Source organism: Pseudomonas sp. TE3728 (assembly GCF_056279145.1).
In genome coordinates this window covers 1,832,236-2,293,608 of sequence record NZ_JBWBQT010000001.1, presented here as the reverse complement: position 1 = coordinate 2,293,608, position 461,373 = coordinate 1,832,236, and the positions used below count along the sequence as shown (strand labels likewise).

Annotated in this window: 377 protein-coding genes, 12 tRNA genes, 3 rRNA genes and 13 pseudogenes (2 of these 405 cut by a window edge); 230 read left to right on the top strand and 175 right to left on the bottom strand. The window is 58.0% G+C overall.

Features of this window, described 5'->3' with window-relative positions; genetic code table 11:
- From ACZ89R_RS09680 to ACZ89R_RS09660, 5 genes are all read left to right on the top strand, one after another.
- Nucleotides 1-2,530, top strand: partial view of a glycosyltransferase gene (locus ACZ89R_RS09680; RefSeq protein WP_429545925.1) — the 3' portion only. Its footprint begins 1,202 nt before the window's first position; 2,530 of the gene's 3,732 nt are visible here — the last part of the coding sequence; the start codon falls outside the window, past its left edge; it ends in the stop codon at nt 2,528-2,530.
- A 1,007-nt stretch (nt 2,531-3,537) separates the two neighbouring features.
- Entirely contained in the window at nt 3,538-4,356 is an 819-nt protein-coding gene (locus ACZ89R_RS09675) for an ABC transporter permease (RefSeq protein ID WP_218397591.1), read from the top strand.
- Nucleotides 4,346-5,716 (top strand): ABC transporter ATP-binding protein, encoded by a 1,371-nt coding sequence (locus ACZ89R_RS09670; RefSeq protein ID WP_429545926.1) that lies wholly within the window; start codon nt 4,346-4,348, stop codon nt 5,714-5,716. The genes ACZ89R_RS09675 and ACZ89R_RS09670 overlap by 11 nt, the downstream gene beginning before the upstream one ends.
- Before the next feature lie 159 nt (nt 5,717-5,875).
- The gene (locus ACZ89R_RS09665) at nt 5,876-11,230 is read left to right on the top strand and encodes a glycoside hydrolase family 99-like domain-containing protein (protein ID WP_429545927.1); all 5,355 of its coding nucleotides are present in this window, start codon (nt 5,876-5,878) and stop codon (nt 11,228-11,230) included.
- A gap of 323 nt (nt 11,231-11,553) precedes the next feature.
- Nucleotides 11,554-12,534 carry an NAD-dependent epimerase/dehydratase family protein gene (locus ACZ89R_RS09660; RefSeq protein WP_429545928.1) on the top strand — a complete coding sequence of 327 codons (981 nt, stop codon included), beginning with the start codon at nt 11,554-11,556 and terminating at the stop codon, nt 12,532-12,534.
- A 176-nt stretch (nt 12,535-12,710) separates the two neighbouring features.
- On the opposite strand, the gene ACZ89R_RS09655 is transcribed toward ACZ89R_RS09660, so the two are convergent.
- The 3 genes from ACZ89R_RS09655 to cysC form a co-directional block, all read right to left on the bottom strand.
- Nucleotides 12,711-13,475: an SGNH/GDSL hydrolase family protein gene (locus tag ACZ89R_RS09655; protein WP_429545929.1), complete on the bottom strand. Its 765-nt coding sequence runs from the start codon at nt 13,473-13,475 to the stop codon at nt 12,711-12,713.
- Nucleotides 13,476-13,575: 100 nt separating this feature from the next.
- Nucleotides 13,576-14,958: an FAD/NAD(P)-binding protein gene (locus ACZ89R_RS09650; RefSeq protein ID WP_429544034.1), complete on the bottom strand. Its 1,383-nt coding sequence runs from the start codon at nt 14,956-14,958 to the stop codon at nt 13,576-13,578.
- Nucleotides 14,955-15,548, bottom strand: coding sequence for an adenylyl-sulfate kinase (cysC, locus tag ACZ89R_RS09645; RefSeq protein WP_429544033.1), 594 nt, complete (start codon nt 15,546-15,548; stop codon nt 14,955-14,957). The genes ACZ89R_RS09650 and cysC overlap by 4 nt, the downstream gene beginning before the upstream one ends.
- A gap of 335 nt (nt 15,549-15,883) precedes the next feature.
- Between cysC and ACZ89R_RS09640 the strand changes: the two genes are divergently transcribed.
- The 6 genes from ACZ89R_RS09640 to ACZ89R_RS09615 all read left to right on the top strand — a co-directional run bounded on the left by ACZ89R_RS09640 (nt 15,884) and on the right by ACZ89R_RS09615 (nt 22,240).
- A complete protein-coding gene (locus tag ACZ89R_RS09640; RefSeq protein ID WP_429544032.1) occupies nt 15,884-17,878 on the top strand; it encodes a polysaccharide biosynthesis protein in 1,995 nt (664 codons plus the stop codon).
- A gap of 112 nt (nt 17,879-17,990) precedes the next feature.
- Nucleotides 17,991-18,338: a ComEA family DNA-binding protein gene (locus ACZ89R_RS09635; RefSeq protein ID WP_429378590.1), complete on the top strand. Its 348-nt coding sequence runs from the start codon at nt 17,991-17,993 to the stop codon at nt 18,336-18,338.
- A 208-nt stretch (nt 18,339-18,546) separates the two neighbouring features.
- Nucleotides 18,547-19,341: an SDR family NAD(P)-dependent oxidoreductase gene (locus ACZ89R_RS09630; RefSeq protein WP_429545930.1), complete on the top strand. Its 795-nt coding sequence runs from the start codon at nt 18,547-18,549 to the stop codon at nt 19,339-19,341.
- Between the two features lie 32 nt (nt 19,342-19,373).
- Nucleotides 19,374-20,648 (top strand): beta-ketoacyl-ACP synthase II, encoded by a 1,275-nt coding sequence (gene fabF, locus ACZ89R_RS09625; RefSeq protein ID WP_429545931.1) that lies wholly within the window; start codon nt 19,374-19,376, stop codon nt 20,646-20,648.
- Nucleotides 20,649-20,719: 71 nt separating this feature from the next.
- Nucleotides 20,720-21,373 carry a GntR family transcriptional regulator gene (locus ACZ89R_RS09620; RefSeq protein WP_401172975.1) on the top strand — a complete coding sequence of 218 codons (654 nt, stop codon included), beginning with the start codon at nt 20,720-20,722 and terminating at the stop codon, nt 21,371-21,373.
- 15 nt (nt 21,374-21,388) lie between these two features.
- Nucleotides 21,389-22,240: an urea carboxylase-associated family protein gene (locus tag ACZ89R_RS09615; RefSeq protein ID WP_401172976.1), complete on the top strand. Its 852-nt coding sequence runs from the start codon at nt 21,389-21,391 to the stop codon at nt 22,238-22,240.
- Nucleotides 22,241-22,338: 98 nt separating this feature from the next.
- Here ACZ89R_RS09615 and ACZ89R_RS09610 read toward each other — a convergent pair whose 3' ends face one another.
- Nucleotides 22,339-22,506 carry a DUF2897 family protein gene (locus ACZ89R_RS09610; RefSeq protein ID WP_008006000.1) on the bottom strand — a complete coding sequence of 56 codons (168 nt, stop codon included), beginning with the start codon at nt 22,504-22,506 and terminating at the stop codon, nt 22,339-22,341.
- 263 nt (nt 22,507-22,769) lie between these two features.
- Nucleotides 22,770-24,134, bottom strand: a complete 1,365-nt coding sequence (eat, locus tag ACZ89R_RS09605) for an ethanolamine permease (RefSeq protein WP_429545932.1) — start codon at nt 24,132-24,134, stop codon at nt 22,770-22,772.
- A gap of 401 nt (nt 24,135-24,535) precedes the next feature.
- Between eat and kdpF the strand changes: the two genes are divergently transcribed.
- From kdpF to ACZ89R_RS09575, 6 genes are all read left to right on the top strand, one after another.
- Nucleotides 24,536-24,625, top strand: a complete 90-nt coding sequence (kdpF, locus tag ACZ89R_RS09600) for a K(+)-transporting ATPase subunit F (protein WP_007899818.1) — start codon at nt 24,536-24,538, stop codon at nt 24,623-24,625.
- A gap of 8 nt (nt 24,626-24,633) precedes the next feature.
- Complete coding sequence (gene kdpA / locus ACZ89R_RS09595; RefSeq protein WP_429545933.1) at nt 24,634-26,328, top strand: potassium-transporting ATPase subunit KdpA; 1,695 nt, start codon at nt 24,634-24,636, stop codon at nt 26,326-26,328.
- A 10-nt stretch (nt 26,329-26,338) separates the two neighbouring features.
- Entirely contained in the window at nt 26,339-28,396 is a 2,058-nt protein-coding gene (kdpB, locus tag ACZ89R_RS09590; protein ID WP_429545934.1) for a potassium-transporting ATPase subunit KdpB, read from the top strand.
- 215 nt (nt 28,397-28,611) lie between these two features.
- Nucleotides 28,612-29,157, top strand: a complete 546-nt coding sequence (gene kdpC, locus ACZ89R_RS09585; protein ID WP_429545935.1) for a potassium-transporting ATPase subunit KdpC — start codon at nt 28,612-28,614, stop codon at nt 29,155-29,157.
- Between the two features lie 129 nt (nt 29,158-29,286).
- Nucleotides 29,287-31,938, top strand: a complete 2,652-nt coding sequence (locus ACZ89R_RS09580; RefSeq protein ID WP_429545936.1) for a DUF4118 domain-containing protein — start codon at nt 29,287-29,289, stop codon at nt 31,936-31,938.
- A 48-nt stretch (nt 31,939-31,986) separates the two neighbouring features.
- Entirely contained in the window at nt 31,987-32,685 is a 699-nt protein-coding gene (locus ACZ89R_RS09575; RefSeq protein ID WP_429545937.1) for a response regulator, read from the top strand.
- Nucleotides 32,686-32,812: 127 nt separating this feature from the next.
- On the opposite strand, the gene ACZ89R_RS09570 is transcribed toward ACZ89R_RS09575, so the two are convergent.
- The gene (locus ACZ89R_RS09570) at nt 32,813-33,853 is read right to left on the bottom strand and encodes a patatin-like phospholipase family protein (protein ID WP_429545938.1); all 1,041 of its coding nucleotides are present in this window, start codon (nt 33,851-33,853) and stop codon (nt 32,813-32,815) included.
- 219 nt (nt 33,854-34,072) lie between these two features.
- Here ACZ89R_RS09570 and ACZ89R_RS09565 point away from each other — a divergent pair, with 219 nt between their 5' ends.
- From ACZ89R_RS09565 to ACZ89R_RS09555, 3 genes are all read left to right on the top strand, one after another.
- Complete coding sequence (locus ACZ89R_RS09565) at nt 34,073-34,351, top strand: hypothetical protein (protein ID WP_095055823.1); 279 nt, start codon at nt 34,073-34,075, stop codon at nt 34,349-34,351.
- A 44-nt stretch (nt 34,352-34,395) separates the two neighbouring features.
- Nucleotides 34,396-35,163 (top strand): CHAD domain-containing protein, encoded by a 768-nt coding sequence (locus ACZ89R_RS09560; protein WP_218397541.1) that lies wholly within the window; start codon nt 34,396-34,398, stop codon nt 35,161-35,163.
- A gap of 224 nt (nt 35,164-35,387) precedes the next feature.
- Nucleotides 35,388-36,185 (top strand): acyl-CoA thioesterase, encoded by a 798-nt coding sequence (locus tag ACZ89R_RS09555; RefSeq protein WP_429545939.1) that lies wholly within the window; start codon nt 35,388-35,390, stop codon nt 36,183-36,185.
- 12 nt (nt 36,186-36,197) lie between these two features.
- Here ACZ89R_RS09555 and ACZ89R_RS09550 read toward each other — a convergent pair.
- From ACZ89R_RS09550 to ACZ89R_RS09540, 3 genes and pseudogenes are all read right to left on the bottom strand, one after another.
- A pseudogene (locus ACZ89R_RS09550) lies at nt 36,198-36,461 on the bottom strand (terminase); the annotation flags it as partial.
- Between the two features lie 185 nt (nt 36,462-36,646).
- Nucleotides 36,647-38,128: a methyl-accepting chemotaxis protein gene (locus ACZ89R_RS09545; RefSeq protein WP_429545940.1), complete on the bottom strand. Its 1,482-nt coding sequence runs from the start codon at nt 38,126-38,128 to the stop codon at nt 36,647-36,649.
- Between the two features lie 186 nt (nt 38,129-38,314).
- Nucleotides 38,315-39,121 carry a TatD family hydrolase gene (locus ACZ89R_RS09540; RefSeq protein WP_429545941.1) on the bottom strand — a complete coding sequence of 269 codons (807 nt, stop codon included), beginning with the start codon at nt 39,119-39,121 and terminating at the stop codon, nt 38,315-38,317.
- A gap of 235 nt (nt 39,122-39,356) precedes the next feature.
- Here ACZ89R_RS09540 and ACZ89R_RS09535 point away from each other — a divergent pair, with 235 nt between their 5' ends.
- The 3 genes from ACZ89R_RS09535 to ACZ89R_RS09525 all read left to right on the top strand — a co-directional run bounded on the left by ACZ89R_RS09535 (nt 39,357) and on the right by ACZ89R_RS09525 (nt 41,885).
- Complete coding sequence (locus ACZ89R_RS09535; protein WP_429547871.1) at nt 39,357-40,778, top strand: MltF family protein; 1,422 nt, start codon at nt 39,357-39,359, stop codon at nt 40,776-40,778.
- A 103-nt stretch (nt 40,779-40,881) separates the two neighbouring features.
- The gene (locus tag ACZ89R_RS09530; RefSeq protein WP_429545942.1) at nt 40,882-41,316 is read left to right on the top strand and encodes a DoxX family protein; all 435 of its coding nucleotides are present in this window, start codon (nt 40,882-40,884) and stop codon (nt 41,314-41,316) included.
- 260 nt (nt 41,317-41,576) lie between these two features.
- The gene (locus ACZ89R_RS09525) at nt 41,577-41,885 is read left to right on the top strand and encodes a hypothetical protein (RefSeq protein ID WP_052964043.1); all 309 of its coding nucleotides are present in this window, start codon (nt 41,577-41,579) and stop codon (nt 41,883-41,885) included.
- 14 nt (nt 41,886-41,899) lie between these two features.
- Here the strand turns inward: ACZ89R_RS09525 and ACZ89R_RS09520 are convergent, their stop codons facing one another.
- The 4 genes from ACZ89R_RS09520 to ACZ89R_RS09505 form a co-directional block, all read right to left on the bottom strand.
- Nucleotides 41,900-42,763, bottom strand: coding sequence for a PI-PLC domain-containing protein (locus ACZ89R_RS09520; protein WP_429545943.1), 864 nt, complete (start codon nt 42,761-42,763; stop codon nt 41,900-41,902).
- 172 nt (nt 42,764-42,935) lie between these two features.
- Complete coding sequence (greB, locus tag ACZ89R_RS09515) at nt 42,936-43,433, bottom strand: transcription elongation factor GreB (RefSeq protein ID WP_123501220.1); 498 nt, start codon at nt 43,431-43,433, stop codon at nt 42,936-42,938.
- 45 nt (nt 43,434-43,478) lie between these two features.
- Nucleotides 43,479-45,983, bottom strand: a complete 2,505-nt coding sequence (locus ACZ89R_RS09510; protein WP_429545944.1) for an ABC transporter permease — start codon at nt 45,981-45,983, stop codon at nt 43,479-43,481.
- Nucleotides 45,983-46,666, bottom strand: coding sequence for an ABC transporter ATP-binding protein (locus ACZ89R_RS09505; RefSeq protein ID WP_007899869.1), 684 nt, complete (start codon nt 46,664-46,666; stop codon nt 45,983-45,985). The genes ACZ89R_RS09510 and ACZ89R_RS09505 overlap by 1 nt, the downstream gene beginning before the upstream one ends.
- 10 nt (nt 46,667-46,676) lie before the next feature.
- Here ACZ89R_RS09505 and ACZ89R_RS09500 point away from each other — a divergent pair, with 10 nt between their 5' ends.
- The 3 genes from ACZ89R_RS09500 (at nt 46,677) to ACZ89R_RS09490 (ending at nt 48,767) form a co-directional block, all read left to right on the top strand.
- Nucleotides 46,677-47,282 carry an arylesterase gene (locus tag ACZ89R_RS09500; RefSeq protein WP_429545945.1) on the top strand — a complete coding sequence of 202 codons (606 nt, stop codon included), beginning with the start codon at nt 46,677-46,679 and terminating at the stop codon, nt 47,280-47,282.
- A 56-nt stretch (nt 47,283-47,338) separates the two neighbouring features.
- Complete coding sequence (locus tag ACZ89R_RS09495; RefSeq protein WP_008075246.1) at nt 47,339-47,632, top strand: hypothetical protein; 294 nt, start codon at nt 47,339-47,341, stop codon at nt 47,630-47,632.
- Between the two features lie 163 nt (nt 47,633-47,795).
- Nucleotides 47,796-48,767 carry a L,D-transpeptidase family protein gene (locus ACZ89R_RS09490; protein ID WP_429545946.1) on the top strand — a complete coding sequence of 324 codons (972 nt, stop codon included), beginning with the start codon at nt 47,796-47,798 and terminating at the stop codon, nt 48,765-48,767.
- 123 nt (nt 48,768-48,890) lie between these two features.
- Here ACZ89R_RS09490 and oprI read toward each other — a convergent pair whose 3' ends face one another.
- Nucleotides 48,891-49,142 carry an outer membrane lipoprotei OprI gene (gene oprI / locus ACZ89R_RS09485; protein WP_003172710.1) on the bottom strand — a complete coding sequence of 84 codons (252 nt, stop codon included), beginning with the start codon at nt 49,140-49,142 and terminating at the stop codon, nt 48,891-48,893.
- 629 nt (nt 49,143-49,771) lie between these two features.
- Here oprI and ACZ89R_RS09480 point away from each other — a divergent pair.
- Nucleotides 49,772-50,053, top strand: coding sequence for a GNAT family N-acetyltransferase (locus ACZ89R_RS09480; protein ID WP_007899932.1), 282 nt, complete (start codon nt 49,772-49,774; stop codon nt 50,051-50,053).
- A gap of 64 nt (nt 50,054-50,117) precedes the next feature.
- Here the strand turns inward: ACZ89R_RS09480 and ACZ89R_RS09475 are convergent, their stop codons facing one another.
- The gene (locus ACZ89R_RS09475; protein ID WP_007899930.1) at nt 50,118-51,194 is read right to left on the bottom strand and encodes a 3-deoxy-7-phosphoheptulonate synthase; all 1,077 of its coding nucleotides are present in this window, start codon (nt 51,192-51,194) and stop codon (nt 50,118-50,120) included.
- Nucleotides 51,195-51,337: 143 nt separating this feature from the next.
- Entirely contained in the window at nt 51,338-51,766 is a 429-nt protein-coding gene (locus ACZ89R_RS09470; RefSeq protein ID WP_063341092.1) for a PilZ domain-containing protein, read from the bottom strand.
- Here ACZ89R_RS09470 and ACZ89R_RS09465 point away from each other — a divergent pair.
- The 5 genes from ACZ89R_RS09465 (at nt 51,765) to cysB (ending at nt 55,724) form a co-directional block, all read left to right on the top strand.
- Entirely contained in the window at nt 51,765-52,151 is a 387-nt protein-coding gene (locus ACZ89R_RS09465; protein ID WP_123501229.1) for a thioredoxin family protein, read from the top strand. The two genes, ACZ89R_RS09470 and ACZ89R_RS09465, sit on opposite strands and share 2 nt — an antisense overlap.
- Complete coding sequence (locus ACZ89R_RS09460) at nt 52,148-53,104, top strand: putative 2-dehydropantoate 2-reductase (RefSeq protein ID WP_429545947.1); 957 nt, start codon at nt 52,148-52,150, stop codon at nt 53,102-53,104. Before ACZ89R_RS09465 ends, ACZ89R_RS09460 begins: the two co-directional genes overlap by 4 nt.
- A 25-nt stretch (nt 53,105-53,129) precedes the next feature.
- On the top strand, nt 53,130-54,035 hold the full coding sequence (locus tag ACZ89R_RS09455; RefSeq protein WP_008075703.1) for a 5'-nucleotidase: 906 nt from the start codon (nt 53,130-53,132) through the stop codon (nt 54,033-54,035).
- A 97-nt stretch (nt 54,036-54,132) separates the two neighbouring features.
- Nucleotides 54,133-54,636 carry a universal stress protein gene (locus tag ACZ89R_RS09450; RefSeq protein ID WP_007899922.1) on the top strand — a complete coding sequence of 168 codons (504 nt, stop codon included), beginning with the start codon at nt 54,133-54,135 and terminating at the stop codon, nt 54,634-54,636.
- A gap of 113 nt (nt 54,637-54,749) precedes the next feature.
- Nucleotides 54,750-55,724: an HTH-type transcriptional regulator CysB gene (gene cysB / locus ACZ89R_RS09445; protein WP_007899921.1), complete on the top strand. Its 975-nt coding sequence runs from the start codon at nt 54,750-54,752 to the stop codon at nt 55,722-55,724.
- 3 nt (nt 55,725-55,727) lie between these two features.
- Here the strand turns inward: cysB and ACZ89R_RS09440 are convergent, their stop codons facing one another.
- Both ACZ89R_RS09440 and ACZ89R_RS09435 read right to left on the bottom strand, forming a co-directional pair.
- On the bottom strand, nt 55,728-56,210 hold the full coding sequence (locus ACZ89R_RS09440; RefSeq protein WP_427624290.1) for a GreA/GreB family elongation factor: 483 nt from the start codon (nt 56,208-56,210) through the stop codon (nt 55,728-55,730).
- A gap of 14 nt (nt 56,211-56,224) precedes the next feature.
- Nucleotides 56,225-56,623, bottom strand: a complete 399-nt coding sequence (locus ACZ89R_RS09435) for a hypothetical protein (RefSeq protein WP_008075695.1) — start codon at nt 56,621-56,623, stop codon at nt 56,225-56,227.
- Between the two features lie 124 nt (nt 56,624-56,747).
- Here ACZ89R_RS09435 and earP point away from each other — a divergent pair, with 124 nt between their 5' ends.
- Together earP and ACZ89R_RS09425 are read left to right on the top strand one after the other, a co-directional pair.
- The gene (gene earP / locus ACZ89R_RS09430; RefSeq protein WP_429545948.1) at nt 56,748-57,905 is read left to right on the top strand and encodes an elongation factor P maturation arginine rhamnosyltransferase EarP; all 1,158 of its coding nucleotides are present in this window, start codon (nt 56,748-56,750) and stop codon (nt 57,903-57,905) included.
- 48 nt (nt 57,906-57,953) lie between these two features.
- Complete coding sequence (locus ACZ89R_RS09425; RefSeq protein WP_007899917.1) at nt 57,954-58,523, top strand: elongation factor P; 570 nt, start codon at nt 57,954-57,956, stop codon at nt 58,521-58,523.
- A 165-nt stretch (nt 58,524-58,688) separates the two neighbouring features.
- Here the strand turns inward: ACZ89R_RS09425 and ACZ89R_RS09420 are convergent, their stop codons facing one another.
- The 4 genes from ACZ89R_RS09420 to ACZ89R_RS09405 all read right to left on the bottom strand — a co-directional run bounded on the left by ACZ89R_RS09420 (nt 58,689) and on the right by ACZ89R_RS09405 (nt 61,996).
- Nucleotides 58,689-59,702, bottom strand: a complete 1,014-nt coding sequence (locus ACZ89R_RS09420; protein ID WP_429545949.1) for an alpha/beta hydrolase — start codon at nt 59,700-59,702, stop codon at nt 58,689-58,691.
- A 32-nt stretch (nt 59,703-59,734) separates the two neighbouring features.
- Nucleotides 59,735-60,154, bottom strand: coding sequence for an organic hydroperoxide resistance protein (locus tag ACZ89R_RS09415; RefSeq protein ID WP_008009416.1), 420 nt, complete (start codon nt 60,152-60,154; stop codon nt 59,735-59,737).
- A gap of 354 nt (nt 60,155-60,508) precedes the next feature.
- Complete coding sequence (locus ACZ89R_RS09410; protein ID WP_007899914.1) at nt 60,509-60,970, bottom strand: MarR family winged helix-turn-helix transcriptional regulator; 462 nt, start codon at nt 60,968-60,970, stop codon at nt 60,509-60,511.
- A gap of 69 nt (nt 60,971-61,039) precedes the next feature.
- Nucleotides 61,040-61,996, bottom strand: a complete 957-nt coding sequence (locus ACZ89R_RS09405; protein WP_429384765.1) for a LysR family transcriptional regulator — start codon at nt 61,994-61,996, stop codon at nt 61,040-61,042.
- 111 nt (nt 61,997-62,107) lie between these two features.
- On the opposite strand from ACZ89R_RS09405, the gene ACZ89R_RS09400 reads away from it, so the two are divergent.
- Nucleotides 62,108-62,857, top strand: coding sequence for a sulfite exporter TauE/SafE family protein (locus ACZ89R_RS09400; protein ID WP_123501241.1), 750 nt, complete (start codon nt 62,108-62,110; stop codon nt 62,855-62,857).
- On the opposite strand, the gene ACZ89R_RS09395 is transcribed toward ACZ89R_RS09400, so the two are convergent.
- Nucleotides 62,847-63,701, bottom strand: a complete 855-nt coding sequence (locus ACZ89R_RS09395) for a LysR substrate-binding domain-containing protein (RefSeq protein WP_052964013.1) — start codon at nt 63,699-63,701, stop codon at nt 62,847-62,849. The genes ACZ89R_RS09400 and ACZ89R_RS09395 overlap by 11 nt on opposite strands.
- Before the next feature lie 96 nt (nt 63,702-63,797).
- Between ACZ89R_RS09395 and ACZ89R_RS09390 the strand changes: the two genes are divergently transcribed.
- Together ACZ89R_RS09390 and ACZ89R_RS09385 are read left to right on the top strand one after the other, a co-directional pair.
- Nucleotides 63,798-64,013, top strand: coding sequence for a DUF1127 domain-containing protein (locus ACZ89R_RS09390; RefSeq protein WP_008075682.1), 216 nt, complete (start codon nt 63,798-63,800; stop codon nt 64,011-64,013).
- Between the two features lie 64 nt (nt 64,014-64,077).
- Entirely contained in the window at nt 64,078-65,307 is a 1,230-nt protein-coding gene (locus ACZ89R_RS09385) for a winged helix-turn-helix domain-containing protein (protein WP_429545950.1), read from the top strand.
- 83 nt (nt 65,308-65,390) lie between these two features.
- Here the strand turns inward: ACZ89R_RS09385 and ACZ89R_RS09380 are convergent, their stop codons facing one another.
- Nucleotides 65,391-66,737 (bottom strand): class II 3-deoxy-7-phosphoheptulonate synthase, encoded by a 1,347-nt coding sequence (locus ACZ89R_RS09380; RefSeq protein ID WP_007899909.1) that lies wholly within the window; start codon nt 66,735-66,737, stop codon nt 65,391-65,393.
- Between the two features lie 151 nt (nt 66,738-66,888).
- Between ACZ89R_RS09380 and ACZ89R_RS09375 the strand changes: the two genes are divergently transcribed.
- Complete coding sequence (locus ACZ89R_RS09375; protein ID WP_123501247.1) at nt 66,889-67,644, top strand: spermidine synthase; 756 nt, start codon at nt 66,889-66,891, stop codon at nt 67,642-67,644.
- A gap of 112 nt (nt 67,645-67,756) precedes the next feature.
- Here ACZ89R_RS09375 and ACZ89R_RS09370 read toward each other — a convergent pair whose 3' ends face one another.
- The gene (locus ACZ89R_RS09370) at nt 67,757-68,548 is read right to left on the bottom strand and encodes a crotonase/enoyl-CoA hydratase family protein (protein WP_429545951.1); all 792 of its coding nucleotides are present in this window, start codon (nt 68,546-68,548) and stop codon (nt 67,757-67,759) included.
- A 422-nt stretch (nt 68,549-68,970) separates the two neighbouring features.
- Between ACZ89R_RS09370 and ACZ89R_RS09365 the strand changes: the two genes are divergently transcribed.
- Nucleotides 68,971-70,644: a DEAD/DEAH box helicase gene (locus ACZ89R_RS09365; protein WP_007899905.1), complete on the top strand. Its 1,674-nt coding sequence runs from the start codon at nt 68,971-68,973 to the stop codon at nt 70,642-70,644.
- A gap of 169 nt (nt 70,645-70,813) precedes the next feature.
- Here ACZ89R_RS09365 and ACZ89R_RS09360 read toward each other — a convergent pair whose 3' ends face one another.
- The gene (locus ACZ89R_RS09360; protein ID WP_429545952.1) at nt 70,814-71,581 is read right to left on the bottom strand and encodes a DODA-type extradiol aromatic ring-opening family dioxygenase; all 768 of its coding nucleotides are present in this window, start codon (nt 71,579-71,581) and stop codon (nt 70,814-70,816) included.
- A gap of 103 nt (nt 71,582-71,684) precedes the next feature.
- On the opposite strand from ACZ89R_RS09360, the gene ACZ89R_RS09355 reads away from it, so the two are divergent.
- Nucleotides 71,685-72,341 carry a thiopurine S-methyltransferase gene (locus tag ACZ89R_RS09355; protein WP_429545953.1) on the top strand — a complete coding sequence of 219 codons (657 nt, stop codon included), beginning with the start codon at nt 71,685-71,687 and terminating at the stop codon, nt 72,339-72,341.
- 103 nt (nt 72,342-72,444) lie between these two features.
- Here ACZ89R_RS09355 and htpX read toward each other — a convergent pair whose 3' ends face one another.
- Both htpX and ACZ89R_RS09345 read right to left on the bottom strand, forming a co-directional pair.
- Nucleotides 72,445-73,332 (bottom strand): protease HtpX, encoded by an 888-nt coding sequence (htpX, locus tag ACZ89R_RS09350; protein ID WP_008075669.1) that lies wholly within the window; start codon nt 73,330-73,332, stop codon nt 72,445-72,447.
- 317 nt (nt 73,333-73,649) lie between these two features.
- Entirely contained in the window at nt 73,650-74,861 is a 1,212-nt protein-coding gene (locus ACZ89R_RS09345) for a pyridoxal phosphate-dependent aminotransferase (RefSeq protein WP_123497595.1), read from the bottom strand.
- Between the two features lie 225 nt (nt 74,862-75,086).
- Between ACZ89R_RS09345 and msrB the strand changes: the two genes are divergently transcribed.
- The 3 genes from msrB (at nt 75,087) to ACZ89R_RS09330 (ending at nt 76,651) form a co-directional block, all read left to right on the top strand.
- A complete protein-coding gene (gene msrB / locus ACZ89R_RS09340) occupies nt 75,087-75,482 on the top strand; it encodes a peptide-methionine (R)-S-oxide reductase MsrB (RefSeq protein ID WP_429545954.1) in 396 nt (131 codons plus the stop codon).
- Nucleotides 75,483-75,707: 225 nt separating this feature from the next.
- Nucleotides 75,708-76,193 (top strand): glutathione peroxidase, encoded by a 486-nt coding sequence (locus tag ACZ89R_RS09335; RefSeq protein ID WP_008075665.1) that lies wholly within the window; start codon nt 75,708-75,710, stop codon nt 76,191-76,193.
- A complete protein-coding gene (locus tag ACZ89R_RS09330) occupies nt 76,190-76,651 on the top strand; it encodes a MarR family winged helix-turn-helix transcriptional regulator (RefSeq protein ID WP_007895038.1) in 462 nt (153 codons plus the stop codon). Before ACZ89R_RS09335 ends, ACZ89R_RS09330 begins: the two co-directional genes overlap by 4 nt.
- On the opposite strand, the gene ACZ89R_RS09325 is transcribed toward ACZ89R_RS09330, so the two are convergent.
- Nucleotides 76,635-78,956, bottom strand: coding sequence for a hybrid sensor histidine kinase/response regulator (locus ACZ89R_RS09325; RefSeq protein WP_429545955.1), 2,322 nt, complete (start codon nt 78,954-78,956; stop codon nt 76,635-76,637). The two genes, ACZ89R_RS09330 and ACZ89R_RS09325, sit on opposite strands and share 17 nt — an antisense overlap.
- A gap of 154 nt (nt 78,957-79,110) precedes the next feature.
- Here ACZ89R_RS09325 and ACZ89R_RS09320 point away from each other — a divergent pair, with 154 nt between their 5' ends.
- Both ACZ89R_RS09320 and ACZ89R_RS09315 read left to right on the top strand, forming a co-directional pair.
- Entirely contained in the window at nt 79,111-80,001 is an 891-nt protein-coding gene (locus tag ACZ89R_RS09320) for an ATP-binding protein (protein WP_007895040.1), read from the top strand.
- Nucleotides 79,998-80,480: a GAF domain-containing protein gene (locus ACZ89R_RS09315; RefSeq protein ID WP_008075659.1), complete on the top strand. Its 483-nt coding sequence runs from the start codon at nt 79,998-80,000 to the stop codon at nt 80,478-80,480. The genes ACZ89R_RS09320 and ACZ89R_RS09315 overlap by 4 nt, the downstream gene beginning before the upstream one ends.
- Here ACZ89R_RS09315 and ACZ89R_RS09310 read toward each other — a convergent pair whose 3' ends face one another.
- The 7 genes and pseudogenes from ACZ89R_RS09310 to ACZ89R_RS09280 all read right to left on the bottom strand — a co-directional run bounded on the left by ACZ89R_RS09310 (nt 80,481) and on the right by ACZ89R_RS09280 (nt 93,819).
- Nucleotides 80,481-83,426: an HD domain-containing phosphohydrolase gene (locus ACZ89R_RS09310; RefSeq protein ID WP_429545956.1), complete on the bottom strand. Its 2,946-nt coding sequence runs from the start codon at nt 83,424-83,426 to the stop codon at nt 80,481-80,483.
- Between the two features lie 49 nt (nt 83,427-83,475).
- Complete coding sequence (locus ACZ89R_RS09305) at nt 83,476-87,120, bottom strand: transporter substrate-binding domain-containing protein (RefSeq protein ID WP_429545957.1); 3,645 nt, start codon at nt 87,118-87,120, stop codon at nt 83,476-83,478.
- An 8-nt stretch (nt 87,121-87,128) separates the two neighbouring features.
- A pseudogene (locus ACZ89R_RS09300) lies at nt 87,129-87,446 on the bottom strand (LuxR C-terminal-related transcriptional regulator); the annotation flags it as partial.
- Between the two features lie 336 nt (nt 87,447-87,782).
- Nucleotides 87,783-90,329, bottom strand: coding sequence for a helix-turn-helix domain-containing protein (locus ACZ89R_RS09295; protein ID WP_429545958.1), 2,547 nt, complete (start codon nt 90,327-90,329; stop codon nt 87,783-87,785).
- Nucleotides 90,292-91,284, bottom strand: coding sequence for an ATP-binding protein (locus ACZ89R_RS09290; RefSeq protein WP_046043414.1), 993 nt, complete (start codon nt 91,282-91,284; stop codon nt 90,292-90,294). The genes ACZ89R_RS09295 and ACZ89R_RS09290 overlap by 38 nt, the downstream gene beginning before the upstream one ends.
- The gene (locus tag ACZ89R_RS09285; RefSeq protein WP_429545959.1) at nt 91,274-93,166 is read right to left on the bottom strand and encodes a transposase; all 1,893 of its coding nucleotides are present in this window, start codon (nt 93,164-93,166) and stop codon (nt 91,274-91,276) included. Before ACZ89R_RS09285 ends, ACZ89R_RS09290 begins: the two co-directional genes overlap by 11 nt.
- A 5-nt stretch (nt 93,167-93,171) precedes the next feature.
- Nucleotides 93,172-93,819, bottom strand: coding sequence for a Tn7 transposase TnsA N-terminal domain-containing protein (locus ACZ89R_RS09280; protein WP_429545960.1), 648 nt, complete (start codon nt 93,817-93,819; stop codon nt 93,172-93,174).
- Between the two features lie 1,233 nt (nt 93,820-95,052).
- Between ACZ89R_RS09280 and ACZ89R_RS09275 the strand changes: the two genes are divergently transcribed.
- Nucleotides 95,053-95,775, top strand: a complete 723-nt coding sequence (locus ACZ89R_RS09275; protein WP_429545961.1) for a hypothetical protein — start codon at nt 95,053-95,055, stop codon at nt 95,773-95,775.
- Between the two features lie 19 nt (nt 95,776-95,794).
- Here the strand turns inward: ACZ89R_RS09275 and ACZ89R_RS09270 are convergent, their stop codons facing one another.
- Nucleotides 95,795-96,775 (bottom strand): DNA-binding protein, encoded by a 981-nt coding sequence (locus ACZ89R_RS09270; RefSeq protein ID WP_429545962.1) that lies wholly within the window; start codon nt 96,773-96,775, stop codon nt 95,795-95,797.
- Between the two features lie 172 nt (nt 96,776-96,947).
- Here ACZ89R_RS09270 and ACZ89R_RS09265 point away from each other — a divergent pair, with 172 nt between their 5' ends.
- The 9 genes from ACZ89R_RS09265 to ACZ89R_RS09225 all read left to right on the top strand — a co-directional run bounded on the left by ACZ89R_RS09265 (nt 96,948) and on the right by ACZ89R_RS09225 (nt 106,993).
- On the top strand, nt 96,948-97,853 hold the full coding sequence (locus tag ACZ89R_RS09265) for a site-specific integrase (protein WP_429545963.1): 906 nt from the start codon (nt 96,948-96,950) through the stop codon (nt 97,851-97,853).
- A gap of 194 nt (nt 97,854-98,047) precedes the next feature.
- A complete protein-coding gene (locus ACZ89R_RS09260; protein ID WP_429545964.1) occupies nt 98,048-98,560 on the top strand; it encodes a hypothetical protein in 513 nt (170 codons plus the stop codon).
- 179 nt (nt 98,561-98,739) lie between these two features.
- Nucleotides 98,740-98,901, top strand: a complete 162-nt coding sequence (locus ACZ89R_RS09255; RefSeq protein ID WP_429545965.1) for a hypothetical protein — start codon at nt 98,740-98,742, stop codon at nt 98,899-98,901.
- A gap of 122 nt (nt 98,902-99,023) precedes the next feature.
- Nucleotides 99,024-99,188, top strand: coding sequence for a hypothetical protein (locus ACZ89R_RS09250; RefSeq protein WP_429545966.1), 165 nt, complete (start codon nt 99,024-99,026; stop codon nt 99,186-99,188).
- 1,323 nt (nt 99,189-100,511) lie between these two features.
- On the top strand, nt 100,512-100,727 hold the full coding sequence (locus tag ACZ89R_RS09245) for a hypothetical protein (RefSeq protein WP_429545967.1): 216 nt from the start codon (nt 100,512-100,514) through the stop codon (nt 100,725-100,727).
- A 275-nt stretch (nt 100,728-101,002) separates the two neighbouring features.
- On the top strand, nt 101,003-102,055 hold the full coding sequence (locus ACZ89R_RS09240) for a ComEC/Rec2 family competence protein (protein ID WP_429545968.1): 1,053 nt from the start codon (nt 101,003-101,005) through the stop codon (nt 102,053-102,055).
- Nucleotides 101,997-103,349: an ABC-three component system protein gene (locus ACZ89R_RS09235; protein ID WP_476241494.1), complete on the top strand. Its 1,353-nt coding sequence runs from the start codon at nt 101,997-101,999 to the stop codon at nt 103,347-103,349. The genes ACZ89R_RS09240 and ACZ89R_RS09235 overlap by 59 nt, the downstream gene beginning before the upstream one ends.
- A complete protein-coding gene (locus tag ACZ89R_RS09230) occupies nt 103,333-103,881 on the top strand; it encodes an ABC-three component system middle component 1 (RefSeq protein ID WP_429545969.1) in 549 nt (182 codons plus the stop codon). Before ACZ89R_RS09235 ends, ACZ89R_RS09230 begins: the two co-directional genes overlap by 17 nt.
- On the top strand, nt 103,862-106,993 hold the full coding sequence (locus ACZ89R_RS09225; protein WP_429545970.1) for an AAA family ATPase: 3,132 nt from the start codon (nt 103,862-103,864) through the stop codon (nt 106,991-106,993). Before ACZ89R_RS09230 ends, ACZ89R_RS09225 begins: the two co-directional genes overlap by 20 nt.
- Before the next feature lie 89 nt (nt 106,994-107,082).
- Here ACZ89R_RS09225 and ACZ89R_RS09220 read toward each other — a convergent pair whose 3' ends face one another.
- Nucleotides 107,083-107,445 (bottom strand): helix-turn-helix domain-containing protein, encoded by a 363-nt coding sequence (locus tag ACZ89R_RS09220; protein ID WP_429545971.1) that lies wholly within the window; start codon nt 107,443-107,445, stop codon nt 107,083-107,085.
- A gap of 214 nt (nt 107,446-107,659) precedes the next feature.
- On the opposite strand from ACZ89R_RS09220, the gene ACZ89R_RS09215 reads away from it, so the two are divergent.
- The gene (locus ACZ89R_RS09215; protein ID WP_429545972.1) at nt 107,660-108,133 is read left to right on the top strand and encodes a polysaccharide deacetylase family protein; all 474 of its coding nucleotides are present in this window, start codon (nt 107,660-107,662) and stop codon (nt 108,131-108,133) included.
- A 114-nt stretch (nt 108,134-108,247) separates the two neighbouring features.
- Here ACZ89R_RS09215 and ACZ89R_RS09210 read toward each other — a convergent pair whose 3' ends face one another.
- The 3 genes from ACZ89R_RS09210 to ACZ89R_RS09200 are packed head-to-tail and all read right to left on the bottom strand — an operon-like array spanning nt 108,248 to nt 111,540.
- Nucleotides 108,248-108,637, bottom strand: coding sequence for a hypothetical protein (locus tag ACZ89R_RS09210; RefSeq protein WP_400733296.1), 390 nt, complete (start codon nt 108,635-108,637; stop codon nt 108,248-108,250).
- Nucleotides 108,638-108,655: 18 nt separating this feature from the next.
- Entirely contained in the window at nt 108,656-110,482 is a 1,827-nt protein-coding gene (locus ACZ89R_RS09205; RefSeq protein WP_476241468.1) for an ATP-binding protein, read from the bottom strand.
- A complete protein-coding gene (locus ACZ89R_RS09200; RefSeq protein WP_429545974.1) occupies nt 110,440-111,540 on the bottom strand; it encodes a toll/interleukin-1 receptor domain-containing protein in 1,101 nt (366 codons plus the stop codon). The genes ACZ89R_RS09205 and ACZ89R_RS09200 overlap by 43 nt, the downstream gene beginning before the upstream one ends.
- Nucleotides 111,541-111,726: 186 nt before the next feature.
- On the opposite strand from ACZ89R_RS09200, the gene ACZ89R_RS09195 reads away from it, so the two are divergent.
- Genes ACZ89R_RS09195 through ACZ89R_RS09185 form a run of 3 tightly spaced genes read left to right on the top strand, consistent with a single transcriptional unit; the run spans nt 111,727 to nt 120,125 of the window.
- A complete protein-coding gene (locus ACZ89R_RS09195) occupies nt 111,727-113,319 on the top strand; it encodes a hypothetical protein (protein ID WP_429545975.1) in 1,593 nt (530 codons plus the stop codon).
- A 24-nt stretch (nt 113,320-113,343) separates the two neighbouring features.
- On the top strand, nt 113,344-114,141 hold the full coding sequence (locus ACZ89R_RS09190) for a caspase family protein (RefSeq protein ID WP_429545976.1): 798 nt from the start codon (nt 113,344-113,346) through the stop codon (nt 114,139-114,141).
- A gap of 38 nt (nt 114,142-114,179) precedes the next feature.
- Nucleotides 114,180-120,125, top strand: a complete 5,946-nt coding sequence (locus ACZ89R_RS09185) for a CHAT domain-containing protein (protein ID WP_429545977.1) — start codon at nt 114,180-114,182, stop codon at nt 120,123-120,125.
- Nucleotides 120,126-120,206: 81 nt separating this feature from the next.
- Here the strand turns inward: ACZ89R_RS09185 and ACZ89R_RS09180 are convergent, their stop codons facing one another.
- The 4 genes and pseudogenes from ACZ89R_RS09180 to ACZ89R_RS09165 all read right to left on the bottom strand — a co-directional run.
- Nucleotides 120,207-123,206 (bottom strand): TIR domain-containing protein, encoded by a 3,000-nt coding sequence (locus ACZ89R_RS09180; RefSeq protein ID WP_429545978.1) that lies wholly within the window; start codon nt 123,204-123,206, stop codon nt 120,207-120,209.
- A 240-nt stretch (nt 123,207-123,446) separates the two neighbouring features.
- Nucleotides 123,447-124,007 (bottom strand): lipid-binding SYLF domain-containing protein, encoded by a 561-nt coding sequence (locus ACZ89R_RS09175; protein ID WP_429545979.1) that lies wholly within the window; start codon nt 124,005-124,007, stop codon nt 123,447-123,449.
- 288 nt (nt 124,008-124,295) lie between these two features.
- The gene (locus ACZ89R_RS09170; RefSeq protein WP_429547873.1) at nt 124,296-125,114 is read right to left on the bottom strand and encodes an alpha/beta fold hydrolase; all 819 of its coding nucleotides are present in this window, start codon (nt 125,112-125,114) and stop codon (nt 124,296-124,298) included.
- 460 nt (nt 125,115-125,574) lie between these two features.
- Nucleotides 125,575-126,820: pseudogene (locus ACZ89R_RS09165) on the bottom strand (dipeptidase); the annotation flags it as partial.
- 592 nt (nt 126,821-127,412) lie between these two features.
- Between ACZ89R_RS09165 and ACZ89R_RS09160 the strand changes: the two are divergent.
- Both ACZ89R_RS09160 and ACZ89R_RS09155 read left to right on the top strand, forming a co-directional pair.
- Nucleotides 127,413-128,468: a hypothetical protein gene (locus tag ACZ89R_RS09160; protein WP_429545980.1), complete on the top strand. Its 1,056-nt coding sequence runs from the start codon at nt 127,413-127,415 to the stop codon at nt 128,466-128,468.
- Between the two features lie 142 nt (nt 128,469-128,610).
- Entirely contained in the window at nt 128,611-130,041 is a 1,431-nt protein-coding gene (locus tag ACZ89R_RS09155; RefSeq protein ID WP_429545981.1) for an IS1182 family transposase, read from the top strand.
- Between the two features lie 252 nt (nt 130,042-130,293).
- On the opposite strand, the gene ACZ89R_RS09150 is transcribed toward ACZ89R_RS09155, so the two are convergent.
- Together ACZ89R_RS09150 and ACZ89R_RS09145 are read right to left on the bottom strand one after the other, a co-directional pair.
- On the bottom strand, nt 130,294-130,788 hold the full coding sequence (locus ACZ89R_RS09150) for a PIN domain-containing protein (protein WP_429545982.1): 495 nt from the start codon (nt 130,786-130,788) through the stop codon (nt 130,294-130,296).
- A 2-nt stretch (nt 130,789-130,790) separates the two neighbouring features.
- Nucleotides 130,791-131,084 carry a hypothetical protein gene (locus tag ACZ89R_RS09145; protein WP_429545983.1) on the bottom strand — a complete coding sequence of 98 codons (294 nt, stop codon included), beginning with the start codon at nt 131,082-131,084 and terminating at the stop codon, nt 130,791-130,793.
- A 1,006-nt stretch (nt 131,085-132,090) separates the two neighbouring features.
- Here ACZ89R_RS09145 and ACZ89R_RS09140 point away from each other — a divergent pair.
- The 3 genes from ACZ89R_RS09140 (at nt 132,091) to ACZ89R_RS09130 (ending at nt 138,087) form a co-directional block, all read left to right on the top strand.
- The gene (locus ACZ89R_RS09140) at nt 132,091-135,558 is read left to right on the top strand and encodes a hypothetical protein (RefSeq protein WP_429545984.1); all 3,468 of its coding nucleotides are present in this window, start codon (nt 132,091-132,093) and stop codon (nt 135,556-135,558) included.
- 427 nt (nt 135,559-135,985) lie between these two features.
- Nucleotides 135,986-137,320, top strand: coding sequence for a phosphatidylserine/phosphatidylglycerophosphate/cardiolipin synthase family protein (locus tag ACZ89R_RS09135; protein WP_429545985.1), 1,335 nt, complete (start codon nt 135,986-135,988; stop codon nt 137,318-137,320).
- A gap of 146 nt (nt 137,321-137,466) precedes the next feature.
- Nucleotides 137,467-138,087: a tyrosine-type recombinase/integrase gene (locus ACZ89R_RS09130; RefSeq protein WP_429545986.1), complete on the top strand. Its 621-nt coding sequence runs from the start codon at nt 137,467-137,469 to the stop codon at nt 138,085-138,087.
- A gap of 116 nt (nt 138,088-138,203) precedes the next feature.
- On the opposite strand, the gene ACZ89R_RS09125 is transcribed toward ACZ89R_RS09130, so the two are convergent.
- Complete coding sequence (locus ACZ89R_RS09125) at nt 138,204-138,422, bottom strand: hypothetical protein (protein ID WP_008013682.1); 219 nt, start codon at nt 138,420-138,422, stop codon at nt 138,204-138,206.
- Nucleotides 138,423-138,653: 231 nt separating this feature from the next.
- On the opposite strand from ACZ89R_RS09125, the gene ACZ89R_RS09120 reads away from it, so the two are divergent.
- Together ACZ89R_RS09120 and ACZ89R_RS09115 are read left to right on the top strand one after the other, a co-directional pair.
- Nucleotides 138,654-138,986 (top strand): hypothetical protein, encoded by a 333-nt coding sequence (locus ACZ89R_RS09120; RefSeq protein WP_429547874.1) that lies wholly within the window; start codon nt 138,654-138,656, stop codon nt 138,984-138,986.
- 315 nt (nt 138,987-139,301) lie between these two features.
- Nucleotides 139,302-139,601 (top strand): hypothetical protein, encoded by a 300-nt coding sequence (locus tag ACZ89R_RS09115; RefSeq protein WP_429545987.1) that lies wholly within the window; start codon nt 139,302-139,304, stop codon nt 139,599-139,601.
- Between the two features lie 103 nt (nt 139,602-139,704).
- On the opposite strand, the gene ACZ89R_RS09110 is transcribed toward ACZ89R_RS09115, so the two are convergent.
- Both ACZ89R_RS09110 and ACZ89R_RS09105 read right to left on the bottom strand, forming a co-directional pair.
- On the bottom strand, nt 139,705-140,022 hold the full coding sequence (locus ACZ89R_RS09110) for a hypothetical protein (RefSeq protein ID WP_123358136.1): 318 nt from the start codon (nt 140,020-140,022) through the stop codon (nt 139,705-139,707).
- Between the two features lie 211 nt (nt 140,023-140,233).
- A complete protein-coding gene (locus ACZ89R_RS09105; RefSeq protein ID WP_429545988.1) occupies nt 140,234-140,614 on the bottom strand; it encodes a hypothetical protein in 381 nt (126 codons plus the stop codon).
- A 495-nt stretch (nt 140,615-141,109) separates the two neighbouring features.
- Between ACZ89R_RS09105 and ACZ89R_RS09100 the strand changes: the two genes are divergently transcribed.
- On the top strand, nt 141,110-142,540 hold the full coding sequence (locus tag ACZ89R_RS09100; protein ID WP_429545989.1) for an IS1182 family transposase: 1,431 nt from the start codon (nt 141,110-141,112) through the stop codon (nt 142,538-142,540).
- A 577-nt stretch (nt 142,541-143,117) separates the two neighbouring features.
- Here ACZ89R_RS09100 and ACZ89R_RS09095 read toward each other — a convergent pair.
- From ACZ89R_RS09095 to ACZ89R_RS09065, 7 genes and pseudogenes are all read right to left on the bottom strand, one after another.
- Nucleotides 143,118-143,432: pseudogene (locus ACZ89R_RS09095) on the bottom strand (response regulator); the annotation flags it as partial.
- Between the two features lie 256 nt (nt 143,433-143,688).
- Nucleotides 143,689-144,093, bottom strand: coding sequence for a response regulator (locus ACZ89R_RS09090; RefSeq protein ID WP_192344095.1), 405 nt, complete (start codon nt 144,091-144,093; stop codon nt 143,689-143,691).
- 169 nt (nt 144,094-144,262) lie between these two features.
- Nucleotides 144,263-145,594, bottom strand: coding sequence for a deoxyguanosinetriphosphate triphosphohydrolase (locus ACZ89R_RS09085; RefSeq protein ID WP_008075647.1), 1,332 nt, complete (start codon nt 145,592-145,594; stop codon nt 144,263-144,265).
- A 67-nt stretch (nt 145,595-145,661) separates the two neighbouring features.
- Nucleotides 145,662-146,825, bottom strand: coding sequence for an EAL domain-containing protein (locus ACZ89R_RS09080; protein WP_192344096.1), 1,164 nt, complete (start codon nt 146,823-146,825; stop codon nt 145,662-145,664).
- 123 nt (nt 146,826-146,948) lie between these two features.
- Complete coding sequence (locus tag ACZ89R_RS09075) at nt 146,949-147,290, bottom strand: hypothetical protein (protein WP_123497566.1); 342 nt, start codon at nt 147,288-147,290, stop codon at nt 146,949-146,951.
- Nucleotides 147,287-147,676: a phage holin family protein gene (locus ACZ89R_RS09070; RefSeq protein ID WP_007895049.1), complete on the bottom strand. Its 390-nt coding sequence runs from the start codon at nt 147,674-147,676 to the stop codon at nt 147,287-147,289. Before ACZ89R_RS09070 ends, ACZ89R_RS09075 begins: the two co-directional genes overlap by 4 nt.
- A gap of 1 nt (nt 147,677) precedes the next feature.
- On the bottom strand, nt 147,678-147,992 hold the full coding sequence (locus tag ACZ89R_RS09065; protein WP_007895050.1) for an ElaB/YgaM/YqjD family protein: 315 nt from the start codon (nt 147,990-147,992) through the stop codon (nt 147,678-147,680).
- Between the two features lie 306 nt (nt 147,993-148,298).
- Between ACZ89R_RS09065 and ACZ89R_RS09060 the strand changes: the two genes are divergently transcribed.
- Nucleotides 148,299-149,507, top strand: coding sequence for an ammonium transporter (locus ACZ89R_RS09060; protein ID WP_123497564.1), 1,209 nt, complete (start codon nt 148,299-148,301; stop codon nt 149,505-149,507).
- Nucleotide 149,508: 1 nt separating this feature from the next.
- Here ACZ89R_RS09060 and ACZ89R_RS09055 read toward each other — a convergent pair whose 3' ends face one another.
- Nucleotides 149,509-151,221: a cation:proton antiporter gene (locus tag ACZ89R_RS09055; RefSeq protein ID WP_123497561.1), complete on the bottom strand. Its 1,713-nt coding sequence runs from the start codon at nt 151,219-151,221 to the stop codon at nt 149,509-149,511.
- A gap of 207 nt (nt 151,222-151,428) precedes the next feature.
- Between ACZ89R_RS09055 and ACZ89R_RS09050 the strand changes: the two genes are divergently transcribed.
- From ACZ89R_RS09050 to ACZ89R_RS09040, 3 genes are all read left to right on the top strand, one after another.
- A complete protein-coding gene (locus ACZ89R_RS09050) occupies nt 151,429-151,665 on the top strand; it encodes a glutaredoxin family protein (RefSeq protein ID WP_123497593.1) in 237 nt (78 codons plus the stop codon).
- 167 nt (nt 151,666-151,832) lie between these two features.
- Complete coding sequence (locus ACZ89R_RS09045; RefSeq protein ID WP_008075636.1) at nt 151,833-152,153, top strand: hypothetical protein; 321 nt, start codon at nt 151,833-151,835, stop codon at nt 152,151-152,153.
- A gap of 72 nt (nt 152,154-152,225) precedes the next feature.
- On the top strand, nt 152,226-153,116 hold the full coding sequence (locus ACZ89R_RS09040; protein ID WP_123497560.1) for a pseudouridine synthase: 891 nt from the start codon (nt 152,226-152,228) through the stop codon (nt 153,114-153,116).
- 89 nt (nt 153,117-153,205) lie between these two features.
- Here ACZ89R_RS09040 and ACZ89R_RS09035 read toward each other — a convergent pair whose 3' ends face one another.
- Together ACZ89R_RS09035 and mobA are read right to left on the bottom strand one after the other, a co-directional pair.
- Entirely contained in the window at nt 153,206-153,427 is a 222-nt protein-coding gene (locus tag ACZ89R_RS09035; RefSeq protein ID WP_038982251.1) for a YgdI/YgdR family lipoprotein, read from the bottom strand.
- 76 nt (nt 153,428-153,503) lie between these two features.
- The gene (gene mobA / locus ACZ89R_RS09030) at nt 153,504-154,106 is read right to left on the bottom strand and encodes a molybdenum cofactor guanylyltransferase MobA (RefSeq protein WP_123497558.1); all 603 of its coding nucleotides are present in this window, start codon (nt 154,104-154,106) and stop codon (nt 153,504-153,506) included.
- An 81-nt stretch (nt 154,107-154,187) separates the two neighbouring features.
- Between mobA and moaB the strand changes: the two genes are divergently transcribed.
- Both moaB and ACZ89R_RS09020 read left to right on the top strand, forming a co-directional pair.
- Nucleotides 154,188-154,727, top strand: coding sequence for a molybdenum cofactor biosynthesis protein B (gene moaB / locus ACZ89R_RS09025; protein ID WP_008075630.1), 540 nt, complete (start codon nt 154,188-154,190; stop codon nt 154,725-154,727).
- Nucleotides 154,711-155,937, top strand: a complete 1,227-nt coding sequence (locus tag ACZ89R_RS09020; protein ID WP_429545990.1) for a molybdopterin molybdotransferase MoeA — start codon at nt 154,711-154,713, stop codon at nt 155,935-155,937. Before moaB ends, ACZ89R_RS09020 begins: the two co-directional genes overlap by 17 nt.
- A 65-nt stretch (nt 155,938-156,002) precedes the next feature.
- On the opposite strand, the gene ACZ89R_RS09015 is transcribed toward ACZ89R_RS09020, so the two are convergent.
- Complete coding sequence (locus ACZ89R_RS09015) at nt 156,003-156,311, bottom strand: hypothetical protein (RefSeq protein WP_123497553.1); 309 nt, start codon at nt 156,309-156,311, stop codon at nt 156,003-156,005.
- 325 nt (nt 156,312-156,636) lie between these two features.
- Here ACZ89R_RS09015 and yegS point away from each other — a divergent pair, with 325 nt between their 5' ends.
- The gene (gene yegS / locus ACZ89R_RS09010; protein ID WP_123497591.1) at nt 156,637-157,554 is read left to right on the top strand and encodes a lipid kinase YegS; all 918 of its coding nucleotides are present in this window, start codon (nt 156,637-156,639) and stop codon (nt 157,552-157,554) included.
- Here the strand turns inward: yegS and ACZ89R_RS09005 are convergent.
- From ACZ89R_RS09005 to ACZ89R_RS08995, 3 genes are all read right to left on the bottom strand, one after another.
- Entirely contained in the window at nt 157,538-158,197 is a 660-nt protein-coding gene (locus tag ACZ89R_RS09005; protein ID WP_123497551.1) for a response regulator, read from the bottom strand. The genes yegS and ACZ89R_RS09005 overlap by 17 nt on opposite strands.
- Entirely contained in the window at nt 158,194-159,087 is an 894-nt protein-coding gene (locus ACZ89R_RS09000; RefSeq protein WP_429547875.1) for a sensor histidine kinase, read from the bottom strand. The genes ACZ89R_RS09005 and ACZ89R_RS09000 overlap by 4 nt, the downstream gene beginning before the upstream one ends.
- Before the next feature lie 471 nt (nt 159,088-159,558).
- A complete protein-coding gene (locus tag ACZ89R_RS08995) occupies nt 159,559-160,029 on the bottom strand; it encodes a hypothetical protein (RefSeq protein ID WP_123497547.1) in 471 nt (156 codons plus the stop codon).
- Between the two features lie 463 nt (nt 160,030-160,492).
- Between ACZ89R_RS08995 and ACZ89R_RS08990 the strand changes: the two genes are divergently transcribed.
- Entirely contained in the window at nt 160,493-161,428 is a 936-nt protein-coding gene (locus ACZ89R_RS08990; RefSeq protein WP_123497545.1) for a chemotaxis protein CheV, read from the top strand.
- Nucleotides 161,429-161,518: 90 nt separating this feature from the next.
- Nucleotides 161,519-162,322, top strand: coding sequence for an MOSC domain-containing protein (locus ACZ89R_RS08985; RefSeq protein WP_429545991.1), 804 nt, complete (start codon nt 161,519-161,521; stop codon nt 162,320-162,322).
- A 74-nt stretch (nt 162,323-162,396) separates the two neighbouring features.
- Here ACZ89R_RS08985 and ppnP read toward each other — a convergent pair whose 3' ends face one another.
- From ppnP to ACZ89R_RS08945, 8 genes are all read right to left on the bottom strand, one after another.
- Nucleotides 162,397-162,681, bottom strand: a complete 285-nt coding sequence (gene ppnP / locus ACZ89R_RS08980) for a pyrimidine/purine nucleoside phosphorylase (protein ID WP_007895072.1) — start codon at nt 162,679-162,681, stop codon at nt 162,397-162,399.
- A 74-nt stretch (nt 162,682-162,755) separates the two neighbouring features.
- A complete protein-coding gene (locus ACZ89R_RS08975) occupies nt 162,756-163,304 on the bottom strand; it encodes a 3'-5' exonuclease (protein WP_429545992.1) in 549 nt (182 codons plus the stop codon).
- A gap of 71 nt (nt 163,305-163,375) precedes the next feature.
- Entirely contained in the window at nt 163,376-165,337 is a 1,962-nt protein-coding gene (locus tag ACZ89R_RS08970) for an acetyl/propionyl/methylcrotonyl-CoA carboxylase subunit alpha (RefSeq protein WP_429545993.1), read from the bottom strand.
- Between the two features lie 116 nt (nt 165,338-165,453).
- The gene (locus ACZ89R_RS08965; protein ID WP_429378681.1) at nt 165,454-166,251 is read right to left on the bottom strand and encodes an enoyl-CoA hydratase/isomerase family protein; all 798 of its coding nucleotides are present in this window, start codon (nt 166,249-166,251) and stop codon (nt 165,454-165,456) included.
- Complete coding sequence (gene atuD, locus ACZ89R_RS08960) at nt 166,248-167,405, bottom strand: citronellyl-CoA dehydrogenase (RefSeq protein ID WP_429545994.1); 1,158 nt, start codon at nt 167,403-167,405, stop codon at nt 166,248-166,250. The genes ACZ89R_RS08965 and atuD overlap by 4 nt, the downstream gene beginning before the upstream one ends.
- 68 nt (nt 167,406-167,473) lie before the next feature.
- Nucleotides 167,474-169,090, bottom strand: a complete 1,617-nt coding sequence (gene atuC / locus ACZ89R_RS08955; protein WP_429545995.1) for a geranyl-CoA carboxylase subunit beta — start codon at nt 169,088-169,090, stop codon at nt 167,474-167,476.
- A gap of 2 nt (nt 169,091-169,092) precedes the next feature.
- Nucleotides 169,093-170,022, bottom strand: coding sequence for an SDR family oxidoreductase (locus tag ACZ89R_RS08950; protein ID WP_429545996.1), 930 nt, complete (start codon nt 170,020-170,022; stop codon nt 169,093-169,095).
- A 14-nt stretch (nt 170,023-170,036) separates the two neighbouring features.
- Nucleotides 170,037-171,839 (bottom strand): acyclic terpene utilization AtuA family protein, encoded by a 1,803-nt coding sequence (locus ACZ89R_RS08945; protein WP_429545997.1) that lies wholly within the window; start codon nt 171,837-171,839, stop codon nt 170,037-170,039.
- 178 nt (nt 171,840-172,017) lie between these two features.
- Here ACZ89R_RS08945 and ACZ89R_RS08940 point away from each other — a divergent pair, with 178 nt between their 5' ends.
- The 3 genes from ACZ89R_RS08940 (at nt 172,018) to ACZ89R_RS08930 (ending at nt 174,658) form a co-directional block, all read left to right on the top strand.
- Nucleotides 172,018-172,644, top strand: coding sequence for a TetR/AcrR family transcriptional regulator (locus tag ACZ89R_RS08940; protein WP_429545998.1), 627 nt, complete (start codon nt 172,018-172,020; stop codon nt 172,642-172,644).
- Nucleotides 172,645-172,737: 93 nt separating this feature from the next.
- The gene (locus ACZ89R_RS08935; protein WP_429545999.1) at nt 172,738-173,532 is read left to right on the top strand and encodes a substrate-binding periplasmic protein; all 795 of its coding nucleotides are present in this window, start codon (nt 172,738-172,740) and stop codon (nt 173,530-173,532) included.
- A 112-nt stretch (nt 173,533-173,644) separates the two neighbouring features.
- Complete coding sequence (locus ACZ89R_RS08930) at nt 173,645-174,658, top strand: GNAT family N-acetyltransferase (RefSeq protein WP_429546000.1); 1,014 nt, start codon at nt 173,645-173,647, stop codon at nt 174,656-174,658.
- Between the two features lie 97 nt (nt 174,659-174,755).
- On the opposite strand, the gene ACZ89R_RS08925 is transcribed toward ACZ89R_RS08930, so the two are convergent.
- A complete protein-coding gene (locus ACZ89R_RS08925; protein ID WP_429546001.1) occupies nt 174,756-175,304 on the bottom strand; it encodes an RNA polymerase factor sigma-70 in 549 nt (182 codons plus the stop codon).
- 381 nt (nt 175,305-175,685) lie between these two features.
- Here ACZ89R_RS08925 and ACZ89R_RS08920 point away from each other — a divergent pair, with 381 nt between their 5' ends.
- The 3 genes from ACZ89R_RS08920 to ACZ89R_RS08910 all read left to right on the top strand — a co-directional run bounded on the left by ACZ89R_RS08920 (nt 175,686) and on the right by ACZ89R_RS08910 (nt 190,295).
- Complete coding sequence (locus ACZ89R_RS08920; protein ID WP_429546002.1) at nt 175,686-188,669, top strand: non-ribosomal peptide synthetase; 12,984 nt, start codon at nt 175,686-175,688, stop codon at nt 188,667-188,669.
- 35 nt (nt 188,670-188,704) lie between these two features.
- A complete protein-coding gene (locus tag ACZ89R_RS08915) occupies nt 188,705-189,355 on the top strand; it encodes a hypothetical protein (protein ID WP_429546003.1) in 651 nt (216 codons plus the stop codon).
- 115 nt (nt 189,356-189,470) lie between these two features.
- A complete protein-coding gene (locus ACZ89R_RS08910; protein WP_429546004.1) occupies nt 189,471-190,295 on the top strand; it encodes an alpha/beta fold hydrolase in 825 nt (274 codons plus the stop codon).
- A gap of 79 nt (nt 190,296-190,374) precedes the next feature.
- Here the strand turns inward: ACZ89R_RS08910 and dsbG are convergent, their stop codons facing one another.
- The 5 genes from dsbG to ACZ89R_RS08885 form a co-directional block, all read right to left on the bottom strand.
- Entirely contained in the window at nt 190,375-191,142 is a 768-nt protein-coding gene (dsbG, locus tag ACZ89R_RS08905) for a thiol:disulfide interchange protein DsbG (protein ID WP_429546005.1), read from the bottom strand.
- Nucleotides 191,118-191,984 carry a TlpA family protein disulfide reductase gene (locus ACZ89R_RS08900; protein ID WP_429546006.1) on the bottom strand — a complete coding sequence of 289 codons (867 nt, stop codon included), beginning with the start codon at nt 191,982-191,984 and terminating at the stop codon, nt 191,118-191,120. Before ACZ89R_RS08900 ends, dsbG begins: the two co-directional genes overlap by 25 nt.
- On the bottom strand, nt 191,984-193,726 hold the full coding sequence (gene dsbD, locus ACZ89R_RS08895; RefSeq protein ID WP_429546007.1) for a protein-disulfide reductase DsbD: 1,743 nt from the start codon (nt 193,724-193,726) through the stop codon (nt 191,984-191,986). Before dsbD ends, ACZ89R_RS08900 begins: the two co-directional genes overlap by 1 nt.
- Before the next feature lie 140 nt (nt 193,727-193,866).
- Nucleotides 193,867-194,835, bottom strand: a complete 969-nt coding sequence (locus tag ACZ89R_RS08890; RefSeq protein ID WP_429546008.1) for a tetratricopeptide repeat protein — start codon at nt 194,833-194,835, stop codon at nt 193,867-193,869.
- A gap of 177 nt (nt 194,836-195,012) precedes the next feature.
- The gene (locus ACZ89R_RS08885) at nt 195,013-195,708 is read right to left on the bottom strand and encodes a hypothetical protein (RefSeq protein WP_429546009.1); all 696 of its coding nucleotides are present in this window, start codon (nt 195,706-195,708) and stop codon (nt 195,013-195,015) included.
- Nucleotides 195,709-196,044: 336 nt separating this feature from the next.
- Here ACZ89R_RS08885 and ACZ89R_RS08880 point away from each other — a divergent pair, with 336 nt between their 5' ends.
- The 5 genes from ACZ89R_RS08880 to ACZ89R_RS08860 all read left to right on the top strand — a co-directional run bounded on the left by ACZ89R_RS08880 (nt 196,045) and on the right by ACZ89R_RS08860 (nt 200,682).
- The gene (locus tag ACZ89R_RS08880) at nt 196,045-196,725 is read left to right on the top strand and encodes a response regulator (protein ID WP_008075588.1); all 681 of its coding nucleotides are present in this window, start codon (nt 196,045-196,047) and stop codon (nt 196,723-196,725) included.
- Nucleotides 196,722-198,047 carry an ATP-binding protein gene (locus ACZ89R_RS08875; protein ID WP_429546010.1) on the top strand — a complete coding sequence of 442 codons (1,326 nt, stop codon included), beginning with the start codon at nt 196,722-196,724 and terminating at the stop codon, nt 198,045-198,047. Before ACZ89R_RS08880 ends, ACZ89R_RS08875 begins: the two co-directional genes overlap by 4 nt.
- Nucleotides 198,048-198,331: 284 nt before the next feature.
- Entirely contained in the window at nt 198,332-198,817 is a 486-nt protein-coding gene (locus ACZ89R_RS08870) for a GNAT family N-acetyltransferase (RefSeq protein WP_429428651.1), read from the top strand.
- A gap of 143 nt (nt 198,818-198,960) precedes the next feature.
- Nucleotides 198,961-200,373, top strand: coding sequence for an aspartate aminotransferase family protein (locus ACZ89R_RS08865; protein ID WP_429546011.1), 1,413 nt, complete (start codon nt 198,961-198,963; stop codon nt 200,371-200,373).
- Between the two features lie 81 nt (nt 200,374-200,454).
- Nucleotides 200,455-200,682: an MbtH family protein gene (locus ACZ89R_RS08860; protein ID WP_007934245.1), complete on the top strand. Its 228-nt coding sequence runs from the start codon at nt 200,455-200,457 to the stop codon at nt 200,680-200,682.
- A 205-nt stretch (nt 200,683-200,887) separates the two neighbouring features.
- On the opposite strand, the gene ACZ89R_RS08855 is transcribed toward ACZ89R_RS08860, so the two are convergent.
- From ACZ89R_RS08855 to ACZ89R_RS08815, 9 genes are all read right to left on the bottom strand, one after another.
- A complete protein-coding gene (locus ACZ89R_RS08855) occupies nt 200,888-201,859 on the bottom strand; it encodes a metal ABC transporter substrate-binding protein (protein ID WP_429546012.1) in 972 nt (323 codons plus the stop codon).
- Entirely contained in the window at nt 201,860-202,759 is a 900-nt protein-coding gene (locus ACZ89R_RS08850; RefSeq protein WP_007906536.1) for a metal ABC transporter permease, read from the bottom strand.
- Nucleotides 202,759-203,508 (bottom strand): metal ABC transporter ATP-binding protein, encoded by a 750-nt coding sequence (locus tag ACZ89R_RS08845; RefSeq protein ID WP_429546013.1) that lies wholly within the window; start codon nt 203,506-203,508, stop codon nt 202,759-202,761. The genes ACZ89R_RS08850 and ACZ89R_RS08845 overlap by 1 nt, the downstream gene beginning before the upstream one ends.
- On the bottom strand, nt 203,505-204,434 hold the full coding sequence (locus ACZ89R_RS08840) for a metal ABC transporter substrate-binding protein (protein ID WP_429546014.1): 930 nt from the start codon (nt 204,432-204,434) through the stop codon (nt 203,505-203,507). Before ACZ89R_RS08840 ends, ACZ89R_RS08845 begins: the two co-directional genes overlap by 4 nt.
- A gap of 35 nt (nt 204,435-204,469) precedes the next feature.
- Nucleotides 204,470-205,045, bottom strand: coding sequence for a DUF6162 family protein (locus ACZ89R_RS08835; RefSeq protein ID WP_429546015.1), 576 nt, complete (start codon nt 205,043-205,045; stop codon nt 204,470-204,472).
- Nucleotides 205,042-205,371, bottom strand: a complete 330-nt coding sequence (locus tag ACZ89R_RS08830) for a hypothetical protein (RefSeq protein ID WP_429546016.1) — start codon at nt 205,369-205,371, stop codon at nt 205,042-205,044. Before ACZ89R_RS08830 ends, ACZ89R_RS08835 begins: the two co-directional genes overlap by 4 nt.
- Entirely contained in the window at nt 205,368-205,910 is a 543-nt protein-coding gene (locus tag ACZ89R_RS08825; RefSeq protein ID WP_429546017.1) for a thiamine pyrophosphate-binding protein, read from the bottom strand. Before ACZ89R_RS08825 ends, ACZ89R_RS08830 begins: the two co-directional genes overlap by 4 nt.
- On the bottom strand, nt 205,907-207,112 hold the full coding sequence (locus ACZ89R_RS08820; RefSeq protein ID WP_429546018.1) for a PepSY-associated TM helix domain-containing protein: 1,206 nt from the start codon (nt 207,110-207,112) through the stop codon (nt 205,907-205,909). Before ACZ89R_RS08820 ends, ACZ89R_RS08825 begins: the two co-directional genes overlap by 4 nt.
- Before the next feature lie 354 nt (nt 207,113-207,466).
- On the bottom strand, nt 207,467-207,925 hold the full coding sequence (locus ACZ89R_RS08815; protein WP_429546019.1) for a VOC family protein: 459 nt from the start codon (nt 207,923-207,925) through the stop codon (nt 207,467-207,469).
- A 223-nt stretch (nt 207,926-208,148) separates the two neighbouring features.
- Here ACZ89R_RS08815 and ACZ89R_RS08810 point away from each other — a divergent pair, with 223 nt between their 5' ends.
- From ACZ89R_RS08810 to ACZ89R_RS08795, 4 genes are all read left to right on the top strand, one after another.
- A complete protein-coding gene (locus tag ACZ89R_RS08810; RefSeq protein WP_429546020.1) occupies nt 208,149-208,418 on the top strand; it encodes a hypothetical protein in 270 nt (89 codons plus the stop codon).
- Nucleotides 208,419-208,518: 100 nt separating this feature from the next.
- Entirely contained in the window at nt 208,519-209,133 is a 615-nt protein-coding gene (locus ACZ89R_RS08805) for a LysE family translocator (RefSeq protein WP_429546021.1), read from the top strand.
- Nucleotides 209,134-209,338: 205 nt separating this feature from the next.
- A complete protein-coding gene (locus ACZ89R_RS08800; protein ID WP_429546022.1) occupies nt 209,339-210,505 on the top strand; it encodes a cysteine desulfurase family protein in 1,167 nt (388 codons plus the stop codon).
- A gap of 55 nt (nt 210,506-210,560) precedes the next feature.
- Nucleotides 210,561-212,369 carry an aminopeptidase P family protein gene (locus ACZ89R_RS08795; protein WP_429546023.1) on the top strand — a complete coding sequence of 603 codons (1,809 nt, stop codon included), beginning with the start codon at nt 210,561-210,563 and terminating at the stop codon, nt 212,367-212,369.
- 58 nt (nt 212,370-212,427) lie between these two features.
- Here the strand turns inward: ACZ89R_RS08795 and ACZ89R_RS08790 are convergent, their stop codons facing one another.
- The 4 genes from ACZ89R_RS08790 to rhtA form a co-directional block, all read right to left on the bottom strand.
- Complete coding sequence (locus tag ACZ89R_RS08790; RefSeq protein ID WP_429546024.1) at nt 212,428-213,024, bottom strand: 2-hydroxychromene-2-carboxylate isomerase; 597 nt, start codon at nt 213,022-213,024, stop codon at nt 212,428-212,430.
- A gap of 36 nt (nt 213,025-213,060) precedes the next feature.
- Nucleotides 213,061-213,801, bottom strand: a complete 741-nt coding sequence (locus tag ACZ89R_RS08785) for an SDR family oxidoreductase (RefSeq protein WP_123497452.1) — start codon at nt 213,799-213,801, stop codon at nt 213,061-213,063.
- Between the two features lie 98 nt (nt 213,802-213,899).
- Nucleotides 213,900-214,181, bottom strand: a complete 282-nt coding sequence (locus ACZ89R_RS08780) for a hypothetical protein (protein ID WP_192344142.1) — start codon at nt 214,179-214,181, stop codon at nt 213,900-213,902.
- A gap of 168 nt (nt 214,182-214,349) precedes the next feature.
- A complete protein-coding gene (rhtA, locus tag ACZ89R_RS08775; RefSeq protein WP_427624373.1) occupies nt 214,350-215,237 on the bottom strand; it encodes a threonine/homoserine exporter RhtA in 888 nt (295 codons plus the stop codon).
- Between the two features lie 681 nt (nt 215,238-215,918).
- Between rhtA and ACZ89R_RS08770 the strand changes: the two genes are divergently transcribed.
- The 7 genes from ACZ89R_RS08770 (at nt 215,919) to ACZ89R_RS08740 (ending at nt 223,678) form a co-directional block, all read left to right on the top strand.
- Nucleotides 215,919-217,457 (top strand): 16S ribosomal RNA (locus tag ACZ89R_RS08770).
- Nucleotides 217,458-217,580: 123 nt separating this feature from the next.
- Nucleotides 217,581-217,657 (top strand) — tRNA-Ile (locus ACZ89R_RS08765).
- A gap of 10 nt (nt 217,658-217,667) precedes the next feature.
- Nucleotides 217,668-217,743: transfer RNA gene (locus tag ACZ89R_RS08760), tRNA-Ala, on the top strand.
- Between the two features lie 229 nt (nt 217,744-217,972).
- Nucleotides 217,973-220,864, top strand: a 23S ribosomal RNA gene (locus ACZ89R_RS08755).
- Nucleotides 220,865-221,038: 174 nt separating this feature from the next.
- A 5S ribosomal RNA gene (gene rrf / locus ACZ89R_RS08750) occupies nt 221,039-221,154 on the top strand.
- Together the 16S, 23S and 5S rRNA genes with 2 tRNA genes alongside form the textbook arrangement of a ribosomal RNA operon.
- A gap of 244 nt (nt 221,155-221,398) precedes the next feature.
- The gene (gene mrdA / locus ACZ89R_RS08745; RefSeq protein WP_429546025.1) at nt 221,399-223,291 is read left to right on the top strand and encodes a penicillin-binding protein 2; all 1,893 of its coding nucleotides are present in this window, start codon (nt 221,399-221,401) and stop codon (nt 223,289-223,291) included.
- A 132-nt stretch (nt 223,292-223,423) separates the two neighbouring features.
- Nucleotides 223,424-223,678, top strand: coding sequence for a DUF1652 domain-containing protein (locus tag ACZ89R_RS08740; protein WP_123497993.1), 255 nt, complete (start codon nt 223,424-223,426; stop codon nt 223,676-223,678).
- Between the two features lie 210 nt (nt 223,679-223,888).
- Here the strand turns inward: ACZ89R_RS08740 and ACZ89R_RS08735 are convergent, their stop codons facing one another.
- The 3 genes from ACZ89R_RS08735 to ACZ89R_RS08725 form a co-directional block, all read right to left on the bottom strand.
- Entirely contained in the window at nt 223,889-224,290 is a 402-nt protein-coding gene (locus ACZ89R_RS08735) for a lysozyme inhibitor LprI family protein (protein ID WP_429546026.1), read from the bottom strand.
- A 93-nt stretch (nt 224,291-224,383) separates the two neighbouring features.
- Nucleotides 224,384-224,782, bottom strand: a complete 399-nt coding sequence (locus tag ACZ89R_RS08730) for a GFA family protein (RefSeq protein ID WP_429546027.1) — start codon at nt 224,780-224,782, stop codon at nt 224,384-224,386.
- Nucleotides 224,775-225,722 (bottom strand): ADP-ribosylglycohydrolase family protein, encoded by a 948-nt coding sequence (locus ACZ89R_RS08725; RefSeq protein WP_429546028.1) that lies wholly within the window; start codon nt 225,720-225,722, stop codon nt 224,775-224,777. Before ACZ89R_RS08725 ends, ACZ89R_RS08730 begins: the two co-directional genes overlap by 8 nt.
- Nucleotides 225,723-225,921: 199 nt before the next feature.
- Here ACZ89R_RS08725 and ACZ89R_RS08720 point away from each other — a divergent pair, with 199 nt between their 5' ends.
- Nucleotides 225,922-226,407, top strand: coding sequence for an SRPBCC family protein (locus ACZ89R_RS08720; protein WP_007907615.1), 486 nt, complete (start codon nt 225,922-225,924; stop codon nt 226,405-226,407).
- 139 nt (nt 226,408-226,546) lie between these two features.
- Here ACZ89R_RS08720 and ACZ89R_RS08715 read toward each other — a convergent pair whose 3' ends face one another.
- Together ACZ89R_RS08715 and ACZ89R_RS08710 are read right to left on the bottom strand one after the other, a co-directional pair.
- Entirely contained in the window at nt 226,547-226,693 is a 147-nt protein-coding gene (locus ACZ89R_RS08715) for a hypothetical protein (protein ID WP_429428604.1), read from the bottom strand.
- A gap of 198 nt (nt 226,694-226,891) precedes the next feature.
- Nucleotides 226,892-228,217 carry an aminotransferase-like domain-containing protein gene (locus tag ACZ89R_RS08710; protein WP_429546029.1) on the bottom strand — a complete coding sequence of 442 codons (1,326 nt, stop codon included), beginning with the start codon at nt 228,215-228,217 and terminating at the stop codon, nt 226,892-226,894.
- Between the two features lie 89 nt (nt 228,218-228,306).
- On the opposite strand from ACZ89R_RS08710, the gene ACZ89R_RS08705 reads away from it, so the two are divergent.
- Together ACZ89R_RS08705 and ACZ89R_RS08700 are read left to right on the top strand one after the other, a co-directional pair.
- Nucleotides 228,307-228,936 (top strand): LysE family translocator, encoded by a 630-nt coding sequence (locus ACZ89R_RS08705; RefSeq protein ID WP_429546030.1) that lies wholly within the window; start codon nt 228,307-228,309, stop codon nt 228,934-228,936.
- A 26-nt stretch (nt 228,937-228,962) separates the two neighbouring features.
- Nucleotides 228,963-229,292, top strand: coding sequence for an antibiotic biosynthesis monooxygenase family protein (locus ACZ89R_RS08700; RefSeq protein ID WP_008013488.1), 330 nt, complete (start codon nt 228,963-228,965; stop codon nt 229,290-229,292).
- 37 nt (nt 229,293-229,329) lie between these two features.
- Here ACZ89R_RS08700 and inhA read toward each other — a convergent pair whose 3' ends face one another.
- Entirely contained in the window at nt 229,330-230,016 is a 687-nt protein-coding gene (gene inhA / locus ACZ89R_RS08695; RefSeq protein ID WP_429546031.1) for an isonitrile hydratase, read from the bottom strand.
- Nucleotides 230,017-230,107: 91 nt separating this feature from the next.
- Between inhA and ACZ89R_RS08690 the strand changes: the two genes are divergently transcribed.
- Nucleotides 230,108-231,100: a GlxA family transcriptional regulator gene (locus tag ACZ89R_RS08690; protein ID WP_429546032.1), complete on the top strand. Its 993-nt coding sequence runs from the start codon at nt 230,108-230,110 to the stop codon at nt 231,098-231,100.
- On the opposite strand, the gene ACZ89R_RS08685 is transcribed toward ACZ89R_RS08690, so the two are convergent.
- The 3 genes from ACZ89R_RS08685 to ACZ89R_RS08675 are packed head-to-tail and all read right to left on the bottom strand — an operon-like array spanning nt 231,069 to nt 233,034.
- Nucleotides 231,069-231,971: an alpha/beta fold hydrolase gene (locus ACZ89R_RS08685; protein WP_429546033.1), complete on the bottom strand. Its 903-nt coding sequence runs from the start codon at nt 231,969-231,971 to the stop codon at nt 231,069-231,071. The genes ACZ89R_RS08690 and ACZ89R_RS08685 overlap by 32 nt on opposite strands.
- A 28-nt stretch (nt 231,972-231,999) precedes the next feature.
- Nucleotides 232,000-232,632, bottom strand: coding sequence for a BRCT domain-containing protein (locus ACZ89R_RS08680; protein WP_401174584.1), 633 nt, complete (start codon nt 232,630-232,632; stop codon nt 232,000-232,002).
- A gap of 12 nt (nt 232,633-232,644) precedes the next feature.
- The gene (locus tag ACZ89R_RS08675) at nt 232,645-233,034 is read right to left on the bottom strand and encodes a hypothetical protein (protein ID WP_192343226.1); all 390 of its coding nucleotides are present in this window, start codon (nt 233,032-233,034) and stop codon (nt 232,645-232,647) included.
- A 684-nt stretch (nt 233,035-233,718) separates the two neighbouring features.
- On the opposite strand from ACZ89R_RS08675, the gene ACZ89R_RS08670 reads away from it, so the two are divergent.
- On the top strand, nt 233,719-234,093 hold the full coding sequence (locus tag ACZ89R_RS08670; RefSeq protein WP_429546034.1) for a DUF6124 family protein: 375 nt from the start codon (nt 233,719-233,721) through the stop codon (nt 234,091-234,093).
- A 140-nt stretch (nt 234,094-234,233) separates the two neighbouring features.
- Here the strand turns inward: ACZ89R_RS08670 and ACZ89R_RS08665 are convergent, their stop codons facing one another.
- Entirely contained in the window at nt 234,234-236,057 is a 1,824-nt protein-coding gene (locus ACZ89R_RS08665; RefSeq protein WP_429546035.1) for a glycoside hydrolase family 15 protein, read from the bottom strand.
- Between the two features lie 169 nt (nt 236,058-236,226).
- Here ACZ89R_RS08665 and ACZ89R_RS08660 point away from each other — a divergent pair, with 169 nt between their 5' ends.
- From ACZ89R_RS08660 to ACZ89R_RS08635, 6 genes are all read left to right on the top strand, one after another.
- Nucleotides 236,227-236,967, top strand: coding sequence for a thioesterase II family protein (locus ACZ89R_RS08660; protein WP_429546036.1), 741 nt, complete (start codon nt 236,227-236,229; stop codon nt 236,965-236,967).
- 42 nt (nt 236,968-237,009) lie between these two features.
- Nucleotides 237,010-237,993: a TauD/TfdA family dioxygenase gene (locus ACZ89R_RS08655; RefSeq protein WP_429546037.1), complete on the top strand. Its 984-nt coding sequence runs from the start codon at nt 237,010-237,012 to the stop codon at nt 237,991-237,993.
- 314 nt (nt 237,994-238,307) lie between these two features.
- Nucleotides 238,308-241,715, top strand: a complete 3,408-nt coding sequence (locus ACZ89R_RS08650) for an amino acid adenylation domain-containing protein (RefSeq protein WP_429546038.1) — start codon at nt 238,308-238,310, stop codon at nt 241,713-241,715.
- Nucleotides 241,712-249,541 (top strand): amino acid adenylation domain-containing protein, encoded by a 7,830-nt coding sequence (locus ACZ89R_RS08645; RefSeq protein ID WP_429546039.1) that lies wholly within the window; start codon nt 241,712-241,714, stop codon nt 249,539-249,541. The genes ACZ89R_RS08650 and ACZ89R_RS08645 overlap by 4 nt, the downstream gene beginning before the upstream one ends.
- 12 nt (nt 249,542-249,553) lie before the next feature.
- Nucleotides 249,554-263,212 carry a non-ribosomal peptide synthase/polyketide synthase gene (locus ACZ89R_RS08640; protein ID WP_429546040.1) on the top strand — a complete coding sequence of 4,553 codons (13,659 nt, stop codon included), beginning with the start codon at nt 249,554-249,556 and terminating at the stop codon, nt 263,210-263,212.
- A 75-nt stretch (nt 263,213-263,287) separates the two neighbouring features.
- Nucleotides 263,288-264,244 (top strand): alpha/beta hydrolase, encoded by a 957-nt coding sequence (locus ACZ89R_RS08635; protein WP_429546041.1) that lies wholly within the window; start codon nt 263,288-263,290, stop codon nt 264,242-264,244.
- A gap of 174 nt (nt 264,245-264,418) precedes the next feature.
- On the opposite strand, the gene ACZ89R_RS08630 is transcribed toward ACZ89R_RS08635, so the two are convergent.
- From ACZ89R_RS08630 to pvdM, 7 genes are all read right to left on the bottom strand, one after another.
- Complete coding sequence (locus ACZ89R_RS08630) at nt 264,419-264,778, bottom strand: DUF6124 family protein (protein WP_429546042.1); 360 nt, start codon at nt 264,776-264,778, stop codon at nt 264,419-264,421.
- Between the two features lie 674 nt (nt 264,779-265,452).
- Nucleotides 265,453-265,812: a DUF6124 family protein gene (locus ACZ89R_RS08625; protein ID WP_429546043.1), complete on the bottom strand. Its 360-nt coding sequence runs from the start codon at nt 265,810-265,812 to the stop codon at nt 265,453-265,455.
- 779 nt (nt 265,813-266,591) lie between these two features.
- The gene (locus ACZ89R_RS08620; protein ID WP_429546044.1) at nt 266,592-269,072 is read right to left on the bottom strand and encodes a TonB-dependent siderophore receptor; all 2,481 of its coding nucleotides are present in this window, start codon (nt 269,070-269,072) and stop codon (nt 266,592-266,594) included.
- Between the two features lie 116 nt (nt 269,073-269,188).
- Entirely contained in the window at nt 269,189-270,838 is a 1,650-nt protein-coding gene (locus tag ACZ89R_RS08615) for a cyclic peptide export ABC transporter (protein ID WP_429546045.1), read from the bottom strand.
- 249 nt (nt 270,839-271,087) lie between these two features.
- Nucleotides 271,088-271,975, bottom strand: a complete 888-nt coding sequence (gene pvdO / locus ACZ89R_RS08610) for a dihydropyoverdine dehydrogenase (protein WP_429546046.1) — start codon at nt 271,973-271,975, stop codon at nt 271,088-271,090.
- 43 nt (nt 271,976-272,018) lie between these two features.
- On the bottom strand, nt 272,019-273,305 hold the full coding sequence (gene pvdN, locus ACZ89R_RS08605) for a pyoverdine-tailoring periplasmic protein PvdN (RefSeq protein WP_429546047.1): 1,287 nt from the start codon (nt 273,303-273,305) through the stop codon (nt 272,019-272,021).
- Nucleotides 273,302-274,672, bottom strand: coding sequence for a pyoverdine-tailoring dipeptidase-like protein PvdM (gene pvdM, locus ACZ89R_RS08600; RefSeq protein WP_429546048.1), 1,371 nt, complete (start codon nt 274,670-274,672; stop codon nt 273,302-273,304). The genes pvdN and pvdM overlap by 4 nt, the downstream gene beginning before the upstream one ends.
- A gap of 276 nt (nt 274,673-274,948) precedes the next feature.
- Here pvdM and pvdP point away from each other — a divergent pair, with 276 nt between their 5' ends.
- Nucleotides 274,949-276,574: a pyoverdine maturation tyrosinase PvdP gene (gene pvdP, locus ACZ89R_RS08595; protein WP_429546049.1), complete on the top strand. Its 1,626-nt coding sequence runs from the start codon at nt 274,949-274,951 to the stop codon at nt 276,572-276,574.
- A gap of 137 nt (nt 276,575-276,711) precedes the next feature.
- On the opposite strand, the gene ACZ89R_RS08590 is transcribed toward pvdP, so the two are convergent.
- Genes ACZ89R_RS08590 through ACZ89R_RS08580 form a run of 3 tightly spaced genes read right to left on the bottom strand, consistent with a single transcriptional unit; the run spans nt 276,712 to nt 281,248 of the window.
- Complete coding sequence (locus ACZ89R_RS08590; RefSeq protein ID WP_429546050.1) at nt 276,712-278,106, bottom strand: efflux transporter outer membrane subunit; 1,395 nt, start codon at nt 278,104-278,106, stop codon at nt 276,712-276,714.
- A gap of 7 nt (nt 278,107-278,113) precedes the next feature.
- A complete protein-coding gene (locus ACZ89R_RS08585) occupies nt 278,114-280,087 on the bottom strand; it encodes a MacB family efflux pump subunit (protein ID WP_429546051.1) in 1,974 nt (657 codons plus the stop codon).
- Nucleotides 280,088-281,248 (bottom strand): efflux RND transporter periplasmic adaptor subunit, encoded by a 1,161-nt coding sequence (locus tag ACZ89R_RS08580; protein WP_429546052.1) that lies wholly within the window; start codon nt 281,246-281,248, stop codon nt 280,088-280,090.
- 301 nt (nt 281,249-281,549) lie between these two features.
- Here ACZ89R_RS08580 and ACZ89R_RS08575 point away from each other — a divergent pair, with 301 nt between their 5' ends.
- The 5 genes and pseudogenes from ACZ89R_RS08575 to ACZ89R_RS08555 all read left to right on the top strand — a co-directional run bounded on the left by ACZ89R_RS08575 (nt 281,550) and on the right by ACZ89R_RS08555 (nt 288,308).
- On the top strand, nt 281,550-282,032 hold the full coding sequence (locus tag ACZ89R_RS08575) for a sigma-70 family RNA polymerase sigma factor (RefSeq protein ID WP_429546053.1): 483 nt from the start codon (nt 281,550-281,552) through the stop codon (nt 282,030-282,032).
- A 144-nt stretch (nt 282,033-282,176) separates the two neighbouring features.
- The gene (locus tag ACZ89R_RS08570; RefSeq protein ID WP_429546054.1) at nt 282,177-283,514 is read left to right on the top strand and encodes a lysine N(6)-hydroxylase/L-ornithine N(5)-oxygenase family protein; all 1,338 of its coding nucleotides are present in this window, start codon (nt 282,177-282,179) and stop codon (nt 283,512-283,514) included.
- 326 nt (nt 283,515-283,840) lie between these two features.
- Nucleotides 283,841-284,290: a response regulator gene (locus ACZ89R_RS08565; protein WP_429546055.1), complete on the top strand. Its 450-nt coding sequence runs from the start codon at nt 283,841-283,843 to the stop codon at nt 284,288-284,290.
- A 153-nt stretch (nt 284,291-284,443) separates the two neighbouring features.
- Nucleotides 284,444-285,064, top strand: coding sequence for a response regulator (locus ACZ89R_RS08560; RefSeq protein ID WP_429546056.1), 621 nt, complete (start codon nt 284,444-284,446; stop codon nt 285,062-285,064).
- Nucleotides 285,065-288,308: pseudogene (locus ACZ89R_RS08555) on the top strand (transporter substrate-binding domain-containing protein).
- A gap of 154 nt (nt 288,309-288,462) precedes the next feature.
- Here ACZ89R_RS08555 and ACZ89R_RS08550 read toward each other — a convergent pair.
- Nucleotides 288,463-289,371 (bottom strand): LysR substrate-binding domain-containing protein, encoded by a 909-nt coding sequence (locus ACZ89R_RS08550; protein ID WP_429546058.1) that lies wholly within the window; start codon nt 289,369-289,371, stop codon nt 288,463-288,465.
- Between the two features lie 105 nt (nt 289,372-289,476).
- Between ACZ89R_RS08550 and ACZ89R_RS08545 the strand changes: the two genes are divergently transcribed.
- From ACZ89R_RS08545 to ACZ89R_RS08515, 7 genes and pseudogenes are all read left to right on the top strand, one after another.
- Complete coding sequence (locus tag ACZ89R_RS08545) at nt 289,477-290,343, top strand: pirin family protein (RefSeq protein ID WP_429546059.1); 867 nt, start codon at nt 289,477-289,479, stop codon at nt 290,341-290,343.
- Between the two features lie 127 nt (nt 290,344-290,470).
- Entirely contained in the window at nt 290,471-291,097 is a 627-nt protein-coding gene (gene ycaC / locus ACZ89R_RS08540) for an isochorismate family cysteine hydrolase YcaC (RefSeq protein WP_030131490.1), read from the top strand.
- A gap of 192 nt (nt 291,098-291,289) precedes the next feature.
- Entirely contained in the window at nt 291,290-292,735 is a 1,446-nt protein-coding gene (locus ACZ89R_RS08535; RefSeq protein WP_429546060.1) for a mechanosensitive ion channel domain-containing protein, read from the top strand.
- Between the two features lie 132 nt (nt 292,736-292,867).
- Entirely contained in the window at nt 292,868-293,308 is a 441-nt protein-coding gene (locus ACZ89R_RS08530) for a carboxymuconolactone decarboxylase family protein (protein WP_429546061.1), read from the top strand.
- Nucleotides 293,309-293,629: 321 nt separating this feature from the next.
- Nucleotides 293,630-298,280 (top strand): annotated as a pseudogene (locus ACZ89R_RS08525) (RHS repeat-associated core domain-containing protein).
- A gap of 2 nt (nt 298,281-298,282) precedes the next feature.
- A complete protein-coding gene (locus ACZ89R_RS08520; RefSeq protein WP_429546062.1) occupies nt 298,283-298,666 on the top strand; it encodes a hypothetical protein in 384 nt (127 codons plus the stop codon).
- A gap of 906 nt (nt 298,667-299,572) precedes the next feature.
- On the top strand, nt 299,573-299,899 hold the full coding sequence (locus ACZ89R_RS08515) for a hypothetical protein (protein WP_123497913.1): 327 nt from the start codon (nt 299,573-299,575) through the stop codon (nt 299,897-299,899).
- A 146-nt stretch (nt 299,900-300,045) separates the two neighbouring features.
- Here ACZ89R_RS08515 and ACZ89R_RS08510 read toward each other — a convergent pair whose 3' ends face one another.
- The gene (locus tag ACZ89R_RS08510) at nt 300,046-301,638 is read right to left on the bottom strand and encodes a DHA2 family efflux MFS transporter permease subunit (protein ID WP_429546063.1); all 1,593 of its coding nucleotides are present in this window, start codon (nt 301,636-301,638) and stop codon (nt 300,046-300,048) included.
- Nucleotides 301,635-302,756, bottom strand: a complete 1,122-nt coding sequence (locus tag ACZ89R_RS08505; protein ID WP_429546064.1) for an HlyD family secretion protein — start codon at nt 302,754-302,756, stop codon at nt 301,635-301,637. Before ACZ89R_RS08505 ends, ACZ89R_RS08510 begins: the two co-directional genes overlap by 4 nt.
- 286 nt (nt 302,757-303,042) lie before the next feature.
- Here ACZ89R_RS08505 and ACZ89R_RS08500 point away from each other — a divergent pair, with 286 nt between their 5' ends.
- The 3 genes from ACZ89R_RS08500 (at nt 303,043) to ACZ89R_RS08490 (ending at nt 307,211) form a co-directional block, all read left to right on the top strand.
- Nucleotides 303,043-303,543: a sigma-70 family RNA polymerase sigma factor gene (locus ACZ89R_RS08500; protein ID WP_007907700.1), complete on the top strand. Its 501-nt coding sequence runs from the start codon at nt 303,043-303,045 to the stop codon at nt 303,541-303,543.
- Nucleotides 303,544-303,715: 172 nt separating this feature from the next.
- Nucleotides 303,716-304,690, top strand: coding sequence for a FecR family protein (locus ACZ89R_RS08495; RefSeq protein ID WP_429546065.1), 975 nt, complete (start codon nt 303,716-303,718; stop codon nt 304,688-304,690).
- 97 nt (nt 304,691-304,787) lie between these two features.
- The gene (locus ACZ89R_RS08490; protein ID WP_429546066.1) at nt 304,788-307,211 is read left to right on the top strand and encodes a TonB-dependent siderophore receptor; all 2,424 of its coding nucleotides are present in this window, start codon (nt 304,788-304,790) and stop codon (nt 307,209-307,211) included.
- Between the two features lie 93 nt (nt 307,212-307,304).
- On the opposite strand, the gene ACZ89R_RS08485 is transcribed toward ACZ89R_RS08490, so the two are convergent.
- Complete coding sequence (locus ACZ89R_RS08485; protein ID WP_429546067.1) at nt 307,305-308,456, bottom strand: MFS transporter; 1,152 nt, start codon at nt 308,454-308,456, stop codon at nt 307,305-307,307.
- A 170-nt stretch (nt 308,457-308,626) separates the two neighbouring features.
- Here ACZ89R_RS08485 and ACZ89R_RS08480 point away from each other — a divergent pair, with 170 nt between their 5' ends.
- On the top strand, nt 308,627-309,619 hold the full coding sequence (locus ACZ89R_RS08480) for a diaminopimelate epimerase (protein ID WP_429546068.1): 993 nt from the start codon (nt 308,627-308,629) through the stop codon (nt 309,617-309,619).
- 130 nt (nt 309,620-309,749) lie between these two features.
- On the opposite strand, the gene codA is transcribed toward ACZ89R_RS08480, so the two are convergent.
- The 5 genes from codA to ACZ89R_RS08455 all read right to left on the bottom strand — a co-directional run bounded on the left by codA (nt 309,750) and on the right by ACZ89R_RS08455 (nt 315,216).
- Nucleotides 309,750-310,997 (bottom strand): cytosine deaminase, encoded by a 1,248-nt coding sequence (gene codA / locus ACZ89R_RS08475; RefSeq protein WP_429546069.1) that lies wholly within the window; start codon nt 310,995-310,997, stop codon nt 309,750-309,752.
- A 13-nt stretch (nt 310,998-311,010) separates the two neighbouring features.
- Nucleotides 311,011-312,282 (bottom strand): cytosine permease, encoded by a 1,272-nt coding sequence (gene codB, locus ACZ89R_RS08470; RefSeq protein WP_429546070.1) that lies wholly within the window; start codon nt 312,280-312,282, stop codon nt 311,011-311,013.
- Nucleotides 312,283-312,531: 249 nt separating this feature from the next.
- On the bottom strand, nt 312,532-313,362 hold the full coding sequence (locus ACZ89R_RS08465) for an alpha/beta fold hydrolase (protein WP_429546071.1): 831 nt from the start codon (nt 313,360-313,362) through the stop codon (nt 312,532-312,534).
- Between the two features lie 342 nt (nt 313,363-313,704).
- Nucleotides 313,705-314,061 (bottom strand): 6-carboxytetrahydropterin synthase QueD, encoded by a 357-nt coding sequence (gene queD, locus ACZ89R_RS08460; RefSeq protein WP_003173033.1) that lies wholly within the window; start codon nt 314,059-314,061, stop codon nt 313,705-313,707.
- Between the two features lie 75 nt (nt 314,062-314,136).
- Nucleotides 314,137-315,216 carry a patatin-like phospholipase domain-containing protein gene (locus tag ACZ89R_RS08455; RefSeq protein WP_429546072.1) on the bottom strand — a complete coding sequence of 360 codons (1,080 nt, stop codon included), beginning with the start codon at nt 315,214-315,216 and terminating at the stop codon, nt 314,137-314,139.
- Nucleotides 315,217-315,507: 291 nt separating this feature from the next.
- Here ACZ89R_RS08455 and ACZ89R_RS08450 point away from each other — a divergent pair, with 291 nt between their 5' ends.
- From ACZ89R_RS08450 to ACZ89R_RS08415, 8 genes and pseudogenes are all read left to right on the top strand, one after another.
- Entirely contained in the window at nt 315,508-315,816 is a 309-nt protein-coding gene (locus ACZ89R_RS08450; RefSeq protein ID WP_123497891.1) for a PepSY domain-containing protein, read from the top strand.
- Nucleotides 315,816-316,136: a PepSY domain-containing protein gene (locus ACZ89R_RS08445; protein WP_123497889.1), complete on the top strand. Its 321-nt coding sequence runs from the start codon at nt 315,816-315,818 to the stop codon at nt 316,134-316,136. Before ACZ89R_RS08450 ends, ACZ89R_RS08445 begins: the two co-directional genes overlap by 1 nt.
- A 3-nt stretch (nt 316,137-316,139) precedes the next feature.
- Complete coding sequence (locus tag ACZ89R_RS08440) at nt 316,140-316,808, top strand: response regulator transcription factor (protein ID WP_008071174.1); 669 nt, start codon at nt 316,140-316,142, stop codon at nt 316,806-316,808.
- Nucleotides 316,805-318,118, top strand: coding sequence for a sensor histidine kinase (locus ACZ89R_RS08435; protein ID WP_429546073.1), 1,314 nt, complete (start codon nt 316,805-316,807; stop codon nt 318,116-318,118). Before ACZ89R_RS08440 ends, ACZ89R_RS08435 begins: the two co-directional genes overlap by 4 nt.
- 438 nt (nt 318,119-318,556) lie before the next feature.
- Nucleotides 318,557-319,873 (top strand): Na+/H+ antiporter family protein, encoded by a 1,317-nt coding sequence (locus ACZ89R_RS08430; RefSeq protein WP_429546074.1) that lies wholly within the window; start codon nt 318,557-318,559, stop codon nt 319,871-319,873.
- Between the two features lie 179 nt (nt 319,874-320,052).
- A pseudogene (locus tag ACZ89R_RS08425) lies at nt 320,053-320,877 on the top strand (cache domain-containing protein); the annotation flags it as partial.
- A 36-nt stretch (nt 320,878-320,913) separates the two neighbouring features.
- Complete coding sequence (locus ACZ89R_RS08420) at nt 320,914-321,735, top strand: methyl-accepting chemotaxis protein (protein ID WP_370694714.1); 822 nt, start codon at nt 320,914-320,916, stop codon at nt 321,733-321,735.
- 374 nt (nt 321,736-322,109) lie between these two features.
- Nucleotides 322,110-322,274 (top strand): metallothionein, encoded by a 165-nt coding sequence (locus ACZ89R_RS08415; RefSeq protein WP_429546075.1) that lies wholly within the window; start codon nt 322,110-322,112, stop codon nt 322,272-322,274.
- Nucleotides 322,275-322,344: 70 nt separating this feature from the next.
- On the opposite strand, the gene ACZ89R_RS08410 is transcribed toward ACZ89R_RS08415, so the two are convergent.
- From ACZ89R_RS08410 to ACZ89R_RS08400, 3 genes are all read right to left on the bottom strand, one after another.
- Complete coding sequence (locus ACZ89R_RS08410; protein WP_008071169.1) at nt 322,345-322,572, bottom strand: DUF6555 family protein; 228 nt, start codon at nt 322,570-322,572, stop codon at nt 322,345-322,347.
- A gap of 422 nt (nt 322,573-322,994) precedes the next feature.
- On the bottom strand, nt 322,995-324,029 hold the full coding sequence (locus tag ACZ89R_RS08405) for a purine-nucleoside phosphorylase (protein WP_123497879.1): 1,035 nt from the start codon (nt 324,027-324,029) through the stop codon (nt 322,995-322,997).
- A gap of 24 nt (nt 324,030-324,053) precedes the next feature.
- A complete protein-coding gene (locus ACZ89R_RS08400) occupies nt 324,054-325,010 on the bottom strand; it encodes a nucleoside-specific channel-forming protein Tsx (RefSeq protein ID WP_429546076.1) in 957 nt (318 codons plus the stop codon).
- A 406-nt stretch (nt 325,011-325,416) separates the two neighbouring features.
- Here ACZ89R_RS08400 and selD point away from each other — a divergent pair, with 406 nt between their 5' ends.
- Both selD and mnmH read left to right on the top strand, forming a co-directional pair.
- Nucleotides 325,417-326,451, top strand: a complete 1,035-nt coding sequence (gene selD / locus ACZ89R_RS08395; protein WP_429546077.1) for a selenide, water dikinase SelD — start codon at nt 325,417-325,419, stop codon at nt 326,449-326,451.
- The gene (mnmH, locus tag ACZ89R_RS08390; protein WP_429546078.1) at nt 326,451-327,554 is read left to right on the top strand and encodes a tRNA 2-selenouridine(34) synthase MnmH; all 1,104 of its coding nucleotides are present in this window, start codon (nt 326,451-326,453) and stop codon (nt 327,552-327,554) included. Before selD ends, mnmH begins: the two co-directional genes overlap by 1 nt.
- Before the next feature lie 138 nt (nt 327,555-327,692).
- Here mnmH and ACZ89R_RS08385 read toward each other — a convergent pair whose 3' ends face one another.
- On the bottom strand, nt 327,693-328,367 hold the full coding sequence (locus ACZ89R_RS08385; protein WP_429546079.1) for a histidine phosphatase family protein: 675 nt from the start codon (nt 328,365-328,367) through the stop codon (nt 327,693-327,695).
- Between the two features lie 380 nt (nt 328,368-328,747).
- Here ACZ89R_RS08385 and ACZ89R_RS08380 point away from each other — a divergent pair, with 380 nt between their 5' ends.
- On the top strand, nt 328,748-329,455 hold the full coding sequence (locus ACZ89R_RS08380; protein ID WP_429546080.1) for a glutathione binding-like protein: 708 nt from the start codon (nt 328,748-328,750) through the stop codon (nt 329,453-329,455).
- A gap of 227 nt (nt 329,456-329,682) precedes the next feature.
- Nucleotides 329,683-330,657 (top strand): porphobilinogen synthase, encoded by a 975-nt coding sequence (gene hemB, locus ACZ89R_RS08375; protein WP_429546081.1) that lies wholly within the window; start codon nt 329,683-329,685, stop codon nt 330,655-330,657.
- Between the two features lie 88 nt (nt 330,658-330,745).
- Here hemB and ACZ89R_RS08370 read toward each other — a convergent pair whose 3' ends face one another.
- A complete protein-coding gene (locus tag ACZ89R_RS08370; protein ID WP_429546082.1) occupies nt 330,746-332,275 on the bottom strand; it encodes an FAD-dependent oxidoreductase in 1,530 nt (509 codons plus the stop codon).
- Between the two features lie 183 nt (nt 332,276-332,458).
- On the opposite strand from ACZ89R_RS08370, the gene ACZ89R_RS08365 reads away from it, so the two are divergent.
- A complete protein-coding gene (locus ACZ89R_RS08365) occupies nt 332,459-333,553 on the top strand; it encodes a DUF1615 domain-containing protein (protein WP_429546083.1) in 1,095 nt (364 codons plus the stop codon).
- Nucleotides 333,554-333,651: 98 nt separating this feature from the next.
- Nucleotides 333,652-334,272 carry a glutathione S-transferase gene (locus ACZ89R_RS08360; RefSeq protein WP_429546084.1) on the top strand — a complete coding sequence of 207 codons (621 nt, stop codon included), beginning with the start codon at nt 333,652-333,654 and terminating at the stop codon, nt 334,270-334,272.
- A 166-nt stretch (nt 334,273-334,438) separates the two neighbouring features.
- Here the strand turns inward: ACZ89R_RS08360 and ACZ89R_RS08355 are convergent, their stop codons facing one another.
- Nucleotides 334,439-334,879 (bottom strand): CBS domain-containing protein, encoded by a 441-nt coding sequence (locus tag ACZ89R_RS08355; RefSeq protein ID WP_429437367.1) that lies wholly within the window; start codon nt 334,877-334,879, stop codon nt 334,439-334,441.
- 353 nt (nt 334,880-335,232) lie between these two features.
- On the opposite strand from ACZ89R_RS08355, the gene ACZ89R_RS08350 reads away from it, so the two are divergent.
- Complete coding sequence (locus tag ACZ89R_RS08350) at nt 335,233-337,593, top strand: DNA polymerase II (RefSeq protein WP_429547876.1); 2,361 nt, start codon at nt 335,233-335,235, stop codon at nt 337,591-337,593.
- Here the strand turns inward: ACZ89R_RS08350 and ACZ89R_RS08345 are convergent.
- The 3 genes from ACZ89R_RS08345 to ACZ89R_RS08335 form a co-directional block, all read right to left on the bottom strand.
- Complete coding sequence (locus ACZ89R_RS08345; RefSeq protein WP_008071147.1) at nt 337,558-338,028, bottom strand: DUF1810 domain-containing protein; 471 nt, start codon at nt 338,026-338,028, stop codon at nt 337,558-337,560. The two genes, ACZ89R_RS08350 and ACZ89R_RS08345, sit on opposite strands and share 36 nt — an antisense overlap.
- 29 nt (nt 338,029-338,057) lie before the next feature.
- Nucleotides 338,058-338,879: an aldo/keto reductase gene (locus tag ACZ89R_RS08340; protein ID WP_429546085.1), complete on the bottom strand. Its 822-nt coding sequence runs from the start codon at nt 338,877-338,879 to the stop codon at nt 338,058-338,060.
- A 130-nt stretch (nt 338,880-339,009) separates the two neighbouring features.
- A complete protein-coding gene (locus tag ACZ89R_RS08335; RefSeq protein WP_429546086.1) occupies nt 339,010-340,158 on the bottom strand; it encodes an aldose epimerase family protein in 1,149 nt (382 codons plus the stop codon).
- 250 nt (nt 340,159-340,408) lie between these two features.
- Here ACZ89R_RS08335 and ACZ89R_RS08330 point away from each other — a divergent pair, with 250 nt between their 5' ends.
- From ACZ89R_RS08330 to ACZ89R_RS08320, 3 genes are all read left to right on the top strand, one after another.
- Entirely contained in the window at nt 340,409-341,158 is a 750-nt protein-coding gene (locus ACZ89R_RS08330; RefSeq protein ID WP_401173161.1) for a hypothetical protein, read from the top strand.
- A gap of 163 nt (nt 341,159-341,321) precedes the next feature.
- Nucleotides 341,322-342,107 (top strand): sulfite exporter TauE/SafE family protein, encoded by a 786-nt coding sequence (locus ACZ89R_RS08325; RefSeq protein ID WP_192343282.1) that lies wholly within the window; start codon nt 341,322-341,324, stop codon nt 342,105-342,107.
- Between the two features lie 93 nt (nt 342,108-342,200).
- Nucleotides 342,201-343,559, top strand: a complete 1,359-nt coding sequence (locus ACZ89R_RS08320; protein WP_218399087.1) for an erythromycin esterase family protein — start codon at nt 342,201-342,203, stop codon at nt 343,557-343,559.
- A 227-nt stretch (nt 343,560-343,786) separates the two neighbouring features.
- Here the strand turns inward: ACZ89R_RS08320 and ACZ89R_RS08315 are convergent, their stop codons facing one another.
- Nucleotides 343,787-344,155, bottom strand: coding sequence for a VOC family protein (locus ACZ89R_RS08315; protein ID WP_429546087.1), 369 nt, complete (start codon nt 344,153-344,155; stop codon nt 343,787-343,789).
- A gap of 176 nt (nt 344,156-344,331) precedes the next feature.
- Between ACZ89R_RS08315 and ACZ89R_RS08310 the strand changes: the two genes are divergently transcribed.
- Nucleotides 344,332-344,865 (top strand): DUF4174 domain-containing protein, encoded by a 534-nt coding sequence (locus ACZ89R_RS08310; protein WP_123497848.1) that lies wholly within the window; start codon nt 344,332-344,334, stop codon nt 344,863-344,865.
- 283 nt (nt 344,866-345,148) lie between these two features.
- Here ACZ89R_RS08310 and ampC read toward each other — a convergent pair whose 3' ends face one another.
- Entirely contained in the window at nt 345,149-346,318 is a 1,170-nt protein-coding gene (ampC, locus tag ACZ89R_RS08305; protein WP_429546088.1) for a class C beta-lactamase, read from the bottom strand.
- Between the two features lie 156 nt (nt 346,319-346,474).
- Here ampC and ACZ89R_RS08300 point away from each other — a divergent pair, with 156 nt between their 5' ends.
- Nucleotides 346,475-347,356 carry a LysR family transcriptional regulator gene (locus ACZ89R_RS08300; protein WP_429546089.1) on the top strand — a complete coding sequence of 294 codons (882 nt, stop codon included), beginning with the start codon at nt 346,475-346,477 and terminating at the stop codon, nt 347,354-347,356.
- A 125-nt stretch (nt 347,357-347,481) separates the two neighbouring features.
- Here ACZ89R_RS08300 and gudD read toward each other — a convergent pair whose 3' ends face one another.
- Together gudD and ACZ89R_RS08290 are read right to left on the bottom strand one after the other, a co-directional pair.
- Nucleotides 347,482-348,825 carry a glucarate dehydratase gene (gene gudD / locus ACZ89R_RS08295; RefSeq protein ID WP_429546090.1) on the bottom strand — a complete coding sequence of 448 codons (1,344 nt, stop codon included), beginning with the start codon at nt 348,823-348,825 and terminating at the stop codon, nt 347,482-347,484.
- 23 nt (nt 348,826-348,848) lie between these two features.
- Nucleotides 348,849-350,195 (bottom strand): MFS transporter, encoded by a 1,347-nt coding sequence (locus tag ACZ89R_RS08290; protein ID WP_429378815.1) that lies wholly within the window; start codon nt 350,193-350,195, stop codon nt 348,849-348,851.
- A gap of 367 nt (nt 350,196-350,562) precedes the next feature.
- Here ACZ89R_RS08290 and ACZ89R_RS08285 point away from each other — a divergent pair, with 367 nt between their 5' ends.
- On the top strand, nt 350,563-351,276 hold the full coding sequence (locus tag ACZ89R_RS08285; RefSeq protein WP_218399092.1) for a FadR/GntR family transcriptional regulator: 714 nt from the start codon (nt 350,563-350,565) through the stop codon (nt 351,274-351,276).
- A gap of 111 nt (nt 351,277-351,387) precedes the next feature.
- Here the strand turns inward: ACZ89R_RS08285 and ACZ89R_RS08280 are convergent, their stop codons facing one another.
- Together ACZ89R_RS08280 and ACZ89R_RS08275 are read right to left on the bottom strand one after the other, a co-directional pair.
- Nucleotides 351,388-352,737 (bottom strand): heavy metal sensor histidine kinase, encoded by a 1,350-nt coding sequence (locus tag ACZ89R_RS08280; protein ID WP_429546091.1) that lies wholly within the window; start codon nt 352,735-352,737, stop codon nt 351,388-351,390.
- The gene (locus tag ACZ89R_RS08275) at nt 352,737-353,417 is read right to left on the bottom strand and encodes a heavy metal response regulator transcription factor (protein ID WP_429546092.1); all 681 of its coding nucleotides are present in this window, start codon (nt 353,415-353,417) and stop codon (nt 352,737-352,739) included. Before ACZ89R_RS08275 ends, ACZ89R_RS08280 begins: the two co-directional genes overlap by 1 nt.
- 152 nt (nt 353,418-353,569) lie before the next feature.
- Here ACZ89R_RS08275 and copI point away from each other — a divergent pair, with 152 nt between their 5' ends.
- Together copI and queF are read left to right on the top strand one after the other, a co-directional pair.
- Nucleotides 353,570-354,106: a copper-resistant cuproprotein CopI gene (copI, locus tag ACZ89R_RS08270; RefSeq protein WP_123497834.1), complete on the top strand. Its 537-nt coding sequence runs from the start codon at nt 353,570-353,572 to the stop codon at nt 354,104-354,106.
- Between the two features lie 61 nt (nt 354,107-354,167).
- The gene (gene queF / locus ACZ89R_RS08265; RefSeq protein ID WP_429546093.1) at nt 354,168-354,998 is read left to right on the top strand and encodes an NADPH-dependent 7-cyano-7-deazaguanine reductase QueF; all 831 of its coding nucleotides are present in this window, start codon (nt 354,168-354,170) and stop codon (nt 354,996-354,998) included.
- Nucleotides 354,999-355,159: 161 nt separating this feature from the next.
- Here the strand turns inward: queF and ACZ89R_RS08260 are convergent, their stop codons facing one another.
- Both ACZ89R_RS08260 and ACZ89R_RS08255 read right to left on the bottom strand, forming a co-directional pair.
- Entirely contained in the window at nt 355,160-355,423 is a 264-nt protein-coding gene (locus tag ACZ89R_RS08260) for a DUF4404 family protein (protein ID WP_205889667.1), read from the bottom strand.
- A 109-nt stretch (nt 355,424-355,532) separates the two neighbouring features.
- Nucleotides 355,533-356,153: an HAD family phosphatase gene (locus ACZ89R_RS08255; protein ID WP_429543952.1), complete on the bottom strand. Its 621-nt coding sequence runs from the start codon at nt 356,151-356,153 to the stop codon at nt 355,533-355,535.
- 200 nt (nt 356,154-356,353) lie between these two features.
- Here ACZ89R_RS08255 and ACZ89R_RS08250 point away from each other — a divergent pair, with 200 nt between their 5' ends.
- Nucleotides 356,354-357,043 carry an MlaA family lipoprotein gene (locus tag ACZ89R_RS08250; protein ID WP_008071107.1) on the top strand — a complete coding sequence of 230 codons (690 nt, stop codon included), beginning with the start codon at nt 356,354-356,356 and terminating at the stop codon, nt 357,041-357,043.
- Between the two features lie 72 nt (nt 357,044-357,115).
- Here the strand turns inward: ACZ89R_RS08250 and ACZ89R_RS08245 are convergent, their stop codons facing one another.
- On the bottom strand, nt 357,116-357,415 hold the full coding sequence (locus ACZ89R_RS08245) for a PilZ domain-containing protein (RefSeq protein WP_123497823.1): 300 nt from the start codon (nt 357,413-357,415) through the stop codon (nt 357,116-357,118).
- 276 nt (nt 357,416-357,691) lie between these two features.
- Here ACZ89R_RS08245 and rssB point away from each other — a divergent pair, with 276 nt between their 5' ends.
- The gene (gene rssB, locus ACZ89R_RS08240; RefSeq protein ID WP_008076016.1) at nt 357,692-358,873 is read left to right on the top strand and encodes a two-component system response regulator RssB; all 1,182 of its coding nucleotides are present in this window, start codon (nt 357,692-357,694) and stop codon (nt 358,871-358,873) included.
- The gene (gene rssC / locus ACZ89R_RS08235) at nt 358,873-359,355 is read left to right on the top strand and encodes an anti-sigma factor antagonist RssC (RefSeq protein ID WP_007897104.1); all 483 of its coding nucleotides are present in this window, start codon (nt 358,873-358,875) and stop codon (nt 359,353-359,355) included. The genes rssB and rssC overlap by 1 nt, the downstream gene beginning before the upstream one ends.
- A 204-nt stretch (nt 359,356-359,559) precedes the next feature.
- On the opposite strand, the gene tal is transcribed toward rssC, so the two are convergent.
- Both tal and dusA read right to left on the bottom strand, forming a co-directional pair.
- Nucleotides 359,560-360,486: a transaldolase gene (gene tal, locus ACZ89R_RS08230; RefSeq protein WP_429546094.1), complete on the bottom strand. Its 927-nt coding sequence runs from the start codon at nt 360,484-360,486 to the stop codon at nt 359,560-359,562.
- Nucleotides 360,487-360,664: 178 nt separating this feature from the next.
- Complete coding sequence (gene dusA / locus ACZ89R_RS08225) at nt 360,665-361,666, bottom strand: tRNA dihydrouridine(20/20a) synthase DusA (RefSeq protein ID WP_429546095.1); 1,002 nt, start codon at nt 361,664-361,666, stop codon at nt 360,665-360,667.
- Between the two features lie 80 nt (nt 361,667-361,746).
- On the opposite strand from dusA, the pseudogene ACZ89R_RS08220 reads away from it, so the two are divergent.
- Nucleotides 361,747-361,821: pseudogene (locus tag ACZ89R_RS08220) on the top strand (lysis protein); the annotation flags it as partial.
- A gap of 150 nt (nt 361,822-361,971) precedes the next feature.
- Nucleotides 361,972-362,765 (top strand): annotated as a pseudogene (locus ACZ89R_RS08215) (DNA adenine methylase).
- Between the two features lie 97 nt (nt 362,766-362,862).
- Here the strand turns inward: ACZ89R_RS08215 and ACZ89R_RS08210 are convergent.
- Both ACZ89R_RS08210 and ACZ89R_RS08205 read right to left on the bottom strand, forming a co-directional pair.
- Nucleotides 362,863-363,561 carry a DarT1-associated NADAR antitoxin family protein gene (locus ACZ89R_RS08210; RefSeq protein WP_429546096.1) on the bottom strand — a complete coding sequence of 233 codons (699 nt, stop codon included), beginning with the start codon at nt 363,559-363,561 and terminating at the stop codon, nt 362,863-362,865.
- A gap of 1 nt (nt 363,562) precedes the next feature.
- Nucleotides 363,563-364,069, bottom strand: coding sequence for a DarT ssDNA thymidine ADP-ribosyltransferase family protein (locus tag ACZ89R_RS08205; protein ID WP_429546097.1), 507 nt, complete (start codon nt 364,067-364,069; stop codon nt 363,563-363,565).
- Between the two features lie 331 nt (nt 364,070-364,400).
- On the opposite strand from ACZ89R_RS08205, the pseudogene ACZ89R_RS08200 reads away from it, so the two are divergent.
- Nucleotides 364,401-364,827, top strand: a pseudogene (locus ACZ89R_RS08200) (LexA family protein).
- A pseudogene (locus ACZ89R_RS08195) lies at nt 364,820-364,993 on the top strand (Y-family DNA polymerase); the annotation flags it as partial. The pseudogenes ACZ89R_RS08200 and ACZ89R_RS08195, both read left to right, overlap by 8 nt.
- A 24-nt stretch (nt 364,994-365,017) precedes the next feature.
- On the opposite strand, the gene ACZ89R_RS08190 reads toward ACZ89R_RS08195, so the two are convergent.
- The 3 genes from ACZ89R_RS08190 to ACZ89R_RS08180 all read right to left on the bottom strand — a co-directional run bounded on the left by ACZ89R_RS08190 (nt 365,018) and on the right by ACZ89R_RS08180 (nt 368,622).
- Nucleotides 365,018-366,013, bottom strand: a complete 996-nt coding sequence (locus ACZ89R_RS08190) for a hypothetical protein (protein ID WP_429546098.1) — start codon at nt 366,011-366,013, stop codon at nt 365,018-365,020.
- A 73-nt stretch (nt 366,014-366,086) separates the two neighbouring features.
- Nucleotides 366,087-366,836, bottom strand: coding sequence for a hypothetical protein (locus ACZ89R_RS08185; protein WP_429546099.1), 750 nt, complete (start codon nt 366,834-366,836; stop codon nt 366,087-366,089).
- 220 nt (nt 366,837-367,056) lie between these two features.
- A complete protein-coding gene (locus tag ACZ89R_RS08180; RefSeq protein ID WP_429546100.1) occupies nt 367,057-368,622 on the bottom strand; it encodes a DUF6119 family protein in 1,566 nt (521 codons plus the stop codon).
- Between the two features lie 704 nt (nt 368,623-369,326).
- Between ACZ89R_RS08180 and ACZ89R_RS08175 the strand changes: the two genes are divergently transcribed.
- The gene (locus tag ACZ89R_RS08175; protein ID WP_429546101.1) at nt 369,327-370,844 is read left to right on the top strand and encodes a hypothetical protein; all 1,518 of its coding nucleotides are present in this window, start codon (nt 369,327-369,329) and stop codon (nt 370,842-370,844) included.
- Nucleotides 370,841-371,296 carry a hypothetical protein gene (locus ACZ89R_RS08170; RefSeq protein WP_429546102.1) on the top strand — a complete coding sequence of 152 codons (456 nt, stop codon included), beginning with the start codon at nt 370,841-370,843 and terminating at the stop codon, nt 371,294-371,296. The genes ACZ89R_RS08175 and ACZ89R_RS08170 overlap by 4 nt, the downstream gene beginning before the upstream one ends.
- A gap of 616 nt (nt 371,297-371,912) precedes the next feature.
- On the opposite strand, the gene ACZ89R_RS08165 is transcribed toward ACZ89R_RS08170, so the two are convergent.
- Nucleotides 371,913-372,128: a hypothetical protein gene (locus ACZ89R_RS08165; RefSeq protein ID WP_429546103.1), complete on the bottom strand. Its 216-nt coding sequence runs from the start codon at nt 372,126-372,128 to the stop codon at nt 371,913-371,915.
- Between the two features lie 518 nt (nt 372,129-372,646).
- On the opposite strand from ACZ89R_RS08165, the gene ACZ89R_RS08160 reads away from it, so the two are divergent.
- Both ACZ89R_RS08160 and ACZ89R_RS08155 read left to right on the top strand, forming a co-directional pair.
- Nucleotides 372,647-373,018, top strand: coding sequence for a DUF6124 family protein (locus ACZ89R_RS08160; protein WP_429546104.1), 372 nt, complete (start codon nt 372,647-372,649; stop codon nt 373,016-373,018).
- A 36-nt stretch (nt 373,019-373,054) separates the two neighbouring features.
- Nucleotides 373,055-373,321, top strand: a complete 267-nt coding sequence (locus ACZ89R_RS08155) for a hypothetical protein (protein WP_429547877.1) — start codon at nt 373,055-373,057, stop codon at nt 373,319-373,321.
- A 122-nt stretch (nt 373,322-373,443) separates the two neighbouring features.
- Here the strand turns inward: ACZ89R_RS08155 and ACZ89R_RS08150 are convergent, their stop codons facing one another.
- Entirely contained in the window at nt 373,444-373,602 is a 159-nt protein-coding gene (locus tag ACZ89R_RS08150) for a hypothetical protein (RefSeq protein ID WP_429546105.1), read from the bottom strand.
- A 469-nt stretch (nt 373,603-374,071) separates the two neighbouring features.
- Here ACZ89R_RS08150 and ACZ89R_RS08145 point away from each other — a divergent pair, with 469 nt between their 5' ends.
- On the top strand, nt 374,072-374,518 hold the full coding sequence (locus ACZ89R_RS08145) for a type VI secretion system amidase immunity protein Tai4 (protein ID WP_429547878.1): 447 nt from the start codon (nt 374,072-374,074) through the stop codon (nt 374,516-374,518).
- A 165-nt stretch (nt 374,519-374,683) separates the two neighbouring features.
- A complete protein-coding gene (locus tag ACZ89R_RS08140) occupies nt 374,684-374,881 on the top strand; it encodes a hypothetical protein (RefSeq protein WP_429546106.1) in 198 nt (65 codons plus the stop codon).
- Nucleotides 374,882-375,012: 131 nt separating this feature from the next.
- Here the strand turns inward: ACZ89R_RS08140 and ACZ89R_RS08135 are convergent, their stop codons facing one another.
- The 7 genes from ACZ89R_RS08135 to ACZ89R_RS08105 all read right to left on the bottom strand — a co-directional run bounded on the left by ACZ89R_RS08135 (nt 375,013) and on the right by ACZ89R_RS08105 (nt 381,364).
- The gene (locus ACZ89R_RS08135) at nt 375,013-375,804 is read right to left on the bottom strand and encodes a transporter substrate-binding domain-containing protein (protein ID WP_429546107.1); all 792 of its coding nucleotides are present in this window, start codon (nt 375,802-375,804) and stop codon (nt 375,013-375,015) included.
- Nucleotides 375,805-375,958: 154 nt separating this feature from the next.
- Nucleotides 375,959-376,300: a hypothetical protein gene (locus ACZ89R_RS08130; RefSeq protein WP_429546108.1), complete on the bottom strand. Its 342-nt coding sequence runs from the start codon at nt 376,298-376,300 to the stop codon at nt 375,959-375,961.
- A gap of 153 nt (nt 376,301-376,453) precedes the next feature.
- Nucleotides 376,454-377,377, bottom strand: coding sequence for a copper homeostasis membrane protein CopD (gene copD / locus ACZ89R_RS08125; RefSeq protein ID WP_429546109.1), 924 nt, complete (start codon nt 377,375-377,377; stop codon nt 376,454-376,456).
- Nucleotides 377,378-377,380: 3 nt separating this feature from the next.
- Entirely contained in the window at nt 377,381-377,764 is a 384-nt protein-coding gene (gene copC, locus ACZ89R_RS08120; RefSeq protein ID WP_429546110.1) for a copper homeostasis periplasmic binding protein CopC, read from the bottom strand.
- A gap of 55 nt (nt 377,765-377,819) precedes the next feature.
- On the bottom strand, nt 377,820-378,710 hold the full coding sequence (locus ACZ89R_RS08115) for a copper resistance protein B (protein WP_429546111.1): 891 nt from the start codon (nt 378,708-378,710) through the stop codon (nt 377,820-377,822).
- Between the two features lie 10 nt (nt 378,711-378,720).
- Nucleotides 378,721-380,514 (bottom strand): copper resistance system multicopper oxidase, encoded by a 1,794-nt coding sequence (locus ACZ89R_RS08110; protein ID WP_429546112.1) that lies wholly within the window; start codon nt 380,512-380,514, stop codon nt 378,721-378,723.
- Between the two features lie 145 nt (nt 380,515-380,659).
- Entirely contained in the window at nt 380,660-381,364 is a 705-nt protein-coding gene (locus ACZ89R_RS08105; protein ID WP_218399143.1) for a murein L,D-transpeptidase catalytic domain family protein, read from the bottom strand.
- Nucleotides 381,365-381,445: 81 nt separating this feature from the next.
- On the opposite strand from ACZ89R_RS08105, the gene ACZ89R_RS08100 reads away from it, so the two are divergent.
- Nucleotides 381,446-383,197 (top strand): L,D-transpeptidase family protein, encoded by a 1,752-nt coding sequence (locus ACZ89R_RS08100; protein ID WP_429546113.1) that lies wholly within the window; start codon nt 381,446-381,448, stop codon nt 383,195-383,197.
- Here the strand turns inward: ACZ89R_RS08100 and ACZ89R_RS08095 are convergent.
- Nucleotides 383,194-383,676 (bottom strand): hypothetical protein, encoded by a 483-nt coding sequence (locus ACZ89R_RS08095; RefSeq protein ID WP_429546114.1) that lies wholly within the window; start codon nt 383,674-383,676, stop codon nt 383,194-383,196. The two genes, ACZ89R_RS08100 and ACZ89R_RS08095, sit on opposite strands and share 4 nt — an antisense overlap.
- 290 nt (nt 383,677-383,966) lie before the next feature.
- Between ACZ89R_RS08095 and ACZ89R_RS08090 the strand changes: the two genes are divergently transcribed.
- The 4 genes from ACZ89R_RS08090 to ACZ89R_RS08075 all read left to right on the top strand — a co-directional run bounded on the left by ACZ89R_RS08090 (nt 383,967) and on the right by ACZ89R_RS08075 (nt 390,179).
- Nucleotides 383,967-385,538, top strand: a complete 1,572-nt coding sequence (locus ACZ89R_RS08090) for a sensor domain-containing diguanylate cyclase (protein ID WP_429546115.1) — start codon at nt 383,967-383,969, stop codon at nt 385,536-385,538.
- Nucleotides 385,539-385,756: 218 nt separating this feature from the next.
- Complete coding sequence (locus ACZ89R_RS08085) at nt 385,757-388,327, top strand: bifunctional diguanylate cyclase/phosphodiesterase (protein WP_429546116.1); 2,571 nt, start codon at nt 385,757-385,759, stop codon at nt 388,325-388,327.
- Between the two features lie 100 nt (nt 388,328-388,427).
- On the top strand, nt 388,428-389,222 hold the full coding sequence (gene xth / locus ACZ89R_RS08080; protein ID WP_429546117.1) for an exodeoxyribonuclease III: 795 nt from the start codon (nt 388,428-388,430) through the stop codon (nt 389,220-389,222).
- 117 nt (nt 389,223-389,339) lie between these two features.
- Nucleotides 389,340-390,179 (top strand): arylamine N-acetyltransferase family protein, encoded by an 840-nt coding sequence (locus ACZ89R_RS08075; protein ID WP_429546118.1) that lies wholly within the window; start codon nt 389,340-389,342, stop codon nt 390,177-390,179.
- Between the two features lie 81 nt (nt 390,180-390,260).
- Here the strand turns inward: ACZ89R_RS08075 and ACZ89R_RS08070 are convergent, their stop codons facing one another.
- Both ACZ89R_RS08070 and ACZ89R_RS08065 read right to left on the bottom strand, forming a co-directional pair.
- On the bottom strand, nt 390,261-390,605 hold the full coding sequence (locus ACZ89R_RS08070) for a BrnA antitoxin family protein (RefSeq protein ID WP_192343310.1): 345 nt from the start codon (nt 390,603-390,605) through the stop codon (nt 390,261-390,263).
- Nucleotides 390,606-390,608: 3 nt separating this feature from the next.
- Nucleotides 390,609-390,890 carry a BrnT family toxin gene (locus tag ACZ89R_RS08065; RefSeq protein WP_123501395.1) on the bottom strand — a complete coding sequence of 94 codons (282 nt, stop codon included), beginning with the start codon at nt 390,888-390,890 and terminating at the stop codon, nt 390,609-390,611.
- Nucleotides 390,891-391,144: 254 nt separating this feature from the next.
- On the opposite strand from ACZ89R_RS08065, the gene ACZ89R_RS08060 reads away from it, so the two are divergent.
- Nucleotides 391,145-392,662, top strand: coding sequence for a nucleobase:cation symporter-2 family protein (locus ACZ89R_RS08060; RefSeq protein WP_429546119.1), 1,518 nt, complete (start codon nt 391,145-391,147; stop codon nt 392,660-392,662).
- A 182-nt stretch (nt 392,663-392,844) separates the two neighbouring features.
- On the opposite strand, the gene ACZ89R_RS08055 is transcribed toward ACZ89R_RS08060, so the two are convergent.
- Nucleotides 392,845-392,920: transfer RNA gene (locus tag ACZ89R_RS08055), tRNA-Asn, on the bottom strand.
- 225 nt (nt 392,921-393,145) lie between these two features.
- Between ACZ89R_RS08055 and ACZ89R_RS08050 the strand changes: the two genes are divergently transcribed.
- Complete coding sequence (locus tag ACZ89R_RS08050) at nt 393,146-393,376, top strand: hypothetical protein (protein ID WP_429546120.1); 231 nt, start codon at nt 393,146-393,148, stop codon at nt 393,374-393,376.
- Here ACZ89R_RS08050 and ACZ89R_RS08045 read toward each other — a convergent pair.
- Both ACZ89R_RS08045 and ACZ89R_RS08040 read right to left on the bottom strand, forming a co-directional pair.
- Nucleotides 393,373-393,573 (bottom strand): hypothetical protein, encoded by a 201-nt coding sequence (locus ACZ89R_RS08045; RefSeq protein WP_007905992.1) that lies wholly within the window; start codon nt 393,571-393,573, stop codon nt 393,373-393,375. The two genes, ACZ89R_RS08050 and ACZ89R_RS08045, sit on opposite strands and share 4 nt — an antisense overlap.
- 233 nt (nt 393,574-393,806) lie before the next feature.
- Nucleotides 393,807-395,003: an amino acid aminotransferase gene (locus ACZ89R_RS08040; RefSeq protein ID WP_192343315.1), complete on the bottom strand. Its 1,197-nt coding sequence runs from the start codon at nt 395,001-395,003 to the stop codon at nt 393,807-393,809.
- A gap of 337 nt (nt 395,004-395,340) precedes the next feature.
- On the opposite strand from ACZ89R_RS08040, the gene uvrB reads away from it, so the two are divergent.
- From uvrB to ACZ89R_RS07985, 11 genes are all read left to right on the top strand, one after another.
- Nucleotides 395,341-397,356 carry an excinuclease ABC subunit UvrB gene (gene uvrB / locus ACZ89R_RS08035; RefSeq protein WP_008007189.1) on the top strand — a complete coding sequence of 672 codons (2,016 nt, stop codon included), beginning with the start codon at nt 395,341-395,343 and terminating at the stop codon, nt 397,354-397,356.
- 252 nt (nt 397,357-397,608) lie between these two features.
- Nucleotides 397,609-399,090 carry a glutamate--tRNA ligase gene (gene gltX, locus ACZ89R_RS08030; RefSeq protein WP_429546121.1) on the top strand — a complete coding sequence of 494 codons (1,482 nt, stop codon included), beginning with the start codon at nt 397,609-397,611 and terminating at the stop codon, nt 399,088-399,090.
- A gap of 191 nt (nt 399,091-399,281) precedes the next feature.
- Nucleotides 399,282-399,357, top strand: a tRNA-Ala gene (locus ACZ89R_RS08025).
- A gap of 79 nt (nt 399,358-399,436) precedes the next feature.
- Nucleotides 399,437-399,512, top strand: a tRNA-Glu gene (locus ACZ89R_RS08020).
- Between the two features lie 53 nt (nt 399,513-399,565).
- Nucleotides 399,566-399,641: transfer RNA gene (locus ACZ89R_RS08015), tRNA-Ala, on the top strand.
- An 80-nt stretch (nt 399,642-399,721) separates the two neighbouring features.
- Nucleotides 399,722-399,797 (top strand) — tRNA-Glu (locus ACZ89R_RS08010).
- Nucleotides 399,798-399,981: 184 nt separating this feature from the next.
- On the top strand, nt 399,982-400,521 hold the full coding sequence (locus ACZ89R_RS08005; RefSeq protein ID WP_429437232.1) for a TetR/AcrR family transcriptional regulator: 540 nt from the start codon (nt 399,982-399,984) through the stop codon (nt 400,519-400,521).
- A gap of 30 nt (nt 400,522-400,551) precedes the next feature.
- Nucleotides 400,552-401,385, top strand: coding sequence for an alpha/beta fold hydrolase (locus ACZ89R_RS08000; protein WP_123498688.1), 834 nt, complete (start codon nt 400,552-400,554; stop codon nt 401,383-401,385).
- Between the two features lie 48 nt (nt 401,386-401,433).
- Nucleotides 401,434-401,871, top strand: a complete 438-nt coding sequence (locus ACZ89R_RS07995) for an acyl-CoA thioesterase (RefSeq protein WP_429546122.1) — start codon at nt 401,434-401,436, stop codon at nt 401,869-401,871.
- A 193-nt stretch (nt 401,872-402,064) separates the two neighbouring features.
- Nucleotides 402,065-403,024, top strand: a complete 960-nt coding sequence (locus tag ACZ89R_RS07990; protein ID WP_123498692.1) for a tRNA dihydrouridine synthase — start codon at nt 402,065-402,067, stop codon at nt 403,022-403,024.
- Nucleotides 403,025-403,154: 130 nt separating this feature from the next.
- Nucleotides 403,155-403,601: an Hsp20 family protein gene (locus tag ACZ89R_RS07985; protein WP_038980071.1), complete on the top strand. Its 447-nt coding sequence runs from the start codon at nt 403,155-403,157 to the stop codon at nt 403,599-403,601.
- Between the two features lie 123 nt (nt 403,602-403,724).
- Here the strand turns inward: ACZ89R_RS07985 and ACZ89R_RS07980 are convergent, their stop codons facing one another.
- Together ACZ89R_RS07980 and ACZ89R_RS07975 are read right to left on the bottom strand one after the other, a co-directional pair.
- Nucleotides 403,725-407,003 carry a PAS domain S-box protein gene (locus ACZ89R_RS07980; protein WP_429546123.1) on the bottom strand — a complete coding sequence of 1,093 codons (3,279 nt, stop codon included), beginning with the start codon at nt 407,001-407,003 and terminating at the stop codon, nt 403,725-403,727.
- Nucleotides 407,004-407,087: 84 nt separating this feature from the next.
- Nucleotides 407,088-407,978: a LysR family transcriptional regulator gene (locus ACZ89R_RS07975; protein ID WP_007905966.1), complete on the bottom strand. Its 891-nt coding sequence runs from the start codon at nt 407,976-407,978 to the stop codon at nt 407,088-407,090.
- A 319-nt stretch (nt 407,979-408,297) separates the two neighbouring features.
- On the opposite strand from ACZ89R_RS07975, the gene leuC reads away from it, so the two are divergent.
- The 22 genes from leuC to ACZ89R_RS07865 all read left to right on the top strand — a co-directional run bounded on the left by leuC (nt 408,298) and on the right by ACZ89R_RS07865 (nt 431,728).
- The gene (leuC, locus tag ACZ89R_RS07970; RefSeq protein WP_429546124.1) at nt 408,298-409,716 is read left to right on the top strand and encodes a 3-isopropylmalate dehydratase large subunit; all 1,419 of its coding nucleotides are present in this window, start codon (nt 408,298-408,300) and stop codon (nt 409,714-409,716) included.
- Nucleotides 409,717-409,727: 11 nt separating this feature from the next.
- Nucleotides 409,728-410,372 (top strand): 3-isopropylmalate dehydratase small subunit, encoded by a 645-nt coding sequence (gene leuD, locus ACZ89R_RS07965; protein WP_007905962.1) that lies wholly within the window; start codon nt 409,728-409,730, stop codon nt 410,370-410,372.
- 138 nt (nt 410,373-410,510) lie between these two features.
- Entirely contained in the window at nt 410,511-411,278 is a 768-nt protein-coding gene (locus ACZ89R_RS07960; RefSeq protein WP_429378860.1) for a class I SAM-dependent methyltransferase, read from the top strand.
- A gap of 59 nt (nt 411,279-411,337) precedes the next feature.
- Nucleotides 411,338-412,420 carry a 3-isopropylmalate dehydrogenase gene (leuB, locus tag ACZ89R_RS07955; protein ID WP_008007203.1) on the top strand — a complete coding sequence of 361 codons (1,083 nt, stop codon included), beginning with the start codon at nt 411,338-411,340 and terminating at the stop codon, nt 412,418-412,420.
- A 67-nt stretch (nt 412,421-412,487) separates the two neighbouring features.
- Nucleotides 412,488-413,600, top strand: a complete 1,113-nt coding sequence (asd, locus tag ACZ89R_RS07950; RefSeq protein ID WP_008075929.1) for an aspartate-semialdehyde dehydrogenase — start codon at nt 412,488-412,490, stop codon at nt 413,598-413,600.
- A gap of 248 nt (nt 413,601-413,848) precedes the next feature.
- Nucleotides 413,849-414,859 (top strand): aspartate-semialdehyde dehydrogenase, encoded by a 1,011-nt coding sequence (locus tag ACZ89R_RS07945; protein WP_429546125.1) that lies wholly within the window; start codon nt 413,849-413,851, stop codon nt 414,857-414,859.
- A 208-nt stretch (nt 414,860-415,067) separates the two neighbouring features.
- Nucleotides 415,068-417,710, top strand: a complete 2,643-nt coding sequence (locus ACZ89R_RS07940; protein ID WP_429546126.1) for a FimV/HubP family polar landmark protein — start codon at nt 415,068-415,070, stop codon at nt 417,708-417,710.
- A gap of 343 nt (nt 417,711-418,053) precedes the next feature.
- Nucleotides 418,054-418,878 (top strand): tRNA pseudouridine(38-40) synthase TruA, encoded by an 825-nt coding sequence (gene truA / locus ACZ89R_RS07935; protein ID WP_032830732.1) that lies wholly within the window; start codon nt 418,054-418,056, stop codon nt 418,876-418,878.
- Nucleotides 418,879-418,941: 63 nt separating this feature from the next.
- On the top strand, nt 418,942-419,562 hold the full coding sequence (locus tag ACZ89R_RS07930) for a phosphoribosylanthranilate isomerase (RefSeq protein WP_429378867.1): 621 nt from the start codon (nt 418,942-418,944) through the stop codon (nt 419,560-419,562).
- A 183-nt stretch (nt 419,563-419,745) separates the two neighbouring features.
- Complete coding sequence (accD, locus tag ACZ89R_RS07925) at nt 419,746-420,666, top strand: acetyl-CoA carboxylase, carboxyltransferase subunit beta (protein WP_007905946.1); 921 nt, start codon at nt 419,746-419,748, stop codon at nt 420,664-420,666.
- Entirely contained in the window at nt 420,663-421,970 is a 1,308-nt protein-coding gene (folC, locus tag ACZ89R_RS07920) for a bifunctional tetrahydrofolate synthase/dihydrofolate synthase (RefSeq protein WP_123498708.1), read from the top strand. The genes accD and folC overlap by 4 nt, the downstream gene beginning before the upstream one ends.
- Nucleotides 421,954-422,625, top strand: a complete 672-nt coding sequence (locus ACZ89R_RS07915; RefSeq protein WP_429546127.1) for an SPOR domain-containing protein — start codon at nt 421,954-421,956, stop codon at nt 422,623-422,625. Before folC ends, ACZ89R_RS07915 begins: the two co-directional genes overlap by 17 nt.
- 98 nt (nt 422,626-422,723) lie before the next feature.
- Nucleotides 422,724-423,284, top strand: a complete 561-nt coding sequence (locus ACZ89R_RS07910) for a CvpA family protein (RefSeq protein WP_192343326.1) — start codon at nt 422,724-422,726, stop codon at nt 423,282-423,284.
- 41 nt (nt 423,285-423,325) lie between these two features.
- On the top strand, nt 423,326-424,831 hold the full coding sequence (purF, locus tag ACZ89R_RS07905; RefSeq protein ID WP_007905939.1) for an amidophosphoribosyltransferase: 1,506 nt from the start codon (nt 423,326-423,328) through the stop codon (nt 424,829-424,831).
- A 78-nt stretch (nt 424,832-424,909) separates the two neighbouring features.
- Nucleotides 424,910-426,121 carry an O-succinylhomoserine sulfhydrylase gene (locus tag ACZ89R_RS07900; RefSeq protein WP_429546128.1) on the top strand — a complete coding sequence of 404 codons (1,212 nt, stop codon included), beginning with the start codon at nt 424,910-424,912 and terminating at the stop codon, nt 426,119-426,121.
- On the top strand, nt 426,118-426,894 hold the full coding sequence (locus ACZ89R_RS07895; protein WP_429546129.1) for an SDR family oxidoreductase: 777 nt from the start codon (nt 426,118-426,120) through the stop codon (nt 426,892-426,894). The genes ACZ89R_RS07900 and ACZ89R_RS07895 overlap by 4 nt, the downstream gene beginning before the upstream one ends.
- Before the next feature lie 255 nt (nt 426,895-427,149).
- Nucleotides 427,150-427,225 (top strand) — tRNA-Val (locus ACZ89R_RS07890).
- Between the two features lie 55 nt (nt 427,226-427,280).
- A tRNA-Asp gene (locus tag ACZ89R_RS07885) sits at nt 427,281-427,357 on the top strand.
- Nucleotides 427,358-427,450: 93 nt separating this feature from the next.
- A tRNA-Asp gene (locus ACZ89R_RS07880) sits at nt 427,451-427,527 on the top strand.
- Nucleotides 427,528-427,786: 259 nt separating this feature from the next.
- Nucleotides 427,787-428,296, top strand: coding sequence for a sigma-70 family RNA polymerase sigma factor (locus ACZ89R_RS07875; RefSeq protein WP_192343327.1), 510 nt, complete (start codon nt 427,787-427,789; stop codon nt 428,294-428,296).
- Nucleotides 428,293-429,237 carry a FecR domain-containing protein gene (locus tag ACZ89R_RS07870; protein WP_429546130.1) on the top strand — a complete coding sequence of 315 codons (945 nt, stop codon included), beginning with the start codon at nt 428,293-428,295 and terminating at the stop codon, nt 429,235-429,237. The genes ACZ89R_RS07875 and ACZ89R_RS07870 overlap by 4 nt, the downstream gene beginning before the upstream one ends.
- A gap of 67 nt (nt 429,238-429,304) precedes the next feature.
- A complete protein-coding gene (locus ACZ89R_RS07865; protein ID WP_429546131.1) occupies nt 429,305-431,728 on the top strand; it encodes a TonB-dependent siderophore receptor in 2,424 nt (807 codons plus the stop codon).
- A 119-nt stretch (nt 431,729-431,847) separates the two neighbouring features.
- Here the strand turns inward: ACZ89R_RS07865 and ACZ89R_RS07860 are convergent, their stop codons facing one another.
- Nucleotides 431,848-433,131: an NAD(P)/FAD-dependent oxidoreductase gene (locus ACZ89R_RS07860; protein ID WP_429546132.1), complete on the bottom strand. Its 1,284-nt coding sequence runs from the start codon at nt 433,129-433,131 to the stop codon at nt 431,848-431,850.
- A gap of 183 nt (nt 433,132-433,314) precedes the next feature.
- Between ACZ89R_RS07860 and ACZ89R_RS07855 the strand changes: the two genes are divergently transcribed.
- The 3 genes from ACZ89R_RS07855 to ACZ89R_RS07845 all read left to right on the top strand — a co-directional run bounded on the left by ACZ89R_RS07855 (nt 433,315) and on the right by ACZ89R_RS07845 (nt 434,682).
- A tRNA-Val gene (locus ACZ89R_RS07855) sits at nt 433,315-433,391 on the top strand.
- Nucleotides 433,392-433,568: 177 nt separating this feature from the next.
- Nucleotides 433,569-434,036, top strand: coding sequence for an anti-virulence regulator CigR family protein (locus tag ACZ89R_RS07850; protein WP_429546133.1), 468 nt, complete (start codon nt 433,569-433,571; stop codon nt 434,034-434,036).
- Nucleotides 434,037-434,214: 178 nt separating this feature from the next.
- A complete protein-coding gene (locus ACZ89R_RS07845) occupies nt 434,215-434,682 on the top strand; it encodes a hypothetical protein (RefSeq protein WP_429546134.1) in 468 nt (155 codons plus the stop codon).
- Nucleotides 434,683-434,737: 55 nt separating this feature from the next.
- Here ACZ89R_RS07845 and ACZ89R_RS07840 read toward each other — a convergent pair whose 3' ends face one another.
- Entirely contained in the window at nt 434,738-435,952 is a 1,215-nt protein-coding gene (locus ACZ89R_RS07840; protein WP_429546135.1) for an MFS transporter, read from the bottom strand.
- Nucleotides 435,953-436,065: 113 nt separating this feature from the next.
- Here ACZ89R_RS07840 and ACZ89R_RS07835 point away from each other — a divergent pair, with 113 nt between their 5' ends.
- The gene (locus ACZ89R_RS07835; RefSeq protein ID WP_429546136.1) at nt 436,066-436,521 is read left to right on the top strand and encodes a DUF2214 family protein; all 456 of its coding nucleotides are present in this window, start codon (nt 436,066-436,068) and stop codon (nt 436,519-436,521) included.
- A gap of 191 nt (nt 436,522-436,712) precedes the next feature.
- Here ACZ89R_RS07835 and csrA read toward each other — a convergent pair whose 3' ends face one another.
- Nucleotides 436,713-436,907 (bottom strand): carbon storage regulator CsrA, encoded by a 195-nt coding sequence (csrA, locus tag ACZ89R_RS07830; RefSeq protein WP_007905913.1) that lies wholly within the window; start codon nt 436,905-436,907, stop codon nt 436,713-436,715.
- Nucleotides 436,908-437,156: 249 nt separating this feature from the next.
- On the opposite strand from csrA, the gene ACZ89R_RS07825 reads away from it, so the two are divergent.
- Complete coding sequence (locus ACZ89R_RS07825; protein WP_429546137.1) at nt 437,157-437,522, top strand: SPOR domain-containing protein; 366 nt, start codon at nt 437,157-437,159, stop codon at nt 437,520-437,522.
- A 74-nt stretch (nt 437,523-437,596) separates the two neighbouring features.
- Here ACZ89R_RS07825 and ACZ89R_RS07820 read toward each other — a convergent pair whose 3' ends face one another.
- The 3 genes from ACZ89R_RS07820 to ACZ89R_RS07810 all read right to left on the bottom strand — a co-directional run bounded on the left by ACZ89R_RS07820 (nt 437,597) and on the right by ACZ89R_RS07810 (nt 439,833).
- Nucleotides 437,597-438,286, bottom strand: a complete 690-nt coding sequence (locus tag ACZ89R_RS07820; RefSeq protein ID WP_008007243.1) for an endonuclease — start codon at nt 438,284-438,286, stop codon at nt 437,597-437,599.
- 4 nt (nt 438,287-438,290) lie between these two features.
- Entirely contained in the window at nt 438,291-438,581 is a 291-nt protein-coding gene (locus tag ACZ89R_RS07815; protein ID WP_192343335.1) for a DUF1654 domain-containing protein, read from the bottom strand.
- A 163-nt stretch (nt 438,582-438,744) separates the two neighbouring features.
- Nucleotides 438,745-439,833 (bottom strand): asparaginase, encoded by a 1,089-nt coding sequence (locus ACZ89R_RS07810; protein WP_063340421.1) that lies wholly within the window; start codon nt 439,831-439,833, stop codon nt 438,745-438,747.
- Nucleotides 439,834-440,175: 342 nt separating this feature from the next.
- Between ACZ89R_RS07810 and ACZ89R_RS07805 the strand changes: the two genes are divergently transcribed.
- From ACZ89R_RS07805 to ACZ89R_RS07770, 8 genes are all read left to right on the top strand, one after another.
- Nucleotides 440,176-440,628, top strand: coding sequence for a hypothetical protein (locus ACZ89R_RS07805; protein WP_429546138.1), 453 nt, complete (start codon nt 440,176-440,178; stop codon nt 440,626-440,628).
- A 176-nt stretch (nt 440,629-440,804) separates the two neighbouring features.
- Nucleotides 440,805-441,761, top strand: coding sequence for a sugar ABC transporter substrate-binding protein (locus ACZ89R_RS07800; protein ID WP_429428216.1), 957 nt, complete (start codon nt 440,805-440,807; stop codon nt 441,759-441,761).
- Between the two features lie 56 nt (nt 441,762-441,817).
- Nucleotides 441,818-443,371 (top strand): sugar ABC transporter ATP-binding protein, encoded by a 1,554-nt coding sequence (locus ACZ89R_RS07795; RefSeq protein ID WP_123498763.1) that lies wholly within the window; start codon nt 441,818-441,820, stop codon nt 443,369-443,371.
- A complete protein-coding gene (locus tag ACZ89R_RS07790) occupies nt 443,368-444,345 on the top strand; it encodes an ABC transporter permease (protein WP_095052164.1) in 978 nt (325 codons plus the stop codon). Before ACZ89R_RS07795 ends, ACZ89R_RS07790 begins: the two co-directional genes overlap by 4 nt.
- A gap of 3 nt (nt 444,346-444,348) precedes the next feature.
- Nucleotides 444,349-445,368: a LacI family DNA-binding transcriptional regulator gene (locus tag ACZ89R_RS07785; RefSeq protein WP_429546139.1), complete on the top strand. Its 1,020-nt coding sequence runs from the start codon at nt 444,349-444,351 to the stop codon at nt 445,366-445,368.
- A gap of 56 nt (nt 445,369-445,424) precedes the next feature.
- Nucleotides 445,425-446,342 carry a ribokinase gene (gene rbsK / locus ACZ89R_RS07780; RefSeq protein WP_429546140.1) on the top strand — a complete coding sequence of 306 codons (918 nt, stop codon included), beginning with the start codon at nt 445,425-445,427 and terminating at the stop codon, nt 446,340-446,342.
- Nucleotides 446,339-446,743 (top strand): D-ribose pyranase, encoded by a 405-nt coding sequence (gene rbsD, locus ACZ89R_RS07775; RefSeq protein WP_429546141.1) that lies wholly within the window; start codon nt 446,339-446,341, stop codon nt 446,741-446,743. Before rbsK ends, rbsD begins: the two co-directional genes overlap by 4 nt.
- 33 nt (nt 446,744-446,776) lie before the next feature.
- Nucleotides 446,777-447,805, top strand: a complete 1,029-nt coding sequence (locus ACZ89R_RS07770; RefSeq protein ID WP_429546142.1) for a nucleoside hydrolase — start codon at nt 446,777-446,779, stop codon at nt 447,803-447,805.
- A gap of 39 nt (nt 447,806-447,844) precedes the next feature.
- On the opposite strand, the gene ACZ89R_RS07765 is transcribed toward ACZ89R_RS07770, so the two are convergent.
- Entirely contained in the window at nt 447,845-448,051 is a 207-nt protein-coding gene (locus ACZ89R_RS07765; RefSeq protein ID WP_063340416.1) for a hypothetical protein, read from the bottom strand.
- 131 nt (nt 448,052-448,182) lie between these two features.
- Between ACZ89R_RS07765 and ACZ89R_RS07760 the strand changes: the two genes are divergently transcribed.
- Entirely contained in the window at nt 448,183-448,488 is a 306-nt protein-coding gene (locus tag ACZ89R_RS07760; protein WP_429546143.1) for a hypothetical protein, read from the top strand.
- Nucleotides 448,489-448,653: 165 nt separating this feature from the next.
- Nucleotides 448,654-448,971: an I78 family peptidase inhibitor gene (locus ACZ89R_RS07755; RefSeq protein ID WP_429546144.1), complete on the top strand. Its 318-nt coding sequence runs from the start codon at nt 448,654-448,656 to the stop codon at nt 448,969-448,971.
- Between the two features lie 72 nt (nt 448,972-449,043).
- Here the strand turns inward: ACZ89R_RS07755 and ACZ89R_RS07750 are convergent, their stop codons facing one another.
- Nucleotides 449,044-449,256: a cold-shock protein gene (locus tag ACZ89R_RS07750; RefSeq protein ID WP_003179963.1), complete on the bottom strand. Its 213-nt coding sequence runs from the start codon at nt 449,254-449,256 to the stop codon at nt 449,044-449,046.
- Between the two features lie 290 nt (nt 449,257-449,546).
- Complete coding sequence (locus ACZ89R_RS07745; RefSeq protein ID WP_123498778.1) at nt 449,547-449,849, bottom strand: hypothetical protein; 303 nt, start codon at nt 449,847-449,849, stop codon at nt 449,547-449,549.
- Nucleotides 449,850-450,223: 374 nt separating this feature from the next.
- Between ACZ89R_RS07745 and thrS the strand changes: the two genes are divergently transcribed.
- The 9 genes from thrS (at nt 450,224) to ACZ89R_RS07700 (ending at nt 457,682) form a co-directional block, all read left to right on the top strand.
- Nucleotides 450,224-452,146 carry a threonine--tRNA ligase gene (gene thrS / locus ACZ89R_RS07740; RefSeq protein ID WP_429546145.1) on the top strand — a complete coding sequence of 641 codons (1,923 nt, stop codon included), beginning with the start codon at nt 450,224-450,226 and terminating at the stop codon, nt 452,144-452,146.
- The gene (infC, locus tag ACZ89R_RS07735; protein ID WP_172435341.1) at nt 452,146-452,697 is read left to right on the top strand and encodes a translation initiation factor IF-3; all 552 of its coding nucleotides are present in this window, start codon (nt 452,146-452,148) and stop codon (nt 452,695-452,697) included. The genes thrS and infC overlap by 1 nt, the downstream gene beginning before the upstream one ends.
- A gap of 60 nt (nt 452,698-452,757) precedes the next feature.
- Entirely contained in the window at nt 452,758-452,952 is a 195-nt protein-coding gene (gene rpmI, locus ACZ89R_RS07730) for a 50S ribosomal protein L35 (RefSeq protein WP_002553160.1), read from the top strand.
- Between the two features lie 28 nt (nt 452,953-452,980).
- Entirely contained in the window at nt 452,981-453,337 is a 357-nt protein-coding gene (gene rplT, locus ACZ89R_RS07725) for a 50S ribosomal protein L20 (RefSeq protein WP_007905879.1), read from the top strand.
- 109 nt (nt 453,338-453,446) lie between these two features.
- Nucleotides 453,447-454,463, top strand: a complete 1,017-nt coding sequence (gene pheS, locus ACZ89R_RS07720) for a phenylalanine--tRNA ligase subunit alpha (protein ID WP_007905876.1) — start codon at nt 453,447-453,449, stop codon at nt 454,461-454,463.
- Between the two features lie 26 nt (nt 454,464-454,489).
- Nucleotides 454,490-456,871: a phenylalanine--tRNA ligase subunit beta gene (gene pheT, locus ACZ89R_RS07715; RefSeq protein WP_429546146.1), complete on the top strand. Its 2,382-nt coding sequence runs from the start codon at nt 454,490-454,492 to the stop codon at nt 456,869-456,871.
- Nucleotides 456,872-456,874: 3 nt separating this feature from the next.
- Entirely contained in the window at nt 456,875-457,177 is a 303-nt protein-coding gene (gene ihfA, locus ACZ89R_RS07710; RefSeq protein ID WP_002553164.1) for an integration host factor subunit alpha, read from the top strand.
- Nucleotides 457,158-457,514, top strand: a complete 357-nt coding sequence (locus ACZ89R_RS07705) for a MerR family transcriptional regulator (RefSeq protein ID WP_003179985.1) — start codon at nt 457,158-457,160, stop codon at nt 457,512-457,514. The genes ihfA and ACZ89R_RS07705 overlap by 20 nt, the downstream gene beginning before the upstream one ends.
- Before the next feature lie 89 nt (nt 457,515-457,603).
- Nucleotides 457,604-457,682: transfer RNA gene (locus tag ACZ89R_RS07700), tRNA-Pro, on the top strand.
- Between the two features lie 79 nt (nt 457,683-457,761).
- Here the strand turns inward: ACZ89R_RS07700 and ACZ89R_RS07695 are convergent.
- Nucleotides 457,762-457,889 (bottom strand): annotated as a pseudogene (locus tag ACZ89R_RS07695) (tyrosine-type recombinase/integrase); the annotation flags it as partial.
- A gap of 237 nt (nt 457,890-458,126) precedes the next feature.
- Here ACZ89R_RS07695 and ACZ89R_RS07690 point away from each other — a divergent pair.
- A complete protein-coding gene (locus tag ACZ89R_RS07690) occupies nt 458,127-458,426 on the top strand; it encodes an RDD family protein (RefSeq protein WP_429546147.1) in 300 nt (99 codons plus the stop codon).
- Nucleotides 458,427-458,504: 78 nt separating this feature from the next.
- Nucleotides 458,505-458,855 (top strand): hypothetical protein, encoded by a 351-nt coding sequence (locus tag ACZ89R_RS07685; RefSeq protein WP_429546148.1) that lies wholly within the window; start codon nt 458,505-458,507, stop codon nt 458,853-458,855.
- Nucleotides 458,856-458,937: 82 nt separating this feature from the next.
- On the opposite strand, the gene ACZ89R_RS07680 is transcribed toward ACZ89R_RS07685, so the two are convergent.
- The gene (locus ACZ89R_RS07680) at nt 458,938-459,480 is read right to left on the bottom strand and encodes a DinB family protein (RefSeq protein ID WP_429546149.1); all 543 of its coding nucleotides are present in this window, start codon (nt 459,478-459,480) and stop codon (nt 458,938-458,940) included.
- A 347-nt stretch (nt 459,481-459,827) separates the two neighbouring features.
- Between ACZ89R_RS07680 and ACZ89R_RS07675 the strand changes: the two genes are divergently transcribed.
- Complete coding sequence (locus ACZ89R_RS07675; RefSeq protein WP_429547879.1) at nt 459,828-460,400, top strand: hypothetical protein; 573 nt, start codon at nt 459,828-459,830, stop codon at nt 460,398-460,400.
- A gap of 38 nt (nt 460,401-460,438) precedes the next feature.
- On the opposite strand, the gene ACZ89R_RS07670 is transcribed toward ACZ89R_RS07675, so the two are convergent.
- Together ACZ89R_RS07670 and ACZ89R_RS07665 are read right to left on the bottom strand one after the other, a co-directional pair.
- Nucleotides 460,439-460,621, bottom strand: a complete 183-nt coding sequence (locus ACZ89R_RS07670) for a hypothetical protein (protein ID WP_007897082.1) — start codon at nt 460,619-460,621, stop codon at nt 460,439-460,441.
- A gap of 114 nt (nt 460,622-460,735) precedes the next feature.
- Nucleotides 460,736-460,936, bottom strand: a pseudogene (locus ACZ89R_RS07665) (MFS transporter); the annotation flags it as partial.
- A gap of 228 nt (nt 460,937-461,164) precedes the next feature.
- Here ACZ89R_RS07665 and ACZ89R_RS07660 point away from each other — a divergent pair.
- On the top strand, nt 461,165-461,373 hold the 5' end (the start) of the coding sequence (locus tag ACZ89R_RS07660) for a quinone oxidoreductase family protein (protein WP_429546150.1). Its footprint extends 772 nt past the window's final position; the window shows 209 of its 981 coding nt (coding positions 1-209); the start codon lies at nt 461,165-461,167; its stop codon lies beyond the right edge, outside the window.

The window sequence follows — 461,373 nt, the reverse complement described above, 5'->3', positions numbered from 1 at the left end:
GTTGGACTCTATTCCACCGCTGCCGGAACATGTCTTCGTCGCCGGTAAAGAGGATAATATTTCTGATTTGATCTCCGCCGCGGATGTTGTCTTTACCCTCAACTCTTCTGCTGGTTTTGAGGCCGCTCTGGCCGGCAAGCCTGTTTACGTCCTGGGACTGGCTCCCTATTCAGGGTTGGGGTTGACTATCGATGTTCGGGAGCCCGCAGATTTGATTTCTGTTTGGCAGGCTCACCAAACAGATAGTGTGTGTTCGTCAGTGCTCAGAGCTTCCATTCTGGACTTTGCCGAGACGCAATACTTTCTTTCTGCTGCTCAGTTCTGCGAGCCGTCAGTTCATCTTGCTCGATTGAGGCATGCCAGTGAGCCGGGTTTTGAAAGAAACCTCTTCGATCCTGATTTGGAAAGTTATCGCCAACAATCTTATATTTCATGGCTTGAATCAAAGAATAAAGAAATTAATGCCGATCTGGCATTGTTGAATCAAGAGCTCTTTCAGGTGAAAGGCCAGCTTTTTGAAGTCGAGGCGCAACTTGATGCCTTGCAGGCGACTGGTTCCAAGCTTGGGAATTCAGAAGAAAAAAATTCGTTTTTTAAGGGTGAAGTATTCAGTATGGGGCATTCCATAATATCATTTGTAAAGCGCTGCCTCGCGGGGCTGCGTCGACTTGTGTCGAGTCCGAAGGCGGTCCTTCGGCCGCTTTATCAAAAGTTTCCTTTTTTGGCGAGTATTCGTGTTCGGATAGGTCTTTACTCGAAATCATTACGTGCGAAGCTTATTTCCGTTATATATTCAAAAGATAATATCAAGGCGATACAGGTCATTACGGATCGTCGTTTTTCTCATGTTTTGGTAGCGCCGACAGTCTCTGCTCAACCTGTCGTTGATATTTCAATCGTTACCTATAATAGCGTCAAGTGGGTCGATGGTTTTTTTGAGTCGCTGAAATCTCAAAGCTATCCCCTTGGAAAGTTGTACCTCTATTTTGTCGATAATGGCTCTAGCGATAGTACAGTCGAAGCACTGGAACGCTGGAAAGTATCGCTGGGTGCGGAGTTGGCCGGCTTTGAGGTTTTACGGGGAGATAACGTAGGTTTTGGTGCGGGCCATGACAGGGCGATCGGGCAAGGCGATGCAGAGTATTTTCTGGTCAGTAATATTGATATTACTTTCGCGGGTAACTCCATTGAGAAGATAATTTCCAGCGCTTTGTCTGGCGGTCAGGAAAATGTCGCATCCTGGGAGTTGAGGCAGGCCCCATATGAACATCCGAAATATTATGATCCGGTGACGCTGGAAACCAATTGGTCTTCACATGCGTGCATTTTAATCAGGCGGTCTGCCTACGTTAAGGTCGGCGGGTATGAAAGCCAGATATTCATGTATGGAGAAGATGTCGAGCTTTCTTATCGGTTTAGATCCTATGGCTATCGTCTGAAATATTGTCCTTCAGCAGTCGTTTACCATTACACCTATGAGCATGAGAATCATGTGAAGCCGATTCAGTATGCCGGCAGTACTTTGGCCAATGCTTATATTAGATTGCGTTATGGTAGGCTGACCGACAAGTGGGGCGGTATTGTTCTACAGTTGTTACTGTTTATGCGGCCACAAGCATACCCTGGCTCTCGCCGGGATCTGATGCGTAATATTGCTCAGCTCACAAAGAAAGCGTCTTATTTTCTCGGTGGTAAAGGTCCGGATAAGGATGCTTATTTTCCTTTCAGGGGCTTTGATTATGAACTGATCAGGGACGGCGCTTTCTGGCGCGTGGGTGAACCCTTAGTTGGGCAGCCTTTGGTCACCATCGTGACTCGTACCTATCAGAAGAGGGATGAGTTCCTGAGGCAATCCATCATGTCGGTGTTTAACCAAACATACCGCAATATTGAGTTAATTGTGGTCGAGGACGGTGGCTCGACGATGAAAGCCCTTGTTTCTGAGATGCAATGCACGGAAGGGCGACGTGTTAGCTTCTACGGTCTGGAAAAAGTAGGGCGTTCGGTGACCGGCAACTACGGTCTTGAGGTCGCCAAAGGCAAATACTGTATGTTTCTCGACGACGATGATTTGCTTTTTTCGGATCACGTCGAGGTTCTTGTTGCTGCGTTGTTGAAGAATGACACGGCCGTTGCGGCTTACTCGCTGGCAATGGAGGTCGGTACCGTCACTGATGATACGAATGGGCGTTATACGGAAGTCAGTCATGAGACTCACGACTCCTTCAAACATGAATACGATTACGATGTGCTGCTTGATCATAACTTCATCCCCATTCAGTCCCTTCTTTTCAAGAGAGACCTATATCTGAAGCGGGGCGGTTTCGAGACCGATATGAGTAATCTTGAGGATTGGAATCTTTGGTTGCGTTATGGGTATGAAAATGAGTTCTGTTATGTGCCCAAAACCACATCGTTGTTCAGGACACCCGCAGATCCGAAAATAAGGCTGAATAGGCATAAACAACTACATGAGGCCTATTTTGTTGCCAAGAACCGGGCAATGAAGTCTTGTGAGGATTATGTTTAGTCTAGTTGGCTTGATACATTGCACGTAGAAATGAGCTGCCTTTCAGGCAGCTTTTTTTGGTCGCGGTAGGGGGGGGGCAGGTAACTGCCATCCCTACCGCGACCCTTTTTTTGCTTTTTTTGAGGCGCGTAGGCTGGCTATCTCCGTAGCGTCGGTTGCGATATTCGGTTGCGGTAGGGATGGCAGCTACTTGCCATCCCTACCGCGACCCGATATTCATCTCCAGGCAATCGATGCAGGGGAGAGTTGCTGGCGGTGAAACAGGAGGCACAAGAGTCTAGCGACAGAACATAGTCGTTCATGTCTTCGCCCGTGCTGTTGTGTTTTTTAGACGCTCAAAACCACTCATTTTTACCTCTCGGCAAGGATCCTCTTTCGATCGCGCTGAAGGTCTATCGAAGGTGCTTGAGGGAAGGCGCGAGTAGGATTTTTCGTGTTTCTGTGAGGGTTTGAATGTTATCATCTGACAGAATAATACCCACAGTGTCGTCAGCTTTGGAGGCCTCGCGTTTACCGTGACATTTCACTTTGGCGGCCCTGAGGTCGGCAAAAAATTGACGATTTTCGACATCGCTGGCTGATGTCAAGGTGTCTATTTTTGAAATTTATTGGTTGGGTTTCACTCCTTGGCTTTTTTGCCGGTAAGGTCTTCATCGTCCGTCGCACAGGCCTTTGACGGACTCGCATCGGATAGTCGTTCATGCTTGATTTGCCTCTCTTTTTACTACGGTTGTCGGTACACGCTGCAGGCGAACCGGCCAGTCTGGCTGAGCACTGGCGGCCCACTGTTACTGGCAATACTCGCTGTGCGCTTAAGGAAACACTGCACCAATGAATGGAACTCCCCTTGCTATGTTCGACGTCATGCCGATCGGCCTCAAGTCCTGCACTGAGGAACGAGGTTTCTCCCTTGAAAGCTTCCACGCCACTCCATGGGGTATAGCCCCATCGCTTGCGGCCAATGATGCACGCAGCCATGCACCATTTTCTGCTGAGGTTTTTGCTTGATGCGCCAGTTTTCTGCCAACCCTTTGGAAATGTTCGCCAGCCTGTGGCGCAATACAGCATTAATCAAAGCTTCGACTATTCGGGAAGTACTAGGTCGGTACCGTGGTTCGGCCATGGGCCTGCTTTGGTCGTTTTTCAATCCGCTGCTGATGCTTGCGGTGTACACCTTTGTGTTCAGTGCGGTACTCCGGGCGCGCTGGAGTGTAGACAGTGATTCGAAAACCGAATTCGCACTGATCCTGTTTGCCGGATTGATCATTTTCAATCTATTTTCCGAATGTATTAACCGGGCCCCCGGTCTCATTCTTGGCAAGGTTAATTTTGTCAAGAAGGTGGTGTACCCTCTCGAAATTCTGCCCGTCGTGGTATTGGGGTCTGCGCTGTTCCATGCCGCCATTAGCTTGGGCGTATGGTTTGTCGCCTACGGAATATTTTTCGGAGTGCCGCACGCTACAGCCTTCTACCTGCCGCTGATCGTCATCCCTTTCATCATGTTCATCATGGGGGTTAGCTGGGCATTGGCCTCGTTGGGTGTGTACCTGCGCGACGTTTCGCAATTCATCGGCATTCTGACCACTGTTCTGATGTTCTTGAGTCCTATTTTCTACCCCGCGACGGCACTGCCCGAAGCGTATCGTCATTTGCTCTACCTCAACCCGCTGACACCGGCGATTGAGATGGCGCGCGATGTTCTTTTCTGGGGAAAACTTCCGGACTTTGAAATATTGGGAATCTATTGGGTAGCCACCACCTGCATCGCCTGGTTGGGTTTTGCCTGGTTCCAGAAAACACGTAAGGGATTTGCTGATGTCCTCTGAAGTCGCTATCAAGGTCGAGAACCTTAGCAAGTGCTACGAAATCTATGATCAGCCCCGTGACCGGCTGAAGCAGTTTATCGTGCCTCGCATGCAGGGCGCTTTGCGCATGCAGTCCAGTCAGTTCTATCGCGAGTTCTGGGCTTTGAAGGATGTTTCTTTCGAAGTGAAGAAGGGCGAAACAGTCGGAATTATTGGATGCAACGGCAGCGGTAAATCCACTTTGCTGCAGATGATTTGCGGCACGTTGAACCCGACTACTGGTAGCGTCCAGACTAACGGTCGCATTGCTGCATTGCTGGAGCTGGGCTCGGGCTTTGATCCAGAGTTCACCGGGCGCGATAACGTTTACATGAACGCCGCAGTACTTGGCTTGGCAAAAGAAGAAATCGATCAGCGTTTCGATGAAATTGCCGCCTTTGCCGACATTGGGGACTTTATTGAACAACCGGTAAAAAGCTATTCCAGCGGGATGGTCGTTCGATTGGCATTTGCCGTACAAGCGATGATTGATCCGGATATTTTTATTGTCGATGAAGCGTTAGCAGTCGGCGATGAAAAGTTTCAGCGTAAGTGCTTTGCGCGTATGGAAGAGTTGAAGCGCAACGGTACTTCGATTCTCTTCGTGTCGCACTCGGCGCCCAGCATAATTGAACTATGCGACAGAACGTTGCTGCTCGATCATGGTGTCCGGCTTATGTACGGCGCTGCTCCAGAAGCCGTGCGTGCTTACCAGAAACTGATCTATGCACCGGAAGCAGAGTACAAACGACTCGTTGAGCTGTACACCGAAGCAGATCGTTCGGGAGGGGCTGTCGATACCGATAAGGTCGCGTTATTGCCGGTCGAGACGAAGCAACTCCCCAGCGATGCATTTGATTCGGGACTGGTTCCGGAAACTACCGCGATCTATCCAACCCAGGGTGCCGAGATCAAGAAGATCTCCATTCTGGATGCGGATGGGCATGTAGTAAACGTGCTGCAGGCTGGTAAAACGTATCAGATCGAGGTGGCGGGTCACTTCATGGAGGACTTCGCCGGTACTTATTGGGGTATACACATTCGTAACGTCTCCGGAGCCGTTATTACAGGTCAGCGGTTTCCCGAAGACGGGACCTACTTTGAGCGGGTCAGTGCGGGTAACGCCTTCAATGTGAAATTTTCGTTCCGGATGCATTTGCTGCCAGGGGTCTATTTTGTCGGTGGCGGCGTTTGGTCGACTCAGGAGCCGAGCTGTGCCCACCGAATCATGGACGCAATCATGTTCAGGGTCATTCCGGGTGAAAAATTGAATTCATTCGGGTATGTGGACTTGATGTCGAGCGCACCTCAGTCGGAAATCGGCCGAAAAACCACGATTTAGGGAGTGGGCTGTCGGGGTTCAGATTGCCCCGGCAGCGTTCGGTTTGAAGGCGATGAGGTCGCTCAGGACGGGCACAAGCGGAATGACTTGTGCAGTTAATTTATTAGCTTGGCAGTTTGGTGCTGCATGACAGCACATTCATAGGATCTTTTGACGTATATGCTAAATATTAGTGATTGGCCACCGAGCGACGAAAAGAAAGTATTCAACTATCTCCAGTGGAATAGCTATCGTTCGGAGCAGTACAAGCTGTTCTACGTTAGTACACCAAAAGTTGCATGCACATCTCTCAAATGGTGGTTTGCTTCTTTAGAGGGCTGCTCGAAAGCGCTGAGCAGTATCACTGATAGTGCAGAAAGTAATCCGGATCAGGTTGTTCATGAGCTGCATAAAGTGGCACCACACCTTACCGGTCTTTCTTCGGAAGAGCTTTCTGAGGCGCTGACCTCCGACTCGTACTTCCGATTTGCTGTCGTCAGAAACCCTTACAAGCGAATTTTTTCGGCCTGGCAATCAAAATTGCTGCTGCAAGAGCCGCAGCAGATTGGACCTTATCTTCAGCGGGATTTCTTTCATCAACCGTTGAGAAATTCGGATGACATCGCGTTGGCCTTTGAAGGTTTCCTGGAGCATCTCGCCAGTCAGGAAGCACCTTCCTATTGGGATCAGCACTGGACGCCACAAGCCGTCCTGCTTAGGCCGGATTTGATCAACTACTCCAAGCTGGTCAAGATCGAAGAGTCTGCGCAGCTTAGTAAAGCGCTGTCGGAGCGTTTGGGTGAGTATGTTCCCGATCCTTTTGCCGAGCGTCGAGCGAACGAGAGTCTGATTCCCTATCTGCCAGAGTTCGTGACTGAGCGCAGCGCAAGTTTGATCCGGATTTTGTATGCCGAAGACTTTGATGTTTTTGGGTATGACACGCAGCTACCGCAGTCAAAAGAGACCTTCTCCGAGCAGGAGCTGGAGTTGGCACTGCGGGCAATCAAGCTGATTCGAGGGCGCCATCAGCGCCTGGGTGAGCGTACGCTTCAGATTTCCGCTTTGACGCAAGCGGTTGCCGGGCTTGAGGCGCAAATCGCAAGTTTCAACTTTGCCACGAGCGAGCGTGATGCGCAGATCACCCATCTCAGTCATCTGGTTGTCGAGCGTGATACAGAGATTGCTCAACTCAACCATCGGGTGGTCGATCTGGAGGGGCAGGTCGGCCATCTGAACCTCAATGCCAGTGTTGTCGAGTATGACGAGAAGATCGCAAACCTGACTCATACGCTTGTTGAGCGTGATGGGCAGATCGCTGGCCTGACACAAAGTATCGTAGAGCGTGAAGGTCTGATCAGCAGTCTCCGGCATTCTGTCGTGGAGCTTGAAGCTCAACTGGGTGCATTCGACCATGCCATTATCGAACATGAAGGCGCGATTAACAGTCATACCCAAAACGTCGACGCTCTCAATCGCACGTTGGTTGAGCGCGAAGGGCAGATTTCCCATCTCAATCGCGCAGTGGTTGAGCGTGAAGGGCAGATTTCCCATCTCAATCATGTCGTTGGCGAGCGTGATGGGCAGGTCACCAACCTCAAACACGCCATCATCGAGCGTGAAGGCGAGATTGGTAACCTGAAAAACGAAATCGTGCGCATCGTGCTGGAAAAAGAAGCCGATGTTCATTCGTTGAAGCAGGAACTCAATCAGCTTCTGGATTCGCGCTCCTGGCGGGTCACTTCGCCTTTGCGCGGGGTCGGCCGCATTGCCCGTCGGGCCATTCGGCCGATCAGCGTTCCTTCGCTGGGCAAGATTATTGAAGTCTTGAGGGTACGACGCGATTTCTTTAACAAAGCAACTGTCCAGCTGGTGCGCGATAGCGTTCTGTTTGATGCCGATTATTATCTGACCAGCAACCCAGATGTGCGAGATCAAGGTATTGATCCGCTCAAGCACTACATGCTTCACGGTTGGAGGGAAAGCCGTAATCCTTCTGGCTTGTTCAGTACCTCGAAGTATCTTTTCGATAACCCGGATGTTGCCGCTGCGCGGGTGAACCCGCTGGTCCATTATCTCAAGTGCGGTCAAGTGGAGGGGCGTTCGATCACCTCCCATTCTGCTCCTAAAGTAGTGCAATCGAGTGCGCCGCGCGTGCAATCTGTTGTGGCACCTGAGCCTAAGGCAGTTGAAAAACCTGTGCGTTTGCCTGTTCCCAAGGCTGTAGTTGACGCGCAGGTCGACGTGATCAGAAAGTCCGGTTTTTTCGATGAGGCGTTTTATCTTGCGATGTACACCGAGCTCGATGCGTCTATCGATCCGATCAGACACTATTGCGAAGAGGGTTGGTTCGACGGCCGAAATCCTTCTCCTGACTTTGATACCCTTTCGTACCTGAGCACCTATAAAGATATCAGCAGTGCCGGGGTCAATCCGTTATGGCACTACGTTGTCGCCGGTGCGTCGGAACAGCGGATTGCAGTGCCTGACGCAATCGTTCGTCATGAAAAAGACATTCGATTTGGCGAAGTGGCTAGCGATATCAAACTGCTCGCATTTTACACGTCTCCTGCGTGGGATGCGTTGCGTAACGCCAAACCGGCGTCTAAAGGCAACTCGCAACTGCTGGTTCCTCATGAGGAGTTTGGCTTCTACGACTTGCAGGACTGGAAGGTTCTGGACAAACAGGCGCAGCTTGCAAAGCGTCATGGCGTGTATGGCTTCTGCTTTAAACTGAATGTGGATACCAACGCAGTTCAATCAGCCCAGCCGCTGGATGTATTTATTGCGCATCCAAGTATCGACTTCACGTTCTGCACGCAGACAGATTTGCATCCTGAAGGTCTTAAAGGGTCTTTGGCTGCCGCGCTGTTGCCTGCAGTGTCCGATAAGCGGTGCATACAAATCGACGGTCGTTCGGTGGTTGTGGTCGGGATACCAGGCAACGTGCAGACTGACGCGGATGCGCTTCGTCAGCTGCGCAGTCAACTGGTCGATCTTGGCGTCAATGTCTATCTGATTGGCCAGTTGTCGCAAGCAAGTGGGGGGGGGCTGGACAAGACCCTGGTAGGTCTGTGTGATGCTGTTCTTGATCTTCCAGCTGCTCCCGTGCCGGGAGAAACGGGCGTCTTTGTCCCTCAGCAAAAGAACGGAATTGCTGCCGTTCCATATTCCGTCGTTGCTTCGCAAGGCGTGTTGCGGGCGGAACGTGCTCAGCATCAATCCTCTCCGGTCTATCACGCCATTACACTTGGGCGTGATGAAACCGCGCTGAAGCCAAATTCTCCGCTTGTTTATACGCGTTTTAACGCCAAAGAATATCGTCGTTGGCTCGATGCGGCGATTGCCGGTGTAAGGGCTGCCCACGCTGAAGATCGTCGTCTTGTGTTCGTGAACGCCTGGAACGATTGGTCGCAAGGCCTCTTCCTTGAGCCGGATCGACTGGGCGGCTTCGGTCGTGTGAATGAAACGACTCGCGCACTCCTGGATATCAAGTCGAACACGATCATGCCCAAAGTTTCGGTCATTGTGCCGAATTACAATCACGAGCGTTTCTTGCGTCGTCGATTGGATAGCATCTATGGGCAGACGTATAAGAATATTGAAGTCATTTTGATGGATGACTGTTCGTCCGATCAAAGTCGAGCGGTACTGAGCCAATACGCAGCCGACTTCCCTGACGTGACGGTGAAGTTGTTCAACGAAACCAACTCGGGTGGTGTTTTCCGTCAATGGGCCAAGGGCATCAAGGCAGCGACCGGTGATTTGGTTTGGGTTGCTGAAAGTGATGACTACTGTGATGAGTACTTCCTGGAAGCACTTGTCCGTTGTTTCGACGATGAAGCCGTGATGCTCGCTTATGCTAAATGCGAGTTCGTCAGCAGCGACGAAGTCATTATGGAAGATGAATTCCATAAGTATGTTTACGATCTGGAATGCGCTGAAAAGTGGAGAAGTTCCTACGTAGAGACCGCTCACAACGAAGTGCGCACCGGGTTGGGCATCAAGAACACGATTCCTAACGCCAGTGGCACGCTTTTCAAGCGTCCTACCGATCTACCGCTGCTGGAAGACGAATCGTGGTTGTCGATGCGTGTTGCAGGCGACTGGGTTTTTTACCTTCATATTCTCCGGGGTGGCAAGATTGCCTACTCCACTGAAGGGACAAACTTCTTCCGCCGTTACGAAGGCAGCGCTGCTGAGAGCACCTACAGGAAAGAGATTTTCTATCGTGAACTCGGGATCTCGAGCCAGACCGTGCAGGCGCTGTATAACGTGCCGCTTTCTGTTCTTGAGCGCTGTGAAGAGGGGAGTAAACGACTTTATGACCACTATGTTGGACACTCTAACGAAGAGTTTCTGCGTTGGTACAATAAAGACGCGATCCTGCAGGCTCGCGCGAGTCGAAAACCGAATGTTATGGTTTCGACGATCGGTTTCTATCCTGGCGGAGCCGAGATCCTCCCTATTCGGTTGGCGAACGAGTTCAAGCGTCAAGGGCTTTCGGTATTCCTGCTCAGTGCTGGCCTGACCTTGCGTGAGGATGGTGTGCGCAATATGCTCCGGACTGATGTCCCGCTCGTCGAGACCTCAGAAGTAGACGCAGTGAAGACGATCATCCGCGATTTTGGGGTTGAAGCACTCAACACCCATCAGTGGCACATCCAGCGCTATCCGCTACATGTGCCGGATGTTTTCTCCGAGTTAGGTGCTCATGTCGCGTCCCTGCACGGGATGATTGAGCATGAAGATGCCTTTGGCGTGACTGAGGAGCAGCTTCGTACGGCTGATGACAGCGTGAGCACATGGGTCTATACCGCCGAGAAGAACCTTGTTCCCTTCTCGAATTTTTCGCTGTATGACAAACCGTCCGACCGGTTCGTCAAAGTGCCAAATGGATTACAACCTCCAAAGGTTGTTGCCATTCCACGCGCGCAACTGGATATACCTGAAGATGCCTTTGTACTGTGCTGTGTCAGTCGCGCAATTCCTGACAAGGGATGGGATGAAACTATTGAGGCTGTCGAGCGAGCTCGAGTCATCTCGGGTCGGGATATCCGTCTGATACTGGTCGGGAATGGACCGGTCTACGATGAGTACTGCCGGGCTGGAGTACCTGAGTTCGTCTATCTGGCCGGCTTTAGCGATAACGCCGTCGGTCACTATGCGGCGGCGGACATGGGCATCATGCTGACCAAGTTCAAATCTGAGAGTTTTCCTCTGACGATTGTCGACTGCCTCTTTGCCGGTAAACCGTACATCGCTTCTGACGTGGGTGACATCAGAAACATGCTAACCATAGAAGATGAGATCGCGGGAGAGGTACTCTGTCTGGAGGATTGGGAAGTCCCGATCGAGAAAGCGGCGCAAATCATCGCCGCTTTTGCCAGTGACAAAAATAAACACCAGCATGCCCTGGCATTGGTGAAAGATGTTTCAAGCCGCTATCGGATCGACGCTGTAGCTGCTCAATATGTACGTCTGTTCGAACGAGACATCGAATCGAAGTTAGCGCAATTGGTAAAGCCAGGCATTTGAATGACGATGCCGTCTCGACGCGGCCAGGCGCCTGTTGGTATTTATCAGGCGTATGGCGGTGTTGAGAGGGAGGTTACACAGATCGTGACGTGAAACGCAGAAGCTGCTGGGCGGTAGCGTGTCATTTTCGGTCGAGGCCAGTAGAGAACTTTGTGATGCTGCCTGTCTAACTCTTCGGCGCTTCGGTACCTGTTTGGTGCGCCACTTATTGCTGTTAAATTTGAAGTATTTGCTAGGGGCGATCAGGTCGAGGACAGCCACAAGGTGACTTGGCCACTGCTGCGCGAAGCGGCAGATCGAACCTGCTGCATTGGAGGCAAACGTTGAAAAATTCCGAGAACAGCTCGACTGGCGCAGTAGTACGGTCGCTGGTATTGGGCGGACGAGGCTTCATCGGTACCCATTTGATCGACGCGTTGCTCGATCAGGGGCATGCCGTACGTTGTTTTGATCGGCCGAATGTTGTCGAGCTTGGAGACTCTCACGCAAAGCATCCTCATTTCGAACTGTATGAAGGCGATTTCACCAGCGAAGCTGATATAAGTGAAGCGTTGCAAGATTGCGATATTTGTTACCATTTGGTATCGACCACATTGCCGAAGTCTTCAAATGCGGACCCCGTTTTTGATGTGGAAAGCAATCTCGTCGCGACGATTCGTTTGCTGACGCTGGCGCTCAAGTCGGGCGTCAAGAAGGTGATTTTCGTTTCATCGGGTGGCACCGTTTACGGTGACCCTATCCAGGTGCCAATCCCTGAAACGCACGCAACAGATCCTGTGTGCTCTTATGGGATTGCGAAACTGGCGATCGAAAAGTATCTGGCACTTTTCCATCGTCTGCATGGCCTGGACTACACCGTTCTGCGTTTGGCTAATCCCTTCGGTGAAGGTCAGCGCACGCACGCCAGCCAAGGTGCGGTAGCCGTGTTCCTGGGTAAAGTGTTGCGGGATGAACCGATCGAGATTTGGGGTGATGGTTCCGTCGTTCGTGACTACATTCATGTTGCCGATGTCGTGCAAGCCCTGCTCGCGGCTCTTGAGCCATCGAGGCAAGAACACGTATTCAACATTGGTTCAGGTCATGGGCATAGCTTGAATGAAGTGCTCGATACGATCGAAAAGATCACCGGGCGAGTCGCCAACCGCCAATACTTGTCGGGTCGAGGCTTTGATGTGCCGGTGAGCGTATTAAACATAGACCGTGCAAAAAACGCTCTGGGGTGGGCTCCGACCGTGAGCTTCGAACAGGGCGTGGAGCAATTTTCGATGTGGTTGCTGGAAAAACCGGCTTCGAGAATTGACTGAAAAACAGTCGATCGGGTGCGTGATCTAGAGACCACACATCGCCACTTTGGCTGAGATGTTGAAAACCAGCAATTGGAATGGACCCCCAAGGGCCATTGCATCTGCTGGTAATCACGGTCCGCGACTTCGCTGAAGCACAATGAGATGTCCCCAGGAAATCGCCACTGAGCGATTTTTTATTGTCTGCAGAAAAGTGAAACCCAAAGTCTACGAAGGAAGGAGCGCTTTTCAGGTGTTTGCTCATCCGCCGTATCAAGGTTGTCGAAGCTCTTTCGCTTGAGGCTTGTGTACTGTTTGAGCACAGGGCTCAGGAGGGGCTCAATCATCAGTGCATGGGCAGATGGATTATAATGGTGATCATTGGGGTCTGGGTTGCGAAGTGATGCTTTCAACGTGCCGCTTTCATCCATAGAGCAACTGTCGTAGTTCAGGTGGCTTATGTCTTCGCGGACGCAAAAGGCTTCCATGAGTGTGTTGAACTTTATGGTGAGTGATGTTCTGTCCGAGAGTGACGCTTTCACTTCTTTTCGCAAATTGGCTACTTCTCCCCAGTCCATGTTGTCTCGGATGGTTGGAAGAGGAGTGCTGACGCAGATGACGTGAAATCTGCTTGCCACATCCAGCAAGAGCTTTTGGTAGTTTTCGAGAGCCTGCTGAAGCATCTGCTCTACGGAACTGCCATGCTTTTGAGCCCTGTACCAGATCACAAAGCCCGTATCGACCTCGCCAAGCATCACGATCACAGTGTTCGCCGTGGTTGTTTCCAGTGCCGACATATATTGCGGCATTGCCTGGGTTACGGCGTTTGGATTTTTTAATCCGGAGACCGTGGCGCCGCCAACGGACGTCACTTCAAATGAGTACTCAGGAAACAGGATTTTCATTTGCTCAGAGCTGAAAACCAAGGCGTGGGAGTCGCCGAGTACAAGTACAGCTTTCATTATCTGATGTGTTCCTGATCAGTTCTTCGAGTTGATGTTGCATCCCACCGCCGAAGATGTCTGCTGCATCAGGGGCGGTAGGGCTATTCACAAGAGAACTCTATAGGTTTCTGAATTTATTCGATATTTTTCTGGCAAGTGCTGAGGCGTAAAGACGTAGTTCCGGTACCGCCGTTGCCTCCCAGAAGTTGGCTTTTAGCATCGGGCCGACATAACTCAGCCACTCGGAAGGGGTCCCGTCTTTGCTTGTGACCGCCAACTGGTTATCCACCAAAAGCCCCAAGCCCAGGCTATCGACAGAAATCAGATCGTCGCTGATAAGCTGTTGTATCAGCGGCTCTTCTATCAAGTTTGGATTCGAATTAGGGCCCGTGCAGTTTATGATGCGATCAACGGGTATTTTCTTGACGTCTTGTGTACCGCGTGACTGGATGGATACGAGCGGTTTGCCATTGTGAAGCTCAATGGACTTGATTCGACCGGCTATCGGCACGATTTTTTGATGTTTCAGCGCTTCATCGAAATGCGTGTAAGTCTCTGGCGCTACTCGGTGGCGATGGACGTCCCAGTAAGGTTGTACGTGGCGTAAAAACCTGCTTCGCTCATGCTCGGGAAGCCTGATCCACAGACTGGATGTAATAGGGCGTACGGCCGCGATAATGTCTCGCCAGTTGATGCCGGATGCTGCGCTGGACTTAATCTGTGCCCTGATTGAGCGTAAATAGCTCCGGGCCGTGGGTGCTGCATTCAGTAGTTCATCGTGGAATGAAATCGGTGCTTGCGATGCGCTTTTAGTCGTTCGGTGCGCCAATGGCAGAAGGCCGCGACGAGACAGCATATAAATCTGACCGGTACTGGATACTTGTCTCAGGCTGGAAATCACATCGAGAGCAGTGAGGCCACCCCCAATCAACAAAATTGACGCGTGTGGATTCTCGGAGAGAGAGACCGGGCCGTTCCAAGGGTTTGCCATGTAGCTGGAAGAGTCCAGTACGTCCTGAAGTACGGCAGGATTACGCGGTGGAAAATGACCAAACGCTAAAATGACTTGATCGGAAAATATTTTTTCGCCTGAGCACAACTCAATATATGCCCCATGCTCATGAGGGGTCAGGCTTTTGACTTCAGCCGTTATCCGCTCGATAGCGACATTCGCTTTTGCGTTGAGCTCGGTATTGTCCAGAAGTGATGCCAAATAGTTTCCGTATAGTTTTCTGGATACGAAAGAACTTGATGTTGTATCTGGCAACAAAGACTGGCAGTACTGTAGAAAAGAGTCAGGTTTGTCCGCCAATGCACTCATATTGCCAGCGGGTACGTTAAGCAGATGTTTTGAACTGCTGGTGCCGTAAGCCAGACCGCGTGCAACGGTTCCAGATCTGTTGATGATTATGAGTCTGGCGCCGGGTGGGGCAGAACGTAAGAATTCTATGGCGGCGACTGTTCCACTGAATCCCGCACCAATGATGACTAACGTCTTCATTTCGACGGCTGCTTATTAATGAAGTCGATAATGCGCTGAGCCGCTGCCTCAAGATCGTCCTCTAACGTATTAATCCTGATGTGTGGATTCAACGGCGGCTCATAACTAGAGTCGATACCTGTGAAGTTCTTTATCAGTCCTTCTCGGGCTTTTTTATAAAGGCCTTTAGGGTCTCTCCGCTCGCATTCACTCAGCGGCGTATCGATGAAAACTTCAATGAAGCTTTTTTCGCCAATCACATCGCGGGCCAAGGCGCGATCGCGTATGAATGGAGATATAAACGCCGTGATGACGATTAGCCCCGCATCAGTGAATAGTTTAGCTACTTCTGAAATACGTCGTATGTTTTCAACACGATCTGCGTCGCTAAATCCCAGGTCCTGGCAGAGTCCAAGCCGAACATTATCACCATCAAGCAAATAGGTATGGCGGCCCGCTTCGCATAATGCTAACTCCAAGGCATTTGCAATGGATGATTTGCCAGCCCCACTCAGGCCCGTTAGCCAAATCACAATAGGGCGCTGATTTTTTATAGCGCTGCGGCGCTCGATATCCACAGTTTGCGAGTGAGCTATAAGATTTTCGGACATGTTGTCTCGTTATAAATTGACCAATATCGGATCAGGAGCACAGGGATTTGGAAGTGATCTGGTTCACCGCCTCGTTAGACCAATGAATGTGTGTCCAGTCATGGCTTATCGGCATCATGCTGAAGGTCTTCAATTCGCAAATTCAAGAACGTCTTACTTTCGGCCATTCGATGAATTGTAGCTATGCTTTCAACAAAATGCTCGTGCTGAAACGTTGGAACGGACCAGCGCGACTGGGCGGCTATCGGACAAGAATTCGGCTGATCGTTGGTGTATTGAGGTTACAATGCCGGTCGACGACTGTGAAGGAGGGAGCTACGTGCTCGAATGCGTGAATGGATAAAGTGCGGACAGTTTTGTTGGGGTTGCCTCGTAGGCAGAAAAGGCTGATACAGGTCGCTACCGATGTGGTTTTGGTGTGGCTCGCCTTATGGCTCGCCTTCATCGTGCGCCTCGGTGTAGACGATATGTACAACCCGCTCAGGGCCCATTTCTGGCTCTTCGCCTGTGCCCCGATTATCGCTATCCCGCTTTTCATACGCTTCGGCATGTATCGCGCCGTCATGCGCTATTTCGGCAATGATGCGCTGATCGCAATCGTCAAGGCGGTCAGCCTGTCATCGCTGATCCTGGCGGTTGTCGTCTATTGGTACAGCAACCACCAAACCGTCGTCCCACGCTCCATCATCTTCAACTACTGGTGGCTGAGCATGGTCATCATCGGCGGCCTACGCCTGTGCATGCGCCAATACTTCATGGGCGACTGGTTCACCGCCGCCCAGCACGTCCCCTTCACCAGCCGTGACGACGGCCTCACCAAAGTCGCCATCTACGGCGCAGGCGTGGCCGGCAATCAGCTTGTAGCAGCACTTCGTATGGGTCGAGTCATGCGCCCAGTCGCATTCGTCGACGACGATTCCAGCATCGCCGATCGCTCTATTTCAGGCCTCCAGGTCTACAAACCCAAACACATCCAGCAGATGATCGACGTCACCGGCGCTCAGGAAATCCTCCTGGCGCTCCCATCATCCACCCGCGCCCGACGCCGGGAAATTCTCAATCTGCTGGAAGGTTATCCGCTTCATGTACGAAGCGTCCCGAACTTCACCGATCTGGCCAGCGGTCGGGTCAAGGTTGAAGACATTCAGGAAGTGGATATCGCCGATTTGCTCGGCCGCGATGCCGTGCCAGCCCAGGCCGATTTGCTTGAGCGCTGTATCAAAGGCAAGACAGTGATGGTTACTGGCGCCGGCGGATCGATTGGTTCGGAGCTGTGTCGGCAGATTTTCTCCCTTGGCCCGACCACGCTTATTCTGTTCGAACACAGTGAGTTCAACCTCTACAGCATCCTGTCAGAGCTGGAGCAGCGCGCCAGCCGTGAGTCGGTGTCGGTTCAGTTGCTGCCTATTCTCGGCTCCATCCGTCATCCGCACAAACTGCTTGATGTGATGAAGACCTGGCGTGTGGATACCGTTTATCACGCAGCGGCTTACAAACACGTGCCGATGGTCGAGCACAATATCGCTGAAGGCGTGCTCAATAATGTCATCGGTACGTTGAACACTGCTCAGGCTGCCTTGCAGTCGGGTGTGGCCAACTTTGTGTTGATCTCCACCGATAAAGCCGTGCGTCCGACTAACATCATGGGCAGCACCAAGCGTCTGGCGGAGTTGACCCTTCAGGCCCTTAGTCGTGAAATTGCTCCGGTGCTATTTGGCGATAAAGCCAATGTATCCCGGGTCAATAAAACCCGTTTCACCATGGTTCGTTTTGGCAATGTGTTGGGGTCGTCCGGTTCGGTGATTCCGTTGTTCCACAGCCAGATCAAGTCGGGTGGGCCTTTGACGGTCACGCACCCGAAGATTACCCGTTACTTCATGACCATCCCCGAAGCCGCGCAACTGGTGATTCAGGCCGGTTCCATGGGGCAGGGCGGTGATGTGTTTGTGCTGGATATGGGCGAGCCGGTGAGGATTGTCGAGCTGGCGGAGAAGATGATTCACCTGTCCGGTTTGAGCATCCGTTCCGAGCGAAATCCCCAGGGCGATATTTCGATCGAGTTCACGGGCCTGCGTCCGGGAGAGAAGCTCTATGAAGAGTTGCTGATCGGGGATAACGTCGCGGCGACGCCGCATCCGATGATCATGACCGCCAACGAAGATCATTTGCCCTGGGATGTGCTCAAGAGCCGTTTGACTGATTTGTTGCTGGCTGTCGAGCAGGACGATTATTCCCGCGTGCGCCAACTCCTGCGCGAAACGGTCAGCGGCTATACCCCCGACGGGGAGATTGTCGACTGGATTCATCAGCAACGCCGCCTCGAACCCTGATTGTTTCACATCCTGTAACGGACACATTTTTGACAGGCTCCAGACATCGCCTAAGTTTGGAAGGCAGCTTCGGAAAAGCTGCTTTCTCAATCGATGTCATGGAGCTTCATTTATGCGTACTGGCTATTTCTACTCTCTGGTTTTTGCCCTGCTCACCAGCGCCTCTATTGCGGCCATTGCTGCACCGACGGCTACACAGACGGCTGCGCCAGAGGCTGCCAAGGCACCCTTGATGCTGGATGCTGCCGCCAAGGCTCAAACCGCCAAGGTCGATCTCAATGGAGCTGACGCGCCGACTCTGCAGCGCGAGTTGTCCGGGATTGGTGAGGCGAAGGCCAAGGCGATTGTTGCGTATCGTGAGAGTAATGGGCCGTTTTCGTCCGTTGACGAATTGCTGGAAGTGAAGGGGATTGGCAAGGCCATTCTGGACAAGAATCGCGAGAAGCTGGAAGTGAACTAAACTTGTAAATCCACACCAAGAGGCCGGTCATTGACCGGCCTTTTTGCATAGTGCCGCAGAGGGCGATCTGGCGCCTTTCATCTGGACGGGAAAAATTACGGCTATCATATGGTGATTTGATTATGCCTATAATATCTTCGATTCGCTGAAGCGCACTGACGTTCAAGCGCTGGCCTTTCTCTCACGCAATCCTCTTTGGAGCACCGTAATGAATTCTGTCCAGAACCAAGGTACGGCCCTCGTCACCGGTGCTTCTTCCGGCATCGGTGCGGTTTACGCGGAGCGGTTGGCGGCGCGCGGTTTTGATTTGTTGCTGGTGGCCCGTGATCAGGAACGGCTGGAGGCTGCGGCGAGCCAGTTGCGCGCGGCGCATGGTGTTCAGGTGGAGGTGCTGAAGGCGGATCTGACGCAAAAGGAGGATGTGTTGAAGCTTGAACAGCGCCTGCGTAGCGATTCGAGTATCAGCCTGTTGCTGAATAACGCCGGTGTCGCGGCGGATGGTTTGCTGGCCAACGCGGTTCTGGATGAGCTGGAACGTTTGATTCAGCTGAACGTCATTACAGTGACGCGGTTGGCTTCGGCAGCGGCGGCCGGTTTTACCAAGGCCGGTCGCGGGACGATTATAAACATTGCCTCGGTGGTGGCGTTGTTCCCGGAGCGGTTCAATGCGACGTACAGCGCGAGCAAGGCTTATGTGTTGAGCCTGACTCAGTCGTTGAACGCCGAACTGCAGGGCACCGGGGTTCAGGTTCAAGCGGTGTTGCCGGGGGTAACACGCACCGAGATTTTGGAACGCTCCGGTATCGATGCGTCCCAGATTCCGGCGGACATGATCATGGAAGCGGGGGAGATGGTCGACGCGGCATTGTCGGGTCTGGACCAGGGTGAGTTGATCACCATTCCTTCGTTACCGAATGCCTCCGAGTGGGAGGCCTTTATGGCGGCGCGTCATGCGATGGCGCCGAATCTGTCCAGAAGCACGGCCGCCACACGCTACAAGTGAGGCGCCATGAATCGGCTTGAGGTATTTGCGTTATGAGTAATCGTCGAGTAGTCGTCACGGGCATGGGCCTGGTGTCGCCGTTGGGTAGTGGCGTTGAAGCGGTTTGGGCACGTTTGTTGGCCGGGCGTTCCGGGTTGCGGGCGTTGCCGGACGAGGTGGTTGCCGATCTGCCGGCCAAGGTCGGTGGCGCGGTGCAGACGCTGGCGGAAGATCCCGAGGCGGGTTTCGATCCGGACCGGGCGACGCCGCCCAAAGAGCAGAAGAAGATGGATCGCTTCATTATGTTTGCCATGGAGGCGGCGCGTCAGGCACTGGAGCAGGCCGGTTGGCATCCGCAGGACGTCAACGCCCAGGAGCGCACTGCCACGATTATCGGCTCGGGTGTGGGTGGTTTCGGCGCGATTGCCGATGCGGTGCGCACTACCGATAGCCGTGGCCCGCGACGCTTGTCGCCATTCACCATTCCGTCGTTTCTGGTCAACCTCGCGGCGGGCCATGTGTCGATCGAGCATGGTTTCAAGGGCCCTTTGGGCGCTCCGGTAACGGCGTGCGCGGCCGGGGTTCAGGCGATTGGTGACGCGGCGCGGCTGATTCGCTGCGGTGAGGCGGACATTGCAGTGTGTGGCGGGGCGGAAGCGGCAATCGATCGTGTCAGCCTCGCCGGGTTCGCGGCGGCTCGGGCGTTGTCCAGCGGTTACAACGACACCCCGGAACGCGCCTCGCGACCGTTCGACAGTGGTCGTGACGGTTTTGTGATGGGCGAGGGCTCGGGCCTGCTGGTGATCGAATCCCTGGAACATGCCTTGGCGCGCGGCGCTCAGCCGTTGGCTGAGCTGGTCGGTTACGGCACCAGTGCCGATGCCTATCACCTGACCGCGGGGCCTGAAGATGGCAGCGGTGCGCGTCGGGCGATGTCGCTGGCGTTGGCCCAGGCGGGCATTTCGCCGGCGCAGGTGCAGCATCTCAACGCTCACGCGACCTCGACCCCGGTTGGGGATTTGGGGGAGCTGGCGGCCATCAAGTCGTTGTTCGGCTCGGACAACAAGATAGCGGTGACGTCGACCAAATCGGCCACCGGGCATTTGCTCGGCGCTGCTGGCGGGATCGAGGCGATCTTTACGCTGTTGGCGCTCCGCGATCAGGTGGTGCCGGCCACGCTCAACTTCGATAACCCGGATCCGGCGGCGCAAGGTGTGGACATTGTTCACGGTCAGGCGCGGCCAATGACCATCGATTACGCGTTATCCAACGGCTTCGGATTTGGCGGCGTGAACGCCAGTGTGTTGTTCAAATACTGGGAGGAGTAGTTCAAGGTAGATGGCACGAATAGTGATTACTCATTCGCTGACGATTGTTGAACAATCACGAGGCGTTGAGTATGAGCAGCGGACTGTCCCTGGCCGACCACATCACATTGGAGTTGCGCGCTGACATCATCGGCGGTCGTTTGCTGCCGGGCATGGCGCTGGTGGAAAACGATCTGGTGTCGGCTTACAACGCCTCGCGAAATACAATTCGCGAGGCGTTGCACCGTCTGGGTCAGGAAGGGCTGACCCGTTATGTCCGCAACAAAGGCGTGATGGTGCGCCGGTTGGGTGTCGAGGATGTGCGCGATCTGTTCAAGGTCCGTCGCACCCTGGAGCTGCAAGCCATCAGCGCCAGTCAGCCATTACGTGAATATCAGTCCGACCGGATGCTCGAAGCCCTGGAGGCCGCCGAGCTGGCCCGGGAGCGTGAGGACTGGCGCGCCGTCGGCACCCACAGCCTGGCGTTTCATCAACACATCGTCGGATTGCTGCGCAGTCCGTTGTTCGATGAGTTCTTCACCAATGTCGTCGCGCAACTGCGCCTGGTGTTTTGCACCGCTCCCGATGAATCACGTTTTCAGGCGCCTTGGCTGGCGCGTGACCGGCAGATACATGACTTGCTGGCCGACGGCGACAAACCCGCGGCCGGGGACGCCATGAGCCTTTATCTCGACGACTCCGAACACCTCCTGTTGCAGATGCTTGCCCCTTCTCCCCATCACTGATCGAGGATTTGTGCCATGTACAAAGACTATCCGGCGGCCTATCAAGTCAGCAAAGGCTCGGCCTTGCAGGTGGACACGGCTTTCTACGAGAGAGTCCGGGACAAGAAAGAGGGGCGCACACTGATCGAACAGTTCGAAGTGCCGATCCGCACTGGCCGCGCCTGGAATGTGCCGGCCGGGCATGTGTTCAGGGTCACGACCCCGGTTGGCCCGCAAGTCGGGGACTTCAATGTCTGGAATGCTCATGACCCGCGCGAACGCTTATGGGCGGCGCGGACCCGGCAGTTACAGGGGGCGCATGTCAGCATTCATGACCGGCTCTGGTCGAACCTGCCATTTTTGCGGCCGCTGGTGACCATCACCGACGATAGCCTGGCCGGGTACGGCATCGACGAACATGGCGGGCGTTTGCACGACTTGCTGGGGACGCGGTGCGATCCGTATGTGAACAAAATGCTCACCGGCGAGGACTTCCATCATCACTGCCACTCGAATTTGACGCGCGCCGTGTTACCCCATGGCCTGACCGAGTTTGACGTGCATGATGTGCTGAACATTTTCCAGTGCACTGGTCTGAACCACGACGACATGTACTTCATGAAAGCCTGTCCGGCGCAGAAGGGCGATTACCTGGAGTTCTTTGCCGAGATTGATTTGCTGTGTGCGTTGTCGACGTGCCCGGGTGGGGATTTGTCACTGGCCATGTGGGGGCCGGATGCGCAGGATCCATTGAGTGTGTGTCGCCCATTAGGCGTTGAGATTTATCGGTTGGAGGAGTCGTTACTTGAAGGCTGGAGCCAGCCGGAACGTGCGGCCTATAAAGGGCTGCATGGCCTGCACATTGCCAAGGCCGATTGGGAAAAGTAAGCGCTAAAAGCAAGAGCAAAAAGATCGCAGCCTTCGGCATCTCCTACAGGGAAACGCATATTCCATGTAGGAGCTGTCGAAGGCTGCGATCTTTTGATCTAGCGGTCCTGCGCATCCTTGGCATCCGCTTCCGCATTGCGTTCGGCGACGCGTTTACGTTGCTCTTCAGTCAATTCGACCTTGTTGGCGGTGTCGCGCAGCATCATCAAGCCGCCAACGATCGAGCCGATGGCAACGATCAGAATCAACCAGGCATACCAAGGCATAACGGCTCTCCTTAAGGGCAGGCCGGTGGGCGAGGGTTCGCCGATCGATCCTGCATACCACTTTTGAGCGATGGAATTTCGCAGTGGTTCCATTCTAGGCCTGTTATGTCCCGTTCATCTGCGCCACGTCTTCAAAACTTGCACATTCCCCCGTAGGAGCTGCCGAAGGCTGCGATCTTTTGATCCTGATCTTCGACGCCAGATGCATCGATGAAGATCAAAAGATCGCAGCCTTCGGCAGCTCCTTGGGGCCGAGTGTGAGGTTAAAGCCCGGTCAACATCGCATCCGCCGGCGCATCGGCCCGCAATTGCGCGGTGAGCATGAAGTACACGAAACCCACTGCCATGAAGCCGAGGAAGATCAGCCCGATCAAGGTGTTGAACCAGGCCATCGCCACCAGGCAAACCACCGCGAGCATCAACGCAATGAATGGCACCAACGGGTAGCAGGGCGCGCGGAAAGTGCGTTCCAGGTTTGGTTCGGTTTTGCGCAGTTTGAACAGGCTGAGCATGCTCATGATGTACATCACGATCGCACCGAATACCGCCATGGTGATCATCGCCGCCGTCAGCGTCATGCCGCCGAGGTTGATCAAGCCGTCGCTGTAGATCGCCGCGATGCCGATCAAGCCACCGGCGATGATCGCCCGGTGCGGGGTCTGGAAGCGCGACAGTTTGGCCAGGGATGCTGGCAGGTAACCGGCCCGGGCCAGCGCAAAGAACTGCCGCGAGTAGCCGAGAATAATCCCGTGGAAACTCGCCACCAGGCCGAACAGGCCGATCCACACCAGCATGTGCAACCAGCCGGAGCTTTCGCCGACCACGGCTTTCATGGCTTGCGGCAGCGGATCGTTGATGTTCGACAGGGTGCGCCAGTCGCCGACGCCGCCGGCAAAGAACATCACGCCCATGGCCAGCAGCACCAGGGTCAGGATGCCGCTGATGTAGGCCTTGGGAATTGTGCGTTTCGGGTCTTTGGCTTCTTCGGCAGCCATGGCCGCGCCTTCGATGGCGAGGAAGAACCAGATGGCAAACGGAATGGCTGCGAACATGCCGGCAATCGCTGGCGCACCGAACACGTCAGCACCAGCCCAGCCATTGAGGGCGAAGTTGCTGAAGCTGAACGCCGGGGCGACCACGCCCATGAACACCAGCAATTCGGCGACCGCCAATACGCAGACCACCAGTTCGAAGGTCGCGGCCAGTTTCACGCCGAGAATGTTCAGGCCCATAAACACAATGTAGGCACCGACCGCCGCGTGTTTCGGGTCAAGGGCGGGAAACTGCACATTCAGGTAGGCGCCGATCGCCAGGGCAATCGCCGGAGGGGCGAAGACGAATTCGATCAGGGTCGCCAACCCGGCAATCAAACCGCCTTTCTCGCCAAAGGCGCGGCGGCTGTAGGCAAAGGGACCGCCGGCATGGGGAATCGCGGTGGTCAGTTCGGTGAAACTGAAGATGAAGCAGGTGTACATCGTGGCGACCATGAATGAGGTCACGAGAAAGCCCAGTGTCCCGGCCACGCCCCAGCCGTAACTCCAGCCGAAGTACTCACCGGAAATCACCAGCCCGACCGCGATACCCCACAGGTGCAGCGTGCCCAGCGTGGGTTTGAGTTGTGTGTTCATGCCTTGCTCCCTGAACGGTTTGGAAAAGCTCGGGGGAAGGCGTGTGCAGTGGGCGTGCCATTTTTCAGGTGGGCGTCGTAAAGCGCTGAAAGCTGTCGTATCGGGGATGTTCGCGGCTGGATGAGTGCTTTTTGTGCTCCAGTTAGGGGCGTCGACGCCTGTTCTGGCGCTATCGCGAGCAGGCTCGCTCCCACATTGGAATGTCGTCGTCCGTACAACGCCGAACTCCTGTGGGAGCCTGCTCGCGATGAGGCCCGCCGGAACACCGCTGTAACAAAACCATACCCCCACTCTTTACGCTTTATTTATGCCCCGCCACCCCCCTCGATCTCGCGCCTTTACAGCCTCCCTCCCGACAATCACTCCACACGCGGCAATACGCCGTAACACGGAGAATTTCCATGAGCGTTCTGGACGGAGTGTCACTGCTATTGGCAGTGGGGCTGTTCATTTATCTGTTGGTTGCGCTGTTGCGCGCGGACCGGAACTAGGAGCGGCTATGCACAGTTATGACTATTGGCTGATCCTCGCCTTCTTCGCCGTGGTGCTGATCCCGGCACCGTTTCTTGGGCGCTTCTACTACAAGGTGATGGAAGGGCAGCGCACCTGGCTGTCGCCGATCCTCGGGCCGGTGGAGCGGGGTTGCTATCGGGTGAGCGGTGTCGATCCACAGGCTGAGCAGAGCTGGCAGAAATACACCCTGGCCTTGCTCGCCTTCAACCTCGCGGGTTTTTTGCTGTTGTTCGCGATCCTGCTGTTTCAGAATTATTTGCCGCTCAATCCGCAAAATTTGCCGGGTCAGGAATGGACGCAAGCGTTCAACACCGCCGTCAGCTTCATGACCAATACCAACTGGCAGTCCTACAGCGGCGAAGCGACCCTCAGCTACCTGAGTCAGATGGTCGGCCTCACCGTGCAGAACTTCGTCAGCGCTGCCACTGGCCTGGCGGTATTGGTAGCGCTGTGTCGCGGCATCGGTCGCAAGTCGACCAAAACCCTGGGCAACTTCTGGGTCGACATGACTCGCGCCACCCTCTACGGCCTGCTGCCGCTGTGCCTGCTGCTGGCGCTGTATCTGGTGTGGCAGGGCGTGCCACAAACGTTCGCCCAGTACGTGAACGCCGTGACCCTGCAGGGCGTCGATCAGGTCATCCCGCTCGGCCCGGCCGCCAGCCAGATTGCGATCAAGCAACTGGGCACCAACGGCGGTGGCTTCTTCGGCGTCAACTCGGCGCACCCGTTCGAGAACCCGACGGCGTGGAGCAACCTGTTTGAAGTCGCTTCGATCATTCTGATCCCGGTGGCGCTGGTGTTCACCTTCGGCCATTACGTGAAAGACCTGCGTCAGAGCCGCGCGATCATCGCCTGCATGCTGGCGCTGTTTTTGATCGGCGGCACGACGTCGCTGTGGGCTGAATATCAACCGAACCCGACCCTGGCCAACGTCGCCGTCGAACAGACCGCACCGCTGGAAGGCAAGGAAGCGCGTTTTGGCACCACCGCCACGGTGCTGTGGTCGGTAACCACCACGGCGGCGTCGAACGGTTCGGTCAATGGCATGCACGACAGCCTCAATCCGCTGAGCGGCATGGTCGCGCTGGTCAACATGATGGTCGGCGAAGTGATTTTCGGCGGCGTCGGGGCCGGGCTCTACGGCATGTTGCTCAACGTGCTGATCGCGGTATTCCTCGCCGGGCTGATGATCGGCCGCACTCCGGAATACCTCGGCAAGAAACTGCAAGCCAGGGAAGTCCAGTTGCTGGTGGTGACCTTGCTGGTGATGCCAGTCGGCGTGCTGGTGCTCGGCGCGATTGCTGCCAGTCTGCCTGGCCCGGTCGCGGCGGTGAGTAACCCCGGTGCTCACGGTTTCAGCCAGTTGCTTTATGCCTACACCTCGGCCAGTGCCAACAACGGCTCGGCGTTCGGCGGCTTCGGTGCCAACACCGCGTTCCACAACCTGATGCTGGGGCTGGGCATGTTGATCGGTCGCTTCGGTTACATCCTCCCGGTACTGGCCCTGGCCGGCAGCCTGGCGATGAAGAAAACCGCGCCGATCGGCCAGAACAGCTTCCCGACTCACGGCCCGCTGTTCGTGGTCCTGTTGACCGTGACCATTTTGCTGGTAGGTGGTTTGACCTTCCTGCCGACCCTGGCGCTGGGCCCGATTGCCGAACATCTGAGCTTGGGCTTCTAAGGAGTCAATGATGAATATGCCCGCAACTAAAGCCGCCGTCGTCAAGGCGCCGGAACAACCGAAAACCGCGATCTCGGCCCTCTGGCGCCCGGCGCTGGTGCAAGCGTTCGTAAAGCTCGACCCACGGCAATTGCAACGTGCGCCGGTGATGCTGGTGGTGGAACTGACCGCGATTCTGACCACCGTGCTGTGCTTCATTCCCAACAGCGCCGTGCCGACTTATGTCGCCGGGCAAATCGCCTTGTGGCTGTGGTTCACCGTGTTGTTCGCCAACTTCGCCGAAGCGCTGGCCGAAGGTCGCGGCAAGGCCCGTGCCGACAGCCTCAAGGCCGGCAGTGAAGGCTTGAGTGCCCGGCGCAAAAACGCCAATGGCAGCTTTCAGGTGGTGCCCGCCACCAGCCTGCGCAAGGGTGATGTGGTGCGCGTCGAAGCGGGGGAGATGGTCCCCGGTGACGGCGAGGTGATCGCAGGCATCGCGGCGGTCAACGAAGCGGCGATTACCGGTGAGTCGGCGCCGGTGATTCGTGAGTCCGGTGGCGACCGTTCGGCGGTCACCGGCAACACTCGACTGGTGTCCGACTGGCTGCTGGTGCGCATCACCGCCAACCCCGGCGAGTCGACCCTCGACCGCATGATCGCGCTGGTCGAAGGCGCCAAACGCCAGAAAACCCCGAACGAAGTGGCGCTGGATATCCTGCTGATCGGCCTGACCCTGATCTTTCTGCTGGTGGTGGTGACCCTGCAACCGTTCGCCCACTTCGCCAATGGCAGCCTGCCGCTGGTGTTCCTGGTGGCGTTATTGGTCACGCTGATTCCGACCACCATTGGCGGCTTGTTGTCGGCCATCGGTATCGCCGGGATGGACCGTCTGGTGCGCCTGAACGTGATCGCCAAATCCGGTCGCGCCGTGGAAGCGGCGGGGGACGTTCACGTCCTGCTGCTGGACAAGACCGGCACTATCACCTTTGGCAATCGTCGTTGCTCCGCGGTCTATGCCGCGCCTGGTGTCACTGCCAAGGAACTGGCCGAAGGCGCATTGTTTGCCTCCTTGGCCGATGACACGGCTGAAGGCAAATCCATCGTCGAGTACCTGCGCGGTCTTCATCCGCAACCCGAGCCGTCGGCCGAGGTGCTGACTGCTGTGCCGTTCAGTGCTGAAACCCGCTTGTCTGGCGTTGACTATCAGGGCCGGGTCTATCGCAAAGGCGCGGTGGATTCGCTGCTGACCTTCGTCGGCCTGAAACGCGCCGATCTGGCCGCGCCTCTGTCCCGGGAAATCGACAAGATCGCCCAGAGTGGCGGCACGCCTCTGCTGGTCTGCGTCGACGGCAAATTGCTCGGTGTCATTCACCTCAAGGACGTGGTCAAGCCCGGCATCCGCGAGCGTTTCGCCGAGTTGCGCAAGCTGGGGATTCGCACGGTCATGGTCACGGGCGACAACCCGCTGACCGCCGCTGCGATTGCCGCCGAAGCGGGCGTGGATGACGTGTTGGCCGAAGCCACACCGGAGAAAAAACTGGCGCGCATTCGTCACGAGCAGAACGACGGTCGCCTGGTCGCCATGTGCGGCGACGGTGCCAACGACGCCCCGGCCCTGGCTCAGGCGGACGTCGGCATGGCGATGAACGACGGTACGCAAGCGGCACGGGAGGCGGCGAACATGGTCGACCTCGACAGCGATCCTACCAAGCTGTTGGACGTGGTGCAGATCGGTAAGGAATTACTGGTGACCCGTGGTGCGCTGACGACCTTTTCCATCGCCAACGACGTGGCCAAGTACTTCGCGATCCTGCCGGCGCTGTTCGCCTCGATCTACCCGCAACTGGGTGTGCTCAACGTCATGCACCTGAGCAGCCCGCAGAGCGCGATTCTGTCGGCGATTGTGTTCAACGCCTTGATCATCGTGGTGCTGATTCCGTTGGCGCTGCGTGGTGTGAGGGTGCAAGCGGTGAGCGCGGCGGCGTTGCTGCGGCGCAATCTGCTGATCTACGGGCTGGGCGGGATTCTGGTGCCGTTCGTGGGGATCAAGGCGATCGACATGTTGTTGACGGCGTTGCATTTGGTTTAGCAATTGCTGCTGAGCGCAGAGCTTTTTGAGGCAGGGTTTTTTGTGGCGAGGGAGCTTGCTCCCGCTGGTCTGCGAAGCAGCCCCACCTCAGGCCCAAGTGTTTATTCAGGCACACCGCATTTACCGGGTTTACGACTGCTGCGCAGCCGAGCGGGAGCAAGCTCCCTCGCCACAGGTGATGTGTGTGCCTTCCGAGTTGAATCGAGGATTTTGAAATGTCCACACTGATACGTCCGGCCCTGAGCCTGCTGTTGCTGATGACCCTGATCACCGGCGTCGCCTACCCTTTGGTGGTCACCGGCGTCGCCCAGGTCGCCTTCCCGGACCAGGCCAATGGCAGCCTAGTGCGTGACGCCGACGGCAAGGTCCGCGGTTCGTCGCTGATCGCCCAGGATTTCGTTGGCGACGGCTGGTTCCACCCACGGCCATCGGCCGGTGCCTTTGCCACCGTGTCGAGCAGCGCCAGCAACTTCTCGCCCAGCAATCCGGCGCTGGCCACTCGGGTGATCGACGAGGCCAATAAATTGCAAGTAGCTGGCCAGGGCCCGGTGCCGTTGGCGATGCTGACCACCTCCGGCAGCGGCCTCGATCCGCACTTGCCACCGGCCGCGATTGCCTATCAACTGGCGCGTGTCGCGACGGCGCGCAATCTGCCAGTGTCTACGCTTGAGCAACTGCTGGATGCGCACATTGAACAGCCCTTGGTGGGGCCGCCGGTGATCAACGTGCTTGAGTTGAACCTGGCTCTGCAGAAGCTGTAGATCAAAAGATCGCAGGCTTCGCCTGCTCCTACATTGACCGTGTCGACACCGCGACCTCTGTAGGAGCTGCCGAAGGCTGCGATCTTTTAATGCTTCACCTCTATTTCAAATCGAACAAGGCAATGACAGATGAGTGACTCCGGCCGCGCCGACGCGCTGTTAGCAGACCTGCCCCGCGATGGCCGTGGCCGGCTCAAGGTGTTCCTCGGCGCAGCCCCGGGAGTCGGCAAGACCTACGCCATGCTGCAAGCCGCCCACACTCAACTGCGCCAAGGCGTGAAAGTCATGGCCGGGGTGGTCGAAACCCACGGTCGCGCCGAAACCGAAGCGCTGCTCAGCGGCTTGCCCCAGCAGCCGTTGGTGCGCTCGGAATACCGCGGCGTGATGCTCGAAGAAATGGACCTCGACGGTCTGCTGGCCGCCAAACCGAAACTGGTGCTGGTGGACGAACTGGCCCACAGCAACGCCCCCGGCAGTCGACACGCCAAGCGCTGGCAAGACATTCAGGAATTGCTGGCTGCCGGCATCGACGTGTTCACCACGGTCAACGTCCAGCATCTGGAAAGTCTCAACGATCAGGTGCGCGGCATCACTGGCGTACAGGTGCGCGAAACCCTGCCGGACTGGGTGCTGCAAGAAGCCTACGAACTGCTGCTGATCGACCTGCCATCGCGTGAGCTGCTGGAGCGTCTGCGCGACGGCAAGGTCTACGTGCCGGAGCAGGCGCGGGCGGCCATCGATGCCTTCTTCACCCAGACCAACCTCACCGCCCTGCGCGAACTGGCGATGCAAACCGCCGCCGCTCAGGTGGACAACGATCTGGCCCAGGGTTATCGCCAGTTGGGGCAGGCCGCACCGGCGGTGCGCGGTCGTTTGCTGGTGGGCGTCGATGGCGATGCTCAGGCCGAGCGCCTGGTGCGTCACGCCAGTCGCGTGGCCCAGCGCCGGCATCTGCCGTGGAGCTTGGTGCATGTGGACAACGGCCGTGTGCGCGACGAGCAATCGCGCCTGCGCCTGCAAAGCGCTCAACAACTGGCCGAACGCCTCGGGGGGGAAGTGGTGTTGCTGCGCGCCGGTGAGGTGGCGAAAACCTTGATCCAGCACGCCGCTGAACGACGCGCCAGCCTGGTGCTGGTGGGCCAGTCGCGCCAGCGTTTGCGTCGACGGTTGTTCGGTGGCGGGCTGGCGTCTCGTTTACTGCGCGATGCTCGCGGGCTGGAAATCAACGTGCTCGACAGTGATCAGGAACAGCATCAGCCGCGCCAACGCTCCGCGCAGTCGCTGGTCTGGTTCGACTACGCGTTGGCGCTGGTGGCAACGGTGCTTGCCAGTGCCCTGGCCTGGGCGGTGTCGAGCGCCTTGCCGCTGCCCAACATTTCCTTAGTGTTCCTCGCAGCGGTGTTGCTGGTGGCGGTGCGCAGCAGTCTCGGCCCGGCATTGGCCTGCGCGGCGCTGTCATTTCTGACCTATGATTTTTTGTTCATTCCACCGACGTTCTCTTTCAGCATCCAGCGTGAAGAGGACGTGCTGACCTTGCTGTTCTTCCTGCTGATGGCGGCCCTCACCGGCAACCTGGCGGCGCGACAACGGCGACAATTGCAGGCCTTGCGCGACACCCAGGAAGAAACCAGCGAACTGCTCGACCTGTCGCGCAAACTCACCGCTGCCACCGACCGTCAGGCCGTGGTCAGCGCTGCGGCGCAGCACCTCAATGGCTGGACCGACCTGAAACTGTGCCTGCTCAATCGCGATGGCCAGAGCGGCTGGAAAGTCGAAACCGGCGGGCCGCTGGAGTTCTCCGAAGCCGAGCGCGCCGCGGCCGATTGGGCCTGGCAACACGACCAACCGGCCGGCGCAGGCACCGGTACTTTGCCGTTCGGGCGCTGGTGGTGGTGGCCACTGTCGGTGGATGATGGGCCGTTGGCGCTGCTCGGCGTGTGCGCCAAGGAAGGTCAGACCCTGAGCGGCCAGCGGCGGCGCTTGTTGACCGCGTTGAGCCAACCGCTGGCCCAGGCGTTGGCCCGCGCGCAACTGGCCGATGACCTTGAGGCTGCGCGCTTGCATGGCGAAACCGAGCAACTGCGCAGCGCGTTGTTGGCCTCGGTGTCCCACGATTTGCGCACGCCACTGACTTCCATGCGCGGCAGCATCGACAGCTTGCTGGCGCTTGGCGAGGCGATTCCGTTGGAGGACCGCCGCGAACTGCTCGAAGGCACCCGCGATGAAGCCGAACGGCTGGATCGCTACATTCAAAACCTGCTGGACATGACGCGTCTCGGTCACGGCGCTCTTAAGCTTTCGCGGGACTGGGTGTCACCGGCAGACATTGTCGGCAGTGCGCTCAATCGTCTGCGCGCGGTGCTGGCATCGCTGCAGGTCATTACCGAAGTGCCGGCCGAATTGCCGCTGCTCTATGTGCATGCCGCGCTGATCGAACAAGCGCTGGTCAATGTGCTGGAAAACGCCGCGCGTTTCTCGCCGCCCCGCGGCCGACTGGAGTTGCGTGCCGGGGCCACTGACAGCGAGCTGTTTTTTTCCGTGCACGATGAGGGGCCGGGGATTCCCGAGGAGGACCGGGCGAAGATTTTCGACATGTTTTACACCGCCGCTCGCGGCGATCGCGGCGGGCAGGGCACCGGGCTGGGGCTGGCGATCTGTCAGGGCATGGTCGGTGCCCATGGCGGGCGGATCAGCGTCACCGACGGCATCGAAGGACGCGGCACCTGCATCACGCTGCACCTGCCGTTGCAGACTCAACCGGGATTGGACAGTGAAGCCTGATCTTGCCTGCGCTACTCTCTTGCCACTTCTTTATGTTGATGTGAATTCATGAGCCAGACCGCGACCATTTTGGTCATCGACGACGAACCGCAGATCCGCAAATTCCTGCGCATCAGCCTCGCCTCCCAAGGCTACAAAGTGCTGGAGGCCGGCACCGGCACGGAAGGCCTGGCCCAGGCCGCATTGAACAAACCCGACCTGCTGGTGCTCGACCTCGGCCTGCCGGACATGGACGGCCAGCAGGTGCTGCGCGAGTTTCGTGAGTGGTCGGCGGTGCCGGTACTGGTACTCTCGGTGCGCGCGAGCGAAGGGCAGAAAGTACAAGCCCTGGATGGCGGCGCCAACGACTACGTGACCAAGCCGTTCGGCATCCAGGAATTTCTGGCTCGGGTGCGCGCCTTGCTGCGTCAGGCGCCGACGGGTGAGGTTCAGGAAGCGGCGCTCAGTTTCGGCCCGCTCACCGTGGACCTGGCTTATCGCCGGGTGCTATTGGACGGCACCGAAGTGGCGCTGACGCGCAAGGAATACGCCGTACTGGCGCAACTGGCGCGGCATCCGGGGCGGGTCATCACCCAGCAGCAATTGCTCAAGGACATCTGGGGGCCGACACACACCGAAGACAGCCACTATCTGCGGATCGTGGTCGGGCACTTGCGGCAGAAACTGGCGGATGATCCGACTCAGCCGCGGTTTATCGTTACCGAGGCGGGGGTTGGGTATCGGTTGTTGAGTGAGGGTAGCCTTTAGTTTTTGTGTTGGATTATCCGGCCCCATCGCGAGCAGGCTCGCTCCCACACTGGATCTGCGTAACACTGAAGATCCCCTGTGGGAGCGGGCTTGCCCGCGAAGGGGGCCTCACATTCACCCAGGAACCTCAAGATTCCCGCTCATTCTCATACCGATCCAGCGTATCCCGCGCAATCTCGCGCCCCAGCGCGATCAATTCCGGCGCCTTGTAGAACTCGAAAAACCGGCACACCCGCTTGGGCACGTTGATCAGGATATCCGGCGGATACCCGGCAATCTTGTACTGCGCCAATGAGGTCTGCATCACCTCGAAACTCTGGTTGATCAGGTCCAGCAAGGACGCCGGCCCGACGTTGTCGATGATGAACGACCCGGTGGCGGATTTCGGTGCGCCGTTGCTTTCCGGGGCCGCCGCCGGTTGCTGCCCTTCGGGCTCGGCGGATTCGATCCACGGATTGATATCGGCCGCTTCGGCCATCAGCGCTTCCTTTTCCAGCAGCAGCAATTGTTCCGCCTGTTTGCGGCGGAAGGGCATTTTCGAACCCAACGAGTTGATCAGGCTGTCGAAGCGGGTCCTGAACGCCGCCGGGCGCTGGATCACTGGCAGTTGATAGTGGCGCTGGTTGGTGGAGTTGAGGTTGACCGCGATGATCAGGTCGCAATGGCTCGACACCACCGGCACGATCGGCAACGGGTTGAGGATGCCGCCGTCCACCAGCATTCGATTGCCCTGCATCACCGGCGTGAACAGGCTGGGGATCGCTGCCGAGGCGCGCATGGCCTGATGCAGGCAGCCTTCCTGGAACCAGATTTCCTGCTGGTTGGTCAGGTCCGTGGCCACCGCCGTGTAGGGAATGCGCAGGTCTTCGATGTTGATCTCGCCGACGATCTTGCGGATCTGCCCGAAGACCTTTTCCCCGCGAATAGCGCCCAGGCGAAAGCTGACGTCCACCAGACGCAACACGTCGAGGTAATCCAGGCTCTCGATCCAGTCGCGATAATCCTTGAGTTTACCGGCGGCATAGATCCCGCCGACCACTGCGCCCATGGAGCAACCGGCGATGCAGGCAATGTCGTAGCCGCGCCGTTCGATCTCTTCAATGACGCCGATATGGGCGTAGCCCCGGGCGCCACCCGAGCCCAACACCAGTGCGACACGCTTTTTCATGAATCGACCTCTCTGACAAGGTTCAACAATGCACCCATCGAGGGGTACGCTTCAATCGCTATGGTCGTTCGACGGGGCAATAGCGTCGTTTTTTGACACTCAATAAAGGCGAATGGGTATCCTCGCGAGCGCTATAGTTTCCACTGCGGGTCCAAGGCACTTTTCACGCGCCAGGCCGTCTTAGCTGCACGACTGTTTATTATCTTTGAGGTGTGAGTGATGAAAGCCTGGATCTGTGTGCCGTTGATTGCCCTGGCACTCGCCGGTTGTGCCGGTAAAACCGCTTACCGTGACAGCTGCGGGAGCCAGCTCGACGCCGCCTGGCGTGAACTGGATCTGGCCAAGGTCGAGGGCTTTGCCGGGACAGTCAGCTACTCCAAGGCGCTGTCGTTGCTGACCGGTGCCAAGACCCAGCAGCAATTCGAAGCCTATGAGGGTTGTACCAAGAAGGCCGAGAAGGCTCGCTTCTACATTCGTGAGTCTCGCGCCGGCCGCTGAAGCATGCTATAGCCAATGGGGGAATTCGATTCACGGAGCAAGCGATGTCTGCCTTGGTTGATCGATTGGTGGCTCACGTTCTGAGCCTGGACATTCGCCTGCTCGCCTGTCAGGCACGCTTGAGTGCCCGAACCGACTCTGAAGCGCTGCACGATCTACGCACCACCGTGCGGCGTTTGCGCAGCTTGCTGCGGCCCTTGCGCGGTTTGCCCGGGGTCGAGCAACTGGAAGCGGCGGCATCCCGGGTCGGTGACCTGACCACGCCGTTGCGCGATCGCGAAGTGCTGGCGGCGTACCTTCTCCAGCACGATCAACCCGAGGCCGCGCACCGGCGCATGGCGCGGATGGACGAGGCTTATCCCATCGTCGCGGCGAGCCCGGAAGTGGCGCAGATGCTGATGATCCTCGATGCCTTTCCGCGTTTTCTGCGCGCTTCCCAGCGCCAGGGTTTGCTCAAGGGCTTGCGCAAGCGCATCGAAAAACGCCTGGGCAAACAGTGGAAGAAACTCGACCAGGCCCTGCATGATCCCGCCCATGACCGCCATCGCCTGCGCCTGCTGATCAAGCGCGTGCGCTATGGCATCGAAGCCTACCCCGAACTGGATCGCTTGCCGGAAGCGGCCCTGCCCAGACTGAAATCGGCGCAGGCTGCCCTGGGCGATTGGCACGACAGCTGGCAGTGGCTGGACCGCGCCAAAGAAGAGCCCGATTTGCAGCCTTGTGTCGCAGTCTGGAAAACCACCTTGGCCGAGGCCGAAGCACGCGCCGACCGCGTCCTCGACAAACTCAGCGCCGCCTGCTTCAAATCCTGAAACCATCACCACTCCCCCCGTAGGAGCTGCCGAAGGCTGCGATCTTTTGATCTTTAGCGTCATCATCTACGCCGAAAATCAAAAGATCGCAGCCTTCGGCAGCTCCTACGGGGTTGTGGTGTCATCCGGCCTATCTGTCAGGTTCTTTGGCCGGAATAAGCGCTGTGTCAGCTTTGCGCGCTGGTTAAGATCGTTCCATCCATTTTCTTGCCTCTGAGGTTCCCATGCACTTTTCCGATCTGCTCGACGCTGTGCGCAGTCAGCCGCAGGAGCTGTCTATTCCGGCGGAATGGGGCCAGGGCCGGGCGAGTTTTGGCGGGCTGATAGCCGCCTTGCAATACGAAGCCATGCGCGCAAAAGTCCCGGCGGATCGTCCGGTGCGTTCGCTGGCAATCACCTTTGTCGGCCCGGTCGAGCCGGATGTACCGGTCAGTTTTGAAGTCGATGTGCTGCGCGAAGGCAAAGCTGTCAGCCAGGTGTTGGGCCGTGCGATGCAGAAGGGCCAAGTGGTGACGTTGGTCCAGGGCAGCTTCGGTGCATCACGACCTTCCGAAGTGGCGGTCACGGCCAACACTGCGCCCGAGATGAAGCACTGGAACGACTGCCAGGAAATGCCCTATATCAAAGGGGTGACCCCAGAATTCATGCGTCATTTGGCAATGCGCTGGAGTGTCGGTGGCCTGCCGTTCACCGGCAACACCTCCCGCGACATGGGAGGGTGGGTGCGCTTGCGTGGAGAAGGGAAGGACGAGGTGGCCAGCGAGGCGCATATTCTGGCGCTGGTCGACGCCTGGCCGCCGTCCTTGTTGTCGCATCTGAAGAAGCCGGCGGCAGGCAGCACGCTGACCTGGACCATCGAATTCGTCCAGCCGTTGCTCGCGTTGAGCACACTGGACTGGTGCAAGTACCTGGTGGAAGTCGAGTATGCCGCTGACGGCTACGGGCACGCCGCCGCAAAACTGTGGAGTGAAGACGGTCAGTTGATCGCCATGAGCCGGCAGACCGTCACGATTTTCGCCTGATCAATGACGACGGTCTTTGCGATCACTGAACGGCTTGCCGGCTTGCGCCTCCAGGCGGTGACCGTGACGTTGCAGGCCCAGGGCGGCGAGCAGTCCGATGACACCGATCGCGATGTTCGCCAGGTCCAGGCTGAACCCCCCCGAGACCATCAGTAAAAACGCCACAATGAACAGTGGCACGGCAATCCGGTGCAACACCAGATGGGGTGGGTCCTGATGGTGATGCGGGTACATTCGCCATTGCCAGGCGGGGAAGTTGGGATGACGTTTGCCCATGATGCTTATCCTTTATTCGTGAGGCGCTTGAATAAAGAATAGGCCCGGCAAAAGCGCTCGACGAATCAAGGCTGGCTATCGGCGCAATAGGTGTGATGGGCAAAAAAGATCGCAGCCTTCGGCAGCTCCTACGCCGAGCGCGGTCCCCGTAGGAGCTGCCGAAGGCTGCGATCTTTTAGCGATCTCTAAAGCTTGAGCTGCCCAATGGCCTTGCTCAATTCCCCCGCCAGCATCGCCAGCTCATTGCTGGTGATTGCCGAATTCACAGTCTGCTGCACGGTATTCTCGGTGACGTCGCGAATGCTCACCACCGCCCGATTCATTTCCTCCGCCACATGGCTCTGCTGCTCGGCCGCCACTGCGATCTGCGTATTGCTTTCACGCATCTGCGCCACCGCTCCGGTGATTTCGGCCAGGGCCACACTGGCTTCCTGAGCCTGCTGCATGCAGTCGTCCGCCTTGTACGAGCTTTCCTGCATGAAATCCACGGCGTCCCGAGTGCCGGCCTGCAGCGCTGAAACCATGGTGGTGATTTCGTCGGTGGACGCCTGGACTCGCTTGGCCAGGTTACGCACCTCATCGGCGACCACCGCAAACCCGCGACCCATTTCCCCGGCCCGGGCCGCTTCGATGGCCGCGTTAAGGGCCAGCAGGTTGGTCTGTTCGGCGATGCTGTGGATCACGCTGACCACGCCGTTGATCTTCTGGCTGTCCTCGGCCAGACGCTGAATCATCTCGGCCGTTTGCTGCACGCCGGTGGACAACCCGCCAATCGATTTCTGCACCCGAGTGACCACTTCCTGGCCGCTGCCGGCCAGGGTGTCGGCGGTTTGCGAGAGGTCGCGGGTGGCGCCGGCGTGTTGGGCGATGTGATGGACCGTGGCGGTCATTTCGTTGATCGCTGTGGCGGCCTGATCGGTTTCGCTTTGCTGACCGAGCATGCCGTGACGCACCTCGTTCATGCTCGAGGCCAGCCGCGCGGCACCGACATCCAGTTGCCGGGCGGTGTTGGCGACGGTGTTGACTACCCGCTGGTAACCGGCCTGCATGGCGTTGAAGGCGTTGGCCATCTGTCCGACTTCATCCTTGCAAGCCAGCGGCACGCGGGCCGACAGGTCGCCGCTTTTCTCGACGTGGAGCATCACGTCTTTCAATGTGTTGAGCTGGCTGAGCAGGAAGCGGATCAACAGTTGCGACGCGCCGAGCATTGCCAGCATCAGAATGAATACCGCTACCGCATAGTGGGTGAAGCGATCGCCGAATACTTGGCTCAGGCTCGGGCCATAGGCAATCACCGCGATCTGTTGACCGTCAGGGCGAGTGAATACCTCGGCGCCCATCAACGGGCTTTCACCGAACAGCGGCATAGCATTGATCTCGACCCAGCCGTTGGTATCGGTCAGCTCCAGCACCGGTTGCCCATTCAGTAACGGCGCCTGTCCGCGATTGAAGGTCAACAGGTTATCGGCCTTGGGCAGCGGTTGCCCGGCAGGCCAGGCATTGAGCAATCGCGCCTGGGCCTGAGCCGAAGCCTGGGCGGCGTGGCTGCGGGCCTGTTGTTCAAGCTGCACGGCGTACAGCACTAGCAACAGGGTGGTGACGAAGGCAACGGCGTTGACCGCCCAGAATTTGTATTTCAGCGAGATGTTGCTAAGCCAGGCACCCATGGAGGTCTTCTCTGATAGCGGAAACAGTTTTGGCAAGGTGCCAGTATTGTGCCGCTATGCAGGAAGGCTGAATTTGATGTGAGTCAACAGATTCTGTGCTGTATGAAAAGATCGCAGCCTTCGGCAGCTCCTACAGAGGAATGCGATCCATGTAGGAGCTGCCGAAGGCTGCGATCCTTTCAGGCATCAAGCTAACTCAGGCAGGCCGAAGAACGCCCGCGCACAGGCTGTGCTGTGTGCAGCCAAATCTTCCACCGTTTCCCCACGATGCAACGCCACCTCACGCAACACTTCCGTCAGATACGCCGGCTCGTTGCGGCCATTCTTCGGCTTGGGGCGCAAACTGCGGGGCAGCAGATACGGCGCATCGCTCTCCAGCATCAAGCGCCCGCGTTTAATCTCTTTGACCAGTGGATGCAGGTGCGTGCCCCGGCGCTCGTCACAAATCCAGCCAGTGATGCCGATGTGCAGATCCAGATCGAGGTAGCTGAACAGCGCCTTCTTTTCACCGGTGAAGCAGTGCACCACGGCGGCTGGCAACTGGTCGCGGTAATCACGCAGGATTTCCAGCAATCGTTGGCTGGCATCGCGCTCATGCAGGAACACCGGCAATTGCAGTTCGACCGCCATCGCCAGATGTTCTTCCAAGACTTTTTCCTGTTGCGGGCGGGGCGAGAAATCACGATTGAAATCGAGGCCGCATTCACCCACGGCCACCACGTTCGGCTCCTTGAGCAAACTGCGCAGACGCTGATCACTGTCGGCGTTCCAGTCGCTGGCCGAATGTGGGTGAATACCTGCCGTAGCGAACAGCCGTTGAGCGCTTTCGTCCAGTTGCTGGCACAGCTCCAGCGCCTGTTCACTGCCCTCGACGCTGGTCCCGGTGAGCACCAATTGGCAGACGCCGGCAGCATAGGCACGGTCGAGTACAGCCTGGTGTTTGTCGGCGAAACTGGGGTTGGTCAGGTTGACGCCGATATCGATGAGTTGCATGGTGCTACCTCGGACCAAAGGCCGGAAAGCATATCAGAGCTGTAGATTTATAAGAAAAGCCAAGAACTACAACCAGTTAAAGCTGTCTGTTGAGGCCGCGAGACAGGGCGGGTTGGTAATTTGCCATCACTGTGCCACTCTCACGCACTTTGTCGGCGCTTCAGGCGCTCTGTTTCTGTCGCTCGACGTCATGAAGTCATCCATGAAGTCGACCCGTATTCTTTCCGGAGAGTGGATGATTCGTCCCTCGGTTTTGTTACTGCTGTGTTGTTCGTTGCTGCTGCCCATGCCGGCGGTTGCACGTCTGGCCGGGCCGTTGCAAGCCGTGCCCGCGGCCAAGGTCCGCGACCTGGCGGAAATTCGCAGCAGTCGCGTGTTGCGGGTATTGGTCAACCAGAGCCGCAACAGCTCCGGTGAAGTCCAGGGCCAGGCCATCGGCGTCGAATACCATCGCCTGCGCGCTTTCGAACAATACCTCAATGGCCATGCCCGCGATGGCCAGGAAATCACCCTCAAGATCATTCCCAAAGCCAAGGATCAACTGCTTGGCGCGTTGCAGCGCGGGGAGGGTGACTTGGTCGCGCCGGGGGAATTACTCGATCCGCAATCGGGCCTCGCGGTCAGCACCAGTCAACCGATTGCCAGCAATGTGCCGTTGCTGCTGGTGGGGATTAAAGGCGAACGACGTTACACCCGTCTCGAACAACTCTCGGGCAAAACCCTCGCGTTGCCCACCGGCAGTGCCGCCGGGGATGCGGTCAGTCAGATCAATCAGAAACTCGCGCTGCACAAACTGCCTCCGGTGAAGATCGAGTGGGTCGATCCCAGCCTGGCGGTCGAGGACGTGCTGGAAATGGTCCAGGGCGGGATCTTTCATCTGACGATTGTCGAGCAACCGATTGCCGAACGCTGGGGCAAGATCCTGCCCAAATTGCGCTTCGATCGACAGGTCCTTATCAGCGAGCCAGGCGAGGAATATTGGTTTGTGCGCCGCGACGCTTCAATGCTGCGTTCGAGCATCGATCGCTTCCTGACGACTTACAAGAAACCGTCGGACCAGGATGCGGCGTTCCTGCGGATCTATCGACGCCTGTATCAAGTGCACTATCCCTTGGCCAAGGCCGATCGGCAGCGCCTGGAAAAACTTCGCCCGGTGTTGCAGAAACACGCTGAAGCCCAAGGCATGGACTGGCTGAACCTGGCAGCGCTGGCCTTCAAGGAGTCGGCGCTGCAACCCAACGCCAGAAGCGGTAGCGGCCCCACCGGCCTGATGCAAATCACCCCGTCCGCCGCCCAACGGGTTGGCGTGAGTAATATTCAAAACCTCGACGCCAATGTGCAGGCCGGCGCCAAGTACCTGGCGATGATTCGCCGCAAGTTTTTTGCCAGCCCCAAACTCAATGAGCGCGAGCGCATGGCGTTCGTGCTGGCGGCCTACAACATGGGGCCGGAGCGGGTTCAAGGCATGCGCGCCGAGGCCCGGCGGCGCGGCTTGAATCCTAATCAGTGGTTCTTCCAGGTCGAGCGCATTGCCATGGAGCAGGTGGGAATGGGGGCTGTCAGCTATGTTAATAGCGTGAACAAGTATTACTTGGCGTTCGATCGGGAGCGGGAGTCGTTGGAGCCCCAGGGGCAAAAAGTGGCCTCACGGAAATGATCGACTAAGCTGATTGTTATGGTGCGTTTTTTGCGCTTTTAACATGAGTTTTACTGATTAATATAGCGGCCAACCAACACACACTCACAATGGATGACACAGCATGAGCACTCTGATCAACAAGGTACTGTTCACTCGCGCGGGCTACGGTCTGACGATTCTGCGCATTTTCGTCGGCATCATCTTCGCGGCCCATGGCTCACAGAAACTCTTTGGGGCATTCGGCGGCTACGGCATTGCCGGCACTGCGCAGTACATGGAAAGCATTGGATTGGCGCCGGGCAATGTGATGGCGATCCTGGCCGGTGGTACCGAGTTCTTCGGCGGTCTGGCGTTGATCATCGGTCTGCTGGTACGCCCGGCAGCGCTGGGGCTGACCTTCCTTTCACTGGTGGCTATTTTCACGGTGCACATCAACAACGGTCTGTTCATGGCTAACAACGGTTATGAGTTCGCCCTGGCTTTGCTCGGTGGCAGCCTCGCGGTGCTGATCGAAGGTGCAGGCAAACTGTCGGTAGACCGCGCCATCACCAACTGACTGCCCTGGCTCAACGAAAAGGCCTGCATTGTGCGACGCACTGTGCAGGCCTTTTTTGTTGCTGGTGATTCTTGACACTGTCCGGTCAGCTTCTCTAGGATGCTGCCCATGCGCCGATTTAAACAGCTACTTGCGGGGCGCCAGGTGACTCATTCAGTTGCCTATAGAAGCTTGAAACAGGCTTCGAAATACCGCTAAAGCGCTGGTTCGGTGTTGCCTCTCACCTGCCATGCAGACTTTTGAGGCAGAGACACGACACAATGAATGCATTAAGCCCCGTTATACGCCCCGCGCCGATCACGGCACACCTCACTCAGCGCAATCCAAAAATCCTGCTTGGCGGTAAACATCAGCCGACGCTTCTGCGTTACCTCGATGGCTGGCCACGTCGTACCGGTGGGCCTGCTGCCTTCCTGATTCAGTTTGTCGACGACGGCGAGTCACTGGCACGGTTTGCCAACGACAGTTTCGATCTGGCGGTGATTCTGGCGCCCAACGCCGAGGATGCGCCGGAAGTGATCAGGCAGCTGACTCGCGTGGCTCGCCAAGGGCTGATTACTCGCCGCTGAAAGACGCCTGCGTGTCATTGTGGGTGTTTTTTTTGCCTGCCGCGAAATTGATTGGCGTGCAAGCAGTTCAGGACAATTCGACTGCGGGTTGTCCAATCGGTATTGATAATGAAGAACTTTTGGATATAACTATTTTCGTCATTCGATTCAAACCAAGTATCTATTTTATTGCTGAAATCGTCGGGTACAAAGAAGGGTAAAACGTATTTGGCGCATTGTATTGAACGCAGCGCATAAGAAGGTTTGTATTGCGTGGCGACCTCGTCCATAAAGGCTTTCAATTGTTGGGTGGTCATGACATTGTCGCCAGACCATTTTTGTTCCACTCCGGGCCAGAAGTCGGAGTTTTGAATGAAATGATTATAAGCAACGACGACCGTTTTTCCTGGATGTTGATTCCATAGTTGGTCAAGCGTCAAGTGGCGCAGATCGTTAGAGATGGATCTGTAACCGATTTTACTATTGATAAGTTCACGCAACTCCTGATGAGCCTGTGGGGTAAAGTTCTTGAACTCGTGAAAGTCCAGAATGAAAATTTCCCGCGCCCGGGCCGATTTGGTTGAAGGCGTATCATAGAAGTCATTCACCATGTCTAGAATATCGACGCTGACCGTGCGTCCGGACGACGTCAGGTGGAAAATCTGGAAGCGGTGTGCCCGGCCGACAGGCTTGTTGCTATAGAACTCTACCCTTAGGTCCAGCACCCGTACGCCGGCGGCCACTTGCTCCTGAGGGCTGACATCTTGTGTGATCTCTTGAGGTAAAAATGCGTTCGGCGCTTTTTTGTCATAGCCTGAGTCATGCGAACCCGGCAGAATAAGTTCGTCGACACGCAAGTTTTCGATATGTAGCGTATTGTTCATCCAGCGATCAAGCATGTTATTCATTCCTTTGAATAAAGTTAACTGAGTAAGTGAGACAGGCACCCGCCAACAAGATTGTCAGTTGTCGGGCTGTCTGGCGGCTTGATAGTTGTTCTTTGTTGTTTTTAAGTCAAGCTGGAAGGCGGGGATGTTTGCAGCTTATTGTTTCGATGTTGTAGGTAGGGTGTTACGGGTAATTGATGTCTATAATATAAACGCACTGTTCGCCAGTCGGTGTTTGCACTCGAACTTCGGCGTCCAGCGCTTTGCCGATCAGGGCGCGTGCCAGCGGCGAGTCGATGCTGATCAGCCCTTGTTTCAAGTCCAGTTCATCTGGCCCGACGATGCGATAGCGCGACTCTTTGCCTTCTTCATCTTCAATGGTGACCCAGGCGCCAAAATAGACTTTGTTCGGATCGCTGGGCTTCTCGCTGACGACCTTCAGTGCTTCCAGCCGTTTGGTGAGAAAACGCACGCGACTGTCGATCTCGCGCAGCATCTTTTTGCCATAGGTGTACTCGGCGTTTTCCGAGCGATCGCCCTGTGCCGCCGCCTCGCTGACCGATTGCGTCACTTGCGGTCGGCGCACATGCCAGAGTTCATGAAACTCGGCCCGCATCCGCGCTTCACCTTCGGGGGTGATCAGCGCGGTGCCAGCGGTGCGGGGAGGGCGATAACGGCTCATGGCGACTTCTTGTGGTTGAATACGTGATCAGAACGCTTGAGTTTATCAACCCTCGCGCAAGACTGTCAGGGGGCTGGCGTTCAAGGCGCGGCGCGTGCCGAACACACCGGCACCGCCGATCAGCACGGCGCCGATCAGCGGCAACACCAACAGCCATGGATGCGGGTGCCAAGGCAGGTCGAAGGCATAACGGTAGAGCACCAGGCTCACCAGTTCCGAACCCAGTGCCGCCAACAGTCCGCTGACCGCGCCGAGCAGGCCGAACTCGATCCGCCGAGCCCTGACCAGTAACTGTCGTTCGGCACCCAGCGCTCGCAGCAATGCACCTTGGCGAATGCGTTCATCCAGCGTTGCCTGCAAACCGGAGAACAGCACCGCCATGCCCGCCGCCAGCACAAACAACAGCACGTATTCCACCGCCAGGGTGACCTGGCCGAGAATGCTGCGCAGCTGCGCCAGCAAGGCTTCGACTTGCAGAATGGTCACTGCCGGAAAACTTCGGGACAGATCAACGATCTGCTGATCGTGACCGGCCGCCAGGTAGAAACTGGTCAGGTAGGTCGCCGGCAAGTCCTTCAGGGTGCCGGGCTGGAAGATCATGAAAAAGTTCGGCTGGAAGTTGTCCCAGTTGACCTCCCGCAGGCTGGTGACTTTCGCTTCCCGATTGACCCCGCCAACGGTGAATACCATGTGATCGCCGAGCTTGAGCTTGAGGCTTTCGGCGACTTTACCTTCCACCGATACTCCCGGTATTTCATCCGATGGTTGCTGATCCCACCAGTTGCCGGCGGTGAGTTTGTTGCCCTCCGGCAGGTCGGCCGCCCAGGTCAGGCTCAGGTCGCGTTGAATGGCTCGATCACCGGCAGAATCCTTGCTGACGATGTCCTGCACCGGCTCTCCATTGACGCTGATCAGCCGTCCCGGCACCACCGGGTACAGCGGCGCCGATTGTGCCGACAACTCCATCAGTCGATCGGTAAAGGCCTGTTTGTCCGCTGGCAGAATGTTCAGGGCAAAGTAGTTCGGGGCATTTTTCGGCAACTGGTTTTGCCAGGTGTCGAGCAATTCGCCACGCAGCAAAGCGATCAGTGCCATGGACAGCAGAATCAAACCGAAGGCCAGGGCTTGACCGGCCGCCGCCAGTGGATGGCGCAGCAGTTGGCCCAACCCGAGGCGCCATGGCAATTCGGCGCGCGCCAGCATCCGGCGCAGGCTTTTCAGTAGCAGCAACAGCAAGCCGCCCAGCACCAGTGCCGCGATGACACCGCCGCCGAGCAGGGCGAAAGTCAGTAACAGGTCCAGGCTCAAGCGCCACATGATCAGACCGAGGGCGCCCAATGCCGCGCCATAAACTATCCAACTGCTGGACGGAATCGGCAGCATGTCGCGACGCAACACGCGCAACGGTGGCACTCGACCCAAAGCGGCCAATGGTGGCAGGGCGAAACCGGCCAGCGCCACCAGCCCGGTGCCGATCCCCGCGATGGCCGGCAGCAGGCCACCCGGTGGAACATCGGTCGGCAATAAATCACGCAGCAGTGCAAACAGCCCGAGCTGCGCCAGCCAGCCGAGCAGGGCGCCGCTGACGCTGGCGAGCAATCCGTGTACGGTCAGTTGCAGACTGAACAGCACCATGGTTTCCCGACGGGACAGGCCCAGGCAGCGCAGCAATGCGCTGGCATCGAATCGGCGGGTGGCGAAGCGTGTCGCCGACAACGCCACCGCCACGCCGGACAGCAACACCGCCACCAGACTGGCCATGTTCAAATAACGTTCAGCCTTGCCCAGGGCGCCGCCGATCTGCCGATTGCCATCGCGAGCATCCTGGATACGCTGGTTGGCCGCCAGGCCTGGCTTGATCAGCTGCCGATAGGTTTCCAGCGCCGAGGCGTTGCCGCGCCAGAGTTCGCGGTAACTGACCCGGCTGCCGGGTTGCACCACGCCGGTTGCCTCAAGGTCGCTGAAGTTGATCAGCACCCGTGGCGTCAGGCTGTAGAAATTGCCGGCGCGATCCGGTTCGTAGGTCAGCACCCGCGCCAGCGTCAGGGTTTTCATGCCGACGTCGATGCTGTCGCCGATCTTCAAGTCCAATGCGGTCAGCAGTCGCGCTTCGACCCAGGCTTCGCCGGGTTTCGGTCCGCCACCGGGTTCTTCCGGCGCGAAGGGCGCGGGGGCGCTCTTCAGTTCGCCACGCAATGGGTAGACGTCATCGGCGGCTTTGATACTGGACAGCTGAATGCCGTTGTCGGTGGCGATGACGCTGGAAAACTCCACCACTTGAGCGTGTTCAAGGCCCAGCTCTGTGCCGCTCCTTACCTGTTCCGGTCGCGCCGGTGAACTGCCTTCGAGTACTAGGTCGGCACCGAGAAACTCGGTGGCGCGCAGCATCATGGCGCCGTTCAGGCGGGCGCCGAAGTAACCGATTGCGGTACTCGCCGCCACGGCCACCAGCAAGGCGAAGAACAACACGCGCAACTCACCGGCACGGGCATCGCGCCATAATTGGCGCAGGGCGATACTGAACAGGCGCAACAGCGGCAAGCGTGCCATCAAGGCTCCAGAGGGGCGACCAGCAGGCCGGCTTCAAGGCGGATCAGGCGCCGGCAGCGATGTGCCAGGCGTTCATCGTGGGTCACCAGCACCAGGGTCGTGCCGCTTTCCTGGTTGAGTTCGAACAGCAAATCGCTGATGCGCTCGCCGGTGTGGCTGTCGAGGTTGCCGGTGGGCTCATCGGCGAACAGCACGTCGGGCTCGGCGGCGAAGGCCCGGGCAATCGCTACGCGCTGCTGTTCGCCACCGGAAAGCTGGCGCGGCGAGTGCGTCAGGCGTTGGCCCAGACCGACCCGTTGCAGCAGTTCGGTGGCGCGCTCGCGGGCGTCTTTGCGGCCATCGAGCTCCAGCGGCAGCATGACGTTTTCTAAAGCATTGAGACTGTCGAGCAGCTGGAATGATTGAAAAACAAACCCCACATGCTCGGCGCGGATGCGTGCGCGTTGGTCTTCATCGAGATTGCTCAGGCCTTGCCCGGCAAGGGTGACTTCACCGCTGCTCGGCAGATCGAGGCCAGCGAGCAGGCCCAGGAGGGTGGATTTGCCGGAACCGGAGGCGCCGACGATGGCCAGGCTATCGCCCTTGTTCAGTTCCAGGCTGAGTTCGTGCAGGATAGTCAGTTCACCTTCCGCGCTCGGAACCACTTTGCTGAGGTTCTTCGCGGTGAGAATGCTTGCGCCCATGGAGAATCCGATGCGTGTGTGGTTTTTGAGTGCTGGCCTGGCCTTGATGTGCATGGCCCAGAACGCAGCGGCGGGTACAGTCCTGATCGTTGGCGATAGTATCAGCGCCGGTTTCGGCCTGGATACCCGCTTGGGGTGGGTGTCGTTGCTCGAGCAACGGCTCAAGCACGAAGGTTTCGACGATAAGGTGGTCAATGCATCCATCAGCGGCGACACCAGCGCCGGGGGCCGGGCGCGCCTGCCGGCGCTGCTTGCAGAGCATAAGCCTGAGCTGGTTATCCTCGAGTTGGGGGGCAACGATGGGTTGCGGGGAATGCTGCCAACACAATTGCAACAAAATCTTGCGTCGATGATCGACAGCTCCCGCGCCAGTGGTGCCAAGGTACTGCTGTTGGGCATGCAGTTGCCGCCCAATTACGGTGTGCGTTACACCCAGGCCTTTGCCGAGGTTTTCGCCAAGGTGGCCGATGAGAAAAAGATCCCGCTGGTGCCGTTTTTTCTCGACGGTGTGGGCGGTCATCCGGACCTGATGCAAGGCGACGGCCTGCACCCGGCTGCGGCGGCTCAGGACAAGTTGCTGGAAAATGTCTGGCCGACACTGAAACCGCTGCTTTGACGCTTTTCTAGCGGCGGTGTTTCGGCTAAGGTGGCGCCCCCGATTTGGAGCCCCCGATGCCGCGTCCTGCCTGGTCCCTATTTGCCTACCAACTGATCGAGCCTGACGAACAGCTGGATCTGTTCGCCTGCCAGGAAGTGCGCGTGCATCTGGTGACTCGTCAGTTGGAGTTGGGCGGCTCGGTGGACCGAACCTTGTGCGGCAGCCTGTTGCCGGCGCAGCCGCGCTGGTCGAGCGTCGACCGTACCGTGTTCCAGGACCAGCGTCTGTGCTCGCTGTGCCGGGCCATTCTGGAGTCGCAAAAACGCGGCACCTCACCGATCTGGCCTGAGTTGCGGTTCGAGCTTTAGGGCCCAGTGGTGAGAGGGCTCCCTCGCCACAGACAAGCTCGCCACAGGCAAGCCCCTCATCGCAGATCCCCCAACCACAGGTCTTTACGTCTCCCCGAAATAACGGGCAGCGGTGTACAATCCCGTTTTTATACCCTTGTCGATCATGCGAAGGATTTTCCGGATGTTGCCGCGCTTTCCCGCCGTCACCCGCTGCCTGTCTCTTGCCGCCCTCTGTGTCGCGGGTCCGGTAGCAGCATTGGAGCTACCCCTGCCACCTCCCGGTGAAGACATCATCGGCCAGGTGCAAGTGATCAAGGCCAAGTACGAAGACACCTTCGCCGACCTTGGCACCACCTACGATCTGGGCTACTCGGAAATGGTCGCGGCCAACCCTGGGGTCGATCCATGGCTGCCGGGCGCCGGGACCGAAATCGTCTTGCCGACGCGTTTCATCCTGCCGCCGGGCCCCCGTGAAGGCATCGTCATCAACCTGGCTGAATACCGTCTCTACTATTTCCCGAAAGGCCGGGACGTGGTGTACACCTTCCCGCTGGGTATCGGCCGTGAAGGCTGGGGCTCGCCGATTGCCCATACCAGCATCATCGCCAAGACGCCGAACCCGACCTGGACGCCTCCAGCGTCAATCAAGGCCGAGCACGCCGCTGATGGCGATCCATTGCCGAATGTGGTGCCGGCCGGCCCAGACAACCCGCTGGGGCCGTTCAAGTTCACTCTTGGCACTCCGGGCTACCTGATCCACGGCTCGAACAAGAAATTCGGTATCGGCATGCGCACCAGCCACGGCTGCTTCCGCATGTTCAACAACAACGTGCTGGAAATGGCCAGCATGGTGCCGGTCGGGACGTCGGTGCGGATCATCAACGATCCATACAAGTTCGGCCTCAGCGCCGGCAAGGTTTATCTGGAAGCGCACACGCCGCTGGACGATTCGGGCAACCCTTCGGTAGTCGACAAGCACACCGCAGTGATCAATGCGATGCTCAAGCGTGAGGACATCACCAACAACTTGCGCATGAACTGGGATGTGGTGCGTGACGTGGTTGCCGCTGAAGATGGCCTGCCGGTGGAAATCGCCGTGCCGAATGCATCGGCGTCGATGGTAACGAGTGCGCCGATCGACCTGCAGCAGTAACGCTTTAAAGGAACCCGCCGACGCAGGCCGCGTCGGCGGGTTTTTTATGGCCTGCAGAAACAGCGGGCAATAAAAAAGCCGACCCAAAAAATGGGTCGGCTTGATAACAATCCCGAAGGACTATTACTTGCGGCTAGCTTTTTCCAGCATGCGCAGAGCACGCTCGTTAGCTTCGTCAGCAGTCTGTTGTGCTTTTTGAGCAGCAGCCAGAGCTTCATCAGCTTTACGGTAAGCTTCGTCTGCACGAGCCTGGGAGCGAGCTGCTGCGTCTTCAGTAGCAGTCAGACGTGCTTCGGTTTCTTTCGATACGCTGCTGCAACCGGTAGCCAGAACTGCGGCCAGAGCCAGAGCAGAGAATTTCAGAACGTTGTTCATCGTGTTCCCCTTCAAGGACTTTCTATTAAGTAGCTGTCTCCTCAGAGTGAGGAAATAGCCGGCGTACATACTACCCATTACTTGTAGTAAGTAAACTGACGTAGAGCAAGAAGCAAAAAAAATTGTAGGCGTTGATTCTTTTTCGAGCAACTTTTAACTGCATTGTATAAAAAATATCCAGCTGCGAGGCCCGAGCTGAGCGAGCCGCCAAAGAAAAGTTCCCCACCTCGGCAGCTGTTTTTCAGTCTCGACTAAAGTCTGTCTAGATGAGTCGTCCACACTTTTGTTCGGATTTTGCGTAGCGGCTCTCATATCTTTATCCATGTTGAGGTGACTTAAACAAAGGGCGCTCGTCTTAAGTCGCAATATCCGGCAATGTTCAGGCTCGACTCGGGAAGATTCCGATCAGGCCGCCCCTGCATTACCCAAGCAACATCCGCCTGCCAGCATGACGAGCGTCCCTTGAGCATTTCTGCCCAATGGTGCCTACTATTTGATACGTGCTCGGTTGCGCGAGATTGGTGTTGCTCTCTCGGTGCTCATTCAGGCACAGGGTGGCGTAGATGTTCCTTCGCCGGAAAAACATCGGTAAGGTAGGGGTCAGAATTAAAGACCCGCGAGGAGTAGTGATGAGCGAGGCGTTGTCCATCCACCATGACCAGGCTGGTCATCAGTTCGAGACCACTGTGGACGGTTATCGTGCCTACCTGACCTATATGGATCTGGGAAAACAGACCCTGGATATTTATCGTACCTTTGTGCCCAACGCACTGCGTGGTCGCGGCATCGCGGCGGCGTTGACCGAGCAGGCACTGCAATACGCCGAGGAAATGGGCTACACAGTCATTCCATCGTGTTCCTATGTGGAGCGCTACATGGAGCGTCACGCGCGGCATGCCGCCAAGCTGTGAACAAAGCGAACGCATAAAAAAACGCCAGGTTCAAACCTGGCGTTTTTTTTGCGTGAAACGGTGATCAGCTGCGATCGCGTTTAGGCAACACATCCTTGAGCTTGGCGTGCATGCTGCGCAAGGTGTTTTCGGTGGCGGTCCAGTCGATGCAGGCATCGGTGATCGACACGCCGTATTGCAGGTCGGCGAGGTCTTTCGGGATCGCCTGGCAGCCCCAGTTCAGGTGACTCTCGACCATCAGGCCGATGATCGACTGGTTGCCTTCGAGGATCTGGTTGGCGACGTTCTCCATCACCAGCGGTTGCAGGGCCGGGTCCTTGTTGGAGTTGGCGTGGCTGCAATCGACCATGATGTTCGGCTTGATCTTCGCCTTGTTCAGCGCTTGCTCGCAGAGCGCGACGCTGACCGAATCGTAGTTCGGTTTGCCATTACCACCGCGCAACACCACGTGGCCGTAGGCGTTGCCCTTGGTGGTGACGATCGACACGCCACCTTCCTGGTTGATGCCCAGGAAGCGGTGCGGGCTGGAGACCGATTGCAAGGCGTTGATGGCCACTGTGAGGCCGCCATCGGTGCCGTTCTTGAAGCCGACAGCCGAGGACAGGCCGGAAGCCATTTCACGGTGAGTCTGGGATTCGGTGGTGCGTGCACCGATCGCCGACCAGCTGATCAGGTCCTGCAAGTATTGCGGGGAGATCGGGTCGAGGGCTTCGGTTGCGGTCGGCAGGCCCATTTCGGCCAGGTCCAGCAGCAACTGACGACCAATGTGCAAGCCATCCTGAATCTTGAACGAGTCGTCCAGGTACGGGTCGTTGATCAGGCCTTTCCAGCCGACGGTGGTGCGTGGTTTCTCGAAATACACACGCATGACCAGATACAAGGTATCGGACACTTCTGCCGCGAGTGCTTTCAGACGCTCGGCGTATTCGTGGGCAGCCTTGATGTCATGGATCGAGCACGGCCCGATCACGACGAACAGGCGGTGGTCGGTGCCATCAAGAATGTTGCGAATGACTTCGCGGCCCTTGGTGACGGTGCGCAGGGCAGCGTCGCTCAGAGGGATATCACGCTTGAGCTGATCGGGAGTGATCAGGGTCTCGTTGGAGGCGACGTTAAGGTCGTTGATCGGTAAATCAGCCATCGTTTACTCGTCAGGTCACGGGTGCCGGCCGCCAGCGAACCCGCGCGGCGGAGCACAGCAAATTAAGCGCGTCGGGGAGCCGAACCTTAGCGCGTTACACCGTGGCTCGACAATGGGCAGACACCGGTTTAATCCAGCATTACCTATGCAAATGCCTTGCGAACCGTGTCGTGGGAGAACTCGTTGGCGTGCAGCTGGACCCATTCGAGGGCCAGGGTCTGGTTGTTCACCTGTTCGCTTTGGGGTTCGTGCTGACGGCAGTAACGTTCGATCTGGCAAACCTGCTCACCCATTCGTGCGCTGAACAGGGTCTGTTCGTCGACAAAAGCGATGCCCACCAGGTAGCTGCGTTTTCGTCGCAGGCACCACGCCACATAGCCCAGGTAACAGATTGTGGTGCTCAGGGTCGGCATGCGCACTTGAAGTGCGGTGCCCCTTCGCCATCCGCGGTGGTAATTGCAAGCCACGCCGCCGAGGCTGATAGTGTGCAGCTGTTGCCGCGAAATGCACTCATGTTTGAGCAACGTCAATTCGACGGGTACATCGTCAGGATGAGGAAGATAACGTCCCATGAACACGGACTCCCTGTGTCGGCCATCTGACATCGTTTCTCCCAGTATAGTGGTCGAATCGGAACTGACCGATTTCGACGCCGACCAACGGCTGTTGGCGATGAACGGTATTTCCCTGGTGATCTTTACCAGCGTCGGCTGCGCGAGTTGCCGTTTTGCCCGTGAGCAATTGCCCACGTTCGATCTGGCGGTCGATCGACTGTGCTGGATCGATGCCGGGAACAATGGTGGCGTGGTCGAGCGTTATCGGGTCTTTCATTTGCCGGCGCTGTTTGTAGTGCGCGACGGTGAATTCTTTGGGGCACTACAGTCGCGTTTGACCCGCACAGCGCTCAACGAAGCCGTGGGTCAGGCGTTGAGTCGACAAGCAGAGGAGTTGCCATGACAGATACAGGGACCAAACCGACAATCGGCATTATCGGAACCGGCGCGATCGGTGGTTTCTACGGGCTGATGCTCGCGCGTGCCGGCTTCGATGTGCATTTCCTGTTGCGCAGTGAGTTTTCAGCGGTGGCCGAACGCGGCTTGCATCTTGATCATGCGTCGTTGGGGCCGCTGGTCCTGAACCCGGTTCAGGCTTATTCGTCGGCTGCCGACATGCCGCCGTGCGACTGGTTGCTGGTGGGCGCCAAAACCACCAGTAACGCGGACCTGGCCCCCGCCATTATTCAAGCCGCAGCGCCTGATGCCAAAGTGCTGTTGCTGCAAAATGGCCTGGACGTTGAAGACAGTCTGCGCGAGTTGCTCCCCGACTCGCTGCACCTGCTGGGCGGGCTCTGTCTGATTTGCGTCCATCGCGCCGGCCCAGGGGTCATTACCCATCAGGCGCTCGGTGCGGTGAACGTCGGCTATCACAGCGGCCCCGCCGCCGATGAACAGGCGCGCATGAACATCGTCGAAGAGGGCGCCAAGTTGTTTCGCGCCGCCGGCATCGACGCCCAGGCCATGCCGAACCTGCATCAGGCGCGCTGGCAGAAACTGGTCTGGAATATCCCCTACAACGGCCTGTCGGTTCTGCTTGGGGCAAGCACCACGCCATTGATGACGGATGCCGACAGCCGCGCGCTGATTCAGGCCTTGATGACCGAAGTAGTTCAGGGGGCCAAGGCCTGTGGTCACGACATGCCGCCGGGTTACGCCGATTATCTGTTCATGATGACTGAGAAAATGCCCGACTATTGGCCGAGCATGTACCACGACTTCCTGCACAAGCGACCGCTGGAACTGGATGCCATCTACACTCGGCCACTGGCAGCGGCGAAAGCGGCGGGATGTGAGTTGCCGCGCATCGAGGCGTTGTATCGCAGCTTGAGTTTCATCGACCGACGTAATCACTGAGTCGGCCAAAAGGAGAGGGAAGGGCATGGCCAATGGCATAGACGACAAACTGGTGTTGGCGATTTCTTCGCGAGCACTGTTCGACTTGAGCGAGAGCCACAAGGTTTATCTGTCGAGCGGCGTCGAGGCCTATCGGCAGTACCAGATCGAACACGAAGATGAAATTCTCGAGCCCGGCGATGCGTTCCCGTTAGTCGAAAAACTCCTGAACCTGAACGCCAGTCTCGGCCGTGCCCGGGTCGAGGTAATCCTGGTGTCGCGCAACAGCGCCGACACCGGCCTGCGGGTTTTCAATTCGATTCATCATTATGGCCTGGCGATTTCGCGTGCGGCATTTGTCGGCGGGCGCAGTCCTTATCCGTACCTGAAGGCCTTTGGTTGCGACCTGTTTCTTTCGACCCATTCCGACGATGTGCGCAGTGCGCTGGATGCCGGTTTCGCGGCAGCGACTATTCTGTCGGGCGGTGCCAGTCGCGCCGCCAGCGATGAATTGCGCATTGCATTCGACGGTGACGCGGTGCTGTTTTCCGATGAGTCGGAGCGGGTCTATCAATCGGGAGGCCTTGCAGCGTTTCAGGCCAGCGAGCGTGAGGCCGCCCGCGAGCCTTTGCGCGGTGGGCCGTTCAAAGGCTTCCTCGCGGCGCTCAACCTGTTGCAGCGCGAGTTCCCCGACGATGCCTGTCCGATCCGCACCGCACTGGTGACTGCACGCTCGGCGCCGGCCCATGAACGGGTGATCCGCACCTTGCGCGAATGGGACATCCGTCTGGACGAGTCGCTGTTCCTAGGCGGTTTGACCAAATCAGCCTTTCTCGAAGCCTTTGCCGCCGACGTATTTTTCGATGACCAGGCCGGCCATTGCGAGCTGGCCCGCGAAGTGGTCGCCACCGGTCACGTGCCGCATGGCATCAGTAACGAGCCGTCGATTTAAAGCGCTGCGGTTCAGTGCGTTGCGCCGAACGCCGCACTCGCCACGGCACTGCTAAGCTGAATCAATCTCCGCCATGTTGGCATTAAAGGAGGTCCCTATGATTCATTCGATGCTGTATGCCACCGACCTCGGTCTGTATGCACCTTTTGTGATGCAGCATGCGTTGGCACTGGCTCGAACATTCAATGCCGACTTGTATGTGGTGCACGCGGTTGAGCCGATGGGGTTGTTCGCCGAATCGGTGCTTCAGAGTTACCTCGATGAGCAGGCCTTGAACGAGTTTCACAGTCAGGGCCTCAATACGGTGATTGCCAATATCGAGCAGCGGGTGCTCGACAGCTTTCGCGAAGAGCTGGGGGATGAGGGGGAGCAGGACCTGGAACGGATTCGGGCAGTGCGGGTGCTGCAGGGCGATCCGTCGCAGGTGATTCTCGACCAGGCGCAGAAACTCTCCGTCGATTTGCTGATCGTAGGAAGTCACAGTCATGGCGCTGGCGCGGAAACGCCATTGGGCCGAACCGCTGCGCGCGTGTTGCAACTGTCCAGAGTGCCGGTCTATTTGGTGCCGCTGATGGAACGTCGCCGCAAAGGGGATCGCTAGGACACGAATAATGGCGTTTTGATAAAAAAGTTCTAGATTTATTAATCAAACCATTAATATAGTTATATATCGTCGCTGATGCCCGTGGCGTCTACCTGCTTTGAGGGATTCATATGAAGCTTCAACAATTGCGCTACATCTGGGAAGTGGCGCACCACGACCTCAACGTTTCAGCTACAGCCCAAAGCCTCTACACCTCGCAACCGGGCATCAGCAAACAGATCCGCCTGCTGGAAGACGAATTGGGGGTCGAGGTTTTCGCCCGCAGTGGCAAGCACTTGACCCGGGTTACCCCGGCTGGCGAGCGCATCATCACCACCGCCGGCGAAATCCTGCGCAAAGTTGAAAGCATCAAGCAGATCGCCCAGGAATTCTCCAACGAGAAAAAAGGCACCCTGTCGATCGCCACCACGCACACCCAGGCGCGTTATGCGTTGCCACCGGTGATCAGCAATTTCATCAAGCAATACCCGGACGTTGCCCTGCACATGCACCAGGGTTCGCCGATGCAGATCGCCGAGATGGCCGCTGACGGCACCGTCGATTTCGCCATCGCCACCGAAGCGCTGGAGTTGTTCGGCGATCTGGTGATGATGCCGTGCTACCGCTGGAACCGCTGCGTGGTCGTGCCTCAAGGCCACCCGCTGACCAAGCTGTCGAAGCTGACTCTCGAAGCCTTGGCCGAATACCCGATCGTGACGTACGTGTTCGGTTTTACCGGCCGTTCGAAACTCGACGAAGCCTTCAGCCATCGTGGTCTGACACCCAAAGTAGTGTTCACCGCTGCCGACGCCGACGTGATCAAGACTTATGTTCGTCTGGGCCTGGGCGTGGGCATCGTGGCGAAAATGGCGGTCGACACCAAACTCGATAGCGACCTGGTGGTGCTCGATGCCAGCGAGTTGTTCGAGTCCAGCATTACCAAAATCGGTTTCCGTCGCGGCACCTTCTTGCGTGGTTTCATGTGCGACTTCATCGAGAAATTCGCGCCGCACCTGACCCGCGAAGTCATGGCCAAGGCCATTCAGTGCCACAACAAACAGGAACTGGAAGAACTGTTCGACGGCGTTGAACTGCCGGTGCATTAATCGCTAGATCACCTCGGTGACAGAAAACTGTTGCCGAGCGCCCGCCACCAGAATCTCCACTTCATCCCCTTCGAACTTGCCCAGCAGGCTTTTGCCCAGCGGCGAGCGAGGGGTAATGACGGTAATCAATTGCCCCACCAGATCGATCTTCAGCCCGGCCGCGTCGGGGGCCAGGAACAGCCATTGTTCGCGACCCTTTTCGTCTTCCAGGCCCAGCAGTGCACCGACTTCGATGCCGCGCTGATCGTCATAAGGCCGTAATGTCAGGTTCTGGCAAAGGGCCAATGACTGCCTGATTTCTTCCACTCGCTTGGCCTGTCCGGCCGCCAGATAAGACGCCTCCAGCCCCAGCGTGTCGTACTTGTTTTCGGCTATGTTTTCTTCGTGGGTCGCGGTTTCGTAAGCGGTTTGCGCGGCACGTTCAGCGATGTCGAGATCGATCCGCAGCTTGTCGATAATCAGTTGGTGGACGGTCGGCTTGTGCATGAAGAGCTTCTTGATCAGTCGCAGAATTGCAGGACGTTGGCGCGGCTTTTTTCGCTAGGCGCCGTTTGATTTTGCTGCAGCCAGAACTGGCATTTTGGATTGGACAGATTGTGTTTGCTGCTTCTGGCCTGTTCCACCATTTGCTGCTGTTCATTCCTGCGCAGATGGTCCTCGTACTGTTCGAACATCGGGTTCTGCGAGGCGGGTTGCTCAATCACCGGTGGCTTGGCCAGTTGCTCCACCGCCTGGGCCAAGGGCGCCAATTGCTCGTTGAACAACAAGCGCCAGGCGAGCCAGCAAGTCAGTGCGATCGCGATGAATCCCAGCCACAAACCGAGGGCAATACTGCCGGTCAGTTGCAGCGCATTAAACTGGATCGGCAAGGGACGGCGCGGGTTGGGACGGTAGGGCATGACTGCCTCCTGGCGGGTGGTCGCGGGCGAGTGGCGATTGTCGCATGAAGATTAATCGTCGTCGGCTCTTCTGCACGGGGTAATTTATGCGGACAATCGGCGCCTTTGCCAACGGGAGCCTGGAATGCCTGAAATGCCTCAAGTGAAAAACCGCTGGCGCTGGGATATTTTTTGCACCGTGGTCGACAACTTCGGCGACATCGGTGTGACCTGGCGCCTGGCCCGACAACTGGTGGCCGAACATTCAATGGCGGTGCGCTTGTGGGTCGACGATCTGCGGGCCTTCGAGCGTTTGTGTCCGGACATCGACATCAACGCTGCGCAGCAGTGGCAGCAGGGCGTCGAGGTGCGACAGTGGTCGGCGGACTGGCAACCCACTGAAGCCGCTGATGTCGTCATCGCAGCCTTCGCCTGCCAGTTACCGAGTGCCTATATGGAGGCCATGGCCGCACGGGAAAAACCGCCGCTGTGGATGAACCTCGATTATCTGAGTGCCGAAGACTGGGTCGTCGGCTGCCATGGCTTGCCGTCGGTGAAGTACAAGAGCGTGCAGAAGTTCTTTTTCTTCCCGGGCTTTCGCAAGGGCACTGGTGGCTTGTTGCGTGAGAGCGGATTGCTGGAGCGGCGTCGGCAGTTTCAGCAAAGTCCGCAAGCTCAGCGAGAATTCCTGCAAGGCTTGGGAATTGATCGCGCGCCGAATGCCCAACTGATCTCGCTGTTTGCCTACGAAAATACCGGGCTGGCCAGTTGGCTGGACACGATGGCGGCCGACTCGACGCCGACTCATCTGCTGGTACCCGAAGGCCGGATTCTCTGCGACGTCGAGCGTTGGCTTAAGGTGGATGGGCTGACGGCCGGGGCGGTGCATGTGCGCGGCGCCTTGACCGTGCAAGTGCTACCGTTCGTCCGACAGGATCAATATGACCTACTGCTATGGAGCTGCGATTTCAACGCCGTGCGCGGTGAAGACTCCTTCGTCCGCGCCCAATGGGCAGGTCGGCCGCTGCTCTGGCACATCTATCGGCAGGACGAAGATATCCATCTGGACAAGCTCGACGCCTTCCTGGCCCTATACACCCAGGGCCTGTCCGGGCCTGCCCGCGAGGCGATCAGCGGTCTATGGCGGGCGTGGAATGCAGGTGAGACAATGACCGATCACTGGAAATCAACCCGCAAACACTGGCCTGAACTGGAAAAACATGCCGAGACATGGTGTCTGGAACAAGCCTTGCAGGCAGATCTTGCCGCAGCGCTGGTACAGTTTTACCTAAATTGGATATGATACGCGGCCTAGATTTTTGTAAATCCCATCCAAATTCGGATATTCGCAATGAAAACTGGTAAAGAACTGAAACCCGGGATGGTGATCCGTCTCGAAAACGATCCTTGGCTGGTTCAGAAAGCTGAATTCACCAAGTCGGGTCGTAACAGCGCGATCATGAAGACCAAGCTGAAAAACCTGCTGACCGGTTACAAGACCGAAATCGTTTACAGCGCCGACGACAAACTGGACGACGTAATCCTCGACCGCAAAGAAGCGACCCTGTCCTTCATCAGCGGCGACTCCTACACGTTCATGGACACCACTGACTACACCATGTACGAGCTGAACGCTGAAGACATCGAAGCCGTTCTGCCTTTCGTTGAAGAAGGCATGACCGATGTTTGCGAAGCGATCTTCTTCGAAGAGCGTCTGGTTTCCGTAGAGCTGCCGACCACTATCGTGCGTCAGGTTGACTACACCGAAGGTTCCGCTCGCGGTGACACTTCCGGCAAGGTGATGAAGCCTGCCAAACTGAAGAACGGTACCGAGCTGTCGGTTGCTGACTTCATCGAAATCGGCGACATGATCGAGATCGATACCCGCGAAGGCGGTTCCTACAAAGGCCGTGCTAAATAAGCACAGCCTCAGGAATGAAAAAGCCCGACCATTGAGTCGGGCTTTTTTGTGACCGAAGATCGAGATCAAAAGATCGCAGCCTCGTTTCACTCGACAGCTCCTACATGGATTTTGTATTCCCCCTGTAGGAGCTGTCGAGTGAAACGAGGCTGCGATCTTTTTGCTTTATTTCAGGTGTTGCTTGAGCTCTTCAGAAGCCTGCAACATCGCCGAACGCACCGCGGGCACCTGGCTCACCACATTGAGCAAACCGTAGTCATGGATCATGCCGTTGTAGCGCACTGCCGTGACCGGCACACCCGCCTCGTCGAGTTTGCGGGCGTAGGTTTCACCCTCATCGCGCAGGACATCGGCGCTGGCCGTCTGCACCAGCGCGGGTGGCAAGCCCTTGAGTTGCGCGGTGGTTGCCCGCAGCGGTGAGGCGTAGATCTCGTTCCGTTGTTTGGCATCGGTGGTGTAGTTGTCCCAGAACCACTTCATCATGTTTTTGGTGAGGAAGTGCCCCTCGGCGAACTGGTTGTAAGACGCCGTTTCGAAGCTGGCGTCAGTCACCGGCCACAACAACACCTGATACCTGATCGCCGGCGTGCCTTTGTCTTTGGCCATCAGCGCAACCACGGCTGCCATGTTGCCACCGACGCTGTTGCCGGCCACGGCCAGACGTTTGCCGTCGACGTTGATTTCTTTACCGTGCTCGGCCACCCACTTCGTCGCAGCGTAGGCCTGGTTGATCGCCACCGGGTAATGCGCCTCCGGCGACGGGGTGTAATTGACGAACACCGCCGCCGCGCCCGAACCCGTTACCAAATCCCGAACTAGCCGTTCGTGGGTCGGGAAATCCCCCAGCACCCAACCACCGCCGTGGAAGAACATGAACACCGGCAGCTCGCCTTTGACCCCGGCCGGCCGAACGATGGTCAGGCTGATCGGTTGGCCATCGACCTGGATGGTTTTCTCGCTGATATCGGCTTTGGGCAGCGTCAGTTTCACCCCGGCCTGCGCGCCCACCAACACCGCGCGGGCATCGGCAGGCGTGAGCTGTTCAATCGGTTTGCCGGTGCCGGCATTCAGTACATCGAGGAACGCTTGAGTGTTGTGTTCAACCCCATTGCCTGCGAATGCACTGTTGATGGACAGGGCGAGAAGAGTACCGGTCAAGACTTTGCTGAAAGTGTTCATATTCATTTCCTGTCAGGCCTTGGAGTCAGCGGTTAGACGGTAACGTGCAGGCGCACATCGACGTTGCCACGGGTGGCGTTGGAGTACGGGCAAACCTGGTGGGCAGCTTCGACCAGGCTTTGTGCGTCGGCTTGTTCAAGGCCCGGCAGGCTGATGTGCAAATCGATGTCCAAACCGAAACCGCCAGGAATCTGGCCGATGCCGACATGGGCGGTGATCGATGCGTCGTCCGGGATTTTGCGTTTGGTCTGGCTGGCGACGAATTTCAGCGCGCCGATGAAACAGGCGGAGTAGCCGGCTGCGAACAGTTGTTCAGGGTTGGTTGCCGCACCGCCAGCACCACCGAGTTCTTTCGGGGTAGCGAGTTTGACATCGAGGACGTTGTCGCTGGAGATCGCACGACCGTCACGGCCGCCAGTGGAGGTTGCGATTGCGGTGTAGAGAGTTTGCATGGTGTGAGCCTCGTTCGGGTTTTGATATTTTTGCGCTAAATGTTTGCGCGCTAAGCAAGTGCGAGGTGAATGTAGCTCGCAAGTATTTAGTGCGCAAGATAAATTTTTAAAAAATTTGACCCGAAGTGAACACTCGCCATTGGAAGTGTCGAGTTAGAGCCGTCGAGGTGGGATTTTCGCGGGGAATTTTTTTTTCGAGGACCGGTTGGCGAAGCGGATTTTTGAGAGCGCTACAAAACAAATGTGGGAGCGAGGCTGCTCGCGATAGCAGTGTGTCAGTCAGCATCAATGCTGAATGTCACATGGCTATCGCGAGCAGGCTCGCTCCCACAAGGGATTGGTGGTGTTTTGAGGTCAGAGGCTGTCTTGCAGATGACTCCGCAGCGCTTGAAGATCCGCTTGCAGCTTTTTCAGCTGTTCCAGCGTTTGTCCGCTGGCGCCGAGGATGCACTGGGGAATGCCCCGCGCCTTGTCTCGCAGTGCACGGCCTTGCTCGGTCAGTTCGACAATCACTACTCGCTCGTCTTCACGGCTGCGGGTGCGGCTCAGCAGGCCTTCGGCCTCCAGGCGCTTGAGCAGTGGGGTGAGGGAACCAGGATCGGTCAGCAGTCGGGTGCTGATTTCGCCGACCGTCAGCCCATCCTTTTCCCACAACACCATCATCGCCAGGTACTGCGGATAGGTCAGGCCCAGCGCTTGCAGCAGTGGCTTGTAGACCTTGGTCATCAGCAGCGAGGTGGAATGCAGGGCGAAGCAGACCTGATTGTCCAGCAGCAGGTCGTCGCAGTTATCCGGGTTGTTGCGCTCGGTGTTCATTTCAAAGCCTTGATCAGTGATCGTCATAAATCTAGCGGGCGAATCTTTAATGCGCCAGATAATTCTGGACTAGTGGCGGTCCAGATTGGTTTGCAGCGCCAGATCCCACGGCGGTATGGGGCTGAAACGGGTCTTCAGGTATTCCAGTAACAAGCGGCTGCGCGAACTGGGTTGCTGCTCCAGGCGCAACGCATAAATGCCGGTGCTTTCCGGTTTTGGTAGACCGTTTTCGCAGAACAGTGGCAGCAGTTCGCCGCGTAATAAATATTCGCTGGCCAGCCAGGTCGGCAAATGCGCGATGCCCAACCCGGCCAGTGCACCGCAGACCAGTGCCTCGGCATTGTTGGCGCTCATGCGGATTCGCGCTGGCCGGTGCAAATGCATCTGCCCATCCCGCTCGAAGCGCCAGGCGAACGGCGGAGCCAGGCCCTCCCAGTCGAGACCATCATGGTCGATCAACTGCGCAGGATCAGTCGGCACGCCACGGCGTTGCAGGTAATCGGGGCTGGCGCAGGCGATACGCACCATGCTCGCCAGCGGCGTCGCCACCAGTCGGGTATCGGCCATCTGCCCGGCCCGCAATACCAGATCGACCTTGCCCAGATTCGAGCCCTGCATGTCGACAAAGCTGTCGATCAGGTGCAATTGCACGTCGAGGCCAGGATAAAGCGTCAGGAAATCGGCAATTACCGGCGCCAGGTGTCGTCGTCCGAACGCTGCCGGCGCATCCACCCTAATCAAGCCTTCAGGCGCACTGCTCAGGGACACCGCTTCCGCCCGGGCCAGGCGCAGTTCAGCGACGATCCGCCGCGCACGCTCAGCAAAAGCCAACCCTGCCGGGGTAGCGCGCACCGCATGGGTGCTGCGAATGAACAACTGGCTGCCAACGGCGTTTTCCAGGCTGTCAATGCGTCGCGCCACGGCCGAAGGCGTCAATGGATGGCGTCGGGAGGCGGCGGAAAAACTGCCGCTTTCCAGCACATCGAGAAACAGGCCAAGTTGTTCGGTCAATTGATTGGGGTTCATGGTTTTGTTTGCGCTTGTGCGAAATTGGCACAGCCATTGTGCGTTGCTGTGCGTTTCCCCGCCAGAGCCGACTGCGTAGGATGAACAGCCTCACAAAAGGAAAAACACCCCGTGATTGAGTTCTTGTTGTATCTGGTTTTTGGCGCGGCCTTGGGAACCCTCGGCGGCCTGTTCGGCATTGGTGGCGGATTGGTCGCGATCCCGCTGCTGGGCGTGTGGTTCGGTCTTGATCAGCAGATCGCCCAAGGCACGGCGCTGGTGATGGTGGTGCCGAACGTGATGCTGGCGCTGTGGCGCTATCACCAGCGCAATCGCATCGAATTACGGCATGCGCTGCCACTGGCCTCGATGGGGTTCTGCTTTGCCTGGATCGGTTCGATCTGGGCGGTGGGTATCGATGCGCAAACCATGCGCTTGGGCTTCGTCGCTTTCCTGATTGCGCTGTCGGCCTACAACCTGATGCGAATGTTCACCACCAACGCACCGGCCTCTTCGCAGATGCGCTATTCCTGGCCGTGGCTGGGTGTGCTCGGCGCGGCTTCCGGGGCGATGGGCGGACTGTTCGGAGTGGGCGGGGCAGTGGTGGCAACGCCGGTGTTGACCAGCCTGTTCGGTACCACTCAAGTGGTTGCCCAGGGATTGGCGCTGGCGCTGGCCTTGCCGAGTACGGGTGTCACCCTGGCGACTTATGCGGTGCACCATCAGGTGCATTGGGCGATCGGTGTGCCGTTGGCAGTCGGTGGATTGATGAGCATCAGTTGGGGCGTGAGAATTGCCCACGCCTTGCCGGAGCGGCTTCTGCGCGGGCTGTTCTGTGGTTTTCTGGTGGTCTGTGCGGTGATGCTCGCGTTTAAAGTTTGAAACCTTCGACGATGTGCTCGGCCAGGCATTCGGTGATCGGCGAAGGGTTGTTCAGGTTGCGGATCAGCATGATGCTGGCTTCCGGCAACAGCGGCAGGTCTTCGTTGGCGCCAAGGATACGCATGTCCGGTGTGATCAGGCTTTCCAGCTGCGCGGTAATCGCCAGACCCGCGCTGACCACGGCCATCAATGCCGACAGGCTGGAACTATTGTACGCAATGCGGTAGTCGCGGCCCATGGCGTCCAAGGCATTGCATGCCCAGAGGCGGCAGAAACAATCACTGTTGAACATCGCGAGAGGCAGCGGTGTCTGCTCATGGGCGTTGAAGCATTGGGCTTCGGCCCAGACAAAACGCTCCTTGCGCAACAATTGGCCAATCTCGTTGCCCGGTTCACGGGTGACGATGGACAGGTCCAGGTCCTGGCGCTGCAACAGCTGCCGGGTCGATTCGCAGTGAACCTCGATCTGGATCAGCGGGTAGAACTGCGCGAAGCGCGACAGAATGCCCGGCAGAAAGCGCATGACGTAATCATCGGGTGTGCCAATGCGCACGGTGCCGACCATATGCGGCTCGCGCAGGGTATTGAAGACTTCGCTGTGGAGTTTGAGGATGCGCCGCGCATAGCCCAGCAATACCTGGCCTTCGGCGGTCAGCTTGACTTGGCGCCCGTCGCGTTCGAACAGCTGGCGCTGCAACACGTCTTCTTCCAGGCGTTTCATCTGCATGCTCACCGCCGACTGGGTGCGGTTGACCATTTCACCGGCGCGGGTAAAACCGCCCTGATCGGCGATCGCGACGAAGGTGCGCAGTACATCGGTGTCGATACTGGGGTAGGCGGACATTCATCAATCTCCGAGATGTATGCCATCAGAAACATTCGTTGGATTGATCTTATCGCTGGCGCGAGACTTGAGCCATCCCTAAAGGAGGGCAATACGATGAAAGGTCACAACGAGCATGTAACGGAACAAAAATTCTCAATCCACGCGGTATCCGATCTGCTGCACAAGTTTAGTCGCTGGTACGAACTTCACCGTGAACGTGAAATGTTGGCGGGCTTGAGCGACGAAGCACTGAAGGATATCGGCGTGAGCCGTGCGGATGTGGAGCATGAGACGGTAAGACCGTTCTGGGATGATCCGATGCATAAATGATGATGCCATCGCTACACAAACCACTTGCGGGTGAGGTAGGTTGCGAGCAGACAAGGAGATGCTCATGCCCGCCACATTGTCTTTTTCCCTCAAACAGGCTCGGCGTCTGGCGCTGGCTGCCCAAGGATTCAATGGGCGTCAGCCGCCGGCGGCGATCAAACCGGTTCAGCTCAACCGGCTGATCGAGCGCCTGGGCATTCTGCAGATCGATTCGGTCAATGCGCTGGTGCGTTCGCACTACCTTCCCTTGTTTTCCCGTCTTGGCAATTACTCCTCCGACTTGCTCGATCAGGCTGCCTGGAGTCAGGGCCGTCGACGCACATTGTTCGAGTACTGGGGCCATGAAGCGTCTTTGTTGCCCTTGTCGATGTACCCCTTGATGCGCTGGCGCATGCAGCGAGCAACCCGCGGCGATGACGTCTATCAACAATTGGCGCGCTTCGGTCGTGAGCAGCAAGACACGATTCGCCGCGTGTTGGCGTCGGTTCAGGAGCTCGGTGCGCTGGGTGCGGGCAGTTTGTCGACCCGTCAGGAGCGGGCAGGGCCGTGGTGGGACTGGAGTGCGGAAAAGCATGCGCTGGAATGGCTGTTCGCTGCTGGTGAAGTGACCGTGGCTGGCCGGCGCGGGTTCGAACGGCTTTATGATTTGCCGGAGCGGGTGATTCCTTCAGCGATTCTTCAGCAGCCTTTACTTGGCGAGGCCGAGGCTCAGCGCGGCCTGTTACTGCACGCTGCCACGGCTTTGGGTGTCGGTACAGAAAAGGACTTGCGGGATTATTTTCGCCTGAGCCCGGCAGACAGCCGGCCGCGGCTGGCGGAGCTGGTCGAGGCGGGTGATCTGCGGGTCTGTGAAGTTGAAGGCTGGCGGCAACCGGCCTATTGCCTGGCAGAGCCGAAAGTACCGCGCAAGGTCGAGGCCAGTGCGCTGCTTTCACCGTTCGATTCGCTGATCTGGGAGCGCAGTCGTACCGAGCGATTGTTCGATTTCCGTTATCGGCTGGAGATTTATACGCCGCAGCACAAGCGCATCTATGGCTATTACGTATTGCCGTTTTTGCACAATGAGCGGGTTGCTGCGCGGGTCGACTTGCGCGCCGAACGGGCGTTGGGCCGGTTGGCGGTGCATGCCGTGCATGAGGAAGAGCCGGGGCTGGATGAGGCGGGGATGTTGGCATTGGCGGTCAATCTGCGGCAGATGGCGGATTGGTTGGGGCTGGCGCAGATTCAATTGAATTGCCCGCGGGCGAGTGCGGTGCGGTTGCGGGTGGCATTGGCACAGATTGAGGGTGATTGAGCCGACGCCATCGCGAGCAGGCTCGCTCCAGGTACAGCGCAATCCTATGGGAGCGAGCCTGCTCGCGATGGGTTCAATGCGGTTTAGCGCCGAACCTGCTTCAGGGTTTCAGCAATCAAAAACGCCAATTCCAGCGACTGATCGGCATTCATCCGTGGGTCGCAGTGGGTGTGGTAACGATCCGACAGCCCATCCTCGGTAATCGGCCGCGCACCGCCAATGCATTCGGTGACGTTCTGCCCGGTCATTTCGATGTGGATGCCGCCGGCGTAACTGCCTTCCGCTTCGTGAACCTGGAAGAACTGTTTCACTTCGCCAAGGATCTGCGCGAAGTCGCGGGTCTTGTAGCCGCTGCTGGCCTTGATGGTATTGCCGTGCATCGGGTCGGAGCTCCAAAGCACCTGCTTGCCCTCGCGCTGCACGGCGCGGATCAGCTGCGGCAGGTGATCGCCGACCTTGTTCGCGCCCATCCGCGCAATCAGGTTCAGGCGACCCGGATCGTTGTCCGGGTTGAGCACATCGATCAGGCGAATCAGGTCTTCAGGGTTCATGCTCGGGCCGACCTTCACGCCGATCGGGTTGTGCACCCCACGCAGGAATTCGACATGCGCACCGTCCAGTTGACGGGTACGGTCGCCGATCCACAGCATGTGGGCCGAGCAATCGTAGTAGTCGTTGGTCAGGCTGTCGCGACGCACGAAGGCTTCTTCGTAGTTCAGCAGCAGCGCTTCGTGGGCGGTGAAGAAACTGGTTTCGCGCAGTTGCGGCGAGCTGTCCATGCCGCAGGCGCGCATGAAGGCCAGGGTTTCATCAATGCGGTCGGCCAGGTGGCTGTACTTCTCGGCCAGCGCCGAGTTGGCGATGAAGTCCAGGTTCCACTTGTGCACCTGATGCAGGTCGGCAAAGCCGCCCTGGGCAAAGGCACGCAGCAGGTTCAGGGTCGCGGTGGACTGGTGGTAAGACTGCAGCAGACGATCCGGGTCCGGTACACGGCTTTTTTCGTCGAAACCGATGCCGTTGACGATATCGCCACGGTAAGCCGGCAGCGTCACGCCGTTGATGGTTTCATCGTTGGCCGAACGGGGTTTGGCGAACTGGCCAGCCATGCGTCCGACCTTGACCACCGGGCAACCGGCGGCGAAGGTCATGACGATCGCCATTTGCAGCAACACTTTAAACGTGTCACGAATTTTCGCGGCGGAGAATTCGGCGAAGCTTTCGGCGCAGTCACCGCCCTGCAACAGAAACGCCCGGCCCTGGGTCACTTCGGCAAACTGACGACGCAACTCCCGGGCTTCACCGGCAAACACCAGCGGCGGATAGCTCGCCAGGGTTTGCTCGACGTGCAGCAAATGCGCCGCGTCGGGGTATTGAGGTTGTTGCTGGATCGGCAGGGCGCGCCAGCTGTCAGGGCTCCAGGGTTGGCTCATTGCAGTCTCTAGTGTTTTACGCTCGGACGGTTATGTTATCAGCAATTAGTGCGTGACCTGTTCCCGTCGCTTCGCGGACAATCGCGCCTTTGCCGCGCCACCCACGCGGTCTTATTACGTTGCCGGATCCCGGTGACGATCAGGAGACGAAATGACTGAGGAGCGCGTCGAGCATCTGCTCGCCGAGGTACAGGATGAGTTCGGCGTGATTCGCGTGCTGGAAGTGGCCGATTACCGTTTCCTGGAGTTCGGTGATGCCATCGAACAGAGCTGTGTGTTCACCGCTGACCCGAGCTGGCTCGAGTACGATTACACCCGGGCGATGCTGATTGGCGCGCTGTGCCACGAACTGCCGGAAAGCGCGCTGTTCCTCGGGCTCGGCGCCGGCACGCTGACCCAGGCTTGCCTCAAGTTCCTGCCGCTGGAAGACGTCGAAGCCATCGAGCTGCGCCCGGATGTACCGCGCCTGGCCATCGAATACCTCGGGCTGGATGACGATCCGCGCCTGTACATCCGCGTCGGCGATGCCTTGGAACTACTCGAAACGGCTGAACCGGCCGATCTGATTTTCGTCGACCTGTATACCGATGTCGGGCCGGGTGTCGGGCATCTGGCTTGGGGTTTTCTGGAAAACTGTCAGAAACGGCTGAACCCGGGTGGCTGGCTGGTGATCAACCAGTGGGCCACCGACGATGGTCGGCCGCTGGGGGCGGCGTTGTTGCGCGGCCTCTATCACCGACATTACTGGGAGTTGCCAGTCAAAGAGGGCAACGTGATTCTGATCGTGCCATCGGAGCTGGATCAGGAACTGGACATGGATGGACTGATCGCACGCGCTGAAGGCCTGGCGCCTCGATTGGGGTATTCGTTGCAGTCGTTGATCAAGGCGATTCGGCCGGCGACGTGATGTCGTCGCCTGTGATGGCCTCATCGCGAGCAGGCTCGCTCCCACAGGGGAATGCATTTCAAATGTGGGAGCGAGCCTGCTCGCGATGAGGCCACCACGGTCAATACATCCCTCAAACCCCTTTGAAGACTCCCGGCCGCTTCTCGATCATCGACCGCACACCCTCCTTGGCATCCTCGCTGTTCAGCAGTTTCTTCACCAGCGCCGGCAAGGCCTGAGCTGCCGTCATTTCACCTTCATAGCGCGCCTGCCGGGCAGACATCAACGTCGCCTGAACCCCCAGCGGTGCCTGTCGGGCAATCCGCTCCGCCAATTCAATGGCCCGCGGCAACAAATCCTCGCTGGCCATGACCTCCTGCACCAACCCCAGATGCAAGGCGTCATGAGCATCGAACTCATCGCCAGTCAGCAGCCAGCGCATGGCATTGCCCCAGCCGGCGACCTGATGCAGGCGCAAGGTCGCGCCGCCAAACGGGAAGATTCCGCGCTGCACTTCCTTCTGGGCAAAACGGGTATTGCTGGCGCACAGGTTGATGTCGGCGGCCAGCATCAGCTCGATGCCAACGGTCAGGCAGTAGCCTTGCGCAGCGACAATCACTGGTTTGCTGACCCGAGGGCCTGCGAGCACGCCCCATGGGTCGCAGCCACCGGGCGGCGCCTGCCAGCCTTCGGCCAGGGCGGCGCCGGCGCTGACCAGATCAAGCCCGGCAGTAAAATGCTCGCCATGGCCGAACACCACCGCCACCCGCGCCTCGCTGTCGGCCTCGAACTCACCATAGGCCAGACTGAGTTCGTTGAGCAGGTCGAGGTCGAAGGCATTACGTTTGGCCACCCGATCCAGACCGATCATCAGGACATGACCGTGTCGTTCACGGGTTACACGACTGGGACTGGGCTGATTCATGGGACATTTCCTCGGGTGGGGAAGGGGTGTCAGACCGAAGGGGCTGCGTCGCTAGAGTGAACCGTTTTAGCGCCATCGTCAGCAGGGCCGGGCCTTTGCAAAATAGACCGTCGCACAATTATCCGCAAAGCCCGTGACACAACGGTATGCGCCGGTTTTTTCCGATAAAAAAAGCTCCCTTTTCGGGCGAATTCCGGTATAGTGCGCGCCGGCCTTTAACCGGGCCGCGTTTAGGTAGCGCAATTCCCCGAAGCCAGCTTCGGCTGCACGTCCGCATAGCGGACTCTTCCTTGACGAATCTTTTTCATTCATTCGTTTTCGCAAATCCCCGCCGACAAAGCAGCCAGGGCGACTCTTGAGTCTTACACGGCATGCGCAGCTTTGGAGCATGGGTCTTTGCGGATGCACTTAGAGGCAGACCCATGACCCAGGAAACCGGCGGCTTCGCCGCTTTTAATCTTAATCCGAATATTCTTGCAGCTGTCATTGCGACCGGCTACGAAGAACCTTCGGCTATTCAGCAGCAATCGATCCCGATCATCATGGCCGGTCACGACATGATTGGTCAGGCGCAAACCGGTACGGGTAAAACCGCCGCGTTCGCCCTGCCGATCCTGCACCGCATCGATCCTGCAAAGCGCGAGCCGCAAGCCCTGATCCTGGCGCCAACCCGTGAGTTGGCGCTGCAAGTAGCAACCGCTTTCGAAACCTACGCCAAGCAAATGCCGGGCGTTACCGTTGTGGCCGTTTACGGCGGCGCGCCTATGGGCCCACAACTGAAAGCAATCCGTAATGGCGCACAGATTGTTGTCGCCACGCCGGGCCGTCTGTGCGACCACCTGCGTCGTGACGAAAAAGTCCTGGCTACCGTGAACCACCTGGTTCTCGACGAAGCTGATGAAATGCTCAAACTGGGTTTCATGGACGACCTCGAAGTTATCTTCAAGGCCCTGCCTGCAACCCGTCAGACCGTATTGTTCTCGGCCACCCTGCCGCAGTCGATCCGTGCCATTGCCGAACGCCATCTGCGCGATCCGCAACACGTGAAGATCCAGACCAAGACTCAGACCGTTACCGCGATCGAACAGGCTCACCTGTTGGTTCACGCTGACCAGAAGACCTCGGCTGTATTGAGCCTGCTGGAAGTGGAAGATTTCGACGCTCTGATCATGTTCGTGCGCACCAAGCAAGCGACCCTGGACCTGGCCAGTGCTCTGGAAGCCAAAGGCTACAAAGCCGCTGCGCTGAACGGTGACATTGCTCAGAACCAGCGTGAGCGCGTGATCGAATCCCTCAAGGATGGCCGTCTGGACATCGTTGTGGCGACCGACGTTGCCGCTCGTGGTCTGGACGTTCCGCGTATCACTCACGTGTTCAACGTTGATATGCCGTACGATCCTGAGTCCTACGTTCACCGTATCGGCCGTACCGGCCGTGCCGGTCGCGAAGGTCGTGCACTGCTGCTGGTGACTCCGCGTGAGCGCCGCATGCTGCAAGTGATCGAGCGTGTAACCGGTCAGAAGGTTGCCGAAGTTCGTCTGCCGGACGCCCAGGCGGTTCTCGATGCTCGCATCAAGAAACTGACCAACAGCCTGTCGCCGCTGGTCGCTGATGCCGAATCGACTCACGGTGATCTGCTGGATCGCCTGACCGCCGACATCGGTTGCACCCCGCGTGCACTGGCCGCTGCTCTGCTGCGCAAGGCAACCAACGCTCAGGCGCTGACCCTGGCCGCAATCGAGAAAGAACGTCCACTGGTGCCGAACAACGCACCGCGTGGCGATCGTCCAGAGCGTTCCGGTGATCGTCCGGACCGTGGTGATCGTGAGCGTCGTGCTCCGGTTCCATTGGCCGAAGGTCGTGCTCGTTGCCGTACCGCGCTGGGTGCGCGTGATGGTATCGCTGCCAAGAACCTGCTGGGCGCCATCCTGAATGAAGGCGGTTTGGCACGTGAAGCCATCGGTCGCATCCAGGTGCGTGACAGCTTCAGCCTCGTTGAGCTGCCGGAAGATGGTCTGGAGAAGCTGCTGACCAAACTGAAGGACACTCGCGTTGCCGGTAAGCAGTTGAAGCTGCGTCGCTATCGCGAAGATTGATCCGCTCTTGAGCTGATTGATCGCACATAAAAAATCCCCGACTGGTTCGGGGATTTTTTTTGCCTGGAAAAAGATCGCAGCCTCGTTTCACTCGACAGCTCCTACAGGAATCTCGTCGAACGCGGTCGATGTAGGAGCTGCCGAAGGCTGCGATCTTTTGATCCAGACGTTATCCGAAGCGATAAATATCCATGCCCAGAGCTCCCATGGTGAATCCCTGATGGACAATGCTGAACTCACCCCCGGCTGCACGGGCGAAGTACAGCGGCAACAGATGTTCGTCACTCGGATGGTTGCGCACAGCATTCGGAGCTTGCTGGCGATAGTCGTGCAACGCGGCTTCGTCGTTCGCTTCGAGTTTCTCGATCATCCAGTCGCGGAACGCCTTGGCCCAGGGTTCGACGCTTTCCGGGCCGGCGTGCCAGTCCAGCTCCCGCAGGTTGTGGGTGATGCTGCCGGAGCCGATCAACAGCACACCGTGCTCGCGCAGGCTGGCCAAGGTATGGCCGACGCGAGTTTGCAGGGCAGGGCCGCCACGTGTGGGCAGCGAGACCTGCACCACCGGGATATCAGCTTGCGGATACATCAACGACAAGGGTACCCAAACGCCATGATCGAACGGTCGCTGGGTGTCGATGCGCGCCGGCAGGCCATCGGCCTTCAGCAGCTCGACCACCTCCGCCGCCAGTTGCGGATTGCCGGGGGCCGGGTATTGCACCTCGAACAAGGCCTGGGGAAAGCCACCGAAGTCGTGCCAGGTTTCAGGCTGGGGGTTGCCGCTGACCAACAGTTCGCTGCTTTCCCAGTGCGCGGAAACTATCACGATGGCTTTAGGTGTTGGCAATGCGGCGGCCAGACGCGCGAGGGCCGGCCCGCTGGCACCCGGTTCCAGGGCTAGCATCGGGGAGCCATGAGAGATATACAGGCTGGGGAACATGAATGAGCTCCTGAGAGTAAGATGTCACCATCTTCAGTCAGATCATTGATCTAAATCTAATATAAGTTTTAGGGTCTTTTGATCGAATTTTTCGGGGTTAATTATGCAGCCGGAGTTTTGGCACAAACGATGGGCGTCGAATCAGATCGGCTTTCATCTGCCGGAAGTGAATCCACATCTGCAACGTTTTTGGCCAGCGTTGGGCCTGGAAGAGGGCGCTCGTGTGCTGGTGCCGCTGTGTGGGAAAAGTCTGGATCTGTTGTGGCTGGCGCACCAAGGTCATGAGGTCTTGGGGATTGAGCTGTCGGAAAAGGCCGTTGAGGATTTCTTCAGTGAGCATCAATTTGACCCGGACATTAGTGAACAGGGGCCTTTCAAGGTCTACCGTGCCGGTTCAATCGAATTGTGGTGTGGCGATTTCTTTGAGTTGACGGCAGGCGATGTGGCCGATTGCAGCGGGCTGTACGACCGCGCGGCGTTGATTGCCCTGCCGTCGGCAATGCGTGAGCAATACGCGGCTCATTTGATTCGCATTTTGCCGAAGGATTCTCTGGGGCTGTTGATTACCCTGGATTACGATCAGGCACAGATGGACGGGCCGCCGTTTGCGGTGCTGGATGATGAAGTGCAGCGGTTGTTCGGCGATGTGTGGGCGCTGAAGATTCTGGAGGACCAGGACGTCCTTGGCGAGAGCTGGAAGTTTCTTGAGGCCGGTGTCACGCGGCTTGAGGAGCGGGTGTATCGGGTTTCCAGCCGATAGATTTGTAGTGGTTGTACCGGCCCCATCGCGAGCACCACACATTCAAGCAGACAAAAAAAGGCCCGCATCATCGCTGCGGGCCTTTTCTTTTGGTGCGGAGCCGTCAGCCCCGACGACGCAATGCGTCAATGCGCTCTTCCAGCGGCGGGTGGCTCATGAACATACGGGCGAACCCTTGTTTGAGGCCACCATTGATGCCAAAGGCATTCAGCGTGTCTGGCATGTGCACCGGCAGCCCTTGTTCTGCACGCAGACGCTGCAGGGCACCGATCATTGCGCTGGTACCGGCCAGGCGTGCACCGGCATCGTCGGCACGGAATTCGCGTTTGCGCGAGAACCACATGACGATGGCGCTGGCCAGGATGCCCAGGACCAGTTCAGCGAAGATGGTCGCTACGTAATAGGCGATACCTTGGCCTTCTTCGTTCTTGAAGATCACCTTGTCGACAAAGTTACCGATAATCCGGGCGAAGAACATCACGAAGGTGTTCACCACGCCCTGGATCAGCGCCAGGGTGACCATGTCGCCATTGGCCACGTGGCCGATTTCGTGGGCCAGAACGGCTTTCACTTCATCCGGCGAGAAACGCTCGAGCAAGCCCTGGCTGACCGCGACCAGTGCATCGTTCTTGTTCCAGCCGGTGGCGAAGGCGTTGGCTTCATAGGCCGGGAAAATCCCGACTTCGGGCATCTTGATCCCGGCTTCGCGGGACAATTGCTCGACAGTTTGCAGCAGCCATTGCTCGTGCCGGGTGCGCGGCTGGCTGATGATCTGGGTGCTGGTGCTCATTTTCGCCATCCACTTGGAGATGAACAGCGAGAACAGGGAACCGGCGAAACCAAAGACCGCACAGAAAATCAGCAGCTGATTGAGGTTGAGATCAACCCCATTGGCCGCCATGAACCCGTTGAAGCCGAAAAGGCTCAGGGTGATGCTGGCAATCAGCACGACCGCCAGGTTAGTGGCCAAAAACAGCAAAATGCGCATCATGGTTGTAGAAATCTCCTCGTGCTAAAGATGTAGCGTACTGCGGGGTATATAAGGTGCTGCACCGGGCTATTCAACCGAGTGACTATTTCAAACTGTGTCCTACAGCAACAGTCTAGCGGCTTGAAGGGCATTTCCGACGTCGGCATGGGAAACGGTTGTCAGCTAATTAGCGTCGCAGGCCCCCGCCGTTGTTAGGCGCGGGCATGAAACGTGTCGTCCGTCAGCGCTTGAAACAACGATACAGGGTAGGGTGCACAGATGTGTTGCTGAATTAATCACCGTGCGACTTTGACCCGCGTCGCACGGTGACAGGCCACTTACTGGCGATAGGATTTGAGGAAGTTACCGATCCGGCCAATCGCCTGATCCAGGTCGTCGAGTCGTGGCAGGGTGACCACACGGAAGTGGTCCGGCCATGGCCAGTTGAAGGCCGTGCCTTGTACCACCAGCAGTTTCTCCGAGAGCAGCAGGTCGAGCACGAATTTCTCGTCGTTGTGGATCGGGCAGACTTTCGGGTCGATCCGCGGGAATGCATACAGTGCGCCCATCGGCTTGACGCAGCTCACGCCCGGAATGTCGTTCAGCAGCTCCCAGGTACGATTGCGCTGTTCCAGCAGACGCCCTTGCGGCAGCACCAGATCGTTGATGCTTTGATAGCCGCCCAGCGCGGTCTGAATGGCGTGCTGGCTCGGCACGTTGGCACATAGGCGCATGTTGGCCAGCATGTCGATGCCTTCGATGTAGCTTTGGGCATGATGTTTCGGACCGGAAATGACGACCCAGCCGGAGCGGAAACCGGCCACGCGATAGGACTTGGACAGACCGTTGAAGGTCAGGCACAGCAAGTCCGGCGCCAGCGAGGCGGTGCAGATGTGCACGGCGTCGTCGTACAGGATCTTGTCGTAGATCTCGTCGGAGAACACCACCAGATTGTGCTGACGGGCCAGTTCCAGCATGCCCAGCAGTACTTCCTTCGAGTACACCGCACCGGTCGGGTTGTTCGGGTTGATGATCACCAGCGCCTTGGTGTTCGGCGTGATCTTGGCCTTGATGTCGGCCAGGTCCGGCCACCAGTTGGCCTGCTCGTCGCACAGATAATGCACCGGGTTGCCGCCCGACAGGCTGACTGCGGCAGTCCACAGCGGATAGTCGGGAGCCGGCACCAGCACTTCGTCGCCGTTGTTGAGCAGGGCCTGCATCGACATCACGATCAGCTCGGAAACGCCGTTGCCCAGGTAGATGTCTTCGATGCCGACGCCTTCCACCTGCTTTTGCTGGTAGTACTGCATCACGGCCTTGCGGGCGCTGAACAGGCCCTTGGAGTCGCTGTAGCCCTGGGCGGTCGGCAGGTTGCGGATCACGTCCTGAAGGATTTCATCCGGCGCTTCGAAACCAAAGGGCGCCGGGTTGCCGATGTTCAGCTTGAGGATGCGATGGCCTTCCTCTTCCAGGCGTTTGGCGTGCTTGAGCACTGGGCCGCGAATGTCGTAGCAGACGTTGGCGAGCTTGTTCGATTTGCTGACCTGCATGGCGATGTGTTCCCGAAAATGAACGATCCAGGCGGCGTATGAACGACCGTACTGGGAATCCTGCGTATTCACACAGGCCTGACGCCTTGAGTGGCGGCACTCATAATCCGTTTGAATGCGCGTGGTCTGGCTGCCAGACTGGCGTTTGACGAGGCGCAATCATACGTGCCGCCCGATCCGTGGAAAAGGTACAGATCGGGCTTTTTCAGCTGCTGAGGTGTGATCATGGAAAAGTTGGAAAAAACCCTGGAAGAATGGCGGGCCATGCTCGATCCGGAGCAGTACAACGTTTGCCGCCTCAAGGGCACCGAGCGGCCGTTCTCCGGTAAGTACAACGACAGCAAGGTCGACGGTGTTTACCACTGCATCTGCTGTGATGCGCCGCTGTTCGACTCCAAGACCAAATTCGATTCCGGCTGCGGCTGGCCGAGCTTCTACGCACCGATCGGCAAGAGCGCGATGGTCGAGATCCGTGATGTCAGCCACGGCATGATCCGCACCGAAGTGGTCTGCGCCAAGTGCGATGCGCACCTTGGGCATGTGTTCCCGGACGGTCCGCCGCCCACCGGCCTGCGTTATTGCATCAACTCTGTGTGCCTGGACCTCGTTCCCCGCGAATAATCTGCCTCTGCTGATCTCGCAAATGTAATGTGCACATGTAGGAGCTGCCGAAGGCTGCGATCTTTTGATTTTCAGCCGTCTCGAAAAGATCAAGATCAAAAGATCGCAGTCTTCGGCAGCTCCTACGATGAGAATCGCATGCGGGTGTCTATTGATTTATTAAATTGCACACAATTCAATTGCTCGCTATGTTTGGTCTTTGTTCTTCCACTCGGAGTTCGTGCCATGAGCGACAACCTGTTGAGCATTCCTTGTACCACCATCAAGGGCGAGCAAAAGACCCTGGCCGATTTCGCCGGCAAAGCGGTGCTGGTGGTCAACACCGCCAGTAAATGCGGGTTCACCCCGCAATACAAAGGTCTCGAAGAGTTGTGGCAGACCTACAAGGATCAAGGCCTGGTGGTGCTCGGCTTTCCCTGCAATCAGTTCGGCAAGCAAGAGCCGGGCAACGAGGGGGCGATTTCCGAGTTCTGCGAGTTGAACTACGGGGTGAGCTTCCCGCTGTTCAAGAAGATCGAAGTCAATGGTGCCGGCGCCCATCCACTGTTCGTTCAGCTGAAAAAACGCGCACCGGGCGTGCTGGGATCCCAGGGCATCAAGTGGAACTTCACCAAGTTCCTGATCGGCAAGGATGGCAAGTTGGTCAAGCGCTTTGCTCCGGCGACCAAGCCGCAGGACCTGAGCCGCGAGATCGAAGCCCTGCTCAAATGAATACGTTGTCAGTTGATTCACTGAAGCTCGACAGTCAGCTCTGCTTCAAGCTGTATGCCGCATCGCGGGCGGTGATCCGTGCCTACAAGCCTATGCTCGATCAGTTGGGCCTGACCTACCCGCAATATCTGGCGATGCTGGTGCTGTGGGAATGGCAGGAGACGGCGCCGGAGCAGCCGACGGTCAAGGCCTTGGGTGAGCGCCTGGCGCTGGATTCCGGAACCTTGACGCCTCTGCTCAAGCGCCTTGAGCAACTGCAACTGGTGCAGCGTCAGCGTTCGGCGCGCGATGAGCGTGAGGTGCACTTGAGCCTGTCGCCCGCCGGCAAGGCTTTGCGCGATCAGGTCGGGCCACTCAAGGCCCGGCTGTTATGTGATAGCGGCGTCGATCTGGATCGCCTGAATGATCTGCGCGATGGCCTCGATCACCTGCTGGGGCAAATCAAAGCGCTGTCGTAGTAGGTATCCACAAGTCGAGCAAAGCAGCCAGTTCTTCCCGGCGGAAAGGTTTGGCCAGGTAGTCACTCATGCCCGCCGCACGGCAGCGTTCGCGCTCTTCGGACATGGCGTTGGCGGTCAGGGCGACGATGGGCAGCTGTGGCCAGCGCCCGCTGCGACGAATCTGCCGACTGGCTTCATAGCCATCCATCACCGGCATGTTGCAGTCCATGAGCACCAGATCGAATTCGCTCTGCTCAAGCTGATCCAGCGCTTCGCCGCCGTGGGCCGCGACGCTCACCTCGCAACCGAGTTTTCCGAGCATGCCTTTGGCCACCAACTGATTGACCGGATTGTCCTCCACCAGCAGGATGCGTCCGCGTCGCAGGGGTGAGATGGCTTCGATCCGCGCTCCGTTGATGGTGGTGAGTTCCGGCTGCAAGATCCGCCGCAATGTCTGGTAAAGCGCATTGCGCGCCAGAGGTCGCGCCTGTTGCTGCAAGGGCGCGAGGGCGTTGACTTGGTCGCTGGGCAGGAAACTGCCGTAGGCGGTCACCAGCAGAATCGGCGCGGTGAAGGTAGGGCGCAGGCCAAACAGGCATTCGGGGCAGTCGGTGATCAGCACATCCGGCTTCAGCCCGATCAACCGGTCATCGATGGAACGCTGCTGATAGTCGAGGCCCCAGCTGGGCAGCAGACTGTGCAGCAGTTCCGCCAGACCGCTGCTGGCGGCGGTGATCGCGACGATGTTGCCCCGCAGTGCGGCCGGGGAAATGGCCCGGGTATGGCAGGGCAGGGGCAGGTCGGCGCAGAACTGGCTGCCGAAGCCCGCTTCCGAGCTGATCGTCAGACGCCCTTGCATGGCTTCGCAGAGGCTATAAGTCAGCGCCAGGCCCAACCCGGTGCCGCCAAATTGCCGGGTAATACCGGCACCGGCCTGGGTGAAGGGCTGGAAGATTTTGACCTGCGCATCCTGGGCGATACCGATGCCAGTGTCGCAGACTTCGATTCGCACACCGTCTTCGAACGTTGAAAGACGCACATCGACCCGTCCGAAACGGGTGAATTTGAGAGCGTTGGACAACAAGTTGCTGACGATCTGCCGGACCCGGGTCGGATCACCGAGCACCAGAGCGGGAAATTGCGGGTCGATCAGGCATGCCAGCTCGACACTGGGCGCGGCGTTCTGGGACAGCAGGTTGGCGGTGTCTTCGATTAGCGAACCAAGGTCGAACGGAATGTGTTCGAGTTCGAGCTGGCCGGCATCGAACTTCGACAGGTCGAGAATATCGTTGAGCAGTTCCACCAGCACTTTGCCCGAGTCATGGGCGATGGACAGCTGTTGCTGCTGCTCGGCATTGAGCGGGCCGTCCAGCGAGAGCGCGATCATGCCCAGCAGACCGTTGAGGGGCGTGCGGATTTCATGACTCATGTTGGCCAGGAATACCGAACGCGCTTCGGCCATGTCCAGGGCAGTGCTGCGAGCGACCTCCAGCTCCTCGTTCGATTGGCTGAGGCGGGAATTGATCGCCTTGAGTTCCGCGGTGCGGGCCGAGACGATGTTTTCCAGTTGCGAGAGGTAGTCGGTCAGGCGGTTTTCGGCGTTTCGCCGTTGCTGGATTTCGGTGGCGATGTTTTCAAACTGCTGATTGGCGACCTTGACCAAGACTCCGATTTCATCGTTTTCATGCCCCATCGGACACTCCAGCGACGTCGGTTCCGCGCTGCGCGGATCACGGCCACTGAGTTCGCGGATAACCCGCACCAGCGGTTTGGTCAGCATCACATAAAACAGCGCCAGCAGAATGCCCGTGAGAATCAGGCTGCGCGCGAAGCCATTGAGCAGGGTCACTTCGGCCCGGCGCAGGAAACGACTGCCGAAGGTGTAGGTATCGACTTCCAGTTGCAAGGTCCCAAGGGATTCGTCCGGCAAGTGGTCGAGGTAAAGGCGGTCTGCGAACTGCCGGTTGGCGCCGAACAGGAAGTCGCTGATCATCCGGTCATTGTTTTCCAGGCCCGGACGTTTGACGCTGGCCAGCACGGTATTGTTATTGTCAGTCAATTGCGCGCCGATGATTGCCGGGGAACGCAACAGACCCAGGGCCAGTTCCTGAGCGAGTTCGGCATCGATGTTGTAGGCGATGCGAGATGCGGGGTTATGGCTGATTTCCAGCAAGGACAGTATTTCGCGGTTGATGGAGGCGTCTTCGCTGGCATAATCGATGCCTATTTGCAGCAGGCTGAGCAGCGTGCCCAGAATGAAGCCGGCCAGCACCGTAATCCTGGCCTGTTTGTACGACAGCCGGTGGCTGAACTTGATATCCATGGGATGTTGAACCACTTCCGTTTCCCTTCGCTGCTCAAGCATAGTCGATCATCAATGGATACCGATGTTCTCGCAAAACACCCATAGGGGGTGTAGGCGCTGTGTTTCGTCGTTGTACCGCCATCATTACCGTGAACGTGCCCGAGGAGAAGACGTGGATTCCCGATTGAATGCTTTTCTTGAACGCGCCGATGCCGTTCTGGCCCGTATCGAGCCGCTGCTTCCCGCGCCTCGGCAAACCATCGACTGGACGCATTGCCTGGCCGCACGCTGGCAGCGCGAGGGGCGCAGCGGTTTTCTGTTGCCGCTGCAAGTCAGCCTGGACACGCGTTTGTCCGACTTGATTGGCGTTGACCGGCAACTGGAGCAACTGGGCCGCAACACCCGACAGTTCCTCGACGGCATGCCGGCCAACCATGCTTTGCTCTGGGGCTCGCGTGGCACTGGTAAATCGTCGCTGGTGCGTGCCTTGCTGTCGGAACACGCCAAAAGTGGCCTGCGGCTGATCGAGATCGAACGCGATCACCTGGCGGACTTGCCACGCGTGGTCGAGCAGATCGCCAAGTTGCCTCAACGTTTTGTGCTGTTTTGCGATGACCTGTCGTTCGAGTCGGGCGAGGGCGATTACCGCGTGCTCAAGAGCGTGCTCGATGGTTCGCTCGAACAGGCGCCAGATAACGTTCTGCTGTACGCCACCTCCAACCGTCGCCATCTGGTGCCGGAAAAGGAAAGCGATAACGAGAACTGGAAAAGGGTCGATGGCGAACTCCATCCCAGTGAGGCGGTGGAAGACAAGATCGCGCTGTCGGACCGTTTTGGCCTGTGGCTGTCGTTCTATCCGTTTACCCAGGAGCATTTCCTTAACGTCGTCGAGCATTGGATCGGCCAATTGGCCGACAAGGCCGGCCTTGAGTGGCAGCGTGACGAAGAGCTGGACATCCTCGCAGTGCGCTGGGCCACGGGTCGGGGCAATCGCAACGGACGTTGCGCGTATCAATTTGCCCGCTATTGGGTCGGGCTGAAGCTGTTGGAGCACAAGGCATGATCGATTTACAAAAGAGCGGCCAGGGCCTGGAGGGCTACGGCATGCTGTGGGCGCAGCTGGAATCACTGCTGGCAGACGAGCGTGATTTTATCGCCAACGCCGCACAATTTTCGGCGTTTCTGTTCAACCAGCTCGATGACCTGAACTGGGCCGGTTTCTACCTTAATCGCAACGAAGAACTGGTGCTTGGCCCGTTTCAGGGGCAGATCGCCTGTGTACGAATTCCATTCGGTCGTGGTGTGTGCGGGGCGGCAGCAGCCACCTTGCAGACTCAACGGGTCGAAGATGTACATGCGTTCCCCGGGCACATCGCGTGCGACAGTGCCTCGAATAGTGAACTGGTGGTGCCGCTGGTCAAGGACGGTCGACTGATCGGTGTGCTGGACCTCGACAGCCCTAAACTCGCGCGATTTACCGCTGAAGATCAGGCCGGTATCGAGCAACTGGCAGCGATTTTCCTGCGTCTGACTGACTGCTGATCAGGCCTTCAAGCCGGCCTTGATCAACAGGCTTGACGGGTCGACCGCATCAATCTGTCGTGGGTCGAGAAAACGGTTGGCGTACTGCAAGTAGACTTCGTCGTTGATGAACAGCCCGAACAACTCAGCGTCAATGTGGGCGTCACGGCACATGGTGGCCATGATGCCCAGCGCTTCGCTCAAGGACTTGGCTTTCTTGTAGGGGCGGTCGGCGGCGGTCAGCGCTTCGAAGATATCGGCAATCGCCATCATCCGCGCCGGCAAGCTCATGTCTTCGCGTTTCAAGCGTTTGGGATAACCGGTGCCGTCCATTTTTTCGTGGTGGCCACCGGCGATCTCCGCGACGTTATTGAGATGGCCGGGGAAGGGCAGGTGACTGAGCATCAGAATCGTCTGCACCATGTGGTGATTGATGATGTAACGCTCCTCGCGGGTCAGGGTGCCTCGGGTGATGCTCAGGTTGTAGAGCTCGCCCCGGGTGTACTTGTAGCGTGGCACGTCAAGCTTGAATCCCCACGGATTGTCGGCCGGAATCAGTTCACTGTCGGCGCGTTCGATCAGGTGTTCGGGTTTATCCGCCAGCAGCGGCTCGCTGACCGGCAGAGTTGGCGGCGGGGTCCGTGCCTGACGACGGTTCTCTTCCCACGAAACCCCTAGTCGATCGTCCAGGGTTCGGGTCCAGGTGCGTTGAGCGATGGTGTTCAGGCGTTGCAGATCGGCCTCGGCCATGGCCTCGCTGCCAAGATTGCAGCGGGCAATGAACGCGAAATCATCATCCAGCGCCGCCAGGTTCGCATGGCGTAATTGCGCCAGAGGCTGCTCGTCACCCCCTAGGGCGACGGCCTGCCAATAGTTGATCCAGGCATCACGCTTGAGCACTTCGAATCGTGTGCGGATTTCGTGGATGCGGTCGTTCAGGGTCTCAAGCTTCGTGGCTTTGTCGACCACGTATTCAGGTGTGGTGATCTTGCCGCAATCATGTAGCCAGGCAGCGATGTGCAAGGCTTCCCACTCATTGTCGGTGGGCTGATACCTGCTGAAGGCCGGGGCCTGACTGGCTGCGGCCGCCTGCGCCAGCATCAGCGTCAGTGCCGGCACCCGTTGGCAATGACCGCCGGTATAGGGACTCTTGGCATCGATCGCGCCAGCCAGCAGTTGAATAAAAGAGTCCAGCAGCTGTTTCTGTTTGGCTTGCAGGCGCTGACTTTCGATACTCACGGCGGCTGCACCGGAAACTGCCTGGAGAAACGCGATGCGGTCCGGACGAAGTTTTTCCAGGTCTTCCTGCGTGCCGCTGTCTGTCAGCAGCAGGATCAGCAGGCCGACGGTTTCGTTATGACGATTGTGCAGCCGGATGCCGATCAGATGAACCCGTGGGCACTCCAGTGCGAGCAAAACCTTCTGCAAATCTCCCGCCTCTTCGAACCCCAGGCTGGTGACGACATTGTCGGCGTTCGACAATTTCTGCATCCATTGAGGGCTCTGCGGATCCTGAGGCGTGTGTCCTTGAATGGCGAATGACGGCAACGCTTGTGAGTTGCCATGGATGACCAGCGCATGAGGCTCCACGCGATCGTCGTCACTTTCTCGCAGATAGAGCAGGCCGGCCTGGGCCTGGCCGATCTTCACGGTTTCAAACAACACCCGTTGCAGCAGCGGGGCAAAACGGGTCTCGGCGCTCAGGCTGTCGGTGATCTGGAAAAAACTCGCCAGGGTGTCTTTCATGCGCGCCATCGACACGCTCAGTTGGTCGACTTCAAGCACCGGCGAGCGACGGGAGGCCGGAAAGTTGAAATCGAAACTGCGAATCGCATCGGCTTCCTGCACCAGGGCGCGCAAGGGTTTGACCAGGATTCTCGAGGTCAGCCAACCCATCGGCAGGCACAACAGCAGCGTCGCCAGGGTAATCAACGCGCCTTGCCAGCGTATGCGGTAGGCATCGACGAGCAATTCGTCCTCCGGCACCAGTAGCGCCAGTTGCAGTCCCTGCGGGCCACCCTCCTGGATGCTGCTGCGCGCCACGATCCATTGACGGCCCGCGGTGTTCAGGCGATTGACCTCGGAGGGGCTGGTGAGCAGAGCCGCGAGCGTGGGGCTCAGATCGGCGGCTTTGATCAACCGGGCGGTCTGATCGTCGACGATCAGTTTGCTGCTGTCGGGGTAAGCGATGGCATTGCCCTGGGCATCGAACAGCACAATTTCGGTACTGGGGGTCACCACATGCTCGGCCAGGGTCGCGGACAGTTCAGCCAGCGTGAGATCGGCCCCCATCACTGCATGCTCGCCACTGCGCCGGGCCAGTGTGGTGCCGACGTTGTGGGTGGAGAAAAAAAGGTAGGGCTCGGTGGTGATCTGATCGTGGTTGCCGAGGGCGCTGGAGAACCAGGCGCGGGTACGGGGATCGTAGGTCTCGTCGGGGTTGTCCTGGCGGCTGACAAGGGCCAGGTTCTGATCGAAAAACAATGATTGGGAGCGGATCCGGCCGCCGCCTGGGTGCTCGATGCTCCACACCTGATACGCCGCCGTGGTCGGTGCCTTGACCTGTGTTTTCAGGGTGACGGTACGCAGGGGGCGAACCATGAAGAAGTCGCCATTAGCGTAGCCCAGGTACAGCGAGGCCAGATCGGGATTGTCCTTGAGCGATTGGCTGAAGGGCTTGAGCAACGCCAGGCGTTGCTCAAGGTCGGGCGCCTGGGTCGCCGGGTTGTCCGCCAGCAGGTTGAGCAGATGACGAATCGGCTGATAGGTGCGATGCAGGCCCAGACGGACATCCTGCTCAATGCGGTTGAAGAGTTTTTCGCTGCTGGAAAGGATGATCTGGGTGGTTTGCTGATAGTTGAAAATACCCAGTACCACCCCGGTCAGTAACAACAGGAAGGTGAACATCACGCTGATATGGATGTGCAAAGGAAACCGGCGTTGATCCGGGCGCAGTGGGCTGGGCATTGCAGCTTTCTCCATGATGATTAACACACTGCTCAGCCCCCAAGCATAGTTAATGCTCCTTCATTGTGCTTTTGTCATGGCGTGCCATCTGTTGTTGCAATGATTGCTCCAGTTCGAGCATGGCGCGCTCCATGGCCTTGCTGCAATCGGCCACTTCATCGTGGTGGAACCTGTTATTGCAGGCCTGTTCGAGCGCCTCGCAGCTGTCGATCAGCCGGCAGGCCTGGACGATTCGGGCCGCGCCCTTGATTTTGTGGGCAATGTCGAGGAGTGATTGCCGGTCCTTTGACTCGGATAATGCCAGCAGCGCTTTGCGATCCAGGCGAGTGCTGTTCAGCAGTTCGGTCAACAATCGCTGGTTCAGTGTCGGGTTGCCACCGGTCAACAGGTGCAGCCCCTCCAGGCTGAAGGCCGGCGCGCGGACCGTCGGCGTGATGCCTTCGACCCACTGGCTCAAGGCCGTCAGGCTGAGGGGTTTGAACAGGCAATCGTCCATCCCGGCCAGTTTGCAGCGTTGTCTTTCCTCCGGCTGTGCGTTCGCGGTGAAACCCAGAACGGTACAGGGAGGGCGTTGCAGGTGCTGTTCATGTTGGCGAATGGCCCTGGCCAGCTCATATCCATTCATGATCGGCATGTTGCAATCGGCAATCACCAGGTCGAACGGCTGACTCTTCCAGGCTTCGAACCCCGCCTTGCCATCCGCTGCGACGTTGAACCGATGCCCCAGAAACTCCAGTTGCTGACACATGAGCAAGCGATTGGCTGGATGATCATCGACCACCAGCACGTTCAAGGGGGTAGTGCTTGGCTGGATTTGCGGCTCGACAGATTCCGGCATCCGTTCCGTCGGCAGGGTGGCCAGGTTCAGCGAAATGCGGACCTGCGTGCCGACGCCCGACTGACTGTTCAATTGCAGGCTGCCGCCCATCATTTCGCACAGATTGCGACTGATCACCAGGCCCAGCCCCGCACCGCCTCTGGCTAACTGGCCGGAGTTATCGGCCTGGACGAAAGGCTCGAACAACCGCTGTTGATCCTGCTCGCTGATTCCTGCGCCACTGTCTTCCACCAGTAACTGCAACTGGACCCGGTCGGGCTCGTCGGTCGACTGCAACTCGACGCTGATCCTGACCTGGCCCTGTTGCGTGAACTTGATGGAATTGCTGATCAGATTGGACAGCACCTGCTTGAAGCGCATCGGGTCCAACACGACATCGGTGGTCGGTTTGGCAGGGCTGAACTCCAGTTGCAGTCCGAGATTTTTCTGCCGGGCCAGCCCATCGAAAATCCGCACCACCGAGGCTACGGTTTCGGCCAGATTGACGCGCTCCGGGCTCAGGTTCAGACGCCCGGATTCGATGCGCGCAATATCAAGAATGTCCCCGATCAGTTCCAGCAGGTCTTTCGCCGAGTGGTACGCGACGTCAATGGCGGGGCGATCCGGATGACTGTGATCGATACGTTTGAGCGTCAGTTCGAGCATGCCGATGATTGCATTCATGGGCGTGCGGATCTCATGGCTCATGGTCGCCAGAAAGGTGCTTTTAGCTCGGTTGGCGGCATCGGCTTGTTCCTTCGCGGCCCGTAGTTCATCGAACAGTTGCCGGCGTTCGCTGATGTCGATCCAGCCGCCAATGATGCCCTGCACGTCACCGCTCGAGTCGCGATAGGGAAGAATCCAGTGATAGATCGTCAGCTTGCGGTCTTCGATGTGCAACGGACGGTCGAGAATCAGCGGCGTTCCCTCGGCCATGACGCGCTGGTAGTCCGCCTGATATTCCCGTGCTTCGAAGAGGTTGCCGAGGGTGCCCTGTATGACGCCTTTACCGATGATGTCTTCGCGTTTCGCGCAGAAGGTTTTCAGGTAACTGTCGTTGCAGCTTTGCAGCAATCCTTGGCGATCACGCACGTAAATGGGATGAGGCGTGCCATTGACCAGCGATCGCATGAATTCCAGTTGATCGTTCAATGCGCGCTCGGCCGCCTGCCGCTGTTTGATCTGGCGCCTCATATAGGCGTTCCAGGCAACGGATATCAGCAGCAACACGCCGGCGCCTATAACGATCTGATAGAACACGCGATGATAGTTGCGCCAGGTACTTTGCGAGGCTGCTGAATAGCCGCGCCAGCGGTTGTTGATGATGCCCAGCTCTTCGGGGGCGATGCTCAGCAGTGCCTTGTCGAGGATGGCATTCAGTTCCTTGGCGTCGCGCCCGGTCGCCAGGGAAAACGCTGCCTGTCGGGTACCGATGGTGGTGCTGATCTGAAGTGTCTGTTCGAAGATCCGCGATGAAATGAAGTAGTTGGCGATCACCAGTGAGTTCACCGCACCTTCTGCCTGGCCCTCGGCGAGCAACTCAACGGCACTGAACGTGTCCGGGGTTTCAACCAGGTTGATCCGCGGAAACTCGCTGCGCAGGTAATCCACCAGTGGGTTGCCTTGGGCGATGGCCAGGCGTTTATCCTGCAATTGCGTGAGGTTTGTCGGGCTGTCGGCCGCTTTGCGCGTCAGCAGCACAAAGGAGTTTTCCAGATAGGGACGGCTGAAGCTCAACGTCGTTTCACGTTGAACGCTGGGGAGCAGGGCGGCGATCAGGTCGGCCTGATGGTTAGCGATCTGCTCGATCATCTCGTCATCGCTTCGGCTACGCTGGATGTCGAAACGCAAACCGGTGCGCAATCTGATCAGCTCGAGCAGATCAGCCGTGACGCCCCGAAAGTTGCCGTCGCTGTCGAAAAACGTCAGTGGTGCAAACGCTTCATTGACCACGACGCGCACGACTGGATGTTGTGCCAGCCAGCGCTCTTCACGGTGGCTGAGTTGCAGCTTGTGATCGGTGAGAAGAATGTCGCTGCCGGCACTCCAGCGTTTGGCGATGTTTTCTCGCTCGCTGGTGGGGATGGCCTTGAGGACTGCGTTGATGATCGCGAGCAGATGCGGATTGTCCTTCTGCACGGCAAAGCTGAAACCATGGGCTTCGTGTTTACCGAAGTTGGCCATGCGTATGTTGTTCAAATACCCCTTGTTGATCATGTAGTGGGTTGAAATGGTGTCGCCGAGAAAAACGTCGGCCTGGTCGAAGGCAACCGCATTGATTGCATTCTGGTAGGACGGGTAAGAGGTGATGATTGCCTTCGGATACAGCGCCCTGACTTCGTCCAGAGGCAGATAGTGATACACCATGCTGAGCCGCATGCCGGCAAGTCCATCGGTCAGCGATCTGGTTTCTCCTTCTCGTGTCACCAGTACCGGTTGATCCACCGCATAAGGCGTGGACAGGGCAATGTCGGCATTGTCGGCCTCGAACCCATTGGCGGTGCCAAGCATGTCGACCTGGCCTTTTTCCAGCGCCTCGATAGCGGCCCCTCGGGAGGCGAAGCGCTGAACCTTGACCGGCAACCCTATGGCCTGGCCGAGGATGCCTGCGTAATCGGCGGTGAAACCTTCATAGTCGTGGCCGCTGAGGGTCAGGTCGAAAGGAGGATAATCCGGGGCCGATGTACCCAGGATCAATTCACGTTTGTCTTTGACCCATTGTCGTTGTGAGGTATCCAGTTGGACTTCCATGTGCCCGGCCGTTGAACGACTGAGCAGGGTGTAGTGTTCGCTGGCTGTCTGAGCCGCGAGTACTGAAGTGCTCAGGCATAAACCCGCGGCCATGAGTATCAGACAATCCTTGAAACGGCTGGGCATCCTGTTTCTCACACTAACGCGTTACGTTTTGCCATATCGATGAGTTCAACCAGGGATTTGGCCTTGAGTTTCTGCATCAGTCGTTTTTTATAAGTGCTGACCGTCTTGTTGCTGAGAAACATGCCCTTGGCAATTTCTTTGTTTGTACGACCCTGGGCGAAAAGTTGTAATACCATCAGTTCTCGATCATTGACGGATTTGAACAATTCCAGGTCGGCCCAGCGCGCGTCGTCACGACGAACAGGGTTCAACGCTTGACTGGGGAAGTAGTTGTAACCAGATAAAACTGCTTTGATCGCACTCATCAGTTCACTGAGGTCTTCCCGATCAATTTCTGTTCAGGTTGATATGGCTGACCGTGGTTGGTGCGAAATTCATGAAGCCTTGAAATGCATGTTTTCAAGAAAAATAATACTGATGAATATTGTTAGGCGAAAACTTATACGAGTGAAAGTGCTGTCGGGTGGCCGTAGGAGGTTCACGGCTTAATACTGCCCAGTGACCGAGTTAGTCCTATGTAGGTAAAGTTTAAAAGTGGCAGGGGGCGTGGCGAGCAGAGATCGGGTGCGAACGGCTTGAAGAAGTGTCGTGGTTGGAGATCGATGTGATGTTGGGAGAGGGTAGTGACACCCTGCTCGATTGAGTATTAAATGCGCTTGTGATTATTTGAGTTTGAGATAAGAACTTACGGGGTGGTTGATAAGGTAATGCGATATCATGTCCCGCTGTATTAATGGTTTGGCGATAAAATTGGATAGGTGTTCTCCTATCAGAATGCTTCTTCTAATCAAGCATCGACTAGTTCCGGAGTTGTTGAAAACCAATCTGTCGGCCATTGCGCAGGTGATGTGCGAAGCGAGGATGTGTTGGCACTTATCAAAATCTTTTCTGTTTAGGTATTTTTCCCTCTCATGTCTGATTAGTGACACAAAGCCTTTCTTTAAAAACGTGTCATAAAAATCGTTGTAGCTGATTCGGAATTGTTCAAGGGCAACGCTGAGCAATATGCAATCGGGCGGGAGAGTTGGTACCTTAGGGCGGAAAAAATGTGCCGCTCTTTTTATTTTGGTTAAAATAGGGGGATCAATTGGTGTCTCTGAATTTAGATACGAGAGTATGTCGGCGCTGCTTCGATAGAATTCCGCCGTATTGGTCCTGGGTGGTATTTTTTTGGTGTCATATTTGTACAGCTTCTCGATAAGTCTAGGGGTTGGTCTTAACGGAAAGCCCATTGGGGCCAGCATTGTTTCAATAATCGAAAATTTCTTCCGAAACAGATCCAGAACGCTGGGCCGAAAATAAAACGATGACTTACCCGCTACGTGAGAGAGTACATTGCGATAGGCCAGGGCTCTAAGGGTGTGTTCGGAAACTTGTGCACGTTTAGCGGCTATAGTAATGCTCAGGTAATTTTGATTTTCCGTAGGTTTTTCTGTGCTTAGGTGAATGGCAAACTTTGAAATTTCTTTTTTTCTATAGATGGCAGTGGTTCGGGATTGTGTTGTGGCGGGAAAGATTAGTGGCTGGATGCCAAAAAACTGCAGCACATCGGCCAGGCGGTTTACAGAGATTTTCAGAATTTTGCTTGTGGTTTTGCTATTTAAGTATTTTTGTTTGAATTTTTGTATTTCCGTTTTAGGAATGTAGATTTTTTTCACGGATATGTAACAGTGTTTCAAGTAATGCCACTTTATGAGCTCATGAACGGCTGCTTTTTCAATTCGAAGTGATTTCGCGGTCTGCGCATAGCTCAGGAATTTTGCGAAAAAAACGGGATCAGCTGGGAGGTTTGGTAAAATTAGCGGAAACGCTTCCGTGGCTCGTGATTTTTTGTGTGCCAACGTTAGCTTGATTGACTGGATGTCTTCTGAGGTAAATAGCCAGTATGACCAGTGGAGTTCGGCATTGTAGCTGGGTTCAACTTGCGATTCGAGAATGGCTTTGCGAATTTTTATGACTTTAACGCCACAGGTTGCTGCAATGTAGTGCGGAGGTTGGAGTCGATCGAGTAGGCAATCCACGTCAGCTGGAAGAAAAAATTTCCTGCCCTTCTTGCCGCAATAGAATGGCAATAAACCATCTCTGGAATAAGTTTGTACGACGTTCGGTTTTACATTTAGCCGCCTTGCGACCTCTTTGGTAGTCCACATCTCTGACTGTGCGATGGGTAAACGTCCAGCACTCTTGGCGTGATATTCTTCAAGCGCTAGAGATAATGCAAAAATGTCATCATTGGTAAAGAATTTTCTCGTTGCGTTAACGCTTTGGCATATCCGGCTTATGCTGGCGAAGCGTAAGCCCTCCGCCTGCATTTTTCGTCTGGCTTGTCCGGCCGTTAATAGAAAAGGTGTATCGCTCTGGATGCTGTCCTGAGAAAACGATGTCCTTTTCATGAAGGCATTTATAGCTTCATTCACTTCAGGGCTCTTGAAACCTGAGAAACGGGCGGCTATCCAAGACTTATCGATATCGGGATATATGCTATGTAACGCTGATAGGTGTTGCAGAATTCCGTGCGCATCATTATTCGCAATGAGCATAGCTGCTTCATTAATCTGGCAGCGGCTGGCCTCGGGGGCGGTAGGTTTTTTTTGCATAACACTTCCCAAATTGCGAGCAATTCTCATAACCTTGTCAAGGTAAGCTTGATCGTGGGTCTTCAAACTCTGTACAAGATATTGTTCATGCCTGCAGTCCTGGGCAGTGCAGGGAGTACACTTAAGGACAACCCCACAGTAGTGACATTTGCCATGTAGAGCATGCCACCACTTAAAATCTCCACCGCATGCGGGGCAGTGCGCCAAGTATTTTTTCTGGTGATATGGGCAAAATTCTGCAAGTTTTATGTCTTGAATTTGGCGTTGCCAGCCCTCTTCTAAACAGCCGTCACAGTACACAAAAGAACGTAACCTTAGATAAATGCTAGGTATTTCAATTCCGCTGACCAACAAATTCATCGTCTGGGCGCGGTTTACAGTTTTGTAAAATCCACTGAGTACTGCGGGGGCATAGGTCCCCGCCTCTTCTGCTAAAAATTGAGCGATCGCTGATGACTGGGTTACTGCAATGTGTTGTACAGCTGATTCACCCACGCAGTGGCTACTGAATTGACCAATCGTGTGAAATCCATGAAACAGTGTCACCCGTCTGATCAAGCTGTATGGGCTTTCTTCAGCGAGCGGAATTGGTACGAAGATTAGCTTGTTCATTGGTGTACGCCGTTATCAACGCTAGACACTCACTCAGCGTCAAAGTGAATGGATTGGTTGTCTCACTGAGCTGTTTGGGGAGATTCAGGCATTGGCAGGCCTCGAAGAAGTCCTGGCGGGTGAGAGTAGTTGAGTTACGGGTTAAGGCACAGATAACCGCTTCGTGCACGATTTGTCGAAGGTATTCCAGGCTTCCTACGCTCGCAACGTAAAGCGGCGCCATGATCATCAGATCGTGGAGATGAACATCGCCTTCGAACTTCATTAGCTTAAATAACTGCTGATCAAGAACCTTAAGCGTCATGTAGTACTCAGAGGTTTCGAGCTCGCTGAACTTGAAATGCTCCAGATACGCGACGTAGCAATATCTTCTGATGAACGGTGAAAAACTTTGTTTTTTCTGTTCCTTAAGCAGAAGTTTGCACTCTTCTGTGCCTGCCAGCATGATGGGGATCTCACTCTTGCTCAGTAGTGTTACCAGCCAATCCAAGGTCACGCCGCGTGATTTCTCCGCTTCCGGTTTCAACAAGCGCTGGATTTCGTCCAAGATTATGACTCTGACCCGGCATTTTTTTAGACGATCTAGGAGTAGTTCGTTAAGCGCATGCACGTCGCCGTGCGGCGGGTAAACACCCAGCGCTTTGAGTAACGTGGTGCAAATCCCCTTGATCGTCACCGGAGCGGGCACGATGCAGTAGAGCGCGGTTATAATTTTGAATATGCCGTCTTTATCGCACTCTATATACGGCGGATTAAAGGTATCGGTGAACAGCTCGCACAGACGAGATTTTCCGGAGCCGGACGGCCCGATGATGAAGGCGCAGCTTGCCGTTTTACGTATTTCAGTGGCTTCCACGGCTTTGGAAAGCTGGGAGTAGGCGAACTGATAGCTGGGAAAGAACACGGTCTGTTTATTGAATTCGACCATGGCTTGAGCTTTCGATTCATCGAGCATGTTTGGTCACCACGCTCGCATAATCCGGTGGGGTATCAGGATGGAATTGATAACGTCTGTTGCTGTCATCCTCCCGAGCCACTGAAGGGGCGGGCAAGCTCGGCCAAGCGTTGAAGTCGCCACGCTCCTCCGCGCGTTTCCGTGTTTTCCATTCAGTTTTGGTTTTCGCGTTGGCCAGTTCTCGTAATATCTGAACCCGCGCCTCGCGTGCGGCACTGTAGTTTGGTGATTGCTTTCTGGCTCTGAGCCGGGCCTTGATCATTTCGTGAAGGTGCATGGTCAAACCCTTTTGATAATCGGGATCAACCGCCATGACTTCGAAGAGTTCGCTTGGCGAATTAGGGTCGCAGACCCAGGCCTTGCCCAGTTCGGAAATGTCATAGAGCAGCCGCAGCGACCTAGGTTTGCCGGAATACTGGGTGGCCAGATAACTCACTGCTGGGCCCGTCCAGGCGAGTCCTTGGAAGCGCAACCGGCCATTGTTGGGTTTGACGTAAGCGACACACAGCAGATGGCGATTAAGGTCTTCCTCGCTGTACCTTTTCCGTTCGAACGCGAGAGTATTGGCCTGGTCCTCGTCCCAGGCTTCCTGGGGTGATTTGCCCAAGCCATCTTGGAATCCTGGATGGTATGCAGTAGCGAGCCAATCTTCGAAATTTTTCATGACGTCCTCCAAGGTGAGGGTGGCATTGGCTTCGGAGTCATAAGGATTTGGCCCCGAGAATGTCGTACCGGGCATGCAATGGGCGATGGATGTGGTCCAGGTCTTGAAGAAACTTTCGATGTGCGGTTTTTGATCTGGATTACCCGGTTCACAGTAGGTCACGTCACTGCCAAGGTCCTGAAGGACGCTTTTCAAACGGGCATTGGCGAATTCGCTTCCATTGTCCAGACGATAGCGGCGAGCCAGTCCTCCATAGGGATTACTACTCAACAGTGAATGTTTCAGCGCGCGCATCGTCTTTTCGGTGCTGGGCGGGTTGTAGGAGATGTCCCATCCTGTGATTACCCTGTTTCTCACTTCAATCAGCGCAGTCAAGTAAAGGCGTCCGGTCAAGTGGCCGTTCTCATCGACGGTTTCCACATCGAGTTCATGCGTATCGCCTTCGACGAGGTTGAAGAGCTCCAATGGCCGCCTACATTTTTTACTCCATTTTTGCCTTTTGATGGCTCGACGGTAACCGAGCTGATGGCGGTCGGTCTCGTACCGGTCCAATTCTGTAATGATTCGGTACAGCGTACTGGTCGACGGACAGGCAAGCTGATCGTGTGGAGGCCGTTTTTCGTTGCAGGCGTTAATTGAGCATTGGATGGCACTAATAAGGTCGGTCTTCTTGCACGGTGTAGGCTTAAAGAACAATTGAGCCAAATTGAGTTGGATGAGTTCTTGCACAACCTCTGGCTGCCTGAAAACACGCCGGGTTAGCGAATTCCGGGTTCGCGGGACGAGAGCGAGCTTATTTTCGCCCATGCTCAGGTAGGCTCTTATCCATAGGTAAAGGGCACCGTAGCTCGGCCTCGCTTCGCCCCTCAGCGCGGCAATTTCGGAGAGCAAAGTCAGCACCGGCTGGCGAGGCAGACGGCCGCCCCAGCGCTCCAACACGGGTAGTACATAAGCCAGCCGTTGAGCCATGATGTTCTGCTGGCGTGCATTCAATGCGTCGACGATCAGGTCCACCCGCGGAGCAAACGGTGCCTCCTGGGTTTTGACCAAGGTGCCATTCCGCCAGGCGCGCACCAGGCGCTCATACGACTGAATCACGATTTGCTTGCTGAATTTCAGCGAGCGCAGCTGATAGCGATTGCCTTGGGCCGCGACCACCTGGTAATCGGAACCGCAATATTGGTAATGCTCTCCGACATTGAGCTCCAGAGTGTTCATCACATTCACCACACGCGGCTGAGTAAGTTCAGCGGGCGCTGCAGATTGCAATGCAGCCGTTGATGAAACAGCGCACAGGTGATATCAGCCTGCGGAACTCCCTGTTTCAGCAAAAAACTGATCGACGCACTTCTTTGTGTTTGTTCGCGCAGTAGGCGAAGCATATACGGCACGCTGGCGAGGCTGCCGTTGTAGCCCAAATGGTATAGCGTGCGAAGGTTTTGGATCTGGACAGGATGGCAAAACTGACGCTCTTCAACGCATTCGAACCCTAAACCGTTTCGGCTAAACAGTTGCTCAAGTACGGCACGCCGTATTTGCCATTTTCGATTGCGAGCACCCGCGCAGCTTTTCACCTCGTACACAACCTGGTTACCGTCCACCAGTGTTGCAAGAAAGTCAGGGGTATAGCGGGTTTTCGACTCGGTGAAGCAGATGGTGAAGGGCTGCGATTGGTAGGCGGCGATAGCTGCTTGATATTCCAGATGAATGCAAAAATCAGCCTCCAGTAAGGTCTCGCAGCCTATGTAGACCTGGTTCTTGCGCGAGGCAACGAAGGTCACCAGTTTGCGGGGTTTTCCAAACACCAACGGTTTGCTCGGTTCTAGCGTATAGCCCGTATTTGGCGCTTGCCGATCATATCGAGTAACCATTGATTGGGCTCCGAGAGTGTTAGCGATGGTTGGTCCACATCACTCACCGCCAAGGCCCTCAAGTAAAGAGCGGACATGTCGAGCTCGGGGCCATTGTCCAGGCAATAGCGAAGAGGTTCACCGACATGCTTAGGAGCGAAGGGACGCAGCCCTTTCAGCTTATGTGATCCAGCACTTGACCGCTGGTTCGTTGGGGGGGAAGTCTGCTCGTTCCGAGGGTAATTGTTGATGCCGGCGCGAGTTCGGCCAGGCCGTCTAATGGGATGATCCGCCAAGGCTTCGACCCTACCAATTACCCACTCGCAGATCGCATACCCAGCGCAAAGGTGTGCCCCGAGTACAAGGCGTGTCCGTGTATCGGACAGTATTACGATTTGCATAAGCCCACCCATAGGTTCGTCGACATGGATGTCGGGTGTCCATGTCGACAGCGGTTCGACGCAGACCTTCATCCCAAGCGCGCCCAGCAGGTAACTGAACAAGCTATGTTTGGGATCGCGAGAAAAATCCCCCGCGAACAGCCAATTATCCCGGCGAAACAAATTCAGGTTGGGGGGCGTACTGGCCTGTGGAGACGGATAGGGGCAGTGATGGAGGTTGGACAGCGACAGCGTCGTTCGTAAAGGAAAGGCGTGGTGCCGAAGCGCTTCGTCGCGCTCAGGTTGAGTGATTGATGAGAGCGGAGAGATCGCCAAGGGCAGCAGGCGACGCGAGCTAAAAGCCCATTCTGCACTGGCGCGACGTGCAGTCGCTTCTCTTCGCAAACGATACCGATCAAGTATGGTGCTCATGATGGTGGCGCTCTCAGCACGTGACAGAAGTTTGCTGATTTTTTGCGTTGTTAACATTATTCAACACCACTCTTGACCGCAGATCTACGTCCTAAAATTTGTCGAACTATCCCCTTGAGGCGGCTGGTTTTGACGCCATTTTATCAACGCATGTTGTGATGTTCGCCGGGGCGCGCGCGCTCGTTGGCCAGCAGTGTGCTTCACTGCAGGTGTTTGAAGCGGAAAAGGGTGAGGTGCCATGCCTGGTTCATCACTAGTCGGCCAACTGAGAGGCCGCGTAGTTGCTCACAGTCTGTGTAATTGCTTTGGATGTCGGCACGACGGACCCGCATTGGAGCGATGTGGCTGCGCATGGACACACCAGCATCATTCACGGATAAACCCGAACCGTAACAACAAGTGGCGGCGGTTACTGACAGGCAGTGAGCTTCATAAGATCTGTTTGAACGAACTGCTGGTGGACTTTCCAACTTTGCAGCCCGTGATGAGTGACCCGTTGTGGGACGTCCTGAGCCGGCTCTGGGATATGCGGCGCCACACCGATCATCTGGCACAAACCCTCTACTTGGGGAACGGATACCGGCTTCCGGCGCTTGGTCCCGTCCTGATGCGTCGCCTGTGTGTCTGCCCCGACTGGCGCAACTTGGGGTTTGTCCTCGCTCTATTGGGTTCGACCGCCAGACAGTTCAAATCCCACCGTAATTGGTTGCGCACACATTTTCTGAATTACCTGCTCCTGGTGTGTATGACTGAACCAGGATGCTTCGTCCGTCAGCCGCTGTACGAGTTGCTCAATGAATTGTATAGGCGCGGTTTGTTTGAGCTCATTGATGATTGGCCGTCCGACTCCGCTGCCTTTGAGCAGGCCTATATGGAACTCAACCGCTACGCTGACTGGCTGCGCTATCGCGGCTGGATATCCGGTTGGGACCTCTACGCCTGTACCGTTGTTCAGTATTGCTGGCCGGACGAAGCATGGCAGCGGCAGAACGCCTCGGCGCTAGTCGGTCCGTCAGCGCCCTTTGAGCGGTCAACGCGGCAGGCTAAGTGGGTGGAGGCTGCACTTAAGGGCCACCGACGTGATCGTTTTGCGATGGGTGAATGGCCCGACGTTTCCGCTGCATCAGCGACCGAACCTGCGCCCGTCGCAGCGGGCTTCAGCTAGGGGCGGCCTGGGAGCAAAGCTAGCTGTCGGCGGTGGTCAAGGGTGGTGGTGCCGAGTGGCTGAGCAAGTCCTGCAAGCGCGCGATCTGTTGCCGCTGGAACCGCAGTTCGCGACGGCTCTGCCGTTCCGTGAGCACCTGACGCTTGACCCGTTCGCGCAGGCCGGCGTGTTCGGTGGTCAACGCTTGGACCCGCGCCTGCGCGCTGTGCTCGCGGACTTCCGCATCCTGGTTTTGTTGTCGCAACTGCTGCAGCGCACGTTCACGTTGGCGAGCTTGCTGGCCCTGGTGGCGTAGTTCACCGACCAGCCGTTCGTTGTCCTGGAATAGGCGGGCGAGTTCTTCTTGCTTGTCCGAAAGACTGATACGCAGTGCACGCAACTCGTGTTGCAACTGCTGCACTTGCGCGTCGTGACGCTGGGTTTCCTGCTCACGCTGGGTCAGATGCTCTTGGCGAAAGTGCTTCAGAGCCTCGCGCGCTTGGCGGTGCTTGTCCTCCAATGACTGGAGGTGCGCCGCCCGTTCGATCAACAGCTGGTTCAGGTCGTGTTGCAGCTGGCCCAAACGTTGGCATTCGCCGTCCGCTTGGCGCAGTTGCTCCTGGAGTGTTCGTTCGTGCTCACGCAGCGCCTGCAGCTCACGATCGAGGCCGGCGTAAGCGCTCTGCAGGTGATCGATTTGCGCCTGGTGCTGCAGCCGCTGCTGCTCATACGCCGAACGATCCCGCTGCAGGCGCTGGCGATCCTCGGCGACCGCCTGTTCGGCAAGCACCGTGAGGCGAGCACTTAAACCGGCGACAAAGCTGTGCAGTTCCTCGTCGGGGGTAGGCGGCAGCGCCTGCTCTCGGGCGCCGAGTTCCTTCAGGTAGCGCTGAATGGTGCTCTTCGAACCGGTGTTGCCCAGCTCCACGCGCACGGCGTCGATGCTGGGGTGCTGGCCGCGGGCGAGCAGCGCTTCGCGGGCGATTTGCACCACGGCCTTGTTGATGCCACCGCGTGCCATGGCCTGACTCCGACGATTTCGTACTGGTTTACGGAGTATGCAATTACAGCTGTAACCCTGCCTTTAGGACGGCAGGAATTCGGACGGACTGGCGTTCGAGAATGCTGAATTCTTGAACGTGACAAGCCTTAATCGGTGCAGAGCTCCGGAAAGGCGGTATGCGGGAGGTCTCGTGAGCGATTCGGAGCGGTACTTACAGGCGGCGCGACGCGAGAGCACCCAGCGTCGTTACGCACAGGCCATTGAACACTTTGAAGCGGAGTGGGGCGGGGTGCTGCCGGCCTCCAGTGAAAACATCGTGCGTTACCTGGCAGCCTATGGCGCGCAGTTGTCCAGCAACACCTTGCGTACGCACCTGGCGGCATTGGCCCAATGGCACCAGCAGTACGGCTTCGATGACCCGACCAAAGCGTCGCGGGTGCGTGATGTCCTGCGCGGCATTCAGGCGCTGCATCCGCAACCGATCAAGCAGGCTGAAGCGCTGCAGTTACAGAGGCTGGAAGCGTGCATTGAGGGCTTGAACCTGCAGTTGACCTCTGAACAAAGGGCGGTGCGACTGCGTGCGGCGCGGGACCAGGCGTTGATCCTGATGGGTTTTTGGCGTGCGCTGCGGGGCGACGAATTGTGCCGATTGCGTATCGAGCATATCCAGTTGCGTGAAGGGCAAGCGCTGGAGATTTTCCTCACCAGCAGCAAAACCGATCGCGACCATCGCGGCCGCACCCTGGTGCTCCCGGCACTGAAGCGATTATGCCCAGTGGACGCCTACCAGCAGTGGCTCTTCGTCAGTGGCCTCCACCACGGGCCAGTGTTTCGCGCCATCGACCGTTGGGGCCATTTAGCGGAGGAACGGGTCAATCCGAACAGCCTCTCGCGTATTTTGCGTCTGGCGTTTGTGCGCAGCGGTGAAGCTGGCGAGGGTTACACCGCGCATTCGCTGCGCCGCGGTTTTGCCACCTGGGCCAGTCGCAATCAGTGGAGCAGCAAGGCGTTGATGGAGTATGTCGGTTGGCGCGATGTGCAGTCGGCGATGCGCTATATCGAAGCGGATGTGCCGTTTGGCGATTGGGCCCGTTGAGCGTTCCGACGGCGCCCCTCTGACCTGTCGGAAGGCTAGAGATGCATGCCCATGACAGGGTTTAGACATAACTTGCTGGCCGTCCAGTGACAAGCTGCCACACGTGGTGAGCTGAGAATGGTTGGCCATTGAGGGGAGACCGGTGCGGTCGCGGATGAACTGTTTCGAACCCAACTCGTAAGGAGTGAAAAGCGATGGCAACAATTATTGAGCTACCGCCTCAGGGCGTTCCCAAACAACTCACAGCGCGTGCGGCTGTAGTGCATCTGGGTGAGCATTTTGAATCATTTCTGGCTGCCAACAATCTTCATGGGTGGTACCCGGATGCAAATTACGTATTTCGCGACGATCGTTTGGCCGATCGGTTTGTTTTGATTGCACTGAGTCCTGGACTTTTTTTAAATCGGTGCAGAATCACCAATAAAAGATTACGCAAAATCGCCAGCGTATCGGGCTCCAAAATTAAGTGCGGGGCTATGTACGAAATGTTGGCACATGCGTTGGGCTATAGCAGTTGGTACTTTGCTTACAAATGCAGGACGGTCGATGATTTTATCGAAAATACCTGGCCGCTTGGCGGGACTATTAGTTTGCTATCTTTTGATGAGCAAGCCATCGAAAAGATTAATAGAACAAGTGTTGGTGCTCGAATGGTCGAACGTTATCGGTTCAATAAAATAAGAGACAAGCATGACCGTGGCAAATGAACGGCTTACGGACTAGATTGTGCGAAAAGCTCGAATGTCGTCTTGGCGGGAACTAAGCTAGGTGAGGTTTTGAAGCTGTCAGAGCGGGACGATGGATCATCAGGTTTCGCTTGCCGCTTACGAACGGGATTGCTATACGTAAACGGATTTTCGGTTTCAGGTAGCGAGGAGTTACTGTCATGAAAACGACATTTTTTTCAGAATTCATTCGAGCTGCGAAAGAAGCCCCACGACTCTATTTTGTACCGTTGGTTGGGGCGGTCAGAGCGATCAAGGCTGAGTTTCGCCGGGTGGAGAAGGCAGAAGGTCAGACGCCACTGGATCCCACCGCGAAGCAATGAAAATTGCCCCCAACCAAGATCCGCTCTCGACGGTTTTTTTTACTTACAGGCAATCAAAAGAACGATGCTTCATCGTAGTCTGAGAAACTCAATGAGTTTACGCCTTTATCACGGACTGCTTCATGGCTTTTTCAGGTGGAGCTTTGTTGCTTGAGATGGTAATTGTAAAAATCGTCAGGGGGAAGTTCGTGAAGCTCTCCTCGAGGCAAGAAGGCAACAAGACCCCTGAAGGAATAAATGCACGTCCAGAACTGATTGTTTTAGGGGGGTATACGCTCGGCCAGTGAGGCCCAACCGCTTCTTCGCGCCGCAAAACCAGCTTCTCCAAGGTCTTAGTGGTGGTGATACTGCTTCGTGTAAACCACCTTTATGACTTGTAAACTACCGAGGTTTACAGTGCAAAAATGAGGGTTACAAGATTCAGGATTACCCTCGATATCTATTTTTGGTCGACACCTCAGGCAGTGATCTTACTTGCGAGCCGTGTGCGGCCACGCCTGCGAAATTACACTGCACTAGGCTGTTCAAACCCCATTCCGACCAGGAGGAAGGGCGCTTTGTCCGGGTTTGGGAGCGGGTTTTCGATGGTCAGCATAATGGATATCGGCGCAGCCTGGATTGGGTGCTGACCATCAATGCATCACCCTGGCCGTGGCCATCGCCACGCTGGCGGCGACGGCGGTACTGTGCGTCGGTATCCCCCAAGGGCTTCTTCCCGAACCAGGACAACGGTTTGATTCAGGGCGTGCCCGAAGCGGCGGCGGATATTTCGCCCATCGCCACGCGGGCACAGGTCAACCGCGCTGCCGAAATCATCGGTCAAGGGCTTCGGCTTTCCCCTTTCGGTAGCCCACACCCACCAGAGGCTGATGGCAACCACGACATTCACGATACCCCAAAGCATACGTGGTGCCTTGATATCGGCTCCAGCGCTCGGACACTTCCTGCTTAAGCCGCAGTAGCAGCGAGCTCTCAGCAAGGGGGCCGAAGCCTGATCGCCCCTGTTTGAATGTACGTTGAAGCATTCATGAACGGCCAATTGCGATCGTTCGCGATAGGCAGCAATTGGCCGATTCTGTTGAAAAAGTCGGTCATCCAAAACTGCCTGATCATTGACCGGTGAAAACGCATTTTTTACACACTGCTCGTGACATCTGCGTCGGGAAACCTCTGCTGAAAGTAAAGATTTCAATCTCGGACGTGTACTTTTAAGTTGCGGAAAACATGGCCGACTGTTTTCAACAGAATCCGCCGATAACGGACGGTTAGGCGGCGCAGCGAGCTGCAGAGAGTGTCGTGTGCTTTGAGGAGGCATCGTGCTGCTCGTCAGCCCCCGATACTGGCGACCAACTGCTGTGATGATTGCTCCTAGACATCCATTGTTTGGTGCTGCGACAAAGCCCTTAGTTCCTTTCTGACAGGTTCTCCGGGCGAGGTTCCAGGGAGGTCGAGGAGTAGGCTAAGGAGTCGGTTAGCGACTTTAGTCACTGTCGAAAACGGCAGGTAGTATGCAGTGGCCTGTGCCACTGTTGCCGAAGGGCGTGCTTCACCTTTGATGAGGTTGCACTACACCCTTACTGCTATCCGCAACCCTGGAACGGTGACACGCAATGGATGCCAGCATTCAGAAGATCGAACTCTACGGTTATGCTCTTGATACCCCGCAGAGCAAGCTCGATACAAATCTGGTCAGGCAAGCATTCTCAACGGTCGCCTCGACGTGGTCGCTCAACGTCAATGCCGGCTTTACGATCTGTTTTCCAACCTGGATGGCCTCTATGAAGGCGGCGACGATCTGGCAGATGAAATCCGCAGCTAGGCAATAGGCCAGAGTATCAAGCTCACCGTGGCTCACGGGATTTACGATAGGGAACTAATGCTTACACCTGTTGCTTTTTGAAAACTTCTCATTGGAGCTATGACGGAGAAAATTGGCACAGCGTATCTCTGTATGTGTTCAAGGCTATGAACAGCCCCCGCTCCAAATACCGCCGCTCGTTGGGCGTCAAAATAGATTTGCAGCGTGACTCTTGGTACTTTCCTGCTTCCGAACTATGCTACTGGCATTTTGCCGGCCTAATGGCGGTGACAGGGAGTCCTGATGGGTATCATCGTACGCGTCCTCAAAGCGAATCATGGAGACTGCATCCTGGTTACCCATGAGGGGCCTTCCGGTGTGTTTAACCTACTGGTAGATGGGGGAACCGCGCAGACCTTCAAGCATGGGCCTAGGCAGCGCTACTCGGGAGCACTCTGTGATGCTCTGGACGAGCTGAAGGATCAAGGGCAGTCCGTCGACCTGGCCATTCTTACCCACATTGACGACGATCACATCCACGGTTTAATCAAAGCTTTCGAAGAGCCTGATTACCTGGGAAAAATGGTCAAGTCTATGTGGTTCAACTCATCACGGCTAATAACCCGACACTTCAATGTTCCGGAAATACCGGAAAATAACATCATGCTGGCTGACGACTCGCCTGAAACCAGCGTGAAACAAGGCCAAGACCTTGAGAAACTGCTCGACAAGCTTGGGTGCAAACGTGCCCCGCTTATCATGGCTCCCCAAGAATATGAAATTGGCCCGTTCAAGTTGAAAATTCTGTCTCCTAATAGGAAGCAGCTTGAGAAGCTTTTACACAAATGGCCAGTGGAGGAGGATTCTGGAGAGACGTCCGCGCATGACAATGACTACCACCTTTCTCTAGATGACATTTGGGCGGATGACAAGTTTGAGTCGGATTCGTCCGTGTACAATGGTAGTTCTATAGCATTCATCTTAGAAGCTGATGGGGAAAAAATGCTTTTTCTCGGAGATGCTCATGATGAGGTAGTCGTAAGTAATCTGCGGCGTTGTGGCTACAGTGCAACCAACAAGTTAAAGCTGGAGCTTGTGAAACTCTCGCATCATGGAAGCCAATACAACACAAGTAGTGATTTTTTGTCGTTGCTGGATTCGCCGCTATATATTATTTCCACAGACGGATCTAGGCACGGCCTGCCAAACAAAAGAACTATTGCTCGGATTATAAAAAGTACCAGTGGCAAAGCAGCGTTTAATTATGAGGATGTGATTGAGCAGCTACTTTTTGCTGATGAAGTTGAGGATTTTTCCTCTCGTCTTGAAGTGCTTGGTGATGAGATCAGATTCTAAAATGACATTCTCGGAAATCATGCGGTCATATTGTGTCATGGTGAATGGTGGCAGTGGAGTGCTGGTTAATGCGATGACCAATGACTATTCCTATGTGCTCACAGCTGGGCATGCAGTTGAGGCAGATGCTGCCACCAATGTTGTTACCGACCATCAAGGGCGTAATATTGAAGTTCTAGAGGTGCTACCTTCTCCAAAAGTTGGTAGGAAAAAGCCCCTAGACTGCGCGGTGTTAAAGGTCGCTCACCAAGCCGATGTTGCGCAAAGATCTTGGGCTGCTTCAGATTTGCCACACAGGGCTAATTTGACAGTGGTTGGCTTTCCCGAAACAGAAAGAAAAAGTGCAGAACCTGTAAAGCAATGGGATGGCCATTCGACTAGTGTGGCTGATGAGCTAGTAGTATTTACTGTGGATGGTATTCCAGGCGTAGACATTCTCAAGGGGATCTCTGGTGGCGGGGTATACCATGTTGATAATGGTTATCCATACCTTGTAGGTGTTGAGTTTAAAATGGAGGCTACACGAAGGGGGAATCAATTTGGTCGTGTAGAGTGTCATAGCCTTGCAAGGTTTAATGAAATAGTCGCTGCGCACTCAAGTGCTCCGATGATTCCCGCTCACCTTGAATGCTTCTCTAGAGTGCGAGAGATGATCTTTGAGTTCAATGTGGTTGAGCAGCGAAACGTTCAAGACCTTAAGGCTTCATTGATCAATATTGCAGATTCGCTGATTTCAAATGGTTTGCCTCCTCCCTACGAAATCATGAAAAAGTATAAGACTCAATTGCTGCTGGATCCTAAGCACGCTGGCGAGCTAGAAGTACGAGCGTTGTGGGTTGCTTATTTAGAGTTTGTTGTCATATCCGCGCTAATGGATAATGTTGGTGTGACTGATGGAAGGTATATTGAAGGTATTGAGAAGCGGCGTCGATTGCTGTACACGAGTGATACCTCGAATTGGATTGGTCGTCTGGAAGAAGTTCTAAAAATTGCACGTAAGCTTCTGGACAGAAACGGGACCCTCATTGTTGCCTCACCTGACATAGCAGCAAAACCGTTCCCACCGAAATTCAGGCTTGAAGGCGTAATAAGTAATATTTCTGTAGTGCCCAATCAAGGCCCGTTAGCTATTGATAATGTAGAGGGTGAACTATACGCGAGCTTTAAGCTGGCCCATTTGGAAGGGTTGCGTAGTAGTTGTGTCATTGAACAAGAAGATGAATATCCAAAAAAATTCCCAGGTAGGCAGCAGTTGCAATATTTTAGGGAAAGGCTGAATGAAATTATTACTTAAAGAGTACGATCTTGGTTTTCTCAGTGCTCAGTGTGACGGCATTGAGTTTCATATGTTTCGATCGGATGACTCTCTGTCATACATTTCTTGCATAGCCTGCTTGTGTGAGCGCGCATCAGATATCATCAAGCACTGGCGCGCGATTCAAGGTTTTGTTTCTGTTCATTATCAGCCGAAAGGGAATTTGGCATCATGGAACTTGTATTTAGCCTACGTTACGACTCAGAAAGTGTCGCTGTGGCAAAAGTATGAAATTGAAAATAATAAATTTTCTGCTCGTAAAGTAGTGCTAGATGGTTATTCTGAAATGCCTACGCCCGATCAGTTGGCTGTTGAGCTGGAAAAGCAACTGCTAGGCTCCGATTTGACACTTGATTCGCGCGTAAATGAGCCAAGAGAAGCTTTGCTTTCCCTAGAAGAATTTGTGCGTGGCGCACCGTTGGATCAGAAGGTTGAGTCCAAAGAAAAGCGCGCCTCTATGATTAATAACATTATAGAATTTCTGAATAAAGATGAAAATCAAAAAAGTTGAGATCGAAGCGTTTCGCGCTTATAAGTTGAAATCTGAAGGGACTTTTGATTTTACCAATGCGGGTGATGTTCCTTCTGACTTTGTAGCTATATTCGCGCCAAATGGTTTTGGTAAAAGCTCGTTTTATGATGCGGTTGAGTGGGCTGTAACCAACCATCTGGAGCGGCTTGGGGGTGAGTATAATAAGGCTAATTACGAGAGCGCCGCTCGTATTACGAAATATGATAAGGTTGGGCAAAAGATACTTAGGAATAAGTATGCCGATAAAAAGATGGCTACCAGGGTTGTAGTTGATACAACCAGGCCTAAGCCATTTTCCCGAACGCTTCCTACTGTCAGATCTAATGGGCGAGATTTGCGAATTGGAAACACTGAAGATCGGGAGAATGATTATTTCCGGCGAGTGATTTTGAGCCAAGATGAGATTGACAGGTTTCTTAGAGAAGCAAAGCCGCAACAGAGATATGAGAAATTTATGGAAAGTTTCGGTGGTCAAGCCGAAATTGCTCGTAAAGAGCTAACAGTGCTTATGGCTGATAACAGTGCTGAGCTAATTAATCTTAATAACCAGCGCGAGGAGCTCATCGCGGAGCTCGAGCAGCCAGTAGATCTTTCCATATTTGAGCGTTTCAACGCAGAGGCCTCAAAACTCAATGATCTCGGTGAAAATATCACTCTGGCTGATGAAGGTTTTTCTTCTCAGAGTGAGCATGCACTAAGTTCGAGTCTCGTCTCAAGGCAGCATGAACTCACTGTGGAGCTGGAGTCAAATGCTCGGACGATAGAAACACTCTCGGATAGAGTTTTTAAGACGGTCGATGTGGAGCTCCAAAGAAAATTTATTGAGGAGAAGAAGGATGCTTCTGCGCGTCTTTCGCAAGGGGTGATTGATGCTGATAATTACCAGCTGCTGCTAGATGGGTATAATAAGTGCAAGTCTGATCTTCAGCAGACAAATGACCGCCTTGGAAAAATTGTTTCGATCAGTGAAAACTTAAACGAATATTTCGACACTGAAGCGCGTCTAGGTGAGATTGCTACAAGACAGAAATCATTAGGCGAGGCGCGTTCGGGCAGTTCTTCTCAGTTACTGGGCCTGGCTAAATCTGCAGAGGATTTAAAGAAAGAGCTAAAAGAGTCTGACGAAAGGGCTTTATTCCTCAGGAATTCGATTGATAATGCTGGCCCGATTTATTCTGAAATGTCGGTTCATCGCGCGCGAGTCGAGTTTCTTGGGCAGCATATAGCGGAAAAAGAAATTGCAGTTCGCCTAGACAAGTCAAAATTAAGTGATTTGGCGGAAGAAATTAAAAAAGTTTCTGCGCTTAAGGTTACTTCGGACTTTCTCTTGTTTGATCCCTTAGGTTTGTCCCTTATAGATCAAGATAAGATCGATAGGTTGACGCGGTGCTTTAGTGAGCTCGATACTATCAAGGCGTTTGAGCAAACGGTACATACGACCCAGAAAGCGCTGACTGATCAGATGGGGGTGCACGAACGGCTTATTGCTACAGGGATTGAGTATCTTAATGCATGGCCGTCTCATGTTTGCCCTTTATGCAGCGCAAATCATGAGTCAGCTGATGAACTGCTGGATAAAGTCAAAGGCCAGCATCTGTTGTCTGCATTGAGTCAAGAGAACACAGATAAGCTTGCGCTCTCTAGGTTGCGTAAAGAAAAGCTATTGAGTGAAATTGATGATATTGCTCGGGGCGCGGCGGAAGTACATATTCTGCAACTTACTAGCCTTCAAGGGAAGTCTAAAGATTTAAGCAGTCGACTAGATCAGGCAGAACGCGAAAAATCTACCTTTGAGGCAGAAAAAAAGGCTTTAGAGCACCGAATCAGCGAGTTGGAAAAATCTGTATGGAATCTTACTCAAGATGAGCTGATACAGCGCGCTGAAGCGGAAGTGCGCCAGCTCTCCGAAAAGCGGGCAGATCTGATGCTCCGCCAGACGGGCTTGGCAGAGCAAATAGATGTTCTCAAGAATAAAATTTCGGAAAACGATTTGGAGTTGCAGGTTCTAGTTTCAGAGTACAATACTAGAAGTGGCTTGGATGCTTATCTCTTGGTGCTTAAATATTTAACTGATAATGCACTGAGCTCTGCAGACCTCAGAAGTTATTGTGACCTTAAGAAGGCCGAAGTTACTACTGAGTTGGAAAATCACAGGCGAAACAGTGAGGCTCTCGCTACCCAGTGCAACACCCTGCAACAGAAAATGCAAGATGATGGGAATTGGGTTGAGTTTTCGCTACTTAGGTCTCAAAAAGAAAGCTTGGGGCTAGATCTTGCACGATCTCAATCAGCGATAAATGCTTTCTATGAAAGCCTTGCTGGCTTGATTGATGTTAAGGGCGAGAAGGATCTGGGAAAAATTAAATCTATAATGACGGGTGGAATAAGTAATCGGCTTCTGCGGAATGATAGCCTTGAACGCTTAGTTAATGGCTTCAAGCTGCTGCTTGAGTTGATGATTTCATTTAAGCCCTATGTTAAGCGTCTGTCGCTGCAACAGGATTTGGCTGCTGTAGAGTTGAAGCTTGATCAGCGAAATAAAGTAAACGATATTCTATTTGCCGAAAGAGGGGCGGTGATTCAGCAGCTGAAAACGTTTATTAATAATTTCTTCTACGAAGACCTTATTAACTCTATTTATCGAAAAATCGATCCGCATCCTTCATTTAAAAAAGTAGAGTTTAAGGCTGATTTTGATGTTGATAAACCAGGTCTGAATATTGTGGTAAGCGATGAGGATGGGGTACAGATTTCACCAATCCTTTACTTTAGTGCTGCCCAATCCAATATTTTGAGCTTAAGCGTATTTCTTGCAAGCGCGCTCCATGCAGTAGATGACAAAGGAAACTCTATTGATGTAATCATGATCGATGATCCTATCCAGTCGATGGACTCGATTAACATTCTTTCGACTATTGATCTGCTGCGCAGTATCTGCCTTCAGTTTAAAAAGCAGATAATTATTTCAACGCATGATGAAAATTTCTTCGGTCTCCTCCAGCGAAAAATACCGGCGGAGATTGTCGGATCAAAATTCTTGCAGCTTGAAAAGTTTGGCGTAGTAGTACCCGTCGAGCCCTTCCTCAATTAGCGTTTGATTACAAAGGGGACGGCCTCGTCCCTTCTTTAACTACCATTGCTTTGACGTTGATACCAAGGCAACCGATGGCTATCTAGACGTCAATCTGCCTTGCGCAGATGCCGGCTAACCGTCGCCCCCGAAACACCTAGCTGCCTGGCAATCTCTGCCTGGGATAGACCTTGAGCTTTCAGTTCCTGAATACGCGCTCTCAATGCCTCAGCTTGTGCTGTCACAGATTGCTCCTGGGCGCTCGCGTCCAACGAAATGGCAGCGTCGAGCAGATCCATCTTGATCAGATCTGCCTCCAGGCGCTGCAGGATTTCTCTGGGGGATGCTGCGTGCTCCGCGGCGTAAGCCACCGTGAGGAGATTCAACGGATCGACCCCTAGCGCTTTCGCTAAATCGTCGCTGACCTGCAGAGTTACACCGCGTTGTGGGTGGCAGAAAAAAAACCTGAGCAAAGCTAACCTTACTTGGATTGCCCTGGCAATGAGTCGGTGCAGGTGGCGAAATTACATTGCTATAAAACCTGGCTTTTAGCTGTGGCAGGAGGTACATGAGCATCCAAACGAACTGACCCGCGAAGAAGAAGCTTATTGGCTCGATCGCGGTTGCGACACCATCAAGCGATTCACCGGCCAGGCACCGCGGGGCTGTCGGGCTCCCCTGTACAATATGTCAGAGCATTCGGCTGACTTGTTGATCGAGAGAGGCTTCAGTTATGACGCCTCGTTGATGGGGGATGATGTGCCTTATCTGTTGCGCACGGGTGCGGGAGAGCTGGTGGAACTTCCATCCAGCTGGGCGCTGGATGACTGGCCTCAGTACATGCACAGCATCGACCTTGATTTTCAGATGCCGATTCAATCGCCGCAACGCGCCGTCGAAGTTTTCAAGGCCGAGTTCGATGCTGCCTGGGAGTATGGCGCTCTCTTCGTACCCGTCTGGCATCCTTTCCTTTCCGGTCGGTTGTCACGATGGCATGAAGTTTCGAAGTTGATCGAATACATGATGGCCAAAGGTGATGTCTGGTTTGCACGGATGGATGAGATCGCCGCGTATGTCCAGCGCAGTGTATCCACGGGCGCCTATGAACCACGGATTGACAGGCTGCCTTATTATCAGGGACCGGTTAAAGCGCATAAGTAGCCGTTCTGAGGGTGAATGTATCGTGCGTATCGGGTACTTGTTGTAATTGAGGTTGGGGAGGCGACCATCGATGGAAGGTCGTACCCAGATCAAGGTGTTGCTACGTACCAAGCCTCATACATCCAGCTCATACATGGCATTGAAACGCTCGGCCTTGATGCAGTAGCCATCGAGCCCTTTTTCGTCGTTGAATACCACGTAGTCGCCGGCCTGGTAATGCGATTGGCCTTCCTTGGTCTGTACGCTGCCGCCTTCGCGGGCGATTTCGGCCCACACCGGCGTGCTCTTGATGTACATGCCAGGCGCCAATTGGCGGTAGGTCCTGGGGAACACTTCGGCGTCGACGGTATAGGTTTCACCGGCGTTGTTCACCAGCCAGTCGCCGGGTTTACAGAATTGTTCGGCGCCCCATTTGCGGTAGGCAAAGCCCGGGGTGTCGAGGTCCAGGCGCACGGCGGTGATGTATTGATCGGGTTTGTGCCGGTAGCGTTGGCGTAGGCTCATTCTACTTTAGTCCTGTCATTATTGTAGGCGTTGCAATTGCAGTTCTGCCTTGATTTCTTGAAGTGGTTTTTCGAGGGTTGGGTTTTTTTTCAAAGCACTTTCAAGGGTGAGGTCAATGTTGTTATAGGTAGAGTTCAATTTTTCGTCGGAAGTTTCCAACTGTTTGGTTGTCGTTTCAAGCTGCTGGGTGCGTGCCTCAAGTACTACGTTAGTCGTTGAAAGTTCTTTCATGAAATAGATGGCATATCCACCTGCCATTATTGCGATAATGGCAGCGGCTGAACTGTATTTGATAGTTTTGGATCGCACCTTTTGACGGTCCTGAGCGGCTTTCTGTTCCCTGACGCGATCGCGTGCCTCGGCACTGGCATCTAACAAACGCTTTACACGATCCCATCCCTTGCCGTAGCGTTCTGCCCAAATCTTGTTATGGCGCGGTAACCAAAGAACACGTTCATCGGTAATGTCGGGCGCGATGACATTGCCTGGATTTCGTTCAAAACTATCGGCTTCCACTAATAAGGTGCGCCATATCAAACCATCCATGAATTCCTTAAACAGCCATCCCTGCACCGGGTCTGCTATTTTGTGCCAGCAGCGGATCAATGCTTCATGACTGATATCTATCAGTTCATCATCGTCCAAAGGGGAGGGGTCATGGGGCGTTAAAAAAGATACGCCATCGGCACGGAATGCATCCAGAGTCGTTCGCACTTTTTGCTCATCTGCGCCTGTCACGGCTACTAGTTGTCTGAGTGTCTGCGGCCTGCGAATGGCCTGCCCTTCGGCATTAATGTCGGTGAGTGCTCTGAACAAGTCTTCTACGATGTGGCTGCCAAGATCTTTCTGAGTATGGGCAAACACTTCATCCGCATGGGCGGACAACAGCCCGGCGAGTCGATGTTCTTGGTTATAGTGCTCCAGGCCTAAGTACCAACTCGGAAATTCCAGAGGGGTTTTCTCGGTATCAGGCACATTCAATCTATGCAGCAGCATCAAGCCGTGCTGGATAAGTGGTAGTTGGTCCTGGCTACCTCCTGAATCGATGATCAATCGTTCAGCCAATTCACGACTGGTCGTACCGTTGTACAACTTTGCGGGCTCGCAAATGGCCCGGATTAAATCGCAATGCTCCATTCGTGGTAATAAGTACTGGGTGGAATTCACCACTTCGGCGAAACCACTGTAATGAGCGCAAGCCCCCAAAAACTCCGAGCGCATGGTCAACACTATGTATAACCCCGGTTGAGGCTGCAAATGCGCTGCAATTAAAAATTGGGTTAGAAGTTTTGCTTCCTCCGGACCATGGCGGCGGGCTTGGCTGAAAAGCTCTTCAAACTGGTCGATGAGAATGCATATATTATTGCTGGAGTCAGCCCCGAGGATCCGGGCAATTGCGGCGGGTGCGTCTTGACCAAAGTTAAGTGCACGTCTTAATTCGATGGTCCGTTGAGAATTCGGGTCTGTTCCATCCAGGCCCGCCAATGCCTCGGCGATGTTGAGCAGGGGTGTTTCACGGGGTAGTGCGGTGCAGGTTCGCCAACGCAGGCCGGCTCTTGCATTTTCCTGTTCCAGCCTTGGCAATACCGCCGCCCGGACTATCGAGCTTTTACCGCAGCCAGAATCCCCATGGACAACCAGCAAGTGTTTATCAACGAGCACCTTGACGATGGCATCGGCCATGCGTTCACGACCAAAAAATATTGGCCATTCTTTCTTCTCGAAGGGGCGCAACCCGGGGTAAGGGCGAGGTGGCAGACTGACGTTGAATATTTCCTCCAGGGGCATCTCAAAGTCTGCGTTCATGGCCGAGGTTCCAGCTGTGTACTTTTTTCTTTCAGCCATTGACCTACTCGTGGCGTCCAGTTTTCCTCTGTCCCGTCAATCCAATCCGCTTGAAAAATTCGAGCCGTTGCGTTGCGAACCGGCGTCGCAATTGCGCTGCCCACGGTATTGAGCAAGCCGCAAGGCAATAGACGATTCGAGCGCGCGCGAGCTGACTGGCGATCATGTTTACCCACGACAACCAGGTCGGCATCGAGCGCACGACCGTCGGCAGTGCCCAAGAGCAGCAGTGCATCGCAGGTACTCAAGAGCTCCACACGTTGTTCACGTACTTTGTTTATGTCTTGCGGATCGAATTTGATTGCATCAGGTTCACCCGGCACTACGCTATACCCGCTACCGGTTAAAGCGAGTCCGGCTTTATCCCATATTTTGATCTGGTCGGCTCGACCGTGAAGATAGATGGTCCTGTTATCCGGGTTGGTTAATCGCGTGGCATCCTCCTTCGTACTTTCACGCTCTTGCAACAGGGCTTTGAGTTCATTGAGCCTTGGGATGAGTTGACTGACAATGCTCAATAACTCTAATTGGGACTGGGATTTAAAGCCTTCACCGGGTCCAATCCAACCAATGGGACGATCGGTGTTGGCGATTTTTTGATGGAAGGTAAAACCTGGTAATCGGTTATTACCTTTGTCCAAGAATTCTGCGGGCCAGGTTTCCAACGTAGGAAGGATATTCACTACTGCAATTCTGCCATCAACTGGCAGACCGTGTTTCTCCTGCTTGGTGTACCACCATTCGCGCTCTTTAGTGCACCAACTCGAAGCCAAATAGTCTTCGGACATCAGAACCATCAACAACGCGGAATCGCGGATACTATCCTGCAATTGATCGGTCAATGCAGACATTGGATCAACACCCAGGCCGGGGCGATGATCGGTGTCGAGAAAGACATCCAGTGTATCGCGCAGTTTACGATCTATTTTGAGCTCATCTTTGAGGGCCTCTACAAAACCGGCCGACCACGATTGGAAATAGGTTTTACCGGCTCGATCGCTTCCGTGGCTATAGCTGACAAATAGATCATGTGCGAACGGAAATCCTACATAGGCCATACAATTCCCCTTCCGGTAAGGGTCGAGCGGCGGGGAGGCAGTCCCCGATTGTCGGCATACAACTGGAAAAAGCGCATTTTAAGTCTAGTACAGCAATCCTGAACTGCTGCACTAGGCGAGCTCCTTGAAATACCGCTTTGCATGAACTTAAATTGCTGGAGCATGTTTGTCTTTGAGGCGCCCACCATGAAACTCTCTGGGGATGTGCTCGGCAAACTCGGCGTCAGCAGCGCCGACGTAGACAGGTACCTGGAGCCGCTCAATGCGGCCATGGCCAGGTACGGCATCGAATCCCGGTTACGCATCGCCCATTTTCTTGCCCAGGTGGTCCACGAGTCCGGGCACTTCAAGCATGTAGAAGAGAACATGAACTACTCGGTCGACGGCTTGCTCAACGTGTTCGGCAAGTACTTTCCATCCCGGACCATGGCCCAGACCTACGCGCGCAAGCCGATGATGATCGGCAACCACGTCTATGCCTCGCGCATGGGCAACGGCAACGAGGCCAGCGGCGATGGCTACCGCTACCGCGGTCGGGGGCTGATGCAGCTCACGGGCAAGTCCAACTACAAGGCGTTTTCAAGCTGGCTTGAGGAAGATGTGGTGGTCGCGCCCGAGCGCGTCGCCCAGCAATTCGCCTCGCAATCGGCGGTGTATTTCTGGGACACCCACCACCTGAACAGGTTGGCCGATACCGACGATATCCGGCGCATCACCGAAGCCATCAATGGCGGGCTCAAAGGCTTCGACGAACGCCGCCTGCTGCTGGAAAAGGCCAAGGCAGCCTTGCGCGACGAGCCCGAGGGTCTGAGCACCCCGGCCGTTATGGAAAGCTCGGATTTCAAGCCGGGCCACCAGGTGGTGCCTTTGCAATTGAACTTGCGTTCGGCCCCACGTGTGGCACCGACTACCTGGGTGGCCACACTTCACCAAGGTTGCAAGGTCGAGATCGTCAGCCAACTCGCCGATGGCTGGGTGCAGGTGCGAGTGCCGATCAGCCAGACGGTGCGCGAAGGGTTTGTGGCCGAACGGTATCTGGCGCCACTGGCGATTTCCCGGGGCGCGTTCGACCCGGTAGAAGCGCCACTGCCAGAGCTGACATTGCCGGCGGTGCATTTGCAGCAGAACCTCAAGGCCATCACCCGGGCAGCCGAAACGGGCAGGGCCTATCCATTGGGCGAAGGCCGCCGCCCACACCGTACGGCGAGCAAGCCCGCGGCCCGGGCGGCTCAATTGCTGAAAATCATCGATTACCTGGACTGTGCCGCAGCCGCCCATCGCCGTTACAAAGCCACTGCCGGCAGCACCTGTTGTGACATCTATGCCTGCGACTATTGCAACCTGGCCGGCGCCTACCTGCCACGGGTATGGTGGACCGAGCGCGCCTTGCTGGGCATCGCCCGTGGTGACCGCGTGCCGGTAGCTTTTAGCCAGAGCGTGCGCGAACTCAACGCGAACGCTCTGCACGATTGGCTGGAAGACCATGGGCCTCAGTTCGGCTGGTATCGCGAGCTTGACCTGACCACCTTGCAGGCCGCCGCCGACGCCGGAGAAGTCTGCCTGCTCGTGGCCAAGCGCAACGACCCAAACCTGGCCGGTCAGATCGCTCTGGTGGTACCGCAGCAGGACGAGTTCCAGGCCCGGCATGACGCTGCCGGTCGGGTGACGCGGCCGGTACAGTCCATGGCCAGTGGCAAGAACCGCAAGTACACCGTGAGCCGCTCGGCCTGGTGGCTGGACGATCAGTACCAGGCCTTTGCCTTTTGGCGTCATCCCTGACACTTGGCGTCCCAGGAGTTCCCCATGGACAAGCTCGCGCTGTGCATCGGCATCAATGACTACCCGGGCACCGAGAATGATCTCAAGGGCTGTGTCAACGATGCCCATGACTGGGCGCAGGCCCTGGACAATCGCGGCTTTGTCGTCAAGACATTGATCGATGCCGCCGCCACCAAACTGGCCATGATCACCAACATGGCGCAAACCATTGCCGAGGCTGAGGAGGGTGGCTTGGTGGTGTTCACCTACTCGGGGCATGGCACTTGGGTTCCTGACCTTAGCGGGGACGAGCCCGACGGGCGCGATGAAGCCTTGTGCCCCTGGGACATCGGCCAGGCGCAGGCTCTGCTCGATGACGAAATCGAGGCGATCTTCAACCAGCGTGCGCGGGGCGTGCGCATCCTGTTGATTAGCGACAGTTGTCATTCCGGGTCGGTGACCCGTGGCGACAACAGCGAGTTGGACCCCGGTCTGCCCCGTGCGCGCTTTTTACCACCCCAGGCATGGATGCCCGCCGACCAATTGGGTAACGTCGCGCAGCGACCCAAACACCTGTTGGGCGGCCTAGCGCGCAGCGGTGGCGACCTGTTGCTGGCCGGTTGCACTGACAGCCAGTTGAGCTGGGACACTCGTTTCAACAACCGCGCCAACGGCGCCTTCACCTTTTACGCCTTGAAAACCCTGGCCACTCTCGATGCCACGGCCAGCTATCAGGACTGGATCAAGGCGATCAGTCCGGCTTACCTGCCCACTAACCAATTGCCGCAAGATCCACAGCTGTTCGGCAGCCGCACGGCGCGTCACTGGCAAATCCTGACCTGACGCCGCGTGCCGACCCCATTGCCGTGGAGACTGCGGGAATGAAACCTATCGATGAGCAAAGCCCGCCGACACCGGCGTTGAAACTGCCGCTGTTGCATGCCGCGACTGCTGGCGGACCCATCCCCCAGGCCTTGACCGTGCCCGGCAGTCGCGGGCCGGGTGGGGCCGGCGTCGGCTTGCTGGACAATGTGCAAGTGAAGCGCACCTGGCAGTTGGCGCCGGCCAGCCGCAGCGGCGATGCTCCCCATGCCGAAGTGCTGGCAAGCAATAAGAGCCTGCTGGCGCTGGAGGCGACCGACGGGACCACGATTTTCATCCGTACCGACACTCTGATTGAGCAACTGCGGCGCACCCGCCCGGAACTGGTCGACACCTCTGGTGCGGTGGATTTTGCCGGCTTGCGCGACAAGGCGGATGTCAGTCGCGGCGCCCTGGGCTGGGTCTGGCAGCAGATCAGCGAACTGGCGCTGAGCGACGATGCAATCACCGCCGAGGCCCGCGAGCAGATCACCGGGGTGATTGGCACCCCGATCATCGATTGGGCTGCACGCAAAAGCGCCAAGACCCTGATGGCGGTGATCGAGCGCAGCCTGGCCGGCGAGCCCGGGCTGTATCGCTGGGATGGCGGGCTGCTCAAGGACCAGGACCTGCATGCAGCGCAAGACCCACGCCTGGCCGAAGCCGCTCAGGCCGGGCCGCTGCTGGTGTTCATTCACGGTACCGGTTCGCACACCCTGGGCAGCTTTGGCGACTTGCCCGGTACCGGCGCCTGGCGTGCCCTGCAAAATACCTTTGGCCAGCGCATATTCGGTTTCGAGCACCGGACCTTTTCCGAAAGCCCGATCGACAACGCCCTGGCCCTGGTTACCAGCCTGGCGCCCGGCACTCGTCTCAACGTAGTGACCCACTCGCGTGGCGGGCTGGTGGGTGACCTGCTGTGCCTGGACCCGACCGACAAAGGGTTGGGTGAGCTGATCGAACGCTACCGCAGCAATCCCAGGCCCGATGAGGCCGAGCGCGAGCGCAAAAACCCAGCCTTGGCCGTCGAGCGCGAGCAGTTCGTCGCTCAGGAGCAGCTCAAGTTGCGCCAGCTGGTCGATTTGCTCAAACAGAAAAACCTCCAAGTGGGGCGCTATGTGCGGGTGGCGGCACCGGCCCGTGGGACTTCTCTGCTTTCGGATAACCTGGATGTGTTTCTGTCCTGCCTGCTGGGGTTGGTGCGTAAGTTTGGCGCCTGGAGCATTGGTGCCGCCGCCGGCCTGGTGGCGACTCCGGTGGCCGGGGCCAAGGCCAAGGAGCTGGCCGACAGCGGGCTGAAGTTTCTCAGCCGTATCGTCCTGGAAATCGCCGAAAAACGCCTGGAACCACAAACGGTGCCCGGCATCGAGGCCATGCTGCCCGAAGCGCCGATGAGCATGTTGCTCGGCAAGGCGCGGGTGTCGCCTTCGGTGAAGATGGCGGTGATCGCCGGCGACATCGAAGCCACTGGCGCCGGTGTTTTGCAGCGGGTCGGGGTCATGTTCGTCGACTGGGCGTTTTTCGACCGGGCGCGTAACGACCTGGTGGTCGATACTGAATCCATGTACGGCGGCATCCTCACCCGGGTCGAGCAGTCCCGGGCGATTTTCGTGCACAGCAGCCAGGTCAACCATTTCCGCTACTTCCGTGATGACGTGAAGTACCAGAACCTGCCGCTGCCCAGTGCCCTGGGGACCTGGCTGCTCGACCCTGTGCCGCAGGGACGTGCGCCCTGGCAGGAAGACCTGACGCTGCCGGAACAGGACCGGGGCGCGGATGTAGAACCCGAGCGTGGCGAGCCGCCAACCGCAGCCAATGCCCGGCCGGTACTGATTTTCCTGCCGGGCATCCTCGGCAGCCATCTGGCGGCCGACGGCAACCGCGTCTGGCTCGACCCGCTGGGCCTTTCCACCGGCAGCCTGCCACGGATTGCCATCGACAGCCGCCGTACCGTGCGCAAGGACGGCCTGGTCGAGTTGACCTATGGCAAGTTGGTGGGATTTCTGCAGATCAGCCATCAAGTCATGGTCCACGACTATGACTGGCGTCAGCCTATCGCGGCACTGGGCAAGGAACTTGCCGAGGTCATCCGCAAAGCGCTGACCACTAATCCGGATCAGCCGATCCGGCTGCTGGCCCACAGCATGGGTGGCTTGTTGGTGCGAGCGGCATTTGCCGCCGACAAGACCCTTTGGCCGGAATTGGTGGCGCGACCCGGTGGTCGGTTGCTGATGCTCGGCACCCCGAACCAGGGTTCCTATGCCTTCGTCGAAAACCTGCTGGGGCAATCCGATACCGTGCGCATGCTGGCGCGGGTGGACTTCACCCACAACCTGCAGGAAATACTCGATGTCGTCGCAGGCTTCCCCGGGGCATTGCACCTGTTGCCTGCCCCCGGTTTCGAAGACACAGCGGGCCCTGCCGAAGTGGATTTTTACCAGGAAAGCAGTTGGCGAAACCTTGCTCGGCTCAACGACGACTTCTGGTTCGGCGATAACCTGGGTGGGCAGCCCAACCAGGCTGCGCTGGATCAGGCGCGGGCATTCTGGAAGGACATGCTCGACACCCGTTGGGTCGACCTGGATCAAACACGTATCGCCTATGTATTCGGCAAGGCCGACAACACCCCCTGTGGCCTGCAGATCATCGACCAGGGCAGCAAGCCGGCGCGGTTGATGATCCGCGGCACCAGCAGTGGCGATGGCTCGGTGACCTGGCGTTCCGGTCGCTTACCGAACCTGCCCGAGGAGCGCTACTGGTTCATGCCGGTCGACCATGGCGGCCTGACCGGCACCCGCGAGTACTTCAGTGAGATCCAGGCGCTGTTGAGCAAAGGCGTGCCCAACAGACTGGGGCGCCTGCCGGTCAGCCGCGGTGAGGAACAGCGCGCCCCCTTGGTCAGCTACCGGGGCGGGCCACCCATGTATCCCACCGACCAGGAACTGATCAGCCGCATGCTCGGCAGCCGCAGCAGCATCCTGCGCAGCCGCAAGCGCAGCGTGTTGCAGATCGTGGTCAAGGCCATGGACCTGAGCTTTGTCCAGGTCCCGGTGATGTGCGGGCATTATCGTGGCGATCCGATTTCCGGCGCCGAAGCGGTCATCGATCAGACCCTGGTCAACGGTGCGCTGAACCATCGCCAGCGCTTGGGCCTGCATTCCGGGGAACTGGGCAATGCCACCGTGGTATTGATGCCGCGTTCGAGCGAGGAACACTTGCGCCAGACCGGCCGTGGTGCCTTGGTGGTGGGGTTGGGTGAAATGGGTACGCTATCCAGTGAAGGCGTGACCCAGGCCGTGCGCGCGGGCGTGTTGCGCTATCTGCTGCATGCCTCGGATTTCTACGGCAAGGACGCGGGGGAGCTCGCACCCGCCAGCCAAGGCGCGCCGCTGTCGCTGCGCCTGGCCAGCCTGTTGATCGGCACCAATTCCACCGCGCAGTTGAGTGTCGGCGACTCGGTAAAGGCGGTGGTGCTCGGAGTGTTGCTGGCCAATCGCGATTTCACCGCCGGGGCGGCCGAACGTAGCGCAACCCTGGCGTTCATCTCGCGCCTGGAATTGGTCGAGGTTTTCCGTGATACGGCGATTTCGGCAGCCTATGCCGTCAGCGAACTGGACAAGGACCTGACCACTGAACTGATGCAGCTGGACACCAAGCTGGACCTGGCTGATGAGTTGCTGTACGGCGAAGGGGTGCGCCAGCGATTGAGCGTCAGCCCCTTCAGCGATTACTGGCCGCGCCTGTCGGTCAGCAGCGACGACCTTGTCGAATACACCGGCAAGCCTGGCGGTGATCCGGCCGGGACCATCGCGTTGCGCGCCAAAAGTTTTCGCTTCTCGTACATGGGCGACAAGGCCCGGGTCGAAGCCCTGGTCGAGCAGCGCCAGCCAGGGCTGGTGGAGAAGCTGGTCGACAGTTCGCTCAAGGGCCAGGCCTGCACGCTTTACCGCAAGAACTCGTTCTTTGGCAATACTCTGTTCCAGCTGTTGCTGCCCATCGAGTTCAAGTCATCGGTGCGCAAATCGCGCAACCTGATCCTGATGGTCGATCAAAGCAGCGCCAACCTGCCATGGGAAATGCTGGAAACCAACGGTGAGCCGCTGATCCGGCGCACCCGCATGATCCGGCAGTTCATTACCGAGCGCTTTCGCCGGGAAGTACTGCGCACCGACAGCATGAGCGCATGCATCATTGCCAACCCCAGTACCGAGGGCTATTACACCCAGTTCGGGGGCCCGGACTGGAGTCAGAAGGTGACCCTCGCCGGTACGCCGCCGCAGGATTGCCTGCCTGATCTGGAGGGCGCGGCGAAGGAGGGCGAGGTGGTGACCCAGGTGCTGGACGGCGCCGGCTACACCACTTACCCGGTACTGCCGGGTGCTAACGCCGGGGAGGTATTCACCCAGATGTTCGCCCGGCCTTATCGCGTGTTGGTGGTGGCGGCCCACGGGATATTCGCCAAGACAGGTTCCGACGGCATCCTGCGCAGCGGCGTGGTGCTCTCCGATGGGCTATTGCTCACGGCGGCCGAGGTCGACCGCATGGAGACCGTGCCTGACTTGGTGTTTCTCAGTTGCTGTCACCTGGCCAAGATGGAGGAGTTTGCCAAGAGTGATAACCGACTGGCCGCAAGCCTTGCTCGCGAGTTGATCAACATGGGCGTGCGTTGTGTGGTCGCGGCCGGTTGGGAAGTGCGTGACGATGCCGCCAAGACCTTTGCCGAAACCTTTTTCACGCGCATGGCCGTGCATGGCGACAGTTTTGGTGCGGCAATTTCCACCGCTCGCCTGAGCGTGCTCGACGGCTACCCCGACTGCAACACCTGGGGGGCTTACCAGGCCTATGGCGATCCATCCTTCCAGCTCAAGCTGATGCCCGGCGATATCAATAACGAGGTGCCCTTGCGCGCCCCCGAGGAACTGCTGGACTGGATCGAACGCATTCGCCTGGCCGCCCTGGCGCCATGCGCAACTGCTGTGCGGTTCGATTTCGAAAACCTGTCGCGGCGCATTGCTCAGCGCCTGCGCAGCCTGCCGCTACCCTGGGCGCAGATGCCCGAAATCCAATACGCGTTGGGTCTTTTGTACAGCGAATGTGGGGCATCTGGCTACGAGGCGGCTTGTGGGGCCTTGCTACAGTCCATCGCCGCCGATTTCGCCCGAGCCGTGGTGCCCCTGCGTGCGGTCGAACAACTGGTCAATCTGGAATCTCGACGCGCCCATGCCCTGGCCGAGCAGGCCCTGGGGCTGCGCGAGGGTGATCAGGCGGCGCACGCCATGGAGCTGGAAAAAGCGGCACTTTCACTTATCGATGATGCCATCACCCGGGCCACGGCGCTGATCATGCTGGCCAGCCAGCATCCCAATAGCGCATCCGAGGCCCAAGTCATTGGCGCGGGTCATCCGGAGCGCCAGGCGATCCTGGGCAGTGCGCACAAGCGCAAGGCCGTGATCCTGGCAATGGCAGGCACGCCCTGGAATGCCGTGCGGCCATCCTTGATCCTGGCCCGTGATGCCTACGCGCTGGGCGAGGGCGACCCCAATTTGCCCGAATGGAACCCCTATGGACGGATCAACCGCCTGCAACTGGATGCACTGTTGGGCGTTGTGCATATCGATCTGGGCGAAGTGTTGCGCTGCCAAGCCGCGGCGCGGACGCGTTTTCAAAAGGGCTTCGACTTCTTCGATGCGGTGATGTCGGCCGATGCGGCGGTGGCCGGATGGCTGTTGACCGGCAGCCTGCCGCAGCATCCGGGCGCAGTCGCGGCAGAACCGGCCGAGGCACTCCGTGACCTGTACTGGGATGCCTTGCAGGGCCAGCGGGCTTCGGGGCGGCAGTTTGATTCGGTGGTGCGCCAGCTGCGCTTGCTGGCCAGCTTCCTGGCACTGCGCGGGGCCAAGGGCAACAGCCAACAAGCCAGGACTCTACGCACCGTGGCCGATGACTTGCACAAGGAAAAGCAGTGAAGCTGTTCTCGCAGCTCAACCGCCAGTGCACATAAAGACGAAAATATTAACTTGAAGCGCAAAGAGAACAATGCAGATCATTCATTGTGGATACAGAATATATCGAAGGGCAGCTTCAACCCACTGAGTGGTCGAGATATTCCAGATAGAGATTTGAGCTGGCTCATCTTCCTCAGCAGAGGTCGCAACCGCCAGCTGATCGCCCTTCTGGTTGAATACCACCTGGCATGGTGGTTGGGAGGTTTTAATGTTAAATGCCTCCCACCGGCCTTCTAAAACTTTCCAAAAAACCACCCCGTACTCGGCTGGATGATATCTGGAATCAAATGACTCGTCAGCATCTTCTTCCTCGCTTTCATAGCTTATGGCTATGCGTTCATTATCCGGGCTGAATACAACACTACAGACATTGCCTCGTACATCAATTATATTCACCTCTCGTGTCAAAGTATTAATAACTGAAACGCTGAGACTGTCTGCCGCTGTGGCAATCCATTCGCCGTTATCACTAGCTACAGGTGGCCAATCCCAAAATCTCTCGGCTCCAGTATCGAAGTTGTTTATAAGATTGCCGGACGACACATCCAACAGTGTCAACTTTTTCTCACCGGAAATATGCACAATCAAATGAGATCCGTCTTTCGAAAAATTTGCACCTGGTGCAACAATTGGTGGATTTTCTACTTGAGAATTATCATAAATTTTCGATCGCCATATCTCACTAAAATTAGATGTATTTAGCACCCTGAGCACTCCATCGCGAAATTGCGCAATGAAAGCACCGTCAGAACTGAGCGCCAAAATCTCCCAACCATCCAGTCCAAACTGCCTAGACAGCTTACCCGCCTTGGCCTCTTGAAAATTCAGCTGATCACCCTCCACAAATGCTGCAATCTCGCCATTTTTGGAAAGAAAAATCTTATTGCCCTTAAAGGAAAGCCACTTGGGAACCTCTAGAGACTTTCCGTGCAGATCAAATACATGAACAAAACCAGTATTCAGCGCCATAATAAGATTTTCATAATTCTCAGAGTATCTTAAGCTAACCGGTGCGCCTACGTAATTTGTCAGAGAACGCTCAAATTTTGGTGGTGGATTACGATTCCACAATATAATATTCCTGCCGACACCAAGCAATATTCTTTTGTCATCAGGTGAAAAGTGCGGCTCATACACCATGCCCGTAATCCCAGTCACCTTGATCGATTTTATATCGGCCTTGGTGGAGTGTTTATCACTACTTCTTGTTGTCTCATTTGTTCCATTGTTACCCTCACCCCTATTCAAATTAACAATTTTAAATACAGAATCCCTATCGCTCATTAAGAGTTGGTCGCTGTTGCTATTAAATGCCAGTCTGTTGTAACTGCGCAAAAAAAACTTCTCTGTAGTTAATGAATGCAAGTTGGTTATGGATATGGCTCCGTCAATTGATTCCAAGCCTTTAATGCCATAAATCTCCACTGAGTTTATGGGGATGCCGTCGGAGGCTGCTATTAAATCAACTGCCAGCTTCTCCCCGTCAGGGCTAAACGCAACTTCTCTAACGACGTAGGTGAATTGTTTTCTTATGTCGAAAGAATAGCGTTTCCGGATAGAGCCTCTCATGTCCCACACAATAATGTGAGTCCCCGCTCCGGTTACAAGAAAGCGGCCATCAGCACTGACGGCCGTATTGGCTACCGCAGCTCTTCTTCCTTCAGTGGATTCCCCACTGATTTTGACGCTCTCAACGAGAGTCAGGCCGCTCTCATGAACAGACAAACTAAATATGACCTCGCCACTTATGGCAAACAGTTGATCATCCGCAGCATTAAATACTAATCGATCAATTGCATTCTCGGATATTTTTACAGGTTTAGCCATCATCGGCCATCGAGATAGGTTTGCAACTGAGATGCTCCCGTCGCTCCCTCCGACAGCTAACACTTTCCCCGTGTGACTATACGCAATACTACTCACTTGCCCAGTCGGCAAGCGTGCCTCATCTTTTATAGGTTTAATGTTCTCCTTTGAATCAATCAATTTCAATGTGTCACCGTCTGCAATTATTATTTTACTTCCTGGCGAGTCAAACGAAAAAAGCACGGGATGATTACTTTTATCCTGCCTTCGATAGATAAAAGCTTCGATTTCAGGGTTGTAAGTTAACGCTTGGAAAAGGACATTTTGCCCTTCAAAAGTTTGACTTGCATTGACGGAACTCACGGCGCGAAATATTGCCTGATCAAGGTCTGTTGATATAAGGCTGCTTGATTCCGCCGCATGCTGTCGTGATAACGCAACTTTGGCTTGTTGAAGTGCCTCCTTCCTCTGTGCTACAGCAACAAAGGCAGTCGTTATGGCGATCAAGGATAATATTGCAAGTGCGGACACTGCGCTGTTGCGGAGCTTGATACTTCGACGGTAACTTTTAACCTCTTCACCCAACATCTCGTTAGGGTCAATACCGCGAAAGCGTGCAGAAATTCCATTTATTGTTTTTTTGAAATCTGGATTCGACAAGGTCAATTGATCGATCTTGCTAAGCTCGCGCATATCGATATAAAGCGGAACGCGTTTCAGGTGCGACCTCAAGGAAAGTGGCAGTGCGTTCGTCCGCTCCCAGTCAATCTGCTTTGTATCGTCTTTGGTTGTGATCTCACCTTCAACAAGAAGAATTATCAGGTTTTTTGTCAACTTTAATTTTGCACACCAATGATCGAGCTCATCATTGACCCATGTTGACTGTGCCGCTTGAGGTGAGGCTAAGAAAATTAAAAATTCCGAGGACTCAAGGGCATCTATAATGAGCCCAGGTAAATCAATACCTGGCGCAAAGTGATTGTCATCCCTGAATATCTTTACGGGCCTGGCCAGCAGTGGTTTCGCGTAGACTTTCAGTGCTTTTTCGAGTTGAGATGTAAAATTTGGTCTAACAGTGTGCTTATAAGAGATGAAGGCTTTGAAATTAGTCGAAGGCGTATCCGCCCCTCCCAATTGCGTAGCGAAAAATGTCCTCACTGACCTCATCCATCTAGAGATCAAAGAATATTCATGTGCATCGGGCGCGCTGCGCTTTTGTTTACTGGATGTAGCCATGGTTTTCACCTACATGCAGTCAAGGCCTCCTGACAGACAAAGTGTAGTCAAAAATCTATTTATATAGCTTGCGCCATACCATGTCCTGCCTGTTACTTCTACAGAACGAGCCAAAAAAGTCGTCGTGGCCTGAACAGTTACGTCCCGCAAAGGACTGTGTGGCAGCCGTGCCGGATGGAATATCCACCCACGTTGGCACAGGCTGCCATCACTCGCCCGACGATCAACCAAACCTCCGTTTTAACGTTTGATCAGGGAAATCTTCGTGCCTTCGATACTGATCCCGGCCATCAGTCCTTGCTGGTCGAAGATGAATGCGTAAGCGTCGTCTTTCAGCGTCGAGCTGGACAGGTTCTTGGCTATCCCTTCATCCACCACGACCACCGTTGGCCCGACGCCGATTTCCCAACCTTTGGTTTCGGCGACATATTTCACCGCTTTGTCAGTCATCAGGAAAACCGCATAGCCATATGACTGGGCGCCTGCCTGTAACCCCCAGGACCCGCTGACGGAGTTGTAATAGTCCTCTACTTTCGTGCCCTTCAACAAAACACCTTCGCCGTAGCTGCCGCCGAATACAAGGCCGGCCTTGATGATTTTCGGGAAGACCAGCACGGCCTTGGCTTTGTGCGAGATGGTTTCGGAAAATGGGTGGGTCTTGTACAACGTTTGCAATGCTTGCCGAGAGTCGGCATTCAGATCTTCGGCGGTGGCGGCTCCTGCAGTATTCAGGAGACTGGCCGATGCCAAGGAAGCAACCGCGAGGAAGACCGCCAGGAAGAACCGTATTGATTGAGTCATTTGCGTACTCCGATAAGGGAGCATGGGATGGCAGCGGTCAGCGCCTGTTTCAGACAGGACCCGAACTCACTGAACGTTATCCGGCGCACCCTGAAATGTGTGAAATGCAAGCGTCGCTGCTGAATGAAGCAGGCCCGAGGCCAGTGAACAGTTGCGATGCCATCACTTGTTGTGACCACTGAGTGATGGCCGCGTACATCGTCAGGGGTCGCTTGTGGCGGATTGCTGTCTGTTTCCAGTGGGTGCAAGGTGCCGGTTCATTGCGATTCGGCACATGCGACGCGAGCATCAGCCCTTGATGAACGACAGAAGATCCGGATTGATCACGTCGGCATGGGTGGTGCACATGCCATGGGGCAGGCCAGGGTAGGTTTTCAACGTGCCATGTTTGAGCAGCTTGATTTCCAGGTGTGCCGAATCGGCAATCGGCACGATCTGGTCGTCTTCGCCGTGCAGCACCAGTGTCGGCACGTCGATGTTCTTCAAGTCATCGGTAAAGTCGGTTTCCGAGAAGGCTCGAATGCAGTCGTACTGCGCCTTGATCCCACCGTTCATGCCCTGGCGCCACCAGTTGTCGATGATCGCTTGCGAGACTTTCGCACCCGGGCGATTGAAACCATAGAACGGACCTGTCGGAAAATCTCGATAAAACTCCGCGCGATTGTCGGCCAGGGCTTTGCGCAAACCATCGAAGACTTCCAGGGGAAGGCCGCCCGGATTTTTCGCGGTACGCAGCATGAGCGGCGGTACGGCACCAATCAGCACCGCTTTGGCGACGCGCCCGCGGCCATGACGCGCCACATAGCGTGCCACCTCGCCACCACCGGTGGAGTGACCGATATGCACGGCGTTCCTTATGTCGAGATGCGCCATCAGTTCAGCAACGTCGGCGGCATAGGTATCCATTTCGTTGCCGACAGCGGTCTGCGACGAACGACCATGGCCGCGGCGATCGTGGGCAATGACTCGAAAGCCCTTGCTGAGGAAAAACAGCATCTGTGCATCCCAGTCGTCACTGGACAAGGGCCAGCCATGATGGAACACGAGCGGCTGTCCGGTGCCCCAATCCTTGTAGAAAATCCGTGTGCCGTCCTTGACTGTGATCATCCCCGAGCCACTGGCATTGCCATCGCTTTTGCTGCCCGCCGGCACGGCTGCCTGGGTCGACTGCGTCGCAAGTGCAGGCAACGTCACGGCCATGGCTGCGGCCATGGCACCGGTTGTCATCAATGCTCTACGGGTGGTTCCGCTTGTCTCATCAGTCATTTATCGACACTCATGTGTGTTCTAAAGGTAGCGCCTGCAAAGCCCGGCACAGGCCGTCCGGCGTCGCCTCGGCAGCTGAGAATTTATGGGCAAACCAAGGCACTGAACACTGAACACTGGACATGGGTGTGTGAAATTAACGCTTTGGTATGAGCATCAGGAAAGTGTGCAAGGGGCACTCAACTCCTGTAGGAGCGAGGCTTGCCCGCGAAGAACGATAACGCGGTATTACAGATGCACCGCGGCGCCTGGTTCGCCGGCAAGCCTGGCTCCTACAAGGGCGGCGCCCCCGCCAGGTGAATCAAAGCTTCGGCAATTGCCCGATGCGGCCCATCATCTCGGTCACGATCTGCAGGTCGAGCAGGAATTGCTCGGTGGTCTTGAACTCGTTGTCGTTATGACCCGTGTATTTGACGTCCGGCATGGCCAGGCCGAATTGCACACCGTTGGGCAGTTCATGCACCGAGGTGGCGCCGGCGGAGGTGCCGAATTTGTGCTCCATGCCGAGGTTTTCGCTGGCCACGGCGAGCAGGGCCTTGACCCATTCACCTTCGGGGTTGCGGTACATCGGTTCGGCGATCGAGTAGTCGAATGCCGGTGCGATTTTGCTCTTCTTGCTCCAGGCATCCAGCTTTGCGGCGATTTCGGCCTTGAGCGCTTCCGGGGACTTGCCCTTTGGCACGCGCAGGTTGACCGCGAGTTTAAACGCTTTGTCATCCATCCCGACATAGGTCAGAGACGTGGACAGTGGGCCCATGAACTCATCGGAAAAACCGACCCCCAATTTGCCACCCAGGTAATCCAGCCCCCAGTTGTCGGCGGCGTAGCGGGCGGCGTCGGTGATGTGGTTGTGCTTGAGCGCGACCTTGCCGTAGAGGCTATTGATGAAGTCCAGCATCCTGGCCACCGGGTTGACACCGGACTCGGGCTCGGAGGAGTGGGCGGACACTCCGGTGACGGTCAGTTTGACGTCCTTGCCGACTACCTTGGCGGCGACGTCGAAGTTGCCGCCATTGCGCATGGCATATTCGGTGCCAGCCTTTTGCAGGTTGGCGGTCAGTTGCGCGGGCTTGTCTGTCACCAGGGTGGCGACCGAGGTCGATGGGATCTGGTTGGTGGCCAGGCCGCCGGTCATCGAGGTGATTTCGGCGCCCTTGCCTTGGGCCTTGCGCTTGGCGAAGCTGGCCATGATGGTGCCGTAGCCTTTCTCGGCGATCACCACCGGGTAGCCGCCATCCAGTGCCAGGTTGTAGTTGGGGGTCGGGTTACGTTCGAAGTAGTAGGGGATGGCGTCCCCCGTGGTTTCCTCGGTGGTGTCTACCAGCAGCTTGAAGTTGCGTGCCAGCGGCAGCTTCTCTTCCTTGATGACCCTTCATGGCGTAGAGCGCGACCACGATGCCGTTCTTGTCATCCTCGGTGCCCCGGCCATACATGCGGTCGCCGATCAGGGTGACCTTGAACGGATCGAGCCGAGTGCCATCCTGCAGCACCCAGTTCTCCGGTGTCACCGGCACCACGTCGGCATGGGCGTGAATGCCCACACCTTCGGCCATAGAGTTGGATCATTCAGTGCGTCCGCCAGTTGTCCGGGATGTTGAGACAAAAAAAGTATGCCGTTGGCCATCGCTTGAGCGGTTGTATCGGGCAGCGAGAATACGCACATTCTGAAATGTGCCACCCCAGTAAGTCGGCTGCTTCCCATTTCCTGGTGATCTATGCAGCCGATTTGCGACGACTTCTAGTTAAGTTATACCTTTGTCCATAAAAGTTGCCCTAAATGAATCGTCTTTCCGAGGCTCTCTTGGGAGGAATGCTCGCCCGATTTAAAATCTAATGACTTCATTTTATTTTCTAATGACCACTGAAGGGAAGGTAGGCAGTAATTGCAATAGGCTGTCTAAACCAAAAGTTTATAGTGGCACCTATGGAAACCTTCAGGAGTATCGAATGCCTTGTGCGCAGCACCGGGGGACGGCAGCTTCGCCAACGACGCTCGATAATTGAGCGATACCAGCTGCGGGGCCAAGAGAAAGGAGCTGGGTGCAGTCAATGGGTTGGTTACTTGGGACGAAAAGCATGTGGGTCGGGTAACAAAAGCTATCATTTTGACTTACCCATCAGTCATGTGGATGTCTCCTGATGAAGCTCAAGCGGGAAGCTAAAACCCTGAAGAACAATGCTATCGCCTCGTTACGGCGCGGATTGGAGGTCTTCAACGGTCACGACGATCACGGTCGTACAGAGTCAGTTCTGCTTCATTTCCAGCACAGCAGTGAGATGCTGACCAAGGCACTCCTCGTGCAAAAATCAAAGGAGGTCTTCGATAAGCAGAAGGGAATTGCCATTGGGCTTGATCGGGCACTGAATGTAGCCACCGCTAGTGGGTACATGACAGCTGCACAGGCAGGCTCTATCCGTGCCCTCAACACGATGCGAGATGCTGCTCAGCATTGGATGATTGTTGTGCCAGAAGACGCGTTGTTCGTAAATGCGAGAGCGCTGCTGACAACGTTGGATGAAGTATTGGTCGAGCATTTTGAGGACTCGCTGGCAGACAATCTTCCCCTTCGCGTCATGCCACTCTCTACCACCGCGCTACCCAGCTTCGATGTTCTAGTGGATCGAGAATTTCGGCATATCGCAGAACTTCTCGCACCCAACAAACGCGCTCGAGACGAGGCAAGAGGACGCATACGAACCCTCCTGGCAATGGAAGCTCATGTGAGCGAAACCGTTGAGGTGTCAGAAAGGGACATTGATCGTATCGAGAAGGCGATCAAGGCAGGCACTCAAGTAGATCAGGTCTTCCCAAGGTTGATTGCCTTAGCGAGCAACATCACCGGTGAGGGCCCAACTCTTCGCGTCCACTTCAGCAAAAGGGAAGGGGCACCTGTTCGGTATGTTTCAGGCGATGATCCCGAAGCCGCAGGTGCAATACGGGAAGTGGATTTGCAGAAAAAGTACCACCTCAGCCCCACTGCACTTGCTGAACGGTTAGGGCTCAGCCCGAACAAATGCAAAGCGTTACGAGAGATGCTGGGGCTCGACAACGACCAATCCAACATGATGATTTTTGAGTTTGGCAGCCAAAAACACGCGCGCTTTTCAGATAATGCGTTGCGTATTTTGCAGGAGCACAATCAGCCCGAAATTGTCGAGGCGGCTTGGCAGGCACGTCCGAAACCTAGGCGTTAAACACAGTGCGTCTACAATGTTTAGAGAAGCTCGATGGCCGATAGCTGCCGCTCACGAACGACCGCTTTCGGCCCAGAGTGTGTAAAAACGCTTTCTTGAACCCTTGCTATGATTTCTGGGGATTTCATCGCAAGGATCGCCCATGAAGCGCTTTATCCAAGGTGAACATCGAGGCCAAAGCACCTTACTTCCCGAAAGCCTCGACGACTACGTCAGCGATACCAATCCGGTGCGCATAGTCGACGTCTTCGTCGATGAACTCGACTTGGTCAATCTGGGTTTTGACGGTGCTATTCCTGCTGACACAGGCCGGCCTGCTTACCACCCCGCAATCCTGCTGAAGATCTATATCTACGGTTATCTCAACCGCATCCAGTCGAGCCGACGTTTGGAGCGAGAGGCCCAACGCAACGTCGAGCTGATGTGGCTAACCGGGCGTTTGATGCCTGATTTCAAGACCATTGCCAACTTCCGGAAAGACAACAGCAAGGCCATCCGAGGCGTCTGTCGCCAGTTCGTTGTGCTGTGTCAGCAGTTGGGACTGTTCGGAGAAAATCTGGTCGCCATCGATGGCAGTAAATTCAAAGCAGTCAACAACCGCGACCGCAATTTCACCAGCGCCAAACTGAAGCGGCGAATGGAAGAAATTGAATCGAGCATCAGCCGTTACCTGGCGGCACTCGATGCTGCCGATCGGCAAGAACCCACAGCTTCCGAGCCCAGCGCCGTGCGGCTAGAAGAGAAAATCGCCAAGCTGAAGACGCAAATGAAGGAGCTTCAAGCGATCGAAATCCAGCTCAACGAATCCCCGGATAAACAGGTCTCACTGACCGATCCAGACGCCCGTTCCATGATGACGCGTGGCACTGGAATCGTCGGCTACAACGTGCAGACAGCGGTCGATACCAAGAACCATTTGATCGTTGCGCATGAGGTGACCAACGTCGGTTCCGACCGCGATCAACTCAGCTCGATGGCCAAGGAGGCCCGCGAGGCGATGGCGTCGGATACGTTGTCGGTGGTGGCTGATCGAGGTTACTTCAAAAGCGAACAAATCCTCGCTTGTCACGATGCCGGTATCACCGCCTATGTGCCCAAGCCGATGACCTCTGGAGCCAAGGCTGACGGGCGTTTCAATAACGATGTCTTCATCTATGACGCGGCAAAAAACGAATACATTTGTCCCGCTGGCGAGGCGCTGATCTGGCACTACTCCTACGTTGAAAAAGGCCTGAAGTTGCATCGTTACTGGAGTTCAAAATGCCAGGGCTGCGCGTTGAAGTCGCAATGCACTCCGAGCACAGAACGACGAGTTCGACGCTGGGAGCATGAAGCCGTATTGGAGGAAATGCAGCTTCGGCTGAGCAAAGCGCCTGAGATGATGCGAGTCCGAAAACGGACTGTTGAGCATCCCTTCGGGACGCTCAAACAATGGATGGGAGCTACGCACTTCCTGACCCGAAAGCTGGCCGGGGTGAGTGCTGAGATGAGCTTGAATGTTCTCGCCTACAACATGAAACGGGTGATGAAAATCATGGGTGCTAACGGTTTGATGAAGGCGCTGTCGGCATAAAAAGGCTGATTTTGGCCCATCCCAGAGGCTGTAAAAACAGCGTTGACGTGTTCCAGGTCGCGACTGATGCAATACGCAGCATTTGCCATGTGATCGTTCAGCCACGAACGTCAATGACCCAAGACGATGAGGCCTTGAGCGTTTTTACACACTCTGGGCCAAAAGCTGCCGTGGCGGCAGGTAGACTGACACGGTTATCTGCAGTGTGCGAATCTTGAAATGGACAAATCAGTTGAGATGCCTATTCCGGTCTCAAGATGCAAGAGCTCTGATCATTTCCAGTGAATACACGTTGTCCATACCAGCCCCCCATAAAAGCGGGGACAGCCGCTCATCATCTGTGAAAATTAGATGGGTCGAAGCCAGCTCTATGAGCTTGGAATCGGTTAAGCCGTATTCTGAAAAATACCGATGACTCAAGTCGTTATTAAGGTCGGAATTTATCTCCTTGAATGTACCGAACATAGCTCTAGCTATTTCAAACGCCTTTTCCTGAGCGTAGCTATCTAGGTCTATAAGATTGGAGACTTCTGCAGCAATATATTTTGTAGTGTACCCCTCGCCAAATATCTTTATTGCTTTCAGAAGCAGGTGATAATCATCCACAGAAAATTTCTTTAACCGTTTAGAGCTAGAGATAAACTTTCCATCTTCAACGCTTCCGATAATTAGTAGCAGCAAAAGGTTTGTGTCTATTACGATTTCTCTTTTATAGTTGGGTACCGATTTTTTCCTGGGTTTTGACATTCTTATTCGCCTTTGTACCGCTTAAAGCCTTTAAGCGCGCCGTCTTCTGCGGACACTAAAAATGTCTTAAATTCCTTCCGCTTGGCTAAAACCGAAGCTAGTTCAAAAAGGGGCGTCTTGGCACGAGCTCCAAGCGCGGAATGAGGCGAGCGATCAACGTCGTAGCTAAAGGTGACCTCGTACCTCTTGTTGTCATCTGAAATTACAATCTCCTCAAGGGTTATATTACTTGCTCCGGTAACGAAATTATCGAACTCTTTACGGGCAACCGCTTCAGCTCTTTTGAAGTTAATCATGATGTCCCCTTATTGAACGCTTTTCTATATCATCGAGATATCGACTTGGATGTCGAACCACTATAACCCCAAGCCTCGATGATCGCTATGTCTGGTTAGGCGCTTGAAGTCGTGTTACAGGACGGCCAGACGTGCGTTAATATTTATTCCTCGCACATAACAGATCTGCAGTAGATCTACATCGGAGTGGCATTGGTGAGTCCTCGCGGCCGGATGAGTGTGCAGGACGCCACGCTGTTTTCGCACACATTACGGAGTCATCATCAGCGTGTCCATTGTCCGCTCTTGGCCGTTTCCTGTCTTTGGCCAACGGCAGCTATGGGTCGTTTTCTGCCTGTCGTGACCGGCTGAAAACGGCCAAATGCAGTCATCGAGGCTGCCAAGCAGTGGCACCGAAGACGCCAAACCTCACCACGAGGGGGGCTACCGGCTAGAGGTGAATACCCGGAGGATTCTGGATTTCCCGGTTTGGTTGGCAGCCATGCTAGCCGGATTGAACCAACCCTCCACTATTACGTCTCGCCAGTCCTTGCTGCGTCATAAGCGCCTTCAGGCTATAAGCTAAGGCTTCAGTCAGCCTGACGCCCCCAAAATGCACACACTATTTCACGTAGATACAGCGGACATAAAAGCCCTAAACGACGAGCAAGCGCGCACGCTGATCGCAAGATTGTGTCGGGCTGAGATTCGCAAGCACGGGGGCTCTGAGTCGGCCGTCACCTGGGGTGGCGATCAAAGAGCAAAAGATGGAGGGGTGGACGTCAGGGTAGAGATAAATCCGCCACTGGGGATATCTGGCTATCTGCCCAATGACAAGACAGCCTTTCAGGTAAAGGCCGAAGTGTTCCCCCCCAGCAAGATACCTGGGGAAATGGCGCCCAAGGGAGTGCTAAGACAAGCAATACGCGACCTCGCTACGACCAAAGGAAGTTACGTCATTGCCGCGACGCGAGACGACACCTCCGAGTCCGCTCTCGATCTACGACTTAATGCGATGAGAGATTGCTTGTCGGCCAACGGCCTCGGCTCCTCGCCGCATGTTGCCTTCTATGACGCAAGAAAGATTGCAGACTGGGTCGAGCAACACCCAGCGATCGTAGCTTGGGTCAAACACCAGCTAGGCAAGCCACTTGTGGGTTGGCGCCCATACTCGGGTTGGGCCTACCAGGAGACGACCGTCGACTCAGAATATCTGCTCGATGATCGAGTCAAAGTGTTCACGCCCGACGCAGAGAAGGGCATTAGTGTCTCGGCCACCATTGATCGCCTGCGTATCGACCTGTCGAGGGGGGCAAGCGTACGCATTGTCGGCTTATCTGGTGTCGGCAAAACGAGATTAGTACAGGCGCTCTTCGATCCGCGTGTACATACGAATCAGGCTGCGCTGAGTGCTGATGACGTGCTGTACACGGACCTTTCAGATGGACCTTCACCTCAACCTTCAGCGATGCTCGAAGCGCTGATTGAAGACGGAAGTCAGTGTGTTCTCGTCTTGGACAATTGCGGAGCTGACACTCATCAGAAGCTCACCGAGCTGCTTAAGACGTCTGGCAACAAGATTGGCCTGGTTACTGTTGAGTACGACGTTCGAGACGACTTACCAGACGGCACGAGGTGCTACCGTCTCGAAGGCTCCTCCGATGAGGTAATCAGGCAGCTTCTTCAGCGGCGCTATCCGGTCCTATCAATCAGTGACGTGGATACCATCACGGCATTCTCAGACGGTAACGCTCGCGTCGCGTTTGCGTTGGCAGCGACGGTAACTACGACTGGTCAACTTGCACGGTTGCGAGACTCCGAGTTATTCAAGCGCCTGTTTTATCAGAAGAACGTCGAGAATGAAGATCTCCTCAGATGCGCGGAAGCGGCCAGTATCCTGTACTCGTTCGACGGCGAGGACGATAGTCCTGGGTCGGAACTCAACAAAATTGCCGCTGTTGCTGACGTTTCATTGATCACCCTACAGAGGAAAGTGGTTGATCTAAAGCGAAGAGGTCTCGTACAGGCGCGTAGCAAATGGCGTGCTGTTTTGCCACACGCGATTGCCAATCGACTCGCAGCCCAGGCACTAGAAGTGATACCCAAATCGCAAATCGTGAGTATCTTTGTCGATACCGCTACCGACCGTGTTGTCCAGTCGTTCTCGCGGCGACTTGGTTACCTACATGAAAGCGCAAAAGCCGCCGAGCTCATACGGGACTGGCTCTCGCCATCCGGGCGTTTTGGCGACCTAACGGCTCTCAATGACATTGGCCATGAGATCTTTCACAACATTGCACCTGTATCTCCGAGGGTCGCTCTAGCGGCGATTGGACGGGCTGCCAATGTCCCTAGCTTCCTTTCGGACGAAAACAGCAGGCGTGCTCAGTATGCGCATACGTTGAAAGCCATCGCATTCGAAGAAGAAGATTTCGATATCGCCGCCGATATTCTTGTCCGGTTCGCCTTGGAAAATCCCCAGGAAAATAGGGGACAAGAATCTATTGTGGAAATTCTGAAGTCTCTGTTTTTCTGCGTGCTATCCGGTACGAATGCCCCCCCCTATCAAAGAGCAGAGTTCGTCAGGAAATTGCTTGAATCCGGCGATGCCAAGCGAGAGCAGTTGGGGCTGTTGGTGCTTGATGCGGCGCTTGAGGCAAAGCATTTTACCTCCGTGAGCAGATTCGATTTCGGGGCTCGAAAGCGGAGCGAGGGATGGGCTCCGGTATCCCGCTCAGACGTTGAGGCGTGGTTTATTCCATTCATCCGCATGGCACTCGACATTGGTAAGCAGACGTCCGACCTTGCTGAAAGTAGCAGATCTATTTTGGGTCGCCGGTTAAGAGGACTTTGGGTTGGCACGAATTTGTGGCCAGAAGTGTGTGCAGCCGTAAAAGAGCTGGCTTCAGTCGTGAGCTGGCCTCAAGGTTGGTTTGGAGTCAAAAGCATCCTTCGCTTTGACTTGGGCAGATGCGATGAGTCAATTCAGAACGAGCTGCGCGAGCTGGAGAATCTTCTCAAGCCGAAGGCTATACCCGACATGATTCGAGCTCGACTTCTAGAATCGAATCAATTCGACCTAGATCTTGATGACGATGATGCAGATCAGCGCGCTGAAACGGCTGGTGAGCGCATCCGCAGATCAAACCAGGCCGTGGAGGAGCTTGGGGAGGCTGCTGCCAACAATAAAGGCCTTCTCCTGGATCTACTCCCGCAATTGATCTCAACCAAGTCAGGAGCCAGTGCATTTCATTTGGGGGTTGGGGTTGGAAAGCAGATTGCGGACCCGAGCTGGATTTTGAACGCGGCAAAGGAACATATCGCCACTGCCACGCCCGGAACAGTCGGTGTCTTGTTCTTTCGCGGATTGCTCAACGGCTGGCATCACGCATCTCCCGCTTCTGCCGAGAAGTTCCTCGACAGCGCGGTGAGTGATGAAATTTGGGTCAAGTGGATCATGGACCTGCATTGCAGCATACCGATGAACCAAGCGGCTTACGCTCGAATCCACCAATCAATCAAGGCTGGAAATACTCCTGCCTGGCAATATTCCTATCTCGGAATGGGCAGACAAACCGACTCATTCTCTGTTGCAGAGGTTGGCGAGTTGCTTTCTGCGATAGCACTGCTGCCCGATGGTGGTGTCGTGTTTCTCGACGTCCTTTCCATGGTCGTCCACTGCGCGGCAGATCACGATGATGCGTATAAGGATTATTTGGGGGCAACCTGCCTAAATCTTCTCGGCTCAGCCGAATGGGGAAAGGTTCTGGGGGATCGTGCCAATAGCGGTTACCGCCTTGAGAGCATATTGGAGTTTTCGCTGAAGCGATTAGCTTCTTCCGAAGCAGCGCTGGAGGTATTGAACGGTCTAGTTGCCTTTGCGCGCACGACGGAATGTAGTTATTCCGATAGGGATGGCATCAAAGACGCCATCTCGCCGTTCCTCAGACACATGCCGCGAAGAGCGCTCGACGCAATCTATGTTCCCGGTGAAGAAGCTTACTACCGTCAGATGTCGCCTGTGATTGGGCGCCCATACAGTGATAGGAAAGAGACAGCACTCAGCGTAGTCCCTGTGGATGTATTGATCGATTGGTGTAATACCTCGCCGTCTGATCGTTACGTGTTCGCGGCATGGAGCTGTAAGTTATTCGATACTCGAAGTCGAGCGAGTGAAGAGCATGCCAATATCGACTCTGTGGACGATTCTGAGTTGGTTATTTCGGAGGCCGCGCTCTCTGTGCTCGCTAATGCTCCTGATAAGAAGGCGGTAATTGAGTGCTATTTAATGCGATTTACGCCTTCAGGCTGGTCCGGTTCTTTGGCCGAAATCCTGAGGAAACGGATTCCGCTTCTCGATGTACTGAATCTCGGCAACGCAGAAGAGCTGAAGCCAGTATTGGCGATAGCTAGAGCGAACCTCGAACGAAGAATCGCAGCGGAAGAGCTTCGCGAGGACGAAGAAGAGCGCGAGCGTACTGGTAGCTTCGAATAGGCTAGCCTGATGCATCCCTTGGCCTATAGCTGCCGTCCTAACCGGCAGCAATCGGCCGAGGGTGTGTAAAAACGTTTTTGAGCGCGACAGGTACTCAAAACTGGACTGGAAATCGCGCTTCTACGCGAAATCCACATCTGCTGACGTGTCGATAAATTTCAGATTTAGCGTAGATGCGCCCACTTCAATTTTAGCGAAGCGTTTTTACACACTCTGGGCCAGGAGCGGACGGTGGAAACAGCGATGGCAATCTGCTCCATACTGGCGATGTGGTATCTATGCTTAGGAGGCGATCACGGGGGTGTTTCGGTGCCCCGTATGTAGGGCGCTTAATTTAGTCGAAAAACTTTCTGGTAGCGTTGAATGCTCAGACGTGTCCGGATCCAAGTTTTGGAAGAATGGCATCAGTGGCTCAAAAGGAGGCAAGATGAAAATCATTCAATCCGTTCATACTCAATGGAGAGAGAATGGAGAACGCGCCACAAAGCCACTCATGCTATTTTCCCCGTATCTAACTGGTAATCTGGCAAAACAAATACTTGGGCCGACCCTAAAAGGAATGGTATTCACGCAGTTTGATGCTGAGCTGTTTGCCTCAAGAGCGTCTGATCTAGATGTTATCAAAGGACTCATGGATGAGGGACACCAACTTTTCCATGTGCCTGATCTGCATGCAAAAGTGGTAATCGAGCAAGGCGTATTTGCTACGATTGGGAGTCAGAACATTACAGCAAAAGGGACTCGAAATAAGGAGTTGAGCGTTCTTGTTCAAGGTGAAAAACACTTGCGAGAGGTTCATCGAAAAGTAGAGTCCTGGCTCATGAATGCAACCCCGATTACACTGGAAATGATCTCGGGTATGGCAGATCTTCTTCCGCCATTAAAATCTGCCTACGATGGCTTCAAAGCTTCATGCAATGACGCACAATCGAAAGTCGACAAGGCTGCCGAGGAAGCGATTCAGCGAGCAAAACATGCTGAGGAGGAAGCGATTCGGCAATCAAAGCAGGTTGAAGAGGAAAAAATTCGGCAAGTGCAGGCCGTCAAAAGACATGCCAAAGCTTTGCTTAACGCGGAAATCAAGGCCGCAATCGCGTCAGTTCCTCTATCCGAAGATTGGCATTGTGGTGCCATTAAATATCGCCAGAGTTCAATTAAGACCTCGCTTTTCATCTCTAGCGGGAGTCTTTTGAATTGGAAAGTTAACGAGAAAATGATTCAATTGGTTCCACTGTCCCGTTACCTGTGTGTGCTTGACACTGGTCGTGTCGGCTGGGCGCGAGTCGCAGGCACTAGAATTTCAATGATCGGCCGGGAAATCATTTTCCACGGGCGGGTGATTTCTGAACAGCCTGGATGGATATTCCAGATTCATGCAACTGAGAATGATCACGGTGAGTGGCCTCCTGGCGCAAATCTATTCATCTCGGTCAGTAGGATCTTTGGTGGGAGACTTTTTTGGTTGCCAGTGCGGTTCAACTTATCTACTTATATTTTCTTCAGCCCTATAGTTTCATGCGAGGGGGATTTGGTGGAGGAAGAATCAGTATGTAAGGCTGCTATTGCATGGATCAAAAGAAATAAGGCTAGCTTTGAGCGACAGGTCATTAAGGCTATCTTAGAGCCGTTCAAATACGACGATAAACTCAAAGGAATTGACGCCACGAGTTTTTTCGGACCGTTGAACAGTCATCATGTGTTGCAGATTACGCTGATCGATGGAAATCCAATTCTGGTCGGGAAGGCGGGACGCTGGCCCTGAATGGTCAACGGTAGGGTGAGTGAGTCCACGCTCAGTAGATAAATGTGGCCAGATTTATTTTTCACAACGTCCGCTTCGGGTCGATAGCGACCACCAGCCATTGTGACTGATCCACCCTTGTCCTCCCCTCACCTGGAGGACGAGCCATGAACTCTATTGCTAGATACCGACATCAGCCTTGGAACAAGGGAAAGCTTGTCGGGCAGAAAGCTCCGCTTCGAGTCAGAGATATCTGGGCAATCCGCGTAAGACTTCAGCTTGCTGAGAAGACGCGTGATTTGGCGCTCTTCAACTTGGCCATCGATAGCAAGCTGCGTGCCTGTGACTTAACCAAGCTGCGAGTCCGCTACATCGCCCATGGGGAACATGTGTCGTCACGGGCCATCGTGATGCAGCAGAAAACTCAGCATCCAGTGCAATTTGAAATCACTGAGCAAACCCGAACGGTTCTGGAGGCTTGGATGAATCAAGCGCGTCTTCACAGCGACGACTTCTTGTTCCCGAGCCGGTTGCACGCCTCAGACCATCTTTCCACCAGGCAATACGCTCGAATAGTCAAAGCGTGGGTGACAGCCATTGGCCTTGACCCAACCATGTATGGTACCCACACGCTACGGAGAACCAAGGCCTCGTTGATCTATCGCAGGACGAAGAACCTGAGAGCCGTACAACTCCTGCTTGGTCATACGAAGCTTGAAAGCACTGTTAGATACCTGGGCATCGAGGTCGATGATGCCTTGGAAATGGCGGAGCAGACGGAAGTCTGACCATTCACTGCGACGGTCGATTCTAGACCGTCGCTATCCGTCCCATAGCCGCCAATCAATTGTGTCTACAAAATCGGGGGGCATTCAAATCAGAGGGCAGTCTTGCGCTGAGTAATTTATGACTGGCGTATCCTCAAAATGGAATCTGTGATGGCTTGAACGTTAGTGTCCAGCGTTTCCATGGCCGACATCGCATTAGCGGCGACACTTCCTACCCCATTTTCTGAGAGCCACTTGGTTATTTCTTCTATAGCTGCACTTAAGGCGTGCTGGTTGTGGAGGAGCAATGTCAGAGCGTCCGCCGTGGCGATCTTGCAGTCTGAGTTATCTGGCATGGCGGTCGTCCTTGAGGAATGATGCCGGAAGCCTAGCTTATCTCGTCTTTGGCTGAGACTGGCCGACAGGTGCCCGCCATGATAGGCGGCAGATGGACAGATGCTGACGCTCGCCGGTATCAGCTGCTGGCCTTTGTCACTTCAGCTCAGACCCAACGACGCTTTACTACAGAGTCCGGCCATCCTGATAGAATCGATCAGGTTATAGATAACGCCCTTCTGAGAAATGGTATGAATACGGAATTGATGGAAGATGAGATGCGCCGGGCGCTATTCGGTGATTCTGAGCCCTCTGCGCCGGCAATTAACTCAGACGTGCAGGCCACAGTCCCGGATGTTGTGATCGTGCAACCGGTGAAGGCAGCGAAGAAAAAGGCAGTCTCAAAAGGCTTCACTCCTAGGTTGAGAGTTACGCTCCGTGTGGGAAACGAATTTGAAGGCGAGATGCACGAGATGGTGCATGAGGCCGATACGCTGAGCTCCCTAGTTGCAGAACAAGAAGCTACGAAGATGGCCAGAAAAAAATTCAGGTTTGTGGAAGTAGTCTCGGTCAAATCGATGTAAGTGGGTACTCTCACTTTTCGCCCGCTGGGCATTAAGCCGCATTCACTTACCGCGGGTCACCCAACAGATTCGTGTCGATTGAAGCCTCAAATATTAGGGGCGTTAGTCGTATCCCGGACTGGATTTAACACCATCACTCCATCCCACTCTCAATGTTTAACTGGTCGCCAACCCCAAGCCACATATCTGAGGGTGGCGACAGGCAAAAATCGACCCCAAGCAGCCGTTCATGAACGACTGCTCCGACTCATAGCTGTCGTTCATTTGTGTCTATAAATCCAGGGACCATTCGGTGGACAGCAGCGGGAGTAGAATGTGCTTTCAGACAGCTTGCGGAATGTGAACCAGCAAATCGAAAAAACTATCGCTGCAATTCGAGACAAATGCATCGCGTCTGATGAAGTCGTCGTATTTGATTACTTAAAGCGGTACGAGGAAAGCTTGGCGCTAATCGGTACTGGCTCAAAACAAAAACTGGAGGTGAGCTTGAAGGGGCTCTTGAACTGCACGCGAGGCTACCTGGAAACCACCAGTCATTATGATCAGGAATTTCTCGGTGAAATGTGTGAGACGGAACGACTGATCAAGCAGCTGCTTAAGGACAAACTGCTGTGAGTTAGTGAAAAAGCCCGATATCTACTAAAAAAATATCTTCCAAAGTACGGGCTTATTAGGGACGACGACCGTCCGCTTCTGGTCGAAGGCTCACACCGACAAGCTAAAGTTTTTCGTACACCACCTCGAATTCTTCACCCAATTCCTGTTGGATGGATTTCAGTAATTTAGCGGCAGCCTCGTCAAATCTTGCGTAATCGTCTGCATTCCAAGGGCCGGGATCAGGTGGGTAATCCCAGTTCAGCGAGGTGTCATGCCACTGTGAAAGCTCGTTAAGCATTGCTTTGACTTCGTCACTGAGTGGTAGCCTCTCTTCAATAGGCCCTACAGAAAATTTATCCCGTGCAATATTATTTCCACACCAAAGGCAACCGCCGCCCCATTCGAACATTAAGCGAACACGATAGCGTTCTGCCCTCATCATTGGGCTCCAATTTTTTGTGGGTACATGGTGTGCAATAGGTTGGCAAAGATATCCACGCTAGGCCAGCGACCGTTATGACAGGCAGCTTAGGGTCGAAAGTCGTCTTTTGCTAACTCCATCGGGACCTCGCTACGCCCCGCTTAGATCGGGTAGCAGCGTGCAGATGGGATTCGTTTGAGTCAGCTTGCTTGCCGGCATCAGCCGGATTTCACTCGGTCCTATGCCCGATCTCTTCCCGGTTTGGCATCGTCCAATCCGAAGTTCTTTCGTAAATCGAATCGACGTGGTTATCTACTTCATAGGCAAATGTCAGCAAGTAAAACGCAAATGCGGTTGCAGCCAGTGCCGCTCTCCCCAAGGGATTCGCATCTTTGGACAAACCACCTGGACCAATGGCAACCCAGCCTCCCCGAAGGTAGGCAAAGACCGCTTGCGTGAACCATGCGTGTGCTGCGAGAACTCCCCAGAAATGACTCCAGTCCCCGGCGAAGCGCACAAAAGCGTTTACCAATGAGGCGATGACCATCAATGCCAATATCAAATACCGAAAGCGCTTCAAAAATGTAAGGACGTAATGTTCCGATTCCATCAACCCTTTTCCCAATCAAACAGGCTGCACGCGTTTCCCAATTTCCAGATATCGGCAGATTTGAGTCGATCCTGAGTCACAATCAATAGATCCTTCTCCCTTCAAAGTCAGCCGCTACAGCGGCAAGGTTTACGGCAGGTCTTGATTGGTCGGGTGCACGCCCACGTGAAGCCGGCCGGTGTAAAAACCGCCCATTGAAAACATTGCGGCCGTAGCCTGGTCATTGGACATGTCAGGCGCTGGGGCAAAAGGCTTTCAATCAATTATTGTTACAGGGTGAAAAGACGCAGGGGAGATAGTAATTAATCTCCCGCATGATACGTAGGCTGTTGCTCTATCCCAATCGTCCAAATGGGGTCGGTTTCTGCCTGACTCGACAGGCAGCTTTGAGTATTTGCGGCCCATAGTGACGGGCAGCTATCGGCCCAGAGTGTGTAAAAACGCTTTCTTGAACCCTTGCTATGATTTCTGGGGATTTCATCGCAAGGATCGCCCATGAAGCGCTTTATCCAAGGTGAACATCGAGGCCAAGGCACCTTACTTCCCGAAAGCCTCGACGACTACGTCAGCGATACCAATCCGGTGCGCATAGTCGACGTCTTCGTCGATGAACTCGACCTGGTCAGTCTGGGTTTTGACGGTGCTATTCCTGCTGACACTGGCCGGCCTGCTTACCACCCCGCAATCCTGCTGAAGATCTATATCTACGGTTATCTCAACCGCATCCAGTCGAGCCGACGTTTGGAGCGAGAAGCCCAACGCAACGTCGAGCTGATGTGGCTGACCGGGCGTTTGATGCCGGATTTCAAAACCATCGCCAACTTCCGAAAAGACAACAGCAAGGCTATTCGAGGCGTCTGTCGCCAGTTCGTTGTGCTGTGTCAGCAGTTGGGACTGTTCGGAGAAAATCTGGTCGCCATCGATGGCAGTAAATTCAAAGCAGTCAACAACCGCGACCGCAATTTCACCAGCGCCAAACTGAAGCGGCGAATGGAAGAAATTGAATCGAGCATCAGCCGTTACCTGGCGGCACTCGATGCTGCCGATCGGCAAGAACCCACAGCTTCCGAGCCCAGCGCCGTGCGGCTAGAAGAGAAAATCGCCAAGCTGAAGACGCAAATGAAGGAGCTTCAAGCGATCGAAATCCAGCTCAACGAATCCCCGGATAAACAGGTCTCACTGACCGATCCAGACGCCCGTTCCATGATGACGCGTGGCACTGGAATCGTCGGCTACAACGTGCAGACAGCGGTCGATACCAAGAACCATTTGATCGTTGCGCATGAGGTGACCAACGTCGGTTCCGACCGCGATCAACTCAGCTCGATGGCCAAGGAGGCCCGCGAGGCGATGGCGTCGGATACGTTGTCGGTGGTGGCTGATCGAGGTTACTTCAAAAGCGAAGAAATCCTGGCTTGTCACGATGCAGGCATCAGCGCTTATGTGCCCAAGCCGATGACCTCTGGAGCCAAGGCTGACGGGCGTTTCAATAACGATGCCTTCATCTATGACGCGGCAAAAAACGAATACATTTGTCCAGCTGGCGAGGCGCTGATCTGGCACTACTCCTACGTTGAAAAAGGCCTGAAGTTGCATCGTTACTGGAGTTCGAAATGCCAGGGCTGCGCGTTGAAGTCGCAATGCACTCCGAGCACGGAACGACGAGTTCGACGCTGGGAGCATGAAGCCGTATTGGAGGAAATGCAGCTTCGGCTGAGCAAAGCGCCGGAGATGATGCGAGTCCGAAAACGGACGGTTGAGCATCCCTTCGGGACGCTCAAGCAATGGATGGGTGCGACGCACTTCCTGACGCGGAAGCTGGCCGGGGTTAGTGCGGAGATGAGCTTGAATGTGCTCGCCGACAACCTGAAACGGGTCATGAAAATCATCGGTGCCAACGGTTTGATGAAAGCGCTGACGGCCTGAAAAAGGCTGATTTTGGCCCATCCCAGAGGCTGTAAAAACAGCGTTGGCGTGTTCCAAGCTGCGACTGATGCGGCCCGCAGCATGACCGTGCGATCGCTCAGCCAACGAACGAACGAACGTCACTGCTCCACGACGATGAGCTCCATGAGCGTTTTTACACACTCTGGGCCGATTGCTGCCTATTACGGCTAGAGTGGACCGACCAATAACAGTCCATCAGGTACACATCACTGAAAATCCAAGGAACGCGTTTGCCGCGGCACTGCTCAGGAACGCATCGATAGCAGCCCTATGAGGCGAGCAGACGCATGCGACCACCTCTCCAACCAAGAAGCAACACACGCTTTCAAGGGAGCATTACTAGCATTCACCGACGCTGGCGGTTGAAACAAAACTGGTCGATAGCCTCGTGTGCAGCCGATGTATGATAGTGCCGGTGCGATACTTTGCCGACGAGCCATCCCAGAGCGCAAACTGGTATACGGAATTCCCCCAGAGGAGCACTGGATTGGCTCGATGCTAGGCGCTTGTAATTCAATTTTTCTGAAAAAAATTAATTTTTCCTGAAAATGACCGCTTCCTGTTTGCATACATAGCCCGATGCACCGGACTGCATGCAGCGAATACCGAAAAGTGTCGGACACTGTGCAGTTAATACCAGTGTTTTTAAGGGTGTGCTCATGGCGTTGAAACGGGAAAGAACTTCCAGCCCATCCAGTTTGGGAATGCTGATGTCGAGGATGATCAGGTCAGGCATGCATTCACGAACCATCTGCATTGCATCGACCCCATTGTCAGTTTCGCCGACGACTTTGTAACCTTCATGTTCCAGCAACATTCGAACCGCAAGGCGGATGACAGGGTGATCGTCGACAATAAAAACGGAGTTCATAATCAAATCCCATACGTGCACAAATAATGCGCGCACCTTAGCTCAGATAGTTATGGGGCCGCATGAACTGAGGGAGCTACAGCGGCAATATAGGAAAAGTCCTACAACTGAAGAAGAATAGGACTACGTATCAACTAGGTTTTGCATGAGGAAAGGCAAAAGTTTGGTAGGACTAGTCAAGCGATGGAAGGCATTGAGTTAGAGGTCTGAATCTATACGCTGGTCATTGTTTTAGTGTGTTTGGGTTTTCGTGTTTTTATATGGAGGCCAAGGTCAATAAGTTTCTGAAGTCTGATTGTTTCAATGGTTTGATCAAGTAACCGAGCAAGGGCAATCCATGTTCGTAGGCCATGACTTTAAGTTTGTCCAGTTCGACGGATGTCAGACTGCTCAGAAGTATTGCCTGCCTGATCATCCCCCGGTGACTGGCGTATTCGATCAAATCAAGGCCTGCAAGGTCGGGCAGGCATTGGTCGCACAGAAGAATGTCGAACGGTTGCGCAGCCTTGAGCATTTGTTGCAAGGCGCCTCTGGCACTGTCAGTGGCGGTCAGTTGGGTGAAGCCAAAACTCTCGAGCAGGTACTGAGTCGCCCGTAGCTGAAAGGGATGATCTTCCACCAGCAGGATGCGCCAATCATGTTTGAACACAGGAGTTTTCATGAGTCATCTGTCGAGCAAAGGGAGTGCGATTATTTCGCGAGATGGCCGAACAATCGATCAGTCCGCTCCGCACAAGGTGTAGGGCGATTCTGTCGGCGTTGAAATACAGATGAATGTCGAGAATTCGATCAGCCGCTCAGAGCTCTCTGACAGGCTGATCGATACGTTTTTATCGGTGGCTTGAACGACCGGTCATTTCCAGCGCCATTTCTCCGGCATAGCTGTCGGTCATGCCGGCGATGAAATCAATCATGCGCAAGAAGGAGGTGTGTAAAGGGCCGTGAGGGTCGGGTGCATTGTTGCCCAACAGGTCGAGTATGCGGCGGTGCTTAAAGGATGGCGTACGGCCGTTGTGTTGCTCCAGTGCCGCGCCGCAAAAGGCGTTGAGCAGGATTTCCAGGGTGGTGTAGGCGCCTATTTCGTGGAGTGTCTTGCGCTTGTCCTGGAAGATTTTTTTGCGTGCCATGTCCTTGGCATTCAAGACGCAACGTTTGGCGGGGCCGTGCATGTGTTCCACCAGGTCGCCCGCCAGCGTGCCGGCCAGCAGCGCGTCCTGTTGCTCGACGAATGCTCGGGCTGCTGCGTTGGTCAGGTGTTCGATGGCTTTGCCCCGCAGGATCGCCAGTTTGCGCCGACGCGAATCTTGCGGGCCGAGCTGGCGATAGGTTTCCGGGAGATCGTCACCCACCAGGTCCAGCAGCAGGGACTCGACTTCGGCGTACTCCAACAGGTCCATCTCCAGGCCATCTTCCAGATCGATCAGCGCGTAGCAGATGTCGTCGGCGGCCTCCATCAGGTACACCAGTGGATGGCGCGCCCAGCGTTGTTCGTCCAGTTGGGGCAGACCGAGTTTGTGAGCGATCTGTTCCAGCAGTGGCAGTTCGCTTTGATAACAGCCGAACTTGTGCTTCTTGTAGCCCAGTGAGTCGGCGTGCCGGGCAGTCCACGGGTATTTGAGGTAGGTGCCCAGTGTGGCGTAGGTCAGCCGGGTCCCCCCTTCGAACTGGTGGTATTCAAGCTGGGTAAGTACCCGGAAACCTTGGGCATTGCCTTCGAAATTGAGGAAGTCGTTGCGTTCGGCTTCGCTCATCGCATCCAGCCAGCCACGGCCGGCGGCCTGCTGGAACCAGTGGCGGATCGCGTCTTCACCGGAATGACCGAAGGGCGGATTACCGATGTCATGGGCCAGGCAAGCCGATTGCACCACCATGCCCAGATCGCTCGGTTCGCACCAGTCGGGCAGGGCGCTACGGATGGTTTCACCGACACGCATGCCCAGCGAACGGCCGACGCAACTGACCTCCAGCGAGTGGGTCAGGCGTGTGTGGATGTGATCGTTGCTGGAGACCGGATGGACCTGGGTCTTGCGCCCGAGACGGCGAAACGCGCCCGAGAAAATGATGCGGTCGTGGTCTTTATGGAAAGGGCTGCGGCCGAGTTCTTCCGGGCTGTGCACAGGCTTTCCGAGGCGTTCGCGGGTGAGCAGGGTTTGCCAATCCAAGGCTGGTTTCTCCGTCAGGTGACTGATCCCCTAGCTTCCCGGTTCGCGCCGGTCCCTGCAAGGAGAACTAGAGCCCCGCGGCATCGATATCGATGAGCAGCAGTCGCTCGCCGTTATCGAAGAATTGCCCGGCGGTGAGGCAGTATTGATTGCTGGTGGCATCGCGGTAAGTGTTGGAAAGCGTCAGCCGGCGCTCATCCCAACCCTCGGCCAGCAAGTGATAAAAGTAGGGGCGCCATGACCAGTTATGGCCCAGGTAGCGGTTATCGGCTTCCCAGCTGTTGTTGCGCCATTCCAGATTGGGGGTCAGCTGCGTGCCGTGGCGGTCGCATTGATAAAAACGCAATAACCAGGGAAACGCTTCCAGTTGCGGCAAGGTGCTGAGGGGCGCGCTGGCTTGAGCCCAGGCTTGCAGGATGGTCATCAGTTCGCTGAGTTGCTGGCGCATGATCATCAGGCGAGCGCGCTCAGCCAGTTTTTGCTGAACATAGCGCTGACGCAGTTGCGCGAAGCGCTCGACAAAGGCATCTGTGGCGAAGAAATCAGCTTGCGCACGGGCGAACAGAAAGCCCTGTACGTAGCGTGAACCACACTCCAGGGCAAAATTCAGTTGAGCTTCGGTTTCCACGCCCTCAGCGATAATCCAGCAACCGGTTTTCTCCGCCATTTGCGCCAGTGCCTTCACCACCTCGCTGCTGGGGCCTCCCAATGCGGCGGCCTGGAACAATCGCATGTCGAGCTTGAGAATGTCCGGTTGCAGGGCCAGCACGCGATCGAGCTGAGAGTAACCGGCACCGAAATCATCAATGGCGATCCGCGCCCCGGCTTGTCGGTAACGGGCCACGACTTCGGCAAGACGCTGGCTGTCACCGCCCAGTTCGGTGATCTCAAAGACGATTCGTTGCGCGTCGACGCCATGCCTGCTCAGCTGCTTGAGACTTGGCAGTGCCTGGTCCCGGTGCAAGCGACTGATCCAGCGGGGCGATATGTTGAGGCTGAGAAACCAGTCCGGGGGCGCTTCATGCAGACGGCTCAGCGCATCATCGCGAATCTGGCGATCAAGACGACGCAGGGCGATGGCGGGGGTTCGCGGGTCGGCGAACAGCGGTCCTACCGAGGTCAGTTGACCGTCGGCCTGACGCAGTCGACCCAGCGCTTCGACGCCAGCGATGCGGCCCGTGGCGGTATCGATGAACGGCTGAAAGCAGGCGAGCGGTTGCCCGTCGATCACGAGGCCTCCTTAGTAAGGTTTTGTTCCGGGTAAACCTGGACACCAAGCAGGCACGCAGGACTAACCTCTCGATAAAGAGGTTAATCCTGGTGGTGTTGCAAGAATGCAGCCAAACAGGACTGATTAGTGTTTGCGCGAAGAGTTCTGCATGATCAGCTTGATCAGTGGCCCCAGCGTGACGCCCAGGCGAGCCAGCCGGGTCAGGCTGCCGATACCTCCACCCTTGGCACCCTTGCCGGTCAGAAAGCCCAACCCGATCACGGCCGCGATGCCCCAGAGCGGGGCGTGTTTGATGCCGAGACCGTCTTGCAGGTTTTGCGTCATGCCACGCACCCGTTGCAAGGGATGCAGCAGGTGTTGGGATTCGTGGCGAATTTCCTGGCGATGCATTTCCATGCGCAGGCGAATCAGCGCCTTGCGCATTTCCGTGCGCGAGCTGTTGCGGGGAAGTTCAGACAGGCTCATGGCAACAGACGCTCCCGATCATTGGCCAACTCTTCCAGAGTGCCGTGGAAGGGCGAGGATTCATCGAAAATCGCTGCTCTCAAGCGCATCGCACAGAACAACGCGGCGAGGGTATAGAACACACAGAGCCCGATGATTGCTGCCAGGCGATAGGTGTCCCAAAACAGGATCAACACCAGCGTCGACAAGCCCACCAGCAATAACAAGGCAAAGACCAGCGTCAGGCCTGCAAACAACAACAGGCTTACCGTGCGTGCTTTTTGTTCCTGCAATTCAATGCCAAACAGTTCGACATGACTGTGCAGCAGTCCAAGAAACGCGGCACCGAGGCGCCGCGGGGATGAGCCGGTGCCCGTCGCGGACGGGCCGGATTCGCCGATCGCCATATTAGCGCCGAGTGGCCAGCAGGCCGATCAGGAAGCCCACGCCAGCCGCGATTCCGACCGATTGCCATGGGTTGGCCTGGACGTAATCTTCCGTGGCGGTGACAGCGGCTTTGCCGCGCTCGCGCACAGAGTCTTCGGTCAATTTCAGGGTTTCCCGCGCGCGCAGCAGACTGTCATGGATCTGCTGGCGCAACTCATCGGCTTGATCGCCAGCCAGGGATTTGGTGTGTTCCAGCAACCTTTCAGTGTCGGTGACCAGTGTCTGAAAATCTTCCATCAGAACTTCTTGAGCAGTCTTTGCTGTGGTGCGTGCCATTGGTGATCTCCGTGAGTGGCTTCTGAAGCGTTCGAGTATGAGCCTTGCGTGAAGGTTCAGTACAAATGACTGGTACAACTTTTGCTATGTCGTGGTGCGTCAGCCTGCGCCGTTGCGCTGTTGCTGGGCATGATTTAAGGAAAACCTTAACTCAAATAATCAAAACTCGCGTAAAGGTTCCGTTCTTGTGCGCCAAAGCTGTTCATCCGGATCAGCGCTTCAGTCTGGATCGGCTGCAACTTGGTGCGCCAGCCTTCTGTGCGAACTGCTTTGGTGCTTTTTTTCAGCCTTCAGGTCTGCCAATCCATGGAAAATCTGCAAAGTGCTGTGGACAGTCTGGTCCATAGCTCCAACACGTTGTTCATCCTTATCGGTGCGGTCATGGTCCTTGCCATGCACGCCGGTTTCGCCTTTCTCGAGGTGGGTACGGTTCGACAAAAAAACCAGGTCAACGCCTTGTCGAAGATCCTCAGCGACTTCGCCATTTCGACCCTGGCCTACTTCTTTATAGGCTATTGGATTTCCTACGGAGTCACTTTCATGCAGCCGGCGGCGGTGATTACTGCCGATCATGGCTATGGGCTGGTGAAGTTTTTCTTTCTGCTGACCTTTGCTGCGGCGATACCGGCAATCATTTCCGGAGGCATCGCCGAGCGCGCCCGGTTCGTCCCGCAGTTGTGTGCGACGGCGCTGATCGTGGCGTTCATCTATCCCTTCTTCGAAGGCATGATCTGGAATGGCAACTTTGGTCTGCAAGCCTGGTTGCTGGAACGCTTCGGTGCCAGTTTCCATGACTTCGCAGGGTCTGTGGTGGTTCACGCCATGGGTGGCTGGCTGGCACTCGCGGCGGTGTTGTTGCTCGGCCCAAGGCAAGGTCGTTATCGCGATGGACGACTGGTGGCATTCGCACCGTCGAGCATTCCCTTTCTGGCGTTGGGTTCCTGGATTCTGATCGTTGGCTGGTTCGGCTTCAACGTAATGAGCGCTCAAACACTGCAAGGGGTCAGCGGGCTGGTCGCGGTGAATTCGTTGATGGCCATGGTCGGCGGCACCGTGGCGGCGTTGATCGTCGGGCGCAATGACCCGGGCTTCCTGCATAACGGCCCATTGGCCGGACTGGTGGCGATCTGCGCCGGATCGGATCTGATGCACCCGGTGGGCGCGTTGGTGACCGGTGCCATCGCCGGGGCACTGTTTGTCTGGTGCTTTACCGCCGCCCAAGGCAAATGGCATATCGATGATGTGCTGGGCGTCTGGCCTCTGCATGGACTGTGTGGTGTCTGGGGCGGGATCGCTTGCGGCATCTTTGGTCAAACCGCCTTGGGTGGTTTGGGGGGCGTGAACCTGATCAGTCAGTTGATCGGCACTTCTCTGGGTGTGATCGTGGCGCTTGCCGGCGGTTTTGCGGTGTATGGCGTAATCAAGGCGTTTCATGGTCTGCGCCTGAGCCAGGAAGAGGAGTATTACGGCGCGGACTTGTCGGTGCACAAGATCGGTGCCGTGAGCCAGGATTGAATCAGCGTTCCTCATCGTCGGCACCGGGGTAAAAGCCGTGCAGCAGGCGATAGCGGTCACGCCGTACCTGGTCGACCCGGTCTCGCACCTGCTGGCCGGGTATGCCCAGCATGATCAGCGCGTGGGAGACGAGCATCAGGCTCGACTCCAGCAACTCGGGTACGACTTCGCTGGCACCGGCTGCCTTCAACTCGGCCAACTGACTGTCGTCCCGTGTGCGCACCAGGATCGACACACTCGGGTTGAACCGGCGTGCCTCCTTGAGTATCAACAGTGCGATGTCCGTCTGATCCACGGCGACCACCAATAGTCTGGCGCGTTCCAGCCCTATCGCCACCAGCAGTTCGCCGCGACGTGAATCGCCGTAATGAACGCAGCTTTCATTGACGGCTGCTTCCTGAACCCGCACCGGGTCGGTATCCAGCGCAATGTACGGTTGATCTACATTACGCAGGACGCGCCCGATGGACTGACCTACGCGGCCATACCCACAGATCACTACGTGATTGTGTAAGCCAGCGTTGAGTGCGCTGATTTTTTCGAGTTCGGCTTCTTCGTTGGGCTTGTGGTGCAGGCGTGTGGCGATGTGGGGAGCGGCGCGCAGCAGTAAAGGCGTCACCAGCATCGAGCAGAACGTGGCAGCCAGCAGCAGGCCACCGAAGTCGGCGGGCATCAGTTTGTTCTGCTGCATTTGCGTCATCAGGGCAAAACAGAATTCACCCCCTTGAGCCAAGGCCAGGCCGCTGCGCCAGGCGGTTTCGACATCGCTGCCGCGCCATTTGACCAGCAGCGCGACCACGGTGCCTTTGATCAGCAGTAATCCCAGCGTCAGACCGAGAATCAGCAAGCCGTGGCTGGCAAACAAGCGCAAGTCGATCAACATGCCGATGCTGACGAAGAATACCCCGAGCAGAATGTCGCGAAACGGACGGATGTCCGCCTCGATCTGATGTCGGTAGTGGCTTTCCCCCAGTAGCATGCCAGCGAGAAAGGCGCCCAGGGCTGGGGAGAGGCCAAGCAGGTGAGTCAGCCAGGCCGTCAGCAGAACGATCACCAGCGCCAACAGCACGAACAGCTCAGCGGACCGGGACGCGGCGACTTCATGAAACAGCCGTGGCAAAAACCAGCGACTGACCAGCAGCAGACCGACGAACAGCACGACAGTCTTGCCCAGCGTCAATGGCAGAGCCCAATACCAAACCTGGTCGCTGGTACCGGCGAACACCGGGACCAGAGTCAGTAGCAAAACAGCGACCACGTCCTGGAACAACAGCACGGCGATGGCATTCTGGCCGTGGCGGCTGAAAAGCTCACCGAGGCTGCTTAACTCCTTGCTGACAATGGCAGTGGACGACAGCGCCAAACCGGCACCGAGTAACAGTGCAGGCGTGGTTGGCATGCCGAACAGCATCAGCAACACCCCCAGCGCGACCCCGGAAACCAGCACTTGCAGGCTGCCCAGGCCAAATACCACTTGGCGCAGGGCGAGCATTTTCGACAGGGAAAATTCAAGCCCGAGAGAAAACAGCAGGAACACCACGCCCAACTCGGCAAGGTCGGGCAACTCTTCGCTTTCATTCACCCAGTCGAACGCGGTCGGTCCGATCATCAGCCCTACGCACAGGTAACCCAGCACCGGTGGCAAGCGCAGGCGCTGGAACAGTGCAATCACTACCAAAGAGGCGGTGAAGATGATCAACAGATTGGCGAACACAAAAAACTCCGGTGAGGGATCTGGCTACTCAAGCGTAGAAGTAAAAAAGACGCGAGCATCGCGCAAATGGCCGTTAAGGCGAATGATGTGCGTCAGGAGTTTGCCGAAATCTCTTGAAATGCCATTGCTCAGACAGATAGGGCATCGGCTCGACTGCGTTTGATCGCGGGCCTAGAATGAGCGCTTACTTCGATGGGTCTTGTCGTCATGCCTCCTGAATGTCAGTTGTTCGGCACCGTTGGTTGCCATCTTTGTGAAGTCGCCGAAGCCATGCTGATGGAGTTTGTCGAGCGTGGTCTGTTGGTGGAACTGGTGGATATCGCTGACGACGAAACGTGGTTCGAAGCCTACAGTCTGCGTATTCCAGTGTTGCGACGGGTCGATACCGGCGCAGAGCTGAGCTGGCCGTTCAGTGCCGATGAAGTGGTGGCGTTCCTGCGCTGACTCTGACACTGTCAGCGATGCCCCACCCGTCGCAGTACTCGTTTCATCCATTGGCGAAAGGTTGGTTATTCGGCTACTGTATGCGCATACAGTTATTCCGATTGCCTGCCATGCTTTTCCCTGTTTCGGGTTTACGCAGGCGATCCCGGACGTCAGAGGGATGAACCTTGGTCAATGTCGAGCAATTGAAGAACAGCGTGAACCGGATGTCGGCGGACGTGGTGCGCGAGGCTGTCCTCGAACTGCGTTTGGATGGTCTGGTCACGGAGGGGAAAACACCCTTCAACAAATTGCATTTCAATACCTGTTTCGCCGAAATCGAAGCCTTGTTCCAGCGTGCGGGCTACCACCGGCAGCTGGATGTCGTGGGCTATCAGGGGTTGTTGTATGCGCTTTATGATCCGGGGCGCTGGGAAGCGGTCGATGTGCTGCGCTGGCTCAAGGAGTTCACCGAAGCGGCCGCTCGAGCACAGTCGATACCAGCCTGAGGATTCTCTTCTAGGTTCGTTCCGGCCACTGTTGGATAATGCCGCTCTGTATTGAGGGTTAGAGCTTTTCGTATGTCCACTTCATCTTTTTCTGCCGCACACAACCAGGCCAGCACGCTCTATCTGCCGCCGGGGACGTGGCAGACTGTACTCGATTGCCTGTGCGAACACTTCAGCGCCATCGGTCGTGAACAATGGCTGGACAGAATTGCTCGCGGTCGTGTCCTTGATGGGCAAGGCCTGCCGATTCCCCTGAACCTGCCTTACAAGGAAGGTCTGCGGATTCATTATTTCCGTGAGGTGCCGGACGAAAAACCGATCCCGGTGGTGGAGTCGATCCTCTATGCCGACGAGCATCTGGTGGTGGCGGACAAACCACACTTTCTGCCCGTGACTCCGGCGGGCGAATACGTGGAGCAGACATTGCTGCGGCGGCTGATCCGTCGCCTGGATAACCCGCATCTGGTGCCTTTGCATCGCATTGACCGGCATACGGCCGGGCTGGTGCTGTTTTCAGCAAACCCTCAGAGTCGGTCGGCGTATCAATCCTTGTTTCCTGCACGCCAGATCGAAAAGCGCTATGAAGCAATCGCCCGGGCATTGCCGGAACACTCCTTCCCGCTGGTTCATAAAAGCCGACTTATCGATGGCGAGCCGTTTTTTCGCATGCAAGAAGGTCCGGGAGTCAGCAATACCGAGACGGCTGTCGAGGTCAGGGAAAAAAACGGTGAACTCTGGCGTTATGCGCTGTACCCGGTGACGGGCAAGAAACATCAGTTGCGAGTTCACATGACAGCCCTGGGGGCCAGCATCTGCAATGATCCGTTCTACCCGCAGGTGCTCAAGGACGTAGAAGATGACTATGCCAATCCCTTGAAGCTGTTGGCCCAGGGGCTGCGATTTGTCGATCCGGTCACGGGGCAGGAAAGAGAATTCGAAAGCACCATCACCTTGCAGTGGTGATCACAGGGCTAACGACCCTGCTTTTCTTCAGCCACGAAAAAGCCCGCTTTTAAAGCGGGCTTTTCTGTATCTGGTTGTCGCCGTAAAGATTACAGATCTTTAACGGTACGGACCTGATCTTTGTTGACGCGGGTTTGCTTGCCATCCAGTTGTTCGAATTCGTAAAAGCCCGATTCTTCATCGTACTTAGGCGCGTCGACGGCCTGGATTTCTCGACCGTCATTCAAGGTGATCACTGTAGGCGATGCGCAACCGGCGAGGGTGGCAAGGCCCAGTGCGAGCATGAAAGTGGCGAGGGTCCGTTGAGTCATGGGTGTGTCTCCGAATGGGAATTCTTTTGGTTGCTGAGCTTGAGACGTATACAACGCGCGCAAGTTCCATGGCGTGTCAGTCTGACACAGTGTGGTGTGTGCTTAACAGTTCCGGCGTATTGAGATTGGCCAGGCGAGGGTCGTTATCCGGGCATTGCAGGGCTGTGGCGCCCAGCTTGCGCATAAGGCGACCCGGGCTGCGCTCGCCTTCGTTCCAGGCAGTCTCGAAAGCCGCTGAAAGGGCGACGGGAATCATACACAGCAAGGGTTCCCAGTGTTCGCCATGGCGCAGCATCAGCGGTTTGTCCGGATGCTGTCCGGCGGCTTCACGCATGCTCTGGAGCAGCGCGGCATCGATGCGTGGTACATCGCAGGGCAGCACGAGTAAGCAGGCGTGACGGGCGGCCTTCAGGCCAGCGCGAATACCCGCCAACGGCCCCGGAAAGTCGCCTTCGTCGTCATGGACCAACTGATCCGCATAAGGCGCATATTTTTCCAGGTTTCTGTTGCAGGAGATGATCAGGTCATCACTCAGCGGGCGCGTCTTGCGGTGCAGATGCGCGATCAGCGGTTCGCCGTGCCAATCCAGCAATCCCTTGTCCTGACCGCCCATGCGTTGGCCGCGACCGCCGGCCAGGAGCAGAATGGAGCAAGGTGCCAGAGGTGTATTCGAGGTCATCGCACTTCTCCATGAGGGCGGCGAAAAAATGAGGCGCTGTGATATAACACCGGGCTGTTTCTCCTACAACTGGATGAGCCTATGAAAGCCAAGGCTGATGTACCTTTCGCACCGCTCAACATCGCGGTGCTGACTGTCAGCGATACCCGTACCCTGGAAACCGATACCTCAGGCCAGGTCTTCGTCGACCGTTTGAGCGCTGCCGGTCATAACCTGGCGGCCCGTGTATTGCTTAAAGATGACCTCTACAAAATTCGCGCGCAAGTCGCCAACTGGATTGCTGATGAGGTCGTGCAAGTGGTGCTGATCACCGGCGGTACCGGGTTCACCGGTCGCGACAGCACGCCCGAAGCCGTGAGTTGCCTGCTGGATAAACAGGTCGATGGTTTTGGTGAATTGTTCCGGCAGATATCGGTAGCGGATATCGGCACATCGACGGTTCAGTCCCGGGCCTTGGCTGGTCTGGCCAATGGAACGCTGGTGTGCTGCTTGCCGGGCTCGACCAACGCGGTGCGCACCGGTTGGGACGGCATTCTCGCCGAGCAACTGGATTCTCGTCACCGTCCGTGCAATTTCGTGGCCCATCTCAAACAGGCGGCACCCTGTGAAACCCGTGGGTAAGCCAGGCAAGACAGGCAGTCTGATGGCTGTCGAGGTGGCACTGGCGCGTTTACTGGAAATGGCCGACGCCTCGAAGATTCGTGAGCACGAACGCTTGCCGTTGGCGCAGGTTCAGGGGCGTGTACTGGCCGCTGACCTGGTCTCGACACTTGATTTGCCGCCTTGGCCCAACAGTGCCATGGACGGTTATGCCTTGCGCCTGGCCGACTGGACGGGAGAGCCGTTGGTGGTCAGTCAGAAGATTTTTGCAGGCCAGGCCCCGGAGCCCTTGAAACCAGGTACTTGTGCGCGGATCTTCACTGGCGCGCCTGTGCCCGCCGGTGCCGACTGTGTCGAGATGCAGGAGAACGCCGAGGCTCAGGCGGATGAGCGAGTACGTTTCACCGAAACCATGACCCCAGGAAAGAACATCCGTCCACAAGGTCAGGAAGCCACCGTCGGTGAGCTGATCCTGTCCGCCGGAACGCGTCTGGGATCTATTGAGCAGGGGCTGGCGGCATCACTGGGATGCGCTGAGCTGGACGTGATTCGCAAGGCTCGTGTTGCGGTCTTGTCTACCGGTGATGAGTTGATTGAGCCTGGTCAGGCCCTTGGGCCAGGACAGATCTACAACAGTAATCGAGTGTTGCTTTGCAGCTGGCTGCAGCGGTTAGGTTGTGAGGTGATCGATGCCGGTATTCTTCCCGATGATTTAGCGACCACTCGTGCTCGCCTCGGTGAGTTGAAGGATGTCGACCTGATTCTCTCGACTGGTGGCGTATCGGTGGGAGAGGCCGACTTTCTGGGCATTGCCTTGCGGGAAGAGGGCGAATTGACGCTGTGGAAGCTTGCCATCAAACCAGGCAAACCGCTGACGTTCGGGCATTTTCGCGGCGTGCCTGTGATCGGTTTACCCGGCAATCCGGCGTCTACCCTGGTGACTTTTGCTCTGTTGGCAAGGCCCTACCTTTTGCGCCGCCAAGGCGTAAAAGAAGTCGAGCCCCTGAAGTTTCAGGTGCCGGCAGGATTCGTCTGGCCAAAGGCGGGTAACCGACGTGAGTACTTGCGCGGACGTCTGGAGAATGGCCGGGCAATCATCTACAGGAATCAGAGCTCTGGCGTACTGCGCAGTGCTGCCTGGGCTGACGGTCTGGTTGAGGTGCTGGAGGACCGTACGCTGATCGAGGGTGATTGGGTGAGCTTCATCCCGCTGAGTGAAGTCTTGAGCTGATACAGGCACTGGTTTTGCCCCGCAAGCCCGGTTGATCGCATCGGGCTTGCGTGCGTGACCATTTCTTAATGTGCCAGAAGTGCCACGACCTGATCGAAGCGGCTGTTGGCGATCCAGGCCAGAAGTCCCAGGATCACGGCTGTTGCGCCAGCTGAGTAGGCAAGCCTGTGTTTGATGGATTTGACGTCACCCCGGACTTCATCCATGTCTCTACGGATGTACTTGAGGTGTGTTTCGAGTTCAATGACGCGAGGTTCCATGTCAGCTTCTCCGGCGTGCTTTGCGCTGTTTTTGAATTCAGCCTGATGATTGGCGCGATTTTCTGCGAACGGCGCGACCGGGGTTACCGATAGTCTGAGGTCATGGCTTTGCATGGACTAGCTGGCTCCTTGCGTTAAAACCATTCAAATGATCGATGCCGTTGTTGCTTGCGCTGTTTGAGGCCCTTAAGGGGGTTCCATTCATTGTTTTCACATCCCTGTGTAAATTAAACGGGTAATCACTGATAACAGAGACCCAACGGTGTACCAATTGTTCGGATGGGTCAATTGAGCCGATTCCTCATGTTTTGTACGAAAAAATACCGCTCTGTAGGACTCACATTTCCTTCCCTTGGAAATAATTGAAATCCAGTCGACTTTTATCAGGGGCTGCGAGGTCAACATATCCCATGGAATTGCGGATATGGGAGTGGCAAAAATGAGCGAGCGCAAGGCACTGTTGATTCTGCATGGCAAGCAGGCACTCAATGAGGAGGTCCGTGCAGCCGTCGAAGGCAAGCGCCAGCAGGGCTGGAAACTGGCTGTTCGACTGACCTGGGAGGCCGGTGATGCGCAGCGGTTGGTGGAAGAAGCGCTGGCGGCAGGCTATACGCAACTGATTGCCGGCGGCGGCGACGGTACCTTGCGTGACATCGCTGAAGCCATGGCGGCGCATTCGACGCAGGCCAGTCTGGTACTTTTGCCCTTGGGCACCGCCAATGATTTTGCGCGTGCTGCCGGTGTGCCTCTGGAGCCCGCTCAGGCGTTGGATCTTCTGGAGGCTGTCCCGCGAACCATTGATCTGGGGGAAGTCGGCGGTCAGGTTTTCCTGAACATGGCCACTGGCGGCTTTGGCAGTCAGGTCACGGCCAATACCTCCGAAGATCTGAAAAAAATTCTTGGCGGCGCCGCTTATCTCTTCACGGGTTTATCGCGCTTCAGTGAGTTGCATGCGGCCTATGGCGAGTTGCAGGGGCCAGATTTTCACTGGCGCGGCGAGTTGTTGGCATTGGGCATTGGCAATGGCCGACAGGCTGGCGGTGGTCATGTGTTGTGCCCGCAGGCGCTGGCTGACGATGGTCTGCTGGATATCAGCATTTTGCCCGCGCCACAGGAAGTGGTCGGTACCTTGAAAGATTTGCTGGCCGATGGCTTCGGCATCGACAACATGTTCGTACGAGCTCGCTTGCCATGGGTGGAGATCAAAGTCTCGGAGGGCCTTTATATCAACCTTGATGGTGAGCCTCTGGAGGGCGACAGTCTGCGTTTCTCGGCGCGCCCGGCGGCATTGCGTGTGCATTTGCCCGAAGGCTCGCCGCTGCTGAGCGTCTCGAATCCAGTTAATCGTCCAGACTGATGATTTGCTCGCGCACGGCGAACAGCACCAGGCCGGCCACATCGTAGATCTGCAAGCGTTTCATGATCTGCGAGCGGTGGGTTTCGACAGTCTTGATGCTCAGAGCCAGGCCATTGGCGATTTCCCGGGTGGATTTTCCGCGAACAATCAGTCGCAGGATTTCCAGCTGACGTGCCGTCAGGTTGTGCGAGTCCTGGGTTTGCGCCTGATTTTTCTGAGCTCGAGTCAGCGCCTGGTTGATGACTGTATGGGCAATGGCCGGGCTCAGATAGCGTTCGTTATTGCGCAAGGCATCCAGCGCATGTTCGAGTTCGGTGGCCGTGGTGTCCTTGAGCAGGTAGCCATGAGCCCCTGATTCCAGGGCCTGCATGATAAGCGCCGGGTCGGTGTGCATCGACAGGATGAGCACTTTGCACTGCGGGCGTACGCGCTTGAGTCGCTGCAAGGCTTCAAGACCACCGGTTTCCTTCATGGAAATATCCAGCAGAATGATGTCCGGGGACAGCTGCTCGACCATCTCGACTAACAGTGAGCCGTCATTGGCCTCCCCGATTACCGCATAGCCGGGAATATCCAGCACCAGGGCGCGCACGCCAGCCCTGATAAGCGAGTGGTCATCCACCAGAAGTAAGTTACAAGTCAATGCATAACCTTATTCGTACTGGCCCGTTCTAGCGCACGCGGCGCCCAGGGGAAGAGTGCTTCGATTTGAGTGCCTTTGCCCGGCTCGCTGGTCACGGTCAGTGTGCCACCTAACTGATCGATCCGTTCCGACATCCCGGCCATTCCGCGTTGCCCCTCGCGAGCGGGATCTGCCGCTGGCACGAAACCCAGGCCGTCGTCGCTGATCAACAATGTCAGGCCTTGGGGCAGGCGTTGCAGGCGGACCAACAAATTACTGGCCTCGGCGTGACGCAGTATATTGGTAACCGCTTCTTGGGTGATGCGAAAAGCCGCCACCGCCATTTCCTCCGGTATGCCCGTCAGGCGTTGATGGCACTCCAGGCTCCAATGCACGGAGGTATTGGCCAGGGTCCTGAGTAAATGTGCACGCAGGCTGGCTTCCAGTCCGAGACTGGCCAGTTGCCGCGGATTCAGGATGGCCGACACATCTCGCACCTTGGTGAGTGTTTCGTCCAGCGTTTCGCACAGTACCGAACACTGACCCTGCAGTTCTTCGGGCATTCGACGTTTGAGCCATTCACTTTGAAGTTTCGCGGCGGTCAGCAATTGACCGATGTCATCATGCAGTTCCCGACTGAGCCGATGGCGTTCGTTTTCCTGCACTTGCAGCAGGCGGTCAGCCAGTTCTTGAGGTTGAAACTTTATCGATTTGCGCGAAAGGCAATGTCCCACCCAGACACAGGTCAGCGCTGCACTATTGAGCACCAGCAGACTCAACGGCACAGATATGGACAAGCTGTAGACCAGCAGGCTGCCAAGCGCCGAACAGATACACAGAAAAAGCGTGAACCGGCGCGCGTTTTTTCGGGAGGGTGGCCACAGGGTAATTGACTTGAGGCTGGCGTACATAGCGGATGGAGCCAATAGATGTTCGCTGCGGGCAGACCGGCCACAAGGGCTGACGGGTCTCTGTGTGGAAATCGTTGTGTGAAGTCGCCCTTCGGCTGTGGTGCAGTGCTGGCAATGCAGCCTTCAGGGTGCTTGGCTGGATCACTTTGTCATTAATTGGCGTCAACTAATGGTCGGCATACTACCACTTAACATACCGTTGGTCGCGTTCGGTATATAGCTCTATATAGTCAAAATACTGTTTTTGGACGATGGTTCCATAATGGAAAAACTTTCGATTGTTGTCGTCGGAAGATATCGATTGGCAGGCATTTTGTTTTTATTGCCAGGCACTATCTGAAGTCGAGACAGGGATAACTATTTCGAACTGTCTTCGACGCAATGACCCATTCAATTGCGGCATGAGCGCATCAAGTTATAGGGCGGCGTCATGGCAATAGAAAAGCGCAACACGGCCAGGGCTGATGTTTTTTAAGCTTGCCGTTCCGAGAACGAAACCAACCTGAAGGGTCTGGCATGGCTGGGCGGCTGAAACTGACTTTGTCCCACTTGAAATGCAAACGCTTCTATCAGTGAGGTCTGTTCAGTGTCATCGAGACCGAGTTGGCCGGTAGTCTGATCGATAAGTTCGAGTTGCCAGGCCAATAATGTGAAGCAATCCTTGAGCGCGTCCAGGGCTTGATCGTGCAGGTCCATGTGGTTCTGCGCGCAGCTCAGTAATCCATGAATATGCAGCGAGAACTCCGAGACCGCCGCCAGTGCCAAGGCATCGGCCTTGCTGGACAGCTTGAGAAGGGTGCTGAGCATGCAATCGATGGCGTCCTTATCATTGCTGATCAGTTGCAAATGACTCAGGCATTCCTCGGATTTGGCCAAGAGTGTTTCAGCCTCAACGAGAAATTCCGGAAATCGCTGAGCCCACTCTTTGGTGTCGTTCGGCATGCTTATCTCCACAACGTCGTGTCAGATGAGGGAATGTCGTGTGTGCCGACGAGAACCATATGTGTCCCCGTGCTGCCAAACCTTCGTGATATCGCGCTCCGGCAGGTTTGAGCACCGGCAGGGGAACTCGAGAGGGTGGATGACCACTGACCTGCAATCGCACACAAAAGCCTGACTCCATTCATGCAATGAGAATGGCGTCACATTAATGGCTATTGGATATTGCGAATATCAGGTTGGGCCTGATTGTTACTAGGGGAATCCCTTACGCAGGGGAACCTAACGTGCAAACCGAGGTCGCGCCGCAGGAAAGGAAGCAGATGAAAATCACGGAGCCAGTAAAGCATGATGTTAATGTGACATCAATGCCTGAGCCTGGCATTTTGTCTGGGGGTCAAGGTCCGGCAAAAACAGCCGATAACTCCCTTTAGTGAATTCATCAGAACAAGCCCAGGAGTCATTAATGGCCGGCATTCTCGACACGGTAGACCAACGCACGCAACTAGTGGGTGAGAATCGCCTGGAAATTCTCATGTTTCGGCTGGCCGGACGGCAATTGTTTGCGATCAACGTCTTCAAGGTTCAGGAAGTGCTTCAGCTGCCGAAGCTGACTTTGATGCCGCAACGCCATCCCTTTGTTTGCGGCGTGGTCAACCTGCGTGGCCAGACGCTGCCGGTGATCGACTTGTCCCAGGCCATCGGCATGCGCCCGTTGGTGCCAAGTCCCACCAGTACCATTATTGTCACCGAGTACAACCGCTCGGTGCAGGCGTTTCTGGTCGGTGGCGTGGACCGCATCGTCAACATGAACTGGGAAGCCATTTTGCCGCCGCCGGCCAGTGCCGGTCGCCAGCATTACCTGACCGCCATCAGCAAGGTCGATGATCAGTTGGTGGAAATCATCGACGTCGAGAAAGTCCTGGCCGAGATCGTTCCGTACAACGCCAAGGTATCGCGCGACAAACTCGACGATCCGGTGCTGGAGCGTGCCCGTGGCCGTGAAGTACTGCTGGTGGATGACTCTAACGTGGCCTTGTCGCAATTGCGCGACACGTTGGGTCAGTTGGGCGTGAAGATGCACATTGCCAGCGATGGCTTGAAGGCGCTGAACATGCTCAAGGCCTGGGCCGATACGGGCGAAGTCATGACCGACAAGCTGCTGATGATCTTCACCGATGCGGAAATGCCGGAGATGGACGGCTATCGCCTGACCACCGAAATCCGTAACGACCCCCGTTTGCGTGGCCTTTATGTGGTCTTGCACACTTCGCTGTCGGGCAGCTTCAACGACTCGATGGTGAAGAAGGTCGGCTGCGACAACTTCCTCTCCAAATTCCAGCCCGACAAACTCGTCGACGTAGTGCGCCAGCGCCTGATGCTCGACGCTGTACCTGCCTGACAGCACGAGTAGGGGCTGGTTTGACATCAGCCTTTGATTCGGCAATCAAGCTCGTATAGGGTGGCGTTTTTACCCACCAGGGAGCTGGCCATGCGTCTGAGCGCGCTTTATCGTTTTCCATTGAAATCCGGCAAGGGCGAGCCCCTCAATCAGGTCAGCCTGGACAAGCTGGGACTGGACGGTGATCGACGCTGGATGCTGGTGGACGAAGCCAGTGGGCGCTTTCTGACCCAACGCGCGGTTGCGAAAATGAGTCAGCTGTCGGCGTTGTGGAATGCCGACGGCGGCTTGACCCTCAGTGCCCCGGGCCATTCAACGATCGATATTGCGTTGCCTGACGGCGATGCCGATCTGCGCGGGGTGACCATCTGGCGCGACACCTTGCGCGTTCCCGATGCCGGCGATGCGGCGGGTGCCTGGGTCAGTGAGTTCATCGGCAAGCCAACGCGTCTGGTGCAAGTGCCGCTTGATCGCGCGCGGACCACCCAGGCCGGCTATGGCAAGGACGATGATCAGGTGGCGTTTGCCGATGGCTTTCCGTTATTGCTGATTGGTCAGGCGTCGCTGGAAGACTTGTCGAGCAAGGTCGGGCGGCCGCTGGAGATGTTGCGTTTCCGGCCCAATCTGGTGATCGAGGGCAGTGAAGCGTATGCCGAAGATAGCTGGAAACGCATCCGCATTGGCGATGTCGAGTTCCGCGTGGTCAAGTCCTGCTCACGCTGCATTCTGACCACCATCGACCCGCAGACCGGCGAACGCAGCGAAGATCGTGAACCGCTGGCCACATTGCAGAAATACCGCACCGAGGCCGACGGCGCGATGTTCGGGCAGAATCTGGTCAACGACGGCAATGGCCGGCTTGAAGTCGGCATGCCCGTGACGATCCTCGAATAAAAGCCCTTCAAAATAAAAAATGCCCGCGTCCAAGGACACGGGCATTTTTTTTGTCGCTGTGAAAACCCGGGGGGTTAGCCGCGGTATTCGCACAGGTAAGCGGTGTCGACGGCCACTTTCAGCTGGAATTTGCTGTTGGCGGGTACGTTGAACTGGCTGCCGGCGGCGAAGGTTTCCCAGGTGTCGCTGTCAGGCAGTTTGACGGTCAGGGCGCCGGACACCACGTGCATGATTTCACGCTGGCTGGTGCCGAATTCGTATTCGCCCGGTGCCATGACGCCGATGGTCGCTGGACCTTCAGCGGTGCCAAAGGCGATCGACTTGACGGTGCCGTCGAAGTACTCGTTGACTTTAAACATGGGCGGTTCCTCGAAAAGGGCTAAAAAGGGCCGGCCAGTATGCACAAGGTGTCGATAGGCGTCACCTCCTGCACTCAAGGATTAGCGGGGAAAATCAGCGGTAACAAACGCGCCGTATTGCGCGCGTCTTCCAGCGCCCGATGCTGCTGACCGTTGAACTGCAGGCCCGCCAGTTGCAGGGCTCCGTTGAGCCCCAGCGGGCGCTCCAGCCGACGAGCCTTGGCGAAGCGTTGCTTGAGGTTCATGTGCGGCACCCGGCTCAGGGCGCTGTCGAGTTGCAGGCGCTGCCAGTCCTGAAGCAGTTGTTTGCGGTCGTAATCGCCCCAACTCGCCCAGCCTTCCAGGCGCGCGTGATGTTGACCGAGCCAGCGTTCGAACAACGGCCAGACGACGCTGAGCGGCTGTGCGGCATCGATATTGGCCTGGGTGATGTGGGTCAGTTCCCGGCAAAACGGCGTCAGCAAGGGCCGGCGCAACGGGCGCACGAAGCACTGGAAGTGATCCAGTTCCTGGCCTTTGCGGTCCACGAGGGTGGCACCGATTTCGATGATTTCCATTTCCGTGACTGGCCAGCCACCCTCATCGGTGGTGGCTTCCAGATCAATGACCAACCAGTGAGGCATCGCAGGGTTCCTGGTATCCGCGTCCTGATAGGGCTTGAGCGTAGCCAAACCCGGCGGATCCGCCTAGCGGCTTATTCGACCTCTAACAAAATCTGACGATTTTTGACCTGATCGCCGACCCTGACCTGCAAGCGTTTAAGCACTCCGTCAATCCCCGATTTGAGCGGATGCTCCATTTTCATTGCTTCGAGCACCACCAATAGCTGACCTTTGCTGACCGGGCTGCCCTCACTGACCAGTACATCGACGATCGCCCCGTCCATCGGCGCTTTGAGCGTGCCGGAACTGACACTGGCCTGTCCGCTGACCGGCACCAGGGTCCGATCGACCAACCGCAGGCTGCCGGGGCGCGTGAATAACCAGAGTTGCCCGGCTTCGAAGCGGTAGGCATGGCGTTGGCGGATGCCGTCGATTTCCAGCGTAGCCCAGTGGCCGTCGCACTGGATAACCTTCAATTCAAGGGTGCGAGCGCCTACCTGAATGCGGCAAGGTTCGCCAGATTCAGCGTTCAATTGCACCGGCCAATCCTGATCCCCAAGACCGATTCGATAGTGCAGGGGCACGCTGGCGTTGTTGCGCCAACCGGCCAGCGGGGCGCGGTGAGCCTGCGCTGAAGCCTGATAAAACAGCGCCGCAGCGATGGCCAGTTCTTCGGCGCTCGGCACATGGGGATGCAGGCAGGGATGATCGGCGAAGTGCGTGGGGATGAACCCGGTGCTGAACTCGCCACTGATGAACTGCGGATGTTCCAGCAGACAGGCGAGCAAGCGCTGGTTGCTTTGCACGCCCAGCAGCACGCTGTCTTGTACCGCCCGCAGCAACTTGCGCCGGGCTTCTTCGCGGGTGGCACCGTGGGCGATGAGTTTGCCCAGCATCGGATCATAAAACGGACTGACAGACTGACCTTCGATCAAGCCATGGTCGATCCGCACGCTGCCCTGCAATGCAGGTTCCCAGGCTGCGATTCGCCCGGTTTGCGGCAGAAATCCCTGGGCTGGGTCTTCGGCGTACAGACGCACTTCCATGGCATGGCCGTTGAGCTGCACCTGCTCCTGTCGCAACGGCAGTGGCAGTCCTTCGGCCACGTGAAACTGCCAGGCCACCAGATCGAGGCCGGTGATCATCTCTGTCACCGGGTGTTCCACTTGCAGCCGGGTGTTCATCTCCAGAAAATAAAACTGCCCGCGAGCATCCAGCAGGAACTCCACAGTGCCGGCGCCGACGTAATTCACCGCGCGCCCCGCCTTGAGCGCAGCTTCGCCCATGGCCTGGCGCAAGTCGGCAGTCATCACCGGGCAGGGCGCTTCCTCGATGATTTTCTGGTGGCGACGCTGGATCGAACAGTCGCGCTCACCGAGGTAGATCAGGTTGCCGTGTTGATCGCCGAACACCTGTACTTCGACGTGACGCGGGTCGATCAAGGCTTGTTCGAGGATCAGTTCGTCGCTGCCAAAGCCGTGCAGTGCTTCGGAGCGCGCGGTGCGGATCTGCTCCAGCAAATCACCGGCGTTGTGTACCAGACGCATGCCACGACCACCACCGCCGGCGCTGGCTTTTATCATCAGCGGGTAGCCGATGCGTTCGGCTTCGCGACTCAGAGTCGCGTCGTCCTGTTCGCTGCCCTGATAGCCTTTGATGCAGGGCACGCCCGCTTTGATCATGGCGAGTTTCGACAGACGTTTGCTGCCCATCAGTTCGATGGCCTCGGGGCTCGGGCCGATGAAGATGATGCCGGCCTGTTGGCAGGCGCGGGCGAATGCTGCGTTTTCCGAGAGGAAGCCGTAACCGGGGTGGATCGCATCGGCACCGGTGCGCCGGGCGGCGTCGATGATTGCCGGGATGTTCAGGTAAGACTGCTGCACCGGGGCCGGGCCGATGTTCACGGCTTCGTCGGCCATCTGCACATGAAAGGCATCGGCGTCGGCGTCGCTGAATACTGCGACGGTGCGGTAGCCCAGCGCTTGCGCGGTGCGCTGGATGCGGCAGGCGATTTCACCGCGGTTGGCGATCAGGATTTTGCTGAAGGCGGGCATGGGTTATTCCCTTTGTATTACGGTGAATGAGATGGCCCCATCGCGGGCAAGCCCGCTCCCACAGGATTTTGTGAACGACACAGATCTCTGTGGGAGCGGGCTTGCCCGCGATGCTTTTAAATCGCCCAACCCGGTTTTCGCTTTTGCACAAAGGCCATCGTCCCCTCGACCCCTTCATCCCCGGTCACTGCTTCACTGAACCACTCGGCCGCCTGATCCAGCAGGCCATCCGAGAGTTGCCCCGCACTCGCCAGCAAGAGTTTTTTGGTCGCCGCATTCGCCCCCGGAGCACAACACAACACATGGGCCAGCACCTCATCGAGGCGCTCGGCCAAGGCTTGCGGGTCATGCTCGACAAAATGCACCAATCCCATCCGCCGGGCCTGGTTGCCATCGAACCGTGCGGCAGTCAGGGCCAGTCGGCGGGCCTGGGTCAGGCCGATGCGCTGTACCACGAACGGTGCGATCTGCGCCGGCAACAGGCCGAGGCTGGTTTCCGGCAGGCCGAATTGCGCCTGATGATCGGCCATCGCGATATCGCTGACGCAGGCCAGACCGAAGCCGCCGCCAAGTACCGCGCCTTGCAGCACGGTGATGACCACTTGCGGCGCGTGCTGGGTTTCTTCCAGCAAGGCGCCGAACGCACGGTTCAATTCGCGGTAGGCCGTCTGACCCTGAGCGCGGGCATTGGCCATGTCCTTGATGTCGGCACCGGCACAAAAATGTCCGCCGGCACCGCCGATCACCAACGCGCGAACCTGCCGGTCATCGCGCACCGCCGCCAGCACCGCGCGCAGCTCGGCGACCATTTGCAGGCTCATGGCGTTACGACTGTCGGGGCGATTGAGGGTGATGTGCAGGACGCCGTTATGCCGTTCGAGCAACAGGGTCTGGCAAACGGGAAGGGTGTTCATTTCTTTTTCCCCGGCAGGATGCCCATGAGTTTGCAGATGATCCCCAGCATGATTTCGTCGGCGCCGCCGCCGATCGACACCAGCCGCACATCGCGGTAAGCCCGCGCCACCGGGTTGTCCCACATGAAGCCCATGCCGCCCCAATATTGCAGGCAACTGTCGCTGACTTCCCGGCCCAGTCGCCCGGCCTTGAGTTTGGCCATGGACGCCAGACGGGTGACGTCCTGGCCTTTGATGTATTGCTCGGTGGCCTGGTAGACCAGCGCCCGCAGGCATTCGATTTCGGTTTGCAGTTCGGCCAAGCGGAAATGGATGACTTGATTATCGATCAGCGCATTGCCGAAGGTTTTGCGCTCCTTGCAATACTCGATGGTGCTGTCGACGCAATACTCCAGGCCTTTGATCATGTTCGCCGCGCCGAACAATCGTTCTTCCTGGAACTGCAGCATCTGCATCATGAACCCCGCGCCTTCGTGGCCAATGCGGTTGCGTTGCGGCACGCGCACGTTGTCGAAAAACACCTGGGCGGTTTCCGAGCTGCGCATGCCGAGTTTGTCCAGGTGCGAGCTGAGGCTGATGCCGGGGCTGTTCATTGGCACCATGATCAGCGACTTGTTGATGTGCGGCTTGTCATCCGAGGTGTTGGCCAGCAGGCAGATGAAGTCGGCGCTCGGCGAGTTGGTGATCCACATCTTGCTGCCGTTGATTACGTAGTCGTCGCCGTCCTTGCGGGCGCTGGTTCTCAAGCCTGCTACATCGGAGCCGGCACCGACTTCGGAGACGCCGATACAGCCGACCTGTTCACCGGTGATCGCCGGCCGCAGGAATTCTTCGCGCAGTTCATCGGAGCCGAAACGCGCCAGGGCCGGGGTGCACATGTCGGTCTGCACGCCGATGGACATCGGAATGCCGCCGCAATGAATGGTGCCGAACTCTTCGGCGGCCGCAATTGAATAGCTGTAGTCGAGCCCCATGCCGCCGAATTTTTCCGGTTTGGAAATCCCCAGCAGACCGAGGTCGCCGGCCTTGCGGAAGATCTCATGGATCGGAAAGCGCCCAGCCTTTTCCCATTCCTCGACATGAGGATTGATCTCGTGATCGACGAATTGGCGGACGGTGCGGCGCAGTGCTTCGTGTTCCTGGGTGAAGATCATTTTTTATTGTTCTCCTGTGATCGTTCCCACGCTCTGCGTGGGAATGCAGCCTTAGACGCTCCGCGTCATCAAAAACGGGCTACGCCGAAACTGTTGGATTGCAGCGAACGAACTTCGGCCTCATGGCAGATGTCCAGCAAGTACCCGAGCAACGTGCGGGTGTCCCGCGGATCGATCAGCCCGTCGTCCCATAGATTGGCGCTGCCATACAACGCGGTGGACTGGCTGTCGAGCTTCTGCGCGGTGACTTGCTCCAGCATGTCGAGCATTTTCGGGTCGGGTACCAACCCGTCCTTGAGCTGTTTGGCTTCGGTGACAATCCGCAGCACTTTGCCGGCCTGAGCGCCGCCCATCACCGCGGTGCGGCTGTTGGGCCATGCGAAGATGAAGCGCGGGTCGAGGCCACGGCCGCACATCGCATAGTTGCCAGCGCCGTAGGAACCGCCGACGACGATCGTCAGTTTGGGCACTCGGGCATTGGCCACCGCTTGAATCATTTTCGCGCCGTGCTTGATCACCCCTTGTTGTTCCGACTCGGTGCCGACCATGAAACCGGTGGTGTTGTGGAAAAACAGCAGGGGCGTCTGGCTCTGGTCGCAGAGCTGAATGAACTGTGCAGCCTTGCTCGCACCTTTGGGCGTAATCGGGCCGTTGTTGCCGATGAAGCCGCAGGCTCGACCCTGAATCTGCAAATGCCCGCAGATCGTTTGCTGGTCGAACTCGCCCTTGAATTCGAGGAAGTTCGACGCGTCGGCAATCCGGGCGATGATTTCCCGCACGTCGTAGGGCTTTTTCGGGTCATCCGGGATCAGCCCCAGCAGTTCGTCGATGGGGTAGAGCGGTTCTTCCCATCGACGTTCGGGTAACCATGGCAACTGATCGTTCCACGGCAACAGGCTCATGATCTCGTGCACCTGGCGCACGCCATCGGCATCGTTCTCGGCCAGGTATTCGGCGGTGCCGGCGGTTTGCGCGTGCATCTGGGCGCCGCCCAGTTCTTCATCGGTAGCGACTTCACCGGTGGCGGCCTTGAGCAGCGGCGGCCCGGCAAGAAACAGCTTGGCTTTGCCGCGCACTACCACCACGTAATCCGACAACCCCGGTTGATACGCGCCGCCCGCGGTGGCCGAGCCATGGACCACGGTAATTTGTGGCAAGCCCATGGCCGACATCCGCGCCTGATTGGCAAAGCTGCGCGCGCCTTCGACGAAAATCTCCGCCGCGTAATTGAGGTTGGCGCCTCCGCTTTCCGCGAGGGTGATTACCGGCAATTTGTTTTCCATGGCGATCTGTTGCAGGCGCAGGGATTTTTTCAAACCGCTGGGGGAAATGGTTCCACCCTTGATCGCGCTGTTGTTCGCTACCACCAAAACCCGCACGCCGGACACGTAACCGATCCCGGCGATCAAACCGCCGCCGGCCGAGCTGCCGTCCTTGTCGTCGTGCAGCTTGTAGCCGGCCAGGCTCGCCAGTTCGAGGAACGGCGCGCCGGGGTCAAGCAGCAGGTTAAGCCGCTCCCGGGGCAGCAGTTGCCCGCGCTTGTCGAACCTGGGCTTGGCTTCGGCGGCTTTGTTCAGCAGGTTCTGTTCGAGCTGGCGGACCTGCTCGATACCGGCCAGCATGGCCACACGGTGACGGGCGAACGATTCGCTGAACGGGTCTACCTGGGACTGGATGACCGGCATGGTTATTCCTTGTCCTTGGATTCATCTGGTTTGGAGACGTCTGGTTTGGAGGCGTCAGGTTTGGACGCGCCGGGTCTGAGTACTTCGGGTAAATAGGCGCGGTGAAAGCCGTTGTAGGAATGACTGTTCTGCGCCTTGTGCATTGGCCAGGCCCGCCCGCCAAGGCTGGCGGCGCCGTCGATGCGCAACGTGCTGCCGCTGACAAAAGCGGCTGCCGGGCTGAGCAGGAAAACAATCGCCGCGCTGATTTCCGATTCGGTGCCGATGCGCTTGAGCGGTACGTGTTCGCACAGGGTCGGGATTACGGCCCGGAACGCACCTTCGTAGGTGTCCATGCCGCTGGAAGCGACCCAGCCCGGCGCGACGGCGTTGACCCGCACGCCGGCATAGCCCCATTCAAACGCGGCGGTCTTGGTGAAATTGTCCATGCCTGAGCGCGCCGCGCCCGAGTGACCCATGCCGGGCATGCCGCCCCACATGTCGGCGAGCATGTTGACGATGGCGCCGCCGTGCTTGCTCATGGACTGATTGAACACCTCACGGGCCATCAGAAAACCGCCCACCAGGTTGGTGCGCAGTATGGTTTCGAACCCTTTCTGATTGATCGACGCCAGGGGCGAGGGGTACTGCCCGCCGGCATTGTTGACCAACCCATGAATCGGCCCGTGTTTGCGGATCAATTCGCTGACCAGTTGCGTGACGGCATCTTCATCGCGGATATCGCAGACCTGCCAACTGGCTTTCCCCCCGTCTTCGGTGATTTCGGCGGTGACCTTTTTCAGTTTCTCGGCATTACGCCCCACCAGCAGCACCTGCGCGCCGAGGGCTGCGAGCTCGTGGGCGGTGCAACGGCCGATACCGCTGCCGCCACCGGTGACGATGATGTTTTGGCCAGCGAACAGGTCGGGTTTGTAAATCGAGTCATAAGCCATGGCGACGGTTTCCTCTAGTTGACCTGATCGGCGATGCGCCGAGGCACCGGAATCTGGATCTCCAGCAGTTGTTGGGCGAACGCCTTGCCTTGCGGATCGATCCGCAGGCTGGCCACGCCACCGCCGCCGAGTGCGTTCTCCAGAAGAAAATTAAAGCTCTGAGTGCCGGGTAAATACCAGCGTTCGACACGCCCGTGGATCGGGTCGAGGACATGGCTCATCCAGTCGACCATTACCTCAGGTGTCAGCGCTTCGGCGATCCATGGCAGGTAGTCGGGATGGCGGGCCATGACGCCGATGTTGCTGTGATTGCCCTTGTCGCCTGAGCGCGCCACGGCGAGTTTGATCAGGGCTACGCTGGCGTCGGCGCGCTCGGTGGGTTGGGGCGGATCGAACGGTAGCGGCAAGTCAGCCGGGTCGAGTACATCGAGGGCGGGCAGGGCGCAGGGGTGGCGCTCACCGGCGAGGTCGATTTGCAGGGTGCAGGCCGTTTTGTCGATCAGAAATGAAAACAGCCGGATCAGCGGGTACACCGTCGGCCGCCCGCCGACGATCCCGGTCAACCCCGGCGCCATGCCGGTGGCGGCTTGGGCGATTTCCCGGGAAAACAGAATCAAGGCCTGTTTGCTTGGGTGGCGCACGGCGAGTTTGATCACCACTTCGCGGCTGTCCTGGCGCTGGCCATGAGGGCCATAAGTGGCTTCGCTGCCCAGCAGTTCGATATTCACTTCGCTGTAGGGCGCCCAGCCGCGCTGGCTGAAGATTTCCGAGGTTTTGTTGATGATCGCCTGGCTGACCCGTCGGGCCTTGGCCACGGCATCGATCCCGGCGATCAGGCAACTGGCGGTGCAGCGGAAACCGTCCGGATACGTGGCGCTGACCTTGTAGTGATCGGTCGGCGGCAAGCCTTTTGCGCCATGCACCTGAACCGCGTTTTTACCTTGTTGCACGAGTTTGACCTGACTGAAATCGCACACCACGTCGGGCAGCAAATAGGCCTGCGGGTCGCCGATTTCATACAGCATCTGCTCGCCAACGGTCAGGGGCGTAACCAGGCCGCCGGAACCATCGGGTTTGCTGACGATAAACTGGCCGTCGGCGCCGACTTCGACGATCGGAAAACCGATGTGTTCGTAGTCGGGCACGTCGTGCCAATCGGTGAAATTGCCGCCGGTGCACTGGGCGCCACATTCAATGAGGTGCCCGGCCAATGCAGCCTGGGCGAGTTTGTCGTAGTCGTGCCACGACCAGCCGAACTCATGCACCAGCGCGGCGCTGACCACGGCGCTGTCGACCACGCGCCCGGTAATTACAATGTCGGCGCCCAGGCGCAGGGCTTCGACGATGCCCGGCGCGCCGAGGTAGGCGTTGGTCGATACGCACATCGGCGGCAGGGGCGTACCACTGAACATCTCATGCAGGCCAAGGCTGCTCAGCTGTTTGAACTGCGGCTGCAGATCGTCACCCGACAGCACGGCAATCTTCAGCGTCACCCCGGCCTTGTCGCAAGCCGCTTGCAGGGCAGCGGCGCAAGCTTGTGGATTGACGCCGCCGGCATTGCTGATGACGCGGATCTTCTGTTCCGCGAGCTGGTTGAGGAGGGGACTGAGGACTTCGATGAAGTCGCTGGCGTAGCCGGCCCCCGGATCTTTCATCCTCGCCCCGGCCATGATCGACATCGTGATCTCGGCCAGATAATCGAACACCAGGTAGTCCAGCCGCCCGCCTTCCACCAGTTGCTCGGCGGCGGTCGAGGTGTCGCCCCAGAATGCGCTGGCGCACCCGATGCGGATTGTTTTAGGCGCAGTCAATTCCATAACCACCTCCGACAGAAGTGCTTCGAGACTACCAAGCAAGCGCTTGGTTTGTAAACGACTGAAATATCTTCTGCCCAAGCGCTTGCTTGGTCGCCCCCGCCAGCTTAAATTGCCCGCGCAACCCTGCTGTTTTAGCGGGCAGCGGCGCAATTGATTGATCGACTGTAGGAGAGAACGGGTGGACGAGCAAAAAGCCCTGAGGGTGATGCGCGAATTGGTCGACAGCGGCCAATTGACCGACCCGGACAGCGCCCGCGGCAAACTGCTGCAAGTGGCCGCTCACCTGTTTCGTCATAAAGGTTATGAACGTACCACCGTGCGCGACCTGGCCGGTGCGGTAGGTATTCAGTCTGGCAGTATTTTTCATCACTTCAAAAGCAAGGATGAGATCCTGCGGGCAGTGATGGAGGAGACCATTCGCTACAACACCGCGTTGATGCGTGCAGCCCTGGCCGAGGCCGGCAGTGTGCGCGAGCGGGTTTTGGCGCTGATTCGCTGCGAATTGCAGTCGATCATGGGCGGCAGCGGCGAAGCCATGGCGGTGCTGGTGTATGAGTGGCGTTCGCTGTCAGCGGAAGGTCAGGCGCAAGTTTTGGCGCTGCGTGATATTTATGAAGACATCTGGTTGCAGGTGCTGGGCGAAGCCAAGGACGCCGGTTTTATCCGTGGCGACGTGTTCATCACCCGCCGTTTCCTGACGGGCGCGTTATCCTGGACCACCACCTGGTTTCGTGCCGATGGCAGCATGAGCCTCGATCAATTGGCCGATGAGGCGTTGATTCTGGTGCTTGAAGAACGGCAGTGAGCCGTCTATCTCGGCAAGAAACTGGCTAAGTTGGCGAAACCGCCTAGCTTGAATGCATTGATGGATATTTTTTTCGGGGAGTAGGCTGTTTTGATGTCTTCACCAATTCGAACAGTGTCTCGGCTTTTGCTGGCGGCGCTTGCAGTGTGCTGCGTGTTGCCATCTCAGGCTGCGCAACAGGTGCGGGTCGGTGCCGCGCATTTTCCTCCCTACACCGTGCGCCCGGAGTCCGGTGCCGACACCGGTCTGTTGCCGCAACTGGTGGAAGCGCTGAATCAGTTGCAAACGGACTATCAGTTTGTACTGGTGCCCACCTCGATTCCTCGACGTTTCAACGATTTCAAGGACGGCCGGGTCGACATGGCGATTTTCGAAAACCCGAACTGGGGGTGGAAGGACATCCCGCACACCCTCGTCGACATGGGCCTGGAAGATGCAGAAATCTTTGTCGCGCAGAAGAAACCCGATCGCGATGAGAATTACTTCAAGGAACTGACGGGCAAGCGTCTGGCGCTGTACAGCGGCTATCACTACGAGTTTGCCAATTTCAATGCCGATCCCAAGTATCTGGCCGACGCCTACAAGGCCACGCTGACCTATTCCCATGACAGCAACTTGCTGATGGTGCTGCGCGCACGAGCGGACATTGCCTTGGTGACACGTTCCTACCTGAGCGATTACCTGCTGCGTAACGAGAAAGTCGGCGAGCAATTGCTGGTGTCGCAACGGATCGATCAGGTCTATCACCATTACGCGCTGATTCGCCCGCAGGCGCCGATTACTGGCGAAGCATTCGGCAAGTTGCTGCAAGGCCTGCGAGACAATGGGCAGATGCTGAAGATTTTCGATCCCTACAAAATTGCCCTGGTGCCGGTGCGCAAGCCCTGAATCGTGCCCCTGATTAGTGCCATGAGACGAGCATTTGGCGACTGCGCTTAAATTTCCAGCCCCGGCTCACGTCACATCGTTGAACTGTCGACGATTACCGTGAGCCCCACCCATGTCCAATCTGAATGACCTGACCACCCTGGCCTTGCCATCAGGCAACTGTCTTGTAGCCGATGAAACCGCCAGCCGCCTGAGCCTCAGCCTGCAAGGGCAACCGTTGATCGAGCTGCGGCTGACCCGCGAGCCGCAATTGCATCTGCGGCTGGAGGAGCGTTTCGGCCGTCCTGACGGTCAGGCATTCTGGGCGGCCTGCTATTGGCTGTTTGCCCGTGACGCGGCGTGTCAGCGCCTGACCTGGCAACTCGAAGACGTGCCCACCGAAGCCTTGCTCAGCGGATTGCTGATCGCGACCGAAGTCACCGGCCAATATCGCTGCGAACGCACGCTGTTCTGGCAATTGCCTCAGCCGTGGCTGGGTGAGTCGCGCACTGGCAGCTATCCGCAGCAAATGGTCATCAGTGGCGGCAAGCGCCATCCATTGCGTGCGGTGAAACCCCGTGGTGAGGTGTATCGACGTTTCGATGCGCGGCTCGGTGCGTGGGTTTCCCTGCGCACGGTAGAAATCGAGCATGACCTGGCGCGTTTCAACCGCTGGCAGAACAGCCCGCGGGTGGCGAGTTTCTGGCAGGAGGAGGGCAGTCTCGAGAAGCATCGTGAATACCTGAGCAAGCTCGAAGCCGACCCGCATACCTTGACGCTGATCGGCTGCTTCGATGATCAGCCGTTTGCCTATTTCGAAGCCTATTGGGCCAAGGAAGATCGCATTGCGCCGTTCTACGATGCCGACGATTACGACCGTGGCATTCACATGCTGGTGGGCGAAGAAACTCATCGCGGGCCGCACAAGGTGGCGAGCTGGCTATCGGCGCTGGTGCATTACCTGTTTCTCGATGATCCACGCACTCAACGGGTGGTCGCCGAGCCTCGCGCCGACAACGCGAAGATGATCGGGCATATGCACAACCAGTGTTTCCACTGCGAAAAAGAATTCGACTTCCCGCACAAGCGCGCGGCGCTGATGGTGTTGGGGCGTGAGCGGTTTTTTGATCGGTGTTCGTTGGTCTGAAAAAAGATCGCAGCCTTCGGCAGCTCCTACAGGATGTACGCCATCCCAATGTAGGAGCTGCCGAAGGCTGCGATCTTTTTATCGACTCGACGCGGTCTTAACGACGCGCAAAGGTATCGCCACGATTGCCCGACACCTTGCGGCAATGCACCAGCGCATCACGAATCATGAAGTTCACCAAGGTTGGCGAGACGCCGAGTTCCTTGGCGATGTCTTTTTGCGGTACGCCGTGCAGGCGGTACATCTCGAAGGCGTAACGGGTGCGGCTGGGCAGCTCCGTCAGCGCATCGGCAATGTTTTCCAGGGTCGAGAAATTCATGTGCGAGGTTTCCGGCGAAGCGCCCTGAATCACCACGTTCAGACCTTCCTCTTCCGGGCCCGAATACTTCTGCTCCAGCGCCTGCTTGCGGTAATGATCGATCGCCAGGTTGCGCACGATCTGGAACAGATAGCTGAGCTGCGCCTTGATTGACGACGTGATCTGCGGCGCCGATTGCAGCCGGAAGAACGCATCCTGCACCACGTCTTCGGCGCGTGATCGGCAACCGGTGATGCGGGCGGCAATCTTGACCAGAATCAGTCGGTTGTCGACGAAGGCCTGAAGTAGCGGTGAATCGCACCTGCTTGTGGATACTTGTTCCGTCATTGGAAATCACCTTGCTGCAAATAGGGTCGTGGGACGACAGGGGGGTCGGAGTCGTCCTACACATCGAGCGACAAATTAGGTTGAATGATAATGATTGTCAATTGAGAAAGAGAATTAATGCTCCACATAAGAGCAGAGTGAGAACGGCGACACGCGGACTCACCTACCTGACTGCAAGCCTGCCGGCGCTCAAGCCTGGCGACTAATTATTTCAAGACTTCATCCGTTCTCATTGGTGAATGGCTGCGGGCGCAAGCCCCGGCCAAACCAGCATTCCCAAGCCTTGCGCGGTCGGCGAAGACCGCGTCCTGCATGCCCATGAACGGGCGTGGCGTACGAAAACCGATTCCACTTGCAAGCCGAATTCAGGCAGGAAACCTCATGACCGACGCGTTCGAACTCCCTAGCACACTGGTCCAAGCCCTTCAGCGCCGCGCGGCCCTGACGCCGGACCGGGTGGCCTTGCGTTTTCTCGCCGAAACCCAGGATCAGGCTGTGGTGCTCAGTTATCGTGAGCTTGATCAACGGGCGCGAACCATTGCCGGCGCGTTGCAGGCCGAGACGTCGTTTGGCGATCGCGCGGTGTTGCTGTTTCCCAGCGGCCCGGATTACGTCGCGGCGTTTTTTGGCTGTCTGTACGCAGGTGTAATTGCGGTGCCAGCCTATCCGCCTGAATCGACCCGTCGTCATCACCAGGAACGTCTGCTGTCGATCATTAGCGATGCCGAGCCGCGCTTGCTGCTGACCAGCGCCGACCTGCGCGACGCGTTACTGCAAATCGACGAGGCGCCGCCGCTGCTGTGTGTCGATACCCTCGACAGCGCCTTGGCCGAACGCTGGGTCGCGCCGGACTTGCACGGCGACCACATCGCCTTCCTGCAATACACCTCCGGTTCCACCGCGTTGCCTAAAGGTGTGCAGGTCAGCCACGGCAACCTGGTGGCCAACGAACTATTGATTCGTCATGGCTTTGGCATCGATATGAACCCCGATGACGTGATCGTCAGCTGGCTGCCGCTGTACCACGACATGGGCCTGATCGGCGGCCTGTTGCAGCCGATTTTCAGTGGCGTGCCCTGTGTGTTGATGTCGCCGGCGTACTTCCTCGGCCGACCCTTGCGCTGGCTGGAGGCGATCAGCGAATACGGCGGCACCATCAGCGGCGGGCCGGACTTCGCCTATCGACTGTGCAGCGAACGGGTCAGCGAATCGGCGCTGGAACGCCTCGACCTGAGTCGCTGGCGCGTGGCGTATTCCGGTTCCGAACCGATTCGCCTCGACACCCTGGAACGCTTCGCCGAGAAGTTCGCTGCCTGTGGCTTTACGCCGGACAGCTTCATGGCGTCCTACGGTCTGGCGGAAGCCACGTTGTTCGTGGCCGGCAGCCCGCGCGGTCAGGGCATCCCGGCGTTGCGCGTGGATGATCAGGCGCTCGCGCAGAACCGAGCCGAACCGGGCGATGGCAGTCCGATCATGAGTTGCGGCATCAGCCAGCCGGATCACGCGGTGCTGATTGTCGATTCCGTATCGCTCGAAGAACTCGCCGATAACGCGATCGGTGAAGTCTGGGCCAGCGGGCCGAGCATCGCCCATGGCTACTGGCGCAACCCCGAAGCCACGGCCCAAACGTTCGTCCAGCACGCCGGTCGCACCTGGCTGCGCACTGGCGACCTGGGCTTTATGCGTGACGGTGAGCTGTTCATCACCGGGCGCCTGAAAGACATGCTGATCGTTCGCGGTCATAACCTTTATCCGCAGGACATCGAGCAGACCATCGAGCGTGAAGTGGAGGTGGTGCGCAAAGGTCGCGTGGCCGCATTTGCAGTCAACATCGAGGGTCAGGAAGGCATCGGCATCGCCGCGGAAATCAGCCGCAGCGTGCAGAAAATCCTGCCGCCCGAGGCGCTGATCAAAGCCATCCGTCAAGCGGTGGCCGAGGCGTATCAGCAAGCACCGAGCGTGGTGGTATTGCTCAATCCGGGAGCGCTGCCGAAGACGTCCAGCGGCAAGTTGCAACGCTCGGCCTGCCGCAATCGCCTGGCCGATGGCAGCCTCGACAGCTATGCGCTGTTCCCGTCGGCAGACATCGCAAACCCGTCCGAAACTGAATCGGGCTCTGAGCTGCAAACGTTGATCGGCCAGCTCTGGTGCGAGCAATTGCAGGTCAAGCAGGTCAACGCCGATGACCATTTTTTCCTGCTCGGGGGCAACTCCATCGCCGCCACTCAAGTGGTCGCACGCCTGCGTGAAGCGTTGGGGCTGGAGCTGAATCTGCGCCTGTTGTTCGAAGCGCCGACCCTCGGCGCATTTGCTGCCGCAGTCGCTCAGCAACAACAGGATGGCGGTGTGGCCCAAGGCGCGATCATGCCTTTGTCGCGCAGCGACGCCATACCGCAATCCCTGGCACAAAACCGTCTGTGGATCACCTGGCAACTCGACCCGCAGAGCAGCGCCTACAACATTCCCGGTGCCTTGCGCCTGCGCGGCGAACTGGACGAAGACGCCTTGCGCGCCAGTTTCCAGCAACTGATCGAACGTCACGAATCCCTGCGCACGCGATTTTTCGAGCGGGACGGTGTGGCCCTGCAACAGGTCATTGCTGCCGGCGAATTCAACCTGCAAGTGATTGACATCAGTGACCTGCCAGCCGCCGAGCGTGAAGCCCGCGCGCAGCAGATCCGTGAGGACGAAGCCCGCACCCAGTTCGATCTGGAAAAAGGCCCGCTGCTGTGGGTGACCCTGGTGCGCCTCGGCGATGAAGACCATCAGTTGCTGGTGACGATGCACCACATCATCGCCGACGGCTGGTCGATGAACGTGCTGATCGACGAGTTCTCGTGCCTGTATGCGGCAGCCGCTCAAGGCCAGACCGCCAGCCTTCCAGCGTTGCTAACTCAATACGCCGACTACGGCAGTTGGCAGCGTCAGTGGTTGGCGCAAGGGGAGGGCGAGCGTCAACTCGCTTACTGGAAAGCGCAGTTGGGCGTTGATCATCCGACCCTGAGCCTGGCCACCGATCATCCGCGTTCGGCGCAACACATTCACAGCGCCGCCCGCCACACGCTGCGTTTGGACGCGAGCCTGAGCGATGTCATTCGCCAGACTGCCCAGGCCCATGAATCGACGCCGTTCATGCTGCTGCTCGCGGCATTCCAGAGCCTGCTGCATCGCTACAGCGGTCAACGCGACATCCGCATCGGCGTGCCGAATGCCAACCGTCCGCGTCTGGAAACCCAAGGGCTGATTGGCTTTTTCATCAACACCCAAGTGTTGTGCGCCGAGGTGGATTCGCGACTGCCGTTCGTTGAGTTGCTGGCGCAAACCCGTCAAGCCGCATTGGGCGCGCAAGCGCATCAGGACCTGCCGTTCGAACAACTGCTCGAAGCCTTCCCCCAGGCCCGCGAGCAGGGCTTGTTCCAGGTGATGTTCAACCATCAGCAACGGGATCTCACTGCGCTGCGTCGCTTGCCGGGACTGCTCGCCGAAGAGCTGTCGTGGCACAGTCGCGAAGCCAAGTTCGATCTGCAACTGCACAGCGAAGAAGACCGTAACGGGCGCTTGAGCCTGTCGTTCGACTACGCCAGCGAGTTGTTTGACGGAGCGACTATCGAGCGTCTGGCCGAGCATTTCAGCAACCTGCTGCGAGCCATTTGTGAGCAACCGAAAACCGCCATCGGCGACCTGCAACTGCTAACCCCGAGCGAGCACGATCAGCAATCTGCCTGGAGCGCCGCACCCTGCACACCGGCCAGTCAATGGCTGCCGGAGTTGCTCAACGAACAAGCGCGCCAGACCCCGGAGCGCACCGCGCTGCTGTGGGACGGTGGCAGCCTGGACTTCGCCGAACTGCACGCCCAGGCCAACCGCCTGGCGCATTACCTGCGCGACAAAGGCGTCGGCCCGGACGTGTGCGTGGCCATCGCCGCCGAGCGCTCGCCACAGTTGTTGATTGGCTTGCTGGCGATCATCAAGGCCGGTGGCGCTTATGTGCCGCTGGACCCGGACTACCCGGCCGAGCGCCTGGCCTACATGCTCAGCGACAGTGGCATTGAGTTGCTGCTGACCCAAACCGAATTGCTCGATCGCTTGCCGGCCACCGATGGCGTTAGCGTGATTGCCATGGACGCCCTGCATCTGGAGAACTGGCCAAGCCATGCGCCGGGTCTGCACCTGCACGGCGATAACCTGGCCTACGTGATTTACACCTCCGGTTCCACCGGTCAGCCGAAGGGCGTTGGCAATACTCACGCGGCCCTCGCTGAACGCCTGCAATGGATGCAAGCCGCCTACCGTCTGGACCAAACCGATGTGCTGATGCAAAAAGCACCGATCAGTTTCGACGTGTCGGTGTGGGAGTGCTTCTGGCCGCTGATCACCGGGTGCCGCCTGCTGATCGGCGGCCCTGGCGAACACCGCGATCCGCACCGCATCGCCCAACTGGTCCAGCAATTCGGCGTGACCACACTGCACTTCGTACCACCGCTGCTTTCGTTGTTCATCGACGAACCACTCAGCGCCGAATGCACCAGCCTGCGCCGACTGTTCTCCGGCGGCGAAGCCTTGCCCACGGAACTGCGCAACCGGGTGCTGGAACACCTGCCAGCGGTGCAACTGCACAACCGCTACGGCCCGACCGAAACCGCGATCAACGTCACTCACTGGCACTGCACAACCGCCGATGGCGAGCGCTCGCCGATTGGCCGGCCATTGGGCAACGTGTTGTGCCGCGTATTCGACAGCGACCTCAACCCGGTGCCGGCCGGTGTGCCGGGAGAACTATGCATCAGTGGTATTGGTTTGGCCCGAGGCTATCTCGGCCGTCCGGCGCTGACCGCCGAACGCTTTGTGGTCGATCCGCTGGGCGAACAGGGCGCACGTCTGTACCGCACCGGCGACCGTGCTCGCTGGACCGCCGACGGCGTGATCGAATACCTCGGTCGTCTCGATCAGCAAGTCAAACTGCGTGGTTTTCGTGTCGAGCCGGAAGAGATCGAAGCGCGTCTGTTGGCGCAGTCTGGCGTCGCCCAAGCGGTGGTGCTGGTGCGCGAAACGGCGGCGGGTGGGCAGTTGATTGGTTACTACACCGCCACTGAAACCCGCGAAACCATCGATGCTCAAACCACCCGCCTGAAAGCCGCACTGGCGGCTGAGCTGCCGGAATACATGGTCCCGGCGCAACTGATGCGCCTGGATGAAATGCCCCTGAGCCCGAGCGGCAAACTCGATCGCCGCGCCTTGCCGGAACCTCAGTGGCAAGCCCGCGAACATGTCGAACCGGTCACCGTCCTTGAGCAACAGATCGCCGGTATCTGGCGCGAGGTGCTGGGCCAAACGCAGATCGGCCTGCGCGACGACTTCTTCGCCCTCGGCGGCCATTCTTTGCTGGCCACGCAAATCATCTCCCGTACCCGCCAGGCGTGCGACGTCGAGTTGCCATTGCGTGCGCTGTTCGAGACCAGTGAGCTGGGCGCTTTTGTCGAACAGGTTCGCTTGATCCAGGCCAGCGGCAAAACCAACAAACAGCCGCCGATCGAGAAGGTCGACCGCAGCCAACCGGTGCCACTGTCCTATTCTCAGCAGCGGATGTGGTTCCTCTGGCAGATGGAACCGGACAGCCCGGCCTATAACGTCGGCGGCATGGCGCGGTTGCGTGGCGTGCTGGATGTCGGGCGTTTCGAGGCGGCGCTGCAAGCGTTGATCATGCGTCACGAAACCCTGCGTACGACCTTCCCGAGCGTCGACGGCGTGGCCCGGCAACAGGTTCATCCAGACACCCGCCTGCGCATGGACTGGAAGGATTACACCACGCTGGATGCCGATGGCCGCGAATGGCAGGTCCAGCAACTGGCCGATGACGAAGCCCATAAACCTTTCGATCTGGAAACCGGGCCGCTGCTGCGTGCTTGTCTGGTCAAGACCGCCGAGCAGGAGCATTACTTCGTCCTGACCCTGCACCACATCGTCACCGAAGGTTGGGCGATGGACATCTTCGCTCGGGAACTGAGCGCGCTCTACGAAGCCTTCGTCGATGATCGCGATTCGCCGCTGCAACCACTGCCGGTGCAGTACCTGGATTACAGCGTGTGGCAGCGTCAGTGGCTGGAATCCGGCGAACGTCAGCGTCAGCTCGATTACTGGACCGCGCAACTGGGCCGTGAACATCCGCTGCTGGAACTGCCGGCCGATCGTCCCCGTCCGCCGGTGCAAAGCCATCAGGGCGAACTGTTCCGCTTCGATCTGAGTGATGATCTCGCGGCGCGGGTTCGTGCCTTCAATGCCTACAACGGTCTGACCCTGTTCATGACCATGACTGCCGCGCTGGCGGTGCTGCTTTATCGCTACAGTGGCCAGACCGATTTGCGCATCGGGGCGCCGGTGGCCAACCGCATTCGTCCGGAAAGCGAAGGGCTGATCGGCGCGTTCCTCAACACCCAAGTGCTGCGTTGCCAGCTCGACGGGCAGATGTCTGTCGGCGAGTTGTTCGAGCAGGTTCGTCACACGGTGATCGAAGGCCAGTCCCATCAGGACCTGCCGTTCGATCATTTGGTGGAAGCCTTGCAGCCACCCCGCAGTGCGGCTTACAACCCGCTGTTCCAGGTGATGTGCAACGTGCAGCGCTGGGAATTCCAGCAGAGTCGCACCCTGGCCGGGATGACGGTCGAGTACTTGGCCAACGATGCGCGAGCGACCAAGTTCGACCTCAACCTGGAAGTCACCGACCTCGACCATCGCCTCGGTTGCTGCCTGACCTACAGCACCGATTTGTTCGATGAACCGCGCATCGCGCGCATGGCCGGGCACTGGCGCAATCTGCTGGAAGCGTTGCTCGCCGATCCGCAACAACGCCTCAGCGAACTGCCGTTGCTGGAAGCCACTGAACAGCAAAACCTGCTCGACAGCCTCGGCGTCGAACCGGGCGAACATCGCCTAGACCAGTGCATTCATCACCTGTTCAGCGAGCAGGCGCTGGCGCGCAAAGACGCTCCGGCCCTGACGTTCGCCGGGCAAACCCTGAGCTACGCCGAGCTCGACAGTCGCGCCAATCGTCTGGCCTGGATGCTGCGCGAGCGTGGAGTCGGGCCGCAGGTGCGGGTTGGCCTGGCATTGGAGCGTTCGCTGGAGATGGTCATCGGCCTGCTGGCGATCCTCAAGGCTGGCGGTGCCTATGTGCCGCTGGACCCGGAATACCCGCTGGATCGCTTGCATTACATGATCGAAGACAGCGGCATCGGTGTGCTGCTCAGCGATGCGGCGATGTTCGCGGCCCTCGGCGAATTGCCGGCCGGCGTCGGCCATTGGTGCCTGGAAGACGATGCCGTCGAATTGGTCAATTACCCGGCCACTGAGCTGCCGTTTATCAGCCTGCCGCAACATCAGGCGTACCTGATTTACACCTCCGGTTCCACTGGCAAACCGAAAGGCGTGGTGGTGTCCCACGGTGAAATCGCCATGCATTGCCGCGCCGTGATCGAGCGCTTCGGTATGCGCCCGGATGACTGCGAGTTGCACTTCTATTCGATCAACTTCGATGCCGCGACCGAGCGTCTGCTGGTGCCGCTGTTGAGCGGTGCGCAGGTGGTCCTGCGTGCGCAAGGCCAGTGGGATGCAGAAGAAATCTGCGGGCTGATTCGTCGCCACAACATCAACATTCTTGGTTTCACCCCGAGCTACGGCAGCCAGTTAGCGCAATGGCTGGCGACCCAGGGCGAAACCCTGCCGGTGCGCATGTGCATCACCGGCGGCGAAGCCCTGACCGGCGAACACCTGCAACGGATTCGCGCGGCGTTCAAACCGAGCCTGTTTTTCAACGCTTACGGCCCGACCGAAACCGTGGTCATGCCGCTCGCCAGCCTCGCGCCGGAGCAGCTGGAAGAAGGCCTGGGCAGTGTGCCGATCGGCAGCGTGATTGGCGCCCGCGTCGCCTACATACTCGACGCTGATCTGGCGTTGGTGCCGCAAGGCGCGACGGGCGAGTTGTACGTCGGCGGTGCCGGCCTGGCGCAGGGATATCACCAGCGTCCCGGCATGACCGCCGAACGGTTTGTTGCCGATCCTTTTGCAGTGAACGGCGGACGTTTGTACCGCACCGGCGACCTTGTCCGTCAGCGCGCCGATGGGCTGGTCGAGTACCTCGGCCGGATCGACCATCAAGTGAAGATTCGTGGTTTCCGCATCGAACTGGGCGAGATCGAAACCCGTTTGCTGGAACACGAGTCCGTGCGTGAAGCGGTGGTGCTGGCCCTCGACGCAGCGAGCGGCAAGCAATTGGTCGGCTACCTGGTCACCGACGTCGCCGAACAGGATGAAGCGCAACAAACTGCATTGCGCGAAGCGTTGAAGGCGCACCTCAAATCTCAGTTGCCGGATTACATGGTGCCGACGCACTTGATCCTGCTGGCCAGCATGCCGCTGACCGCCAACGGCAAACTCGACCGCCGCGCACTGCCGGCCCCGGACCCGGAGTTGAATCGTCAGCAGTACGTGGCGCCGAGCAATGAACTTGAACTGACCCTGGCGGGCATCTGGAGTGAAGTGCTGAACGTCCAGCAGGTCGGCCTCAACGACAACTTCTTCGAACTGGGCGGCGATTCGATTCTGTCGATCCAGGTGGTCAGCCGTGCGCGGCAGCAGGGCATCCACTTCAGCCCGCGTGACCTGTTCCAGCACCAGACCGTGCAGACGCTGGCCGCCGTCGCGACCCGCACCGAGCAGATCACCGCCGAGCAAGGCCTGCTGAGCGGTGAAGCGCGTCTGACGCCGATTCAGCATTGGTTCTTCGATACCGACATTCCACAGCGTCAACACTGGAACCAGGCGTTGCTGCTGGAGCCGACCGTGGCGCTGGAGCCGCATCGTCTGGAGCAAGCGCTGCTGGCGGTGATCGAACAGCACGACGCCTTGCGCCTGCGTTTCACCGAGGTTGACGGCCATTGGCAGGCCGAGCACCAGGCGGTTTCCGACGCTGCCGTGCTGTGGCAGGTACACGTGCCGAGCATGGACAACTGCGCGGCGTTGTTCGCCGATGCTCAACGCGGCCTCGACCTTGAGCACGGGCCGCTGATGCGGGCGCTGCTGGTGGATGATCCTGAAGGGGAACAACGATTGTTCATTGCCATTCACCACTTGGTGGTGGACGGGGTGTCGTGGCGGATTCTGCTGGACGATCTGCAAACGGTTTATCGTCAACTCGAGTCCCGACAGTCAGTAAAACTGCCGGCAAAAACCAGTGCCTTCAAGGATTGGGCCGCACGGTTGCAGGCTTACGCCGGCAGCGAATCCCTGCGTGAAGAATTGAGCTGGTGGCAGACGCACCTGGCCGGCCCAAGCGCTGAATTTCCCTGTGATCGTCCGCAGGGTGGTCAGCAAAACCGTCACGCGCAAACCGTCAGCGTGCGCCTCGACAGCGAGCGCACCCGCCAACTGCTGCAACAGGCGCCGACGGCCTATCGCACCCAGGTCAATGACCTGCTGCTGACCGCATTGGCCCGTGTGTTGTGTCGCTGGAGCGGTCATCAATCGGCATTGATTCAACTCGAAGGCCACGGTCGCGAACCCCTGTTCGATGAGATCGACCTGACCCGCACCGTTGGCTGGTTCACCAGCGCCTATCCGCTGCGCCTCACACCTGTGAGTGAACAGGGGGCGTCGATCAAAGCGATCAAGGAGCAACTGCGCGCGGTGCCGCACAAGGGTTTGGGTTATGGCGTGCTGCGTTACCTGGCCGATGGCCTGTGCCGTCAGGCCATGGCGGCGTTGCCGGTGGCGCCGATCACCTTCAACTACCTGGGCCAATTCGATCAGAGCTTCGGCAGTGATGCGCTGTTCCGTCCGCTGGATGAACCGGTGGGCGCGGCACACGATCCACATGCGCCGCTGCCTAATGAGCTGAGCGTCGACAGTCAGGTCTATGGCGGTGAATTGGTGCTGCGCTGGACCTTCAGCGCCGAACGCTTCGATGTGCAAACCATCACCGAACTGGCAGAGGCGTATCTGGGCGAATTGCACAGCCTGATCCAGCATTGCCTGAGCGACAACGCAGGCGGATTGACGCCGTCGGACTTCCCGCTGGCCAGACTGACTCAGCCGCAACTCGACGCATTGCCCGTCCCGGCGGCGATGATTGAAGACGTCTACCCGCTGACCCCAATGCAGGAAGGCATGCTGCTGCACACCTTGCTCGAACCGGGCACCGGCCTCTACTACATGCAGGACCGCTACCGCATCAACAGCGAACTCGACCCCGAGCGTTTCGCCCAGGCCTGGCAAGCGGTGATCGCCCGTCACGAAGCCTTGCGCGCCTCGTTCTGCTGGAACGTCGGCGAAGACATGCTGCAAGTGATCCACAAACCGGGCAGCACGCCGATCGAATATCTGGACTGGAGCGCGGTTGCCGAAACCGAGCAAGAGCCGAAGTTGCAGGCGCTGCTGAAAAGCGAACGTGAGGCCGGGTTCGATTTGCTCAACCAGGCACCGTTCCACCTGCGCTTGATCCGCGTGGGCGCGGCGCGCTATTGGTTCATGATGAGCAACCACCACATCCTCATCGATGCCTGGTGCCGTTCGTTGCTGATGAACGATTTCTTCGAGATCTACACCGCCCTCGGCGAAGGTCGCGAAGCGCAGCTGGCCGTGCCGCCGCGTTATCGCGATTACATCGGCTGGCTGCAACGCCAGAGCCTGGCCGAAGCGCGGCAGTGGTGGCAGCAGAACCTGCAAGGTTTTGAGCGCACCACGCCGATTCCGAGCGACCGGCCGTTCCTGCGTGAACATGCCGGCGACAGCGGCGGCATGATCGTCGGCGACCGCTATACCCGACTCGATGCCCGCGATGGTGCGCAACTGCGCGAACTGGCCCAGGCCCATCAGCTGACCATCAACACCTTCGTCCAGGCGGCGTGGGCGCTGGTGCTGCGTCGCATGAGTGGCGATCGTGACGTGCTGTTCGGCGTCACGGTGGCCGGGCGTCCGGTGCAGATGCCAGAGATGCAGCGCACCGTCGGGCTGTTCATCAACAGCATCGCCCTGCGGGTGAAAATGCCCGAGGACGATCGGCGTTGCAGCGTTCGTCAGTGGCTCAGCAGTCTGCTCGACAGCAACATGCAGCTGCGCGAGTACGAATACCTGCCGCTGGTAAGCATTCAGGAAAACAGCGAACTGCCTAAAGGCCAGCCGCTGTTCGACAGCCTGTTCGTGTTCGAAAACGCCCCGGTGGAAGTCTCGGTACTGGATCGTGCGCAAAGCCTCAACGCCACCTCGGATTCGGGCCGCACCCACACCAACTTCCCGTTGACGGCGGTGTGTTATCCGGGCGATGACCTTGGCTTGCACCTTTCCTACGACCAGCGTTATTTCGATGAATCCACGGTCGAGCGCATGCTCGGCGAATTCAAGCGCCTGCTGCTGGCGCTGGTCGAAGGCTTCCATGGCGACATGGCCGATCTGCCGCTGCTAGGCACCGAGGAACAGGACTTCCTGATCCATGGCTGCAACCAGAGCGAACACGACTATCCGCTGGAGCACAGCTATGTCTCGTTGTTCGAAGCGCAGGTCGCCAAGCATCCGCAGCGAGTTGCCGCCAGTTGCCTGGATCAGCAGCACAGCTACGTTGAGCTGAACCAGTGCAGCAATCGTCTCGGCCATGCGCTGATTGCGGCCGGCGTTGGCCTGGATCAACCGGTGGCGCTGCTCGCCGAACGTAACCTTGATCTGCTGGGCATGATCATCGGCAGCTTCAAGGCCGGTGCCGGTTACCTGCCGCTGGACCCGGGTCTGCCGAGTCAGCGCCTGAGCCGGATCATTGACCTGAGCCGCACGCCGTTGCTGGTCTGCACTCAGGCGTGTCGTGAACAAGCCATCGCGCTGCTGGAAGAGTTCGGTTGTGCCAATCGACCTCGATTGCTGGTCTGGGAAGACGTGCAGGCAAGCGAGTTTTCGATTACCAATCCGGGCATTTACAGCGGCCCGGACAACCTCGCTTACGTGATTTACACCTCCGGTTCCACCGGCCTGCCGAAGGGCGTGATGGTCGAGCAGCGCGGCATGCTCAATAACCAGTTGAGCAAGGTACCGTACCTGAAATTGAGCGAGGCCGATGTGATCGCGCAGACCGCTTCGCAAAGCTTCGATATTTCGGTCTGGCAGTTCCTCGCCGCACCGCTGTTAGGCGCTCGGGTGGACATCGTGCCGAACAGCATCGCCCACGATCCGCAAGGCTTGTTGGCTCACGTTCAGAGCCAGGGCATCACCGTGCTGGAAAGCGTGCCGTCGCTGATTCAGGGCATGCTCGCCCAGGACCGCATGAGCCTCGATGGCCTGCGCTGGATGCTGCCGACCGGTGAAGCAATGCCGCCGGAGCTGGCGCATCAATGGTTGCTGCGTTACCCGGAGATTGGTTTGGTGAACGCCTATGGCCCGGCGGAATGCTCGGACGATGTGGCGTTTTTCCGCGTCGACCTGGCCTCGACACGTGGCAGTTATCTGCCGATTGGTACGCCGACCGACAACAACCGTTTGTACCTGCTCGATGGCGCGCTGGAACTGGTGCCGTTGGGGGCGGTGGGTGAGTTGTGCGTAGCCGGCATCGGCGTGGGTCGTGGCTATGTGAGCGATCCGTTGCGTACCGCTCAGGTGTTTGTGCCGAACCCGTTCGGTGCGCCGGGGAATCGCCTGTATCGCACCGGCGACCTGGCCCGACGTCGCAGTGACGGCGTGCTGGAATACGTTGGGCGTATCGATCATCAAGTGAAGATCCGCGGTTACCGCATCGAACTGGGTGAAATCGAGGCCCGTCTGCACGAGCAACCGGAAGTTCGCGACGCGGCGGTGGGTGTGCAGGAAGGCGTCAACGGCAAGCATTTGGTCGGCTATCTGGTAGCGGCCGAGTCGGCATTGAATCCAGGCGATCGACTGGAGCGTATCAAGCAACGCCTGCGCGCCGAATTGCCGGAATACATGGTGCCGCTGCACTGGTTGTGGCTCGACAAGCTGCCACTCAACGCCAACGGCAAACTTGATCGCAAGGCCTTGCCGGCACTGGAAATCGGCCAGTTGCAGAGTCAGGACTATCAGGCGCCGCGCAACGAGCTGGAGCAGACCCTGGCGGATATTTGGGCCGAGGTGTTGAAGGTCGAGAAGGTCGGCGTGCGTGACAACTTCTTCGAGCTCGGCGGGCATTCGCTGCTGGCCACACAGATCGCCTCGCGGGTGCAAAAAGCCCTGCAACGCAACGTGCCGCTGCGGGCGATGTTCGAGTGCAGCACGGTGGCAGAGCTGGCCGAGTACATCGACGGGTTGGCGGCGAGCGACATTACCGAAGATAAGGTGGATCGGTTGAATGACCTGATGGCGGCGTTGGAGGGCCTTTAAAGTCAAAAGATCGCAGCCTGCGGCAGCTCCTACAGGTGTACGCCGAGCCCATTTGGTTCGTGCGGGTGTACGCCGAGCCCATTTGGTTCGTGCGGGTGTACGCCGAGCCCATTTGGTTCGTGCGGGTGTACGCCGAGCCCATTTGGTTCGTGCGGGTGTACGCCGAGCCCATTTGGTTCGTGCGGGTGTACGCCGAGCCCATTTGGTTCGTGCGGGTGTACGCCGAGCCCATTTGGTTCGTGCGGGTGTACGCCGAGCCCATTTGGTTCGTGCGGGTGTACGCCGAGCCCATTTGGTTCGTGCGGGTGTACGCCGAGCCCATTTGGTTCGTGCGGGTGTACGCCGAGCCCATTTGGTTCGTGCGGGTGTACGCCGAGCCCATTTGGTTCGTGCGGGTGTACGCCGAGCCCATTTGGTTCGTGCGGGTGTACGCCGAGCCCATTTGGTTCGTGCGGGTGTACGCCGAGCCCATTTGGTTCGTGCGGGTGTACGCCGAGCCCATTTGGTTCGTGCGGGTGTACGCCGAGCCCATTTGGTTCGTGCGGGTGTACGCCGAGCCCATTTGGTTCGTGCGGGTGTACGCCGAGCCCATTTGGTTCGTGCGGGTGTACGCCGAGCCTATTTGGTTCGTGCGGGTGTACGCCGAGCCTATTTGGTTCGTGCGGGTGTACGCCGAACCCCTGTAGGAGCTGGCGAAGCCTGCGATCTTTTGATCTTCAACCCGGGTTGACTGTCGAGTCCACGCGGCTCAGTCTTCCTGTGCTTTTTTTAATGGATCCGATTTCACCAGGGAGACAGTCGATGCCCTTCGTAACGGTTGATGGACAAGCGCTTCACTACATCGATCAAAGCACAGGCCCTGCGGTACTGCTGGCCGGCAGTTACCTGTGGGATCAGGCTATGTGGGCGCCGCAGATTGCGGCGCTGTCGCAGCACTATCGGGTCATCGCCCTGGACCTGTGGGGCCATGGCCAATCCGGGCGGATGCCCGAATGCACAGACTCGCTGGATGACGTAGCACGCCAGGCCCTGGCATTGCTCGATCATCTGGACATCCATAAGGTTACGCTGGTCGGTCTTTCGGTCGGTGCCATGTGGGGCGTTCGACTGGCGCTGTCAGCACCGCAGCGGCTCAACGGTCTGGTGCTGATGGACACCTACGTCGGCGTCGAGCCGGAACCGACTCGCCAATACTATTTCTCGCTGTTCCAGCAGATCGAAGACAGTGGTGTGATCTCGCCACAGCTGCTCGACATCGTGGTGCCGATCTTCTTCCGTCCGGGCATCGATCCGCAGTCGGCGCTGTATCAGGGTTTCCGCGCCAAATTGGCTGCGCTGCCGGCCGACCGCTTGCGTGAAAGCATTGTGCCGATGGGGCGGATTACCTTTGGCCGTGATGATCTGTTGCCGCGTCTGGGTGAACTGAACCCTGAAACCACGCTGTTGATGTGCGGCGATCAGGACAAACCAAGGCCGCCGTCGGAAACCAGAGAAATGGCCGAGTTGATTGGTTGCCCGTTTGTGCTGGTGCCGGAGGCGGGGCATATCTCCAATCTGGAGAGTCCGGCATTTGTCACCGAGGTGCTGCTGAGGTTTCTGGCCGAGAGAAATCCGTGTAGCGCTTGATCAAAAAGATCGCAGCCTTCGGCAGCTCCTACACCGGTCTCATGTAGGAGCTGCCGAAGGCTGCGATCTTTTGATCTTGCTACTTGGGCCCGAGAATCTTCACCAATTTCTCCGGTGTCGGCGCGCCTTGCTGCTGTTGCAGCTGGCCCTTGTCATCCATGTAGAAAATCGCCGGGGTGGCGGCCAGTTCCAGCTCTTCCATCAACTGCATGTTCGCTGCGAGTTTCGCCTGAATGGCCGGCGGCACATCTTTCAGGGCTTTGAGCGAGCTGTCCTTGCCGGATTTTTCGTGGTCTGCCAATGCTTTTTGCGGGTCTTTGGCAGCCAGCAGCGCGGCGGACTTGCCCGGGCTGTCTTCGCGAATGATGCCGACCATGATGTGCCGCAACTGCACCTTACCGGCCTTGACCCACGGCCGCGCCTGTTCCCAGAACATGTTGCAGTACGGGCAATTCGGGTCGCTGAACAAATAGACGATTCGCGGTGCGTCCTTGTTGCCGTCACCGATCCAGTTGCTTGCCTCCATCTTGCCCCAGACTTCCTTGGCCATTGGCGCGTAGACCAGTTTCTGCAACGGCGCGCTGCTCAGGTCATTGCCTTCGGCGTCGTACAAATTGCCCAGCAGTACATGTTTGCCGTCCGGGGTCAGGTACAGCGCCATGCCGCGGTTCTGGTATTGCGCCGCATAACCGCGCAGGCCGTCGGGCGCGTCGAATTGGCCGACGATTTTCGCGCCCTTGGCTTCGATCTTCTTGATCGCTTCAGGCAATTCTTCGGCCTGTACCGACGGCAAGTGCAGCAGGGCGGCACCCAGGGTTAACGTCAGCAGGTGGCGGAGGCGGAGCATGGCAATTTCCTTGAAGGCGTGGCCGGGGTGGCCGGGTTCGGGGTGTCGAAGTTTTCCAGGGCGCGGGCCAGGCTGGCTTCAGAGAGCTCGCCCAGATGGCTGCCCAGCAGGTGCCCGTCGGGGCTATAGAACAGCGTAGTCGGCAATGCCATGGAACCCACGGCCTGACCTAATCGACCGCGGCCATCGAATAGCACGTTAGTCAGGCTCAGGCCCTGGGTTTCAAGGAAGGTGCTGACGCTTTGCATGCTTTCGGCCTGGTTGACGAATAGAAAAGTCAGGTCCGGACGCTGTTGCTGGGCGTTTTCCAGCACTGGCATTTCCCGGCGGCACGGCGGGCACCAGGTGGCCCAAAGATTGATCACCAGCGGACCGCCCTGGTAATCGCTGAGTTGCACCGTTTGGCCGGCGGCATTGCGCAGGGTGATCTGCGGCAAGCGCGTGCCTTGTTCATAAATATTCAGAGTGAAGGTTGCCAGCAGCCAGAATGCCAGACCACTGGTCACGCCAAAGCCCAACGACTTGCGCAACCCCGGGCGACGCCAGCCTCGATACACGGCGGCAAGCAACAGCGCGACCACCCCGGGCCAGGCGAGAAAACCACCGTCGCGCAGGTCGATGATCTGCCATGGATCGTTGCGATACTGCGCCCAGTAGGCAATCACGAAACCGACCCGGGCCGCCAGCAGGCCCAGCAGGAACAGGCTGAACAGCACCGACTCCGGGTTCTCGCCACCACGCTTGGCCACCCGCCAGCCGACAAAAGTCGCCAGCGCCAGGGCACTGATCAGCAGCAAGTGATTAAGCGCAATGGCAAAGGTGCCGAGGGTAAAGGTCAGCATTAACGAGCGTCTCGGGTGGTGGTCCAGCGTTGCAGGAAGGTGCCGGCATCGACCTCACCGGTGATGCGCTGGCTGCGGCGCTCTTCGCCGTCGGGGCCGATCCACAACAGGCTTGGCGGCCCCGGCACTTTATAACGGCCGAGCAGTTCGCGGCTGGCGGCATTGTCGGCGGTGACGTCCAGCCGTAGCAAGCGCACATCGCTGAGTGCTTGCAGGACCTGCGGTTTGCCGAAGACCTGTTTTTCCATGACTTTGCACGCCACACACCAGTCGGCGTAGTAATCCAGCAGCACCCATTGGCCTTGAGCCCGAGCGGCATCCAGCTCCCGTTGCAGTGCGGCTGGCCCCTTGATCGTGGTAAAGGCGTCGTGACTGACAGGGCTTGCGCCGGTGCCGTCACGGCTGACGCTATAGACCTGCAGCGGCTGGTACGGGTCGTCACTGCCACCGGCGGCACCCACCACCAGCAGACTGCCCCACAGCCCCAACAGCAATGAACTGGCACCGAACAGATGGGCGACGCGGCCAAACCCCTGCGACTGCTTCCAGGCGCTATAGGCGGCGATCAGCAGCAAGGCTCCGCACAAGCCGAGCCACAGCGATTCATCCAGTACCGGGCGCAGCATCAGCAGCGCAGTAGCGAGGAACAGGAAGCCGAACACGCCTTTGAGCAGGTTCATCCAGGCGCCGGGTTTGGGCAGGAAACGATTGCCGACGGTCACCAGCAATAGCAGCGGTATACCGATGCCGATGCCCATCGCGAACAGAATCAGCCCGCCGTGCAGCGCATTGCCGCTCTGGGCGATATAGAGCAGGGCGCCGGCCAATGGGGCGGTCATGCACGGTCCCACCAGCAGTCCGGACAAGGCTCCCAGCAAACCGGCACCGATCAGGTTGCCACCGCGCTGATTGCGCGAAACATGTTCCAGTCGATCACGCACCGCTACCGGTAATTGCAGCTCGAAGAAACCGAACATCGGCAAGGCCAGCAGCACGAACACCGCCGCAAAGCTGCCCAGCAGCCATGGATTCTGCAGCAGTGCCTGAAGGTTCGCCCCGAGCAGCGCAGCCACAACGCCCATTGCCGCATACACCAGCGCCATGCTGATCACGTAGCTGCCGGCTAGTGCAAAACCGCGCTTGGGCGTGGCGCCACTGCCAACGATCAACCCCGCCAGAATCGGCAACATCGGCAACGAGCAAGGCGTGAACGCCAGCAGCAGGCCCAAGCCGAAGAACACCAGCAAGCTCCAGCTCAGCGCCCGTTGTTGCAGGTCGCTGGCCAAGGCTTGATCCGGTGCCTCATTTAAAAGGCTCGGCATTGTGGTGTTGCCTAAATACACCACTTGAGTGTGTGGCGGATAACACAACCCGGCATCGGCACAGCCCTGGAAACCCACCTTGATCTGGCCGCTGGCACCCGCCGGAATCTTCAGTTCCAGGCCTTGGCGATAAACCTGCTGTTCACCGAAAAACTCATCGCTGTGAGCTTCACCTTCAGGCAACACCGGTTTGTACTGCGCAGGCAAATCGTCGAACTTCAGGCGTTTTTGGTACAGGTAGTAACCGTCGGCAATCTGCCAGAACAATTGCGTTTCACCGGACGCCAGGCGCTCGGAGGTGAAGATGAACGCTTTTTCGATGGGTAGAAAGTCGGGTTTTCTGTCGAATGGATTGTTCCCCGGCTGCGCCTGAGCAAGGCTGGCAAACAGCCAGAGAAGAAAAACAAGAGAACCGCGCATCGACAAAGCCTTAAACATTGCAATTGCCGAGCACGATGATGGCTGCCGATTAACCCGGTGTTAACGAGCAGGACATGATTATTAGTCAGGCTGATTCGCGCTGGAATCCAGAATTCACAGCGCGAATCATCTTTAATGGCTTACTGACGATCGCTGTAGGTCAATCTGAATTCCGACAGTGGGGGATGCGTACGCTTCCACTCCTGCGCAAATGCCTTGCCGGCTTCTATGTCTTCTTTGGACATGTCCTGCGCAATGATTGAAAGATTGTTTAACGCGGTGTTGTAGCGCGGGGATTCCCGAGAGGTATCGAGCACCAGCCAAATGAGGCCGTAACTCTTGATCAGGCTCTTCTCGAAGCCATATTCGGTATCGATGCCGTTCTCATCCTCGTAGACGCCACCCAACCCATAGCCGTACTCGAGCACTGCGTTTACATCGTTCAATTGCGCCCTTTTGATCAGCCACTCTCTCCTGGCGGGAAGATCATGGCTAACGGGTGGGCGATTGCTGTACCAGTGCATCGCTCGGGAGAACCCCGCCTCGGCCGCACGTTTGAGCCAACGGTCGATAGTGGACCTGCGTTCAATCGCATCCGGAATGAGGGTGTGGTCCTTGTCATACACGATAGCGAGTATGTATTGCCCTTCCAGAAAACCTGCTTCAGCCGATTTTTCCAGCCAGGCAATATCCTTGGTTATTTCATAAAGTTGAAGCATGGCTTCGCCATCGCCGCTGTCGGCACGCCCTTGCGCAAGTGTTTTGGCTTGCTTAAGGGACGCGTCATCAGCCAATCGCAGCAGGGCGTAGACGTCGCCCTGAGCTGCTGCCAGGGCGTACCAATCTCTGTCGGCGTGGGTTTTATCCTCCTCCTTGAGGTTGTTTTCCCGACGCCTGATGATTTCCGCGAGTGCGTACTGCGATTCACGATCTCCAGCGGTGGCGGCAATGGTCAGATAAGCCTCCGAATCCCGGTATTCCCCCAGGTTGTAGAGCTCCAGCCCCTTTTTTCGGGCGGTTTCTTGCTCATTGGTCACCCGGGCAATCAGCGAGCTTAATGTGTTGAGCAAGCTGAACAGCGTCGTCAAAGCGGATGCGTGTGTATACATAGTCAATACCTGTGTGAGTGGACAATTGGGGTGGTACGCACACAGGTTATTCAGGTGAGAAGGAGGACGTGCGTTACATATATATATGACGCGCGGGGAGCCACCTGTCTGGAGAAAAGACAGCGGTCCCCCCGGCCCAAGGCATGATCCTCCCAGGCAGCGGAATCCGATGCCGTCTCATTCTTGTATCAACCCTGGCCAGGATTCGTCATCTATTGTTGTCGGTCCAGTCTCTGCCCTGTTGTCCTTTATGTTGTATCTGATGTATCTGTTGTTGGTCAGAAAGATATAGAAATAGCTGTTGAAAAGTGGGGCGTCGTTTTGCACGGCTGTAATGATTTGTTTTTTATAAGGATCCAATCCAGGCCAGGAGCCAGATGTGATGGGAGCGATTGATGTTTTCTGTGTTGTGTAATTGAAGTTGATGTAATGTCCATCATTCGTTAAAAATTTGAACAGATACTTGTGGCCGAATATTTCCCACCATGTGCCGGCCACGATGCGGTCGAAATAAGGAAGTAGCGAGTGCCACAACGAATCTTCAAGGCGGAAGGTTCCGGTTACTTTGTCGTAATCCTGGTCGTACTTGCAGACCATCGGAGTGCCATTGGCATAATAGAACAGCCATAAAATGTCATCCCCTCCGTTCGGGTAGCCCCCAACCCCGGTGACTGTAAAGCCGAAACGCAGATCTTTGACGTGAGCGTGAAAGCTTCCCCAGTTATCGGCTGTTATCTCGGCAGGATATCCCTCGTCAACCTTGTTCTCGCCAAGATCAAATCTGGAGTATGTATTGCTGTCTTTGAAGAAGAAGTAAATTTTATCTTTTCCTGCGCGCCAATCGACGGCAACAAAATTCTTGAGTGTCGGCATGATCTGATTCCTTTCAGTTGGCTGAAGAGTATTTATAGTAAATAAATGGCATCTCTTCGAACCTGGTAGTGTTGAGTGTTAATGTCGGAGTTAGACTATCGTTAGATATTGATCTTTGATATGGCTTTTTGTGGGTTGATTGTTTCGGTTTGAGACTGATATGTTTCATGTCAACTAAGAGGGGGTGTCAAAATGATTAAGGCGATCATCAAATACCCATCTGGTACGCTGCACGACCAGTGAACGAAAGGCCTGCTTCTCGTCGGCCGTGGGGCTTGCCATAATTGCGGCTTAATCCACATCTGTTTGACTCGCGTTTTTGCTCATGGAGCTCCCATGCACGTACTGGTTTGCGAAGACGATGAGCTGATTGCCAGCGGCATTGTCGCCGGCCTCACGGCCCAGGGCCTGACGGTGGAACACGTGGCCACCGCTTCCGCCGCCCGGGCGATGCTCAAGGTGGCCGAGTTCGACGTCATGGTGCTCGATCTCGGCCTGCCGGACGAAGATGGCCTCAAGTTGTTGCAGCAGTTGCGTCACCATGGCCTCGAAATCCCGGTGCTGATCCTCACTGCGCGGGATTCGGTCACCGACCGCGTCGATGGTCTACAGGCTGGTGCCGATGACTATCTGCTCAAGCCTTTCGACCTGCGCGAACTGGCGGCGCGCCTGCATACGCTGTTGCGACGGGTGGCGGGTCGCAGCGTCAACCTGATTGAACACGGTCGTTTGACCTACGACCCGAGCAGCCGAGAAACCCTGCTCGGCGGCCGACCCGTCGATTTGTCGCGCCGTGAACAATCGCTGTTGCAAGCCTTGCTGCATAACCGTGGCCGGGTGTTGTCCACCGAGCAACTCAAGGACAGTGTCTACGGTTTCAATGACGAACTGGAAAGCAACGCCCTTAACGTCCATATCCATCACCTGCGGCGCAAACTCGGCAACGGCATCGTCGAGACCGTGCGTGGCCTGGGCTATCGCCTGGGGCCGGCCGATGGCGGAGAGCAATCGAAGTGATGAGTCTGCGTTTGCGCCTGAGCCTGACCCTCGGCGCCGCGTTTGCGCTGATCTGGGCCCTGGCCGCCGCCTGGATGCTCAGTGATCTGCGCAACCAGATGATGTTTTCCTTGGACCAGCGGCTGGTGGCGTCGGCGCGGATGGTGGCCGGGCTGCTGGAGCAACTGCCGGCGTTGCCGAGCAAGGGCGAGGGGACCCATTTCAGCGCTGAACAGCTGAGTATCCCTGGCGGCATGGCCTGTCAGGTCAGCTCGTTGCGCGGTGAAATTCTGGCCCGCAGCCACAGTAGCCCCGAACAAACCCTGGAAGCCGAAAAAATGGGCTTCCATGATCAAATGATCGACGGCGCACCCTGGCGCAGTTTCACCCTGGCGCGCGGTGATGTGCGCATTACTACCGCCGACCGGCAAATCGAACGCGAAGCCCTGAACATGTCCATTCTGCTGGCGGCCTCGGTACCGGTCGGCGTGGCGCTGCTCGGCTGCCTGTGTCTGTTGTGGCTCGGCATCGGTCAGGGGCTGGCACCGCTCAATCGTATGCGCGATGCGCTGATGCGACGCAGTGCCGATTCCCTGGAACCGTTGCAAATCCAGCCGTTGCCCAGCGAGCTGCAACCGCTGCTGGAAACCCAGAATCAGTTGTTCCTGCGTATTGGCAAGACCATCGAGCGCGAGCGGCGCCTGACCGGTGATGCCGCGCATGAATTGCGCAGCCCGCTGACCGCGATCAAAACCCACCTGCAAGTGGCGCGCATGACTGAAGGCAGTGCACGGGATCAGTCCCTGGCGCGGGCTGAAGAGGGCGCTGACCGACTTCACCGCACGCTTGAACAATTGCTGCTGCTGGCGCGCGTCGAGGGCAGTCTGTCGTTCGATGATGGCGTGCAATGCAGCGCCGAACAGGTGGCGAAACTGGCGATTCAGGATGCGGCCAGCGGTGATCGTCAGCGGATCCAGTTTCGGTTGCCGACCACATTCTCCGATGCGCCGCTGCAAATGCCGGCAGTGCTGTCGATTGCTGCATTGCGCAACTTGCTCGACAACGCCCTGCGCCATACCCCAGGAAATGGGGCCGTGGAGCTGAGCCTGGAAACCACCAACAATCGCGTGCGCTTTTTGGTCCGCGACCACGGCCCGGGGATTGCCGAAGATGACCTGCAACACCTGACCCAACGCTTCTGGCGCAACGGCCAAAGCACCGGTTGCGGCCTCGGCCTGGCGATTGTCCAGGCTATCGTCCAGCGTTGCGGCTGCACCCTGCATTTCGACAGTCGCCCGGATGGCTTGCGGGTCGAGCTGACCATGCCTCTGCAACCGGTCTAACCAACAACACAAAACCCTGTGGGGGCGGGCTTTTGTGGCGAGGGGGCTTGCCCCCGTTGGGGCGCGAAGCGGCCCTGAATCCTGTCATCGCAGTGCATCGGATGCACCGCATGAGATGGTTCACGACTGCTTCGCAGTTGAACGGGGGCAAGCCCCCTCGCCACAAAAGCCCCACACTGTTTCTGTGTTGCACACCAAATGTAACGTCTCTCCATTAGCCACCCGGCCTCCACAACGCTATCGTCCCTGGCAGCTTTGACTCAATGGATTGAGGTAACAGCGCCATGGATGCATCGATACACATCTGCAAGGCAACTCCTGCCGACGCCGGGATCATCAGCCGCATCGTCGAGCGCTCCATTCGCGTCGGCTGCGCGCTGGACCATCGCAACGATCCGCGAACCGTCGCCACCTGGACTCACAACAAAACCATCGAACACGTGCAACCCTGGTTGGCCGACTCGCGCTTGTACCTGAACATCGCCCTCTTGCAGGACAAACCGATCGGCGTCGCCATGGCGGCGATCAGCGGCAAGATCGCCTTCTGCTATGTACAGCCGGAATGGTTTCGACGAGGCGCCGGACAAGCATTGGTGCAGGATCTCGAAACCTGGTTGATCGCTCAGGGTTTGCCTCACGCGCGGCTCAACAGCACCCGTACCGGTGAGGCGTTTTACCACCGTCTGGGTTACCGGGCTTGCGCTGAAACCTTCACCGTGGCGGGACTCCACGCCATTCCCATGCACAAGGCGCTGTCACCACCTTCATAGAAAGCTGATCGAGGGTCTAAATCCTTGAGGTCCTGATGCGTTTCCAGAACAGGAAAACCTGCAAGTGCGCCCCGTGACCGGAACGCGCACCTGCCCGGTGTGCAGTTTTGGTCACTATCAACAGCGTATTGAGGGATCGAGAGATGTCAGTCGCTATCAGCCTTATCGAAGATCAGCCTGCCCGGATCGTTCCGACGCCTGCCGAGACGCTTTATCAGTTCAACGAATCGCCATTGCTGGCTCGTCAAAGCCGGCAGGAGTCGAACGCTCGCAGCTATCCGCGGCGCATTCCCCTGGCACTCAAGCGTGCCAAGGGTATTTATGTCGAGGATGTCGAAGGCCGCAGTTTCATTGATTGCCTGGCCGGTGCGGGGACTCTGGCTTTGGGACACAACCACCCGGTGGTGATCGAAGCGATCCAGCAAGTGCTGACCGATGAACTGCCGCTGCACACACTTGACCTGACCACGCCGGTCAAGGATCAGTTTGTTCAGGACCTGTTCGGTCTGTTGCCGCCGGCATTGGCCGCTGAAGCGAAGATTCAGTTCTGCGGCCCCACCGGCACCGACGCCGTTGAAGCCGCGCTGAAACTGGTGCGCACCGCCACCGGGCGCAGCACGGTTTTGTCGTTCCAGGGCGCTTATCACGGCATGAGCCAGGGCGCGCTGAGCCTGATGGGCAGTCTGGGGCCGAAGAAACCGTTGGGTGCGTTGCTCAGCAGTGGCGTGCAGTTCATGCCGTATCCCTACGATTACCGCTGCCCGTTCGGGCTCGGCGGCGCGCAGGGGGTGCAGGTCAACCTGAGTTACCTGGAAAATCTGCTGAATGATCCAGAGGCCGGCGTGCAATTGCCTGCTGCGGTGATCGTCGAAGCGGTACAGGGCGAGGGCGGGGTGATTCCGGCCGATCTCGACTGGCTGCGCGGCTTGCGACGTATCACCGAGAAGGCCGGCGTAGCGCTGATCATCGATGAAATCCAGAGCGGTTTCGCCCGTACCGGCAAGATGTTCGCCTTCGAGCACGCCGGGATCATTCCGGACGTGGTGGTGATGTCCAAAGCCATCGGTGGCAGCCTGCCGCTGGCGGTGGTGGTCTATCGCGACTGGCTCGACACCTGGCTGCCGGGCGCCCATGCCGGGACCTTCCGCGGTAATCAGATGGCAATGGCCGCAGGCTCTGCGGTGATGCGCTACCTGACAGAGCACAAGGTTTGCGAGCACGCCGCCGTCATGGGCGAACGCTTGAGTGAACACCTGCACATCCTGCAACGGGACTTCCCGCAACTGGGCGATATCCGCGGACGGGGCTTGATGCTGGGCGTTGAGCTGGTCGACCCGACCGGCGCGCCGGACGCTCAAGGCCATCCACCGATATTCGCTCGTCTGGCGCCGTTGGTGCAGCGCGAATGCCTCAAACGCGGATTGATCCTCGAGCTGGGCGGGCGTCACGGCGGTGTCGTGCGTTTCCTGCCACCGTTGGTGATCACAGCAGCAGAAATCGATCGGGTGGCCGACATTTTCGGCAGGGCCATGGCCGCAGCCACTGCCAGCCTCTAAATTTTTTGGTGCCTTGAACGTTCCTTCTACATAACGGCTGCGCACGGCGTGCAGCCCACCCTACAGCGATGGAGAGACAGCATGACGTCAGTATTCGACCGCGAGGACATCCTCTTTCAGGTCGTGGTCAACCACGAAGAGCAATACTCGATCTGGCCCGACTACAAAGCCGTGCCACAAGGCTGGCGCACCGTGGGCAAGAGCGGCCTGAAAAAGGAATGCCTGGCCTACATCGAAGAGGTCTGGACCGACATGCGTCCACTGAGCCTGCGCCAGAAAATGGAAGAACAGGCGGCTGTGGCTCACTGAGTCACCGCGCAAAAAAAGAAGCCCGCTGAACCGGTAAGGTCAGCGGGCTTTTTCAGGTCTGGATTCTGTGTTGTCAGTCAGGCCGCCATCGCGAGCAGGCTCGCTCCCACATTTGATCGGTGGTGGTCGCAGAGTCTGTGATCGACACAAATCCACTGTGGGAGCGAGCCTGCTCGCGATGAACGATAACGCGGTCCAGCTGACCTCACACCCCGCTCAACCCCTTGATCACCAAATCCACATTCCCTTCCAATTCAGCCACCGGATCCACCGCATCGACACTCAACACCACCAACCGACTACCCGCCTCGGCAATCACCGCTTTCACCGCGTCCGACGGCTGGCGATGATGCAGCACCACCGCCACATCATTGTTTTTGAGCGTTGCGCCCAATTGCGTCAGCGCCTGCGGCGTCCACTCGGCATCCGGCCGTGCATCCAGGCCGATCAGCTCCAGGTTGAGGCCGCCGATCAGGTAGCCGAAATGATCGCTCAGGCTCATCACACTCAAGTTGTCGGCATTGGCCAAGCGTGATTCGCTGTCAGCGCTGAGCTTGAGCAGACGCTGTTTGAGTGCTGCCAGGTTGGCGTCTATCTTCGGTTTGGCCGCTGGCGCCAGGCGCACCAGGTCTGCCGCCATGACATCCGCCATCCGGCCCATGTTGTTGCTGGCCAACCAAGGCTGACTGTTCAAGCCGTCGATCTTGCTGCCAGGCTGTACGGCGATGCCGGGCAGGGCGCCGTCCACCGGGCGGGCGGCGTCGATTTCAATGATGCGGATGTTGCTGCGACGAGCGTTCGGATACAGCGGATCATCCGGCCATAGCGAACGCAGGCCGATGACCGCATCGGCGTCGATCGCCAGCTTATTGAGCGCTTGAGCGCCACGGCCGGTGAAATAAGCGGTCTGCCGACTGCCGGGCAGGTTGGTCGGCGCGGCGCGCTCAAGGCTGACATCGGTGCCCTCCAGCAGCAGGGCACCCAGACCGTAGGTCACAGGCAACGCCGCCAGCACCAGCACTTTGTGCGTTGAAGTCGAGGCGAAGAGCGCGGTGTTACCGACACCGTGATTGGCCACCAGACGCATCGGTTCGAAGGTATCGGTGGCGGATGCGTTGAACGAGGCTGGCCCACACAAGGTCAGCGCCAGGGTCAATTGACGCAGAGAAAAAGACATTTATCCGAGGTTCCCTTTCAGACTTGGAACGATGCCGCGAGCAATCGCGGCCAGGGCGAAGGCGATACCGGCCACCAGAATGATCGCGGCACCGGACGGGATAGGCAGGTCAAAGACAATCGGCGCGAGAATTCCGCACAGCGTGCTGACCGTGGCGATCAGCACCGAACACCAGAAAAAACCCTTCAGCGACTGACTGAGCAATCGCGCGGCCGCCGCTGGAATCACCAACAGTGCGCCGACCAGAATCGCCCCGATGACTTTCACCGCCGCCACCGTGATCAGGGTCACCAGAATCACGAACAGATAATCCAGAGTCTTCACCGCCACACCGCGTACCGCCGCCAGTTGCGGATTGAAACTGGCGAGCATGATGCGGTTGTACAGCGGCAGGGCCAGCGCCATCACCAGCGAACCAACAATGGCCAACACCAGCAGGTCATTGCCGTTGACTGTCAGCACTGAACCGAACAGCACGTTTTCCAGGATGTGCACATTGATCTTGCCCGCCAGAATCAATAACAGGCTGGCGCCCAACGCCAACGACACAGAAAGGAACACACCGATCAAAGTATCCGGCGCCAGCCCCGTACGGTTGCGTAAATAGTTGAGCAAAATGCCGAACAACAGGCAATAACCGAACAGGCTGCCATAAGGCCCGGTGTAGGGCTCGCCGAGCAGAATGCCGATGGCCACACCGGTCAGCGCCGCATGGCCCACCGCTTCGGAGAAAAACGCGAAACGCTTGACCACCACCAGCGTACCCAAGCCGCCCAACACCGGGCCGATCAACAGCCCGGCGAGCAGCGCGTTGACCACAAATCCATAGGCCAGCGCTTCCGGCAGGTAACCCGAGGAGGCCCAACCCTGGACCATCAAACGAAAGGCTTCGTAACTCATCAGGCAGCACTCCGGGGATGGGTCGAGAACAAGGTCAGCAGTCGCTCCGGGGTCAGTGCCTGTTTCGGCGTGGCATCGAACAGCACCCGGCGATTGAGCCCGGTGACCCGGTCCGCCAGTCGCCCGACCGCTTCCAGATCATGCTCGATCCACAGCACGGTGATGCCGCTTTGGCGCCAGTCGCCCAGTAGCCGTTCGAACACTTGAATACCGGCCTCATCGAGGGCCGACATTGGCTCATCGAGTACCAGCAATTGCGGCGCCGGAATCAGCCCTTGGGCCAACAAAACGCGCTGGCGCTCACCGCCGGACAATGCGCCCATGCGCCGCTTGCGTTTGTCCTGCATGCCGACCCGTTCCAGTGCTTCGCCGATGGCCGCCGCGTAGTGTTTACTCAACCCGAGAAACGCCGGGCGCCGCTGGCACATGGCGGCCATGAAGTCATCGACAGTCATCGGTAAACCGCGATCGAATTCCAGCGCCTGAGGCACGTAGCCGATGGTCCCCGGTTCGCCAGGCCATTGCAGGCTCAAGCGACCCTGATGCGGCATCTGCCCGAGCAGGGTCTTGATCAGCGAGCTCTTGCCGCCACCGTTAGGGCCGACCAGTGCATGCACGCTGCCGGGCCGGACTTGAAAGGTCACCTTGTCGAGGATCGTCGTGCGACCCAGCGTGAGGCTGACCTCGGCGAAATCCAGGGTCGGCCCCGCTCCCACAGGGGATTCAGTGATGGTTTCTTGAGCCGTCATGCGCCGGACTCCTGAATCGCGCGGACCACGGTATTGAGGTTGCCGGTCATTTCTTTTTCGTACTTGTCGGCGGTGTATTCGCCATAGGAAATGTGCGACAGCGGATACAGCTTCACCCCGGACTCACGCTGAATGGTCTCGACGTAAGTGGACGGGAAATCCATCTCCGAGAAGATCACTTTGACGTCCAGTTCCCGCAGTTGATCGATGGTTTTTTTCAGCTGGCTGGGGCTCGGTTCGATGCCGTGGGCCGGCTCGACCACAGCAGTCACTTCCAGGCCAAACTCGCGCAGCAGATAGTCGTAGGCGGCATGGACGGTGGCCACCCGTAGCTCGGCGTTCGGCGCCTGGGTCAGTTTTGCCAGGGCGTCGGCGCGCATCTGCCGCAGGCGTTTGCCGTAGGCGCGGGCGTTTTGTGTATAGGTTTTGGCATTGGCCGGGTCGAGCTTGCCCAGTTCCCGGGCGATGTTGTTGACCTGGGCAATGGAAGCGCTGATCGACAGGAATGTGTGCGGGTTGACCACCTTGCCGGCACCCCGGGCAGCGACGCCGGTGGCGGCCAGCAGAGGCACGTTTTCGTTGGCTTCGATCACCTTGATGTTCGGGGTTTCGCTGGCGGCGATCATGCGGTCGGCGAAGTCGTCATGGCCCACGCCGTTGAGCACGACCACGTCCAGCCCGCTGATGCGTTTGATGTCTTCGGCCCGCGGCTCGTAGGCATGGGGGTTGAAACCGGCCGGGATCAACGGCACCACTTCGGCTTTGTCACCGACGATGTTGGTCACGTAACTGTAATAAGGGTGCAGGGTGATGCCAATGCGCAGGCGTTTGGCTTCGTCGGCACTGGTCAGAGGTGTCAGCAAACACGCAAACAGACCGACCAGCAGCAGGCGCATAAAGGAATGACGTTGAGATGAACTAGGCATGGGAAAGCGGTCTTCTCTCGGGTGAAGGCGAGGGTTCAATGCCGATGCTGGCGGGTGACGCCGGCATCGAATTGCGCGACGATCTGCTGCCAGCCGGCGCCGTTGAGCGCAGCGTCGGTGAGATCGTTTGGAGCGGGGAGGGCGCTGCCGCGGTTGAGCCAGATGTCTGGCGCGGTGTCGTCTTCAGCGGTCAAGCGCATCAAAAACGAGCCGGCGACGGTTGGGGTCTGGCTCTGGCCGAAATACGCCTTCGCGCCCAGCAACTGCCAGGCATGGCTGCCGCGGCTGACAGAACTGGCATCCTGGGCAAACGGCGCAAAGCCTTCATCGGCGAGGGTGGCGGGTGTGGGCAATGCTTGCTGTTCCTGACGCAACAGATGAATTTCATCCAGCGTGACCCGCAGGTCGGCGTAGATGCCTTGCTCGGAGGCGCTCAGATCACGACGGGCGTCCAACTGATGGCTGCCCACGCTGCTCACCTCTTGAGCTTCGCCGCGCCAGGCGACCACGGAGCCGGCAATCGCCAGGATCATCAGGCACAGCAGCAACACATAGAGGGTTTCATGGCCGGCGCCAGCCGGGCGGACGATGTGTGTGGTTGGTGTCGTCATGGGGCCTGGATGTCCGCTTGGTCGATCTCGACGACATGGCCGGGACCGGCGTCGAAAAGCACGTAGAACTCGGCGCCGGGTTTCTTGAACGTCAGGGTCGAATCGGCACCGAGCTTGCCCGGCACCAGAATGGTTTCGTCGTAACCAATCACGTCCAGGGTCACCCCCGGTGCGCCGCTGCCGTCGGAGAAACCGCCGGTGCACTGGATCTGTTCGGCGTCGAGGGCCTTGCATTCGCACATCGGGTTGTGAGCCAGGGCGCCGGTGCTGAAGGCGGCGCAGAGCACCAGTAAAACGGCGTGCAGAGGTCGAAAAGCGTTGCTCATGGTTTGCCTCCTTGTTTGTTCAGCCAGGCGAGGGTGGCCGGGGATGCCTGGCTCAGGGGGATGGACGCTTGATGCATCGCGCCGTCCCAGCCTTCCATGGTGATCCACAGCTCGGCGTCGGTTTTGGTCTTTTCGGGTACCGGCAGCATTGCGCCCATGCGGTACGGCGTACCGAAGAAAATCGCACCGGCCGCGCGCAGGCTGCGGGGTTTGCCGATGCGCAGGTAAGTCGCCTTGACCTGATCGCGACAGTGCTCGCACAGCGCTGCGTTGAAGCCTTTCATGTAGCCGGCGGGGCCGGTCAATAGGGGCGCTTCGTTGCGCAGTTCGGCCAGTTGCAGGCTCCAGGGGCCGACCTGGATTTCGCCGATCTCCCGCTCCCCCAGTCCGCTGTCGCCGCGAAACAGCGAGGCGTCGGCAAAGTATTTGGGCATGAAGCCCAAAGGGATCAGCAGCAAGAAAATGTTGATATGGAAGCGCCATTTGCGCCAAAACAGGCTCGCCCGGGAAGGCTGCGATGCTGTGATCGTTTTGCTCACAGGTTGCCCTCCGGAGTCTGTTGGTTCATGACCGTTTGCGGTCTCGACACCGGGCGCGGCGCCTTGTTGCTGCGCTTGAACGCATTGGCGGTGGCCAGGGCGGTGCGTTTGGTCCAGATCAGCAAGCCGCTGAGCACCATCATGCTCAGCAGCAAACCGAAGAAGAACCAGATCAGCTTGATCCAGATCCCGCCAAAGTCACCGGTGTGCAACGGGCGCATCGACTCGGTCACGAACTCCAGGCCGGTGCGATCGGACAGCAGCCGTGTGCTGGCAATATCGCCGTTGTACGGGTTGACCTCGGCCGTCTGGAACATCAGCGGATACCAGCTACGACCGCCCACGGACAGATGGCTGTAAGCGTTGCTCGGCAGGGTGACGAAACTGGCGTCAAGTCCGGGGATCTGTTCCTGAGCGACCTTGATCGCCTGTTCCAGGCTGATCATCGGGGCCGGCTTGCCGGTGCGGGTCAACGGCACGCTTTCACGCGAGACGACCGACACCACCGGTTCCGTGGTAATCGAAATCTGGTTGTCGAACAGAATCGCCTTGATCAGGAACCAGACACCAGTGATCGAGATCACCGCAATGAACCAGATCGACCAGATGCCGCTGAGCCGATGAAAGTCGCCCCAGAAAATCCGCGCGCCATGGCGAATGCGTAGGGTCGGTCGGAAGAAGCCTTTCCAGAACCGTTTGTAGACCACCAACCCGGTCACCAGCGACGCCAGCATCGGCAGCCCGAGGAACGACACCAGATACCAGCCCCAGCTGTAGCCGTTGGTGAACGGTACCAGCCACCAGCCATGCAGTGCGCGGGTGAATGCCTTGAAGTTGAATGGTGGAGCGGTGCCCTGAATCACCCCGCTGTAGGGGTTCACATAGACCGTCACTGAGCGGCCGTCCGGGTAAGTGACGTCCACGTCCAGGGCGAAATGCGACTCGTCGGGGCGACTGATGCCCTCGACCAGCGTCTGCGGTTCGGCCTGTTTGATGGCGGCGACAATCTGGTCATAGTCGAGCCGCGGCGCGTCGTCCGAAGGCGCGCTGGCGCGCATTTGCGGGTTGGCCAGCCAGACGATTTCCTGACTGACCACCGCCAGCGTGCCGGTCACACAGACGATCAATACAAAAAACCAGATGGGCAGCGCCAGCCAGCTATGGACCAGAAACCAGAGTTTTGAGCGGGATTTCTTCGACATGATTAAAGGTCTTGTTTCGATGAGAGGACTACTGCTGTGGGCTTCCCAGCGGTACGGTCCATGAAAAGTCCGGCCGTGGCTTTTGCCTACGCGACCGACTGCATCTAAATAAGACGTATGAGCATCGGAAATCCCGAAAGGGGATATGAAAGTAAATGTTTCGTGTTTCTGTCTTGGGAGGGTTTGCTCGTGAATGGGGCCTGACAATCGACATTGAAGTTGAACGTAGTGGCCCCATCGCGAACAGGCTCGCTCCCACACTGGATCGGCGGCGTACACATAATGTGCGTTCAACACCGATCAACTGTGGGAGCGAGCCTGCTCGCGATGAGGCCGAATCAGACACTGAAGTCCTCAACCCTGCTTAAACATCTCCTTCGCGCGCTGTTCGATCTGCTCCTGAGTCAAATCCTCCTTGCGCGTGGCCAGAAACCACAGATGCCCGTAGGGATCTTTCAAAGTCCCCGAACGGTCGCCATAAAACTGATCCTTGACCTCGGACACCTGCGTGCCACCGGCATCGATGGCCTGTTTAAAGGACTTGTCCACATCGTTCACATACAGATGCAGCCCCACGGACGGCGACTTGTCCGGGTTGCTCAATGGGCCCTGGTCGCAGGGTGTGCCAAGCATGATCGGGCAGTCACCAATACGCAGCTCAGCGTGCCCGATGCCGCCATCGGGCATGGCCAGGCGCATGACTTCGGTGGCGCCAAAGGCCTTCTTGTAGAAGTCGATGGCTTCGGCAGCTTTCTGAATGCCTAGATAAGGGGTGATGCTGTGATAACCCTCTGGAATAGGTTTTACGCTCATGACGGTTCTCCTTTTGTTGTGGGGTTAAGGTGTTCCTTCGCCGATTTCCGGTCGAATAACTATAGGTCAGCCCTTTTCCCGCAACCGAGTGCCCGACGAGCAGTTGCCGAAGGCTGCGATCTTTTGATCCGATACCCACTATCGAGAGCGTTGATTTCTACCCTTCGAGCGGCACGGGTAGCCTGTGTTCATTGCCCCAAACACAGATCTGCGGACGCCCGAAATGAAATCTCTGCTCGCCACTTTCTTGCTGCTCGCCATCTCCGTTCTCGCCGGATGTGCCAGCCATGTTTCACCGGAATTGCGGCCCTACACCGCTGAAGAAACCCGGGAACTGGCGCTGGAGGCGCTGAATCGTCGTGGCTTGTCCTTCGAGGAGTACCATGCGAAGAAAGCCGAATTGCTCGGCCAGCCGGCAAAATCGTTCAGTTTCGACAAACAAGGCGAGATGAACGCCGAACGCGCAGTACAGCTGCACGGCCGCCAAAGCTGAGTGACAACTGTACTGCTCGAACTTTCACGCAACTGTCCATGGGTTTCCCTCAAGGCGTGCGATAGGGTCAATACCTGACTGCCCTGATGGACTGCCACCCATGACACTCTCGCTCGACCTGCTGTTGGGCTTTGCCCTGTTTGCCCTTGTCACCTCGATCACCCCCGGTCCGAACAACACCATGTTGCTGGCCTCTGGCGTGAATTTCGGCTTTCAACGCACCATTCCCCACATGCTGGGCATTACTTGTGGCTTCTTCGTCCTGGTGGTCGCTGTCGGTTTCGGCCTGGGCACGGTGTTTCAAACCTATCCAATGCTTTACACCGTGTTGCGCTATGTCGGCGCGGCGTATTTGCTGTACCTGGCATGGAAGATTGCTCATTCCGGTCCGGTCGCCGAGGGTGAACAGGGCGAGGGTAAACCGATCAGTTATTTGGGCGCGGCAGCCTTTCAATGGGTCAACCCCAAGGCCTGGATCATGGCCATCGGTGCCATCAGCACCTACACGCCGATGCAGGGCTATTTCACCAATGTGATTGTGATTGCCGCGGTCTTCGCCTTGATCAACCTGCCAAGTGTCGGAGTGTGGACCGGTTGTGGCACGCTGTTGCGCAATGTGCTGCGCGATCGCCGCTGGTTGCGGCTGTTCAACTGGGGTATGGCCTTATTGTTGGTGGCTTCGATGTATCCGTTATTGCTCGAAAGTTTTAGCTGACGCATTGCTTCATCCGGTGGCCCGATGCCTGTTAAGCTCGACTTCAGGAGCGTTCCTACGCACTTTTAAATGAAGTTGTTCTTCTTTAATGGCCTCCGATCAGGTATTGCTGTCGTTCTGAAAATTCGGCGTCGCTCATGAGGCGGCGCTTTGACATTTCCAGTGACGAGCTTCCTGATCCCGGAACACGCTCTGCGAGTCTTTTATGAATAAACGTCCGTTGTATTTCGACTACGCCGCCACCACGCCGGTGGATGAGCGGGTCATCAAGGTCATGGTCGAGTGTCTGGGTTTCACCGGTAACTTCGGCAATCCTGCGTCCAGTTCCCACGCCTTCGGCCAACAGGCCCGGCAATCGGTCGAGCAAGCACGGCGCCAGGTCGCCGAATTGGTGGGCGCCCAGGCGGAACAGATCGTCTGGACCTCCGGGGCCACCGAATCCAACAACCTTGCCCTCAAGGGCGTGGCACAGGCCCGCGGTATATCCGGCGGCCACATCATTACCAGCCAGATCGAACACAAAGCGATTCTCGACACTGCAAAACAGTTGCAGGACGCAGGCGTTGCGGTGACGTATCTGGTGCCCGATGCCGATGGCCTGATTACTCCACAAGCGGTCAGCGAAGCGATGCGTGAGGACACCTTTCTGGTGTCGTTGATGCTGGTCAATAACGAACTGGGCACCCTCAACGACATCCCGGCCATCGGCCAGGTGGTGCGTGATCGCGATGCGTTATTCCACGTTGATGCGGCTCAGGGCGCGGGCAAAGTGGCGATCGATCTGGCCCGGTGGCCGGTGGATTTGATGTCGTTCTCGGCGCACAAGGTCTACGGCCCCAAAGGCATCGGCGCGCTGTATGTCGGTCCTCGTGCTCAGCAACGTCTGCAGGCGCAGATCCACGGCGGCGGTCACGAGGGCGGGTTGCGTTCTGGCACGCTGGCGACGCACCAGATTGCCGCAATGGGGGCAGCCTTCGCGTTGGCGGCCACCTCGTTCGATGAAGAAAAAACCACCATCACGCGACTGCGTGAACGCTTGCTCGAACCGCTGCTGAGCATCCCCGGCGTACGTCTCAATGGCAGCCCGACCCAGCGCATTCCCCATACCCTGAGCCTGACTTTCAACGAAGGCGAGTTCAGTTCCGCGGCGTTGAGCACCTCGATTGCGTTTTCCGCGACCTCGGCCTGTAATTCCGCCAGCAATGCGCCGTCCCATGTGCTGCTGGCCCTGGGGCATGACGCACGCTCGGCCAGTCGCACCATTCGCTTGAGCCTGGGGCGTTTCACCACCGAACAGGATATCGATCAAGCGGTACACCTGATTAAAGCAACTTGCGCCAGTGCTCCGGCATTCTGGGCGACAGGTCCTTAAGCGCCGGCTCCGATCGGCACCGAATAATAATGATGAGTGGTTAGCAGGAGACACGATGAGTACACAGCCTTTGACCAATGGATTGGTACCCCAGCGCCTGGCGCAAACCCGCGAGCTGATGAGCCGGGAGGGCATTCATGCTCTGCTGGTGCCGTCAGCCGACCCGCACCTGTCGGAATACCTGCCGGGCTATTGGCAGGGACGGCAGTGGCTGTCGGGTTTTCATGGCTCGGTGGGCACGCTGATCGTTACGCCGGATTTTGCCGGCGTCTGGGCCGACAGCCGCTATTGGGAACAAGCGAGCAAGGAGCTCAAGGGCAGCGGCATCGAACTGGTCAAGCTGCAACCGGGTCAACCCGGCCCGCTCGATTGGCTGGCCGAGCAAACCCCTGAAGGCGGGGTCGTCGCAGTCGATGGCGCGGTGATGGCCGTGGCCTCCGCGCGTACTTTGAGCAGCAAACTCGAAGACCGCGGCGCACGTCTGCGCACTGACATCGATCTGCTGAATGAAGTCTGGAGTGATCGTCCAAGTCTGCCGAATGAGCCGATCTATCAACACTTGCCGCCTCAGGCGACGGTCAGCCGTGGCGAAAAACTCGCCAAACTGCGTGAGGTGCTGAAAGAGCGCGGTGCCGACTGGCACTTCATCGCCACCCTCGATGACATCGCCTGGCTGTTCAACCTGCGCGGCGGCGACGTGTCGTTCAATCCGGTGTTCGTGTCCTTCGCCCTGATCAGCCAGCAGCAGGCCACCTTGTTCGTCGCCCTGAGCAAAGTGAGCGCCGAGCTGCGCGCCATTCTTGAGCAGGACGGCGTGACCCTGCGCGATTACAGCGAAGTAACCGCCGCCTTGCGCGCCGTGCCGAGCGGCGAGAGCCTTCAAGTCGATCCGGCGCGGGTCACGGCCGGTCTGCTGGATAACCTGAACAGCGGCGTGAAACTGCTCGAAGGCCTGAACCCGACCACTCTGGCCAAGTCGCAGAAAAGCCTGGCCGATGCCGAGCACATTCGTCGGGCAATGGAGCAGGACGGCGCGGCGCTGTGCGAATTCTTCGCCTGGCTGGAAGCGGCTTGGGGGCGTGAGCGCATCACCGAACTGACCATCGACGAACACCTGACCGCGGCGCGTACCCGACGTCCGGATTATGTCTCTCTGAGCTTCAACACCATTGCCGCGTTTAACGCCAACGGAGCGATGCCGCACTACCACGCCACCGAAGAAGAACACGCGGTGATCGAGGGTGACGGCCTGTTGCTGATCGACTCCGGCGGCCAATACCTGGGCGGTACCACCGACATCACCCGAATGGTGCCGGTGGGTACGCCGACTGACGAGCAGAAGCGCGATTGCACCCGCGTACTCAAAGGCGTGATTGCGCTCTCCCGTGCACAGTTCCCACGAGGAATTCTGTCGCCGTTGCTGGACGCTATTGCCCGCGCACCGATCTGGGCCGAAAGCGTCGACTACGGCCACGGCACCGGTCACGGCGTCGGCTATTTCCTCAATGTTCACGAAGGTCCGCAAGTCATCGCCTATCAGGCCGCGGCGGCACCGCAAACAGCGATGCAGCCAGGCATGATCACCTCCATCGAACCGGGTACTTACCGTCCGGGTCGCTGGGGAGTGCGGATCGAGAACCTGGTATTGAATCGTGAAGCAGGCAAGAGCGAATTCGGGGAGTTCCTGAAATTCGAAACCCTGACTCTGTGCCCGATCGACACCCGTTGCCTGGAACCGTCGCTGCTGACTGAAGACGAAAAGCAGTGGTTCAACGGTTATCACGCCGAGGTGCGTGAACGCCTGAGCCCGTTGCTCAACGGTGCGGCCCTCGAATGGTTGAACACCCGAACCGCGGCTATTTGAGCGGTTTGAGTCCAGGCGCTGTTTCCAGCGCCTGGCTCAGGTCATAGGCAGGCGCTTGTTATGGCGCAAGTAGGGCTTCAAGGACGAAGTCCAGCCGATCCTGGCCGAAGAACAACTGATCACCTATAAACATGCTCGGCGCACCGAATACACCGCGTTGCACCGCTTCCTCAGTGTTTTCCTTGAGGGCGGCTTTGACGGTTTCATCGGCGGTCATTGCCAGCACCTCGTTTGGATCGAAACCGTTTTGCGTCAGCACGGCGGCAACAGCCGCAGGATCATCGAGGCCGCATCCCTCAACCCAAAGGGCGTGAAACAGGCAATCGATAAACGCCTGAAAGCGTTCGGGGTGGCGTAGTTGCATACCTGTGACAGCGCGCATCAGCATCAGGGTATTGATCGGGAAGTTCGGGTTGAACCTGAGCGGTACGCCATAACGTTTGGCATAGCGGTCCAGGTCCTGAAACATGTAGCGACCCTTGGCCGGTACGGTGATGGGGGAAGCATTGCCAGTAGCTTTGAAGACGCCACCCAGCAGCATCGGTCTGTAGATCAGCTGACTATCGGCCTGTTTGCAGATCTTTGGCAGTTGGGTATGGGCCAGGTAAGTGGCGGGGCTGCCGAGGTCGAAAAAGAACTCCACGGTTTTGCTCATGGTCGATGTGCTCTTCTTGTTGTTGTAGGGGAGGGCTTACCAGCGTTCGTTCCAGGGGCGCAGATCCAGTTCGAAGGTCCAGGCGTCCCGTGGCTGGCTATGCAGGTACCAATAGTTGTCGGCGATGTGCTCGGGATTGAGGATGCCGTCCTGATCCTTGGTCGCATATTTTTCCGGAAAGTTGTCGCGGATAAAGTCGGTATCGATGGCGCCATCCACTACGACGTGGGCGACGTGGATGTTCATTGGTCCCAGTTCGCGGGCCATGCTTTGTGCCAAGGCGCGAATCCCGTGCTTGGCCCCGGCGAAGGCGGCGAAACCCGCGGCGCCGCGCAAGCCAGCAGTGGCGCCGGTGAACAGGATCGTGCCCCGTTGGCGGGTGACCATGCGCTTGGCCACTTCACGGGCGTTGAGAAACCCTGAGAAACAGGCCATTTCCCAAATCTTGAAATACTTGCGGGCGGTTTCTTCGAGGATGCTGCACGGCACATTGGCGCCGATATTGAAGACGAACGCTTCGATGGGGCCGAGCTCGGTTTCGATCTGCTCGATGAGCGCTATCACGTCTTCTTCATTACGCGCATCACAGGCAAAACCGTGGGCCTCGCCGCCACTGGCGGTGATGGACTCTACCAATGGCTGGAGTTTGTCTGCGCTGCGACGTGTGACGCAGGCGATATACCCTTCACGGGCAAAACGTTTGGCGATGGCGCCGCCGGTGGCATCGCCCGCGCCGACGACCAGTACGATCTTCTTGTTATTGATAGCGGTGGTCATGGATATCGCCCCTTGCTGAACGGTCATTGACTGACAAACGTTAGCAGCATCGGAGCGAAGCGCCTATCGGGCTATGCAAGCCCGATAGGAGGGGAGGGTTACTTGCAGATGACGATCATGCTGCGGCTGGTATAGCCAGCAGGATTGAGGCCGAAGGGATAGTCACCGGGTTCTTCCACCGCATCTCCTGACTTGGCGATGACCTTGTAACCCTTGGGCGCGCACGAATTGGCGGCGCTGGTGTAGCACTTGTCCCACGAGGACGAGAGCCCCGAACAATTGATATGCAGTCCTTTCTTGCCGTGTTTCGTCTGGGGTTTCGAGGTCGCTGCGCAGCCCGCAATTGCAAGTACGGCGATCAGTATCAAAATTCGTTTCATTGCTGTCCTTAATAGCGGCCCCGGATCTGTGCCTGGGTCTGCCTGCATTCGCTTTTGCTTGAAGCGTTCTGATGTCCCTATCTGAAAAAATCCATGTCTGACACTGAGTTACGTAGCCCAAACATGGCCTAATTGAGCGGCAAATACCAGACCTTCGTCAATCTTGTTTCAATCTGCTGCGACCACAGGCTTGGCGCTACTCCCCATGGTCATGGTCGCGCCGACGGAAGCCAGAATGATGCACAGGATAGCCATCCACTGTGACAGGGAAAGGTATTCCTGGAGAAACAACAGGCCGGACAGCGCACCGATCGCAGGTTCGATGCTCATCAATGTACCGAAGGTCCGGGCTGGTATCCGTGTGAGGGCGACCATCTCCAGGGTGTAGGGCAGGGCGGTGGACAAAATGGCGACCCCGATGGCCACGGGAATCAATGAGGGTGTCAGTAGCGCAGCGCCAGCGTGGACAATACCAATGGGAGCTACGAACAGGGCGGCAATCATCACGCCCAACGCAGCGGTCTGTACCCCATTATCAGCGCCAGCCTTCTGGCCGAACAGAATGTACAGCGCCCAGCAGACACCAGCACCGAGGGCATAACCTGCGCCGACCAGATCGATGCCCGTGCTCGTGGCGCCTGTCGGAATCAATAGCAGTAAACCCAGGGCTGCCAGAGCGATCCACAGAAAGTCGATCGCTCGACGTGAAGCATAAATGGCGACTGCCAATGGGCCGGTGAACTCCAGGGCTACGGCGATACCCAGGGGGACAGTGCGCAAGGACATATAGAAGAGGAAGTTCATGCCGCCCAACGCCATCCCGTAGACGATAACGGTGCGCAGGGATTTCGCAGTGAGCTTCGCTCGCCATGGGCGCAATATCAGCAGCATGATCACACTGGCAAAGATCAGTCGCAGGGTGGTCGTTCCTTGAGCACCGATAACCGGGAACATGCTTTTGGCCAGAGAGGCTCCGGACTGGATGGATGCCATGGCTATCAAGAGCAGGCCAACCGAGAACAGGGTCGAGGCAAGACTGCGGGGGTGGTCATTCATTGCGTGGCATCGTCCGAAGTGGCAAGCGAGAGTATTGTTGTATGTGTTGGGCAATATACTGCGCATTCGTTGCGGGCGCGTCTATATATAAGCAGGGATTTTGGACATCCTGATAGAAAAACCAAATCAGGGGTTGACGGCAGATTCTGGACGTCTATAATTCGCCCCACTTCCGGCGCAGTCGAAACGGAAAACTCCTTGGTAAACAAAGAGTTACGAAGTTTTCGGCAGCGGTTACGCTTCAGTTCATCGAAGCCAGAAGGAGTTGGTAAGGCAGTGTGTTTTCGCCTTATTGACGGTTCGATCTTCTCGGTCGAAAGCGGAGAAAAAGAGGTGTTGACAGCAGCGAGTAACGCTGTAGAATTCGCCTCCCGCTAACGAGAGATCGGAAGCGCAAGTGGTTGAAGTTGTTGAAGATTCCCAAGCGAAACTTTGAAAACTTCTGAAAATAACCGCTTGACAGTAACAGAGGCTGCTGTAGAATGCGCGCCTCGGTTGAGACGAAAGATCTTGACCAACCGCTCTTTAACAACTGAATCAAGCAATTCGTGTGGGTGCTTGTGGAGTCAGACTGATAGTCAACAAGATTATCAGCATCACAAGTTACTCCGCGAGAAATCAAAGATGTAACCAACGATTGCTGAGCCAAGTTTAGGGTTTCTTAAAAACCCAAAGATGTTTGAACTGAAGAGTTTGATCATGGCTCAGATTGAACGCTGGCGGCAGGCCTAACACATGCAAGTCGAGCGGCAGCACGGGTACTTGTACCTGGTGGCGAGCGGCGGACGGGTGAGTAATGCCTAGGAATCTGCCTGGTAGTGGGGGATAACGCTCGGAAACGGACGCTAATACCGCATACGTCCTACGGGAGAAAGCAGGGGACCTTCGGGCCTTGCGCTATCAGATGAGCCTAGGTCGGATTAGCTAGTTGGTGAGGTAATGGCTCACCAAGGCGACGATCCGTAACTGGTCTGAGAGGATGATCAGTCACACTGGAACTGAGACACGGTCCAGACTCCTACGGGAGGCAGCAGTGGGGAATATTGGACAATGGGCGAAAGCCTGATCCAGCCATGCCGCGTGTGTGAAGAAGGTCTTCGGATTGTAAAGCACTTTAAGTTGGGAGGAAGGGCAGTTACCTAATACGTAATTGTTTTGACGTTACCGACAGAATAAGCACCGGCTAACTCTGTGCCAGCAGCCGCGGTAATACAGAGGGTGCAAGCGTTAATCGGAATTACTGGGCGTAAAGCGCGCGTAGGTGGTTCGTTAAGTTGGATGTGAAATCCCCGGGCTCAACCTGGGAACTGCATTCAAAACTGACGAGCTAGAGTATGGTAGAGGGTGGTGGAATTTCCTGTGTAGCGGTGAAATGCGTAGATATAGGAAGGAACACCAGTGGCGAAGGCGACCACCTGGACTGATACTGACACTGAGGTGCGAAAGCGTGGGGAGCAAACAGGATTAGATACCCTGGTAGTCCACGCCGTAAACGATGTCAACTAGCCGTTGGGAGCCTTGAGCTCTTAGTGGCGCAGCTAACGCATTAAGTTGACCGCCTGGGGAGTACGGCCGCAAGGTTAAAACTCAAATGAATTGACGGGGGCCCGCACAAGCGGTGGAGCATGTGGTTTAATTCGAAGCAACGCGAAGAACCTTACCAGGCCTTGACATCCAATGAACTTTCCAGAGATGGATTGGTGCCTTCGGGAACATTGAGACAGGTGCTGCATGGCTGTCGTCAGCTCGTGTCGTGAGATGTTGGGTTAAGTCCCGTAACGAGCGCAACCCTTGTCCTTAGTTACCAGCACGTGATGGTGGGCACTCTAAGGAGACTGCCGGTGACAAACCGGAGGAAGGTGGGGATGACGTCAAGTCATCATGGCCCTTACGGCCTGGGCTACACACGTGCTACAATGGTCGGTACAGAGGGTTGCCAAGCCGCGAGGTGGAGCTAATCCCAGAAAACCGATCGTAGTCCGGATCGCAGTCTGCAACTCGACTGCGTGAAGTCGGAATCGCTAGTAATCGCGAATCAGAATGTCGCGGTGAATACGTTCCCGGGCCTTGTACACACCGCCCGTCACACCATGGGAGTGGGTTGCACCAGAAGTAGCTAGTCTAACCTTCGGGAGGACGGTTACCACGGTGTGATTCATGACTGGGGTGAAGTCGTAACAAGGTAGCCGTAGGGGAACCTGCGGCTGGATCACCTCCTTAATCGACGACATCAGCTGCTCCATAAGTTCCCACACGAATTGCTTGATTCATTGAAGAAGACGATAGAAGCAGCTTTAAGCTCCAAGCTGATAGCTCAACGCTAACAGTTACAAGCTCGAAATTGGGTCTGTAGCTCAGTTGGTTAGAGCGCACCCCTGATAAGGGTGAGGTCGGCAGTTCGAATCTGCCCAGACCCACCAATTTTGTTATGGGGCCATAGCTCAGCTGGGAGAGCGCCTGCCTTGCACGCAGGAGGTCAGCGGTTCGATCCCGCTTGGCTCCACCATAAACTGCTTCGACACGTTTGAGAGTTTAGAAATGAATATTCCGCTATGAATATTGATTTCTAGTCTTTTGATTAGATCGTTCTTTAAAAATTTGGGTATGTGATAGAAAGATAGACTGATGGCCACTTTCACTGGTGGTGATCAGGCTAAGGTAAAATTTGTGAGTTTAATCGCGAATTTTCGGCGAATGTCGTCTTCACAGTATAACCAGATTGCTTGGGGTTATATGGTCAAGTGAAGAAGCGCATACGGTGGATGCCTTGGCAGTCAGAGGCGATGAAAGACGTGGTAGCCTGCGAAAAGCTTCGGGGAGTCGGCAAACAGACTTTGATCCGGAGATGTCTGAATGGGGGAACCCACCTAACATAAGTTAGGTATCTTAAGCTGAATACATAGGCTTAAGAAGCGAACCAGGGGAACTGAAACATCTAAGTACCCTGAGGAAAAGAAATCAACCGAGATTCCCTTAGTAGTGGCGAGCGAACGGGGACTAGCCCTTAAGTGGCTTTGAGATTAGCGGAACGCTCTGGAAAGTGCGGCCATAGTGGGTGATAGCCCTGTACGCGAAAATCTCTTGGTCATGAAATCGAGTAGGACGGAGCACGAGAAACTTTGTCTGAATATGGGGGGACCATCCTCCAAGGCTAAATACTACTGACTGACCGATAGTGAACTAGTACCGTGAGGGAAAGGCGAAAAGAACCCCGGAGAGGGGAGTGAAATAGATCCTGAAACCGTATGCGTACAAGCAGTGGGAGCCCACTTTGTTGGGTGACTGCGTACCTTTTGTATAATGGGTCAGCGACTTATTTTCAGTGGCGAGCTTAACCGAATAGGGGAGGCGTAGCGAAAGCGAGTCTTAATAGGGCGTCTAGTCGCTGGGAATAGACCCGAAACCGGGCGATCTATCCATGGGCAGGTTGAAGGTTGGGTAACACTAACTGGAGGACCGAACCGACTACCGTTGAAAAGTTAGCGGATGACCTGTGGATCGGAGTGAAAGGCTAATCAAGCTCGGAGATAGCTGGTTCTCCTCGAAAGCTATTTAGGTAGCGCCTCATGTATCACTGTAGGGGGTAGAGCACTGTTTCGGCTAGGGGGTCATCCCGACTTACCAAACCGATGCAAACTCCGAATACCTACAAGTGCCGAGCATGGGAGACACACGGCGGGTGCTAACGTCCGTCGTGAAAAGGGAAACAACCCAGACCGTCAGCTAAGGTCCCAAAGTTATGGTTAAGTGGGAAACGATGTGGGAAGGCTTAGACAGCTAGGAGGTTGGCTTAGAAGCAGCCACCCTTTAAAGAAAGCGTAATAGCTCACTAGTCGAGTCGGCCTGCGCGGAAGATGTAACGGGGCTCAAACCATACACCGAAGCTACGGGTATCACTTAGGTGATGCGGTAGAGGAGCGTTCTGTAAGCCTGTGAAGGTGAGTTGAGAAGCTTGCTGGAGGTATCAGAAGTGCGAATGCTGACATGAGTAACGACAATGGGTGTGAAAAACACCCACGCCGAAAGACCAAGGTTTCCTGCGCAACGTTAATCGACGCAGGGTTAGTCGGTCCCTAAGGCGAGGCTGAAAAGCGTAGTCGATGGAAAACAGGTTAATATTCCTGTACTTCTGGTTATTGCGATGGAGGGACGGAGAAGGCTAGGCCAGCTTGGCGTTGGTTGTCCAAGTTTAAGGTGGTAGGCTGGAATCTTAGGTAAATCCGGGATTCTAAGGCCGAGAGCTGATGACGAGTGTTCTTTTAGAACACGAAGTGGTTGATGCCATGCTTCCAAGAAAAGCTTCTAAGCTTCAGGTAACCAGGAACCGTACCCCAAACCGACACAGGTGGTTGGGTAGAGAATACCAAGGCGCTTGAGAGAACTCGGGTGAAGGAACTAGGCAAAATGGCACCGTAACTTCGGGAGAAGGTGCGCCGGTGAGGGTGAAGCATTTACTGCGTAAGCCCACGCCGGTCGAAGATACCAGGCCGCTGCGACTGTTTATTAAAAACACAGCACTCTGCAAACACGAAAGTGGACGTATAGGGTGTGACGCCTGCCCGGTGCCGGAAGGTTAATTGATGGGGTTAGCTAACGCGAAGCTCTTGATCGAAGCCCCGGTAAACGGCGGCCGTAACTATAACGGTCCTAAGGTAGCGAAATTCCTTGTCGGGTAAGTTCCGACCTGCACGAATGGCGTAACGATGGCGGCGCTGTCTCCACCCGAGACTCAGTGAAATTGAAATCGCTGTGAAGATGCAGTGTATCCGCGGCTAGACGGAAAGACCCCGTGAACCTTTACTATAGCTTTGCACTGGACTTTGAATTTGCTTGTGTAGGATAGGTGGGAGGCTTTGAAGCGTGGACGCCAGTTCGCGTGGAGCCAACCTTGAAATACCACCCTGGCAACTTTGAGGTTCTAACTCAGGTCCGTTATCCGGATCGAGGACAGTGTATGGTGGGTAGTTTGACTGGGGCGGTCTCCTCCTAAAGAGTAACGGAGGAGTACGAAGGTGCGCTCAGACCGGTCGGAAATCGGTCGTAGAGTATAAAGGCAAAAGCGCGCTTGACTGCGAGACAGACACGTCGAGCAGGTACGAAAGTAGGTCTTAGTGATCCGGTGGTTCTGTATGGAAGGGCCATCGCTCAACGGATAAAAGGTACTCCGGGGATAACAGGCTGATACCGCCCAAGAGTTCATATCGACGGCGGTGTTTGGCACCTCGATGTCGGCTCATCACATCCTGGGGCTGAAGCCGGTCCCAAGGGTATGGCTGTTCGCCATTTAAAGTGGTACGCGAGCTGGGTTTAGAACGTCGTGAGACAGTTCGGTCCCTATCTGCCGTGGACGTTTGAGATTTGAGAGGGGCTGCTCCTAGTACGAGAGGACCGGAGTGGACGAACCTCTGGTGTTCCGGTTGTCACGCCAGTGGCATTGCCGGGTAGCTATGTTCGGAATAGATAACCGCTGAAAGCATCTAAGCGGGAAACTAGCCTCAAGATGAGATCTCACTGGGACCTTGAGTCCCCTGAAGGGCCGTCGAAGACTACGACGTTGATAGGTTGGGTGTGTAAGCGCTGTGAGGCGTTGAGCTAACCAATACTAATTGCCCGTGAGGCTTGACCATATAACACCCAAGCAATTTGCAGGCTTCGAGCTGAAAAGGCGAGAGAGCACCAGATTGCGGTGTGTGAAGACGAACCGAACCGAAAGTTTGTGACACTCACAAAACACCCAACTATCGCATACCCATTCGCTGGAGCGTGAACCCGCAAGGGCCCACGACCTGGCTACCGAATTTCTTGACGACCATAGAGCATTGGAACCACCTGATCCCATCCCGAACTCAGCAGTGAAACGATGCATCGCCGATGGTAGTGTGGGGTTTCCCCATGTGAGAGTAGGTCATCGTCAAGATTAAATTCCGAAACCCCTATCTGCGTATGCAGGTAGGGGTTTTGTTTTGTCCGCAGGAAAGTGCCGTGGCAAATAAAGGGATAGCCCGACCACTTTTTCTGGTGATAGCTGCATCGTTTATGAAATTTTGGCTGGCGCGCTAAAGCGACGCGCCGTTTTTGGTATGGTGCAGCTCGTTTTTTAACGGACTGATTTCAAGCCTACGGATCGGCACCTCCTCTACAGTCAAAGAGCCGCTGCAGAAATGCCTGAACCAATACCAATCAAGGACCACGAAAAAGAGACGCGCCTGGTCAATAAAAGACTGATGGCCTGCTCCTTGTTCGTCGTCGCTATTACCTGCGCGCTGGTGGTGCGGCTGTATGTTCTGCAGGTGGTCGAGTACGACTACCACTCGACGATCTCCGAAAACAACCGCGTACACGTATTGCCGATCACCCCTACCCGCGGGTTGATTTATGACCGCAACGGCGTGCTTCTGGCGGACAACCGACCCAGTTTCAACCTGACCATCACCCGCGAACGGGCCTCCGACGTCAAAGAAGAGCTGGATGAGGTGGTCAACCTCCTGCACCTGCCGGCTGAAGACCGCACGCTGTTCGACAAGGCAATGAAGCAGGCTCGACACCCCTTCGTGCCCGTCACCTTGTTCTACGAACTCAGCGAAGAACAGATCGCGGTGTTGGCAGTCAACGAATTCCGTTTGCCAGGGATCGACGTAGAGCCACAGTTCGTTCGCCACTACCCGATGGGCGCACACTTCGCACACTCGATCGGCTACGTCGGCCGCATCAACGAGAAAGAATCCAAAGCCCTGGACACGGTGGAATACCGTGGCACGCAATCCATCGGCAAGACCGGCATCGAGAGATTCTACGAGCCTGAGTTGCACGGCCATGTGGGTTATGAAGAAGTCGAAACCAATGCTCAGGGCCGCGTGCTGCGAGTGCTCAAACACACCGATCCGATCCCCGGCAAAAACATCGTTCTGAGCCTCGACGTCAAACTTCAGGAAGCTGCCGAGGAGGCGTTGGGCGATCGCCGTGGCTCGGTGGTCGCTCTCGACCCATCGACCGGCGAAGTGCTGGCCATGGTCAGCAAGCCCAGTTTTGACCCGAATTTGTTTGTGAGCGGCATCAGCTTCAAGGAATACGCGGCGCTGCATGATTCCATCGACCGGCCGCTGTTCAATCGTGTGCTGCGTGGGCTCTACGCGCCGGGCTCGACCATCAAACCGGAAGTGGCTATTGCCGGCCTCGACGCCGGGGTGGTCACTCCGCAGACCCGCGTTTTCGATCCGGGTTACTACCAGCTACCGGATTTCGATCATAAATACCGTAACTGGAACCACAGTGGCGATGGCTGGGTGGACATGGACGCGGCGATCATGCGCTCCAACGACACCTACTTCTACGATCTGGCGCACAAGCTGGGGATCGACCGTCTGCATGATTACATGGCGATGTTCGGCCTCGGCGAGAAGGTCTCGCTGGACATGTTCGAGGAGTCTCCCGGGTTGATGCCGTCTCAAGCCTGGAAACGCGCCACTCGCCGTCAGGCATGGTTCCCGGGTGAAACCGTGATCCTTGGCATCGGCCAGGGCTATATGCAGGTCACGCCTCTGCAACTCGCCCAGGCTACAGCGCTGATTGCCAACAAGGGTGTATGGAACCGACCACACCTGGCCAAAACGGTGGATGGTGTAGCGCCGGTGGACGAGCATCCGATGCCGAACATCCTGCTCAAGGACCCGCGTGACTGGGAGCAGGTCAACCACGGCATGCAGATGGTGATGCACGATGCTCGCGGGATTGCTCGAGCGGCAGCGGCGGGGGCTCAGTACCGCATCGCCGGCAAAAGTGGCACCGCGCAAGTGGTGGCAATCAAGCAAGGTGAGCGCTACAACCGGGCGAAAACCCTGGAGCGCAACCGTGACAATGCCTTGTTCGTCGGTTTCGCCCCGGCCGAACATCCGAAGATTGTCATTTCGGTGATGATCGAGAATGGCGAGGCTGGTGGTCGCGTCGCCGGTCCCGTGGTGCGGCAGATCATGGACGCCTGGCTGCTCGATCGGGACGGTCATTTGAAGCCGCAATACGCCGTGCCGGGCAAAGCTCCGGGAGATCCTCACGTCTAAGGATCACCAACGAGACGATGAGCAACCTGTTGCGGTCTTGAGACAGCCGTTATTGAGGATTAGAATTTTCCGGCTAATGGGTGAATGAGGGAGCATTTGCCCGGCCATACACCTGGCGTGATGGAGGTAGCGATGTTCCTTTCAACCTTGGAAATTCAAAACATCATTGAACATAGTTTTTTGCCGGCTGTGTGCACTTGCAGCATGGAGGCGGACCAGTCCCTGACAATTCGGGTCTGCGATTGCATGACCGGGAAAGTGGATCTGGTGGCCACCCATGTTCCGGTATGGACACTGGATAGCCCCCACGCGATCGCGTCACTGGTGGCTGATATGCGGCAAGAAATCGAGGCTCATAAAGGCATTCACGCGCCGTTTTACCGTTGAGCCTGCGTCACGCTGCACCACGTTGGTGGTGCGGCGTGTCTCCCGAAGCCGAGAAGGAAGACTCGGCCACCGCCGAACACTCTATAGCCTGAAGCAGATCGGCAACATCAAGTTGTCGGGTGGATTTTTTGGAGGACACACAATTTGTGTACCGCCAAGCCCCTTGCGGGAGCGAGGCTTGCCGCGAAGAGCCTTAAGAACACCGCAGCATCAAGCCCCAGGCACTGGACAACCCAAATCCCCGTCCTGACACTTCAAGTAAGTCTTGAACGTCCCGACCCGCGCCTTCGTCAGTTTGGTGATGCAATCGCTATAGATCAACGGATACACACTGCCACCCGCCACTCCGGACGCCGAGAACTTGCACTCGGCATCGCGAAACGCAATCCACGAGCGTTGAGCACCGATCAACAGCTTTTTGGCGTCAGAGCTATCCTTCAACCGTAGGGTGATTTGCTGGTAAAGCGCATTCAGCTCCTTGTCGGCCGCTTTGTACTGCTGCGCCGCGCACTGATTCATCGTCGTCTGGTCAGTGGCATTGTCGCAGTCGATGGCATGCGCAAGAGGAGTGAACAGCAGCGGCGTCAACGCAAGGAGAAAACCTGGGGGCATGGGAGGTTCGCTGTGATGATGGAAAGTTGGAATGCAGTGTAGCGGGGCGCCGCCAGCCAACAAATCAGAGTCTGGCGCGGTGTATCCGGAAAACTATGTCTGCCACTCCTGAGACTTCTCATTCGATTCATATTCAAGCCAGGGCACGTCATGGGACGTCCAGATGTGAGCCTGAGGTGTCATTTTCGGATCATCGTCGAGCGTCGCCACGCGAACGATTACATGGGGTTGGGCCAAGCGCTCCGCCATCAGATGCGATCCGCAGATCGAACAGAAATGCCGAAGCTTGCCCGGCGACGACTCATAGGTGCTTAGCCGGTCCTGTCCTTTTATCCAGCGAAAATGCTCACGCATGACCCCGGCCGTCGAGGCGAATGCTGCTGCGTGTGCCTTGCGACAAGTGTGGCAGTGGCAGTGATTAATGGGCATGTCGAGGCTATCAAGTTCGTATTCGATGGCTTTGCACAAGCAGCTGCCATGCAAGTTATTCATGGGGTTTCCCTGGTTGCGTTGCTGAGATGGCGGCAGCGGTGGCTGCTCGAAGCAGGGCGTCAGCCGTGGCCTCGATGTCTTCGCGCTGATGCAATTTCGCCAGCCACCCGTCAGGAATAGCCTGCACACCGTAGTGAGCCCCGGCCAACTGGCCGACGATGGCGGCAGTGGTATCGGCGTCATCGCCCAGGTTCGCCGCTTCGAGGATGGAGGCTTCAAAACTGTCAGTGTGGTGAAAGCACCACAAGGCCGCTTCCAGTGATGCAACGCAGTAACCGCTACCGCGAATATCGTCTTTGGATTTTCCGAGGTAGTCACCTCGGGCGATGCTCGCGACCTTTGGTTCCACGAACGTCGTCTCTGGCAGGCTCTGCAAATCCTGCTTGGGCGCTCCTTGCAATGCCTTGCGGATCAGAGCGGCAAGCAACTGACAGCATTCAAGTGCCTCTGGCGCCGCATGGGTAGTGCGCGAGCTGTCTGCGGAAAACCTCCTGATCCGGTCGGGGTCGGGAAAGTAGTACAGCACTATTGGCGCTAACCGCATCAGCGAACCGTTACCGGCTGTGTAGGGATCGGTGGAACCTGCGAATGGCTGACCGTTTTCCAGATAACGAGTCAGCGCTTCACGGACGGTCATGCCGATGTCGAAGCATTCGCCGGTCGAACTCAGGTAACCCCATTGCCACCAGTTGAGATAACGGCCCATTTGGTCGGCCGCATCAAACCCTTTTTTGTTCAACAGGCTTTCTGCCAGGCAAAGTGCCATGGAAGTGTCATCGGTCCATTGCCCTGGCTTCAGATTGAACGGGCCGCCCCCAACCATATCGGTCAGAGGGATAAACGAGCCGCGTGGCTGGAACTCGGCACGGGTGCCAACGGCATCCCCACACGCAAGCCCCAGCAGGGTTGCGCGATAACGTTCCGTGAGTGAAGGCTGCATGAATCTTCCTTGTAAGGGGGCACGTCGCTGCAAACATTAGCAGTTTCAGCCCGCTGACTTCCCCCCTTCAAATCAGAACTTATGGCCAGAACTGAGGCCGAATATTTCAGGCTCGCTCGATTGCGACACGCGTTTGATACAACTTTTAGGTTGGTCTTATGGTCTTTACGGGCCTACTGTTCAGTACAGGAGGTGACTTATGAACCCAGCATCAGATCGCATCGAAAGGAAAATCCTGCTCAAGGTGCCGCGCTCGCAGGTCTGGCGTGTGCTGGCCAACGCCGAAGCCTTCGGGCAATGGTTCGGCGTGGCACTCGAAGGCAAGCGTTTTGTCGCCGGCGAGTGGACCCAGGGGCAGATTACTTATCCTGGTTATGAGCACTTGTTGTGGAATGTACTGGTGGAGCGGGTCGAGCCGGAGCGGGTGTTTTCGTTTCGCTGGCACCCGTATGCAGTCGAACCTGATACCGATTACTCCCAGGAGCCCACCACACTGGTGAAGTTCGAACTCCAGGATATGGACGAAGGCACGTTGTTGACGGTCGTCGAGTCCGGTTTCGATCACATCCCTCAGTCGCGCAGGCTCAAGGCGTTCCGCATGGACAGCCGGGGTTGGGATGAGCAGATGAGCAATATCGAAAAATTTCTGGTGGACACCAAGGACCACGAGCGTCAGGGCGGCTGATGGCTGATACATCTAAGGGGTTTCGGAGGGGCGGCTATAGCGAATGTCTTACACGCGGTAGTAGCTATGTCGTCTATTGCGGATTGGATCCGAAGGGTAATCTAGCTCCATCAACTGAAGCACAGGAAGTGCTCCAGGGTCACGGATGATCGACCATAGCAAGGATCGCTGCCGACAGGGAGTCGATATGGTCTTGGGAAAAACCCGCTTCGGCGGGTTTTTTTTCGTCTTTAGAAAACTGAAACCCGATCTCCTGTAGTGCAGGTTTCAGGCGTTGAATGGTCAATGGCTTACACGCAGCCAGTGGTATGTCGTCTTTTTAAGCTTCACCGATACGTCTAATCTGGATCCATCAACTGAAGCACAGGACGTGCTCAGGATCACGGATGATCGACCATACGCCAGGATGGCTGCCGACAGGATGTCGCAATGGTCTTGAGAAACCCGCTTCGGCGGGTTTTTTTATGGGCGTCAGAAAAGTCTGTCAGATGTCCACGACTTCACGCAGTGTCTCCAGGGCGCGCTCCAACACGTCGAGGCTGATCGATCCCATGGCCACCCGCAGTGCAGGAGGCACATGAGTGGTCGTGGCAAAGGGTTCGGCGCTGGTCACCTGCACGCCTTTACGTTCCAACTCGGCAACAACCGTTTCGGCCCGTAATCCTTCGGGCAATCTGAGCCAAAGGTAGTAGGAACCGGGATGCGCCACCAGCTCGCAATTTTTCAGGATTTGCTGAGCCAGATCTTGTCGCCGCCGGGCGTCCAGGCGCTTTTGCTCTTCGAGGTTGTCGACTTCGCCGCTATCGATCCAGTGGCAGGCCAGTGCGACGGTCAGCGACGGGGTGCTCCATGTCGACACGCGGATGGCTTGTTCCAGCACCGGCATCATCGCCTTCGGTGCAACGATGAAACCAATGCGCAGGCCCGAGGCAACGCTTTTCGACAGGCCGCTGATATACAGTGTGCGCTGCGGGGCCAAGGTAAACAGCGGTTTGGGCGCCGGTTCTGCGAGGAAGGCATAGGCACCGTCTTCGATGATCAGAAAGTCGTAGCGTTCAGCCAATTGCACCAGGCGTTCACGGTCGGCGATGGACATCACCGTCCCCAACGGATTGTGCATCGTCGGCATGCTGTAGAGCACCCGCACGGGGCGCCGTTTGCACAGCGCTTCCAGGGCGTCGAGATCGGTGTGCCCGGCGAGTTGCGGCAGGGCTTCGAGGTCCAGCCGATGGGCCTGAGCCAGGGTTTTAAGGCCTGGGTAGGTGAGGGCGTCGAGGGCCAGAATATCTCCCGGTTTGAGCAGTGCCATCAGCGTCACGGCAAGACCTTGCTGGGCGCCGTTGACGATCAGCACCTGATCGCCCCCCACCCGAATGTCCCGATTGCGTAAATGCCGGGCCGCCGTCTGCCGTTCATGTGCCCGCCCGCCCTGAGGCGCGGAATGCAATAGCGCATCGATATCGCCGGAGGCGGCAATCGCTCGCAAACCCTCGCGCAATAACTCGTCCTGACCGGGTACCGACGGGTAATTGAAGGTCAGGTCCACCATGCCGACGCCCAGTGGTTGCTGTTCCAGCCCCAGTCCGCGTGGCAAGGATGTGTCGCGCACAAAGGTGCCACGGCCGGTTTCGCCGACCACCAGGCCGATCGCCTCCAACTCGTGATAGACCCGCAATGCAGTGGCCAGGGCAATCCGCTCGCTCTGCATCAACGCACGAATGGTCGGCAACTGTGTGGCGGGTGGCAGTTCACCGCTGCGAATCTTCCCGGCGAACTGATCCACCAGGCGTTTGTAGCGAATACGGGTCATGGGTGAGTGCTCTTTGTATCTGGATCAATTTTTTGTTTGTATCAGATTGGCGTTCTAATCTACAGGCTTTCCAGGACGGAGACTTCGCTGTGATTGACCCTGCGACCTTATTGATTTTCGTCGGCGCGGTGATGTTGTTGCTGCTGTCACCCGGACCGAACATGGCCTTCGTGATCAGCCATGGCGCCAGTTATGGCTGGCGCGGTGGTGTGGCGTCAGGATTGGGCATTGGCCTGGCCGATCTGATCCTGACGGCGCTGACTGCGATGGGTGTTACGGCACTGGTTGCCAGCTGGCCGCCGGCCTTCGACCTGATCCGTTATGCCGGGGGCCTGTACCTGCTGTGGCTGGCGTTCAAAGCGTTGCAAAAAACATCGGCCAGCGGCACGTCGGATGTGGCGCAGGTGCCGCTCAAGACCCTGCTGATCCGGGCGATGCTCAACAGCCTGCTGAACCCCAAGGCCTTACTGTTTTTCATGGTGTTTCTGCCGCAATTCGTTAACGCGCAGCGGGGGTCGATTGCCGTACAACTGGTGCTGCTGGGCATGGTGTTGACCTTGGTCAGTGGCGTGTTTCACACCCTGCTCGGGGTTTTCGGCAGTACGGTCAGCCGGCTTGTTTCCAGGACTTCGACATTCGCCAGATGGCAGTCATTGGGGCTGGCCGCAGTACTGCTGTTGCTCGCCGTCCGGCTAGTCCTGATGACTCGTCCGGCCTGACTCATTCGCTGAAAAGGAATCTCTGCATGTACATCGCATCGTTTATCTACAAACCCGGCCAACGGGACGAGGAGTTCAACCGTTTGAGCGCGTTGATCGACGAAGTCGCGATCAGCATCGAAGGGTTTGTCGGCACCCAATCCTGGTGCTCGGCCGATGGCGAGTTGGTCAACGCCAGTTATTACTGGCAGGACGAAACCTCTATACGAGAATTCGCCAGCCATCCCAGGCACCTGGAGGCCAAGCGTCAGTACCGCAAGTGGTACGCGGGTTATCAAGTGGTGATTGCTAAAGTGGAGCGGGCTTATGGTGATGACTCGTTCGAGCTGTTTGTGCCGAATGGTCGACCTGAGTGACTGGCTGCGGGGGCGATAGCGCCCGCAGCCGTTTCTTTCACTGGCGGGCGAGTTTCGCCGCTGCACGTTCGGTGATTTCCGAGCGCAGTTTCAACGACGCGGCAGCGCGTTTGCGGGCTTCCTCCAGCACGCTGACCGGTGCTGTCTCAGGGCTACCCGAAGCAAACGGCGGCGCCGGAGCATATTCCAGCTGCAGTTGCACCAGTTGCGCCGTGTCCTTATCAAACAATTCAGCCGCCAGGGTCAGGGCAAAATCGATCCCCGCGGTGATCCCGCCCCCGGTCAGCAGATTGCCGTCGCGCACCACCCGGTCATTCACCGGGATCGCTCCCAACAGCCCGAGCAACTCGTGATACGCCCAGTGAGTAGTAGCGCGCTTGCCCTTGAGCAACCCCGCCGCGCCAAGCACCAGCGCGCCGGTGCAAACCGAAGTGACATACTTCGCGTTAACGGCCTGAGCCTTGATGAAGGCCAGGGTTTCTTCATCCTCCATCAACGGCCCGACACCGCTGCCGCCGGGAATGCAGATCACATCCAGTGGCGGGCAATCGTCGAAGGTGGTGGTCGGTTTCAACACCAGCCCGGTGCTCGCGGTGATCGGGACCAGGTCCTTCCAGATCAGGTGCACCTTCACGTCCGGCAGCGAGGCCAGCACATCATAAGGGCCGGTCAGGTCCAGTTGTTGAACCTGTGGAAACAACAGAAAACCGATCTGCAACGTCATGGCGTTTTTTCTCCTGGTTGGGGTGGACGGCTTCACTCTAGGCTCGTAGGATCTGGCGCATACGCCAATCACCCCACGAATTACGCCAAGCATGCCGAACAACCCGAAAACCATTCATGTGCTGGCCTTTGCCAACGTACAACTGCTCGACGTCACCGGGCCGTTGCAGGTGTTTGCCTCGGCCAACGACATTGCTCGCCAGCAAGGTTTGCCGCAACCCTATGCGCCGTCGGTGATTGCCAGCGGCGGCGGGGCGGTGATGTCGTCGGCGGGGTTGGCGCTGTTGGCAGAGCCGCTGCCGGATCGGGGCAGCGACACGTTGATCATTGCTGGTGGCTGGGGCGTTTACGCGGCGGCGAAAGACGAGTCGCTGGTGGCTTGGGTGCGTGAGCATGGGACCGGGTGTCGGCGGGTGTCGTCGGTGTGCACCGGGGCGTTTTTGCTGGCGGCCAGCGGTTGGCTCGATGGCAGGCGGGTGGTCACGCACTGGACCCGCTGCGAACAATTGGCGCAGCAGCACCCCAAACTGCACGTCGAACCTAACCCGATCTTCATCAACGACGGCCCGGTCTGGACCTCGGCCGGTGTCACCGCGGGCATCGACCTGGCCCTGGCGATGGTCGAACAAGACCTCGGCCGAACCATGGCCCTGGATGTCGCCCGGCAATTGGTGGTGTTTCTCAAGCGTCCGGGGGGGCAGTCGCAGTTCAGCGTGACCCTGTCCCTGCAACAGGAAGGCAACCGCTTCGACGAACTTCATGCCTGGATCAGCGAAAACCTCACCAAGGACCTCGGCATCCCGACCTTGGCCTTGCAGGCCGGCATGAGCGAGCGCAGCTTCGTCCGTCACTACCGCGCCGACACCGGCCAGACCCCGGCGCGGGCCATCGAACTGATTCGGGTCGAGACCGCGCGACGGCTACTCAGCGACACCGGCGTACCGATCAAACGGGTCGCGGTGCAATGCGGGTTTGGCAGTGAAGAGACCTTGCGCCGCAGTTTTCTGCGAGCCATGGGCGTAACGCCGCAAGCCTATCGCGAGCGGTTTTCTGTCAGCTCACCAGCAGATCCAGTATTGCCTTAAGCGTCGCCTCGGGCGCTTCCTCCGGAATGTTATGCCCGACACCCGCCAGTACCCGGCGTTCGTAAGGGCCGGTAAAACGCTCGGCGTCTTCATCGATTTCAGACGCGGGGCCGACACCATCATCGGCGCCGCACAGGGAAATCGTCGGCACGCTGATCACCGGTTGTCGGGTGAGCGCTTCTTCCATCCACTCCAGCGCCGGATCGCCGGGCGCATACATGAACCGGTGTCGGTACGAGTGAATCACCACCTCGACGAAATCCGGATTTTCGAAGGCTGGCGCGCTCAAGGGATAACGTTCGGCATTGTTGGCCCAGGTCGGCGACCACAACGTCCAGAGCAGTTCGCACAGGGCCCGGCGGTTTTGGGTCAAGCCTTCAACACCGCGCGGGGTGTGGAAGTAGTACTGATACCAGAGACGATGTTCAGTCTCCGGATCCAGAGGCTGGGTAGAGTGGGGAATGTTCTGAAGGTTGTAGCCATCCCCGGTCACCAGACAGCGCACCCGCTCCGGCCATAGCGCCGCAACAATGCACGCCGCCCGACCGCCCCAGTCGTAGCCACACAGAGCAGCTTGTTTGATGGCGAGGGCGTCCATCAGGTCCAGCAAATCCTGGGCGAGGACGGCTTGCTGGCCGGAACGCAGGGTGTCGCGGGAGTTGAAGCGGGTCGGGCCGTAGCCGCGCAGGTAGGGGACGATAACGCGGTAGCCCTTTGCGGCGAGGGCCGGGGCGATTTCGTCGTAGGCGCGTGGGGAGTAGGGGAAGCCGTGGAGCAGAATGACCGGGTCGCCGTTGGTGGGGCCGTGCTCTTCGTAGGCGAGATTGAGGCTGGGTGTCAGTGCGTATCGGATCTGCGCGTCAGGGTTCATTCGACACTCCATAGAGGCTGTAGCGGCGTTATCCGAACAGAACCTTTTGCCAATATTCTTCACTGATGATCGCTATAGGCACACCGCTTTCTCTCAGTTCGACAGCTCTTTTGATCTTGGTCCCGTAGGTGCTATGCAGCCATTGATCATTGCCGATGCTGCCTACCACTAAATAGTGGATCTTCTTGCTGACGGATCCGCCGATAAGCCCGCCACGTTCAATAATCAGTGATTCGCACTCCTTGCGCGGACCGTAAGCCATGATCCCGGTAAACAGGAACACTCGGTCAGACCAACTTAAAGAGGGCGCCGGGTTGTCGAGAGGAAGACTGGTCGGCGCAGTGAACGTTTGGGCAGAACCAATCGGCAGGCCTGCAAACTGGTGAAGCATCTCCAACAGCTCGCCAGACTCCTCGGCATCAAGCACGCCGTCGCTCAGCATGCCGGCGAGGCGTTTGTAGAGGATATTCACCACCGGATCGCCGAGATGGCTTAAATGGGTTTCGATCCAGGTCTTTAGAAACTCGGCTTCCTGCTGGTTGATCGTACCGTCGGCAGCGAGCCCGGCGGCGATTCCCACCAGTGCGTCAGCCGAGCGTCGATCAATCCGTGCTTCGTGGAAGAAACCGCTATTTTGAAATTCCTGATGTAGGTCGACCATGCGTCCTTCTCCTTAAGCTTCCACGTCCGCCACCTGATTGAAATACTTCGACCGATCCGGCGTAAACGTCACGACCATTTTGGTTCTGGAACAGGTCAACGCCCGTTCTGCGTTCAGATCAATATCCAGATCTTCCCCGCGCAACCCCTGCCATTGGGCGAGGTATTTGAGGGATCCGTATTTTTCGAGTTTTTTCAGACTGCGGCTGACGCCACCTTTCCAGCCTAGCACCGGAAGTTCACCAGTGAGGCATTGTCGGGCGAGGTCGGGGAAGCGGGCGGCGCGTTGGCGGCCGATTTCCCAGCATTTGATCAGGCCTTTGTCGTGGCCCTCCCACAGTTCATCCCGGTTCAGGCCTGATCGGAGTGGGGTGTCGATGCTGCGATGGATACGCTGGGTCATTCTGGTTCCTTGAATTCGGGTTTTGTTGGACAGCTCCGCTGTGCCCGTTGACGTGGATGGTAGGGATGGATGTAAGCGCTGGCAACAAGGTATTTCCAGATGTAGGAATGCGTTACCGCGTGTTGATTGGGCTGGTTTTGTTTAGTGATTGTAGGTTCGGCCTACCTGGTTCTGTGGCGAGGGGGCTTGCCCCCGTTCGGCTGCGCAGCGGCCGCAAAGCCAGCAAATGCGGTGCTTCTGGAGGAATGGGGTTGTGCATTCAAGGGGCCGCTACGCGCCCCAACGGGGGCAAGCCCCCTCTCCACGGAGGGACAGTAGTGGCTGACAGTGCGTGTTTAAGTTCATCGGGCGTAGCCTCGGTCCTACAAAAAACGTCGTAAAAGGGGATATTTCCGACGAGTTTTGGCGGTTGTAGGTTAGGAAAGGGAGCCGATAGTCTTTCCGGGTCGCTGCCAATTCAGCGACCGGGTTTGGTCACCCGTGCAATGTCAGGCGTGCAAGCGCCAACGTGAGCATGTCGGCGCTTTTTCGTGCGCTTGTCGGTATGCTTCGCGGTGGGCTGTGCGCGGGGCACTTTCGAGTGCGCCGGGTGCCTGACTTCCCGGTTGACCAACCTGCGTACCGCCCACCACCCATCGTTTGGTCACGACGGCGGTGAGCTTCATGAATGTCAGGAGTTACACCATGATAAAAGACAGTCCCAATCCCCCAGAAACCGACAACGTTTCCCCCTACGAATCCCTCGATTCGAAAAAACTCCACGACGCCGCTGAACGCGCGCTCGACCACTACCTCAAACCCACCCCGAAAAAAACCGAAGGCCGCAAGCCAAGCAAAATGTTTCTGGTTGCACCGGATATGGATAACGAAAGTCTGCTGGCCCATGTTTGCGAATCACTGGCCTCAGCCAGCGTCATGACCAGCGACATTGCCGCCTATGTCGATGCTCCGCAGCGGCACACGCTCCTGGCGATTCAGCAGGTCATCATGCTGGCCGAGCTGGCGGTGAATCGGGTGCTGGATAACGTCGACGTGCCAAAACCCGCGCCACACGGCTGATCCATTGTGGGAGCGAGCCTGCTCGCGATAGCGGTGTGTCAGTCGACATCAATGTTGAATGACCAATCGTCATCGCGAGCAGGCTCGCTCCCACAGTTGAACGGTGTACATCTGTAGTAGCGAAGCAGGCGACTTGGTCTTCAAGGCTGCCAAAAGTTTTTCTCGCCGCTCAACTTCCTGTTCAGGAAACTCGCCGCGCTGATCAGTGCCAGGTGCGTCAGCGCTTGTGGTGTGTTGCCCAGATGCCGGGCATGGCTGTCGAACTCTTCGGCATACAGCCCCAGCGGGTTGGCGTACTTCAGCAATTGCTCGAACTCCAGGTGCGCCTTCTCCACCTGGCCGGCACGGGCCAGGCATTCGACGTACCAGAATGAGCACGCGGCGAAGGCGCCTTCGGTGCCGGGCAAGCCGTCGATCTGGCCGTCGTCGTTGCGGTAGCGGTAGACCATGCCTGCGCGCACCAAGGTTTTCTCGATGGCTTCGAGGGTCGCGATCCAGCGCGGGTCCTTGGCACTGACGAAGCGTACCAGCGGCATCAGCAGCATCGAGCCGTCGAGGCAGGTGCCACCGATGTGCTGCACGAAATGTCCGCGTTCTTCATTCCAGAAGTTGCTCCAGATGTCGGTGTAGATCGCTTGACGGGTCTGGTCCCAGCGGGCGAACGGGGCGGGCAGCGAGCGTTTGGAGGCCAGCCGGATGGCGCGGTCCACGGCCACCCAGCACATCAGTCGCGAGTGCAGGAAATGATACGGCTCGCCGCGCATTTCCCAGATGCCGACGTCTTTTTGCTGCCAGGTTTCGCAGACCTGATCGACCACTTCCACGGTGTGTTTCCAGCCTTCATGGGAAATTGCTTCACCGTGCTTGTTGACCAGGTACACCGCGTCCAGCAGCTCGCCGAAGATGTCGAGCTGGATTTGATCGTAGGCCTGATTACCGATGCGTACTGGTGTCGCACCGCCATGGCCGGACAAGTGTGGAAGTTCAACTTCCGGCAGTTCCTGGCGGCCGTCGATGGCATAGAGAATGTTGAGTTTCATGGTCTTGCCGTGACAATCCCTGACCCGACCACGCAACCATCGGGTGTAGGCATTGGCTTCTTCGACGAAGCCCAGGCGCATGAAGGCATAGACGGTGAACGAGGCGTCGCGGATCCAGGTGTAGCGGTAGTCCCAGTTGCGTTCGCCACCGGGCGTTTCCGGCAAACCGAAGGTAGCGGCGGCGAGGATGGCGCCGTGCTTGCGTGAGGTCAGCAGCTTCAGGGCCAGGGCCGAGCGATTGACCATTTCCCGCCAGCGACCGCGATAGTTGGACTGGCCGATCCAGTCGCGCCAGAATTTCAGGGTGCGTTCCAGGCACAGCGCGGCGGTACCTTCCTTGAAGCGCGCATCGTCAACACCGCCGAGCAGGAACTCGGCGCTCTGGTCCTGTTCGAGGATGAACTCGGCGACGGCCGCATGGCCCTCGATGCGTAAGGATTGATTCGAACACAGCTGCATGGCTGGCTGGCCGGTGGCCTCGAAATACACACTCCGATCACGTGCGCGGGCCTTGGTGTGAGCCCGGGCATAGTCATGACGCACGGCGCAGCGCATGTGGATCGTCGCTTGTCCGCTGACCACTCGCACCCGACGCATCAGCATCGGCAAATCATCTTCGCTGTCGCCGATGGGCAGCAGGTCGGTGACTTCGACCACCGCGTGATCGCTGAGCCAGCGGGTTTGCAGGACGTTGGTGTCGGGCAGATAAATCTGCTCGCGGCGGGCGTCGGGCAGGTCCGGGGCCAGTTGGAAGATGCCGGCTTCGGGACTGTCCAGCAGCGCGCAGAAAATCGATGGACTGTCGAATTCCGGCCAGCAGAAAAAGTCCACGCTGCCCTTGTCGTTGACCAGCGCCGCGCTGCGCATGTCGCCAATGATGCCGTGGGCGTCGATGGCGCTTTGTCGTTCGGGATGATCAGCCATTGCCGTAGAGCTCCGGGGACTGAGGGTCTAACTAGCTGACCGGTTTGAGCCACAGAGAGTTCATTTGCGGCAAACTGCCGCTTCCACAGGTAGCTGATCCATCCAACAGACTAATTTTCACCATCCTTCATCCGTTCTTCTGAACAGATAACCAATCGAGGTAAGTGCGGTGACAAAGCTGACACTGCTGTGCCTGCCCTATTCGGGTGCCAGCGCCATGGTCTATAGCCGCTGGCGGCGCCAGTTGCCGGCGTGGCTGCACTTGCAGCCGGTGGAGTTGCCGGGGCGAGGCGCCCGTTACGACGAACCCTTGCAGACAGACATGCGCGCCCTGGCCCTGCAATTGGCCAGGGAACACAAGCCATCCTTGCACGGCCCTTACGCCCTGTTCGGCCACAGCCTGGGGGCGTTGCTGGCCTGCGAGATGGCCCACGCCTTTCGTGCCCTCGGCGCTGCGGAGCCGGTGGCGCTGTTTGCTTCCGGCACGGCGGCCCCGACGATGCGCAGTGACTATGACCGTGGCTTCGCCGAACCGCAGAGCGACGAACAGTTGATCGAGCAGCTGCGCACCTTCCAGGGCACCAGCGAGGAAGTGTTGGCCAATCAGGAGTTGATGAGCCTGACGCTGCCGATCCTGCGCGCTGATTTCATGCTCTGCGGACGCTTCCGCCCGATGCAGCGCCCACTGCTCAAGTGCCCCGTGCATGTGCTCGGCGGCAAGGAAGACAAGGCCACCACCGAGCAATTGATCGGCTGGAGCCAGGAAACCCTGGGCAGTTTCTCGGTGGACATGATGACCGGCGGGCATTTCTTCATTCATGAGCATGAAGCCAAGGTGCTGCGGATTATCAAGAATCATCTGGAAGTCCATCACCGGCGTCATGCGCAGCTGGCCGCGCCGGTTTTTTAGCGCGCGCGGTTCACTTTATCGAGTGTTAACAGGAGGCCCGTCATGGGTGTTGCTGTGGGTTTTGCCGTTCGGCCGTTGCTGCCGGCGCGGGGTCGCTTGCCGCTGTTGGTGGAAGCGACCGAGCCGAATACCAGCCTGTTGGCGGTGTTCGATGAATTGAATGAGTTGGTGGATGAGCATTTGCTGCGTGACGGCGGCATTCTGTTTCGCGGGTTCCAGCTGGACGGTGCCGAGCAGTTCCGCCAATTCGCCGCTGGCTTCGGCCATCCGCTGCTCAATTACGAGTTCGGTTCGACGCCGCGTACCAACGTCACCCAAGGGGTTTATACCTCCACCGAATACCCGGCGCATCAAAGCATTCCGTTGCACAACGAGCAGGCCTATTCCCGGGACTGGCCGATGAAAATCTGGTTCTACAGCATGATCGCCGCCACCTCGGGCGGTGAAACGCCGATCGCCGACAGCCGGGAAGTCTATCGCCGCATGCCTGTCGCGATTCGCGAGCGCTTCGTCAGCAAAGGCCTGATGTACGTGCGCAATTTCGGCAACGGGCTGGACGTGGCCTGGGAACAGGTGTTCAACACCGAAGACCGTGAAGTGGCCGAGGCCTACTGCAAGGCCCACGGCATCATTTGTGAGTGGAAGGACGACGGAGAATTGCGCACCCGCCAGACCTGTCAGGCGGTGGCGCGTCATCCGGTGACCGGCGACATGGTCTGGTTCAATCAGGCTCACCTGTTCCACATTTCCAACCTGCAGCCGGAGGTGCGTGAAACCCTGCTGGACATCGTCGACGAGGAAGACCTGCCGCGTAACGTCTACTACGGCGATGGCTCGCCCATCGAGGATGAAGTGCTCAGTGAGATTCGTGCTGTGCTCGATGACTGCGCCATCAGATTCCCTTGGCAGGAGGGTGATGTGCTGATGCTCGACAACATGCTCTCGGCCCACGCCCGCGCGCCCTTCGAAGGCAAGCGCAAGGTGATCGTCGCGATGGCCGAAGGGCATTCCCAGGATGTACGTTGATCTGATTTGCCCCTGACGCGCCAATCGCCGAAGCCGGTCTTGCACCGGCTTCGGCGTTTTTGTGTTCACTTGAGAGCGCTTGAGTCAGACAAATCTGTGGCGAGGGAGCTTGCTCCCGCTTGAGTGCATAGCACTCACAAAAATCGGCAATCACCGCCAGATTTTTGGGGCCGCTGCGCAGCCCAGCGCGAGCAAGCTCGCTCGTTACAGGGGGCTGGGGTTGTCTGTACCGCTAAATCATCGCGCTAGCCATTCGTTCTTGTTGATACGACCGGGCCTCCTGGTCACGCCGCCGATCAGCAAGGACCCCATGCATGAATGCCGCAGACGCACAGAAACTCGCCCGCCGCTTTATCGAACTGCCACAGGACAAGCGTCGCTTGTTTCTGGCCGGCATGGCCCGTGAAGGCATCGATTTTGCGCAGCTTCCCATGACCTCCTGTGTCGGGGTCGATGAGCGTGACGGCCTGTCCTATGCCCAGCAACGGATGTGGTTCCTCTGGCAGCTGGACCCGCAGAGCGCGGCCTACAACCTGCCGATGGCGGTGCGCCTGAGCGGTGCGCTGCAAACCGAGGCGCTTGAGCGCGCTTTCAGCCTGTTGGTGGCGCGCCATGAGTGCCTGCGCACCACCTTCGGCCAGGAGGGCGAGCGTGCGTTCCAGCGAGTGGCCGAACCCCGAGACCTGACACTGGCGATCAACGACCTGAGCACCTTGCCTGAAGAGCGGCGCTGGCCGCAGGCGCAACAGCACATGATGGCTGAAGCCACTCAGGCCTTCGATTTGCAGCAGGGACCGCTGCTGAGCCTTCGCCTGTTGCGCCTGGCCGAACAGGAACACGTGCTGTTGCTGACGTTGCACCACATCATTGCTGATGGCTGGTCGATGAACATTCTGATCGACGAGTTTATGCGCACCTACGACGGGCTGGTCGCGGGGCGGCAACCGACCTTGCCAGAACAGACCGTGCACTACCGCGACTATGCCCTGTGGCAGCGCAGTTGGCTGGAAGCCGGGGAGCGCGAGCGCCAGCTCGATTACTGGCGCACGCAGTTGGGCGACGAACACCTGATCCTCGAATTGCCCACCGACCGTGCCTATCCGGCCCAGTCCAGCCACCAGGGCGCGCGCCTGGAAAAAGTCATCGACGGAGCCCTGCGCCAGGCGCTGAAAACCCTCGCCCAGCGCCAGGGCGTGACGCTGTTCGTGGTGCTGCTGGCCGCCTTCAAGACCTTGCTGTACCGCTACAGCGGCCAGACCGACATCCGCGTCGGCGGCTTGATCGCCAACCGCACCCGCAGTGAAACCGAAGGCTTGATCGGCTTCTTCGTCAATACCCAGATCCTGCGCAGCGAGGTCACCCCGCAGACCCGTTTCAGCGACCTGTTGCAAGGCCTGCGTCAGGCGGCGCTTGGCGCCCAGGCCCATCAGGAGCTGCCGTTCGATGCGTTGATCGAAGCCCTGCAACCGGCCCGCAGCCAGAGTCACAATCCGTTGTTTCAGGTGATGTTCAATCACCAGCCACTGGTGACCGATCTGCAGGACGTGCGACTCGATTGCGGTTTGCAGGTCGGCTATCTGAGCGAGCAGCAACTGGCCGGCAGCGGGCGTCAACATGCGGCCACCAGCGACCTGATGCTCGACACCCGAGAGGAGGGCGAGCAACTGTTCGCCGCGTTCACCTACGCCACCGACCTGTTCGACGCACCGACCATCGCCGCATTGGCCGAGCATTGGCACAACGTGCTGGTGTCGGTCTGCCGTGATCCGCAACAATCGCTGGGCGAGGTGGCGATGCTTGGCACGGATGAGCGCGAGCGCTTGATTCAACCCGTCGCCAACCCGGCGCTGCTGCCCGGCATGCCGCAGATGTTTGAGGCCCAAGCGGCGCGCACTCCCGACACCACCGCAGTGATTCTGGCGGGCGATCAGTCGCCCTCACTCAGCTATGCCGAATTGAATATTCGCAGCAATCGTCTGGCCCATCAGTTACGCGCCAAAGGCGTCGGCCCTGATGTGCTGGTCGGTGTGGCGTTGGGTCGATCGCTGGAACTGGCCGTGGCGTTGCTGGCCGTGCTCAAGGCCGGTGGCGCCTATGTGCCGCTGGACCCGCACACCCCGGCCGAACGCTTGCGCCATGTGCTGGATGACAGCGGGCTGAAACTGTTGCTGACCGAGAGCCCGCTGCTGAGCAGTTTGCCGGCGCTCGATGGCATCGACTACCTGTGTCTGGACCGACTGCCGGACAGCGTCGCTGCGAGTGAAAACAATCTGCAAGTGACGGTAGATCCGCAGAATCTCGCCTACGTGATTTACACCTCCGGCTCCACCGGCCGGCCGAAGGGCGTGGCCGTCAGTCACGGCGCGTTGAGTGAATTCATCGCGCGGGCGATCGACTACAGCGATTTGCGCGAAGGCGATCGCGTGTTGCAGTTCGCCACCAGCAGTTTTGACGGTTTCGTCGAGCAATTCTTCCCGCCGCTGTGCCATGGCGCCTGTGTCGTCCTGCGCGATGCGGGCCTGTGGGACAGTGCGACCTTGCATCAGGTGATCGTCGAACAGGGCATTACCCTGGCGGATTTGCCGGCCGCTTACTGGTACTCGGTGGTGCAGGATTACGCGGCCAATCCGCCTGCCCACTTCGGCGCCTTGCGCCAGATTCACGTGGGCGGCGAGGCGATGGCGGTGGACGGGCTGCGTCTGTGGCAACGCGCCGGGTTGGGCCATGTGCGTTTGCTCAACACCTACGGCCCGACCGAAGCGACGGTGGTCTCGACCATCCATGATTGCAGCGCGTTGACCGCCGAGGCGGTGTCGTGGCGTGGCATTCCGATCGGTCACGGTCTGGAGCTCCGCCGGCTGTACGTGCTCGACGATGATTTGAATCTGTTGCCGCAAGGGGCGGTGGGCGAGTTGTACATCGGCGGGCCGGGCCTGGCCCGTGGTTATCACCGGCAACCGACGCTCAGCGCCCAACGGTTTATCGCCGATCCGTTCGCGGTCGGCGAGCGCCTGTACCGCACCGGCGACCGTGCCCGACTGCGGGACGATGGCGCGGTGGAGTACATCGGTCGCGTCGATCACCAAGTGAAAATTCGCGGGTTCCGCATCGAGCTGGGAGAAATCGAATCACGGTTGCAGCAATGTCCGGGGATTCGTGAGGCGGTGGTGCTGGCTTTGCCCTTGACTGGTGGCGCGCAACTGGTGGCGTATCTGGTCGTCGATCAGGGCGTGCTCGGCAGTGCGGCGGAGCAAGCGATTCTGCGTCAGCAAATCCGGGCCTCGCTGCAGAAGAACCTGCCGGACTACATGGTGCCCGGCCACCTGCTGCTGTTGCCGCGCCTGCCCCTGACCCCCAGCGGCAAACTTGACCGTAAGGCTTTGCCGATCCCCGATCCGAGCCAATTGCAGAGCAGCTATCGCGCCCCGCAAACCGACACCGAACAGGCTCTGGCACAGATCTGGATCGAGGTGCTGCAGGTGCCACGGGTCGGTGTCGATGACCATTTCTTCGAGTTGGGCGGGCATTCGTTGCTGGCCGCGCAAGTGATCGCGCGGATCAAAAGCCAGTTGGGCGTGGTGCTGCCGTTGCGCAGCCTGTTCGAGACACCGCTGCTGGGCGATCTGGCCCTGGAGCTGGCCGCGCTGGCCGGCGGTGCAAGCGATAACGACTGGTCCGACATGGATCAGTTCATGAGTTCTTTGGAGGGAGTTGAAGTATGAGCGGCAATATGGCGGAGCGTATCGCTAAAAGGTTCGTCGGTTTGCCGCTGGAGCAACGTCGACTGTTTCTCGCCAAACTGCGCGAGGAGGGCAAGGACTTCAGCCTGCTGCCGCTGCCGGTCAGTCGTCACGACTGCGCGGTGATTCCGCTGTCGTTTGCCCAGCAGCGTCTGCTGTTTCTCTGGCAGCTCGACCCGCAGAGCGCTGCGTACAACATGGCCGCCGGCCTGCGTTTGCACGGGCAGTTGAACGAGGCCGCGCTGTTGCGTTCCTTCGATCATCTGGTGGCGCGCCATGAAGTGCTGCGCACGGTGTTCCAGACCGACAACGACCAACCGAGCCAGGTCATCCTCGACCAGCAGAGCGTGCCGCTGCAACGCGTCGATCTGTCGAATGTCGCCGTGCAAGAACGTGAAACCGAGCTGGCGCGGCGGGTTCAGGAAGCGGCGGCGCAACCGTTCGACTTGCTCCATGGGCCATTGCTGCGGGCCAGTCTGTTCCGTCTGGCGGACGATGAATATGTGCTGATCGTGAGCATGCACCACATCGTCTCCGATGGCTGGTCGATGGACGTCATGGTCAAGGAATTCGTGCAGTGTTATCAGGCCTTCAGCCTGGAGCGCGAACCGCAGTTGCCGGCGTTGCCGTTGCAGTACGCCGATTACGCGATCTGGCAGCGCCGCTGGCTGGAGGCCGGCGAGGGCGAGCGGCAACTCGATTACTGGCGCCAGCAGTTGGGGCAAGAGCATCCGCTGTTGGACGTGGCGGCGGATTTCCCCCGGCCACTGACCCAGAGTTTCGAAGGCCAGACCCTGAGCTTTGATTTCGGTGCGGACCTGTCCCGGCAGTTGAACGGCTTTGCCCGGGCTCAGGGCATCAGCTTGTTCATGCTGGTGCTGGCCGGGTTTTCGTTGTTCCTGTCGCGACTTGGCGGCCAGCGTGATATTCGCGTCGGCGTGCCCAATGCCAACCGTGGGCGCTCCGAGGTCGAAGGGCTGATCGGCTTCTTCGTCAATACCCAGGTGTTGCGTTGCCAGGTCGATGAGCGCGGCAGCTTCGACGATTTACTGGCCCGGGTTCGGGAAGCATCGTTCGGCGCTCAGGCCCATCAGGAGCTGCCCTTCGAGCAACTGGTGGATGAACTGGTGCCCGAACGAACCCTGGGGCATAACCCGTTGTTCCAGGCCAAGTTCAACCAGAACGTCGGCATGCAGACCCAGCGCTCGATGAACCTGCCGGGCCTGAGCGTCACCGAGTATCCACTGGACAAAGAAGGCACGCACTTTGATCTGGCGCTGGACATCACCGATGACGGCACGCTGATCCACGGGCAAATGACCTACGCCAGCGACCTGTACCAGCACTCGACCATTGAGGGGTTCATTCCGACGCTGCTCGGCCTGTTCCGCGAATTGCTGAGCGTCCCGCAGGCGCCGCTGCACAGTCTTGCAACCACTTCTGTGCAACCGGTGCTGGCGCCACGGCAGCCGGCGGAGTCGGTGTTGCAGCAATGGGATCGTCAGGTGGCCGCACAGCCTGAGGCGGCGGCCGCACGCTGCCTTGAGCGGACCTTGAGTTTTCAGGCGCTGGATCAGGACGCCAATCGCCTGGCCCACTACCTGCGTGCGCAAGGCGTGCAAAACGGGCAGCCCGTGGCAGTGCTGATGGAGCGCTCACTGGAATGGCTGACCTGTGTGTTAGGGGTGATCAAGGCCGGGGCGGTGTACATGCCGCTGGACGTCAAGGCCCCGGCCGCGCGATTGCAGCAGATGCTCGCAGGCGCGCAGGCGAAAGTCCTGTTGTGTGCCGCAGGCGACGTGCGAGAAAGCAGCCTGGCGATCGATGGTTGCCAAGGGCTGGCCTTCGCCCCCGAACGCTGGCAGGACCAACCGACGACGAAGCCTTCGCTGATAGTGTCGGCGGATGCACCGGCCTATGTGATTCACACCTCCGGTTCCACCGGCCAACCCAAAGGCGTGCTGGTGAGCCACGGCGCTCTGGCCAGTTACGTGCGCGGTGCGCTGGAGCGTCTGGCGCTGGAGCCAGCGGCGAGCATGGCGCTGGTCTCGACCATTGCGGCGGATCTTGGATTTACCGTGCTGTTCGGCGCCTTGTGTTCCGGTCGCTTGCTGCATGTATTGCCCGAAGAGCTGGGCTTCGACCCGGACCGGTTTGCCGATTACATGGCTGAGCACCAAGTGGGCGTGCTGAAAATCGTGCCGGGGCATTTGGCGGCGTTGATGCAGGCGTCCCGGGCCGCCGATGTACTACCGCAACACGCACTGATCGTCGGTGGCGAAGCCTGCTCGCCGGCATTGCTGGAACAGGTGCGGCGACTCAAGCCGGGCTGCCGGTTCATCAACCACTATGGCCCGAGTGAAACCACGGTCGGTGTGTTGACCCATGAGCTCAAGGAACTCGACTCGGGTGCCCGCAGCGTGCCGGTCGGCCGTCCGTTGTCGGGCGCGCATGTCTATGTGCTGGACGATGTACTCAACGCGGTCGCCGATCAGGTGGCGGGCGAGCTGTATATCGGTGGTGAGAGCGTGGCGCTGGGTTACCTGGGGCAACCGGGGCTGACCGCCGAACGCTTCTTGCCGGATCCGTTTGGCGCCGTCGGCGCGCGGGTGTACCGCAGCGGTGACCGGGTGCGCCGCAATCGCCAGGGCGCGCTGGAGTTCATCGGTCGCGCCGACGATCAGGTCAAAGTGCGCGGCTATCGGGTGGAGCCGGTGGAAGTCGCCCGGGTATTGCTGGGCCTGAGCGGCGTAAGCGAGGCCGCTGTATTGGCCTTGCCGCTGGACGGTGATGAAACGCGCCTGCAACTGGTGGCGTACTGCGTGGCCGTGCCTGACCTGGCGTTGAATGTCGACGCCTTGCGCCAGCAGTTACAGGCCTGCCTGCCGGAGTACATGGTGCCGGCGCAGATCGTGGTGCTGGAGCGTCTGCCGCTGACCGCCAACGGCAAACTGGACAAGCGTGCCTTGCCGACGCCGGGCTTGGTCACGCAGCAATTTGTTGCCCCGGTGGGCGAGGTCGAACAGAAGCTCGCCGCCATATGGGCCGATGTCCTGAAGCTTGAACAGGTGGGCAGTACCGACAACTTCTTCGAGCTGGGCGGCGATTCGATCCTCAGCCTGCAAATCATCGCCCGGGCCAAACGCCAGGGCATCAAGCTGAGCCCCAAGCAACTGTTCGAGAAGCAAACCATCGGCCAGTTGGCGGCGGTGGCCAAACTGATCGAGAGCAAACCGGCGGCCAGTGTCGTGCAAAAGGTCGGCGGCGAGTCGCCGTTGCTGCCGATCCAGGCACGCTTCTTCCAGACCGACATTCCCCAGCGTCATCACTGGAACCAGTCGGTGATGCTGCAGCCGCAATCGCCCCTCGATGCGATCCATCTAAGCAACGCATTGGCCGCCCTGATCGAGCAGCACGATGCGCTGAACCTGAGTTTCCAGGCGTCGGGCGAGACTTGGCAGGCGACGTTCCAGACGCAGCGCCACACAGACCTGTTGTGGGTGCGGGCACTGGACGATCTTGCCGATTTGCCCGCGCTGGCCACCGAAGCCCAGCGCAGTCTCAACTTACAACAGGGCCGGCTGGTGCGCGCGGTGCTGGTGAACCTGCCTGACGCAACACAACGTTTGCTGCTGGTGATCCATCACCTGGTGGTGGATGGCGTGTCCTGGCGGGTGCTGCTGGAAGATTTGCAGCAAGCCTATACCGCGTTGGCGGCTGGCAAGACGATGGTCCTGCCAGGCAAAAGCAGCTCGCTCCAGGCTTGGGCGCAACACCTGCACCGTTATTGGCAGAGCGATATTTTGAAGGCCGAGCGCGACTACTGGCAGCGCACGCTGGAGGGCGGCAACAGCGACTTGCCGAGGGACTTCCCCGAGACCGTCCAGACTCGTCGCCAAGCCGCTCGGGCCACTTCTCGCCTGAACAAAACACTGACCCACGCACTGCTCAAAGTGGCGCCGGCCGCCTATCGCACCCAGATCAACGACTTGCTGCTGACGGCCCTGGCGCGGGTGCTGTGTGACTGGAGCGAACAGGATTCGGTGCTGATCCAGCTCGAAGGTCACGGCCGCGAAGACCTGTTCGACGACCTCGATTTGAGTCGCACCGTTGGCTGGTTCAGCAGTCTGTTTCCGGTGCGTCTGACCCCACAGACAGAGCCGGGCACTTCGCTGTGCGTGATCAAGGAACAACTGCGAGCCGTGCCGGGCAAAGGCATCGGCTACGGCGTGCTGCGCTACCTCGCAGGCTTCGAACCGCTGCGTGAGCTGGCGCCACCGCGCATCACCTTCAACTACCTGGGCCAGTTCGACGGTGCGTTCGATGCGGCTGACGGCGCGCTGTTGGTGCCGACCGCCGAAAGCACTGGCGAGCATCAGAATGAAGATGCGCCCTTGGGCAACTGGCTGAGCGTCGACGGCCAGGTTTACGGCGGTGAGCTGGAATTGAGCTGGACGTTCGGCCAAGGCATGTACCGTCCGCAAACCATTCAGGCGCTGGCCGATGCTTATCGCCATGAACTGGAACGGCTGATCGAACATTGCACTGGCGGTGAGCATGCCGGGGTCACGCCGTCGGACTTCAATCTGGTGCGCCTGACTCAAGCGCAGCTGTCAGCGCTGCCGGTACCAGCACGGGATATCAGCGATCTCTATCCGTTGTCGCCGATGCAGCAGGGCATCCTGTTCCACAGCCTCAACGAGCCGGAGGGCCCGGCCTACACCAATCAATTGCGGGTCGATGTGCGGCAGCTCGACGCCGAGCGTTTCCGTCAGGCCTGGCAGCAGACACTGGAGGCCCATGAGATTCTGCGCACAGTATTCGTCTGGCCCGAGGATGCTGACTCGCCGGTGCAGATTGTAAGGCAGACGGTGCAGATGCCCATGACCGTACAGGACTGGCGCGGTCGTGATGACCTTCACGCAGCGCTCGATCAGTTGGCCCGAGAGGATCTGGCCGCCGGTTTCGAACTGGACCACGCGCCGCTGTTGCGCGTGTTGCTGGTGCGAACCGCTGAAGCGCAGCATCACTTGATCTACACCAGTCATCACATTCTCATGGACGGCTGGAGCACCTCGCAGTTGTTCGGCGAGGTGTTGCAACGCTATGCCGGCATGACCCCGGCGGCGGCTCCGGGTCGTTATCGTGATTACATTGAGTGGCTGGGCCAGCGCGATACTCAGGCCAGTCGCGAGTTCTGGACGTCGGCATTGGCTGACCTTCAGGAGCCGACCCGCCTGGCCAGCGCCATGCCGGTCAGTCAGACGTTGGCCAGCGGTTATGCCGACTACCAGCATGTGTTCAGCGAACAGCAGACCGGCGACCTGAACCGCTTCGCCCGCGAGCAGAAGGTCACCCTCAATAGCCTGATGCAAGCCGCGTGGCTGGTGCTGTTGCAGCGCTATACCGGCCAGGACACCGTGGCTTTCGGTGCGACTGTGGCCGGTCGGCCGACGGACTTGCCCGGCGTCGAACAGCAGATCGGCCTGTTCATCAATACCTTGCCGGTGGTGGCTGCGCCATCCGCCGAGATCCCGGTCGGCCAGTGGATTCAGCAGGTGCAGAGCCTCAACCTGGTCTTGCGCGAACATGAGCACACGCCGCTCTACGATATTCAGCGCTGGGCGGGGCAGGGCGCGGGTGCGCTGTTCGACAGTATTCTGGTGTTCGAGAACTACCCGATGGCCGAAGCGCTGGCCCAAGGCTCTGCCACCGGTCTCGAGTTTTCCGCCCTCTCGCGTCAGGAGCAGACCCACTATCCGTTGACGCTGGTGGCGGTTACCGGTCGCGAGTTGACCCTGGGCTTGAGCTTCGACCAGGCCTGTTTCGATCACGCCACCATCGCCGACCTGAGCACCCGGCTCGAAGGCCTGATGATGCAATTCATGGCGGATGCTTCGCAGCCTCTGGGCGCGTTGCAACTGCTGGACGGCGCCCCGCGTCAAGCGGCTGTCGACTGGGGCAAGGCTGCGATCACGGCGCTGGATTCGCGCAACGTGGTTGAGCGGATTGACGCGCAGGTACAACGCCAACCGCAGGCTGCGGCGGTGTTGTTTGCCGAGCAAACCCTCGATTACCGCAGCCTCGACGCCCGGGCCAATCGACTGGCGCACAAGCTGCAAGCGCTGGGTGTCGGGCCGGAAGTGCGGGTGGGCGTTTGCATGCGCCGCACCCCGGACATGCTGGTCGGGCTGCTGGCGATCCTCAAGGCTGGCGGTGCCTACGTGCCGCTGGACCCGGAATATCCGCAAGAGCGCTTGCTGCACATGCTCGAGGACAGTTGCGCAGCGGTGTTGCTGACCGAAGCCGCGTTGCAGGCGATGTTGCCCGAGGCGTTGCCGTCGCAAGTGCTGTTGGTCGAAGAGGGCGCCGAATGGCTCGCCGGGTATCCGTCCACGGCACCGGTCAGCCGGATCGTGGCGCAGAATCTGGCCTACGTGATTTACACCTCCGGCTCCACCGGCAAGCCCAAAGGCGTGGCGATCACCCACGCTAACCTCGCGGCGCTGATCCAGTGGTCGCAGGGTGTTTACCGCGATGAGCAGATGCGCGGCGTGCTGGCTTCGACCTCGATCTGCTTCGACCTGTCCGTGTGGGAGATTTTCGTCACCCTGGCCAGCGGCGGTTGCATGGTGCTGGCGGACAACGCCCTGGCGCTGTCCGAGTTGCCGGCCCGTGAGCGCGTGACGCTGATCAACACCGTGCCGTCGGCGATTGCCGCGCTGCAACGGGCCGGGCAGATTCCGGTGTCGGTCACCACCATCAATCTAGCCGGCGAGCCGCTCAAGCAGACGCTGGTCGATACGCTGTACACAAGCACGTCGGTCAAGCAGGTCTATGACCTGTACGGGCCGTCGGAAGACACCACCTATTCGACCTTCACCCTGCGCACCGCCAATGGCCGGGCGAACATCGGGCGGCCGCTGGACAACACCGTGGCTTACCTGCTCGACAGCCAGTTGCAGGTGTTGCCGGCAGGGCTGGCGGCCGAGTTGTACCTGGCCGGTGCCGGCGTGACCCGAGGTTATCTGCTGCGTCCCGGCCTGACCGCGGAACGCTTCGTACCGGACCCGTTCGCCACTCATGGTGAGCGGTTGTATCGCACCGGCGATCTGGTGCGTCAGGGGCCAGACGACACGATTGAGTACATCGGTCGTGCCGACCATCAGGTGAAGATTCGCGGCTTCCGCATCGAGCTGAGCGAGATCGAAGCCCGATTGCTGGAACAGCCTGAGGTGCGCGAAGCCGTGGTGCTGGCGCAGGAGGGCGCGGCGGGTAAACACCTGCATGCCTACGTCGTAGCGAGCCAACCGGGCAATTTATCGTTGGCGGAAAGCCTGCGGGCGGCCCTGGCCAATCGTTTGCCGGCGCACATGGTGCCAAGCCATCTGCACGTGATCGACGCGCTGCCGCTGACCCCCAATGGCAAGCTCGATCGCAAGGCCCTGATGGCGCTGGGCGGCAATCCGACGCTGCAGCGTTACGAAGCGCCGCGCACCGATCTGCAATGGGAAGTGGCAACCGTCTGGCAAGAGGTGCTGGAAGTCGAGCGCGTCGGCCTGACGGACAACTTCTTCCAGTTGGGCGGGCATTCGTTGCTGGCGACACTGGTGATGACCCGGATCAAGGAACGCCTGGGTGACAAGGTGCCGCTCAAGGAGCTGTTCGAAGCCGACACCCTGCAAGCGTTCTGCACCCGCATCGAAGCGTTGCGCGTCGATTTATCACCGGTTCAGGACGAATTGGCTAAATCCCTGGAGGCCCTCAAACGTCTATCCCTCGATGATCTGGAAAAACTGATTTCTTGAGGGGAACAACGCGTGCAAGAGTTAATCGAGTCGGTAGGACAACTTTCGGCTAAGCAAAGAAAGGCTCTGGCGGTTCTGCTCAAGCAGAAGGGCGTCAACCTTTTTGACATTGCCCCGGTTTTCAAGCGCACGGCTGAAGAACCGTTGTTGCTGTCCTACGCTCAACAGCGCCAGTGGTTTCTCTGGCAATGGGCGCCGCACAGCGCGGCCTACAACATTCCCACGGCCCTGCGCTTGCAGGGCCCGCTGGAGGTGGCCGCGTTGCAGCGCAGCGTCCAGGCGCTGATCGAACGTCACGAAACCTTGCGCACGGTGTTCACTCAAGACGCCGGGCAACCCTTGCAAACGATCCTGCCCGCAGGATCGTTTGCCCTGGATACTCACGAGCTGAGCCCTGAACTGGCGGCAAACCCACAGGCGTCGATCCAGGCCTTCGTCCAGACCCAGAGCCAGCAAGCTTTCGATTTGCAGACCGGCCCGCTGTTGCGCGCGGCCCTGCTGCAAGTCACCCCGCAGGATCACGTGCTGGTGCTGACCTTGCACCACATCGTGTCGGACGGTTGGTCGTTGCAGGTGATGATCGAGGAGCTGGTGCAGCTGTATGCCGGTTTCAACCTCGGGCATGACGCCGGGCTGCCGGCCCTGCCGATTCAATACGCCGACTACGCCCTGTGGCAGCGGCAATGGATGGAGGCCGGCGAACAGGAACGTCAACTGGCCTACTGGCAACAAAAGCTCGGCGGCGAGCAACCGGTGCTGGAGTTGCCCACTGACCGCGCGCGTCCGGTGGAGCAGAGCTTTGCCGGGGCCAGCCACAACCTGATTCTGGACCCGACGCTGAGCGACGGGCTCAAGGCCTTCGCCCGACGGGAAAACGTCACGCTGTTCGTGCTGTTACTGGCCTCGTTCCAGGCCTTGTTGCACCGCTACAGCGGCCAGGCCGACATCCGCGTCGGTGTGCCGGTGGCCAACCGCGGGCGCGTGGAAATCGAGCGTCTGATCGGTTTCTTCGTCAACACCCAGGTGCTCAAGGCGGACGTCGACGGCCAAGCCAGCTTCATCGATCTGCTGCGCCAGGTTCGGCAAACCGCCCAGGAAGCCCAGGCGCATCAGGACCTGCCGTTCGAACAACTGGTGGAAGCCCTGGAGCCGGGACGCAGCCTGAGTCACAGCCCGTTGTTCCAGGTGATGTTCAATCACCAGGCCGAAAGCCGGATCAGCGTCGAGACCCGCTTGAACGGCTTGAGCATCGAACCGCTGGAATGGCAAAGCGAAACCGCGCAGTTCGATCTGGTGCTGAACACCACCGAACAGGCCCATGGCATTGAAGCGGTGCTCAAATACGCCACCGACCTGTTCGAGCCAGCGACCATCGAGCGCCTGGCGCAGCATTGGCGCAACCTGCTGCAGGCGATCGTTCAGGACCCGACCCAGCGCATTGCCCAACTGCCGGTGCTCGATGACGCGCAGCAACAGCAACTGCTCGCGCACTGGAACCCGAGCCCGGTGGTGCACCCGGTCAGCCAGTGCATTCATCAGTTGATCGAGGCTCAGGCCGAGCGTCATCCGGAGGCGCCGGCGGTGGTGTTCGCCGGGCAACGGCTGACATACGCCGAACTCAATCAACAGGCCAACCAATGGGCGCATCTGCTGATCGCCCGTGGCGTGGGCCCCGATGTTCGAGTGGGCGTGGCGGTGGAGCGTTCGCTGGACATGATCGTCGCCATTGTCGCTGTGCTGAAGGCCGGTGGCGTTTATGTGCCGCTGGACCCGAGCTACCCCGACGACCGTTTGCGCTACATGATCGAGGATAGCGGGATCGAGCTGTTGCTGACCCAGGGCCACCTGTTGGCGCAGCTGCCGATTCCACCGGGGCTGGCTTGCCTGGATTTGAATCAACCACCGCAGGACAGCAGCACGGCCAATCCGCCGTGCACGACTACGGCAGACAACCTCGCGTATGTGATTTACACCTCCGGGTCCACCGGCAAGCCCAAAGGCGCGTTGCTGCCCCATGGCAATGTCATTCGCCTGTTCAGCGCCACCGATCACTGGTTCGGTTTCGGCCCCGAGGACAGCTGGACGCTGTTCCATTCGTACGCGTTCGATTTCTCGGTCTGGGAAATTTTCGGCGCGCTGCTTCACGGCGGCAAACTGGTGGTGGTGCCCCACGATGTCACCCGTTCGCCGGAAGAGTTCTACACCTTGCTCTGTGATGAACAAGTCACCGTCCTGAACCAGACGCCGTCGGCGTTCAAACCGCTGATGCAAGTGGCCAGTGCCTCGTCGCGCAACCATGCCCTGCGTTACGTGGTGTTTGGTGGCGAAGCGCTGGAAGTGCAGAGTCTGCGTCCCTGGTTCGAACGTTTTGGTGACCGCGCGCCAACCCTGATCAACATGTACGGCATCACCGAAACCACCGTGCACGTGACCTACCGCCCGCTGTCCATGGCTGACTTGCAGCAGACCCACAGTAGCCCGATCGGCGAGCCGATTGTCGACCTGTCGTGGTACTTGCTCGATGGCGCGCTGAACCTGGTGCCCCAAGGGTGCATCGGCGAGTTGTACATCGCCGGGGCCGGGCTCGCGCGGGGCTATCTGAACCAGCCAGGCATGAGCGCCACCCGGTTCGTCCCGGATCCGTTCAATGCTGTGGCCAGCGAACGCTTGTACCGCACCGGCGACCTGGCACGGCTGCGCGGCGACGGGGTGATCGAGTACATCGGTCGTATCGACCATCAGGTGAAGATTCGCGGTTTCCGTATCGAGTTGGGAGAAATCGAAACCCAATTGCTCAAGCATGACGTGGTGCGTGAGGCCGTGGTGCTGGCGGTCGAAGGGCTCAGTGGGCAGCAACTGGCCGCGTGGATCGTGCCGAGCGAGCCACTGGACGCGGAGGCCCATGCCGGCTTGCGCGATTCGATCAAGGCGCAATTGCGTGAAAGCCTGCCGGACTACATGGTGCCGGTCAGTTGGGTGTTCCTCGAACGTCTGCCGCTGACGGCCAACGGCAAGCTCGATCGCAAGCAACTGCCCAACCCTGATGTGAGCCTGGTGCAAGAAGCCTACGCGGCACCGCGTAGCGAGCTCGAACAGCGCCTGGCCGAGATCTGGCAGGACGTGCTGAAAGTCGAGCGGGTCGGGCTCAACGACAACTTCTTCGAACTGGGCGGCGATTCGATCATCTCGATTCAGGTGGTCAGCCGGGCGCGTCAGGCGGGCATCCGTTTCTCGCCCAAAGACATCTTCCAGCACCAGACCGTACAACGCCTGGCCACCGTCGCACAGCAGAGCGATGCGGTGCAGGCGATGCAAGGTGAGGTGCTCGGCGCGGCCGTGCTGACCCCGATTCAACAGTACTTTTTCGCCACCGACATTCCTCAGCGTCAGCACTGGAACCAGTCGATCCTGCTGACCCCGGCCGAACCTCTGCAAGCGGCTGCGCTGGAGCAGGCCCTGGAACATCTGCAACGGCATCACGATGCCTTGCGTCTGCGCTATCGCCAGACTGCCGGTGATTGGGTGCAGGAGCATGCCGCCGTCGATCAGCCGAACGCACTGCTGCGCACTGTGGCTTTGCCAGACAGCGAAGCCTTGCCGGCGCTGTGCCTGGAGCTGCAGCGCAGCCTGAACCTGAGCGATGGTCCGTTGATCCGCGCGGCCCTGGTGGACTTGCCCGACGCCAGCCAGCGACTGCTGTTGGTGATCCACCATTTGGTGGTCGATGGTGTGTCGTGGCGGATCCTGCTGGAAGACCTGCAAACCGCCTATCAACAACTGAGCGCGGGCACGCCGTTGCGCTTGCCGGCCAAGACCACGGCGTTCAAGGATTGGGGCGAACGCCTGCAAGGTTATGCGCGCAGCGCCGGGCTGGAAGCCGAGCTGGATTACTGGCGCGAGCAACTGGCCGAAGCGCCGGCAGACTTGCCGCTGGACAACCCTGATGGACAACTGCAGAACCGTTTCGAGCGCAGCGTCGATACCCGTCTGGATGCCGAGCGCACCCGGCAATTGCTGCAACAGGCACCGGCGGTGTATCGCACTCAGGTCAACGATTTGCTGTTGACCGCACTGGCCCGGGTTTTGTGTGAGTGGACCGCCTCCGACAGCGCCCTGGTGCAGCTCGAAGGGCATGGCCGCGAAGACCTGTTCGACGACCTCGACCTGAGCCGTACCGTGGGCTGGTTCACCAGCATGTTCCCGGTGCGCCTGACGCCGCAGGCCAGCCTCGAAGCGTCCATCAAGGGCATCAAGGAACAACTGCGCTCGATCCCCAACAAAGGCATCGGCTATGGGTTGTTGCGTTATCTGGGAAGTGATGAGGCGCAAGCGGCCCTGAGCGGCGTGTCCCAACCCAAGGTGACGTTCAACTACCTGGGGCAGTTCGATAACAACTTCGACGAAGGCGCCCTGTGGGTGCCGGCCACCGAAGACAAGGGCGCCGGTCAGGATGAACAGGCGCCGATGAGCAACTGGCTGACCATCGACGGTCGGGTCTACCAGGGGCAATTGAGCCTGACCTGGACCTACAGTGGTGACGTGTTCGAAGAGGCGACCATCAACGCCCTGGCCCGCGCTTATGAAGTTGCGCTGGGTGAGTTGATCGACCATTGCCTGAATCATCCGAGCGGCGGCCTGACCCCTTCCGATGTGCCGCTTGCCGGGTTGTCCCAGGCGCATCTGGACAGCTTGCCGATCGCCGCGCAGCGGATCGAGGACATTTACCCGCTGGCGCCGATGCAGCAGGGCATTCTGTTCCATAGCCTGTACGACGCCGATGCTAGCGCTTACGTCTATCAGATGCTGCTGGATATCGACGGTCTGGATGTACCGCGCTTCCAGCAAGCCTGGCAGCGGGTGGTGGATCGTCATGAAGTGCTGCGCGCCGGTTTCATCTGGGGCCGCGACGGCCTCGATACACCGCTGCAAGTGATCTATCGCCAGCTGACCCTGGAAATGCCGGAAGTGGATGTGCGCGCCGAACCGGATCTGCAAGCGGTGCTTGAGGCCCGTGCCTTGGCTGATCGCGAGCGCGGTTTTGACTTGCAGAATCCGCCGCTGCTGCGCCTGTGCCTGTTGCGCACCGCCGATGACCGTCATCGCCTGATCTTCACCTGCCACCACATTCTCATGGACGGCTGGAGCAACTCGCGGATGTTTGGCGAAGTGCTGCAGGATTATGCCGGGCATCCGGTGCCGAGTGCCCAGGGCCGTTACCGCGACTTCCTGGCCTGGCTGCAACGCCAGGACAAGGAGGCGGCGCAAGCCTTCTGGCGCGGGCAGTTGGCCGAACTGGATGAACCGACGCGGCTGGCCTCGGCCTGCCATGGGCAAACCGTGCCCGGCCCCGGCAAAGGCGTGCATAAGCTGACCTTTAACGCCCCCTTCACCCAACGCCTCAACGGTTTCTCGCGTCAGCAGCAAGTGACGCTTAACAGTCTGGTGCAAGCCGCGTGGCTGTTGGTGTTGCAGCGCTACACCGGCCAAAGCAGTGTCGCATTTGGCGCGACGGTGTCCGGTCGCCCGGTGGACCTGCCGGGTATCGAGCAACAGTTGGGCCTGTTCATCAATACCCTGCCGGTGATCGCCAGCCCGCAAGCGACCTGCAGTGTCAGCGACTGGGTGCGCAGCGTGCAGGACAAAAACCTGCTGCTGCGCGATTACGAGCAGACGCCGTTGCAAGACATTCAACGCCTGGCCGCGCTCAACGGCGAAGCGTTGTTCGACACGCTGCTGGTGTTCGAAAACTACCCCGTATCCGACACCCTGCAGGCCAATCCGGGCGGCTTGCGTTTCAGCGGTCTCGAACACCGTGAGCAAACCAACTACGGCCTGACGCTGATCGCCGGTGCCGGTGAAGTACTGAGCCTGGACTTCAACTACCTCACCGAGCACTTCGCCGAGCGCAGCATTGTCGGCCTGGCGGCTCATCTGGAAGAAGTGCTGCGCCAGTTCCTCGACGCACCGCAACGCTTGCTGGGCGAGATCGGCCTGTTGCCGGCGAGCGAGCTGCGCACCCTGGCCGAATGGAATGACCATCGTGCCGCGTACCCGGCCCAGGCCTTGATCCATCAGAGCTTCGAAGCCCAGGTCGAAACGCGGCCACAGGCGATCGCCTTGCAGCATGCCGGTGCTGGTTTGACCTACGCCGAACTCAATCGCCGCGCCAATCAACTGGCCCGTCATCTGCAAACACTGGGTGTCGGTGCGGAAATCCGCGTGGGCGTGGCGATGCCTCGTTCCGCCGAACTGGTGATTGCCCTGATGGCGGTGCTCAAGGCCGGTGGCACCTATGTGCCGCTGGACCCGGACTATCCGGCGGATCGCGTGGCCTACATGCTCGACGACAGTCAGGCACGGGTGTTGCTGACCCAGCCACATTTGCTGTCGCAGTTGCCCGAGACCCAGGCGCAAGTGGTGTGGGTCGAGGCGGGCTGTCAGGCCTTCGCCGACCTGGCATCGCACAACCTTGAGCGCCGGATCGACTCCGCCAACCTGGCGTATGTGATTTATACCTCCGGTTCCACCGGTAAACCGAAGGGCGTGGCGATTGCTCATCGCAACGTGCAGGCGCTGATTCATTGGTCGCACGAGGTGTACAGCGAAGAGGACCTGCAAGGCGTGCTGGCCTCGACTTCGGTGTGCTTCGACCTGTCGGTGTGGGAGATTTTCGTCACCCTGGCCCGCGGCGGCTCGATCATCATGGCGCGTAACGCCCTGGAATTGCCGGACCTGCCGGAGCGCGATCAGGTGCGCCTGATCAACACCGTACCGTCGGCCATCGCGGCCTTGCAGCGTGCCGGGCAGATCCCTTCAGGCGTGCGCATCATCAATCTTGCGGGTGAACCGCTCAAGCAAGCGCTGGTGGATACGTTGTACCGCGAGACTTCGGTCGAGCACGTTTACGATTTGTACGGCCCATCGGAAGACACCACCTATTCGACCTGCACCCGTCGCGAAGCCGGCGGCCAGGCGAACATCGGCCGGCCGCTGGTGAACACCACCGCGCACTTGCTCGATGCCCAATTGCAGGCCGCCCCTATTGGGGTTGCCGCCGAGCTGTACCTGGCCGGCGACGGCATTACCCGTGGCTATCTGTTCCGCCCGGGCCTGACCGCCGAGCGCTTTGTGCCCAACCCGCTGGCCAGCAATGGCGAGCGAATGTACCGCACCGGCGACCTCACCCGTTTGAGTGAAGACGGTGTGATCGAATACGTCGGCCGCATCGATCATCAGGTCAAGGTGCGCGGGTTCCGTATCGAACTGGGTGAAATCGAAGCGCGATTGCTGGCCCACGACAGCGTGCGCGAAGGCGTAGTGTTGGCGGTGGAAGGCCATAGCGGCCAGCAACTGGTGGCCTATGTGGTGCCGGCGCAGTCTGACCTGAGCCCGCAACAGCAGGACGATCTGAGCGAAGCGCTCAAGGTCGGACTCAAGGCGTACCTGCCGGATTACATGGTGCCGGCGCAATGGCTGTTCATCGAACAATTGCCGCTGACCCCCAACGGCAAACTCGACCGCAAGGCTTTGCCGACCCCGGACGCTAACCCATTGCAGCGCGATTACGTGGCACCGCGCACTGCGCTGGAGCAGCAGATTGCCGGGATTTGGCAAGACATTCTGAAACTCGAGCGGGTCGGTGTGACCGACAACTTCTTCACCCTGGGCGGCGATTCGATCATCTCCATCCAGGTGGTGAGCCGGGCGCGTCAGCAGGGCATCAGCTTCACGCCCAAGGATCTGTTCCAGCAGCAGACCGTCCAGGGGCTGGCCACTGTCGCGCAACTCGGCAAAGCCCTGGCGCCAACCGATCAAGGCCCGGTGACAGGTGAGACACCGTTGCTGCCGATTCAGCAATGGTTCTTCGAACAACCCTTGCCGCAGCGTCATCACTGGAATCAGTCGGTGCTGCTCAAACCGTTGAACCCTCTGGTGGCCGCGCCGCTTGAGCAGGCCTTGCACGCGCTGATCGATCATCACGACGGCCTGCGCCTGGGCTTTACCCAAATCTCAGGAAGCTGGTCGGCGAGCTATCGGACCGTGGAACACCAGCGCCTGTCACCGTTGTGGCTGGAATCGGTCAGCGATGCCGCCCACCTGGAACGCGTCGCCGAACAAGCCCAACGCAGCCTGGATCTGCAACAAGGTCCGTTGTTGCGCGCGGTGTTGTTCGATTTGCCTGAGGGCGAACAGCGCTTGTTGTTGATCGTTCATCACCTGGTGGTCGATGGTGTGTCGTGGCGGATCCTGCTGGAGGATTTGCAGGGCACCTACCGCCAGTTACTGGCCGGCGAACCGTTGGCATTGGCGGCCAAGACCACGTCCTTCAAGCAGTGGGCGGAGCAATTGCAAACTCACGCCCGCAGTGAATCGCTGCTTGGACAACTGCCTTACTGGCATGCGCAGCGCTCGGACGGCGCGCCGCTGCCGCAAGATAATCCCCAGGGCAGCCTGCAGAGCCGCCATGCCTTGACGCTTTACAGTCGCCTGAACCCGACCTTGACCCGACGACTGCTGCAACAGACCCCGGCGGCTTACCGCACACAGGTCAACGACCTGTTGCTGACGGCGCTGGCACGGGTAATCGCCCGTTGGAGCGAACAGTCGTCGGTGCTGATTCAGCTCGAAGGCCATGGTCGTGAAGATCTGTTCGACGGCCTCGATCTGACCCGCACGGTCGGCTGGTTCACCAGCCTGTTCCCGGTCAAATTGACCCCGACCCAGGCGCTGGCCGGCTCGATCAAGCAAATCAAGGAGCAACTGCGCGCGATTCCGGATCGTGGCCTGGGTTACGGTGTGCTGCGTTATCTGGGTGACGAGGCTTGCCAGGCGTCGCTGCGGACCCTGCCGACACCGCGTATCACCTTTAACTACCTGGGCCAGTTCGACGGTAGCTTCGATAGCCAGAGCGGTGCCTTGTTTGTGCCGGCCGATGAGTTCAAGGGCGCAGAGCACAGTGACGATGCGCTGCTGGGAAACTGGCTGACGCTCAATGGCCAGGTGTACGGCGGCGAGTTGAGTGTCGGCTGGTCGTTCAGCACGCACATGTTCAACGCCTCGACCATCGAACGCCTGGCCGAGGAGTACGCCCGGGAACTGGAACTGCTGATCGAGCATTGCTGCCAGCCGGACAGCCACGGCGTCACGCCGTCGGACTTCCCGTTGGCGCATCTGGATCAGGCCCGACTGGACGCCTTGCCGGTAGCCCCGTCCCGGATCGAAGACATTTATCCGCTGTCGCCGATGCAAGAGGGCATGCTGTTCCACACCTTGTCGGACAATGGTTCGAGCCTGTACGTCAATCAGATCAGTTTGCCGGTGGGCGGTCTGGATGTTGAGCGTTTCCGCAAGGCCTGGGAGGCGGTCATCGAGCGTCAGGCCATCCTGCGCACCAGTTTCCATTGGCACGATGGCCTGGCCAAACCGCTGCAAATTGTCCAGCGTCAGGCGACGCTCGATTTGCAGGTGCTCGACTGGCGCGATCGCGACGCCAGCGAGGCGGACATCGCCGCGCGGGCCGCCGAGGACCGCGCGCGAGGCTTCGAACTGACCCATGCGCCACTGCAGCGAGTGTTGTTGATTCGCAGCACTGAAGATCAGTATCAAATGGTCTGGACCAGTCACCACATCCTGATGGACGGCTGGAGCAGCTCGCGGCTGTTTGGTGAGGTGATCCAGCACTACGCCAAGGGTGAAATCAGCGCTGAAAACGGCCGCTACCGCGACTTCATCGCCTGGTTGCAAGCCCAGGACCAGGACGCCCGGGAGCTGTTCTGGAAAGCCCGGCTGGCCCCGGTCAACGAGGCGACGGCGTTGAGCCAGGCCATCCATCCACGGCATGTGTCCGATGAACCCGGCCACAACGCCATTTACTCCCATTGGGACGCACAACAGACCGGTCGTCTGCTGCAGTTCTGCCGCGATCTGCGGATTACCCCGAACACCTTGATCCAGGGCGCGTGGTTGCTGCTGTTGCAGCGCTACACCGGGAAAAACACCGTGACCTTTGGTGCCACGGTGTCCGGGCGTCCCGAGAGTTTGCCCAATGTCGGCAACATGCTGGGTCTGTTCATCAACACCTTGCCGATCATTCAGACGCTGGAACCGGATCAGCCTCTGGCAGACTGGCTGAACCGCATCCAGGCGTACAACCTGGATATCCGCGACCATTCCCAGGCCCCGTTGGCGGACGTGCAACGCTGGTCCGGCCTGGGCGGGCAGGCGCTGTTCGACAGCATAATCGTGTTCGAGAACTACCCGATCGACGACCGCCTGCAAGAGGACAACGATAGCGGCCTGAGCTTTGGCAAATCCATCGGCCATGACGTGACGAACGTGCCGATGGACCTGGCGGTGACGCTCGGCGACGAATTGTCGATTGAATACCTGTACCTGCGCAGCCACTTCAGTGCCGAGGCGGTGGAGGGGATTCGCCTGACGCTGGAAAACACCCTTGAGGCGATGATGCGCGCGCCTGACGAACGCCTGGGTAACCTGCAGCGCCTGTCGCTCGAGCAATGGCAGGCGATGCAAACCTGGAGCGCCGAACCGCCAGCGGATCATCAGCCGCAACTGTTGCCGGAGCTGATCGGTCGACACGCGCTGAGTCAGCCCGAGGCCATTGCGGTGCAATGCGCCGGGCTGAGCCTGAGCTACGGCGAACTGGAACGACGGGCCAATCGTCTGGCCCATTGCCTGATCGAACACGGCGCGGGGCCGGAGGTGGTGATCGGCGTGGCACTGCCGCGTTCGCTGGAAATGGTCGTCAGCTTCCTCGCCGTGCTCAAAAGCGGCGCGGCGTATGTGCCGTTGGACATTGATTATCCGCCGGAGCGTCTGGCGTACATGATCGAAGATTCCGGCATGGCGCTGCTGCTGACCCAGAGCAGCCTGCGGGCAACGTTACCGGCGCCTGAGGGTCTGTTGCGCCTTGAACTGGATCAGCTCGACGAATCCCGTTATGCCGATGAGGCGCCGATGTGTCGCGTGCTGGAGCAAGGGCTGGCTTATCTGGTTTACACCTCGGGTTCTACCGGGCGGCCAAAAGGCGTGGCGGTCACCCAGGGACCCCTGAGCATGCACTGTCAGGCCATCGCCAAACTGTATGAAATGGACACCCGCAGCTGCGAGCTGCACTTCATGTCGTTCGCCTTCGACGGTGCCCATGAGCGCTGGTTGAGTACGCTGTACAGCGGCGGCCGGCTGGTGGTGCGCGACGGTTGCCTGTGGACGCCGGAGCAGACCTACCAGGCGCTGCACGAGTACGGCGTGACCATCGCCTGCTTCCCGCCGGCCTACCTCAAGCAACTGGCCGAGTACGCCGCGGCCAGCGCAATTGCACCGCCACCGGTGCGCATCTATTGCTTCGGCGGCGATGCGGTGCCGGACCAGACCTTCGAACAGGTCAAGGCGGCGCTGCGTCCCGAGTATTTCACCAATGGCTATGGCCCGACGGAAACCGTGGTCACGCCGATGCTGTGGAAAGTGCCTGTGAGCCAGCAGTGTGAAGCGGCTTATGCGCCGATCGGCCGGGCGGTGGGCGCGCGTTCGCTGTATGTGCTGGATGAAGAACTGAATCCGCTGCCGCCCGGTTTTGCCGGCGAGTTGTACATCGGTGGCTACGGGGTTGCCCGTGGTTATCACGGTCGGCCGGACCTGACCTGCGAACGCTTCGTGCCCAACCCGTTTGCCGGCGGCGAGCGGTTGTACCGCACCGGCGACCTGGTGCGTTTGCGTCAGGACGGTGTGGTCGATTACGTCGGCCGCATCGACCATCAGGTCAAAGTGCGCGGGTTCCGCATCGAGCTGGGTGAAGTCGAGGCCTGCCTGCGGCAACTGGCGCGGGTCAGCGACGCCCTGGTGATCGCCCGGGACAATGCCTCCGGCAAGCAACTGATCGGTTACGTCGTCACCGACGCCGGCCAGCAGCTGGGTGATGAGTTCAAGGCCGGTCTGCGCAGCACTTTGCCGGAATACATGGTGCCGGCGCAGATCGTTTGCCTCAGTGCCTTCCCGATCACCCCCAACGGCAAGCTCGACCGCAAGGCACTGCCCGAGCCGGAGTTCAAAAGCGAGGAATACGTTGCCCCGCGCAATCAGCAGGAACAACTGCTGGCGGACATATGGGCGCAGGTACTGCAGGTGGAGCAGGTCGGTATCAGCGACAACTTCTTCGAACTCGGCGGCGACTCGATCCTGAGCCTGCAAGTGATTTCCCGGGTCAGGAACCACCCGACCCTGCAGATGGAACTCAAGCTGCGCGATCTGATGCGCTACCAGACCATCGCCGGCATCGTCGAACAGGACGTGGTGAAGGCGAGCACCGCGCAACCGTCGGTGGACCTCACCCATGTGGCCAGTGAAGGGTTGTTCAATCTGCTGCCGATTCAGCAATGGTTCTTTGCCGAGGGCATGGCCGAGTCTCATCACTACAACCAGTCGTTTTTGCTGAGTGCGCGTCAGACGCTGGATCTGGATGCCCTGGAACAGGCGCTGGGCTGGATCGAAAACCACCACGACACCTTGCGCCTGCGTTTCTGTCAGGAAGGCGGGCGCTGGTTGCAGCGCTATGCCGCACCGACCGAGCGCCGCGAGCCGGTGCTGTGGTGCCGCGAGGTCGAGAGCAGTGAGCAGGTCGAAGCCTTGGCCAACCTGACTCAGCGCAGCCTCAAACTCGACGATGGACCGGCCTGGCGTGTGGTGCACATCGCCTTGCCGGACGGCCAGGCGCGGCTGTTGATGGTCATCCACCATCTGGTGGTCGACACCGTGTCGTGGCGAATTTTGCTCGACGACCTGAAGGTGGCCTACGAGGCTTGCGTGATGGGCATCGAACCACAATTGCCGATCCGCACCAGCAGCTATCGTGCGTTTGCCGAAGCGTTGCAGGCGCAGGCGCCGGTGATTGCCGAGCAGGAATTGGCCTACTGGCTGGAGCAACTGGATCAGCCGGGTATCGACCTGCCGTGCGACAACCGTCGCGGCAAGAATCAGGTGCGTCACCAGGCTCAGGCGCGGCTCAAGTTGTCCCGCGAGCACACCGAGCAGTTGCTCAAGCAGGCGCCAGCGGTCTATCGCACGCAGATCAACGATTTGCTGCTGTCGGCCCTGAGCCGGGCGCTGTGCCGCTGGAGCGAACAGCCGTCGGCTCTGATTCTGCTGGAAGGGCACGGCCGCGAGGATCTGTTCGAGAACATCGATCTGAGTCGCAGCCTGGGCTGGTTCACCAGCATGTTCCCGGTCCGGCTCACCCCCGACAGCGCGGACATCGGCGCGTCGATCGTCAACGTGCAGGCGCAATTGGCGGCCATCCCGCAGAAGGGCATCGGCTATGGCGTGTTGCGTCATCTGGCCGGCCCGCAACTGGCCCGCCAATTGGCCGACCTGCCGCAGGCACGGGTGACGTTCAACTATCTGGGCCAGTTCGACCAGAGCTTCGACGAGCAAGCCTTGCTGGTGCCGGCGCTGGAAGAAAGCGGCGACAACTACAGCTTGCAGGCCAATCTGGGCAACTGGCTGGAGATCGTCGGCCAGGTGTACGACGGCCAGTTGGCGCTGCGTTGCATCTACAGCACTCAGCGTTATCGGGCCAGCACCATGGAGTCGTTAATGCAGGATTATCAGCGCGAGCTAGAAGCGTTGATCGAGCATTGCATGGCGCGGGTGGGCTGAGAGCCGGGGTTTTAATCATTGCAGGGGGGCGTTGCTCAGGCGCGCCCCTTTTTTACGGACATAAGGATTCTTTCGATGTCGCTACACCCTGATCTGGAAGCCTTCCTCGACCTGGCGCAAGACGGCCAGGACGCAGGCCTGCCAGCGCTGCATCAACTGACACCGGTCGAAGCCCGGGCGATCTTCGAACAAACCACCGCGCAATTGCGTTGGGATGCTCCTCAGGATCTTGACGTGCTGGAGGTCAACACCATGGCCCGGGACGGCGCACCGCTGGCGTTGCGTTTATATCGCCCGAGCGGGGCGACTGCATCGATGCCGGTGCTGGTGTATTTCCATGGCGGTGGTTTTGTGGTGGGCAGCCTGGACTCACACGACGGTGTCTGCCGCGAATTCTGCCGGCGTACGCCGTGCGCGGTGTTGTCGGTTGGCTATCGGCTGGCGCCGGAACATCGTTTCCCGACCGCGCTGGAGGACGGTGAAGACGCCTTGTCCTGGCTGGCGGAACAGGCGCTGTCCCTGGGGCTGGATGCCGGTCGCGTCGCGTTCGGCGGTGACAGTGCCGGTGCCACGCTGGCGACGGTGCTGGCCTTGCAAGCGGTGGTTCAGCCACACACCGTGGCCATCGTCCCCAAGGTGCAGCTGCTGTGTTATCCGGTCACTGATGCGTCGCGCACCCACGATTCGCGCCTGTTGTTCAGTGAAGGGTATTTGCTGGAGAACGACACGCTGGACTGGTTTTACCAGCACTACGCCCGCAGCCCCGAAGATTTGCTGGACTGGCGCTTCTCACCGTTGCTGGCCGAGGACTTGCGCGGGGTTGCGCCGGCGATTGTGTTGCTGGCCGGGTTCGATCCGTTGCTCGATGAAGGCCAGGCCTACGTCGATAAACTGCGCGCGCAGGGGGTGAGTGTCGAACTCGAACATTGCCCGGGGCTGACTCATGACTTGCTCAGATTGGCCTCGGTCATGCCGGATGTGTTGGGTATGCATGAAAGCTTGAGTCGGGCGCTGAGTCGGCATTTGGGTTGAGCGTAAAGCTTCAAGATCAAAAGATCGCAGCCTGCGGCAGCTCCTACAGGTTCGGTGTTCGCCGTCATACCGGGTCGAACACAATAGGTTCGGTGTTCACCACCCTATCGCGATCGAACACAAATCCCCTGTAGGAGCTGGCGAAGCCTGCGATCTTTTGATTTTGATTGATCGTTAGCCTCGCGGATCGAGGTTATCCAGCACCCGGTTCACCGCCAACTCCCCAAGCATGACCACCGATTGAATCCCCAGCATCATGTTGCGATGTGGCATGTCCATCAACCCGGCGAACTCACTGAGCATCATGCTGGCTGATGCCAGGGTTTCGCAGGCGTTGACCAGCAGGGTTTCGTTATCGACCTCGGTGCCGACATGGTAAATGGTGCTGGGCTTTCGCTTGGTGTCTTTGGGAATGTCCGGTTTGAGGTAGTAATCGAGGGCGCGGTCGGCGGCTTCGTTGAGTTTTTTGGAATCGAGGGATTCGTAGGGGGATGTTGGATCGGTTTCCGGTGGGTTCGGTGTAGGTTTGAACATAGATGGAACTCCATATGTGATTAAAGGAGCCATCACCCTCGCTACCAAACGAAGGGTGGTGGCCATACGAAGGTTGGTAGACCGGCCCACATGGAAAAACCGGCGCGCCCGAGGGCGCCCTGCGCATGGCCACCATCAAAACAAATGCCGAAAAAGCACCTGCATAAGGTGACGCTATGCGTCATGTGGGACAGCGGGCTACCAAACCCGATCGCTGTTTTTCAGCGACCCGGAAACGATAGAGCCCGGCCCTTAGACGCACAAGCCGGCGGATTCTGGCGTAGTCGTAGGCAGCGGCGCAAGAATGTGTAGCCTGAGTGAGTATCTGGAAGTGTCGTTTAAACAGTGCTTGTTTAGCGTCGCTTCGGGTTTTGTTGTGGATGGGCTGGCCTCATCGCGAGCAGGCTCGCTCCCACATTTGATCTGAGGCGTTCGCAAAAAAATGGATTCACCGCAGGTCCCCTGTGGGAGCGAGCCTGCTCGCGATGAGGCCCGAAAGAACACCGCAAAACTTTGCAGGCGGTCATGCTGTTGTGGCGAGGGAGCTTGCTCCCGCTGGGCTGCGAAGCGGCCCCAAACCCGGCAGTCACGGTTTTTCAGATACACCGCACGCTCAGGTTTTGCGACTGCTGCGCAGCCGAGCGGGAGCAAGCTCCCTCGCCACAGGTTCTTCGTTAGCCTCGCGGATCGAAGTTATTCAGCACCCGGTTGACGGCCAGCTCCCCAAGCATGACCACGGATTGAATCCCCAACATCATGTTGCGATGTGGCATGTCCATCAACCCGGCGAACTCGCTGAGCATCATGCTGGCTGATGCCAGGGTTTCGCAGGCGTTGACCAGCAGGGTTTCGTTATCGACCTCGGTGCCGACATGGTAAATGGTGCTGGGCTTTCGCTTGGTGTCTTTGGGAATGTCCGGTTTGAGGTAGTAATCGAGGGCGCGATCGGCGGCTTCGTTGAGTTTTTTGGAATCGAGGGATTCGTAGGGGGATGTTGGATCGGTTTCCGGTGGGTTCGGTGTAGGTTTGAACATGGTAAAACTCCTTGATCAATGGAGTCGCCACACGTCGCTGCTAAACGAGAAAGGGTGGCGACCGTACGCGGGTTAGCAGACCAGGGATCAAGGAACCCGGCGCACCGAAGTGCCCCACGCACAGTCACCATAACGCAGACCAGCGTAGGCAAAAGTAGCCGGCTGATCGAGAGATGACACTGCGTGCCTTGATATTTACCGAGCTGCTAAACCCGATCGCTGATTCGTCAGCGACCCGGAAACGATAGAGCCCGGCCTCAAGGCGCACAAGCCGGCGGATTCTGGCGTAGTCGTAGGCAGCGGCGCAAGAATGTGTAGCCTGAGTGAGTGTCTGGAGATGTCGATTAAACAGTGCCTGTTTAGCGGTCTCGTTTCGGGTTTTGTAGCGGATGGGCTGGCCTCATCGCGAGCAGGCTCGCTCCCACAGGGGACTTGCGGTGAGTCCATTTTTTTGCAAACGCCTCAGATCAAATGTGGGAGCGAGCCTGCTCGCGATGAGGCCCGAAAGAACACCGCAAAACTTTGCAGGCGGTCATGCTGTTGTGGCGAGGGGGCTTGCCCCCGCTGGGCTGCGAAGCGGCCCCAAACCCGGCAGTCACGGTTTTTCAGATACACCGCACGCTCAGGTTTTGCGACTGCTGCGCAGCCGAGCGGGAGCAAGCTCCCTCGCCACAGGTTCTTCGCTAGCCTCGCGGATCGAAGTTATCCAGCCCCCGGTTCACTGCCACTGAGTCTAAAAAAAGCCCCGCAACTGCGGGGCGTTTTCATTGAGGCTGCAATCAGAAGTCAGCCTTGACCGACATCACGAAGTTGCGCGGTTCACCGTAGAAGTTACCCCAACCTTCGGAACCGATGGTGGCGTAGTAACGCTTGTCGAACAGGTTGTTGCCGTTCAGTGCCACGGACCAGGTGTCGTCGATGCGGTAGCCGATGCGACCGTTCCAGACGGCGTAGCCTGCCTGGGTGATGTTCTTGCCGCTGCTCGGCGAGGTGCGGTAGTTGCTGCTTTGAGCATTGACGCCGGCACCGACGGTGACGCGTTCCAGTGGGCCGCTGAGCGCATAGTCGCCCCACACGCGCAGCAAGTGGCGCGGCACATAGGTGTTATACGACACACCATCCAGACTGATATCGGCGTCTTCCAGAATCTTGGTCTGGGTATAGGTGTAGCCGGCGAGCAATTGCAGACGGTCGATGACTTCACCGCTGACTTCAGCTTCGAAGCCCTGGGCGCGCACTTTGCCGGAGTTCAGCGAGCAGCTGCTGTCCGGGCAGGCCGGGTCATCCTGGGCTGCATCTTTCTGGACGGTGCGGAACAGGTTGACGGCGCTGTTCAGGCGACCGTCGAACCATTCACCCTTGATCCCCAGTTCATAGCTCTGGCCGATCAATGGCTTGAGCGTCGAACCGTTGATGGTCTTGTAGTTGCCTTGCGGGGTGAAGATATCCGCGTAGCTGGTGTAGACGGTCAGGTTGTCGTTGATGTCGAACAGCAGCGCGGCGAACGGGGTGACTTGCCCGGTTTCCTTGGCCTCGGAGCTTGTCGGCGTGCCTTCGCCGCGCCAGAACGAGACGGAGTCGGTTTCGGACTTGTACCAGCTGACGCGGCTGCCCAGGACGAAGGTCAGCGGATCGGCCAGTTTCAGGCGTGCCGTGGAGTAGACGCCGTATTGCTTGATCCGCATGTCCACCGGACCACCCCGGGAGGCGTTGGCCAGGTAAAAACTTTCATCCGGCTGGGGCAGGTGATGGTTGGGGTTCAGCACATTCTGAGTTTGAGGCAGGAGGGCCACGGCGTAGAAGTCGTCCTTGTGGGAGCGGCTGGCGTTGGCACCGACGATCAGCTCGTGCTCTTGGCCGAATGCGTCGAACTTGCCGTCCACATACGCGTCGAGGCCGTAGTCGACCTGATCGTAATCAAAGATGCTGCCGATCATCGCGGTACTGGTGCTGGTGGCTCCAACCGGTACCGAACCGCTGGGGAAGGCGTATTCCATGTCCTGGGTGTTTTTCGAGTAAACCCCCGCGACCTTCAGCGCCCAGTTGTCGTTGAACTCGTGTTTCAGGTCGCCAAAGTAGGTGGCCCGCTTGCTGCGCTGGTTGTTCCAGGCGGTGTTCAGGCACGTGGAGCGTGAGAGCTTCAGGTCGCTGCCATCGGCGTAGCGCGGCAAGCCGCCCCAGCACGGAGTGGCATCGACGTCTTCATAGGCCATGCCCAGGCCCAGGGTGGTGTAGTCGCTCAGGTCAAAGTCCAGCGCGCCGTAGTAGATCTGGTCCCTGCGTTCGGCCACGTCATAGAAATACTGACGGGTCTGCTGGGTCACCACGGCCCGGCCACGGATGGTGCCGGCGTCGTTCAGCGGGCCGCCGGTGTCGACCTGGCCACGGTAGTTGTCCCACGTGCCGGCAGACAACGACAGTTGAGTGTGCGGGGTGTCCTGGCCGCGCTTGCGCACGAAGTTCACTCCACCGGCAGTGCCTCCGGCCCCCTTCATCATCCCGGCCGCACCGCGCAACACTTCGACCCGATCATAGATCGCCATGTCGCTGTTGAAGGCATCGGCCTGCACGTAGCTGCTGCCGATGTCCAGCGGCACGCCGTCGTACTGGTACTGGCCGGTCATGCGGAAACCCCGGGAGTAGAAATACTTGCCGCCCATGGGCGAGTCGTAAACGGTGATGCCCGGGGTCTTTTCCATGACCTGTTCGATGGTGTTCAGGTTCTGGTCATCGAGCATCTTGCGCGTGATGACGGTGATCGACTGCGGGGTTTCCCTGAGCGAATGCTCGCCCTTGCCAATGGTCACCGCGCCGGTGGTGTAGGAGTTGCTGCCTTCGGTGGTCGCGCCCAACCGCTGACCGTTGATGCTGGTCGGTGCCAGTTCCATCGCGTTGCCGGTGGCCGGCGCCAGCAGGGTGACCGTGTTGCCGTCGCGCTGATGACGGATCCCGGTGCCCTTGAGCAGCGCATTGAGCGAATCATCTTCCTGATAGCGGCCGTTGAGGGCACTGGACCGCAGGTTCTGAATGCTCTCGGGGCTGTAGATGATTTGCAGATTGGTCTGTTGACCGAGGGTCTGCAGCGCCTGAGCCAATGGCTGGGCCGGGATGTTCAGGGTCCATTCCTGGGCCTGGACATAAGGCGTCATGGCCAGGGTCATCGCCAGGCCGAGGCCGGTGGACGTCATGCGCGAGCGGGTCGTGCTGCTCATTAACAGGGCGCGGGTCAGAGGTCGAAGCATGAAACGGGATGCGGACATGAGGTTAAGACCTTGGCAGGTATAGTTGGTAATGGTTCTTATTCATCTCATTAAGACGAGGAGGCCGCGGCAAACCGGAAAAAATTATTTTTTCCGACCGGCCACGGCCTGATCGATTACGCGAGCTGCAGTTCGCTTTTGACCTTGCCGGCCTCCATGCGCACCAGTTGATCGGCCACGTCGAAGTAGCGGTCATCGTGGGAGATGACGATGATGGTCTTGCCCAGACGCTTCAGGTCGGGCAGCAGTTCGGTGTAGAAAATGCGCCGGAAGGTCGGGTCCTGATCGGCCGCCCATTCGTCGAACACCAGCACCGGCCGTTCTTCGAGCCAGGCATTGACCAGCGCCAGGCGTTTGCGCTGACCGGTGGAAAGGTCGGTGGTGCTGAACGCGCCGTCGCGCACGCTGACCTTGTGTGCGATCTCCAAACGTTCGAGGTAGCGCGTGGCATCCTGCGGCACTTGTCGGTCGCCCTGAATCAGGTCATCGAACAGGTAATAGTCAGCAAATACCGTGGTGAAATTCTGCCGGTAGTCATCGCGATTGAGGGCGGTGATCGCCTGGTCGTTCACGCGGATTTCGCCTTCGGTGGGCGCATAAAGACCCAGCAAAAGTTTGATCAGCGTGGTTTTGCCACAGCCGTTTTCACCCACGATGAACACGATGTCGCCTTGCTCGATGCGCAGGTTGACCGGGCCGAGGCGGAAGGGCTCGCTGCCTTCCACCGGCGGGAAAGCGTAACGCACGTTGCTCAGTTCCAGGCTGTGGACCGGCCCGGATGTGTGGCCCTGATCCTCCAGCAGCAGGTGCGGTTCCGGGGAGGAAAACTGTTCGCTGAGCTCGGCGATCCGGCGAAATGCAATCTGCGCCCGGCTGATAATCGGCAGCGTGCTGACCAGGTGTTCCAGCGGGCCTTTCATGTACAGCAGCACCAACACAAAACCGCTCATCACGGCCTTGTCGGCACTGGGCCAGAACGATTGCAGGGCCAGCGCCAGGCCGATGACCACGAAGAACAGCATCGAGCCGAACGACTTGGCAATGACGAAGGTATTGATCGAGCGGATCTGCGTATCACAGATTTTCTCGGCGGTTTTCTGGATGCCGGACACGAACATCCGCTGACGCCGCGGGCGGTGGATGCGCAGTTCCTTGGCCCCTTCGGCGATGGCGTTATAGTGCTTTTGCAGCTCGTCTTCGCAGTCTCGCGCCGCGTAGAAACCGCGCATGCCTTTGGCCCGGGCAATGGCCTGGAGGGTGGTGCCGATGGCGATGGCCACCAGCATCATCAGAAACATCGGCCACGACAGCATGGCCAGGTAGCCGAGGCACCCCAGGGTCACGGTCAGGGAAATCGCCAACGGCGCGAAGGCGAAGGCGAAATCGCTGATGGTGTCCACGTCGTGGGTCAGCACCGGGATCAATCGGTGGCTGCGGTAGCGCTCGATCTGGTCGATCGGCGCCGACAGCACTTTTTCCCCCAGCTCTTTGCGCAGCTTGGCGATGATGTGCTGGCCGACGTAGTTGGTGCCGATGTCGGACACAATCGTGGTCAGCAGCGCCAGCATGCACAGCCCGGCAAAAATCATCACCACGGTGCGGGTCAGGCCGTCAGCGGAATGCAGGGCATTGTTGATGGTCGCCAGCAACACGGTGACGCTCAGGCCACCGATCATGCCGAGCACGATGGACACAGAGATAATCAGGCGGAAGGGCTTGAGCAGGGCGAACAATTCGTTGATCGCCCCACGCGTTGGCTTGGTCATGGAGGATTCCTGCTTCGGTGCGGAGGGAGTGCCGGTACTTAAGGAAAACGAATGGTCGGGGGCTTTATTTAAAGGATCGCGGACGGGAATTGGCGGTCAGTCACAAGACCTGTGGTGAGGTGGCTTGCAAACTTGTGGGAGCGAGCCTGCTCGCGATAGCGGTGGGTCAGGCAACATTGATGTTGAAGGTGCCGCCGTCATCGCGAGCAGGCTCGCTCCCACAAGGGCAAGCCCCTCACCACAAAGGATTCAGAGCTCACGCACGACGCGAAACCCCAGCCAGTCGCCGCTGCTGGTGGGCAGACTGCTGTTGCGATTGCCGGAGCGGGAAAACACCGGTGCTTCGCCCCAGTCGTTGCCGCGCATCACCTGGCGTTTGCAGTTCTGCTCCAGCCACGGGCTGCCGTCGCTGGGCACGCCGACATAGTCTTCGCGGTAGCAGTCGGCGACCCACTCATAAACGTTGCCGTGCATGTCGAACACCCCAAAGGCGTTGGCCGGGAAAGTGCCGGCCGGGGAGGTGAAGTTGTAGCCGTCGGCGGCACCGTAGGTGTTGGCGTTTTTCGAGATCTGGTAATCGGCGCCTTCATCGAACGCAAAAGGGAAAGCCCCGGTGCTGCCGGCACGGGCGGCGTACTCGCGGATCGACTCGCTGGGCATGCGATAGGCATGACCGGTTTTCTCCGACAGCCAGGCGATGTAGCCCTCGGCTTCGGCCACGTTCATGCACACGGCCGGGTGGCGCGCGGTCTGTTTGAAACTGGGTTTGCCGGCGGTGCAGCGACGTCCCGGGCGATCATCGAAGTCGGCGGGGGTGTTGCCGGTGGCGCGCACGTACGCGTCCCATTCGCCGGCCAGTACCTGGAAGCGGCTGATGGCGAAAGGGCGGGTGAACGTCACTTCATGCAGCGGACCTTCATCGGGCTGGTGGCCGACTTCATCCGCTGGCGTGCCCATGGTGTAGCGGCCGGCGGGCAGCACGACCATTTCCGGACAGTCCTTGCAGTCCTTGAACACCTTGCCGGGAGTTGGCGGGCTTGCGGCCTGGGCAGTGCCGGGCAGCAGGCTGGCGAGCAGTGCGGTCAATGCCAGGGCCGATAGGGTTCGCAGGGAAGAGGGTGTGTGGGGCGTTTTCATAAGTCGTCTCGGTTAAAGGAAAACGGTGCCTCGCAGCGAAGGTTCACGCGGAGCGCTTCTTGCGCAGCACGTCGATCAAACGGTCCACCTCGGCTTCGGTATTGAGCAGGCCGGGCGCGGTGCGGATCACCGGGCCGACGTCGCGGTTGACCGCATCACTGACGATGCGGTTTTGCATCAGGTGCGCGGCCACGGCATCACAATCCTGACCCTTGACCCGGAAGAAGCTGAACCCCGCCGAAAACCTCGGATCGACCGGGGTGACAAGCTCCACGCCCGGCTGCTCCAGCAATCGCTGTTTCAGGTAGCTGTTGAGCTGATGGATGCGCGCCTGGACGTCGGCCTTGCCCAGTTCCAGGTGCAACTTGAACGCTTCGTCCACGGCCCAGCGATGTTCGAAGGCGTGATAGCCGCCCGGGGACATGGTGGTGGAAAAGGTCGTGGCTTCGGAGAAGGTCGGCACGCTCGGGCTGACGTATTTCAGCTCTTCGCTGCGGCTGCAAACGATGCCGGTGCCGCGGGGGCCGAACATCCATTTGTGGGTGCCGGCAATGAAAAAGTCGCAGTTCATCGCCGGGAAACTCAGGTCTTCGACGCCGAAACCGTGCACGCCATCGACCACGTAAACGATCCGGTCCTGGTCGTCGCGCTGGCGATTGTGTTCATCGACGAGGCCGGCGATGTCGCTGATCGGCAGCTTCACGCCACTGCCCGAGTGCACCCAGGTCATGCCCAGTACGCGGGTTTCGGGGCGGATGTTGCGGTTGATGGTCGCCAGCACCTGATCGGCCGAGATCGATTGTGGCTGCTCGAACAATTGAATCTTGCGCACTCGGGTGCCATCGCGCCGGTTGCGAAAATGCAGGATGTTGTTCGTGGAATAGTGCTCGTGAACCGTGGTGAGGATTTCCTGATCGGGGCGCACGTGCACGCCGCCATAAATCATCGCCAGGCCTTCGGTGGTGCTGCCGGTGAGGGCGATCTGTGTCGGCTTGGCCTGCAAATACCGACCGGCCCAGAGCCGCACGTTTTCTTCGCGCTGGTGGGTCACGCCCAGGTCCCAGTCCATGGCCAGCCCGGGATTCAGGTCCAGCGCGGCGCGGTGACGGGCGATGGCCTCGCGCACGGGTTTGGGGTGTGAGGTCACCAGAAAATTGGCGAAGTGGATGTAGTTCGGGTCCTGGTCGAACAACTGACGCAACTGCGCCCATTTTTCCCGGGGCAGGGTTTGCGATTGCCCGGCGGCGACCGGGGAACCGAGGCTGGCAGCCAACGGGAGACCGGCGGCGAGGACCCCGGCCTGTTTCAGAAAGGTCCGACGGTCACTCATGGCTCGAGCGGTTCCTGGCGAGAAATCAGCGTGGGTTTCGCGGCTTTTTGCACCTGTTCCCAGACCCGCAGGAAGTTGCCGCCCCAGAGCTTGGCGATATCGGCTTCGGAATAACCGCGCTGGATCAATTCGGCGGTGACGTTGCGGATTTCGCCGACATTTTCCCAGCCCTTGATGCCGCCGCCATCGTTGAAGTCCGAGGCGATGCCGACGTGGTCGATGCCGACCTTGCGCACGGTGTAATCGATGGCGTCGCCGAGGTCCTTGAGCGTGGCCTTGGGTTCTTCTTCGAGAATGGCATACAGACCACTGGCGTATTGACCGAGCTTCTGTTCGGACCAGGCGGTGATGATCGGATCACCCGGCATCAATGCCATCGCCAGGTTGGGCAATGGCGGCAAATCGAAACGCGCGCGCAGGGCGTTGAGTTTGTCCTGTGTGCCTTGGGTCAGCGGTTTGAGGTATTGCGAGAAACCGACCACCTGCACCACGCCGCCGCTGTTCTTGATCAGCTGCAACTCTTTGTCGCTGAGGTTGCGCGGGATGTCCACCGAGGCCCGTGGTGCCGAGTGCGAGGCCACCATCGGCGTGCGGCTCAGTTGCGCCACTTGTTCCAGGCCTTTGGTCGACATCTGCGACACATCAATGATCACGCCCAGATCGTTGAGGCGTTGCACCGCCTGTTTGCCGATGTCCGACAACCCGTCGAGGGCATCGGGGGAGTCGTTGAAAAACGGCAGCGGTCGTGACGAATCGGCCCAGCTGTTGTTGCCGATGTAGCTGAAACCGAACATGCGCATGCCGCGAGCGGCCCACAGGTCCAGTTTGCTCAGGTCATTGCCCAGCGGGTAGGCGTTGAGCATGCTGATGAAAATCGCAAACTTGCCTTCGCCGTGCAGGCGTCGGAAGTCGTCGGGGGTGTAGGCGATGCCGACCTGATTGGGGAAATCGCGCACCAGCCCGGAGATGATTTTGTAGCGCACTTCCTGCTGGTTGCGCGCTTCTTCGACGAAACCGTCGGTGGGCCGGTGCGGGGCGTTCGGGCCGTTCCACATTTCCGGCCAGCCGAAGACCGTCAGGGCCGCGCCGGACAGTCGGCCACGGTTGGCCTTGATCAGGTCGAACTGGCCGGAACCGTCCTTGTCGGCCTCGTTGCCGTGGGCGCCGAAACTCAGGGGGACGGTGATGTGGCTGTCGAAGGAAAGGATCCGCCCCTGCAGTTCGGTGGCCTGTTTCATGACCTTGACCGGGTAGCCGGGGTTGTCCTTGAACCCGTAATCCCAGACCAGCCAGCCTGCGCCGGCACTGATGGCCAAGGCCAGTGGCAGGCCGAGGTACAGGGCCTTTTTCGAACGTGTTTTTGTCATCGCCATCTCAGTCAGGTTCGCCGTTGAGTTGCAGGCGCAGGGGCCTTTGCTATCTGGGAAGAACGAGTGACCGGCACAGGAATTTAGATGGCCCCGAAAAGATCGCCTTTCAAATGTAGGAGCTGGCGCAGCCTGCGATCTTTTCGGGGGCGCCCAAGATGAAGATCAAAAGATCGCAGCCTTCGGCAGTTCCTGCAGGGGATCGCATAAATTTGTCGGGGCAACAAACGTTCTAGCTTGGATAAAGCCTGCTTCAAGGCTGACACAGGTAGGGCAATGACGATTTCTCGACGCTGGTTCATGGCGGGCCTGGCGCTCACGAGCGCTGCGGTGCCTGCCGCTTTTTATGCACATCGTGAGCTGACCCGGGAAAAGGAACCGATCACGCCGGGGGAGGCCACGGTCGACCTGGCGAGCACCGCCGGGCAGCAACTGGCGGACAGCTTGCGCGGAATCTGGGACATTCGTTTTGTCGGCAGCGATGCCGGGCTTGAGGGCTTGCCGCAGGACGGGCTGGAGCTGTTTCTCGACATCGCTCATCGCGGGCGAGGGTTGCGCGGTTGTCTGGATACCGGCACTCACCTGCGCGGGGAAGGCCTGCCGTGCTATCAGGTCATCGGCGATCTGGCACCGGCCACTGGCGCTGAACTGTACTGGCGGTTGATGCGCACTGACGCCCCGCTGGTGGCGCCGGTTTATGAGTTCAAGGCCAAACTCGACGAGGTCTGGGCGGCGTTCGGCAACGCCGGCAGCGGCACGTTCAGCGGCCAGGTGCTGAGCCTGAATCGCCCGTTGGGCGTGCCCGAACTCGACAATCGCTTTATCGCCATCAAGCGCCGGTTTCCCGAAGCGCGGGAGCGAACCGCCCTCAACCCGACATTTCTGGCGTGGCTGGTATCCCCCGAGCATCGATTGTTTCATCAGCTCTGGCACGCGTCCCGGGACAAATGGCACAAGCTCTCGGAGAAAAAACGCGAGGCGTTGCGCGGTATCGGCTGGCAACCCGGCCCACGGGACAAGGAGCGTGATGCCCGTGGGCCGCGCAAGGACCGCAACGGTTCGGGTGTCGATTTTTTCTTCATGCATCGACACATGCTCGGCATCGCCCGGTCCATGCAGGATTTGCCTTCATGGCCGGCGTTCCCCCTGCCGCAACCGGAACTCGAGCGTGATCGCCAAGGCTTCGCGCGCTATTTCGACAATCACGATGGCAATGCCTTGCCGCCGACCTGGTTGACCGAGGGCGATGACGAATACACCAAGTGGGTTAGCGATATCAAAGCCGCAGAGACCTATCACAGCAACTTCCAGGTCTGGGAGTCGCAGTACCGGGATCCGCGTTACCTGTCGAAACTGACCCTCGGCCAGTTCGGCTCGGAGGTCGAGCTGGGCCTGCACGACTGGCTGCACATGCGCTGGGCCTCGGTGGCTCGGGATCCGTCCAACGAGATACCAGTGCCGATGGCTCGGGATCAGGCCGACTTCGCGGCGCGCTGGTATGCCCCGGAAAACGATTTTCTCGGCGATCCGTTTTCGTCCCACGTCAACCCGGTGTTCTGGCGTTTCCACGGCTGGATCGACGATCGCATCGAAGACTGGTTCCGCGCCCATGAGCGTTTTCACCCGGGCGAACTGAGCCGCCTGGAGGTCAACGGCGTGCCGTGGTTTGCGCCGGGGCGTTGGGTGGAAGTGGGCGATCCGTGGCTTGGGCCGGACACCCACGGATGCAGCACGACCCCGGGTCTGCAAACGGGACGTTCGGTGGAAATGGACCCCGAAACCATGAAGCTGGCGTTGCGCATCACCTTTGGCGATGAAGACAACATCAGTGACCTGTTGCGCAAAGTGCCGCGACGGCCGTGGTATGCGCGGCATTTGAAGGTCAAGGGATGGCCGGTTTGATCAGATAGACCGCGTTATCGTTCATCGCGAGCAGGCTCGCTCCCACAGGATCCGGGCTGAACACAATGTTTGTGTGCACGCAGGATTAAGGTGGGAGCGAGCCTGCTCGCGATAGCGATCTCAATGCTCACGCCGAGCTAGAGGATTTGCCACCCCCCACCCAACGCCTTGTACAGCGCAATACTGGCCTGCAACCGCGACAATCTCAGCTGCACATTCAGATCCTGGGCGGCATACAGCGTGCGCTGGGTTTGCAGCACCGTGAGCAGGTCTTCGGCGCCGGCCTGGTAACGGCTCTGGGCGATGTCGAAAGCGCTCTGTGCCTGGCTCAGTTCCTCCCCTTGCCACTGACGTTGTTCGTCCAGCCCGTGAATGCTGTTGAGGGCTTTTTCCACATCGGCGAAGCCATTGATGATTGCCCCGCGATAGGTTTCCAGCAGTTCCTGTTGGCGCGCCGTGGCCTTGTCGCGCTCGGCGCTGAGGCGACCATTGTTGAAGACCGGCGCCACCAGCCCCGAGGACAGGTTGTAAAAAGTCGTGCGCAACAGATCCGAGGCCAGGTCGGCGCCGGTGCCCAGGCTGGCGGTGAGCGTCAGCTTGGGCAGCATCGCCGCGCGGGCGACGGTCACATCGGCTCGGGCGGCGGCGAGTTTGGCCTCGGCGCTGGCGATGTCCGGGCGACGGCTCAACAACTCACTGGGCACGCCGCTGGCGATCTCTGGCCAATGCAATTGATCGAACGGCTGCTCCGTCAGCGTCAGTGCCTGCACCGGTTGGCCGAGCAGGGCGGCGAGGGTGATCCGCGCTTCCCGGGCCTGCTGTTGCACAAGTGGCAGTTTGCGTTGCTGTTCGGCCTCCAGGCTTTTTTGCTGCGCCAGTTCCAGCGCGGTGGCGCTGCCGGCGTCGTAGCGAGTCTGCACCAATCGCAAAACGTTTTGGGCGTTGGCCAGGTTCAGCTCGGCGATCCGTTGCTGTTCACGCAACGACAAGGCCTGGGTGTAGCTGTTGGCCACGCCGCTTTGCAAGGTCAGTTCCACGGTGGCCCGATCGAACTCGCTGGCCTGCAAACCGAGCAGGGCACTGTCCCGGGCCGCCCGTTTGCCGCCCCAGAAATCGATTTCGTAACTGGCGCTCAGTTGCGCATCGTAATAATTCAGCGAGCGATTATCAGGGCTGACGTCCAGTTGACTGTAGCCCTTGCCGTGCAGCAAGCGTTGGCGATTGGCGTTGAGGCCGGCCTTGAGTTCGGGCAGCAGCGGGGCGCCGGCGATGGTGGCGCTGGCCTGGGCCTGCCGCACCCGGGCGACGGCGGCGGCCAGATCGTGGCTGCCCACGCTGGCCTGTTCGATCAGGCGATTGAGTTGCGGGCTGCCGAACTGCGTCCACCATTGCCGATTGCTGTGTGCCGCGGCGGCGGTGTTCGGCGATTGCCAGGCGGCGGGTGGTTGCAGGCCGCTGTCGGGGCGCGGTGCAGGGTTACTGCAGGCGGCCAGCAACAGGCTGGCGGCCAGGAGGGTCAGGGGCACTTTCATAGGTCGATCATTCACTGGTAAGGGCCGTGACCGGATCGAGCCGGGCAGCCTTGCGGGCAGGCATGAAGCCGAAGACGACACCGGTGACCAGCGCACAGCCGAAGGCGCCGAGCACGGCGAACAACTGGAACGCAACCGCGACATTGCCGAGCAGCAGTACGCCACCGACCAGAAGCGCCAGACCGATCCCGGCGACACCGCCGACCACCGAGAGCATCACCGCCTCGGTGAGAAACTGGCGCAGGATGTCGCGCTGACGGGCGCCGGTGGCCATGCGAATACCGATTTCCCGGGTGCGTTCACGCACGGTCATCAGCATGATGTTCATGACGCCGATACCGCCGACCAATAACGAAATAGCTGCAATCGAACCGAGCATCAATGACAGCGTGCCTTGGGTGCGGGCCTCGGCCTGGATCATGGCGGCGTTGTTGGTCAGTTCGAAATCGCGCTTGCCTTTGTGCTCACGCAGCATCGTTTGTTCGATCGCCTGCTCGGCTTCCTTGACCTTGCGTGCATCATTGGCGGCGATCACCACGTACTCAGGATTGCGACTGCCAAACAACCGCACGCTGGCGGCCGAGTAGGGCACGGCGATGCGGTTGTCGCTGTCGGAGTCGCCGGAACTGGAGCCTTTTTCGGCCAGCACGCCGAGCACCTGGAACGGCACGTTTTCGATCAGGATGTACTGGCCAATCGGGTCGGCCAGGTCTTTGAACAGCTTCTCTCGAACCTTGTGGCCGATCACCGCAACGGCGGCGGCGCTGTCTTCATCGGCCTGGGTGAAATAGCTGCCCTGAACCACCGGCCAATTGAAAATGCTCGGGAAGTTAGTGTCGTTGCCGCCCACATAAGCGGTGTGATCGGCGTTGCCGAAACGCACGCCGGCCGTCGAGCCGTTGACCGGCATGATCCGCTGCACCTGGGGCAGGTTGGCGAGCGCGGCGACGTCGTTGAGGGTAATGATCCCGGGCGGCGTACGCGGATTGGGCGCGGCGCCGCTGAGGTAAATGATGTTGGAGCCGAAGGCGCCCATCTGCGCCATCACCTGCCGCTTGCTGCCTTCGCCCACCGCCAGCATCACCACCACCGACGCAACGCCAATGACAATCCCCAGCAGCGTCAACGCGGTGCGGAAGCGGTTGATCCACATCACGCGCCACGCCGCCTGAACCGCGTCCAGCAGTTCGCCTTTCCAGACGCCATTGGGCTCGCTGCCGGCGCTCAGGCGCTGGCGCAGGTCCACGGCTTGCAGCGCGCCGGGACGGGCCGTGCGCGGTGCGGCCGAGGGATTGGTGGCGGTGTCGCTGATGATCAGGCCGTCGCGGATTTCGATGACCCGGTTGGCACGCTTGGCCACTTCGCGGTCGTGGGTGATCAGGATCACCACGTGCCCCTGACTGGCCAGTTCGTCGAGCAGGCTCATGACTTCGGCGCCGCTGTGGCTGTCGAGGGCGCCAGTGGGTTCGTCGGCGAGAATGATGTGGCCGCCGTTCATCAAGGCGCGGGCGATCGACACCCGTTGCTGCTGACCACCGGAAAGCTGATGCGGACGGTTGCCGGTGCGCGAACCCAGGCCGAGGCGCTCGAGCAGGGCCGCCGCGCGGGCATGGCGTTCGTCCGCCGGGGTGCCGGCATAAATGGCGGGCATTTCGACGTTTTCCTGGGCCGATCCGGACGGGATCAGGTGGTAACCCTGGAACACGAAGCCAAAGGCCTCGCGCCGTAGCCACGCCAGTTCGTCACTGCCCAGGCCGGCGACGTTTTCTCCGGCGAACAGGTAGTCGCCGCTGGTGGGGCGGTCGAGGCAGCCGAGGATGTTCATCAGGGTCGATTTGCCGGAACCGGAAGCGCCGACGATGGCGACAAATTCGCCGGCATGGATCGACAGGTCGATGCCGCGCAGCACTTCCACCACGGGGCTGTCGCCACCGCCGTAGGCTTTGCGGATCTGTCGCAGGTCAATCAGGGGCGTTTGCATTCAGCCTCCGCTGCCGGTGAGCGGGGCGCTCAGCACGTGATCGCCTTCCGCCAACCCCTCGAGAATTTGCGTGCGTAACCGGTCGCTGATCCCGGTGCGAACCTCGCGGCGCTGAACCTCGCCGTTGGCCGCCACCACTTGCGCGATCTGTCGATCCGCCGCAGTGCCGTTGTGCAGGGCCGCGGTGGGCACCGTCAGCACGTTCTGCGCTTGCTGGGCGACGAAAAATACCTGGGCGGTCATGTCGGTCATCAAGGCGTTGTCGGCGTTGTCGACATCCAGCAGCACGGTATAAAGCACCACCCGTTCGCTGCCGCTGCGACCGCTGGTGGGGCTGCCCTGCGTCTGTTCGAGCGGGCGCGGCGGCACCGGCAAAATCTGCCGCACGGTGCTGCTCCAACGCCGGCTGCCACCGCTGAGGGTGGTGAACCAGGCGGTCATGCCGGGTTTGACCTGGCCGATATCGGCCTCGGAAACTTCGGCCCATACGGTCATCGGTGACAACCTTGCAATGCGCAATATCAGCGGCGTCTGTTGTTGGGCATTGAGCGTCTGGCCTTCCCGGGCACCGACGGCGACCACCGTGCCGGACATCGGCGCGTAGATCCGTGTGTAACCAAGCTCCGCTTCATCGCTGCGCAAGCTTGCCTGGGCTTGACGAATCTGCGCCTCGAACATATCGATGCGCGCTTGTCTCGCCCGGACTTCGGCGCGGGCGGTCTGCACATCTTCTTCGCGGGTCGCGCCGCCAGCCTTGAGGTTCTGTTGGCGCTGATACTTTTGTTGCGCCAGGTCGTGCTGGGCGCGCTGCTCTTGCAACTGGGCCTTGAGGTTGTCGATGGAAAAGCGCCCGGCGTCGAGTTTGGCTTTCTGGGTCGAGGGATCGATCTCCACCAGCAATTGGCCTTCCTTGACTTGATCGCCGGCCTCGACATGAATCTTCTGGATCTGCCCGGACGCCTGGGCGCCGACGTCGACATAACGTCGCGGTTGCAGGGTGCCGAGGGCGGTCACGCTGTTTTCGATATCGGCGCGGGTCACGGTGGCGGTGGCAAGTTTTTCACGCCCCGGCGGGATCACTTGCCAGGCGGCCAGGGCTGCGGCGGGGATCAGGCACAGAGCGACAAACAGGGCGCGTCGGGTAGGGCGGGGACGTTTCATGCGGGGTTCCAGCCGGTAAAAATCGGCCCGTCGCTCGGCGTGCGCGGCAGTGACCGGCGCCGCTGAACGCTGTCGGTGGACCGACAGACACGGGAAGCTGTCCTGTAAACGAGAACCCCGGAGCAGAATTTAAGCCTTGAGACATGGCGTTACAGGTCGACAAATGAGGTTATTTCTCAAGTAAATGGATCCAGTGCTTTAAATCTATATGAGAATTACTATAAATTACGCCTCTTGCGCGCTGCCATCATCGTGCCGCCATCTCTTTTATGGCGCAGATCTGGCTCAAGGACTGGGAGTCATGTTGGAAAACTACTATCGCGAGCTGGTGTATTTCCTGAACGCCAAGCTCGGCAACCGTCAGGTGGCTGAAGATGTGGTGCATGACGCTTATCTGCGGGTGCTGGAGCGTTCCAGTGACACGCCGATCGAACAACCCCGGGCGTTTCTTTATCGCACAGCGCTCAATCTGGTGATCGACGACCACCGACGCAATGCCTTGCGGCAGGTCGAATCCCTGGACGTGCTCGACAGCGAAGAACGCTACTTCACGCCATCCCCCCACAACAGCCTTGATCACGGCCAGCGTCTGGACATGCTTCAGCGCGCATTGGCGGAGTTGCCAAAGCTGTGTCGCGAGAGTTTTCTTTTGCGCAAGATCGACGGCTTGTCGCACCCGCAAATCGCCGAGCGCCTGGGTATTTCCCGGGCGTTGGTGGAAAAGCACATCGTCAATGCCATGAAGCATTGCCGGGTGCGCATGCGCCAGTGGGACGCCCATTGATCGCCACCGTTTAATCAAGCCTCGTTAAATTTTTTTTCATTGTCCTCGTTCCTATTCAACAGACGATCTGCTGCCGCACAAGGCCGGTCAGGTCACCCAGGCTTTATCCCCGCTGGTCCGGGGTTCATCCAGAGGACACTGGAAATGACACAGGCAATTGCATCGCCCATCGTTCACGACCTGATCGGCGTCGGTTTCGGCCCTTCGAACCTGGCGCTGGCCATCGCCCTGCAAGAGCGCGGGCCGAGCCAGGGCGAGCTGGATGTGCTGTTTCTCGACAAGCAGACGGACTACCGCTGGCACGGCAACACCCTGGTTACCCAGAGCGAACTGCAGATTTCCTTTCTCAAGGACCTAGTGACGCTGCGTAACCCGACCAGCCCGTATTCTTTCGTCAATTACCTCAAGCACCACGGTCGTCTGGTGGACTTCATCAACCTTGGCACCTTCTATCCGTGCCGCATGGAGTACAACGACTACCTGCGCTGGGTCGCCGGGCAATTTACCGAGCAGAGCCGCTATGGCGAGGAAGTGTTGGCCATCGAGCCAGTGCTGCACCACCAGCAGGTCGAAGCACTGCGAGTGATCTCGCGTGATACGCATGGTCAGCAGCATGTGCGCACCACCCGTTCGGTAGTGGTCAGCGCCGGCGGTACACCGCGCATTCCCGAAGCGTTCAAGGCACTCAAGGATGAGAGCCGGGTGTTCCATCATTCCCAGTACCTGGAGCGCATGGCCAAGCAGCCGTGCGTGAACAACCAACCGATGAATATTGCGATCATCGGCGGCGGGCAGAGTGCGGCGGAAGCCTTCATCGACCTGAACGACAGCTTCCCGTCGGTGCAGGTGGACATGATCCTGCGTGGCTCGGCCCTGAAGCCGGCCGATGACAGCCCTTTCGTCAACGAAGTGTTTTCGCCGGAGTTCACCGACCTGGTGTTCCAGCAGGCCAGCAGCGAACGCGAGCGCCTGGTCAACGAGTACCACAACACCAACTATTCGGTGGTGGACATCGACCTGATCGAACGCATCTACGGCATCTTCTACCGGCAGAAAGTCTCGGGCATCGCGCGCCATGCGTTCCGTACCCTGACCACCGTCGAAAAAGCCACCGCTACCGAGCGCGGTATCGAGCTGGCGACGCGCAACAACGCCACTGGAGAAGTCACGGTTCGCTGCTACGACGCCGTGGTGCTGGCCACCGGTTACGAGCGCCAGATGCACCGCAAATTGCTGGCGCCGCTGGAACAGTACCTGGGCGATTTCGAGGTCGATCGCCACTACAAACTGATCACCGACGAGCGTTGCAAGGCCGGCATCTACATGCAGGGCTTCTGCCAGGCCAGCCACGGCTTGAGCGACACCTTGCTGTCGATCCTGCCGATCCGCGCCGATGAAATTGCCGGCTCGCTGTATGACCATGGCAAGTCGCGTGGGCATGGGCGGTCGGTGATGGATGTATTGTTGGCGACTGCCAGCTAAATCTTCTGCACCTGCCAGGCCGCTATCGCGGGCAAGCCCGCTCCCACAGTTTGATCTTCAGTCACCAAATCTATGTTCACTGAAGATCCCTGTGGGAGCGGGCTTGCCCGCGATAGCGCCCTCAAAAGCACCACAAATCCAGAATCCTGAACCCTCCTGAAGAATCCCGCGCTGCAACAGCGCGGCGAAACCCGACCCGTTCCGAGGGCCATGTACTGAAGGGATAAATGGCGCAGTTTTTAGGAAACGTCCTACAGAACGCTTCCTCGGTCTTGCGTAGCCTTGCCGCCTCACTCATCAGTCATTGATTGACCTGGAGGCACGCGATGATCAACAAAACCTTGCGTATCCTGATCGCCGACGAACAGCATTTTCACCGGATGAAAACCGAGCGGCTGTTCAATCAGCTCGGTTATTACCGGGTGGCCCCGGTACAAAGCCTTGTGGAGATGCTGACCCTCATCGAGTACGCCAGCGAGCCATTTGATCTGGTGGTCATCAACGCGTCGCTGGCGGATGGGGCATTGAACCTGCTCGGGTTCTTCCTCGATAACGGCCAGGTTCACCACGCCTTGATCTACGATGGCCGGCCGGCACAGTTGTCGCCGATCCCGGCCGCCGGTGTTAAACACAAGGTTCAACAAAAGGTTCAGGTGAGCCACGGGGCGCGGCCTGATCTGGTGTCCATTCAACGGCTGATGGCACTCATCGATCCGCCTGCGTGTGAAGTTGAACAGTCCCCCGTGCCTGCACGATATCAGCATCAAATGGCTTGATTCTGGGTTGCCGCTCGTCGGAACTATCATTTCTGACAGGTCCCTTCTTCCTGTTCGTCATGCAAAAGTCTTAGCGCAGCCGTTGCGTCCGGTCCGTCATCATCCGGAGTGCAGTCGTGGCGCAATCATCGGGTATTTGGACAGGATTTCTCCATGAAGAAAGTGCTGCTTGTGGACGATCATCCGGTGGTACGCGCCGCAGTCAGACTTGTACTTGAGCTGGAAGGGTTCAAACGAATTTCTGAGGCGTCCAGCGGTAGCGAGGCGATATCGCTACTCCACGAACATTCATTCAATCTGGTAGTACTCGATCTGGTCATGCCTGGCGGCGATGGATTGGAGCTGCTGGAACGGATCAGGGCCAGTGACTGGTCATGTCTGGTACTGGTTTTCACATCTCTGGACCCACTGTTTTTTCAGGAGCGTTGCATGCGCGCCGGAGCCATGGCGTATGTCGCCAAGACCAACGACCTGAGCCAATTGCACAAAGCCGTGCATGCGGTCATGACCGGTTATACCTATTTTGCGCGGCTGCCTTCGGGATCGCAGGACGCCCAGCAACGCAGCGAAAAACAGATGATCGACAAGCTCTCCAACCGCGAACTGACCATCCTGCAATACCTGGCCCGGGGTAAGAGTAACAAGGCCATCGCCGAGCTTATGCACCTGAGTCACAAGACCGTCAGCACCTACAAGACCCGCTTGATCGAAAAGCTCGGCGTGAACGCGGCGGTGCACCTGCGGGACTTCGCCAAGCGCAATCATCTGATCTGAATGAAACCGACCGTGCACATCGTCCTGTTGGCCTTGATGTTGAGCCTTGTGCCGCACGTTTCAGCGGCACTGGCCGACCAGCCTCAGCGGTTGCATCTGCTGGGGCGCTCCACCGTGGAGGGCTTTGAGGTCAAGCTGGATGAAAAGGACTGGCAATGGCTACGCGATAAACGAGCCCTGCGCCTGGGTGTAACGGGGGCGGATTACCCGCCGTTCGAAGTGACGCGCCACCGCGATGAACTGGAGGGCATCACGGCCGATTACGCCGAGCTGCTGGGGCAACTGCTGCATGTCAAAATCGACGTGCTGCGTTATGCCACTCGTGAGGCCGCCATGGACGCCCTCAAACGCCATGAGCTGGATCTGCTTGGAACCTCGAACAACTTCGAAGCGGCCGACCCCGCGCTAACCCGGTCCCGAGCCTATGCCGAAGATCAGCCCATGCTGGTCACCCGACTGAACGAGCGAATGCCCGTCGACCTTGCCGGCAAACGCATCGCCATGGTCGAAGACTATTTGCAGGCGCAGACCGTTGAAGATTTTTATCCCGATGCAAGTTTGCAACTCTATCCCTCGGCACTCGATGCGCTCGGAGCGGTAGCGTTCGGGCCCAGACGATGTGTACCTCGGAGACCTCATCAGCGCCAATTATCTGATCAACAATAACTACCTCAACAATGTTCATTTGGCGGGGCCTTCCGGTCTGGATGCCAATCCGTTCGGCTTTGCTTTGGCGAAGGACAATCCGCGTCTCAAAAGCATCATCGACGAGGCTCTGGCGGCGATTCCGATGGAACAGCGCGTGGTCATCGAAGTGCGCTGGAGTGCCGGCAGGGCTAATGCGGCGGGTCAGGAACAGGTGCGTTTGAGCCCCAGTGAACAACGCTGGCTGGACCGGCATTCGACGGTCACTGTCGGTGCGATCGATAACTTTGCCCCGCTGACGTTCTACGATGCCCAAGGCCGGTTCAACGGGTTGACGGCGCAGTTGCTGACGCTGATCAGCCAGCGCAGCGGTTTGACCTTTCAGGTGCAACGCGGCCACTCACTGGACCGGCAGATTGAGCAACTCCAGGACGGCGAAATCGACCTGTTGCCTGTGGTCACTCCCAGTACCGAGCGTGAAGATGCATTGCTGTTTACCCGCGCCTACCTCAGCAATCCATTTGTGCTGGTCAGTGCAACGACGACGGGCAGCCCAAGGACGCTGGACGATCTGGCCGGTAAACGCCTGGCGATTTATCGTGGTCATCCGTTGTTCGGGTTCCTGCAGGTCCGGGCGCCGCAGGTGCGCCTGGTCGAAGTGCAAAGCCCGGCCGAGGGCATGGAACGGGTGATCAAGGGGCAGGCTGATGCGACGCTCAGTACATTGATCGTCGCCCGTTACCTGATCGCTCGGCACTACCCGGATCGTCTGCGCGTCAGCAGCACCGTCGGCGACCAACCCGCCCGTATCGCCTTGGCCACGCACCGCGGCGCGCTGGAGTTGCATTCGATTCTGAACAAGGCGTTGTTGAGCATTTCGCCTCAGGAAATGGACGATCTGGTGGCCCGCTGGAGCAATGATGTGGTGCTGGATGACAGCTATTGGCTACGCCATCGTCAAGGCATTCTTCAGGCGTTTGCCGTGGCTGGCGCCCTGTTGTTGCTCGCCCTGGGCTGGATCGCCTGGCAGCGCCGGCAAATCCGTCAGCGCCAGCACTGGTTACGGCAATTGCAGGAGGCCAAGAACGAGGCGGACGATGCCAACCGCGCCAAAACCACTTTTCTGGCCACCATGAGTCATGAGATCCGCACACCGATGAACGCCCTGATCGGCATGCTCGAACTGGCCCTCAAACGTGCGGACGAGGGCGTCACCGATCGCTTTGCCATTGAGGTGGCATCCGGTGCCGCACAACAATTATTGGCGCTGATCGGTGACATTCTGGACATCGCCCGTATTGAGTCTGGACATTTATCCCTGACACCTGAACGCGCCAATCTTCGGGAGCTGGTGGAGTCGGTGTGCCGGGTTTTCGAAGGCCTTGCACGGCAGAATGAACTGGCGTGGCGAATCGATCTGGATGAACACAGCGATTGCGACGTGTTGATCGACCACACCCGTTTCAAGCAGGTGCTGTCCAATCTGCTGAGCAACGCCATCAAGTTCACCCGTGAGGGCGAGGTGAGCCTGACGCTGCGGGTGACGCCCGTGACGCCGGAGCATCTGGCGGTCAGTGTGCGCATTGAAGACACTGGCATTGGCATCAGTGACGTCGACCGGCAGCGGTTGTTCAGCCCGTTCGCTCAAGCCAGCAATAACCAGCAGTCAGCTCGCGGCGGCTCCGGGTTGGGCCTGGTAATCAGCCGTACCCTGTGCGAAATGATGGGCGGCCAGTTGCAACTCGACAGCGTCCTTGGGCAAGGCACACAGGTCGATATCACCCTTGAGCTGATCGCACTGCAACCGTTGCCTTCCATTGCGGCAGTGGATAGCGGGGTGCAGATGCCGACGCGGCCACTGACGATTCTGGTGGTCGACGATCACCCGGCTAATCGTTTGTTGCTTTCATGGCAACTGAGCCACCTGGGGCATCGTGTTCTGGAGGCTGAAGAGGGCGCCCGGGGGCTTGAGCTGTGGCGCGACTGTGAGTTCGATCTGGTGGTTACCGACTGCAATATGCCCAGGCTCAGTGGTTACGAGCTGGCGGGTGCAATCCGCGATGAAGAGCGCGCCCAGGGATTACCGTCGACGCTGATTCTGGGCTTTACCGCCAATGCGCAGCGCGAGGAAAAAGTCCGCTGCCTGGAGGCAGGTATGGACGACTGCCTGTTCAAACCCATTCTGCTGGCGGATTTAAGCGCATGGCTGGCGTCCAGGTTTGCAAACGAAGCACCCGAGACGCTCGAAGAGCAACCCGCGTCCGAGATGGACCTGAGCGGCTTGGAGCAATATGTCGGTGCCGATCGCACTCTGCTTGATCATCTGGTGCGCGAACTGGCGGTGACCAACCGGGTTGATCGGGATGATCTGCTTGAGGCGCACGCCAGAGGCAATCGCCATGACCTGCAAGCCCTGGCGCACCGCATCAAGGGCGGTGCGCGCATGGTCCGGGCGGTGCGTTTGATCGAGCATTGCGAGCAACTGGAGCGTGTCATCGATGAAGAGAACACGGTGCTGCTCGATGAAGCCGTCGATCGGTTGCAGCGCGCTATGTCATCGCTGGACAAGTATTTGAGCCCAGATCTGAGCCAGGGCTGAAACTTTGTTTGCAAGTCATGAATGGAGAATTGTTAAGCGCAAAAGATCAAAAGATCGCAGCCTTCGGCAGCTCCTACAGATTCGATGTACGCCGCAATATCGCAGTCGAACAAAATCCCGGGTAGGAGCTGCCGAAGGCTGCGATCTTTTGATCTTAGGCAATATCGCTATGGCTGAATTCCTCGCCCAGAAAGTCGATCAAGGTCCGCACCGACGGCAACAATCCGCGTCGTGAGGGGAAGATCGCATGCACGATCCCGCACTTGGGTGTCCAGCCCGGCACCAGTTCCACCAGTCGGCCGGCGGCAATCTCATCGCGCACCACCACACTCGGCAGGTGGGCGATGCCGATGCCGGCGAGCACCGCGTGACGCAAGGCCAGCAAGTCGTCGGTGACCATCCGCGGGGAATGACGAATCAGTGCGCTGGCACCGTCGGCACCGAACAATTCCCACTGATATTCCCGCTGCGCGCCACCCCAATGCACGCTCGGCAGCCCGCTGAGATCAGCCGGCGTAGCCGGTGACGACAAGCGCTGCAAAAACGCCGGAATGCCCACCAGGCATTGGGTGCTGTTGCCCAGCACCTTCATCACCATGTCGGTGTTTTCCAGTGGTGGAAAGCGCACGCGCAGCGCGATATCGAATCCTTCGTGAATCAGATCGACCCGGCGGTTGGTGCTTTCGATGAACAACTCCACCAGCGGGTATTTGAGCATGTAGCGGGTCAGCATCGGCCCGACCCAGGAATTCAGCAGCGCTGTCGGGCAACTGATGCGCACCAGGCCCTGGGGTTCGGAGCGATTGCGTTCGATCAGTTCGGCGGCGCTTTCGGCTTCGACCCGCATGGCCAGGCAACGCTGGTAATAAGCCTGGCCGATTTCGGTCAACGAGCAATGCCGGCTGCTGCGGTGCAGCAAGCGCACACCGAGGCGTTCTTCGAGTTCGGCAATGCGTCGGCTGAGCTTGGATTTGGGCATGTCCAGCGCGCGCCCGGCCGGGGCGAAACCGCGGTGCTCCACCACTTGGGTGAAGTAGTACAGGGTGTTGAGGTCTTCCACCATCGTTCTCCAAATAGAACGCTAAGGCTGGTTTTTGCAGTCTAGCGCACCAAAGGCGCCGGTTTTAAGCTTTGTCCATGGCGTCACACGACAGATTTGGAGGAAAAGATGAAAAACATCATCGGTATCTACACCAGCCCACGACCTCATTGGGTCGGCGACGGTTTTCCGGTTCGCACGTTGTTTTCCTACGACAACCTGGGCAAACACATCAGCCCGTTTCTGCTGCTGGATCACGCCGGCCCTGCCGAATTCACCCCGACCACCGAGCGTCGTGGCGTTGGTCAGCATCCGCACCGCGGTTTCGAAACCGTGACTATCGTCTACAAGGGCGAACTGGAACACCGCGACTCCACCGGCAGCGGCGGCAAGATCGGCCCCGGCGACGTGCAATGGATGACAGCTGCCTCGGGGATTCTCCATGAAGAGTTTCATTCCGAAGCTTTCGCCAAGAGCGGCGGCACCCTGGAAATGGTGCAGCTGTGGGTCAACTTGCCGGCCAGGGACAAGATGGCCGAGCCCGGTTACCAGACAATTCTCGAGGGTGACATTCCGAGCATTCCACTGAAGAACAACGCTGGCAGCCTGCGCTTGATCGCCGGTGAGTTCGACGGCCACAGCGGCCCGGCGCGGACCTTTACACCAATCGATGTGTGGGACGTTCGCTTGAACGCCGGCAAATCGCTGACTCTGGATCTGCACGAAGGGCGCAACACGGCACTGGTGGTGCTGCGCGGCACGGTTCAGGTCAATGGTGTGGAACTGGTTCGGGAAGGGCAGTTGGCGTTGTTCGAGCGCGATGGCGATCAGCTCAGTCTGCAAGCCAATAACGACGCCGTGGTGCTGGTGCTCAGCGGCGAGCCGATCGATGAACCCATCGTCGGCCACGGCCCGTTCGTGATGAACAGCGAGCAGCAGATTCACCAGGCCTTTGCCGACTTCCAGTCGGGACGCTTTGGCCGGATGAGTGATTGAAATCATTGTTGTAGCGCTGTGGCGTGCCGGGTTTGGCTGACTACGCTTGCCTGGCCACGTTTAAACGAAAAATCAGAGTTCACTTACGCCGGCCCGTTCGGCATCGATAAAAAGCGAGGATTACCCCATGACTACTTCCTACAAACGTCTCGACAAGGATAACGCCGCCGTTCTGCTGGTCGATCATCAGGCAGGTTTGCTTTCTCTGGTGCGCGACATCGATCCGGACCGTTTCAAGAACAACGTGCTGGCCCTGGCCGACCTGGCCAAATACTTCAAGCTGCCAACGATTCTGACTACCAGTTTCGAAACCGGCCCCAACGGCCCGCTGGTGCCGGAACTCAAGGAGTTGTTCCCGGATGCGCCGTACATCGCTCGCCCAGGCCAGATCAATGCCTGGGACAACGAAGACTTCGTCAAGGCGATCAAGGCCACTGGCAAGAAACAACTGATCATCGCCGGTGTGGTGACCGAAGTCTGCGTGGCGTTCCCGGCGCTGTCGGCATTGGCCGAAGGTTTTGAGGTGTTCGTGGTGACCGATGCTTCCGGCACGTTCAACGAACTGACCCGTCAATCGGCGTGGGATCGCATGTCGTCCTCCGGCGCCCAACTGATGACCTGGTTCGGCCTGGCCTGTGAACTGCATCGCGACTGGCGCAACGATGTGGAAGGTCTGGCGACCCTGTTCTCCAACCACATCCCGGACTACCGCAACCTGATGACCAGCTACAACACCCTGACTAACGCCAAGTAACACTGATCAACTGTGAGAGCGAGCCTGCTCGCGATAGCGGTACGACAGTCACTGCAAATGTGTCTGTTCTACCGCCATCGCGAGCAGGCTCGCTCCCACAGTGTTTTGTGTTGTTCTGGAGACATCAATTGCTCCTACACTGTGCCCAATCTGTGAGATCTTCGCGCCATTGGCCCTTACTGGAGTTGCTTGATGCTGTCACTGCTTACCGATCACCCGTTGCTCAGCGCGCTGATTCTGATCCTGATCGATCTGGTGTTGTGGCGTTTGATCACGGCCAGCGGCAGCAACTGGAAACTGGCGGTGCGGCTGGTGATTTTCGCGCTGTTCAGCATGCTGCTGTTCAACGAAGGCTTGAACCCCATGGAGCCGGCGCCCTGGGTCGACAACGTGCCGTTGCACCTGGCGGCAACCGGTTTGCAAATTGGCTGGTGGCTGTTCGCCGCGCGCACACTGACGGTGTTGCTGGGCGCGGTGATGATGCAACGGGTCGGGCACACCGGGCGTTTGTTGCAGGACTTGCTCGGCGCAGTGATTTTCCTGATCGCGGTCATCGCCGCCCTGGCGTACGTGCTCGAGTTGCCGGTCAAGGGCGTGCTGGCAACGTCCGGTGCGTTGGCGATCATCGTCGGCCTGGCCTTGCAAAGTACCCTCAGCGACGTGTTTTCCGGGATCGTCCTCAACACCACAAAGCCCTATCAACTGGATGACTGGATCTCCATCGACGGCACCGAAGGCCGGGTCACCGACATTGACTGGCGCGCCACGCGCCTGCAAACCGCCCAAGGCAGCATGGCGGTGATTCCCAACTCCCTGGCGGCCAAGGCCAAGATCGTCAACTTCAGTCGCCCCAGCGATATTTTCGGTATCTCGATCAGCTTGCAAGTGAGCCCCCACGCTCGTCCGCAAACGGTGATTGATGCACTGGAGCGGGCCATGCAAGGGTGCCGCTTCCTGTTGGCCAAACCGGCACCGTGCGTGGCGTTGAAAAGCTCCGGCAGCACCGGCGTGGAGTATGAAATCAGCGGTTTCGTGGTGTCCATGGATCAGAAGCGCATGGTACGTAATCAGCTGTTCGATCTGGCGTTCCGGCACTTGCAGGCGTCCGGTGTCAGCCTGTTGTCGAGCGTTGAACCCAACGCGCCTGCTGCGCTGTCACGGCAGCGGGCGTTGCTGGATAGCTCGAACATCTTCTCGACCCTGCGTCAGGAAGAGAAAGAAACCTTCAGCCAGAACATGAAGCTGCAAACCTTCCGCGCCGGGGAAATGATCCTGCCGGCGGGGGAGGTGAGCGATCACCTGTTCATCATCGAGTCCGGCGTGGTGTCGGTCGCCCTGAGCCGCGGTGGCAAAAAGTTCGAGGCCGGGCGCATGGGACCGGGTGAGGTGATTGGCGAGGCCGGGATTCTGTCCGATGAATCGGCGCTCGCCGACTTTTCGGCCAAGACATTTTGCACGCTCTACCGCATCGAGAAGGAATACCTCAAGCCATGCCTGGATGCGCGGCATGACATCAGCGAAGCGATGAAGGCGTTGTTCGATTACCGGATGCATACGGCTCAGACGCTGATTCAGGAAACACCCAAGGTGGTGGAGAAAAAGGGGTTTTTGCAGTGGTTGCGCAAGCGTAGCGGCTGATGTGTTGATGCCGAACCGTCACTGAAAATCTTCTGGTCTATTGGCATCCTCAACTTCCCAATAATTGGCTATTTGTACAACCTCAGGTCGGCATTAACGTAGCGCCAACCTCACCTGTTATTGGAGCTCACCATGCAACCTCGTATCGATTTCTACACCGCTTCCCCAGACGGCCTGAAAGCCGTGATGGCCCTGGAAGCCGCCGTCTCGAAGCTGCCGCTGGAAAAGTCGCTGATCGAACTGGTCAAGCTGCGTGCATCACAGATCAACGGCTGTGCCTTCTGCATCGACATGCACACCGCCGATGCCATCAAGGGTGGGGAAACGCCACGCCGGCTGTTTGCCGTGACGGCCTGGCGCGAGGCACCGTTCTTCACCGATCGTGAACGTGCCGCACTGGCCTGGACCGAATCCTTGACCCAACTGAGCCTGACCCACGCCCCGGACGAAGACTATGCACTGCTCAGCGCCGAGTTCAGCCCCAAGGAAATGGTCGACCTGACCGTGGCGATTTCCACCATTAACAGCTGGAATCGGCTGGCCGTGGGTTTTCGCAAAATGCCTCAGACGTAACGCCCTGGCTCTAATTTCAGTCAGTTAAGACGCAAAACCTGTGGGAGCGGCGGTGCGGCGATCCGACTTGCTCGCGAAAGCGGCATGTCAGGCGACATCAATATTGATTGTGCTGCCGTCTTCGCGAGCAAGCTCGCTCCCACCTGGATTACGCGTTATTGAGTCGCTGTTAATCAGCGAATCCCCCTACAGCTATTTCCACCTTTCCCGACTTCTTTCCTGATCGATCCCCCGCAAAGTCCCCGCGCCTAATTTTCTGCGCGAGGGATTGCTCATGTTCGACTCCTTTTCTCCAGCAACTCCGTACTTTGCGGTGCATTGATGGAGCACGTTACCCGCATCGAGCAGGAACTCGACAGCTTCTCGCACACCCTCTCGCTCTATCGCGAACAGCTCAATCACTGGCTCAGCCAGACCGCCGACCAGGCCAGCCACGTGGCGGATCTGCCGTCACTGATGGGCATGGAACGGATCATCCGATTCGGAAGTTCCAGCACCGCTGTCAGCAGTGGTGACGACGACTTTATCTCCACCGTCGTCCAGTGCCCGAAAGGCGGGATTCTGGAAATCGAGAGCAAGTTCGAATCGGTTTACGACATTCCGTTGGGGAATATTCAGGTCGATGTGATCGCTATGGATGGGGAGAAGTCGACGCCGGTCACGCTCGATGAAAACGGCAAAGGGCAGTTCGAAGGCTTACCCGGCAAGTTCTACCGCGTTCATGTCCAGGGTGAAGTTGCACCCTCGAAAATCGATGAGCTTTTTGATTCCTACAAAGGCCTGACCACCGAGCTGGAGGGCTGGCTACGCAAGGAGTGGGAAGGGTTCAAACCACAATGGTCGCAGTCGACTTTTGCGGCCGCCGCTAACGGCATGCTGGCGGGCAGTTGGGCGGCGGTCATCGGTGTTTGGGACAGCCCTCAGCCTGCTCTCGGACATTCTTCAGGATCCCCGCAAGTTCGCTGAACGGCTGGGCAGCGGCGCCGATGAATTGGCCAGGCTTGCGGAGACGGCGCCGGAGGTCATGGCCAAAGTCCAGCTACTGGCGAGTGACGAAGCGGCGCTCTGTTTACTGCTGCGTACCGAGAGTCTCTGGCTGGAAATGCTCCCACCCAGCGAGATCGCCGGCAACTCGGCGGAGGTGACCAGCCAAGTCATCGTTTCGGTGCTGATCGATATTCTGATTGCTTCAGCGCTGGCTTTCACGCGAGTCGGTATAACCGCCGCCAAGGCCTATCTCACACTTCGTGGGATTAAGTACGGGGCGTTGTTGGCTGGCCTTGCGATGCGTTTCGTCGAGGCCACTTTCAATATCCTCAACACCTTTATGAAGTACGTCGACCAGTACAAAGCAGTCGCCGCACGCGGTGTGGCAGCGGGTCTGAAAAAAGGTCGGATGCAACTGCGCTGGGATGCCAAACGCAACACCACGCTCAAGCAAAACGAACACCACGACGACGCGTCGAAACAGGCAACAAACCCCAATGGCGACAGCGCCACTTGCGTGCCGTCCACCTGCAAGAACGGTTGCCCGGTGTCGATGGTCACCGGCGAAGAGCTGCTGACCCTCACCGACGGTTCGCTGGACGGCATCCTGCCGTTCAACTTCACCCGGCTCTATCGAACCAGCGCCGCCGAGATCGACTGCGGGCTGGGTTTTGGCTGGAGTCATTCGCTGGCCCATCGGTTGGAAATCGACGGCGATCAGGTCATCTGGATCGACCACGAAAACCGCCGTACCCCGTTTCCATTACCGAACCATGAACGCCCGGCGATCCACAACAGCCTCTCGCGCGCGGCGATTTATCTCGGCGCTGAACCCGAAGAACTGATCCTCGCCCAGACTGGCGACGACGCGCGTTTCTACCACTTCCACAACGGTCGGCTGACGGCGATCAGCGACGCCTACGACAACCGCCTGCGCATCACCCGCGACCGCCAGCAGCGCATTCAGCGCCTCGACAACGGTGCCGGCCGCGCTTTGCGGTTGCGCTATGACCGCGCTCATCTGATCGCCGTCGACTACCAGCGTTTCGTTCCGGCGCAGACCCTCGCCGAGGCCTGGTACACCGAACAAACGCTGGCCAGTTACCGCTACGACGAATGCGCGCAACTGATCGAAGCGAGCAACGCCGTCGGGGAAAGCGAGCGTTACGACTACGATGATCAGCACGTCATCCTGCAGCGGCAACTGGCCGGTGGGGCGAGTTTCTTCTGGGCGTGGGAAGGGTCCGGCAAAGCGGCACGCTGCATCCGGCACTGGGCGTCGTTTTCGCAGATGGATACGCGCTACGTCTGGGGTGACCAGGGCAGCGTCACCGTCCAGAACATCGATGGCAGCGAAGAGGTTTACGTCCACGACGACCGTGCACGGCTGGTGCGCAAGGTCGAGCTGGACGGTGGCGAGCACCTCAAGGCCTATGACGATCAGGGCCGCTTGGTGGCCGAGCAGGATCCGCTCGGCGCCTTCACTGAATACCGTTACGACGAAGTCGGACGGTTGGTGGCGCTGATTCCGCCGGAAGACGAGCCAACGGCCTACGAGTATCGCAACGGTTTCCTGCATGCGCGCTATCGCGGCCAAGCCGTGTGGAAATACCAGCGCAACGCCCAGGGCGACATCACGGAAGCGACCGATCCTGACGGTCAGGTCACCCACTATCACTACGACGAAAAAGGTCAGCTGCTGTCGATCCGCTACCCGGACACCAGTCGGCATGTGTTTGTCTGGAATGCCTTGGGCCAACTGGTCGAGGAAACGTTGCCGGACGGCGGTCAGCGGCGCTTTTCCTACGATGCGTTGGGTCGGCAGACGACCCGTCAGGGCGAACACGGTGCCGTCACCCAGTACCAATGGGACGCCGTCGGCCGACTGATCCAGACGACTTTGCCTACCGGTGCCACTCGCGCCTTCAGCTACAACGCCTACGGCAAGATCACCGCCGAACGCGATGAACTGGGCCGCGTCACCCGCTACGAATACGCCGACGACCTGCACCTGGTCAGCCGCCGGATCAACCCCGATGGCACCCAGCTCCAGTACCGCTACGACAACGCGCAGCTGTTGCTGACGGAAATCGAAAACGAATCTGGCGAACACTATCGCCTGGACTACACCCCCGGCGGCCTGATCCGACAGGAAACCGGCTTCGACGGCCGTCGCACCGCGTACGTCTACGACCTCAACGGTCATCTGCTTGAGAAAACCGAGTTCGGCGACGACGGCTCGCAGCTGATCACCGGCTATCAGCGGGACTCAGTTGGGCGTTTGCTGACCAAGACCCTGCCTGACGGTATCAAGGTCGAATACTGCTACGACTCGCTGGGTCGACTGACCAGCGTCGACGACGGCCACGACCATCCGCTGGAATTCGAGTACGACCAGCAGGACCGCCTGATCACCGAGCATCAGGGCTGGGGCACCTTGCGGTATGGCTACGACGCCTGTGGCCAGCTCAACCGCCTGCGCTTGCCGGACGGCAGCAAACTCGATTACCACCACGCCAAGGGCGGCGCGCTGACGTCCATCGACCTCAACGGTGCGCGGCTAACCAGTCACCAATTTACCTTCGGCCGCGAACAAAACCGCCAGCAAGGCTTGCTGCTCAGCGAATACGCCTACGACGACCAGGGCCGTTTGAAGGCCCACGCCGTCAGCCAACAGCAAAAAAACCTCTACCGCCGCGACTATGCCTACAGCGCCAACGGCAATCTCGACCAGATCGCCGACAGCCGACACGGCCAACGCAATTACCAGTACGACCCCCTCAACCGCCTGACCCGCGTCCGCCACACCCGCGACGACCTACCGGAAAGCTTCGCCCACGACCCGGCCGGCAACCTGCTGATGCAGGACCGTCCCGGCGGCGCGAAAGTGCGGGGTTATCGCCTGCTGATGCAAGGCGACCGCCACTACGACTACGACGTCTTCGGCAACCTGATCAGCGAACGCCGTGGCACCGCACAAAAACTCGTCACCGAATACCGCTACGACTGCCAGCACCTACTGGTCGGCGTCACCACGCCGGACGGTCGCACCGCCAGCTACCGCTACGACGCCTTCGGCCGCCGCATCAAGAAAACCGTCGACGGCCATACCACCGAGTTTTTCTGGCAGGGTGACAACCTCGTCGCTGAAAGCAGCCGCGAGCACTACCGCAGCTACCTCTACGAACCGGGCAGCTTTCGCCCGTTAGCCATGCTCGACGGCAAAGGCCCGAAAAAGGCCTGCCCGTTCTACTACCAACTCGATCACCTCGGCACACCGCAGGAACTGACGGATTACGGTGGCGAGATTGTCTGGTCGGCGAAGTACAACGCCTACGGCAAAGTCACGCGTCTGGCGCTGGGCGGGGGCGAGCAGCTCGAGCAGCCGCTGCGCTTTCAGGGCCAGTACTTCGATACCGAGAGCGGCCTGCATTACAACCGGCATCGCTACTATGATCCGGACGTTGGGCGATACCTGACCCCGGACCCGATCAAGTTGGCGGGTGGGCTGAACCAGTATCAATACACGCCGAATCCGACGGGGTGGGTTGATCCGTTGGGGTTGAGTACTTGCCCCGGCGGCGATGGTTGTGAAAAGCCGTCGGTGGAAGAGCAGGATCCGTCGGATACGGCGGTAGCTGACGGGGAGCCTCAATTGCCGGAGGTGTCTCGTGATACGCCTCAGATGGGATATCACGAAGAAACTTATGCGAATAAGCCAGTTAAACCCCAGGATGCCACCAATAGGTGGGAAGAGTTTTTAGGTGAGGGTCCCTATACAAACAATCACCCAAGGACGAATCTTCCTGATTCTGACAGATTGGTTTCAGCGGACGGTAAGAGAAGCATTCGATACGGGGCACATGAAATGGGTGGCAAGCCGAGTAAGCATCATTACCACGAGGAGAAGTGGATACTCCAGTTAAGGGAGAATGTTATGAACGTTGAAAATACCGTTGTCCGCGTCCCATTACTGAAGAAATAAGTATGAAAATAACCATAGATCTCGTGATTCTTGTTGCCAAAGAAGTTTTAGTTGGGTTTTCAACCAGTGTCGGGGCCGCAATCGCAGTTTGGCGTGCTGCCCCACCGAAAGTTGGTGAACAGTATGATGTCGAATTAGAAATCGATGATGAGTTTGTTTGGGGAGAGAATGCTTGCTCTTCACTCAATAACGCTCACTCTATTGGAGTGATGGATGGCATCGTAACTATGACGGGGACTTTGATTTCAAATCATATGGAGGGCGGCGCAGTTGTTGATGTGGGTGGGTCAATAATATTTATTGAGTTGATTGGATGTGCGGAAGCTGATTCGGTGTTCGTGGATTTAAAGGTTAAGAATATAAATGTATTTCCGACAGGTATCTGAAGAGATTCAGCAGTTTTCAATTGTTGTCGAAAAAAAATAGTTGGGAGGATGAACAGCTACAAATAAATCCGTCCACTTTTTGCTTTCTTTTTGCTTTATGTCCAATTTAGAGTGAAAAATTCTTATTGATCTTGGAACTGGGCGGCCGTATATCCCTGCACTCTCTTATTTTTTGGGGTGTTTTGATATTTATGATCGTGAAGAGACTCTGGGTGGGGAATTGGAGGGGTTCGATCCTAATGATCCGACGGGCAGGGAGGAGCTAATTCTCAAATATTGCCTACCCAGAAAGCGATCATATCGGCAAAGATTTTTACTCTACAAATGTCTGGAGGAAGCTCTTCAGGACAGAAATTATGATTTCCAATCATTGCTGAAGTATGACTCTGAGGTGTATTCATCATTTCCTGATAGGTGGGATAAGATGAAAAATACCAGGGCATTTTTTGAAGACGTTTTTCGCTTGGCAACTGTTGTGTGGGAAGATGACCTTCAAAAAGCCAGCCTTGAAGATCAATCCACTTGGACGACTATCGGTTAGTTACGTTGATGGTCGTACATGCTGCGAAATTTCTGGACAAGGTCGTCGGAAGTTTCCTTCAACTCGTATCGGTTTCCATGAACTGGTGCGAAATGTTTTCCATCGATAGTCTCTGGTGGTCACTGAAGATTCAGTGGCAGGGTGTAGGAACCCTTCAATACCGTTAGAGCTACATTGACGTCGATGCTTGGTTTGCGGCCGTTAACGTGCGTCCGTAATATCTGTTGCGGCGGCTATGCGCGGGCACGCTTCGGCGTGGTCGAGTTTTGCTCTAAGGGTCTCGATATTCCTACCCCGTGCATAGCTGCCACCCTAGCCTGTAGGAAGGCCTAAGGCAGCTCCATTTCTTCCTTGGAGCATCTCAAATGGAAAATCTTCACCCCGATCCACCCTACGAAAAACCAATTCCCCACCCCAAAAGCCGCTTCATGGCGCTCACCAGCAATTGCACCGACATGCCCACTCTGTTCGTCGATACCCACGCGCCGTTGGATATCCTGACCGACGCCGCCAGCTATCGAATTCGTGCCGTAACGCAGGTGCTCGAAAACATGTCCATGCGCGGCTCAGTCGAATGCGATTCGATGATTCTCAGTGACTTTGCCTTGCTCTGCGCCATTCCGTTACGGGATGGGTGCGATGTGCTGGATGTGATTGGGCGACGGTTGAGGGCGCAGTCAGCAGCGGATTAGTTTCAGAGATTTCGGGTGTCTGAGCCGGCGTATTCGCGGGCAAGCCTCGCTCCTACAGATTTTGTGTCGGGTGTAATTATTGCGAACGACGCAAGACCCTGTAGGAGAGCCAGGCTTGCCGCTTCGCGACCCAACGGGGGCAAGCCTTAATGAGCATCAGCACTCGGCGCGGCCGGTGGTTGCACCTTGCGCATCAAGGGCACCATCGCCGTGGCGAGGATGAAGCAGACCATGATCATCAGGAACGCGTCGCCGTAGGTTTGCGTCTGCGCTTCGCGGTAGGTCAGCAGCCACAACTGACGCAGGCTGGCGGTGACGCCGATGTCACCGCTCTGGCCGAGGGCCGCGAAGTTATTGCCGACCTGGGACAGCCACTGATTCAGCGCTTCGTTGGTGCTGTTGAGGTTCTCCGCCAACCGGGTGAAGTGCAGGTTGGTGCGGTCATTGAGGATCGTGGCGCACGCGGCGATGCCCATCGCGCCGCCGAGGTTGCGCATCAGGTTGAACAACCCCGAAGCATGTTTGAGCCGCGCGGGCGCCAGTCCGCCGAGGGTCAGGGTCACCGCGGGCGGCACTGCCAGTTGTTGAGCGATCCCGCGCAAGGCTTGCGGCAGCATCAACTCTTTAGCTCCCCAGTCGTGAGTGATCGGGCTGAAATCCCACATCGACAGGGCGAACAGCCCAAGGCCGGTCATCATGATCCAGCGCAAGTCGATGCGGTTGGCCAGAAAGGCGTACAGCGGAATCGCCAGGATCTGGAACACCCCGGTGGAAAAAACCGCCAGGCCAATGTCCAGCGCGCCGTAACCGCGCACCCGGCCGAGAAACAGCGGCGTCAGGTAAATCGTCGCGAACAGGCCGATCCCCGTGACGAACGAAAAGAAACAGCCGAGGGCGAAGTTGCGGTCTTTCAAGGCACGCAGATCGACGATCGGATTGGCCACGTGCAGGGTTCGACCAATGAAGGCCAATCCGGCCAGGCCGCTGATCCAGGCGGTGGTCAGAATCGTGCTGTCGCTGAACCAGTTCCAGCGCGGGCCTTCTTCGAGGGTGTATTGCAGGCAACCGAGAAACACCGCCATGAACAGCATGCTCAGGTAGTCGGCGCCCTTGAGCAGCGACAATTCAGGCTGGTCGATTTTCACCAGCATCGGCACCGCCACCGCAACGAAAATCCCCGGCACCAGGTTGATGTAGAACAGCCAGTGCCAGGACGAAATGTCGGTGATCCAGCCACCGATCACCGGCCCCAGCGTCGGTGCCAGCGAGGCCACGGCGCCGATGGTCGCGGCGGCGATCACCCGTTGTTTACCGGTGAAGAAAAAGAACGCGGTGGTGAACACCAGTGGGATCATCGAACCACCGAGAAACCCTTGCAGGGCGCGGAAGGCGATCATGCTCTGGATGTTCCAGGCCGCGCCGCAGAGCAGGCTGGCCAAGGTGAAACCCACCGCCGAGGCGCAGAACAACCAACGGGTCGAGAACACTCGGGACAGCCAGCCCGACAGCGGAATCACAATGATTTCGGCGATCAGGTAACTGGTCTGCACCCACGCGGTTTCGTCGGCGCCGGCCGAAAGCCCGCCGCCGATGTCACGCAGCGACGCCGAGACGATCTGGATATCCAGCAGCGCAATGAACATGCCGATGCACATCGTGGCGAAGGCGAACACCTTGGTCGCCGTCGCCATGTTGGCGGCGTTGAACGGCTGCGCGGGGGCGGCGAGGGCGCGATTCATGGCGCGCTGGCCACGGTCGGGGTTTCAGGCTCGGCGCGGGTGTCCACTTCGGCCGTCACCGACAGACCGGGACGCAGATGACCGAGCACGCCGTCGGCCGGGTCGAGCAGGATTCGCACCGGCACCCGCTGGACGATTTTGGTGAAGTTGCCGGTGGCGTTTTCCGGTGGCAGCACGCTGAACTGCGAACCACTGGCCGGCGCGAGGCTGTCCAGATGACCGTGGAATTCACGTCCCTTGAGCACGTCCGCATGAACGATCACGCGCTGGCCTGGCGTCATCCGCGACAGCTGATCTTCCTTGAAATTGGCATCGACCCACAGTCCGCTGGCCGGTACCACCGACAACAGTTGCGAACCGGCCTGGGCGTAAGCGCCGACCCGTGCCCGACGATTGCCGATCACGCCGTCGACGGGGGCTTTCAACTCGGTGTAACCGACGTTCAACTGCGCCAGATCACGCTCGGCCCGCGCCTGGATCAACGCGGCGCGCGCTTGCTGCTTCTGGGTTTCAATCACGTTCAATTGGCGTTGCGCGGCCAGCAATTCGGCCTGAGCCCGGGCACTCTGCGCCTGTGCAGTCTTGAAGGTGGCGTCGGCCCGTTGCGCGCTTTCCACCGAGACGGCATTACTGTTCACCAAGCGTTTGTAGCGGGCGTTATCGTCCCGCGAGCGGGCCGTTTCGGCGCCGGTGGCATCGATGCCGGCGCGGGCCTGGCCGATCACCGCGTGTTGCAGTTGTTCGGTGGCGTCGAGGTTGGCGAGTAACGCTTCTTCGGCAGCCACCGCACCCTCGGCCTTCGCCAGGTTGGCGCGATAGTCGCGGGCGTCGAGCCGAATCAGCACATCGCCGGCCTTGACCTTCTGGTTGTCGGTGACCAGCACCTGTTCGATATACCCCGCGACCTTCGGCCCGATCACCGTGACGTCGCCACCGATGTAGGCATCGTCGGTTTCTTCGATGAAACGGCCGACGGTCCACCAATGGGTTGCGTACAGCCCGATAACCACCAGGGCGGCGATGGCCGCGGTTAACAAGGCCAGCCGTTTGAGCAGGGGAGGCTTGGGTGGGTTCACCGCAGTAGCAAGATCGGGTTCAAGGCTGGGCATGCTGGTCATGGACAAATACCTGTGAGAAGCGGTGCTTTATTACGGATGTAATATGACGTAAGTAATATTTAGTGACAATGGGTTTCTGCGACCGGTCGTCAGTTGACGTTGGCGGAAGGGTTTCGGGCTCAACAGTCCACACAATGGAATTGAGCAACCGCGATTACAGGACTTGATCTGTCAGAGAAACCGCAAACCGAGGGCAACAAAGCCGACGCTGAGGATCGAGGGAATCCATTGCTTCCAGTTAATAGGAAGCATTACTATTCACGCCTCCCCTCCACAGCACACCGCAATGACCCCCAAGCTGCCCCGCAGACACGGCTTTTTCGAGCATTACGAAGAGTTGATCGGCACCTGGACCCGTCGCCTGAGAAATCGTCAGCAGGCCGAGGACCTGGCCCACGACACCTTCGTGCGGGTGCTTGAGTCCGATTCGGCGGCGGTGCAACAACCTCGGGCGTATTTGCACCAGACCGCGCGCAACATTGCGGTGGACGGTTATCGGCGTGAGGATCGGCGGGGCGCCATGGAGTCGGAGGCGATCGATCACAGTGTGTCGTCGTCCGGCGACCCGGAGCATTTCATGCACGCGATCCAGTTGGCCGACTCCATCGAACGGGCGCTCACCGAGTTACCGGTCAACTGCCGCAAGGTGTTCGTCTGGCAGAAGATCGAAGGCCTGACCCAGGCCGAAATCGCCGAGCGCCTGGGGCTGTCCAAGAACATGGTGGAAAAGTATATGATCCGCACCCTGCGGCATCTGCGTGATCGCCTGGACGGATTACAGCCATGATTCGCCACAGCCCCGAAAAGATCGCCGGCTTCTGTAGGAGCTGCCGCAGGCTGCGATCTTTTGATCTTGATCTCCAGCGGTTTCAAGACTGTCAAAAGATCGCAGCCTGCGGCAGCTCCTACGAAAGGCAGGTGCGGTGCGCCTTTTCATCCCCAGCCCAACAGGACTTTCCATGATGGATACTCGTGATTGTGCGTGCGGGCAAACAACGGTTCGCGACGACGCGGCGCGGTGGTTTGTGCGTTTGCAGGAGCCTGCCGTCAACGCCGAAGAGCGGCGAGGTTTCGAGGTCTGGCTGGACGAACACCCGCAGCATCGTGACGAATATCAAATGCTCCAGAGCCTGTGGGCGGCAGCCGATCTGCTGCCGGCCAAGCGTTTGCACGCCTTGTGCGAAACTTCGCCGGCCCGCGGCAAACGTCGTCCATTGGTGCGTTATGCAGTGGCCGCCAGTGTGTTGGTAGTGGCGCTCGGCCTGGGGTTGTTCAGTGGCTTGAACCCTCCGGCGACCTACACGGCTGAATATTCCACGGCCCTTGGCGAGCGTCGTCATGTGGCGTTGCCGGACGGTTCGGTGATCGATCTGAACAGCCGCAGCCAGGTGCAGGTGCGCTATGAAAAGGATCGTCGCGGCATCGAGTTGACGCAAGGCGAGGCGATGTTCAGCGTCGAGCACGACAGCAGCCGACCGTTCGTGGTCGAGGCGGGCAGCGCTAAAGTGACTGTCACCGGCACCCGTTTCGACGTGCGTCGCGACAGCACCGAAACCCGCGTCTTGGTAGAGCAGGGCACGGTCAAGGTTCAAGGTAGTGGAGCGGATTCCGTCAGCCTCACCGCCGGCCTCGGTACTCGCGTCAATGCCCAGGGCTTTGTCGCTGCCGCTTATGCGGTCAACCCTGCGGAACTGACCGCATGGCGCAGCGGCAAACTGGTGTTCAACAACGCCAGCCTCAGCGAAGTGGCCGAAGAAGTATCGCGTTATCGGGAAAAGCCGCTGACGGTTGGTAGTGCCAAAGTGGGCAATCTGCGCCTGACCAGCGTGTTCAAATCCGACAACACCGACGCACTGCTAAAGGCCTTGCCGAGCATTCTGCCGGTGGCCATCCGCACCCTGGATGACGGCAGTCAGGAAATAATTGCCCGATAGATTCAGGTTTTTTTCGAGTTCTTCGTCTTCTTGTCCAACTGCAACTGGTTTGCATTAACAGCCGCACACTTTTGCGATCCACAGGACAATGTTCGACGTGAAGAAAACCACCGCTAAAAATAACAAAACATCCTGGCTGCCCCTCGCTCTCGCCTTGGCGGTCAGCTCGGCGCTGCCCCAGGCGTTCGCCGCCGATGCCATTCATATTCAGGCGCAGCCGTTGGGTCAGGCCTTGAGTCAGCTGGGTCAGCAAACCTCGCTGCAGGTTTTTTTCAGCCCTGAACTGGTGGCCGGCAAACAGGCTCCGGCAGTCGACGGCAATCTTTCACCGGAACAAGCCTTGCGCCAATTGCTGCAAGGCAGTGGTCTGGAATACCGGATCGATGAAGGCTCGGTGACCCTGATGCCAGCCCCGACTTCCGCCGCCAACGGCCCGCTGGAACTGGGCGTGACCGACATCAAAGTGGTCGGCGACTGGCTCGGTGATGCCGACGCGGCTGTGGTGCAAAACCATCCCGGCGCACGCACGGTGATCCGTCGTGAAGCGATGGTCGAGCAGGGCGCCATGAACGTTGGTGACGTGCTGCGTCGTGTACCCGGCGTGCAAGTGCAGGATGCCAACGGCACCGGCGGCAGCGATATTTCCCTGAACGTTGGCGTGCGCGGCCTGACCTCACGCCTGTCGCCACGCTCCACCGTGCTGATCGACGGCGTGCCGGCCGCCTTCGCCCCTTATGGCCAACCGCAGCTGTCTATGGCGCCGATTTCCTCCGGCAACCTCGACAGCATCGACGTGGTGCGCGGTGCCGGTTCCGTGCGTTATGGGCCGCAGAACGTCGGTGGCGTGATCAACTTCGTTACCCGCGCGATTCCGGAGAAAGCCACCGGTGAAATCGGCACCACCCTGGAAACTACCCAGCGTGGTGGCTGGAAACACATCGACACCGCGTTTCTCGGTGGCACTGCCGATAACGGCATGGGCGTGGCACTGTTGTATTCCGGGGTGAACGGCGACGGTTATCGCAAAAGCAACAACAGCAATGACATCGACGACGTGATCCTCAAGACCCATTGGGCACCCACCGATCAAGACGATTTCAGCCTCAATTTCCATTACTACGACGCCAGCGCCGACATGCCCGGCGGCCTGACGCAGAAGCAGTACGACGCCGATCCGTTCCAGTCCGACCGTGACCATGACAACTTCAGCGGCCGCCGTAAGGACGTGTCCTTCAAGTGGATTCGGCAGATCGACGACCGCACCCAGGCCGAAGTGCTGACCTACTATTCCGACAGCTTCCGTGGCAGCACCATCGCCGCTCGCGACCAGAAAACCCTCAGCGCTTATCCGCGCACTTACTACACCTTCGGCATCGAACCGCGGGTGTCTCATGTATTCGATCTGGGCCCGACCACTCAGGAAGCCAGCGTCGGTTATCGCTACCTGAAAGAAGGCATGCATGAAGAGGCGAGCCGGCTGGCGCTGGTGAACAATCAGCCGATGGTCACCAGAACCTCCGATGGCCATGTGTTCCAGGATCGCACCGGCGGCACCGAAGCCCATGCCGTGTACATCGATGACAAAATCGACGTCGGCAACTGGACCGTGACCCCCGGCATCCGTTTTGAAAGCATCAGCACTGAATGGCACGATCGGCCGGTTCTCGACACCGCCGGCAAACCTGTGCAGGAAAAACGCCGCAGCATCGACAGCAACGAGCCGCTGCCGGCCCTGAGCGTGATGTATCACATGTCCGAGGCCTGGAAGCTGTTCGCCAACTACGAAACATCTTTCGGCAGCCTGCAATATTTCCAGCTCGGTCAGGGTGGTTCGGGTGACAACACCGCCAACGGCCTGAACCCGGAAAAGGCCAAGACCTACGAGATCGGTACGCGCTACAACGATGACGTGTGGGGCGGGGAAGTGACGCTGTTCTACATCGACTTCGATAAAGAACTGCAATACATCAGCAACGATGTGGGCTGGACCAACCTCGGCGCCACCACACACCAGGGCCTGGAAGCGTCGGTGCACTACGACATGGCGGCGCTGGACCCACGACTTGACGGCCTGACCGCCAACGCCGGGTTCACCTACACTCGCGCGGTTTATGAAGGTGAGATTCCAGGCTTCAAGGGCCGTGACCTGCCGTTCTACTCGCGTCAGGTGGCCACCGCCGGGCTGCGTTACGACATCAACCGCTGGACCTACAACCTCGATGCCTTTGCCCAGTCCAAACAGCGCTCGCCGGGCACCGCGGTGAACGCTGATGGCAGCTTCAGCGGCAACTACATCACCGAAGGTTCAGCAGACGGCCAGTACGGCGACATCCCGGGTTACGTGACCTGGAACGTGCGTGGCGGGTATGACTTTGGCTCGCAACTGTCGAACCTGAAAGTCGGGGCAGGGGTGAAGAATATTTTCGACAAGCAGTACTTCACCCGCTCCAGCGACAACAACTCGGGGATGTACGTCGGCGCACCGCGTACGTTCTTTGTGCAGGCCAGCGTTGGTTTTTAACAGCTGAAGATCAAAAGATCGCAGCCTGCGGCAGCTCCTACACGGGATATGCGTTTCCCTGTAGGAGCTGCCGCAGGCTGCGATCTTTTCGCTCTAAACCTTCAACACCTTCCCGCCAATCGCCACGGCCACCAGCAACACTGCCATCAACCCAAAGGCAAAACTCAAGCTGCTGCCATGGGCGATAAAGCCGATCACCGCAGGCCCGGCGAGAATGCCTGCATAACCCAGAGTGGTGATGGCCGGCACGGCGATGCTTTCCGGCATGACGGTCTGTTTGCCCACGGCGGTATAGAGCACCGGCACAATGTTTGAACAGCCAGCGCCCAGCAGCGCATACCCCACCAGTGCCGCTTCCCAGCTCGGGGCAAATGTCGCCAGCGCCAGGCCCGCCGCAGCCGTCGATCCACCAAACACAATCACGCGTGTAGCACCGAGGCGCCGGACAATGGCATCGCCGGTCAAGCGCCCGACGGTCATGGTCAGCGCAAACGCCGCATAACCCAGCCCCGCATACGCCGTGTCGATCCCGCGCTCCTGCGCCAGGAACACCGCGCTCCAGTCTAGCGCCGCGCCTTCGGCCAGGAACACGATGAAACACATCCCGCCGATAAACAGCACGATGCCATGCGGCACGGCAAACGCCGGCCCGGAGCTTTCGCTGCCATAGGGCAACAGATGCGGCGCGGCCTTGAGCAACGCCACCACCAGCAGCACGATCACCACCAGCATCGCCCCCAGCGGCGACATTCCTAAACCGAGCAACGCGCTGACACCCGCCGCGCCGACGATCCCGCCGAGGCTGAACAGCCCATGAAACCCCGACATCATGGTCTTGCCGCTGGCCCGTTCGACGATCACCGCTTGCAGGTTCACCGTCGAATCCACCGTGCCCAGGCCCGCGCCGAACATGAACAACGCGGCGATCAACGCCGGAATCGAAGACACCGTCGCCAACAGCGGCAGTGCCGCACAGATCAACAAAGTCCCGCCGCTCAACACCCGACGGCAGCCGAAGCGCGTAGCCAGAATCCCGGCCATCGGCATCGCCAGAATCGAGCCCACCCCCAGGCACAACAGCAACAGCCCAAGGGTTCCTTCATCCAGCCCGGCCCGCGCCTTGGCGTAAGGCACCAGCGGCGCCCAGGCCGCGATGCCGACGCCTGCGATGAAGAAGGCGATGCGGGTGGACATCTGTTCCAGACTTCCGGGGACGAAGGTGGCTTGGGTGTTGAGGCTGGTCATATCGATCCTTGGCAAAAAACGTCGCGTCCCCAAGGGACAGTGAACAACCACAAAGGGTTCGATCATCACGTCCGGGCGGAGGGGCAGTCAGGCAGCGTGACATCCTTGCACAGCCAGCCGCTGTTTCGCGATATCGTCGACATATCAATTGTTCATAGAGGGGGGGTGCCATGACGCGGATGTACGATGCTCGAGGGAATATCTACGCGGTCGTGACGCCGGACAACGTGCGCGATAACGGAATCGAATTGCCTGCACTGGCCAGCCATGCCGCGCAAACCCGTGAGGCCTGGGCGTCTTTGGCCATAGAGGCGTTCTGCGCTCGGGCTCCAGGTACACAGCTGCCCGGCAGCAAGGCACATCGCTGCGATGGTCTGCTGGTGGGACCGTTTCAATCGGTGCCGCCTTTTGACCTGTTGATCGTCAACACTGACGGCACGCTGGCCGAGCGCAGTGGCAATGGCCTGACGATTTTTTCCCAAGCGCTTAGCGAAAAAGGGTTGATGCCCACGGAAGAGGCCTGTCTGCTCAGGGTTCATCACGACAAGAGCGACGCGGTTTCGCCGGTGGAAACATCAGTGAAACCCGCTGAAATCGATGGTGTGCAAGGGTTCTGGCTGGATTTGGGAAAGCCTTCGTTCGGGCCGCAAGCGGTGGGTGCGCGCGAGGTTGAACGCATGACGCTGAATGATCGTGAAGTCAGCCATGTGCAGCCGTTGTCAGCGCTTGATCCTGTCTGGAACCGGAGCCAGTTTGTGCGCATCGGCAATCCGCATTGCGTGACGCTGTTGGCGAATGCCGACGCGTTACCGAGCAATGAGCAGATGCGTGAGCCGCCATTGGCGCAAGGCTTGATACGTATTGCTTATGCCATGCCGACCGGGGCTGGGCAGCCGTGTCCGGCGGGTGTGAACCTGCAATGGGCGATGCTTGAATCCGAGGGCCGAATTGTCGCCCGGGTATTCGAACGCGGCGAAGGGCCGACCGCCTCGTCGGGCACCAGCGCCAGTGCGGTGGCGTGTGCGGCGTGGCGAGTGGGTTGGGTGGTGGCGGGGGCAGTGAAGGTGGTCATGCCTGGCGGCACGGCGCCGATTCTGCTGGAGGAGTTGGAGGGCGAGTTGAGCCGGGTGAGGTTGTTTGGTACGGCGCGGTTGATGGGTTGAAATTTAGAACGCCATCGCGAGCAGGCTCGCTCCCACAGTGGATCGTTGTGTACACAAATACCGTGTCCACCGAAGATCTAATGTGGGAGCGAGCCTGCTCGCTATGGCGTCAGCCCAGACAACCTGAACTTCAGCTCAGATCGCTGAAAAACTCCACCACCGGCATCTGCCGCTTCATCAACACCTTACCCTCGCGAACCGAATACAGCGGCAAACCCTGGCTGCGAATCACCTCATAATCGCTGTCCGCCGACAGAATCAGCAGATTCGCCGGCCGTCCCTGTTCCAGCCCATAGCGATCACCCAGGTTCATGGCCTTGGCACTGTTGTCGGTTACCAGATCCAGCGCACTTTGCAGATTGCGATAACCGAGCATGTGGCAGATGTGCAATCCAGCCTCGAGCACCCGCAAAATGTTGCCGTTACCCAACGGATACCACGGGTCGACGATCGAGTCCTGGCCGAAGCACACGTTCATCCCCGCCTCGAGCAACTCATTCACTCGGGTCACGCCACGGCGTTTCGGGAAGCTGTCGAAGCGTCCTTGCAGGTGAATGCTTTCGGTGGGGCAGGAGACAAAGCTGATCCCCGAATGCCCGAGCAGCCGAAAGAGCTTGGCGCAGTAGGCGTTATCGTAGGAGCCCATGGCCGTGGTGTGGCTGGCGGTGACGCGCGAACCCATGTCGCGGCTGCGGGCCTCTTCGGCCAGCACTTCAAGGAAGCGTGAGTGCGGGTCGTCGGTTTCGTCGCAATGCACGTCCACCAGGCAACCGGTGCGCTCGGCCAGGTCCATGAGAAACTTCACCGAACTGACGCCCTGATCCCGGGTGTACTCGAAATGCGGAATGCCCCCGACCACATCGGCGCCCAGGCGGATCGCTTCTTCCATCAGCTCCCGACCGTTGCGGTACGACTCGATGCCTTCCTGGGGGAACGCGACGATTTGCAGATCGATCAGATGACGGCTTTCCTCGCGGACTTCAAGCATCGCCTTGAGCGCCGTCAGCTCCGGGTCAGTGACGTCGACGTGGGTGCGCACATGCTGGATGCCGTGGGTGGCGAGGGTCTGGATGGTCTTCTTGGCGCGGGTCTTGGTGTCTTCCTGGGTGATGGTCGCCTTGCGCTCGCCCCAGCACTCGATGCCTTCGAACAGCGTGCCGCTCATATTCCAGCGCGGCTCGCCGGCGGTCAGGGTGGCATCGAGGTGAATGTGCGGCTCGACGAAGGGCGGCACCACCAGATTACCGCCGGCGTCCAGGTCGTCAGGCCCCAGTGACGGGGCTTCGGTTTGCCGGGCGATGCTGTGAATCAGGCCGTTTTCCAGGTGCAACTCATGCAGGCCTTCTTGGTTGCGCAGGCGGGCGTTGATGATATGCATCAGGCGAATCCTTCTAGAGATCTTGTAGTGGTGCGTCGGCGGTACGGGCACCCAGTACCCCGGTCAATAGCACATACGTTAGCGCGGCTACGGCAATCCCTACCAGCGGCGCGACCCACGGCGAGCTGAAGGCGGCGATTGTGCCTACCGCGTAAGCGCTCAGCCCCGACCAGTTGAACGCGGGCAGTCGTGTGTCGGCCAGGCGTGGGTAGCGGCCCCGATAGCGAAAGAAAAAGTCCGCCATGATCACCCCACCAATTGGCGGAATCACCGTGCCCAGCAGAATCAGGTAAGGCACCAGCATGTCGTACATGCCCAGCAGCGCCAGCAGCGTGCCGATCACCGCGCCGGCCAGGGTCACGGTTTTGCGGCGGTCGGTGCGCAGCAGGTTGCAGCCAGCGACGGCGAAGTTGTAGATGGTGTTGTCCTGAGTACTCCAGATGTTGAGCAGCAACATCGCCATCGCGGCCATGGCGAAGCCTTGCAACAGCAGCACTTCGACCACGTCCGGTTGCTGATAGACGATGGCGCCGTAGGCACCGATCAACACCATCAGACCGTTGCCGACGAAGAAGCCGATCAGGCTCGCCAGCACCGCCACCCGCGCCGAACGGGAGAAGCGTGTCCAGTTGGTGGCTTGCGTCGCACCGCTGACGAACGTGCCGAACACCAGGGTAATCGCGGTCGACCAATCCAGCGTTCCTGTCGGAACCACAGCGAGCAAGCCCTCGAGACCGCCGACTTTCACCGTCGCAACCCACATCGACAGCATCAGCAGCAACATCATGGCCGGCACGGCGATGTACGACAGAATCTCCAACCCGCGATAGCCGATGTATGCCGTGGCGCAGAAGCCCAGGCCAAACAGCACCATCAGCCCCAGAACCGTGCCCTCGCTCAGTTCGAAATATTTTCCCAGCACCACTGCCGCCGTCGCGGTGCCCCAGGCATACCAGCCGATCTGGGTGAAACCGAGGATCAGGTCGCTGAGTTTGCTGCCTACTTCACCAAAGCAGAAACGTCCCATCAGCACCGAGTTGAGGCCGCTCTTGAAGGCGATATAGCCCAGCCCAGCGGCGTAGATCCCCAGCAGCAGATTGCCGACGATAATCACCGCCATCATCTCGCCGAAACTGAACGCCACACCGAGCTTGCCACCGGCAAACATGGTCGCGGTGAAGAAGGTAAAACCCAGTAGCACCATGGCGGTAGAGGCGAGTCCCTTGCGGGCATGCATCGGGACTTCGCTGAGGGGGTAATCGTTGCCCGAATCGTTTTGCGTCATGTGGCGTTCCTTGCTGGATGGAGGACGCGGAGGGTGTTGCAGTGCTCGTGCCAAAGCTGAGCTGGCGTAATTATTTATAGTCGAGCACGGAGATTTAGCGGGTGGCGGGCACGAAAGCGGTGCAATTGAAGGAACACAGCACCCATGTGGGAGCGAGCCTGCTCGCGATAGCGGTCCGCCAGTCACCTTGATGCTGGATGTGCCATTGCTATCGCGAGCAGGCTCGCTCCCACAGTAAATGCGCTGTTTTCAAGTGGGTTTGTGCAGGGGCAAAAACCGCAGCAGCGCCGCCACAATCACCTCCGGCGCATCCTCCTGAACCAGATGCCCGGCATTGGCAATGGCATGAAACTGCGACCCCGCAATCATCTGTTGCAGCGCCCGGCCGCGCTCGATAGGAATCCACTGATCGTCCTCTCCCCAAAGAATCTGCACCGGGCAGCGAACCGTCGGATACAGCCCTTCGACCTCGCGGGTATAACGTTCATCCATCTGCGCGATCTGCCGATAGAACGCCGCTTGCCCAGGCTCCCCAAGCCATGGCCGCACATAGGGCGCCAGTTCTTGATCGGGAATCTCGCGCTTGATCGCGCCGCGAATATAGGCCGGCACAATCGCCTGCTGAATGTAATCGGGCAATCCGCTGAATGCGGCTTCATGCTGATGCACATGCTGCACGAATGGCGAACCCCAGGGCGACAGCGCCACTGGATCGATCAGCGTCAGGCTGCGGTAATCCTTGCCATTGAGCAGATGCGCGCGCAACGCAGTGGCGCCACCGAAATCGTGGGCCACCACGTCTGGCCGTTCCAGGCCCCAGTGCTCCAGCAATTGCGCCAACAACTGGTTTTGTACGCCCAGCGACACATCGCCGTCGGGCTGTGTGGATTGCCCGTAACCCAGCAGATCGAAGTAGTGCACCCGGTGCGTGGTGATGAAGTGCGGCGCAATCCGGTGCCACACATAAGAAGAGAAGGGTGTGCCATGCACGAACACCAACGGTGGACCGTCGCCACGCACGGCGTAGCGCACGGAATGCCCGTTGAAGCGATAGGTCTGAGCCAGCGGCCAGTCAGCCATGGGAGCGTCCTCTTGGCGTGTGCGAGCCAAGAAGCATAGGCATAAAAAAACAGCCATTGAAGGCTGTTTTTCTATTCACTGACGAAACGCAGTTCCCCTTGTGGGAGCGGGCTTGCTGTTCATTAGTCGCGCTCTTGGATCGTGCGTACCTTTGTGGCGAGCGAGCTTGCTCGCGCTGGGCTGCGTAGCGGCCCCGAAAATCTACAATCATTGCCGATTTTTGTGAGTGCTACGCACTCAAGCGGGAGCAAGCTCCCTCGCCACAGGTTTCTCTGACTCAAGACTCTCTTAAGTGAACAGCATTACGCTCCCACAGGGGATTTTCGTTGTCTTTAGATCGGTTTACTCACCACGATAGATGCAACCGCTGGTGCAGGTCTCGTGGATGCGAATCGCGCTGAGTTCCGGCAGCAGGGGCTTCAATTCATTCCAGATCCACTTGGCCAGCACTTCGCTGGTCGGGTTTTCCAGGCCGGGAATGTCGTTCAGGTAGTTGTGGTCCAGACGCTCGTAGAGCGGCTTGAAGATCGCCTTGATTTCCGAGAAGTCGCGGATCCAGCCCGTGTGCGGATCGAGGTCGCCGCTCAGGTGAATCGCCACTTTGAACGAGTGACCGTGCAGGCGACCGCACTTGTGGCCGTCTGGCACGTGGGGCAGGCGGTGGGCGGATTCGAAAGTAAACTCTTTGAAGATTTCCACAGTGTTTTCAGCTCTGTTCAGGTGGCGTTCGCCGCAGCGATTCGGGCAGGCGGCGAGTTTAACAGCTTGTCCTGACTAAAGGGTCAGCAAGCGCTCGCCCAAGCGACCGCTGGCGGTCAGTTCGAGAAACTCGTCACCCATCCGGCGGCTTTCATCCATCGTCACGCGCCAGTACTTTTGCCGGCTCGGGGCATCGCCCATGAAGCGCTTGAAGTCGTTACGGTCCGGCAGTTTGCCGTAGGGCAGGCGCGCCAGATATTCCTTTGACGGCGCCAGCAACAGTACATCCTGCAAGCGCGCAGGACAGGCGCGGCGCCACGGCAGGGTCTTGTCGAACCAGCCGGGGATCACTCGATCAGTGAAGTGCGGATACAGCACGATGTCGTTACCGCTGTAGGGCAAGTCGAGGTGATAGTCCAGCAGTCCGCCATCGCGAAACGTCCCGGCGCCGGCACCCGGCAGATCACGCACGCCTTGCATGACCATCGGGATCGAACCCGAGGCGAGCAGGGCCTGGCGCAGGTTGCCGGTATCCAGCGCAACGAAGCGCGACGGGAAGTCATTCAGCGCGTTGACCGGTGGCGCCAGACGCGGGTCGTGGAGGATCAGCCGCTCGAAATGCCGCGACAGCCGCGCGCGCCCGCGCAGGTTGTCAGCGATCACCGATGACAGGCCCAGCCCCAGCCGACCGCGATGATCGTCCGCCAGCAGGCCATGGCTTTTGACCACCATGATGTTCAGTCGGTAGTGGGCGTTGTCCAGAATCGAGGCATCGCGGCCGTCGAGCAAGTCATCGAGCATGCGTCGGGAACTCTGGCTGATCTGCGCCATGGTCACGCCCTTGGCGAAATTCTGCTCGGTGTACAGATGACCGAGGCGGCGGATGCCTTCGGCGGCATCCGGCAGGCAGGCACTGGCGAACCGCCAGGAACCCACCGAGGCGCCGATCAACGAACGCTCCCGGGGCGCCGCCGGCAGCCATTCGCCGAACAGCGCCAGATCCAGCCCCTGAATTCCCAACGCCTTCGGGCCACCGGCAGCGCCCGGTAGCGTGCCCACATCGGCGGCGCTCAAGCCATTTGCACGGATGCGCGCCAGGGCACGCGGGCCGGCCTTGAGCGTCAGGGAAGGGAACTTGATGTGGATCGCGGTCATAACCGGTCTCGATGTTTGGCAGGCGGGGGATTATAAGCACCTCTTGGGCTGCGATTGTCCCCGATCAATGTAGGAGCTGCCGAAGGCTGCGATCTTTTGATTCTGATTTTGATTTTTGGCGTTCATGACGCAGCCAAAGATCAAAAGATCGCAGCCTTCGGCAGCTCCTACCGGGATTTGTGTGTCAGTAATGTCGCGTTGCAATCATCAATGATGGCAATTCAGTTTCAGTTAAGTTCGAATCACTAAGGTGACCCTCGTAGCAACACATAAAAAAATACGGAGACACCCATGAAAATCCTGACTGCCCTGTTCACCGCCTCCATCATCGCCATGACTGCCAGCATCGCCCACGCGCGAGACCTCGGCCCCGACGAAGCCCTGAGACTGCGCGACGCTGGTACCATTGTGTCCTTCGAGAAGCTCAACGCCACGGCATTGGCCAAACACCCCGGCGCCAAAATCAGCGAAACCGAGCTTGAAGAAGAGTACGGCAAGTACATCTACCAGGTGGAACTGCGCGACCCGCAGGGCCTTGAGTGGGACCTGGAATTGGACGCTGTCAGCGGGCAGGTTCTCAAGGATCATCAGGATACGTAATGAAGGTGTTTTGTTTAAATCGGCGCGCCAGCAGTCGGATGGCGCTGGCGCTCCTGGCATTTTGCTCGGTGGTCATGGCCCGCGACCTGGATCAGGACGAGGCCCTGCGCCTGCGCCAACAAGGTGTGATCCTGCCGCTGGAGCAGCTCTTGCAGCAAGCGCTGGACCTCTATCCCGGGGCCAAGCTGCTGGAAGCGGAGCTTGAGGAAAAGCACGACGTCTACATTTACGAGGTCGAGCTGCTGACCGCCGAAGGTATGGTGCGCGAGCTGGACCTCGACGCCACCACCGGCCATTTACTGAAAGACAAGGAAGACTGACCGATGCGTTTGCTCCTGGTGGAAGACCACGTGCCGCTGGCCGACGAATTGATGGCCGGCCTCAACCGGCAGGGTTACGCGGTGGATTGGCTGGCCGACGGCCGCGATGCGGTGTACCAGGGCAGCAGCGAGCCTTATGACCTGATCATCCTTGACCTGGGACTGCCGGGTTTGCCGGGGCTCGACGTGCTGGCGCAATGGCGGGCCGGCGGTTTGGCCACACCAGTGCTGATCCTCACCGCGCGCGGTTCCTGGGCCGAGCGGATCGAAGGTCTCAAGACCGGCGCCGACGATTACCTGACCAAACCGTTTCACCCCGAAGAGCTGCACCTGCGAGTCCAGGCATTGTTACGCCGCTCCCACGGTCACGCCAATCAGCCGACGCTCAAGGCCGCCGGTTTGCATCTGGATGAAGGTCGCCAGTGCGTGACCCGCGACGGTGCGGACATCCAGCTCACCGCCGCTGAGTTTCGACTGCTGCGTTATTTCATGCTGCACCCTGAACAGATCCTTTCCAAAAGCCACCTCGCTGAACACCTCTACGACGGTGAAACCGAGCGCGATTCCAACGTGCTGGAAGTTCACGTCAACCACCTGCGACGCAAGCTCGGCCGCAGCGTGATCGAAACCCGTCGCGGTCAGGGTTACCTGTTCGGCGGGCAAGCCCAGTGAGGTCGATCCAGCGCCGCTTGAGCCTGGGCCTGATCAGCGTGATGGTGATCGTCGGCCTGGTGCTGGCGCAAACCAGCCTGTGGCTGTTCGAAATGGGGTTGCAACGCTACCTCGAAGACGGGTTGCGCAACGACAGCGAAAACCTGCTGGTGGCGCTGGTGCGTGGGCCGCAGGGTTTGCAACTGGATGAGCGGCATTTGTCGCCGGCCTATCAGCGACCGTTCTCCGGGCATTACTTTCGTATCGATTTCGCCAACAGCCATTGGCGTTCCCGCTCGTTATGGGATCAGGAGCTGCCGCAGCTTGAACACCCTGGCCTGCATAGCAATCTGCAATTGGGGCCGGAAGGCCAGCAGTTGTTGGTGTTGCGTTCGGACTATCGCCGGTTGGGCCAGGCGATTTCCATCAGCGTCGCCCAGGACTACACCCCGGTGCGCGAGAGCTTTCGGCGCATGCAGCAGGTCGGTCTGGGGTTGGGGCTGGCGGGGCTGTTGTTGATTTTGCTATTGCAACGGATCACCGTGCGCCGCGCCTTGCGCCCCCTGGAAAAGGCTCGCGAGCAAATCGCCCAATTGCAGCAGGGCCAGCGCTCGCAACTCGACGAAGAAGTACCGCTGGAGCTGGAACCGCTGGTGGCGCAGATCAACCATTTGCTGGCCCACACCGAAGACAGTCTCAAGCGTTCACGCAACGCCTTGGGCAACCTCGGCCATGCCTTGAAAACCCCGCTGGCGGTGTTGTTGAGCCTGGCTTCCAGCGAAAAACTCGATGCTCACCCGCAGTTGCGCAAAGTCATGCAGGCGCAGCTGGAACAGGTTCAGCAACGGCTCAATCGCGAACTCAACCGCGCCCGGCTGTCCGGGGATGCACTGCCGGGAGCGTTGTTCGATTGTGATGCCGAGCTACCGGGGTTGCTAGCCACGTTGAACATGATTCACGGCGAACACCTCGACTTGAGCTACCGCGCGCCTGCCGGTTTGCAACTGCCGTGGGATCGCGAAGATCTGCTGGAGTTGCTCGGCAACCTGCTGGACAACGCCTGCAAATGGGCGGATGCCGAGGTGCGGCTGAGCGTGGTCGAAACGGCTGAAGGGTTTGAGTTGAGCGTGGAAGACGATGGGCCGGGAATTCCCGAAGACCAGCGCACTCAGGTATTCAGCCGCGGTACCCGGCTGGATGAACAGACGGATGGGCATGGCTTGGGCTTGGGCATCGTGCGCGACATCGTCGATACGTGGGGCGGGGTGTTGAAGCTGCAGGAAAGCGAGTGGGAAGGATTGAAAGTCACGATCGAACTGCCCAAACGCTGACTCCAAACGCAAGGACGCCGCTCCCACATTGGATCTGTATTGCCTGCAAATTTTGCGGATAACCGCTAACCCTGTGGGAGCGAGCCTGCTCGCGATAGCGGCGGTACAGTCAATATCAATGTCGCCTGACACAACTCATACCCTTATGCCACTGATTGACATCCCGTAGGAGCTGCCGAAGGCTGCGATCTTTTGATCTTTTGATCTTTTGATCTTTTGATCTTCTGGCGTCATCGACGTCGTTGAAAATCAAAAGATCGCAGCCTTCGGCAGCGCCTACAGGTGTTGGCTTTGACAAGGCGCCAGCGGTCCGGCACAGTGCGCGCCCTCTAATAAAACCCTTTTCTCCATCCGCTGGCGGCGCTCATACAGACTGCCGGCCGGACTCATTCCGTTTGGCGGTGATTGCCTCACCGCGCTGCTTTTGAGGTAACAACAATGAATGCAGTAATTGCCGCGGTCGGCATCATGCTGATACTCAGCCTGTCCCGCGTGCATGTGGTGATCGCGCTGATTGTGGGGGCGCTGGTCGGTGGTTTGACCGGTGGCCTGGGCATCGACGCGACCCTTAAAGCTTTCAATAGCGGCCTCGGCGGCGGGGCGACGGTTGCGTTGTCCTACGCCTTGCTCGGCGCGTTCGCGGTGGCCATCGCCAAGTCCGGCCTGGCCCATGCGCTGGCCGACAGGGCCCTGGCCATGGTCGATCGCCAGCACGCCAACGGTGGCGGAAACGTCAAATGGCTGCTGATCGGCCTGCTGTGGGTGGTGGCTATCGCCTCCCAGAATATTTTGCCGATTCATATCGCCTTTATCCCGTTGCTGGTGCCGCCACTGTTATATGTGCTGACCAAACTGCAACTGGACCGTCGTTTGATTGCCTGCGTCATTACGTTCGGTCTGATCACGCCGTACATGTTCCTGCCCGTGGGCTTCGGCAACATCTTTCTCAATGAAATTCTGCTGGCCAACGTCGCCCGTAGCGGGGTAGACATCAGCGGTATCAACGTCACCCATGCCATGGGCATTCCGGCGCTGGGCATGGTTTTTGGTCTCGCGGCAGCCTTCATCAGCTATCGCAAGAAACGCGTTTACGACCTCGAGAAAATCGAGAAAGTCGAACAGGTCGCGGTGCAGTACAACCCAATGAGCCTGATGATCGCCGGTCTGGCCATTGCCGCCGCGTTCATTGTTCAGTTGCTGCTGGACTCGATGATTATCGGGGCGCTGGTGGGCTTCCTGATCTTTTCGGTGTCGGGCATCGTCAAATGGCGCGACACCGATGACCTGTTCACCGAAGGCATGAAGATGATGGCGATGATCGGCTTCATCATGATCGCCGCGTCCGGGTTTGGCGAAGTGATCAAAGCCACCGGGCAAGTGCAAACGCTGGTCGAAACTTCGGCCTCGTGGATCGGCCACAGCAAAGCCATTGGCGCGCTGCTGATGTTGCTGGTGGGCCTGTTGGTGACCATGGGCATTGGCTCGTCGTTTTCCACCGTACCGATTCTGGCGGTGATTTTCGTGCCGTTGTGCGTGCAACTGGGCTTCAGCCCGATCGCCATCGTGTGCATCGTCGGCACCGCCGGCGCATTGGGCGACGCCGGGTCACCCGCGTCGGACTCGACCCTGGGCCCGACCTCCGGTCTGAACATCGACGGCCAGCATCACCACATCTGGGACACCGTGGTCCCGACCTTCCTGCACTACAACCTGCCGCTGCTGGTGTTTGGTTGGGTGGCGGCGATGGTTCTGTAACGGCTACTACCCCTGTGGGAGCGAGCCTGCTCGCGATTGCGATCTGTCAGTCACATTGATGCTGAAGGTATCGCCGCCATCGCGAGCAGGCTCGCTCCCACAATGATCGCGTTCAACTTTTGAATTGGCCTGCCGTTATAGCCTTTAACCACGCCAACAAAATCAAAAGAGTGAACGTCATGCGCATGAGCCTGAAGGCTAAAGTCCTGTCCCTTGCCGTCCTCCCGGTGCTGCTCTTTGCGCTGGTCATCAGCCTGACCACATTGTTCATTCTGCAGGAGCAGGCCCGCAAGGAAGTCGAGGAAACCCGTCAGCGCCTGCTCAGCGATGCCAAGGCAACCCTGCAAAGTTACGTCGCTGTGGCCATGACCACGATCAAACCGCTCTACGACGCGGCCGCTCCCGGCGATGACGCAGCGCGGGCGCAGGCGATCAAGTTGCTGTCGAGCATCACCTACGGCAAGGACGGCTACTTCTTCGGCTACGACTCCAACACCGTGCGCCTGTTCAAGGCCAACAGCCCCGAAGGCGTGGGCCAGAGCTTCAAGGACAACCGCGACCCGAACGGCGTTTACGTCAACCGTGACCTGGTGAAAGTCGCCAAGGACGGTACTCACTACCTGCAATACAGCTCGACACTGCCCGGTAACACCCAAGTGCTGGTGCCCAAACTCGGCTACACCGAGTACCTGTCGAAGTGGGACATGGCGGTCGGCACCTCGGTCAACCTTGACGGCATCGAAGCGCAAGTGGCGGTGGTCGAGGCCAAGGTCCAGGAACGCATGCAAGGCGTGGTGCTGAGCATTGTCGGGATTGCCGTGGTGGTGCTGTTGTTGATCGCTGCCGCTGGAATGTTGCTGGCCAATACCATTCTGCGTCCGCTGAACCTGATGAAAGCCAACCTGGACGACATCGCGGCGGGCGAGGGCGACCTGACCCGACGTCTGACCATCACCAGCCAGGATGAACTCGGCCAACTGGCCGGCTCGTTCAACCGTTTCGTCGACAAGATCCACGGTCTGGTACGGCAGATCACTGAAATGACCTCGCAACTGACCGGGCTGGTGAATCAGGTGTCCGATCAGGCCCAGCGTTCGGATCAAGCCATGGAGCGCCAGCGTCACGAAACCGATCAGGTGGCCACGGCGATCAACGAAATGTCGGCGGCGGCCCAGGAAGTGGCCAAGAGTGCACAAAACGCGGCGGTCGCTGCCCAGCAGACCGACGAAGAAGGCCAGGCCGCCAAGCGTGTGGTGGCCGGCAGCATCGTGAAGATTCATGCGTTGGTGAATGACATTCGCAGCAGCGGCGTGTCGCTCGACAGCCTGCAGAAAGACGTGTCGTCGATTGTCAGCGTGCTCGGGGTGATCCGTTCGATTGCCGAGCAGACCAACCTGCTGGCGCTCAACGCTGCTATTGAAGCTGCCCGCGCCGGTGAGGCCGGGCGTGGTTTTGCGGTGGTCGCCGACGAAGTGCGTGCATTGGCCAGTCGCACGCAAATCAGCACCCAGGAAATTCAGAGCATGATCGACCGCTTGCAGGCCGGCACCCAATCGGCGGTCGAAGCCATGCGCCGCTCCAGCGAGGCCGGCGACGGCACGTCGGCCCAGGCCAACGAGGCCGGGGCATCTCTGGACGCCATGGCCCAACTGATCGGCACCATCAACTCGATGAACGCCCAGATCGCCAGCGCCGCCGAAGAGCAAACCGCCGTGGCCGAAGAGATCAACCGCAGCGTGCACCAGATCGCCGTGGCCGTAGACAGCGTCGCCGACGAAACCCAACTCGGCGCCCAGACCTCGCGCAGCCTGGCCGACCTCGGTCAACGCCTGGGGCAACTGGTCGGACAATTCCGTATTTGATTGATGTTGCTCGTGTGGCGAGGGGGCTTGCCCCCAATGCCGGTAAGTCAAGAAATGTGAGCAACGATAATCCTGTGGGAGCGTGGCTTGCCCGCGAAGGCGTCGTGTCATTCAACATTGATATCGACTGACACTACGCTTTCGCGGGCAAGCCACGCTCCCACAGGTTCTGCGCCTTGGCTTACCTGCATTAGGGTTTCCCCCCTCACCACAGGGCAGTGTTCATTCATGAGTAGCCGCATCGCGACTACCCTCATTAGTAAGCAAGCACCGTCCAAGGGTTTGTTTGAACCCGTTTGGGGGACGAGCGGTCATTTGCTTCAGGTGTCGCGCACCCGCGGCACCTTGACGACCACAACAATGGAGTCAGACTCATGATCGACAGTGAAAGTATCTGCGACTGCCCCAAATGTTCCTGCAAACTGGGCGAACATCCGATCGCGCGTCACGGCAAGCACTATTGCTGTGAAGCCTGCGCCAAACATCACGAACACGGCGAAGAATGCTCCACCAAAGGCTGCAAGTGTGCAAAGCACTGACCGTTCAGCCAAAAAAGTGGAGCCGTCCAGGCTCCACTTCGGTTTGAATCTTTCCCCTCCTTTTTGACGCTCAACTGGCGGGTCGCCAGGTCACATTCTCGATGCCGAATTTCTCTGCCAGCGGTTTGCTGGTCTTCTGCACCCTCTCACGGCCAAAGCGCGGGATCCGGCCTACTCCGGCATCGCAACTTGCCCAGTGCCAAGCCTCTGCATTGTCCATTTTGTCGAGGCGGATAATGAAAGACTTGGGCTGGCCATGAAGGGTGTATTCAATGACGAAAAGTTTTGCGTTGTTCATAAAACCCGTATTCCTCCCTGTAGTTATAGAGGGATCACGAGGCGCGGCGAAAATTCAGTCGAATTGTCGGACGGTGACAGTGACTGGCGACAGCCGGGCGCCTCGTGATTATGGAGCCTTCCTGACCCCGGATGATCCTAGTCTATGGCCCAAGGTGCGCCGGCGGAACCATCCCAGTCGGCATCTTTGTCGAATGTTCTGGCCCTATCGCGAGCAGGCTCGCTCCCACAGTTGATCTGCGCCGCTCACATGATTTGTGACCAACACAGACCTCTGTGGGAGTGAGGCTTGCCCGCGAAGGTGTCCTCAAGCCGAACTCAGACCTCAGTCCCCACAGTTGATCTGCGCCGCTCACATGATTTGTGACCAACACAGACCTCTGTGGGAGCGAGCCTGCTCGCGATGACGGACTGAAGCTGGACTCAGACCTCAGGCACACCTTTCTCCCAAGCCGACCAATTCTGCAAAATCTCCTGCACCAAGGGATTCCCCGTGCGGTACAGGTTCTCCAGCGCCGGCACAAAACCGCCTTGATCGGCATATTTGAGCAGGTTATCCACCTCGCTCTGGCCCGGCGCCGGCCGGTCGAAGTCGGAACCGGCGCGCACCACCGCCAGACGCCGGACGTCCACCAGCCCCTCGCGGCTGGCGCGCAGCAGCGCCTCGTAGGTGGAGTTGTCTTCCTGCTGAGTCGTGCAATACACCCCTTCGTTATTGGTCAACAGCTTGGTCCAGACTTCCGCCCGCTCGCTCAAGCGCGTCCCGGAAAACCAGGTATTGCCCGCCAGCGTGTCGCATTGGGTCACCACCGGTGGCTGATTGGCTGGCGCCGACGGATATTTCAAGCGCCATGCCGCTGACTCCTTGCTCTCGCTCAACTGAACCTTGTGGCTCAGGGCGAACGCCTTGGCCTGCAACTTCGGATTGAGTTCGAACACTTCGGTCTTGTAGTCCAGCGGTGGTTTTTCGTTCGGGCCTTTGGTGTTGATGCCCAGGTAACCGGTCGGCCAGTCTTTCGGCGCGTCCCGGGAATCCAGCTCCCATTGGGTGCCGAACTCCACCAGGTAGTGCGCCCACGCGGTTGTGCCGATGGTGCCGTGGTGGGGGCTGATGCCGGCAATCCCGGCGATCAGGAAGTAACTTTTGCGCAGGTCGAATTTCGGCGACAACGCCAAGGCAAGGGTCGAGGCCGCGGCATTGGTCTGGCCCATGCCGGTGACCATCAGGCACACCTGTCGGGTGTTGCAGCGAATATTCGGGTATTCGGCGGACAGGCCCGGTACGCGCACTTCTTGCTTGAGCTCCAGGCGATCGATCCAGTTCTGCGCCTCGGGGGCAAACATGGTGATCAGCATTACTTTCGGCTGGATCGGCGTGTCAACCGCCCAGGCAGAAGAAGAGAGCAGGGTGCTCATGGCCAAACCGACGGACAGGGAAAAACGGGTCATTGCCTTCATAAAACCTCCTTATTCAAATGAGCCTTAAAACTGATAACCGACACCAGCGTAGTAACCCCAGCCGTTGGAACGGGCGCGGAAGTCACCGTCGCCGAAGTTCAATTCACTGCCGTCGTCCCAGTTGCCGCCGTTGTGGAAGTAACGGCCGACCAGGGTGAAACGCAAGTGGGTGAAGGCGTAGAGCAACACGTTGGTGGCCACGGTGGCGTTGGCGGTGCGGGCCGGGTTGTCTTTGTGCAGGTCGGAGCCGAAGTCGAAGTTGGTGAAACCGATGTAGGTCAACGAAGCGCCGTTGCTGAAACTGCTGATGGGCACGATGTACTTGAGCTGGGCGCGGTAGCCGTCCCATGAATACTCGTTGCTGGCACCGTAGTTTTCCCACTGGTAGCGGCCGTAGAAGTTGGCTGACAGATTGACCCGCGAATGGGTGTCGATGTCGGTGCCCAGACCGCTGTACAGCGTGTTGGCGCGATTGGCGCTATTGCTGCCGTGATCGTAGATCCAGTCGAACGCCACGTACCACTCCTTGAACGGCCCGACGGCGAGGCTGCGGCCGGCGAGGTAATCGATGGAGATCCGCGGTTCATGCTCCATGAACACCGGCGAGCCGTGGTCCCACACACCTTTGTCATGGCTGTTGCCGATGTCGAAGATCTTCGGAATGTCGATGTAGCCGTACAACTCGAACGGGCCCTTGCGGCCGAAGTATTCATATTCCAGGTAGATGTCGTCGGCCGGTTGCGGGCCGAAGCTGATGTCTTTGCTGCCGATGACGGTCAGGTCCTGGTTGAACCATTCCGACAGGTAGGCGCCTTTTTTCGGCGGGCTCGCTTCAGGGCTGAGGGCTTCGCCCTGAGCGGACTCTTCGGCGCTGGCCGGTTGGGCCAAAACGTGGCTGCTGAGTAGTCCTGTAACGCTGGCCAGCAGCAAGGAAACAGCAAAAGTGCGTGAGCAAGTCACGCGATTGGAGGTGCAATGCATTAAAAATCCCTTTTCGTGCGGATCGAAAGCCCGGTGCTACGGGTTTGCGCGGTTAGGTGGCGAACAGGCCGGTATCGGCGACTCGCAAACGTTTGCACAAGGCATACCAGTTTTGTTCAAGGCACGGAAAAATCTAAGGAATTAACGGTTTAACTGTCCTTTCGGTCAAGGAATTCGGAGGGAGGGGCAGAACGAGTGATATTCAGGGCGAAAAGGATCTGGCGGTATATGCACCAAAGTGGTGTCGACTGCTCCCTGTAGGAGCTGCCGCAGGCTGCGATCTTTTGACTTTGGGCGATTTCAACTCTGCCGAGGATCAAGATCAAAAGATCGCAGCCTGCGGCAGCTCCTACAAAATGGGGTTGCTGTAGAATCCTCGGCATTGACTTCACAAGGTGCATCCCCGATGAGCGAGCCGATTCGTCTGACCCAATACAGCCACGGCGCAGGCTGTGGCTGCAAGATTTCACCCCAGGTGCTGGAGGTGATTCTGGCCGGCAGCGGCGCACAAAACCTGGACCCGAAACTCTGGGTCGGCAACGCCTCGCGCGATGACGCGGCGGTGTATGCCATCGACGAAGAACGCGGCGTGGTCTCGACTACCGATTTCTTTATGCCGATCGTCGACGATCCGTTCGACTTCGGCCGTATCGCCGCCACCAATGCCATCAGCGATATCTACGCCATGGGTGGCGATCCGTTGATGGCGATTGCGATCCTCGGCTGGCCGGTCAATGTGCTGGCGCCGGAGATTGCCCGGGAAGTGATTCGTGGCGGGCGTTCGGTCTGCGACGAGGCGGGGATTCCACTGGCCGGTGGCCATTCCATCGACGCGCCGGAGCCGATCTTCGGCCTGGCCGTGACCGGACTGGTGGAAAAACGCCATATGAAGCGCAATGACACCGCCACTGCCGGTTGCTTGCTGTACCTCACCAAACCCTTGGGTATCGGCATTCTCACCACGGCCGAGAAGAAGGGTAAGTTGCGCACTGCCGACATCGGTTTGGCCCGCGACTGGATGTGCACCCTGAACAAACCCGGCAGCCGTTTCGGCAAACTCGACGGTGTGACCGCGATGACTGACGTCACCGGTTTCGGCCTGCTCGGGCACTTGGTAGAAATGGCCGACGGCAGCAACGTGACCGCCCGCATCGAATATGACCGTGTACCGCGCCTGCCGGGTGTCGAGTATTACCTCGATCAGGGCTGCGTGCCCGGTGGCACGCTGCGCAATTTCGACAGCTATGCCAGCAAACTCGGGCGGCTTCAGGAAATGCACAAACGCGTACTCTGCGATCCGCAGACCAGCGGTGGCCTGCTGATTGCGGTCACGCCTGAGGGCAATGAACAGTTTCTGATGGTGGCAGCCGAACTCGGCCTGACCCTTGAGCCGATCGGCGAACTGGTTGAGCGACAGACTAACGCGGTAGAGGTGTTTTGATGTCCATCGATTTCACCGATTACCGCGACATCTTCCTCAATGACCGGCCGATGATGGATACCCGCGCGCCGGTCGAATTCCTCAAGGGCTCATTCCCTGGGGTGGTCAATCTGCCGCTGATGAATGACCTCGAGCGGGAACGGATCGGCACTTGCTACAAGCAGCAAGGTCAGCAAGCCGCCATCACGCTGGGGCATCAAATGGTGGCCGGCGAGATCAAGGCCGAGCGCATCCAGGCCTGGGCCGATTTTGCCCGAGCGCATCCAGATGGGTATTTGTATTGTTTTCGCGGTGGTTTGCGTTCGCAGATTGTTCAGCAATGGCTCAAGGACGAAGCAGGCATCGACTATCCGCGGGTCGGTGGCGGCTACAAGGCCATGCGCACCTTCTTGCTCGACACGCTCGATCAGGCCATTGCCCAGTGCGATTTCGTTTTGCTGGGCGGTATGACCGGCACCGGCAAGACCGAGGTACTCACGCAATTGAGCAATGGGCTGGACCTTGAAGGCCACGCCCATCATCGCGGCTCCAGCTTCGGCAAACGCGCCACCGGCCAGCCCTCCAACATCGACTTTGAAAACCGCCTGGCCGTGGATGTGCTGAAGAAGCGTGCCCGCGGTATTGAACAGTTCGTGCTGGAAGACGAGAGCCGCATGGTCGGCAGTTGCGCCTTGCCGTTGCCGCTGTATCAGGGCATGCAGCAATTTCCGATGGTTTGGCTGGAAGACAGCCTGGAAGGGCGTGTCGAACGGATCCTGGGTGATTACGTGGTGGACTTGTGCGCCGAGTTCATCGAAGTGTATGGCGATGAAGGCTTCGCGCTGTTTTCCGAGCGTTTGCTGGCGAGCCTGAACAATGTCCAGAAAAGGCTGGGCGGCGAACGCCATCAGCGGATGTTGACCTTGATGGAAGATGCGCTGGCAGAACAGGCGAACAGCGGCGCGGTGGATTTGCACCGAAGCTGGATCGAAGGGTTACTGCGCGAATATTACGACCCGATGTATGCGTTTCAGCGGGAGAAGAAGGGTTCGCGGATCGAGTTTGTCGGGGCGCGGGGGGCGGTGCTTGAATACCTGCGGGAGCGGGGTAATCAGCGGGGGTAATGTTGTTTTTGCCGGCCCCATCGCGAGCAGGCTCGCTCCCACCACTGGATCTCGGTAGTACGCAGAATCTGTGTTCACTGAAGATAAAATGTGGGAGCGAGCCTGCTCGCGATGAGGCCCTGACAAGCGCCCGACCGCTTACGTCGGACAGGTCTCCTGACCGTTATCCAGCCCTTGCTTGTAGCTATGACTCTGCAGGCTGGCCTTGCCGTTGTGCCAGGTTAGCGTGAGCACGTACAGCGAGTCGTAATCGCTCGATTCCCAGTCATCGGTAATGTTCTGTTTTTTGCCGACGGCTTCCCCGGCGACTTTGTTGATCAGCTCGGGCAGGTAGCCGTGGGACCAGGCCGTATAGATGACCGAGTTGTGATACTTGTCGTGGAGCAGTTCATCCGCCAGGTCGCTGGTGTCGTTGGCCGAGAATTCGATGTTCACCGGCAAGCCGAGCTTGATCGCGCTGGGGCTGATGGTCATCAGGGGGCGGATGTAACTGTAGGAGTTATCGAATTCGCCTTCCTCGACATTGCGTGTCGGGTTGGCGGCGAACACGTAGTTGGCCTTGCCGAATTTTTCCGGCAACAAGGTGGCCAGGTCGATGGCGCGATTCAACCCCTGACAATTGAGCTGGCCCAGTCCGCCGGCGGGTTTTTCCGCGTGGCGCAGGAATACCAGCGTCTGGGTGCCGTCCGCCGGTTGGGCGCGGCTTTCACTGGATTCAAGCGACAAAAACAACGCGCTGACCGCCAGCAGGGAGGGCAGGAAGATATAGGCGCGATGCTTGAAGCGTTTGGCGAGTTTCAATGGGTTCATCATCGAATAGGTCATCTTCAGCGTATTCGGTTAAGGCTGACAAACCTTGACACCGCGAGCTCCCAGCATCGGGTGTATTCCATGTCGTTGACCCGGTCCGTTTCCTACAGGGCAATGCTCAGAGTCCTCTGAAGCCCTTTGGTTCGATCCAAGTGAGGTGCCCGACACTTTAACGGCAACCTTGAACGGATTGGGGAAAAGCTTATCGACTGGATGTTGCGGATTTATGGACACGGCACACACCTTACTCCTTGTAGGAGCTGCCGAAGGCTGCGATCTGTTGATCTTTCTCTTCGGCACCCCCCTGAGGACGCCAAAAGATCGCAGCCTTCGGCAGCTCCTACATTATGATCTTCACTCCGTTTTTCCCGTGGATGCCCCTTATGACCGATTTGTCTGCATTCCCCATCACTCGAAAATGGCCGGCGCAATACCCGGAGTGGATCCAGCTCTATTCCTTGCCAACGCCCAATGGCGTCAAGGTTTCGATCATGCTCGAGGAAATCGGGCTGCCCTACGAGCCGCATCGTGTGGACTTCGACACCAACGATCAGCTGTCCCCTGAATTTCTCTCGCTGAACCCCAATAACAAGATCCCGGCAATCCTCGATCCCCATGGTCCGGGGGACCAACCGCTGGCGTTGTTCGAGTCCGGGGCGATTTTGATTTACCTTGCCGACAAGAGTGGGCAACTGCTGGCGCAGGAATCGGCGGCGCGTTACGAGACCATTCAGTGGCTGATGTTTCAGATGGGCGGTATCGGGCCGATGTTCGGCCAACTCGGTTTCTTCAACAAATTCGCTGGCAAAGACTACGAAGACAAGCGTCCCCGTGATCGCTACGTTGAGGAAAGCAAGCGCTTGCTTCAAGTCCTCGACGGCCGTCTGCAAGGGCGCGACTGGATCATGGGCGAGCGCTATACCATCGCCGACATCGCGACCTTTCCGTGGGTGCGCAACCTGATCGGCTTCTACGAAGCCGGCGACCTGGTCGGCATCCAGAATTTCCCCAATGTTACCCGCGTTCTGGAGCGTTTTCTGGCAAGGCCAGCGGTGATTCGCGGGCTGGAAGTCCCCAAGCAACCGCTTTGAATCACTCATCACCAAGGCAGGCAATGAACTCATTCGCGCCGAACCTGTGGGAGCGAGCCTGCTCGCGATGGCGGAATGTCGGCCGACATCGATATTGAGTCTACTGGCCCCATCGCGAGCAGGCTCGCTCCCACAGGGGAATGCGGCGATTGTGCGCCGCGTCTTGCAGGGCATAAGCTTCGCCCCCTATAAGTTTCGTCTTTTCCGCTGTTTTTTCAGGAAGACCCATGCCCAGTCAGTTCCCCGAAGCACGTCCACGCCGTCTGCGCCGCAATGCGAGCCTGCGCAGCCTGTTCCAGGAGACCGAGTTCACCTTGAATGATCTGGTGCTGCCGATTTTCGTCGAGGAAGAAATCGACGATTTCGTGCCGATCAAGAGCATGCCCGGGGTGATGCGCATTCCCGAGTCGAGGCTGGCCGGTGAGATCGAGCGTTACGCTCGGGCTGGGATCAAGTCGGTGATGACGTTTGGCGTGTCACATCATCTGGACAGCAATGGCAGCGATACCTGGAACGACAACGGCCTGGTGTCGCGCATGTCGCGCATCGCCAAGGACGCCGTGCCGGAAATGATCGTGATGTCCGACACCTGTTTCTGCGAATACACCGACCACGGTCATTGCGGCGTGCTGCACCACCACGAAGTCGACAACGACCAGACCCTGATTAACCTCGGCAAACAAGCCGTAGCCGCTGCCCGCGCTGGCGCTGATGTGATCGCACCGTCGGCGGCCATGGACGGGCAGGTCCAGGCCATTCGCCGGGCGCTTGATGCAGCGGGTTTCAGCCAGACCGCGATCATGGCCTATTCGACCAAATTCGCTTCGGCGCTTTATGGTCCGTTCCGCGAGGCCGGCGGCAGTGCGCTGAAGGGCGACCGCAAAAGCTATCAGATGAACCCGATGAACCGCCGCGAAGCCGTGCGGGAATCGCTGATGGACGAACAGGAAGGCGCCGACGCGCTGATGGTCAAACCCGCCGGCGCGTACCTGGACATCATCCGCGACATCCGCGAAGCCTCGCGTTTGCCGCTGTCGGCGTATCAGGTGAGTGGCGAGTACGCGATGATCAAATTCGCCGCCCAGGCCGGGGCGATTGATGAAGACCGAGTGGTGCGTGAGAGCTTGGGGGCGATCAAACGGGCCGGGGCGGATTTGATCTTCACCTACTTCGCGATGGACCTGGCCCTGGCCGGGATCTAAAAAAATCAAAAGATCGCAGCCTGCGGCAGCTCCTACAGGTGTACTCAATTTCATGTAGGAGCTGCCGCAGGCTGCGATCTTTTGATCTTCAGCCGAAGAACGGCCGAATTTCACGATCGCGGAAATACCGCTCGATCACCTTCGGATCGGCGCTGTAGTCGGCAATTGCTACATAGGTATCCGGTCGCAACAGGTAAAACCCGTTGCGTGTGAGTCCCGCCGCTTCAAACGCCGGCCGCCAGTCGAACACCTGCAACGGCAGGTGATGCTCGGTGCACCAGGTGATCATTTCGTCGCTGGTGTCGCCATACACATGCACTTGCCAGGTCGGATTTTTCAGCGACTCGAAATTGTCCCCTTCACCGTCGTGGGCCCAAGGCAGGCGATCACCGCCGTGAACATGGCCAGCAACGCCCTCGCTCAACGGCATGCCGCGATAGTTGAGGGTGGTTTGCGACACCGTGCGAAACAGGAACTCCCGAGCGGCTTCCAGCGATGTCATTTTCGGGATCAAAAAGGGTGCCACACGGGTGCGCAGCACGTCGGCAATTCGCCCTTCGGCGGTGACGAAACTGAATACCCGGTCGGTAGTCGCCACCAATCGCCGGGCAAACGCGATGCGCTCGGTTTCATAACTGTCGAGCAGTTTGGCCGAGGCGCCACCGCTTAACACCGCCGCGAGTTTCCAGGCCAGATTGATCGCATCGCCAATCCCGGTGTTCATGCCCTGGCCACCCGCCGGGCTGTGGACATGGGCGGCGTCACCCAACAGAAACGCGCGCCCGGTGCGAAAGTGATCCGCGACCCGGTGATGCACGCGGTAGGTCGAGAACCAGTTCACCTGATCGATCTGCACTTTTAGATGCTCGATGGCCCGGCTGCTGACGTCTGCAAACTGGAGGGTTTCGGCACGGTCGGCGCGCTCGTCGCGAACCGTGCCGATCAGTCGGGCGCGACCTTCGCCGGCCAAGGGGAATACGGCGAGGAAGTCGGCTTCATCAAGGTCCACATGCAGTTCACCGTTGAACGTGGGGCCACGAGCCTGCACGTCCGCCACGTAGAAAATCTGCTGGTAGGTGCCGCCCGGAAAACCGGTGTCCAGCGTTTTGCGCACAATCGACCGGGCGCCATCGCAGCCTGCGAGGTAACAGGCCTGACAGGTTTCCTGCTGGCCATCGGGCAAGCGCAGCCGGGCGGTGATGCCGTCGCCGGTTTCCTCGAAGCTTTGCAGTTCGGTATCGCGCTCCACTGGAATACCGAAGGCCTCCAGGCGTTCGATCAGCAGGCGTTCGTGTTCGTCTTGCGGATACATTTCCAGAAACGCATAGGGTGTCAGACCCTCGCCGATGCTGCTCAGCGGCAGGCGCGCGACCGGTTCGCCCTTGACCCAGAAATTCGCTGCGGCCACTTTATGGCCGTTTTGCACAACGGCGCCGCTGAGGTCGAGCTGGCTATACAGTTCAAGCGTTCGCGCCTGTACCGCCAGTGCACGTGAAGTGGTGCCGGGTGTCGACGTCTTGTCGATAATCCGTACCCGAATCCCCAGTTTGCTCAACCACAGCGCCAGTACCAGCCCGGTCGGGCCGGCGCCGATGATCAGCACGTCGCTACGGTTCATGAGCCTGTCCTCCGCGGTATGTGGATCAAGTATGGTTCAGCCCGAATGCACTGGCCTCCCGGCTGCCCAACGGAAAACCACCCCTACAGCGCAGGGGAACAGTCCGCGACTGCCACAGTCATAGCCTGCGCCATGCCATTGATCGTATGGTTAACCCGGCTCAACGGATTTTGATGGAGCACCATGCAAGTCAATCGATTGATCATGAGCGTCGCGGCACTGTTGGTTCTGGCCGGTTGCGGTAGCCAACGCACGCAGGAACCGCCGGCCCGCAAGCCCGCCGAGGTCAAGGCAGAGATCATGCGCCTGTTGCCGGCCAAGACGGTCGATCGCCAAGGCTGGGCCACGGATATCTACGCGGCATTTGCTACCCAGAACATTTCGCCGACCACGCAAAACCTGTGTTCGGTACTCGCGGTCACTGAGCAGGAGTCGACGTTTCAGGCTGATCCGCGGGTGCCGGGCCTGGGCAAGATCGCCCGGGACGAGATCGACCGCCGCGCCGCCAAGGCTCACATCCCCGGCCTGCTGGTGAGCGGTGCCTTGCAGGTCAGTTCACCCAATGGCAAAAGTTACAGCGACCGGCTGAATGCCGCGCGCAGCGAAAGAGAACTCAGCGCGATTTTCGATGATTTCATTGGCATGGTGCCCATGGGGCGGACGTTGTTCGATGGTTTCAACCCGGTGCACACCGGTGGGCCGATGCAGGTCAGCATCGACTTCGCCGAGCAGCAGGCGCGTCATTATCCCTACCCGGTGGACGGCTCGATTCGCCGCGAAGTGTTCACGCGTCGCGGTGGCCTGTATTTCGGTATTGCCCATTTGCTCGGTTATCCGGTGAGCTACAAGCAGCCGCTGTATCGCTTCGCCGATTTCAATGCCGGTTGGTATGCCAGCCGTAATGCGGCGTTTCAGAACGCGGTAAGCCGTGCGACCGGCATTCCGCTGGCGCTGGATGGCGATCTGGTGCGCTACGGTTCGATCATGCCTGGCGCTACGGAATTGGCGGTGCGCACCCTCGGCAAGCAACTGGAAATGCGCAACCTGACCATTCGGGATCAATTGGAGGAGGGGAAAGGCCTCGAATTCGAGGACACCAAGCTGTATCGGAGGGTTTTCGCCTTGGCCGAACAGGCCGAAGGCCGGCCATTACCCCGTGCGGTATTGCCGGGGATTGTGCTGCAAAGCCCGAAAATCACCCGCAAACTCACCACGGCATGGTTCGCCAAGCGGGTCGATGAGCGTTATCAACGTTGCATGAAGCGTGCGGGGGTGTGAGTGGACCGAAAATGGTCAAAAAACCAACGCTTGACTGACAATTCGAACGCAATCTTCAGCAGCTGCTACAAAGAGAGAGTCGCAGAGGAGATTTAGTCATGTATCAGCTTTACGGACATCAGAACTCGGGTGCGGCCGCCATCGAAGCGGCGTTGGAGCTGTGCGAGGTGCCTTATCGCTTCATCGATGTCTCATCGTCCCCGGAGACGGTTCAGGCATTGGAGAAACTCAACCCGCTCAAGCAAATTCCCACTCTGCAATTGCCCGATGGCGGTGTTCTGACCGAGAGTGCGGCCATCCTGATTCACCTGGGCCTGACGTTCCCGGAGTCGAACCTGCTGCCGGAAAACCCGCTCAAGCGTGATCAGGTTATTCGGGGCCTGGTGTACATCGTCAGCAATTGCTATGCCGCCATCGGCATCATCGACTACCCCGAGCGCTGGCTGGCCGAGGCGGACGAATCATCCAGGGAAAACCTTATGGCCGGTGCCCGCCAGCGCCTGCACTGGAGTTGGGAGGTGTTTGCCGATCAGTTCGCCGGCAAGTTGTACCTGGGCGAGGGAGCGCCGGGCGCGCTGGATATTCTGGCGGCGGTGGTAACGCGTTGGGCGGGTACCCGAGAGCACTTGCGCGTTGCGCGGCCGGGGTTTTCCGCCTGGCTCGAACGCTTCGACCGGCACCCGGCATTGGCGCCGGTTTTCGCGCGGCATTGGCCATAGGAACACAGCTTGTGGTGAGGAGGCTTTTGTGGCGAGGGAGCTTGCTCCCGCTGGACTGCGCAGCAGTCCCCTTCTTTTTCAGGTAGAGAATGGGGCCGCTTCGCAGCCCAGCGGGAGCAAGCTCCCTCGCCACAGGTAAGCCCAACTCCCACAGGGTGTGCTGGAATCACTCGCCGCGAATGTACTGCTCCAGCTGCCGAATCAGTTCAGCCTGTTCGGCGATGGCTTCCTTGACCAGGTCGCCGATGGACAGCAAGCCGATCAACTCGCCGTTTTCCACCACTGGCAAGTGCCGCAGGCGCTTTTCGGACATGATGCCCATGCAGGTTTCGACGGTTTGATGGGTGTCCACGGTGATGACCGATGTCACCATGATGTCGCTGACCGGCGTGCCGACGGAGGAGCGTCCCTTGAGCACCAGTTTGCGCGCATAGTCCCGCTCGCTGATGATGCCGACGACCTTTCCCTCTTTCAGCACCGGTAACGCGCCGACGTTTTTTGCGGCCATCACCATCAGCGCTTCCAGCACCATTTGATGAGGCGCAATGGTATGGACTTCCTGATTCTGTTGGGCCTTTAACTTGAGCAGTTGGGCGACGGTTTTCATGGCGGTTTCTCGGGTGTTGTCGTTGTTCTTGAAGAATCGTAGAGACAGGCTCTCAGAGCAAGGCAGAAAGCGGCAGATACCGCGCAAAAAGCGTCATTCAGTGATTTTTCTTTGTAAATGTCCGCCCCTGATGCCGGTAAGTTGAGGCGCAGAACCTGTGGGAGCGAGCCTGCTCGCGATGACGGCGGTACATCCGGCATCAATGTAGTCTGACACGACGCTATCGCGAGCAGGCTCGCTCCCACAGGTTCTGCGGTGTTCAGTCCTTAACTGACAGGTATCAGGGCTTGCCCCAATGCCAGGTCGATCACGCGTAGAATTACCCCTTGAATCAGTTCGTTGAGGTTGCAGTGGTGGATTTACAGCAGGGCTTCGTCCTGACCCGGCATTGGCGCGATACCCCGGCCGGCACGGAAGTCGAGTTCTGGCTGGCGACCGATGCCGGTCCCCGGCGTATCCGCCTGCCGCATCAACCGTCGGTAGCGTTCATTCCGGCAGCCCAGCGTGAGCAAGCCGAAGCGCTGCTGCGCGGCGAGAAAAACGTCGAGCTGAAACCCTTGGCGCTTCTGGACTTCGAACATCGCCCGGTGCTCGGCCTGTATTGCCAGCAGCACGGTCAGTTGATGCGCCTGGAAACCGCGCTGCGCAGATCAGGCGTCGATGTATTCGAAGCCGATATCCGCCCGCCGGAACGCTACATGATGGAGCGTTTCATTACCGCGCCCGTTTTGTTCGGCGGCACGCCCGGCGCGGAAGGTCTGCTGCTCGACGCGCAAATGAAACCCGACCCCGGCTATCGACCGAAGCTCAGACTGGTTTCGCTGGACATCGAAACCACCGCTCAGGGCGAGTTGTATTCCATTGCCCTGGAAGGCTGCGGCGAGCGGCAGGTGTACATGCTCGGGCCGCCCAATGGCGATGACAGTGGGGTGGATTTCCAGCTCGAATACTGCGATTCGCGAACCCTGCTGCTCAAAAAGCTCAATGAATGGTTCGCCCGGCACGATCCCGACGCGATCATCGGCTGGAACGTCGTGCAGTTCGATCTGCGTGTACTGCACGAACATGCCCGGCGCTTGGCGGTGCCGCTGAAGCTGGGGCGTGGCGGTGAAGAAATGCAATGGCGCGAACACGGCAGTGGCAACCATTACTTCGCTTCGGCTGCCGGCCGACTGATCATCGATGGCATCGAATCGCTGCGTTCAGCGACCTGGAGCTTCCCCTCGTTCAGCCTGGAAAACGTCGCGCAAACCCTGCTGGGCGAAGGCAAGTCCATCGACAATCCGTACCAGCGCATGGACGAAATCAATCGCATGTTCGCCGAGGACAAACCGGCCCTGGCGAAGTACAACCTCAAGGACTGCGAACTGGTGACGCGGATCTTCGCCAAGACCGAACTGCTGACCTTCCTGCTTGAGCGCGCCAGCGTCACCGGTTTGCCGGCGGATCGCAGCGGTGGTTCGGTGGCGGCGTTCACTCACCTGTATATGCCGTTGATGCACCGTCAGGGTTTCGTCGCGCCGAACCTCGGCGGCAAACCGCCGGAAGCCAGCCCCGGTGGTTTTGTCATGGACTCGCAGCCCGGGCTGTACGAATCGGTGCTGGTGCTCGACTACAAAAGCCTCTATCCGTCGATCATCCGCACCTTCCTGATCGACCCGGTGGGCTTGATCGAAGGGCTCAAGCATCCTGATGACAGCGAGTCGGTGCCGGGCTTTCGCGGTGCACGTTTTTCAAGAACCCGCCATTGCCTGCCGGCCATCGTCGCCCGGGTTGCCGAAGGTCGTGAAACCGCCAAGCGCGAACACAACGCGCCGTTGTCCCAGGCGCTGAAAATCATCATGAATGCCTTCTACGGCGTGCTGGGTTCCAGCGGTTGCCGCTTCTTCGATACACGGCTGGCCTCGTCCATCACCTTGCGCGGTCACGAGATCATGCTGCGCACCCGCCAGTTGATCGAAGCCCAAGGCCACGCGGTGATCTACGGCGACACCGACTCCACCTTCGTTTGGTTGCGCCGCGCCCACGGTCAGGCAGAAGCCGCGCAGATCGGTCATGCGCTGGTGGACCACGTCAACCAGTGGTGGCGCGAGCATGTGAAACAGGAATACGGGCTGGAAAGTGCCCTGGAGTTGCAGTTCGAAACCCACTACAAGCGCTTTTTGATGCCGACCATTCGCGGTGCCGAGGAGGGCAGCAAGAAACGCTATGCCGGGCTGGTCACCCGCGCCGACGGCACCGATGAAATGGTCTACAAGGGCCTGGAAACCGTGCGCACTGACTGGTCGCCGCTGGCCCGGCAATTCCAGCAGGAGTTGTACCTGCGCATCTTCAATCGCAAGCCCTATCAGGACTATATTCGTGACTATGTGCGCAAGACCTTGGCCGGCGAATTCGACGAACGCCTGATCTATCGCAAACGCCTACGCCGTACCCTCGACGACTATCAACGTAACGTGCCGCCCCACGTGCGGGCCGCGCGAATCGCCGACGACTACAACGACCAGCAGGGACGCCCGCGGCAATATCAGAGCGGCGGCTGGATCAGTTATGTCATCACCGTCGCCGGCCCCGAGCCGCTGGAAATCCGCAGCGCGCCCATCGATTACGACCATTACGTCACTCGGCAGCTGCAGCCGGTGGCGGATGCAATCCTGCCGTTCGTGGATGACGATTTCTCAACGCTGATTGGGGGGCAGTTGGGCTTGTTTTGAGTCCAGCAGCGACAACGTCCAGTCATCCGGTATGCCGTGAAAATATTGATCCAGCGCCTGATGGAACAGGCTGCCTTTGGGCGAAACCTGGGCGAACAGGGTCATCGATGAGTGAAATTTGAGGTTGTCGGGATGGCCGAAAATCTTGGCGATCGAGCTTTGAGGAATGTCCAGAACCAGTTGCGTGCACATGCGCAAGCGTGGCCCCAGTAACGGATGCTTCAGGTACGCCGTGGCTTCTTCACTGGAGCGAATGGCGAAGTAACGGGACATCTCGCTGTCGCCCAACCCGGAAAACTGCGGAAAGATAAACCACATCCAGTGCCGACGCTTCTGGCCGGCGCGCAGCTCTTCCTGCACCCACTCGAACACAGGGTCTTGCGCCTGAACGAAGCGTGGCAAATTGAAAGCGTCGAGCTGATCGGTACTTCTCATGCCGATGCCCTCTGACAAACCGCGATGGCTCAGACCATGGCCAACCGCTGCTTACGTTGTGGCGCGCGAAACGCTTGGTCCAGCGCCTCCAGATCCCCGACTTCAAGCCGCAACTGCGCCGCTTGTGCATTGAGCTGCACATGCTCGGGGCGGACCGCTTTGGGGATGGCGATCACGCCGTTCTGACGCAGAATCCATGCCAGCGCTACCTGCGCCGGTGTCGCCTCGTGACGGGCGGCAATCTGCTTGAGCGTCGAGTTGGCCAGCATGTGCCCGCCCTGGCCGATCGGACAATAGGCCATCACCGGCATCCTGTGATGTTGGCTCCAGGGAAGCAAATCGAATTCGATGCCGCGTTCTTCCAGGTTATATAGCACCTGATTGGTGGCACAGGCCGGTGAAGCCAGTTCTTCCATGTCGTCCAGGTCGAAATTGGACACGCCCCAACGGCCGATCTTGCCGTCTTCGCGCAGGCGTTCGAAGGCTTCGACGGTTTCCGCAAGGGGATAATCGCCGCGCCAGTGCAACAGGTAGAGATCGATGTAATCGGTATTCAACCGCCGCAGGCTGCGCTCGCAGGCCTGGGGGATGCCTTTGCGGCTGGCGTTGTAGGGGTAGACTTTGCTGACCAGAAAAACCTGGTCGCGAAGGCCGGCGATGGCTTCACCCACCACTTCTTCAGCGCCTCCTTCAGCGTACATTTCAGCGGTGTCGATCAGGGTCATGCCCAACTCAATGCCCAAACGCAACGCTGCAACTTCCTTTGTGTGTCGGGAGCGTTCCTCTCCCATGCGCCAGGTTCCTTGGCCGATGACCGGCACTTGGCTGCCGGCCAGCTCAAGAGTACGCATGCATCCTCCTTTCTAAAGTCCGATCGATACTTCAGTTGGCAGCAAAATGGCCCGGTGGTTCCGTGGTGATCTCGAAAGATCGCAGCCTCTGTAGGAGCTGCCGAAGGCTGCGATCTTTTGATCTTCTGACCTACAGGGTAGAAAACTTGTACACCGTAGTCTGGGTATAGCGCTTGCCCGGATCCAGCCGTGTGGACGGGAAGTTCGGCTGGTTCGGCGAATCCGGATAATGCTGAGTCTCCAGAGTAAACGCCCCCCAATGCGGATAAACCTTGCCAGCCTTGCCCTTGACCGTGCCATCAAGGAAGTTGCTGGTATAGAACTGCACGCCGGGCTCGGTAGTGTAGAGCTGCAACCGGCGGCCGGATTGCGGATCGCTGACATCGGCGGCGAGTTTGCCCAGATCACCCTTGGCGTCCAGCACCCAGTTGAAATCGAAACCGCCTTGTTTCGGTTCGGCGAATTTCAGTTGCGGGTGATCAGCCTTGATGTGTTGACCGATGGCGGTCGGTTGGGTGAAGTCCATGGGCGTTCCGGCGACCAAGGCCAGTTCACCGGTGGGGATCAGTTTGCCGGTGACCGGCGTGTAACGGGCTGCATGCAAAGTCGCAAGCTGCTTCAGGACGTCGCCGTTGCCCGCGCCGGCCAGATTGAAATAACTGTGGTTGGTCAGGTTCAGCACGGTGGGTTGGTCGGTGCTGGCCTTGTACTCGATGCGCAGCTCATTGTTCTCGGTGAGGCTGTAGGTGACTTCAGTTTTCAGGTTGCCCGGGAAACCCATTTCACCGCCCGCCGACAGATACGTCAGGGTCACGCCAACCGAAGCCTTGCCGTTGCTCGGTTCGGCTTTCCACACCCGTTTATCAAAACCCTGCGCCCCGCCGTGCAGTGAATTGCTGCCGTCGTTGAGTGGCACCTGATAGCGCTTGCCGTCCAGCTCGAAGGCACCGTTGGCCAGGCGATTGCCGAAGCGGCCAATGGTCGCGCCGAAGTACGCGGTGCCGCTTTGGTAACCCTGCACGTCGTCGAAGCCCAGCACCACATCGTCGAGCTTGCCGTTTTTGTCCGGCACTTTCAGTGACTGCAGAATCCCTCCGTAGGTAATGACCGTGGCTTGCAGGCCATGGCTGTTGCGCAAGATGTATTGCTCGACGGGCGTGCCATCATTGGTTTTGCCGAAGGCTTTCTGTTCGCTGGACAAGCCTGCGGCGTGAGCGGGGAGGGTGGCGATCATCAGGGACAGTCCGAGGCCGGAGAGCAGGTATCGAGATTGAAGCATGGTTGACCTTCCTTTTTGTTGTTTTGTGAGAAGTAGTCATACTAATAATCGAGTTTTAACGCGATCAAGGAAGGATTTATAGCTTATCCATGCAGTGTTGCAATTATAAAGTATGACTAATGTGAGGCCGCTTTCACGGTGACCCGCGTTTACGGACCACCGGCACTGCACTTTTTCGGCTTTCGCGGTTCTATCCTTGGCCAGCCTGCGGCGATCCCCACCGCCGGCCCATGCCCAAGTTCAAGAACCCATGGCTCGAGTTTTACCCCGCTTTACCCCGCACATTCGCCGTTATTGCTGGCTGCTGACTGGCCTGTCGATGCTCTTCGCCAGTGGCTGCAGTCATCAGCCGGGCAACGATATTGTCAGCCAGTTTCGCAACGGCCAACCCCAGGAATTCCTCCAGACCAGCGTCGACCGCATGGCGACCCTGACGATGCGTGACAACCTCGAAAGCCTCTACCTGCTAATGAACAAGCTCTACCTGCGCAACCCGCAGGAGCTGAAGAAATCTGGCTTCCTCGATGTCGGCACCGCGGAAAAACAAGTGCGCATGGCCATCGAACAGCAAGAGCCGCTACCCACTCTCGGCGGCAAAAAAGACCTCGCCGCGCTGAGCTACGCCATGAGCCCGGAATTTCTCGGCGACCGGGTCGGTGCCTTTATCTATGCCATCGGCAGCATGCTGGTCACCGCTCATGGCAATCGGCTGGAGTTCTACATGACGGATGCGATCAACCCGACCTTCGTCAGCAATGCCGCGCGCAACATCGAAAAAGCCACCTGGATTTTGAGTCAGCGGCAAAACAAGCAAGGCGAGCCCTTGCTGTTTTCCAACGAAATTTCGGAGGAGGGCAGCAACCTGAGCTTTGCCGTGGAGTTCGGCAAAATCGTCGCGCGGCTGGACCTGCTGACCCAGATGCTCGACGAACGCTACCGGCGGATCGGCCTCAACTATGCCCAGAGTTTGCTGTTCCTGAATTTTTTGCCGGTGCAGTAAAACGAGTGCTGAACCCGCATACAAAGGGGATGTGGTGGAGAGGGAAAACTGTGTTCCGCCTCAATGAGTTGGCATAACGATAGACCGCATCGATATAACTGGTTATAAGAAAAATCGCTATGCTGCGAGCCGGTTATTCTCCTGCGATTCTCTGGGCGTATTAATGGAATTCGGTAATTTCGGGTTGGTCGTTGCAGGTCTGGTGGTCGGCTTTATTGTCGGCATGACCGGCGTCGGAGGCGGTTCGTTGATGACGCCGATTCTGCTGTGGTTCGGCGTCAACCCGGCGACGGCGGTGGGTACTGATTTGCTGTATGCGGCCATTACCAAATCCAGTGGTGTGCTGGTTCATCGCAAGAACAAGAACATCGACTGGGCGATCACCGGTTGGCTGACCCTTGGCAGTGTGCCGGCGGTGGCGCTGACGCTGTGGTTTTTGAGCAGCTTGCAGACCTCGCCCGATGCGATGAACGCCGTTATCAAACAAGCCCTGGGCTTCGTATTGTTCGCCACGGCGCTGGCCATTTTCTTCAAAAAACGCTTGCTCGATTTCGCCCACAAACGGGCTGGCGGCTACTACAACCCTAGCGGGCCCCGGTTGAATGCACTGACAGTCATCACCGGATTGGTCCTTGGCGCCATGGTGGCCCTGACCTCCATCGGCGCTGGCGCTCTGGGCACAGTAGCGCTGTTCATTCTGTACCCGATGCTCCCCACCCGCCGCCTGGTCGGCACCGAAATCGCTCACGCGGTGCCCCTGACCCTGGTCGCCGGCCTAGGCCATGCGAGCATGGGCAACATGGATTGGCATATTTTGGGCTACTTGCTGGTCGGTTCGCTGCCGGGGATTTACCTGGGCAGCCATTTGACCGGGCGTATCTCCGACGAACTGCTGCGTCCATGCCTGGCCACGATGCTGGTGCTGATCGGCTACAAGCTGGCGTTCTGATCCGGCACCGTATAGATCACTGAATTTAGCGGAATCATGCCCTCACTGGCGTAGTCAAAATTATGACCACGTTCAGATGAGGTCATGACGTCCATGAACAGCCCCGTAAACGATCTTCTACGACGATTCAGCCGCCCTCGCGGCGAGCCACCCGGCAACGCGGCCGAGGTGCTACGCCGTCATGCCGAGCCGTTGCCTGCGCTCGACTCACCTGAATTCGGCAAACTCTTCGACCGCTTTGGCGATGCCAGCGTGGTGTTGATCGGCGAAGCCAGCCACGGCACCCAGGACTTCTACCAGACCCGAGCGGCGATCACCCGCCGCCTGATCGAGCAGCATGGCTTCGGTATCGTCGCGGTCGAAGCCGACTGGCCCGATGCCGGCCAGATCGACCGATGCGTCCGTGACCTGGGCCGCTCCGCCTGGAAAAAACAGGCCTTCGCCCGATTCCCCACCTGGATGTGGCGCAATACCGCTGTGCAGACTTTCACCCGCTGGCTGCACCACCATAATCGCGGCTTGGCGCTTGAGCAGCGGGTGGAATTTCGGGGGCTGGATGTTTACAGCATGCGTCATTCCATCGACGAAGTGCTGGGCTATCTCGACAAGACCGATCCGCAGCTGGCAAAAGAGGCCCGCCATCGCTACAGCTGCCTGACGCCGTGGCATGACGACCCGGCGCTGTACGGTCATTTCGCTGAGCGGGGCAACATGGCTACGTGCGAGGACGCCGTGGTCGAGCAATTGAATGTGTTGCTGGGCGAACGGCTTGACCCGATGGTCGCCGACGACGAGGCGTTTTTCAGCGCCACCCAGAACGCCCGCGTGGTGCGGGCCGCCGAGCAGTATTACCGCGCCATGTACCGCGGCTCGACCGCCTCGTGGAACCTGCGTGACCTGCACATGTTCGACACCTTGCAAACCCTGATGGTGCATCGCGGGGCAGGCGCCAAAGCGGTGGTGTGGGCGCATAACTCACACATCGGCAACGCCGCCGCGACGCAAATGGGCTGGGAGGGGCAATTCAACATCGGTCAGTTGTGCCGCACGGCCTACGGCTCACAAGCGGTGCTGATCGGCATGGGCACCGACCATGGCACCGTCGCTGCCGCCGACGACTGGGATGAGCCGATGCAGGTCAAACAGGTGAACCCGGCATTGGCCGACAGTTGGGAACAACTGTTTCTCCAGGCCGGCATTCCCGCAGCGCTGCTCGACTGGCGCACGTCACCGAGCGAGGAATTGCTGGACGTACTGGCTGAGCCATTACTTGAGCGCGCCATCGGCGTCATCTATCGACCCAGGACCGAGCGCCAGAGCCATTACTTTCAGGCCGTACTGGCAGAGCAGTTCGACGCTTTTGTCTGGATCGAAAAAACCCACGCGGTCTCGCCATTGCCGGAGCCTGAGTTCATGGAGCACGAGGAAGACACCTTTCCGTTCGGTATATGACCCGCTAATCACGGCAATGCTGTTCACTTAAGAGTCTTGAGTCGGTGAGTAACCTGTGGCGAGGGAGGCATGCTCGCGCTTGAGTGCGTAGCACTCACAAAATCGGCGATTGTTATCGGATTTTTGGGGCCGCTACGCAGCCCAACGCGAGCAAGCTCGCTCGCCACAAAGGTTGGCATGACTGAGAGTCGCGCTTAAGTGAACAGCATTGCGCTAATAACGGGCATCTATTCCCGGGTAAAAATCTCCAGCAGATGCCCGTCCGGGTCATCGAAATACACCCGCCGGCCACCGCCGTACTCATTGATCTCGTACGGTCTCTGTTTGCCCGGATCGGCCCACCACGGCTGCTTGCGCGCTTGCAGGCGAGCGAACGCCGCATCGAAGTCTTCGTCGCCAATCAGAAACGCATAGTGTTGGGAGGCAATCGGCGGGTCGTTGTTGTAGAAATCCAGCGACACGCCATTATCGAATTTGACCACCAGCATTGGTCCGAACGGCTCGGGATCGGGCAGGCCGAGGAGGTCGGTCAGGTAGCGGGCCGACACTTGTTTGTCACGGCACCAGACGATGGTGTGGTTCAGCTGAGCGCTCATGGAAAAATCCTCACGGCGAATCAGGTGGTGCGAGTTGTGCTATGAGATTAGCTCAGGCTGTTGCGCAATGACCGCCCTGACCTAAGCTTGGGGCAAGGCGAACATAAATACGCCTCACCCGGAACGTTCGCCGCGATGCGCAATCATTAGAGCGTGGATATCAAAAGGAGATGCGCATGCTCATCAGGTCTTTGACCCTGGCTACTCTGCTGGCTTTCGTCGGCCCCTTGTTCGCCGCCGATGACGACTCCCCTCTGGTTAAAGACGTGGGCAGGGCTCGTCCCCTGATTGTCATCGCGCCCAGTTCGGTTGATCCCACCTGGGTCAGCCTGAAAAAATCGCTGGATGAACCCGCCAGCCGCAAGGGCTTCACCGAGCGAAACATGGTGCTGTACACCGTGATCAATACGATGGGGCAACGCGACGGCAAAGACCTCGACCCGCAAACGACAATGGCGTTGATCCGTTCGCTCAAGTTGGGCGCCGGGGCGAAGAGCAAAATCATCCTGGTTGGCAAGGACGGCGAAAAGAAGCTTGAGAAGGATGCGGTCGAGCTGAAAGAGATTTTCAGCACCATCGACGCGCTGCCAGCCGCCGAAAAGGAAGCGACAGTACCGGTGCCAGCGCCGGTGGCTGAAGTTGCGCCGGCCAAAGGTGCAAAGGGCAAACCGGCGAAGCCCGCCAAACCGCCTGAGATGCCGGATGATTGAGTTTCCTCCGCTGAGGTGAAGATCCTGTGGTGAGGGGGTGGCACAGGTTCAAGTGCAGTAATGAGAAATGGGCGACCTCAAGAGGTCGCCCATTTTATTTGCCAACGCCAAACCCTGTGGCGAGGGGGCTTGCCCCCGTTCGGCTGCGAAGCAGTCGTAAACCCGGCATCAGAGGTCTATCTGATACAACGCGGTGGCTGGTTTGGGGCCGCTGCGCAGCCCAACGGGGGCAAGCTCCCTCGCCACAGGTGCACGGTTGCCCAGCCTTGATGGATTGTCGGGATTATTCGGCCAAGGCACTCAATATTTTGTGAGCGATTTTGATTCGCTCGGGGTTTGGGTAGTTTTTGTTGGCCAGGATCACGATCCCAATGTCCTTCGCCGGGACAAAGGCGACGTAACCGCCAAAGCCGCCGGTTGAGCCGGTTTTGTTGATCAGGACATAATCGTGTTGCGGTTGAGGCGGGTTCAGCGGTTGGACTGCATGAGCCTCAAACGCCATCTGCGACGAGTTGCCCGCCAGCAATGTATCGAGCGTCGCCGGGTAGTTGTAGAGTTCCCATCCCAACCCTTGAGTCATCTCGCCGACGGTGTAGTAGCCGGTATGCGTGGTGGCGATGGCTTGCTGCAAGGGCTTTTCCAGCGAAGCCGGATTCATGTTCGCTTCAACATAACGAAGCAGGTCCGAGGCACTGGTTTTCACGCCATACGCTTCAGAATCCAATGCGCCCGGGCCGACCCGCACAGGCTTGTCGTCCTTGTTGTAACCCTGGGCGTAAAGCGCCATCTGATCCTGCGGCACCTTGAGGTAGCTGTGCTTGAGGCCGAGTTTCGGCAGCAAGGTTTTTTCCATCAGCTTATCGAACGGCGCCCCCATGCTTTGCGCCGCCAGATAGCCGAACAACCCAAGGCTGGGGTTTGAATACAGGCGATGAGTGCCGGCGGCATAGGCCGGTTTCCACTGCTTGAAATAGCCGAGCATCTTGTCCTGATGGTCCGCATCACCGGGGAACTGCAACGGCAGGCCGCCAGCGGTGTAGGTGCCGAGTTGCAGCACGCTGATGTTGTCGAACGCGCTGCCACGTAATGTCGGCAGCACCTGACTGGCTTTGTCCGAAAGAGACCATTTGCCTGTTGCCTGCGCGTAGGCGGCGAGGGTGGCGGTGAAGGTTTTGCTCACCGAACCGATCTCGAACAGGGTGTTGTTTGCTACCGGTTGCCCGGTTTCTTTCGACGCCACGCCGTAGTTAAAGTAATGGTGCTTCCCGTTGAACGTTATGGCCACGGCCATGCCGGGAATGCCCTGGGCCTGCATGACCGGCCGGACGGCGTCGTTAACAATCGTCTCGATGGGTTGGTCCGTCCGGGCCGCGGCAACACAATGGCTGGCGCCGAATACCGCCACGCAAGCCGCGAGAATCTTCAATCTGGCCGCATTTATCTTGTTCGTCATTGTTTCAATTCCATTATTTTTCGTGGTGTTAACCGCTACACTCCGAGCGGTTTTTCAAGCCGGTCCGTTGTTGGGCGAGCCAAATCTATGCAGTTTGGCGAATGCCCACAAACGACGATAATTCGGATGAGTCATTAGAAAATTTTGGGAGTGGGCATGATTCGACCTCATCTGCCGCTGAATGCGCTACGCGCCTTCGAGGCTTCGGCACGCCATCTGAGTTTTACACGGGCGGCAGTGGAGTTGTGTGTCACGCAGGCGGCGGTGAGTCATCAGGTCAAAAGCCTTGAAGCCCAGCTTAATGTGACCTTGTTCAAGCGCCTGCCTCGAGGCCTGATGCTGACCAACGAAGGTGAAACCCTGCTGCCGGTGTTGCGCGACTCTTTCGACCGGATCGCCGAAACCCTTGAGCGTTTCGAGGGCGGGCATTTTCGTGAGGTGTTGACAGTGGGGGCGGTGGGGACGTTTGCGGTCGGTTGGCTGTTACCGCGGCTGGCGGATTTTCAGACGAAACATCCGTTTATCGATTTGCGTCTGTCGACCAACAATAACCGGGTGGACGTGGCCGCTGAAGGGCTGGATTACGCCATTCGCTTTGGCGCAGGGGCGTGGCATGGGATCGAAGCGGTACGGTTGATCGAGGCGCCGCTGTCGGTGCTCTGCGTTCCCGAGATTGCGCGACAATTGCACACGCCGGCCGATCTGTTGCAGCAAACGTTGTTGCGCTCCTATCGCACGGATGAGTGGCCGGAGTGGTTTCAGGCGACTGGTCTTTCGGCCCATGCCGCACCGCCCCGGAGCATCGTCTTCGATTCCTCGCTGGCGATGATGGAAGCGGCGTTGCAAGGGGCGGGCGTAGCATTGGCGCCGCCCTTGATGTTCTCTCGACAACTGGCGGTGGGTGCAATCGAGCAACCGTTCGACATCGGGATCACTACGGGCAGCTACTGGCTGACCCGCTTGCAGTCGCGCCCCGAAACGTCGGCGATGGCCGCGTTCAAGCAATGGCTACTACAAGTGGCACATGATGAATCGTAGGAGCTGCCGAAGGCTGCGATCTTTTGATCTTGACGTTTGGCGAAGCTGAAATCGCTAAAGATCAAGAGCAAAAGATCGCAGCCTTCGGCAGCTCCTACATGGGGATGCGTAGTGTCCTCGGAGGATTACCGCACCAGACACGGCCGCTTGTTATCGAATTTCCACCCCGGGATCAGAAACTGCATCGCCACGCTGTCATCCCGCGCGCCCAGCCCCATGCCTTTGTACAGTTCATGGGCCTTGGCCAATTGATCCATGTCCAGCTCAACCCCCAGGCCAGGTTTTTTCGGCACCTGCACGCAGCCGTCGACGATTTGCAGCGGCGCTTTGGTCAGACGTTGGCCGTCCTGCCAGATCCAGTGGGTGTCGATGGCGGTGATTTCACCCGGCGCGGCGGCTGCGACGTGGGTGAACATGGCCAGGGAAATATCGAAGTGGTTGTTGGAATGCGAACCCCAGGTCAGGCCCCATTCGTGGCACATCTGCGCGACTCGAACCGAGCCTTGCATGGTCCAGAAGTGTGGGTCGGCCAAAGGAATGTCCACAGACTGCAACTGGATCGCATGGCCCATTTCCCGCCAGTCGGTGGCGATCATGTTGGTCGCGGTTTTCAGGCCCGTGGCACGACGGAACTCGGCCATGACTTCGCGGCCGGAGTAACCGTTTTCCGCACCGCACGGGTCTTCGGCGTAAGCGAGAACGTGATGCTGATCCCGGCACAGGCGGATCGCTTCTTTGAGCGACCAGGCGCCATTCGGATCAAGGGTGATGCGCGCATCGGGAAAACGTTCGGCGAGGGCGGTGACCGCTTCGATTTCCTCGTCGCCACTCAACACGCCGCCCTTGAGTTTGAAGTCCTTGAAACCATAACGGGCGTGGGCAGCTTCCGCCAGGTGCACCACGGCGCCGGCGCTCATGGCTTTTTCGTGACGCAAGCGGAACCAGTCGTTATCGGCGTCCGGTTCGCTGCGGTAGGCCAGATCGGTTTCATTGCGATCACCGACATAAAACAGATAACCGAGCATCTTCACTTCGTCGCGCTGCTGGCCTTCGCCGAGCAGGGCCGCGACTGGAACGTCCAGGTGCTGACCGAGCAAGTCGAGCAGGGCGGCTTCAAGGCCAGTGACCGCGTGAATGGTGATGCGCAGGTCGAAGGTTTGCAGGCCGCGACCACCGACATCGCGATCGGCAAAGGTCAGGCGCACTTGATTGAGGATCTTCTGGTAAGTGCCGATCGGGCTGCCGACCACCAGTGCGCGCGCATCTTCCAACGTCTGACGAATACGCTCGCCACCCGGCACTTCGCCGACGCCGGTGTGGCCGGCGTTGTCCTTGAGGATCACGATGTTGCGGGTGAAAAACGGGCCGTGGGCGCCACTCAGATTGAGCAGCATGCCATCGTGGCCGGCCACGGGAACAACCTGCATGCTGGTGATGATCGGGGCTTTTGCGGCTTCTTGTGGAGTCATTTTTTTGTCCTTACAACCAATGTTCAGGCGTGATTAGGTGCTGGTTTGCCCAGGGCAACCACAGGTGCAGGTTTCGGTTTATTGCGCGCGGCGAAAACGATGATCGCGGCGATGATCGAGGTGGCGGCCAGGCCGTACAGCCCGCCCTGAATCGAGCCGGTGTGTTGTTCCAGCAGACCGAAGGTGGTCGGCGCAACGAAGCCACCGAGGTTGCCCACCGAGTTGATGAGTGCAATCACACCCGCAGCAATCCGTGCATCCAGGTACGCCTGGGGAATTGGCCAGAACAGCGACGATGCCGATTTGAAACCCAGCGCGGCGAAGCAAATGGCGACGAAGGCGAAGATCGGCCCGCCCGTGGTGGACATGAACATCCCGGCGGCAGCGATCAGCAGCGCAGCGGCGACCCAGGCTTGCTGGTGTTTCCATTTGGCCGACAGTGTGGCGAAGGCGTACATGCCGACGATCGACAGCAACCACGGAATCGAGTTGAACAACCCGACCTGAATGTCGCTCAGGTCGCCCATCTTCTTGATGATGCTCGGCAGCCAAAAGGTCGCGGCATAGATGGTCAATTGGATGAAGAAGTAGATCACGCAGAACAGGATGATCTGGCGATCCTTGAGTAGTGTGCCCAGCGACGGTTTGATCGGCGTCGCGGCTTCGCGGGCCAGTTGTTCGTCATCGATGGCTTTGACCAGCGCGTCCTGCTCAGGAAGGGTCAGCCATTTGGCGTCGTGGGGCTTGGAGTCCAGCCAGAACCAGACGAACACGCACAGCCCGACCGAGAACATCCCTTCAATGAAGTACATCCATTGCCAGCCGTGCATGCCCAAACCACTGATTTGCAGCAGCAGCCCGGACAGCGGGCCGGAGATCAGCGACGCTATGGCTGAGCCGCTGAGAAAGATCGCAATCGCCTTGCCGCGTTCGACGCCAGGCAACCAGCGGGTGAAGTAATAAATCACCCCGGGGAAGAAACCGGCTTCGGCCACACCGAGCAAAAACCGCAGAATGTAGAAGTGGGTTTCGTTCTGGATGAACGCCATGCAGGAGGCCACCAGACCCCAGGTCAGCATGATGCGAGTCAGCCAGATTCGTGCACCGACTTTTTGCAGGAGGATGTTGGAAGGGACTTCGAACAGCGCGTAACCGATGAAGAACAGGCCGGCACCGAAGCCGTAGGCGGCAGCACCAATGCCCAGGTCATGCTCCATGTGCGCGCGGACGAAGCCAATGTTCACACGGTCGATGTAGTTGACGATGAACATGATCACGAACAGCGGCAGAACGTGGCGTTTCACTTTCGAGATGGCGGACTTCAGGACCGAATCGGCGCCCTCGGTCATCCCGGATATGGATGTATTCACTGCTTTTTCTCCCACTCGTTATTTTTATGCGGGGTGTGGCTGGATGTTGCGTTGTTGATAGACATCATACAACTAGGTTTTTTTGTTCTACAAGTACTGTCACTCAACAAAATGGTGCTAGGCGGAAGGTTTTTTATTCGTTTTATGGGTTCGTGCGGCGTATTTGTTGGGTTGTACCCCGGATTTCTTCAGTCGATAATTTCTCTTTGTCGCGGCGCAGCGCTTCGGTGCGATGGTGTAAATCATCTTTTTGTACAGTGAATATTGAGTGTTGTCATACAAGTTAGGCGGCGTTTTATTGAGATTCCCGTCATCGAAAAGCGCGCACGGTGATACGATCCGGATACCCGCTTTTCGGATGATCACCATGCAAGAAGACATCGACGCACCTGCTCGCAAGCGTGCCCATAACCTGGCCCATGATCTGGTGAGCAAACTGACCCAGAGCATCCTGCTCGGTCAGATGGTGCCGGGGGATAAGCTGCCGTCGGAGAACTCGATTGTTCAGGAGCATGGCGTCAGTCGCACGGTGGTGCGCGAAGCGATCTCGAAGTTGCAGGCTTCGGGGCTGGTGGAAACCCGTCACGGCATCGGCACTTTTGTTCTGGAGCGCGCACCGGATCAGGGGTTGCGTCTGAATGTCGATACGGCGCTGGGCGTGCGCAGTATTCTGGAGTTGCGCATGGGCCTGGAAACCCAGGCTGCGGCGCTGGCGGCTGTTCGTCGCACAGACCAGCAATTGGCGCAGATGCGTGAAGCGCTGGATGACTATCAAAGCCTGTTGGCCAACAACGACAGTTGCGTCGAGGCAGACAAACGCTTTCATCTGCTGATCGCCGAAGCCACCGGCAACGCGTGTTTCACCGAGATCATGCAGCACCTGGGCAGCGCCATGATCCCCCGGACCCGCGTCAATGCCGCCGAGCGCGGGTCGGCGGATTTGAGCAAGCTGGGGCACCTCGCCAACCTCGAACACGAGGCGATTCTAAACGCCATCAAACGCCAGGATCCGGATGCGGCGCGGGCGGCAATGTGGTTACACCTGACTAACAGCCGCGACCGCTTTTCGGCTGATCGGTAGTCGCCGTTGGTCTCCTCGATAGCACCCCTTTTGCAGGTTAGCTTCCAACCTGTACGGCCCAGATTCGCTGCAGGTTTATTGCGCCATCGTTCTTCGCGGGCACTATTGGCCTCAATCCCCCTTCGGCAACTCAATCACAAACCGCGTCCATCCCTTATCCGATTCGCAACGAATCTGCCCGCCATGGGCGCGGATGATTGACTGGGTGATGGCCAATCCCAGCCCCGCATGCTCACTGCTGCCTTCACGGCGCGCCGGGTCTGCCCGGTAGAAGCGGTCAAACAAACGCGGCAACAAGTCTTCAGAAATCACTTCTCCGCTGTTTTCAACCGTCAGGCTCAGGCCTGTAGGCTGCTCAACAATCTTCACCCGAACCTCGCCACCGCCCGGGGTAAACCGCAGTGCATTGTCCAGCAGATTGGACAGCGCCCGACGCAACATGCTGCGGTCGCCCTGCATGCGCGCGGTGCCGTCACGACTCAATTTCACCTGAGCGTCCTCGGCCAGCGGCGCAAAAAACTCCAGCAGCACATCGGCTTCTTCCGCCAGTTCCAGCGCTTCGCGCTTGGGCATCAGCAAGCCGTGGTCAGCCTTGGCCAGGTACAACATGTCATTGACCAGTTGCGCCATCCATTGCAGTTCTTCGAGATTGCTGTGCAGTGCTTCGCGGTAATCCTCGATGGGGCGAGGGCGGGTGAGAGTGACCTGGGTGTGGGTCAGCAGGTTCGACAGCGGTGTGCGCAGTTCATGGGCGATGTCGGCGGAAAACGCCGAGAGCCGCTGAAAGGAGTCGTCGAGGCGTCCGAGCATGGCGTTGAAACTGTAAGCCAGTTCCTCGAGCTCTGGCGGCATGTCTGCTTCTGGCAGGCGAGCGTTGAGCGATTGCGCCGACACGCCGCTGGCGACCGCACTCATGCGCCGCAATGGGCGCAAACCGCTACGTGCGGCCCAGGCTCCGAGCAGAGCAGTGGCCAGCGCCGACAAACCGACCGTCAGCCAAATCAGATGCTGCATGCGCTGCAGAAAATGTTGGTGATGAGTGATGTCCAGCAACAAGGTCAGTTGCGGTGAATCGGGTTTGTCGGGGAACAAGAGGGCATTCAGGACGCGGTAGTCAGTGCCGTCGTCGCTCATCGTCGACAGGCCCAACTGGCGCGGTAAGTCTTTGGGCAAACGGGCCGAGCTGTCGTACAAGCGTTGGCCGTCGCTGCCAATGATACGCAGGGAAAGATCGGCTTGTCGGCTCAATTCATCGGCCAGTCTGGTCTCGCTTTCGCTGGACGGAATGTCATCCAACGCCCGGCGCAAGCCAATCAGCTTGCCATCCAGCAACTGCTGGTCCAACTCGACAAAATGCGCCTCGCTGGCGCGGCTGAACAAAACACCGGCGAGCAACGACACCACGGCAGTGCAAGCTGCGAATAGCAGCGCCAGACGATTGCTTAGAGAGAGTCGGCGCATCAGGCAAGGCGCTCTTCAAGGACATAGCCCATGCCGCGCACGGTGTGGATCAACTTGTTCGGGAAGTCATCGTCGATCTTCAGGCGCAAACGGCGGATCGCCACTTCGATCACATTGGTGTCGCTGTCGAAATTCATGTCCCACACCTGGGAAGCGATCAGCGACTTGGGCAGAACTTCACCCTGACGTCGCAGGAGCATTTCCAGCAGGGCGAATTCCTTGGCGGTCAGGTCGATGCGCTGACCGTTGCGCTCGACCCGGCGACGAATCAGGTCCAGGCGCAAGTCGGCCAGTTGCAGGCTGGTTTCCTGAGGCGTGGCGCTGCCGCGACGCAGCAGACTGCGAACCCGCGCCAGCAGTTCGGAGAAGGCGAACGGTTTGACCAGATAGTCGTCGGCACCCAGTTCCAGGCCGTGAACCCTGTCCTCCACAGCGTCTCGCGCTGTAAGAAACAGTACTGGTGTGTCGAGGCCCGCACCGCGCACTGCTTGCAGAATCTGCCAACCATCGCGACCGGGCAGCATCACATCGAGGATCAACAAGGCGTAATCGCCGCTCAACGCCAGTTGCTGGCCGGTGCTGCCATCGGCCACCAGTTCGGTGGTGAAACCGGCCTCGGTCAGGCCCTGACGCAGGTAATGGCCAGTTTTCGGTTGGTCTTCGACAATCAGCAGTTTCATGGGCGACTCGGGCAGTTGGAACGGTGCGTTATACCGTGGGCGGCGGCGATACAGGCCAACCTGACAAAGTTGTAATCTGCCTGTCAGGTGGCTGGCAGAGCCCGCGGGTTAAGTTTCCCACAAGCTGAACCTCATCTTGTTGGAGTGCGACTATGTTTTTTCACAATCGTCTGGTACTGACCGCTTGCTTGCTGACTCTGAGCTTGGGACTGGAGGCTTCACCGGCGCATTCCTACGACTTCGGTCAACCGGCGGCAGCGACCAAGGCTACCCGTAGCGTCGAAGTGGTGATGGGCGATATGTCCTTCACTTCCAAGGCGATTGATATCAAGGCTGGAGAAACCGTGCGTTTTGTACTGGTGAATAAAGGCCAGTTACTGCACGAATTCAACCTCGGCGACGCAGCGATGCATGCCCGGCACCAGCAGGAAATGCTGCAGATGCAGCAAAGCGGCATGCTGATGCCTACAGGCATGAAGACCATGGATCACGGCTCCATGGCCACAATGGACCATTCCTCCAAAGGGCATGGGATGAAACATGATGATCCGAACAGTGTGCTGGTGGAGCCGGGCAAAACCGCCGAGCTGACCTGGACCTTCACCAAGGCCACCAACCTGGAATTTGCCTGCAATATCCCCGGTCACTATCAGGCCGGTATGGTCGGCAAACTGACAGTCAGTCAGTAAGCACTCAAAGGCGGGAGCAAAGGCTGGTAGAATCCGCTGATTCTTCAGTCAGGTTTCCGCCATGCATCCCGCAGCCGAACATTCGCCGCTGGGCAAGTCCAGCGAATACATCGCCACCTACACGCCGTCCCTGCTGTTCCCGATCCCGCGCACCGCGAAATGGGCCGAGCTGGGCCTGACGGCTGAAACCCTGCCGTACAAGGGTGTGGACTTCTGGAACTGCTTCGAACTGTCCTGGCTGTTGCCGTCCGGCAAACCCGTGGTGGCGATTGGCGAATTCAGCATTGCGGCGGATTCGCCGAACATCATCGAATCGAAGTCGTTCAAGCTGTACCTCAACTCCCTGAACCAAACAGCGTTTGCCGACACCGCAAGCCTTGAAGCGACGCTGGCAAAAGACCTTTCGGCCGCCGCCGGCAAACCGGTGGGCGTGCGGATTCGCAGCCTGAAAGATGTTGAGGCGGAAGGCGTCGTGGCGTTGCCGGGTGTGTGTATCGATGACCTGGATATCAGCGTCAGCAACTACGAGCATCCGCGTCCGGAACTGCTGCGGTGCAATGAGTCGCTCATTATTGAAGAGTGCGTACACAGCCATTTGCTCAAATCCAACTGCCCGGTCACCAGCCAACCGGATTGGGGCAGCGTAGCGGTGGAGTATCGCGGCGCAGCGCTGGACCATGCGAGTTTGCTGGAGTACATCGTGAGCTTCCGTCAGCACTCGGACTTCCATGAGCAGTGTGTGGAGCGGATTTTCCTCGACCTGCAACGGTTGCTCAAGCCAGAGAAACTGACGGTGTATGCGCGGTATGTGCGTCGTGGCGGGCTGGACATCAACCCGTATCGCAGCACGGAAGACGTGCAATTGCCGAACCATCGGCTGGTTCGTCAGTAAGATCAAAAGATCGCAGCCTTCGGCAGCAGGGTGTACGCCTTCCCAATGTAGGAGCTGCCGAAGGCTGCGATCTTGGCGCAATTCCAGTCGCCCAATAACTCAGCGGCTGAAAACCAAAAAGCCCCGCTATCGATAGCAGGGCTTTTTTGTATCTGGCGGGTTCAGATCCCCATGTTGCCCAACGCTTGCACGATGTTGCGCAAGGTGCCGGCAAGGGTCGGGTGTTCGAGTTCGAAGCGCTCGACGGCCAGGTTCACATTGTCGGCGAGGTTGGTGTCCTGGGTTTTGGTTTCCAGCTCAAGTTCCAGTTCGATCTGTTGCATCAGCGCGTGCAGGTCAGCGCGCTCGGCTTCGGAAAGCGGTGGATTCTGTTCCAATTGCTCGCGCAGTTTGTTGAGCTGTTCTTGCAGTTCGCGGGCAGGCATGGCGTTCTTCCTTTTATCGATAGGCACTGGCATAGACCGCAGCGGCGCGCCAAAGGTCTATGGCTGACCTTTAGATTAATCCACTCTCGGGCAACCTGCATGATCTCGATCAGGGCTTCTCACCCTTGAGCCGGCGCAGGCTGATATCGGCCAGGCAGGTGTCGAGTTCGCCCAGATGATCGATCACCGAATGCACGCCCAGGCCGAACAACTGCATTGTCGCCTTGCCGCGCAGGTGTTCCCGTTCCTTTTGACTCAAGGCCTGCCATTCGCTTGGAGCCAGCCCGCACAGCGAGCCGCAGGACGCCAGGCCAATGGTCCACAACCCGGCATTCAGGCCCGATTGCAGGAGTCGCGGTTCGCCGCTGACCAGCACACAACCGTCCAGTCGTTCGACATTCAACGCCATCAAGGCTTGCCAACAGGCGTTCGGGGCTGGCCATGGATTGATTGTTGCCAGGTGTTGCGAAGGTTTGATCCATTCCGGGAGTGCCCCGGCCAGAGAGTGGCTGAGGGCGGGGGGCAGTTCATCGAGCCAGGCGCAAGGAATCTGTTGGCGCTGCAAGCTGGACAGGCTGTCCAGAGCGCCAAGCGTGACTTCGGCATGCTCGGCAGTTAGTGTGCCGCCTTGGCGAGTACGTGCGCCGAAATCCACCAGGCATCCGCTGAGGCCGAACAGTACCGCGGTCAGGCTGGGGGCGATGAGAGGCGTGGTTTCGGCGCGTGGCATATCAACATCCTTGAAATAGTAACAAGGCTATTCGTGGACGGTGACAGTTGAGTGACACTGATGTGAATCGCTTCCAGCCAGGAGAATCATCCAGGGGCCGTCGCGCACGATGCTGCCTAAACCGGGTTTTCCGTCATATACTAGCGGCCTTTGCGCCTGGGCCAAGCCCCCGCGCCAGTACGAATCCAAGGAGTTTCTCTATGCGCTGGAGCAATCAGCTCGCTCAGCTTTGTATGTGTGCCAGTGTATTGCTGGTTCCGTTCGCGGCCCAGGCGGCCACGGAAGAAGACCCTTGGGAAAGCATTAACCGCCCGATCTACAAGTTCAACGATTTTGTCGACACTTACGCACTGAAGCCATTGGCTCAGGGCTATCAATTCGTCACGCCGCAGTTTCTGGAAGATGGCATCCACAACATGTTTCGCAACGTCGGCGACGTGACCAACCTCGCCAACGACGTGTTGCAAGCCAAGCCCGCTGCGGCAGGCGTCGACACCGCGCGTTTGATCTTCAACACCACCTTCGGCCTGCTGGGCTTCTTCGACGTGGGTACCCAGATGGGCCTGCATCGCAATGATGAAGACTTCGGCCAGACCCTCGGTTACTGGGGCGTGGGCAGCGGTCCGTACCTGATGTTGCCGCTCATGGGGCCAAGCACCTTGCGTGATGCGCCTTCCAAGTATGTCGACGGCTATACCGGCCCGTACCGCTACATCCACGACGTGCCGGTGCGTAATTCGATCTTCGGCCTGAACATCGTCGACACCCGCGCCAACCTGCTGTCGGCCGAGAAGCTGGTCAGCGGCGACAAATACACCTTTATTCGCAATGCGTACCTGCAAAATCGCGAATTCAAGGTCAAGGACGGCCAGGTCGAAGACGATTTTTAATCTCGACCGGTAAAACGAAGAAGGCGGCCATGTGGCCGCCTTCTTTCGTTTGGCTTGCGGGTAAATTCGGGGCTATTTCATTTTCAGGATTGTAAGCCCGAGTTTCTGATTGGAACCGTCCTGTGTTTTCACCCACACCACTTCGGTATCGGCCTCAAGGCCTTTGAGCGCTGCATGATCGGAATCAATCCGCACGCTGAGATGGTCACCGACCTTGAATAAGCGGGGCGCCTCAACTTGCATGCCACTGCTGGAAAGGTCGATGCAGACGGCTGGCACCTCGTCGCCTTCATGAATCAGCGCCACATCGGCATCGACCCGCATGCGGATGAAATCGCGCTTTTCGCTGTAGTCCCGATCAGTTTGGCTCATGGGCTCGATCCTTCCTTTGGGTTACGGTTTTGCCTGTTCTTATAACTCCCGGTGATTTGACAAGTAAAGACGTCAAGCGACCATCGGCGTGAGCTTGAAACGCCTCGCGGATGGGAGTACCGTCTGCGCCTTAGAAGGGCACCTTTGGTGTACCTGTAAGTAGGGCTAACGCTCGAAAACGGTGCGGCAGAGAGGCTAGAAAGCGAATCCAGTAGTGTGTGCGGGGGCCAATGCCCAGCCTGCTACGCCAACCTAATTCTGGCGCCGTTTGCCCACATGCCAAAAACCAGTGCCACGCTGCTGATAATCGATGATGACGAAGTAGTGCGCGCGAGCCTCGCGGCCTACTTGGAAGACAGTGGTTTCAGTGTCCTGCAGGCCAGCAACGGCCAGCAGGGTCTTCAGGTATTCGAGCAAGACAAGCCCGACTTGGTCATCTGCGATCTGCGCATGCCGCAGATGGGCGGACTCGAACTCATTCGCCAGGTCACTGAGCTGTCGCCGCAAACCCCGGTGATCGTGGTGTCGGGCGCGGGCGTGATGAACGACGCGGTCGAGGCCCTGCGCCTGGGCGCGGCGGACTATCTGATCAAGCCTCTTGAAGATCTGGCCGTGCTCGAGCACTCCGTGCGCCGGGCCCTGGATCGTGCGCGCCTGCTGCTGGAAAACCAGCGCTATCGCGAGAAGCTGGAAAAGGCCAACCGCGAGCTCGAAGCCAGCCTGAACCTGCTCCAGGAAGACCAGAACGCCGGTCGCCAGGTGCAGATGAACATGCTGCCGGTCAGCCCCTGGAGCATCAACGAGTTCCAGTTCGCGCACCAGATCATTCCGTCGTTGTACCTGTCGGGCGATTTCGTCGACTACTTTCGGGTCGATGAGCGTCGGGTAGCGTTTTACCTGGCGGACGTTTCCGGCCATGGCGCCTCTTCAGCCTTCGTTACCGTGCTGCTGAAGTTCATGACCACGCGCTTGCTGTTCGAATCCAAGCGCAACGGCACATTGCCGGAGTTCAAGCCTTCAGAGGTTCTTGGTCATATCAACCGGGGCCTGATCAGTTGTAAGCTGGGTAAACACGTCACAATGGTCGGTGGAGTCATCGACGAGGAGACCGGTTTGTTGACCTATAGCATCGGCGGTCATCTGCCGTTGCCTGTGTTGTACACGCCAGACAGTGTTCGTTACCTGGAAGGGCGCGGTCTGCCGGTGGGCCTCTTCAATGAAGCCACCTACGAAGACCACGTACTGGAATTGCCGCCAGTGTTCAGCCTGACGCTGATGTCTGATGGCATTTTGGACCTTTTGCCAGAACCCACACTCAAAGATAAAGAAGCTGCTTTGCCTCAACGGGTGAAGGCAGCGGGCGGCAGCCTGGATGGTCTGCGCCAGGTTTTTGGATTGGCCACGCTAGGGGAGATGCCGGATGATATCGCCCTGTTGGTGTTGAGCAGGAATCTTTAATGAGTACCGGTAGAATCCAGTTCGCCGAGCAGGATGGCACCTTCGTCCTGAAGTTCGTCGGTGAAGTTCGCCTGACCCTGTGTTCGGCGTTGGATGCGACTATTGAGCGGATCTTCACCGCGTTGAATTTCAACGCCATCGTGATCGATCTGACCGAAACCCGCAGCATCGACAGCACCACCCTGGGCCTGCTGGCCAAACTGTCGATCCTGTCGCGGCAAAAGGTCGGTCTGTTGCCGACCGTCGTCACCACCCACGAAGACATCACCCGTCTGTTGCAGTCCATGGGCTTTGAGCAAGTGTTCAACATCGTTGATCGCCCAATCCCATGCCCTGAATGCCTGACCGACCTGCCAGACCAGGATCAGTCCGAAGAAGTGGTGCGCGTCAAAGTCCTCGAAGCGCACAAAATCCTCATGGGCCTGAACGACTCCAACCGTGAGGCGTTCCATGACCTGGTGAATGCGCTGGAGCGTCATTGATCCCCTGACATGATGTGGGCTTGACAGGTTCCATCGCGAGCAAGCTCGCTCCCACACCGATCTCAGCCATACCATAAATCCCTGTGGGCTTGCCCACCCACCACGGGCACCAGCGCGAAGCCAACCCAATCCCCACTACCAAACGCACACAAAAAAGGGCGAACCCGCTAAGGGTTCGCCCTTTTTACATGGCTGCGAGCTAAATCAAAGCTTGGCCTGCAACAGCGCCTCAAGCTTCTCCTGATCCCGAGCAAACTGACGAATCCCCTCAGCCAGCTTCTCGGTCGCCATCGCATCCTCGTTGGACAACCAACGGAACTGCGCTTCATTCAGGCTCAGACGCGCCTCGCCAGCATGCCCCGGCGCCAATTTGCGCTCCAGCTTGCCAGTATCCGCCGCCAGTTTCTCCAACAGGTCCGGGCTAACGGTCAGGCGATCGCAACCGGCCAGCTGTTCGATCTGATTCAGATTACGGAAGCTCGCACCCATGACCACAGTCTTGTAGTCATTGGCCTTGTAGTAGTTGTAGATACGCGTCACCGACTGCACGCCCGGATCATCCGCGCCGGTGTAGTCGTTGCCAGTGGCTTTCTTGTACCAGTCGTAGATACGGCCAACGAACGGCGAAATCAGAAACACCCCGGCATCGGCACAAGCGGCAGCCTGAGCGAAGGAGAACAGCAGCGTCAGGTTGCACTGAATGCCTTCCTTTTCCAGCTTCTCGGCAGCGCGGATACCTTCCCAGGTCGAAGCGATCTTGATCAGCACGCGGTCACGGCCAACGCCGGCCTTGTCGTACAGGTCGATCAGACGGTGCGCACGCTTCAATACGGCGTCAGTGTCGAACGACAGGCGCGCATCCACCTCAGTGGAAATACGGCCCGGTACAACCTTCAGAATTTCTTGCCCTACCGCAACGCCAAAACGGTCACTGGCCACGCCCACATCGCCCTTGCAGTCATGAACGCACGCGTTCAGCAACTCGGCATAAGCGGGAATGGCCGCCGCTTTGAGCAGCAGGGAAGGGTTGGTGGTAGCGTCCACCGGTTTAACGCGAGCGATTGCTTCGAAGTCGCCGGTGTCGGCAACCACGGTGGTCATTTGTTTGAGTTGTTCCAGCTTGGAAGTCATGAGCGTGCTCTGTCCTATGGGTCTAATGACATTACCCGAGCGCTTGCAGCCACTCAAGGGCGCGTACGTGTATCGATGGCCCCAGCGGCAACAACCTGAAAACGGATGTTTGAAAGGCGGGGCGTGGTATCGGTAGATACGATGCTGAAATGGGGGACAGGTTCAACGCAGGTGACGGTTAGCGCCCCTCCAGCAACTCTGCCGCCTGATCCAGCAATGCCAAAGGCTCTTTAGCCTTGTGAATATCCACCGACAACAACTGCCGAAACTTCCGCGCCCCCGGAAACCCGGTGCCCAGTCCCAGCACGTGCCGAGTGATGTGGTGCATCGACCCACCCGCCAGCAGATGCTCGGCGATATAAGGCCGCAACTGCGCCAGCGCCTCGGCCCGGCTGATCACCGGCGCCGTGCTGCCGAACAGCTGCTGATCCACCTCAGCCATCACATAAGGGTTGTGATACGCCTCACGACCCAGCATCACGCCGTCAAACGTCTGCAAATGCTCGTGACAGGCCTCCAGCGTCTTGATCCCGCCGTTGAGAATAATCTCCAGGTCTGGAAAATCCGTCTTCAACCGCGCCGCCAAGTCATAGCGCAGAGGCGGAATGTCGCGGTTCTCCTTCGGCGACAGCCCCTCCAGAATCGCAATTCGCGCATGCACCGTAAAACTCGTGCACCCGGCATCCCGAACCGTGCCGACGAAATCACACAATTCCTCGTAACTGTCGCGCCCATTAATCCCGATCCGATGCTTCACCGTCACCGGAATCGACACCGCATCACGCATCGCCTTCACACAATCGGCCACCAACTGCGGATGCCCCATCAGGCACGCGCCGATCATATTGTTCTGTACCCGATCACTCGGGCAGCCGACATTCAGATTCACCTCGTCGTAACCGTGATCCTGGGCCATGCGCGCGCAGGCTGCCAGGTCCAGCGGGACACTGCCGCCGAGTTGCAGGGCAAGCGGGTGTTCGGCTTCGTTGTGACGCAGGAAACGGTCATGGTCGCCGTTGAGAAGCGCGCCGGTGGTGACCATTTCGGTGTAGAGGAGGGCGTGCTTGGAGAGCAGGCGTAGGAAGAAGCGGCAGTGGCGATCGGTCCAATCCATCATCGGGGCGACGGAGAAGCGGCGGGAGAGGGCTGGGAAGGCGGTTGGCGTGGTTGCTGGGGGCATGGAGATATCTAAATAGAGTTAGGGTGAGGCGAAGGTGGAGTTTATCAGGATTGGGGAGGGTTGGAGGCGTGGGTGTTTAGGATGCTGGCGACCAAGGATTGATCGCATTGGCAGCCTGTCAGGCCTATGCCAAAGAAGTCTCAACACCGAAGTGAAAAAGAGCGGTCGGAGTGGATGCGTCAACATCCAACCCGACCGCCGTCCCTGCAGATTGGCCCTGCAAGTCCAGCCAAGGCTCTTACTCCGTGCACAAAGCGCGGCGAGCCTAGCGTCTGTTTATTCATACAGTAAAGGTCTTGCTTTCAATGTCTACACCCATCATCCCTTGGATGGGCGGCAAACACCGCCTGGCCGATCGCCTCATCCCGCTGTTTCCGCCCCACGAATGCTACGTCGAAGTCTTTGCCGGTGGTGCCGCGCTCTACTTCATGCGACCCCAGGCTGCGCCAGTTGAAGTCCTCAACGACATCAACGGCGATCTGGTGACGCTATACCGCGTCGTGCAGAATCACCTCGAAGAGTTCGGGCGCCAGTTCAAATGGGCGCTGAGCTCACGCCAGGTATTCGAGTGGCAGAAGATGACCCGCCCCGAACCCCTCACCAACATCCAGCACGCCGCCCGATTCTTCTACCTGCAGCACCATGCCTTCGCCGGTAAGGTCACCGGGCAGACATTCGGTAGCGCCACCACTGGCCCGGCCATCAATCTGCTGCGGATCGAGGAAAACCTCTCCGCCGCCTGGCAGCGTCTGTCTGGTACCTACGTTGAAAACCGCCCTTGGCTTGAATGCGCTGAACGCTACGACCGTGCCCATACCTTCCATTACATGGACCCGCCTTACTGGCAGACCGCCGGCTATGGCGTGACTTTCCGTTCGAGAACTACGAGCGGTTGGCCGACTTCATGCGCCGCTGCAAAGGCAAGGTGATGGTGAGCATCAATGGCCACCCGGACATCCGGCGGGTGTTCGAAGGCTTTCATTTTGAAACCCTGGACATTCGCTACAGCAACACCAACCAGCGACAAGGAAAGGCCGAGATCAGCGGTGAGCTTGTGATCATGAATTGGGATTCTAAAGATTTTGGAGGATTGTTCTAAATTGAACTAAGTAAATTAGGCCTGTGTACGATCTTGCAGGCCTATACAAATCACTACATTTCTATGGCACTGTTGTTCTTTGCATCTGGATTTTTAATTAGTCGTCGATCAGTGGTCGCTGTACAGGACGGTTGGAGTGCGGTTGCTTGTAGGAGTCTCGTTCGATCACTGAAATGAAGTGTTGCTGAGAAGTCAGCGCGTCGTCTAAGGCATCCAGTTTTAGTAGTGAAACGAGCAAGGCGCATGTTCGTGCTTGGCAATTTATAGACCGTTCTGGATTGAATTCAATATCTGAAAAACCTTCGTATCTATATAGTATTCGTAAAAACTCTTTGTGCGGACTAAGTGCAGTCAGGTACAGCCAATCGTAAAATGCCGTTTTAGGCTCTAATGGCCATCGCTGTCCCATAAAGTCGAAACCGACTAAATGCCCTGACGTTTTCAGTCGTTCATCTTTCTTTGCGGACCTGCTATCAACTCCGTAGAGGTCTGTGTAAGGGCCACCACCCGAAAAAACTTTACTTCCTTGAAAAGCCGACTCTATTGTCATTTCTCCTTGAGCAGTTTTTATCTTAAGGTTAAATGCGCTTAATCGTTGGCCTATTTTTTCTTCGGACTTGGTTGATACTTCGAGTACAGGGTATACACCTTCAAGTCGCGCAATTTCGTGGAGAGCTAAAATATTTTTTTTCTTTTGAGTAGCTGAGAATCCGGAGCTCCAATGGAATTCGAATGATCGCTCGCTTACTAGGTGATCAGCCTCCGCTAATGCTAAAAATATTGGGCGGCTAGCCATTTTATAAACCTTTTATTTTATCTAAACCAATCATGATGGGAACTAATGCTTCACTTTTTGCAGCTGCATTCTTTCTTTCTTTATTGCCTTGTATGCCGAAGTCCATGAATTTGAAGAGGGCTTCAAAGTCAATTGTTGCAATAGCGGTCTTATTGTCAAGCATTGGTACGTCGGCTTTGTTTGCTACATCGTTTGTATATCTTGTATCCGCGCCGATGACTGATAAGTCTATCTGGAGCCATACAGGATCAGTAATTCTTTTGTCTCTCGTTGCTATATATAGCATAGGGTTATCTTTGTTAAAGGAGAGGTGGACGTAATTGTCAACGCCTACATGTTTGTCAGCGTCATGACTCCATGTATTGCCTCCTGGAACAGTCGGGGCGATACCTCTACGTTCAAGCTCCTTCCACGAAAGTAGTCCATGATTCTTAATCGACTCAATATTTTTCTTGTCGGTAAAGTGCCATAGGCATCCCACATTATATTTCTTAAGTGCATCCCGCATAAATTAATAGTCCTTTAGATTGCTGTTGCTATACAGCAATCGAACGTATCGACAGGTCTGAGCCGTGTCAAGAAGGCAGGGCAAAAAATGTTCGAGCTTCGATTACAGCGAGAGGGCCGCCGCGTGGTCAATTGGCTCTGCTAGGCAGCTGCGTGCTACGTATCTTATCTTTCGGGCATCTCAGCGCTGTAAGAAGATCTTGAATTCGGCTGTACTGCTAGAGGCGACCGCACATCGCCTGCCCGCCTATCTGATATTTTCCTACAAAAATTGACCGCAAGGCTTTCAGAAAGTTAACTGTATATTCGTACAGTATTGGACGTCGTGCGTCATGAGTTACTCAATTCTAGGTCCCATCAGTGAAGGCGGCTCGAAGGTGCCGCTGTGTCTTTTCCGCGTCCCGGCCGGCTTTCCTTCGCCGGCAGCGGATCACATCGAAGCGCAGATATCGTTGGATGAGGTGCTGAACATTCGTGCGCCACACGTCTACCTGGTGCCGCTCACCGGTGAAAGCATGCAGGGCGCCGGAATCTATGAGGGAGACCTGGCCATTGTCGACCGATCCATCGAGCCAGCCCACGGCCATATAGTCAGTGCGCTGTTGAACGATGAACCCGTCTGCAAGCGCCTGTGCCTACGCGGTAGGGAGGTCATCCTGATGTCGGAAAACCCCAAGTATCCGCCACGGTACGTCCTTGAAGGTGACGAGCTGGCGATCTGGGGGGGGGATCACCAGCAGCGTGCGCAGCCATGTCTAAGGCGCTGCCTGTATTTGGCCTGATCGATTGCAACAGCTTCTACGCCAGTTGCGAACGCGTGTTCCGCCCAGACTTGGCCAAGGTGCCTATCGTGGTGCTGTCGAACAACGACGGCTGCGTCATCGCCCGCAGCTACGATGCCAAGCCCTACGTGAAAATAGGCGAAAGTTTACCGTGTTTCTGAAAGTGGTTATTTATCACGATGGGCATCTATCATGTTTTGGATGTGAGCGTCCAGCTGGGACTCAGCTTCGCTGATGTGCGTACGGATTTCGTCTGTTTGCTTCATGAAATCACAATATTTTTTTAGTGCTGCGTCTGAGTCTTTTTCTCTGGCAAGGGAGTCGAGCCGGTTCATCCAGCTAGGAAGCGGGTCTGATTTGACTGGCCATGGGTAGCTGGAGGCAATTTGCTCAATGTAGTTTCCAGTGTTGTTAATTGTTATGTTGTTGTCCTCGGCATATTTTTTGCCCGCTTTACTATTAATAAAGGGCCAAACTTGGCAGTCGATTATTATAGATGCACGGCCCTTAGGAGAGCCGAATTCGTTTTCTTCTAAGAAATTAAGCGAGCTGTCTGTGCGCTCAATTATTTCTCTCATGTCAAAGTGAAGGTCTGATATCATCGTGTCATTCATAGATTCAGCAACCTCGCTTAACCGTTTCCATGCGGAGCCGAAGGTGGGCCGGGACATAAAGAAGTCAATTTTTCCAATATATTTGGCTGCGCGATAAGATATTTTGTCACCGCTACCTGATGACCATATCAAGGGTGAGAAACTGGAAAAGACCGTGCATGCATTCTTAAAGTAAAATAGTGCAAGTGAGTGAAGTATTCCATCGTGACGAAGTCCGCGATGATATGCGGTGTTTCTGAAAGTATGTAAATACTGGATGCTATCGCATGTGGCCGGTGGTATGAGTTTTTTTATTCTTGCGAGCTTTATTTTTGAATCAAAATTTTGTCCGAGGGCGGCAGCTACAAGCTTCGGGTCAGTACTTGGGTTAGAAAAACGTTTCCACATGTCGTTTTCATAAAGTCGGTCTTGTGCATACTTGTGGAGTGTGAGTTCAACAACATTGTCGATAAGCATGAGCGCGAAACGGTCGAAGTTTCGATCATGCATTGCAAGCTGGTCAAGCGCCAAATCCATCTGATCAATTTGGTCTGCGAAAAATTGCAGCATTGAATTAGTCCATCTCGATAGCTGATAAAGTTGTTTGTGTCATGCTTGAAAATAAGTAAATGGGGGCTAATGGCTATTGACGTCGTTCATTTTCAGTTGGCGAGATAACGCTAAAATTTGTGAATAGTTCATTGTACTTGCAGTGTTTTAGAAAGTCGATGACCCCGCTAATGTTCTTCATTTGTTCCTTTGGGATCATGTTGTATTGGAAGTCCCATTCATTGGTAATGAAGCCTCCATCCTCTACGAAGGCAGTCTTAAGCTTTCCCTCGAAGTGATAAGTGATTGCGTATAAAACATTGTCGTTATACACGAATCCATTAAATTTTCTAGTGCTGGTTATAGCTGTGGAGTAGTGTGAGAATTCTTTGAATGATTCTATCGAGTGTGAATTAGTAATTTTGCATTTTATCGGGCGGCCGATGCTGAATACATAAAGTTCTATTTTTTGCGGCGGCATGAAATTTGGTTCGTATTCATCCTTGCCTATGTAGTAATTCGAAACTGGTGAGGTGTCGATGCTTAAGCTCTCAAGGCCCTTAAGTATTATTGGTGGGTTGAATTCCTCTACTTTGATTGCAATGTGTCGATCAATTGTTGCATAAATGGAGAATATGGGAACAGGCTTGTCTTTAAGGTTGCTTAGTACGATGTTTCCAATTCTCGATGCTGATGTTCTACTGTGGTAGGTGGAAAAAGATGCAAGTATCTTGTTGTTTATTTTTTTCCATGCTAAATATCCGGAAAGAGGAAGAAGTATTAAGCCGGGAGCGACTTTCAAAAATTCTTTCACTGATTCAAAGAATTCCGGTTGAATACTCATGTGCAGAGAACCTATTCTTGTTTGAAGAAGTCATCGATACGATGACATTTATATGGCAATAAAGCGTTATTGTCTTTGAATGCAGGCCTCTAAAGCCGAACTCGACATATACTTCAGCACAATCGGGGTATGGTCAGCCGGCTACTTTCGACCCCAGAAATGGTGACACCTAGTGGAGCGTTTCGGCTGAGGGCTTGGAAATAGTCTCGGGTCTGGTTTGCTATTGTCGAGCAGCAATATTTTGTTGGGGTGTGCGTCTGTAACTGATGTTTACTATGGGGATTCTCCCGCGTAGAAGTGTGAATTTTCTCCAGTTGGCCAGCTTGGTTAGGAAGATAAGCGAATTCAAATCAGATAGGAATTCAATGTCTGTTTGGCGCTCGATAAACAACCATAGGCATACCTGCTTTACATAAAAGTCTGCTCCATTGACTTGGGTGATGAATGAGCTTCGCTCAAGAACATTAAGAGATGCCATCGCCTGATCAATTGCATAGTTCAGCTTTTGCGGCTCTCCAATTTTTACGATGAAGATGGTTTCGTCCTTGAAAAGGTCCGCAACTTCTACCGCCGCACCTTCGGGCGAATTCAAGTTGCGATCGCCGTCAAAGTATCCAAATCTCTCGGCCAGAGTTACGTTAACAAAGCGCTCGGCATATTTAACTCTGCCGGTCTGTTGTCCTTTCCAAACCTCAAATGCTTCATAATCAAAGAGAGGCATTTCAGTCGAAAATCTAGTGTCAATTCGATTGACTTCGTGACGAATGGTGTTCAGATAAGTGAGATCATATCGATGCCATCTACCGCCCTCGAGATAGTAGCCTTCCTCGTCCTTGTAGTCCAAGACGTCTTTGAGGGTTGCTATCTGTCTCTCGCCATCATCACCCAAAATTGCGACTGTTGCATTGAATAGTGCTTCGTAATCCCCATTGAAATCTTCGTGTGCAATGGTACGAAGCGTCGTCAACTCAAGTTCGTCATTCAGGATGAGTTGTTTATTGGATGTCCTAAGCACGTAGTCGCGCTCCTCTGGAAACATCAGCGCGATACCGGATAGCTGCGTTGGGCTGATGTCGGCCATATACAGATCGTTTTCAATCGCCTCAATCAATTTTTGATCTTGTTCTGCAATTACATCTTGCTGATGAATCACAATGCGGCGAGGAATATGCTTTACGATATCACTCTCAAGCACCCTAACTAGCCTTTGGCATATGAGATGACAGTTTTCTACCCCGAATTTTCTGTGCCGAAGATGGACTGAGTGCCCGCAACTGATGTTGCGACCCCACATTGTGATATCGAGCGGAATACCTCGGATGTAATCCACTGCCTCGCCAGCTTCATATGCCAGATCTGAAATGATTTTATAGGTGTCAATGCTTCTTAATCGGCTTCCAGTCAACTCTTGCGAGCTCTTTATTTTGAACGAACTCAGCAGTCGACTGGCTATATCCATCCCAAAGTCGAGATCGGAAAATTTCGAGATATAGAAGTGCGCAGCTCCATAACTCAGTACAAATGCTTGGTCGTCAAAGGTCACTATGACGGCAGCAGCGTAATGAGGAGTGCTTTTTTCTTCGATTTGAAAGCTTTTTGCCAGGTCGGCGGTCCATTTTATTGGAGTGGGATAGGCACTCTGTGTAAAGAAGAGCTTCAGATTAAAATGTTTCTCTTCGTGTTCACGTTCAATTTCCTGTACGAACGTAAGGCGATTTGCTGTTAATAACTCGACCAAGTTATCCAGTTGGGCAGTGTACATCTTGAAAATGTTGAGGGCCGGCATACCAATCCCCTGGTTGTGAAACCACTCACCTGATAGTGCTGTCAGAACCAGGCGTGAAGTATCATCCTGTAGGCGCAGATGAAAAAGCCTGCGTATCTGATGCTAGCACAAAGCTACCCTTAGGCAACTCTGTTCGTTGGGTTAGTTGAGCAACTTGGAACCAGTCAAGACCTTCGTGCTTGAAAAAGCATAGCAATTAGGGCGGGTCTTGGCTCGCAAGTAAGTTAAGGTCGCGAGCATGTATGGGGAATTAGGGGATACTTGTACAAAGCGAAGAGGTTGCAGCGGATTGGTCAGTCTGGCTGGGGCGTTGGGGGAGAGCTACGCCCAATCCATCACTTCCTACACGTACTCATCTGCTCTCGCATTCAACGGCGTGGCTATAAACAACTCCATTGGATAGCAGAGATCCTGTAGCTAATTTTTAGCATTCTGTACTCGCTCATCGAATGCCCCTTTTACTCGCTGTCGGATATCGGAAAATCATAGCAATTATCCCTCTCGTTCATACCGTCTGGCCATCGTGGACTCTGCGGAGTCTCGACGCTTGCGAGGTTCAAATGAGTTCGGTGGATTTCGCACAGAGCCTAGCAATTTTAAGGCGTTGGTGATGGCGTCATTTTCTGATATGCGATTTGTGAAAGGACCTTGACATTTAAAAATCTCCGTCTTTAGTGAATGTTAATCACGCAAGGAGCGCTGTCATGACTTCCACCTTCCGCCTCGATATCCCCGTCAACGAATCACCCGTCCCTGCTGCGTTAGACTGCCTCTATGATTTTGTTCGAGATGCAGGTAACGCAGGCGCATTCGATCAGGTTGCAGTGCTTGGCTCAATAATTGAGTACGACATTACAAAAACCTCAAGGCTTTATAATGATTATGTGACTAGAGCTTTCAGCGATAGGACTGTTAGAACGTCGCCCTTGCCATCCTTGGGGTTAGGGGATACGGCAGAGCGTTATTCGGCAGGATATATTGATATGCTTCGGTTTATTGTCGCAGGATTAGATACTGACTTGAAAAAGGAAGATCAAGATAAGATTGAACAACATTCAACGGCAGTAGATGGGATTAACGGCGAGCGGAGAACATGGCTGAAACAGTTAGGTAAAGACTGGGCAGGTGAGCTTAAAACAAATGGTATAGATCCTTCAAAAATTGACACCGACGAAAATGTAAGGCAGCGCTATTACGACTTGCGAGTTAGATTTCTAAAAAACAACGATTATGCGAGCGTATATCAGGAGTATGAGAATAGGCTTGATGATCGTAGAATGAAGATCGAAGCAATACGATTAAATTCCTATCCAGACAACGAAGCGCGGAAGCTAGTGTTGCTTTACAAGCAAGCTACAAAGCTTAAAACTATTCGCCCTCGGCGTCCTGAACTGGAAATAAAACATCAGTGGGATGAGTTCACAATTCAAAACCCTGAAAATGCCAGTATGGATGATATATTCGATATAGGGCCGATAGTTGAGTCGATTGTGGATCCTAGAACTGTTTTAGTTGGTGGTGATAATGTAGGGCAAGGTTATAGTGTTAAGTCAGAAACAAAGGTCACGGATAATCATGATAGTGCCTGGGGGGTTTCCGGAGGTGCATCATGGATTCCATTTGTTAGTGGCGAGTTCAAAGGGCAAGGCGAGAGCCATTTTAAGTCCACTATCGAAAAAATTCGTGAAATAGGTGTCCATTTTGATCATGTTGCTCGTCTTGATATAGCTCGAGGCGGCTGGTTTTCTAAAGAGGTTTTTGGGTTTGCACGCGTTAAGGAATTTCTGCAAAATAATAAAGTATTAGCTCGGAATATGTCCCTGCTGACGACCAGTTTGATAATTGGTCGGGGATTATCTTTGACGCTCAACTTCAAGGATAAATCTGATGTGCATGAGTGGGGGAGTACCTCAAGGTCCGGCGGGGGGGGAGTATCGATTTGCGGTTATAGAATTGGAGGAGGCGCTGGAGGTTCCTCCAGTTGGGAGTCGCGCACTATTAATGAGGTTAATCAAACTGTTACGTTTAAAGATGATCCTAGTACCTGTCGTATTTTAGGTGTTATTGTCTCGCCCGTTAACGAATTATCAGTACAAGAGATTGTAATTGGTACGCGTCCTCTATATTCAATTTCAGAAGCTGGTGATGCCGCTAAGTCTATAGCCGGATCTGGTGGTGTGGTGGATTTTGATCAAATCCTTAACTTGATTGTAAAGCCGTGAAAGCTCTCTCAATTGGTTCTTTGTATTCAGCCGAAAAGTGCTGGTGCGCCATTTTAGGCGCACTGGTTTCAATGTCAGGCTGTTCAACTCCTAAGTTTTATCCTCTTTGCATTTATGATACGCCGCCAGGTATAACGACCAATGAGCAGGTTCATAAAAACATAAAGGAATTTGTGGGTGCTGTGACAACAAGGAAGTCCGATGTGGCGATATCATCAAACAATAGAGTTGTGGCTATTAACGCCTATGTCTGGGAGCATTCAAAGCTGGAAAAAATATGGCCGAGATATGCCTGTATTGGCACCTCAGGCTATGATGAGAAATATTCGAACTACAAAGAGTGTGTGCGGCTGTTGCAAGACGCTATCGATCATCATCGACTTACAGAATTGGGAGGGGCGAGTGATGGATTAGGTAGTGATGTTTTGTACTGTGAAGGTATTCGAGAGTAATAAGAGACAAATTATTAGAATTGTTAGAGAAATATAAATTGGCCATCACGGGGTTGCCGAGTTGAATCTTAACCTCAGCCAACGCCCGTTTGGACGGTGTTTTCTAAGCGACAGGCGGCACATCCAGCGTTTCGATTACCGCCATTTTGATCAGATGCACTTTGTCGCCTCCGTCATTCCACACAGAGGAATTCAGCCCCCAGAAGAACTCATGAGCGCGCTTACCAGCCTTCGTCTCATTTTTACGGTTTGTTCCGGGGCAAGTATTCAGCCACACCACCTCTCCCGCTTTTACCTCGCACGATGGAAAAAAGTACACATGGCGATGCTTATTGCTTGGCGTACCATCAGAGTTGAACGTCTTATCGCAGACCATGAAGTTTTTCAGATTACAATCCTTGAGCACGCTAATAATAACGTACTCGCTAGACGCTGATCCTCGCCCATCTACTTTAGAAATTTTTTAGTTCCATATGCACAGCTCCTTGCCTGTATTGGATGGCCAGAAGCTACCACGGCAGACCGGATCATCCAAGAGCTTAAGTGCAGGTAAATCAGTATTTATTACACATCAGCAGGATTACCGACTGCGATCCTGAAATGGCATAGAGGAGGCTTAGCCGACACTCGAACCCTTGAGCTTGGTCAGACCTTGTTTGATGTAGCCAGCGTTTTCACCAATCATGCTCAGCGCCCCACGTACATTTTCCCCCACCTCTGACGCACCCGGCCGTTCCACATGAAGTGTTAGCTCCATCAAGGCGGCTTCAAGGGCCAACTGGTTGATGTACATCCTCTCCAGGACATCTGACGGTGAATAATCACCGGGCATGGCGTCGACTCCGTTCGGAAAAGTACAAGCAAAGTACCGGTAGTGCCCCTGACAGGCAGTGATTGCTGCTTGCTTAGAAATTGCTACAAAGCGAAGAGATTGCAGCGGAATGGCCCCTTTGGCAGGAGCTTTGAGGGAGCGCTACACCCAATCCATCATTGGATAGTGACAATGTCATTCTGTTTATGGCATCACGCCAATGTCGGAGATTTCCCGCGACCCGCGTCGCCATCGCCCACCTTGCACTCCTCCAACCACCCAGATAACCTTCTCCCGTCGCTGCAAAATCAGCGACAAGGGTGTGGAAGCCCTTCACAAGATCTAGGCGCACAAGCGCCACCAAAATTTCAGCGGGCGCTTTTTTCGTGTCTGCTGTTAAATTATGGCGGCTGTGCGCGGGGCACTTTCTGGTGCGCCGGGTTCCTAGATCCCCGGTCTTCCACACCTGCGTACAGCTGCCACCCATCATGTGGAAGTGATGCTGGCAGTTCCTCAATTTAATTCTAGGAACAAAAGCAATGAAGAAAATCACTCCAAATCCCCCCGAAACCTCAACCGTTTCCGACCCTCTCGATGAGCTCTCCAAAGCCACTCAACGCACTGTCAGCAAACGCCTTCGTAACCCAAACCACGCCGACCCGATCAGCCACGTTTTCACCATCCTCCCCAACGTCGATACAGAATCCCTGTTAAGCCACGCCTGCGAAACCCTCGCGTCCCTAAACGTCCTAACCACCGACCTGGCCTGCGAACTCGAAGGTTCACACCGCAGTCTCGCGCTATCGATTCAGCAATTAGCAGTAGTCGGTGAGTTATTGGTAAACCGAGCCCTGGATAATCTTGAGCCGCCCGACGGTGAGTCCGAGATTCCATCCGCCAGTCAAGCCTAAGCGGCCACGCTCGTTCACTTGATGGAGATTCAAACCATGGCTCGATATATGCCAATCACAGGAATCGATTGCACAATTCCGTCGCTGCTGATCGACACCGAAGCACCCATAGACGTGTTGCACGACACGGCCGCATACCGCATCCGCACTGTGACGCAGCTGTTGGAAACCCTTTCTCTGGGCGAAGGCATTAGTCGTGATGCATTGCTGTTACAGGACTTCGCGCGGGTGTTGGCGATTCCGCTGCGCGATGGCTGCGATTTACTGGATGTAGTAGGGCGGCGGTTGCAGGCGCAGGTTTAGGCGTCGTTGCTGATAGAAGAGGGCGTTCCTGAGGGGACGCCCTTTTTGCATCAAATAATGCAATTGGTATGTGATAACCATAGAAACCCGGTAAGCGCCTTTTTTTATAAACAGTTCGCGGTTCACTGGTCATCCAGATTAGGGAAGTTGAGCTTGCCAGTGATCACAAATGCATCGAACACTTTCTGCCCATCACGCGCTGCTTCCCGAACATTCAGGAACGTCGATTCTTTATGAATGACCTTTCGGCGGGGCTTGTCGGTTTTTTTCGTGGTGGTCATCGGTTTCTCCGAACGACGTGGATTCGTGCTGACCAGCTTATGTGATTGATGGTGTACCTCGTGACAGAGACGTAGCAACGGTTGAGAGTACGGACGATTCCTAGTGTCGTGTAGGACGTTACTCTTTTGACAGTTTGTCTGGGCGAGGCATCAGTCGTGATGCGTTGCTGTTGCAGGACTTCGCGCAGGCGTAGTCGCCGCAATGAAGATGGGCGGTCTGAGGAGGTCGCCCACCTGCTTCATCTTCTGGAGTCTTCCGGGCAACACACCTTCATGACCCCGTCGTTCAGGTCTATGTCACCTCAAGCATGAAGGATTAAACTGCTGCAGGTTTTCTGCTTCCTAAACTCAAGGATGAAACATGATTCGACCCTCATTTTCTAGCGCGTGGGCGGCTTCTCAGCGGAGTTACGACACCCTCATCTGGAAAAGTTGCGACAGTCATCGGCGGCAGTGTTGCAAAAACATGATGAAATATTTGACTGCGGTCTTGGTACTGGCTTGGGCTGCCGCGCCTTCCAACAGTTGGTCCAAGGATGATCCGACCAACTCCCCACAGGCAGGCGGGCGCACCTACGCGCAAAATTACAAGGATATGGTGCTGGCAGACTGCATCGCTACAGCCTATAAGGGCGAACCTAAAGCCGCCCAGGACGCCGGAAGCAGTGCCAGTGCGCTTATGGACTGGACCTATTTCGATCTGGAGCAAGCACCTCAAGCCGGTAGATCTCTGGTTGACCAGTTTCTGGCTCGTGATTATCACAATCCACTGGTCGAATCAGAGCGTCAAGGCGTTCGCTTTGAGCTGCTCAAATGCCTGGACCTGTATCACAGCAAAGAGTTGGACAGCCAGGTCAGGCAATTGGTCATCAACCCCCAGCATACCTATCGTCAGGACACCCCGCCGCGCCCCTAAAAGGATTGACCCTGCAGCGCGATTGACGATGAGCAGCCGTAACGATGATGGCAGCTGAACCAACGCTGTCACTCAGCAATGTTTCATCAAGGTTGTCAGGCTTGCGGCGTAGGATGCTCACCTAAGATCGTGTCACCACGCTTCCACCCCACAGGAAACTGAAAAATGATCTCGAACCTCTTCAAAGCCATGCTGATCACCAGTGCTTTGCTCTTGAGCGCCTGTTCGGGTATGAGCACCAGCACGTGCTTCTCAGAAGCCTGCCAACAGTTTGATGGCCATAGCCCCAACAAGGTGAGCTTTGGTGGGAGCGCGATCGGCAACAGCTTTAATGAGTACAGCTCGGGCTTACTGCACGACTAAGGAATGACGCAACGGCTGAAATGCTTCCGCCGTTGCGTGATCTGCCTGATGCATCGCGAGTTCTGATTTTGCGACTGCTGCGCAGCCGGACGCAGGCTTCGCCAGTTGCTACATGGATTGGATAGCAGCGGCTATTTAGCCTCTGACACCGCTATCCACTGCCCCAGAATTTTCTGGTAATTGCCCGTCACCTTGGCCAAGTGCAGCCACTGATCGACATACAACTTCCAACTAATATCATCGCGCGGCAACAGATAAGCCTTCTCCCCATACTGCATAAATTGCGTCGGGTTGACCGCGCACAAACCCGGTTTGAGTTTCTGCTGATACAACGCTTCCGAGGCGTCGGTAATCATCACGTCAGCTTTCTTATCCAGCAGTTCCTGGAAGATGGTCACGTTGTCGTGAAGCCGCAGCTGCGCTTTGGGCAGGAAGGCGTGGACGAAGGCTTCGTTGGTGCCGCCGGCCGGTTCGACCAGGCGAACCGAAGGTTGGTTGATTTGTTCGATGGTCTGGTACTGCGCCTGATTTTCGCAGCGCACCAACGGGATTTTGCCGTCGACGTCCAGGGTGGTGCTGAAGAAGGCTTTTTTCTGACGTTCCAGGGTGACAGAGATGCCGCCGACGCCGATGTCGCATTTGCCCGCGAGCATGTCGGGCATCAGGGTTTTCCAGGTGGTCTGGACCCACTCAACCTTCACGCCCAGGCTGTCGGCCAATGAGCGGGCCATGGCGATGTCGATCCCCGAGTATTCGCCGTCTTCACCTTTGAAGGTATAGGGTTTGTAGTCGCCGGTCGTGCAAACGCGCAGTTGGCCTTGTTGCAGGACGGTGTCGAGATGGGAAGGGCTTTGCTCTGCCTGAACGCCGCTGGCTAGCGCGAGCAGGCCACAGAGCATCATTGTGCTTTTTATGGTTTTCATTGTTATCGGGCTTTTGTGATTGAGTGGGGTTCAAGCGGGAGTCAGTGTAGTGAAAGCGCTTCTTGACTGTCATCCACTGTCCCAATACTCCATTCACTCCAGCGCGTGATACGTGTCAGGCAAGGCCCGACACGTATCCCTTCACATTGGTTGTTTATCCACAAGCCAAGGACTTCGAACTCTTAAGATGCGCTTCAATCGAGTTGCTGGCAGAGTGGACTCTTACTCCCTTGAGTTTATCGAGTGGCGGCTCTTTCCAAAGCTTTGATGCGTCGATGGGAAGGACGACCTGTACAACAACTCCTTGGGGCGGATCAGCAACAAAATCGAAGTCTTGAATGCCGTCAGGCGGGAACTGAATATAAACCCGTGGCTCCAGTCTCGGGTTTGTCCATCCAGCAGAACCCACAAGGCCAATTGCCGATATGTGTAGCTGCGGTGGGTTTGATTTAAGTATTTTTAAGTCGACATCCACCACTTTCATTACGCTAGCCATTTTCGAACTCCTTTCGATAATTGCGCCGCTTTTTCACCTTGGCGCTTGGGTGTTGAACCCTTTGGCTTGAAATCCAGTGTGGTAAGACGCTAGTAAAGGCCCCTCATCCTGTCCACTGACTGCCCTGGCCGGTCATCGGATGCTTTCATTTCTCTACTGAGCGTCCATCTGCGGACTCAACGTCCCCAACCAGGCCACCAACCCCACAATCACCACCGCAGCCGCAAATTCCACCACCACGCTACGCCGCAACGCATTAGCGGCGACGGCGTATTGCCCGTCCCGCAACGATCGCTCCAATAACGGCCCAAGGTGAAACCGGTTCAACGCGGCGAGCACGAGCATCCCGGCAAACAGCACCACTTTGATAAATAGCAAAACCCCGTAAGTACTGAGAAACACCTCATCCAGCTTCGGCCCAACGATGAACAGATAATTCACAACCCCCGTCACCGTGATGAGCACCACGATGACCGCGCCAATCACCTCAAATCGATTAACAGCGCGAGCCAACAACTTGATGTGCGCTTCGGTTTGCAGCGCATTAATCTTCGCCATCAACGCAAACGCCACCAACGCACCCAGCCATGCCCCCGCCGCCAGCAAGTGCAGAATATCCACCACGAAATGCCAATAACGACGACTGCCTTCATCCATCGCCCCGTGCCCGCTCCAGGCCAGGCTGGCGAGGGCGACACCGCCAGCAAAAGCCGCGACCAGCAAACTGAAACCAGGCGCACGGAGCATCACCGCTAAACCAGCAATCACCAGCGCAACGATGCGAACCACACACGCCAACCCTACGTCCGTTTCAAGCACCATCATCTCGATGTGCGGACGCAACTCGGCGAAGTCCGATTCCCCGCTCATGGCACTCGCCATCATCACCATGCTCGCGACGGACAACACCCCCCCCAGCACTGCCGTTCCCGCCAACATCGGCCGAAACGGCAACACCGCTCCCGACAGCCGTTCCAGTCCTTTAAGGCTGTACAGCCCAAAGAGCGCCACCCCAAACAACAGCATCAAATCCACATACAACACAAAGCGAAGGGCAATGCTGATTGAGTCGCTCATCCATCACTTCACTTTGAACGTAACGTTGCCGGTGATCGGGTGAGTGTCCGAAGACACGGCGCGCCATTCGACTTTGTAGCTGCCGGTGGATAGTGGCGAGAGCGGGGTGATGACCATGGTTTTCGGGTCGCTGCCGCCGGAAACTTTGGCCTTCATGGGCATGGGCGAGTGGGCCATGCCGGGCATTTCGGTCATGACCAGTTTGGCGCCGGAGAACTGGGTCACGAGGTTTTCGGAGAAGTGCAGTTCGATCTTGCTCGGCGCCGCGCCTTCCGCGCTTTCGGCCGGGGTAGAGGAGAGCAGTTTCGGGTGGGCTTGAGCCAGTGCGCTCATGAGCAGCCCGGTTGAAAGTGCGATGGCAACAGCGGTAGTTTTAATCATGCGCATGCAAAGCCTCTTACCGCTTTAAGCGGTTGGTTTTTAGGTTTTCGGGTTAATACATTTAGAACCACAACCGAACGCCGACGACAAGGCGGGCTTCGCTGCGGTCCTCGCCTTCATCCCTGGCGTAATCGGCGGTTTTGCCGTAAGTGCGGTTCCAGGTCACGCCAATGTAGGGCGCGAATTCCCGGCGAATTTCATAGCGCAATCGCAGGCCGGCTTCGGTGTTGGACAGCCCGGAACCGATGCCCCGTTGCGGGTCGTTTTTGCCGTAGACATTGAGCTCGGCGGTCGGCTGCAAAATCAGCCGGTTGGTGAGCAGGATGTCGTAGTCGCCCTCCAGCCGTGCGGCGGTCTGGCCACCTTCGCCGATGAAGGCCGTGGCCTCGGCTTCGAAGTTGTACAGCGCCATGCCTTGCACGCCTAGTGCGGCCCAGGTTTGTGGGGCGCCGGGTTTGAAATCCTGGCGCACGCCGGTCACCACGTCCCACCATGGGCTGATCGCGTGGCCCCAGAGGGCCTGGACTTCGGCGTCTTCGGTCTTGCCATTGACGCGTTCGCCTTCGGAGCGCAGCCACAGGCGATCGATGTCGCCGCCGACCCAGCCGGACAGATCCCACGCCAATGCGCTGCCGTCGTCGGCGTCCTGCCATTCGAGTTTGTCGGCGAGCAAGTAATAGTTGAGCGCGGAGTCATGCACGGCATGACCGGCGGGGCTGACGTAGACGGCAGCGCGGTCGGCATCGGTCAGCGCCGGGATCGGCGTGCGACTTTGGGTTGGCGCGGCGGGCTGCATCTGGCCGTTGTCCATGCTCTGCATTTGGCTGTGATCCATGCCCGGCATCTGGCTATGGTCCATGCCCTGCATATCGTCGGTAGCGGCCATGGCCGAAGAAGCCGTGAAGCCAGCGAGTGCCAAAGCGAGGCGGGTAGAGCGATTCAGTCTGGTCATGGGTAGCGCCTCATTCTTCCACGCGAACTTCACGGAACATGCCCATTTCCATGTGGTACAGGAGATGGCAGTGATAGGCCCAACGGCCGAGCGCGTCGGCGGTGACCCGGTAGCTGCGCTTTGATCCCGGCGGCATGTCGATGGTGTGTTTGCGCACCATGAACTGGCCGTTCTCGTCTTCGAGGTCGCTCCACATGCCGTGCAGGTGAATGGGGTGAGTCATCATTGTGTCGTTGACCAGCACCACACGAATTCGCTCGCCGTACTTGAGTCGCAGCGGTTCGGCGTCGGAGAATTTGACGCCGTTGAACGACCAGGCGAATTTCTCCATGTGGCCGGTGAGGTGCAGCTCGATGGTGCGACCGGGCTCGCGGCCATCCGGGTCTTCGAAGGTGCTGCGCAGGTCGGAGTAAGTCAGCACGCGACGGCCGTTGTCGCGTAGGCCCAGGCCCGGGTCGTCAAGTTTCGGCGAGGTGCTCATGGCTTGCATGTCCACCAGCGGGTTGTCTTTTTCCGTGTCTGGGTGGGATTGCATACCGGCCATGCCGCCCATGGCCATGCTGCTGTGATCCATGCCGGCCATGTTGTCCATGCCCTGCATGTCACCGCCATCCATGCCCGTCATGCCTTGCGGTGCACTGTGATCCATCCCCGCAATGTCGCCGCCCATGCTGCCGTGATCCATCCCGCCCATGCCCATGTCATCCATGGTCACCAGCGGTCGCGGATCCAGCGGTGGCACTGGCGCCGACAAGCCGGCCTTCACCGCAAGGGTGCCTCGTGCAAAACCCGTTCGGTCCATCGACTGGGCGAACAGGGTATAGGCGTCCTGGGTCGGCTCGACGATGACATCGAACGTCTCCGCCACCGCGATGCGGAATTCGTCGACGCTCACCGGTTTGACGTGTTGGCCATCCGCCGCGACCACGGTCATTTTCAGGCCGGGGATGCGCACGTCGAAGTAGGTCATGGACGAGCCGTTGATGAAACGCAGACGCAGCTTTTCGCCGGGGCGGAATACGCCCGTCCAGTTCATGTTCGGCGCCTGGCCGTTCATCAAGTAGGTGTAAGTGGCGCCGCTGACGTCGGCCAGATCGGTGGGGTTCATCTTCATCTCGGCCCACATCTTGCGATCGGCAACTGTCGAGCCCCAGCCTTTCTCGCTGACGTCGTGGATGAAATCGCCCACGGTGCGCTTGTGGTAGTTGTAATAATCGGATTGTTTCTTGAGTTTGCTCATCAGGCCGACCGCGTCTTCATCGGTCCAGTCGGTGAGCATCACCACATAGTCGCGGTCGTATTGGAACGGCTCCGGTTCCCTGGCGTCGATCACCAATGGCCCGTAAACCCCGGACTGTTCTTGAAAACCCGAATGGCTGTGATACCAGTAAGTGCCGTTCTGCCGGACCTTGAACTGGTAGACGTACATGCCATCCGGTTCGATGCCGTGAAAACTCAGGCCCGGCACGCCGTCCATGTTGGCGGGCAGCAAGATGCCGTGCCAGTGAATGGAAGTGGTGTCCTTGAGTTTGTTCTTCACCCGCAGCGTGACGGTGTCGCCTTCCCGCCAGCGCAGCAGGGGGCCGGGAATGCCGCCGTTGATGGTCATCGCGGTTCGAGGGGTGCCGGTGATGTTGACCGGGGTTTCGCCGATGTACAGGTCGAACTCGGTACCGGCCAGCACGTTCGGTTCGCCGGGGCTGGTGACCGCCCAGACCGGCGTGCGCCACAGCCCGAGGCCCGCGAGAGCTCCACCCGCGGCCAGGCCCTTCACGAAAGTGCGTCTTGAGGTGTTGGAATGCATGCCGTTTTTCCCATCCGTCAGCCTGATGAAGTCCTCAAATCCATCCTGAGCGGAGGGAGGAGAACTTAATGAGGTGAAGGCTAACAGGCGGCGCCTTTCAGCAGACTGAGGCCAAGATTACATTTCTGACAGTTTCACTCGGTGTTTAGTGACTTCTGTTCGGCTTGGACGAGTCTGCCACAGTCGCGTTACCGCAATTGATATACGAAGAAGACTTCAACCAGCGCTGATCCGGATAGTAAGAAAACAGCAACTGCCCGTCCTTCATCGAGTCGATCAACTGATGCGCAATCGCAGGCCTAACAGCCGGGCAACCCAGGCTTCTGCCGATCCGGCCATTCGCCCGAGCCAGGTCAGGACTGACATACGGCGCACCATGAATAACGATCGCCCGCTCGAAAGCGTTGTCGTTGAAACCCGGCTCCAGACCTTCCATGCGCAACGAATAACCGTTCTGCCCGACATAGCTGGACTGGGTTCGGTACAAACCAAGACTGGTGGCGAAGCTGGCATTGCGGTTGGAGAACTGACGGGCCATGTTTTCGCCGCTGTTGCGACCGTGGGCGACCAATTCGTGGAACAACAACTTGCGTTGTTTAAGGTCGAATACCCAAAGACGCTGCGCGGTCGAGGGCAGGGAATAATCGATGACTGCTAGTCTTTGCACCGGGGCCGCGCTTTGGGCCCGGCTGCATTGGGAAGCGCGTACGGCCAAGGCAATCACCTTGGCGTTGGCATTGGGGGCCGCTTTGATCAGCGCGGCTTCAAGCGAATCGGCGTAGGCTGCCGGTAATGTAAACGCGGTCAGCAACAGGGCCGTCATTAAAAAGCCGAAGCGGTCTAGGGCCATATGCAAGTCTCATCTGATTGTTTCGAGTCTAGCAGCGCGCACGACGCTAGCCGGTTGAAAACGGGAGATTAAGGATTATCCATGGGGCAGTTAACAAGGTTATTCGTCATAAGCCGCATATTTTTTATGGGCTTTCTGATAAGCGGCATGGCAATTGCGGAAACTTCGCCGATTGAGCCGCCATCTCCCGTTAGCGTCGGCGCGGATGCCGCGCCTGGCGATTATGTCGGTCAGGCGATTCAGGCGGCGTTGGCGCCATTGAGTTCGGCGTTTCCCCCGTTACTCACGTCACCGGGCCATCAACGGGTCGACGTCAATCGAGCGGTGCTGGATTTTTATAGCCATCGTGGCTATCGCGCCGCCTGGACGGACGATGACGATGTCGTCCAGTTATTGAAAAGCCTGAGCGACACCGGGGTCGATGGCCTGGACCCCGAGGATTTTCGAATTGCCGAACTGGTCACGGCCAGAAACTCGATGCAGGCAACTGAACCAACCCCCGGACAACGGGCGGCTTTTGATATCTCGGCGACCCAGACGTTCATCACGGCGCTGCTGCAGTTGCGGCGCGGCAAGGTCGACCCTTCGCGACTGGACATCCATTGGAATTTCGACCCGGTCGGCATCGATCCTCGGGAGGACGTCAATCTTTTCTTCGCTGCCCTCGATAGCCATGACGTCGCGCGCGCGTTCGCTCAAGCGCCGCCACAAGAAGCGATTTATGGCACGTTGCGACAGGGCCTGGCGCAATTGCGCAGGGTTCGCGACAGTGGTGGTTGGCCAAAGGTCCCGGGAGGGCAGACCCTCAGGCCTGGTATGGACGACGCCTCGGTTGCGCAGTTGCGAGCCCGTTTGGTGGCGGGTGGTTACCTAAGCGCGAAAATGAACGCGCGCTCCGACTACGACGACACCGTCATGGCGGCGGTGAAGAAGTATCAGGCCGAGCAATACCTCGGGGCGGATGGTGTGGCGGGGCCGGCGACACTCGCGGCGCTGAATGTGCCGGTCGAGGCGCGAATCGATCAGGTTCGCGTGAACATGGAGCGGGCGCGGTGGCTGCTGTACAAACTTCAGGGTACTTTTGTCATCGTCGACATCGCCGGGTACAAGGTTTCGTTCTATCGCGATGGCAAGCTGATATGGCGCTCCCGGGTGCAGGTCGGTAAACCGTATCGCAGTACACCGATTTTTCAATCCGAGATCACTTACATCACGTTCAACCCGACCTGGACCGTGCCGCCGACCATTCTGGTCAAGGACATGCTGCCGAAGATTCGCAACAATCCCGGTTATCTTGATGCAAACCGGATCCGCGTGATCGATCGAGAAGGCAACGTGCTCGACCCGTCGACTGTCGATTGGGACAACCCGCGCGGCCTTACGCTGCGTCAGGATGCAGGGTCGGATAACTCGCTGGGGCAGGTGGTCATTCGCTTTCCCAATGATTACGCCATTTATCTGCACGACACCCCGCATCGTGAATTGTTTGCGCAATCCAATCGTGCGACCAGTTCGGGCTGTATTCGGGTAGAAAACCCGCTGCAACTGGTGGAGCTGTTATTCAACGATCCGGTTCGCTGGAACAGCGAGGGGATTCAAAAGCAGTTAGCCAATGGCAAGACAGAGAACATCAGGCTCCCCGTGAAAGTGCCGGTGCTGTTGGCCTATTGGACAGTGGACCTGAGTCTTGATGGGCGAGTGACGTTCAAACCCGATGTGTATGGGTACGATAACCCGGTGTTGCGGGCGCTGAATCTGCCTTCGGAACGGCCAACGCTGGACGGGAGGCGAGCGGCGCCTCCCTCGATGGCGGTGGGGCAGAACAAGCTTTAAAGCCCCAGCCCTTCTTGCACCGCCAGAAGCAGGTTGTGTTCCGTCAGCGCGATCGCATCCGGCTGTTGTCCGGACTGTTCGATCGCCTGAAGCCACCAATGCGTATAGCCGTGTTCATCCACGGTTCGCAACAGCGCGAGTTCCTTGTCTGTCGAGTGAATCTCGATCCGCCCGGCACCGTCGGCGGTGAAGCGGGCGACGGGATCGAAGGTGATGCTGTGGTGGTTGCCTTCGATCAGCAGTTGGTCGATGGCGTAGTCGTAAGTCGCCCCGTCCGGAGCCCTCTCGAACACGTGAGTGGAATTGCGTCGCAGCTTCAAGCCCACTTCGATCAGTGGCTGCAGCCAGGTTTCGATCTGGTGATACAAGTCGTAGACCTGGCCCGGCCAGCTGTCGATGGCCTGATCGGCGATGGTCGCATCGGCACTGGTTTGCCGGGATTGTTTCAGCTTCTCGGCGAGCTCGTCTGCTTTACTCATGTCGATTTCCTGTCGTGATGTCAGTTAATCGTAGCTTCTTCAAGATAAGGCTGTTTTGCCTTGCGTCATGCGATTGAAACACCCGCGGTCCTTAGGGATAAATGCCAGTCAGTTAAACGGTAATGCGATCTGCTACAAAGAGTGTGCGCGGCTGAAACTTGCATTTCACTCGTCGGGAAGTCGATCTCTGTAGATCTGGCGCATTTACCCCGCGCAACCCCGTAGACTAAGCTCACAAAAAATAAGGGTTTTGGGCCTTTGCCCATGCCTTACCCTTTCAGGACTCGCTTTTGCCTATCCCCATTCCCGATCCGCACCACGCGCCCGATGGTGCCTTGAGGCGGTTGCCCCTGCTCAAAGCTGCGGTGCTGTTTATTGCGGCAGTGTGCCTTTGTCTTTGTGGGCTGCTTTATCTGCAACTGGAGCAGTCGCGCCGTCACGATCTGGCGTTGGCCGAGGTGTCTTCGTCAAACCTGACGCGAGCCATGGCGCAACAGGCCGAAGACACGTTCATGAAAGCCGATCTGGTGCTGATCAGTCTGGTGGACTGGATTCAGGCTGAAGGTTTCGACGCTGTCCAGACGCCACGCTTGCAGAAAACCTTCGCCCGGCGGGTGCAGGCGCTGCATCAGTTGCACGGGATATTTCTGTTCGACAAGCAGGGGCAACGGGTCGTGACGTCGTTCGAAAACCTGTCCCGTGGCCCAGGTGTGGCGGACCGCGAATACTTCAGGTTTCACCAGCAGAACGTATCGTCCCTGGCACACATCGGCCCAGCGATTCGCAGTCGGGAGAGTGGCGAATGGATCATTCCGGTGTCCAGGCGGATAAACGACCAGGACGGCAATTTCCAGGGCGTGTTGCTGGCCGGGATCAAGATGTCGTACTTCGATCAGTTCTTCAAAAGCTTCAGCCTCGATAACAACGGCGCGATGTTTTTGGCGTTGACCGATGGAACATTGCTGGCGCGACGGCCGTTTGTGGAATCGCAGATCGGCACGTCATTGGCTCAGGGCGAGATTTTCCAAACACTTTTGCCCAGTGCGACATCGGGCAACGCCATGATCCACTCGGTGGTGGATGGCATCGTTCGGTTGTATGGCTACCGACAACTCGATACCTATCCGGTGGTGGTCGCGGCGGCATCTTCCAAAGACGCGATCCTCAAGGACTGGTATGACACGGCGATTCAATCCAGTGTGATCGTCGCTCTGGTCGTCCTCGGCGTGGGGTTGTTCGGTTGGGTGTTCATTCATCAGGTGCGCGCGGGCGAGCGCATCGAGGCGGATTTGCGCGAGGCGCAGAAAACCCTGGAATTGATCGCCACCCACGACAGCCTGACCGGGTTGGCCAACCGTCGATTGTTCGAGCGGGCGCTGGAGATCGAGTTCGGGCGCGGTGCCCGGCGGTCGAGCCCGCTGAGCCTGATCATGCTCGATATCGATTACTTCAAGCGCTATAACGACACCTACGGTCATGTGGCGGGGGACCATTGCCTGGCCGAAGTGGCGCGGGCACTGAAGAGTTGCTGTCACCGCAACGCCGATCTGGCGGTGCGCTACGGCGGCGAAGAGTTTGCAGTGTTGCTGCCGGACACCGACATCCATGGTGCGCTGACGATCGCCGAGCAGATCCGTCGCAGCGTCATGGACAAAAACATCATCCACAGCGGCTCGCCCACGGGTTACGTCACGGTCAGTCTTGGCTGTTATTCGTTTGTGCCGACAGGGCACGACAGCGCCGAGATGTTGATCAAGCGCGCGGATGCGGCGCTGTACCAGGCCAAGCATTCGGGGCGAAATCGTTCGGCGGTGTTGTCCATGGAAGGCGGCGTCGAGGCACTGATGCGCTCGGACCGCTGAAATTTTCCTTCATGCGAATAAGCCGCTTTTCGTAGGAGCCAGGCTTGTCGGCAACGGGATGACAATGAGCCTGGATTCTCCAAGTGCGGCAATGACTTGCGTTATTCAGGGGCGGTGACCAGGCAGGGCTGCTATGGTCAGTGAAGAGTCTGGCTGTCATGACGACAGACCAGGCCCCGCCTCACCCGATAAGGCGATCGATCGACAGGATCAAGTGCATGGATTTAACTGCCATTACTACCGCTGCACCTGCGCGTCATACACCGATTACCCGTAACCTGATGTTCGTCATCGGCGTGCTGTTTGTGGTTGGGGTGTTGATCGCGCTAATGGCCCTGTTCAGCATTGCCGCACGGCTCGATATTCAGGATCTGGGCAAAACCACGTTCTACACGCAACGGGCACTTGAGAACCGCATCACCGCCTCGAAAAACTACATCGCCAGCTATGCCAACTGGACGACCGCCTACGACCACCTGAACGACAAGGTCGATGTGCAGTGGGCTTACGTCGAGCAGAACATGGGTAAAACCCTGTTTACCATCGATCACTACGACGCGGTTTTCGTAATCGATGGTCAGCGAACCAAATACGCCACGGTGCGCGGGCTGCTGGTTCAGGATCAGGCGACAGCCTATCTGTCGACCTCGATGGCGACGCTTGTAGACGAGGTTCAAAGTCAGGAAAGCCTCATCGAGCCCGTCAGCCGGTACACCTTGTTCGAAGGCAAACCGGCGCTGTTGACGGCGGCCGCGATCGTGCCCAATGACGAACGCCCGGCGGTCGATCCCAAGAGCACCTCAGTGCTGATATACGTCGACCAGTTGAACTCTGAAAAGCTCGCTACCTTGAGCGCCGATTACGGTTTGCATGACTTGAGTCTGACGGCCGACGACGTCATTGTTCCCGGTCAGCCAGCCGTCGCTCTGACCGGCACCGGTTACAGCCTGGTCTCCCGGCTTGAGCAGCCGGGTCACCAATTGCTTTGGTCGTTACTGCCGCCACTGGGCGGGGCGCTGTTGATTCTGGCGTTATTGACGGCTTACTTCTTTCGTTATGTCCTGCGCACGTCGGGGCATGTGGATGCCAGTTACACCAGCCTCGATTTGTCGAATCAGGCGCTTGAGGCCAGTGAAGAACGCTTTCGTGCGGTGGCCGAAGCCGCGTCCGACTGGATCTGGGAAACCGACGAACAGCATTGCATCACTTATCTGTCGGGGCGCTTCAGCACCGTCACCGGGTTCTCGGATCAACAATGGCTGGGGCAGAACATCGGGCAACTGCTCAATTGCGAAACCACGCCCTTGTCGCTGTGGTTGAACAAACTTGATGAAGAGCAAGCCGTCAGCCACTTGCGCTGTTCCTACCGTGATCAATCGGGGCAGCAGCGAGTGTGCCGGGTGTCGGCGCGACCGATCCAGCGCAAGGGCGCGCTATTGGGTTTTCGCGGGACGGCCAGCGACATCACCGATGAAGTCGCCGCCCATGCGCAGATCCAGCATCTGTCGATGCACGACGCACTGACTGGCTTGCCGAACCGCAACAAACTGGCGCGCTACCTCGAAGATGCGCTGGCACTGAAAGAGCAATCGACGGCGTTGACGTTGTTGATGATCGACCTGGATAACTTCAAGCCGATCAACGATTCCCTCGGCCACCCGGCGGGCGATGCGGTATTACTGGAAGTGGCGATCCGTTTGCGCGAATGCACGCGGGATATCGATCTGGTTGCGCGATTGGGGGGCGACGAGTTCGTGCTGGTGCTCCACGGCATGGACAGCCACGCGGAAATCGACCGGTTTTGCGAGCGCTTGCTCGACAGCCTGCATCAACCGATCCATTACGATCATCACACGCTGCACATTGGCGCGAGCATCGGTATCGCCTTGAGTCGGCGCCAGGGGCACGTTCCGGAGGAGCTGATTCGCTGTGCCGATATCGCGTTGTATCAGGCCAAATCCAATGGCAAGAAGACCTGGTGCTACTTTGCGCCGCACATGAACGATCAGATCCAGCACCGCCGACAACTGGAAAGCGACCTGCGTCAGGCGATCAAGAACAACGAATTCGTGATGCATTACCAGCCGCGTTATCACGTCGATGGCAAACAGATCGTCTCGGTCGAAGCGCTGCTGCGCTGGCAGCATCCGGTGCAAGGCTTGTTGAACCCCGATGCGTTTATCCCATTGGCCGAGCAGACCGATCTGATCGTGCCATTAGGGCGCTGGGTGTTGCGCGAGGCGTGCGAGACGGCCCTGACCTGGCCGGGAGCGATGATGGTGTCGGTCAACTTGTCGCCGGTGCAGTTTGCCCGTAGCGATGTGATCGAGGATGTCCGGGAGGTGTTGATCCAGACCCGATTGCCCGCCAGTCGACTGGAACTGGAGATCACGGAAAATGTGATGCTCATTGATGTCGACGGCGCTCTGGCGACCATGAATGCGCTCAAGGAGTTGGGCGTACGGCTGAACATGGACGATTTCGGCACCGGTTATTCTTCGCTGGGTTACTTGCGCACGTATCCGTTCGACGGGATCAAGATCGACAAGCGCTTCATTGCGTCCATGAGCAACGGCAGCAATGACCGCGCCGTAGTGCAGGCGATCATCAACCTGGGCAAGGCCATGGGCCTGACTGTCACCGCAGAGGGCGTCGAGACGCTGGAGCAACTGGACTTCCTGATTTCGGACCAGTGCCATGAAGTGCAGGGGTTCTACCTCAGTCGACCGGTGGACAGATATGCACTGCTGCCGTTGCTCAAGGCATCATGGGACGATCACCCGCTGTAAGTCTCGCGCCTTTAGTCGCCTGTTTCGTTCGCCGCGGCAACTGCCGTGGCGCACCCCGGTCACAACTGGATACCGCCCCATCCATTGCGAGCGTCGGATCATGAAGAACCTGAAAATCGCCACCTTCAACGTCAACGGCATGCGCGCCCGCTTGCCGAATCTGCTGGCCTGGCTTGCGCGAGAACAGCCAGACATCGCCTGCTTGCAGGAACTCAAATCGGTCGACGGCGCATTCCCCGTCGCGGAGCTGGAGGAGGCCGGGTATGGCGCCGTCTGGCACGGCCAGGTGTCGTGGAACGGGGTGGCGATTCTGGCGCGCGATGCGCAGCCGTTGGAGAGCCGGCGCGGTTTGCCAGGTGATGACAGCGATACCCATAGCCGCTACGTGGAAGCCGCCGTGCACGGGGTTCTGGTGGGATGTCTGTACCTGCCCAATGGCAATCCGCAGCCGGGGCCGAAGTTCGATTACAAACTGGCGTGGTTCGAGCGTCTGATTTCGCACGCCAAGGACTTGCAGAGCAGCGACCATCCGGTGGTGCTGGCCGGTGATTACAACGTGGTGCCCACCGATCTGGACATCTACAACCCGCGCTCCTGGCTCAAAGACGCGCTGCTGCAACCCGAGAGTCGCGCGTGTTATCAGCGGCTGCTGGATCAGGGCTGGACCGATTCCCTGCGTCATCTGTATCCAGAGGAGCGGATCTACACCTTCTGGGATTATTTCCGGCAGCACTGGCAGAAAAACTCGGGGTTGCGCATCGATCATCTGCTGCTCAACCCGGCACTGAGTCCTTACCTGCAGGAGGCCGGCGTCGATGCCTGGGTTCGCAACGAACCTCATGCCAGCGATCATGCACCGACATGGATTCGAGTGGGTTCGCGCAAGCGTCGATAATCCTGGCGTGTGCGGTGATTGGCTAAATCAATTGTCAGTCCGACCGTATTTTCCCTTATACATGGCGCCCATCGGTGGAGCGATCCATCCGCGGACCTCTGCATAAAGGATTGAGCGATGAGCGAGACACGACTGACAAATCTTGCGCTGTACCTGCAACGCCTGGGCTTCGATACGCCCCCGGCGCCGACCCTGGAAACCCTGCGCCAACTGCAACTGCGCCACACCGGTGCCTTCCCGTTTGAAAACCTCACCACTTTAATGGGCGAACCGGTGCTTATCGATCTGCCGTCCATCGAGCAGAAAGTCTTGCACGAAGGTCGCGGGGGCTACTGCTACGAACTCAACCACCTGTTCCTGGCCTTGCTTCAGACATTGGGCTTCGACGCACGCGGCATCACCGGTCGCGTGGTCATGGGACAGTCCGAAGGCGCCTGGACCGCCCGCACTCACCGCTTGAGTCTGGTGACCCTCGATGGCGTGCGCTACATCACTGACGTCGGCTTCGGCGGCATGGTGCCCACCGCACCGCTGATGCTGGATACCGAAGCTGAGCAGTTCACTCCCCACGAAACCTATCGCATCGAACCGCATGCCGACGGCTACACCCTGCGTGCTAACGTCGGTGATGAATGGCGTGCGATGTACATCTTCGACCTGCAACGTCAGGAAGACATCGATTACACCCTCGGCAACTGGTACGTCTCGACCCATCCTGAATCTTCCTTCGTGAAACAATTGATGGTGGCGCGGACGGGGGAGGGATGGCGACGCACATTGAGTAACGGCAGCTTTGCCATTCACCGCATGGGCAGTGAGAGCGAGCGGCGGCAGGTGACGGATGTGGATGAGTTGATCGGGTTACTGGAAAGTGAATTCGGGATTCGAGTGCCAGCGCAGGAAGTGTTGAAGCGGGTGCTGGAGCGGTTGATTGAGCCTGTGTCGCAGGCAAATTAAGCTCCACGCAAAGGGGCGGATTTGATCAATTCGCTCCTTTTTCTTTTGCTCGATCCAGGCGTGGGTGTGTTGGTTTTGTGCCTAGGAACGAACCTCAAGCTCCATCACGTGATGGATTTCGCTGAGGACCTCTGACAACTTTTTCTCCAGGCTTTTCAGCTCGGAGGCGGTGAGGCCTTTTTTGAGATGCCCGACATTGGCAACAGCCGTGTTCTGATCGGGCTTCGCCGTTTTGCCTTTATCGCTGAGCAATGCCTGGCGCAGGGTATTGTTGATCACCGTCTGGTAGCCGTACCCCTCGCTTTCTGCCAGCGCGCGCGCGGCCTCTATGACGACATCATCGAGCATGATGGTGATTCGGGTCTTGCCTTTGCTGGAGGCAACCGCTCCACGCTTGGCATTGCTGAAGTCGTATTCATCTTTCATCGGTCAAGCCTCCATATAGTGGCGACGCTCGTTTTTGGTGGCGATGCGCGCGGAAATGATTCGCACGAAATTCGGGTCGCGGTAGGTGTATGCAACGACCAGCAGTCGACCTTTGGCATCCAGCCCGATGATGATCCATCGCTGCTCATCATGGTGGTTGTCCTGAAGCGTCAACGCTCGATCGTCATAAAACACAGGTTCTGTCTCGGCGAGGCTGATGCCTTGGTGCTTCAGTTTGTTGGCCGCGTTCTTTGCCTTGTGATACTGAATTTCGAATGACTTCATTATGCATACTTTATATGTATAAGCGAGAGGGCGGCCGTGCCGGCGGTCGCTTGGAAAGCAAAAGATTAGCGGTGGAGAGGAATAGGGGAGGAGGGATGTATTTCAAGAGTTTTTAGGCCGGAGGCTCTACGGCTAAAGGGCAATGTGAACATCTGTGCGTAATCTGACTGGTTAGTTGTATACAACTCTATAGACATTTGTCCTGACTATTGAATACAGTGTGCGCACAACAAAAACCAGGGAACCCCCCAACCATGAAAACGCCCCATGTTTCACAACAACGGCCCGAGGATGAGAATCTCGGGATCGGCGCGAATATGGCTTACGGCCTGCAACACGTTCTGACCATGTATGGTGGTATCGTCGCGGTGCCTTTGATCATCGGCCAAGCGGCCGGGCTCTCGCCGGCGGACATCGGTTTGTTGATTGCTGCTTCATTGTTTGCAGGGGGGCTGGCGACGTTGCTGCAGACCCTGGGTTTACCGTTTTTCGGTTGTCAGTTGCCGCTGGTGCAGGGCGTTTCGTTTTCTGGCGTTGCGACCATGGTGGCGATTGTCAGCAGCGGTGGGGAGGGTGGCTTTCAGTCGATTCTCGGGGCGGTGATTGCCGCGTCGTTGATCGGCTTGCTGATCACGCCGGTGTTCTCGCGAATCACCAAGTTCTTTCCGCCGTTGGTAACCGGCATTGTGATCACCACTATCGGCCTGACGCTGATGCCGGTGGCCGCACGCTGGGCCATGGGCGGCAACAGCCATGCCCCGGACTTCGGCAGCATGGCGAACATCGGCCTGGCGGCGGTGACGCTGGTGCTGGTGCTGCTACTGAGCAAGATCGGCAGTGCGACCATCTCCCGTTTATCGATCCTTCTGGCCATGGTCATCGGGACTGTCATCGCCGTGTTCCTCGGCATGGCGGATTTTTCGTCCGTCACCCAGGGCCCGATGTTCGGCTTCCCGGCACCTTTTCATTTCGGTATGCCGACCTTCCACTTCGCCGCGATCCTGTCGATGTGCATTGTGATCATGGTGACCCTGGTGGAGACCTCGGCCGACATTCTGGCCGTCGGTGAAATCATCGACACCAAAGTCGATTCCAAACGCCTGGGCAACGGCCTGCGCGCCGACATGCTGTCGAGCATGATCGCGCCGATCTTCGGCTCCTTCACCCAGAGCGCTTTCGCCCAGAACGTCGGGCTGGTGGCGGTCACCGGGATCAAGAGCCGTTTCGTGGTGGCCACCGGCGGTGTGTTCCTGGTGGTGCTCGGTTTGCTGCCCTTCATGGGCCGCGTCATCGCCGCCGTGCCAACCTCCGTACTCGGCGGCGCCGGCATCGTTCTGTTCGGCACCGTGGCGGCCAGCGGCATTCGGACGCTGTCCAAGGTCGACTACCGCAACAACGTCAACCTGATCATCGTCGCCACCTCCATCGGTTTTGGCATGATCCCCATCGCTGCACCGAATTTCTACGACCACTTCCCCGGCTGGTTCGCGACGATCTTCCACTCGGGCATCAGCTCCTCGGCAATCATGGCCATCGTGCTGAACCTGGCCTTCAACCACCTCACTGCCGGCAACTCGGATCAACAATCGGTGTTTGCGGCCGGTACCGAGCGAGTCTTGCGTTATCAGGATCTGGCGGCGTTGCGGGAAGGGGATTATTTCAGCGAAGGCAAGCTGCGTGACTGCGACGGGAATGAGATTCCGGTGGTGGAGGCAGAGCATGGGCATGCCGAGCCGCGGGTGGTGCATGCGAAAAGCAGTGAGCATGTTTGACGGCGGTACCCGGTAAAGAGGCAGATAGATCAAAAGATCGCAGCCTGCGGCAGCTCCTACAGGAATCGCATCGAACACGAATCCCTGTAGGAGCTGCCGCAGGGCTGTGATCTTTTGACTTTATGGCGAGCACAAAAAAGCCCCTGAATCTCTCGAATCAGGGGCTTTTCGGTCTTGCTGTCTGGCTCCACGACCTGGACTCGAACCAGGGACCCAGTGATTAACAGTCACTTGCTCTACCAACTGAGCTATCGCGGAATGGCGTCTATGTTACTGATTCAAAAAGAGAAGTCAAGCCTCTGTCGACAGTTTGATGTTTTCATCGGATCGGAGGGGGGTTATCGCCATTGGCGGTTACCAGAATCGCGGTAGAGGTCTACCATGGTCGCCCGGAAGTGGTGACACGCGCTGCCGGCCCTCAGCCGAAAAGGTACGCGCCATGAATCATCCAGCCCTCACACTTCAAAACAGCGGGGTGTTCGCATGAGCATCGCTCAGATCAGCCTGCCCAAAGGCGTTGGCCCGCACGCCGAGAAACTGTTCGACGCGATTACTCAGGCCAGCACCGCTGACGAATTGAACCGCGCGGGCGGCAAGGCCGAAGGTTTTGTCCTGGGCCTGGAAAGCACCAAGGCGATCAAAAGCCAGGTGGCCGAGTCGCTTTATGTGGCCTATGACGATGCGACCAGCCAGCGTGCAACCGAATTGGCTTAACCGCCGAAAGTAATGGTGCCGAGCATCAGCTTGGCGTACAGCATCGTGGCGGTCAGTTGTACCAGCCACAACGCCAGACCGCCAAGGAACACGCCCGCAGCCACTTGCAGCACCAGGTTATTACCGCGTTTGGCCGAAGAGCGGGGTACGAAGTGGTCCAGCTCGTCGCGGTCGGCGCGTAGGTCATCGTTTTTCATGTGGGTTCTCAAGAATTCTCGGGTGTACATAAAATCTGTGGGAGCGAGCCTGCTCGCGATGGCGGCGGCACAGCTTGTGTCTATGTGACAGAAAGACCGCTATCGCGAGCAGGCTCGCTCCCACATTGGATTTGTGTGGAGTTTAAAGGGCGGAGCCGCTGCTTTGAGATTTATCAAAGACAAATAAAAAACGGGAAGCCCTGCGGCTTCCCGTTTTCGTTTCACCCGAGGACTCAGATCACCTGAACGATGGCCTTGGTCACGACGTCGATGTTGCTCTGGTTCAGCGCAGCAACGCAGATGCGGCCGGTGTCCAGAGCGTAGATGCCGAACTCGCTGCGCAGGCGGGTAACCTGCTCAACCGTCAGGCCGGAGTAGGAGAACATGCCGCGCTGGCGACCGACGAAGCTGAAATCGCGCTGTGGAGCGTTTTTCGCCAGCAGGTCGACCATCTGGGTGCGCATGCCGCGAATCCGCAGGCGCATTTCTGCCAGTTCCTCTTCCCACTGGGCACGCAGTACCGGGCTGTTCAGCACGGCGGCGACGATGCTTGCACCGTGGGTCGGCGGGTTGGAGTAGTTGGTGCGGATCACGCGTTTGACTTGCGACAGTACGCGCGCGCCTTCTTCTTTCGATTCGCTGACGATCGACAGGGCGCCAACGCGCTCGCCGTACAACGAGAAGGATTTGGAGAACGAACTGGAAACGAAGAAGGTCAGGTCCGATTCGGCGAACAGGCGCACGGCCGCGGCGTCTTCATCGATACCGTCACCAAAGCCCTGGTAAGCCATGTCGAGGAACGGCACGTGACCTTTGGCCTTGACCACTTCCAGCACGTTTTTCCAGTCCGCCGGGCTAAGGTCCACGCCGGTCGGGTTGTGGCAGCAAGCGTGCAGCACAACGATGGAGCCGGACGGCAGGGCGTTCAGGTCTTCCAGCAGGCCGGCGCGGTTAACGTCATGAGTCGCGGCGTCGTAGTAGCGATAGTTCTGCACCGGGAAGCCGGCTGTTTCGAACAGCGCGCGGTGGTTTTCCCAGCTCGGGTCGCTGATGGCCACGACGGCGTTCGGCAGCAGTTGCTTGAGGAAATCAGCACCGATTTTCAGCGCGCCGGTACCGCCGACGGCTTGGGTGGTGATAACCCGGCCAGCGGCGATCAGCGGCGAATCATTGCCGAACAGCAGTTTTTGTACGGCCTGGTCGTAGGCGGCGATGCCATCGATCGGCAAGTAACCACGGGAAACGTGTTGAGCGGCGCGAATCGTCTCGGCTTCGACAACGGCGCGCAGGAGTGGAATTCGCCCCTCCTCGTCGCAGTAAACACCGACCCCTAGGTTGACCTTGTTGGTACGGGTATCGGCATTGAATGCTTCGTTGAGGCCCAGGATTGGATCGCGTGGTGCCATTTCGACAGCGGAGAACAGGCTCATTATTGCGGCGGCTCTGAATGGAGTGTGGAGGGACGTGTCGCGCTCCAGCCGAATGCACTAGAGCGGTGCACAAACGGGGAGCTAGTATAGAGGCCATCAGCGATTGATGGCGACAGGCGATTCGGCTTTTACCGTAAGTTTTTCCAATTATTTTTCGATCGTGGGTCGAGTGGTGTCGTCAAAGGTTTTACCCGATGTAGGACGTTTGCCTTGAAAGCGATGGCAATCGGCTCCACATTGAGCACAATCCAGTTTTTTCCTTGGGCGACATCGGTCGTTTGTGGTTTTTTTCGTCGCTGTCCGGTTTGACCGGGCAGGCGCGAATCCAGAGGTATGTATGTCTGAATTCCAGCTAGTCACCCGCTTCGAGCCCGCCGGCGATCAGCCGGAAGCCATCCGCCTGATGGTCGAGGGCATTGAGGCCGGGCTGGCGCACCAGACGCTGCTCGGTGTGACCGGCTCGGGCAAGACCTTCAGCATCGCCAACGTGATCGCCCAGATACAGCGCCCGACGCTGGTGCTGGCGCCCAACAAGACCCTGGCCGCGCAGTTGTATGGCGAATTCAAGGCGTTCTTCCCGAACAACGCCGTTGAATACTTCGTGTCTTATTACGACTACTACCAGCCCGAAGCCTACGTGCCGTCATCCGACACCTTCATCGAGAAGGATGCCTCGATCAACGACCACATCGAGCAGATGCGCCTGTCCGCGACCAAGGCGCTGCTGGAGCGCAAGGACGCGATCATCGTCACCACGGTGTCCTGCATCTACGGTCTGGGCAGCCCGGAAACCTATCTGAAGATGGTGTTGCACGTGGATCGCGGCGACAAGCTCGACCAGCGCGCGCTGCTACGTCGGCTGGCCGACCTGCAATACACCCGCAACGACATGGACTTCGCCCGGGCGACCTTCCGGGTGCGCGGCGATGTGATCGATATCCACCCGGCGGAATCCGATTTCGAAGCGATCCGCATCGAGCTGTTCGATGACGAAGTGGAGAGCCTGTCCGCCTTCGATCCGCTGACCGGTGAAGTCATTCGCAAACTGCCGCGTTTCACCTTCTATCCAAAGAGCCACTACGTGACCCCGCGGGAAACCCTGCTCGAGGCCACCGAAGGGATCAAGGTCGAATTGCAGGAGCGCCTGGAATACCTGCGCTCCAATAACAAACTGGTGGAAGCTCAGCGACTGGAGCAACGCACCCGTTTCGACCTGGAGATGATCCTCGAACTGGGCTACTGCAACGGCATCGAAAACTATTCGCGCTACCTGTCGGGCCGTGAATCCGGCCAGGCGCCGCCCACGTTGTTCGACTACCTGCCGGCGGATGCCTTGCTGGTGATCGACGAATCCCACGTCAGCGTGCCGCAAGTCGGCGCCATGTATAAAGGTGACCGTTCCCGTAAAGAGACGCTGGTCGAATACGGCTTCCGTCTGCCGTCCGCGCTGGACAACCGGCCGATGCGTTTCGATGAGTTCGAAAGCATCAGTCCCCAAACGATTTTTGTCTCCGCCACGCCGGGCAATTATGAGGCGGAGCACGCCGGCCGAGTGGTCGAGCAATTGGTGCGACCGACTGGCCTGGTGGACCCGCAAATCGAAATCCGTCCGGCGTTGACTCAGGTCGACGACTTGCTCTCGGAAATCACCAAGCGTGTGGCCCTGGAGGAGCGGGTGCTGGTCACCACGCTGACCAAGCGCATGTCTGAAGATTTGACCGATTATCTGGCCGACCACGGCGTGCGCGTGCGTTATCTGCACTCGGACATCGACACCGTGGAGCGGGTCGAAATTATCCGTGACTTGCGTCTCGGCGTCTTCGATGTGCTGGTGGGGATCAACCTGCTGCGTGAAGGCCTGGACATGCCGGAAGTCTCGCTGGTGGCGATTCTCGACGCGGACAAGGAAGGTTTCCTGCGTTCCGAGCGCTCACTGATCCAGACCATTGGCCGAGCGGCGCGCAATCTCAATGGGCGGGCGATTCTGTATGCGGATCGCATCACTGGCTCCATGGAGCGGGCGATCGGCGAGACCGAGCGTCGTCGCGACAAGCAGATCGCCTTCAACCTGGCCAATGGCATTACGCCGAAGGGGGTGTTCAAGGACGTCGCCGACATTATGGAAGGCGCGGTCGTGCCGGGTTCGCGCAGCAAGAAGCGCAAAGGCATGGCCAAGGCCGCCGAGGAAAGTGCCAAGTACGAGGCCGAACTGCGCTCACCAAGCGAGATCAGCAAACGCATTCGTCAGTTGGAAGAAAAGATGTACCAGCTCGCCCGCGACCTGGAATTCGAAGCCGCGGCGCAATTGCGCGACGAAATCGGCAAGTTGCGGGAGCGGTTGATCGCGGTTTGACGCTCTCCCTGTAGGAGCTGCCGAAGGCTGCGATCTTTTGATCTTGTTTTTAAAGGCAAGGTCAAAAGATCGCAGCCTTCGGCAGCTCCTACAGGGGTGCACTGATTCAGTCAGCTTCTCCAGCATCGCCACCAAACTGATCCCCCAATGCAATATTGGCTTATATGCCCTGCTGACTGGAGCCGGGCGGCTATCGCCTGTTACCATTCGCCTCTTGTTTGATCTTCGCTTTTATTCTTTTCGAGACATGCCATGACCACCGTCCGCACTCGCATCGCGCCATCGCCTACCGGGGACCCCCACGTAGGTACCGCTTACATCGCTTTGTTCAACTACTGCTTTGCCAAGCAGCATGGCGGTGAGTTCATCCTGCGGATCGAAGATACCGACCAACTGCGTTCGACCCGCGAGTCCGAACAGCAGATTTTCGACGCCCTGCGCTGGTTGGGTATCGACTGGAGCGAAGGCCCGGACGTCGGCGGCCCGCACGGTCCTTACCGCCAGAGCGAGCGCGGCGATATCTATCAGAAGTACTGCCAGCAATTGGTCGACTTGGGTCATGCCTTCCCGTGCTTCTGCACGGCTGAAGAATTGGACCAGATGCGCGCCGAGCAAATGGCCCGCGGCGAAACCCCGCGTTATGACGGCCGTGCGCTGTTGCTCTCCAAGGAAGAAGTCGCGCGTCGTCTGGCCGCTGGCGAGCCACACGTCATCCGCATGAAAGTGCCGACCGAAGGCGTGTGCGTGGTGCCTGACATGCTGCGTGGCGACGTCGAGATCCCGTGGGATCGCATGGACATGCAAGTGCTGATGAAGACCGACGGCTTGCCGACGTACTTCCTGGCCAACGTTGTCGATGACCACTTGATGGGCATCACCCACGTTTTGCGTGGTGAAGAATGGCTGCCTTCGGCGCCGAAACTGATCCTCTTGTACGAATACTTTGGTTGGGAGCAACCGCAGCTGTGCTACATGCCGCTGCTGCGTAACCCGGACAAGAGCAAGCTGTCCAAGCGCAAGAACCCGACCTCGGTGACGTTCTACGAGCGCATGGGTTTCATGCCGGAAGCAATGCTCAACTACCTGGGCCGCATGGGCTGGTCGATGCCGGATGAGCGCGAGAAGTTCTCGTTGCAGGAAATGGTCGACAACTTCGACCTCAAGCGCGTCTCTCTCGGCGGGCCGATTTTCGACATCGAGAAGCTGTCGTGGCTCAACGGCCAATGGCTGCGTGACCTGCCGGTGGAAGAGTTCGCCGCTCGTCTGCAAAAGTGGGCACTGAACCCTGAATACATGATGAAGATCGCGCCGCACGTGCAGGGCCGGGTTGAAACCTTCAGCCAAGTCGCACCCCTGGCCGGCTTTTTCTTCGCTGGTGGCGTGAACCCGGACGCCAAACTGTTCGAATCCAAGAAGCTCTCGGGCGATCAGGTTCGTCAGTTGATGCAGTTGATTCTGTGGAAGCTGGAAAGCCTGCGTCAGTGGGAGAAGGACAGCATTACCGCGACGATTCAGGCGGTGGTCGAATCCCTGGAGTTGAAGCTGCGTGATGCCATGCCGCTGATGTTCGCCGCGATCACGGGGCAGGCCAGCTCGGTGTCGGTGCTCGACGCGATGGAAATCCTCGGTCCGGACCTGACCCGTTTCCGTCTGCGCCAGGCTATCGATCTGTTGGGTGGCGTGTCGAAGAAGGAAAACAAGGAGTGGGAAAAACTCCTGGGCGCTATCGCTTAAGGCTGTTTAACCTTGTGTAGGAGCTGCCGAAGGCTGCGATCTTTTGATCTTGCTCTTCGGCGCCACCCCCCGTTTTTCGAGGGGAGGGCGGTAAGTGATTGTTATGTGGGCAAAAAATTTTGGAAATTGTTAAAAATAAGTTTGACAGCCTTCCGATGCGCCATTAAGATTCGCCCCGTCCTCAGCGATGAGGGGCTATAGCTCAGCTGGGAGAGCGCTTGCATGGCATGCAAGAGGTCGACGGTTCGATCCCGTCTAGCTCCACCAATTTACACTTCAAGGTCTGGCCACACCGGCCTTGAAGCGATCAACACTCAGCGTTGATCAGTTGTATAGAAGGGTTTGCGTCCCCTTCGTCTAGTGGCCTAGGACACCGCCCTTTCACGGCGGTAACAGGGGTTCGAGTCCCCTAGGGGACGCCAGTTTTACAGAAGCGATGTCGCAAGATGTCGCTCCGCCGCGAGGCGAAAAATCCGGGGCTATAGCTCAGCTGGGAGAGCGCTTGCATGGCATGCAAGAGGTCGACGGTTCGATCCCGTCTAGCTCCACCAATTTTACAGTTCAAGGTCTGGCCACACCGGCCTTGAATCGATCAGCTCTCAGCACTGATCTGTTGTATAGAAGGGTTTGTGTCCCCTTCGTCTAGTGGCCTAGGACACCGCCCTTTCACGGCGGTAACAGGGGTTCGAGTCCCCTAGGGGACGCCACGATTACCCGCTCTGCGGGATTTTTAAGGGTCATTCAATTATTGAATGGCCCTTTTGTTTGTCTGGCGTTTGGCCAATTCTCCGTTTTCCTCAAAAAACTGTTCTTCAGACCAGCGGTCGCATCCACGACTTGCGGAAAATTATTATGAGAATAATATTCTAGTCGTAATATTCGGAGGCAACGATGAACGATAAAAAAGCTCAAACCCGCGAACGCATCCTCAAGGCTGCCAGTGCAGCGCTGATTCAGCGCGGCCCGGCCGAGCCGAGCGTGGGCGAAGTGATGGGCGCGGCCGGCCTGACGGTCGGCGGCTTCTACGCGCACTTCGAAAGCAAGGACGCGTTGATGCTGGAAGCATTCAAGCAGCTACTCAGCCATCGTCGTGGCTTGATCGCCGACATGGATGCCGAGTTGACCGGCGAAGAGCGTCGCGCGTTGGTTGCAGCGTTCTACCTGTCGCGCAAACACCGTGATTCCATCGAGCAGGCATGTCCGATTCCGGCATCGGTCGGTGAGCTGGGCCGTCTGCCGGACGAATTTCGTGTGGCATTGAATGAGCATATTGAGTTGATGGTCGCGCAGTTAGCGGCCAGCCCGGAAGAGGCCGACAAAGCCTTGGCCGACATGGCCTTGATGGTCGGTGGTTTGGCTCTGGCGCGGGCGCTGGGGCCAGGAGAGTTGTCCGATCGATTACTGCGCGCCGCCAAGTCGGCGGTGCTATGACCTGAAGGCGCCAGCCTGAGGAGATGAGCGATGAACACGTTGAGCTGGGTTCGTGGCGTTAATGGCACCTTGGGCTGGTTCGCGCCGCAGTTGGTGGCGAGCAAGATGCGCCTGGCGTTCATGACTCCGAGGGAATTGCCGCCGCGTGATTGGGAATTGCCGCTGCTGGCGAAATCCGAACGGATCACCTTGCGCTTCGGCCTCTCCGCGTTGCGTTGGGGGCAAGGGCCGGCGGTGTTGTTGATGCACGGCTGGGAGGGCCGGCCGACACAGTTTGCCGCGCTGATCACCGCGCTGGTCGATGCCGGTTACACCGTGGTTGCCCTGGACGGCCCGGCTCACGGTCGCTCACCTGGTCGCGAAGCAAATGTGGTGCTGTTCGCCCGGGCTATGCTCGAGGCGGCCGCTGAGTTACCGCCGCTGCAAGCGGTCATCGGACACTCCATGGGTGGCGCCAGTGCCATGCTCGCAGTTCAGTTGGGCTTGCGCACCGAAACCCTGGTCTCGATCGCCGCCCCGGCGCGAATTCTCGGGGTACTGCGTGGGTTCGCACGCTATGTGCGCCTGCCACCCAAAGCGCGTTCGGCGTTTATTCGCCAGGTCGAGAAAGACGTCGGCATGCGTGCCGCTGCACTGGATGTCGCGCACTATCAGCTCGACATGCCGGGGCTGATCGTCCATGCCGAGGACGACAACTTTGTTCCGGTCAAGGAATCCCAGTTGATCCACGAAGCCTGGTTCGACAGCCGTCTGTTGCGCCTGGAAGAGGGCGGGCATCAGCGAGTGCTGGCCGATCCTCGGGTGATCGACGGCGTTCTTTCGCTGCTGGCCGGTCGCAGTCTGCAATCGCGCCAATCGGCCTGAGCATCCGTTACACTGCCCCGGTCGAAATAATCTGACCAGGAGTGGGGCATGGGCTGGGATCGGGCAACGCCGTTTATCATTGATCTGGAAGTGGGCGCCGAGGATATCGACGGGTTGGGCCATGCGAACAACGCTGTGTACGTGACCTGGCTCGAGCGTTGCGCCTGGCGCCACTCGCAGCGGCTGGGCCTGGATCTGGTCGAATACCGGCGGCTGGACCGGGCGATGGCGGTGGTACGGCACGAGATCGATTACCTGGCTGCGGCCTATGAGGGCGACGAACTGCAACTGGCAACCTGGATCGTCGATTGGGACCAGCGCCTGAAAATGACCCGACACTTTCAATTGAAGCGCCCCAGCGACAACGCGACGTTACTGCGGGCGCAAACCACTTTCGTGTGCATCGAACTGTCGACCGGCAAGCCCAAGCGCATGCCGGCGGAGTTTATCGAGGGCTATGGTCCTGCGTTGCAGCCAACGACCTGAAATCCCTATCACTTTGGAAATGCAATCCCCCTGTAGGAGCTGCCGAAGGCTGCGATCTTTTGATCTTTATTTTCAGCGAGCCCGGAAAGAGCAAAATCAAAAGATCGCAGCCTTCGGCAGCTCCTACGTGGGCATGGGTTTAGCAGGCGAAACCCAGTAAACTGCCGCACGTTTTTCGTTGAGTGTGTTTTTCATGCAAATTGCTTTGGCGCCCATGGAGGGGTTGGTCGACAACATCCTGCGGGACGTGCTGACCCGTGTGGGCGGTATCGATTGGTGCGTGACCGAATTCATTCGGATCAACGATCAACTGCTCACACCTGCCTATTACCACAAGTTCGGCCCGGAACTGCTGACCAACGCCCGAACCGCCTCCGGCGTGCCGCTGCGGGTGCAACTGCTCGGCTCCGATCCGGTGTGCCTGGCGGAAAACGCCGCACTGGCCTGCGAGTTGGGTTCCGAAGTCATTGACTTGAACTTCGGCTGTCCGGCCAAGACCGTCAACAAATCCCGTGGCGGCGCGGTGCTGCTCAAAGAGCCTGAACTGCTCAACCAAATCGTCGAACATGTCCGTCGTGCCGTACCCGCGCACATTCCGGTGACCGCCAAGATGCGCCTCGGTTTCGACAGCCCGGACGGTGCGCTGGTCTGCGCCACGGCCCTGGCTGAAGGCGGGGCGGCGCACATCGTGGTCCACGCGCGGACCAAGACCGATGGCTACAAGCCGCCGGCTCACTGGGAATGGATCCCTCGGGTGCAGGACGTGGTCAAGGTGCCGGTGTTTGCCAACGGCGACATCTGGAGCGTCGAGGACTGGCGTCGTTGCCGCGAGATCAGCGGCGTCGAAGACATCATGCTCGGTCGTGGTCTGGTATCGCGTCCGGATCTGGCCCGGCAAATCGCCGCCGCCCGCGCCGGTGAAGACGTCGTTGAGATGACCTGGGCCGAGCTGCTGCCGCTGATTCAAGACTTCTGGCTGCAAGCCAAAGCGCAGATGACCCCACGTCAATCGCCGGGTCGCTTGAAGCAGTGGCTGGCGATGCTGACCCGCAATTATCCCGAAGCCGTAGAGCTGTTCACCGTCCTGCGTCGTGAGACCGAACTGGATAATGTCTCGCGTTTACTGGGTTTGCAGGTGTCTGAAGCGGCCTGAATCTACTTAAAAAAATCTGAAAATAATCTCTTGAAAAGCAATCAGCGATCCTTATCTAAGGATTACGCGATGCCGAATTCGGGTCGCGGAGACAAAAAAACTTGCTGATTATGTTCAGGAGATTTGAATCATGAGTACTGCATTTTCCCTGGCCCCACTGTTCCGTTCCTCGGTAGGTTTCGACCGTTTCAACGACCTGTTCGAAACCGCCCTGCGCAATGAGCCAGGCAGCACCTATCCACCCTACAACGTTGAAAAATACGGTGATGACCAATACCGCATTGTCGTAGCGGCCGCCGGTTTCCAGGAAGAAGACCTGGACCTGCAAGTGGAGAAAGGTGTGCTGACCATCAGTGGCGGTAAACGTGACGCGGACGAAAACGTCACCTATCTGTACCAAGGCATCGCTCAGCGTGCCTTCAAACTGTCGTTCCGTCTGGCGGACCACATTGAAATCAAGGCCGCCGAACTGCGCAACGGTTTGTTGAGCATTGACCTGCTGCGCGTGATTCCGGAAGAGGCGAAAGCCAAGCGCATCCCGATCAACGGGACGGAAAAACCGGCTCTGCAGCACTGAGTCAAAGCAACAAAAAGGGCGCCATACACTGGCGCCCTTTTTTGTGCCCATTTGTAGCTGCAGCCTTGCAGGCTCGGCAGCTGCTACAGCCGAACGCAGCGGCTCGGCAGTTGCTGCATCGCCTTATTTCAACAGTTTCTGAAACTCCTCCACCGGCAACGGCCGGCTGTGCAAATACCCTTGATACAAATGGCAGCCCAGCCCCTGCAAAAACGCCAGTTGCTCCAGGGTTTCCACCCCTTCGGCGATGACTTCCAACTCCAGACTGCGGGCCATGGCGACGATGGCGCGAATGATTTCGGCATCGTTGGGGTCGGTGGTGGCGTCGCGGATGAACGACTGATCGATTTTCAGGGTGTCTACCGGCAGGCGCTTGAGGTAGGTCAGCGAGGAATAACCGGTACCGAAATCGTCCATGGCAAAGCTCACGCCGAGTTTTTTCAGGCGCCGCATTTTGCTGATGGTGTCGTCCAGGTTCTGGATGACGATGCCTTCGGTGATTTCCAGTTTCAGCAACGAGCAGGGCAGGTCATGGCTGCCGAGGCTGTGCTCGATACGTTCGACGAAATCGTTCTGACGGAATTGCCGGGGGCTGATGTTCACGCACAGGCTGAAGTCGAGCGGATTGATCAGGCCCTTGGCGACCAGATGTTTGAAGGCCGCGCAGGCTTCGTCAAGGATCCACGTGCCGACTTCCAGAATCAGCCCGCTGTCTTCCAGCACCTTGATGAACTCGGTGGGCGATTGCGCGCCCAGTTGCGGATGGTGCCAGCGTACCAAGGCTTCTGCGCCGGTAATACGGTTGTTGCGAGCGTCCACCTGCGGTTGGTATTGCACGCTGAACTCACCCCGGGAAAGGGCAAGGCGCAGGTCGGTTTCCATGCGCAGGCGTTCGCTGGCGGCCTTCTGCATAGTGTTGTGATACATCTGCGTGGTGTTGCGGCCTGAATCCTTGGCGCGGTAGAGGGCGATATCGGCGCGTTTGAGCAGATCGGTCGGGGTCGAGCCGTGGTCGGGGATCAGCGCGATGCCGATGCTCGGTGTTACTTGCAGGCGCTGTCCGTCGAGGAACATCGGTTCGGACAGCAGTTCGCGCAAGGTGTCCGCCAATTCCCGGACCTGAGCGCTGACATCGCTGCGCGAACCTTCCAGGCCGCTGAGCAGCACCACGAATTCGTCACCGCCCAGGCGCGCGACGGTGTCTTCCATGCGCACGCTGGCTTCAAGGCGCGCAGTGATGATCTTCAGCACCGTATCGCCCACCGGGTGACCGAGGGAGTCGTTGATGTGCTTGAAGTGGTCGAGATCGAGGAACATCAGCGCGCCACGCAGGTTGTGGCGTTTGAGCAGGGCGATCTGCTGGCTCAGGCGATCCATCAACAGGGCGCGGTTGGGCAGGTTGGTCAATGGGTCGTGGTAGGCCAGGTGACGGATCTGTGCTTCGGCATTTTTCAGCAAACTGACGTCCCGGGCAGTCAGCAGCAGGCACGCGATTTCGTTGAGGGTGATCGGCTCCACCGAGACTTCGACGGTCAACAACTCGCCGCGTTTGTTGCGCCCGAGCATTTCCTGATGATGAACCCGGCCCTTGATCTGTAGCTCCGCCAGCAGCGCCGAGCGTTGTTTCTCTTCGGCCCAGATGCCCACCTGATACACCGTGCGGCCGATCACTTCATCGGCGCGATAGCCAGTCAGGCGACAAAAGCCGTCATTAACTTCCAGGTAGCGTCCGGTGTCGCGCTCGGTAATGGTGATGGCGTCGGGGCTTGAGTGGAAGGCCTTGGCGAACTTCTCCTCGCTGGCCTTGAGCGCCGCTTCCGAGCGTTGCTGCTGGGTGATGTCGCGCAGGGTGGTGACGATGCAAGGTTGGTCGCCGACGCTGATCTGCCGGCTCGATATCACGCAAGTCAGGGACTGCCCGTCCTTGTGCTGGACGATGATCGCCACATTGTTCAGGCCCTGTTCGCGGATGACCCGCTCGATCCTTTGCAGGCTCTTCGCCGAAGCGTCCCACAGGCCGATTTCGTCGGCGCTGCGGCCAATCACGTCGACGGTGCTCCAGCCGAACGTTTGAGTAAAGCTGGAGTTGATCTCGATAAAATGGCCGGTGTCTTGGCGCGTGACGCAGATCGGGTCCGGGCTGACCTGGAACAAGGTGGCGAATTTCTCTTCCGACGCCACCAGTTGCTGTTCGCGCTCCACCTGATCGGTGATGTCCAGCAGCGTGCCGGCCATGCGCAGCGGGTTGCCCTGTTCATCGCGGTAGAGTCTGGCGCGGCTTTCCAGGTAGCGCGAGCTGCCATCCATTAGCTGCACGCGGTAAGTCAGCTGGTAATTGCCGGCCGGGCCTTCGCGCAGGCTGCGGTAGGCATCACGCATGGTGTCGCGTTCTTCGCCGGGCACGCCTTCGAAAAACGCATCGAAGGATTCATGGAAGGGTTTGGGGTCCAGCCCATGTAACTGGGCGGCCCGCGCCGAGCCGTAAAGCATGCCGCTGGGAATGTGCCAGTCCCAGGTGCCGAGTTGCGCCGAGTCCAGGGCCAGGTCGAGGCGTTCCTGGCTGTCTTTGAGGGCGTGCTCGGCAATTTTACGTTCGGTGGTGTCGAGGAACGTGCTCAGCAGGTAAGGCTGGCCTTCGAGTTCGACCTTTTGCGCACTGAGGATGCCGTCGTGAACCTGCCCATTGCTGGCGCGAAATTGCACCTCCATGTTGATCAGCTCGCCTTTGGCTTTGGTGGCCTTGACCAGTTGCACCCGTTGTTCCGGATTGACCCAAAGGCCCAGTTCCAGCGTGGTTCGGCCGATGGCGTCTTGCACCGGCCAGCCGAACAGGCTTTCGAAATACTGGTTGGCTTCGCTGATCAAGCCGTCTTCCTGACGGGTCAGCAGGACCATGTTCGGGCACAGGTGAAACAGTGTGGCGAAGCGCTTTTCCGAGCTGCTCAGTGCCTGTTCGCGCTGGCGCTGATGGGTGATTTCACGAATGACCCCTATCATTCGTGGCCGGCCGTTTTTGTCCGGCAGCAGGCTGCCGTTGATTTCCAGCCAGTGCAGACTGCCGTCGGGCCAGCGGATACGGTGGTGCATCGCCTGCTCCAGCGGGGCGCCGGCGATCACTGCATTGAAGGCGCGGATGGCTTTCGCCCGATCCTCCTGAGGCAGCAGGTCGAGGTATTCCAGATCTTCCGGCAGCGGTTGTCGGGGATCGAAGCCGAACAACGCCTGAGTACCCCGAGACCAACTGATCTGCCCCCGCTCGATGTCCCAATACCAGGCGCCCAGCCGGGCGCCGTTGAGGGCTGCCAGCAACTGCGGGGCGCTTTCCCAGCTCTGCTCGGACCGTTTGGGGTCAAGTGCCTGAATTCGCGGCATCGGCGGCATACGTTCAACAGATTTGGGCATGGATAACAGGCCTTGGGCTGAATTGGGCGTTAGGCACAGGGTTTTGGGGCTCTATAGGCGTAGCACAAAAAGAAGAAGCACAGCTTAGCCGCGAGTCCCTGGCTGATCGATTTGTGCATCCAGCAGAGCCATGAAGGCCCGTGCCGCGTTCGACAGCGTCCGTTCGGTGTGCAGGATATAGCCTAGCTGGCGAGTGAGCTGTATGCCCGGCAAAGGTATGCGCGCCACTTGATCGTCCAGCATGGTGCGCGGCAAAACGCTCCAGGCGAGGCCGATCGAGACCATCATTTTTATGGTTTCCAGATAATTCGTGCTCATGGCGATGTTCGGCGTCAGGCCCTGGGCCTCGAACAGGCGCTGCACGATGTGGTGGGTAAAGGTGTTGCCACCGGGGAAAACCGCGGGGTGCAGGGCAATATCCGCCAGGCTGACCGGACCGTTAGCGATCAGCGAATGCTCTGGGGCGACCACGAAATCCAGCGGGTCGTCCCACACCGGCGTGGCCTTGACCAGTGCATGGGGCTCCGGTGCAAGAGTGATTACCGCCAGTTCGGCGCGGCCATGGAGGATTTCTTCGTAAGCCACTTCCGAATCGAGGAACTGAATATCCAGCGCCACTTGTGGGTAACGTCGGGTGAACTCCCTTAATAAGGGCGGTAAACGGTGCAGGCCGATGTGATGACTGGTGGCCAATGTCAGACGACCGGAGACTTCGCCGGTCAGGTTGGTCAGGGCGCGGCGGGTGTCATCCAGTACATTGAGGATCTGATAGGCCCGTGGCAGCAGCGCGCGACCGGCTTCGGTCAAGCTGACTTCCCGGCCCAGTCGATCGAACAGCCGCACCTTCAATTGCTGCTCCAGGCCGGCGATGCGCTTGCTGATGGCGGGTTGTGTCAGGTGCAGCCGTTCGCCAGCGCCGGAGAAGCTTCCAGTCTCGGCAATCGCGATAAAAGCATTGAGGTTGGCGAGGTCCATGATGATGTCTCAGTTGTATTCCAGATGGTTATGCAAAGCATGAAAAATATGAATTTGAGTTATTTAATGTAACCCCCTAGGATCGACCTCACAAGCCAAGGGGTTATTGAAATTGCTCAAGACCCGGAGGTCTGTGTCGAGTTTGTTGGGTCAAATTCGGATGCCGGAAGTTCATAGCCAAGGAGCTGCGACGAGTCATAGCTGGCTATGGCGAGGAGCAGCAACGCAGGATATGGGCTTCCGGCGCCGAAGTTGACCTAACAGAACTCGCTACACAGACCTCTCCGGCATAGAAACAAGCTGATGAGGAAACCGTCTGATGGCCGGCAAAACGCTCTACGACAAGCTCTGGGATTCGCATTTGGTCAAGCAGCGCGACGATGGCTCGGCGCTGATCTACATCGATCGTCACATCATCCACGAAGTGACCTCGCCGCAAGCCTTCGAAGGCCTGCGTCTGGCCGGGCGCAAGCCTTGGCGCATCGATGCCAACATCGCGACCCCGGACCACAACGTTCCGACGACTGCGGAGCGCAAGGGCGGCATCGAAGCGATTGTCGACCAGGTCTCGCGTTTGCAGGTTCAGACCCTCGACGATAACTGTGACGAGTACGGCATCGTCGAATTCAAGATGAATGATGTTCGCCAAGGCATCGTCCACGTCATTGGCCCGGAGCAGGGCGCCACCTTGCCGGGCATGACCGTGGTTTGCGGCGACTCCCACACCTCGACCCACGGCGCGTTTGGTGCCCTGGCTCACGGTATCGGCACTTCCGAGGTCGAGCACGTGCTCGCCACTCAGTGCCTGGTCGCGAAAAAGATGAAGAACATGCTGGTGTCCGTCGAAGGCCAATTGCCGTTCGGCGTGACCGCCAAGGACATCGTCCTCGCAGTGATCGGCAAAATCGGCACCGCCGGCGGTAATGGCCACGCCATCGAATTCGCCGGTAGCGCGATTCGCGACTTGTCCGTTGAAGGCCGCATGACCATTTGCAACATGGCGATCGAGGCCGGCGCTCGTGTAGGCCTGGTGGCCTCCGACGAAAAAACCGTGGCTTACGTCAAGGGCCGTCCATTTGCTCCGAAAGGCGCGGAATGGGACTTGGCTGTCGAGGCCTGGAAAGACCTGGTCTCTGACGCGGATGCCAAGTTCGACACCATCGTCGAGCTCGATGCCACTCAGATCAAGCCGCAAGTCAGCTGGGGTACCTCGCCTGAGATGGTCTTGGCTGTCGATCAGAACGTTCCCGATCCTGCGAAGGAAATGGATCTGGTCAAGCGTGGCTCCATCGAACGCGCCTTGAAGTACATGGGTTTGACCGCCAATCAGGCGATCACCGACATTCAGCTGGACCGCGTATTCATTGGCTCCTGCACCAACTCGCGGATCGAAGACCTGCGCGCCGCCGCCGTGATCGCCAAGGGCCGCAAAGTGGCTTCGACTATCAAGCAGGCCATCGTGGTGCCGGGTTCGGGGTTGGTGAAGGCTCAGGCCGAATCCGAAGGCCTGGACAAGATTTTCCTCGAGGCCGGTTTTGAATGGCGCGAGCCGGGGTGCTCGATGTGCCTGGCGATGAACCCGGACCGTTTGGAGTCGGGCGAGCATTGCGCGTCGACCTCCAACCGTAACTTCGAAGGCCGTCAGGGCGCCGGTGGCCGTACGCACCTCGTCAGCCCGGCCATGGCCGCCGCCGCCGCGGTGAACGGTCGTTTCGTCGACGTCCGTGAATTGATCTAAAGGAGCGCAGCATGAAAGCTTTTACCCAGCACACTGGTCTTGTCGCGCCTTTGGATCGTGCCAACGTCGACACCGACCAGATCATTCCGAAGCAGTTCTTGAAGTCGATCAAGCGTACCGGTTTCGGCCCGAACCTGTTCGATGAGTGGCGTTACCTGGATGTCGGGCAGCCGTATCAGGACAACTCCAAGCGTCCGTTGAACAAGGACTTCGTCCTCAACGCCGAACGTTATCAAGGCGCCAGTGTGTTGCTGGCCCGCGAAAACTTCGGTTGCGGCTCCAGCCGCGAGCACGCGCCGTGGGCGCTGGAAGAGTACGGTTTCCGCAGCATCATCGCGCCGAGCTACGCCGACATCTTCTTCAACAACAGCTTCAAGAACGGCTTGCTGCCGATCATCTTGAGCGACGCTGAGGTTGATGAGCTGTTCCAGCAGGTTGAGGCGACTCCGGGCTATCAATTGCAGGTTGATCTGCAAGCCCAGACCGTGACCCGTCCGGATGGCAAGGTGTTGAGTTTTGAGATTGACGCGTTCCGCAAGCACTGCCTGCTCAATGGCCTGGACGATATCGGCCTGACCTTGCAGGACCACGAAGCGATTGCCACGTTTGAAGCCAAACACCGTGCGAGCCAGCCGTGGTTGTTTCGTGATGCGTGATTTTGCGTAAGGCTCGATGACGCCTTCGCGGGCAAGCCTCGCTCCTACGGTTGAACTGCATTCCCCTGTAGGAGCGAGGCTTGCCCGCGAAGAGGCCCGCACAGACACCACAAGACTCATTCCCAAAAGGAAGTCCCCGTGACCAGCACCGCCCAGCACAGTCAGGTAGTACAAAAGCAATTCGGTGAACAGGCCTCGGCCTATCTGAGCAGCGCCGTACACGCTCAAGGCACTGAATTCGCGCTGCTACAGGCTGAACTGGCGGGGCAGGGCGATGCTCGCGTGCTCGACCTCGGTTGCGGCGCCGGTCATGTGAGTTTTCACGTGGCTTCGCTGGTCAAGGAAGTGGTGGCTTACGACCTGTCTCAACAGATGCTCGACGTGGTCGCCGTTGCTGCCGTCGATCGGGGCTTGAGCAACGTGTCCACCGTACTCGGTGCCGCCGAGCGCCTGCCGTTCGCCGATGGCGAGTTCGATTTCGTTTTCAGCCGCTATTCAGCGCACCATTGGAGCGATCTCGGACTGGCCCTGCGCGAAGTTCGCCGGGTGCTGAAGCCGGGTGGGGTGGCGGCGTTCATCGATGTGTTGTCGCCGGGCAGCCCGTTATTCGACACTTACCTGCAAAGCGTCGAAGTGCTGCGCGACACCAGCCACGTGCGCGATTATTCTGCTGGCGAGTGGTTGCGTCAGGTCAGCGAAGCGGGGTTGCATACTCGCAGCACCACGCGCCAACGGCTGCGTCTGGAGTACACGTCCTGGGTTGAGCGCATGCGCACGCCGCAGGTGATGCGCGCGGCAATCCGCGAGTTGCAGCAATCGATGGGCAATGAAGTTCGCGAATATTTTGAGATTGAGGCCGATGGCTCGTTCAGTACCGATGTGCTGGTGCTGATGGCTGAACGATAAGCGCCAAGACTTTTTCCGGGTACGCCTGCGGGCGTGCCGACTGATGACATGAGGAAAGCATGAGCAAGCAGATTCTGATTCTCCCGGGTGACGGTATTGGCCCGGAAATCATGGCCGAAGCAGTCAAGGTGCTGGAGCTGGCGAACGACAAGTACAGCCTGGGCTTCGAACTGAGTCATGACGTGATCGGTGGCGCCGCCATCGACAAGCACGGCGTGCCGCTGGCCGACGAAACCCTGGCCCGTGCCCGTGCCGCCGATGCGGTATTGCTGGGCGCCGTGGGCGGCCCGAAATGGGACACCATCGAGCGTGATATCCGCCCTGAGCGCGGCCTGCTGAAAATCCGTGCGCAGCTGGGTCTGTTCGGCAACCTGCGTCCGGCGATCCTGTACCCGCAACTGGCCGAGGCTTCCAGCCTGAAGGCGGAAATCGTCGCGGGTCTGGACATCCTGATCGTCCGTGAGCTGACCGGCGGCATCTACTTCGGCGCGCCACGCGGCGTGCGTGAACTGGAAAACGGCGAGCGTCAGGCCTACGACACCCTGCCGTACAGCGAGACCGAAATCCGCCGTATCGCCCGTGTCGGTTTCGACATGGCCCGCGTGCGCGGCAAGAAGCTGTGCTCGGTGGACAAAGCCAACGTGCTGGCGTCCAGCCAACTGTGGCGTGAAGTCGTCGAGCAAGTGGCCAAGGACTACCCGGACGTCGAACTGAGCCACATGTACGTCGACAACGCCGCCATGCAACTGGTGCGTGCACCGAAGCAATTCGACGTGATCGTCACCGACAACCTGTTCGGCGACATTCTTTCCGACGAAGCGTCGATGCTCACCGGTTCGATCGGCATGCTGCCGTCGGCGTCGCTGGATGCCAACAACAAAGGCATGTACGAGCCGTGCCACGGTTCGGCGCCAGACATCGCTGGCAAGGGCATTGCCAACCCGTTGGCGACCATTTTGTCGGTGTCGATGATGCTGCGTTACAGCTTCAATCTGCAGGATGCGGCCGATGCTATCGAGAAGGCCGTGAGCCTGGTATTGGATCAGGGCCTGCGCACGGGCGACATCTGGTCGGCCGGTTGCACCAAGGTCGGTACGCAGGAAATGGGCGATGCAGTAGTCGCCGCGCTGCGGAATCTGTAATCTCTTTGGCCCGCTGCAACTTTCAACCATGAAAGCAGCGGCCCACTTTTAAGAAGGTGTAGTTGCGATGAAACGTGTAGGTCTGATCGGTTGGCGCGGTATGGTCGGTTCCGTGCTCATGCAGCGGATGCTGGAAGAGCAGGATTTCGATCTTATCGAGCCGGTGTTTTTCACCACTTCCAATGTCGGTGGCCAAGGCCCGTCCGTGGGTAAGGACATTGCTCCGCTCAAGGACGCTTACAGCATTGAAGAGCTGAAAACCCTCGACGTGATTCTGACCTGCCAGGGTGGTGACTACACCAGCGAAGTTTTCCCGAAGCTGCGCGAAGCCGGCTGGCAGGGTTACTGGATCGACGCCGCTTCCAGCCTGCGCATGCAGGATGACGCGGTGATCGTGCTGGACCCGGTGAACCGCAAGGTCATCGACCAGCAGCTCGACGCGGGCACCAAGAACTACATCGGCGGCAACTGCACCGTCAGCCTGATGCTGATGGGTCTGGGTGGCCTGTTTGAAGCCGGTCTGGTCGAGTGGATGAGCGCCATGACTTATCAGGCGGCCTCCGGTGGCGGCGCGCAGCACATGCGTGAACTGATCAAGCAAATGGGTGTGACCCACGCCGCTGTCGCCGATCAACTGGCCGACCCGGCCAGCGCCATTCTCGACATCGATCGCCGTGTTGCCGAAGCCATGCGCAGCGACGCGTACCCGACCGAAAACTTTGGCGTACCGCTGGCCGGCAGCCTGATCCCGTGGATCGACAAGGAACTGCCGAACGGTCAGAGCCGCGAAGAGTGGAAGGCCCAGGCCGAGACCAACAAGATCCTCGGTCGCTTCAAGAGCCCGATCCCGGTGGACGGCATCTGCGTGCGCATCGGCGCCATGCGTTGCCACAGCCAGGCGCTGACCATCAAGCTGAACAAAGACGTGCCGATCGCCGACATCGAAGGGCTGATCAGCCAGCACAACCCTTGGGTCAAGCTGGTGCCGAACAACCGCGAAATCAGCATGCAGGAGCTGAGCCCTACAAAGGTTACCGGTACCCTGAACGTGCCGGTCGGCCGTTTGCGCAAGCTGAACATGGGGTCGCAGTTCGTCGGTGCCTTCACCGTCGGCGACCAACTGCTGTGGGGCGCGGCCGAACCGCTGCGTCGCATGCTGCGGATTCTGCTTGAGCGTTGATCTGTTGAAGTAATGAAGAACCCGCGCCTTGAAAGAGGTGCGGGTTTTTTGTTCCCGCCGATCGTTCACACGCTCTGCGTGGGAATGCATCCCGTGACGCTCCGCGTCACTGTCTCAACGGCGGACGCAGAGCGTCCATGGCGGCATTCCCACGCAGAGCGTGGGAATGATCAAATCCCCCGTCGAATTGCCTCACTGCCAGCCACCCGGTAAAGTGCCGCTCCCCCCGTTTCGCCAGAGGTAGAACCATGAGCCAGTCCTTTGATATTGCCGTGATCGGCGCCACCGGTACTGTCGGCGAAACACTCGTCCAGATTCTCGAAGAGCGGGACTTTCCCGTCGGTAACCTGCACCTGCTGGCGAGCAGTGAATCGGCCGGTCATTCGGTGCCGTTTCGCGGCAAGAACGTGCGGGTGAGGGAAGTCGATGAGTTCGATTTCAGCAAAGTCCAGTTGGTGTTCTTTGCCGCCGGCCCGGCGGTGACCCTCAGTTTCGCTCCGCGTGCCACGGCCGCCGGTTGCTCTCTGATCGACCTGTCCGGCGCCTTGCCGGCTGATCAGGCGCCGCAAGTGGTGCCTGAGGCCAACGCTGAAATTCTGGCCGGTCTGAAAAAGCCCTTCCAGGTCAGCAGCCCAAGCCCTTCGGCCGCGACGCTGGCGGTGGTGCTGGCGCCGTTGCTCGGTTTGCTCGACCTGCAGCGCATCAGCCTGACGGCATGTCTGGCGGTCTCTGCCCAAGGCCGCGAAGCGGTCACTGAGCTGGCCCGGCAAACCGCCGAGCTGCTTAACGTGCGTCCGCTGGAGCCGGCGTTCTTCGATCGGCAGATGGCTTTCAACCTGCTGGCGCAAGTCGGTAAGCCTGATGATCAAGGCCATACGTTGCTGGAAAAACGCCTGGTGCGCGAATTGCGTCAGGTCATGGCGCTGCCGTCATTAAAGATTTCCGTCACTTGCATTCAAGCTCCGGTGTTTTTCGGCGATAGCTTTAGCGTGACCTTGCAGTCATCGAGCGCTGTCGATCTGGCGAAAGTCAACGCAGCTCTGGAAGCGGCGCCCGGTATCGAACTGATCGAGGCGGGTGATTACCCGACCCCGGTAGGCGATGCAGTAGGGCAGGACGTGGTTTACGTTGGTCGGGTTCGCAGCGGGATCGACGACCCGGCGGAACTTAATGTGTGGCTGACGTCAGATAACGTACGCAAAGGCGCCGCGCTCAATGCTGTGCAGGTGGCTGAATTGTTGATAAAAGACCTGCTGTAAAAGATACTTGGCAACAATTTATCGAATGATTCCGGTCGAGTGTCATGCTTGGCCGGAATGCTTAAGGTGAGCCACCCCGCAGGGCTTCCCATTGCATGAATGAAATGATCGCGCGCGACGACCCTTCGCCGTCGCGCGCAATGCCTTACGGCAGCGGCAATCAACACCTTCTCGCTGGCCGAGGAATGTTCAAACAAAGGAAGAGGTTATGGTTCAAGTTCGCAAACTGGTGTTAGCAATAGCGGCCGCCTCGGCGCTGTCCTCCGGTATGGCGCATGCCCTCGGGCTCGGGGAATTGACCCTGAAATCGACGCTGAACCAGCCTCTGGTCGCAGAAATCGAGTTGCTCGACGTCAAGGACCTCACGGCTGCCGAAGTGGTGCCGAGCCTGGCCTCGCCCGAAGATTTCGCCAAGGCCGGTGTCGATCGTCAGGCATTTCTCAATGACCTGACCTTCACCCCGGTGCTTAACGCCAGCGGCAAAAGCATCTTGCGCGTCACGTCCAGCAAACCGCTGTCCGAACCGATGGTGAAATTCCTGGTTCAGGTGATGTGGCCCAACGGTCGTTTGCTACGCGACTACAGCGTGCTGCTCGATCCGTCCAAATTCTCGCCGCAGACCGCCGATGCCGCCGCGCAACCAGCGCCAGCCCAAACGGTGACTGCGCCAGTCACTGGCGCGACCAAATCGTCGCAATACACCACCACGCCGCGCGATACCCTGTGGGAGATCGCCGCGAAGGCGCGTAACGGTGGTTCGATCCAGCAGACCATGCTCGCCATCCAGGCGCTGAACCCGGATGCGTTCATCGACGGCAACATCAATCGACTGAAAACCGGCCAGGTGCTGCGTCTGCCTGATCAGGTGCAGAGCACCAACCTGCCACAGCCCAAGGCCATCGCTGAGGTCGCCGCGCAGAACACCGCGTGGCGTCAGGGCCGTCGCTACGTGGCGAAGCCGGGAACCGGTCAGCAGCAACTCGACGCCACCAAACGCGCTCGCGGTGAAGGTGCGTCATCGCAACCTGCCGTAGACAAACTGAGCCTGGTGTCTGCCGACACCGGCAAGGGCGGCAAAGGCGCCGCCGGTGATGCGAAAGCGTTAAGCGATAAGCTGGCTGTTACCGAGGAAAGCCTAGACGCGACTCGTCGTGACAACGCCGAACTGAAAAGCCGCATGAGCGATCTGCAAAGTCAGCTGGACAAGCTGCAACGCCTGATCGAACTGAAGAACAATCAATTGGCCAAGTTGCAGGCCGAAGGCGGCGCGGATGCATCGGCTTCGAGCGCTCCGGCGATGTCGGCTGAGCTGGCGGCCAGCCCTGCGGCAACGCCTGCGGACGCGGCTCCGGTCCCTGCGCCAGAGGCTGCCGCACCAGAAGTCGTTCCGGCGCCAGTTGTCGAGCCAACACCCGATGATCAGAAATTCAACGAGCTGCTGACCAATCCGATCCTGCTGGGTCTGGTGGGTGGCGGTGCGGTGGTGCTGCTGCTCTTGCTGCTGTTGCTGGCCCGTCGTCGTAAGGCTCAGCAAGAAGCCGAGAAGCATCTGCGCATGGCCCGTGCCTTGGAGGAGGAGCAAGAGTTCTCCGTCGATCAGGATCTGCCGCCAAGCAGCTTCGAAGGCCTGGAAGTTCCGCCGCCGAGCGTGAAACTTGCGACCGCGCCAACGCCTGCACCCGCGCCGGCCCCGGTGATTGCTCCGGTTGTGGTGACGCCGCCGATCGCTGCGCCATTGGTATCGCCTGCCGCCGAGCGTTCCGACCGTTCCGACGACGTACTGGCTCAGGCACAGTCGCACATTGCAGGCGGTCGTCTGAATCAGGCCGCCGCATTGCTGGAAGACGCGATCAAACAAGAGCCGCAACGCAGTGACCTGCGCTTGAAACTGATGGAAGTCTACGGTCAGCAGGGCGATCGCGATGCGTTCGTCGCTCAAGAGCGTCAACTGGTGGCCAACGGCGATAACTTCGCCCGGGTTGAAGAGTTGAAAAGCCGCTTTCCGGCCATGGTTGTTGTGGCGGCCAGCGGTCTGGCTGCCGCCGCCATCGCTGCCGAGCTGGACGCACAATACGTCAAGGACCTGCTGCTGGACGAGCCGCAAGCCCCGGAGCCGGCGTTGTCCGACTTCGACAGCGCCTTCGATCTGAGCCTGGACGATCTGGAGGCGGCTACGCCGATCGCGCCAGTTGTTGCTGCGGAGCCGGAGGTGGAGCCAACGCCCGCACCCGCACCCGCACCAGAAGAGCTGGCTGAATTGGACGAATTCCCGCTGGACGATGATCTGAGCTTTGAGTCGGTGTTGCAGCAACAGACTGAAATCAAGGAAAACCTCGACGATCTGTCGGTCTTCGACCTGGACATGGATCTGGGCGGCGACGCCTCGCCGGCAACGCTGGCCGAAGATGACTTCCTGCTGAGTCTGGATGAAGATCTCAAGGATTTGCCTGTCGCCGAGGCGGCTCCCGTGACCGAGCCGACGCTCGACGACCTGGAGTTACCTGCGGATTTCGACCTGTCACTGGCCGATGAAATGGACGCCACTGCCCTGGATCAGCCTGATGCCTTCGAAAGTGAGCTCAACGACGTCAATGCGGAGCTGGATCGTCTGTCCCAGAGCCTCGGTGAGCCTAGCTTCACCGAGGAAGACGCTTTGGCCTCCGCGGCCGATGAGCCGGACTTCGATTTCCTCTCCGGCACCGATGAGGTCGCTACCAAACTCGATCTGGCCCAGGCCTACATCGACATGGGCGACAGCGACGGCGCTCGGGACATCCTCAATGAGGTGGTGACCGAGGGCGATGCCGGTCAGAAGAGCGAAGCCAAGGAAATGCTCTCGCGTCTGGCATGAGTGATCGATAAAGGTGTAAATAAAACGGCAGCCCTGTGAGGCTGCCGTTTTTGTTTGGGTGCTGATGCATTGACGTCAGCTATACCGCCATCGCGAGCAGGCTCGCTCCCACAGGGTTTGGTGCCAGGCACACACGAGGCGAACAACCCCGATCAAATGTGGGAGCGAGCCTGCTCGCGATGAGGGCATCCCGTTCAACATCAAACCCGGCATTGCACTGATTGGATGGGGCACGAAGATCACGCAGCTCTGGCGTCCCCGCCCGACAGCCTTATAATGCATGCCTTTGCGCAGATCAGCAGGCTGTCACCCCTTGGCAAATATAGATAATCCGGCCGCCGAAATGGCGGCCGACGGCTTTTTCCGGATCGCGTTGGGCGTTGAATACAAAGGTTCGCGCTATCGCGGCTGGCAGCGCCAGGCCTCCGGTGTGCTCACGGTGCAGGAAACCCTTGAAAAGGCCTTGTCCAAAGTCGCCGACTCACCGGTGTCGCTGCTCTGCGCCGGGCGCACTGATGCCGGGGTGCATGCCTGCGGTCAGGTGGTGCATTTCGATACCCAGGTCGAGCGTTCGATGAAGGCCTGGGTGATGGGCGCCAATATCAACTTGCCCCACGACGTCAGCGTCAGTTGGGCGAAGGTCATGCCGGCGCATTTTCATGCGCGGTTCAAGGCGATCGCCAGGCGCTATCGCTACGTGATCTACAACGATCAGATCCGTCCGGCGCACCTGAACGATGAAATTACCTGGAACCACCGCCCGCTGGACGTCGAGCGCATGTCTGAAGCCGCTCAGTATCTGGTCGGTACCCACGACTTCAGTGCATTCCGCGCCGGTCAGTGCCAGGCCAAGTCGCCGATCAAGGAGCTGCATCACCTGCGCGTCACGCGCCATGGCAAAATGATCGTGCTGGATATCCGCGCCAGTGCGTTCCTGCATCACATGGTGCGCAACATCGCCGGAGTTCTGATGACCATCGGCGCTGGCGAGCGTCCCGTGGAGTGGATGAAGGAAGTCCTGGAAAGTCGTATCCGTCGTTCCGGCGGGGTAACGGCCCATCCGTTCGGTCTGTACCTGGTCCAGGTCGAGTACCGCGACGAGTTCGAATTACCTGAGCGTTACATCGGCCCACACTTCCTTACCGGCTTCTCGGAACTTGACGGCTGACGCCCTCAAACGCTTTTGTTACCATCCGGGACTTTCCCGGATTTGTCCTGAGGTTCTATCGACATGTCAGCCGTTCGCAGCAAAATTTGTGGGATTACCCGCATAGAGGATGCGTTGGCGGCGGTCGAGGCCGGGGCCGATGCCATCGGATTTGTGTTCTACGCCAAAAGCCCGCGGGCCGTGACGTTCCAGCAGGCGAGGGCGATCATCAAGGCCTTGCCGCCGTTCGTGACCACCGTGGGTTTGTTCGTCAATGCCAGCCGCTGCGAGTTGGGGGAAATCCTCGATGCCGTGCCGCTGGACCTGTTGCAGTTCCATGGTGACGAGACCGCGGCCGACTGTGAAAGCTGGCACCGGCCGTATATCAAGGCGTTGCGGGTCAAGGCCGGTGATGACATCGCAGCGGCTTGCGATGCCTACGCCAGTGCCAGCGGGATCCTGCTCGATACGTACGTCGAAGGCGTTCCCGGGGGAACCGGTGAAGCGTTCGACTGGTCTCTGATACCGCAAGGCCTGAGCAAGCCGATCATCCTGGCGGGCGGCTTGACACCGGACAACGTCGCAGAGGCGATTGCCCGGGTTCGGCCTTACGCGGTGGACGTCAGTGGTGGGGTAGAGGCGAGCAAGGGCATCAAGGATCACGCAAAGATTCAGGCATTCATCAAAGCGGTTGTTGGGGCTTGATGTGACGGCTGGCACACTGCCGCCGTCCACAGGCATGGCTGAGGATATTTGGGGTTGTACGCAGGTCACATCTCGCTGATCCGGCAGCCCGTCGATCATCGCCACACATATGAATTTAGCTCAAGGGCATACGCGGGGCTGCGAACCAGAGCGTTCGGGCCGCCGGTACTGGAGAAAGAAAGCATGAGCAACTGGTTAGTAGACAAACTGATCCCTTCGATCATGCGTTCCGAGGTCAAGAAGAGCTCGGTGCCTGAAGGTCTGTGGCACAAATGCCCGTCTTGCGAGGCGGTGTTGTATCGTCCGGAGCTGGAAAAGACCCTGGATGTTTGCCCCAAGTGCAACCACCACATGCGTATCGGCGCTCGCGCGCGTATCGACATCTTCCTCGACGCTGACGGCCGTGCCGAACTGGGCGCGGACCTGGAGCCGGTTGACCGTCTGAAATTTCGCGACGGCAAGAAGTACAAGGATCGCCTGACCGCTGCGCAAAAGCAGACCGGCGAAAAAGACGCACTGATCTCCATGAGCGGCACCTTGCTGGGCATGCCGGTCGTGGTATCGGCCTTCGAATTCTCCTTCATGGGTGGTTCGATGGGCGCCATCGTTGGTGAGCGCTTCGTGCGCGCCGCCAATTACGCCCTGGAAAACCGTTGCCCGATGATCTGCTTCGCTGCCTCCGGTGGTGCGCGGATGCAGGAAGCGCTGATTTCCCTGATGCAAATGGCCAAGACCTCCGCGGTGCTGGCGCGTCTGCGTGAAGAAGGCATTCCGTTCATCTCGGTATTGACTGACCCGGTCTACGGTGGTGTTTCCGCCAGCCTGGCGATGCTCGGCGACGTAATTGTCGGTGAGCCGAAAGCCCTGATCGGTTTCGCCGGCCCGCGCGTTATCGAACAAACCGTTCGCGAAAAACTGCCGGAAGGCTTCCAGCGCAGTGAGTTCCTGCTGGAACACGGCGCGATCGACATGATCATTCACCGTCAGGAACTGCGTCCGCGTCTGGGCAACCTGCTGGCACAAATGATGGGCCTGCCGACGCCAAAATTCGTCGCCGCGCCGATCGAACCGATCGTGGTTCCGCCGGTGCCTGCCAACATATGATCCAACGCACCCTTGGCGAGTGGCTCGCCTACCTTGAACAGTTGCATCCTTCGGCCATCGACATGGGGCTGGAGCGTTCGCAACAGGTAGCGTCTCGCATGGGGCTGGGCAAGCCGGCGCCTCGGGTGATTACGGTCACTGGCACCAACGGCAAGGGTTCTACCTGCGCGTTCGTGGCTTCGTTGCTGCGGGCGCAGGGCCTGAACGTGGGTGTCTACAATTCTCCGCACCTGCTGCGTTACAACGAGCGGGTGCAGGTCAATGGCGTCGAAGCCACTGACGTCCAGCTGTGCGAAGCCTTCGCAGCGGTCGAGGCCGGTCGTGGCGACACTTCCCTGACGTACTTCGAAATGGGCACCCTGGCGGCGTTCTGGCTGTTTCAACAGGCAGGGCTTGATGCGGTGGTGCTGGAAGTGGGCCTGGGCGGGCGTCTGGATACGGTCAACGTGGTGGATGCCGATATCGCGCTGGTCACCAGCATCGGCGTCGATCATGCGGACTATCTGGGCGATACCCGTGAGTCCGTGGCTTACGAAAAAGCCGGCATTTTCCGCCAGGGCGCGCCTGCGCTCTGTGGCGATCTGAATCCCCCTCAGCCTTTGCTGGATAAAGCGCGCGAGCTCAATTGCCCGTTTTTCCTGCGTGGACGCGATTTCGACCTGGGTATCACCGATCACAACTGGCAATGGCGTGGCCTTGATGCTCAAGGGCGTGCAGTCGAGTTGCATGATCTGCCATTGCTCGATCTGCCGATGGAGAACGCCGCCCTGGCGTTGCAGGCTTACCTGCTGCTCGGTTTGCCTTGGGTGGATGCGCAGATTATCGAAGCCCTGAAGGCGACACGCGTGGTCGGTCGTCTCGATCGCCGTCAGTTCGACTGGCAGGGCAAGCGTCTTAATGTGTTGCTGGACGTGGGGCATAACCCCCATGCGGCAGAGTACCTGGCCCGTCGTCTGGCCAGTCGACCACCGACCGGCAAGCGTCTGGCGGTGTTCGGGTTGTTGGCGGACAAGGATCTGGATGGTGTTGTCGGTGAATTGAATGCTAGTGTCCAGCATTGGGCTGTCGCCCCTCTGGATTCGCCGCGGGCGCGACCCGTTGAGCAGTTGCACGCGGCGTTGCAGAACCTTGGCGCCTCGGTAACGTCTTATGACAGCGTGGCCGCAGCCCTGGAAGGGCAGTGCGCGCAGGCGACGAACGACGACGAAATTCTGTTGTTCGGATCATTTTATTGTGTCGCCGAGGCCCTTGAATGGCTGGCCCGGCACTCCACGGAGGAAGCGGCAAATGGCTTTGCTGGATAAGGCGTACAAGCAGCGCATGGTCGGTGCCCTGGTGCTGGTGGCGCTGGCGGTGATTTTCCTGCCAATGCTGTTTTCCCGTCAGGACGAACAGCGCCAGGTGAGGGTTGACGCACCGGCTGCACCGCAAGCGCCGGCTGTGCCGCAAGTGCAGGTCGAGCCGGTGGTGGTGCCTGAACCGCAGGCGTTGCCGCAGGAGCCTGTGCCAAGCGATGACGAAATTGCCGCGCAGCAAGCACCTTCGACACCGATTGCGCCAAGTGCGCCAAATGTTGCCGTGGCCCCAGCGCCACCGGCTGCCAAACCGGTCACGCCACCTCCGGCGCCCGTCGCCAAGCCTGTACCGGCACCTTCCCAGCCAATCGCTGCTGCACCGACCAAGCCGGCTACCACCCCAAGCCGCGTCGATGCCAATGGCCTGTCGGTCAGTTGGTCGGTTCAACTGGCCAGTCTATCGAGCCGCGAGAGCGCTGAAAGCCTGCAGAAAACCCTGCGCAGCCAAGGCTATAACGCCTATATCCGCTCCGCCGATGGCAAGAATCGGGTGTTCGTCGGGCCGCTGATCGAGCGCGCGGAAGCCGATCGTCTGCGTGACTTGTTGAGCCGCCAGCAGAACCTCAAGGGGTTTGTGGTGCGTTTTCAGCCTGAGCGCGGTTAAAACTATCGCCTTGATTTGAAAAGCACTGATAATCTCAGCTTACCGACAGCCATGGGCTCTGCTAAAATGCGCCGCCTTATCTGTCTGTAGGCTGCACTGTGCCATTTACCTGGGTTGACTGGGCGATCGTTGCAATCGTCGCCATCTCCGCTTTGATCAGTCTTAGCCGCGGCTTCGTCAAAGAAGCACTCTCGCTGCTGACCTGGATCATCGCAGGAGCCGTTGCCTGGATGTTCGGTGGTTCATTGTCCGAGTACCTCGGCGGATACATCGAAACGCCATCGGCTCGCGTGATCGCGGGCTGTGCCATCATGTTTGTCGCCACTTTAATCGTGGGCGCAATGATCAATTATCTTATCGGCGAATTGGTTCGCGTGACCGGGCTATCCGGGACCGATCGATTCCTCGGCATGGCCTTCGGCGCCGCGCGTGGCGTGTTGCTGGTGGTCGTGGCGGTCGGGCTGTTGAGCCTGGGGCCGGTACAGCAGGACGGGTGGTGGCAACAATCACAGCTCGTGCCAAAATTTCTATTGGTCGCAGACTGGTCCAAAAACCTGATTCTTGGGTGGAGCAGTCAGTGGCTTGCCAGCGGAATCAGCGTACCCGCTGATATACCGTTCAAGGAGCACCTCTTGCCTACGGCCAAAACGCCTCAGTGAGTTGTGTTCAGTTCAGATCCATTAAGTAGGGGTTGCGTCGCATGTGTGGCATCGTCGGTATCGTCGGTAAGTCGAACGTCAATCAGGCGCTGTATGACGCGCTAACCGTCCTCCAGCACCGCGGCCAGGACGCTGCCGGTATCGTGACCAGCCATGATGGCCGGTTATTCCTGCGCAAGGACAATGGGCTGGTGCGTGACGTGTTCCATCAGCGTCACATGCAGCGCCTGGTCGGCCACATGGGCATTGGCCATGTGCGTTACCCGACCGCGGGCAGCTCGACTTCGGCCGAGGCCCAACCGTTTTACGTCAACTCGCCGTACGGCATTACCCTGGCGCATAACGGTAACCTGACCAACGTTGAACAACTGGCCAAGGAGATTTACGAATCTGACCTGCGCCACGTCAACACCAATTCCGATTCGGAAGTGCTGCTCAACGTGTTCGCACACGAACTGGCCCAGCGCGGCAAGTTGCAGCCGACCGAAGAAGACGTGTTCGCTGCTGTCACCGACGTGCACAACCGTTGCGTCGGTGGTTACGCGGTCGTGGCGATGGTGACCGGTTACGGCATCGTCGGTTTCCGCGATCCGCACGGCATCCGCCCGATCGTTTTCGGCCAGCGTCACACGGACGAAGGCGTCGAGTACATGATCGCCTCCGAAAGCGTTTCGCTGGACGTACTCGGTTTCACCCTGATTCGCGACTTGGCACCGGGCGAAGCGGTCTACATCACTGAAGACGGCAAGCTGCACACCCGTCAGTGCGCGACCAATCCGTCGCTGACTCCGTGCATTTTTGAACACGTCTACCTGGCGCGTCCGGACTCGATCATCGACGGCGTCTCGGTCTACAAGGCCCGCCTGCGTATGGGCGAGAAGCTTGCCGAGAAGATCCTGCGCGAGCGTCCGGATCACGACATCGATGTGGTCATCCCGATTCCGGACACCAGCCGCACCGCGGCCCTGGAGCTGGCGAACCACTTGGGCGTCAAGTTCCGCGAAGGCTTCGTGAAGAACCGCTACATCGGCCGAACCTTCATCATGCCGGGTCAGGCTGCACGGAAAAAATCCGTACGCCAGAAGCTCAACGCCATCGAACTGGAGTTCCGCGGCAAGAACGTGATGCTGGTGGACGACTCCATCGTTCGCGGCACCACCTGCAAGCAGATCATCCAGATGGCTCGCGAAGCTGGCGCCAAAAACGTCTATTTCTGCTCCGCGGCACCGGCTGTGCGTTACCCGAACGTCTACGGCATCGACATGCCAAGCGCTCACGAGTTGATCGCGCACAACCGTTCGACCCAGGACGTGGCTGATCTGATCGGCGCTGACTGGTTGATCTATCAGGACTTGCCTGACTTGATCGAAGCGGTCGGTGGCGGCAAGATCAAGATCGAGAAGTTCGATTGCGCGGTGTTCGACGGCCAGTACGTCACCGGCGACGTCGACGAGGCTTACCTGAACAAGATCGAGCAGGCACGCAACGATGCCTCCAAGGTCAAGACCCAGGCAGTCAGTGCGATCATTGATCTGTACAACAACTGAGTAACTACCGGCCCCTAGGGGCCGGTTTTGTATCTACTAAAGACTCTCTAAATCAAGAGCAGGGCAAGGAGTGACAGCATGAGTCAGGATTGGGATGCCGGTCGGCTGGACAGCGACCTCGAAGGCGTAGCGTTCGATACCCTGGCCGTACGCGCCGGTCAGCACCGCACGCCGGAAGGTGAACACGGTGATCCGATGTTCTTCACTTCCAGCTACGTATTCCGTACCGCCGCCGACGCGGCCGCGCGCTTTGCTGGCGAAGTGCCGGGTAACGTTTACTCGCGCTACACCAACCCGACCGTGCGCGCGTTCGAAGAGCGCATTGCTGCGCTGGAAAGCGCCGAACAAGCCGTAGCCACCGCGACCGGTATGGCCGCGATCATGGCGGTGGTAATGAGCCTGTGCAGCGCCGGCGACCATGTTCTGGTCTCGCGTAGCGTGTTCGGCTCGACCATCAGCCTGTTCGAAAAGTACTTCAAGCGCTTCGGCATCGAAGTCGATTACGTGCCCCTGGCGGACTTGTCCGGCTGGGATGCGGCGATCAAGGCCAACACCAAGTTACTGTTCGTCGAGTCGCCCTCCAACCCGCTGGCCGAACTGGTGGATATCAAGGCGCTGTCGGAAATTGCTCACGCCAAGGGCGCGATGCTGGTGGTCGACAACTGCTTCTGCACCCCTGCGTTGCAGCAACCGCTGAAGCTGGGCGCGGACATCGTTGTGCACTCGGCGACCAAGTTCATCGATGGCCAGGGCCGTTGCATGGGCGGCGTTGTGGCTGGTCGTAGCGAGCAGATGAAAGAAGTCGTCGGTTTCCTGCGTACTGCCGGGCCGACCCTGAGCCCGTTCAACGCCTGGATCTTCCTCAAAGGTCTGGAAACGCTGAGCCTGCGCATGAAGGCGCACTGCGCCAATGCCCAGCAACTGGCCGAGTGGCTGGAGCAGCAGGACGGTATCGAGAAGGTCCATTACGCGGGCCTCAAGAGCCATCCGCAGCATGAGCTGGCCCAGCGTCAGCAGAAGGGTTTCGGTGCGGTCGTGAGTTTCGAGGTCAAGGGTGGCAAAGAGGGCGCCTGGCGCTTTATCGATGCGACGCGCCTGATCTCCATCACCGCCAACCTGGGCGACAGCAAAACCACCATCACGCACCCGAGCACCACCTCTCACGGCCGTCTCGCGCCGCAAGAGCGTGAAGCGGCAGGGATCCGTGACAGCCTGATCCGCGTCGCGGTCGGTCTGGAAGATGTTGCAGACCTGCAAGCCGATCTGGCGCGCGGGTTGGCTGCCTTGTGATCGAGTTGTCGACGCCGACCACGGGTACCCATGGCCGCGTCGCGCTGGTCACCGGTGCTGCGCGTGGCATCGGTCTGGGGATCGCGGCCTGGCTGATCAGCGAAGGCTGGCAGGTGGTGCTGACCGATCTGGATCGTGAGCGCGGTTCGAAAGTGGCGAAGGTGCTCGGCGACAACGCCTGGTTCATCGCCATGGACGTCGCGAATGAAGCGCAGGTGGCGCTGGGCGTGGCCGAGGTACTCGGGCAATTCGGGCGTCTGGATGCGCTGGTGTGCAATGCCGCGGTGGCCGACCCGCACAACATCACCCTGGAAAGCCTCGATCTGGCCTACTGGAACCGGGTGTTGGCGGTAAACCTCAGCGGGCCGATGCTGTTGGCCAAGCACTGCGCGCCGTACCTGCGCGCTCATAGCGGCGCCATCGTCAATCTGGCCTCGACCCGTGCCGGCCAGTCAGAACCCGACACAGAGGCTTATGCAGCGAGCAAGGGCGGCCTGTTGGCCCTGACTCACGCCTTGGCCATCAGCTTAGGGCCGGAGATTCGCGTCAATGCGGTCAGCCCAGGCTGGATCGACGCGCGAGACCCTGCGGCACGGCGTGCCGAACCGCTGACCGATGCCGATCATGCCCAGCATCCGGCGGGCCGGGTAGGGACGGTCGAGGACGTAGCGGCGATGGTGGCGTGGTTGCTGTCGAGGAACGCGGGGTTCGTCACGGGCCAGGAGTTCGTGGTCGATGGTGGCATGACCAAGAAAATGATTTACAGCGAGTAATAGGGCGGGGCGCTGTCTCCAGTACTGAATTTGAATGTGTCGCCGTCTTCGCGAGCAGGCTCGCTCCCACATTAGAAAGCATGTTGTCTGAATAAACGCGGTCCCCTGTGGGAGCGAGCCTGCTCGCGAAAGCGGTCTGACGGTTGCCGACCTCGTTCGGAATGACACAATTTTGTTTTTTTCAGAAAAACTTCAAGCAGGGTATTGACTTAGCTTCGGTACCTGCGTAAATTTCGCGGCCTCGGAGATGCAAACGGGTGATTAGCTCAGCTGGGAGAGCGTCTGCCTTACAAGCAGAATGTCGGCGGTTCGATCCCGTCATCACCCACCACTTCCGAGAGTCTTGCGAAAGCAAGATGGAAGCTTTTAAAAGCCTCCACCGACGCGCAGCGGTAGTTCAGTCGGTTAGAATACCGGCCTGTCACGCCGGGGGTCGCGGGTTCGAGTCCCGTCCGCTGCGCCATATTTTCCGAGTCAGGTTTACCTGGCTCGAGATTGAAAAGCCTCGAAGCTTTCCAGTCAGACGAGTTACTTGGGCGAAAGTCCAAAGCGATACGCAGCGGTAGTTCAGTCGGTTAGAATACCGGCCTGTCACGCCGGGGGTCGCGGGTTCGAGTCCCGTCCGCTGCGCCATATCTGCCTCAAGGCCCACTGAACGCCTTGGAGCTACGAAGCAAGCCGCTGGTAAAGCCAGTGTCTGTTTCGAGTCGATAGCAAAAACCCTGGTCGAAAGACCGGGGTTTTTTGTGTCTGCGATTTGGCTTTTCCTCTCTCATGTCCTTCCCGCCCAACCTTTCTGCGCCCCAATTGCATAAAGGACTTGGTTCACAGCTCCGACATTAATTAGAATCACTCTCATTTACGATAACTCCTTGGCACAGGGCTTCTTGAGATGAGTGATGCAGCGATGCCGAAGGAGCAAACCTTCCACGACCTGTACCGCGATCACCGTGGCTGGCTGGAAGGCTGGTTGAGAAGACGCATGGGTAATGGCTGTGATGCGGCGGACCTGAGCCAGGATACGTTCCTGCGTTTGCTCGCCAGCTCTCAACGAATCGCCGACCTGCAAGAGCCCCGTGCCTATCTGCTGACCGTGGGCAGACGCCTGCTGAGTAATTTCTATAAACGTCGAAGCCTCGAGCAGGCTTATCTGACGGCACTGGCGGCGTTGCCGGAAGACTGTGTGCCGTCGCCCGAGCAGCGCTGGTTGTTGCTCGAAACCCTGCAAGCCCTGGATGAACTGCTCGATGGACTGCCGGCGGCGGTGCGTAGGGCGTTTCTCTGGAGTCAGCTGGAAGGCCTGAACTATCAGCAAATCGCCGAGCGCCTGCAGGTATCGGAGCGCACGATCAAACGCTACATGGCGCAAGCCTATGAGCATTGCTTGTTGGTGGAACTGTGAACAGTTCAGTGCCCGATGCCCGTCAGGCCGTGCGAGCGGCCGCGCAGTGGCTCGCCTTGCTGGAGTCTGGAACTGCCAATGAGCGGGATCGTGCGAATCTGCAGCGTTGGCGCGACAGTTGCGTCAGTCACGAGCAGGCTTGGCAGAAGGCTCAAGCCTTGCGTCAGCGGTTTGCCGATCTGCCTTCAACGTTGGCGCTCAAAAGTCTGGATCGCCCCGATCCGGGTCGGCGTTTGGTGCTCAAGCGTGCATTGGGTGCGGTGGCGTTGGTGCCGGCGGCTTGGCTGATCAGCCGACAATTGCCTTTGGATGTCTGGCGAGCCGATCTGCATACGGCCACCGGGGAGCGCAAACAGGTACAGCTCGCTGATGGCAGTTCCTTGCAACTCAACACGGCCAGTGCCGTCAATGTGGATTTGCAGAGCCGTCGCTTGAAGCTGATTGAGGGCGAACTGTCGCTGAAGGTGCCGAGCGTGTCGCCGCTGACGATTCAAACGAAGTTTGGACAGATCATCGTCAGCCAAGGCGAAGTCTGTGTTCGTCAGCAAGCGCGCGGTTGCCGCGTGTCGGTGTACAACGGCGCCGTGCAATTGCAGCCCTTGCAGGGGCTGGCGTTGGCTTTGCGCACTGGTCAACAAGTCAGCCTTCAAGCAACCGGTGTCGGGCCGATCAGCCCATTCGATGTGCTTGCGCCGGGTTGGCGAGAGGGCGTGCTGATGGCGAAAAACCAGCCGCTGGGAGATTTCCTGCGCGAACTCGGCACTTATCGACCGGGTGTGCTGCGTTGGGAGCCGGAGCTTGAAGCGTTGCGGGTCACCGGCAGCTTCCGCCTGGACGACACCGATCGCGTCCTCGCGTTGCTCGCGGCCAGTCTGCCGCTGGAGGTGCATTCACGTACCCGTTATTGGGTGACGTTGCTGCCGCGCAAAAATAGTGTGTGAAGCCTGTCCCCTTTTTTCGACTCGCTTGTCATTCAAGGCATGTGAACGAATCAAGAGAGCTATTTCAATGCCCGCAGTAATACCTTGCTGTCCGCGTCCGGTTTCTTCCCGCCTGCGTCCGTTGTTGCACCTGAGCCTGTTGTTGGGCCTGAGTGCCAGTCCATTATTCATCACAGCCAGTTGGGCCGAAGACAGTGCCCGGCGCAATTATCAGGTGCCTGCCGGCAGCCTGAGCGATGCGCTGACCCGCTTCGCCGGTCTGTCTGGCGTCAATCTCTCGGTCGATCCGGCACTGGTGGGCGGTCGCACCAGCCCTGGTCTTTCCGGCGAATACGCGGTCGAGGAAGGCTTTGCCCGGCTGTTGCAGGGTTCAGGTCTGCAACTGCAGCCGGTGGGTGAACAGGCCTACATCCTGACTCCGGCGCCAGAAGGCAGCAGCCTGCAACTGGCCCCCACCTCGATTCTCGGTGCCACGGGCGGGGCGGACGGCGAGGTATATGCCGGCGGCCAGGTCGCACGCCGCGGTTCGCAAGGCTTGCTGGGCTCGAAAGACTTCATGGAAACGCCGTTCAGCATGACCACCTACACCGGCGAGGCGGTCAAAAACCTGCAGGCTCGTACCTTGGGCGACCTGATCGCCAGTGATCCTTCGGTTCGCGCCACCAACCCGGCGGGTGGGCGTTATGAGCAGTTCACCATTCGCGGGCTCAGCCTGTTCAACAGTGATGTCGCCTACAACGGTCTCTACGGCGTCCTGCCGACCTATACGATCGACATGGAGATGGCCGACCGCGTCGACATCATCAAAGGCCCGAGCCAGCTCATCAACGGCATATCGCCGCGGGGCAGTGTGGGTGGCGGGATCAACGTGGTGCCCAAGCGCGCGACCGACAAGCCCATCACTTCGTTCACCGGTAGCTACGCTTCCGACAATCAGGTCGGCGGTGCCGTGGATGTTGGTCGGCGCTTTGGTGAGGACAACAAGTTCGGTATTCGCTTCAACGGCGTGAAGCAGTCCGGCGACACCGAATGGGATCACCAGAGTGTCGACCGCGAGATGGCCGTGCTGGGCCTGGATTTTCGCGGTGAGCGCCTGCGACTCTCGACGGACATCGGGCGCACCGAGCGTGATACCGACGCCCCGCAGGAGCGCGTGCAGGTCGGCGCCAATGCCAAGGTGCCGAATGCGAACGATGTGCGCGACAACTATGCGCAGCCCTGGAGCAAGGCGAGTACCAACGACACGTTCGGGGCGGTGAACGGCGAATTTGATGTCAGCGATTCCGTCATGCTGTACGGGGGCGTGGGCGCGCGTAAAAGCAATCATGACTTCCTCCGGCATGCCGTTGCGGTCACCAATGATGCCGGCGATTTCAGCGTTCAGCCGCGTGACTTCACCCGTGATGAAAATGTCCGGACGGCCACGGCAGGGGTGCGCAACTGGTTTCATACCGGCCCGGTGAGCCATGAAGTCAATCTGGCCGCCAGCTATTTCTACATGGACTTCGAAAATGGCGGCGCCCGTTATGCCGCGGCCCGCAGCAACCTCTACGACCCCGTGGAAACACCAACACCTGTCAGACCCACTCGGCTCGATTCGAAGGTCTACACCGAGAACCGCTTCAGCGGCGTGGCGTTGTCCGACACTCTGGGCTTCTTCGATGACCGGCTTTTGCTGACCCTCGGCGCCCGCTGGCAGCGCGTGAAGGTTGACGACTGGACGGATAACGTCAAAGGCGCCACGGCCTACGATGAAGAAAAGGTATCGCCGTCGGGCGGCATTCTGTTCAAGGCAACCGATAAGCTGTCGCTGTATGCCAACTACATGGAGGGCCTGAGCCAGGGCAAGATCGCGCCATCGACCTCTGTGAACGAGGACGAGATATTTCCGCCGTTCATCAGCCGCCAGGTCGAGGTCGGCGCCAAGTATGACGCGGGTGCGTTCGCCGTGACTGCCGCGGTGTTCCGGATCAAGCAACCGGCCTATGAGACCAATGCCACGACGCGGGTTTTCGGCCCGAACGGCAAACGTGAGAACACGGGTGTGGAACTGAGTGTGTTCGGTGAACCGCTCGATGGTTTCCGTCTGCTCGGCGGTGTCATGTATATCGACAGCGAGTTGACCAATACCACTAATGGTACCTATGACGGCAACCGGGCACCGGCCACGCCGAAATACAACGTCAACCTGGGCGCCGAGTGGGATGTTCCGACCGTACAAGGCCTGACCCTGACCAGTCGCGGCCTCTATTCCAGCTCGCAGTATCTGGACCAGTCCAATAACAAAGAAATCGACGCATGGGAGCGTTTCGACGTGGGTGCACGCTATGCGTTCAAGGTCGACGAAAAGAACATCACTCTGCGTGCCAATGTCGAGAACGTGGCGGACAAACGCTACTGGAGTTCGGCCGGGGCCTCGGATGACAGCGAGCCTGGCTTGACGCTCGCGACACCGCGCACCTACCTGCTTTCAGCGACAGTCGACTTCTGAATCAGCGAAGGGGCGCGTTCAGCTAATGCCAGTGAATGAACCGCTTTTCGTAGGAACCAGGCTTGCCGGCGAAGGCGTACGTGATGACGCCTTCGCTGGCACCTTTCCACCTCTATCGATCAGTATCCGAACTTGTCCCGCAATCCGTAATACCAGGCGCCCAACGCAGCGAACGGTGTACGCAGCAATTGTCCGCCGGGAAACGGGTAGTGGGGCAGGTCGGCAAAGGCGTCGAAGCGCTCGGCCTGGCCACGCAATGCTTCGGCCAGCACTTTTCCCGCAAGGTGCGTATACGTCACGCCATGGCCGCTGCAACCCTGGGAATAGTAGATGTTGTCGCCTAGTCGTCCGACCTGGGGAAGGCGCGATAGCGTCAGCAGGAAATTACCGGTCCAGGCGTAATCGATTTTCACATCCTTGAGCTGTGGGAAGGCCTTGAGCATCTTCGGTCGAATGATCGCCTCGATGTTCGCTGGATCGCGCGCGCCATAGACCACGCCGCCGCCGAAAATCAAGCGTTTGTCAGCGCTCATGCGGTAGTAGTCGAGCAGGTAGTTACAGTCTTCGACGCAGTAGTCCTGGGGTAACAGGCGCTTGGCCAATTCATCGCCCAAGGGTTCGGTGGCGATCACTTGAGTCCCGCAGGGCATCGACTTGGCCGCCAGCTCCGGCACCAGGTTGCCGATGTACGCGTTGCCGGCGACGATGATGAATTTGGCCCTGACCTTGCCTTGAGGCGTATGCACTACCGGATTGGCGCCGCGCTCGATGCGCACCGCTGGCGACTGCTCGTAAATGGTGCCGCCCAGCGACTCCACAGCTGCTGCCTCGCCCAAGACAAGATTGAGAGGATGAATATGCCCGCCGCTCATATCGAGCATGCCGCCGACGTATTGATCGCAAGCCACCACTTCGCGGATGCGACGCTGATCCAGCAACTCAAGTTGCGTGTGACCAAAACGCTCCCACAGCCGTTTCTGGGATTCCAGATGGCCCAGCTGCTTGGCGGTAATGGCGGCGAACACGCCGCCGTCCTTCAGGTCGCACTGGATGTTGTATTTGGCCACCCGCTCACGAATGATCCGTCCACCTTCGAACGCCATTTGCCCTAGCAGCTGAGCTTGCTTGGGGCCGACAGTCCGCTCGATCACATCGATATCGCGGCTGTAGCTGTTAACGATCTGGCCACCGTTGCGCCCTGATGCGCCAAATCCCACTTTGGCGGCTTCCAGGACCGTTACCCGAAAACCGTTCTCCAGCAAAAACAGGGCAGAGGACAGACCGGTATAACCGGCGCCGATGACACAGACATCAGTCTCTGCATCATCCTGCAAGGCCGGGCGCGGCGGCGCTACATTGGCCGACGCAGCGTAATAGGACTCTGGGTAGGGAGTGTTCGCCATCCTGCAGCCTCTGTTTAATATATTTTACGAGTGCGTCGATCCTACCCGAGTTAAAAAACCACCGCCAGCCAGCGGAAAATCTTCTTTGCCACAGCAAAATTAAATATTTTGCATATTCATAGGGTTAGGTGAAAAAAAGGTGTTGACACCCCTCCGGAATTCCGTAGAATGCCGCCTCACAGCAGGCACGTAGCTCAGTTGGTTAGAGCACCACCTTGACATGGTGGGGGTCGTTGGTTCGAGTCCAATCGCGCCTACCAAACAAAATCCGCTCTGCTGGGCGGTCTAGAAGGGCTCACCGAAAGGTGGGCCCTTTTTTGTTGTCTGCGATTTAACTTGAGCCGATGGCGCCACCTCCAGCGAACAGAGTTTCTGAACTAACACAGCCATAACCGTCTATACATTGCAGGGGCCATCCCCTTTCTGAGAGAACGGATATGTTTAGATCTCGCTCGTTGATTGCCGCTATGACGTGTCTTGCCTTGGCGTCCGGTTCAATGACTGCATTGGCCGACCCAGGAAACGGGAAGGGCCAGGGAAGCGGCAAGGGAAATCCACAAAGCATCCAGGACCATGGCAGCGCCAGCCATGGAAACAAAGGCAAAGGCTCAGGGGGTGACGATTGGAGTCACGGCCCGAGCATCAACCACGGTAGTGTCCTTGGCATCGTGGGGGGTTATCGCGACTACTGGAGCCCTGGGCCCGCCTTGCCACCCGGCATTCAAAAAAACCTCGTCCGTGGAAAACCGCTACCGCCGGGGATCGCCAAAAAACTCGATGGCCGATTGCTCGGCAGGCTTCCGCATTACGATGGCTACGAGTGGCGCCAGGCGGGCACTGACTTGATATTGGTGGCAATCGCTACCGGGATCATCTACGAGGTTCTCAATGGCGCATTCGATTGATATGAAACCGACCCATTCAATCGCGTCCTCGCAGCATAACGACCTGTAAATCACGGGAAGCAATGTGCATTTTTTTCGATAATTGCACATTGCCTGCCCGCTGGTCGTCGGCTTTTGAACTGTGTGCCACCGAAACAGTCAATTACTCCGTGCAATATCAACCACACGGAATCTCCCCATGTTATTAAAAAACAAGAGTTTTGCAGCCGTCATGTCATGCGTGATGATGCTTGCAGCCGCCCCATTATTGCCCGCTGACCTGTCCATCATGAGTTCCGCCTACGCGAAAGATGGTGGTGGTAACGGCGGTGGCAATGGTGGTGGTAACGGCGGTGGCAATGGTGGCGGTAACGGCGGGGGGCACGGTGGTTCCGGCCATTCCGGCGGCGTCAGCAATGGCCACGGCAATGGCTTGAGCAGTGATCACGCAGGCAAAGCTGTACGCGACCATGGTCTCAGTGGCAACCACTACGGTAACGATCGTAATGGTGTTAGCGGCCATGGTTCAGTGACTTCGGGCATCGCGAAATCCCGGGATACGCGAGGGGTGACGAAGGCTTCTGCCATTTCGACCTCTACGCCTGGCGATCACAATGCTAAAGGACTAAGCAACGCTCGCACTTCGACTTCAAAAAGAACGGATTAAGTCCAAAATTCTCAAAAGCCGGGTATCCGTCAGGAGCCCGGCTTTTTTGCGCCCGCTATTTACCAATTGAATCGGGCACTGGGACAGCAGTTGCATTGCTCGCCCTGGCGAAAAGCACCACGCCCACCCCGATCAAGCCAGTGATCACCGCCAGCAGCAGAATGACTTTCTGTACTCCCAGAGGGGCGGCCAACAAGGCGATCAGCAATCCGGCCAATGGTTGAGAAAGATTGTTCAGCAAGGTAATGACGCCCACGGTCTTGCCGAAGTCCTTGGGTGGAATCACCTGCTGGCGGATGCTGCGTATATATACGTTGAACATCTTGTCGAAACCGACAATCAGCAGGAAGCCGATGGCATACCCCCAAGCGTTCGGACTGAAGGCAGTGGTCAGAGCGCCGGCGGCAATCATCGTATAAGAAACGACTCCCAGTACTCTCATCGGTAAGGTCACCCGAGCCAGGAAGAACAGAATGACGATGGTGATCACCGCCCCGGCGGCTTGCAGCCCTGCATAAAAGTCTTTGCTGGCGCTGTATTGGCCGATCACCATGGCTGCTGATGTGGCCAGGGTGATGCCGATGATCAGGTTCACGCCCACCGCCAGGCTGATTACCTTCTGCAGTTCCGCCAGGTCGCGAATATGCCCGAATGCAATGCGCAGCGGTTGCAGCCAGATGTCCTGATGTTGCTCGAATGACTCCAGAGTGATCGAGCTGGTGCGTTGCCAGATCAACATCGCCAGATCAGCCAGCAGAAACAGCCCGGCAATCCCCAGCACCACCCAGTGCCACGCCCAGACTTCCAGCATCAGCGCCGCGACCAGTGGGCCAAGCACCAGCCCGGTCTGATCGGCGATCTGCGAATAGGAGAGGGTCTTGGTGTAGGTGTATTGCTTGAAAATGTAGGGCATGACCACTTCGCGGGCCATGATGCCCTGGGTGGTCAGCACGCCGCACAGCACGGACAGAATCACGATCCAGTAGATGCCATCAAACACGCCATACAGTGCCACGGCTGCGACGCAGGCCGCTGCACGGTAGACCTGGCTGATGTGCAGGATGCGAATGGGCGAAAACTTGTCGCACAGCGCACCGCATACGGGAAATGCCAGAAAGCGCGGCAACGACTCGGCAAAAAAAGCCAGGCCGGCCAAAGAGACACTGTTGGTGGTCTGAAAGACAATCAGCGGGACGATGAACAGCAGGATCTGGTCAGCCAGCCGGGACAGGAACAGCGAGATAAAGAAAGCCAGGTAATCCTTACGCATAGTGACCTCATGTCGATGGCGGTGTATCAGCGGAGCCACGAGCTTTGGGCAAATATCCTCCGATGAACTACTACTGTAGGGCTGTTTCAACTTCGTCTGTAAGGAGTATGTCGATGCTGGCTCACTGGTTTCTGGCGGTGATTCACCTCTTGGCCTTTTCGCTAGGCTTCTGGGCGGTACTGACCCGCGGTACGGCTTTACGTCGTCTGATTGCCGGGACGGGGGAGGCGCGCAGCGTTTTGGTTGCGGATAATCTGTGGGGGATCTCTGCAGTTATTCTCTTGGTCACGGGAGGGATGCGAGCTTTTGGTGGGTATGAAAAAGGCACTGATTACTACCTTCACCAGCCGCTGTTTCACCTCAAAATGACGCTCTTCGTCCTTATCCTGCTGCTTGAAATTGCACCGATGGTGGCGCTGATCAAATGGCGGATTGCGCTGGGGCGTGGGGCGGCGATCGATACCGGGCGCGCAACGCTGTTTGCCCGTATCAGTCATATCGAAGCGCTGCTGCTGGTGCTGATGGTCGTAGCTGCCGCGGGCATGGCGCGTGGGGTAACGTTTGGTTAGCCGGGAAGGAGGAAGCTCTTTCTCGCTGCAAATCCGAAACGTCTGACAGTCATGGCATGAGATGGGCGGTAGTATCGGCTCCACGTTGCGACGGTATCGCAAAGAGGCTGGACAGAGGGCGATGCGGTGCTTGAATCTTTAGCCAGCCGTTATTCGAGGCAGAATGGGCTGGCTACTGACCACAGCAGGATTCAGGGTGTTTGCGGTTTGTCTGGGGCGGTCAGGCCGGCCTGAATGCGTTGGTAGATTTCTTCGCGATGCACCGCAACGTCTTTCGGGGCGTTGATGCCAATCCTGACTTGCTGGCCGCTAACGCCCAGAATGGTGATCGTAATATTGTCACCGATGTTTATGCTTTCACCGACTTTGCGGGTGAGTATCAGCATGGTTTTCTCCTTGATTGCTTTGTGGGGCACCTGATTCGGACAGTGCAGAGGTCGGTATAGGTATAGATTAGTGCGAAGTCTCGCAGTTTGGGTGCCTCTTTCTGACGCGCAGATGCTGCATTAATTCCCAAGGCGTAACTATACAGAGGCCGCAACCATCATTCTCGTTGTTTTGCGCCCATTTTGCGGCGCTCGAGCAGGATCCATGAGTGTTAAAATCGCCGCTTTCAGCATTCAGAGGGAAGCGTTGTGCGCAAAATGGCCTTGGTAATCGCAGTATTGACGTTGGCCGGGTGCGGTGAGGGTAAGGGGGTTGACGCTCAAAAGCCGCAACCGGCAGTCGCCTCCGTGCCCGCAGCGACAACCGGTCCACAATGGGACGTCGAGGTGCGCGGCGAAACCCCCCAGGCGGTCAGCGACCTGAGCGGCTGGTTGATTGAGCATAGCTTCGTTTCCAGCGTCATCAGGGAGAACGGAAAGGTTCGTATCCTGATAGGGCCGTTCAATTCGAAAACCGAGGCACAAGATAAGCAAACTGAGGTGACGGCAGCGCTCACCCGGGCAAAGAAAAGGAATATCGAGGCGCTGGTGGTCGAACATCCGACGGCTCAATAAACAAAAAACGGCGTTTAGAAACGAACAAAGGCCTGAGGTGTGATGCCCCAGGCCTTTGTGTTTTCAGCGGCCGGTCAGCCGCAGGTTTTCATGTCCACCGGGCCGACAAACTCGTTGCCGCGCCCCATCACGCACGCCACGCTCTGATTGCGTTGACGTTCCCAGGCTTGTACCGGATAGGTTTTATTCCAGGCTTCATACAGTTGCCGATCCTGTTTTGACAGACGCAAGCCGTATTGCTTACTCATGTAGAAATAAGTCCGGGCGATCATGCCGCGAATGGAAGGGCGGGGCATGACCTTCTTCGCCTTGAAGTCGACCTGTGTCAGGCACGAACCGTATTGACCGGTTTGCACGGGCAACCAGCCGAAGCTGAAGTTGCTGCGATCGCCATTCACCTCGCCGATGCTCGGCACCAGATTGTGCAGATCGGCCTCGGCTTTCTGATAGGTCGGGTCGTACCGTGTGCAGTTCTTGCGACCGCCTTGTTGCCAGCATTCGCGCTGATGGCCGATCTGCCAGGCCGGGACAATGTGCTCCCACTCGATGCGCGAGGCGCGTTTGGCATTTTTGCGCGGCACATAACCGCAGGCCGCCAAGTCCACGCGGTTGCCGGTGTATTTGCAGCCGCAATAAAACTCGGTGGATTGCGGCGCGTACAACTTCCACGCGACTTTCTTGGCTTCGTTGAAGGTGCGTGGGGCGCCAGCCTGGGCGCCGAGGGTGATGAACAGCAGGAGTAAAGCAAACCAGCGGACACTCATTGACTCAGTCTTCCTTTGGCACAACCCAGAAAATCTGCACACCGCCATCGTCGCGATGGGCGAGGGTGACGTTATCGTTCTCGTCGATTTCTTCGAGCAAGCGTTCCCACTCATCCACCGGTTCATCTGGAAGACGGAAGATCAGTGCTGCTTTGGCTTTTTGAGCGGTGGGGGAATTGATGATTTTCTGAACGCGCATACCCAGGCGTTCATAGGTATCAGGAGAGACAGAGGTAGTGGCCACGGAATTATCCTTATTAAGCTGTACGGGCATACAGTATTTAACTGTAAGCATTTTCGCAACTGCTTAAAATTCAAGAAAATCCTCTGACAGTAGTTTTTTCCGTTTGGTGTAGGACGATGGGAAATTTTTTATCGGAATAGGTCGTGAACCACTCACCAAGGCTGGCGAGTGGTGACGGCGCTGCCCGACCCGGAACAGGTCGGACGAGGGGGGATCAGTATTCCCAGAACATCCGTTGCAGCTCTTTGCTGTCGTTGGTCTTGGTCAGCGCGACCATGGCCAGGATGCGGGCTTTCTGCGGATTCAGGTCGTTAGCCACAACCCAGTCGTACTTGTCGTCAGGTTGTTCGGCGTTACGCAGTACGAAACCACCGGCGTTGACGTGGGAAGAACGAATGATTTGTACGCCGTCCTTGCGCAGGGCTTGCAGGGCGGGAACCACGCGGGACGAGACCGAGCCATTGCCGGTACCGGCGTGGATGATGGCTTTGGCGCCCGATTGAGCCAGGGCTTTGTAGGCGGTGTCGCTGACGTTGCCATAGGAATAGGCGATTTCGACGTCAGCCAGGCTCTTGATGGTTTTGATGTCGAATTCCGAATCCATGGTGTGGCGCTTGGCTGGCAAGCGGAACCAGTAGGATTTGCCTTCGACCACCATGCCCAGTGGGCCCCAGGCACTTTTGAATGCCTCGGTCTTGATGTTGATCATTTTGCTGACATCGCGACCCGACTGGATTTCATCGTTCATGGTCACCAGTACGCCTTTGCCGCGTGCGTCTTTGCTGCTGGCCACGGCGACGGCGTTGTACAGGTTCAGCATGCCGTCGGCCGACATGGCGGTGCCAGGGCGCATAGAGCCTACGACGATGATCGGCTTATCGGTTTTTTCCACCAGATTGAGGAAGTAAGCGGTTTCTTCCAGCGTGTCGGTGCCGTGGGTGATGACAATGCCATCGACGTCCTTGCTGTCGGCCAGTTCAGCCACGCGACGGCCCAGTTGCAGCAGGTTGTCGTTGGTGATGCTTTCGGATGCGATCTGCATCACTTGTTCGCCGCGGACGTTGGCCAATTGGCTTAGTTCCGGAACCCCTGCGATCAACTGTTCGATACCGACTTTCGCCGCTTGATAGGTGGCGCTGTTGGCGGCACTGGCGCCCGCGCCGGCGATGGTGCCGCCGGTGGCCAGGATCACCACGTTCGCCAGTTTCTGTTTTGTTTCGACTTCTTTTGCCTGAAGGGCTGTCGGAAGGAGAAGCAGGAGGGCCAAAGCGCCCGGAATAAAAGTGTTGAAGGCAGATTTCATTATTGTTTTCTCTAGTAGTGAGACAGTGCGGAATGCAGGTTCATCTAGAAGCGCCCCAGGCAGATCTGAACGCCGGGGGTGTAGGGGAAGAGCAGGATCTGTACCAGCCTGACATTCAACAAGGAGATCTTTTAACCTCATGATTTTTATATAAATTGTTGAAATATCTGGAAAAGTGTTCGCACTTGCTCGTCCGGGTTCCCGAACATGGGTTGCTTTTGCGTTCGGCTCTCCGACCTCCATTAAGAAAGTCACCTTGCGAAATCGAAAATCAGTGCTAAAGAAACTCCCGCACAGGTCGATGCTCCTTTAAAGGGATCAAATTTTTCCAGGAGTTCACACATGTCGTTTGCTGTCGGTTTTCCAAATGCAGGTGCCATCACTATCGCGGGCAAGTCTCCGGCGACTGTCAACGCCTTGAGTGAAGCGACGTCCGACGCCTCGGCCCAAGCGCTGGGTGAAGAGGCGGGTAGTGACAACCAAGTCAGAACCGGTGGCGGTGCGCAGACTCAGGGCGAAAGCAAGTCCGAAAAAAGCAGCAATCAAAGTATTGCGGTGCAGGTACTGCTCAAACGCATGCAGGAACTTCAGCAGCAACTGCGCGAACAGCAGCAACAACTGGCGGCCGCTCAGGCAGCGAATTATCCGACCCCGGAAGCCAAAGCCACCGCTGTCATGTCGATTCAGGGGCAAATCGCCGATACCAGCGGTGCGCTCGCGCAAGTGACAGGCAATCTGGTCAAAGAGCTGGCCAAGGGTTCCAGCAGCGGCAATCTGGTCAGCACTACGGCGTGAGCAGGGTTGGCTTTTGCCAGTCGGGACACAAAACGGGTCGTTGACAAATCTCGATAGGGTTCGCATAGTTCGGTCTACGCAAACGTTTGCGCGGTCGCCCTTGATGGCTCGATCCCGTAAGGGCAGAGTCCAGCGCAAGCATTGCTCAAGAATAATCATAAGATCGGAGTGAACCCATGAAGCTGCCATTCGCTGGACGTCTTCTCGCTGTCGCAATGCTGGCTGCCGCATCCGCCGCGTTGCCCGTCTCTTCGGCTTTCGCCGAAACCCCTGAAAAACCTAAAGTCGCATTGGTCATGAAATCCCTGGCCAACGAATTCTTCCTGACCATGGAAGACGGCGCCAAGGCTTACCAGAAAGACCACTCCGGCGACTTCGAGCTGATCTCCAACGGTATCAAGGACGAAACGGACACGGCCGGCCAGACGCGCATCGTCGAGCAAATGATTTTGTCCAAAGTCAACGCATTGGTCATCGCCCCGGCAGACTCCAAGGCCATGGTCCCGGTCATCAAGAAAGCAGTCGACGCCGGCATCACCGTGATCAACATCGATAACCAGCTGGACCCGGCCGTGGTCAAAAGCAAAAACATCACCGTTCCGTTCGTAGGCCCGGACAACCGCAAAGGCGCGCGTCTGGTGGGTGAGTACCTGGCCAAACAGCTGAAGGCTGGTGACGAAGTCGGCATCATTGAAGGCGTTTCCACCACCACCAATGCGCAACAGCGCACGGCGGGCTTCAAGGATGCGATGGAAGCGGCGCAGATCAAGGTCGTGTCCCTGCAATCCGGTGATTGGGAAATCGACAAGGGCGGCAAAGTTGCCTCGTCGATGCTCAGCGAATACCCGAATATCAAGGCCCTGTTGGCCGGCAACGACAGCATGGCGGTCGGCGCGGTATCTGCCGTGCGCGCGGCGGGCAAGGCCGGCAAGGTGCAAGTGGTCGGTTACGACAACATCAACGCCATCAAGCCAATGCTCAAGGATGGCCGCGTCCTGGCCACCGCCGACCAGTTTGCTGCCCGGCAAGCAGTGTTTGGCATCGAGACGGCGCTGAACATCATCAGCGGCAAGAAAGTCGATAGCGGCGTCAACGGCGTCATCGAAACTCCGGTAGAGCTGGTTACCAAGTAGTCCTTCTGGCGACACAACGGTGCTCGCCTCCTGGGGCGAGCACATGGAGAGTTTTTATGTCCGTTTGCGCCCCGAACGCTGTTCTCTCGGTCAGCGGTATCGGTAAAACCTATGCCCAACCTGTCCTCACCGGCATCGACCTGACGCTGATGCGCGGTGAAGTGCTGGCGCTGACCGGTGAGAATGGTGCCGGTAAAAGCACGCTGTCGAAAATCATTGGCGGACTGGTCACGCCGACCACCGGCCAGATGCAATTCCAGGGGCAGGATTACCGTCCCGGCAGCCGGAGCCAGGCCGAAGAGCTTGGCATCCGCATGGTCATGCAAGAACTCAATCTGTTGCCAACATTGTCGGTAGCGGAAAACCTGTTTCTCGACAACCTGCCCAGCCACGGTGGCTGGATCAGCCGCAAGCAATTGCGCAAGGCGGCGATCGAGGCCATGGCCCAGGTCGGCCTGGACGCCATCGATCCAGATACGTTGGTTGGTGAGCTAGGTATTGGTCATCAGCAAATGGTCGAGATCGCTCGCAACCTGATCGGCGATTGCCACGTGCTGATTCTCGACGAGCCAACAGCCATGCTCACGGCCCGTGAAGTCGAAATGCTATTCGAGCAGATCACTCGCCTGCAAGCTCGTGGCGTGTCGATCATCTACATTTCCCACCGCCTCGAAGAACTGGCAAGGGTGGCACAGCGCATCGCGGTATTGCGCGACGGCAACCTGGTCTGTGTCGAACCGATGGCCAATTACAACAGCGAGCAACTGGTCACCCTGATGGTCGGCCGTGAATTGGGCGAGCACATCGACATGGGGCCGCGCAAGATCGGCGCGCCGGCCTTGACGGTCAAAGGGCTGACCCGTTCCGACAAAGTCCGCGACGTGTCTTTCGAAGTGCGCGCCGGTGAGATTTTCGGGATTTCCGGTTTGATCGGGGCAGGGCGCACCGAGTTGCTGCGCTTGATCTTCGGCGCCGATACAGCCGACAGCGGCACCGTCGCGCTGGGCGCGTCGGCTCAGGTGGTGAGTATTCGTTCTCCGGCCGACGCGGTTGGTCACGGCATCGCGCTGATCACCGAGGACCGCAAAGGCGAAGGCCTGCTGCTGACACAATCGATCAGCGCCAACATTGCCTTGGGCAATATGCCGGTGATTTCCAGCGGTGGCTTCGTCAACAACGGTGACGAGATGTCTCTGGCCCAGCGTCAGATCAACGCCATGCGCATTCGCAGTTCCAGCCCGACGCAATTGGTCTCGGAATTGTCCGGCGGAAATCAGCAGAAAGTCGTGATCGGCCGCTGGCTCGAGCGCGACTGCACGGTGATGCTGTTCGACGAGCCGACCCGTGGCATCGACGTCGGCGCCAAGTTCGATATCTATGCATTACTTGGTGAGTTGACCCGTCAGGGCAAAGCGCTGGTAGTGGTGTCCAGCGACCTGCGAGAACTGATGCTGATCTGCGATCGCATCGGTGTGTTGTCGGCAGGGCGTCTGATTGACACCTTCGAGCGTGACAGCTGGACCCAGGATGATTTGCTTGCCGCCGCTTTCGCCGGCTACCAAAAACGTGATGCGCTGCTCAACGAAGCAGCGCCTAGGGATCTTCCATGAATACTGCATCTTTGGCCGGCAAACGTAGTGGCAACTTTTATGGGCTCGGTACTTATCTGGGCCTGGCCGGTGCCTTGCTGGCAATGGTCGCGCTGTTCTCGATCCTGAGCAGCCATTTCCTGTCTTACGACACCTTCAGCACCCTGGCCAACCAGATTCCCGATTTGATGGTGTTGGCGGTCGGCATGACCTTCGTATTGATCATCGGCGGTATCGACTTGTCGGTGGGGTCGGTACTGGCGCTCGCGGCCTCGGCGGTCAGCGTGGCTATTCTCGGTTGGGGCTGGAGCGTCTTGCCCGCGGCTTTGCTCGGCATGGCGGTAGCAGCATTGGCCGGGACAATCACCGGCTCGATCACCGTGGCCTGGCGGATTCCATCGTTCATCGTGTCCCTCGGCGTGCTGGAGATGGCGCGAGGCCTGGCGTATCAAATGACTGGTTCGCGCACCGCCTACATCGGTGATGCCTTCGCCTGGCTGTCCAACCCGATCGCGTTTGGCATCTCGCCGTCATTCATCATCGCCTTGCTGATTATCTTCATCGCCCAGGCCGTGCTGACGCGTACGGTGTTCGGTCGTTACCTGATCGGCATCGGCACCAACGAAGAGGCAGTGCGTCTGGCGGGGATCAATCCGAAGCCCTACAAGATTCTGGTCTTCAGTCTGATGGGGCTGTTGGCCGGTATCGCTGCGTTGTTTCAGATTTCGCGCCTGGAAGCGGCGGACCCGAATGCCGGCTCCGGTCTGGAGCTGCAGGTGATCGCCGCGGTCGTGATCGGCGGCACCAGCCTGATGGGCGGGCGCGGCTCGGTCATCAGCACTTTCTTTGGCGTCCTGATCATCTCGGTACTGGCGGCCGGTCTGGCGCAGATCGGCGCCACCGAACCCACCAAGCGCATCATCACCGGTGCGGTAATCGTGGTGGCGGTGGTGCTCGATACTTATCGCAGTCAGCGCGCAAGCCGGCGGACCTGAGTCATGGCAACAATCAAGGATGTAGCGGCACTCGCGGGCATTTCCTACACCACGGTTTCCCACGTGGTGAACAAGACGCGGCCGGTCAGTGAGGAAGTGCGGATCAAGGTCGAGGCGGCGATCAAAAGTCTTGACTACGTGCCCAGTGCCGTGGCCCGGTCGTTGAAAGCGAAAACCACCGCGACCATCGGTCTGCTGGTGCCCAACAGCCTCAACCCGTACTTCGCCGAGTTGGCCCGTGGCATCGAGGATTACTGCGAGCGCAACGGCTATTGCGTCATCCTCTGCAACTCCGACGACAACCCGGACAAGCAGCGCAGCTACCTTCGCGTATTGCTGGAAAAACGCATTGACGGCCTGATCGTTGCTTCAGCCGGGGGGGATAGCGGTCTGGCCGAAGGTCTGGCGGGTGTGCGTACTCCGATGGTGATCGTCGACCGTGGGCTCGAAGGTCTCGATGCCGATCTGGTGCGCATCGATCATGAATACGGTGCCTACCTGGCGACCCGGCACCTGCTGGATCTGGGGCATCGGGACATCGCCACGATTGGCGGGCCGGGGAGTACCAGCGTGGCGCAGATGCGTCTGGCCGGTTATTGCCGCGCCTTGAAAGAGGCAGGCATCGAAGTGCCGCGCGAGCGCATGCTGGAAAGCGACTTCACCAGCACGGGCGGTTACAACGCCGCCGCGATCCTGCTGGAAAACAACCCGCCCAGCGCGATCTTCGCCGGTAACGACATGATTGGCATCGGTGTGTTGCGCGCCGCTGCCGAGCGCAATATTCGTGTGCCCACCGAGTTGTCGGTGATCGGCTTCGACGATATTCAGATGAGCCGTTACGTCTATCCGGCGCTGACCACCGTTGGTCAATCGATCCTGCAGCTTGGCGAGATGGCGGCCGAAGTGCTGTTGCGCAGGATTGCCACGCCGGATCTGGCAACCGATCAGCGCATCGTGACGCCCAGTATTGTCCTGCGCGAATCGACTGCGCCGCTGGCCAGTGTGTTTGCTCAATTCCGCTAAACAAAAAACACCGCTGAAACCGAAAGTACCGCAGAAACAGAATTGACGAGTGATGTATGCCAGCAAAAGTAGTGGTAATAGGCAGCCTGAACATGGACCTGGTAACCCGGGCACCACGGCTGCCCCGTGGTGGTGAAACGCTGATCGGCGAATCGTTTGCCACGGTTTCCGGCGGCAAGGGCGCGAACCAGGCCGTGGCTGCGGCGCGGCTGGGGGCGCAAGTGTCGATGGTCGGTTGTGTCGGCAACGACGCCTATGGCGAAGCGCTGCGCGGGGCGTTATTGGCCGAGCAGATCGATTGCCAAGCGGTCAGCACGGTCGAAGATTCCAGTGGCGTAGCGTTGATCGTGGTCGATGACAACAGTCAGAACGCGATCGTGATTGTTGCCGGTGCCAACGGTGCGCTCACGCCTGAAGTGATCGACCGTTTCGACGCGGTGTTACAAGCGGCGGATGTCATCATCTGTCAGCTGGAAGTACCGGATGCTACGGTCGGCCATGCTCTGAAGCGCGGTCGTGAGCTGGGTAAAACCGTGATTCTCAATCCGGCGCCGGCCAGTCGCCCGCTGCCGGCGGATTGGTATGCGGCCATCGATTACCTGATCCCCAACGAAAGCGAAGCCTCGGCCCTGAGTGGTTTGCCGGTGGATTCCCTGAGCACCGCCGAAACCGCCGCGGCCCGCTTGATCGCCATGGGCACCGGCAAAGTGATCATCACCCTGGGTTCTCAAGGATCACTGTTCGCCGATGGCAAACGCATCGAGCATTTCCCGGCAGCGAAAGTGAAGGCGGTCGATACCACCGCAGCCGGCGACACGTTCGTCGGTGGTTTCGCTGCGGCGTTGGCGGCCGGCAAAAGCGAGGCCGATGCGATCCGTTTCGGCCAGGTCGCCGCAGCGCTGTCGGTCACCCGGGCTGGCGCGCAACCTTCGATTCCCACCTTGTCCGATGTACAGGCCTTTAAAGCACCATGAAAAAGACTCCTTTGCTCAACGTCGCGCTGTCGCGGCTGATCGCCTCCCTGGGCCATGGCGACACGGTGGTGATCGGCGATGCCGGCCTACCGGTTCCGCCCGGCGTCGAATTGATCGACCTGGCTTTGACCCACGGTATTCCAGACTTCGTCAGTACCTTGAAGGTTGTGCTGAGCGAAATGCAGGTCGAAAGCCATGTGCTGGCCCATGAGATTCTGGACAAGAAACCGTCGGCCTTGAGCACGCTGGATGAGCTGAATGCCCACGGTGCGCTGGGCCGGCGTGAGCTGCTCAGTCATGACCAATTCAAAGTACTCAGCCGACAGGCACGGGCGATTATTCGTACAGGCGAATGTCAGCCGTACTGCAACATCGTTTTGGTGGCTGGAGTAACGTTCTAACTTTCCGTTCTTTCCACGCACAAGGAGTGCCCTATGCCCCGCTATGCTCAGAAACTGCACCATCTGCTTCGGAGTCTGCTGCTTTTGTCCCTGATTACCGCAACAAGCGCCCAAGCGGCGGAAAAGATCGACCTGATCATCGACACCGATCCGGGTGCCGATGATGTGGTCGCCTTGCTGTTTGCCCTGGCATCGCCGGAGGAGTTGAATATTCGTGCGCTGACCACCGTTGCGGGCAACGTGCGTCTGGACAAGACTTCGCGTAATGCGCGTCTCGCCCGCGAGTGGGCAGGGCGCGAGGAGGTGCCTGTTTACGCGGGCGCGCCGAAACCAATGATGCGCACGCCGATTTATGCCGAGAACATCCACGGCAAGGAAGGCCTGTCGGGTGTCACGGTGCACGAACCGAAGAAAGGCCTGGCCGAAGGCAATGCGGTCAATTATCTGATCGATACTCTGAAGACCGCCAAACCCCACAGCATCACCATCGCCATGCTCGGTCCACAGACCAACCTGGCGCTGGCACTGATCCAGGAGCCCGAAATCGTTCAGGGCATCAAGGAAGTGGTGATCATGGGTGGTGCGCATTTCAATGGCGGTAACATTACCCCTGTGGCCGAATTCAACCTGTTCGCCGACCCTCAGGCTGCGGAAGTGGTGCTCAAAAGTGGCGTCAAGCTGACCTACCTGCCGCTGGACGTGACCCACAAGATCCTGACCAGTGACGCGCGCCTGAAGCAAATCGCCGCTCTGAACAACAATGCCAGCAAACTGGTAGGCAATATTCTCAACGAATACGTCAAAGGCGACATGGAGCATTACGGCATTCCGGGTGGCCCGGTGCATGACGCCACGGTCATCGCTTACCTGCTCAAGCCAGAGCTGTTCACGGGGCGTTCGGTCAACGTCGTGGTTGATAGCCGCGAAGGGCCGACCTTCGGCCAGACCATTGTCGACTGGTATGACGGGCTGAAGGCACCGAAAAATGCCTTCTGGGTTGAAAGCGGCGACGCTCAGGGCTTCTTCGACCTGTTGACCCAGCGTCTGTCTCGTTTGAAGTAAGTCATAGGCCCGCAGGTGTCAGCCTGCGGGTTTTTTGCGCTACTCGGTCTCTGTTGCGCCCTTATAGTCGGCGGGGTACTTCTCGAGAACCTGTTTGATGAATGTCTGTGCGGCTTGTGTTCCCAGTTCCTTGACCAGCAAATCGATACCAATGATTGCCAGCTCTTCCGGGCTACCCGGGCTGTAAGAGCTGTGGCCTTGTGGCCACTTGGCTTTGATGTCGGCGTCGATGCTTACGGTGGTCATGATGGCGCTCGTGAAGTCGGAAAGGCTGAGTATCGAGTTAACCATTTTGCGCGGCGTTTGGCACTCCGACTTAGGCATGAGGGGAGGGCTATGCGACACTTGGTCTTTGACGAATTTTCAAGGACCGTGCTGTGCAGATCGATTTGAACACTCCCGACGGCTTGACCCTCGAAACGGTGCGTCAGTTGCTGGCCTCTGCCAGCGACGATGAACATACTCAGTTGCGGGTCACCAAGGGCGGTATCGCCTACATTTCCTCGGGTATTGTGGGCGGTACGGACATCGACGGGTTGCTGTTTCGCCTGGAAACCTGGGCCAAGGGTTCCGGTTATGTCGGATTGGTCGCGGCCAGCGACGAGGTCTGGGTGATGCAGATTTTCAATGCGCTCAAGGAGAACTGGCCGAAACCGCCTTTCGACTACATCGACGTCTATTGATCGCTGTTCATATTCAGTCACGATTGAATGATGAACGGCAGGGTGATGCTCAGGCAAACTCGTCGCTGTCCGGATCGAGGGCGGGGCGATGGTACTCATCTTGAAACCAAACGCCGAAATGGCGGTCGCACGATCTCAGCTTAACTATTGAAAAAAGGAGGCTTCATGCCTTGGAAGCTCGCGTCATTGGGTACTTTGTTGGCCGCCACTCTGCTGACCGGTTGCAGCAGTACGTCCACCGAGTCGGCAAAGGACCCCGTGGCGACCGATACCGGCCACAGCCGTTGTGAAGCCAAAGCTGCCGAATTCACCATTGGCAAAAAGGCGTCGCCCCAATTGCTGGAGCAGGCACGCACCCGCTCAGGCGCGCAGAATGCCCGGTTCCTCAAGCCTGATGACATGGTGACCCTGGAATACCGCTCCGATCGCCTGAACCTGAACACCGACAACAACCTGGTGGTCACCCGCGTCAATTGCGGCTGATTGCTTCAGGCTTTTGTTTCGACCATAAAAAACCCCGTCACATGGACGGGGTTTTTTTAGTGCGCCAGAAAATTACTCTGGGCGGACTTGTGCAGCTTGCATACCCTTTTGGCCTTTCTCAGCCACGAAGGAAACGGTCTGGCCTTCTTTCAGGCTTTTGAAACCGTCGCTTTCGATAGCTTTGAAGTGTACGAACAGGTCGTCACCGCCACCTTGAGGAGTGATGAAGCCGAAGCCTTTTTCATCGTTGAACCATTTAACGGTGCCGGTTTGGCGATTAGACATGGTGTATCTCCAAGAAACATATATTTTCAGTAGTACTGTGCTGCTCAGGCCAACTGGGCACACCGGAGTATCATAGTCGAAATGTTCGCTTTGGGAGCCCCCCGGCGGTGCTGTTTGCCCTACAGTCGTGTTTTCTTTGTTGCTTTGCGTGGCTGAAAGCCCCGGTTTAAAAGGCTTTCAGCCGAAAGTAAAGACAATAAAAAAAGCTGAAAAACCTTCGTAAATCGTACGGAAAAGCTGAAATTCATCCTTTTTTATCAGCGTTGGGCCGAGTCAAAAGGTTTTTTTTCTCACTTTTTCGCCGGTGCATTGGCCTTGCATTTGGCTATCTGACCCAGCGCCTTTTGTTGCAAATCCGGACTGGCCTTATTGTCCATCAGAGCCTGAATGTCGCTGGCCGGGTACGATTTTATAGCGTCGGCACCACATGCGCAGTGTGACTTGGCTGCCGCAGCGCCGATCTGCGGAGTGGCCGCCTGAGTGCACTGAGCCATGTATTTCTCGCGCTCGCCCTTTGGCCAATCGGCATGGGCAGCCAGCGGCAGCAACAGGACGACGGGGGCGACGATGGCGAATAAACGATTCAGACGCATGCTGGGATGCTCCTTTTGGGTCAATGTCTTGTTATCTGAGGGGTAAAGCGAGGTTCAAGTTCAGCACTCTGGCATAAAAATGCGTGATTTGCCCCAGCAGAAAACCTTGCCACCGCGATGACCGTTCATCTGTGCTAGCATGCCTCGCTCGGGCGTTTGCAAGCTCCGGATGACCTTCAGTCCCGGCAGCGGCAGCGACTCGAATAACCCTGATTTGAATCCCAGTCACTCTGGTTCGGTTTTCCGGTTGGCCGCAAGGCTCCTGCCGCTGTAAGGCAGGCGTTCGTCATTGAATGGCCTGGATCGGATCTTGTACTGGCTCATCCCAACCCACGTGACCTTTGGTAGGGGTCACCACTAGGAGAGGAGGCGCCATGCCAACTATTACTCTTCCCGACGGCAGTCAACGTTCATTCGATCACCCGGTTTCCGTAGCCGAGGTCGCCGCATCCATTGGTGCCGGTCTGGCCAAGGCCACCGTGGCCGGCAAAGTCAATGGCAAGCTGGTCGACGCCAGCGACATCATCGATAGCGATTCCTCGCTGCAAATCATTACGCCAAAGGATGAAGAGGGGCTGGAGATCATTCGCCACTCTTGTGCCCACCTGGTGGGTCATGCGGTCAAGCAGCTGTACCCGACTGCGAAGATGGTCATCGGTCCGGTCATCGACGAAGGCTTCTATTACGACATCGCCTTCGAGCGTCCTTTCACTCCGGACGACCTGGCTGCTATCGAACAGCGTATGCAGCAGCTGATCGAAAAAGATTACGACGTGATCAAGAAAGTCACTCCGCGCGCCGAAGTGATCGAAGTGTTCAAGGCCCGCGGCGAAGACTACAAGCTGCGTCTGGTCGAAGACATGCCGAACGAGCAGGCCATGGGCCTGTACTATCACGAAGAATACGTCGACATGTGCCGCGGTCCGCACGTGCCGAATACCCGCTTCCTGAAATCCTTCAAGCTGACCAAGCTGTCCGGCGCCTACTGGCGTGGCGATGCCAAGAACGAGCAATTGCAGCGCGTTTACGGCACCGCATGGGCGGACAAGAAGCAGCTGGCGGCTTACATCCAGCGCATCGAAGAAGCTGAAAAGCGCGATCACCGCAAGATCGGCAAGCGTCTGGGCCTGTTCCATACCCAGGAAGAGTCGCCGGGCATGGTGTTCTGGCACCCGAACGGCTGGACTCTGTACCAGGTGCTCGAGCAGTACATGCGCAAGGTTCAGCGCGACAACGGCTATCTGGAAATTAAAACTCCACAAGTCGTTGACCGCAGCCTGTGGGAGAAATCCGGGCACTGGGCCAACTACGCCGACAACATGTTTACCACTCAGTCGGAAAACCGCGACTACGCCATCAAGCCGATGAACTGCCCGTGCCACGTGCAGGTGTTCAATCAGGGCCTGAAAAGCTACCGCGAGCTGCCGATGCGTCTGGCCGAGTTCGGTGCCTGCCACCGTAACGAGCCGTCGGGTGCACTGCACGGCATCATGCGCGTTCGCGCCTTCACTCAGGACGATGCTCACATCTTCTGTACTGAAGAGCAGATGCAGGCCGAATCCGCTGCGTTCATCAAGCTGACCATGGAAGTCTATGCCGACTTCGGTTTCAAAGACGTCGAGATGAAGCTGTCCACTCGTCCGGAAAAACGCGTCGGTTCCGACGAGTTGTGGGATCGCGCCGAAGCTGCACTGGCTGCAGCCCTTGATAGTGCTGGCTTGCCATACGATCTGCAGCCGGGCGAGGGTGCGTTCTACGGTCCGAAGATCGAGTTCTCGCTGAAAGATTGCCTCGGACGCGTCTGGCAATGTGGTACCCTTCAGCTCGATTTTAACCTGCCTGTCCGTCTGGGAGCCGAATACGTCTCTGAAGACAACAGTCGCAAGCACCCGGTTATGTTGCACCGGGCGATCCTGGGCTCCTTCGAACGTTTCGTCGGAATCCTGATCGAGCACTACGAGGGTGCATTCCCTGCGTGGCTGGCTCCGACCCAGGCAGTGATCATGAATATCACTGATAAACAGGCTGATTTTGCCGCAGAGGTTGAAAAAACCCTCAATGAAAGCGGATTTCGTGCCAAGTCTGACTTGAGAAATGAAAAGATCGGCTTTAAAATCCGCGAGCATACTTTGCTCAAGGTTCCCTATCTCTTGGTTATCGGAGATCGGGAAGTCGAGATGCAGACTGTCGCTGTGCGTACTCGTGAAGGTGCTGACCTGGGCTCGATGCCCGTCGCCCAGTTCGCTGAGTTTCTCGCGCAAGCGGTTTCCCGGCGTGGTCGCCCAGATTCGGAGTAATTATTATTAAGCGTGAAATGAGACAAGATAAACGAGCTGCACCGAAAGCCCCGATCAACGAGAATATCTCGGCACGCGAGGTTCGGTTAATTGGAGCTGAAGGTGAACAGCTTGGGATTGTGTCAATTGAAGACGCGCTTCTTAAGGCTGAAGAGGCCAAACTGGATTTGGTGGAAATTTCCGCCGATGCAGTACCCCCTGTTTGCAAACTGATGGACTACGGCAAATCGATCTTCGAGAAGAAGAAGCAGATTGCCGCGGCCAAGAAAAACCAGAAGCAGATTCAGGTTAAAGAAATCAAGTTTCGTCCAGGGACGGAGGAAGGGGATTACCAGGTAAAACTGCGCAACCTGGTACGTTTCCTGAGTGATGGGGACAGGGCCAAGGTATCCTTGCGATTCCGCGGCCGTGAGATGGCCCACCAGGAGCTGGGGATGGAACTCCTCAAGCGAGTTGAAGGTGACTTGCTCGAGTACGGTTCGGTCGAACAGCATCCTAAGATGGAAGGACGCCAGCTGATCATGGTCATCGCCCCGAAAAAGAAGAAGTAATCAATAGGGCACGGCAGGCCTTCTGATTATGTTTATCAACTGAATGCGGAGTATCCGAACATGCCAAAAATGAAAACTAAAAGTGGTGCTGCTAAGCGGTTTTTGAAAACTGCTAACGGTATCAAGCACAAGCACGCTTTCAAGAGCCACATCCTGACTAAAATGTCGACCAAGCGTAAGCGTCAACTGCGCGGTAGCAGCTTGCTGCATCCGTCTGACGTGGCAAAAGTCGAGCGCATGCTGCGCCTTCGTTAATTTTAGTCAAGAATAGAGGAAGTAACTCATGGCTCGTGTAAAGCGTGGCGTCATTGCCCGTAAACGTCACAAAAAAATTCTGAAACTTGCTAAAGGCTACTACGGCGCTCGCTCGCGCGTATTCCGTGTTGCCAAGCAAGCGGTAATCAAGGCAGGCCAATACGCCTACCGTGACCGTCGTCAGAAAAAACGTCAGTTCCGCGCTCTGTGGATCGCTCGTATCAACGCTGGTGCACGTATCAACGGTCTGTCCTACAGCCGTTTCATCGCCGGCCTGAAAAAAGCGTCCATCGAGATCGACCGTAAGGTTCTGGCTGATCTGGCAGTGAACGAAAAAGCGGCGTTTGCTGCGATTGTCGAGAAAGCTAAAGCCACCTTGGCTTAAGTACCCCCGACAGTCACCCGGCCTCACCTCTGTGGGGCCAGGTGTTAAACGTCATAAATAGGGGAAGAGCCTTCAAGCTCTTCCCCTATTTTGTATCTGGAGTCTGTACATGGAAAACCTGGATGCGCTCGTCTCTCAAGCACTAGAGGCTGTGCAAAGCGCTGAAGATATCAATGCCCTGGAGCAAATCCGGGTTCACTACCTTGGCAAAAAGGGCGAATTGACTCAGGTGATGAAGACCCTGGGGAATTTGCCAGCAGAAGAGCGCCCACAAGTCGGCGCACTGATCAACGTTGCCAAGGAGCGTGTCACAGAGGTTCTCAATGCGCGCAAGGCACTGTTTGAAGAGGCCGACCTGGCCGCCAAACTGTCCGCCGAGTCCATTGACGTGACCCTGCCTGGCCGTGGCCAGACCTCCGGTGGTCTGCATCCGGTTACTCGCACTCTGGAACGTATCGAACAGTTCTTCACCCACATCGGCTACGGCATCGCCGAAGGCCCTGAGGTCGAAGACGATTACCACAACTTTGAAGCGCTCAACATCCCAGGCCATCACCCGGCCCGGTCGATGCATGACACCTTCTATTTCAATGCCAACATGTTGCTGCGCACCCATACCTCTCCGGTACAGGTCCGCACCATGGAATCGAAACAGCCGCCGATCCGCATCGTCTGCCCAGGCCGTGTGTACCGTAGCGACTCCGATATCACTCACTCCCCGATGTTCCACCAGGTCGAAGGCCTGCTGGTCGATCGCGATATCAACTTCGCCGACCTGAAAGGCACCATCGAAGAGTTCCTGCGCGTGTTCTTCGAAAAAGAACTGGCCGTGCGTTTCCGTCCTTCGTACTTCCCTTTCACCGAGCCTTCCGCCGAAGTCGACATGGAATGCGTGATGTGCAGCGGTAAAGGTTGCCGTGTCTGCAAGCAGACTGGCTGGCTGGAAGTCATGGGCTGCGGCATGGTTCACCCGAACGTGCTGCGCATGTCCGGGATCGACCCGGAAGAGTTTTCGGGCTTTGCCTTCGGCATGGGCGTTGAGCGTCTGGCCATGCTGCGTTACGGCGTGAACGACTTGCGTCTGTTCTTCGACAACGACTTGCGGTTCCTCGCGCAATTTCGCTAGTCGTAACGAATTCTTAGGAGAGCAGGATGAAATTCAGTGAACAATGGCTGCGTGGCTGGGTAAGCCCGCAGGTAAGTCGCGACGAGCTGGTTGCTCGTCTGTCGATGGCCGGTCTTGAGGTCGATAGCGTTACGCCGGCCGCCGGTGAATTCAGTGGCGTGGTGGTGGGCGAGGTGCTGAGCACCGAGCAACACCCGGACGCCGACAAATTGCGTGTTTGCCAGGTCAGCAATGGCTCGGAGACTTTCCAGGTCGTGTGCGGTGCGCCAAACGTGCGCCCGGGCCTGAAGATCCCGTTCGCCATGATCGGTGCCGAACTGCCAGGCGACTTCAAAATCAAGAAAGCCAAGCTGCGTGGCGTTGAGTCCAACGGCATGCTGTGCTCCCAAGCCGAGCTGCAAATCGGCGAAGGCAACGATGGCCTGATGGAATTACCGGCCGATGCGCCGGTCGGTCAGGACATTCGTGAGTACCTGAGCCTTGATGACGCCAGCATCGAGGTCGATCTGACCCCGAACCGCGGTGACTGTCTGTCGCTGGCCGGTCTGGCCCGCGAAGTCGGTGCGCTTTATGCTGCCCAGGTCGTGCGCCCGGCGATTGCCAGCGTTCCCGCTGTGCACGACGAAGTGCGTTCAGTTGAAGTCCTCGCGCCAGCCGCGTGCCCGCGTTACCTGGGGCGCGTGATCCGTAACGTCGACCTGTCCAAGCCTACGCCGCTGTGGATGGTCGAGCGCCTGCGTCGCGCCGATGTGCGCAGCATCGACGCCGCCGTCGACATCACCAACTATGTGATGCTGGAACTGGGTCAACCGCTGCACGCGTTCGATCTCGCCGAAATCAATGGCGGCATCCGCGTACGCATGGCCGAAGAAGGCGAGAAGCTGGTTCTGCTTGATGGTCAGGAAGTCAGCCTGCGTAGCGATACGCTGGTGATTGCAGACCACACCCGTGCCTTGGCTATCGCCGGCGTCATGGGGGGCGAACACAGCGGCGTCAACACCGCGACCACTCGCGATATTTTCCTGGAAAGCGCGTTCTTCGACCAGATTGCCGTCGCTGGCAAGGCTCGTTCCTACGGCCTGCACACAGATGCCTCGCACCGCTACGAGCGTGGCGTGGACTGGAAGCTGGCCCGTGAAGCCATGGAGCGCGCCACTGGCCTGCTGCTGGACATCACCGGTGGCGAAGCCGGTCCGATCATCGAAACCGTCAGCCAGCAGCACCTGCCGTCGATCGCGCCGATCACCCTGCGTGCCCTGCGCATCACCCAGATGCTGGGCATGGAGATGGATTCGGCCGAAGTCGAGCGTCTGCTCAGCGCTTTGGGCCTGACCATTACCGCCGATGGGGCAGGGCAGTGGCGCGTAGAAGTGCCAAGCTTCCGCTTCGATATCAGCCTGGAAGTCGACCTGATTGAAGAGCTGGCCCGTCTGTACGGTTACAACCGTCTACCGGTTCGCTACCCGCAAGCCCGTCTGGCGCCGCAAGCCAAGGCCGAAGCACGCAGCGATCTGCCTGAACTGCGTCGTCTGCTGGTGGCTCGTGGTTATCAGGAAGCGATCACTTACAGCTTCATCGATCCGAAACAATTCGAGTTGTTTAATCCGGGTGTCGAGCCGCTGCTGCTGGCCAACCCGATTTCCAATGACATGGCTGCCATGCGTTCGTCCCTGTGGCCTGGTCTGGTCAAGGCGCTTCAGCACAACCTGAACCGTCAGCAGGATCGCGTCCGTCTGTTCGAAAGCGGCCTGCGCTTCGTCGGTCAGCTGGAAGGCTTGAAGCAAGAGCCGATGCTGGCGGGTGTGGTGTGCGGTAGCCGTCTGCCGGAAGGCTGGGCGCAAGGTCGCGATGTCGTGGACTTCTTCGACGTCAAAGCCGATGTGGAAGCGGTACTGGGCTTCGCCGGTGCGCTGGATTCGTTCACGTTCGTGCCGGGCAAACACCCTGCGTTGCACCCGGGCCAAACCGCGCGCATCGAACGTGAAGGTCGTTTGGTAGGTTTCGTTGGCGCGATCCACCCTGAATTGTCGAAAACCCTCGGTCTCGACCGTCCGGTCTTCGTATTCGAGCTGGTTCTGGCCGAAGTGGCGTTGGGCAAAATGCCTAAATTCCAGGAGTTATCGCGCTTTCCTGAAGTGCGTCGTGACCTTGCACTGCTGGCGGATAAAGACGTTGCGGCCACTGCCATACTGGACGTAATCCGTGAAAATGCAGGTGAATGGCTGACAGACCTCAGGCTATTTGACGTGTATCAGGGTAAAGGTATTGATCCGCATAGAAAAAGCCTTGCAGTTGGCTTGACCTGGCAGCATCCATCGCGCACTCTTAATGACGATGAGGTGAATACCACGACGCAAAACATCCTCACCTCGCTCGAACAAAGGTTGAACGCCACGTTAAGGAAGTGACGTATGGGGGCTTTGACGAAAGCTGAGATGGCGGAACGTCTGTATGAAGAGTTGGGCCTGAACAAGCGGGAGGCCAAGGAATTGGTCGAACTGTTTTTTGAAGAAATCAGGCACGCTCTTGAAGACAACGAACAAGTCAAATTGTCCGGTTTCGGCAATTTCGACCTTCGGGACAAACGCCAGCGGCCTGGCCGCAATCCGAAAACGGGAGAAGAAATCCCGATCACGGCTCGCCGTGTGGTCACCTTTCGTCCAGGGCAGAAGTTGAAGGCCCGAGTTGAGGCTTATGCTGGAACCAAGTCATAACGACGAGCTACCCGTCATCCCGGGCAAACGCTACTTCACCATTGGTGAAGTCAGCGAGCTATGTGCCGTAAAACCGCACGTGCTGCGCTACTGGGAGCAGGAGTTTCCTCAACTCAACCCCGTCAAACGCCGCGGAAACCGTCGGTATTATCAGCGCCAGGACGTGCTGATGATCCGGCAGATCCGCGCGCTTCTTTACGATCAGGGGTTTACCATCGGCGGCGCACGCTTGCGTTTGTCCGGCGATGAAGCCAAAGACGACACCACCCAATACAAACAAATGATCCGCCAGATGATCGCCGAGCTGGAAGATGTGCTGGTGGTTCTCAAGAAATAAATTCCTGCTTTTAAATACTTCCAGTTTTCAAAAGCTTGCGATATATTCTTGAGCGTTCCTCGAGATGAGGAACAGAGTCAACGCCTAGTCGGGGCGTAGCGCAGTCCGGTAGCGCACTAGCATGGGGTGCTAGGGGTCGAGTGTTCGAATCACTCCGTCCCCCGACCATATTATTCAATGAATTAGGCCAATGTTCACAGCATTGGCCTTTTTCATGCGCGTGACATTTGCGTAACTTCTCGATTTCTCACGCCTGCTTCCTCCTCAAAATGGTCAACACCGGTCCACGCGAGTCGCTTGCTGACACCGTGTTCGCAGCTTCAATCAAATGTCCAAGCTCAGCGCCCGGGTATGACTGGTGATGCTGCCGGTCTTCTATTGGTACTGACAGCCTGAGAGAACGATTTAGCTATTGGGCTGACCTTCGCCCTTACATGGCTCCGCATTCAATACGACGGAACCAAGCCAGTCCACCAGCTCATCGAAGCTGCACTAGGGTGTGCTGCCCGTTATGAGTATGTGAGATCAATTCTGACCAAGGGTATGTACAACGATAGGACTCTCCAATGTCAGCGCTAGTCTTGGGTAGCAGTTCGCAAAAGCGTGTAAGTAATGCCGCCATCCGTGACCGAAAAGCCGCCAACCGTGGTCGGCCTTCTGGCTTTAGGCGCAGGTGCTGCGTATTACCTGTTTTCCGATGCAATGCCCAACGGTCAAAGCTTGGGTAAAAAGCTGCTGGGGATGTCCGTGATTGATGAGCAGAGCTACCTTAACTGCAATCTCTATCAATCTTTTATGCGCAACATCACTACGCCGTTTCTGAACATTTTTGACTGGATATTTATTTTCTTTGGCTCACGAAAACGGCTTGGTGACATGCTCGCATCTACGATCGTGATCCGATCCAAGTAAAGGAAAATGCTACGGTCCCCACTTTCCGGGCGAGAAAGAATCATGCGGTTTTTTGTGAGAGTAGTAGGCGTTCCGACTTTGGCATTGATGCTTCTGTCTTTGCATGCGGGAGCGGAAACCATCAGGATTTCAGGGGTGCCGGGCGGGTGCGAGCAGCCTGCTTTGACGGCAGCTTACATAATGCATGGCAGGCAGTACGAGCTTCCCATTGAAAAGACTAAGTCGCTAATCCCCGACTACGATCCGATTAAAGATGAAACAGGACTGACCAAGACAATGTTCTCTGCTGCTGAGCTTTATCCAGTGGAGGAAACAAAGGAGGGTAAGGAGGCCTCAGTGAAGCAGTTTTCCACTTTCTTTCGGGTCCTGTGCTTTGATGCTCATAGAAAGAGGCAGCAGACAAATCAAAAGCAGGGGAGCGGACAATGAACATGCGGATTTTGATAGGGATGGTGGCCTGAAACTCCGTATGTCCTGACGTGAAAAGCCCAGTCTAAATGCTGTTTTTTTGCTAAGTGCAGGACTCGGATGGAATCAAAACGACTAGATCCGTATCGCCTACGTCGACCCCCGCCTGCGAAAGCAGAGTTGTAACTTGGCCGCGATGATGGGTCTGATGGTTAAAAAAATGCATGACCAGGCTGTAAAAATCCTTAGCGGACACTACACCCTTCATGTTTGCATAATTGAAGGGGCTATCTAAATCGGACTCCGTAATGGATTGAGCCCATTTGATGATTATTCGGTCGAGCCATTCTCGATACGCTGAGAGCTCTCGAATATTAGAGAACAACAATTGATCGAGGCTTTTCAGATCAGGAAGCTGCCTCACCGGCTCCAGTGCCAAGTGGTTCGTTGGGTGCTTGGCGAATCGCTTCAGCCAGATCGTATCTCCGACCGCTAAGTGGTTCAGAGTCCCGAGAATAGAGCCAAAAAAAGCTTTCCTGTCCGCCGAGAGCACTTCATCGGACAAGCCCCTGGCTGCTTCATAGACCTTGGCACTCATCCACTCGTTATAGGTTGCCATCAGACAGATATGGCTAGTGCGGCTCATCGTGTTCATCCTTTGAGTGGTTTGATAAGCGATCCTCGCTCATCTAAAAGCCCAGTCTAGTGCTGGGCTTTTGTATTTTGGCGGGCTGCAAAAAGCCTGGGCGGGCCGGGCAAGATTTTAGCAGAGACGGTGTCCACATCGTTTGATGCGGCGGCGGGCTTTCAAAATTTCATCCACTCGAGATGAGTTGACCAACAAGCAGGCTAGGAAAACCCCCACAAAAACAGCCGCTTCCAGATGGATGGCTGGCTGTGTAACTTGTTGATACAAATATGAATCTGTATCATTTAGTTTCATATCAAGGGTGCGAGGGAGTGCATTGCCCACATAAAAATAAGGTCAAGGTAATGCTCAAAATGCTACTCGTGTATGGTCATCTGATTGCCACCTGTATTGCTCTGGGGAGGGTGTTACAGGCGGATCAAAAGCTATGGAGCTGGCGCAAGGATGTGTTGAGTGAAATGCAGCGTGAGTATCTCGACGAGACCCAAAAAATCGTCATGCTCGCGCTATTGGCGCTTTGGGGAAGTGGCTTGCTGCTGGTGCTACAGGGTTACCTTTATGAGGGGAGTGCGTATCTGCTCAATCAAAAGCTCTGGGCCAAGGTGAGTGTTGTCGCACTGCTTAGCCTCAATGGCGCTTTGTTGCATCGGATCGGTTTCCCGCTGCTGCAGAAGGGTCCTTTTGTCTTGTTACACAACTCCGCCCGCACTCGGCTTGCTCTCTTGGGCGCTCTCTCTATGAGCAGCTGGCTATTTGCTGCTTTCCTGGGGGTAGCTCGAGCGTGGAATCACGTACTTCCTTACTTGCATGTGATGGGTGCTTTTGCTCTGTTCTTGTTGGTTGCCTGTGTAGTGGCGCTGATAGTCGCCAGTGCAGCGGGCGTCAGGGGAGATGCGAGTTCAAACTGTCCTCAATAAGTGAACAATGTGCCGCCGCTAAAGGCGGCACAGGTGGATCAAGAGGTTGAATACTCGATATACAGTCTTTCGAGCGCCTCTTGGTACTTATCTCCCTTTAACGTTTTTTTCAGCACTGCCAGTGCCTCAAGCGCTGAAGCAGCAGCCAGCGCCTCGTTTTCTCCCCGGTAGGCGGCGCGCAGTCTTGCTGCTGCAATTATCGATTCTTCAGTCGTTGGCATGTTATTGCCCTCGAAGGATTGAACCTCACTGATAGTCGCAACCCTCAACGATTTCAAGTCCAGGGTGAGAGCTCCATCGAAAGGCCTTGGCCTGTTCAATGAGGGCGACCCCGATCAGCTTTGCACCGCACCCACCCCACCCATTGCCACCGATTTATTCCGCACGCTCTTATACAACACGCTGGACACCATGAATCCAAGAATGGCCAACAGGCTCATCAAGCTGAAGACATAGTTGTAGCCTTGCTGGCCAGGGAAATGGCCTTCACCCATGGGCGCCCAGAACACGCCGCGCATGGAAAACATGATCAACGCGTCGTAGGTACTGTGGCTGGGCAGGAATGAGGTGGGGGTCGCGGGGTCCCGCAGGGTATCGAGAGGCACGGGATAAGTCATCCATCGCAGGCGTTGGTGCAACGCGCCCTGTCATGAAATGAAAAGCCATTGTCGCCTGATGAGAAGCGACTCACCAGACGGCGTCCTACAGTCCAATCAGCGCAATTCGACGCAGCACGCCCAACTTGAGACTGGAGAATAAGAAAAATGGCCAAAGCCGTACGCTTCTACGAAACCGGTGGTCCCGAAGTCCTTCGTTATGAAGAGGTCGAAGTCGGCGATCCCGGTCCAGGCCAGGTTCGTCTTCGTCATGTGGCGGTTGGCCTGAACTATGCCGACACCTACTTTCGCAACGGCACTTACCCGATCTCGATGCCCAACGGCATGGGGGTTGAAGCGTCCGGTGTGGTCCAGGC

Excerpts from the sequence above, each read along its gene's own strand:
- ACZ89R_RS08580 (WP_429546052.1), bottom strand. The coding sequence starts at position 281,248 with ATGAAACGTCCCCGCCCTACCCGACGCGCCCTGTTTGTCGCTCTGTGC.
- ACZ89R_RS08625 (WP_429546043.1), bottom strand. The coding sequence starts at position 265,812 with ATGTTCAAACCTACACCGAACCCACCGGAAACCGATCCAACATCCCCC.
- ACZ89R_RS08160 (WP_429546104.1), top strand. The coding sequence starts at position 372,647 with ATGAAGAAAATCACTCCAAATCCCCCCGAAACCTCAACCGTTTCCGAC.
- ACZ89R_RS08050 (WP_429546120.1), top strand. The coding sequence starts at position 393,146 with ATGAGCATCGCTCAGATCAGCCTGCCCAAAGGCGTTGGCCCGCACGCC.
- ACZ89R_RS07750 (WP_003179963.1), bottom strand. The coding sequence starts at position 449,256 with ATGTCTAATCGCCAAACCGGCACCGTTAAATGGTTCAACGATGAAAAA.
- ACZ89R_RS08155 (WP_429547877.1), top strand. The coding sequence starts at position 373,055 with ATGGCTCGATATATGCCAATCACAGGAATCGATTGCACAATTCCGTCG.
- ACZ89R_RS07765 (WP_063340416.1), bottom strand. The coding sequence starts at position 448,051 with ATGACCACCGTAAGCATCGACGCCGACATCAAAGCCAAGTGGCCACAA.
- ACZ89R_RS08970 (WP_429545993.1), bottom strand. The coding sequence starts at position 165,337 with ATGCCCGCCTTCAGCAAAATCCTGATCGCCAACCGCGGTGAAATCGCC.
- ACZ89R_RS08045 (WP_007905992.1), bottom strand. The coding sequence starts at position 393,573 with ATGAAAAACGATGACCTACGCGCCGACCGCGACGAGCTGGACCACTTC.
- ACZ89R_RS08135 (WP_429546107.1), bottom strand. The coding sequence starts at position 375,804 with ATGAAAACCATAAAAAGCACAATGATGCTCTGTGGCCTGCTCGCGCTA.
- copI (WP_123497834.1), top strand. The coding sequence starts at position 353,570 with ATGTTTTTTCACAATCGTCTGGTACTGACCGCTTGCTTGCTGACTCTG.
- ACZ89R_RS09360 (WP_429545952.1), bottom strand. The coding sequence starts at position 71,581 with ATGTTCCCCAGCCTGTATATCTCTCATGGCTCCCCGATGCTAGCCCTG.
- hemB (WP_429546081.1), top strand. The coding sequence starts at position 329,683 with ATGCCCAGTCAGTTCCCCGAAGCACGTCCACGCCGTCTGCGCCGCAAT.
- ACZ89R_RS09200 (WP_429545974.1), bottom strand. The coding sequence starts at position 111,540 with ATGGCCTATGTAGGATTTCCGTTCGCACATGATCTATTTGTCAGCTAT.
- ACZ89R_RS09510 (WP_429545944.1), bottom strand. The coding sequence starts at position 45,983 with ATGGCACGCTTGCCGCTGTTGCGCCTGTTCAGTATCGCCCTGCGCCAA.
- ACZ89R_RS08830 (WP_429546016.1), bottom strand. The coding sequence starts at position 205,371 with ATGAGCAACGCTTTTCGACCTCTGCACGCCGTTTTACTGGTGCTCTGC.
- ACZ89R_RS09435 (WP_008075695.1), bottom strand. The coding sequence starts at position 56,623 with ATGCCCTACCGTCCCAACCCGCGCCGTCCCTTGCCGATCCAGTTTAAT.
- ACZ89R_RS08190 (WP_429546098.1), bottom strand. The coding sequence starts at position 366,013 with ATGCTGCAATTTTTCGCAGACCAAATTGATCAGATGGATTTGGCGCTT.
- ACZ89R_RS08445 (WP_123497889.1), top strand. The coding sequence starts at position 315,816 with ATGAAGGTGTTTTGTTTAAATCGGCGCGCCAGCAGTCGGATGGCGCTG.
- leuB (WP_008007203.1), top strand. The coding sequence starts at position 411,338 with ATGAGCAAGCAGATTCTGATTCTCCCGGGTGACGGTATTGGCCCGGAA.
- ACZ89R_RS08615 (WP_429546045.1), bottom strand. The coding sequence starts at position 270,838 with ATGACCAAGCCAACGCGTGGGGCGATCAACGAATTGTTCGCCCTGCTC.
- ACZ89R_RS08510 (WP_429546063.1), bottom strand. The coding sequence starts at position 301,638 with ATGAATCGCGCCCTCGCCGCCCCCGCGCAGCCGTTCAACGCCGCCAAC.
- ACZ89R_RS08680 (WP_401174584.1), bottom strand. The coding sequence starts at position 232,632 with ATGGTCGACCTACATCAGGAATTTCAAAATAGCGGTTTCTTCCACGAA.
- ACZ89R_RS07915 (WP_429546127.1), top strand. The coding sequence starts at position 421,954 with ATGGCTTTGCTGGATAAGGCGTACAAGCAGCGCATGGTCGGTGCCCTG.
- ACZ89R_RS09250 (WP_429545966.1), top strand. The coding sequence starts at position 99,024 with ATGGCTTTTTCAGGTGGAGCTTTGTTGCTTGAGATGGTAATTGTAAAA.
- ACZ89R_RS09675 (WP_218397591.1), top strand. The coding sequence starts at position 3,538 with ATGCGCCAGTTTTCTGCCAACCCTTTGGAAATGTTCGCCAGCCTGTGG.
- ACZ89R_RS08865 (WP_429546011.1), top strand. The coding sequence starts at position 198,961 with ATGTCAGTCGCTATCAGCCTTATCGAAGATCAGCCTGCCCGGATCGTT.
- rbsK (WP_429546140.1), top strand. The coding sequence starts at position 445,425 with ATGCCAGCAAAAGTAGTGGTAATAGGCAGCCTGAACATGGACCTGGTA.
- xth (WP_429546117.1), top strand. The coding sequence starts at position 388,428 with ATGAAGAACCTGAAAATCGCCACCTTCAACGTCAACGGCATGCGCGCC.
- accD (WP_007905946.1), top strand. The coding sequence starts at position 419,746 with ATGAGCAACTGGTTAGTAGACAAACTGATCCCTTCGATCATGCGTTCC.
- ACZ89R_RS08845 (WP_429546013.1), bottom strand. The coding sequence starts at position 203,508 with ATGACGGCTCAAGAAACCATCACTGAATCCCCTGTGGGAGCGGGGCCG.
- ACZ89R_RS08920 (WP_429546002.1), top strand. The coding sequence starts at position 175,686 with ATGACCGACGCGTTCGAACTCCCTAGCACACTGGTCCAAGCCCTTCAG.
- ACZ89R_RS09410 (WP_007899914.1), bottom strand. The coding sequence starts at position 60,970 with ATGAACACCGAGCGCAACAACCCGGATAACTGCGACGACCTGCTGCTG.
- ACZ89R_RS08095 (WP_429546114.1), bottom strand. The coding sequence starts at position 383,676 with ATGAGTAAAGCAGACGAGCTCGCCGAGAAGCTGAAACAATCCCGGCAA.
- ACZ89R_RS09520 (WP_429545943.1), bottom strand. The coding sequence starts at position 42,763 with ATGCTTGATCGCTGGATGAACAATACGCTACATATCGAAAACTTGCGT.
- ACZ89R_RS09215 (WP_429545972.1), top strand. The coding sequence starts at position 107,660 with ATGTCAGAGCATTCGGCTGACTTGTTGATCGAGAGAGGCTTCAGTTAT.
- ACZ89R_RS08670 (WP_429546034.1), top strand. The coding sequence starts at position 233,719 with ATGATAAAAGACAGTCCCAATCCCCCAGAAACCGACAACGTTTCCCCC.
- ACZ89R_RS09530 (WP_429545942.1), top strand. The coding sequence starts at position 40,882 with ATGAGCACTCTGATCAACAAGGTACTGTTCACTCGCGCGGGCTACGGT.
- ACZ89R_RS08130 (WP_429546108.1), bottom strand. The coding sequence starts at position 376,300 with ATGGCTAGCGTAATGAAAGTGGTGGATGTCGACTTAAAAATACTTAAA.
- ACZ89R_RS07770 (WP_429546142.1), top strand. The coding sequence starts at position 446,777 with ATGCCCCGCTATGCTCAGAAACTGCACCATCTGCTTCGGAGTCTGCTG.
- ACZ89R_RS09490 (WP_429545946.1), top strand. The coding sequence starts at position 47,796 with ATGTTGCCGCGCTTTCCCGCCGTCACCCGCTGCCTGTCTCTTGCCGCC.
- ACZ89R_RS07995 (WP_429546122.1), top strand. The coding sequence starts at position 401,434 with ATGGGCTGGGATCGGGCAACGCCGTTTATCATTGATCTGGAAGTGGGC.
- leuD (WP_007905962.1), top strand. The coding sequence starts at position 409,728 with ATGAAAGCTTTTACCCAGCACACTGGTCTTGTCGCGCCTTTGGATCGT.
- mobA (WP_123497558.1), bottom strand. The coding sequence starts at position 154,106 with ATGACCTCGAATACACCTCTGGCACCTTGCTCCATTCTGCTCCTGGCC.
- csrA (WP_007905913.1), bottom strand. The coding sequence starts at position 436,907 with ATGCTGATACTCACCCGCAAAGTCGGTGAAAGCATAAACATCGGTGAC.
- thrS (WP_429546145.1), top strand. The coding sequence starts at position 450,224 with ATGCCAACTATTACTCTTCCCGACGGCAGTCAACGTTCATTCGATCAC.
- ACZ89R_RS09120 (WP_429547874.1), top strand. The coding sequence starts at position 138,654 with ATGAATACGGAATTGATGGAAGATGAGATGCGCCGGGCGCTATTCGGT.
- ACZ89R_RS09040 (WP_123497560.1), top strand. The coding sequence starts at position 152,226 with ATGTCCACTTCATCTTTTTCTGCCGCACACAACCAGGCCAGCACGCTC.
- ACZ89R_RS08650 (WP_429546038.1), top strand. The coding sequence starts at position 238,308 with ATGAATGCCGCAGACGCACAGAAACTCGCCCGCCGCTTTATCGAACTG.
- ACZ89R_RS08480 (WP_429546068.1), top strand. The coding sequence starts at position 308,627 with ATGACGCGGATGTACGATGCTCGAGGGAATATCTACGCGGTCGTGACG.
- rssC (WP_007897104.1), top strand. The coding sequence starts at position 358,873 with ATGAGTACCGGTAGAATCCAGTTCGCCGAGCAGGATGGCACCTTCGTC.
- ACZ89R_RS08515 (WP_123497913.1), top strand. The coding sequence starts at position 299,573 with ATGGAAAATCTTCACCCCGATCCACCCTACGAAAAACCAATTCCCCAC.
- ACZ89R_RS09480 (WP_007899932.1), top strand. The coding sequence starts at position 49,772 with ATGAGCGAGGCGTTGTCCATCCACCATGACCAGGCTGGTCATCAGTTC.
- ACZ89R_RS09050 (WP_123497593.1), top strand. The coding sequence starts at position 151,429 with ATGCCTCCTGAATGTCAGTTGTTCGGCACCGTTGGTTGCCATCTTTGT.
- ACZ89R_RS08150 (WP_429546105.1), bottom strand. The coding sequence starts at position 373,602 with ATGACCACCACGAAAAAAACCGACAAGCCCCGCCGAAAGGTCATTCAT.
- ACZ89R_RS08400 (WP_429546076.1), bottom strand. The coding sequence starts at position 325,010 with ATGCATTGCACCTCCAATCGCGTGACTTGCTCACGCACTTTTGCTGTT.
- gudD (WP_429546090.1), bottom strand. The coding sequence starts at position 348,825 with ATGACTCCACAAGAAGCCGCAAAAGCCCCGATCATCACCAGCATGCAG.
- ACZ89R_RS07930 (WP_429378867.1), top strand. The coding sequence starts at position 418,942 with ATGTCAGCCGTTCGCAGCAAAATTTGTGGGATTACCCGCATAGAGGAT.
- rplT (WP_007905879.1), top strand. The coding sequence starts at position 452,981 with ATGGCTCGTGTAAAGCGTGGCGTCATTGCCCGTAAACGTCACAAAAAA.
- folC (WP_123498708.1), top strand. The coding sequence starts at position 420,663 with ATGATCCAACGCACCCTTGGCGAGTGGCTCGCCTACCTTGAACAGTTG.
- ACZ89R_RS09620 (WP_401172975.1), top strand. The coding sequence starts at position 20,720 with ATGAGCAGCGGACTGTCCCTGGCCGACCACATCACATTGGAGTTGCGC.
- ACZ89R_RS08310 (WP_123497848.1), top strand. The coding sequence starts at position 344,332 with ATGCTCATCAGGTCTTTGACCCTGGCTACTCTGCTGGCTTTCGTCGGC.
- ACZ89R_RS09070 (WP_007895049.1), bottom strand. The coding sequence starts at position 147,676 with ATGGCGATCGGCGAATCCGGCCCGTCCGCGACGGGCACCGGCTCATCC.
- ACZ89R_RS08040 (WP_192343315.1), bottom strand. The coding sequence starts at position 395,003 with ATGAGCCTGTTCTCCGCTGTCGAAATGGCACCACGCGATCCAATCCTG.
- ACZ89R_RS08645 (WP_429546039.1), top strand. The coding sequence starts at position 241,712 with ATGAGCGGCAATATGGCGGAGCGTATCGCTAAAAGGTTCGTCGGTTTG.
- ACZ89R_RS09455 (WP_008075703.1), top strand. The coding sequence starts at position 53,130 with ATGGCCAATGGCATAGACGACAAACTGGTGTTGGCGATTTCTTCGCGA.
- dsbD (WP_429546007.1), bottom strand. The coding sequence starts at position 193,726 with ATGCGCGGTTCTCTTGTTTTTCTTCTCTGGCTGTTTGCCAGCCTTGCT.
- ACZ89R_RS08925 (WP_429546001.1), bottom strand. The coding sequence starts at position 175,304 with ATGACGGAACAAGTATCCACAAGCAGGTGCGATTCACCGCTACTTCAG.
- pheS (WP_007905876.1), top strand. The coding sequence starts at position 453,447 with ATGGAAAACCTGGATGCGCTCGTCTCTCAAGCACTAGAGGCTGTGCAA.
- eat (WP_429545932.1), bottom strand. The coding sequence starts at position 24,134 with ATGAACACACAACTCAAACCCACGCTGGGCACGCTGCACCTGTGGGGT.
- ACZ89R_RS08780 (WP_192344142.1), bottom strand. The coding sequence starts at position 214,181 with ATGAAACGAATTTTGATACTGATCGCCGTACTTGCAATTGCGGGCTGC.
- ACZ89R_RS08935 (WP_429545999.1), top strand. The coding sequence starts at position 172,738 with ATGTCTTCACCAATTCGAACAGTGTCTCGGCTTTTGCTGGCGGCGCTT.
- ACZ89R_RS09495 (WP_008075246.1), top strand. The coding sequence starts at position 47,339 with ATGCCGCGTCCTGCCTGGTCCCTATTTGCCTACCAACTGATCGAGCCT.
- ACZ89R_RS09335 (WP_008075665.1), top strand. The coding sequence starts at position 75,708 with ATGAGCGACAACCTGTTGAGCATTCCTTGTACCACCATCAAGGGCGAG.
- ACZ89R_RS09285 (WP_429545959.1), bottom strand. The coding sequence starts at position 93,166 with ATGAACACTCTGGAGCTCAATGTCGGAGAGCATTACCAATATTGCGGT.
- ACZ89R_RS08280 (WP_429546091.1), bottom strand. The coding sequence starts at position 352,737 with ATGCGCCGACTCTCTCTAAGCAATCGTCTGGCGCTGCTATTCGCAGCT.
- moaB (WP_008075630.1), top strand. The coding sequence starts at position 154,188 with ATGAAAGCCAAGGCTGATGTACCTTTCGCACCGCTCAACATCGCGGTG.
- ACZ89R_RS08870 (WP_429428651.1), top strand. The coding sequence starts at position 198,332 with ATGGATGCATCGATACACATCTGCAAGGCAACTCCTGCCGACGCCGGG.
- ACZ89R_RS09090 (WP_192344095.1), bottom strand. The coding sequence starts at position 144,093 with ATGAAAACTCCTGTGTTCAAACATGATTGGCGCATCCTGCTGGTGGAA.
- ACZ89R_RS08275 (WP_429546092.1), bottom strand. The coding sequence starts at position 353,417 with ATGAAACTGCTGATTGTCGAAGACCAACCGAAAACTGGCCATTACCTG.
- ACZ89R_RS08065 (WP_123501395.1), bottom strand. The coding sequence starts at position 390,890 with ATGAAGTCATTCGAAATTCAGTATCACAAGGCAAAGAACGCGGCCAAC.
- ACZ89R_RS09630 (WP_429545930.1), top strand. The coding sequence starts at position 18,547 with ATGAATTCTGTCCAGAACCAAGGTACGGCCCTCGTCACCGGTGCTTCT.
- ACZ89R_RS08075 (WP_429546118.1), top strand. The coding sequence starts at position 389,340 with ATGAGCGAGACACGACTGACAAATCTTGCGCTGTACCTGCAACGCCTG.
- ACZ89R_RS09190 (WP_429545976.1), top strand. The coding sequence starts at position 113,344 with ATGGACAAGCTCGCGCTGTGCATCGGCATCAATGACTACCCGGGCACC.
- mrdA (WP_429546025.1), top strand. The coding sequence starts at position 221,399 with ATGCCTGAACCAATACCAATCAAGGACCACGAAAAAGAGACGCGCCTG.
- ACZ89R_RS08720 (WP_007907615.1), top strand. The coding sequence starts at position 225,922 with ATGAACCCAGCATCAGATCGCATCGAAAGGAAAATCCTGCTCAAGGTG.
- ACZ89R_RS08790 (WP_429546024.1), bottom strand. The coding sequence starts at position 213,024 with ATGAGCAAAACCGTGGAGTTCTTTTTCGACCTCGGCAGCCCCGCCACT.
- ACZ89R_RS08890 (WP_429546008.1), bottom strand. The coding sequence starts at position 194,835 with ATGTATACACACGCATCCGCTTTGACGACGCTGTTCAGCTTGCTCAAC.
- ACZ89R_RS09655 (WP_429545929.1), bottom strand. The coding sequence starts at position 13,475 with ATGAAAGCTGTACTTGTACTCGGCGACTCCCACGCCTTGGTTTTCAGC.
- ACZ89R_RS07945 (WP_429546125.1), top strand. The coding sequence starts at position 413,849 with ATGAGCCAGTCCTTTGATATTGCCGTGATCGGCGCCACCGGTACTGTC.
- ACZ89R_RS09670 (WP_429545926.1), top strand. The coding sequence starts at position 4,346 with ATGTCCTCTGAAGTCGCTATCAAGGTCGAGAACCTTAGCAAGTGCTAC.
- ACZ89R_RS09640 (WP_429544032.1), top strand. The coding sequence starts at position 15,884 with ATGGATAAAGTGCGGACAGTTTTGTTGGGGTTGCCTCGTAGGCAGAAA.
- ACZ89R_RS09525 (WP_052964043.1), top strand. The coding sequence starts at position 41,577 with ATGAATGCATTAAGCCCCGTTATACGCCCCGCGCCGATCACGGCACAC.
- ACZ89R_RS09440 (WP_427624290.1), bottom strand. The coding sequence starts at position 56,210 with ATGCACAAGCCGACCGTCCACCAACTGATTATCGACAAGCTGCGGATC.
- ACZ89R_RS08105 (WP_218399143.1), bottom strand. The coding sequence starts at position 381,364 with ATGGCCCTAGACCGCTTCGGCTTTTTAATGACGGCCCTGTTGCTGACC.
- ACZ89R_RS08245 (WP_123497823.1), bottom strand. The coding sequence starts at position 357,415 with ATGAGCCAAACTGATCGGGACTACAGCGAAAAGCGCGATTTCATCCGC.
- ACZ89R_RS09420 (WP_429545949.1), bottom strand. The coding sequence starts at position 59,702 with ATGAACACTTTCAGCAAAGTCTTGACCGGTACTCTTCTCGCCCTGTCC.
- ACZ89R_RS09355 (WP_429545953.1), top strand. The coding sequence starts at position 71,685 with ATGCAGCCGGAGTTTTGGCACAAACGATGGGCGTCGAATCAGATCGGC.
- ACZ89R_RS09650 (WP_429544034.1), bottom strand. The coding sequence starts at position 14,958 with ATGAAGACGTTAGTCATCATTGGTGCGGGATTCAGTGGAACAGTCGCC.
- ACZ89R_RS09385 (WP_429545950.1), top strand. The coding sequence starts at position 64,078 with ATGCCCGCCACATTGTCTTTTTCCCTCAAACAGGCTCGGCGTCTGGCG.
- kdpA (WP_429545933.1), top strand. The coding sequence starts at position 24,634 with ATGCACAGTTATGACTATTGGCTGATCCTCGCCTTCTTCGCCGTGGTG.
- mnmH (WP_429546078.1), top strand. The coding sequence starts at position 326,451 with ATGTCCATCGATTTCACCGATTACCGCGACATCTTCCTCAATGACCGG.
- ACZ89R_RS08700 (WP_008013488.1), top strand. The coding sequence starts at position 228,963 with ATGTACATCGCATCGTTTATCTACAAACCCGGCCAACGGGACGAGGAG.
- ACZ89R_RS07795 (WP_123498763.1), top strand. The coding sequence starts at position 441,818 with ATGTCCGTTTGCGCCCCGAACGCTGTTCTCTCGGTCAGCGGTATCGGT.
- ACZ89R_RS08850 (WP_007906536.1), bottom strand. The coding sequence starts at position 202,759 with ATGAGTTACGAAGCCTTTCGTTTGATGGTCCAGGGTTGGGCCTCCTCG.
- ACZ89R_RS08585 (WP_429546051.1), bottom strand. The coding sequence starts at position 280,087 with ATGCAAACGCCCCTGATTGACCTGCGACAGATCCGCAAAGCCTACGGC.
- ACZ89R_RS09195 (WP_429545975.1), top strand. The coding sequence starts at position 111,727 with ATGAAACTCTCTGGGGATGTGCTCGGCAAACTCGGCGTCAGCAGCGCC.
- ACZ89R_RS09155 (WP_429545981.1), top strand. The coding sequence starts at position 128,611 with ATGAAGCGCTTTATCCAAGGTGAACATCGAGGCCAAAGCACCTTACTT.
- uvrB (WP_008007189.1), top strand. The coding sequence starts at position 395,341 with ATGTCTGAATTCCAGCTAGTCACCCGCTTCGAGCCCGCCGGCGATCAG.
- kdpB (WP_429545934.1), top strand. The coding sequence starts at position 26,339 with ATGAATATGCCCGCAACTAAAGCCGCCGTCGTCAAGGCGCCGGAACAA.
- pvdP (WP_429546049.1), top strand. The coding sequence starts at position 274,949 with ATGACGATTTCTCGACGCTGGTTCATGGCGGGCCTGGCGCTCACGAGC.
- ACZ89R_RS08815 (WP_429546019.1), bottom strand. The coding sequence starts at position 207,925 with ATGAGCGTAAAACCTATTCCAGAGGGTTATCACAGCATCACCCCTTAT.
- ACZ89R_RS09130 (WP_429545986.1), top strand. The coding sequence starts at position 137,467 with ATGAACTCTATTGCTAGATACCGACATCAGCCTTGGAACAAGGGAAAG.
- ACZ89R_RS08100 (WP_429546113.1), top strand. The coding sequence starts at position 381,446 with ATGGGGCAGTTAACAAGGTTATTCGTCATAAGCCGCATATTTTTTATG.
- ACZ89R_RS08370 (WP_429546082.1), bottom strand. The coding sequence starts at position 332,275 with ATGAACCGTAGCGACGTGCTGATCATCGGCGCCGGCCCGACCGGGCTG.
- rhtA (WP_427624373.1), bottom strand. The coding sequence starts at position 215,237 with ATGAATGACCACCCCCGCAGTCTTGCCTCGACCCTGTTCTCGGTTGGC.
- ACZ89R_RS07940 (WP_429546126.1), top strand. The coding sequence starts at position 415,068 with ATGGTTCAAGTTCGCAAACTGGTGTTAGCAATAGCGGCCGCCTCGGCG.
- asd (WP_008075929.1), top strand. The coding sequence starts at position 412,488 with ATGAAACGTGTAGGTCTGATCGGTTGGCGCGGTATGGTCGGTTCCGTG.
- ACZ89R_RS09305 (WP_429545957.1), bottom strand. The coding sequence starts at position 87,120 with ATGCCCAGCCGTTTCAAGGATTGTCTGATACTCATGGCCGCGGGTTTA.
- cysC (WP_429544033.1), bottom strand. The coding sequence starts at position 15,548 with ATGTCCGAAAATCTTATAGCTCACTCGCAAACTGTGGATATCGAGCGC.
- ACZ89R_RS08545 (WP_429546059.1), top strand. The coding sequence starts at position 289,477 with ATGAAAAACATCATCGGTATCTACACCAGCCCACGACCTCATTGGGTC.
- ACZ89R_RS09470 (WP_063341092.1), bottom strand. The coding sequence starts at position 51,766 with ATGGGACGTTATCTTCCTCATCCTGACGATGTACCCGTCGAATTGACG.
- inhA (WP_429546031.1), bottom strand. The coding sequence starts at position 230,016 with ATGACGTTGCAGATCGGTTTTCTGTTGTTTCCACAGGTTCAACAACTG.
- ACZ89R_RS09295 (WP_429545958.1), bottom strand. The coding sequence starts at position 90,329 with ATGAACAAGCTAATCTTCGTACCAATTCCGCTCGCTGAAGAAAGCCCA.
- ACZ89R_RS09390 (WP_008075682.1), top strand. The coding sequence starts at position 63,798 with ATGAAAGGTCACAACGAGCATGTAACGGAACAAAAATTCTCAATCCAC.
- rssB (WP_008076016.1), top strand. The coding sequence starts at position 357,692 with ATGCCAAAAACCAGTGCCACGCTGCTGATAATCGATGATGACGAAGTA.
- ACZ89R_RS08455 (WP_429546072.1), bottom strand. The coding sequence starts at position 315,216 with ATGACCGCGATCCACATCAAGTTCCCTTCCCTGACGCTCAAGGCCGGC.
- ACZ89R_RS08535 (WP_429546060.1), top strand. The coding sequence starts at position 291,290 with ATGCTGTCACTGCTTACCGATCACCCGTTGCTCAGCGCGCTGATTCTG.
- ACZ89R_RS08575 (WP_429546053.1), top strand. The coding sequence starts at position 281,550 with ATGTTGGAAAACTACTATCGCGAGCTGGTGTATTTCCTGAACGCCAAG.
- ACZ89R_RS09075 (WP_123497566.1), bottom strand. The coding sequence starts at position 147,290 with ATGAGCCTGTCTGAACTTCCCCGCAACAGCTCGCGCACGGAAATGCGC.
- ACZ89R_RS08165 (WP_429546103.1), bottom strand. The coding sequence starts at position 372,128 with ATGCCCGGTGATTATTCACCGTCAGATGTCCTGGAGAGGATGTACATC.
- ACZ89R_RS07820 (WP_008007243.1), bottom strand. The coding sequence starts at position 438,286 with ATGAGTGTCCGCTGGTTTGCTTTACTCCTGCTGTTCATCACCCTCGGC.
- ACZ89R_RS09065 (WP_007895050.1), bottom strand. The coding sequence starts at position 147,992 with ATGGCACGCACCACAGCAAAGACTGCTCAAGAAGTTCTGATGGAAGAT.
- ACZ89R_RS09125 (WP_008013682.1), bottom strand. The coding sequence starts at position 138,422 with ATGCCAGATAACTCAGACTGCAAGATCGCCACGGCGGACGCTCTGACA.
- ACZ89R_RS09500 (WP_429545945.1), top strand. The coding sequence starts at position 46,677 with ATGCGTGTGTGGTTTTTGAGTGCTGGCCTGGCCTTGATGTGCATGGCC.
- ACZ89R_RS07850 (WP_429546133.1), top strand. The coding sequence starts at position 433,569 with ATGTTTAGATCTCGCTCGTTGATTGCCGCTATGACGTGTCTTGCCTTG.
- ACZ89R_RS07690 (WP_429546147.1), top strand. The coding sequence starts at position 458,127 with ATGCCGCCATCCGTGACCGAAAAGCCGCCAACCGTGGTCGGCCTTCTG.
- ACZ89R_RS08735 (WP_429546026.1), bottom strand. The coding sequence starts at position 224,290 with ATGCCCCCAGGTTTTCTCCTTGCGTTGACGCCGCTGCTGTTCACTCCT.
- ACZ89R_RS09460 (WP_429545947.1), top strand. The coding sequence starts at position 52,148 with ATGACAGATACAGGGACCAAACCGACAATCGGCATTATCGGAACCGGC.
- ACZ89R_RS08115 (WP_429546111.1), bottom strand. The coding sequence starts at position 378,710 with ATGACCAGACTGAATCGCTCTACCCGCCTCGCTTTGGCACTCGCTGGC.
- ACZ89R_RS08690 (WP_429546032.1), top strand. The coding sequence starts at position 230,108 with ATGCCGAACAACCCGAAAACCATTCATGTGCTGGCCTTTGCCAACGTA.
- ACZ89R_RS08005 (WP_429437232.1), top strand. The coding sequence starts at position 399,982 with ATGAACGATAAAAAAGCTCAAACCCGCGAACGCATCCTCAAGGCTGCC.
- ACZ89R_RS09535 (WP_429547871.1), top strand. The coding sequence starts at position 39,357 with ATGATTCGTCCCTCGGTTTTGTTACTGCTGTGTTGTTCGTTGCTGCTG.
- ycaC (WP_030131490.1), top strand. The coding sequence starts at position 290,471 with ATGACTACTTCCTACAAACGTCTCGACAAGGATAACGCCGCCGTTCTG.
- ACZ89R_RS08000 (WP_123498688.1), top strand. The coding sequence starts at position 400,552 with ATGAACACGTTGAGCTGGGTTCGTGGCGTTAATGGCACCTTGGGCTGG.
- htpX (WP_008075669.1), bottom strand. The coding sequence starts at position 73,332 with ATGATGCGCATTTTGCTGTTTTTGGCCACTAACCTGGCGGTCGTGCTG.
- ACZ89R_RS09035 (WP_038982251.1), bottom strand. The coding sequence starts at position 153,427 with ATGACTCAACGGACCCTCGCCACTTTCATGCTCGCACTGGGCCTTGCC.
- codA (WP_429546069.1), bottom strand. The coding sequence starts at position 310,997 with ATGCATATCATCAACGCCCGCCTGCGCAACCAAGAAGGCCTGCATGAG.
- ACZ89R_RS09235 (WP_476241494.1), top strand. The coding sequence starts at position 101,997 with ATGAAGTTGAGGATTTTTCCTCTCGTCTTGAAGTGCTTGGTGATGAGA.
- ACZ89R_RS08990 (WP_123497545.1), top strand. The coding sequence starts at position 160,493 with ATGGCCGGCATTCTCGACACGGTAGACCAACGCACGCAACTAGTGGGT.
- ACZ89R_RS08145 (WP_429547878.1), top strand. The coding sequence starts at position 374,072 with ATGAAATATTTGACTGCGGTCTTGGTACTGGCTTGGGCTGCCGCGCCT.
- ACZ89R_RS08785 (WP_123497452.1), bottom strand. The coding sequence starts at position 213,801 with ATGACCACCGCTATCAATAACAAGAAGATCGTACTGGTCGTCGGCGCG.
- ACZ89R_RS09575 (WP_429545937.1), top strand. The coding sequence starts at position 31,987 with ATGAGCCAGACCGCGACCATTTTGGTCATCGACGACGAACCGCAGATC.
- ACZ89R_RS08730 (WP_429546027.1), bottom strand. The coding sequence starts at position 224,782 with ATGAATAACTTGCATGGCAGCTGCTTGTGCAAAGCCATCGAATACGAA.
- ACZ89R_RS09015 (WP_123497553.1), bottom strand. The coding sequence starts at position 156,311 with ATGCAAAGCCATGACCTCAGACTATCGGTAACCCCGGTCGCGCCGTTC.
- ACZ89R_RS08655 (WP_429546037.1), top strand. The coding sequence starts at position 237,010 with ATGGGTGTTGCTGTGGGTTTTGCCGTTCGGCCGTTGCTGCCGGCGCGG.
- ACZ89R_RS09175 (WP_429545979.1), bottom strand. The coding sequence starts at position 124,007 with ATGACTCAATCAATACGGTTCTTCCTGGCGGTCTTCCTCGCGGTTGCT.
- ACZ89R_RS09405 (WP_429384765.1), bottom strand. The coding sequence starts at position 61,996 with ATGAACCCCAATCAATTGACCGAACAACTTGGCCTGTTTCTCGATGTG.
- ACZ89R_RS08795 (WP_429546023.1), top strand. The coding sequence starts at position 210,561 with ATGAGTACACAGCCTTTGACCAATGGATTGGTACCCCAGCGCCTGGCG.
- ACZ89R_RS08550 (WP_429546058.1), bottom strand. The coding sequence starts at position 289,371 with ATGGTGGAAGACCTCAACACCCTGTACTACTTCACCCAAGTGGTGGAG.
- ACZ89R_RS07985 (WP_038980071.1), top strand. The coding sequence starts at position 403,155 with ATGAGTACTGCATTTTCCCTGGCCCCACTGTTCCGTTCCTCGGTAGGT.
- ACZ89R_RS09570 (WP_429545938.1), bottom strand. The coding sequence starts at position 33,853 with ATGAAAAAGCGTGTCGCACTGGTGTTGGGCTCGGGTGGCGCCCGGGGC.
- ACZ89R_RS08995 (WP_123497547.1), bottom strand. The coding sequence starts at position 160,029 with ATGCCGAACGACACCAAAGAGTGGGCTCAGCGATTTCCGGAATTTCTC.
- ACZ89R_RS09425 (WP_007899917.1), top strand. The coding sequence starts at position 57,954 with ATGAAAACTGGTAAAGAACTGAAACCCGGGATGGTGATCCGTCTCGAA.
- truA (WP_032830732.1), top strand. The coding sequence starts at position 418,054 with ATGGCGGCCGACGGCTTTTTCCGGATCGCGTTGGGCGTTGAATACAAA.
- ACZ89R_RS08385 (WP_429546079.1), bottom strand. The coding sequence starts at position 328,367 with ATGATGAACCCATTGAAACTCGCCAAACGCTTCAAGCATCGCGCCTAT.
- ACZ89R_RS08900 (WP_429546006.1), bottom strand. The coding sequence starts at position 191,984 with ATGCTGACCTTTACCCTCGGCACCTTTGCCATTGCGCTTAATCACTTG.
- ACZ89R_RS07745 (WP_123498778.1), bottom strand. The coding sequence starts at position 449,849 with ATGCGTCTGAATCGTTTATTCGCCATCGTCGCCCCCGTCGTCCTGTTG.
- ampC (WP_429546088.1), bottom strand. The coding sequence starts at position 346,318 with ATGACGAACAAGATAAATGCGGCCAGATTGAAGATTCTCGCGGCTTGC.
- ACZ89R_RS08415 (WP_429546075.1), top strand. The coding sequence starts at position 322,110 with ATGATCGACAGTGAAAGTATCTGCGACTGCCCCAAATGTTCCTGCAAA.
- copD (WP_429546109.1), bottom strand. The coding sequence starts at position 377,377 with ATGAGCGACTCAATCAGCATTGCCCTTCGCTTTGTGTTGTATGTGGAT.
- ihfA (WP_002553164.1), top strand. The coding sequence starts at position 456,875 with ATGGGGGCTTTGACGAAAGCTGAGATGGCGGAACGTCTGTATGAAGAG.
- ACZ89R_RS08180 (WP_429546100.1), bottom strand. The coding sequence starts at position 368,622 with ATGCCGGCCCTCAACATTTTCAAGATGTACACTGCCCAACTGGATAAC.
- ACZ89R_RS09255 (WP_429545965.1), top strand. The coding sequence starts at position 98,740 with ATGAAAACGACATTTTTTTCAGAATTCATTCGAGCTGCGAAAGAAGCC.
- ACZ89R_RS09310 (WP_429545956.1), bottom strand. The coding sequence starts at position 83,426 with ATGCCCAGCCCACTGCGCCCGGATCAACGCCGGTTTCCTTTGCACATC.
- ACZ89R_RS08860 (WP_007934245.1), top strand. The coding sequence starts at position 200,455 with ATGACGTCAGTATTCGACCGCGAGGACATCCTCTTTCAGGTCGTGGTC.
- ACZ89R_RS08710 (WP_429546029.1), bottom strand. The coding sequence starts at position 228,217 with ATGACCCGTATTCGCTACAAACGCCTGGTGGATCAGTTCGCCGGGAAG.
- ACZ89R_RS09210 (WP_400733296.1), bottom strand. The coding sequence starts at position 108,637 with ATGAGCCTACGCCAACGCTACCGGCACAAACCCGATCAATACATCACC.
- kdpF (WP_007899818.1), top strand. The coding sequence starts at position 24,536 with ATGAGCGTTCTGGACGGAGTGTCACTGCTATTGGCAGTGGGGCTGTTC.
- ACZ89R_RS09540 (WP_429545941.1), bottom strand. The coding sequence starts at position 39,121 with ATGCAACTCATCGATATCGGCGTCAACCTGACCAACCCCAGTTTCGCC.
- ACZ89R_RS08205 (WP_429546097.1), bottom strand. The coding sequence starts at position 364,069 with ATGCGGGATGCACTTAAGAAATATAATGTGGGATGCCTATGGCACTTT.
- ACZ89R_RS09145 (WP_429545983.1), bottom strand. The coding sequence starts at position 131,084 with ATGATTAACTTCAAAAGAGCTGAAGCGGTTGCCCGTAAAGAGTTCGAT.
- ACZ89R_RS08360 (WP_429546084.1), top strand. The coding sequence starts at position 333,652 with ATGTATCAGCTTTACGGACATCAGAACTCGGGTGCGGCCGCCATCGAA.
- pvdN (WP_429546047.1), bottom strand. The coding sequence starts at position 273,305 with ATGAGTGACCGTCGGACCTTTCTGAAACAGGCCGGGGTCCTCGCCGCC.
- ACZ89R_RS09105 (WP_429545988.1), bottom strand. The coding sequence starts at position 140,614 with ATGGAATCGGAACATTACGTCCTTACATTTTTGAAGCGCTTTCGGTAT.
- ACZ89R_RS08315 (WP_429546087.1), bottom strand. The coding sequence starts at position 344,155 with ATGAGCGCTCAGCTGAACCACACCATCGTCTGGTGCCGTGACAAACAA.
- ACZ89R_RS09240 (WP_429545968.1), top strand. The coding sequence starts at position 101,003 with ATGGGTATCATCGTACGCGTCCTCAAAGCGAATCATGGAGACTGCATC.
- pheT (WP_429546146.1), top strand. The coding sequence starts at position 454,490 with ATGAAATTCAGTGAACAATGGCTGCGTGGCTGGGTAAGCCCGCAGGTA.
- ACZ89R_RS08910 (WP_429546004.1), top strand. The coding sequence starts at position 189,471 with ATGCCCTTCGTAACGGTTGATGGACAAGCGCTTCACTACATCGATCAA.
- ACZ89R_RS07860 (WP_429546132.1), bottom strand. The coding sequence starts at position 433,131 with ATGGCGAACACTCCCTACCCAGAGTCCTATTACGCTGCGTCGGCCAAT.
- ACZ89R_RS07755 (WP_429546144.1), top strand. The coding sequence starts at position 448,654 with ATGCCTTGGAAGCTCGCGTCATTGGGTACTTTGTTGGCCGCCACTCTG.
- ACZ89R_RS08840 (WP_429546014.1), bottom strand. The coding sequence starts at position 204,434 with ATGCCTAGTTCATCTCAACGTCATTCCTTTATGCGCCTGCTGCTGGTC.
- ACZ89R_RS08740 (WP_123497993.1), top strand. The coding sequence starts at position 223,424 with ATGTTCCTTTCAACCTTGGAAATTCAAAACATCATTGAACATAGTTTT.
- ACZ89R_RS08820 (WP_429546018.1), bottom strand. The coding sequence starts at position 207,112 with ATGTCGAAGAAATCCCGCTCAAAACTCTGGTTTCTGGTCCATAGCTGG.
- ACZ89R_RS08800 (WP_429546022.1), top strand. The coding sequence starts at position 209,339 with ATGAATAAACGTCCGTTGTATTTCGACTACGCCGCCACCACGCCGGTG.
- ACZ89R_RS09465 (WP_123501229.1), top strand. The coding sequence starts at position 51,765 with ATGAACACGGACTCCCTGTGTCGGCCATCTGACATCGTTTCTCCCAGT.
- ACZ89R_RS09280 (WP_429545960.1), bottom strand. The coding sequence starts at position 93,819 with ATGGTTACTCGATATGATCGGCAAGCGCCAAATACGGGCTATACGCTA.
- ACZ89R_RS08725 (WP_429546028.1), bottom strand. The coding sequence starts at position 225,722 with ATGCAGCCTTCACTCACGGAACGTTATCGCGCAACCCTGCTGGGGCTT.
- ACZ89R_RS09665 (WP_429545927.1), top strand. The coding sequence starts at position 5,876 with ATGCTAAATATTAGTGATTGGCCACCGAGCGACGAAAAGAAAGTATTC.
- queF (WP_429546093.1), top strand. The coding sequence starts at position 354,168 with ATGCATCCCGCAGCCGAACATTCGCCGCTGGGCAAGTCCAGCGAATAC.
- ACZ89R_RS09325 (WP_429545955.1), bottom strand. The coding sequence starts at position 78,956 with ATGGATATCAAGTTCAGCCACCGGCTGTCGTACAAACAGGCCAGGATT.
- ACZ89R_RS07810 (WP_063340421.1), bottom strand. The coding sequence starts at position 439,833 with ATGAAATCTGCCTTCAACACTTTTATTCCGGGCGCTTTGGCCCTCCTG.
- ACZ89R_RS08590 (WP_429546050.1), bottom strand. The coding sequence starts at position 278,106 with ATGAAAGTGCCCCTGACCCTCCTGGCCGCCAGCCTGTTGCTGGCCGCC.
- ACZ89R_RS08495 (WP_429546065.1), top strand. The coding sequence starts at position 303,716 with ATGATGGATACTCGTGATTGTGCGTGCGGGCAAACAACGGTTCGCGAC.
- ACZ89R_RS08345 (WP_008071147.1), bottom strand. The coding sequence starts at position 338,028 with ATGAGAAGTACCGATCAGCTCGACGCTTTCAATTTGCCACGCTTCGTT.
- ACZ89R_RS07875 (WP_192343327.1), top strand. The coding sequence starts at position 427,787 with ATGAGTGATGCAGCGATGCCGAAGGAGCAAACCTTCCACGACCTGTAC.
- earP (WP_429545948.1), top strand. The coding sequence starts at position 56,748 with ATGCCTGAAATGCCTCAAGTGAAAAACCGCTGGCGCTGGGATATTTTT.
- purF (WP_007905939.1), top strand. The coding sequence starts at position 423,326 with ATGTGTGGCATCGTCGGTATCGTCGGTAAGTCGAACGTCAATCAGGCG.
- ACZ89R_RS08355 (WP_429437367.1), bottom strand. The coding sequence starts at position 334,879 with ATGAAAACCGTCGCCCAACTGCTCAAGTTAAAGGCCCAACAGAATCAG.
- ACZ89R_RS08975 (WP_429545992.1), bottom strand. The coding sequence starts at position 163,304 with ATGCCTCACTGGTTGGTCATTGATCTGGAAGCCACCACCGATGAGGGT.
- ACZ89R_RS08380 (WP_429546080.1), top strand. The coding sequence starts at position 328,748 with ATGACCGATTTGTCTGCATTCCCCATCACTCGAAAATGGCCGGCGCAA.
- ACZ89R_RS09230 (WP_429545969.1), top strand. The coding sequence starts at position 103,333 with ATGAAATTATTACTTAAAGAGTACGATCTTGGTTTTCTCAGTGCTCAG.
- atuD (WP_429545994.1), bottom strand. The coding sequence starts at position 167,405 with ATGATCTTCACCCAGGAACACGAAGCACTGCGCCGCACCGTCCGCCAA.
- ACZ89R_RS08340 (WP_429546085.1), bottom strand. The coding sequence starts at position 338,879 with ATGCGTACTCTTGAGCTGGCCGGCAGCCAAGTGCCGGTCATCGGCCAA.
- ACZ89R_RS08450 (WP_123497891.1), top strand. The coding sequence starts at position 315,508 with ATGAAAATCCTGACTGCCCTGTTCACCGCCTCCATCATCGCCATGACT.
- ACZ89R_RS08520 (WP_429546062.1), top strand. The coding sequence starts at position 298,283 with ATGAAAATAACCATAGATCTCGTGATTCTTGTTGCCAAAGAAGTTTTA.
- ppnP (WP_007895072.1), bottom strand. The coding sequence starts at position 162,681 with ATGTTTAAAGTCAACGAGTACTTCGACGGCACCGTCAAGTCGATCGCC.
- ACZ89R_RS07990 (WP_123498692.1), top strand. The coding sequence starts at position 402,065 with ATGCAAATTGCTTTGGCGCCCATGGAGGGGTTGGTCGACAACATCCTG.
- ACZ89R_RS07785 (WP_429546139.1), top strand. The coding sequence starts at position 444,349 with ATGGCAACAATCAAGGATGTAGCGGCACTCGCGGGCATTTCCTACACC.
- ACZ89R_RS09110 (WP_123358136.1), bottom strand. The coding sequence starts at position 140,022 with ATGAGGGCAGAACGCTATCGTGTTCGCTTAATGTTCGAATGGGGCGGC.
- ACZ89R_RS08570 (WP_429546054.1), top strand. The coding sequence starts at position 282,177 with ATGACACAGGCAATTGCATCGCCCATCGTTCACGACCTGATCGGCGTC.
- ACZ89R_RS09635 (WP_429378590.1), top strand. The coding sequence starts at position 17,991 with ATGCGTACTGGCTATTTCTACTCTCTGGTTTTTGCCCTGCTCACCAGC.
- rbsD (WP_429546141.1), top strand. The coding sequence starts at position 446,339 with ATGAAAAAGACTCCTTTGCTCAACGTCGCGCTGTCGCGGCTGATCGCC.
- ACZ89R_RS09565 (WP_095055823.1), top strand. The coding sequence starts at position 34,073 with ATGAAAGCCTGGATCTGTGTGCCGTTGATTGCCCTGGCACTCGCCGGT.
- ACZ89R_RS09185 (WP_429545977.1), top strand. The coding sequence starts at position 114,180 with ATGAAACCTATCGATGAGCAAAGCCCGCCGACACCGGCGTTGAAACTG.
- ACZ89R_RS09330 (WP_007895038.1), top strand. The coding sequence starts at position 76,190 with ATGAATACGTTGTCAGTTGATTCACTGAAGCTCGACAGTCAGCTCTGC.
- msrB (WP_429545954.1), top strand. The coding sequence starts at position 75,087 with ATGGAAAAGTTGGAAAAAACCCTGGAAGAATGGCGGGCCATGCTCGAT.
- ACZ89R_RS09580 (WP_429545936.1), top strand. The coding sequence starts at position 29,287 with ATGAGTGACTCCGGCCGCGCCGACGCGCTGTTAGCAGACCTGCCCCGC.
- ACZ89R_RS08440 (WP_008071174.1), top strand. The coding sequence starts at position 316,140 with ATGCGTTTGCTCCTGGTGGAAGACCACGTGCCGCTGGCCGACGAATTG.
- ACZ89R_RS08530 (WP_429546061.1), top strand. The coding sequence starts at position 292,868 with ATGCAACCTCGTATCGATTTCTACACCGCTTCCCCAGACGGCCTGAAA.
- ACZ89R_RS09100 (WP_429545989.1), top strand. The coding sequence starts at position 141,110 with ATGAAGCGCTTTATCCAAGGTGAACATCGAGGCCAAGGCACCTTACTT.
- ACZ89R_RS08300 (WP_429546089.1), top strand. The coding sequence starts at position 346,475 with ATGATTCGACCTCATCTGCCGCTGAATGCGCTACGCGCCTTCGAGGCT.
- ACZ89R_RS09365 (WP_007899905.1), top strand. The coding sequence starts at position 68,971 with ATGACCCAGGAAACCGGCGGCTTCGCCGCTTTTAATCTTAATCCGAAT.
- ACZ89R_RS08260 (WP_205889667.1), bottom strand. The coding sequence starts at position 355,423 with ATGCCTGCCCGCGAACTGCAAGAACAGCTCAACAAACTGCGCGAGCAA.
- ACZ89R_RS09415 (WP_008009416.1), bottom strand. The coding sequence starts at position 60,154 with ATGCAAACTCTCTACACCGCAATCGCAACCTCCACTGGCGGCCGTGAC.
- ACZ89R_RS08085 (WP_429546116.1), top strand. The coding sequence starts at position 385,757 with ATGGATTTAACTGCCATTACTACCGCTGCACCTGCGCGTCATACACCG.
- ACZ89R_RS09270 (WP_429545962.1), bottom strand. The coding sequence starts at position 96,775 with ATGGCACGCGGTGGCATCAACAAGGCCGTGGTGCAAATCGCCCGCGAA.
- ACZ89R_RS07800 (WP_429428216.1), top strand. The coding sequence starts at position 440,805 with ATGAAGCTGCCATTCGCTGGACGTCTTCTCGCTGTCGCAATGCTGGCT.
- ACZ89R_RS09370 (WP_429545951.1), bottom strand. The coding sequence starts at position 68,548 with ATGAATCAGCCCAGTCCCAGTCGTGTAACCCGTGAACGACACGGTCAT.
- ACZ89R_RS07675 (WP_429547879.1), top strand. The coding sequence starts at position 459,828 with ATGCTCAAAATGCTACTCGTGTATGGTCATCTGATTGCCACCTGTATT.
- ACZ89R_RS09225 (WP_429545970.1), top strand. The coding sequence starts at position 103,862 with ATGAAAATCAAAAAAGTTGAGATCGAAGCGTTTCGCGCTTATAAGTTG.
- ACZ89R_RS08465 (WP_429546071.1), bottom strand. The coding sequence starts at position 313,362 with ATGGCTGACTGGCCGCTGGCTCAGACCTATCGCTTCAACGGGCATTCC.
- ACZ89R_RS09610 (WP_008006000.1), bottom strand. The coding sequence starts at position 22,506 with ATGCCTTGGTATGCCTGGTTGATTCTGATCGTTGCCATCGGCTCGATC.
- ACZ89R_RS07980 (WP_429546123.1), bottom strand. The coding sequence starts at position 407,003 with ATGCCCAAATCTGTTGAACGTATGCCGCCGATGCCGCGAATTCAGGCA.
- ACZ89R_RS08500 (WP_007907700.1), top strand. The coding sequence starts at position 303,043 with ATGACCCCCAAGCTGCCCCGCAGACACGGCTTTTTCGAGCATTACGAA.
- ACZ89R_RS08330 (WP_401173161.1), top strand. The coding sequence starts at position 340,409 with ATGGCTCGAGTTTTACCCCGCTTTACCCCGCACATTCGCCGTTATTGC.
- ACZ89R_RS09135 (WP_429545985.1), top strand. The coding sequence starts at position 135,986 with ATGAAAATCATTCAATCCGTTCATACTCAATGGAGAGAGAATGGAGAA.
- selD (WP_429546077.1), top strand. The coding sequence starts at position 325,417 with ATGAGCGAGCCGATTCGTCTGACCCAATACAGCCACGGCGCAGGCTGT.
- ACZ89R_RS07805 (WP_429546138.1), top strand. The coding sequence starts at position 440,176 with ATGTCGTTTGCTGTCGGTTTTCCAAATGCAGGTGCCATCACTATCGCG.
- greB (WP_123501220.1), bottom strand. The coding sequence starts at position 43,433 with ATGAGCCGTTATCGCCCTCCCCGCACCGCTGGCACCGCGCTGATCACC.
- leuC (WP_429546124.1), top strand. The coding sequence starts at position 408,298 with ATGGCCGGCAAAACGCTCTACGACAAGCTCTGGGATTCGCATTTGGTC.
- ACZ89R_RS07815 (WP_192343335.1), bottom strand. The coding sequence starts at position 438,581 with ATGCTTACAGTTAAATACTGTATGCCCGTACAGCTTAATAAGGATAAT.
- ACZ89R_RS09170 (WP_429547873.1), bottom strand. The coding sequence starts at position 125,114 with ATGATCACAGTCAAGGACGGCACACGGATTTTCTACAAGGATTGGGGC.
- ACZ89R_RS09160 (WP_429545980.1), top strand. The coding sequence starts at position 127,413 with ATGAAGCTCAAGCGGGAAGCTAAAACCCTGAAGAACAATGCTATCGCC.
- ACZ89R_RS09150 (WP_429545982.1), bottom strand. The coding sequence starts at position 130,788 with ATGTCAAAACCCAGGAAAAAATCGGTACCCAACTATAAAAGAGAAATC.
- ACZ89R_RS08565 (WP_429546055.1), top strand. The coding sequence starts at position 283,841 with ATGATCAACAAAACCTTGCGTATCCTGATCGCCGACGAACAGCATTTT.
- ACZ89R_RS08320 (WP_218399087.1), top strand. The coding sequence starts at position 342,201 with ATGAACAGCCCCGTAAACGATCTTCTACGACGATTCAGCCGCCCTCGC.
- ACZ89R_RS08060 (WP_429546119.1), top strand. The coding sequence starts at position 391,145 with ATGAAAACGCCCCATGTTTCACAACAACGGCCCGAGGATGAGAATCTC.
- ACZ89R_RS08175 (WP_429546101.1), top strand. The coding sequence starts at position 369,327 with ATGACTTCCACCTTCCGCCTCGATATCCCCGTCAACGAATCACCCGTC.
- ACZ89R_RS09205 (WP_476241468.1), bottom strand. The coding sequence starts at position 110,482 with ATGGCTGAAAGAAAAAAGTACACAGCTGGAACCTCGGCCATGAACGCA.
- dusA (WP_429546095.1), bottom strand. The coding sequence starts at position 361,666 with ATGCCCCCAGCAACCACGCCAACCGCCTTCCCAGCCCTCTCCCGCCGC.
- ACZ89R_RS07670 (WP_007897082.1), bottom strand. The coding sequence starts at position 460,621 with ATGCCAACGACTGAAGAATCGATAATTGCAGCAGCAAGACTGCGCGCC.
- ACZ89R_RS08635 (WP_429546041.1), top strand. The coding sequence starts at position 263,288 with ATGTCGCTACACCCTGATCTGGAAGCCTTCCTCGACCTGGCGCAAGAC.
- pvdO (WP_429546046.1), bottom strand. The coding sequence starts at position 271,975 with ATGAAAACGCCCCACACACCCTCTTCCCTGCGAACCCTATCGGCCCTG.
- copC (WP_429546110.1), bottom strand. The coding sequence starts at position 377,764 with ATGCGCATGATTAAAACTACCGCTGTTGCCATCGCACTTTCAACCGGG.
- yegS (WP_123497591.1), top strand. The coding sequence starts at position 156,637 with ATGAGCGAGCGCAAGGCACTGTTGATTCTGCATGGCAAGCAGGCACTC.
- ACZ89R_RS08675 (WP_192343226.1), bottom strand. The coding sequence starts at position 233,034 with ATGACCCAGCGTATCCATCGCAGCATCGACACCCCACTCCGATCAGGC.
- ACZ89R_RS08485 (WP_429546067.1), bottom strand. The coding sequence starts at position 308,456 with ATGACCAGCCTCAACACCCAAGCCACCTTCGTCCCCGGAAGTCTGGAA.
- ACZ89R_RS08250 (WP_008071107.1), top strand. The coding sequence starts at position 356,354 with ATGCGCTGGAGCAATCAGCTCGCTCAGCTTTGTATGTGTGCCAGTGTA.
- ACZ89R_RS09180 (WP_429545978.1), bottom strand. The coding sequence starts at position 123,206 with ATGGCTACATCCAGTAAACAAAAGCGCAGCGCGCCCGATGCACATGAA.
- pvdM (WP_429546048.1), bottom strand. The coding sequence starts at position 274,672 with ATGACAAAAACACGTTCGAAAAAGGCCCTGTACCTCGGCCTGCCACTG.
- ACZ89R_RS08335 (WP_429546086.1), bottom strand. The coding sequence starts at position 340,158 with ATGCTTCAATCTCGATACCTGCTCTCCGGCCTCGGACTGTCCCTGATG.
- ACZ89R_RS08855 (WP_429546012.1), bottom strand. The coding sequence starts at position 201,859 with ATGTCTTTTTCTCTGCGTCAATTGACCCTGGCGCTGACCTTGTGTGGG.
- ACZ89R_RS08810 (WP_429546020.1), top strand. The coding sequence starts at position 208,149 with ATGAAATCTCTGCTCGCCACTTTCTTGCTGCTCGCCATCTCCGTTCTC.
- ACZ89R_RS08285 (WP_218399092.1), top strand. The coding sequence starts at position 350,563 with ATGCAAGAAGACATCGACGCACCTGCTCGCAAGCGTGCCCATAACCTG.
- ACZ89R_RS07680 (WP_429546149.1), bottom strand. The coding sequence starts at position 459,480 with ATGAGCCGCACTAGCCATATCTGTCTGATGGCAACCTATAACGAGTGG.
- ACZ89R_RS09450 (WP_007899922.1), top strand. The coding sequence starts at position 54,133 with ATGATTCATTCGATGCTGTATGCCACCGACCTCGGTCTGTATGCACCT.
- ACZ89R_RS08945 (WP_429545997.1), bottom strand. The coding sequence starts at position 171,839 with ATGGAATTGACTGCGCCTAAAACAATCCGCATCGGGTGCGCCAGCGCA.
- ACZ89R_RS08880 (WP_008075588.1), top strand. The coding sequence starts at position 196,045 with ATGCACGTACTGGTTTGCGAAGACGATGAGCTGATTGCCAGCGGCATT.
- fabF (WP_429545931.1), top strand. The coding sequence starts at position 19,374 with ATGAGTAATCGTCGAGTAGTCGTCACGGGCATGGGCCTGGTGTCGCCG.
- ACZ89R_RS07845 (WP_429546134.1), top strand. The coding sequence starts at position 434,215 with ATGTTATTAAAAAACAAGAGTTTTGCAGCCGTCATGTCATGCGTGATG.
- ACZ89R_RS07865 (WP_429546131.1), top strand. The coding sequence starts at position 429,305 with ATGCCCGCAGTAATACCTTGCTGTCCGCGTCCGGTTTCTTCCCGCCTG.
- ACZ89R_RS08110 (WP_429546112.1), bottom strand. The coding sequence starts at position 380,514 with ATGCATTCCAACACCTCAAGACGCACTTTCGTGAAGGGCCTGGCCGCG.
- ACZ89R_RS08070 (WP_192343310.1), bottom strand. The coding sequence starts at position 390,605 with ATGAAAGATGAATACGACTTCAGCAATGCCAAGCGTGGAGCGGTTGCC.
- ACZ89R_RS08365 (WP_429546083.1), top strand. The coding sequence starts at position 332,459 with ATGCAAGTCAATCGATTGATCATGAGCGTCGCGGCACTGTTGGTTCTG.
- ACZ89R_RS09555 (WP_429545939.1), top strand. The coding sequence starts at position 35,388 with ATGCACTTTTCCGATCTGCTCGACGCTGTGCGCAGTCAGCCGCAGGAG.
- cysB (WP_007899921.1), top strand. The coding sequence starts at position 54,750 with ATGAAGCTTCAACAATTGCGCTACATCTGGGAAGTGGCGCACCACGAC.
- codB (WP_429546070.1), bottom strand. The coding sequence starts at position 312,282 with ATGACGCAAAACGATTCGGGCAACGATTACCCCCTCAGCGAAGTCCCG.
- ACZ89R_RS08420 (WP_370694714.1), top strand. The coding sequence starts at position 320,914 with ATGACCTCGCAACTGACCGGGCTGGTGAATCAGGTGTCCGATCAGGCC.
- ACZ89R_RS07900 (WP_429546128.1), top strand. The coding sequence starts at position 424,910 with ATGAGTCAGGATTGGGATGCCGGTCGGCTGGACAGCGACCTCGAAGGC.
- ACZ89R_RS09000 (WP_429547875.1), bottom strand. The coding sequence starts at position 159,087 with ATGTACGCCAGCCTCAAGTCAATTACCCTGTGGCCACCCTCCCGAAAA.
- ACZ89R_RS08185 (WP_429546099.1), bottom strand. The coding sequence starts at position 366,836 with ATGAGTATTCAACCGGAATTCTTTGAATCAGTGAAAGAATTTTTGAAA.
- ACZ89R_RS08505 (WP_429546064.1), bottom strand. The coding sequence starts at position 302,756 with ATGACCAGCATGCCCAGCCTTGAACCCGATCTTGCTACTGCGGTGAAC.
- tal (WP_429546094.1), bottom strand. The coding sequence starts at position 360,486 with ATGACTTCCAAGCTGGAACAACTCAAACAAATGACCACCGTGGTTGCC.
- ACZ89R_RS08255 (WP_429543952.1), bottom strand. The coding sequence starts at position 356,153 with ATGCCACGCGCCGAAACCACGCCTCTCATCGCCCCCAGCCTGACCGCG.
- ACZ89R_RS08630 (WP_429546042.1), bottom strand. The coding sequence starts at position 264,778 with ATGTTCAAACCTACACCGAACCCACCGGAAACCGATCCAACATCCCCC.
- ACZ89R_RS09475 (WP_007899930.1), bottom strand. The coding sequence starts at position 51,194 with ATGGCTGATTTACCGATCAACGACCTTAACGTCGCCTCCAACGAGACC.
- ACZ89R_RS08405 (WP_123497879.1), bottom strand. The coding sequence starts at position 324,029 with ATGAAGGCAATGACCCGTTTTTCCCTGTCCGTCGGTTTGGCCATGAGC.
- ACZ89R_RS08685 (WP_429546033.1), bottom strand. The coding sequence starts at position 231,971 with ATGAACCCTGACGCGCAGATCCGATACGCACTGACACCCAGCCTCAAT.
- ACZ89R_RS09395 (WP_052964013.1), bottom strand. The coding sequence starts at position 63,701 with ATGTCCGCCTACCCCAGTATCGACACCGATGTACTGCGCACCTTCGTC.
- ACZ89R_RS08210 (WP_429546096.1), bottom strand. The coding sequence starts at position 363,561 with ATGGCTAGCCGCCCAATATTTTTAGCATTAGCGGAGGCTGATCACCTA.
- ACZ89R_RS09315 (WP_008075659.1), top strand. The coding sequence starts at position 79,998 with ATGATCGATTTACAAAAGAGCGGCCAGGGCCTGGAGGGCTACGGCATG.
- atuC (WP_429545995.1), bottom strand. The coding sequence starts at position 169,090 with ATGCCGGTCATCCAGTCCCAGGTAGACCCGTTCAGCGAATCGTTCGCC.
- ACZ89R_RS08410 (WP_008071169.1), bottom strand. The coding sequence starts at position 322,572 with ATGAACAACGCAAAACTTTTCGTCATTGAATACACCCTTCATGGCCAG.
- ACZ89R_RS08930 (WP_429546000.1), top strand. The coding sequence starts at position 173,645 with ATGTCCAATCTGAATGACCTGACCACCCTGGCCTTGCCATCAGGCAAC.
- ACZ89R_RS08885 (WP_429546009.1), bottom strand. The coding sequence starts at position 195,708 with ATGCCGACACTCAAGAATTTTGTTGCCGTCGATTGGCGCGCAGGAAAA.
- ACZ89R_RS08835 (WP_429546015.1), bottom strand. The coding sequence starts at position 205,045 with ATGACGACACCAACCACACACATCGTCCGCCCGGCTGGCGCCGGCCAT.
- ACZ89R_RS08325 (WP_192343282.1), top strand. The coding sequence starts at position 341,322 with ATGGAATTCGGTAATTTCGGGTTGGTCGTTGCAGGTCTGGTGGTCGGC.
- ACZ89R_RS09060 (WP_123497564.1), top strand. The coding sequence starts at position 148,299 with ATGGAAAATCTGCAAAGTGCTGTGGACAGTCTGGTCCATAGCTCCAAC.
- oprI (WP_003172710.1), bottom strand. The coding sequence starts at position 49,142 with ATGAACAACGTTCTGAAATTCTCTGCTCTGGCTCTGGCCGCAGTTCTG.
- ACZ89R_RS07705 (WP_003179985.1), top strand. The coding sequence starts at position 457,158 with ATGCTGGAACCAAGTCATAACGACGAGCTACCCGTCATCCCGGGCAAA.
- ACZ89R_RS09615 (WP_401172976.1), top strand. The coding sequence starts at position 21,389 with ATGTACAAAGACTATCCGGCGGCCTATCAAGTCAGCAAAGGCTCGGCC.
- ACZ89R_RS09260 (WP_429545964.1), top strand. The coding sequence starts at position 98,048 with ATGGCAACAATTATTGAGCTACCGCCTCAGGGCGTTCCCAAACAACTC.
- ACZ89R_RS09345 (WP_123497595.1), bottom strand. The coding sequence starts at position 74,861 with ATGCAGGTCAGCAAATCGAACAAGCTCGCCAACGTCTGCTACGACATT.
- ACZ89R_RS08950 (WP_429545996.1), bottom strand. The coding sequence starts at position 170,022 with ATGGCTTATGACTCGATTTACAAACCCGACCTGTTCGCTGGCCAAAAC.
- dsbG (WP_429546005.1), bottom strand. The coding sequence starts at position 191,142 with ATGCTCCGCCTCCGCCACCTGCTGACGTTAACCCTGGGTGCCGCCCTG.
- ACZ89R_RS07790 (WP_095052164.1), top strand. The coding sequence starts at position 443,368 with ATGAATACTGCATCTTTGGCCGGCAAACGTAGTGGCAACTTTTATGGG.
- ACZ89R_RS08140 (WP_429546106.1), top strand. The coding sequence starts at position 374,684 with ATGATCTCGAACCTCTTCAAAGCCATGCTGATCACCAGTGCTTTGCTC.
- ACZ89R_RS09245 (WP_429545967.1), top strand. The coding sequence starts at position 100,512 with ATGGATGCCAGCATTCAGAAGATCGAACTCTACGGTTATGCTCTTGAT.
- ACZ89R_RS09560 (WP_218397541.1), top strand. The coding sequence starts at position 34,396 with ATGTCTGCCTTGGTTGATCGATTGGTGGCTCACGTTCTGAGCCTGGAC.
- ACZ89R_RS08985 (WP_429545991.1), top strand. The coding sequence starts at position 161,519 with ATGCGTCTGAGCGCGCTTTATCGTTTTCCATTGAAATCCGGCAAGGGC.
- gltX (WP_429546121.1), top strand. The coding sequence starts at position 397,609 with ATGACCACCGTCCGCACTCGCATCGCGCCATCGCCTACCGGGGACCCC.
- ACZ89R_RS09505 (WP_007899869.1), bottom strand. The coding sequence starts at position 46,666 with ATGGGCGCAAGCATTCTCACCGCGAAGAACCTCAGCAAAGTGGTTCCG.
- ACZ89R_RS07840 (WP_429546135.1), bottom strand. The coding sequence starts at position 435,952 with ATGCGTAAGGATTACCTGGCTTTCTTTATCTCGCTGTTCCTGTCCCGG.
- ACZ89R_RS07975 (WP_007905966.1), bottom strand. The coding sequence starts at position 407,978 with ATGGACCTCGCCAACCTCAATGCTTTTATCGCGATTGCCGAGACTGGA.
- ACZ89R_RS09380 (WP_007899909.1), bottom strand. The coding sequence starts at position 66,737 with ATGAGCCAACCCTGGAGCCCTGACAGCTGGCGCGCCCTGCCGATCCAG.
- ACZ89R_RS08620 (WP_429546044.1), bottom strand. The coding sequence starts at position 269,072 with ATGTCCGCATCCCGTTTCATGCTTCGACCTCTGACCCGCGCCCTGTTA.
- ACZ89R_RS09375 (WP_123501247.1), top strand. The coding sequence starts at position 66,889 with ATGACTGAGGAGCGCGTCGAGCATCTGCTCGCCGAGGTACAGGATGAG.
- rpmI (WP_002553160.1), top strand. The coding sequence starts at position 452,758 with ATGCCAAAAATGAAAACTAAAAGTGGTGCTGCTAAGCGGTTTTTGAAA.
- ACZ89R_RS08665 (WP_429546035.1), bottom strand. The coding sequence starts at position 236,057 with ATGGCTGATCATCCCGAACGACAAAGCGCCATCGACGCCCACGGCATC.
- ACZ89R_RS07835 (WP_429546136.1), top strand. The coding sequence starts at position 436,066 with ATGCTGGCTCACTGGTTTCTGGCGGTGATTCACCTCTTGGCCTTTTCG.
- ACZ89R_RS08430 (WP_429546074.1), top strand. The coding sequence starts at position 318,557 with ATGAATGCAGTAATTGCCGCGGTCGGCATCATGCTGATACTCAGCCTG.
- ACZ89R_RS09545 (WP_429545940.1), bottom strand. The coding sequence starts at position 38,128 with ATGGGTGCCTGGCTTAGCAACATCTCGCTGAAATACAAATTCTGGGCG.
- ACZ89R_RS08805 (WP_429546021.1), top strand. The coding sequence starts at position 208,519 with ATGACACTCTCGCTCGACCTGCTGTTGGGCTTTGCCCTGTTTGCCCTT.
- ACZ89R_RS08560 (WP_429546056.1), top strand. The coding sequence starts at position 284,444 with ATGAAGAAAGTGCTGCTTGTGGACGATCATCCGGTGGTACGCGCCGCA.
- ACZ89R_RS08965 (WP_429378681.1), bottom strand. The coding sequence starts at position 166,251 with ATGAACACCCTTCCCGTTTGCCAGACCCTGTTGCTCGAACGGCATAAC.
- ACZ89R_RS09290 (WP_046043414.1), bottom strand. The coding sequence starts at position 91,284 with ATGCTCGATGAATCGAAAGCTCAAGCCATGGTCGAATTCAATAAACAG.
- kdpC (WP_429545935.1), top strand. The coding sequence starts at position 28,612 with ATGTCCACACTGATACGTCCGGCCCTGAGCCTGCTGTTGCTGATGACC.